The sequence below is a fragment of the Nonomuraea sp. NPDC059194 genome, assembly GCF_042754765.1.
Taxonomy (GTDB): Bacteria; Actinomycetota; Actinomycetes; order Streptosporangiales; family Streptosporangiaceae; genus Nonomuraea.
Genome location: NZ_JBHZBH010000003.1, coordinates 55,775 through 406,042, shown reverse-complemented (window position 1 = coordinate 406,042; position 350,268 = coordinate 55,775). Strand labels below are relative to the sequence as shown.

Genomic DNA, 350,268 nt, shown 5'->3' with positions numbered 1-350,268 from the left:
CCGAAGGGCCTTTCCGCTCGACTTGCATGTGTTAAGCACGCCGCCAGCGTTCGTCCTGAGCCAGGATCAAACTCTCCAAACAATGCTTTTACGCATGTGGAAAGAGTGTTTCCAAGCGTTTCGTCATATACCTTGACGAGGTATTGCATGTAAATCATGCACTGGCTTTTAACACACTGTTGAGTTCTCAAGAAACGGACGCGTTCACCGTCAACCACCCGGCCGCACTCGCTTCGTTATGTCTTAATTCTTTCAGCTCCCGCGACCCGAGTCAAATTGACTCTTTTCGCGAAACCCGCCGAGAATTTCCGACCGCCCCTTTCGGGACAACCCCTCGAACCTACCAGCCGATCCGGACAGATGCGAATCAACCGGACAAGTGATCAAGAAGTGGGGTTCGCCGCGCCACACTCTTGCGGAGCGGGGCGACAAGAAAAACTCTAGCAGGACTCCAGGGGCACTTCACGCCACTCAGGCAACCTGGAGGTCATTCCCACCCCACCGACTCCCCAAACCTCGGAGCCTCGCAACCCGTTGGCAAGCCATCCGCAATCGCTCCCCGGTACGAAGTAGACACGCGCTCACCGCGCCCGTGGAGGTGCCCGCATGACCCGCTCGGAGTTTGACGACATCCGCGCCGCCATCGCCGACGAGACCAATCGAGTCGGCGACCTGCTCAGGATCGCCAGCACCCTGCTGGACGACCTCGAGCACGTGCGCATGCGCGAAGCCGCCCTGCGGACCTACTACCTGCGCCTGCTGACGGCCGCGCGCGCCACGGTCGCCGCGGAGTCCGCCGGAGCGCCCGAGCCGCTGGTCTTCCTCAAGCACGAGCTCGACGAGCACGGCCAGCTGCCGGCCGACGACGAGACGGTGCAGCGCATCCTGTCCGACGCGCGCACCGCCGCCGCGCTGCTGGCCGCCCTCGACCAGCCCACCGTGCCGAAGCGGACGGGCCTGCGCCTACGCCGGTGTGTGGGCACCAGCCGTACCCTGCCGCGATGACGACTACCGGGCGAACGCCCGGCCGTGGCCCGCAGCCGCGCAGGCGGCGGGCCACGCAGGTCACTCCGCACCCGACATATCCGATAAGTGAGTATTCTGGTGCTATGAGTGATCAACCTTACGAAATCTCCCAGGACATGGGCGATGACGTGCAGGAATCCTCCATCGCCATGTACAAGGACAGCTATCCCGAGCGGCACCACATCAACGAGATCGACGACGAGTGCACCCGAGGGATCTTCCACTGGATGAACGAGGAAGACCGGCGCGACACCGACGCCCACCCCGATCCGCTGGAGGAGCCGAGGTCCTTCAACGAGGACCTCTAGGGCTGGAAGCGATAGCCCATCCCCGGCTCGGTCAGCAGGTGGACAGGGCGCGCGGGGTCGCGCTCCAGCTTCCGCCTGAGCTGGGCCATGTACTGGCGCAGGTAGTGCGTCTCCTTCAGGTACGCGCTGCCCCACACCTCGGTCAGCACCTGCCGCTGGCTGATGAGCTTGCCGGGATTGCGTAGCAGGAGCTCCAGGAAGTGCCATTCGGTGGGCGTCAGCCGTACCCCACCTGAGATCGACTTGGTCGACAGGTCGATCTCGTGGTCGCCGATCCGCACCGACGCCTGTTCGTCAGGGGAGGCCTGCGTCCTGCGGGTGACCGCGCGGATGCGGGCGAGCAGCTCGTCGATGCCGAAGGGCTTGGTGACGTAGTCGTCGGCTCCGGCGTCGAGCGCGTCCACCTTGTCGTCGCTCCCCGCGCGGCCCGACAGGACGATGATGGGCACGCTGGTCCAGCCGCGCAGGCCGTGGATGACGTCGACGCCGTCGAGATCGGGCAGCCCCAGGTCGAGGATGACCAGGTCGGGATGCCAGTCGGCGGCCTGGCGCAGCGCCGAGGTGCCGTCGTCGGCCACCGCGACCTCGTACTGCCTGGCCGTCAGGTTGATGCGCAGCGCGCGCAGCAGTTGCGGCTCGTCGTCCACCACCAGCACGCGCGTCATGTGGCGACCTTCAGTGAGACGATCATGGTGAGCCCTCCCCCTGGGGTCTCCTCGGGCACCAGCGTGCCGTCCATCGCTTCGGTCAGACCGCGTGACAGCGCGAGGCCGAGCCCGACGCCCGTGTGGTTGTCGCGGTCGCCCAGGCGCTGAAACGGCAGGAACACCCGCTCGTGCGCCTCGGGCGGGATGCCCGGACCGCTGTCGATGATCCTGATCTCGACGGTGGAGCCGAGCGCGCTCGCCGTGACCAGCACGGGACTGTACCTGACGCCGTTGCCCATCAGGTTGACCAGCACCCGTTCGAGCAGCACGGGATCGGCCATGACCTCGGGCAGGTCGGCGGGCAGGTCGACGCGGACGCGATCGCCCACCTCGTCCACGTCGGCCACCGCCCTGGACACGACCTCCTCCACGGCGACGTGCTCCAGCGAGAGCCCGAGCACCCCCGCCTGCAGGCGACTCATGTCGAGGAGGTTCTCCACCAGCCGGTGCAGTTTCACCAGCGACTCGTCCGCGGTGGCCAGCAGTTCCCGCCGATCGGCCGGGCTCCAGTCGATCTCGGTGCTGCGCAGGCCCTCCACCGCTGCCTTCGCCGCGGCCAGGGGCGTGCGCAGGTCGTGGCTGACCGCCGCGAGCAGCGCGGTGCGCATCTTGTTCGCCTCGGCCAGCGGGCGCGCCGCCTCGGCCTCCTCTCGCAGCCGCTGGTGGCGCAGCGCCACCGCGGCCTCGGCCGCGAACGCCTCCAGCACCCGCCGGTCGGCGGCGTCCAGGAGCTTTCCTCGTACGGCAAGCACAAGGTCGTCGTCGATCACCACGTCCGTGTCGCCCGAGCCCGGGTCCGTACAGGGCGGGCCGCCCGCCATGGACACGATGCGCCAGCGCTCCCCCGCCCGTTCGAGCAGCGTGACCGAGGTCAGCCCGTAGATCTCGCGCAGCCGTTCGAGCAACGGCTCTCCCCTGAGCACCTGCCCCGCCAGCGTCGAGAGGACCTCGGCCTCCGCGCTGGATCGGGCCGCCTCCCTGGTACGGCGGGCCGCCAGGTCGACCACCGTGCTCACCATCGCCGCGACGAGCACGAAGATGATCAGCGCGAGCAGGTTCTCCGGCGCGTGGATCGTCAGGGTGTGCAGGGGTGGCGTGAAGAACCAGTTGAGCAGCGCGAACCCGAACACCGCCGCGGTCAGGGCCGGCCACATCCCGCCGACCAGCGCCACCCCTACCACCAGCAGCAGGAACAGCAGGATCTGGCTGGGCAGTGTCAGGTGGCCGTAGAAGGGCAGCAGCGCGAGCGTGAGCAGCGGCATCGCCAGCAGCGCCATGGCCCAGCCCGCCAGCCTGCGCCTGCGGGTGAGCGCGGCGCGCGAGGCGGCGGGCCTGCCGGTGTGGCGGGTCGCCTCGTGCGTGACCAGGTGCACGTCGATCGAGCCGGACAGCGCCGTGGTCGTGAGGCCCACGCCTCGGGAGAGGATCCGGGCGAGCCTGCCCCTGCGGGAGGCGCCGAGCACGAGTTGGGTGGCGTTGACGCCGCCGGCGAAGTCGAGCAGGGCGCGCGGGATGTCGTCGCCGACCACCTGGTGGTAGGTGCCGCCCAGGCTCTCCACGAGCGCACGCTGCTTGGCGAGGCTGGCGGGGTCGGCGCTGCTCGACAGGCCGTCGGCCCTGGTCACGTGGACGGCCAGCAGGTCGGCGCCCTTGCTGCGGGCCGCGATGCGGGCCGCCCGCCGTACGAGAGTCTCGCCTTCGGGGCCGCCGGTCAGGGCCACTACCACGCGCTCGCGCGCCTCCCACGTGCCGGAGATGGCGTGGTCGGCGCGGTAGCGGTCGAGCTGCTCGTCGACCTTGCCCGCGACCCACAGCAGGGCCAGTTCGCGGAGCGCGGTCAGGTTGCCGACGCGGAAGTAGTTGGCAAGGGCGGCGTCGATGGTTTCGGGGGCGTAGACGTTGCCGTGGGCCATCCGCCTTCTGAGCGCCTCGGGCGACATGTCGACCAGCTCGATCTGGTCGGCGCGCCGTACGACCTCGTCGGGCACGGTCTCGCGCTGCGGCACGCCGGTGATCTGCTCGACGACGTCGTTGAGCGACTCCAGGTGCTGGATGTTCACGGTGGAGATCACGTCGATGCCCGCGGCGAGGATCTCGTCGATGTCCTGCCAGCGCTTGGCGTTGCGGGAGCCCGGCACGTTGGTGTGGGCCAGCTCGTCGATCAGCGCGATCTTCGGCTTGCGGGCGATGACGGCGTCGACGTCGAGCTCGGTGAAGTCGGCGCCGCGGTGGCGCAGCTGCCTGCGGGGCACGATCTCGAGCCCGTCGAGCTGCTCGGCGGTGCGCCTGCGGCCGTGGGTCTCCACGAAACCCACGACCACGTCTCTACCGCGCGCGAGGGCCCTGCGGCCCTCGCCGAGCATCGCGTAGGTCTTGCCCACTCCGGGGGCCGCGCCCAGGTAGATCCGCAACCTCCCCCTGCCCATGGCTCCAGACTATGGCCTGTACGGTGGCCGGCTCCCCCAGTCCCACCTGGGCACGGGCTCCTCGCGCGGCGCCTGGGCCTTCGGTCCGGAGAAGTAGAGCGCCAGGCGCGTGCCCCACTCGACGTAGCCGGCGAAGGCCGCCCTGAACTCCGCGTCGCGGGGCAGCCCGACCTCGTCGGCGGCGTCCATGAGCAGGCTCACCCATCGACGGCGCTGCTGCTCGGTGATGCCCTTGCCGAGGTGCTTGGAGACCATGTGGGTGTGGCCGCCGCGCTCGCGCGTGTAGGTGTCGGGGCCGCCGAAGACCTCGCCCAGCCACATCGCCACGTACTTCGGGTGTCCGGGGTCCATGCCCGCGAACAGGGGTCCGACCAGGTCGTCCTTCTCGACCTTGGTGTAGAAGGCGGCGGTGAGCCGGTCGAGCGCCTCGGCGCCGCCCGCCCACTCGTACAGGGTGGGCTCGGTCTTGGTGATGACCTGCTCGTAGTGCCGCATCTCCTCGATGTTCGCCACATAGGGCTTGATTTCCGCGAAGAACTGCCCGAAGTGCGCGCTCTTCCTGAAACCCTCGAGGTGGCCCTCGGCCGAGGTCCACTCGATGCGCAGGATGTAGCACTCGGGCTCGTCCACGCAGCGGGAGAGCTCGTAGTCCAGGCACTGGGGGGAATCGCCCAGCGGCACGACGGCTCGCCGGTAGGCGGCCTCGAAGCCCTCCGCGTCGGGAACGCGGTAGCGAATGTACTCAACGATCACGTAATCATGTAATCATCATGCGCGCTTTGCCACAACCATGGAATCTCCGGATATATCCGGTCACACTCGGGGTGTGGATCCACTTCTTTCGTGGCTCGTGAGCGCGCTGCTCCAGTTCGTGATCGTCTACTTCGCGGTACGGCTGGCGCTGAAGCACGACAGGGACGGCCGCGGCGGCACCTGAGATAGGTTCGTGCGGTGCCTCGATACGAGCGGCGGGACTACCAGGGACCATCCGACCTCCGCGCCATGCAGGAGGTGACCCGGCGACTGTGGACACGCTGCAAGCGCTGGCACATCGGGGATCTGGCCTGGCGGCGCTTCGAGCGCCTCGGCCGCGAGCCCGATTGGCGCACCGCGCTGTGGGAGCGCGACGGGCGGCCCGTCGCGTGGGCGTGGGCCACGGTGTCGGGATCGCTCGACCTCCACGTCGATCCCGGCGACGTGGAGTTGGCCGAGGAGATCATCGACTGGTACGGCGAGGGCGGCGGGGGCACGGTCACCCTGCTCGACAGCGAGAAGGAACTGGCCGAGCTGCTCCAGAGCCGGGGATACCAGGAGCGGGCCGACGGGCCGTACTTCATCCACCTGTCGCTGGACCTGGCCGGCCTGCCCGCGCCGCGGGTTCCCGAGGGCTACACGCTGAGAGCGGTGCGCGACGAGCGTGACGCCGCCGCGAGGGCCGCCGTCCACGCCGCCGCGTTCGCGCCTTCCAGGGTCACGCCTTCCAGGGTCACGCCTTCCAGGGTCACGGCCGACAGCTACCTCCAGGTCATGCGCGCCTGGCCGTACAGGACCGAACTCGACTGGCTGGTGGAGACCACGGAAGGCGAGCCGGTGGCCTTCTGCCTCGTGTGGCTGGACGAGGAGAGCGGGGTCGCCGTGCTGGAGCCGGTCGGCACCGACCCCGCGCATCGGCGGCGCGGCCTGGCGACGGCCGCGATCCTGGGCGCGCTCCACGAGGCCAGGCGGCTCGGCGCGCGCACCGCGCGGGTCTGCGCTCGCGGCGACGACGACTACCCGTCCGCCCGCGCCACCTACCAGGCGATGGGTTTTCGGCCCTACGCCCGCAACGTGACGTTCGTGCCCGGCGGCCTGCGGTAGCGGATCCACACGTCGCCGCTGTCCAGGTGGCCCGTCATGCGCAGGACGACGCCATCCTGCGCGGGAGGCGTCGGCGGCTTGTTGTGGACGTGCCCTGACCGGCCGGTCGTCACCTCGTCGGAGCGCACCCACCATCCCTGCGGCACGACGATCCAGACGTCGGCGAACAGCGAGTGGCACCGCACGTCCATGGACACCTCGCGGTGCGGGCACGTGGCGTGCATGAAGTTGATCCGCACCGTGCCCCAGCCGCACTCGACCTCGATGCGCGGCGGCACCACCCAGTGACCGACCTGCTTGACGTTCTTGGCCCGCCCGGTGGACATCCGCAGCACGTCATCTGACCGCCCGATGAGATCTTCGGGGGACGGCAGATCGGCGACGACGGCGTCGAGCTCGCCGCAGGTCAGCGCGGCGTAGGTGCGGTCGAGGCGGTCGTTGAGCTCGTCGGTGCTGATGCGTCCGTCGCCGACCGCGTGCCGGAGGATCCGCGCCACCCGGTCTCTGTCGCTGTCGCCGGCCCGGAACTGCGCCCGGTCGGTCATACGGTTCACAGTAATGATCGATCTCGCGCCCGGCCAGTCCCCAGTTCTTCGAGACGCCGGTGGGACTGAGAGTGCAAGATCAGGATATGTACACCTTGTTCCGGGCGGGGTTGGTGGGAGCCATCGTTGGACTGGAGGCGGGTCTCCTCTTCACCGACGGTCCCGAAGACAGCTTCTTCGGCACCATCGCGATCCTCCTGGTGCCCTTCTCCCTGGGGGTGCTGCTGTGCTGGCTGGCCATGCTGCCGTTCTGGGGCGTGGTGGCGGGCGCGACTCCGCTCGCCCTCATCGCGGTCGGCACTCTCTGCCTCCCGGGCCTGACCTATGCCGAGGTCATGAGCTACGGCACGGTCCCGGTGACCCTCGTCTTCGCGGCCATCGGAGTGAGCGGCTACGTCGCGATGACCGCCCTGATCATGCCGGGACACTGGGCGATCCGCTCCATGACGGTCGGCGCGGTCGTCGTCGCGTACCTCGCGGTGGGGGCTCTCCAAGGCGAGATCGGCCAGGCGGCCCGAGCCCAGGTGATCGAGCGCTCCGGTGTGCCGCTCGTCGCGCCGACGCTGAAGGACCACGAGCTCGGATGGGTCGATGACGAGGAGCTTCCGGCGGCGCTGGGGCTCGTGTACTTCCGTACGCGCGATGGCTCGTCGGTCGACGTCAGCATCAGGCCGGGCAACGCGGCGACCCCTGAGACGGCCTGCGTCAAGCCCCCTTCGACGTGGATGCCCGTCATGGAGCCGAACGCCAGGTGCCGCCGGGTGGCCACGGATGTCTGGGTCCGCACCGATGAGACCTACACGACCGTGGTCGCCAGGCACGGCGCCGCCCTGGTGCAGGTCACGAGCGAAGAGATGACGGAGGCCGAACTGCTTGCCGTGCTCCCGACGTTCCACGTGGTCGAAGCGGAACGCCTGCTGGCCGAGGCCACCGAAGGGTCATAGCCGGCTCAACGTCCCGCAACCTTCCGGACTGCTGGACGCGCGCCTCGAACGGGACCTCGACCTTCACCTTGCTCGGGAGGGTGAAATCATCCCCGGGGAAGCGCGGAACCACGTGGGATGACGAAGACGTTCTCGCTGCGGTAGGCGACCAGGTCGGCATCGATCTCACCGGCGCCGATGAGGCAGAAAGGGCATGAATTCACCTGGTGAATTATGCCGGACACGAAAACGGCCTCCCAGAGAATCTCTGGAAGGCCGTTTTGCTTGGTAGCGGGGGCAGGATTTGAACCTGCGACCTCTGGGTTATGAGCCCAGCGAGCTACCGAACTGCTCCACCCCGCGTCGGTGTGTGTCTAAAGACTATAGGCGACGCGGGGCTTGCGCAAATCAAGAACTCGGTGTCGGTGAAGGTGATGGTGAGCCGGTCGGGCTGGGGCTCGGGGACGGCGTCGGGCTGGTGGTGGGCGCCGGCGTGGGCTGGACGGCGGAGTTGCGGCCGAGGGCGTTGAGCGCGTCCTGCAGGCGCTTCTGCGCCTCGCCGTACTTCACCCAGTCGGGCGGGGAGCTGGCCAGGGCCTTGTTGGCGTCGTCATACGCCTTCTGGGCGTCGGCGATCAGCTTGGCCGTGACGGTGACGTTGGCGGGCTGGCCCGTCTGCTGCTCCTGTCCGGTGGTCTGCTCGGCGGCCTTGCCGCTGAAGACCTGCGCCAGGGCGTCCTTCAGCGTGTTGCCCGAGCCGACCGTGCTGCCGTAGGCCACCAGGACCCGCTTCAGGATCGGGAACGGCTCCTGGCCCGAGGCGGCGGCGGTCTGGACGTAGACGGGCTCGATGTAGACGAGACCGTCGGCGAAGGGCAGCGTCAGCAGGTTGCCGTAGCGGACCGTCGCGTTGCCCAGGCCGAGCAGGTTGAGCTCGCCGGAGAACTTGTTCTGGAAGTTGTTCTGCGCCTGCCCTGGACCGGGGATCGAGGTGTTGGACGGCATGCGCAGGATGCGCAGCTTGCCGTACCCGGGTCCGTCGGTCGCGTCGACCGCCATGAAGGCCGCCAGGTTGGGCCCCTGGCGCGGGACGAAGGTCGTCGTCAGCGAGAACGACGGCGACTGCTTCGGCATCGTGGTGGTCAGGTAGTACGGCGGCTGCTTGACGTCCTTGTCGCCCTGGGAGGGGTCGAAGGGGACGTTCCAGAAGTCCTGGCCGCTGTAGAAGGCGTTGGCGTCCTCGATGTGGTACTGCGACAGGACGTCGCGCTGCACCTTGAACAGGTCCTCGGGGTAGCGGATGTGCTCCTTGAGGCCCGCGCTCATCTTGGAAGCCGGTTGGATGACGCCGGGGAAGGCCTTGCTCCACGTCTGCAGGATCGGGTCCTTGGAGTCCCAGGCGTAGAGGGTGACCGTGCCGTCGTAGGCGTCGACCGTGGCCTTGACCGAGTTGCGGATGTAGTTGATCTGGTCGCGGGGCTGCTGGGCGACGACGCCCCGCAGGGTCGCGGTGTCCTCGGTCATCGAGGCCAGCGACTTGCTCTGCGAGTACGGGTAGTCGTTGGACAGCGTGTAGCCGTCGACGATCCACGTGATGCGCCCGTCGACGACCGCCGGGTAGGGGTTGCCGTCCAGGGTGAGGAACGGCGCCACCTTGGCGACGCGGTCACGCGGGTTGCGCTCGTAGAGGATCTTGGAGTTGTCGTTGACGTCGCCCGACAGCAGGATGTTCTTCTCGCCGTACTTGGCCGCGTAGACCAGGCGGTTGAAGAACGAGCCGACGGGCACACCGCCGGCGCCGGTGTAGGTGGTGTTGGACTGGCCGGTGCCGCCGCTCAACGGGAAGTCGAGCTCCTGGCCCTGCCCGGCCTTGGCCGTGGGCCCTCCGGCGATGACGTACTCGGTGGCCATCTGCTCGCCGAAGTAGACGCGCGGCTCCTTGAGGGTCTCGCCGAGCGAGCCGATGACCGGCATGTCCTTGGCGTCGAAGTTGGGCAGGCCCTCGGAGTCGACCTCGTTGCCCGGCGCGGCGACGAAGCCGTAGCCGTGGGTGTAGACGAGGTGCTTGTTGATCCAGTTGTTCTGCTGGGCGGGCGGGCCCGTCAGCTCGCGGACCGCGACGACGTGGTCGCGGGGCACCGGTCCGGTGCTCTTGTAGCGGTCGACGTCGAGCTGGGTGGGGAAGTCGTAGTAGCCGCGGATGCGCTGCTTCTGCTGGAAGGTCTTGGCGACCAGGTTGGGGTCGAGCAGCCGGACGCCGGAGACGGAGACGTCGCCGTCGGCGGTCACCTTGCTCGGGTCGGCCTGCGCGGTGTACGGGATGACCTCGCTGTCGGCCACGCCGTACGCGTCGCGGGTGGCCTCGATGTTGCGCCCGATGTAGAGGGCTTCGCGCTGCTGCTGGTTGGGCTTGACCTGGAACTGCTCGACGAGCGCCGGGTAGACGCCGCCGATGAGGATGGCCGACAGGACCAGCAGGCCGAAGGAGACGCCTGGCAGCATGCCGCCGGGCCGTACCACGCCCGCGAAGAAGAGCGCGGCGCAGATCAGCGCGATGATCGCGAGGATCGTCTTGGCGGGCAGGACGGCGTTGATGTCGGCGTAGGAGGCGCCGTGGACGAAGCCGCGGTCGGAGAAGACCAGGCCGTAGCGGTCGATCCAGTAGGCGACGGCCTTCAGCAGCACGAAGATGCCCAGCAGCACCGACAGGTGCACGCGAGCCGCGCGGGAGGCGTGGACGCCGGGCGACTGCAGCCGGAACCCGCCGTACAGGTAGTGCGTGATCGCCGCCATGATGATCGCCAGGATCACCGCGGTGAACAGGAAGTTCAGCACCATCCTGATGAACGGGTAGTCGAACATGAAGAAGGAGATGTCCAGGCCGAACAGCGCGTCGGTCTTGTTGAACTTCGTGCCGTTGACGTACTGGAGCCACGTCTTCCAGTCTCCGGCGAATGACGAGCCCGCGAACAGCGCGAGCACGGCCATGCCGATGATGAAGATCAGCTTGCGGTGCGGGTCGACCGCTAGACGGTAGCGGTCCGCGCCGCTGCCCCCGCCGAACATGGCGGGGCCGAACATCGGGCGCATCCTGAAGGCCAGCAGCATGTTGCCGCCGACGATGCCCGCCATCAGGAGCGCACCCACCACGAACAGCCCGATCTCGGTCAGCAGCACGCCCGAGAAGACGGAGGTGGCCTTGACCGAGTCGAACCAGAGGTAGTCGGTGTAGATGCCGGCGAACAAGAAAAAGAACGCCACGATCGCCACCAGGGCGATGGCGACGGGAAGAAGCAGTCGCGGTCGGCGGGGCAAACGCATCCCCCGACCGGGTCCTGGGGTCCGGAATGCCAAGGCCAACCCCTCGTCGTGAGCAAACGGTCCGTGATTGGCAACCTACATGAACAAGGATGCCGTACGGCTAACGCTTGGGCGGCCGAGAAAGTTCACCCGGCGGAGCAGGAAGGCACCTCGCCCTTGCCGGACCTGATGGCGTCGAGCGCCTGGACCGCTCCGTGGAGCGTCTCGGCCTTGACCAGCCTGAGCCCGTCGGGGGCCGCCTGGACGGCTTCGGCGCAGTTGTCGGCGGGGGTCAGGAAGATCGTGGCACCCGAATCCTTGGCGCCGACCATCTTCTGCGCGATGCCCCCGATGCCGCCCACCTTGCCTTCGGGGGTGATGGTGCCGGTGCCCGCGATCGACTTGCCGCCGGTCATCTCCCCAGGGGTGAGCTTGTCGATGATGCCGAGGGCGAACATCATGCCGGCGCTCGGCCCGCCGACGTCGCCGACGCTGATGCTCACCTTGAACGGGAACTTGTACCTGGCCTGCATGAGGATGCCGACCATCGCGGCGCCCTGCTTGTTGGCGACGGTCTTGACGGTGACGTCCTGCTGCCGGCCGTCCCTGACGATGCCGAAGACGATCTCGTCGCCCGGCTTGTGCGCCTTGACCGCGGCGGCGACCTCGTCGGTCGAGGTGACCGGCTTGCCGTCGACGGAGCGCAGCTCGTCGCCCGGCTTCAGCTTGCCCGCCGCCGGCGCCTTCTTCTCCACCGACTGGACCGTCGGCACCATGGAGTAAGGGATCTTGAGCTCGGTCAGGGCCGCGGCGGTCGCGTTGTCCTGGGAGCTGGTCATCTCCGCGGTGTTCTCCTGCTCGACCTCCTCGGCGGTCTGCGTGCGCGGGAAGATCGACTCTTCGGGCACGACGGCCGAGGTGGGGTCGACCCAGCCGCGCAGCGCGGTCAGCAGGTCGGGTCTGGCCCGCGGGCCGCCCTGGTAGGAGACCGTGACCAGGCTCAGCGCACCGGTCGTCGGGTAGGTCTGCCTGCCGTCGATGGTGATGACGGGCTTCTTGTCGACCGCGCCGATGGTGTTCTCGGTGGGGCCGGGGCTCAGCACGACGTACGGCACGTCCAGCCAGGCGCCCGTGATGCCGAGCGCGAGGACCAGGAACCCCGCCACCAACAGGGTGAGTGCACGTCGTGACATGGAATGAGCTTATTCGCAGGCGCCGACCCACTCGGTCGACCCGTCGGCGAACACCTGGTGCTTCCAGATCGGGACCTCGGACTTCAGGTCGTCGATCAGCCTGCGGGAGGCCGCGAAGGCCTCTCCCCTGTGCGGGCACGCCACCGCGACGATCACCGCGATGTCGCCGAGCTCGAGGTCGCCCACCCGGTGGACGGCGGCCAGCGCCGTCACGGGGAAGTCGGCGGCGACCTTCTCCGCCACGCGCCGCAACTCGTCGAGCGCGCTGGGATGCGCGGAGTACGACAGCCTCGTCACGGCCTTGCCGTGGTCCTGCTCGCGCACGGTGCCCACGAACAGCGTGGTGCCCCCGGCCGCGGGTGAGCCCACGGCGGCGAACACCTCGTCCACCGACAGCGGCGTGTCGCGAATGTCCAGCAACCGAATCACGCTCAGAGCCTACGCTTCTTTCGCACCTGCCTGACGATGGCCGCGGTGCCGATCACGGCGACGGTGGCGCCGGCGGCGGTGAGCGTGGCTTCCTTGACCGGCAGGCGCCTGCCGACCACGGTGGTCCTGTTCTCGCGCAGCTCCAGCAGTTGCTTGAGCGCGGCCTCGTTGGTCCACGCGGGCTTCCAGCCCGCCTCGCGCAGGCTGACGCAGTCGACGACCCAGGGGTAGACGACGTAGTGGAGATCCGTCGCGGGGGCCGGGGTGATGCCGAGGCGGTGCAGGCGCTGGGCCGTACCGAAGGTGAGGCCGGCGGGCAGCTCGAAGCCGCGGATCCCGGACAGCTCCTCGACCTGCTCGTGTTCGAGCCAGCCCTCGGAGCCGACCGCGACCACGCCCGTGACCAGGCCTCGGGCGGCCAGCTCCAGGGCCGAGACCAGGTCGTCGATGTGGCAGAACTGCCAGCGCGGCGAGCAGCCCTTGACCGTCAGCAGCCTGGGCGACTCGAAGTGCCTGGTGATGACGGTGTCGATTCCGGGGCCCACGACGGCGGCGGGGCGCAGCACCGTCACCTCGACGCCTGGGTGGCTGCGCGACGACCTGCGCACCAGCGCCTCGATCTCCAGGTAGTCGCCGACCACGCCGGTGTCGGGCTCGGCGGCCACGGCGGCGCCTTCGGCCAGCGGCACCTCGTTGTCGGGGGCCGCGCCGTACACCATGGCGCTGGTGACCAGGACCACACGGCGCACGCGCGCGGCCGCGCTGGCGGTCAGCACCGTCTGGGCCGCGCGCAGGTTGTAGGCGCGGCGCTCGGCCGGGTCGGAGTCGAGAGCGTAGTCGCCCGCCAGGTGGACCAGGACGTCGATGTCGGAGATCCGGTTCGCCAAGAGCGGATCTCGCACGTCGATCACTCGCCAGGTGACGTCCTGGACGTCGCCGCGCTGCTCGTCGATGGCCACCACTCTGCGGAAATCCGCGTTGGCGGCGAGCTTCGCGACGAGCTCGCGACCGAGGCCTGAGGACGCGCCGGTGACGGCGACGACTGGTTGGCGCGGGCGTTTCGAGGTAGGCACCAGGTCCTCACTTTGCACTGATCCGCCGTAGGACGACTAACGTGGCGGATGTGGACTCCTCCATCCTGCACGAGGTAGAGCGGTGACTGACCTGCCAGGTCGCGAAAACGACCCCAACGAGAACCCGTTCGCCATGTTCGGCAACCCTGAGCAGATGGCTCAGGCGATGCGCCAGTTCGCCGACATGCTGTCGGCGCCGCAGGGCTCGGGCCCTGTCAACTGGGACATGGCGAAGAACATCGCCCGTCACGCGGTGGTCGCCGACGGCGATCCCAGCGTGATGGAGGGCGAACGCCGTCAGATCGTCGACGCTCTCCAGCTCGCCGACCTGTGGCTCAACGAGGCGACCACGCTGCCGAGCGGGGTGTCCAACCCGCAGGCGTGGAGCCGTTCGGAGTGGATCGAGAACACGGTCCCCGTCTGGCGCAAGCTGTGCGAGCCGATCGCCGAGCGCATGGTCGACACCATGGGCGGCGCGATCGGCGGCGGCAACCTGCCGCCCGAGGCCCAGCAGATGGCCGCGCAGCTCGGCCCGCTCATGGGCATGATGAAGCAGATGGGCGGCATGATGGTCGGCCAGCAGATCGGCCAGGCCCTCGGCTCGCTGGCGCGCGAGGTGATCGGCACGACCGACATCGGCCTGCCGCTGTCCGACACGGCCGCGCTGCTGCCCGGCGGCATCGCCTCCTTCAGCAACGGCCTTGAGCTGCCCGCCGACGAGATCAGGCTGTACCTCGCGCTGCGCGAGGCGGCCCACCACCGGCTGTTCCAACACGTGCCATGGCTGCGGGCGCACCTGCTCGGCGCGGTCGAGGAGTACGCCAGGGGCATCACGGTCGACACCTCCGCCCTGGAGGAGCAGATCCGCGGCCTCGACATCAGCAACCCCGAGGCGCTCCAGGAGGCGTTGAGCGGCGGCGCGCTGTTCAAGCCCGAGGAGACCGAGCGGCAGAAGGCCGCCGTGGCCCGTCTGGAGACCATGCTCGCCCTCGTCGAGGGCTGGGTCGCCACCGTGGTCGACGCCGCGGCCGAGGGCAAGCTGCCGTCCGCGGGCGCGCTGGCCGAGACGGTACGGCGGCGCCGCGCGACCGGCGGTCCTGCCGAGGCGACGTTCGGCACGCTCGTCGGGCTGGAGCTGCGGCCCAGGCGGCTGCGCGAGGCCGCGGCCCTCTGGCAGGCGCTGGTCGCCGACAGGGGCATCGACGGGCGCGACGCGATCTGGGGTCACCCCGACCTGATGCCGACGGCCGACGACCTCGACTCTCCCGACACGTTCGTGAAGGGCGAGACGGCCTGGGACATCTCCAAGCTCGAGGGCGGCGAGGCTTGACCCTGCACCGCGACGCGGTAGCCGTACTCACGGGATGGTCGGCGCCCACCGGGGCGGAGGAGGAGCTCAGGCGCGAGTTCCTCGAACACCTGAGGCGGCATCCCGACGCCATGACGCGCGGGTGCGCGCCCGGGCATCTCACGGCGACCACCGCCGTGCTCTCCCACGACGGCGCCAGCGTGCTGCTCACGCTGCACCCGAAGGCGGGCATGTGGCTGCCGATGGGCGGCCACTGCGAGTCCTACGACGGCTCGCTCGCCGGTGTCGCGCTGCGCGAGGCGACGGAGGAGTCGGGGATCGCGGGGCTCCGGCTGCTGCCAGGACCGCTCGCGCTCGACAGGCACAAGGTGTGGTGTCACCCGCCGCACAGCTGGCACCTCGACGTGGAGTACGCGGCGGTCGCCCCGGAGGGGGCCGAGGCGGTGATGAGCGAGGAGTCGCTCGACCTGCGCTGGTTTCCGGTGGAGGAGATTCCCGAGCTGTCCGACGAGGCCACCAGGCTGCTGGCCCGGCGGGGGCGGCAGGTTCTTACGGCGGGCTCACGTTCGCTCGGTTAGAGTCCCCTGGCAGGGGGTTATGCATACATGGTCGGTGGCACGATCGTGACGCCCGCGCGTCGCGGATTCCCGTTCAAGGCGCTCGCGTGGGTCGCGGTGTCACCCTTCGCCGTGTGGGCGGCGGCCAGGGTCGGCGGGCTCGAACGCGGTTCGCTGCCTACGCAGCTCATGACGGCCACGCCGTACGCGGCGGCGGGGTCGGTGGTCCCGCTCCTGCTCGCGCTGGCCGCGCGCAACCGCGCGGCGACGGCCGTGGCCGTGGTCACGGCCGTCGCCCTGGGCTTCAGCGTCCTGCCCAGGGCCTTCGGTACGGCTGACGCCACCGCGGGCGGCAGGTCTCTCAAGGTGCTGTCGCTCAACATGCTCTTCGGCAGGGCGGACACGGCGTCGATCATGGAGCTGGTGCGGCGCTTCGATCCCGACGTCCTGTCGGCGCAGGAGCTCACCCCCGACGCGGTCGATCGGCTCGACTCCGCGGGGCTGAAGGACCTGATGCCGTACCGGGTGCTGGAGGACGAGTACAGCGCGGGCGGCAGCGGCCTGTACGCCAAGTACCCGCTGACGCAGCTGTGGGGGCTCATCCCGCCGGTCGGGCACAAGATGCCGGTGGCCATGCTGGCGCTGCCCGGCGGCAAACCCGTCCAGGTCGTGGCCGTGCATCCCTATCCGCCGCTCGGCCCGCAGGTCCACGACTGGAACGCCGCGCTGCGGGCGCTGCCCGCCGCCTCTGGCGACACCGTGCGGGTGCTGGCGGGCGACTTCAACGCCAGCCTCGACCACGCGGCGATGCGCGAGCTGCTCGGGCGCGGCTACAAGGACACGGCCGACGAGGTCGGGCAGGGCCTGGTGCCGACGTGGCCGGCCAACAAGCGGGTTCCGCCGATCATCACGATCGACCATGTGCTGGTCGACTCGCGGGTGGGTGTGCGGGAGGTCAGCGTGCACACGGTGCCCGGCACCGACCACCGGGCGGTCTTCGCCGCTCTCACCGTGCCGTGAGTGCCCTGGTGCTGTCCCAGCCTTCGAGGCCGGGGTCGAGGCGGTCGAGGTCGGCCCTGGTGCGCAGGCGGTGCCAGCCGGGGGTGGTGGCGACCATGCGGCGGCCGGGCGCCTGGGCGCGCAGGTCTTTCACCGGGTCGGGGGCGTCGAGGTCGGGGGCGGCCCAGTCGGGCAGCGGGAGGGCGGCCGCGATGGCGACGGCGCCGCCCTGCTCGGCGGGGCAGACGGTCAGCTGGGCCCGGCCGAGTTCGCGGAAGAGCTTTCCGATGAGGAGGGGCGGGAGGTCGGGGGCGTCTCCGCTGACAATCGCCGCTTGATCAGCATTTATCGCGTTGAAGATGCCCTTAAGCGGCGTGTCCTCATTTATCGGGATAATGTCCGTGCCGGGCCACAAGAGATGATCCAAATCGGGAACGCTCGTGGCGAGGACGGGCCTGACGAGTTCGAGGCCCGCGACCATCTCGTAGGTGTCCTCGACTATGGCTTCCAGGAACTCACGGGGATCGCCGGGAGCGGCATTCGCCATGCTTTGCCGTACCAGAACCGCGACAACCCGGGTCAACACTCCTCCGGAGGGTTGCTGGCCGCGGCGGAGAATCCTTCAAGGAAGCCGCGCGCCCGCTCCGCCTTGGGATACTGTTCGACCAGCGCCCAGAAATCGGGTCCATGGCTCGGCACCAGCAGGTGCACGAGCTCGTGAATGATGACGTAGTTGATGACCCACTCGGGCAGCCCTTTGAGGCGGGTCGAGATCCTGATCGTGCCGCTGTCAGGGGTGCACGAGCCCCATCTGTGCTGCTGGTTGTCGACCCAGCGCACGCTGACCGGCTGTGGTTTGCCGTCGAGATACCTCGCCGACAGCTCGACGGCCCTGTCGAGCAGGCCTTCGTCCGTCGGGCGCCTCCGCTGCTCCTTGGCCGCGAGGCGATCGAGCATCCGGCTCACCCATTCGTCCGCGTCCTCGCCGCTCAGCCATGCGGGCAGGAGCACGATCGTCTTGTCGCCGTCGCGGTAGGCGGAGACCGTACGCCGGCGACGAGAACTTCGACGGACCTCGACTCTCTCGGGGGACACATATGCACGTTAGCCGACACCGACAGAATTCCACAGGGGGTGAGCCTCTGTTTTCGCTGGTCAGCATGATTAAGAGCCGGTGAATTTGGGCACCCGCCTTTCCCGATGCGCGGTGAGGCCCTCAAGCATGTCGTTCGAGGTCATCGTCACCGGCTGGGCCAGCGACTCCCATTTGAGCGCCTCTTCAAGGTCATTGTGTGGGGTCTTCAGGGCGATTGTGGTCAGCCGGGTCGCGATCGGGGCGTTGGCGGCGACGCTTCTGGCGATCTCCAGTGTTTTCGGAAGAAGGTCGGCTTTCGGGAACGACCGGTTGATGAGCCCTTCGCGCGCGGCGTCCTGGCCGCTGATCGTCCTGCCGGTGAGGAGGAGTTCGCGCGCGAGGTTGATCCCGGCCCGGCTCGGCAGGAGGTAGGTGGCGGCCATACCGGGATGCAGGCCGAGCGAGGTGAAGGGAGCCAGGAGTTTGGCGTCGTCCGCGGCGTAGACGAGGTCGCACGCCAGCGCCACACACAGGCCCGCGCCGACGGCGGGGCCGTTGACCGCGGCGATGGTGGGGATCTCCAGGTTCGTGATCGACAGCCAGGTCCGGTAGAAGGCGAGCATGCGGTCGCGAAGGGCCGGCACCTCCTCGTCGCCGCGATCGGCCAGCCACGACAGGTCACCGCCCGAGGAGAAGGCGCTGCCCTCGCCGGTGACCACGAGGCAGCGGGCGTCCCTGTCGGTGGCCAGCGCGCCGATCGCCTCGGCCCATGCGGCGGTCATGCCGTCGGTCATGGAGTTGCGGCGGTCGGGGCGGTTGAGGGTGAGCAGGACGACCCCGTCGTCATGACGGTCGATCAAGAGCTCGGTCATTGGGAGAGCGTATCCACAGCCGTTCGGGGTGGCGGCACGGGTTATCCACAGGGCGAGGGAAACTGCTACGCGATCATGACGGGCGGTGGGAATCTTGCGCGCCATGAGGCCACGTGTGAAACCCGTGCTGCGCAGGATCCTTCGTGACGAGCACACCCTCCAGTTCGGCGTGCATCCGCGCAGGGCGGTCCTGGTGAGCGACCTGGCTCCGTCGGTGAAGCAGTGGATCGACCGGCTCGACGGCACGAGAGAGATCGGGCAGGTGATGCGGGAGGCGTCCAAGGCCGGACTGTCGGAGGAGGGCGCCCGGTCACTGCTCGACACGCTGACGGCCCGGGGCGTGCTCGACGACGCGGCCGTGCGGCCCGTCCCCCTCTCACGGCTCACGCTCGCCGAGCGCGACCGGCTGCGGCCCGACCTCGACGCGCTCGATCTGGCGTCGACCACGCCGGGGGGCGCGCTGGCGACGATGCGGCGGCGGCGGGAGGCGCGGGTTCGGGTCTACGGGGCCGGCCGGGTGGGCGCGCAGATCGTCGCATTGCTGGCCGCCTCGGGGGTGGGGCAGGTGCGGGTGATCGACCCCGGGCTCGCGAGGGCTGAGGACCTCGTGCCGGGCGGGCTGGGCTGGGGCGAGGTCGGGCTGCCGCGCGAGGAGGGCGCGGCCGCCGTGGCCCGGCGGATCACGGCCGGAGCCCCCTCGACCTCAGGGCCTGCCTTCGTGCCGCCCGCCTCAGGGCCGCCTACCTCCGTGCCGCCTACCTCTGGGCCGCCTACCTCTGGGCCGCCTACCTTCGTGCCGTCTGCCGCAGGGTCTACCGCCTCCGGACCCCGTGCATCCCGGCCCCGGGCGTCCGGACCCCCTGCGCCCGAACTCCGCGCGCCCGGACCCCGTGCGCCGCGGCCCCATGCCTCCGAACCCCGTGTGTCGGGGCCTCATGCCGAGCCCCGTACGCCCGAGCCCCGTACGGCCAAGCCCCGCGCGTCCGGGCCCCGTTCGGCTGAACTCCGTGCGTCTGGGTCCTCGGAGGCGGGGTGCTCGGAGTTTGGGTCCTCGGAGGCTGGGTGTTCGGTGGATGCGCGGGCCGGTGGGCCGCCGCTCGGCGACGGCTCGCAGCGGCCCGATCTCGTCATCCTCGCTCCCGTCGGGCCGCTCGACGCGGTCCTGGTGTCCGAGCTGGTCGCCATGAAGATCCCCCACCTGCTCGCGTCCGCCTTCGAGGGTCACGGCTCCGTCGGCCCTCTGGTACGGCCGGGCGAGACCGCGTGCCTGCACTGCCTCGATCTCGCGCGGCGCGATCGCGACCCCGCGTGGCCGATCGTCACCGCCAGGCTCGGCGGCTTCCCCGCGGGCGAGATCGCCTGTAGTTCGGTGCTGTCCTCGCTGGTAGCGGCGGCCGCAGCCGGACATGCGCTTGCTCATATCGATGGCCAGGAGAGTGCTGTGACAAACGGCACAATGGATGTTTTGCCTGATTGGCGGTGGAAGCGCCGATCCTGGACTGTGCATCCACAATGTCGTTGCTGGCGAAACGACCTAGGTGCGCTGACAATGGTCACGCCAGACTCCTGCGGCTGACGGGCAAGCGGCAGGACCGAGGGCCCTGTCAGGTCCGACCCACGAAAGGGGGAAGCGGCATCTCATCATGAGATGTCGCGCGTCATGGTGAATGATCTTCCGCGTCGCGCCGTCACGCGCTCCGCCAAGCTGGCGACCCTTCCGCTCGGATTCGCCGGCCGTACGGTCATGGGCATCGGCAAGCGGATCGGCGGCAAGTCGGCCGAGCTGGTCGCCCAGGAGATCCAGCAGCGCACCGCCGAGCAGATCTTCAAGGTGCTCGGCGAGCTGAAGGGCGGAGCGATGAAGCTCGGCCAGGCACTGTCCATCTTCGAGGCGGCGCTGCCCCCCGAGATCGCGGGCCCCTACCGCGCGACGCTCACCAAGCTGCAGGACTCCGCTCCCCCGCTGCCCGCCGCCACCGTCCACAAGGTGCTGGCCGAGCAGTTGGGCGACGACTGGCGCGACAACTTCCAGTCCTTTGACGACCAGCCGACCGCAGCCGCCTCGATCGGGCAGGTCCACCGGGCGGTGTGGCACGACGGCAGGACGGTCGCCGTCAAGATCCAGTACCCGGGCGCGGGCAAGGCGCTGCTCGGCGACTTCGCCCAGCTGGCGCGCCTCGGCAAGCTCTTCGGGGTGCTGCTGCCGGGCCTCGACATCAGGGCGGTCCTGGCCGAGTTGCGCGAGCGCATCGCCGAGGAGCTCGACTACTTCCGCGAGGCAGAGGCGCAGCACGCCTTCGCCCAGGAGTTCGCCGACGATCCCGACTTCTTCGTGCCCGACGTCATCGCGGCCAACGAGGAGGTGCTGGTCACCGAGTGGATGGACGGCACGCCGCTGTCGCGCATCATCACCGACGGCACCAAGGACGAGCGCGACAGGGCGGGGCTGCTGTTCGTGCGCTTCCTGTTCTCCTCTCCGGCCCGCGTCGCGATGCTCCACGCCGACCCGCACCCGGGCAACTTCCGCATGCTGCCCGACGGCAGGCTCGGCGTGCTCGACTTCGGCGCGGTCAACCGGCTGCCCGAGGGGTACCCCAAGGTGTTCGGCCAGCTCACGCGCATCTTCAACCAGGGCGACATGGACACGGTGGTGACCGGGCTGCGCGACGAGGGCTTCATCCAGGAGCACATCGAGATCGACCCGGAGGCGTTGCGCGGATTCCTGGCGCCCTACGTGGAGCCGACGGCGGTGGAGGAGTTCACCTTCAGCAGGGAGTGGCTGCAGGCGCAGGCGGCCAGCGTGACCGACATTCGTCCGACGAACGTGGTCAGGCAGCTCAACCTGCCCGTCTCGTACGTGCTGATCCATCGGGTCCATGCGGCGGGGGTGGGGGTGCTGTGCCAACTCGGGACGACGGCCCGCTTTCGCGACGAGGTGATCCAGTGGGTCCCTGGCTTCGCCGATGAGGCCGTCGGCTGACCCCAGCCTGCGCCTCACCCTCGCGTCCTAACCCCAGCCTGCGGCTCACCCCTCGCGCGCCTGACCACCCAACGGGCGCGGCCATCCCCTGATCGAGTCGGCATCCCGCCAACAGCCCACTGCCCCAGACTTCAGCCTTCGCCTCAACCTCAGAAGCCGCCCCGGCCTCTGTTCCAAGTCACGCCCTCAGCCCTCCGTCCCTCCCCCAAGACACGCCTGCGCCCCACCCTCCAGCCCCGACCTGATCCCGAGTTACGGCTGCGCCTCACGTCGTCTCCTAACCCCCAGCGCACACCGTGCCCCCGCCCACCCCCGCCCTCTCGTGCTCCCGGGCCTCCCGGCGGTAGATCACAAAAATCGCTCGATTATGGTCGCATCGTGATAGATCTTCGCTCTGACACGGTGACCAAGCCTGACGAGAAGATGCGGGCGGCGATGGCGTCCGCCGAGGTCGGGGACGATGTCCTGGACGGGGACCCGACGATGCGGGCGCTGGAGGAACGGGCCGCTGAGCTCCTGGGCAAGGCGGCGGCTCTGTGGGTGCCGACCGGGTGCATGGGCAACGCGATCGCGCTGATGCTGCACCTGCGGCGTGGTGATCGGTTCCTGGCCGCCGCCGGAGCCCACGTGCTCGGCATGGAACTGGGCACACCCGCGTGGCTGGCCGGCGGTCTGCCGGAGCCGCTGCCGTGGGACGCAGGGCCGGGGCGCTTCTCCGCTGCCGCCGTACGCAGCGCGGCGGGCACGCCGGGGCCGTACTTCACCCTGCGCACAAGCCTGCTGTGTCTGGAGAACACCCACAACTCGGCGGGCGGCACGGTGACTCCGCTCGCCGAGCACGCCGAGTTGGTGGCGGCGGCGAGGGAGGCCGGGCTCAAGGTGCACCTCGACGGTGCCCGGATCTGGAACGCGGCCGTGGCCCTCGGCGCCACGCCCGCCCAACTGGCCATCGGCACGGACACCGTTCAGGTCTGCCTCAGCAAGGGGCTGGGTGCGCCGATGGGCTCGCTGGTGGCGGGAACGACGGAGTTCGTGGCTGAGGCCAGGCGGGTTCGGAAGATGCTGGGCGGCGGTGTACGGCAAGGCGGGATCGTCGCGGCGGCCGGGTTGGTCGCGCTCGACCGGATCGACGATCTGGCCGACGACCACGCCAATGCGGCACTGCTCGCGGAGGGACTGGCAGGACTCGGTCTGGAGACGAGCGCGCCGCAGACCAACATCGTGATGGCCACCGTGCCCGACCCTGGCGCGCTGCTGGAGCAGATGGCCGCGGCTGGAGTGCTGGCGGCGCCGATGGCGGGAAAGATCCGGTTCGTCACTCACAGAGACGTCTCCCGCGACGACATCACCGAGGCAGTGCGCCGCATCGGCACCGCCCTGCGGAACTGACCGCGACACGGCGGCTCACCGGTCCCGAGCCGACTCCGGCCGCGCTACGCCACTGACCGCAGCGCGGCTGCCCACCGGAAGGCGGGCCGCTGGCAGGACTGGGACGGCCGGCTCGGGCAGAGGCGGGCGCCGCGGGGCAGTTGGTGGCGGCCGGGGTGGGTTAGCGGCGGCATAAAGCCCTTTGGACAGCCGAAAGGCCGGGTGCGTGGAGCGCACCCGGCCTTTCTACGTGAGGTCAGACCGTGAGATCCTCCGCCGGCGGCAGGATCTCACCACCTATCCCTGGGAGAGAAGAGCCCTGCGGAGCCGGTCGTTGGCTCGCTGGACGCCACGCCGCGCGCGCTGGACGCGCTGGAAGCGGGACACCATCCGGTACTCCTCGGCCTCCCTGTGGAGGGTTTGTATTCGGTCATTGACCAGTTCTTGATACATATACGGCATTTCGAAGCTCCTACCAGGAATGATGCTCATCGGATGTCTCGGCTTTCTGTGGTGCGATGGGTGGGGTTCAGGCAGCGACCGGGTGCTTGCGGGGACGCCCGCGAGGCCGCTTGCGGGGAACGACGGTCCCCCTGAGGATCAGCTCGCCGCCCCAGACGCCCCACGGCTCCTCGCGCTCGAGCGCGCGGGCCAGGCAGGCCTTCTGGATCGGGCAGCCGCCGCAGAGCGTCTTCGCGAACTCGACGTCGTCGGGCGACTCGGCGAACCACAGGTCGGGGTCGGTACGACAGGGGATTTCGGCTTCGTCGATCAGGTCCATGATCGTCTTGGCCCCCATCTGTGTCTCCTTCTGGTTGTTCTTGGTCGGGTACCTCGTGGGTGTCGGGGATCACGGACAAACAAGAAGGCCGCGGATCCTGTCTGCGGATCCGCGGCCTGGAGGCTGAAAGTGCCGGTCAGGTTATGACCGGTTCATCCCTCCAGGGTTGCGGACCGCGCAGTCCACCCTTGGTGATCTGCTGGGTCGGCACGTCAGCGCCCGCGATGTAGACGGGGGCGCCCTGGACAGCGGCTGCGCCGTAGCCTGCGTGGAACGCGAGCTGGCTGCGGGCAGACTGGTCCTGTCGGACTCTGGCCAGGCCACTGGCTAGCCTGACGCCGTCACGGCATGCGGAAGCGAGCCACTGCGTGGCCGACATTTCAGTCATGTTCCTCACCGGGGCTCACCTCCACTCTGGGATCGTCGGACAGGAGTGTCCGACTCGCTTGACCATGACCCTAAACCGGGAAGCCCGGAAGGGGCAACATATTTTCTACCTGCAGTTTTACGACTTCGCCACGCGGATCATGCACTCCTGAACCACGGACACGGCCAGGTCGCCCGACGGCGTGAACATCTCACCCCGCGCAAGCCCCCGCGCTCCTCCTGACCAGGGGGACTCCTGAGCATAGAGCAGCCACTCGTCGGCCCTGAAGGGGCGGTGGAACCACATGGCGTGATCGAGCGAGGCTCCGGAGACGTTCGAGGCGCCCCATGCCAGGCCGTGGGCGAGGAGCACGGTGTCGACGAGCGTGAAGTCGGAGGCGTAGGCGGCCAGCACCACGTGCAGCAGCCGGTCGTCGGGCAGTTCGGCGTCGTAGCGGAACCACACGTTGTTCTCCGCCGAGCGCAGCGACGGGTCCTTGTAGGCCTCCCAGGTCAGCGGGGAGACATAGCGGGCGTCGACGGGGCGGGGGCGGGCCAGCCACTCCTTCCACTGCGAGTCGTCGCCCACCAGCTCCAGCATGCGCGACTGGAACGTCGGCAGCTCCTCGGGGCCGACGACCTGCGGCATGACCGCGGCCTGGTGGTGGACGCCCTCCTCGAAGATGTGGAAGGAGGCGGACATCGTGAAGATCGCCTTGCCGTGCTGGACGGCGACGACCCTGCGGGTGGTGAACGACCTGCCGTCCCTGACCCGCTCGACGTTGTAGACAATCGGGATCGAGGGGTCGCCCGGGCGGATGAAGTAGGCGTGCAGGGAGTGCACGTCGCGGTCCTCGGGCACGGTACGGCCGGCAGCGACGAGCGCCTGGGCCGCGACCTGGCCGCCGAAGACCCGCTGGATGCGCTCTTCGGGGCTCCGCCCGCGGAAGATGTCGAGCTCGATCTGCTCCAGGTCGAGCAGGTCGAGCAGCTCCTTGAGCGCTTCGTTCACGGCGGGTCCCCTTCTACGGCGAAAGCCATCCAAACCTAGTGTGACGGGACTGATGCCGCGACCGCTCCCGGGGTCGTCGGGCCGCCTTCGGGGGCTGGTGTGGTGAAGGTCTCTCGGAGGGCGGGCGTCTCCTCGGGGGCGGACGTGGCCGCGGGTAGCGGGGACGGTCGACGATCCGACGAGTGCCGCAGGGGCGAGCGTCTTCTCGGGAGGGTGGGGGATGAGGCCGCGGTGGCGGGGCGCGAGGGTCCAGGCGACCCCCCGGACCCGGCGGCATGGGCCGGGGGTGCGCAGGCCGTGGGCGACACCCAGGGCGAGACCGGTGGCCGGGGGGCGGGGGCGCGAGGGTCCGCGGGCGACACCCACTAGAGGCCCCGGGGGCCGGTTAGGTGTGGGTGCGGCAGATGTCGAGGACGGCGGAGCCGTACCGGTCGAGTTTGACCTTGCCGATGCCCGCGATCGACAGCAGCTCCTGCTCGCTGCGCGGCGCGCGTTCGGCGATCGCCTGGAGGGTGACGTCGGTGAACACCACGTACGGCGGCACCTTGGCCTCCTTCGCGGTGGACGTGCGCCACACCTTCAGCGCCTCCAGCAGCGCCTCGTCGTAGTCGGAGGGGCAGGTCGAGCACCGGCCCAGCTTCTGCTCGGCCGCCGCCACCAGAGTCTTGCCGCACACCCTGCAGTTGACGGGGGCGGCGACCTGGCGACGCGGCGCGGCGGCGGAAGCCGTACCGGAGGAGGAGCGGGCGGGGCGGCCGGTCAGGCCGTCGAGGAAGCGGGAGGGACGGCGGCCCCTGCGTCCGCCGGGGGCGCGGGCGAGCGCCCATGACAGGCCGAGGTGGACGCGGGCGCGGGTGATGCCGACGTAGAGGAGGCGGCGTTCCTCCTCGATCTGTTCGGGCGTCTCGGCGTAGATGATCGGCATCATGCCGTCGGTGAGCCCGACGAGGAAGACCGCGTCCCACTCCAGGCCCTTGGCCGCGTGGAGGGAGGCCAGGGTGACGCCCTCGACGGGCGGGGCGTGCTGTTCGGTGGCGCGGCGTTCGAGCTCGGCGACGAAGGCGGGCAGGTCGCCGCCGTCGGCGGCCAGGTCCTCGGCCAGGTCGGCGAGGGCGCGCAGCGACTCCCACTCCTCGCGTGCCTTGCCGCCGCCGGGCGGGACGGGGGTGAGGCCGATGCCGCCGAGGATGCCGTGGACCTCCTGCGCCAGCGGCTCGCCGGAGGCGGATCGGGCCGCGCCGCGCAGCAGGACGACGGCCCGCCGTACCTCTGGACGCTCGAAGAAGCGGTCGGCGCCGCGCACCAGGTAGGGGATGTCGGCCTTGGCGAGCGCCTCTTCGTAGGCCTCTGACTGGGCGTTCACGCGGAACAGGACGGCGATCTCGCGGGGCGACACGCCCTTGTCGATCAGTTTCCTGATCGCGCGGGCCACTCCGGCGGCCTCGGCGGGCTCGTCGTCGTGCTCGGCGAACGCGGGCGCGGGCCCCTCGGGGCGCTGGGCGAGGAGTTCGAGGCGGTGGGGGCTCTTGCCCTTGGCGATGACGAGGTTGGCCAGGCCGACGACCTGGGGCGTGGACCGGTAGTCGCGCACCAGCCTGACCAGGGAGGCGTTCGGGTACTCGACGGAGAACCCGGTGAGGTAGCGGGGGGTCGCGCCGGTGAAGGAGTAGATCGTCTGGTTGGGGTCGCCGACGACGCACAGGTCGTCGCGCCCGCCGAGCCAGGTGTCGAGCAGGAGCTTCTGCAGCGGGTTGACGTCCTGGTACTCGTCGACGACGAAGTAGCGGTACTGCTGGCGGATCTGGTTGGCGACGTCGGCGTGCTCGGTCATCACGGCGGCGGTCAGCTCGAGGATCGTCTCGAAGTCGACCAGGTGGCGTTCGCGGCGCAGTTGCTCGTAGGCCTCGTAGAGCCTGGCGATCTCCTCCGCGGGCGCGGGGGGCGCGCGGTGGGCCTTGGCGGCGGCGGCCACGTAGTCCTCGTGGCCGATCTGGGTGACCTTGGCCCACTCGATCTCGGAGGCGATGTCGCGCAGCTCCGACCGGTCGGGGCTGCGGCGGATCAGCCTGGACGCCTCGACGAGCAGCGGCAGCTTCGACTCGATCACCGAGGGCGCGGAGCCGCCGATCACTCTGGGCCAGAAGTAGGTGAGCTGGCGCAGCGCGGCGGCGTGGAACGTGCGCGCCTGCACGCCCGGCGCGCCGAGCTGGCGCAGCCGCTGCCGCAGCTCCGCGGCGGCGCGTGTGGTGAAGGTCACCGCGAGCACGCCCTGCGCGTCGACCACCCCCGTGTGCACGGCGTGCGCGATGCGGTGGGTGATCGCCCTGGTCTTGCCCGTGCCCGCACCGGCGAGCACGCAGACCGGCCCGCGTACGGCCTCGGCCACCGCGCGTTGCTCGGGGTCGAGCCCGGCCAGAACGTCATCGCCTGTCATCACATCAACATCCTCGCAGCAGGTGGCGGGGGGCCACTCCATTCTGGCAACATGCCGCCGTCACCTGTTTCTTCATCGCTGAGATGCGAAAAGTAGGTCATTTCCCCCACAATGGGGGCCGACCGAATCATGGGGGAAAGGAAGGCCCGTGCGAGCTGCGGTGATCGCGAGTGTTCTCGCTGCCGTCGCGTTGATCCCCGGAGTGGCGCACGCGTCGAAGGACCCGTCCCCCTCGTACAGCGACCCGCTGGGCGGCACGACGTTCGAGACCGTCTCGTACGGCCCCGGCCGCCATCAGGCGATGGACGTCTGGTGGACGCCCGACTACAACAAGCACCCTGCCGTCTTCCTCATCCACGGCGGCTGGTGGTCGAGCGGCGACAAGAAGTACATGACCGAGATCAGCCGCAGCTACGTCGAGCTGGGCTACACGGTCATCAACCTCAACTACCGCCTGTCCACCGAGGCGCCGTGGCCCGCGCAGCGCACCGACGCCTTCGACGCGATCGCCACCGCCCGCAGGCATGCCGACCGCTGGAACTTCGACCCGAACAACTACGTGGTCGTCGGCTTCTCCGCGGGCGGGCACATCGCCGCCGCCGTCGGCACGTACGGCGACGGCGCGCTCCAGGGGCTCAAGGGCGTCGTCGGCGTCTCCCCCGTGATCTCGCCGCTGCGCGCCTACACCGACGGCGCCGACTCCCCCGACCCCAACCGCGTCAAGCTGCGCGACGCCGCGATCAGGCTGGCGGGCGGCTGCGAGCCCAAGGGCAAGTGCTCGCGCGTGTGGGCCTCGATGGAGGTGCCGTGGCACGCCAGCAAGAAGGACGCGCCGATGCTGACCGTCCACTCCGACGACGAGTTCGTGCCGGTGACGCAGAGCCTGCTGCTGAAGGAGATGCTCGGCCAGGTCGGGGTCAAGATGACGGTCTTCACCGAGCCCGGCATCTCACACAGCGCCCCGCTCTACAGGGAGCCGGGGGTCGCCGAGCGCGTGCACCAGTGGATCGCCGAGCGGCTGGCTTCCTGACCCTGGAATTACCTGGGCCTTCCGGATTGTTGCGGTCTTTGGCCTTCGTTTGAACCCGGAAGGATTGTCATATGGCGCTCACCGTCTACTCCACCAGCTGGTGCGGTCCCTGCAAGCGGCTCAAGAGCCAGCTCACCCGTGAGGGCATCGCCTACGAAGACGTCGACATCGAGCGCAACCCCTCGGCGGCGGAGTTCGTGATGAGCGTCAACAACGGCAACCAGATGGTGCCGACCGTGGTCGTGGACGCCCCTGGCGGCCGCACGGTGCTGACCAACCCGCCCGTCGCCCAGATCAAGCGCCTCCTCGAGGCCGCTTGAGATAGGCACCGCCCCGGCTCCTGCGAGCCGGGGCCCGGTCACCAGTCGCCGGTCAGGTGGTCGCCGTACCAGGTCTCGATCAGGCGGCGGGCGATGGAGACCGGCGGCGGGAGCCGTACCTCGCCGCTTCGCAGTGCGGCCAGCAACTCGGCGCGGGTGAACCAGCGGGCCTCGGCGATCTCGTCGGCGTCGCAGACGATCTCGGTGGTGGTGGCGTGAGCGAAGAAGCCCAGCATGAGGCTGCGGGGGAAGGGCCACGGCTGGCTGCCGAGGTAGCGGGGGTTGACGACGGTGACGCCGACCTCCTCGGCCACCTCGCGGATGACCGCGTGCTCCAGCGACTCTCCCGGCTCCACGAATCCGGCCAGGATCGACAGCCGCCCCTCGGGCCACTGCGGGCCGCGGGCCAGCAGGCAGCGGTCGCGCTCGTCGCGCACCAGCATGATGACCGCGGGGTCCACCCTGGGGAAGTGCTGGCTGCGGTCCTCGGGGCAGACGCGGATGTGCCCGCCCGCCTCGACCGTCGTACGACTGCCGCACCGCGGGCAGAACTCGTGGGTGGTGTGCCAGGCCTCCAGCGCGACGGCGTAGACGAGCAGGCCCGCGTCGCGGTCGCCGAGGAGCGCTCCAACCTGGCGCAGCCCCGCGGGGAACGGCTCACCCTCGGGCGTCTCGTCCAGGCCCATCGGGGCGACGACCCGGCCGTTGGTGTCGGCTGTGGCGAATCCCGGCAGCGGCGCGGCCACCGCGAAGTAGGCGACGCCGTTCTCGACACCGAGCAGGTAGCGCTCGCCCTCGGGGGCCTGCCGCGTGGTGTAGAGGACGGCGTCGACCTGGTCGCCGGTGCGCCTGACCAGCGTGTGGCCCTCGTGGACGACCAGCACTCTGCTCGCCGGGTCGGCCCAGGCGGTGGCGAGCCAGCCGGAGTCGCCACGCAGCAGTGCCGATCTGTCGATCGTGCCGCGCGCGAGGAGCAGCGGCCCCAATAGTTGCTCTTCCGCCGTCGTCTCCACGCGCCACTTCCTCCCCGAAGGTCCACGTCATCTTATGACGATCGGTTGACCTCGGCAGGACACAGGGGCATCCAGCTAATTACGCTTTCCGTGCCGCACCATGATCTGCAGCCGATAGGATCAGCCGAGTTAGGTTAGCCTTACCTGAGCTTCCGGGGGTGCCACGCGTTGCGGCTCTACGTGACCGCTGCCAAACCGACCGACTCGGTGACCGACGGATTCCTGCCCGCGGCGCGCGCCCTGGGCTGCGACGTCACGATCCTCACCGACCGGCCGGAGCAGCATCCTGACGCGATCGCGTGCGACGTGTGGGACCCGCGCGCGGTGATCGACACGATCGCCCACCACCACCGGCCTGACGCGATCTTCTCCAACTCCGACCACCTGCAGGTGGAGACCGCGCTGGCGGCGGAGTACTTCGGGCTGCCCGGCAAGGACTGGCGGGCGTGCCTGGCGGCCAAGAACAAGTCGCTGACCCGCAGGAGGCTGGCCCTGGCGGGGGTCGAGCGGGTCTGGTCCGTACGGCTGGCCCCCGGCGACCCCGTGCCCGCCCGCGTGCCGTACCCGGTGGTGGTCAAACCGCGCGAAGGGGTGGCCAGCGAGAACGTCATGCTGGTCGAACGCGACCTGGAGCGGGCGATCGCCGGGCTGCGCGACCGGCCGCTGGTCGTGGAGGAGTACCTGGAGGGGCCGCTGCGCACGCTGGAGACGCTCGGCGACGGCCGCACGACCAGGGTGCTCGGCGGGTTCGCGACCACGCTGGGGCCGCTGCCGTACTTCGTGGAGGAGCGGCTGGACTGGGCGCCCGACGCCGATCCGCACGTGCTGCGGGCGCTGGCCGCGCTGGGCGTCGGGTTCGGGGCGTGCCACACCGAGTACGTGGCCACCGCGAAAGGCCCGAGAATCGTCGAGGTGAACTACCGGGCCATCGGCGATCACTGCGACTTCCTGCTGGCCGACCTCCTCGGCGTGCCGCTGTTCGAGTGGATCCTGCGGGTGCACCTGGGCGAGCCCGCGCCCGAGATCCCCTCCGCCACCGGTCACGGGTGCGCGGTGAGCGTGGTGGCCGACAGATCGGGCGTGGTCGTGCAGGCGCCGCCTGCCTACGAAGGGGACGGGTTGTGGCACAGGCCGCTCAGAAGCGTGGGCGACAGGGTGGAGCTCACCCACACCAACCGCGACTACCTGGGCGTGATCAGAGCGGTCGGGCCCTCGGCGGAGAAGGTCGAGGCGGCCGTCGGGGCGTTCATGCGACGGCATCCGTGGGTGATCGCGTGAGACCGCGCGAGCCGTACCTCGCCAGGAGGGTCCTCGACGCGCTGCTCCGGGAGGGCTACGGCGACCTGGGCAAACGGGTCACCAGGAGCAAGGAGGGCGTGGCGCTGCTGCTGGCCGACGGCAGGCGCGTACGGCTGGCCCCCGGCCTGCTCTTCCAGGACTTCGTCGTCGCCGACGACGAGCTGCTCGGCCTCGAACAGGTGCTCAACACGCTGCAGGAGATCGCCGACCCGGCCGACGCGGAGGGCGTGGCGGCCTTCTTCGAGGAGTGCGTGGAGGCGCTCCACGCGCTCGAACTGCACGACGAGCACCAGCCCCGCGTCACCGGCAGGGAGCTGGCCGACTACGAATCGATGGCGGCCTTCGTCGACCACCCCGTCTACCCGACGGCGCGGGCCAGGGCCGGGCTGTCGGACGACGAACTGCTCGCCTACGCCCCCGAGTTCGCGCCCTCGTTCGACCTGCGATGGGCGTGGGTGCCGCGCGAGCACGTGACGGGCGCGGCCGCGCACTGGGCCGCGGAGGCGGACGGCGCGGTGCTGCTGCCCGTCCACCCGCTGACCGTGGGCGCGCTGCCGCCGCAGGCCCGGCTCGCGGAGGGCGGCCCGCGCGTCACGGTCAGGCCCACGCTGTCGATGCGGACCGTGCAGCTCGACGCGCGCACACAGCTGAAGCTGCCGCTGCCCACCAGCACGCTCGGCCGCCGCAACCGCCGTTCGATCAAGCCGTCGACGCTCGCCGACGGCGCCGCCGCCGAGCGGCTGCTGCGCGAGCTGGCCGACCCCGGCATCCTGCTGGCCGACGAGCAGACCTACGCCCACGCGGGCCACGAGTACCTCGGCTGGATGCTGCGCCGCCTGCCCGAGGGCACGATCATCCCGGTCGCCGCGCTGAACGTCCCGGAGGTGCGGGAGGAGCTCGGCGACGTGGAGGGCCTGCTCGCCCGCTACCTCACGACGCTGCTGCGGTGGAACGTGCGGCTGTTCGTCAGGTACGGCGTGGCCCTGGAGGCCCACCAGCAGAACCTGGCGCTCGTCCTGACGGGAGGCGAGCTCAAGCTGCTCGTCAAGGACAATGACGGCCTGCTCGCCTCCCCCGCCAGGCTGGCCGCCGCGGGCGTGACGCCGCCGTCCTTCACCGACGAGCGGATGTTCACCGACGACCCCCACGCGCTCGCCGACGTGTTCGTGACCATCACCCTGCACCTGGCCGCCGCCTCCATCGCCTTCGGCGCGCTGCCCGCCGACCGGGCCGCCGCGCTGGTGCGCTCGTGCCTGGAAGAGGCGCTGGCCGAGCACGGCGACGACCCCATGGCCAGGCTGCTGCGCTGCCGCACGCTCGACGCGGCCAGGCTGACCGGCAAGTCGATGATCACCGCCGGGACCCTCGTGGCGAAGGAGCGCTCAGGCGCGCGCGACATCAACAAGTTCTACGGCACCAGCGGTCCCAACTATCTGAGGGCCCTTTCCTTCGCGAGGAGCGCTTGATCATGGAGAGCCTGGTCCTCGACCCGCCCGCCGCGATCGCCGAGGAGGCCACGCTGTCGGCGCTGCTGCGCTGCTGCGTGCGCGAGGTGGCGGGGCCGCGGGGGCACGTGTGGCCCGCCTCGCCATACCTGCTGCTGACGGTGGCCGGCACCCTCATCAGGGCGCGCACCGGCGGCGGCGCCGCGCTGCGGTTCGAGGGGCAGGCAGAGCGGCTGGAGTTCGGCGCGTGGGTGCCGCTGACCGCCGACGAGCTGGTCAAGCTGGCCGAGGCCGAGCTCGACGGGCACAACCCCGAGTTCGCCGCACAGGTGGCGGCCAGCAGGGACGCGCTGGCCGCGATCCTGCGGGCCCGAGCCTGCGCGCCGCCGCCCGACGATCCGTGGCTCGCCTCCGAGCAGGCGCTGGTCCTCGGCCACCCGTTCCATCCCTCGCCCAAGGCGCGCGGCGGCGACGACTGGCTGCGCTACGCGCCCGAGGCCCACGCCTCCTTCCCGCTGCGCCTGCTGGGGGTCCGCGAGGACGTGCTGGCGCAGGAGGGCGACGCCTCCGCCCTCGACCTGGCAGGGGTCGCGCCGCCCGGCTACGCGCTGCTGCCCGCCCACCCATGGCAGCTCGACCTGATCAGGCCCGCGTTCGACGACCGGCTGATCGATCTCGGACCCGGCCCGCTCGTCTCCCCCACCTCCTCGGTGCGCACGGTGTACGACCCGGTGGGCGGGAACTGCCTGAAGTTCAGCCTCGACGTGCGGATCACCAACTGCGTGCGCAAGAACGCCTGGTACGAGCTGTCCGGCGCGGTCGCGCTGACCGAACGGCTCGCGCCGGTCTTCGCCGAGCTGGCCGCGACGTTCCCCGGCACGCGCTGGCTGCCCGAGCCCGGCTACCGGTCGGCGGCGCTCGACAGCAGGCTGCTGGAGGGCCTGGGCGTGATCGTGCGGGCCAGCCCGTGGTCGGTGTGCTCGCCTGGACTGACCCCCGTGCTGGCCGGGGCGCTGGCCTGCGCGGCGCCACCCGCCGACCCACTCTCCTGGTGGGCCGCCTACGTGCGGGCGGTCGCGCTGCCCGTGCTCGACGCGTACTTCACCCACGGCGTCGTCCTCGAACCCCACCTGCAGAACGTCCTGGTCTGCCTCGACGCCGAAGGCCGCCCCGCCGAGGCGATCTTCAGGGACCTGGAGGGCACCAAACTCGTCGGCCACGACCTGTCGGGGCTGCACCCGAGGGTGGCCGAGGCGCTCACCTACGACGCCTCGCGCGGCTGGGCGCGGGTCGTCTACTGCCTGATGGTCAACCACCTCACCGAGATCGCCGCCACCCTTGCCCTCTCCGATGCTGCGCTCCGAGATCTGTGGGCGGTGGCCAAGGACGTGCTCGCCGCGTACGGCGACGCCTCGGGCTGGCCGCTGCCGCTGTCGGACCTGCTGGCGGGCGCCCCGCTGCCCGCCAAGGCCAACCTGACCGTCAGGTGGGCCAGAGGCGCCGACAGGAACGCGGGATACGTGCCGATCGCGAACCCGTTCGCATGATCTTCGAGGTCGCCCCGTCGCTGGACGCCCCGGCCTTCGTCTACGACCTGGCGGGGCTCGACGCGCACGCCGCCGCCGTACGGGCCGCCCTTCCCGGCATCGAGCTCTACTACGCGGTCAAGGCCAACCCCGACCCCGCGCTGCTCCGGGTCCTCGACGCCCACGTGGACGGCTTCGAGGTCTCGTCGGCCGGCGAGCACACGCACGTCAGCGCCGTCCTGCCGAAGGCGCGGCTGGCGGTCGGCGGGCCCGGCAAGACGGACGCCGAGCTGCGGCTGCCCGCGCACCGCGTGCACGTCGAGTCGCCCCACGAGCTCCACCGGCTGGTCGACGCGGGTGTGCGGGCCGACGTGCTGCTCAGGCTGAACCTGCGCATGGAGACCACCGGCGCGGCCCTGACCATGAGCGGCCCCTTCGGCATGGACGCCGACGGTCTGGCCGCGTGCCTGCCGCTGTTCACCGACGCGGTACGGCTGCGCGGCGTCCACGCCCACCTGGCCAGCGGGCTGGACGCGCCCGCGCTGCTCGACCTGGCGGCGGCCGTCATGGCGCGCCACGACGAGGAGGTCAATGTGGGCGGCGGCATGGCCGTCTCCTACACCTCGCCAGACTCGCGCTTCGACTGGGCCGCCTACGGGACGGGGCTCGCCGCGCTGCGCCGCCCAGGCCAGGTGGTCAGGATCGAGCCGGGCCGGGCGCTGACCGTCTACTGCGGGTCCTACGTGACCAAGGTCATCGACGTACGGCGGGTGCACGGGAAGGCGTTCGCGATCGTGCACGGCGGCACCCACCACCTGCGGACGCCCGCGACGAAGGGGCACTCGCAGCCGTTCACCGTCCTGCCGACGGGGTCGGGGCCCGGCGTCGAGGACACGCCCGTGACGGTCGTGGGGCAGCTGTGCACGCCCAAGGACGTGCTCGCCGCGGAGGTCAGGACGTCGATCAGGGTGGGGGACACGGTGGTGTTCGGGATGGCGGGCGCGTACGCGTGGAACATCTCCCACCACGACTTCCTGATGCACCCGAAACCCGGCTTCCACTACCTGACCTGATCCCTTGTCCGGCCCCCAGTCCCGCGGCCCACGGTCCCGTGCTCTGGTCCGGGGCCGTCGGCGGGTCAGCGGCGGGTGGGGATCGCTTCTATCAGGGCGACCAGGCCGTCGGCGTCGAGCAGGTCGACGGGGCGGACGGTGCGGTTGAACCGTACGTAGTGGAAGGCCGCCCCCACCCGCTCCAGCGGCACCCCCGCCAGGTGCGACCACGCCAGCCGGTAGGCGGCCAGCTGCACGGCCGCGCCACGGGCCGCCTTGCCCGTGGGCGGGCGGCCGGTCTTCCAGTCGACCACCTCGAACGAGCCGTCCTCCCGCTCGAAGACGGCGTCCATCCGGCCGCGCACCAGCCGGTCGGCGATCATCGTCTCGAACGGGACCTCCAGGTCGAGCGGCTCCCTGCCCGCCCACTCGCTCTCCTCGAAGCGCTCCTGGAGCTCGGCCAGCCGCTCGTCCGGCTCCTCCGGCTCGTCGAACGCGCCGGGCAGCTCGAAGTCGTCGATCAGCCGCTGCTGCCCCCACCGGGACTCCAGCCACTTGTGGAAGGAGGTGCCCCTGCGGGCCAGCGGGGCGGGCTGCGTGGGCAGGGGGCGGCGGATCCTGCGGGCCAGGGCGCCTGGGTCGGTGGCGAGCGTGACCAGGGAGGACACGGTCAGCTTGGCTGGCAGCTCGACGACGGTCCGCGAACGGCGTCCGTTGGTGGCGCGCTCGCGCAGCAGCAGCTCGGTGTCGCGTTCCCAGGCCCGCAGCCGCTCGGCATCGCCCTCTCCGACCTCCTCCCCCTCGGTTTCCTTCTCCGGGTCGAGGTCGTCGATCGACTCCATCAGGGCCTGTAGCACCAGGTCGCGGCCCTCCTCGATGGCCTGCTGCCGGACGCCGCCTGGCGTGAGCGGCCAGGTCGCCTCGGCGGGCTCGGCGAGCAGCGGGTTGGTGGCGCCCTCCGCCGGTTCCGGCGCCCAGAAGGCGACCCTGCCGCAGGTGTCCCTGATCTCCAGTAGGAAGTCGGACGGCTCCAGCGGCCTGGACGCGCTCCCCCACCGGTAACCGGAGGCGATCAGGTGGTAGTGGGCGCGGGTGACGGCCACGTAGGCCAGGCGGCGTTCCTCCATCAGGTCGCGGTCGCGGCATCGTTCGTCGAAGGCGTCCAGCTCGTCCTTGGTCAGCCCGGTCAGCCTGGGCAGGTCGGCGGCGTCGCCGCGCAGCGGGTACGGCAGCTTGCGCGGGTTCTCCGTCCAGCGGCTGTTGGTGACGGGCGTGGAGGGGAAGATGCTGCCCTTGGTGATGCCGTTCCTGCTCGTCAGCTGCGACAGCCCCGGCACGACGACGATCGGCCACTCCAGGCCCTTCGAGGCGTGGACGGTCATGAGCTTCACGCTGTTGCTCTCGCCGACCCGGCCCGCCTCCAGGCCGAACTCCTCGCTCTCGGCCGCCTCCAGGTAGGCCAGGAACGCGCCGAGCGTCGGGTCCTCGGAGTCGCCCGCGAACCGGGAGGCCGCGTCGAGGAAGGCGTCGAGATCGGCGCGGGCGGCCACCGCGCCCGCCGTACCCGATCGGGCCGCGACCTCGATGTCGAGACCCATCCGGCGCTCCGCCTCGGTGATCAGATCGGGCAGCGGCTGGTGCGTGTGGGCGCGCAGGTGGCGCAACTCCTGCGCCAGCGCCACCATCCTGGTCCTGGCCAGCGGCGAGAACGCATCCAGCCACTCCTCCCTGTCCGGCAGCTCGTCCAGCGCGTCGACCAGGCTGCCGCGCTCCTCGGCGAGGTCGGCGACGGCCTGGTCCAGCGGGTCGGTGACACGTTCGGCGCCCTCGCGCAGCTCGCGGTTCAGCTCCCTGGCGAACTCGCCGAGCTGCCGCAGGTCGGCCGGACCGATCCGCCAGCGCGGGCCCGCCAGCAGCCGGGCGAGCGCGTCGCCCGCGCTCGCGTCGTACAGGACCCGCAGCGTGGCCACGAGGTCGCTCACCTCGGGCACCGTCAGCAGCCCGCCCAGGCCGACCACCTCGACGGGGATGTCGCGCTCTTCGAGCGCTCTGCGCAGCGCGGGGAACTGCGACCGCTTGCGCGCGAGCACCGCGACGTCCTGCGGTTGGACGGCGGGCGTCTTCTTGCGCTCGCCCGCGCCCCACGGCAGGCCGTCCGGCGCGACCTCCTGGTCGAGCGCCTTCCGCACCTGGTCGGCCACCCACCGCGCCTCGTCCTCGGCGGTCTCGTGGAAGGCGCACGTCACGCGCCCCCTGTCGACCCGGTTGGGCCCCGGCACCAGCACGGGGACCTCACGGGCCTCCATGCGCAGCGGGAGCTGGACGCGGGCGGCCACGTCGAGGATGCGGTCGCCGTTGCGGAAGCTGACGCTGAGCTGCCTGACCGGGGCGGGATCGCCCTTGGCCGTGGGGAAGTCGGCGACGAACCGCCGCAGGTTGCCCGACGAGGCGCCGCGCCAGCCGTAGATGGACTGGCACGGGTCGCCGACGGCGGTGACGGGGTGGCCGTTGCCGTACAGGCTTCTGAGGAGGACGAGCTGGGCGTGACTGGTGTCCTGGTACTCGTCGAGCAGCACCACCGAATAACGGGAGCGCTCGATGCGGCCCACGTCGGGATGGTTGGCGGCGATGCGGGCGGCCAGCGACATCTGGTCGCCGTAGTCGATGACCTCCCGGCCGCGCTTGAGCCGTTCGTAGGCCTCGACCAGGGGAAGCAGCTGCTCGCGGGCGTCGTGCACGCTGATCGGCCTGCGCTGGCGCACGGTCGACGCCTCTGTCCGCCGCTCGCGCAGCCACTCGCCCAGCCGCCTGACGTCCGCGCCGGAGCGGAGGTGCTCCGCCAGCTCGCCCGCCAGCTCCAGCACGGCGGCGGTCACCGACGGCGGACCCAGCTCGATCTTGTCCATCGGCCCGTCGTACATGGCGACCACCCGCGAGGCGAGCTGCCACGAGACGGCCGGGGTGACCAGGCGCATGGTCGGTTCGAGCGCCTCGCGGACGGCATGGTCGGTCACCAGGCGGGCGGCGTAGGCGTGGTAGGTCGAGACAGTCGGCTCGTTGTCGAGCAGCTGGGCGGGCACCAGCCCCGCCTCCGCCAGGCCGTTCAGCCGCTCCCTCACCCGGTGGGCCAGCTCGGCGGCGGCCTTGCGGGTGAACGTCAGCCCCAGGACGCGTTCGGGTCTGACCAGGCCGTTGGCCACCAGCCAGACGACGCGGCCCGCCATGGTCTCGCTCTTGCCCGAGCCCGCGCCCGCCATGACGACCATCGGCTCCAGCGGGGCCTCGATGACCGTGGCCTGCTCGGAGGTCGGCGGCAGGATGCCCAGCTTGTCCGCCAGCTCAACGGGATTCAGCACACCTGCCCCCCGCTGTCGTTGACGGGGCAGCTGCCCTTGGCCGCGCACGTGCGGCAGCCGTCGTTGACCTTCGCCTGGAAGAACGGGCCCGACATACCGAGGGCGACGGTGTCGACCATGTCCCTGGCCCAGTTGTCGTTCCGGTCGAGCGGCGCCTGCGCCTGCTCCTTGGCCTCCTTGCCCGCCGCCTTCCCGACCTGGACCAGCGCGGCGCCCCCCGGCTCGGACAGGCCGTGCCGCTTGAACGCGTCGAGCAGCACCGCCAGCTGGTAGACGCCGAGCTGCGGATGCCGGTCGAGCTCCTCCGGCTTCGGCTTGGAACTGCCGGTCTTGAGGTCGATGATGAACGCCCTGCCCTCCTCGTCCATCTCCACCCTGTCGACCCTGCCCTTGATCTGCACGCCCTCCGAGACCATCGCCACGAACGACTCCTCGGTGGCGACGACCGTCCGGCCGTTGCGCCGCTGCCACTCCATGAACTTGGCGATCATCTGCTCGGCCGTCCTGCGCTGCTTGCGGTTGAACCAGACGCCGCCGAAGTCGAGCTCGGTCCAGATGTCGTCGAGCCGCTTGCCCAGCAGTTCCTCACTGGCCAGGTCTTCTGTGGCGAGCACGGCCAGCGCGTGGACGACCGTGCCGAGACCCTGCGCCGAGCTGGTGCCCGCCGCGCCCACCGCGGTCTCCAGCAACCAGCGCAGCCCGCACTTGGTGAAGCTCTCCACCGCGGACGGCGAAATGCGCACGATGCCGTCCGGCCAGCTCAGCGGGCGCTCGTCGGAGATCGGCGTGAGCGCGTACCACTCGCTGGGATGTGCCCCCCGCACCCCCTGCCTGGCCAGCCGCGCCAGATGCCGGGCCGCCTGCTGCCGCATGCCCTCCGGCTGCGCGGCGTCGGTGACCACGCTGCGCAGGTCGGCCACCAGCGCGGCGAGATTGAGCCACCTGGCGTGATCGTCGACCGTCGCCTCCTCGACCGCGCCCGGCATCAGCTCCGACAGGAACCGCGAAGGCCGCTCGTCGGCGTCCTCACCGCCGACCGCGGTGACGACGAGCCGCTTCCCGGCCCTGGTGGCGGCCACGTAGAACAGGCGGCGCTCCTCGGCCAGCTGCTTGGCGGCCAGCGCGGCGGCCGTGGCGTCCGTGGAGTCGAGCGGCGCGCCCTCCGCCAGCTCGACCAGCTCGTCGACGCCCAGCAGCGAGCCCTTCAGCCTGATGTCGGGCCACACCCCCTCCTGGACGCCCGCCACGACGACGAGATCCCACTCCAGGCCCTTGGACCTGTGCGCGGTGAGCACCCTGACCGCGTCGCCGTCCGGCGCCCGCTCGGCGAGCGTGTCGCCGGGGATCTCCTGGGACGACAGGTCCTCCAGGAACACCTCGGGGCCCGCCTTCGGCATCCTGTCCACGAACCTGGCGGCGTAGTCGAACAGGGCGACCACGGCGTCGAGATCCCTGTCGGCCTGCGCTCCCCTGGCGCCACCGGCGAGGCTGAGGTCGGTCCAGCGCTCGGCCAGGCCGCTGGCTTTCCATACAGCCCAGATCACGTCTTCGGCCGTGCCGCCGGTCTGGACGGCTTCGCGGGCGGTGTGGATGAGCTTGGCGACGCGTTCGGCGGGGAGGGCGATGTGGGGCTCGATCCTGACCAGCTCTCTGGCGTCCTTGAGTGCGGCGAAGAGCAGCTCACCCGAGGAGCGCGGCGGGGCGGCCCTGTCGTCGCCTTGGGTGTCGGAGTCGGTCGTGGCCTCGTCTTCGGCGGGCCCGGTGTCGCCGTCGGTCGGCGCCGACACCGCTGGGGTCGACCGCGGCACCTCGGCGAGGCCCGTCGAGTCGGTGGCGCCGTGCGAGTCGGCAGTGCCGGTCGGCCTGGTCGGATGGGCCGCGTCGGTCAGGTCGGCCGGGTCCGGGTCGGCCGGATCGGTCGAGTCCGGGACGGCCGGGTCCGGGTCGGTCGGGTCGATCGGGTCGATCGGGTTGGTCAGGTGGGTCGGGTTGGTGGTGTCGGTCGGGTTCGTCAGGTGGGTCGGGTTGGTGGTGTCGGTCGGGTTCGTCAGGTGGGTCGGGTTGGTGGTGTCGGTCGGGTCGGTGGAGGCGTTGAGGTGGTGGGTGATCTCGTTCTCGGCGATCTTGAGGGCGCGCCTGAGCCTGCGCACCCCGAGCATGTCGGTGCCGCCGAACGGCCCCGTCAGCAGTTCCTCCGCCACCGCCTCGTCGAGCGCGGCCTGGTCGAGGGCGACGCGGAGGGCGGTGAGGATCGGCCGTACTCCCGGCTCCTGCGCCAGCGGCACCTCGTCGCCCGCCACCATGGTCGGGACACCGGCGCTCACCAGCGCGCGCCTGAGCAGCGGCACCTGCCGAGCCGCCGACCGCACCAGGACCGCCATCCGGTGCCACGGGACGCCGTCGATGAGGTGGGCCCTGCGCAGGGTATCGGCGACCACGGCCGCCTCCTGGCTGGTGCTGTCGGCGATCAGCACCCTGACCTGGCCAGGGTCGGCGTCCTCGGGCGCGACCAGATCGCGATGTCCGCGCGCCTGACGCCGGTCGGGCATCTCCCACGCCTTCGCCCCAGGGGTGGCGGGCGCGGCCTCCGCACGGGCACCGGGAGCACCCGACACCCGAGGATCGTGGGTGTCCTCCGCACGACCAGCGCGCGACGACACCCGGGCATCGTCACCTGTTGGCACGCGGGCATCGGAAGCACCCGCCCCCCGAGCATCGCCACCCGCCGGCACCCGAGGACCATCAGCGTCCGCCGCACGACCATCGGGCGACGACACCCGGCCTTCGCCACCCGCCGCCGCACGAGGAGTGGGGTCGGCTGACGCACGGGCGGTGTCAGAGGCGGGCGGCGGGTCTGGTGTCGACCACGGGTCGGGGGCGGGAGCGGCCCGGCCGTCCGGGGTGGGGGCGGCGGGGAGGCGGGCGGCGACGCGGCGGGAGGCGGTCAGGAGTTCGGGGCCGCTGCGGCGCGACAGGTGAAGGGCGACGACGCGCGCCGGACGCCCCGCGCGGTCGCGGAACTGCTCGGGGAAGCGGAGGATGCCCTGCACGTCGGCCCCGCGGAAGCCGTAGATCGACTGGTCGGGATCGCCGACCGCGACCAGGTCGCGCCCGTCGCCGGCCAGGTGCCGCAGCAGGTGCTCCTGCGCCGGGTCGGTGTCCTGGTACTCGTCGACGAACACCGCGTCATAGGCCGAGCGTTCGCGATGCCGTACCGACGGATCGGCGAGCAGCGCGGCCGCAGCCCTGATCAGTTCGGCGTAGTCGAGCGACAGCTCGGGGTCGAGGTCGAAGCGTTCCTGGTAGCGCTGGGAGAAGCGGCCCGCGGCCACCCAGTCCGCCCTGCCGTACTGCCTGCCCAGATCGACCAGGCGGGCGGCGTCGAGGCCGCGCTCACCCGCGCGGGCCAGGAAGTCGCGGAGTTCCTCGGCGAAGCCGCGCGTCTTCAGCGCCTCGCGCAACGACTCGGGCCACAGCGGCGCGCCGTCCTCCAGCTCGCCGTGGAGGAGGCGGCGGATCTCCAGGAGTTGCTCGGGCCCGGTGAGCAGGCGCGGCGGCTGCCTGCCCTCGAGGACGGCCTCGCGGCGCAGCAGCGCGTAGGCGTAACTGTGGAAGGTGAGGGCGAGCGGCGTGCGGGTGGTACGCCGCAGGCGGCCGGTCACCCGCTGTCGGATCTGCTCGGCGGCCTTGCGGCTGAAGGTGAGGATGAGGACGCGTTCGGGATCGACCCCGCGCCGGTCGACCCGGTCGACGATGGCCTCGACGATCGTGGTCGTCTTGCCGGTGCCGGGGCCCGCGAGAACGAGCAGCGGGCCGCCGGGATGCTCGACCACGGCGCGCTGGTCGCGGTCGAGCGCAGGGGCCGCACCAGGCCCATCGCCGCCACGCCGCACCAACCGCCAGGTCTGAGAACTCACAGCACTAGATTCCACCAGACCACACGGACAGATCGTGCCGACTTGACCGGTCTTCCCACGCGATCCGCCCACCGTATCGGGAGAAATCGCCCCGGCCGTTCTCCGACACGCGGCAGATCAGGTCCAGGTCGGCTGCCATGCCGACCTGGACCCTTCCGTTCGCCGATCAGACGAGGACGGCCTCGTAGCCCACCTCTTCGACGGCCTCCACGATGGTCACGTCGTCGATCTGGCCTTCGCTCGTCACCTTGACGTGCCCCGTGGCGAGGTCCACGTCGATGGCGCTCACGCCGGCGACGGCGCCGATCCGCGTCTTCACCTTTCCCGCGCAGCCGTTGCACGTCATGCCGGTGACCTTGTAGGTGCTGGTGCTCATGACTTCCTCCTCATACATACCCCCAGTGGGTATGGAGAAGATAGCACAAACCCCAGAGGGGTATGTGAGATGTATGTCACTCCTCTCCTTATACCTATAGGGGGTATATTCACGGCTCATGAGAAAGCTGAACAGAATCACCGTCGTCGGGGCGTCGCTTGCCGGGCTGCGTGCCGTACAGACACTGCGCCGAGAGGGCTTCGAGGGGGAGCTCACGCTCATCGGCGCGGAGACCCACACCCCCTACAACCGCCCGCCGCTGTCCAAGAGCGTCCTCAAGGGCGACGACGACGTCTCGTTGCCCGGGGCTGAGGAGCTCGGCGAGGACTGGCTCCGCGGCCGGCAGGCGGTGGCCCTTGACGCCCTCGCCAAGGTCGTCACCCTGGACGACGGCTCCGCGGTGCCCTGCGACGGGCTTGTCATCGCGACCGGCGCGCGGCCGAGACGGCTGGCCGACCATCCGGCGGGGGTGCACACGTTGCGTACGATCGAGGATTCGCTCGCCCTGCGCGCCGAGCTGAACACCGGCCACCAGAGAGTCGTGGTGATCGGTGGCGGCTTCATCGGCGGGGAAGTGGCCTCGACCGCGCGCGCCCTCGGGCACCAGGTGACCCTGGTCGACAGCGCGCCACACCCTATGCTCGCCGCGTTCGGCGCCGACACCGCCCAGTGGCTGGCCCGCCACCACCGGGACAACGGTGTGGAGCTCATCTCAGGCACCCGCGTCGTCGGCTTCGGGGGCGGCCCGCGCGTGACGGAGGTACGGCTGAGCGACGGCCGCTCCATCCCTGCGGACCTCGTGGTCGTCGGCATGGGAGTCGCGCCCAACACCGAATGGCTCGCAACCAGCGGGCTCACCCTCGACGACGGCGTGGTGTGCGACGCGACCCTGTACGCGCGGGGCGCCGCCGACATCGTGGCGGCGGGCGACGTGGCGCGCTGGCCGAACGGCCTGTACGGCGACGCCCTGGTCAGGGTCGAGCACTGGTCCAACGCCAACGACCAGGGAAGCGTGGCCGCCCTCAACCTGCTGGCGGGGCCCGAGAACGCCAAGCCGTTCGCGGATCTCCCCTCCTTCGCCACGCACGTGCACGGCGCCCGGATCCAGAGCGCGGGGCTCCCACCGCTGGCCGACGAGGCCAAGCTGGTGGCGGGTTCGGTCGAGGAGGACAGCTTCGCCGTCGGCCTCGCCAGGAACGGCGTGCTGGTCGGCGCGGTGGCGGTCAACTCCCCCAAGGACCTGATCAGACTCAAGCGCGGCATCGCCGCCGGCAGTTCCCTCGCCGCGGTCCTGGCATGAGCCGCGGTCCTGGCATGAGCCTCGGCCCTGGCCTGAACCTCGGCCCTGGCTTGAAGTGACGCAAGGGGGCCCTCGCTGGCCGCGTTCGGCCCCCTCCACGACCTCAGCTCGCCGGGCGCAGCCCGGACAGGATCACCGTGACGAGCCGATGGACCGCCTCCTCGGATCGTGGCGGCCGTGGGACTCGCGCGAGATGAGCGCACCGGTCGTCTCGGCGATCTGCGACATCGTCACCGACCGCAGCCCGTGTTCGGCCACGAGCGCCGCGGTGCTGTCCAGGATCGCCTCGCGCACGTCGCGGCGATGCGCCTCGCTGGTGCAGTATTGGCGGGCCAGCGCTGCCAGTGGTGTCAGGTTTGCGGCATTGCCTCGTCCCCGGAGCCCGCCGCGACGGTGGCTTCCTTCGCAGCAGCGGCATCCAGTACTGCTCGGGCCGCCGCACGCAGGGCGTCGTCGTCGCAGACGGCACGCCAGTGGTCGTGGCGTACGGGGCGTTCGTCGGCGTCGAGGAGGGCGTGCAGGACCGGGGTGGCCGGCGTGATGGACGCGGGGTCGGTGGCGGCGACTTCGGCGAGGAGCTGCAGGGGGTCGAGGCTTGTGAGGCCGGTGCTGCCGGGTGGCGGGCAGATCCGGACGAGATCGATCAGGGCCGGGACGACCTGCTGAGGGTCTGAGGTGAGCCGCCACAGGCTCTGGACGGTCTTCATCGCGTCGAAGCGGTTCTCGTGCTTGATCCGTTCCCTGATGGTGGCACGCAGCTGCTGCGCGACGCGTTCCGCGATGGGAGGATGGGTGGCGGCGATCTCGGCGAGCAGCACAAGGGCCTCGACGCTTCCCGGGGTCTGATAGACCTCGAGTGCGCTGCGCGCCGTCAACTCCTGCAGCTCCGAGAGGACTTCTTCTGCGTCCCCGGTGACCCGCCAAAGTGCCCGGGCCCGTTCCACGGCGCCCCGCGGCGCATCGGACCAGAATTCCGGCTTCCTGCTCAGCGCCGCGTGGAACATCCCGCGCAGCCGGTCCGCCGCAGACGCCCCGAGCGAGCCGCCGAGCGTGACGCAGGCGCGGAGCAGGGCGGGCTCGGTGAGCTGAGGGCTCGGTTCCGGGAAGCCGCTGTTGTCGGGCGAGCGCAGCAGAGCGTGTACGGGCTCGTTGTCTCCAGTGAGGACGTGGTACTCGAAGGGGCTGATGTGGGCGAGGTCGCTGTCGAGCCCGCCGATCAGGGGTTTCAATCGTTCGCGTAGCCGCTCGCGGTGGGCGGCGACGGCACCGCTGTCAATCCGGAGCAGGGCGTGTGCGGCAACCATCAACGTCTCGTCGTCATCAAGGAGTTCGATCAGTCGCGGGACGACTTGGCCTCCGTCCTGATGCCATTGACGCAGGATCGAATAGTACGGATGCCAGCGGTTCGCCGTTCCCCTGATCTGGGCCAGCAGAGGGTCGAGGAGTACGTCGGCGTGCGCGGCGAAGGGGGTGAGCGCCTCGGTGAGGCTGAGGTCGCTGCGGTTCCAGCTGCGGTCGATCGTACCGGTGGGGCGGTAGGAGAAATCTCCGCGGGCGACGAGCAGCTCGGCGAGGGGCGGCACGCAGCGCGCGTCGCCGATCCGGCTCAGCGCCCAGATGGCGTGCTCCCGCGCGAGTTCGTGGGATTCGCCGGCCGCGGTGAGATGCGTGGCGACGAGGTCGGCCCAAGGACGCGCGGCTGCTCCGCACATGGCAAGAACCCGCAGAGCGAAAAGACGGTTCTCCAGACGTGCATCGTCCACGAACTCGGCCACAGCCGGCAGGAGTGCGGGTACGGCGGAGCGCCAGCGGGACATCAGGCGCGCGGCGATCCTGAGGCCGCCCTCGCGCTCTGCGGGACCGTGGTGGCGCAGCAGCGCGTGCGCGAGGGCGAGCCGTCCGGGCAGGTCGGCTCCGAGCCGCTGGTCGGCTTCGGTGATGACATCGACCCGCGGGGAGAAGTACTCCACGGGTGGATAGGCCGTTGCGGTTGAGGAGGCGAGCAGTGCGTCGGTGGTGACGCGGGCGTACAGGGGATCGGCGTGCTCGGGCAGGGTGCGGCGTAGAGCCTCTACGGCTTCGAGTCGGACGTCGTGGCGGACTTCTTCGTCCCACGCGATCCAGGCGTCGATGTCCTGGTCGATGTCGGGTTCCTCGCCCTTCCCTCCGACGGTCGTGCGGTGTCGCAGCCACGCGAGTGCTTCTTCGCGTCGGTGGATGGCGTGGCGGGCGAGCTCACCGACGGCCAGCACGAGGCGCGCCGCCAGCCATCGGTCCGGCTCGTCGTCGAAGCGCGACAGGAAGCGGGGGATCAGGGTGTCCGCGTGAGCGGCGGACTGCGCGAGGGCGTCGACCGCGCCGGCGCGGATGTTGAAGTCGTCGTCGTCGAGCAGCGGCAGCAACCCGTCGGCGGATCGCTCCCAGGCAGCCGGCCACGCCGGGTCGACGGTGGGCCGCCACTTGCCTTCGAGGATCCGGTCGACCTTCGCGGTCGGGGCGGTGTTGCCCGTTCGCGCAGTGTCGGCGATCGTCCGCAGGATCTCGAAACGCGCCGTCACGTCCGGATCCCTGGCTGCCTCGACGAGAAACGGCAGCATCTCGGCAGCCGCCACCCGCACCGAACTGCCGTCGCCGTTGGCCGCGTAACGCAGAAGCGTGCAGGTCCTGTCGGCCGTGATGCGGTCGGGCGCCCAGAGCTCTGCCAACACCTCGGGGCCATACTGCTCGCCGGTGTAAGGATCGCCCACCTTCGACCAGTCGACCTGTGCGGCAAGCCGCGCCAGTCGTTGTGCTCTCGCCTCCTGTGCGGACATACCGCCGCTCGCTGCCCTTCGTCAGCTCTTCGGGGTGAGACCCAGCAGGGGCAGGGCAAGGGGGCGATTGCCCCTGCGCCCGTCCCAAGCTTCGTAGACCAGGGCTTGCGGGCCGGTGATCCGCAGGCCGTCGCGCAGACCGGTCACCGTCATCCCGGCCAGCTTGCGGTAGGCGTCCGAAGGCGACGGCCAGGGCAGCTTGATCCACCAGTTGTGGCCGTAGACGGTGTCCTGGGGCAGCCGCCAGCCCGCCTCAGCGATCAGCCGGCAGCCCGCCTCTCCAGCGCGCAGCGCAGGGTCGAGATAGTGATCGCCGACCAGTTCGGCCTCAAGCGATTCGTCACTCTGCAGGAACTGCGCGAACCGGCTCGCCTGCCCGCCCTCCCTGATGATCAGCACCGATCCGGCGGCCAGCGAGGCCAGCTGCTCGGCGAGCCCTTCACTGAACTCCTCCCACCTGGTCACAGCAACCCCTCCTCGTCCATCTGCAGAAGCTCTTCGTCGAGGGACAGTCGTTTGTTGGTCACCAGCTCCAGGTACACCGAGTCACCCGTGTGCTCGAGGACCAAGGTGGTGTCGGCACCGGCCCAGTGGATTGCAGCATCGGCGCCCGGCTTGCGGTCCGTCGGTTCGCCCAACGACGTGCGCAGCGCGGCGGCCATCCTCGCGAACGCGTCCTGGGTCTGGGCCCATTCCGCCGCGTAGTCGGTCAGGCGCAGCCGGACGCGCTCAACCATCTTCTCGTCCTGCACTCTCCCGCGGCGGGACGCGGCACGGCCAGCCCTCTCGAACCCAGTTTCGAGCAGGTCCCAGCGCGGCCAGATCATCAGCGCCCGACGAGTGAACTGCGTCGACCGCCTCGCACTCGACGTAGCCCCCAGCTCCCACGTACAGTCCAACGACCGCAACTGTGCCGCAAGTTCGACAATCCTGGCATCACTCAATGCACGCCATTGCGTCATAAGCTCCCAGAGGCGCGGCGCCTTCACCGCCCGGCCCCTGCCCTCCTCACTCTCCACGCGGCCACCCTGCACATGACCGACACTTTGCCGATCATGACACACCGCCGCTCCGCCCGGATCAGCACCAGATGAGCCACCTGCACGGCACCGACCGAGCGGTTTCCTGAAGACCCGGTCGCACCACAGCCCCTACCGGCGAGGCAGGTAGTGTCCAGCCTGGCACGTGTGACGGCGCAGACGCCGTCGTCCGGCATGCTCCGGAGCCCATCCGTCGTGCTCCACGCCGTGCTGGCGCTGCTTCTCCTGCTCGTGGCCATGGTGCTGTCGGTGTACAAGCCGCGCGGCCGAACCGCTACGGACGCGTCGAGCGACGCTAGGACGCCAGTGCCGGGTGCCCGCTTGGGGCACCCGGCTGCGCTGGTTCAGGGCTGGTGGACGGCGGTGAAATCCCTGCCCGCGTTCGTGGACTCGTAGACCGTGCCGTCCATGGCGGCGGCCAGGAGACGGTCGGCGGACACGGCGGTGAAGGCGACGGCCTGCATGGGCAGGCGTCCCCCTGGTCGCCAGGTCGAGCCGCCGTCTCTGCTGGTGTGCACCCGGCCGTCGGGAGCCACGCCGACCAGGTGGTCCTTGCCTGTCACGTCAAGGAAGGACAGCAGCGGGGCGCCCTTCAGCGCCCGGAAGCTCGTGCCGGAGTCGCCGCTGACCTTCACCCCGTCGGGCGTGGTGGCATACAGGCGCTCGGGTGCATCGACGCCGGCGGCCAGGTCGAGCAGGTCGAGCCGGGCGGCGGGCTTGAGGTCCGCCCCCTTGCCGCGCCAGACCTGGCCGGTCTGGCTGTCGTAGCCGTAGACGGTCGCCCCCACGACCTGCAGGGCGTGGAAGTCGGCCGTCCCGGCCAGCGCCACCTGCTCCCAGGTGCGACCGGAGTCAGAGGAGCGGATCAGGCCCAGGTGCGGCGCCTGCCCCGCGCCGATGTCGGCCTCGGCGGGATGCCCGCTGGCGTAGAAGGTCTTCGGCCCCGCGACCGTGAAGCCCATGTGGTCGGCGGTTCGGTCCCCCACTCTGACCAGCTTCTTGTTCTCCAGCGTGAACAGTCCGAAGTGACCCGCCACATAGGTCTTTCCGGTGGCGGGGTCGACGCCCAGCCCGTGGACGTGGCCGACTCCCGGATCCGTGGGCTGCGCGGCGGGCTCGGACGACTGGGCCTCCGAGCCGCACGCCGTCAGGCCGGCGGCGAGAGCGAGCGCTGTCGCGAATTTCTTGATCATCTCATGCCTCGTAACCGAGGAGGCTCATCATACCGGCCTCCGCGTGATAGACGTTGTGGCAGTGGATCATCCACAGGCCGGGGTTGTCGGCCTCGAAGTCGACGTGGAGCGTCCTGCCGGGCAGCACGATCGCCGTGTCCTTGCGCAGGCCGCTGCCGGCCAGGGCGAAGGTGTGGCCGTGCAGGTGCATGGGGTGCCACATCAGGCTCTGGTTGACGAAGGACAGCCTGACGCGCTCGCCTGACCTGATCGGTTCGACGACCTTGGGGTCGTACTTCCTGCCGTTGATGGCCCAGTCGTACTTCGCCATGGTTCCGGCGAGGTTGAGAGTGATCGTCCGGTCGGGTGTCCGCGCGGCCAGCCGTACGGCTTGGGCGGGTTTGAGCTGGTCGTAACCGGCGAGCCGGCCCTCGAGCTCGGCGGGGCGCACGTCCGCCTTCGGCGCTCTGGCGCTCTTGGCCGTACGCACCACGGCACGCGCCAGGCCGCGCTTGCCCTCGGCGAGCGCGACCAGCGGGAAGGCGCCGTCCTTGAGCGTGACCAGGACGTCGTAACGCTCGCCCATGCCGAGCAGCAACGAGTCGGTCTCCGTCGGCTCCACGGGGAAGCCGTCCGCGTGGGTGACGGTCAACGTGTGACCGCCCAGCGCCACTCTGAACGCGGTGTCGCCACCCGCGTTGATCAGCCTGATCCGCAGCCGGGCACCTGGTTTGGCGGTGAACGTCTCAGGGGCGTCGGCCACCCGGCCGTTGACGAGGAAGTGCGGGTAGTAGACGTCACCGGCGTCGCCGCCGAGCAGGTCGCTTTCGGCGTTCATCATCATGTGCGGCCACTTCGCCGACGTGGACGGCGTGGGCGTCGGCGTGGGCATCGACATGGCGCCGTGGCCTTCGTGGCCGCCCTCGCCCGTCATGCCCGCCATCGAGGTCAGCTCGGCCAGCACCTCGTCGGGGGTTCCCGTCACGCCGTCCATCCAGTCGTCCAGGACGACGACCCACTCCTGGTCGTAGGCGAGCGGCTCGGCAGGGTCCTCGACGATCAGCGGCGCGTACAGGCCGCGGTCGAGCTGGGTGCCGTGGTGCGGATGGAACCAGTACGTCCCCGGATGCGGAGCGGTGAACTCGTAGAGGTGCTCGCCACCGGCGCGGATGGTCGGCTGGGTCACGCCGGGCACGCCGTCGGCATCGTTGCGCAGCGCCAGGCCGTGCCAGTGCACGGTCGTCTCCTGCGGCAACCGGTTGGTCAGCCGGGCTCTGACCACCTCCCCGGCCTGGACGCGGATCTGCTGTCCCGGCAGGCGCTCGCCGTACAGCCAGGTGTTGACGCTCGGCCCGCCGAGGTCGGCCTGCCCCTCACGGGCGAGCAGCTGGAACTCCCTGGCCCGGCCAGGACGGCGGGCGGTTTCGGCGGCGCGCACCTGCGCGCCGCCCGGTTGGACGAAGGTCGTGCTCTCGTTCGTCGAGCACGCTGACAACAGGGCTCCTCCTGCCGCGGCCAGGCCGGCGCGCAGGAAGAACCGTCGATCGATGGATGTCATGAGTCGCTCACGGATCGCGAAACGGATGGATGGCCCTGAAACCAGGCCTCCTATATCCGCAGAACCGCCACACGTCGCAGCACGAGCGCGAACAGCGGCGGTGAGCCTCGAACAGCGGGTAGTGCTGTCGGACGCTTGCTGCCCGAGCCCGCGGTGGACGACCCGCGACCGGGGCCGAACAGGGTCAGCACGATCATGACGAGGATCGCGGCGACCGCGGCCAGGCACAGCACGACAGGACCGGGATCGGCATCGGTCTTGAAGTGCGTCATGGTGGCGTCAGGATGATCCGCCACTGCCATGTGGGCGCCGACCGGGGTGTGCGAGGCCGCGCAGAAATGCGCGGTGGCGTAGCTGAGCCCGACTCCCATCAGCACGAACGCCAGCAGCACGAGCTTCGGCAGCCAGGCGGAGAACGCGCTCCTTCGGCTCACCACTCCTCCCATCCCCCAGTCTCGGACTCACCCTACCCCCCGGGGGCATGGGCCTACTCCGTAGGTGGTAGTCCGGCCGGATCTGCGTCCGCTGTCGTAGTCGCAGGAGTCTCCCCTGGTAGGACGACCGCGCCCGGCGGCTGGTGGACGATTTCGGGTGATGAGAACCACTCATGCACGAGGAGCTCACTGATGTTCGTCCGTATCGCGATCACCGCGCAGACCGTGGCCCTGCTGCTGCAAGCCGTCACCGCCGGGCTGCTGCTGTCGTCGCCCGGTGGGCGGGCGGCGCACAGCCTCTTCGCCGTCGGCGTGGCGGCCGCCGTCCTGCTGCACCTGGTCGCCGCGCTCGTGACCCGCCGGATGAGCGCCATCCTGCCCGCGGCCGGCATGCTGGTCGCGACGCTGGCGCAGATGGCACTGGGCATGGCGCATATCAAGGCCGCGCACGTCCCGCTGGGCGTGGTGATGTTCGGGGCGAGCATGGTGCAGCTGAGCCGCGCCTGGTCCGCCGGGCGCACCGTCGCCGCCGCCGCATGACGATGACCAGGCGGCAGGCGCTGCATCTGCTCGGGCTCGGCGCGGCGCTCAGCGTCTCGGGCTGCTCGCTGCTGGGCCGTACCCCGCTCCCACGACTGCTGGAAAGCACCGCCCCGCTGCCGGCGCCGTACACCGTGCCCCTCCCCCTGCCCGCGGTCGCGAAGCCGGTCAGGACCGACGCCCACACCGACTACTACGAGCTCGTCCAGCGCCAGGCCGAGGTGGAGATCCTGCCCGGACTGCGCACCCCCATCTGGGGGTACGGCGGGCAGTTCCCCGGACCGACGATCCGGGCACGCAGCGGCCGCCGGACCGTCGTCCAGGTCGCCAACCGGCTCGGCGTGCCCACGGTCACCCACCTGCACGGCGGGCACACCCCTGCGGAGTCCGACGGCTACCCCACCGACCTCGTCCAGCCCGGCACGCGGCGCGACCACACCTTCCCGCTCGACCAGCGGGCCGCCACGCTCTGGTACCACGACCATCGCATGGACTACACCGGCCCGCAGGTGTGGCGCGGCCTGGCCGGTTTCTTCCTGGTCAGCGATCAGGAGGAGGAGTCACTGCCGCTGCCCTCGGGTGAGCGGGACATCCCCCTGATGATCTGTGACCGATCGTTCAACGCCGACGGCTCCATGCCCTACCCCGCGCGCCACGACGGGCCGGGGGCCCGCGAGGCGTTCATGGGCGGGGTGCTGGGCGACGTCATCCTGGTCAACGGCGCTGCCTGGCCTGAATTGAGGGTCGACCGTGCCCGCTACCGGCTGCGCCTGCTGAACGGCTCCAACGCCCGCACCTACGAGCTGGCCCTCCCCGCTGGCGGCACGCTGGTGCAGATCGGCAGCGACGGCGGCCTGCTCGCCGCTCCCCGCCCCCTGGATCGGGTACGGCTGGCGCCGGGCGAGCGCGCCGACGTGATCGTCGATTTCGCCGCCTACCGCGTGGGCGACCGCGTCGAGCTGCGCAACCTCCTGGAGGAGGGACCGCAGGCACGGGTGATGCGCTTCGCCGTCGACCGCGACGCCCGCGACGACTCGGCGATCCCCACGACGCTGTCCCGCATCGAGGTGCTCGACCCGGCCAAGGCCAAGGTGACCAGGGACTTCCAGTTCGCCAGCGGTGACGTGCACGGCCACACCGGCTGGCTGATCAACGGCAGGCCCTTCGACACCGGCCACGTCGAGGCCAGGCCGCGGCTGGGCGACATCGAGGTCTGGCGGATCACCAGCGACGTCGCCCATCCCGTCCACCTGCACCTGGACCACTTCCAGGTGCTGTCGGTGGCCGGTGAGCGCCGCGGCGGCCCGCCGGAGTGGAAGGACACCGTCGAGCTGCGCGAGTCGCAGACCGTCGAGATCGTCACCCGCTTCACCGGGTACCGCGGCCGCTACGTGATGCACTGCCACAACCTCGAGCACGAGGACATGGCCATGATGACCAACTTCGAGGTGATCTGATGCCTTCCTTCCACCAGTTCCTCACCAGTCTGCCCGTCGAGCTCGGCCTGGGCACCGACGACCCGGCGGAGATCGTCGACCGGTATCACACCCCCGACATCATCTACCGCACCGACGGCGTCGTCATCGACCGCGACCGCCTCATCGACCACGCCAAACCCGCTCGCAAGAACGCCACGGAGCTGGACCTGCAGGTCCACGAGGCCATGGTGCAGGGCAACCGCGCCGCGGCCCGCTACACGATGCGGGTGCGCACCCGCAAGGACAAGACCCTGGAGATCGACGTCTACCTGTTCGCCACTCTCGCCCCAGACGGACGGGTCCGCCGGGTCGACTCGATCACCCGAACGGTGACCTCATGATCCTTTAGCCTTCGGACACACCGAAGGCGGTCCAGCCGACGTCGGGGAACCCGGCGGCCTCGGCCACGGCGGCGGAGGCGCGGTTGTCGAGGGCATGCATGTAGGTGGGGATCGCGCCCTCGTCCAGTACGCGCCGCGCCGCCTGGGCGACCAGCCCGCGGGCCAGGCCGCGGCCCCGCGCCTGGGGTGCGGTCACGACGGCGAGCTCGCGTCCGTAGGCGTCGTGCCGTTTGACCCCCACTCCTGCCAGATGGTCGCCGGTCTGCGGATCCCTGGCGATCAGGACCTCACCGCCGAAGGGTCGCAGCCATGCGGGAACCTCCGGGTCATCGGCGGAGACCCAGATACCGGCGTCGGCGAGGGGCGCGGGGCGCGTGGTCCAGCGATAGACGGCGGTGAACCAGCCGCGCTCGGGGAAGCCCACCAGCGGGGGGACCGTGGGTCCGAGCGTCGCCAGGTCCTCGCTTTTTGCGTACTGCTTCGCGATCGCCTCGGCGTGCTCGGGCGGGACCGAGAGGATGCCGCCCTGGGGGCTCCCCACGCCCAGGACGGGATGGATCTTGCCGTCCCAGCCGGGGCGCACGCGTCCGGCCTCGGCGATGACGTCGAATCCGGTGGTGGCGGGCCAGCCGCCGAGCCAGCGGGACAGATGGTCGATGAGCCGCTCCGGTGTGGTCATTGCCCCACTTTATACGGGAGGGGGGTACCTCATCACGTCGGCCTCCTGTGCGCAGGCTTCGACGGCTCAAGTGGAAATACCATAGGGGGGTATGGTGTTATAGTGAGCAACACCGAGCGCACCAGCGCCAGTCGATACCCCCGGGGGGCTCCAAGTGTCCGAGAACGGTTACACCCTCAACCCGCTCACCAGCACGATCGAGTCCGGCGTGCCGACCGATTTCCGGTTCACGGTGACGGGCCCGAACGGCAGTGTCGTCACCGACTACCAGGTGCAGCACGACAAGAAGCTCCACTTCATCGTCGTCTCCAGGGACCTCGGCACGTTTCAGCACCTGCACCCGGTCGAGGCGGGCAACGGGGTCTGGTCGGTGAAGCTGACGCTGCCCGAAGCGGGCGCCTACCGTGCCTTCGCCGACATCGCCCCCACCGGCGGCAGCGCCCTGACGCTGGGCGCGGACCTCCTCGTGGCCGGCGAGCACACGCCCAGGCCGCTGCCCGCTGCCAGCCGTACAGCCGACGTGGACGGTTACACCGTCACCCTGGACGGCGACCTGGTCCCCGGCCAGGCGGCCGGGCTCACCCTCAAGGTGAGCAAGGACGGCACGCCGGTGACCGACCTGCAGCCTTACCTCGGCGCGTACGGCCATCTCGTTGCTCTGCGCGCCAGCGACCTGGCCTACCTGCACGTTCACCCCGACGGCGAGCCAGGCGACGGCAGGACCAAGCCAGGCCCCGAGATCGTCTTCTACGCCGAGGTGCCCAGCAGCGGCGACTACCGCCTCTTCCTGGACTTCCAGCACGACGGCAAGGTCCGCACCGCCGACTTCACGGTCGGCACCGCGCAGCACGCGACCGCCACGCCGAGCCCCGCGCAGTCCAGCGGGCACGGCCACCACCACCACTGATCCGCAGAACGCTGAGAAAGGAGAGGTGATGTCTTCGCTCACCGACGACAAGCCGCAGAGCGCCGTCGAACTATCGATCGGTGGCATGACCTGCGCGTCCTGCGCCAACAGGATCGAGCGCAAGCTGAACAAGCTCGAGGGCGTGACCGCGACGGTCAACTACGCGACGGAGAAGGCGAAGGTCACCTTTCCCGAAGGAATCGACCCGCAGCAGCTGATCGCCACCGTGGAGTCGGCGGGCTACACCGCCGAACTGCCCAAGCCTCCCCAGCCGGAGGGCGAGCCGCAGGAGCCGGAGGACGAGCTCACGCCGCTGCGCAACCGGCTGGTCACTTCGCTCGTGCTGGCCGTACCGGTGATCGCGATGGCGATGATCCCGCCCCTGCAGTTCACCAACTGGCAGTGGCTGTCGCTGACACTGGCCGCGCCGGTCGTGGTCTACGCGGGCTGGCCGTTCCACAAGGCCGCCTGGACGAACCTGCGCCACGGCGCGGCCACCATGGACACCCTGGTCTCCCTGGGCACGCTGGCCGCCCTGGGCTGGTCGCTGTGGGCGCTGTTCTTCGGTACGGCAGGCACGCCCGGCATGACGCACCCGTTCGACTTCACGATCTCCAGGACCGACGGCTCGGGCAACATCTACCTCGAGGCCGCGGCGGGCGTGACCGCGTTCATCCTGGCCGGACGCTACTTCGAGGCCCGGTCCAAGCGCCGGGCGGGCGCCGCCCTGCGAGCGTTGCTGGAGCTGGGCGCCAAGGACGTCGCGGTGCTGCGCGACGGCACCGAGGTCCGCATCCCGACCGACCGGCTCGCCGTCGGCGACCGGTTCGTGGTCAGGCCGGGCGAGAAGATCGCCACCGACGGGGTCGTCGAAGAGGGCACGTCAGCCGTCGACGCCTCCATGCTGACCGGCGAGTCGGTTCCCGTGGAGGTACGGCCCGGCGACGCCGTGACCGGTGCCACCGTCAACGCGGGCGGACGCCTGGTCGTGCGCGCCACCCGGATCGGCGCCGACACCCAGCTCGCCCAGATGGCCAAGCTCGTGGAGGACGCCCAGACCGGCAAGGCCCAGGTGCAGCGCCTGGCCGACCGTGTCTCCGGCATCTTCGTCCCCATCGTCATCGCGCTGGCCCTCGCCACGCTGGGCTTCTGGCTGGGCACCGGTGACGGCGTGGGAGCGGCCTTCACCGCGGCGGTCGCCGTACTGATCATCGCCTGCCCCTGCGCGCTCGGCCTGGCCACCCCCACCGCGCTGCTGGTGGGCACCGGCAGGGGCGCCCAGCTCGGCATCCTGATCAAGGGGCCCGAGGTGCTGGAGTCCACCCGCAAGGTGGACACCGTGGTGCTGGACAAGACCGGCACCGTCACCGAGGGCAAGATGACGCTGGTCGAAACGCACGTGGCCGACGGCGAGGACACCGACGAGGTGCTGCGCCTGGCCGGAGCGCTGGAGCACGCCTCCGAGCACCCCATCGCGCAGGCCATCGCCAGGGGCGCGGCCGAGCGGGTCGGCGCCCTGCCCACCCCCGAGGACTTCGCCAACGTCGAAGGGCTCGGCGTCCAGGGCATCGTCGACGGGCACGCCGTCCTCGTCGGCCGCCCCAAGCTGCTCGCCGAATGGTCGCAGTACCTGCCCGTCGATCTCGAGCGCGCCCTGCAGGCGGCTCAGGCCGCCGGCCGTACGGCTGTCGCGGTCGGCTGGGACGGCAAGGCCCGCGCGGTCCTCGTCGTGGCCGACGTGGTCAAGCCCACCTCGGCCGAGGCCATCCGGCAGCTCCGCGCGCTGGGCCTGACCCCGGTGCTGCTCACCGGCGACAACGAGGCCGTCGCCAGGAGCGTGGCCGCCGAGGTCGGCATCGACGAGGTGATCGCCGAGGTGCTGCCCAAGGACAAGGTGGACGTCGTCAAGAAGCTGCAGGCCGAGGGCAGGACCGTGGCCATGGTCGGCGACGGCGTCAACGACGCCGCCGCGCTCGCCCAGGCCGACCTCGGCCTGGCCATGGGCACCGGCACCGACGCCGCCATCGAGGCCTCCGACCTCACCCTGGTCAGAGGCGACCTGCGGGTCGCCGCGGACGCGATCCGGCTGTCGCGCCGGACGCTGCGCACCATCAAGGGCAACCTGTTCTGGGCCTTCGCCTACAACGTGGCCGCCCTGCCGCTGGCGGCGATGGGACTGCTCAACCCGATGATCGCCGGAGCGGCGATGGCGTTCTCCAGCGTGTTCGTGGTGAGCAACAGCCTCAGGTTGCGCAGCTTCAAATAGCGGAACCACCTTCAGATAGCGGAACCACCGTGGTGGCCGGAGCCGATGGCGTCTCCGGCCACCTCGGCGTATCACGGGACAGCCTGGGCTCTCCCGCCCGGGCGCTCGCCGAGCCCGAAGCGGCGCGGCGCGTGCTGTTTCTAGAGCTTGTGGGCGATCACCCGGTCGCTGCTGCCCGGGAACACCATGACCAGGATGTGCTGTGGCAGGTCTTGGTCCCAGACAGGCTCGCGGTAGTGCACCCGCACGCGGTAATGCCCTTCGCCGAGGAAGGCGAGATTGGTCAGCTCACCTGGTCCCGACATCGGATCCACGATCACCATGTCGCCGGTGGGGCTCTCGTAGCCGATCTCGACCACCCTGTCCCAGCCCTTGATCTCGACGGGCGGCCGACGTCGGTAGGTTTCCGTGGTGACGCAGATCCGAAACTCGGCGCTGGCGCCGACGCTCAGGTGCCCCGGCGTGCTGCCCACCAGATCGTGGTGCAGGGGTGGGTCCTCGTCCGAGGTGAGCTCGTGATCCTCGAACGCCTCCAGGCCGATCTCGGACCACAGGAGGTCGCGGGCCACAGCGACGGGCCTGATCCGCGGCCGATGCCTGGATTGGTCACACGCGGCCTGGTTCGCCGCGTTGCGCCGCTCGATCTCAGCTTCCTCGGCGGCGAGCTCCATGGCCCACTGCCGGGCGGCCGGCGGGCAGATGGGCGCGATCAGCGAGACCTTCACGCCGGCGCCGGGATACGCCGCGCACTGCCGACGCCCGTAGGCGAGCAGGAGGTGGTCGGGCATGGTGGGGAAGGAACTACGCGCGTCGCAGAGGAAGGCCAACTCAGCCCTGAGCTTCAAGGGTTCCTCGGTTCCGCATGCGTCGCGACCCGTGACGGGTCCCGATCCGAGGTCGGCGACGGGCAGGAAGCACAGCAGGCCACCCACCGCCACGCCCGCCACCGTGCGCTTGAACCAGTGGCTTCGGGCGAGCCGTCGCAGCCGACGCCGGGGCACCCGCCCCGGCGTCCGCACCGCTGTCAGCGCGCACAGCGCGGCCAGCGTGAGCGCGATGTCGGCGATGAGGAAGGCCCGCACGCCGTGCAGGAGGCCCAGCTCGCCGAGAACCGTCCGGCAGTTCCGGTCTACGCCCAGTTCCAGAGCGAGGATCAGCGCGCCGGAGCCGTGGACCAGTGAGATGGCCAGCACGGACACCCTCACGATCACGCGACCAACCGTCCCACACTCGCGCCTGACACTCGCCCAGTGCGCCGCAAAGGCCAGGAGCAGCGCGAGCACAGCTAAATACCGCAGCGGCGTCCTCCACCGGAGCGTCGCCCAGGCGTCCGAATCGATCTCGAAGCCCGAGCAGAACCCCACATACCTGAGGAGCACGAGATTCGCTCCCGACCGGGTGGCGACGTCCCACATGCCTGCAGTGGCCAGGAGCACGGCGGCGGACCACCATAAACGCGATCGTGAAGACACGGGCCGCAAAGCTACCGTGCCGTCCAGGGAATATGTGGGCTGCTCTCCTCCCCGGTCATAGAACGTCAGGTGGTGTGAAGGACGCGTCTGTGGGAGGAGGGCGAACCCTCGTGATGGGGTCGACCTGGCCTTCGACGGGTCCGGAACTCCGGGAGAGGGTGAGGCCGGCAGGTCATGGCGTCCAGATCGCTTTCGATGCTGTTGGCGAAGGCGTTTCGGCTGGAGACCGTAGGCCTCTCTATGCGGTTGGGGGTTGGTGGCGAGCCCGCCCTTGTCGGCAGGCGAGGGATCATTTCGTGGTGAGCAACAGCCTCAGGCTGCGCAGCTTCAGATAGCGGAACCACCGAGGTGGCCAGAGCCACCGGCGCTCGGTGGCTTACTCTCAGCCCGGTTACGAGCAAGCGCGCACCGAGGCCACCACCGGCATCGGCAGCATCCCCGCCGAGGACGTCATCCCGGGCTGGGCCGAATTGGTCGCGCAGCACGCGGACCGCAGCGCGTGAACTATTCGATCAACTTCGTCGCCGCCGCCCAGTGCCCAGATACCTGGCTGCCCGCCGAGGCATGGCAAGCTCTCGTGGACGAGCTACTGATCATCGGTGCCGATCCTGACCACCGTGGGGTGCAGCATCCCGAGGATGCACGATTTCGCGAGCAGGCGTTCGGCGCGGCTGGTCTGGCGTCCTACGTGATCGACGACGCGGTCAAGATCGTGCACATCTACTCGATCGTTTGGGCGGGCTGACCGCCACGCCGCCCTGTAGCCGCGTGAGGAGCGGTACCGGTTGGCTTGCGCACGGGGAGACCATTCATGACTCTTGATCGCGCTGGCCGGTCACCGCTTCACTATGCGACCGCCGCCAACGACATCAGCACAGCAGAAGCGCCTTTGGCCGCCGGAGCGGATCCGAACGCACCGGATCGACGAGGAATGAGACCGTTGCACTTCGCCGCCCAGGAGGGCTCGGTCGAGGTCGCGCAACTACTCCTGCAGCACGGTGCTCAGGTTGATCAGACGGATCAGTTCGGCAGCACGCCGCTGAGAACTGCCGTGTTCAACTCACGCGGAGACGGCCAAATGATCGAATTACTGCGCCGGTGGGGAGCCGACCCACTCAAGGCGAACAGCAGTGGCCGGACTCCACTCGGCCTCGCCCGGCTGGATGCCAACTATGACCTCGCACGATTTTTCCCCGACCTACCCTGATACCGGTCCGGGATCACGGACGGAAACCCCGCGACCCTTGAATCTGAAGCTCAGGAAACCCCAGTGCGATCTTGTTGGTGACCCTTTCAGGTGCACGACCTTAAGACACCCGCCTTCTGCGTTGCGTCCCCAACGGGATACCGGGGCGCGTGGTCAACGGGGGCGGCGGGAGCCCCTGGGGGAGGCCGGCCCCTCGCCGGCAGGCGAGGGACCATGCTTTTCGGGGCGCTCGCTGTACAGGTTGCCTGCCGTACCGCTAGATCTCGCTCAGGGCGGTGCGGAGGCCGCCGAGGCCGATCGGGCCGAGGTCGAGCGCTGCGGTGTGCCACGCCTTCAGGTCGAAGCCCGGCTTGCGGGCGGCCTCGGCGCGGGCCTCCAGCCACGCGCGCTCGCCCAGCTTGTACGAGATCGCCTGCGAGGGCCAGCCGAAGTACCTGACGATCTCGGGGTGCACGGTGTGCGCCACGGCGCGGCCGCGTTCGCGCAGCACCTCGCACGCCTTCTCGAAGGTCCACCGTGAGCCGTCGGGCAGCGGCAGGTCCAGGTGGACGCCGATGTCGATCACGACGCGGGCGGCTCGCAGCGCCGAGTCGGCCAGCATGCCGAGGCGGGTGCCTGGCTCGGTGTGCCAGCCGAGTTCGTCGGCCAGCCGTTCCGCGTACAGCGCCCAGCCCTCGCCGTGCCCGCTCACCCACGAGAACTTCGCGAACCGCGACAGCTTGTCGCCTGCCACGGTGACCGCGCCGAGCTGCAGGTGGTGTCCGGGGACGCCCTCGTGGAAGACGGTCGACAGCTCGCTCCACGTCGCGAACTTCTCCCGCCCGCCGACCGGCCACCACGTACGGCCTGGCCGGGTCAGGTCCTCGCTGGGCGCCGTGTAGTAGGCCGAGCCGGAGGTCGAGCCGGGCGCGAGCGTCACGTCGATCGTGTGCAGCGGCTCGGCGATGTCGAAGTGGGTGCCGTGGAGCGCGGCGATGGCACCGTCGTGCTTGGCCTTGAGCCAGGCGTGGAAGGCGTCGGCGCCGACGACGTACTGCGTCTCGTTGAGGTGGGCGATCGCCTCGTCGACGCTCGCGCCGGGCAGGATCGCGTGCGCCTCCGCGACCATCTCCTCTTCGATCCTGCGCAGCTCCGCCCAGCCCCACTCGTAGGCGTCGACCAGGTCGATGTCGGCGCCGAGGCTCTCCCTGGCGGCCACGGCGTAGCGCTCGGGTCCGACGCCGTCGCGCTCGGTGGCTCGCGGGGCGTACTCCTCGCGCAGGTAGCGAGCCGTGTCCGTGTAGGCATGGTGGGCCTGGGCGGCCGCCTTGGCCAGCTCGCCGGCGAGCGGCCCTTCGCCGTAGGAGGCGATCAGTTCGTCGTGCGTGCCCGCGTACTTCTCCGCCTGAGCCGCGCCTTCCACCGCCTGCCGCCGTGCGGCCGGCAGGCCCCTGCTCAGCCCCTCGTTCAGCGACGCCTGCCAGCCGGCCAGCATCTCGGGCACCGCCGCCAGGTGCGCCGCCACCCTGCGCCACGCGTCGTCGTCGCCGGTGGGCAGCAGGTCGATGCTGTCCCTGACCGAGGAGACCAGTCCGAAGGGACTGCTGAGGTCGCGGTACTGCTCGCCAGTCTCGAACCAGGCCGCTTGGGCCTCGAGGCGTTCGCGCAGGTGGTCGGCGGCGCGCCGGTCGTCCTGCGACGCGGGTTCGAGGGTGTCGAGCCGGGCGAGCGTGGACTTGACCAGGTCGTGCCTGGCGGTGTGGCCTTCGGGGCTGTAGTCGGTGGCTACGCCGAAGTCGCCCGCGATGCCCATGTAGACGGCCTCAACGGGGTCGAGCTCGGCCGACCTGGTGATGTGCTCGTCGCACAGGCGGAAAATGGGTGTCATGCGGGCAACCGTACAGACGGCCCGGTAGTGGGGCATTTTCTTTTCACGCCCGCGCGGCAGCCGTCGCGAGCCGCCCGCGGGAGCCAGGAGCGAGCGGTACGGCAAGCCGGTCTGGCGCCTCCGTGGGCGCGTGGTCCCGTCCGTCGAAGGCGCGCCGCCCAGCAGGACTCCGGTCCCCGCCCCAACGGCGCCCGTAACGGAAGGCCCGTCACGGCGGCTCGGCACGGGAAGCCCGTTTCGAGGGGCCCGTCACCGGGTCCGTTACGGCGAGGCAGGGGCGGCGCACGAGGAGCGTCCCTTGGACGGTCATCAGCCGGTGACCACGCAGGCGCGTGGCACGGCTTGCCGTACAGACGAAGCCAGGCGCAGGCGGCGGCCTTCCGGGCACGAGCATCGAGGTGACCCGCCTGTATTGCGTGGGTGGCGACAGGCCGCTAGGGTCCGTGCAGCAAGAGATCACAAGGAGGTGAGGAGTCGCATGTTCCCCGTAACGCTTCCGCGCTCCCCCTACGGACAGGCGTCCGCCTGAGGGGAGCGCTCCTGCCACAGGAGATCCCTTGACCGAGCTGGTCTTCCGCGCTCTCGCAGACGAGAGCGAGTTCCCGCTGTTCGACCGCATCACCACCCTTCCCACCTCGGGCGTCGGCGCGCGCAGCCGTACCTTCGCGGAGTTCGTGGGCGAGGGCGACTACCGTCCCGCATGGGTCTGGATCGCCCAGCGCGGCGCCGAGATCGTCGCCAGGGCCGCGTTCTGGGGTCCGCCCGACACCGAGCACCCGTGGGCACTCGACTTCTTCGACTTCGACACCGTCGAAACGGGCGCCGCCCTGCTCGAAGCCGCCTACGCCGCCCTGGTCACGCCCGGCTACCAGTCGCCGATCGGCCCGCGACCCGAGTACAACCTGTTCCTGCCCGCCGACTGGCGCGAACGTCCCGACGCCAAGGCCGACGCCGACGCCCGTATCGGGGCGGCGGAGAAGGCAGGCCTCGACTTCCACGTGGAGCGGCTCAACCTCCGGTGGGAGCGTGAGTACGGCCTGCCGCCCGGCTCGACCAGGCTCATGTTCAGCCCTGTCACGGATGACCAGGTGCTGCTCGACCTCCTGGCGAACATCGTCACCGGCAGCCTCGACGCCGGAGACCTCCGCGAGCTGCGCACCAGAACGCCGCGTGACGTGGCGGCCGAAACGCTCACGATGATCGCGGACATGCCGGGCGGACGGCACAGGTGGCGGCTGGCCCACGACACCTCCGGCGAACTGGTCGGCATGGTGATGCCCACCCGCAACACCGCGTCGGCGACGATCGGCTACATCGGCGTCGACCATCGGCACCGCGGCCATGGATACGCCTACGACCTGCTGGCCGAGGCGATGCACATCTTCGCCGCGGAGGGCGAGCCGTCCATCACCGACGCCACCGACGTGGGCAACGCGCCTATGGCGGCGGTCTTCGAGAAGATCGGATACCGGGTCACCGGCCGCCGCATGCTGTTCTCCTGAGCTCCGGTCTCCTGAGCTCCGGTCTCCCGAGCTCCGGCGGCCTGACGACGGTCAGATCGGCTTGATCGGTGGGGCGGGCGTGGGTACGGCATGCGCGGTCGGCGGCCGTGTTCCGCGCCCGGCCTCCCGTGTGCTGGGAGGGAGATCGACACCTGCCGACCGCGATACCCCGCTGGCGCGGGTCGGTGAACGTGGAGAAGATCAGCCCAAGGGTCGCGGGCATCTGGGTGACCGCGGCGATGCCGAGCACGGCCCGCCAGACGATCATCAGGGCGGGATCGGACGTGGTGGCAGCGATCACCGAGAACGACGGCCGCACCCGCGATCAGCAGGCGGCGCGGGCCAGCAGGTCGTGTATGAGAGCGACCACCTCGTCGGGGGTGAACTCCATGGCGTTCTCGCCGACGCTGACCTCGAAGGCGCATCGGCCGGGCTCGGATGCGGAGCGTATCCGGCCCCAGAGCTGGATGCCGTGCTCGGCGAGGATCGCCTGGCCGGCCTGCTCGACGGCGCGCCGGTCGGCGGGCAGGTGGATGTGGAACAGCGGGGTCTGGGGTGGGTCGAGGTAGGCGCGGGCGGTGCCGTCTGCGTTGATCGCGGCCGCGATGGCGATGGCGTGCTCGCGGTAGGCGGGCATCTCCTCGGCCAGGGTGTCGAGGTGGACCAGCGCGGCCAGGGCGAGCGGCCAGGCGTCGCGGATGCCGCCGCCGAGTCGTTGCCGCCACACCCGTGCCACCTCCACGGTGGGCGCGTCGGAGGCGAGTACCGCGCCGCGCACACCTTGCAGGCTTTTGTAGAGGGAGACGTAGACGGTGTCGAACAGGGCGGCGATCTGGTCGAACGGCCGCTGGTAGTAGGTCTGGGCCTCCCATAGTCGGGCGCCGTCCAGGTGCGCGGCGGCGCCGGTGGCGCGCACGAGCGCGACCTGCTCGCACAGCTCGTCCCATTCGGGCAGCAGGCCGCCGAGGTCGCGCTGCGGCAGTTCCCAGACGACCGCCGCCAGCGGCTCGCCGATCACCGCCAGGTCCCCGGCCGTCATCAACTCGTGCAGGTCGCCGGTACGGCGCAACCGCAGGCCGTGGACGGCGTTGTAGCCCTGCTCCTCCCACACGTCCAGATGCGATCGCGGGTGGGCGGCGAACGTGCGACGGCCGCGCCGGTCGGCGTGCACGCGCAACGCGGTCTGCTGGGCCATGGTGCCGCTGGGGAAGAACAGCGCGCTTTCCTTGCCGAGCAGGTCGGCCAACCGCCGCTCCAGCACCGCGACGGGGCCTTCGGGACCGTCGGCCGGGGTGTCGTCATCTACCAGGGCGAGCATCTGCTCCAGCATCATGCGGGGCCTGCGACGGATCGGCGCGTGCAGGAACAGTGATCGCCGCACCGGCGGGCTGGTGTCGGGCATGAAGATCTCCTTCGCTGGTGACCGTACGGGGGTTGGGTATATCTGGAAGTCGACTGGTCTGCGGATCCGAGCGACGGTTCAGAGGATCGGGGTCATGAGGTGGGACGAGTCATCCGTGTTCGGCGTGCTGCCCGTGGTCGGTGACCTGGGCGTCGAACCAGGCGTGCAGCGCCTTGATGAGGGCCGGGTCGGAGGAGGTGTAGGTGATCTGGGCCCCGGTGGGAGCCTCCGCGTAGCGGATGTCGATCCGGGTGTGGCCCTGTTCGAGCCCGCGCAGGCCGGGCATCTCGCCGCCGTGGATGGACGCGGGGTCGCCGTAGTCGCCCTTGCTGAAGCCCGCGGCCTCCTTGGTCAGGTGCTCGCGGATGAGCGTGACCTGCTGGGCGTCGGCGGGGTCGTCGGCGGTGACGGTCTGCAGGCCACCGGTGGCCGACTTGGTGAAGCGATGCGTGGTGCGCTCCAGGTCGAACGGCATCACCTGCCGGCTCCTGGCCGTGATCTCCGCCTGGCGGGCGGCCAGCGCCTGAGCCTCGTTCTGACCGTTCTGGCCGCCGAGCGCGTACCCGGCCGCCGACGCGGCGCCGATCACAGCCAGGCCGGCCAGCAGCAGCGGGATGCGTCGCTTCTTAAGGTTCATCTATCGCCTCCGTGAGGATTTCCAGGGCGTACAGGACGCCGGCGCGGTCGTTCTCCGGCACACGGTTCAAGATCGCCGAAAAGCGTGCCGCTCTGGCCTTGGCCAGCTGCTCGGCTGCTCTCGTTCCTGCGGGGGTGAGCTGGACCAGCACACCGCGCCCGTCGTCCGGGGCCGGGATGCGCTCGGCCCAGCCCCGATTGATGAGCTGGGTGACCAGGCGGCTGGTGGTGCTCTTCTCCAGGCGCAGCCGGTGCGCCAGCTCGCTTTGCCGTAGCGCGCCGTCCCTGGCCAGCTCGCCGAGCGCGTGCGCCTCCGACACCGGGATGGGCCGCCCGCAGGGGGTCTGGTCGGGTTGATGCAGACCGAAGGCCCGGACGAACCGGCCCACAGCATCCTGAAGCTCACGCTCATCCGCCATGGTTCGACGGTACAACCATCTTGTTGTACGGTGCAACTAGATGGCCGTGATCGCCCTCGCTGTCAATGACAGGGTGGCTTGGGGAATCCGCACAGGATCGGCTGGAGAGCAGGCAACCGAGCTGGCCCACGCGATCTGCTGGTCGAGCCGCCGGGCGGCCGGGGCGGTGCGGAGCCGGCCGATCATGGGCTGGGGCGCTCTCGGCGACGGAAGGGGCACCGAACTTCTTGATCGAGCGTCCCGTGAGCTTCTGCCGAAAGGTCCTGCCAGTCGGCCCAGGTCTTGAGCCGGTCGGCGTAGGCCTGCTGGATCATCGGGTAGAAGCCCTGGCCGAAGAGGATCCGCAGGGGCGGGTTGTCGGCGTCGACGAGCTTGAGGAGCACCTGGGCCGCGGCGGCGGGGTCGCCGGGGGGCTGCTTGCCCGCGATCCCGGCCAGGCGCTGACGGAGAGCGTCGTAGACCGGGTTGGGCTCGGCCATGTGGCCGTTGTTGAGGGGGTCGGGGTTCTTGCCGGAGCGGGTGGCAAAACCGCCGGGCTCGATGACGGTGACCTTGATGCCGAAGTCGGCGACCTCGTGGGCGAGGGCCTCATTCAAGCCCTCCAGGGCCCACTTGGAGGCATGGTAGGCGCCGCCGAGCGGCATGGCGATGAGCCCGGCGGCCGAGGACAGCTGGATGATGTGCCCCGCGCCCTGCTCGCGCAGGTACGGCAGCGCGGCCTGGATCACCCACACCGCGCCGAACAGGTTGGTCTCCAGTTGGTCGCGCAGCTGCTGCTCGGTCAGCTCCTCGATCGCGCCGACCTGGGCGTAGCCGGCGTTGTTCACGATGACGTCCAGGCGTCCGAAGTGCTCTGCGGCCCGCTTCACGCCCTCGAAGACGGCGGCCTTGTCGGTCACGTCCATCGCGAGCGGGAGCACCGCGTCGCCGTAGGCGGCGGCCAGTTCGTCGAGGCTTGCGGTGGTCCGGGCGGTCGCAGCCACTTTGTCGCCGCGTGACAGGGCGGCCTCGACGAAGTGGCGGCCGAGGCCGCGGGACGAACCAGTGACGAACCAGACCTTGCTCATGATGTCTTCCCGTTCTTTCTGCGGTGGCGGTTGCGCGGCGGTCGTGTGCCGCGTGGATCGTTCGCGCGGCATGATGACGACCATGAGGCACCGGCGAGCCGACTTTTGTGACAGCGCGGTCATGTGACGTACGCCACCGATCGCGGGTGTCACACGGCGGTGAGGGCTGGTGTCTTGTGCGCAGAGCAAGTTGAGAAGAGAACAGGCAGGAGCCGGCTATGAACGAGCGCAGCGAGCCAACGAACGGCCCAGCCGAGCCGCCCGCCGGCGGTGACCGGATGGACGCCGCCACCGACGCGTTCGTCACCCACCGCAATCTGCTGTTCACCGTCGCCTACGAGATGCTCGGCTCGGCAGCCGATGCCGAGGACGTCCTGCAGGAAACCTGGCTGCGGTGGATGAAGGTCGACCTTGGGCAGGTGTCCGACCAGCGCGCCTACCTTGTCCGGATCACCACCCGGCAGTCACTCAACCGGCTGCGCACCTTGAAGCGCCGCAAGGAGTCGTATGTCGGCCCCTGGCTGCCCGAGCCGCTGCTCACCACGCCGGACGTGGCCGAGGACGCCGAGCTCGCCGAGAGCGTGTCGATGGCGCTGATGCTCGTCCTGGAGAGCCTCTCGCCGACCGAGCGCGCCGTCTTCGTGCTGCGCGAGGTCTTCGACGTCAGCTACGAGGAGATCGCGGCCGCCGTCGACAAGAGCCCCGCCGCCGTCCGCCAGATCGCGCACCGCGCCCGCCGGCACGTCGATGCCCGCCGCCCTCGCGAGGCGGTCTCCCCGAGCCAGGCCCGGGCGGCTCTGGAGTCGTTCCAGCACGCGCTCGAAACCAGGGACCTGCAGGGCCTCCTTGACGTGCTCGCCCCCGAGGTCGTCCTAATCAGCGACGGCGGCGGCGTGAAGCGGGCCGCGCCGCGGCCGGTCATCGGCGCCGAGAAGGTGGTCCGCTTCTACCTCGGCGGCTCCGCCAAGGTGAAAGCGGCGATCACCTGCGACGCCACCGTGGTCAACGGCAACCCGGCACTCGTCGTACGCCTGGACGGCGAGTTCGACGGCGTCTTGACGATCCGTGTCGAGGACGCCCGCATCACCGGCCTCTACTACGTCCGCAACCCGCACAAGCTGACGCGCGTCGCATCCGAGACCCCGCTCACCCTGCGATGAACAAGCCGGACCACCGAAACACCACTCATCCACTGCCCATGCCAGAAAGAGGGGATTACACGCCATGGCCGGACAGATGACGGCAGCACGCGGCCGCACGTTCCTGAAGATCGCGGTCGCCGTGCAGACCTTGAGCATCTTCTTCCAGGCGGCCACCGCCGGAATGCTGCTGTCCTCGTCTCACGGCGCGGTGCTGCACGACGTCGGCTCGCGCGTGATGTGGGGCGCGTCGCTGCTGTACGTGCTCGCCGCGATCCTGGCGTGGCGCCCGGGCGGCGGAACGCCCCGCCCCATCCTGTACGCCACCGGCTTCCTTGTCCTCGCGTCGGTACAGGTCGTGCTGGGCATCGCGCACATGACCTCGCTCCATGTCCCCCTGGGCGTCTTGATGTTCGGCCTCAGCACCCTGGTACTGGGCCGGCTGCTGTCCGCCTCCCGGCGGGGCCGCGTCAGTATCCGGTCGTAGCCGCCGACCCCAGGTTGTGCCGCGCAGCAGTCCGGTCGCGTCACCACGTCAAGGCTCTTGCCCCTTCCCGACGTACTTGGTCTACGCCCCCAGATAGGTGTCGAGCGCGGCGGCGCCCGTCAGCATCGCCAGGCCGCGCGCCGTCAGCCGGTCGCGCCACTCCCGCAGCGTCGCCTGTAGCGGCTCCGGCCCGCCCGCCGTACGCACCCGCTCCAGCACCCGCGCGATCTGCTCCAGCCCGTGCCCGCCCCGCCGCAGTTGGTGGGCCAGCAGTACGTCGCGCACGTCGGCGGAGGTGTAGACGCGGTAGCCGGTGCGCGGGTCGCGCCGGGGCACGATCAGCCCTGCCCCCTCCCATTTGCGCAACGTCGCGGGCCGGAGGCCGAGCCTGCGCGCCAGCGGCCCGATGAACGTCACACCCGGCTCCAGCTCACGCGGCGGAGCCAGGTCGCGCAGCGCCCGTTCCACGTCCTCCAGCGTGCGCCGGTCGCCGGCCAGCTGCGTGTGGCTGTCGTCGATCAGCCGCAACGCCTCCCCGACCGCGCCGCCGTTCACGGCCCGCATGATCGCCCCCGCGGTCGCGTGGCCGTGCGCGGGGATCAACGCCAGGAACGTCCGCAACGCCGCCGCATGGCGCGCAGCGTAGACGCGGTAGCCGTGCGGCGAGCGCTCGGCCGGCGGCAGGATCCCCGCCTCCTCGTAGTTGCGCACCGCCTGTGTGGACAGGCCGTGCTCGCGCGCCAGATCGATGGGCCGCAACCGCATTTTGAAGGTACGTCCTCGTCTACGGCCGGAAATTCCGCCAAAGTTTACACTGTCGATTCAACGATACCGTTGAAGGCATGACGGCCTCGATTCGGGACGCCGCCCGCCCCTTCACCGGCGGCGCCCTTACCGCGCTCCTGTCCCCCACCACCCGCCTGCTCGGTCTCGGCGAGCCCACCCACGGCGTCGAAGCCTTCCCCGAGCTGCGCAACGAGCTCTTCCGCCACCTCGTCGAACACGAGGGCTACCGCTCGATCGCCATCGAGAGCGACTGCCTGGCGGCCCTGGTCGCCAACGCGTACGTCACGGACGGCGTCGGGACCCTCGACGACGCGATGAGCCGCGGCTTCAGCCACGACTTCGGCGCCTTCACCGCCAACCGCGAGCTCATCGGCTGGATGCGCGTCTACAACGAACAGCGTCCCCCGCAGGAGCGGCTCCGCTTCTACGGCTTCGACGGCCCCCTGGAGATGACCGGCGCCGCCAGCCCCCGCCTGGCGCTGACCGCGGTGCACGACTATCTGGCCGCCCACCTCGACCTGGCCTGGAGTCGCGAGGCCCTCGACGAGCTGCTCGGCCCCGACGAGCGCTGGACCCACCCGGACACCCTCATGGATCCCGCCCGGTCCGTCGGCCGCACCCCCGAGGCCAAGGAACTGCGCCTGATCGCCGACGACCTGGGCGCGCTGCTCACCTCGCACGCCCCCCACCTGACGGCCGCCACCTCCCCCGACGACTGGTGGCGCGCCGACCTGCACGCCCGCACCGCCGCCGGGCTCCTGCGCTACCACGCCGGCCTGGCCGACACCGCGCCCACCCGCCTCGGCGCGATCATGAGCCTGCGCGATGCGATGATGGCCGACAACCTCGACGCCATCGTCCGTCACGAGGCCCGTCGCGGCCCCACCCTCGCCTTCGCCCACAACGGCCACCTGCAGCGCGACAAGGGTCAGATGCAGTTCGGCGGCCAGCCGCTCCAGTGGTGGAGCGCGGGCGCCATCATCGGCACCCGCCTCGGCGACCAGTACGCCTTCGCCGCCACCACCTTCGGCGCCCGCGGCTCCGACGTCCCCCATCCCGACAGCCTCGAAGGGCTCCTGTCGACCCTCCCTGATGCCCGCGCCGTCGTCGATCCCGGCCGCCTCGCCGCGGATCTCGACCGGAAGCTGACGCCGCGCGTCCCGGCCGACCACACCTACTCCGCTCTCGACCCGGCCACCATCGACCAGATCGACGCCATCGTCTTCGTCAACGACATCTGAGCCGGCCGTACCGGTGCGAAGGTCGCCTGACCGGCGCGGCGGAAGCACCAGAGGCGACGGCCGAGTGCGACCGCCCCGAGCACGCAGCAGGTGAGGCAGAAGAGCGCCAGCAGCGGCAGCAGCCAGGCGGTGACGATCCAGTACTGGAAGCTGAAGGCCCCCCAGATCAGCGTCGGCAGCACCGCGCCCAGCACCGTCACCAGGGCAAGGGGCACGAGCCGCAGAACCAGCCACGGCCGGCGCGCCGCGCGGCGTCGCGCGGCCCAGCGGCGCGCTCGGACGGCTGCGGTGACCAGCAGTGCGGCCATCCCCACCGTGAGCCCGAGCAGGACCGCGTTCACGACGGTGAGCGGGTTGCTCATCGGCGTTGCCGGTGCCCCGATCCGTTCGGCGAGAAGGTTGGTCGAGAGCAGGCTGGGATCGCCGCCGCTGTTGGTGAGGACGAGGGCGGCCACACGGGTCTTGGGCGAGAAGACCATGTCCCCGGTCCACGTCGCCAGTGTTCCGCCGTGGCCGATCACCGACGGCGGGGCGTCTGCTGCGACGGGGCGGGACTGCCAGCCGAGGGCGTAGTCGCCGGCCTTCGGCTGGACGGTGTGCAACTCGGCCAGGGAGCCGGCACTCAGCAGGTCCGCCCCGAAGGTTCCCTGGTTGAACCGCAGCCACCGCACCATGTCGTCCAGGGTCGAGATCACCCCGCCGTTGCCGACGCAGATCCCCGGCATCTCCGGTGCCGCGACGGCAACCCCGAGAACGACCTCGTATCCGGACGGCAGGCCCTCGGCACGATCGGAACACCCCAGCGTCGAGCTGGTGCCGGTCATGCCCAGCGGCGTGAACAGTTCGGCGTGGAGGAAGGCGTCGAAGGACTTCCCCGAGACCACCTCGACGATCCTCGCCGCGATCGAGTAGTTGGTGTTGTGGTACTCCGAGCGGGTGCCCGGATCGGCGGCCAGGGTCTTGTCGGCCAGCCCGGCCACGATTTCCTGCGCGCTGCGCGGAGGGGGGAACACGTACTCGTTGTTCGTGCTGTTCGACAGCCCCGAGGTGTGGCTGAGGATCTGGCGCACGGTCATCCCGGTGAAGCGGGGATCGGCCATCCTGAAGTCGGGCAGGACCTTGACGATCGGGTCGTCCAGGGAGACGCGGTCACGGTCGACCAGCAGCATGATCGCCGCCGCCGTCATCGACTTGCTCATCGACGCGATCCGGAACCGTGTCCGAGCCGTCACCGCGTTGCCGTCCCCGTCCCGGCCGCGGACGATCGTCTCGACCGACGACCCGTCGATCACGGCCGCCGCGACACCCGGCGTGCCGTAGACGGAGCGGTAGTCGTCGACCAGCCGTTCGCCGGTGGCATGGGCCGGTGCCGTACGGCCGAGCAGTACGGCGAGCGCGAGGAGGGAGATCACGAGCGGAAAGCGGAGACGTGGAAGAGACACGACGTCGAACCTAGGCCGAGCGCCACCGGCGGACCTCACCCGAAAGGGTGAGCCGGGAACCACCCGGCAGGATGGAATCCTCAGCCAGGCAGCTCGCCTCGACCCACGAGCCCGTTCTCGTAGGCGTGGATCACCGCGTGCACGCGGTCGCGCAGGTTCAGTTTCTGCAGGACGGCCCGGACGTGCGACTTCACCGTGTTCTCGCTCAGCACCAGTTCCGCGCAGATCTCGCTGTTGGACCTGCCGCGGGCGAGCAGGCCGAAGATCTCGACCTCGCGTGGGGTCAGGCCGTCCAGGGCTGCCGTCCTCCGCATCGGCACCTGCCGTACGAGATCGAGGATCGTCGCGGCCACCCCCGGAGCCAGCGCCGACGTCCCGGAGGCGACGTCACACACGGCCTGGGCCAGGGCGGCGGGCCGGACGTCCTTGGTCAGGTAGCCGCTCGCACCGGCCCGGATGGCAGCCACGACCAGTTCGTCATCGTCGAACGTCGTCAGCATGAGCACCCGGGTCGCCGGTGCGATCCTGACGATCTCCGCCGTGGCGGCGACCCCGTCCATGCGCGGCATGCGGATGTCCATCAGTACCACGTCGAGGCGGTGCCGCCGGACGACCTCGATCGCGTCGCTGCCGTTCGCGACGTCGTGGGTGACCTCGATGCGTTCGTCGGCCGACAGCACCGTACGGAGCGAGGCCCGCAGCAACTCCTGATCGTCGACGAGCATGACACGGATCCCGGTCATGAGACCTCCTTCGTCGGCCTCATGACCAAGGTGCTGTGCTTGCTGATTCCCTCACTTCGTTCGGTCATTCCCCTCCTTCGTGGGGAGCCGCGCCCGCAGCACCCACCCGTCGTCCCCGTCGTCGATCGACAGGGTGCCGCCTGCGGTATGCACACGTTCCTCGATCCCCATCAAGCCGGTCCCCTGGCTGCCGACGTCGCGAAGCGCCTTGCCGCCGTCGTCGCGCACCTCCACCACCACCTCGGCCGGGGTCCAGCGCAGGCGAACGGCCACCTCGACCGGTGGTTCGAGGTGGCGCAGCGCGTTGGTGATGCCCTCCTGCACGGTACGGACCGCCGCGACCTCGGCACTCAGGCTCAGCGGCCGTCGCTCACCCACCTCCGCGAACGTCACCGCATGGAGCGGGCTCGCCGCCGAGGCCACGAGGTCAGGGAGAGCATCGAGGGAGATCGGGACCTCTCTGGGCCGGGAATCGGCGCGCGGCGCCACGGTGGCCGGGCCCAAGGTGGCCAGCATCGATCGCAGACCTTGGTGGGCGTCCCGGCCGGCCTCGGCGATGTCACCGAGTTCGCGGCGGGTCGCCGGATCCGCCGTCGTCACCGCCGCGGCCTCGATCCGCGCGACCATGACGGTGACCGTGTGGGCGATCACGTCGTGCAGGTCGCGGCGGATGCTGGCCCGTTCGTCCGCGACCGCCGCGGCCAGTCGTTCGCTCTCGGCTCGTCGGCCGGCCTCGTGCCTGCGGCGTACCAGCAGGGCCGCAAGCCACACACCGCCGACCACGAGCATCAGCAGCCCGCCCTCGACCAGGCGGGTCCACCCAGGAATGTCAGGGGGCAGCCGGGCCCACGCCACCAGCTCGGTGAGGACGATCCCGAGCGCGGCGACGGCCAACGCAACCACCGAGGACCTGACCGAGACCCGGGTGGTCAGCCGCCACAAGGTGAGGGGGAAGAACACAGCCGAGGGCAGCATGCTCGGTGACCAACCCAGGAAGGGCATCGTCACCAGGACGAGCATTGCCAGCGCGCCGATCGCGTACCCCACCCACGGCCGTCGATGGGCCACCACCGCTCCCACATGGAGCAGGACGGCAGCACCCGCCGCGGCGAAGATCTGCCACAGGTCCGCGCCGAGGTGCCAGACGCCCGCCAGGATGAGCACCGTCAGGAGAGCCAGGACCACGTGCGCCACCACCGTCGTCGCCGGCAATGTGCTCCGGCGCTGGGAGGCTGTCACGGTCGTCGCCTTCCGGTGGGCTCGTGGTGGGGAGCCGTGCCTGGCTCGACGTGCCACAGGATAGCCAGCAGCGGGCAGGCCGATCCTGGCGCCCCGCCACGAATCCGCCGGCGAAGCCTGTCGATGAGCTGCCTCATCGACAGCCGAGCCGTCGAAGCGGCCGGCGTCGGGCTGAGCAGCGGGTATGGCTCAGCATCCCGGACGGGCCAAGCTGGACGCTACCTGTGTAGCGGGTGCACGCGACACGCCACGCTCCGGAAGGTGGCGCGGTCCCCTCGTCGACAGTTCAGGGAGGGAGCCATTTCTCGTCCGTGCCGACGAACACAGGCGCGGAGACAAGGGCTGCGGCTACATCCCAGGCGTCGCAGCGGAAATCACGTCGAAGCGGCCATCTCTGGAGGGTGTCGCGCCGAAGGCGCCCCCGAAAGCGCGCCCGAGCGCAGCGAGGCCCTCCAGGAGTCGGGGCCCCGGCCCGACCGGAAGCAACGCCCGAAGGCCCCACGCGCGACAGCGCCCCCAACCGAAGGACCTTTCCGCGACGCCCCTACGAGAAGAGGTGGTCGACGACCCTGGCCGTCGCCTTGCCGTCGTCGCGGGGCGCGTACGTGGCTCTGAACGCCTCATACCGGTCCGCGTGCGCCGCCGCCACCGTGTCGATCGACATGAGCGTCTCTACCACCTCGGCTGACGTCGACAGCATCGGTCCCGGTGCCTGGGCGGCGAGGTCCAGGTAGAGCCCGCGCTTCGACGAGTACTTCGCCAGGTCGTGGGTGAAGAACACGATCGGCCGTCCGGTCACCGCGAAGTCGAACATCGCCGACGAGTAGTCCGTGACCAGGACGTCGGCGACCAGCAGCAGGTCGGCCATGTCGGGGTAGGTGGTGACGTCGTGGGCGACGTCAGCGGGCACGACCGGCATGGCCTGCATCGGGTGCGCCCTGACGAGCAGTTCGTGGTCGGCGCCCAGTTCGGCCCTGGCCAGTGACAGGTCGAGCTTGATCGTGCTGTTCTTCCTGTCGTAGTCGCGCCACGTCGGCGCGTACAGCACGACCTTCTTCCCCTCGACCAGGCCGAGGCGCCGCCGGATGGCCGCCGCCAGGACCTCCCGGTCGGGTGAGGTGAGGACGTCGTTGCGGGGCAGCCCGCTCTCCAGCACCTCTCCCTTGTAGCCGAACGCCTCCCGCAGGATAGGCGTGGCCCAGGGCGACTGTGACAGCAGCACGTCCCAGCCGCGGACCTCGGCGGCCTGCCGGTACCAGACGGGCGGGCGCGGGTCGCGCGACATGTGGGGCAAGTCGTTGCCGATGCGCTTGGCGGGGGTGCCGTGCCAGGTCTGCAGGACGACCTGGTCTTCACGCGATCTGAACCAGGCGGGCAGGAAGGCGTTGGTCACGATGTGCCGGGAACGTGCCAGGGCCGCGTGATGCTCCCTGCTGCCGGCGCGGACGACGGTGGCGGGTCCCGGCGGGACGAACGCGCCGTCCTTGACGATCCAGATGTGCTCGCGGTCGTCGCCGCGGCGCAGCCGCTCCTCGTAGATGGCGCGCACGCTGTCGCCGTAGTGGCGGCCGTCGTTGACGACGTAGACGGTCGAGTCCTGGATCGGCTCGGTGCGCTGGGCCGGGTAGTAGACGCGGCGCAGTACGTGGGTGCCTGCGACGCCCTTCTCGTCGGCGGGCCGCGACTCCTCGGCCATCAGCACGGGCACGTCGAAGCGGGTGGACACCAGCCGGTAGCCGCGCCCGGAGAAGGAGTGCTGCGACTCGTCGAGGGTGGGCAGCGCGGCGTGGGAGACGCGCACGGGGACGATCTCGCCGGTGGGGTGGCGGACGGACAGGTTCCAGGTGCCCGACGGCATCGGGATCCGCTCGCCGAACCGCTCCATCTCGGACGGCGCCAGCCGTACGGTGAACTGGTCGCCGGAACGGATCAGGTCCGCGTGGAACATCAGCCCTGACCGGTGCCGCAGCGACAGGCGGCGCGCGCCTTCGGCGTCGGGGTAGTCGCCGCGCAGTTCGAGGACGGGGCCGTCCCATCGGGCCGCGGTGATGACGGGCCTGGTGCGGTGCGCGGAGACGACGACGCGGTCGCGTCTGTCGCCGAGCACGGTGATCTCCCTGTCGCCGACGATGGCGCGGCTCTCCTCCAGCGCGTCGCCGAGCATGACGGAGGCCGCCGGGTCGCCCTTGGGCTCGACCCAGAGCCGCCGTCCGTCCTTCTCCTGCAGCAGAGCGGGTACGGCGAGCGCCACGGTGACGTTCGTGCCGCCCTCGACGGGGTGGAACTCGGCCGCCATGCGGTGGCCGCCGAGCCTGGCGTGGCCCTTGGTGCAGGTGCGTCCCGGCAGGAAGACGGTCAGTTCGAGCCGCTCGCCGTCGAGATGGACGCCGGTCAGCTCGGCCCTGTTCGGCTGGAGCACGACCTGCAGCGCCCGGTCGGAGGTCCACACGGGACGCACCCACCAGCGCGGCTTGACGCGCAGCCCGGCGGGCCGTTCGGTCCTGCCGAGGGAGGCTCCGCGCAGCAGGCCGGTCGCCCTGGCCCCGCGGGACCAGAAGACGATCTCGGCCCGCCAGGTGGTGGTGTCCTGCACGGTGGGCCGGTGACGCATGGTGCGCCGCACCGCGGACACGACGGCGCGCAGCGACGAGCGCCAGCGCAGCGGCCACGGGCTGAGGGTGGCGGTGAAGCCGGACCAGTCGTAGTTGCAGCCGGGCTCGCGGGCGCCGTGAGTGGCCTCGGGCGCGAGCGTACGGCGGGTGCGCATCCGCACGGGCGGCAGCCAGCGGGGGCCGCGCAGCACGACGGTGGCCCGGTTGAAGCGGCGGCTGCGCACCGAAAGGCCCGCGAGGTAGGCGAAGCCGTCGACGCGGAGGCTGCCGTTCTCCCAGACGATGTCGTCGATCTGGGTGACGGGCACCAGGTCGGAGCGGCGCAGGCGGTAGAGGTCGTGTGGCAGTTCGTCGGCGAACGGCAGGTCGGCGTACCAGCGCAGCCCTTTGCGGATGCGCTTGGACGGCTCGGCGGCGGCCGCGATGACCTTGGTGAGGGCGTCGCCGTCGATCAGCTCGTCGTCGGATCGGTGCTCGACGAGGTGGTAGGCGAGCCGGCGCTCCACGGGCAGGTCGCGCTTGACTCCTGGGTCGACCTCGGCCAGGTAGGGCCTGAACAGGTTGACCAGCTCGCGCCTGCGGGCGGCGCCGCGCTTGGCGGCCTGGTCGAAGCGCAGGCCGAGCGAGCCGCTGAGCACCTCGGCGTCGAAGGCGCGCCGTTCGGTCGGCGGCAGTCCCCCTGACCGGACGGTCCGCATGATCGCGTCGAGCGGTTCCCCCCGGTCACAGAGGTCCTGGACAACCTTCAGGCGCTCGGCGACGACATCGCCGGTTGGGGTGGCCATGAAGGGCACCGCCTTTCGGACCCGGGAACGGTGGGCAGTCCCTCGCTATGGTAATGCGCGTCACATACCGCAAATCCGCAAATATCGTGTCATGCCTGGTCAGTTGGTTCCTGAAAGTCCCCTGAAGGAAACCATCGGGCATGTCGCATGTCGACGCGTTCGCCGCGCAACGGCGTGCCCTCCTCCCGCCAGTGCGGCAGCGCCCTGTCGACCAGTCCGGCAGCGGCCGTCCCGTCGGCGTGCACGACCCGCCACCACGGCACGCCGCCGCCCCACGTGGACATGACCGAGCCCACCTGCCTCGGCCCGCCCTCGCCCAGGTACTCGGCGACGTCGCCGTAGGCCATGACTTGGCCGGGCGGGATGCGTTCGACCAGGTCGAGCACCCGCTCGCCGTACGGTGTCACCACGCCGCGGGCCCTTGCCGCAGGATCTGGTCGAGGTCGCCGATGGCGTCGCCGTCGACCTCGATGACGCCGTCGCGCAGGTAGTAGTGCTCGCCGTCCTCACCGCGCAGGCGTCCGCCGAGGACCGCGGCCAGCCGGACGAGCTGGGCGACGTCCCAGTCGGAGGCGGGCGTGCCGACGACGCGCTCGCGCCAGCGCGCGACGGGGTGGGCCCCGGCCAGGATCTCGCCGGGCTCGCGCAGCGAGAACCCGGCGGGCGCTATCGCTCTCGCGAGCTCGGCGAAGGCGAGCGGAGACTCACGCTCCACATGCAGCTCGTAGCTCATGAGGCGGGAGCATACTCATGATCACCCATCTGTGGCGGAAAAGCATGATTCAGCCGCCTCGGTTGCGCTGGCTGAGCATCGTTACCGCTGCGCCGAAGGCCACCAGGCCGATCAGCACCCCGCCGCCGAACAGCCACATCCGCCACGGGCTGGGCCCCGGCGGCGACGGCAGCGGCGCCTTCTCCCCCTGGCCGAAGTGCGTGGAGTCCGGTACGGCCACGCCGCGCCGCTTGCCGACCAGCTCCCCCGCCCTGTCCAGCGCCGCCGCCGCGTCGACCACGCCGAAGCCGATCTTGTCGTCGTAGCCCGCGGACGGCCTGGCCCTGGCGCTGCTGGTGACGGCCTGCGCCACCTGGTCAGGCGTGAGGTCAGGGTAGCGCGACTTGATCAGCGCGGTGACGCCCGCCACCAGCGCCGTCGCCACGCTGGTGCCCTTGCCGGAGCCGAGCGCGCCGCTCATCTTCACCACCGGCACGTCCACGCCGGGCGCCGCGACCATGACGGAGAGGTTGTCGCTGCTGAAGGCGGCCCTCCTGCCCTGCCGGTCGACCGCGGACACGCCGATCACGCCCGGGTACCCGGCGGGGAAGCTCCAGTAGGAGGTGCTGTTGGCCTTGGCGTAGGCGGTCTGCCCGTCGTTGCCGACGGCGGCGACGAGCACGACGCCCCTGTCGAGGGCGTAGGAGACGGCCTCGCGCTCGGACTTGTGCACGCCGTACGTGCCGATCGACATGCTGACGACCTTGGCCCCGTTGTCGACCGAGTAGCGGATCGCCCTGGCCAGCGGGCTCTCCCTGCTCGACAGCAGGTCCTCGTGCGGCGGGACCGCGCCGCCGCCCAGCGTCTCGTCCACGGTGATCGGCACCGACAGGATGCGGGCCTGGGGCGCGACGCCGATGAAGCCGCCCTTGTCGCCCGAGGCGGCGATGAGACCCGCCATCGCCGTGCCGTGCTCGCCGGGGACGACGCCGTCGCGGTCGAGCGTGGCCGAGGACATGTCGGGGGCGAGCGTCACCTTGCCCTTGAGCCCCGGCGTGTCCGGCGCGACGGCGCTGTCGATCACCGCGACGGTGACGCCCGCGCCCTTGCTCACCGGCCACGCCTGCTCGGCGTTGATCGCGGTCAGCACCCAGCGCTGCTGCTCTCGGTCGGGCGGCGCCGACGTGCCGTACAGGAGCAGAGTGGCCGCCAGCAGCGACCGCACCGCGGTCAGCACGCGTTCCCCTGGGTGCAGCGAGGGACCTTCGGCGGTTCGGCGAGGAAGTAGGCGATCTGGCCGCCGACGGACCTGGCGGCCGACCACAGCTCGCTGTGCAGGATCTCCTCCGCGGGGACGGCGGCGCGGGTGCGGCCGTCGGTGTATCCGGCGGTGGAGAAGACGATGTAGGGGCCCGCGCCGACCCAACCGTTGCGCTGGCGCTGTTCGAGGCCGAAGCGGTCGGCCACCGTGCCGGGGAAGGCGACGGGCAGCACGCCCACGCGGTCGTCGACCGTCAGCTCCTCGGTGGCCGCCGCCCTGGACTCCTCGTCCCGCAGCACCGCGACGCCCACCGTGAAGACGAACATCGCGCTCTGGTCGAGGTAGGTGGCGCGCAGCACGGTCAGGCAGCCGTGCTCTTCGAGCACCCTGGCCACGGCCCTGTCGGTCGCGGCGCCGCACGTGGTCTCGGGGGCGATGCCGACCCTCCTGGCGTACTGCTGGGCCTCGTCGAGCCCCTGGTAGGCGACCTCGTCGGGGAAGACGCCCGTGGCGGGCCACGCCTGCCAGCGCCTGGCGATCTCCTCCTGCTTGTAGCGGGTCTGCTCGGCGGCGGTCAGCGGGCGGGACCTGGTCTCGGCGATGAGGGCCGTGGTGCCGAGCAGGACCACCACGGCCGACAGCGTCACGATCGCGCCCAGGATGCCGAGGAACATCGTGCGGTACCTGACGCCCTGCGCCAGCGCCTCGCGCTCGGCTCTCTCCTTGACCGCCTGGCCGTCTCTGCGGGTGGTGGCCGCCGGCCACGAGCGCACGCGGGAGCGCCGGGTCGCAGGGGGGCCGAGCGGCGATCCACGGCCCGCCGTCTGCCCTGATCGAGGCAGCCCGGACACCGGCCGCCTGCGTCCCCTCCCTGACGTGTCCCCCACCGCTCCTGCCTCATCTTTGGTGCTCGCCTAGGAGAAACGTGAGCTCACCCCGGTGGTGATGGCCCGTTTTGCGCGTTTCTCATAGGTAATTCGTCCCCCTAAGGGCGCGGATCATGCGTCCTGGGGATTGTCTGCCCTTCGCGTCCGCTTGACCAGTGCGGTCAGCACGAGTACGGCGGTCAGCGCCGCCAGCGCCGCGGCCGCCGCTATGGAGCCGTAGACGACGATCCTGCGGTGGTCACGGAAGATCACCTGGACGGGCGGGGCCGCCTCGCCCAGCGGCCGGTCTGGATCGTGGGCGTCCTGCCCGCGAGCCGTGTGCGTGTGCCCGGCCAGCCTGGCCGCCTCGGCGAGCGCGCCCGCCGCGTCGACCACGCCGAAGCCCGTGCCGGTGTCGTAGCCGCCCGACGGCCGCCTGGACGCGCCCAGCGTGAGGGCCTGCGCCACGAGCGCGGGCGACATGCGGGGATACCTGGCCTTGATGAGCGCGGCGACCCCCGAGACCAGGGCGCTGGCCTGTGAGGTGCCCTTGCCCACCCAGTACTCGTTGCCGGGGCCCGCGCCCAGGATGTCGACGCCCGGCGCGGCCAGCAGCACCGAGGGGTTGCGGTTGGAGAAGGACGCGCGGCGCAGCCCCCTGTCGGTCGCGGCCACCGACACCACGCCGGGGAAGGCCGCGGGATAGGAGTAGGGCGCGTAGCCGCTGGCCTCGGGCTTGCCCGCGCCCTCGTTGCCCGCCGCCGCCACCAGCACGACGCCCTTGGAGACCGCGTAGTGGATCGCCGCGCGCTCCTGCTGGGTGGCCAGTTCTTTGGAGATCGACATGTTGACGACCTGGGCGCCCTGGTCGACGGCGTAGCGGATGCCCTTGGCCACCACGTCCTCGTAGCGCTTGGCGGTGTTGAACTCCCCGAACCCGGGCTCCTCGTCCTCCAGGATCACCCTGACCGACAGGATCCTGGCGCGCGGCGCGACGCCGATCACGCCGTCGCCGTTGCCAGGGCCGTGACCGTGGCCCGCGATGAGGGAGGCCATGTAGGTGCCGTGCAGCCGCAGCGGCCGTACGCCCGGCGGGTTGGCGCCCTTGGTGAAGTCGGCGCCGACCGTCACCGAGCCCGCCAGGTCGCGGTGGGCGGGGTCGACGCCCGAGTCGAGGACGGCCACGACCACGCCCGCCCCCTTGCTGGTCTGCCACGCCTTCGACAGCCGCAGCGTGTCGATCACCTCGCGCTGGCTGTCGCGCACGTGGTCGGCGTGCGCGACCGGCGCCGTCAGCAGCACCAGCGCCAGGGCGAGGCCCACCCGGCTCAGCATCGCCACCCCTTGGCCCCGCACTCGGGCATGCGCGGCGTGCTCAGCTCCGTCAGGACCCGTTCTCCGAGGTCGGTGGCGAAGGCGAACACCGCAGGCCGCTGCCCGCCCACTGCTCGCGCGGGCCTGCCGTCGACCTGGCCGGCGGTGGTCAGCACGAGGTACGGCCCGGCCTGCCGTACCGAGGCCGCCTGGCGGCCCTGCGCGGTGAACCTGTCGGTGACCGTCCCCTCGAACGGCACGGGACGCAACCCCGGCACCGGCCTGCCGGAGGCGGGAAAAACCCCCTTGGCCCGTACGGCACGCAGCTCGTCGGGCAGCGCGACCACGCCCACGGTCACCACCACGCCCTGCAGCGCGTCGAGGTAGGTGGCCCGCAGCACGGCCTTGCACCCCGCCTTGCGCAGCGTGACCGCCGCCTTCCTGTCGACCGCGCCCGCGCAGTCGGTGGCGGTGGAGATGCCCACGCGGCGGGCCTTCTCCTGGCCGCCCTGCTCGGCGACGTAGGCGATGGTGGCGGGGAAGATCTTGCCGGCGGGCCAGGTGCGCCACCGGTCGGCGACCTCGCGCTTGGCCGCGCCCTCCAGCTCCGCCTGGGTGGGCCCCCTGGTGAGCTCCGCGCCGGACGCGCTGGCCGCCACGCCCGCGGTGATTGCGCAGATCAGCGCCAACGCGGACGTCACGACCACGGACGGCCATGCTCGTCGGGTGCTCACAGCTCGACCTTAGCCCGCGAGAAGGGACACCGCCCTGAGGTGTCCCTTCTGCGCAGCTAGTAGGTGGGAAGGCTGGGGTCGACGGTCTTGATCCAGCTCAACACTCCGCCTCCGACATGCACCGCGTCGGAGAATCCGGCGTTCTTCACGACCGCCAGCGCCTCGGCCGAGCGGGCGCCCGACTTGCAGTGCAGGACGATGCGCTGGTCCTGGGGCAGCTTCTCCAGGGCCGAGCCGTTCAGGAACTCGCCCTTGGGGATCAGCGTCGCGCCGGGGATGGAGACGATCTCGTACTCGTTGGGCTCGCGGACGTCGATGAGGAAGATCTTCTCACCGTTGTCCTGCATGGCCTTGAGCTCCAGCGCGGTGATCGTCGAGCCCGTGGCCGCCTCGGCCGCCTCGTCGGAGATCGCGCCGCAGAACGCCTCGTAGTCCTCGAGCAGCTCGGTGACCGTCGGGTTCTTGCCGCACAGCACGCACTCGGGGTCCTTGCGGACCTTGACGTCGCGGTACTTCATCTCCAGGGCGTCGTAGATCATCAACCGCCCGACGAGCGGGTCGCCGATGCCGGTCAGCAGCTTGATGGCCTCGTTGACCTGGATGGAGCCGATCGACGCGCACAGCACGCCGAGCACGCCGCCCTCCGCGCACGAAGGAACCATGCCGGGAGGCGGGGGCTCGGGGTAGAGGCAGCGGTAGCAGGGGCCGTGCTCGGCCCAGAACACGCTGGCCTGGCCGTCGAAGCGGTAGATCGAGCCCCAGACGTACGGCTTGCCGAGCAGCACCGCCGCGTCGTTGACCATGTACCGCGTGGCGAAGTTGTCGGTGCCGTCGACGATGAGGTCGTAGCCGGAGAAGATCTCCATCACGTTCTCGGTCGTCAGGGTCGTGTTGTGGATGACGACCTCGACCAGCGGGTTGATCTCACGGACCGTCGCCGCCGCGCTCTCGGCCTTGGGCCTGCCGACGTCGGACTGGCCGTGGATGATCTGACGCTGCAGGTTGGACTCGTCGACGACGTCGAAGTCGATGATGCCCAGCGTGCCGACGCCGGCGGCCGCGAGGTACATCAGCGCCGGTGAGCCGAGCCCTCCCGCGCCCACACACAGCACCTTGGCGTTCTTCAGCCGCTTCTGCCCGGCCATGCCCACGTCGGGAATGATCAGATGGCGCGAGTAGCGGCGCACTTCATCGACGGTCAGCTCGTTGGCCGGCTCGACCAGAGGTGGCAACGACACAGTTCTACGCTCCCGATTAGGGGTCCTATCTCCAATGAAACCTAGCTTGGAAGTGGGGCATTCCCCAATCGCGTCTCAAGGATCAGACGCCGGGCCTCGACGGCGACCGCCTCCGGCGCCTCCATTTGCGCGACATGCCCGGCGTTTCGCAGCAGGACGAGCCTGACCTGCGGGAACGACTTGAGCGCCCGCTGGGCGGTGCCGGGCCGGACGAGCCGGTCCCTGCGGCCGTGGATGATCAGCGTGGGCGCGGTCACCCTGGCCGCCTGGCGCCACAGGTTCCGCTCGCCGCGCCTGAAGTACTCCGCGACGATCCCGCGCGCCGAGCCGATCAACGCCATCCCCGCGTACGGCAGGCCGTCGCGCCTGCGCAACTCCTCGACCGCCTCGCGGACCCTCGCCGGATGCACCAGGGAGACGTCGGCATAGCACATAGCCAGGCTGGCGTTGACCCGCTGCTCGGCAGGCAGGAAGCGGAGCCGTTCCGCCACCCACTCCCCCAGCCTCGGAGCGGCGGAGGCGGCCACGCGGGCCGGGCCGTACCGGGGGACGAGGTCGGGCAGCGCGGGCGAGACGAGCGTGAGCGAGCGCACCAGGTCAGGGCGGGTGGCGGCGACGGCGACGCAGACGGCCCCGCCGAGCGAGTTGCCGAACAGGTGGGCGGGACCGGTCCGCTCCAGGAGCCCGACCACCGCCCTGGCGTGGGCGGAGACGCTGTAGTCGCCGTCGGCGGGCGCGGGCGAGAAACCGGCGCCCGGCAGGTCGATGGCGTGGCCCGTGACCAGATCGCGCAGCCTGTCCATGAGGTCGGTCCAGTTGGTGGCCGAGCCCGCCAGTCCGTGCACGAAGACCGCCTGTTCGGCGCCGCCCTCCGGCGTGGAGCGCACGAACACGTCGCCGACCATCCTGCCCGGCCAGTGCGCGATGGGTGCTGTCACCGCAGGTCCCCCTTCCGTTTCCTCGACGATAACCCGCTCGTCGCAGAGGTCACCGCAGGACGGACACGGGTGCCAGGCGGCCCTAGGCCGACTTGCGCGCCTTCTTCTTCGGCTCCTTCTTGGCCGGGGCGGCGCCGCGCTCCTTCTTGGCCGCCTCGACGCTGGCCCGCAGCGCGGCCATGAGGTCGACGGCGGGGCCTTCCTCCTTCTCGCCCTCGGGAGCGGCCATGACCTCCTTGCCCGCCACCTTCGCCTCGATCACCTGCTGCAGCGCCTCACGGTAGGCGTCGTGGTACTCGGCCGGATCGAAGTCGGCCACCATCGTGGTGATCAGCGACTCGGCCATCTTCAGCTCCTGCGCCCTGACCTCCACGTCCTCCTCAAGGAAGCCGAACTCGGGCGCGCGGATCTCGTCCGGCCACAGCATCGTCTCCAGCACGAACACCCCGTCGCGCACCCGCAGCGTGGCCAGCGACTCCCGCTGCCGCAGCGCCACCTTGACCACCGCCACCTGCCCCGAGCTCTCCAACGCGTCACGCAGCAGCACGTACGGCTTGGCGCCCTGCGCGTCGGGCTCCAGGTAGTAGGACTTGGCGAAGTAGATCGGGTCGATCTGGTCGGCGGGAGTGAACTGCAGGACGTCGATCCGCCGCGAGGTGCTCAGCGGCAGGTCCTCGAAGTCCTCGTCGGTGAGCACGACGATCTCGCCGGTGGCCAGCTCGTATCCCTTGGCGATGTCGGAGTAGGGCACCTCCTCGCCGTCGACCGTGCACACGCGCTTGTAGCGGATCCTGCCGCCGTCCTCGCGGTGCACCTGGTGGAAGGAGACGTCCTTCTGCTCGGTCGCCGAGTAGACCTTGACGGGAATCGTCACCAGCCCGAAGGAGATCGCACCCTTCCAGATGCTGCGCATGGGCACTCCAAGAGAAATAGCGGGCTCACCTCATGGGCACATACCCGTCATGGGCGATCCGATGCCATTTCCCCTCCACCCGATGCTCGCCACGCCCGGGCCCCTTCCGGCCGATCGCGAGCAGTACGGGCTGGAGGTGAAGTGGGACGGCATCAGGGCGCTCATCCACCTGGAGGCGGGCGCGTGCAGGGTGACGGGCAGGCACGGGGCCGACTACACGCGCCGGTATCCCGAGGTGTGCGCGGCGGCGTCGGGCTTCGGGCTCGACCACGCGATCATCGACGGCGAGGTCGTGGCGTTCGGCGCCGACGGGCGGCCCTGGTTCTCCCGGTTACAGCGGCGGATGCACCTCAGCGATCCGAGCCCCGCTCTGGTGCACAGGGTGCCGATCACCTTCTTACCCTTCGACCTGCTCTACCTGGGCGGGCGGCCGCTGTTCGACCTGCCGTACAGGGACAGGAGGGCGTTGCTCGACGACCTCGATATCGGCGCGCCGCCGTACTTCCCCGGCGATCGCGACCTGATGGCCGCCACGCTGGAGCAGGGGCTCGAAGGCGTGGTCGCCAAGCGGCTCGACTCGCCGTACCGGCCGGGGGTGCGCTCGCCGTACTGGATCAAGGTCAAGCACCAGGACACCACGGAGGTCGTGATCGGCGGGTGGAAGCCGGGCAAGGGGCGGCGGGCAGGCGGCATCGGGTCGCTGCTGCTCGGGATGTTCACCGGCGACGGCTTCACCTACGTCGGGCACGTGGGCACCGGGTTCACCGACGCGGCCCTCGCGCACCTGCTGGCGCTGCTCGAACCGCTCGAGGTGCCGCGCAGCCCGTTCTCCGACGAGGTGGCAGGGCGCAACAGGTGGGTTAGACCCGAACTGGTCGGGGAGGTGGCCTACACGATGTGGACCGACGACCGCAGGCTGCGCCATCCGGTGTGGCGCGGTCTGCGGGCCGACAAGGTACCCGCAGAGGTGACGCTGTGAAAGTTCCCGTCAAGGTGGACGGACGCCAGCTGACGCTCACCAACCTCGACAAGGTGCTCTACCCCGAGGTCGGCTTCACCAAGGCCGAGGTCATCGACTACTACAGCAGGATCGCCCCCGCCCTCCTGCCGCACCTGCGCGACAGGCCGCTGACCGTCAAGCGCTATCCCAACGGCGTCGACGCCGCCTTCTTCTTCGAGAAGAACGCGCCCAAGCACAGCCCCTCCTGGCTGCGCAGGGTGACGCTGCCCGTGCCCGGCAGCACCAAGAACCGCGAGACGATCGACTTCGCCGTCATCGACGACCTGCCCTCACTCGCCTACTACGCCAACCTCGCCGCGCTCGAACTGCACGTGCCGCAGTGGAAGGTCGGCAAGGACGGCACCGCCGCGCCACCCGACCTGCTGGTGCTCGACCTCGACCCCGGCCCGCCCGCCACCATCGTCGACTGCTGCAGGGTCGCCACGCTCATCCGCGACGTGCTGGCCGAGGACGGCCTCACCGCCTGGCCGAAGACGAGCGGCAACAAGGGCATGCAGCTCTACACCACCTGGGACAACCGGGTCGAACCCGCCGACTACGCCCGCGAGCTCGCCGAGCGCCTGGCCAAGGAGCATCCCCGCCAGGTCGTCAGCGTCATGACCAAGAAGCTCAGACCCGGCAAGGTCTTCATCGACTGGAGCCAGAACAACCCCGCCAAGACCACCGTCGCCCCCTACTCGCTGCGCGCCAGATCCCACCCGACGGTCTCCACCCCCGTGCTCTGGGAGGAGGTCGAGGACTGCCGCAGCCCCGACGAACTGGTCTTCACCACGGCCGAGGTGCTGGACAGGGTGGAGGACCACGGCGACCTTTTCGGCCAGGCGTAGGGTGGAAGCCGTCCGCCTACGTGAGGGAGACGGGAATGTCGCAGAACGACGCCGAGCTGTCCGTCGAGGTGCCCGAGGCCGACGCGGCAGAACAGCTCAGGATGCTCGGCGAGGAAGACGTCATCCGCCAGGAGCACCCGATCGACATGGATCCGGCCGACGCTTTCGAGCAGGACCGCACGGTCGGCGACGATGATGACGATGACTACCGCTGACCTGGTTACCCGCGCGTAGGATGTGCGGGCACAGAGCATCCGTCCCCTAGGAGATCCGCGTGACAGCAACCCCGGACGCCAAGCCCCGGGGCACCCGCCTGCCCCGACTCGCCCGCAGGCGTCAGCTGCTGAACGCCGCGCAGGAAGTGTTCGTGGAGAACGGCTACCACGCGGCGGCCATGGACGAGATCGCCGACCGCGCCGGGGTCAGCAAGCCCGTGCTCTACCAGCACTTCCCCGGCAAGCTCGAGCTCTACCTCGCCCTTCTCGACCTCCACGTCGACGACATGGTCAGCAGGGTGCGCGACGCGCTCGCCTCCACCCACGAGAACAAGCTCCGCGTCCAGGCCACCTTCCGCGCCTTCTTCGACTTCGTCTCCAGCCAGGGCGAGGCCTTCCGGCTGGTCTTCGAGTCCGACCTGCGCAACGTCGCCCCCGTACGGCAGCGCGTCGAGCGGTCGCTGCGCGAATGCGCCGAGATGGTCAGCCAGGTGATCCAGGAGGACACCGGCTGCTCCAGCGAGGAGGCCCACCTGCTCGGCGTCGGCCTGGTCGGCATGGCCGAGGTCAGCGCCCGCTACTGGATCACCCAGCACGGCTCCATCCCCAAGGACGCCGCCGAGCAGCTCATGGCCAGGCTCGCCTGGCGCGGCATCAGCGGTTTTCCGCGTACGGCATAACAGCGTTCGCTCGGCGCGATCAACGGCCCCCTTTCGCCGGTGACGGGTGACGATGGGATGAGCCAGCCCGTCTCAAGAGGGAGCACGATGGAAATCAAGATCGGCGTACGGTCCGTACACCGCGAACTCGTTGTGGAGACCGACCTCGCGGCCGAGCAGGTCGAGGAGGAGATCCGGAAGGCGATGGCCGCCGACAAGGGCGTCCTCGCCATCAGCGACATCAAGGGCAGGCGGGTCATCGTGCCGGTCGCCTCGATCGGGTTCATCGAGATCGGCGAGGACGAGAGCAGGCCGGTCGGCTTCGGCGGCACCATGTAGCTCTTTCAGGGGTACGGCGGGCGCCGCCGTACCCCTGTTCTCCCTGGCCAGCTTCACCCTGGTCAGCGGATCAGGCATCGTCCCGGACGGCGGTGCCGAGGGACGTGCTCCCGCCTCGGCTCTCCGGTCGGGCAGCCCGCGCTCCCCCTCCGCAGTACGGCGCGCGAGGCCCAGCGGTTCGGCCCACATCTGGTCAGGGAGCTGCTGTAACGGCGCGAGGCCCTCATACACGGCACGCTACAACCGTCCGCGCGCTCGCGCCGCCCGATGCGCACACCTGGTCACCCTGGGCCGCGCCACCCCGGCCGCGCCACCCGGGCCGCGTCACCCGGGCCGCGTCACCCGGGCCGCGCTGTCCCGGCCGCGTCACCCTGGGCCCCTTGGCTTTGGCCGCTCGGGCGCCGGGCCCAGATGCCGCCCGCGGGTGTCCGGCCTCGGATGCGGGCTCGCGTGGCGGGCTCGCGTGGCGGGCTCGCGCGGCGGGCTCAGCGGGCGCTCAGATGCCGAGTGCCGCCATTCGTTTGCCGTGCTCCTCGGTCAGCCGGGCGAACAGCCGGGAGATCTCCGCCTGGTCGTCCGGCACCGCCTCCACGAGCAGCTGGGCCAGCTCGGGACGGGCCGCCGCGACCCGCTGCCCCTGGCTGAGCGCCTCGCCGACCAGCCGCCGCGCCCACAGCGCCAGCCGTCCCGCCAGCGCGGGGTCGGCCTCGACCGCCGCCCGCACCCGCTCCACCGCGAACGCCGAACGGCCCTGGTCGACCAGCACCTCGTCCACGAGGTCGGCGATGGACGGGTCGAGGTGCCTGGCCGCCTCGCGGTAGAAGTCGAGCGCGATCCCCGTGCCGACATACGCCTTGACCAGCGCCTCCAGCCAGTCGCCCGGCGCCGTGTTGGCGTGCCACTCGTCCAGCGCGTCCACGAACGGCGACATCGCCTTGTCGGGGTCGGCCCCGAGGGAGACCAGCTTGTCGCGCAGGAGCTGGAAGTGGGCGTACTCGGCCACCGCCAGCTCGCCGAGCACGGCCCTGTCGGTTAGCGTGGGGGCCAGCTGAGCCGCGTCCTCCGCCAGCCGGAGGAAAGCTGTGAGCTCGGCATACGCCAGAACGCCGAGGAGATCGACGACACCCGGGGAATCTGTCATGAAGGCAGCGTACTTCGGGAACATAATGAATCTCGGTCCGCGTTGTGGTATCGAGTACACTGCTCTGTGAAAGTGCGACCGCACTGTGTTAATCCGGGAGATTCGCTCCCGCTAACCCCCACTTCCGGGCCTGCGGTCGCTGATGACGCGAGAGGGCTGGCTCTACCGCGAGGACCCAGGCACGGGGATTGAATTCCGCCCGATGGTCCCGGCAGGCCCGCCTTCATTTGAGACTGAGGCAGGCCACGCTGACGACTTTCCGAGACCTCGGAGTCACACCAGAGATCGCCGATGCCCTCGAGACCGAGGGCATCACCACACCGTTCCCCATCCAGGAGATGGCGCTCCCACTCGCCCTCGCGGGGCAAGACCTCATCGGTCAGGCCCGCACCGGCACCGGCAAGACCTACGCGTTCGGCATCGCGATGCTGCAGAGCATCGGCAAGCCGCGCAAGAACCGCAAGAAGCCGCGCGGCCTCGTCGTCGTGCCCACCCGTGAGCTGGCCGTACAGGTCTCCGAGGACCTGGTCACCGCCGCGGGCAAGCTCGGCTCCCGCGTGCTCACCGTGTACGGCGGGCGCGCCTACGAGCCGCAGGTCGAGGCGCTGAAGGCGGGCGTCGACGTCATCGTCGGCACCCCCGGCCGCCTGCTCGACCTGGTCAAGCAGAAGCACCTCGACCTCTCCCAGATCACCACGCTGGTGCTCGACGAGGCCGACCGCATGCTCGACCTCGGCTTCCTGCCCGACATCGAGCGGATCTTCAAGCTCATCCCGGCCGAGCGGCAGACGATGCTGTTCTCCGCGACCATGCCGGGCGAGATCGTCGCGCTGTCGCGCAAGTACCTCAACCGCCCCACCCACGTCCGCGCCGAGATGGAGAGCGGCGAGGGCGAGGCCACGCCGCAGGTGCGCCAGCTCGTCTGGCGAGTCCACCGGATGGACAAGATCGAGATCTTGTCCCGCCTGCTGCAGGCCGAGGGCCGCGGCCTGACCATGGTCTTCTGTGAGACCAAGCGCGCCTGCGACATGGTCGCCGAGCAGCTCGACACCCGCGGCTTCGCCGTGGCGGCCGTGCACGGCGACCTCGGGCAGGGCCAGCGCGAGCAGGCGCTGCGCGCCTTCCGCAACGGCAAGATCGACGTGCTGGTCGCCACCGACGTGGCGGCGCGCGGCATCGACATCGACGACGTCACCCACGTGGTCAACTACGACGCCCCCACCGACGACAAGACCTACGTGCACCGCATCGGCCGTACCGGCCGGGCCGGACGCACCGGCATCGCGGTCACCTTCGTCGAGTGGGAGGAACTGACCCGCTGGAAGATGATCAACAACATGCTCGGCCTCGACTTCGCCGAGCCCGAGGAGACCTACTCCACCTCGCCGCACGTCTACACCGAGCTGGCCATCCCCGAGGGGACCAAGGGCGTGCTGCCGCGCGCCGCCCGCTCCAGGGCCGGACTGGCGGCTGAGGAGCTGGAGGACCTCGGCGAGACCGGACGGTCGCGCTCGCGTGGCCGTAAGGACAGGGAGGAGCGCGAGCCGCGCCCCGCCCGCACGCCCCGCCAGCGTCGCCGCACCCGCGGCGGCCGCGCCGCCGAGCTGGTCTCTCCGGGATCCACAGGAGAGTCGGACGGCACCGCCTCGGACCAGGCCATCTCGGACCGGGTCCCCTCGGACCGGGCCATCTCGGACCGCGCTACCACGGACGGGGTCACCTCGGACCGAGCCAGCACGGACCGAGCCAGCACGGACCGGGCTATCTCGGACCGCGCAGCCACGGACGGGGTCACCTCGGACCGGGTCTCGGACCGGGTCTCGGACCGGAGCACTTCGGGCCGGGCCGCCTCGAACGGATCCTCCTCGCGCCGAGCCGCCTCGAACGGCTCCTCGTCGGGCCGGGACGCCACGGAGGCCGTCACCTCCGCCGCGCCCCTCACCCCGGCAGGATCGCTCGAGACCGGCCTGACCGAGGACCCCGAGAGCACCGCATCAACGATCGCGCCAGAGGAGAAGCCCATGCGCAGGCGCTCCCGCAGGAACGACGACACGCCCGCCATCATCTCCACCGAAGAGGTCGAGGCCGCCGCCGACCAGCCGTCCAGGCGGACCCGGGCCCGCAGGGGCGCCTCCTCGGAGGCGCTGGAAGGAGCGCTCGCCTCGGTGACCGAGCAGACCGCGCCGGCTCCCGTCGAGGAGCCGAGCTTCCTCACCACTCCGCCCCCGCCCCCTGTCCGCAGGGAGCCGGAGCGGATCGTGCCGCCGAACGCGTTCACGGTCATCTTCCAGTCGCCCGACCTGGCGACCGACGATGACGAGATCGCCCCGTCCGCCGCGACCGAACGCCAGCAGCAGCGGCGTCGCCCCCGCGGGAACAGCGGCAACTCCGGCGGCCCCCGCCGCCGCTGACGTCACCCAAAGGCTGGGGCGCTCCGACCGAGTGCCCCAGCCTTCGACGTCTCCGCCCGAGCGGGAGCCTCTTCGCCCCCGCCCTCGACGCCGCCCCCGCCGTCGAGTGGGCCCCCTCGATCTCCTGACCACCCGAAGCGTCGCCCCCGACACCGAACGGGCCCTCGGCCCCACCCCCGATGCCCCGCGCCCCGCGCCCCGCGCCCCGCGCCCCGCGCCGGGAGTTTCGTCGATCTCTCTCGACATCCCGGCAGCTCGAATGGTCCCCTCGCCCCACCCCCGACACCCCGCGCCCCGAGCTGGTGGTTTCGTCGGCCTTCCTCGACATCCCAGCGGCTCGAATGGGGCCCGGCCTCCCCGCAGCCCGGAGTGGGAGCCCCCTCGGCCCACACCCTCGGCGCCCCGAGGCCGGGAGCGAGGGCCGCACGACGCCTCCCCAGCCCGAATGGGAGCCTCTTCGCCCCCACCCTCAACGTCCCCGCGCTTCGCGTGGGAGTCTCCTCCACCCCCACCCCCGACGCCTCCCCGCGGTCCGAGCCGGAGTCTCGTCCACCCCCGACCTCGACGCTTCTGTGGTCCGAGCGGGAGCGCCTCGATCTTCCGCCGCCCGAAGGCGGGCCCCGCTCCCCGACGGCGCCGGTGGCCCGAGCGGTGATTCCCTCGGCAGGTGTCCCGAGTCGCCGGAGCCCGGGCCGGTGCCGTCCCTCGGAAGAGCAGCCTTTGGGCACGTCAGGCGGGGCGGGTGCGCCGTTTCGCGGTGTTCCTACCCTGTGCTCTGGGTATTGTTGCCTTACGTGAGTACGCCGCGCTTCCTGTCCCTGCCGCCAGGGGTGACCCCCGTGCAGATCGACACGCCCCAGGGCACGTTCGCCGCCCTGGAGGCCACTCCGATCAGCGGTGTCATCGAGCGGCTGCCCGCGCTGCTGGTGCCGGGCCTCACCGGCAGCAAGGAAGATTTCATCGCCGTCCTGCAGACCCTGGCCACCGCCAACCGCAGGGTCGTCGCGATCGACATGCGGGGCCAGTACGAGACGCCGGGCCCCGACGACCCCGCCGCCTACACCTGCCCCGCGCTCGGCAACGACATCGACGCGATCGCGATGGCCGTCGGCGACGGCGGCCCCGTCCACCTGGTCGGCCACTCCTTCGGCGGGCTGGTCACCAGGGAGGCCGTGATCGACGGGCGCACCAAGTTCGCCTCGTTCACGCTGATGAGCTCGGGCCCGTCGGGCATCGTGGGCCCCCGCGAGCGGGTCGGCAGGGTGATCATGCGTGAGCTGCCCGAGCTCGGTCTCGAACACCTGTGGACCACCCGCTACGAGCCCGAGGCGCTCGGCGGCGGGGTGCCCGACGAGGTCGTCGCGTTCCTGCGCAAGCGGCTGTTCGCCAACAATCCGACGGCGTTGGCGACGATGGCCGAACAGGTGCTCGACCAGCCCGACCGCTCCGAGGAGCTCAAGCAGATCGAGGTGCCGACGCTCGTCCTGTTCGGCGAGCACGACGACGGCTGGCCGCCCGTCGTGCAGGCCGAGATGGCCGCCAGCCTGGGCGCGGAGATCGTGGTGGTGCCGGGGGCCGTCCACTCCCCCGCCGTCGAGGCGCCGGAGACGACCGCGGCCGCGCTGACGAGGTTCTGGAACACGGCGGAGGCCGTTCGGCGGCCGGCTGTGTAATTATTTACTTACTATGACGAGCATCGAAGAGATCGTCGTCCAGCCGCCGCAGGCGGTGACGTGGTTGGTGCACCTCGACCGCTCGATGTGGGTGGGCGGCGTCCGCGGCCTCATGCTCCAGGCGCTCCACCCCCTGGCCATGCGTGGCGTCTGGCAGAACTCCAACTTCCAGGACGACCCGTTCGGGCGGCTGCGCCGTACCGCCGACTTCGTGGGGAGGGTCACGTTCGGCAGCCCGCAGGAGGCCGACGAGATCGGGCGCAGGGTACGCGGCATCCACCGGGGGCTGCGCATCAGCGACGGCGGCCGCACCCACCGCGTCGACGATCCCGAGCTGCTGCGGTGGGTGCACTGCGCGGAGGTGTCGTCGTACCTGGAGGTGGCCAGGCGGGGCGGGCTCGGGCTGAGCGACCGGCAGGCCGACCGCTATCTCTACGAGCAGCGCAAGAGCGCCACCTATGTCGGCCTGCACCTCGACGACGTGCCGGGCTCGCAGGCCGAGATGGCCGCCTACTTCGAGGAGATGCGCCCCCAGCTGCGGGTCATCGACGAGTCGGCGGCCACCGTGCGGTTCCTGCTGTGGCCGCGGCTGCCGCAGGAGCTGCGCAGGCTGTCACCTGGCAAGCCGGTCTACTTCCCGTTCGGCGCGCTGTGCTACTACTCGCTGCCCGGCTGGGCCAGGAGGATGTACGGCACGCTGCCCGAAGTGCCGCCCTCGACGGTCACGGCGGCGCTGAAGGCGTTCAGGCTGGGCGCCAACTCGCTGCCCGAGCACGTCCACGACCTGGCCTTCTCGGAGCCGACCAGGCAGATGCTGGCCGCCTCCCGCGAACGCCTGGCGAAGGCGGGCTACGACGTGAGCAAGGGCCTGAAGGGCCTCACCGACCCCCGCCGCTGGCCGACCGGGCTGGCGGCCTGACGACCCCTGTGGCGAAGCGTGGCGGTCCCTCTACCGAGAGTTAGTTACTCTTAGTATCGGTCATATCGCACTAAGCGAGGAGCTGCCATGCCATACCCACCGATGCTGATCAAGCCGATGAAGGAAGAACTGACCGAGGCGGGCTTCAAGGAGCTGCTGACCGCCGAAGACGTCGACACCGCGATGGAAGCCGCCAAGACCGGCTTGACCTTGGTGGCCATCAACTCCGTGGACGGTTGCGCCGCGGGCATGGCCCGCCCTGGGGTCCGCCTCGCCCTGGAGAACGGCTCCCGGCGCCCGGACCGGCTCCTGACCGTCTTCGAAGGGCAGGATCTGGAGGCAACCGCCCGGATGCGCTCCTACTTCCCGGACATCCCGCCGTCCCAGCCTTCCTTCGCCGTGTTCAAGGACGGTGAACTCGTCTACTTCATTCCACGCCACCGCATCGAGGGCCGCTCAGCCGAGCAGGTGGCCGGCGACCTCACCTCCGCGTTCGAGGAGCACGGCGCGTAGAGGTTCAGGTGAGGGCGTCCCAGGGGAGTTTGTCGGGCGCCGCGACGCGGCCCTCGGGGCAGTGGTGGCGGAAGTCGCACCACCCGCACATGGGGCCGGGGTTCGGCGGGAACGGGTCGTCCGTCTCACCGGCCCGATAGCGCTCGTCGGCCTCTCCGGCCTCCATCGCCACGTCTTCGGCCCTGCGCAGGTGGCGGTCGAGCGACTCGTCGGTGTGCTGCCATTCGACGATCTCGCCGGTGGGCAGGTGGTGCAGCTCGACCGTGGTGCACGGGGTGCGCAGCACCCGCGAGGCGGCGATCGCGTAGATGGCCAGGGCGAGCGAGCCGCGCGCGTCGTCTGCGGTCAGCGGGCGGCGACCCGTCTTGTAGTCGACGACCACGAGCTCGTCGCCGCGCCGGTCGAGCCGGTCGATGCGCCCGGAGACGGCGATGGTCTTCGTCCGGGTGGCCACCGTGCGCTCGACGCCGACGGGCTCGTCGGCGGGGTCGAGCGTCTCGACGTATCCCGACACCATGCCGCGGGCGTGGTCACGCCACTGCGTGGACTGCTCGGCGTCTCTGAACCCCTCGGAGATCCATCCGTTGGTCAGCAGGATCGCCGCCATCGCGGAAGTCCGGCGCTCGTACGGCTGCCGCCACCACGCGGCCAGCGCGTTGTGGACGCTCGCGCCCAGGCTGTTGTGGGCCCACGGGGGCCCCTTGGGCGGCTGCGGCCGGTCGAGGTAGGCGAACCGGTAGCGCCTGCGGCAGTCGAGCCACGAGTTGAGCCGCGACGGCGTGCATGAGTAGAGCCGCCGCGGCATGCCTTCGAGCGGGAGCTGCTCCAGCACCTAGTCGTCGCCCAGGTTGAGCTTGATGCCCGCGGCGCCGGTGCCGTCGGTCAGCGGGCCCTCGGGAGAAGGCCCGCGGGTCAGCGACCCCGACACCCAGTCGTCGAAGTGCGGCTCCAGCTCGCCGATCGTGGTCTCCTCGCCCTGGTTGGGCAGGACCCTGGTGGCGCCGGGCAGCGTGAAGAGCCTGCCGCCGATCGAGGTCAGCTGGTCGGCCAGCGCGGGGTATTCGCCGCCGAGCTTGCCGGGACCGTCGGCCTGCAGGGACTTGCCCGTGAAGACGGCCTGCAGCTCCTCGGAGTAGAGGGAGATGCCGCCCATCGTGATGCCGGGGGTCTCCAGCACCTCGAGACGGACGTCGCCGACGCCGAACACGCCCTCGTCCTCCATCTCGATGTCGGGCCAGGTCTCCGACCAGGTCTCCCGCCAGATCGGCTTGTCCTTCGGGTGCAGGGCGATCACCGACTCGTCTCTGCTGGCCACCTCGATGGCCGCGCCGACGTGGTCGGGAAGGCCGTGCGTGCAGATGACGGCGAGCACTTCCCGCTCGCCGATCTGGTCGAGGATCTTCTCGGCGTCACGCGCCGGGTCGACGACGATGACTTCATCGTCGTCGCCCACGATCCAGGTGTTGTTCTCGACCTTGTGCTCGGTGCCGTCGATCTCGACGACGCCCTCGGTCACGACTCGCTCGATACGCGCTCCCACGTTGCCACCCTATCGCCAACCGGGGCGCGGATCCCGCCTTGCGCGCGGACTGCGTCAGGCGGCGAGGACGGAGTCAGGCGGTGAGCGCGGACTCAGGGCGGTGAAGGCGCGGATGGCGGTGAGGGCGACCTCAGGCGGTAAGGGCGCGGATGGCGGTGATGATGAGCTGGACGGCCAGCGCCGCCAGCAGCAGACCCGCGATCCTGGTGACCAGCTCCACCCCGTTCTCCTTGATCACCCGGATGATGCTCACCGAGAACCGCATGAACAACCACAGCACCACGTGCACCGCCGCGATCGCCAGCCCCAGCGCCAGGATGCCGCCCCTGACCTCCCCCGCCTGCTGCGCGAAGACGATCGTGGCCACGATGGCTCCGGGCCCGGCCAGCAGAGGAGTGCCGAGAGGGACCAGCGCCACGTTGACGTTCGACTTCACCGTGCCTGCCTGCGGCTCCGTCGTCCCGCGCAGCAGTTCGAGGGCCACCAGCAGCAGGAGCAGCCCACCGGCGATCTGCATGGCGGCCACCTCGACGTGCAGGTAGCCCAGGATGACCTGGCCGAAGACCGCGAACACCACGATCAGGCAGAACGCCGTGACCGCCGCCTGGGTCGCGATGCGCTTGCGTTGGGCGGGCGTGCGGCCGCCGGTGTAGGCGAGGAAGAGCGGGATGACGCCGGGCGGGTCCATGATGACGAACATCGTGACGAACGCCTCGACGAAGAATCTGACGTCGAACACCGTGCCCCCTCCACGTGTGAAGGGGGACGAAGCCCGATCCTAGCCCCCGAGCCTCGGCGAGAAGGCGCCGAAGGGCAGATCGAAGTCTCGGTCGTGTTCGCGCAGGTCACGCAGGCTGAGCTGGTCGAGGACGATGAAGCAGCCCGCCTCGGCAGGCCACGCCACGACCCACAGCCAGTTGCCGAGCGCCTCGCCCGCGTAGACGGCCCGGTCGTCGGGCGCCTGGACGCACCACAGCGCGGTCGGGTGGCCGAGCACGTCGATCTTGGCGTTGGGTGGGCCCTCGCCGAAGCCGTCGCCTGGATCGGGGCCGTCGAGGCCCGCGAAGGCCGCGCCGAGGCCCACACCGGGCTCTTCCGCGATGACGACCATGTCGGCCGGGCCGTGCGTGACCGAGGGACCCGTCAGCGCGACCACGCTCGCTCGTGCTCCCGTGCGCTCGTCGCCCGCCACGCCGAACCCCGTCACCAGCCAGCCGGGCGGCAGCGGCCACGGCAGCCAGACGGGGACGACCGAGCTCTGCCGTACGGCATCGCAGGCCGCGCCGGACGGCTGCATCGCCTGGAAGGGCAGGACGTCGCCATGCACGCCGCAGCGCCACGCGCTCGACCACGCGCTCGGTGCATGAAGCGGGCCAAAACACCGTGGACAGGTTGGTGCCGCTCTCACAGCTACTCACGGTGCGTCGCCGAGCACCGATCCGTCAAGGGCGGAGCTCGTTATGCCGCCGTAATCTTGGCCATGTGCGCGTAAATTGTGTGGGCGCGATCATCGTCGACGGGTCGGGAGACCTCCTGCTGATCAGGCGCGGGCACCCGCCGGGTGAGGGGCTGTGGTCGATCCCCGGCGGCAGGGTCGAGGCGGGCGAGAGCGACGCGGACGCGGTCCGCAGGGAGGTCCTGGAGGAGACGGGCCTGGTGGTGGAGGTCGGCGCGCTGGCGGGCGCGGTCGAGCGGCCGGGGCCTGGCGGGGTCGTCTACGTGATCCGTGACTACGTGGCGTCGGTGGTGGCGGGGGCGCTCGCGCCGGGCGACGACGCGGCGGCGGCGCGCTGGTGCTCGCGCGCGGAGCTCGACTCGATGCCGCTCACCGACGGCCTGCTCGCCGCCCTGCTGGCGTGGAAGATCCTGCGGTCCTGACCTTCCATCCGGTACGGCCAGCCGGGTCGGGTGCGCAGTGCCTCAGGGGAACATGACCTCCGGGTGTTGCGGCGACGGCTTGTCCAGCAGTGGTCGCCGCTTGCCCCGCAGGTGCCGGTCGAGGAAGGCTGCCACGTACGCGCGGGTGAGCTCGGTGGAGCGCGCCGCGGGCAGAACACCGGAGGCGGGCCTGATGCCGAGGGCGCCCGCCATCAGCGGGCCGTCGGTGAAGGACTGGTGTTCCGCGCCCGACAGTACGAGCCAGCGCTTCCATCCGGTCAGCAGCTTCCAGTCACGGTCCCACGAATGGTCGCGACCGCCGGGGATGTGCCGCGGCGCGCCCATGAACATGAACGGCCGGGAGAACCCGCTCTTGGGGATCCGGGCGTAGGTGGTGCCGTCCATGTTGATCCCGGCGCGTACCCGGGAGTCCTTCAGCATGGCCGCCATGGCACTGGCCCCGCCGATCGACTGGCCCACCATCGCGATCCTGGCGCGGTCGATCAGCTCGGAACCGTCCCACTTCGTTGTCAGCTGGTCGAGCACGAAGGAGACGTCGGCCGCCCGTCCCCGAACCACGCCGGTGCCGAAGCCCGGGTCCCTGTCGCTGTCGCACGCCAGGCACTCCGCGACCCGCCCGTCGGGCAAGGTCGTGGCATAGCTCTCGTAGGTGTGGTCGATCCCGGCCACGACGTACCCTCGGCTGGCCAGGTCCTCGGCCAGCGACGTGAGCATGCTCATCGGCTTGGTGAAGCCGGGAGAGAGCACCACCAGCGGAAGCTTCCGCCCCGAGGGCTTGGCGTTTTCGATGGCGTTCGTCCGCGTCTTGCTCAGCGTGTCGTACGGCACGCCCGCGATCCTCGCGCCCTTCAAGGTGAGCTCCGATTCCTTCGGCGTCATGTACGGCGCCCGCTCCCCTTCCCGCTGCCTGGTCGGATACCACAGGGTGACCTTGAGCTCCCTGGCTTCGACGTCAGGGTCCCAGGGATCGGGGCGGGAGACGTCCTTCAGATACAGGACGGCGGTCCCGACCGGATGGGCGCCGGTGGGGGCGGGCAGCGTGGCAGGACCGGTCGGCTGGGCCGAAACGCCGGCGGGCCTGGGCGGGGTGGGCGCGGTGCACGCGGCCACGGCGAGGACGGCGAACGCCGCCACGATCGCTCTCATGAGGCGTCCCTCAGCAGGTTCAGGGCCTTGGCCAGGGCGGGATCGCGCCCGGCGGCCGCGTCCTTCGGGGTCAGGCGCACGTAGTGGTCGGGTGGCACGCCGATCCGGTCGATCACCTCGCGATGGGGCCCGAGGTGGTGCTTGTCCGGGAAGCTCAGCCTGGTGTTGTTGCTGAGCGGGTACGGCCGCGCCGGCCCGGAGATGACGCCGGCGGTTCTGGTGCCGACCAGTCGGCCGATGCGCAGGTCCTTGACCGCGGAGCTGAAGTGCTCGCACGCCGAGGCGCAACTGCGGTCGGTGAGCACGACCAAGGGCAGGTTGAGCAGCTCGACGGTGTCGTCGGTGCGCGAGGTATCGCACGTGCCGTCCACGGTGCACTGGTAGGCGGTGACCTTGCCGTGGACGAACGCGCTCAGCAGCCGGTCCGCCTCCTCGGGGTAGCCGCCGCCGTTGCCGCGCAGGTCCAGCACGACACCGTTGAGGGTCCGGCCGGTGCGCAGCCTGGAGATCGCCTTGAGAACCCTGTTCGCGGCGTCGGGGGCGAATCCGGTCAGCCGTACATAGGCGATGTCGTCCTTCAACAGCCTCGGCCGGACCACTTGCAGGGCGGCCAGATCCTGCTGGTAGAGGCCGGGCTTGAGCGTCACGGTCCAGCGGCGGCCGGTGGTCTGCCGCAGGAGCCGCAGCTGGACCGGGCGCGCTCGCGGGTACGGCCGGTAGAGGGCGGCGATCGCGGGGGTGGCCTTCCCGTCGATGAAAGGCGCCGATCCGTTGATCGATTCGATGATGTCGCCAGGGCGCAGTCCGGCGGCCTGCGCCGCGCCGCCGTCCACAGTCGTGACGAACAGTGGGGGTACGGCGACGCCGGGGTTGCCGTCCACCTGCGGACCGTTGACGTTCGCCTGGAAACCCAGGCCGTAGCCGTCGCCGTCGTAGTAGTCGGGCGGCCGCTCGCTGCCGTGCGTCCAGCGGGCGTGGTTGTCGCCGAGGCCGGCCACGATGGCCTCCAGGGTGACGACGGCCAGTTCGTCGCGCAGGCCGGGGACCTGATCGGTGACCTTCCTGTAGACGGTCTCGAAAGCGGCCCAGTCGGCTTTCCGGTCACCGGTCAGCGCGGGCATGGTGGCCTCGGGCACGTCGCGGCCGTAGCGGTTGAGCTCCTGCGTCAGGGCGACGAATCCGGCGGTCAGCAGCGAGCGGGCATCCAGGGTCGCGCCGCTGTAGTAGTTGCCGAGGATGCAGAAGTACGCCTGCTCTACGACGTCGATCGTGGTGGCCGTCTCGGCCCCGGGAGATCCCTGGGGTTGCCCGCAAGCCGTACCGGCTGCCGTGTTCCCCTGGCTGCGCGGCGGCGTCGGCGCCGTGCAGGCCGCGGCCAAGAGGAGGGCGAGCCCGGCTGCCACGGACTTGACGGTCATGACAGGCGCCTCCGGATCCACCAGAAGGAAAGCCACGTGAGGCCGAGGGTGAGCAGGGCGTAGATCCCCGTCTCGATCCACTGGATGGGCCAGAAGCGGTCGAGGGGTTGGTAGGTCGCCTGCTGCCGATAGCCGAGCCGGTTGATCTCGACCATGCACGTGTCCGGCCCCTGTGGTCCCGCCCCTGACTGTGCGCAGGGGCCCGAGGTGGTGGAGATCCCCTGGACGACCGCTTCTTCGCCGCTGCGGGCGATCGTGCGTCCTGACGGATCGAGGAGGTCGCTGGACAGGACCCAGGCGCCCGTGTGCCCGGGGATCGCCGCCGTCAACATCACCTTGGGCACTCCGTCGCGGCCGACGCCGAGCGTGTCCACGTTCTCCCTGCCGAGCTCGATGGTCGAGGTGACCGGTGGGATCAGGTGGGGCCTGACCAGCAGGGGCATGGCGATCTGGATCGCGACGAAGACGGCCAGGGTGAGGGCCATGGCGGGCAGGGTGCGCCTGACGAGCATGCCCACGGTCACGCCGAGGACGAAGGCGAAAGCGGCGTACCCCAGGGGAGCGATCCCGCGCGCGCCGAACACCAGGGGATCCATGAGCGCGAGGCCCTCCGGAGCGGACTGATCCAGAGGTCCGGACCACCAGGTCACCGCGAGCCCGCTGATTCCCGCGGCGGCCGCGGCGACCAGGCCGGTGAGACCGACCTTGACGGCCAGCCACCGGGTCCTGGTGATGCTCTGGTTCCACACCAGCAGGTGCGTGTCAGCCTCCAGCTCCCTGGTGATCAGCGGCGCTCCCCAGAAGAGCCCGGCCAGGGCGGGCAGGATCAGTACCACGAGGGTGCTGGCCAGGAAGGGGATCTGGTAGGCGTCGAAGAACCGGTCGTAGAAGTTCAGGCATTCCTCGCCCCGCGTGCAGGAGGCGATCCCGGTGGCGTAGTCGGCGGCCAGCTGCGAGCCGGTCAGGATCAGGACGGCGGCGAGCATCACGAGCAGGACCGACGTCATCACGGCCGCGCCGCGGAACTGGCGCCAGGTCAGCCAGATCATCGCTGGACCTCCAGGGTGGGCCGCCGGTCGGCGGCGGTGGACTTGTCCATGTAGGCCAGGACGAGGTCTTCCAGCGTGAGCCGGCTGACCGTCCAGGCGGGATCGAGGATCGGGGCGCCGGTACGGATGATGTAGGTGCTCTGCCGATCGGTGTGCCGCGCGGAGACGACGTGCTGATCCGCTGGCAGCCTGCTTGGATCGCGACGCGGGCCGGTGAGCCGGTGATGGGTGGCCAGCAGGTGCTCGGTCTCCCCGGCGATCTGGACGCGCGAGTCGACGAGCACGATCAGGTAGTCGCACGTCCTTTCCAGGTCGGAGACCAGGTGGGAGGAGAGCATCACGCTGAACTCGTGCTCGACGGTGGCCTCCATCAGGCCCTGCAGGAACTCGCGGCGGGCCAGCGGGTCGAGCGAGGCGACCGGCTCATCCAGGATCAGCAGTTCGGGCCGCTTGGCCAGGCCCAGGGTGAGGGCGACCTGGGCGCGCTGGCCCCCGGACAGCTTGCCCACCCGGTGGGCGGGATCCAGACCGAGCCGCGCGATCCGTTCCCGGGCCATCCCGGCGTCCCAGCCGGGGTTGAGCCGTGCGCCCAGCCGCAGGTGCTCGGCGATGCTCAGTCCGGCGTAGACGGGGGTGTCCTGGGCGACGAAGCCGACCTTGGCCAGCTGCGCGGGACCGGCCGCGGGACGGCCGCCCAGCACGGTGAGTCCGCCCGTCGTGGGCTCCAACTGGCCGGTGGCCAGCTTCAGCAGTGTGGTCTTGCCTGCTCCGTTGGGTCCGACCAACCCGACGACGTGGCCGTCCGGGATGTCGATGGTGCAGTTGCGCAGCGCCCAGCGCTTGCCGTACTTCTTGCCCAGTCCCTGAGCCTCTAGGACGGAACTCACGCTATGTCCTCCTGAGCGGCGGTCCGAAAGGTGGTCATGAAAAGGGCCTCGATGCTCTCGTCGTCGAGGCCGGCCCGGCGGGCCTTGGCCAGCCAGCGCTGCAGTTCCAGCCGCAGCGGGCCGTGCGCGGCCAGCGAGGTGTCGGTGAGCGTCGCCGTCACGAACGTCCCCACCCCTGGCCGGGCGGCGACCAGGCCCTCGTGCTCGAGTTCCCGGTAGGCCTTGAGGACGGTGTTGGCGTTGATCGCCAACTGCGCCACGACCTCCTTGACGGTCGGGAGCTGGTCGCCCTCGCGGAGCAGGCCGAGCCGGAGCGCACGCCGTACTTGCTGGACCAGCTGCTGGTAGGGCGAGAGGCCGGACTTCGCATCCAGATAGAACTCGATCACGATTGCTCCATTTAACTAGCTTCCTAGCACTATAGATGCTCGCATATATGGTGCAGGTTAAAGAAGGCCCCGGCGGGAAGCGCTATCTCGACCTGGCGGTCCGTGGGGTGCGCTCGCCCGAGGTCACCGCCGAAATCGCCCCGGCATCTGGATACCGGTTCCCGCGCCTGGTCGAGGCCACCTGTCGCGTCGCTCGATCAACACCAGGCGTCAAGGCCACAGATCACTCAGCGACTGACCTGTGCCGCGCCGGCACTGAACCTTTCATCCGGTACGGCAGGCCGGGTCGAGCCCACCGCGGGCGCGGGGCCGGCGCCCGTCCATCACGCCGCTCCAGCTGGACTCCGGCGGGCCGCCGTCACGTCGCCCGCTTCATCGGTCGGACGACAGCGTGGACGTCCACAGGATGAGGTGGTCGGAGTTGTAGGTCGTGGAGCGCCCGAGCGCCACCACGTCGGCGCCGGAGACCGTGACAGCGCCGAGCCACTGCGCGCCCTCGCCGCCCAGCCGATCCTTCGTCAGGTCCTGCCGGTGCCAGGCCAGCCCGTCCTCCGAGGTCCACGCCGCGCTGTCGCCGCTGCCCTGAGCGCCGTGCCAGCCCACCGCCACCAGCCCCTGCGCCGCCGACGCCAGGTCGTGGACGGCGGCGGCCTGCTCGGCGGGCAGCCAGGAGTAGCTCCACGTCGCGCCCTGGTCGTCGGACACGGCGGCGAACGCCTTCCGCGAACCCGACGCCTGTGCGGTGCCCATGGCGACGATCCGCTCGCCGTACCAGACGACCTGGCGCAACCCCGCGGAGGTGGCGCCGGGCGGCAGGAGGCGCTCGCGGGCCTTCCAGGTGAGGCCGTCGGCGGAGACCCAGACGACGCCGCTCTCGCGCTCCGCGCCGCCCGCGCCGCCGACCGCGACGTAGCTGCCAGGACCCGCGGCGACGTCGTGGATGCGGACGCCCGCGCCGTCGCGGGGCAGCTTCGCGACGCGGCTGTACTTGCGCAGGTCGGTCGTGTGCCAGAGCGCGGCGCTCGCCGTACCGGAAGCCGACCGGTCCTCACCGGCGATCACGTAGCCGTCCTCGCCCGCGGCCACCGACCGCATCGACAGGTACGGCTGGCCGTCGGCGCGGGAGGGGCCGTCGATCCTCTTCCACGAGCGGCCGTCCGCCGAACCGACGAGCAGCGGCTCGGTGGAGGAGGCGTCCGGCATGGTGGTGCCGACCGCGAGCCAGCCCTTGCGGCCGTGCGCGAGATCGCTGAGCTCCTGCCGCCGGGGCGCGCCGAGCGTGACGGACTTCCAGTCGACGGCGTTCGTGCTGGTCCAGATGCCCGCGTCGGCCGAGGCAGAGCCGACGGCGACGAACCGGCCGTCGGCCGCCGCGACCCGGGCGGTCTCGCGGGCCATCCTGGTCAGGCCCTTGATGTCGGCCAGCCGTACCGGGGCGGCCTGCTCGCCGTCCTTGACGGTCATCAGCACGAGCTGGTTGTCGACGTCTGCGGCGGCCCGGTCGCCGCCGACGACCAGCGTGCCCGAGTCGGCCAGGGCCAGCCCGCGCACGGTCGCGCCCGGCATGCTGCCGAGGTCGGCGCGTTCGGTCCACCTGGCCGCGTCGGTGCTGGTGTGGACGGTGTAGCTGTCGAGGCCCGACTGGCTGACGGCGGCCAGGCCCCCGGTATGGGAGACGACCGCGTTGACGCCCGTGCTCTGCGCGCCGAGCCCGCCGATCGTGCCGCACGCGCTCCATTCGGCGCCGGTGGGTGAGCAGCGGACCGGCACGTCGCCCTTGGCGTCGCGCTGCCTGGCCGGGATCAGCACGAAACGCTCCGGGAGCGCGGCGAGCGTGCCCTGCCGGGGCGGGACGTCGGGCAGCCGGGTCGCGGTGCGGACCCAGGTGCGCCCGCCGTCCGTCGACCGCATGACGACCGAGCCACCCCCCTGGGCCGGCTGGGCCAGGACGACGACCTGGTCCTGCCTGGCCACGACGGCCTTGAACTCGCGGACCTTGTCGGGCGTGCCGATCTCGCGGCTGTCGACCCGCGTCCAGGCGCGGCCGTCGGGCGAGTGCCACGCGACGGGGCCCGAGGTGCCGTCGCTTAAGACGGTACGGCCGACGGCGACGAAGCCCGACGCGGTCCTGGCGATGTCGTGGATGAGGTCGCCCTTCCCGAACGCCTTCAGGCCGCTCTGCTCGACGGCCGCCCACGTCGCGCCGTCCGCGCTCGTCCACAGGCCGCGCTCGTCGCCCACGCCGTCTTGGCCGAAGGCGAGCCAGCCGCCTGCCGCCCCGACTACCCCCTGGACGGTGGTGGACGTGGAGCCGGTGACGTTGGCGAGCTGCCACGTGGCGCCGCTGTCCGCGGAGAAGAGGAACAGGGGACGCGGGACGGGGCTGGTGGTGTCACTGCCGACTGCCACCACGGTAGTGCCCACGGCGGCCAGGTCGTTGAGCTTCTGGTTGGAGCCGTCGCCCGCCGCCGGGACCACGAACAGTTCGTCTCCCGAACGGCTCGCGCCCGCGGCCAGGCGCAGGCCCTGCTGGCCGGAGTTCCACAACTGCCAGAGGATCACGCCTGCGGCCACCGTCAGGGCGAGGGTGATCACGATCACGTAGGGACCGAGGGGACGGCGCCGCCGCATGGGACTCGACCTGCGGATCGCGGAGGGGGCGGGGCCCCTGTGGTGCCTGCCCGCCGCACCGCCCGGCGGAGTGGGACCGGAGGCGACGAGCAGGTCGGGACGGGTGGGGCGACCCCCCGGCGGCCGCCCCACCCTACGGACTGGCTCGCCATCGGCCTGGCCCGCGCTTCGCCCCTGATCCTGGCCCCTGCTGTGGCCCTGTCCCTGTCCCTGAGCCTGCTCCAGGCCTGCGCTTCGACCCTGGCCCCTGCTGTGGCTCTGTCCCGCGACCGGGCCACGGCCCTGACCCTGGTTCTCGCCCTGGTCCTGGGGCGGAGCCGCCTCGGACTTGGGCTCGGCGGGGATCTCGGAGGAGACGCGCCCGGATTCCGTGGGGATCTCGGAAGGACCGCGTTCGGGCTCGACGGGGATCTCGGCCCGCACCGGGATGGGCGGCGTGCCCGCTCCGGCGTCACCCCGCTGCTCCCCGGCCTCTGGGCGCTCCGGTTCCGGTCGGGGCGCGTGTGTCCGGTACGGCTGGCGGGTCTTGGGCGGACCCGTCCTGACCCCAGGCGGACGGGGATGCGGCGCGGTCGGCCTGTCCCGCTCGGGAACGTGCGCGCCCCCGGCGGGCATCTCGCTCGACGGGGCGACGGAGGGCTGAACGGTGGGGGGCTGAGTGGCCGGGGATTGGTCAGCCGAAGGCGGCGTGGCCCGGGGGCGGGTGCTGGCCGGGGATTCGGTGTCCGAGGGCGCGGTGGCCGACGGCGGCGCGTCTGACGGCGGCGCGGCCGGGGCTTGGGTGGCCGGGGCTTGGGTGGCCGGGGCTTGGGTGGCCGGGGCTTGGGTGGCCGGGGCTTGGGTGGCCGGGGCTTGGCCGACCGAAGGCGAGGCGGTCGAGGACCGGGTGGCCGGGGACTGGGAGCCCGGAGGTGACGTGGCCGGGGACTGGGAGCCCGGAGGTGACGTGGCCGGGGACTGGGGTGCTGGGGGTTGGGTGCGGCTGGGCTGGGGGCGGGGTGGGCCCGAGGCGACCAGCCGGTCGGGGGGCACGACCCTGCGAGCGCGGCGCGGCTCGCCCTGCTCCGGTCTCGTCTCGGTCGGCCCCGTCGCGTGCGGCCTCGCCTCCTCGGGCGACCTTGCCTCGTGGTGCCTCGCCCCGGGCGGCCTCGTCTCCGTCGACCCCGTCTCGTGCGGCCTGGCCCCGGGCGACCCCGTCTCCGTCGACCCCGTCTCGTGCGGCCTGGCCCCGGGCGACCCCGTCTCCGTCGACCCCGTCTCGTGCGGCCTGGCCTCGTGCGGCGCGGACGCGGGGGGCGTGGGCGCGGGTGGCGCGGGGGGCGTGGGCGCGGGTGGCGAGCTGTACGGCCTGCGGCCCTTCGGCCACGCCGCGGCGTCCCCCTCGGCCTGGTCGTCCTCAGGCGTAGGCGAGGCGAACGGCGGCATCCCCCACGGCGAGGCGACGGGCACACCGCGCGTGTGGTCGTCCCTCGGACCGGGAGGCGCGTGCCGGATTCTCGGCTCCTCCGGCGTACTCGATCCGCCCGAGGGACGCGGCTCTCCCTCCCGGTGCGCCGAGTCCTCGGGAGAGCGAGGTTCTGGAGCGCGCGGACCGTCGTCCGGCTGGTGCCGTGGTGTGCGCGGATCGCTGGGGCCCGAGGCCACGCGACGCACCTCCTAGTCGGGAAATATCCGGACCGTTCCAGTTACCGTTCCAGTTATCTACGTCTATTTCGGGAGACGCACGCCGGTACTTCTACCCCATCCACCGAAATGATCACCTGCGCGCACCTCCACAGAATCCAGACCAGCATGCCCGCGCCCCGATGGCGAGACCTCTCTAGCGAGATTCATGGAACCCCTGCGTGCTTTATGGAGAAACGGTGTTGATCGCCCGTTTTCTGGCCAGCCACAGCACCCCGACGGCGAACACCGACAGCTGCACCGCCGTCCCCACCAACGACTGCCACGGCACCGCCCCCTGCTGCATGGCCTTGTCGAGCTCTCCCGCCGCCGCGCTGATCGAGAAGGCCACCGTGTTGTTCACCACGTGCATGGCGATCGCGGCCTCGAGCCCGCCGGTCCTGACCGCCAGCCAGCCCATGAGCACCCCGAAGCTGAACACGTCGAGGATGCCCCAGTCGGTGTAGGCGTGCAGCGCCGCGAAACCGGCGGAACCGAGCACGATGCCGGGCCACGGCGACCTGACGTACGCGCCGAAGGCCTGCAGGAGCCACCCGCGGAAGATGTACTCCTCCGCCGCCGCCTGGAACGGCACCAGCACCAGGATCACCGCGAACGCGGGCAGGAACGTCGCCCACCCCTTCCAGCCAAGCAGTTCCGAGGTGTTCTCGCCGGTGACGACGTACGCCAGGTAGAGCGCGCCCTGGCCGAGGATCATCGCCACCACGCCGACGCCCGCGCACCGCGCCAGCCAGCCCCACCTGATACGTCCCGCGACCGAGGAGAGCGTGCCGGGCGGCCTGCGTTGGAACAGCGCCACCGTCCCGTACACCAGCGGAAGCACCCCGGCGATCGACAGCAGCGTCACCGCCAGGCCGAACACGGGGTCGCCGAAGAGTTGCTGTTCGGACAGCGTCGTCGGCATGCCGAGGACCGACGCCACGACCAGACCGGCCAGCACCACGAAGAGCGCCATGCCGAAGAAGGCCGTCGCCACGACCAGCGTGCCGACGACCTGCCGCCACCAGGCGTTCAGCGGGTTGCGCGCCAGGTGGTCGTACCGGGTGCCCGAGGGCGCGGGCACGAACCACGGCGGCTTGGGCGGCAGCATGCCGTACTGACCCTGGGGGTAGGGCGCCGGAGCGTACTGCGCGCCGTACGGCTGCGGGCCGTGCGGCGGTGGTTGCGGGCCGTGCGGGACCGGCGGCTGGTTGTCGTGCATCTCTTCATTCTGTCCGGCCGGATGCGCATAAGTTCACAGACAAGGCGCCGGCCGAGGCGGATTCTCAGGGGGAGACATCCGAACCTGGGGAGCACTCATGTCAAGGCTGGGGCCGTTCATCACCCTGGCGGCGGGCGCCGCGCTCGCCGCGGGACTGGGTGTGGCCAGTATCACCGCGGCGCCGGTGGACCAGAGCGTCGCCACCGCCGTGCCCGTCGCCGAGGCGACGTCCACACCCGCCGCGTCCGCGAAGCCCTCACCCACGCGGTCCGTACGGCGAGCGGTCGTGAAGGCCGACTACGCGGGCCGGGTGCGGGGCAACGGCGGGCTCATCGCCGTCTCCGTCAGGAACGGCAAGGCCGTCGGCTACTTCTGCGACGGCAGGACCGAGGCCTGGTTCGCCGGCAAGGTGACCGACGGCAGGATCGCGTTGAAGGGCTTCGGCGACGCCAGGCTCACCGCCGTACTGGGCGGCCGCAAGGCGAAGGGCGAGCTCGTCATCAGCGGCAGGGAATGGGACTTCACCGCGCCCACCGTCAAGAAGCCCTCAGGCCTCTACCGGGCGACCGCCCAGGTGCGCGGCGCGCGCTACCGGGCCGGGTGGATCGTCCTGCCCCGTCCGGACGGCAATGGGTTCGTCCAGGTCGGCGCCATGGTCAAGGACGGCGTGCCCGCCCCCGTGCCCACGATCACGCCGGGTTCGCCGGTGACCATCGACGGCAGCGCCGTCACCCCGAAGGACGTCGACGAATTCATCGAGGAGATGCCATGACCGTCATGGTCGACAAGCGCACGGCCGTGGGCCTGCTGGTGCCGCTGCTGGTCGGGGCCCTGGTGATGGTCGCGCTCGGCGTCTACGGGCGCCTGCACACGCCCACCGGCTTCGCGGTCGGGCCCGCCGGGTTCTCGGGGGCCCTGGCGATGAAGGCCTGGCTGACGACCGGGGCGTTCGTGCTGGCGATCGTGCAGGTGGTCTCGGCGCTGTCGATGTGGGGCAGGCTCGGGGTCACCGTCCCCGCGTGGGTGCACCGCTGGTCGGGACGGGTGGCGTTCCTGCTCACCGTGCCGGTCGCCTTCCACTGCCTGTACGCGCTCGGGCTTCAGTACGACGTGCCCAGGGTGCTGGCGCACTCGTTCCTCGGCTGCTTCTTCTACGGGGTGTTCGCCGCGAAGATGCTGGCGCTGCCGCGCAAGGGACTGCCGGGGTGGAGCCTGCCCGTGCTGGGCGGAACGGTGTTCGTCGCCCTGGTGGGGCTGTGGCTGACCTCGTCGTTCTGGTTCTTCACCACGATCGGCGTGCGGTTCTGAGCGGGTCTCAGGAGTCCGGTGTGAAGGTGCTGGTACGCCGGAGGCCCGCCGCGCGGCCCTTGGCGGCCACCACCAGCGCCATCTTGCGTGACGCCTCATCGATCATCTCGTCGCCGAGCATCACCGCGCCCCGCCGTTCGACCGTCGTGTAGTACTCGTAGGCCTCCAGGATCAGCTCGGCGTGGTCGTAGTCCTCCTGCGCGGGCGAGAACACCTCGTTGGCCGCCTCCACCTGCAGCGGGTGCAGCACCCACTTGCCGTCGAAGCCCAGCGCCGCCGCCCTGCGCGCCACCCGCCGGTACCCCTCGACGTCCTTGATCTGCAGGTACGGCCCGTCGATCACCTGGAGGTCGTGCGTACGGGCCGCCATCAGCAGCCGCATCAGGATGTAGTGGTAGGCGTCACCCTCGGTGTAGCCGGGCGGCTGCTCGCCCACGACCAGCGTGCGCATGTTGATCGAGGCCATGAAGTCGGCGGGCCCGAACACCAGCGTCTCGAGTCGCGGCGACGACCCGGCGATGGCGTCGGCGTTCACCAGGCCGCGCGCGTTCTCGATCTGCGCCTCGATGCCGATGCGGCCCACCTCGAAGCCCATCGTCCGCTCGATCTGGGTGAGCAGCGTGTCGAGCCACATCACCTGGGTGGGGTCCTGCACCTTGGGCAGCATCACGCAGTCGAGGAACTCCCCCGCGCCCTCCACGACCTCGATCACGTCGCGGTAGGTCCACTGGGTGGTGAGGTCGTTGACCCTGACGACGCGTACCTTCCCACCCCAGTCGCCCTCGCGCAGAGCCGTCACGATGTTCTTGCGCGCCTCCTCCTTCGCCAGCGGCGCGACCGAGTCTTCGAGGTCGAGGAAGACCTCGTCGGCCGGGAGCGTCTGGGCCTTCTCGAGGAAGCGCGGGTTGGATCCCGGGACGGCGAGGCAGGAACGGCGTGAGCGCATGCCCCAAACGCTAGCGCCGCCCCCCGCCGGAGGGCAGCACAACCCCTTCCCCGGCTCCGCACACGCCGAGTTGTGGGGCTCGTTGGGTCAGGGGCGGCGGGTGGCGTAGGAGCGGAGGGCGCGCAGGAAGTCGATGTGGCGGAACCCGGGCCAGTACACATCGCAGAAGTGCAGCCGGGCGGCGGCCGCCTGCCAGATCAGGAACCCCGACAGCCGCTGCTCCCCGCTCGTCCTGATGAGGAGGTCCGGGTCGGGCCGCCCCGCCGTGTAGAGGTGGGCGGCGATGTCGTCCGCGGTGATCGTTCGGGCGAGCTCGTCGATCGGCACCCCCGCGTCCGCCCTGTCCGTCAGCACGGACCTGAGCGCGTCGACCACCTCCTGCCGTCCGTCGTAGCCGATGGCGAGCGTCAGGTGGAAGCCTTCCCTGTCGCGAGTACGGTCGACGGCGAGCTTGAGCGCGTGGGCCGTGGAGTCGGGCAGTTCGTCGAGCCGTCCCGCCACGTGGAGCCGCCACCGGGGGTCCGAGTCGACCAGCCGTCCCGCGATGATCTCCTCGATCAGTCCCATGTAGAAGGCGACCTGCGCTGACTCGCGCTTGCGAACGTTGTCGACGGAGGCGACGTAGATGGTGACGTTCCTGATGTCGAGGTCGGCGCACCAGCCGATGACGGTCTCGATGTGCTCGACGCCGTGACGGTGCCCCTGGCTCGGGTTGTCCAGGCCCATCTCCTTGGCCCATCGCCTGTTGCCGTCCATCACCAGGGCGACGTGGGCGGGGAGTGGACCCTTCAGCAGCCGGGAGCGCAGGTGACGGGCATAGAGGGCATAGAGCACAAGAAGCACCATATTCCGGGTTCACGGGCGACGTTGCGGACGCCCGCCACGTCCTGCTGGAGTGGCGTGTGAGGACGGACCCCGGCCCCGTGACCGCGGTGGGCTCGGGCTGGGCTTGCCGTACAGACCCTGCGACTGGACAGAAGCCGCGCGGGCCGGAGCCGACGAGAAGAGGAGGAGCGCGTGGGGGCGATCGAGGAGGGTGCGAAGAAGTCCGGGGTGTTGTGGGTGCATCTCGATCGGCCGCGCCTGGCGTGGCATATCTGGCACGATGGTGCGATCTATCTGGTTACCGGCGGCGGGGAACAAAATCTGCCGGGACTGGATCAAAGGGACAGCGTGCGAGTGACGCTGAGAAGCAAGGACAACGGGGCGGAGCTGGTGGTGTTCGACGCGGGTGTCGAGGTGGTGGATCAGGCGCAGGCGGCCGAGGCCGTGGCAGCGCTGGCCAAGGAGCGGCTCAACACGCCCGACGCGGCCGGGCTGACCGACCGCTGGGCAGATACCTCCACCGTCGTACGACTTACCCCATAAGGTGCATTAAGTGCAGAATCTGAAGCCGCTCCTGGCCCATGAGGCCACTCGCGTGGGCGACTACGAACTGCTCGGCCGGTTGGGCGAAGGCGGCCAGGGGGTCGTCTACCTGGGCAGGTCCGCCTCAGGCGAGCGGGTGGCCGTCAAGATGCTGCACGCCCGGTTCTCCGGCGACCCCGCCGCGCAGAACCGCTTCATGAGGGAGGTGGCCGCTGCCAGGAAGGTCGCGGAGTTCTCCACCGCCAGAGTGCTCGACGCCTCGACCGACGGCGACCGGCCGTTCATCGTGAGCGAGTACGTCGACGGCGTCTCCCTCGACGAGCTGGTCAGAGAGAACGGTCCGCGCGCCGCCGGGGCCCTCGAGCGGCTCGCGGTGGGCACGATGGCGGCCCTGGCGGCCATCCACCGGGCCGGGGTCGTCCACCGCGACTTCAAGCCGAGCAACGTGCTCCTGGGCCTCGACGGCGCCAGGGTCATCGACTTCGGCATCGCCAAGGCGCTGGACGCCACGACCGCCAGTGCGAGCGGTCTCATCGGCACGCCCGCCTACATGTCGCCCGAGCAGATCTCGGGCGAGACCGTCGGCCCGTCCTCGGACCTGTTCGCGTGGGCGGTCACGATGGTGTTCGCGGCGACGGGACGTCCCGCGTTCGGCGGCGACAGCGTGCCCGCGATCTTCCACCGGATCCTCACCAAGGAACCCGAACTGCCGGCGCTGGCCGAGCCGCTCGGGTCACTGGTCGGGGCCTGCCTGACGAAGGACCCGTCGGCGCGCCCGACCGCTCAGGAGGCGCTGCTGCGCCTCGTGGGACACCAACCTGACGTACGGCCGGCGCCCACGGCACCACCCCAGCAGCCCAGGACACCGGCGACCCTCCAGGAGCCCGGGATGCCCGGGACTCTCCAGGAGCCCGGCGCACCGGCGACGCTCCGGGAAGCCGCGATGCCCCCGACCCTCAGGGAGCCCGGCACACCGGTCACCCTCCAGGAGCCCGGCGCACCGGCGACCCTCCAGGAAGCCGACACACCCGAATCGCCCCACGAATCCAGGACCCCGGCACCCCACGAAGCCGGGACCCCCGCATCACCCCACGACGCCACGACCCCGCCAGCCCCCCGGGAAGCCGCGACAGCTGGATCCCACCAGGGAGCCGGGACGCCCGCATCCTCCCGGGATGCCGGGACGCCCGCATCCTCCCGGGATGCCGGGACGCCCGGAGCGTCCCGGGATGCCGGGATGCCGGCGACGCTCCTGGAAACAGCGCCGCCGGGCGACGCGGCGCCATCGGGGCATGCCACAGCCTCCGGCGAGGCGGGACGACCTGAGCAGGCGGGGCGCCGGAACCCCGCTCGGGCCCAGGAGGCGACGGCGGCCCTGCAGGCCGTGGACGACGCCGCGACCGACCCCGGCACCCCCGCCAGCCGTACCAAGAAGGCCGCCAAATCCGCCACGCCCGCGAACAAGCCTTCCCGGCGTAGGGCGCGCCGCGACCAGCCCACGGCGCCTGTCGAGCCGATCCCGACGGCCCTCCTGCCCGAACTGAGCGAGAGCCGGCAGCCGCCGCTCCCCAAGAAGCGCAGGCGGCTACGCCCCGCCCTGCTGCTGGCCGCCGGGGTGATGGCGGCCCTGTTCTCCGTGGCGGTGATCGTCCCCACCCTCATGTCGAACTCGGGCCGCGGTGGCGGCGGCGGTTCGCAGGCCCAGCAGCAGAACGCCAACACCGGCCCGGTCTATGAAGAAGGCAACGCGAACCCACCGGTCGCGCAGCCCTCCAGACCCAAGTCGAAGACGAGGGTGACCCTTCCCTTGCTGGAGGGCTGGCACGTGGACGACGCCGTCGCGCAGTTGGACAAGCTCGGTCTGGTGGCCAAGCTCAAGAGCGTTCCCGACGACGGAATCGCCGCGGACTTCGTGATCTCTACGGCACCGGCGTCGGGCCGCGTGGCCAAGGGCAGCACGGTGGTGGTCGTCGTCTCCACGGGCCCCGAAGGAGGGCAGGTGACCGACCCGTCGCAGGAGGCCACCGCCGACCCCGGCGACCAGCAGCCCGAGCCGACGGATGCCGCGACGCCCGAGCCGCCCCAGGAGCAGCCGACCTCGACGCCGACCGAGGACACCCCCACCCCCGAACCCGAACTGACCGAACTCAAGGGCGGCTGAGGCCAAGCCGGGGCCGGGGGTCAGACGGGGCTGAGCTCCCGTACGGGCTCGGCGGCGGGTTTGGTGGTGGCGGTCTGCGCCAGCAGCGCGCCGCTGAGCACGATGAGCCCGCCAAGGATCTGGAACGCCCCGAGCGACTCGCCCAGCAGCGCCCACGCCACCACCGCGCCACCGATCACCTCGAGCGAGGCGACGGTGGCGCCCACGGCGGCCGACAGCCGGCGCACCGCGTTGACGCCGAGGATGTAGGCGACGACGGTCGCCACGACGACCATCCACAGGTAGGCGCCGAGCACCGGCAGCGTGTGCCCGCCCAGCGTGGCCTGCCGGGTGAACGCCTCCCACGGGATGTTCCACGGCCGCGAGAACGGCAGCAGCACCACGGCCGCGCCGATCATGCCCCAGGCGATCAGCCCAAGGGGGTCCACGTCGTCCCCGAAGCTATCGCTCATCAGGAAATATCCGGCGCAGCACGCCCCCGCCGCCAGGCCAAGCACCAGGCCGACAGCGTCGATCCGCATCCCCTGCCACGCCTCGACGACGATGCCGAGGCCCACGACCGCCACCACCGCGCCGACGAACGCCGCGCGCGGCAGCCGTACCCGCCTGACGAACCGCACCCACACCACGACCATCACCGGCGCCATGAACTCCAGCAGCAGCGCGATTCCCACCGGCAACCTCGTGATGGCCACGAAATACAGCGCCTGCACCCCGGCCACCGCCATCACGGCATAGGCGCCGAAGAACGGCAGCCTGGACCGTGGGATGCGCAGCGCCCGCGGTTTGACCACCGCCAGTACGGCCAGCAACAGCAATCCCGCGCCCGCCATACGGGCCCACACGGCCTCCAGGGGAGCCAACCCCGCGGCTCCCAGAAACTTCGCCATCGGCCCCGAGAAGGCGAAACACCACGACGAGACGAAGGCGATCGCCAATCCTGCATACTTCATATGTCACCACCAATGAGATGTTTTGATACTTACATGCCAGTCGCAGCGGAGGCAATCCCTCCGCCCCGGTTACGCTGCTGAGGTGAGGGTCTTCGTCGCCCGGCTGGCCGGCACCGCGGTCTTCGATCCGGCCGGTGACCAGATCGGCCGCCTCAGAGACATCGTCGCGGGCATGCGCCCCGCGCAGACCCCACGCGTCCACGGCATGGTGGTCGAGGTGCAGCCCCGCCGCCGGGTGTTCCTGCCCATCACCAGGGTCCGCGGCATCGAGGCAGGTTCGGTCATCTTCACGGGGCGGCTGAACATGCGCAGGTTCGAGCAGCGCGCCACCGAGACCCTCGTCCTCGGCCAGATGCTCGACCTGACGGTCGGGGTGGAAGGCGAGCCGATGATCGTCTATGACCTCGCCATGGAGGAGGTACGGCCGGGCACCTGGGAGATCACCAAGGTCGCCGTCGTCAGGAAGAAGCGCCGCGAGCCGCGGATCGTCGACTGGCGTGACGCCTCGGGCTTCGACACCCTCCAGCAGGACCAGGGCGCCGCCGGCCTCATCGCCGCCTTCGAGTCGACGCGCGCCGCCGACCTGGCCAGCGCCCTGCACGCGCTGCCCGACAAGCGGCGGATCGAGGTCGCCGCGGCGCTCGACGACGTCCGCCTCGCCGACGTGCTGGAGGAGCTGCCGTTGCGCGACCAGATGGGCATCCTCGGCACGCTCGCGCCCGAACGGGCCGCGGACGTCCTGGAGGAGATGGGCCCCGACGACGCCGCCGACCTGCTGCAGGACCTGCCGGAGGAGCAGTCGGCCAAGCTGCTGGCGCTGATGGAGCCGCGTGACGCCGCTCCGGTGCGCAGGCTGCTGACCTACGACGAGAACACCGCGGGCGGCATGATGACCACCGACCCCGTGATCCTGCCGCCCAGCGCCACGATCGCCGAGGCGCTGGCGCAGATCAGGCAGAAGGACCTGCCGCCCGCCGTGGCCGCCCAGGTCTTCGTCACGCGCGCGCCGAACGAGACGCCCACCGGCACCTACCTCGGCGTCACCCACTTCCAGCGGCTGCTGCGCGACCCGCCGTCCACGCTGCTCGGCGCGGTCATCGACGCCTCGCTGGACCCGATCAGGCCCGAGCTGCCCCTGACCGAGGTGACCTCCTACCTGGCCGCCTACAACCTCGTGGCGGCCCCGGTCGTCGACGAGCTCGGCCAGCTCGTGGGCGCGGTGACCGTCGACGACGTCCTCGACCACCTGCTGCCGGAAGACTGGCGCGACATCGAGGACTGGCGCGATGACGATTGACCGGCTCGACCAGCCGCGGGAGCTGAGGCGCAGCTTCCGCCCCCACTACGCCCCCGAGGCGTTCGGAAAGTTGGCGGAGGAGATCGCCCGCTTCCTCGGCACCGCCCGCTTCCTCGTCTACATGACGGGTTTCGTGGCGCTGTGGATCGGCTGGAACTCCCTCGCGGCCGACTGGCTGGCCTTCGACCCTTACCCGTTCATCTTCCTGACGCTGATGCTCTCGCTCCAGGCCTCCTACGCGGCGCCGCTGATCCTGCTGGCACAGAACCGCCAGGGCGACCGCGACCGCGTGCAGTACGAGCAGGACCGGCTGGCCTACGAGCGCAACCAGGCCGACATCGAGTATCTGACCCGCGAGATCGCGGGAATGCGCAGGTCCATCGGCGAGCTGGCCACCCGCGACTTCCTCCGCTCTGAGCTGCAGCGCTTCAGCGAGGAGCGACCAGAATCTTCGTGAGCATCGCCGAGCACTGCGCGAGCTCCTCGGGCTCCAGCACGTCGAGGAACTCGGCCCGGATGCCGCGCAGGTAGGTGGGGGTGGCCTCGGCCAGCCGTACGGCGCCGATCTCGGTCAGCACCGCGAACAGGCCGCGCGCGTCGTCGGCGCACGCCTCACGATGGACCAGCCCGTCGCGCTGCAGGCGGTCGATGAGCCTGCTCAGGCCGCTGCGCGACAGCAGGACCCGGTCGGCCAGATCGTTCATCCGCAGCCGCCACCGCTCCGCCTCGGAGAGCTGGAGCAGCACGTCGTAGGAGGCCAGCGCCAGGTCGTGGGCGCCGAGCAGCTCGCTCTCCAGGCGGCGGGTGATGCGCACCTGGGCCCGCTGCATCATGCGCCAGACAGTCGACTCCTCGGGCGAGATCACCACCATGGCGGCATCCTACTGAGAAGAACGGCCACATTCCGGTAGCCAGATCGGCCCCAGCGTTCGGCATACCCTGTCTGGGTTCATACCATGGACCCATGGCACCTTCCCCGGAACAGGTGACAGCCGCGCTCGCCACGGTCAACGACCCCGAGATCCGCCGGCCGATCACCGACCTTGACATGGTCAAGAGCATCGACATCTCGCCTTCCGGCGAGGTCGTCGTCAGCATCTACCTGACGGTGGCGGGGTGTCCGTTGAAAGACACGATCACCCGCGACGTCACCAACGCCGTCGCCAAGCTCGACGGCGTCTCCAGCGTGCGCGTCGTCCTCGACGTGATGAGCCAGGAACAGCGCAAGGACCTGCAGACCAAGCTGCGCGGCAACAGGGCTCCGGAAAAGGAGATCCCCTTCAACCAGCCGGGCTCGCTGACCCGCGTCTTCGCGGTGGCCAGCGGCAAGGGCGGCGTGGGCAAGTCGTCGGTGACCGTCAACCTGGCCGCCGCGATGGCCGCGCAGGGCCTCAAGGTGGGCATCGTCGACGCCGACATCTACGGCCACAGCATCCCGCGCATGCTCGGCGCGTCGGAGCGTCCCACCAAGGTCGAGGACATGATCATGCCGCCGGTGGCGCATGACATCAAGGTCATCTCGGTCGGGATGTTCAAGCCCGAGGGCAACTCGCCGGTCGTGTGGCGCGGGCCGATGCTCGACCGCGCGCTGCACCAGTTCCTCGCCGACGTCTACTGGGGCGACCTCGACGTCCTGCTGCTCGACCTGCCGCCGGGCACCGGCGACATCGCGATCTCGGTCGCGCAGCGCCTGCCCGGCGCGGAGATCCTGGTCGTCACGACGCCGCAGATGGCTGCGGCGGAGGTGGCCGAGCGCGCGGGCAGCATCGCCGCCCAGACGCACCAGCAGATCGCGGGCGTCATCGAGAACATGGCGTGGCTGCCCTGCCCCCACTGCGACGAGAAGATCAACGTCTTCGGCGAGGGCGGCGGCCAGATCGTGGCCGACGCGCTGACCCGCACGCTGGGCGCCAGGGTGCCGCTGCTCGGCCAGGTGCCGATCGACACGCGTCTGCGGGAGGGTGGCGACGAGGGCAAGCCGCTCGTCCTGACCGACCCCGACTCGCCCGCGGCGGCCGAGCTCGGCCGCATCGCGGCCGCGCTGTCGAAGCGGGGCTCGAGCATCAAGGGCCTGCAGCTGGGCCTGTCTCCCGCGGGCCGCTGATCTATCTGTTTCTGTACGGCACGCCAACGTAAGCCCACCGTGGTCACCGCTCGCCGCCCGTCCATCACGGCACTCCAGCGGCGACGGTGACCACCGCTACGTGAAGGCTCCCCCGCAAGGCCCCGAAGGCGTCAAGCGGGAAGCTTCCCTCAGGAGCCTCGGAGGTCGCAAGAGGCGGGGACCGCCACGCCGTGAAGACTCCGTCAGGTCACCCCGGAATCGCAAGGGGCGCTCAGACGGCCCCAGGGTCGTGAGAGACCCTCAGGTCGCCTCGGAGTCACGAGGGGCTCTCAGCTGGCCTCGGAGTCGCGAAAGGCCCTCAGGTGGCCTCGGAGTCGCGAGGGGCCCTCAGGCGGCCCTTGAGTCGTAGGGAATCCTCAACGTCGCCTCGGGGTCGCGAGGGGACTCTCAGGTAGCCTCGGGGTCGTAGGGGGGCAGCTCGCCGTACCCGAGCTCGGACACCGGCTCAGGCGCCCCCACAGGCGCGGGCTCCAGCGCGGCGGTGGAGGCGTTCCACGCCTCTTCCGCGTCCTCCAGCAGGTGCTTGCGTACGAAGTTCTTCGGGTTGAGGTCGGCGGGGTCGAAGTCGGCGAACTCGGGGCCGAGCCCCGCTCTCAGGTCGTCGCGCGCGCTGGTCGCCATGCGGCGCAGGTTGCGCAGTGTCCTGCCCGCCTGGGCGGCCGCCTGCGGCAGCTTGTCAGGACCGAAGACCAGCAGCGCGATGACGACGAGCGCGCCGACCTCCATCCAACCGAGTCCGAACACCGCAAGCTCCTACCGCTGTCAACCGGATCCGGGGACAACCCGGGCCAGTTCCAGACTAAGGGTTCGCCCGCGCGATGAAGCACCCCGCCCAGGGAGAGATCCAACGCGATGGACCCCGCCCGAGAATGAGGCCCAACCCGACCGCCCCCGCCCGAGGAAGGGGCCCAGCGATGGGCCCGGCCCCAACCCGGGCGAGGTGTGCGGTCACGAGGGCCTGGGCGTGGGTTCCTTCTCGGCGGTGACGACGAGGGAGGCCATCCGCTCCTCGCCCCCGCGCCGGTACTTGATGGCGATCTTCGAGTTCGGGTCCTTGCTGCGGATCAGCGAGATGAGCTCGGTGCTGTCCTGGATGCGCAGGCCGTCGACCTCGAGGATGATGTCGCCCGCCTTCAGCCCGGCCTTGCCCGCGGGCCCGTCGGCCTCGACCGGCTGGCGGCCCTGCGTCGGCTGGGAGGCGATGCGCACGCCCTCGCCGCGGTAGCCGGCGTCGACCACGATGCCGATCTTGACCCGCTTGGCCGAGCCGGTGGTGACGATCTCCTGCGCGACGCGCCTGGCCTGGTTGATCGGGATCGCGAAGCCCAGGCCGATGCTGCCGCTCTGGCTGGAGACGGCCCTGCTGAGGGTGGCGATCGCGGAGTTGACGCCGACGACCTCGCCCTTGGTGTTGACCAGCGGCCCGCCCGAGTTGCCGGGGTTGATGGCGGCGTCGGTCTGGATGGCGCTGATGTAGGCGGGGTCGGGGTCGTTGTCCTCACCGGCCACGACGGGCCGGTTGAGCGAGCTGACGATGCCGGTGGTAACGGTGCCGGTGAGGCCGAGCGGCGAGCCGATCGCGATCACCGGGTCGCCGACGACGACCTGGTCGGAGTTGCCGAGCGTGATCTCCGGCGTGCCGAACGTCTGGTCGGGCTTGACCACGGCCAGGTCGGAGCCGGGGTCGCGGCCGACGATGCGCCCGCTGGTGGACTTGCGATTGTTGAAGACGATCTTGATGGCGCCGCCACGGGCGGCGAGGGCGACGACGTGGTTGTTGGTGACCACGTAGCCGCCCTTGATCAGGAAGCCGGAGCCGGTGCCCGCGTCGGCGCTGCCCTCGACCTCGAGGGAGACCACGCTGGGCAGCACCCGTGAGGCCACGCCCGCGATCGATTCGGGCGCCCTGCTGGTGTTGCCCGACGGCGCCGGGCCGAGCGAGTAGGAGGGGTCGGTGCCCGAGCTGCCCTGCCTGGTGAGCAGGTAGGTGCCCACGCTGCCCATCAGCGAGGCGATCAGCGCGATCACCACGGCCAACGCGACCAGCACGCCGGTGCTCGGCCCGCGGCGCGCGGGAGCGAACCCGCCGTCGGTGGGGACGGGCGGCGGCCCCCACCCGTGGCCCATGCCGACCGCCTGCGCAGGCGGCGGGGGCCGCAGCGGGGGGCCCTGCTCGGGGGCGCCGAACACAGCGGTGGCGTTGGCGGCTGTGTCGTCGGCTTCGGAGCGCCCCGACGGGTCGCCCCAGCCGGTGCCGTACGGCGGGGCGGGCGGGACGCGCTCGTCACGGTCCCAGCCGGGCTGCTCGGTTCGCACGCTCTCCCACCCGTCGTGTGCGGGCAGGAAGTCAGGCCGTCCCTGGGGCTCGGCGAGGTCCGACGGCGTGCGTCCGTCTGTAGGGCGCGTCTCGTCGGTCATCTAGTCTCACCACTCCTTGTTCGGACACCGCGATGTTCGCGCGTGCGGTGTTCGAGAGTTGTTAAGCGAGTGTCAGGCGAACGGGTTGACCCAGGAAAGCACACGATCGGCGCCGCGTGCGAACCGCTGCCAGAAGCCAGGCCCCGCCTCGTGTGGCAGCCCGCCGATGGCGACCTGCGCCACGTCGGGGGGCGCGTCCGCGACCACGGTGTAGACATGGCCTCCACTCGCCCAGATCCTCTCCAGTCCTGCAGCGTCCCGAATCCAGATCGTATTCCCGTCACGGAGCTGACTACGCCAGCCCGCCAGACCCTCGTCGTCGAGAGTGCCCCGCTGCACGAACACTGACACAACGGACACTCCATCCGAGTATCCCAGCTTCAGGTAACCGGCGCTCTCGGCGGCGTCGGCCAGCTCGAACCCGCCGGGCAGCACGTTCGGGAAGCTCCATCCCCGCGCTCGCAGGCTCGCCGCGGCCGCCGACGGGCCGGGCGCCGGCCGTTCGGCGGCGATGGGCCGCGCCTGCGGAACCGGTGTGGGAATCGTCACCTCGACGAACGCCTCGGCCTGCGCCACCCTGCCGTGGCCGTCGAGCACCTCGCGTCGCAGCGGGACCCCGCTGGCCGCGTCGATCCAGTAGCGGGCCGCCGGGCGGCCGTCGTGCCGTACGGCCTCGACCAGGCGCGCCGGCCTGCCGCAGACGCTGCCGGCGCGCGCCTCGACCACCCGGTAGTTCGCGCCAAGGGCGCGCAGCATCCCGTCGGAGGGGGCCAGCAGGCCGCCCGCCGGTGAGCCTGGGTCGGTGGAGCGCGCGTCGACCGTCATGCCCGCACCAGGCGTGTTGCGTACGGCGAGCACCGCGCCGGAGGTGGTGAACAGCGTGCCCGTGTACGGCCGCTCCCTCGCGGCCGTCGCCGACTGCCTGAGCAGGGGCAGGCCCGGGTCCTCGATCTCGGAGTCGTCGGGCACGGCGAGGGCCGTACCCGACGAGCCGAGCGACGTGGCGAGCGCCAGCGCGAGGACGGCGGGCAGCCGCCTCACGGCGTGGCGGAAGGCGGGTTGCCGTAGGGCGCCGTGGTCTTGTGGACCTGCTTGAACACCTCGACCGGAGGTGAGACGGAGGGGCCCTGGTCCTGCCCCGCGACCACGAACAGCGTGCCGAGGGCGACCGCCGCCGACACCACGCCTACGGCCACATAGGCCGGACGCCTGCGGGACCGTCCGGGCCGCGACGAAGCAACCGAGCCGCCCCGAGGCCTGTTGTCGGGCGGAGCGATGCTGCGCGGGCCTGGAAGCGGAACGCCGCCGAAGGTTGGAAAGGGCCGCTCCCTGGGCGGCATCGGGTCACCCGGCTCACCCATCCGCAACAGTGACATCGTCAGGTCGGCCGGCATCGGGGGGCCGTCGAGCGACCGCAGGCGCGACTTCAGCGCCCGCATCGACTCGACCTCCCTCCTGCACTCGGCACAGAAGGTCAGATGAGCAAGGGCGCGCTCACGCTCGCTGTGGCCCAGCTCGCCGTCGACCAGCGCGGAAGCGCGCTCTCCAAGGTGTGACATATCAGACTTCCTCCCCACGGCTCACGGTCGGGGGGAGTTCAGCACTACGGGGCGCCCGGTGGTCGAGCGCCTCCCGCAGCTGTGCCCGGCCACGGTGGATCCTGCTCCTGACCGTGCCAAGCTTCACGCCGAGCGTGGCCGCGATCTCCTCGTACGACAGGCCTTCGATGTCACACAGCACGACCGCCGCCCTGAACTCAGGAGCCAGGGAGTCGAGCGCCGCCTGGATGTCAGGCTCCATGTGCGCGTCGTCCCACGCCTGGGCGGGCGAGGGCTCGCGACCCTGCAGCCGCTCGGCCGCGTCGTCGCCCAGGCCCTCGAAGCGGATCCGCTGCCTCCTGCGCGCCATGTCGAGGAACAGGTTCGTGGTGATCCGGTGCAGCCAGCCCTCGAAAGTGCCGGGTGTGTAGCTCGACAGCGACCTGAAGACCCGGACGAAGACCTCCTGGGTGAGGTCTTCCGCGTCGTGCACGTTGCCGGTCAGCCTGTACGCAAGCCGATATACGCGTGCGGAGTGCGTCCGCACCACTTCCTCCCAGGTGGGAGGAGTCCACTCAGACACATCTGACACGTGAGGATCGGCCTGGTGGTCGCTTTCGTCCACCAGCACTCCTCTCTCTGGGACCACCGTCGCTACCGCCATAGTGCCTGGTTTCGTCCCTTCGTGCGCACTGCCTGCCTTCAGGACCGGCAAAGCCCGTTTAAACCTGCAACGCGTTCGGCGCGACGAGAGTTCCCGTCCTGGCGTGTCTCCCCTAGGCTGCGATCGGTGACCAATCGCACGGAAGAGTGCATCGGGAATGGGAGGAGAGGCCGATGACCAGCCCGGTAGAGGCCACTCTGGCCTATGCGGAGCAGTTCCATCAGGAAGATGAGATCCTGCACGCGGCGCGGCAGCGCGGCCACGAGATGGGCGCGCCGCCCATCCTTCCCGGAGGCGGTGCCGCCTTGTGCTTCCTTGCCACCGCGCTGAACGCGCGCGCCGTGGTGGAGATCGGCACGGGGTGCGGGGTGTCGGGGCTGTGGCTGCTGCGCGGCATGCGCGCCGACGGCACGCTCACGAGCGTCGACGTCGAGCCCGAGCACCAGCGTCTGGCCCGGCAGAGCTTCGCCGACGCGGGCTTCTCCGGCGGGCGGATCAGGTTGATCGCCGGGCGCGCGCTCGACGTGCTGCCCCGGCTGTCCGACGGCGGCTACGACCTGGTGTTCGCCGACGCGGCCAAGCAGGAGTACGCCGACTATCTGGCCGAGGCGGTACGGCTGCTGCGCGTGGGCGGCATCGTGGCCTTCGACAACGCGTTGTGGCACAACAGGGTGGCCGACCCCGCCCAGCGCGATCCCGACACGGTCGCGGTGCGGGAGCTCGGCAAGCTCGTGCAGGGCGACGACCGGTTGCGGCCGCTGATGATGCCGCTCGGCGACGGCCTGCTGGCCGCCGTCAAGATCTCCGACTGAACGGCGGGGCTGCCGCGTCCGAGGGCGCGGGTGACCCAGAGTGCGGATCTCTGCGAGAACCGCACCCTGGGGTCCACATCTGGCGGCCCGTCTGACGCGGGGAGGCTCAGGAGCGGGTGAGCCACTCCAGCAGGACGCGGACGCCGAAGCCCGTGGCGCCCTTGCTCAGCGTGCCCTCGTCGACCGTGCTCCGCCCCACGCCCGCGATGTCGAGGTGCGCCCACGGGCGCTTGCCGGTGAACTCCCGCAGGAACAGCGCCGCGGTGATCGAGCCCGCGCCGTAGCGCCCGCCGAGGTCGGCGTTCTGCATGTCGGCGATGGGCGAGTCGAGGGCGGGACGGTAGTCCTCGATCAGCGGCATCCGCCACAGCCGGTCGTCGCTGTCGGCACCCGCCGCGATGAGCTCGTCGGCCAGCTCGTCGTCGGAGGCGTAGACGGCGCCGATGTTGCGCCCGAGCGCGACGCTGATCGCCCCGGTGAGGGTGGCGATGTCGATCATCGCGTCGGGGTCGAGCACCGCGTCGGCGTAGGCGAGCGCGTCGGCGAGCACCAGCCGGCCCTCGGCATCGGTGTTGGTCACCTCGACCGTCGTGCCGCCGTAGTGGGTGATGACGTCACTGGGCCGCTGCGCGGTGCCCGACGGCATGTTCTCGGCCGCGGCGATCAGGCCGGTGACCCGTACGCGGGAGCCCATCGCGGCCAGCGCGCCCATGACGGCGATGACGACCGCGCCGCCCGCCATGTCGGTCTTCTGGGTCTTCATGTTGTCGGTCGGCTTGAGCGACAGACCGCCGGAGTCGAACGTGATGCCCTTGCCGACCAGCACGACGTGCCTGTCGGCGCCCTCGGGGGTGCCTTCGGAGGTGCCCTCGGGGGTGTAGGAGAGCTGGATCAGGCGGGGCGGGTGGACCGAGCCCTGGCCGACGGCCAGGATGCCGCCGAACCCGTCGGCGCGCAGTTGCTCCTCCTCCCACACCTTGACCTCGAGGCCGGGCTGGGCGGCCTGCTCGGCCAGCCACGCGGGGTTCTTGGTGGAGGAAGGGGTGTTGGTCAGGTCACGGGCCAGCGCGACGGCCTGGGCGACGCGCTCGCCCCGCCGTACGGCCTGCTCGTCGGCGCCGACCAGGGTGAGCGCTCCCACGGGCTCCGTGCCCTGGTTGCCGATCTTGAACGTGTAGGCGGCCAGCAGCGCGGCCTCGGCGAAGACCGCGGCGTCGCAGGAAGGGAGCACGACGGTCAGCGCCGCCTTGCCCTTGGCCCTGCGGGTCAGGGTGGCTGCGGCCTTGCGGACGGCGCGCGGCGAGGCGTCGCCGACGCCGTAGAGCAAGACCCTGCCCACCGCGTCGCCACGCGTGACAGGGACTTCGACGATCTCACCCGCCTCGCCCTTGGCCTCGTAGTGGGCCAACAGCGCGGCCACCGGCACGGGCAGCTCGACCTGGGGGTTCAGCCCCGAGTCGTACGGCACGGCCAGCAGTGCGGAGTCCGTAAGCGCTTCGGTGGGCGCTTCGGGGAGCACGGACACCGTCGTCTGGATGGGCACGGGATCATCTCCAAACGTGATCGGCCCCGGCGGAGGTGCGCCAGGGCCGTTCGATCAGGTGGTTGAGCCGGCGGTCAGCCGACCACGTTCTTCAGCGCTTCGCCGAGCGCCTTCGCCTCGTCGGCCGAAATCTCCACGACGAGCCGGCCGCCACCCTCGAGCGGGACCCGCATGACAATGCCGCGCCCTTCCTTGGTGACCTCCAGCGGACCATCGCCGGTCCGCGGCTTCATCGCCGCCATGCGTGTATCCCTTCCTGCCATGGACTCCGCGGTTGCGATCAACGACCGCCCCGGTGGGTGGCCGACGCATTCACGTCTTCTGTGATGTCCTATTCTCCCGCATCGGAGTGCCAAATGGGTAACGATCTCCTCCCAGCATCCGTTGTCCAGGGTCGCGAAGCCGTCCAAACTGGTGCTCGTGAACGCACGCGCGGCGCTGTTCGATCTGTACGGGGACCACCTGCGTTCCCGAGGTGGGAAGGCGTCGGTCGCCGCCCTGGTCAGGCTGCTCGCACCCCTGGAAATCGCGCCTCCAGCCGTCAGGACGGCGGTTTCGCGCATGGTCAGGCAGGGCTGGCTCGACCGGGTCAGGCTGCCCCAGGGCCCCGGGTACGCCGTCACCGCCAAGGCCGTCAGACGCCTGGACGAGGCGGCGCTGAGAATTTACCGAGCTGGAACGATCAGTTGGCAGGGGCACTGGCACCTGGTCGTGCTGGAGCAGGTCAGAGATCGGGCCAAGAGGGAGCGGCTCCGCGCCGACCTGGCCTTTCTCGGCTACGCGCCGCTGTCGGAGACGACGTGGGTCGGCCCTCGCCACTCCCCCGAGCTCGATCCGCTGCTGGCGAACGAGGGCGTGCGCGCCGACAGGTTCGACGCGGTGCTCGACGGCGACCCGCGCGCGCTGGTCGCCAGGGCGTGGGACCTGGCGGCGATCGGGCGCGCCTACGAGGAGTGGCTGGCCGAGGCGCAGGAACTGGTCGCCGGTTTGCGTGATGGCGCGCCGCCCTCCCAGGTCTTCGCCGCCAGGAGCAGACTGGTGCACGGCTGGCGCAACTTCCTGTTCCGCGACCCCGGGCTGCCCGCCGAGCTGCTGCCGCCCGGGTGGCAGGGCGAGAAGGCGCGGGTCTACTTCGAGCAAGAGGCGGCCAGGCTGATGCCCGCCGCCGCCGCTTTCGTCGACAAGGAGCTGCTGTGATCCGTTACGAGGTCGCCGACGCCGTCGCCACCCTCACGCTCGACCGTCCCGACGCGATGAACTCGCTGACCGTGGCGCTGAAGGACGCCCTGCTCGGCGCGCTGCGCGAGGCGGCGGCGGCCGACGCCGTGCGGGCCGTACTGATCACCGGGGCGGGCCGGGCCTTCTGCGCGGGGCAGGACCTGCGCGAGCACGCCGAGAACCTGGAGGCGGGCAGGGGGCTGGCCGGCACGGTCCGCGAGCACTACAACCCGATCGTCGAGCTGATCACCGGCATGGACAAGCCGGTGGTCGCGGCGGTCAACGGCGTGGCGGCAGGGGCGGGCGCCTCCCTCGCCTACGCCTGCGACCTGCGGATCGCCTCGGAGCGTGCCAAGTTCGCGATGGCCTTCGCCGGCATCGGGCTGGCGCCGGACTCGGGCGCCTCGTGGACGCTCCAGCGCCTGGTCGGGCCGGGCCGCGCGGCCGAGCTGCTGCTGCTCGGCGAGCCGCTGGACGCGGCCCGCGCGCTGGAGCTCGGCCTGGTCACGCGGGTGGTGCCGGAGGGTGAGCTGCTGAAGGCCGCCCACGAGCTGGCCGTACGGCTGGCGGCGGGGCCGACCAAGGCGTTCGCCGCGACGAAGCGGGCGCTGGCGTTCGCGGCCTCCCACTCGCTGACGGAGTCGCTGGAGCTGGAGGCCGAGCTGCAGGACGCGCTCGCCGCCACGGACGACCACAGGGCGGCGACCGCCGCCTTCCTGGCCAAGCAGCGCCCCACGTTCACCGGCCGCTAGCCGGAAGCCGAACCTGCGTCCGACGGCGACGCGATCATGGAGCCCCGGACCGTATTGAGGTTCATGTATCGCATCGAAGGGGAGCGTGATCGTTGTAATCTCCCTACTGCTTGGCGCATTAGACAGGTAGAGAAGCAACGCGTGTCGCGATTCCCCGATCGTCAACCAACCGTCGCTGAAGCTCTGTCGCCCATCACTGAGCACACGGAAGGTGTATTGAGTGCCCGACGGCAACCCCCCGAGCCCCTCTCCGCCGACTCTGGGCCCGTGCCCGCACGATCCCCCGTGCCGGATTCGCCCGTGCCTGCCGCCGGACCGGCTGGGCCGTCCTCCGGGCCCTATGTGGCCGGGTCCTGACGACCACGTTCCTCCCCCGCCGCCCACTGAGCCCGACCCAGACAACAAGGATGGCTATGACGCGCGAACCGACAAGATCGTCGCCTTCGCCGACGTGATGCTCGAGGCCGCGACGAACGTCGGCGCGATCAAGGCCAAGACGCCCACGGTCGACGACTGGGGGTGGTTCGACACCCCCCGCATCATCAGTCCCCTTCTCTCCAGACTCAATGGCTATATCGGAGAATGGGCCGCAGCCGCGGGAACCCTGGAGCGCGTACTCAAGGACGACGCGCCAAAGCTCATCAGCGTGGCAAAGAGGTATCGCGACGCTGACGAGGACGCCAAAGCAGCCTCCGACCACATCAAGGCGCCCTAGATGCCGACCCCCTCAGGCAGGCCGCACGGCAGCCACACCTTACGGGCCGCCCAGAGCCGCGAGAACCGCATGGCGCGTCTTGCGGCTCGGCAGGCCACACTCAACCACGTCAAGGTCGATCCGGGCTTCTTCCAGAGAGTGATGAAGCTGGTCAAGGCGCAGAGTCGGCCGATCTACGCGGGGCTGGCCACGTGTGGCCTGGTCACCGTAGGCACGGTGATGATCGTCGCAGCTGTCGGGAACGCGTCCGATCCTCGGAAGTTCTTCGAGGACCGGAGCATGTGGAACGAGATGCTGGGCGACCTCAAGCTGAGCGCCTGGGATGTGTGGATCAGCTTCTTCAGCCTGATCTCGCCATACTGGGTGGGACACGCGTCGGAAACGGTCCAACGCTATCTCCGGTTCGAGTTGATCGGCATGTTCGACGAGCTCGGTCGCGTCGCCACGGAGATGAGCACCACCATGACCAGCCTGGCCTGGGATGTCGTGGAATATGATCTGAAGCTCGTTTCGCTGCTGGTGTCGGCCGGCACCGCCTTCATGGCCCTCCTGCCGTTCAGTGCGACTCCGGTCGGCAAGCTCACCCTGGGAGTGGCTGCCGTCGCGTTCCTCACGCTGCTCTCCAGCCTGTTGCAGGAGTTCGCCGGCAAGATCAAAGCACTCGATCTCAAGCTGGAAACTCTCGGCCACAAGATCTTTGAACTTCGAGGGCTCTTCTCCGTGGGAGACGACAAATTGCATCTGCAACCGCCGGGCAGCGACCCCGCCCTCTGGAAGCCCATCCAAGGAGCCTCGTGAAGCACACTGACGCTTTCAGCGCGGGTGACGGGGAGGAGCTTGCAGGGCTGTTCCGCGAGGTTGACCGTCTGGCCGACGCGTTCGCGGGCGGGATGCGTGAGGTGGAGGAGCGGAAGGTCACCGGCGCCGACAGCACCGGCCGGGTCGTGGCCACGGCGCTGGGCTCGGCGCGCCTCCTGGACGTGCGCATCGACCCCCGGGCGATGCGCGACCTCGACCACGTGGAGCTGAGCCAGGCCGTGCTGGAGGCTGTCAGAGCGGCCCGCGAGGCCGCGGCCGAGGGACTGAACGAGATCCTGGGAGGGCTGAACAACGGTCGGCCGCAGCCCGGCCCGGATGACAATCCGCTCACGCGTTACCTCGACGCGATTCTGCGGGAGGCCGAGCATGGATGAGACGGACAGGCTGCGGATGGTCACAGAGCAGTTGGAGCGGCTGGAACGGCTGTCGGCGACTCAGCTCGACACCGATGCGGCGGCGCAGCGGCTGATGGCGCGGGAGTTCACCGGTATGGCCGACAAGGGCGGGATCGTGGCGACCGTGGACGGTGCGGGAAACCTGCTCGCCATCGACATCAGCCAGCTGAGCAAGCGGCGACACGACGGCGTGACGCTCGGCGACGCGGTGGTCGAGGCGATCCACGCGGCCGAGCAGACCGCAGCCGAGGCAAGGGCCGCGCTGATGGGCGACCTGGGCGCGGGCCTGGGCGACCTGTTCGGCGCCCGGCAACTCTTCGGCGGCGTCAGTACCGATCAGCGCTGAGAGGGCCGGGCGGCACCGCGCAGGACGTGGTGAGGGTCCTCCCGGAGGCCATGGGTGGCGGTCCTTCCGGGAGGGTTGGCCGGCGGGGGTTCAGAGGAACAGCTCGATCACCGGGATCGCGACGTCGGGCCTGGTCACGGGGAGTTGGAGGGTGAGGGTGTCCTCGGGCACGCCGCGCAGGTAGGTGTGGCCTGGCTCGTGCGGGTCGAACCGGAGCACGCGCACCTCCGAGGCGTCGTGCAGGAACTGGGCGTACTTCACCCTGCCCGCCAGCCCCGGCAGGTGGACGTGCCTCATCGGCCAGTTCAGCAGGTGCAGGTAGAGCCGGTCGCCGCGCTGGGTGTAGCGGCAGTCCTGCGGCGGGGTGAACTCCGACGCGCCCGCGCCGTAGATGGCCCTGCCGTGCAGCCTGGTCCACCTGCCGATCGCGCGCAGCCGCTCGACCGCGCGCGGCTCGAACTCCCCGCGCGCGTTCGGCCCCACGTTCAGCAGCATGTTGCCGCCCTTGGAGACGGTGTCGACGAGCATGCTCAGCAGCAGCTCGGGCGACTTCCAGTCGAGGTTGTCGCGGTCGTAGCCCCAGCTGCCGTTGAGCGTCTGGCACGCCTCCCACGGCACGTGTCCCGGCACCCCGCCGGGCGGCATGACCTGCTCGGGCGTCATGAAGTCGCCGCTGCCCAGGTCGAGCCGGTTGTTGATCATGATGCCGGGCTGGAGCTCGCGGACCATCGCCGTCAGCTCCTCGGAGCGCCACTCGTCCTTGCCCTTGGCGCCCATGCCGCGCCCCGGGTAGCTGAAGTCGAACCACATCGTGTCGATGGGGCCGTAGCCGGTGAGCAGTTCGCGGACCTGACCATGCAGGTAGTCCGCATATTTCCGGATGTCGCGGTTGGGATCTTCGCCCAGATCCCGCTGCGGGTGGTACAGGTCGATGGGGAAGTCGGGATGGTGCCAGTCGATCAGCGAGTGGTAGAGCCCGATCCGCATCCCCCTGGCCCTGAAGGCGTCGAGCATCGGCCGCAGCAGGTCCTTGCCGTACGGCGTGGCCGTGGCCTTGTAGTCGGTGAGCGCCGAGTCCCACAGGCAGAACCCGTCGTGGTGCTTGGTCGTGATGACCAGGTACCGCATGCCGGCGTTCCACGCGTCCTCCGCCCAGACCTCGGGGTCGTACAGGTCGGGGTCGAAGTGATCGAAATAGCGCCGGTAGTGCGCGTCGTCCAGCTTCTCGTAGGACTTCACCCACTCGTGGCGGGCCGCGGCGGCGTAGATGCCCCAGTGGACGAAGAGGCCGAACCGCGCGTCGGTGAACCAGCTCATCAGATCTCCAAGCGGGAAGGGGTACGGCCCGGCCGTACCCCTTCGAGTGCGTTGTTTACGGGTGGACCGATACTCCGGAGAGCCCGATCCTGCCAGTGCCCGTGCGCTGGACGCGTACGTAGCGGGCATCGGCCGCGATCTCCACCAGCGTCGGACGAAGCACCCTGCCCGGCAGGTTCACCCGCTTCGCGTCCGACAGGTCGGCCGCCGTGGCGACGATCACCTCGACGTCGGCCGTGCTCATCGAGGCGTCGTTCCAGAGCTCGACCGAGCCGATCCGCTGGACCGAGCCGAGGTCGACCTGCCACCACGAGCCCTGCTGGCTGAGGGTCCTGGTGTCGGTCGTGGTGGAGCCGTCGAGCGCTCGGGCGGCCTCGGCCGTACCGTCGGTGGAGGACTGGGTGGCGGGCCTGCCGCGGGCCAGGTCGGGCGCGAGCTGCTCGACCGCGCCGCCGGGGGTCGCGCCCGCGGCCTGGGCCACCTGGATCGCGTCCTCCGGCAGGCTTTCGAGCGCGAGGTGGTTGTCCACCATCTGCGAGCCCCGTCCGGACAGGGCGGGGGCGGTGGTGTCGGTCCAGTTGCCGGTGGCGAGGTTCTCGAGGCCGTATCCGGCCCAGTTGGAGACCCACTTGTAGCCCATGCGGGTCAGCACGTTGCCCTCGACGCGGATGTGCGAGCTCTGCTCGTCGAGGTAGACGCCGTTGCCGTCGCGCTCGGTGTTGCCGTAGGCGGAGCGGTTGATGTAGTTGCCGGAGATGACCGTGCCGGGCTGCGGGCCCTGGGTGTAGATCGCACCGCCGTCGTGCATGTCGAACTCGACCATCATGGCGTCGACGATCCGGTTGCCGGTGATCTTGTTGTCCCGCATGTCGGGGTTGCGGGCCTCCGGCTGATTCCATCCCCAGCCGACGGAGATGCCGGAGTAGGGCAGCTTCTCCAGCGTGTTGTGGTCGACGGACAGCTCGCTCTCGTACCCGGCCCAGACGCCCACCGCGTCGGTGTACTCCACGCCGATGTGCGTGATCATGTTGCGGGCGACCGTATTGCGCTCGCCGCGCAGCTCGGCGGGTGGGCTGGGCTCGGTGTCGCCGACGTAGACCGCGCCGGAGGACAGGTCGGTGAAGGTGGAGCCGGTGACCGCCGAGTCCTTGGTGCCCTTCTCCAGGATGATCCCCGCGCCGCCGAGCCTGGCGAAGGCGCTGTTCTCCACCGTGACCCGCTGCCCGCCCCGCACCACGACCGCGGCGGCGGGCTTGGTGTAGTAGCGGCCCGCGTGGTCGACCGGCCCCGTGGCGCCGGTCAGCGTGAGGCCCGCCTGCATGCCCGCGTAGCCCTCGTTGGTGTTCGGCTGCAGGTAGGCGGCGTGCTCGAAGCCCAGGCCCGAGACCTTCACGCCGCTCGCGCCCTCGATCCGCAGCAGCGTCTCGCGGGCCGGGATGATCACGTCGCTGAGGTCCTCGCCCTGCCTGGGCAGGTAGGTGACCGTACGGCCGGCACGGTCGTAGACGAACTCGCCCGGCTGGTCGAGCAGTTCGAGCGCGTTCTCGAAGAAGGAGACCTTGGTGTAGCGGCCGGAGTCGACGGTCGTGGTGTCCCACGCGGGGCCGGTGCGGTTGGTGCCGCTGGCGGAGTTGGCCCAGCACGGCTGGGCGAAGGTGATCAGATCGCCCTCGACCTTGTCGATCGCGCAGTGGTAGTTGCGCCAGCGGACCCTGATCACGGCCTCGGCGTTGGCAGGCGCCTTCCACGCGGCGATCCCGCTCTTGACGGCGCCGGTCATGCCGGTCTTCGTGGCGTCGCAGACGCTGGCAGGACAGGCCTCGCCGCGGGCGCGGATCGCCCTGACGCCGCCGACGAACAGCTGCCTGGGGACCACGCCGTCAGGGGCCTGGGCGACCCAGAAGGCGCCCTCCTGCTTCCACCCGGTGATCGGCACGCCGCCCGACAGCACGGGCCTGGCGCCAGGAGCGGCGGTCCAGGTGACGGTGTGCCCGCCGGGGCCGGAGTCGCGGGCGTCGAGGACCAGCGGCTCGGCCATGCGGTAGACGCCGCCGGTCAGACGGACCTCGATGTCGCGGTTCATGCCACCCGCGATGGCCGCGCGGACCTTGTCCCTGGCCGTCTCCAGCGAGCAGGGATTGGTGTGGTTGCAGGCGCTGCTCGTGGCGTCGGGGGCGGCGTAGTAGACCTTGGGGCCGGGAGCGGCCTGGGCGATCCCGGTTAACGGTAGCGAGAGCAGGGCGGTCAGAGCCAGCAGGCGTCTCATGAGATCTCCAGTGGGGGGTTCTTCTCGCCGTAGAGCCAGGCGCGCAGGAACGCGTCCAGGTCGGCACGGTGGGTCGTCTTCACGGCGTGGGCGATGAAGTCCTCGGTGGAGGCGTTGCCGTCCTTGTTGCGTTGCACCCAGCGGCGCATGACGCGGTCGAAGTCGCGCGCGCCGATCTCCTTCTGGAGGGCGTAGAGGACGAGCGCGCCGCCGTCGTAGATGTTGTAGCCGCCCAGGCCCTTGGGCTTGCCGGGCGGGCCGTCCTTGGCGCGGACCGCGTCGAGCTTGCCGTACACGGTCCGCATCTTGTCGGCGACCTTCTCCCCGCCCTTCTCCTCGGCCCACACGGCCGCGTAGTAGACCGCGGGGCCCTCGTTCAGCCAGGCGTCCTGCCAGGTGGCAGGCGTGACCGAGTCGCCGAACCACTGGTGGACCAGCTCGTGGACCATCGTGTTGGAGTAGGTGGGCCTGGTGAACCAGCCGGTGCCGAACAGGGAGAGGGTCTGGTTCTCCAGGGCGTCGGTGTAGCCCGGGTAGATGTGGATGCCGTAGGTGGAGAAGGGGAAGCGGCCGAACCTGGCCTCGGCCCACTCGATCTGGCCGGCCGTCTCGGCGGCGATCGGGCCGTAGACGCCTTCCTGCCCCTGCGGGACGACGTGGCGCAGCAGCAGGCCGTGGGGGCCGGTGCCGTACAGGTAGGCGCCCTTGACCACGGCCAGGCCGAGCAGCTCCGGCGGCATCGGCTCGCGCTCCTCGAAGCGCCAGACGTCGCCCTCCTTGGCGGCCAGCTCGCCGTTGGCGGTGGCGACGTAGCCGTCGGGCACCTTCACGCGGAAGGTCCACGTGGCCTTGTCGGAGGGATGGTCGTTGACGGGAAAGAAGGTGTCGGCCCTGCTGGCCTGCGCGGCGGCGGCGAACCCGCCGTCGGGACCGAACCGCCAGCCGGTGAGCCCGGCGCGCGGGGCCTTGCCGTTGCCGCGGAGCGTCACCGTGGCAGTGAACGGGCGGTGCTCACGCAGCGGCTCGACGGGGGTGACCGTCAACTCCTGGCCGGTACGGCCCGGCGCGAGCGCCCACGTGGCGGGGCGGCCGTCGACGGTGACGGACTCGATCGTGTGACCGTCGGTGTCGAGGTTGAACGACGACAGGTCCTGCACGGCCGTGGCCCTGATCGTCACGGTGGCGGTGAAGTCGTAGCTGATGGGGGTGAAGTCGAAGGAGACGTCGTAGTGGCGGACGTTGTAGCCGCCGTTGCCGAGGTCGGGGTAGAGCGGGTCGCCCACGCCGGGCGCCCCAGGGGTGGGGCTGGCGCTGGCGGGTGATGCGAGGCCGCCCGCCGCCAGGGCGGCGAGGGCCAGGGTCGCGATCGTTCGCTTCATGGGGGGTGTCACACCAATCGTCGGGGACGGCTCAGCTGGTGCCGCCGGTCTTCTGGATGACGCTCTCGAACTCGGCGCGGATCTTGTCGCCGCCCTGCGCCTTCCAGTCCTTGATGAGCTGGTCGAGGTCGGACACAGGGGCTCGACCGGCGATGATCGAGGTGACCCTGTCGGATCGCATCGTGTGGAGCGACTCGTACTTGTTCTCTTCCGTCGGCGAGAACAGACCGCTGGTCGGGTCGGCCACGCCCACGGCGATCATCTTGGCCAGCGCCTCGTGGACGAGCGTGACGGCCTCCTTCGAGGAGGCGTCGAAGACCGGCTGGGTCGGGGCCGCCAGATACTTCCACGGCACCGTGGTGTCCTTGGCGCCCTGCTCGGTCAGCACCGGGTTGCCCTTGTCGTCACGGGTGTGATCAGTGCCTTCGAGGCCGTACTGGATGAGCGTGTACTCCTCGCTGCCGAACGGCGAGGCGAAGAAGTCGGCGACGCGGAGGGTCTCCTTGACCTTGGCCTGGTCCGCCTTCTTCACGAGATTGAAGGCGAAGACGATGTTGTTGAGATGGGCCACGGCCTTGTCGCCGATGGGAAGCATCGGCCGGGGATCGGCCTTGGGGTCGATCTTCTTCTGGGTCTGGAGGTAGCCGGTGGGGCCGAGGAAGGCAGGCATGCCGTCGGAGGTCATCGCGGCACGTCCGGCGTTGAACTCGTTCTTGCGCTTGAGCGAGTCGAAGCCTTCCGAGCCCGGGTAGATGACGCCCGCCTCGCGCAGCTTGCGGGTGTACTCGACGGCGGCACGGTATTCGTCGGTTTCGATGGCATGGGTGAGCTTGCCGGTGACCTGGTCCAGCCGCCATTCGTATGGCACGCCGAAGAGCTGCTGGAAGATCGCCATACCGAACAGGCCGCCGGTCGCCGTGACCAGGCCCCAACGCCTGTCCTTGGGACTGGTCACCGTCTTGAGCGCCTCCGCCAGCCGGTCGAGATCGGTGATCTGCGTCAGGTCACCGATGCCGGCCGCGGCGAACAGGTCGGCCCGGTAGAAGCCGAGTCCGCCCACCATGTTGCGCGGGATCGGGATGCCGTAGAGCTTGCCCGCGACGATGCCCTCCTTCCAGAACACCTCGGGGATGGCGGCCAGGTTCGGGTACTCCTTGACCGCGTCGCCGCCCAGGAACGGCGTCAGGTCGGCGCACTGGCTGGCCACGAAGGCAGGCAGGTTGTTGACGCCCTGCGTGGCGACATAGGGGAACAGGTCGGGCAGGTTGCCGCCGGCGACCATGGTGTTGAACTTCGTCGGCCAGTCGGCCTCCGGCACGATCATCAGCTCGGCCTTGCCGCCGAGCCGCTTCTCGATCTCCTGCCACGCGGCGTTCTGCTCGCGGGGCGGGGGCGGCGGCAGGAAGGTCTTGGAGGCCATCGTCACCGTGCCGCCCGACATCGGCGGCTTGGCCACCGCCTTGAACAGCTCCTTCGGATAGGTGAAGTAGCCCTCGGGCACGCCTGCCGCCGTGCCGGGAAGGTCGGGCTTGGCCGCGCCGGTCAGCGGCACGTAGGTCGGCAGCTTGATGGTCAGGCCCTGCGCCTTGGTGGCGGGGGCGGCGCCCGAGCCGCCTCCGCAGGCGGCCAGCAGGGGGGAGAGGGCGGCGCCCGCGGTGGCGGTCGCGCCGAGGCGGAGGAGTCCGCGCCTGGACAGGTTCATGGTCGGTCCTTCGGGGGTGGCCTTCGGGGGTGGAGGGTCTGCTCAGCCCTTGATCGCGCCGGTGAGCACGCCCTTGGTGAAGTAGCGCTGCAGGAAGGGGTAGACGAGGAGGATCGGGACAATGGCGACGACGAGCACGGCCATCTGGATCGCCTGCACGGGAGCGGGAGCCTCGGTGCCCACGGCGCTCTCCAGCGTCCTGCCCTGCAGGATGAAGGTGCGCAGGATGTTCGGCAGCGGGTGGCGGTCGGCGTCGTCGATGTAGAGCAGGGCGTTGAAGAAGTTGTTCCAGTAGGCGACGGCGTAGAACAGCGACACCACCGCGATCACCGCCTTCGACAGCGGGAGCACGATGCGCACCAGGATCCGCAGGTCGCCCGCGCCGTCCATGCGGGCACTCTCCAGCAGCTCGCCCGGCAGGTTCATGAAGAACGAGCGCAGCACCACCAGATTGAAGGCGCTGACCAGGCTGGGCAGGATGAGCGCGCCGAAGGTGTTGAGCAGGCCGAGCTGGTTGACCAGCAGGAAGTTGGCGATGATGCCGGGGTTGAAGAGCATGGTGAACAGCGCGATCATCAGAATCCACTTCGACCCGGTGACCTCGCGGCGGCTCAGGCCGTACGCCATGCCGATCGTGGCGGTGACGCTGGCCAGCGTGCCGAGCCCGGTCACCAGCACGCTCACCAGGAGGGCGCGGGTGACCGTACCGCCGTCGAAGACCGCCCGGTAGGCGTCGAGCTGCGGCGAGGTCGGCAGCAGGACGAACCCGCTGCTTCTGGCGATCTCCACCTCCGACGACAGGCTGGTGCCGAGGACGCCGACGAACGGATAGATCACCAGCAGCGTGATCGCGGTGATGACGACCGCCTTCAGGCCCGCGCCGAGCCTGGAGGGCTGCTCCATCCACGCGGGACGGTCACTTGCCCGCATTGCGGTACACCCCCTCGTGGCCCAGCAGGTGCGCCACCTTGTTGGCGCCGAGCACCAGCGCGGCGCCGACGACCGCCTTCACCAGGCCGACGGCCGCGGCCGGACCCCACTGGCCGTCCTGGACGCCGTTGAAGTAGACGAACGTGTCGAGCACCTCGCCCGACTCGGGCCCCACCGCGTCGCGCTGGAGCAGGATCTGCTCGAACCCGACCGACAGGATGCTGCCGAGGTTGAGGATGAGCAGCAGGATGATGATCGGTGTGATGCCCGGCAGCGTGACGTGCCACAGCCTGCGCCATCGGCCCGCGCCGTCCATCGCCGCCGCCTCGTACAGCTCGGCGGGGATCGACAGCAGCGCGGCCAGGAAGATGATCGTGCCCCAGCCGCAGTCCTTCCAGATGACCTGCAGGGTGACCAGCAGCGGGAAGGTGTCGGGGTCGGTCATCATGTCGTAGCGCGGCAGGCCGACGCTCTCCAGGACGTTCGGAAGCACGCCCGCGCCGCCGATGATCTGCTGGAAGATCGAGACGATGATCACCCAGCCGATGAAGTGCGGCAGGTAGACCACGCTCTGCACGAACCTGCGCAGTTTCTCGCTGACGACGCTGTTGAGCAGCAGAGCCAGCGCGATCGGGGCGGGGAAGAAGAGCACCAGCTGGGTGAGCGTGATGCGCAGGGTGTTGCCCACCGCGTCCCAGAACCGGGGGTCGCCCAGCATGGTCGCGAAGTTCTGCAGGCCGATCCACTGGCTGTCGAGGAAGCCGACGTACGGCTGGTAGTCCTGGAAGGCCGCCACGTAGCCGAAGAGCGGGACGTAGTGGAAGACCAGGAAGTACACCAGGCCGGGCAGGGTGAGCAGCAGCATGACCCGGTCCCGCCAGAGGCGTTTCCTGAGCGGCAGGCGCTTGGGCGCGACCGCTGGGGTTTCGGGTCTGGTACGGCGGGCCGTTCCTGATCCGACGGCTTCGAGGGGAGTCGTCATGCGTGGTCCTTCCGGTTGGCGTGACCGTAGTAAGCGCTTTCTCGATTCGTCAAGGGGGTAGCGCTAGCTTGACGGCAGATCCGGAGAAGACTTAGCGTGCGGCCCACGTTCTCGATAGAACGCGCTTACTATCATGGGCACCTGGGAATTTCGACGTTGCGGGGAGCGTGATGTGACGGTCATGGACGTGCGGCTCAGACCGCGTACCGTCCTGGCGATGGCGCCGGGAGTGCGCGAGCAGGTCTTCGCCGGGGGTGCGCTCGACCGGCTCGCCGAGCTGGCCGACCTCCACGACGACGTCCTGCACGACCTGTCGGCCGTGGCCGCCGTGCGGGCGCTCGCCGAGGCGGAGGTGCTGGTCACCGGGTGGGGCTGCCCGCCGCTCGGAGCCGAACTGCTCGACCGGGCGCCCGGGCTGCGGCTCATCGCCCACGCCGCGGGGACGGTCAAGACGTTCCTCGACCCCGCCCTGCTGGAGTGCGGCGTGCGCGTGTCGAGCGCGGCCGACGCCAACGCCGTACCCGTGGCCGAGTTCACCTACGCGGCCATCGTCTTCGGGGCGAAACGCGCCTTCACCATGGCGCACCGATACCGGGAGCACGGCACGAAACGCGACTTCACCGGCATCCCGTGGCTGGGAGCGCGCCGGATCACCGTCGGCGTGGTCGGCCTGTCGCGGATCGGGCGGCGGGTCGTCGACCTGCTGCGCGGGCTCGAGGCCGAGATCCTCGTCTACGACCCCTACGCCGACCCCGTCGAGGTGGCGGCCATGGGCGCGAACCTGGTCGACCTCGACACACTGGCCCGCCGCTCGCACGTCGTGACCCTCCACGCGCCGAGCACGCCGGAGACCTACCGGATGCTGGACCGCTCCCTGCTGGCCACGCTCATGGACGGCGCGGTCGTGGTCAACACCGCCAGAGGCACGCTGATCGACACCGAGGCCCTGCTGGAGGAGGTCGCGAGCGGACGGCTGGACGCGATACTTGATGTCAGCGACCCCGAGCCGCTGCCCGCCGGGCACCCGCTGTTCGGGCTGCCGAACGTCTTCCTCACCCCGCACCTGGCGGGCGCGCAGGGAAACGAGCTCGGCAGGCTGGCCGACTCCACGGTCGAGGAGGTGGCCAGATACTGCGCGGGGCTGCCGCTGCTGCACGAGATCAGGCTCGACGCGCTCGACCGAATGGCATGATCTTGACAAGGGTAAGGAGGAGCCGGTGACCGAGATGAGCTCGGCGACCATCGCCGACGTGGCCAGACGGGCCGGCGTCTCCAGCGCGACCGTCTCCAGGGTGATCAACCGCAACTACCCGGTCGCGACGTCCACGAGGGAGCGGGTCGAGGCGGCCATCGCCGAGCTTGGCTACGTCGCCAACGCCCACGCCAGAGCGCTGGCCGGAGCCACCAACAGGACCGTCGGGATCATCATCGACGACGTGGTCGCCCCGTTCTACGCCTACATCGCCAGAGGCGTCGAACGCGAGGCGACCAGGCACGGCCGGCTGTGCATGGTGTGCTGCACGCAGGGCAGCCACAAGCAGGAGCTCGCCTTCATCGACCTGCTGCACGAACAGCGCGCCGACGCGGTCGTCCTGGTCGGCGGGGCACACGAGGACCGCGCCTACGCGGCCGAGGTCGGCCGCAGGGCCCGCGCGCTGCACGCCGCCGGCTCGACGCTGGTGCTGTGCGGGCGGCCCTCGCTGGGCGACGACGTGCCGACCAAGGTCGTGGAGTACGACAACGAGGGCGGCGCCTTCGCGATCACCGACTACCTGATCATGCAGGGGCACCGCAGGATCCTGTTCCTCGGTGGGCTCTCCTCGCTGTCCACGACGATCGCCCGCCTGGCCGGGCATCGCAGGGCGCTGGAGATGCGCGGGCTGCCGCAGGCCAAGGAGCTGGTGCACACCGGGGACTTCAGCCGCAGGTTCGGCTACAACAAGATCAGGGAGCTGCTGGCCGAACGGCTCGACTTCACCGCCGTCTTCGCGGCCAACGACACCGTCGCGGCCGGGGTCATGCAGGCGCTGGAGCAGGCGGGCGTGTCCGTGCCCGGGCAGATGTCCGTCGTCGGCTACGACGACGTGCCGGTGGCTCAGGAGCTGCGCCCGCAGCTGACGACCGTGCGGATCCCGCTGGAGGAGATGGGGCGGCAGGCCGTACGGCTGGCGCTGGGCGTGGCGGACGAGGGCGACTACCTGGCGCCCGTGCAGACGTCCACGCGGGTCGGGACCACGGTCGTGGTGCGCGGGACTGTAGCAAGCGCTTACTGAGCTTCTGGCGCTGAGCAGCATAGAAAGACGTAGAAAGATTCTCAGGGCCTTGACTCGCGATAGAAAGCGCTTACATGCTGCGGTCATGACGACCACCCCCCTTTCGCGTCGCGGCTTCCTCGGCGCGGCCAGTGCCGGCGCCGTCCTGCTCGGCTCCTCCGCCGCCTACGCCTCCGCCTCCGCCCCCGCCTCGGCCCGAGGTGCCGCTTCGGCCCGCCGTACCTTGGTATTGCGGGCCCGGCCCAGCGCGGAGAGCGAGCGGCTGCGGCTCCAGCAGGCCCTCGGGACCACGAACTTCCACCCCAGCGGCGTCTACCTGCCCGCGGCGAGCCCGCTGACCGTCCAGGTCGACGCGCGGGACGGCCTGCTGCCCACCCTGCACGTGGGCGCCCCCGACACCCACGCCGACGTCACCTACAAGAACCCGCGCGCCTACCCGCTGACCTCGGGCGTCAACACGATCACCGACCCCGGCGGCGGCATGGTCTACCTGTCGCTGATCGGCGCCGGGCAGAAGGCGAAGGTGAAGTTCCTCCAGGGCGGGACGCCGGTGCCGACCTTCATGATGGGCGAGACGAGCGAGTCGGCCTTCCAGTCACAGCTCGACACGCTGACCGCCGCGCCCCAGGTCGAGCTGGTCTCGCCGTACGGGATCGTCACCGTGACCAGGGACGGCATGCTCGCCTGGCGCGAGCAGGATCACCACGGGCTGCTCACCCTCCTCGAGACGATCATCTCCTCGCACGCGGCGATCGCCGGACTCAGCGCGCACGAGCGCAGCCCGCTGTCGTTCCACCTGGTGGAGGCGCCGCGGATGCCGACAGGGGCGGGCGCGTACGCCACCCACGGCTGGACCGCCTACCCGCGCACCTACCTCGACCGGCTGCTCACCGTGGAGGGGCTGCGGACCAGGGGATGGGGCGTGTACCACGAGCTCGGACACCAGCACCAGCAGATGGCCTACAAGCCGACCGACCTCACGGAGGTCACGGTCAACATCTACTCGCTGGCCGCGCAGCGGACGCTCGGGCAGCCGTCGAACCTCACCAAACCGGACGCGAAGACGGGGCTGACGCCGTACCAGAGCGCGCTGCCGAAGCTTCCCAGCCCGACTTTCGCCTTCGGCGCCTACGAGAAGCTGGTGCCGTTCCGGCAGTTGGAACTGGCCTTCGGGGACGACTTCTGGCCGCGGTTGCATCGGCTGGTGCGCGAGGAACGGCCCGCGTCGGAGTGGACGGAGACGGCCAAGCGGTGGGGGTACCTGGCGCTGTACACGTCGCGGACGGCTGGACGGGATCTGAGCGGGTTCTGGACGCGGTGGGGGGCGCCGGTGCCTCCCGAGTACCTGGCGCAGGTGGCCGCCCTGGGGCTGCCCGCGCCCGACGTCGACCCGAGCACCCTGACGGAGTAGGAACCCCGCCCATGCACCCCTCTTCCCCGCCACCGGTCCCCACGCCATCCCAAACCCACACCTCGACCCGACCGCCCACCCCCACCCTGGACCAGCAACCACCGACCCACGGCCCCGCCGAACCGGGTGATCCGACGCGAGCCCGAGCACCCATCCCCACGTCAGCCCCCACCTCAGCCCAGCCGCCCACCCTCACGGTGGCGGGCACCACCTCCGGCACGGATCGGCGGGGCTTCCTCGGGCTCGCCGGCGGGCTCGCCGCGTTCCTCCTCCCTCAAGGCCCGTTGTCCACAGCCCCAGGAGCCGGTCCCACGTTTTCCACAGAACCGCGCTCGGTCTCCACCACCCCGACCCCGATCAGCCAGACTTCCGGCGTGACCGAGTTCGCCACCCTCCGCGCCAAGGCCACCGCGATGCTCACCGGCGCCCCCTTCGACCCCGCCGACCCCGCCTTCGCGGCGCCCCTCGCGCGGCTCGACGCCTCGGCCGCCACCCTCCGTGACACCCTCGACCTCTCGCCCGGCCGTGCCTCCCTCTGGCCCGACCTCCCCCTCAAGGGCGCCTCGGGCGACATCTCCAGCAGCCACCAGCGCCTGCGCACCCTCGCCGCCGCCTGGGCGACCCCCGGCTCGAAGCTCCACCACGACACCCAGCTCACGACCGACCTCCTCAGCGCCCTCGACTTCCTCTACACCCGCGCCTACAACGAGACGAAGCGAGAAGTCGGCAACTGGTGGCACTGGGAGATCGGCGCCCCCAGAGCCCTGATCGACACGTGCCTGCTGATGTACGACGTCATCACCCCCGAGCAGCGCGCCGCGTGGATCCGGGCGATCGACCGCTTCTGTCCCAACCCCGACCGCCGAACCAACCTCACCAACTTCTCCGAAACCGGCGCCAACAGGGCCGACAAGGCGCTCATCGTCGCCCTGCGCGGAATCGTCGGCGACGACGCCGCCAAGGCCGCGCTGGCCCGCGACGGGCTGTCCGACATCCGCGACGCGGGGCGCAACACCCTCTTCGGCTACGTCACCTCCCGCGACGGCTTCTACGCCGACGGCTCGTTCGTGCAGCACGACATCGTCGCCTACACCGGCTCCTACGGCGTCGTGCTGCTCCAGTCGGTCAGCGCCGTGCTCGGCCTGCTCGGCGGATCGAGCTGGGAGGTCACCGACCCCAGGAGGGCGGTGATCCTCGACGCCGTCGAGCGGACGTTCGCGCCGTGGATCCACGACGGCCTCATGATGGACAGCGTCAGGGGCAGGGCGGTCTCCCGCGCCGCCAACCGCGACCACGACGCCGGGCGTGCCACGGTCGACGCGGTGCTCCAGCTCGCGACCGGCGCGCCCGAGCCGTACGCGGCCAGGTTCAAGGCGCTGGCCAAGGGCTGGATCAGCAGGGGCAGGTTCGTCGAGGGCGCGGGCATCGCGGCCACGGCACGGGCACGCGCCGTTCTCGACGACCCCGCGCTCACCGCCGCGCCCCGCCCGGTCGGCCATCACGTGTTCGCCGACATGGACCGCGTCGCGCACCGCCGTCCCCACTGGTCGTTCGCCCTCAGCCTCGACTCCAAGCGGATCGCCGGCTACGAGTGCGGCAACGGCGAAAACTACCGGGCCTGGTACCAAGGCGACGGCGTCACCTACCTCTACACCGACCTCGACCACTACAGCGCCGACTACTGGCCGACCGTCAACTCCTACCGGTTGCCCGGCACCACGGTCGACACTCGGCCGCGCGATCCTGCGGTCTCCGTGAGCGGCACCGGCGCCTTCCGCCCGGCCAACGCGTGGGCCGGGGGCGCCGTTCTGGGCGGGTACGGCGTGGCGAGCCTCGAGCTCATGGCCATGGGCACCACGCTCACCGCCAGGAAGAGCTGGGTGTGCCTCGACGACGCGGTGGTCTGCCTGGGCGCGGGCATCACCAGCACCGACGGCAGGGCGATCGAGACCATCGTCGACAATCGCGGCACCTCCGGGGCGTTGACCGTCGACGGCGTCCTCCGGCAGGGCAGCGAGGCGTCGTCCACCGCGTCCTGGGCTCACCTGGAGGGCATGGGCGGCTACGTCTTCCCCGGCGGCGCGCCGCTGCGCACGTTGCGCGAGGTCCGCACCGACACCTGGAGGGCGATCAACGACGGCGGCGACACCGGCGGCACCGGCGGTCCTGTGTCGCGGGAGTACGTCACGCTCTGGTTCGACCACGGCGCCAACCCGTCGGGAGCGAGCTACGCCTACGTCCTGCTCCCCGGCGCGACGGCCGCGCAGACCGCCGCCTACTCAGGCGTCGAGATCCTCGCCAACACCGCCGAGGTCCAGGCGATCTCGACCAAGCAGGGCAAGGACCGGCTGTTCGCCGCCACCTTCTGGGCGGCGGGCGCGGCCGGCGGCGTCACCGCTTCGGCTCCCTGCGCCGTCCTCGTACGGCGGGCAGGCGACCGCGTCTCGGTGGCCGTCTCCGACCCCAGCCGCACGGTCGACACCGTCACGCTCACCCTCGACCACCCAGCCCACGGTGTGACCAGCGCCGACGACACGGTGACCGTGCGACCGGGCAAGAACCCCACGATCACCGTCACCCTGGCCGGATCACGCGGCCATACCCACACGGCCGAGCTCACCGTCGGCCGCCATCGAGAAGGTTAGCCATGACCCCTCCATACCTGTCCCTGCCGCCTACCGACCGGCTGCTCTCGCCGCGCACCGGCTGGACGCGTGCCCACTGGGAGACGCTGACCGACCACCTGCTCGACTCGGTCGTGCCGTACGCGTCGCCGGGTTTCGCCCAGTACCGGCTCCCGGGTCGAGCCAGTTGGTCGGGGGTAGCGCTCGACGGTTTGGAGGGGTTCGCCCGCACGTTCCTCGCCGCCGCGTTCCGCATCGCGGGCGCGCGCGGCCAGGTCGAGCCCGCGCTGATCGAACGCTACGCCACCGGCCTGGCCAGCGGCACCGACCCCGCGAGTGGCGAGGCGTGGCCCACGCTGACCGACTGCTCCCAGCAGATGGTCGAGGCCGCCTCCATCGCGGTGGGGCTGCACGAGTCGCGACCGTGGCTGTGGGACCAACTCCCCTCCGACGTGCGCGAACGGGTCGTCACCTGGCTGAGCGGGTTCGTCGGGAAGCGCACGTGGGACAACAACTGGATGCTGTTCCAGACCGTCAGCGAGGAGTTCGTGAAGTCGGTCGGCGGGCCGTACGAACAGGACGAGATCGACAGAGGCCTCGAGCGGATCGAAGACTGGTACGTCGGCGACGGCTGGTACACCGACGGCGGCACCCGCAACTTCGACTACTACGGCGGCTGGGCGCTCCACCTGTATCCCCTGCTGTGGACACGCATGTCGGGCGACACCGATCGCGCCAAGCTCTACCGCGGCCGCCTGAGCGAATTCCTCACCACGTATCAGCATTTCTTCGGCTCCGACGGCGCTCCCATCCACCAGGGCCGTTCCCTCTGCTACCGCTTCGCCTCGCTCGCCCCCGTCTGGCTCGGCGCCCTGGTCGACGCCACCCCGCTCGCCCCCGGCCAGACCAGGAAACTCGCCTCGTCCGTCGCCCGCCACTTCGCCGAACGCGGCGTCCCCGACCGGCGCGGGCTGCTCTCCCTGGGCTGGTACGACACCTTCCTGCCCACCACCCAGGCGTACTCGGGGCCCGCCTCGCCGTACTGGGCGTCCAAGGGCCTGCTCGGGCTGCTGCTCCCACCTGACCACCCGGTGTGGACCTCTCGCGAACAGATGCTCACCATCGACGAGCACGACCTCACCGTGGCCATTCCCACCACCGGCCTGCTCCTCCACGGCACCCGCCACGACGGCATCGTCCGCCTGGTCAACCATGGCAGCGATCACGGCGCGCCACCCGACGATCCCCACTACGCCAAGCTCGCCTACTCCACCCGCACCGCTCCCGAATCCGCCGAACACGCCTGGACCAGGAACGTCGACAACCACCTCGCCCTGCTCTCCCCCGGCGGCAGCCCATCCCCCCGCGGCGCCATCCACCCCCTGACCTGCGCCGACCGCACCGCCTCGTCCTACTCGGAGACCCCCGACGGCACCCGCATCACCACAACCTCGATCGTCCGCGGCCCCTGGGAAATCCGCATCCACGAGATCGCCACGCCCCCCGAACACTCCCCCGCAGCCGTCGAGCCGACCTCTCCCCTCGTGCCCAGCACGACGGTGCGAGAAGGCGGCTCCACGCCCCTCGAACCCGCGGCCGTCGAGCCGACCTCTCCCTCCGTGCCCGGCACGACGGTGCGAGAAGGCGGCTACGCCGTCTCCGACGCCTCGCCACCCGCCGCCGTCACCGGCCCCGGGTGGGCGCTGGCCCGCCGTACAGACGGGCTCACCTCAGCGATCATCGGCCTGTACGGCTGGCAGCATGCGAGTGTGTCCCGCGACGTCGAGTCGAACGCCTTCGGACCACACTCAGCGGTTCCCTGCCTGCACGCGGACACGCCTGGCATCCATGTCTCGCTCGTCGTGCTGTCGGGCGACGCCGTCCACCCCTCCGCCCTCCGCGACGCCATCACGGTCGACGTGTCACCCGAAACGATCACGATCGCCTTCCCCGACGGCGACCACCACACCCACCCCTTGCCCCACCCCGCTCCGCCCACCCAACCTGCTCGACCCACCTGACCCCCTCAACAGCGGCCAGATTCACAAGCCCACCGGCCCGTCACCGCGTGAGGCCCCACAAACTCCCGCGCCCCTCACACACCACAGAACCCACGTAACCCACCGCCCCCAACCACCGAACCCCACACCCCGCGAGGCCCACCAACTCGCCTGATCCTCCCGCTCAACCCCACCGGATCCCCTAGCCGGATCTGACCAGCCGCCATGCCCGACAATCTGGCAGGCGCTGAGAGCCTGTGTTAACGCGCCATCAGAGCGGTGTCAGCGGCGGCAGCCATTGTCTGACTACACGCCGGACGTACGAGGCACCGAAACCACAGCCCCGAGACGTCGTGCGACAGAGAAGCGAAAAGGGGAACGAAATGTCACACGCAACGCTGCCCCATGTGGTCGACGCCCGCATGGAGGAGGCTCGGTCGGACGCAGATCACGCGATGACCACAGCAACGGAAGCCTGCGAGCAGGCGGCCGTCAACGCGACAGCGGCCGAGCGACGGGCCGCCGCCGCGCAGGGTCAGGCTGATCTGCGAGCGATGGTCGAGCAGGTACGAGCGGATGCGCTCGCGGAGGGCCAGGTGGATACCCGGGCGGTCGCAGATCGCGCGCGAGCCGATGCGCTCGCGCAGGCCCAAGAACTCGCCGATGCCCTCGCCGCCCAGGGGGCAGCGATCAAGGCCTGGGCCGCCAACACCGGACACTAGACCGGCCAGAAACGTCGGGAGCGAGTCGAGTGCAGTCAGAAATGCCCCCAATGCGCCCTGCGCGACCTAGGTGAACGGCCGTCATGCGTCGGGAAGGGGCCAACGCCATCCCCGCCCGCGGACGCTGCCGAGCTTGGCGGCCGACCTCGGCAGATCCAGGCTGGGCCGGCCACCTGGTGCGGTGTCCACCAACGTGCATCGGCGTCGGGCTCGGGGGTGCCAAGGTTGACGACCCCCACCGACCCGGCGAAGGTTCGTGGACACCGCACCAGCCGGCCTGCTCACCTGGCCGTTACCAGGGCACCGGGCCGCCCTCGCTGAAGAACCCACCGGTCGGTCCGTCCGCGCCGAGGGTGGCCAGGCGCACCACGACAGCGGCGCCCTGTGCGGTGGTGAGGTACCCGGTGTGGTTGTTGATGTCTGTGTCGACGAAGCCGGGGTCGGCGGCGTTGACCAGGATGCCGTCCTTGCGCAGCTCATTGGCGTACTGCACGGTCAGCGCGTTCAGCGCCGTCTTGGAGGGCGAGTACGCGGCCGACGTCGGCAGCCCCGCCAGCGGGCCGTCCGGAATGCTGTTGATGGTCAGCGACCCGGCGGCGCTGCTGACGTTGACGATGCGCGGCGCCGGCGACCGCCGTAGCAGCGGGAGCAGGGCATTGGTCAGTGCGATCACCCCGAAGACGTTGGTCTCGAACACCGCCCGGACCATGTCCAGGTCGACGGAGCTCGGGACCTGATCGCGAGCGTCTTGGGGCGAGACCTGCCCGGAACCGGTGATGCCGGCGTTGTTGACCAGCACGTCAAGGTGGCCGAAGCGCTCCTCGACCCACCGCGCGGTCTCCTGAACGGTGGCCGGGTCAGTGACGTCCAGGATGACCGCGTGCGCGTCGCCGCCCGCTGCGCGCACCGCCGCGGCGGCCTCCTCACCGCGCCGCGAGTCTCTGGCGCCGATCAGAACCGTCATGCCCAGCGCGGCCAACTGCTCGGCGGTCGCGCGGCCGATCCCCTTGTTCGCCCCAGTGATCAATGCCACCTTCTGGTGTGTGGTGTGCTCGTTCATGACCATGCTCCTGTCCGAGAGAGTCTGTCTCCCCCTGGACGAGACAGCCCGGCCTTCTGTGACATGGGAGGAAACGCACCGGAGCCGGAGCTCGGCCGTCGTCGACGATGACGGCGCTCTCCTCGGCCCTCTACCAGGAAAGACATCCGGGCTGAGGTCGGAGATCCGGTACAGCTTCGCATCGGACGCTCGCGCCCAGCAGCACCAATTGGTAGACCACGCCATTCCAGGGCTGCGGCGCGGGCCCGAGCGCACGCCCGGGGAGAACGGCCACGCGGATCTGATGCAAGGTCCCTGAAGCCGCGGCCTGCGTCCGGCACAGCGCTCGCTGCTCCATGAAACCGGGGGCATCGGGCAAAGCCGCGCCTCCATGTCACAGAAGGCCGGGCTGTCTCGTCTCGGGTTTGGAAGGCAGGTTCTGGTACCTGGAAGGTGATGATCATGCGGGTGTTCGTGGCCGGGGGGCGGGGTGTTGGGGCGGCGGCTGGTGTCGCAGCTTGTGGCGCGCGACCACCAGGTGACGGCGACGACGACGAGCGCGGCGAAGTTGGGCCTGCTGGAACGGTTGGGCGCCGAGGCGGTCGTGATGGACGGGCTGGATGCCGTGTCGGTCGGTGAGGCGGTGGCCGAGGCCCGGCCGGACGTTATCGTGCACCAGATGACGGCTATCTCCGGCAAGCCCGATATCAAGCACTTCGACCGCTGGTTCGCCACTACCAACCGGCTGCGTACTGAGGGGACGGACCACCTGCTGGCCGCCGCCGAAGCGACCGGTGTGTCCCACGTCGTCGCGCAGAGTTACGGCGCTTGGAACGGCATCCGCCAGGGCGGATGGTTGAAGACCGAACAGGACCCGCTGGACCCGACCAGCACCGGCAAGGGGGCGGAGGCGATCCGCCACCTTGAGGATGTGGTCGTCAAGGCCGGTGGCGCGGTCTTGCGGTACGGCGCGTTCTACGGGCCGGGTGCCACCGACGATCAGGTCGAGCTCGTGCGCAGGCGGCAGTACCCGGTCGTCGGAGACGGTGGCGGCTACAGCTCGTGGGTGCATCTCGACGACGCGGCCGGCGCCACCGTCTTGGCGGTGGAGCGCAAGGCGAAGGGCGTGTTCAACATCGTCGACGACGAGCCGGCGCCGGCCCGCGAGTGGCTGCCCTACCTGGCGGCGTGCGCGGGGGCGAAACCGCCGATGCGGGTCCCCACCTGGCTGGCCCGGCCGCTGGCCGGGCGAACGGCGGTGACGATGATGACCGAGGGGCGCGGCTTCTCCAACGCCAAGGCCAAGCGGGAGCTCGGCTGGCGGCTGCGCTACCCCTACTGGCGGCAGGGCTTCAAGGAGGGACTGGCGTGAGCCGGGCCGAGGAGTTCGAGGAGCTGCGGCCACTGCTGTTCTCCATCGCCTACCGAATTCTCGGCAGCGTGAGCGAGGCCGAGGACGCGGTCCAGGAGACCTGGCTGCGCTACGAGGCCTCCCCGACACAGCCCGCCTCGGTGAAGGCGTTCCTGTCGGCCATGGTGTCCCGGATCGCGATCGACGTGCTGCGCTCGGCGCGCGTCCGGCGGGAGGAGTATGCCGGGCGGTGGTTCCCCGAGCCGCTGCTGGCCGACCCTTACGAGGACCCGGAGCGGTCCGCGGAGCTGGCCGACTCGGTGTCGATGGCGGCCCTGTTGCTGCTGGAGCGGCTCAGCCCGCTCGAGCGGGCGGTGTTCGTGCTGCGGGAGGTGTTCGGGTTCGGCTTCGGCGAGGTCGCCTCGGCGGTGGGCCGCTCGGAGGCGGCGTGCCGCCAGCTCGCCGTACGGGCGCGCCGCCACATGGACGCTGGACGCGCCCGGTTCGAGGCGGACCGACGAGAGCGGGAAGAACTCGCCGAGCGCTTCTTCGACGCCTTCCGGGAAGGTGACGTCGACGGGCTGCGCAACCTGCTCGCCGCCGACGTGCAGATGGTGGGCGACAGTGGCGGCAAGGCCCCGCAGTGGGGCAAGGGCGTCTTCGGGGCCGAGAACGTGGCCCGCACGCTGGCCGCGATCGTCGCACCGTTCATCCGGATCGGCGGTGTCGTGGAACCACACCAGGTGAACGGCCAGCCGGGCGCGATCTTCCGCGACCGGGACGGCAAGGTCGTCAACACCTTGACGCTCGACATCCTCGACGGGCAGATCCAGGCGATCCGCGCGGTGATCAACCCCGACAAGCTGCGGCACCTGGGCCCGGTCGCGGACGCATGGGCGGTCGTCCGCGCGGCGAACCAGGCCCGCCGGCCCGCGGAGTGACCAGAGCGAATCCCAGACCACACCCAGCACGAGCCCAGGCGAACGAACCGATCAGCGAGCCGAGTCGCGGACGACGCAGTCCTCGATGTGGTCGTTCACCAGCCCGATGGCCTGCATGAGCGCATAGGCGGTGGTGGGGCCGACGAAGCGGAAGCCGTACCCCTTCAGCTCCTTGGCGAGCGCCTTCGAGCCCGGAGTGATCGCCGGCACGTCGCTCATCGCCTTGGGAACGGGAGAGTCAGGGTCGGCATGGCGCCAGACCACCGTGGACAACCCCTCCGGCATCTCGAGAGCGGCCCGCGCGTTGGCGATGGTGGCTTCGATCTTGGCCCGGTTGCGGATGATGCCCTCGTCGGCGAGCAGCCGGTCGACGTCCTGCTCGGTGTAGGCCGCGACCTTCGGGATGGAGAAGTCGTCGAACGCCTTCCGGAAGTTGTCCCGCTTGCGCAGAATCGTCAGCCAGGACAGCCCCGACTGGAACGCCTCCAGGCTCACCCGCTCGAACACCCTGTCGTCTCCGTGAACCGGGCGACCCCACTCGTCGTCGTGGTAGGCGATGTAGAGCGGGGTGGTCATGCCGGTCCACTCGCAACGGATGAGCTCGCTCACGACCGCCCTTCCCTGTCCTGGCCGATCGAGGCGGGAAGCCCGGCCACGCCGTTGCGACTGTCGGGGGTCCGGTCCTGCTCGGAGTCGGCGGTTCCGTCCCGGTGGGGGTCGCTTTTTGCAGGAGAGCCGATGTCACCCCAAGAGCGGCCGACCTTCTCGGGTTCCGCGTTTCCGTCCCGAAGCCTGTCGAGGTCCTTGGAAACGGAAGTCTCGGGGTCGCTTTCTCCGGTGCCGTTCCGATCGACGTCCGCGCCGTTCCGGTCGGTGCCGGCGTCGTTCAGGTCGAAGCCCGTGCCGCTCGGGTCGGAGTTCGGGTCGGTGGAGGAGGGCAGGATGGGCGCAACGTCCGCGGCGAACTCGTCAAGCCGGGCAGCCGCACCGGCACTCTCGTGGTGGATATCCAGCGACACATCCCCGTGGTCGACAGGCAGAGACGTGTCGCCGTGCTGGACACCCGGAGACACGTCCTCCTGCTCGGTGGCCGGGGACGCGTCCTGGCGATCCTCGTGCCCACCGGAACGGGCGATCGGGTCGCCCCCATGCGTGGTCAAGGGAGAAGCGGCAAGAGATGGCGCGGCGGTGTCGTCTTCGGGGAGTGCGATGGTCGGGGCGTCGGGGCGGTGTTCGGTGCGGGGCGCGGCGGCGGGGCCTGCGTACACCTCCTGGCGCGCCTGCAGCCGACTGGCCAGCAGTTCCGACACGCGTTGCTCCAGCACGGCGATCCGCGTGTCGCGGGCGCTGATCGCGTTGGCGGCCCGGCGCAGGGTCTCGTCGACGCTCTGCGTGTGGTAGCCGACCAGGTTCACCGGCAGTTGCAGCGCCATGAAGTCGACCGCCGTGAGCTGCCCGGCCTCAGGGAGGCCGAGGGGCGGAACGTCAGGCGGGAACTCGGTCAGCTCCCCGCCTTTGCCAAGGGAGACCACGACGACGCAGGCGAGTATCGCCAGTGCGGCGATGGCGAGTACGACCAGCACATTGGAATCGTACTCGTACGATCGAGACATGAGGCCTGTAGTGCTGTCGCCAGGCGCGCCTGAACAACCCGGCTGGACGCTCGCCCGCACCCCCGAGGAGGTGCGGGAGCTCGTACGGAGCGGGGGCACGGCGCTGGTCAGGCTGCCCGCTCGGCTCGACGCCGCCCTGGCCGCCGCCGCCGTCTTTCGGTGGGCGGGCGCGGGCGTGTTCGTGACCGAGCATGCCGACCAGGTACGGCTCGCGCTGGACATGACCGACTCCCTCGCCGGCACCCGCGCTCCCACCGTCACCCGCCGCGGCCTGGCCTGACCCTCTGCGCGTTCCGCCTTCCCGGCGGATCGCGCAGCCGAAGGCCTCGCGCGTGTCGCCTTCCCGGCGGATCGCGCAGCCGAAGGCATCGCGCGTGTCGCCGCAACCGGATCACACCGGTAGCCGGACGTCCGCGCGAGGGAAACAGCTGGACCCGGCAACCGTCCGCGTAAGCGATCCCGCAGCAGGCCGTACAACCAAGCGAGCCTCCGCGCGGCGGCGGTCAGGCGCCCGTTGATTCGCCGAGTTCTTCGACGCTCGGCTGCAGCGGCTGCCCCGGCGACTCCAGCAGGGCGAGCGCCTCCTTCACCGACTTCGTCCACGAGATGGCGTCGAAGACGTTCGCGCGGGTGAACCCCTCGTCGTACATGTGCTCCACCAGCGACCGCAGCGGCTCGTACAGCCCGCAGGGGTCGAGGATCACCAGCGGCTTGGCGTGGACGCCGAGCACACGCGCCGTCCAGATCTCGAACAGCTCCTCCAGCGTCCCGATGCCCCCGGGAAGCACCAGGAACGCGTCGGAGCGGGCGTCCATGACGCCCTTGCGTTCGCGCATGTCCGCGGTGACGATCAGCTCGTCCGACGCGGTGTCGGCGACCTCGATGTCGACCAGCACCTGGGGGATGACGCCGACGGTACGGCCGCCGGCGGCTCGGGCGGCGCTGGTCACCGCGCCCATGCAGGAGACCGTGGCGCCGCCGCTCACCAGGGTGTGACCCCTGAGCGCGAGTTCGGTGCCCACCTCGGTGGCGAGGTCCACGTACTTGGGGTCGATCTTCTGACTGGATGCACAGAAAACGCAGATGTTCACGAAATGGGAGTCTATTGAGGCTCGGCTTCCTGGCTCGCGACCGCCTCCAGCTCCTCCGCCGACTGCTTGGAGCGGTTCTTCTCCGACTCGACGATGATGTTCACCGCCTCGTCGACGTCGTCCGTGACGTGGATGAGGTCGACATCCTCGGGCGCGATCTTCCCCGTGGACAGCAGCGACCCCTTGATCCAGTCGATCAGCCCGCCCCAGAACTCCGTGCCCATGAGCACCACGGGAAACGAGGTGACCTTCTGCGTCTGCACCAGCGTGAGCGCCTCGAACAGCTCGTCCAGCGTGCCGAACCCGCCCGGCAGCGCGATGAACCCGCACGAGTACTTGACGAACATCGTCTTGCGCACGAAGAAGTAGCGAAACTCGATGCCAAGATCAACATAGTCGTTCATACGCTGCTCGAAGGGCAGCTCGATGCCGAGCCCAACGGAGACGCCGCCGGCCTCCGAGGCGCCCTTGTTGCCCGCCTCCATGGCGCCGGGCCCGCCGCCGGTGATGACCGCGTATCCGGCCTTGGCCAGTTTGCGTCCCAGCTCGACACCCATCCGGTAGTCGGGGGAGTCGACGGGGGTACGGGCCGAGCCGAACACGGTGACCGCGGTGGGCAGTTCGGCCAGCTGGCCGAAACCCTCGACGAACTCGGACTGGATGCGCAGCACCCGCCACGGATCCATGTGGACCCAGTCGGCAGGACCCTGGCGCTCGAGAAGACGCTGGTCGTGGGTGGATTCGGGAACCAGCTGACCGCGGACGACCGCGGCACCCTGACGACGTTCGGGACGTGTCCGTTTCATACGGAGCACGCTAGCGCGCCCGACTAAAAAATCTTGAAAGAAGGAGGGAACCAGATTTCGACGCTCCCGCGTCTAACTGCCGAGGGTGCTGCTCGGGACTGAAAGTGGCTTTCCCCGCCAAATGGCCGGCGAGGAAAGCCACTTTCACGTTATGCGCCTGCCGAGAGCCAGTTCAGCATCCCGGCCTCGCTCTCCGCGATCTGACTGAGCGACGCGTATTCGCCCTGCTGGTGGGCGAGGTTCGGGTCGCCGGGGCCGTAATTGACAGCCGGTACGCCGAGGGCGGAAAACCGCGCGACGTCGGTCCAGCCCAGCTTGGCCCGTGGCGTACCGCCGACAGCGGCGACGAACGCGGCGGCCACCGGATGCGTCAGCCCGGGACGCGCGGCGGGAGCCCCGTCGGTGATGGCCACCTCGAACCCGTCGAACACCTCGCGCACGTGCTCCTCGGCCTGCGCCAGCGACAGGTCGGGCGCGAAGCGGTAGTTGACGGTGACCACGGCCTGGTCGGGGATCACGTTGCCGGCCACGCCCCCGCGCATCGTCACCGCGTTGAGCCCCTCGTGATACTCCAGGCCGTCGACCACCGGCCGCCGGGCCTCGTAGGCGTTGAGCATGGCCAGGATCGGCTCGATCGCGTGGATCGCGTTGACGCCGAGCCACGACCTGGCGCTGTGGGCGCGCTTGCCCCTGGTGGTGATGTCCGCGCGCAGCGTGCCCTGGCAGCCGCCCTCGATGACGCCGTCGGTCGGCTCCATGAGGACGGCGAAGTCGGCGGCCAGCCAGTCGGGGTGGTCACGGCTGATCCTGGTCAGCCCGTTGCGCTCGGCCTCGACCTCCTCGCAGTCGTAGAAGACGTAGGTGACGTCGCGGTTCGGCGCTGGCAGGAGGGCGGCGAGCTTGAGCGCGACGGCGACGCCCGCCTTCATGTCGGAGGTGCCGCAGCCGTAGAGGAGGTCGCCCTCGGTCCGGCTGGGCAGGTTGCCCGCGACGGGCACGGTGTCGAGGTGGCCGGCGATGAGCACGCGCTCAGGTCGGCCGAGGTTCGTGCGGGCGACGATGGTCTCGCCGGACCTGTCGACGGTCAGGTGCGCAAGCTTTCTGAGCGCCTCTTCGACCGCGTCGGCGAGCACCTTCTCGTTGCCGCTGACGGATTCGATGTCCACGATCGTGGCGGTCAGCGCGCCCACGTCCTGCGTCAAGTCCAGCATGACAACCCACCTTAATCAGGCGTTGACGCCGTGTTCTCTGAGCACGTCGTTCAGCGCCGCCTTGTCGTGGCGCTGCCCGGGCTCCAACCGCTTCAGCACCAGCACGCACGGCAACCCGAACGTTCCGCCGGCGAACTCCTTCGGCCGCGTGCCGCCCACCGCCACGCACCAGTCGGGGATGCGCCCGCGCCCGAGCTCCTCCCCCGTCTCCACGTCGATCACCGGCATCGAGGCGGACAGGATCGTCCCGGCCCCGACCACCGCCCCGCGCCCGACCCGCGCGCCCTCGACCAGCATCGCCCTGCTGCCGATCAGCGCGTCGTCCTCCACGACGACCGGCACCGCGTTGGGCGGCTCGAGGACGCCGCCGATGCCCACCCCGCCGGAAAGGTGGACGTTCTCCCCGATCTGCGCGCACGACCCGACGGTGACCCAGGTGTCGACCATGGTGCCGGAGCCGACGAACGCCCCGATGTTGGTGAACGAGGGCATGAGCACCACGCCCGGCGCCAGGTAGGAGCCCCATCGGGCGATCGCGCCCGGCACCACCCTGACCCCGTCGAAGGTGGTCTTCAACGGCAGCCTGTCGTGGTGCTGGAAGTCGCCCACCTGCGACCTGGCCATGCCGAGCACCTTGAAGCTGAGCAGGATGGCCCGCTTGGCCCGCTCGTCGACCACCACCTCTCCGTCGGCGGACACGGTGGCCACGCGCGCCCTGCCGGTGTCGAGCTGGTCGATCGCGCCGACCACGACACCCCTGGCGGCGGTGTCGGAAGGAGAAAGCTCCGCGCGGTCGGCCCACAGCTCGTCGATGGCCACCGGCAACGGGCTCGAATGCCTCTTGCTCATGCCCACGGAGCCTATCTGTCCGGGTAGGTTTTTCAGGGTGCGCCGTAGCTTCTCCCGAGCGGTCCTGACTATCGGGATCATCGTTGTCGCCCTCGCGGTGACCATCGCCGTGGGCGTCTACATCTTGCTGCGCAAGGCCGACCCGCTCGCCGACGACATCGAGAGCTGCGTGGTCAAGACGTCGAAGGGCGAGCTGGAGCTCGACATCGAGCAGGCGCGCATCGCGGCCACGATCGCGGCGGTGGCCGAGCGGCGGCGGCTGCCCGAGCAGGCCGTCGTGATCGCGTACGCCACGGCCATCCAGGAGTCGAAGCTCTACAACCTCACCTACGGCGACCGCGACTCTCTCGGCGTGTTCCAGCAGCGGCCTTCGCAGGGCTGGGGCAAGAAGAAGCAGATCATGGATCCGGTCTACGCGACCAACCGCTTCTTCGCCGCGCTGGTGAAGGTGAAGGGCTACCAGAAGCTGCCGGTCGCGGAGGCGGCCCAGGCCGTACAACGATCGGCGGCCGGCTACGCCTACGGGCCGCACGAGGGCAACGCGCGCATCCTGGCGGCGGCGTTCACGGGCAGGGCGCCGCGGGCCGTCCACTGCACCTATCCCAAGAAGGCGACCCCCGCACCCTCACGTCCTGGCGACGCGCGGCGGGAGCTGACCAGGGCGCTCGGCGCCGTCAGCGTGCCGAACACCAGGCGCGGGTGGCTGATCGCCGCCTGGTCGGTCGCGCATGCCCAGCAGTACGGCCTGCGCAGCGTCGGCTACGACGGGATCACTTGGTCGTCGGAAGGCTGGAAGAACGGCGGTAAGGCAGGCGCCCGCGATGTGGAGCTGACCTGAGTCAGGCGGCGCGGCTCACGATGGTGATCGAGCCGGGCGGCAGCGGCTGGGCGTAGCCGGCGGTCCAGCCCTGGCCCTGCACCCGTTTGAACGACAGCAGCCGCCCGTCGGCGGCCCGGTAGTCGGCGAAGTCGAGCAGCCCGCGATCCGGCCTGCCCGTCTCGCCCTCCGACCTGAACGCCGCGGTGCCCCTGTCGATGGGGTGGAACTCCACGCCCTCCATGATCAGCATGCTCTTGGCGGGGACCATGCCCTGCGTGGGCACGTTGGTCCAGAGCAGGACCTCCAGGTGGGGCGGATCGGTGGAGACGAGGCCGTGCCGCACCTGCACCGACAGCCACACCGGCCGCCGCGAGCCGTCGTCGAGCAGGTATTCGGTCCACTGCTGCCCCTGGCACGAGACATGGACGGCCCCGCGCACCTCGGCGCCCGTGCCGTGCGTCTCGATCTTGTCCCCCACCTGGATGGTGCGGGGGTCGTCGTAGTCGGAGCCGATCGCGGCCTGCCCCCCCGAGGCAAGGCCCGAGGGAAGGGGAGACGCCGAGCCCGCGGCTGGGCGGCCTTTGCGCATGGTGGCGAGCAAGGCGCCCAGCAGCAGGACGATCGTGGCGACGCTCAGTCCGATGACGACCATGGAGGTCATGCCGCCGGATCCTACTGGAGGCGGCGCACCGCCGCACTGACGCGTTCGTCGGTGGCCGTCACCGCGATCCGGATGTGGCTGCCACCTGCGGGTCCGTAGAAGTCGCCGGGCGCGACCAAAATCCCGGTTTCGGAAAGGCGGCGTACCTGATCCCAGCAGCCGGTGCCGTCGGAGGCCCACAGGTACAGGCCCGCGGTGGAGTGGTCGATGCGCCAGCCCGCCTTCTCCAGCACGGGACGCAACTGCTCGCGCCTGGCGGCGTAGCGCTCGCGCTGTTCGTCGGCGTGGGCGTCGTCGCCGAGCGCGACCGTCATCGCCGCCTGGACGGGCTCCGGCATGATCATGCCCGCGTGTTTGCGGATCTCCAGCAGCCTGGCGATCAGCGCGGGGTCGCCCGCGACGAACCCGGCCCGGTATCCGGCCAGGTTGGAGCGCTTGGACAGCGAATGGACGGCGAGCAGCCCCTCGTGGGAGCCGCCGCACACGTCGGGATGCAGGATCGAGATCGGCTCCGCCTCCCAGCCGAGCTCGATGTAGCACTCGTCCGAGGCGACGATCGCGCCGCGCTCACGCGCCCACGCGACCACCTTGCGCAGGTGCTCGGCGGGCAGCACCTTGCCCGTCGGGTTGGACGGCGAATTGACCCAGACCAGGTCGACTCCGGCCGGGCCGAGCGCCAGCAGCCCGTCGGCGGCGATCGGCTCGGCTCCGGCGATGCGGGCGCCCACGTCGTAGGTGGGGTAGGCCAGCTCGGGAAGGACGACCCGCTTGGCACCGAGCAGCGTCGGCAGCCACGCCACGAACTCCTTCGACCCGATGAGCGGCAGCACGGCGCGCTCATCGACGCTCACGCCATGCCTGCGGCGCAACCAGCCCGCCGCGGCGGCGCGCACGTCCTGCGTGCCGTACGTCAGCGGATAGCCGGGGCTGTCAGCGGCCCCGGCCAGCGCGTCCTGCACGATCTGCGGCACGGGATCGACCGGGGTGCCGACCGACAGGTCCACGATGCCGTCGGGGTGCGCCTGCGCGCGCTCCTTGTACGGCGCCAGCCGGTCCCAGGGAAAGTCCGGCAGATTGTGCACCGGTCAGTGCTCCTCGGCCTGCGGCGGCAGGGCGGCGACGACGGGGTGGTCCTTGTCGATCTTGCCAACCTTCGAGGCGCCGCCGGGCGAGCCCAGGTCCTCGAAGAAGTCCACGTTGGCCTTGTAGAAGTCCTTCCACTGCTCGGGAAGGTCGTCTTCGTAGAAGATCGCCTCTACGGGACACACAGGTTCGCACGCGCCGCAGTCCACGCACTCGTCGGGGTGGATGTAAAGCATGCGCTCGCCCTCGTAGATGCAATCGACGGGGCACTCCTCGATGCACGCCTTGTCCAGGACGTCCACGCAAGGCTGCGCGATGACGTACGTCACGTCGAGCTCCTTCTTAGACCGCGGTTTGCTACGTCCTAGTATTGCCGGGTCAGCCAAGTGTCGGGAACGGAGGGTGGCAAACTCGTGGTCGCTCGCCTTGTCATCGCCGTGACAAGCTCGGACATTGGGGCCAGAGTCACCACTCGGCGGCGGGTTCCGGGCGGGTTCAGCGACGCGGTCGGCGTTCTCGAATCCTGGGACGGCGGGATTCTGCGCATTCGTAAGCGCGACGGCACTCTCGTGGAGATCCGGGAGGAGCATTTGGTGGCCGCCAAGGTCGTGCCTCCTCGACCTGGCCGGGCGTAGCGGCAAGTATCTCTTCTGTGACTGTGCGTACCTGTGCCTCCATCGCCGCCGTTCTCATCAGCGCCGGGTGCGGCGCCGCGACCACGGAAGAGAAACCGCTCCCGCCGGTCAACGTGAAGGCCGCCTCCATGAAGGCCGGGTTCACGACCGTGGAGCGACTCGCCGCGGCCGCCAAGAAGGAGGGCGAGCTCAACGTCGTCGCCCTGCCCCGCGACTGGGTCAACTACGGCGAGATCATCGACACCTTCGCCGAGAAATACGACATCAAGGTCAACCAACTCGAGCCCACCTCCAGCAGCCAGCGCGCCATCGAGGCCGCGGGCCTGCTCAAGCCGGACGTCTTCGACCTCAGCCTGGAAGTCGCGGTCGCCAACGCGGCCCGCTTCGCGCCGTACAAGGTCGCGGCCTGGCAGGACCTGCCCGACCACGTGAAGGCCCGCGACGGCGCCTGGTACGCCGGATACGGCGGCTACATGTCGCTCGGCTACGACTCGCGCAAGGTCAAGGCCCCGGTCTCCTTCTCCGACCTGCTCAAGCCCGGCTACACCGTGGCCCTGGCCGGCGACCCCCGGCAGTCCGCCGCCGCCTTCAACGGGGTCATGGCCGCCTCGCTGGTGAACGGCACGCCCCAGGTGCAGCGCGGCGTCGAGCTGTTCACCAAGCTCAGGAAGTCGGGGCAGCTCATCCAGCAGAACACCGCCAACGTCTTCGTCGACTGGGACTACCTCAACGCCGCCCGCGCCGCCGAGCAGGGCGAGGGCTGGAAGGTCACCATCCCGAAGGACGCGCCGCTCGGCGCCTACTACGTGCAGGCGATCAACAAGGACGCCCCGCATCCGGCCGCGGCCAGGCTGTGGCAGGAGTTCCTGTTCTCCGACGAGGGCCAGAACCTGTTCCTCAAGGGCTACGCCCGTCCGGCGCGCGGCGAGGCGATGCTCATGAAGGGCACGCTCGACACCCAGACGGCGGCGCAGCTGCCCGCACCTCCCGGACCGCCCGTGCTGCTCACGATCCCGCAGACCGACGCCGCGAAGGCCTACCTGAAGAAGCACTGGGCCAGGTGAGACAAGTGTGCCCGGTGTGACTGATATGTCGTAGAGACATTGAGCCCCTACAGTTGTTGTCCCACTACGGGGGAGCTGATCGGTCTTGCGATACGACACACCGAGCATGACGCGGTTGACCGCTCGCGCCTATGACAGCGGCTTCGGCTATGTCTCGCCGCAGGGGGCGCCGCTGGTCGACCTGCTCGATCCGCAGCCGGGTGAGCGCGTGCTCGACCTCGGCTGCGGCACGGGCGTGCTGACCGCCGAGATCGCCGCCAGGGGGGCGCGCGTGCTCGGCATCGACGGCTCGACCGCGATGATCGAAAAGGCCCTGGCCCAGCACCCGGGCATCGACTTCATCGTGGGCGACGGCCACGACTTCAGCGTCGTGCAGGCCTACGACGCCGTCTTCTCCAATGCCGCCCTCCACTGGATGAGCCGCGACCCCCGCACCGTCATCGCCAACGTGCGCGAGGCGTTGCGGCCAGGCGGCCGCTTCGTGGCCGAGATGGGCGGCGCGGGCAACTGCGCCGAACTGACCGCCGCCGTCTCCACCGCATGGCGTGAGTACGGCCTGCGCGAGCCCGAGCTGCCCTGGTACTTCCCCACGCCCGCCGAGCACTCCAGGCTGCTGGAGAAGGAGGGCTTCGTCGTGAGGCTGCTCGAGTACTTCGACCGGCCCACCCCGCTCGACGAGTGCCCAGGAGGCGCCGCCGACTGGGTCCGGATGTTCGCCGGAACGCTCATCGAAGGACTGCCGGCCGACCTGGTCGAACCGCTGCTCAGGCGGGTCAACGAACTGGCCGCGCCCGCGCTCCGCAGAGAGAGCGGATGGATGGCCGACTACGTGCGGCTACGCTTCGCGGCCGTCCGGCGCTGATACGTACTCCAGGATGCACAGGGCTGTTTTGCGCGGCTATGGTCTGTTCCGTGGCGGCAAGAGTATGGCTGCGTCGCGTCAGCGGCGTGAGGGGCTGGTGAACGGAACAGGATGAACTTCTGCCTGAGCGACCTCGTACCACCCTTGCGGTGGAGCGACGCGGCCGCGATCACACTGCTCCACGGGCAACCAGACTTGCCTGAGGCGTGGTGGCGGAGCCTGCCCCTGCCACGGGTGCTGGCCGCCATCGGACCCGAGTCCCTTGGCGAACTGCTGACGGAGATCGCGCTCGACCAGTGGCCCGCCGCGGCCATCGGCGACGTGCTGCCCGCGCTGCACGTCCTGGACCCCGACGAGGCCGACGAACCGCACGTCGCGATCGCCCTCGACCGGGCCGGGTCGTGGCCCGGACTGTTGGCGCTGAGCAGCCGCGAGCTGATCGACCAGCCGTTCGTGAAGGCCCGGCCGGTGCTCAACGCGCTGTTCACCGCCGTTCTGGTACGGCTGGCGCCGGGCGAGGCGGTCGCGTCCCGCGGCGAGTCGGCGAGCAAGCAGACCGCGTCGGTGACGTCGGAGACGGCGGCGTCGGACTTGGACGCTGCCCGCTTGGGCGCTTCGGTCGTGGCGGCGGACCAGCCGAACGCGCAGGCCGACGACGTACCGGTCACCCCTCCGGCGGCCGAACCGGTCGCAGCACCCGCGGCACCGGTCAGGTCGCGGTCGGACGAGCCGGTCGTCGAGTCGCGCGCCGAGGCTCCTCCCCTGCCGTCGCGCAAGCCTCGCGCGACCAAGCAGTCCTACGGAACACCGTTCGACGCCTTCGGGACCGGCGCGCAGGCAGGCGCACAGGACTCCTCCTCGGCCCGCGCTGCCGAGCGGCAGGCCAACTCCCCCGTCGACTTCCCAGCTCCTGCTACCGAGGGCGCGAACTCGCAGCCGCCGGCCGGGCGATGGGACCCGTTCCAGTCTGCTGCCCCCGTTCAACCCGCAGACGGTAGCCAGGATCCTGCATACAAGCAGTCGATATCCGGTGGACCGTCTACCGACGACGACCCGGCTCCCGGAACGCCGTCGCTCTTCCGAGCCGAACCTCCCGAAGCGGCACCGGAGCATGCGGCCGCGCTCCGCTCCGAGGCACCCGAGGCAGCGGTCGAGCCCGAGGCGGCACCCCGGCCCCACCCTGCTGAGGCATCGCCCGAAGCCGAGGCCGAGCTCTGGTCCGAGCCTTCCGGAGATCCGTCTGCCGGAGCTGCTCTCCTGCCCGAGCCTGCCGGAGCGTCATCCAATGCCGAGGACGCCCTCTCGCCCGAGTCTTCCGGGGCATCGGATGAGGTCGAGGACGCGCTGTCGCCGGGGGCTTCTGGAGAAGCGTCCGAGCTCGGGGTGTTCCGGGCCGAGGAGTCGGCCGGAGGTGGCCAGGCGTGGGAGGTCGAGGCCCAGGCGCCTGTGACCGAGGCGGTCTCCGACGCCGGGGACGAGGATGGCCGGGCCGAGGAGAAGGATGTCCTGGACGGCCCTGACGGGGACGTTGCCGAGGGCGGAGACGCTCGCGTCGAGGACGACTTCGTTCCACGCGACCTCGCCCAGGACGCCCCCGAACAGGATGGCCTCGCCCAGGACGCCCCCGCGCACGATGGCCTTGTACGGGACGGCCTCGCTCATGATGGCCTCGCACCGGACGAGGAGGGCGCTGGGGCAGGCGAGCCGGTCGACGAGCAGCCCTTCGCGGCGGCCGGAGCGTCATCGGGTGGCGACGCACCCGAGGCGGCGGCCAGCGCGCCGGGAGGCGACGTATCCCCGGCCGAGGTGCCAGGAAGCCACGCACCTGCGGCGGCGGCCAGCGTGCCAGGAGGCGACGACCCCGCGGCGGCGGCCGATGTGCCGGGAAGCGACGCTTTCGTGGCGGTGGACGGCGTGCCGGGGAGCGAGGCATCTGCGGCGGCCAGCGCGCCAGGTGGCGACGCTTTCGTGGCGGCGGCCGGTGGGCCGGGAAGCGACGCACCCCTGGCCGATGTGCCGGAAGGCGGCGCACCTGCGGTGGCTGGCGTGCCGGGCGGCGAGGTGGGCGCCGGGGTGCCCCAGGGAGAAGTCGATCTGCATGCGCTGATCGAGTCCTCCTTCGCGGGGCTGGACGACAAGACGTGGGCCGTGGCGCAGAACCGGGTCTTCACCGACGCCCCCTCGGCCGTCGAGCAGCTGGCCAAGCTGTTCGCCGTCTCCAAGGAGGAGATCGTCACCGTCGAGGCCGAGCTGCGGCAGCGCCTGCTGCGGTGGCTGGCCGCTGAGGAGACCGCGCCTTACCGGGCGCACCTGGACGATCTGCGCGCCAGGCTCGGCGTGGACCCGGCGAGGGAGCTGCTGATCGGGGCGGCGGAGTGGCACGGCAGGGAGGTTCGGGCTCTCGACGTGCCCGCCTGGCAGTTCGTGCAGGCGACGTTGGCCGCGCCCGCGCGTGTTCCGGACGTTCCCAGCCCTGCGAACGCGCACGCTCCCAGCGATCCCGCGAACGCGAACGCGAACGCGAACGGGAACGGGAACGCGGGCGCGAACGCTGCCGACGGCCCCGGAGCCCCGTACGTTCCCGGCAGCCCCGGATACGCGTACATCCCCGACGGCCCCGGACCTGTGCCCGAGCCGATCCTCTCAGGTCTGAACGGGGAGCCGCCGTTCCGGGGGGAGCCGTTCACACAGGAACCCAGGCCCCAGGCGCCGCCCGGGCTCGAGCCGCACGGCTCCCCCGTCCAGGCGCCCGTCAGGCTCGAGGAGTCGCCCGCACCGTCCGACGCCAACGGCAAGCCGTACCAAGGCTTCAAGGACGTCGCCCTCACCAAACGCTGCTTCCGCCAGCCCGACGGACGGTGGTGGCTGCGGATCGACGTGACCGCCGAGCAGCTGGCCACCGGGGAGTGCGCCCTGCCCAGCGGGTTCGCCGCCTACCTGGGGCTGACCCCTGGCGCGAGCTGGACGGTCAGGAGCGCGGCCGGTGAGCTGTCGATGAGCTGGCACGGCAGGCCGTCCATCAGCCAGATGGGCCGGTTGCTCGCGGACGTCGGCGCGCGGGAGGGCGGGCACCTGTTCATCACGCTCTCCAAGGAGGGCGTGCTGCGGGCCAAGCACCTGCCGGTCGCCACGCCCGGCGCCAGTAAGATCTCCAAGGCGCTGCGGCTGGCCGACTACACGGGTCTGAGCAGCGCCATCGAGCACGCCGCCAGAATCATCGCCATAAGGATTGGCATGTCGGGCAACGTCAGTCTGGACGACTTGAAGACCAGGCTCCGCGAACGCGGGGACCGCGACCTGCTCGACCTGCTGGACTGAGCCCGTGGCGCGGCTCGCGATCGGCCCCGGCTTCCCCAGGGAGCTCAGCGCTCTGGCCCTGCCAGAGCGCGGGCAGGTCATGGCCGCGCTGCACGGCTTCCTGGAGCACGTGCCCGCCCCCGAGGGGGTGGGCACGGTGCGGATGGCCGACGGGCTCATGGGCGTCGTCATACGGCAGGGCGAGCTGTCGTGGCTGCTCACCCTGCTGCCCGACGCGGAGGCGCAGGCCTACGCGGGACGGCACGCGTTCAGCGTCAACCCGCTGATCGGCGTGATCGAGCAGTGGGACGCCGAGGCGCTGGGCAGGGTCGAGCACGCGCTGCGCCGTTCGGCGGGCGAGAAGCGGCTGTTCGCGCAGGTCGACGACGACGAGCTGGTGGGCCTCGGCATCGACCGCGCGCTGCTGCCGCTGATCAGGCTGATCACCAACGAGGCGGACGTGGACGCCCTCGAGCCGCTGCTGCCGCCCACGCAGCACCTGCCGCTGGCGGTCATGGCGAGGGGCGGTTCGCTGCCGGAGGCGTGGAAGGCGCTCGACTCCCGCCGCACCTCGTGGGACTCCGTCGAGCCGATCGACACCGCCGACCTGCTCGGGGCGCTGCTGCGCAGCCCTGACCTGGCGGTGTTCGCCTCGGGGCCGGAGGAGCTCGACAGGATCGTCACCGCGCCCGACTGGTGCGTGTTCCTGCATCCGCCGCAGCACCGGCTGGCCCGCGCGGGCCACTACGACCATCCGGTGCTCGTCACCGGCGGCGCGGGCACCGGCAAGACGCTCATCGCCCTGCACAGGTCCGCGCACCTGGCCGCGCACGGCAACGGTCCCGTGCTGCTGGTCACGTTCACGCAGGGGCTGGCCGCCGACCTGTCGGGGCGGCTCGACACGCTGATCGAGGACGAGTCGGTCCGCAAGCGCATCGACGTGTACAACGTCGACCGGCTGGCGATCAGGATCGTGGCCGACGTCGAGGGGCGGCAGCCGGTGCTGGTCGGGCCGGGGGCGCGGTCGCTGGCCGAGCTGACGCAGGAGGCGCTGCGGTTGCTCACCAGTGCGGCCGGCGACCTGCTCGACGACGTACTGAGCTTCGGCGAGCCGGGGCGCAAGCCGTACCGGCACATCGTGGTGGACGAGGCGCAGGACGTCAGCCCCGCCCAGTGGCGGCTGCTGCGGGCGGCGGTGCCGCGCGCGCCTGACGACCTGTTCGTGGTCGGCGACCCGCACCAGCGGATCACCGACCACCGCATCGCGCTGGAGGCGGTCGGGATCCACGCGGTGCAGCACGAGCTGGCGATCTCCTACCGGCTGCCGCACGAGATGCTTTCCTTCGGGGTACGGCTGCGCGGCGGCGGTCCCGCGCTCGGGCTGGTCAAGAACGTTCAGGAGCTGCACGGCTTCAGGAGCACGCACCACGGCGAACGTCCGACGATCAGGGCCTACGACTCGCCGGAGTCCGAGGTGGCCGGGCTGGTCTCGACGGTCGGGTCGTGGCTGGACGACGGCGTGCCCGGCACCGAGATCGCCGTGGCCGCGCGCACCACCAGGCTCGTCAAGATCGCCAAGGAGGCGCTGGCGCAGGCGAGGTCCGACGTCAGGGTGACGACGCTGCACGGGCTGAAGGGCCTGGAGTTCGAGCGGGTCGCGCTGATCGGGATCGCCGAGGGCGTGGTGCCGGAGCCGCTACCGCACGACCCTGCCGACAGGGCGCGGGTGCTGCAGCGGGAGCGCGGACTGCTCTACGTCGCCTGTACGCGGGCGAGGTCCATGCTTTACGTTTCCCATGCGGGAAGAGGGAGCCCATTTTTGTCGTCCTAATCACATAGTCTCTGAACTGCGGATATCTTCACTTTGCCGGTTGGACCCCAATGAATCTCAGCCTGAGTGACCTCGCGCCACCCCTGCGCTGGACCTCTCCCGTCCAGATCGCGCCGCTGGCGGGTGATCCTCAGCTGCCCGAAGCGTGGTGGCAGTCGATCCCGCTCGACCGGGCGTGCGCGGTGATCGGCACGCAGGCCGTCGCCGGCCGGCTCGCCGACGTGGCCATGGCCTGCTGGGGGCATCTGCAGATCGGCGACATCCTGCCGCTGCTGAGGTTCTCCGACCCCGCCGAGAGCGAGCTCACGCCTGAGGCGCTCGGCCGCGACATGGTCCACAAGCTGTTCGCGGGCGTCTTCGAGCGGCTGCTCGAACCGGTCGCCGAGGTCAGGACCGTCGCGCTGCCCCAGCTGGTCGACGAGCTGTTCGTCGCCCTCGACGAACGGCAGCGCACGATCGCGCGCGACCGCGTCTACGCCGAGCAGCGGGCGACGCTCGACGAGCTGGCGCAGCGCTTCTCCGTGACGCGCGAGCGGATCAGGCAGATCGAGCGCGACCTGCGTGACCACGTGGAGGCGTGGCTGGCCTCCACCAACGCGGGGCCGCTGCTGGCGCATGTCACGTGGCTGCGGGGGCGGCTCGGCGCCGCCGTACCGGCCGACCAGCTGCCCGACGCGGCGCCGTGGCACCGCACGGAGCTGGTCACGCTCGGCATCCCGGTGTGGCGCTTCGTCAGGACGTTGCTGACCGGCTACGACCAGGTCGAGGGCTGGCTGATCGCGGGCGGCGTCGACGAGCTGCGGGAGAAGACCAGGCAGCTGTTCACCGAGGGGCCGAGGGTCATGGTCGAGTCGGTCACGCTGACCGCGCAGCTCGGCATCCGCGAGGACGTGGCCGAGCGGTGGCTGTCGTCGGTGCCCCACCTGCGGGTCTTCGAGGGACATGTCATGCTCTGGCCGCGCAGTGTGAACGAGAAGGCCGAGGCCGTGCTGGCCGTCTCGGGTCACGCGCTCACGCCCGAGGAGATCCAGGAGCGGATCGGCGAAGATTACAGCCTGGTCGGCATCCGCAACCAGCTCACGGCGGACGCGCGTTTCCGCCGGGTCGACCGCAACAAGTACGGCCTGGCGCGGTGGGGCGGCGAGGAGTACCTGGGGATCAGGGAGATGATCGCCAGGGAGATCGAGCGGGCGGGCGGCGAGGCCTCGGTCAACACCATCGTGGCCAGCCTGACGTCCAGGTACGACGTGAGCGAGAGCTCGGTGCGCGCCTACTCGGGCGGGCCGGGTTTCGAGCGGTCGCAGCGCGGGTGGATCAGGGTCGCCGCGCCCGACCAGCCGGGTTACCAGCCGCGCAAGGACGTCTCGGAGACGCGGCGCTGCTTCAAGTCGCGCGACGGGCGCTGGTGGCACCGGGTCGACGTCAACGCCGAGCACCTGCGCGGGTCGGGCTCGCCGCTGCCGACCGGGTTCGCCGCCCACCTGGGGATGGCTCCTGGCGGGTCGCTGACCGCGTCGGCGCCGTCGGGCGACGTGGTGATCTCGTGGCACAACCAGCCGACGATGGGGTCGATCAGGAACGTGCTGGCGGAGTTCAACGCTTCCGAGGGCGACCACGTGTTCCTGACGGTGTCCGACGGCGGGGAGCTGCTAACCCGGTTCCTGCCCGCCGCCCAGCCGGCGCTGCGGCCGTTGAACAGGGCGCTGCACCTGATCGGCTACACGGCTCCGGTCGACTCGGAGGCGGAGGGGCTGCGGCTGATCGGGGCCAGGGTGGGGCTGCCCGAGACGGCGACCCGCGAGGAGGTCCTGACCCGGCTGCGCGAGCGCGGCGACCGCGACATCCTGGCCTTCCTGGGGGAATGACCCCCCTTTGGGGCGAGGCCGCGCCGGATTAGGCTCGTGGCATGTTGCGGATCTACGACACGCGCACCAGGCAGCTCGAGGACATCCCGCAGACCAGGGCCCTGCGGATGTACACCTGCGGCCCGACCGTCTACCGGTACGCGCACGTCGGCAACCTGCGTTCCTACCTGCTGTCCGACCTCATCCGCCGGGTCATGGAACGCCACCGGGTCCGCATGCTCGTCTGCCAGAACATCACCGACGTGGGCCACCTCGTCGACGACGCCTCGCTCGGCGAGGACAGGCTCGGTGAGGACAAGGTCGTCGCGCGGGCCAGGGCCGAGGGGCGCTCCGCTCTCGATCTCGCCCGCTTCTACGAGGACGCCTTCCGCCGCGACAGCTCCGCGCTCAACCTGCGCCCGCCGGAGCACACCCCGCGCGCCACCGAGTCCATCGAGCTCATGATCGAGCTGATCGTCACGCTCATGGAGAAGGGGCACGCCTACGCCGTACCGGATGGCTCGGTGTTCTTCGCCGCGCAGACCTTCCCGTCGTACGGGGAGATTTCGGGAAACCGGCTCGACGCGCTCAAGCCGGGGCACCGCGTGGAGGGCGTCGACGAGCGCAAACGCTTCCACGCCGACTGGGCGCTGTGGAAGCACGCGCACCGCGAGCTGGCCTGGGACACGCCGTGGGGCGGGCGCGGCTTCCCCGGCTGGCACGTCGAGTGCTCGGCCATGTCGCTGCGCTTCCTCGGCGAGCACATCGACCTCCACACCGGCGGCATCGACCTGCGCTTCCCGCACCACGAGGACGAGCGCGCCCAGTCCGACAGCGCCGTGGGCCATGAGGTGGTGCGGCGGTGGGTACACGGCGAGCACCTGCTGTTCGACGGGCGCAAGATGGCCAAGTCGACGGGCAACGTGGTGCTGCTGCAGGACGTGACCGCCGAGGGGCTCGATCCGCTGGCCGTACGGCTGGCCTTCATGGAGCACCGCTACCGCCACCAGATGAACCTGACCTGGGACACGCTGCGAGCCGCCGACCGCACGCTGCGCCGGTGGCGGGCCAGGGTCGCGCAGTGGGCCGAGTCGCCCAGCGCGCCCATGGCCGAGCAGTGGGTACGGCGCGCGGAGGCCGCCTTCGACGACGACCTCGACACGCCCTCGGCGCTGCGGGTGCTGCGGGAGCTGGAGAAGGACGAGTCGGTGGCGCCAGGGGCCAAGTTCGAGTCGTTCCTGCACCTGGACCAGGTGCTCGCGCTGGACCTGTCGACGGAGATCGGCAAGGCGCGGGTTTTGCCTCCTGGCGCGGCCGAGCTGCTCGACCAGCGGGCCCGAGCGCGGGACGCGCAGGACTGGGACGCGGCCGACCGGTTGCGCGGCGAACTGGCGGAACTGGGCGTGAAGGTGGCCGACACTCCTGAGGGTCAGATCTGGACCTGAACCGATATCTCTCTGGGGCCATTGAGGTGGTCGTCGCACCGTGAAAGGGCTGCGACACTTGGTGCGAAGCAGGGCAGAGGGAGGTTTTCGTGAGGTTCAGGCCCTATGCGTGGTTGCCATGGCCGCTGCGTTGGCTCGCCAGGGTGCTGACCGTACTCCTGGCGCTCGCCCTGGTCCTCGCGGGCGTCGGCGTCTGGATCACCCGGCAGTCGTTCCCCCAGCTCGACGGCACGATCAAGCTCCCTGGCCTGACCGGCAAGGTGGAGGTGTACCGCGACGCGTGGGGCATCCCGCAGATCTACGCCGACACCTCCGAAGACCTGTTCATGGCCCAGGGCTACGTCCACGCCCAGGACCGCTTCTGGGAGATGGACTTCCGCCGCCATGTCACCGCGGGCCGCCTGTCCGAGCTGTTCGGCGCGGCGACGCTGACCGAGGACAAGGTCATCCGCACCATGGGCTGGCGGGAGGTGGCCGAGCAGGAGCTGGCCAGCCTGACCGACCGCGCCAAGCGCTACCTCGACGCGTACGCCAAGGGCGTCAACGCCTACCTCAAGGAGCATCCGAACGCCTCGGACCGCAGCCTCGAATACTCCGTCCTGAAGCTGCAGAACTCCGGCTACACCCCCGAGCCGTGGACGCCGCTCGACTCCGTGTCGTGGCTGAAGGCGATGGCATGGGACCTGCGCTCCAACCTCGACGACGAGATCGACCGCGCGCTCGCCGCCACCAAGCTGCCGAGGGAGCGGGTCAACCAGTTGTTCCCCGGCTATCCGTTCGACAGGAACCCGGCGATCGTGACGCAGGGCACCCTCGCGGACGGCCGGTTCGACCAGCGCAGCGAGCCACGGCTCGGCGAGGGCTCGGCGGTCCTGACCGGCGCGGCGGAGGCGCTGAGCAGGGTGCCCGACCTGATGGGGACCAGGGACAACGACGGGATCGGGTCGAACTCGTGGGTGGTCTCGGGCGAGCACACGACGACGGGTAAGCCGCTGCTGGCCAACGATCCGCACCTGTCGGCGCAGATGCCGTCGGTGTGGTACCAGGCGGGGCTGCACTGCCGTACAAAATCGGAAAAATGCTCTTATGACGTTACTGGGTTTACCTTCTCCGGTGTGCCGGGCGTCATCATCGGGCACAACGACAAGATCGCGTGGGGGTTCACCAACCTGGGGCCCGACGTCGCCGACCTCTTCCTGGAGCAGGTCAAGGACGACACCTACCTGTACGAGGGCCAGTGGCTCCCGCTGGAGACCAAGGACGTGCAGATCAAGGTGGCGGGCGGCGACCCCGTCACCATCAAGGTGCGTAAGACCAGGCACGGACCGCTCATGCACGAGGTGATGGGCAGCATCAAGCCATCGGGTGAGGCCAACGCCGTCGCCCTGCAGTGGACCGCGCTCACCCCCGGCACCGCCGCCGAGGCGATCTTCGAGCTGAACGAGGCGGGCGACTGGCCAGACTTCCGCGCCGCCGCCTCGCTGTTCGACGTGCCTGCGCAGAACCTCGTGTATGCCGACGTCGAGGGCCACATCGGCTACCAGGCGCCGGGCCGCATCCCGGTGCGCGCCAAGGGCGACGGCACCTGGCCGGTGCCCGGCTGGACCGGCGAGTACGAGTGGAAGGCCGCCATCCCCTACGATCGGCTGCCCAGCGTCTCCGACCCCGCCGACGGCTTCGTGGTCACCGCCAACAACGCGGTCATCAACCCCGACCGCTACCAGCCGCTCCTCACCCAGGACTGGTCGTACGGCTACCGCGCCAAGCGCATCCTCGACCGCGTCGAGCAGGCGACCAAGGGCGGGAAGATCGACGCCGAGACGATGGGCCGCATCCAGCAGGACTCCCACAACGGCCTGGCCGACATCCTCGTCCCCGAACTGCTGAAGATCGACCTGGCCGGTCCCAGCGCCGACGCCCAGGCGCTGCTGAAGAGCTGGGACGGCTCCCAGGGCCTCGACTCAGCCCCCGCCGCCTACTTCAACGCGGTCTGGCGCCACCTGCTCAAGGCGACGTTCGACGACGACCTGCCGGAGGCGGCCAGGCCCACCGGCGGCGACCGCTGGTACGAGGTCGTGCGCAACCTGATGGAGCGCCCCGACGACCCGTTCTGGGACGACGTGACGACCAAGGGCTTCACCGAGACCCGCGACGACATCCTGCGCACCGCGATGGCCGAGGCCCACCACGAGCTGTCCGTACGGCTCGGCGACGACGTCAAGGCGTGGCGGTGGGGCGACCTGCACACGCTCACGCTGACCAACCAGACCTTCGGCACCTCGGGCATCGGCCCGATCGAGTCGCTGTTCAACCGCGGGCCGTTCGGCTCGCCGGGCGGCAAGGACGCGGTCAACGCCACGGGCTGGAACGTCCAGAACGACTACACCGTCACCGCCGTCCCCTCGATGCGCATGGTCGTCGACCTGGCCGACATGGACAAGTCCCGATGGATCAACCTGACCGGCAACTCCGGCCACGCCTTCCACGACAACTACTGGGACCAGGCGCCGCTGTGGGCCGACGGGCGCACCACGCCGATGAACTCCAGGCTCGACTCGATCAGGAAGGCCGCCAAGCACACGTTGACGTTCACGCCGGGTGACGGGTCACCTGCTGGATCTCCCCTGGGCTCGTCGCCACCAGGGTGAGGCGGAGGGGTAGCCGCCGTCCTCGAGCCCGGCCAGGCGCTCGAACGGGTTGTAGGCGGCCTGGTCACCGCAGATCAGCATCGATACGCCGAGGGAGATCAGGTAGAGCGGGAGCAGGGGCAGGCCGACGCACCAGGCCCACTGGGTGGCGTGCCTGTCCTCGTGGTCGAGGAGCCTGCCGGTGAGATACGACTCGGGATGCTTGGTCACGACGACGTTCCCGACGGTGAAGGCGCCCGCGACGGGGAAGACGTGGCGGTAGCCGTACGCGAGAATCAGGCCGTTGGGGCCGCTCGACCTGCTCGCCCTGCCGACGACGGAGATCAGCAGGCCCAGAGGGGTGGAAAGATTGACGAAGTTGGCGATTCTGCGGATCCGGTGTCGCCTCTTCATGCGTCACACCCTTGACCCGACTTGACAAATCGGAATAATGATCCACGTCCTGAAATCTCCCCCAAGAGCAGGATCATGAGATTCATCATTCTGGCCGCCCTGGTGTGCACCATGGCGCTGGCCACCGTCGGCGGCATCGCCGTCACCCAGACCTCCGCCACCGACACCCCCACGGTCGACCGGCTGGAGTTACCCGTCTCCACCAGCCCCTCCCCCACGCCCACGCCCACGTCCACCACCGCCAAGTACACGGCGACCACCAAGGTCGTGGCAAAGAAGGGCGTCGCGTACCTGGACGTCTCCGTCACCTACGGCGGAGCGGCTCGCTTCACTGTGAAGCAGAAGGTGTGCAAGGGCAAGTCCTGCCGTACGGCCACGACCTCCCTGCCGGTGACCACCGGAGCGGGTAAGTCCTCCACGAAGCTGGGCAAGGGGACCTACAAGAAGAGCGGCAAGGCCACGGTCTCGCTCAAGGTGCTGCCCTGGCCGACGCGTACGGTCACCGTCACGGCGACGCCCTCCGCGACGGCCACGGTGACGGCGTCGGCGGCCCCCTCGGCCACGGTGACGGTCGGCGCGACGACCACGGTGAACGCCACCACCACGGTGAGCACGACGGTGAGCGCGACCGTCACAGCCACGACGACCACCACGGTGACGACCGGCCCCACGGTCACGGTCACCGCGACCCCCACGACCACGGCCACCGGCACGCCCGACCCCGACGGCTGTGGAGCCCCCGCCAACCCCTACAACCTGCACTACTGCCAGGACCGAGGCGAGCGGGTCTACGACCCTCCGACTGACGTGTGCACCTACTTCCGGTGCATCGACTACTTCGAGGAGGGCCGGGGCTTCATGGTCCTGTGCAACGACGACATGGTCAGCATGTCGGGCGGCATCCAGGGCAACTGCTCACAGCACAACGGGCAGAAGGCCGAGGTGCGCGAGGACCTGCCCGACGACGAGGGCCTGCTCCCGACGCCGACCCCAACCCCGAGCCCCACGCCCACGCCCTCTCCGGAGACGACGCCCGCTCCGGAGACGGCTCCGTAACCAGCGGCTGTTCAGCGGCCCCCGTCGACCGTCGGCGGGGGCTGCGGCATCGGTGGACCCTGCGGCATCGGCCCCTGCGGCGGCGGGCCCTGCGGGGTCATCGGGCCGTGCGGTGCGACGCCCCTGAGCAGCCACGAGCCGCCCGACGACGGCGAGAGCAGGACGGCGACCACCACGGCCACCATCGCCCCGTACAGGTAGACGAATCCCGCCGAGTCACCGGCGATCACCAGATCTCCCGCCGCCCGCTTCAGCGAGAACACCATCGACACCAGCAGCCACCCGACCGCCACCGCCGCGGCGCCGAGCTTGGAGCGCATCATGCGGCCCGCCCCGAAACACAGCCCGAACATCGCGGGCACCCAGGCGATCGCCGCCAGCGGCCACGAGTCGCCCACGTACCACGCGTGGGTGAACCCGCCCACCACGCCGAGGGCGACCCCCAGCACGGCCAGCATGCCGTAGGCGGCCCCCGCGAGCGCGGACTCGGCGTGGCTGCGTTGCTCCATAACGGAGGAGGTTAGTAGATGCCGGCGAACAGGTCCTTCTCGAGGGTGTGGGGCTCGCCGAGCCCGCCCGCCTCGATCGGCGCGCTCGGCGCGCTCTCGCCCCTGACGCCGCTGCGCAGGATGAAGTGCTCCACGCCGAACGCCTCCTGCCCGATGTTGTTGGACAGCGCGAACCAGGGCGCCTCGACCATGATCTGGGTCGCGTGGGCGCGCAACGCGTCCAGCTTGTTGACCAGGTACGGCCTGGCGTCCACCTCGGTCGTGATCTCGCCGTCCCGGCAGCCGAACGGCACGTCCTCGACGTTCTCCGCGACGAAGGGGAGTTCCTCCGACTTGTCGATCTCCTCGGCGGTCCTGAGCATGACGGACTTGGCGACGGCCGTGTAGTAGAACTTGGCGGCCCGCCACGGCTCGCCTTCGCCGAACCCGGGGTCGGCGGCCAGCTCGAACGCCTTCCACGCCACCCTGTGGGCCTGGATGTGGTCGGGGTGGCCGTAGAAGCCGTTCGCGTCGTAGGTGACGATGACCTGGGGCCGGATCTCTCGAATGATCTTCACCAGCTCTCCGGCGGCCTCGTCGAGGTCGGCCTGCCAGAACGCGTTCGGCCGGTCGTTGGAGGCGGCGCCCATCATGCCGCTGTCGCGCCACCTGCCGGGACCGCCGAGGAAGCGGTGGTCGTCGACGCCCATGGCCTTGCACGCCGCGTCGAGCTCGCCGATGCGGTGGGGGCCGAGGGCGTCGTCCCTGTCGGGCGCCAGGTGGGCCAGCTCCGGCGGGATGACCTCGCCTTCCTCGCCCAGCGTGCAGGTGACGAGCGTGACGTGCGCCCCTTCGGCGGCGTACTTGGCCATGGTGGCGCCGGTCCCGATCGTCTCGTCGTCGGGGTGGGCGTGGACGAGCATCAGGCGTCGATCACTCATGACCCGAGCGTATGCCAGGCTGGTCCCGGGGCCGCGCTGGGGCGCGGGGCGTGCGTCTCACCTGGCAAGATGGGGGCTTATGAGTGAGAGCTTCCCACGTCTGCACGCACGGACCCGCCGGTTCACCCTCGGAGTGCCCAGAGGCTTCACGATCTCCCCCGACGGCGCCCGCGTCCTGTTCCTGCGCACGCAGTCCGGCACCGACCCGGTGACCTGCCTGTGGGAGCTCGACACCGCCACCCACGTCGAACGCCTCCTGCTCGACCCCCGCATCGACGCCGACGAGGAGAACCTCCCGCCGGAGGAGCGCGCCCGCCGCGAGCGCAGCAGGGAGCAGGCGGGCGGCGTGGTCGCCTATGCCACCGACTCCGCCGTCACGACCGCCGCGTTCGCGCTGTCCGGCGGCCTGTACGTCACCGACGTGGCCTCGGGCGCCACCCGCCGGTTGGAGACGCCCGGCGCGGTCATCGACCCGCGCCTGTCCCCCGACGGGCGACATGTCGCCTACGTGACCGGGGGCAGCTTCCACGTCCAGAACCTCGCCACCGGCGAGGACCACACCCTGGCCACCCCCGAGACCGACACCGTCACCTACGGCCTGGCCGAGTTCATCGCCGCCGAGGAGATGGACCGCTACCGCGGCTACTGGTGGTCGCCCGACAGCGACGCGCTGCTGGTCGAGCGGGTCGACGAGGCGCCCGTCCAGACCTGGTACATCGCCGACCCCGCCAACCCCGACTCGCCCGCCGTACCCCAGAGGTATCCCTCAGCGGGCACGCCCAACGCGAGCACCGAGCTCCACGTCATCCGGCTGGACGGCTCGCGGGTCGCGGTGCCGTACGAGCACGAGTACCTCACCACCGCCGCGTGGGACGCCCACGCGCTGTCGATCGTGACGATGTCCCGCGACCAGAAGACGCTGCGGCTGTTCACCGTCGACCCCGCGACCGGCGCCTCCACGCTGGTGCGCGAGGACACCGACCAGGCCTGGGTCGAGATCGTGACCGGCGTTCCCTGCCACCTCGATGACGGCTCGCTGGTCTGGGTGGCCGACGACGAGGGCGGCCGGAGGCTGTTCGTCGGCGACCGCGCCATCACACCGCCCACCCTGCAGGTGCGCGACGTGCTCGACATCGACCGCGACACCGTGCTGTTCAGGGCGAGCGGCGACCCGACCGAGATCCAGCTCTGGACGTGGGACGGCCACTCCCTCATGCCGGTCTCCACCGCCTCCGGCGTCTACTCAGGGCGGCTGTCCGGCGGCGTCGGCGTGCTGACCGAGCAGTCGCTGGAGAACGAGGGCGTCTCCACCACCGTCGTCCTGCCCAGCGGCATGACCATCCCGATCCCCTCGCTGGCCGAGCGCCCGGGGCTCGACCTGCGCGTCCACCTCGGCCGCGCGGGCGCCCGCGAGCTGTCGACCGCCGTCATCTTCCCCTCGTGGCACCAGCCGGGCTCGCGCAAGCTGCCCGTTCTCCTCGATCCGTACGGCGGGCCGCACGCCCAGCGCGTCCTGGCCACCCAGGGCATGTTCCTCACCAGCCAGTGGTTCGCCGAGCAGGGCTTCGCCGTCGTCGTCATCGACGGCCGCGGCACGCCAGGCCGCGGCCCCGCCTTCGAGCGCGCGATCGTCAACGACCTGGCCACGCCCATCCTCGACGACCAGATCGACGCGCTGCAGGGCGTCGCCCAGCAGTACCCCGACGACCTCGACCTGTCCAAGGTCGCCATCCGCGGCTGGTCGTTCGGCGGCTACCTGTCGGCGCTCGCCGTTCTTCGCCGCCCCGACGTCTTCCACGCGGCCATCGCGGGCGCGCCGGTGACCGACTGGCGGCTGTACGACACCTGCTACACCGAGCGCTACCTCGGCGACCCCGCCTCTCAGCCGGAGGTCTACGACCAGTCGTCGCTGTTCGGTGACGCCGCCAAGCTGGACCGCCCGCTCCTGCTGATCCACGGCCTGGCCGACGACAACGTGGTGGCCGCCCACACGCTCCGCCTGTCGTCGGCGCTGCTGTCGGCAGGGCGCCCGCACACGGTGCTGCCGCTGTCGGGCGTCACCCACATGACGCCGCAGGAGGTCGTCGCGGAGAACCTCCTGCTGCTCCAGGTCGACTTCCTCAAGAAGTCGCTGGGCCTGTAAGACGCTCGACCCCACGCGCGAAAAGCAAGGCCTTCACCAAAGGCGCGCTTCGCGCGTGGGGTTCAGCCATTCCCCCAGTCGGGCCACCGGCCCGACCCCTTGAGGCCCTCGCTACGCTCGGACGCCCTTCTCAGCCCCACCCCTGACGCACCTGGGTGGTTGGACACCTGGACCCCGCCCAGCCTCGCTCCGCCCCTTAGGCAGCGCCGACGGAAAGATTCGCCTACACCGCTGGTAGTACCGTAGGCACAATCAACAGTATGAAGTTGACTGTGAGCCTCCCCGAAGAGGACGTTGCGTGTCTCGACGAATATGCCGAGGAGATTGGCGCAAAGTCCCGCTCGGCAGCGCTTCACGCGGCGATCGCCTTCCTGAGAGCCGCCAAGCTCGAAGTGTCCTACGCCATCGCGTTCGGCGAATGGGACCAGAGCGAGGATTCAGAGCTTTGGGACTCCACCGTTGGGGATGGAGTCGGCAGTGCGTCGCGGTGACATCCACTGGGTCGATCTCGAACCGATCAAGGGACCGAAGCCAGCAAGACCAGACCAGCCGTCATCGTCAGCAACGACGCTGCCAACAGGGCCGTAGAGGCGGTCGAAGGCGCCGCTAGTAGTCCTCCAGCACCGCTCTGACGCTCCCCTCGCCCTCCGAGACCTCCTGACCCACCCCGAGCCCCGTGAGCCGCTGCGCCAGCGCCAGCGCGCGATGCACGCCCGTGTCCGCCCCGTCCTTCCCATCGGCGTCGAGCAGCCCGAGCTCCGTCATCAGCCCAGCGAACCGCTCGGGATCGCCGCCCTTCCGCGAGTCGGCCGGGAACTGCGGGTCGAACGACAGCAGCTCCACCCCGTCCTCCCAGTACCCGAACTCCTGGTCGTGGTTGACGTTGCGGAAGACCGCCGCCGTGATCGTCCCCGCCGACAGCTCCCGCTGCACGTCGTCGAGCGTGCCCGCGAACCCGTTGTCCTCAACCAGCAGTGTGCCGCCCGCGACCGGCGTGGCGGTGACGGCGCCCTCGTCGACCTCCTCCCACTCCTCCTCGTCGCACACCTGCGCGCCCATCCGCCGCAACGCCTCCTCGGGCGTCAGGTCACGCATGAAGGTGAAGCAGAAGTCGCCACTGTTGAACCAGTCGAACACCGGGATCTCCTCAGCCGGGGGGAAGGACGATCGCATCCTGTCAAAGACCACCGACAGTTCAGGACCCCTCGTAGAGCTCGTGGAGTCCGACCAGTCGCACGTCGGCGCGCCCCCGGGCCACCTCCTCCAGCTGCGGCGTGAACCCCGCCGCGCTGAACAGCAAGAGCCTCGTCTCGGGCGTGGCTCGCTCGTCCCTCGCCAGCAGCAATCCTCGAGCACGTTCCAGGCGATCGAGGTGTGCTCGCCCGACCACGTCCCCGCTCTTCGCCTCACCGATCGCGGCGATCCGCTCTCGTCCGTCGTCGGCGCGAGCGAACGCCACCACGTCGAGCTCGTGCCCCGCCCTGTTGGCAGGATCGGGCAGCACTCCCGACGCGACCCTCGCGGGCCTTCCGCCGACCGTCTCAGGGTCGGCATGCCAGCGGGTCCAGAGGCGGGCGAGGTGCTCGACGTGCGGCCCCAGCACCTTGCTGCGGAAGGCCGCCTGCGATCGGTCCCATACCTGCGCGGCCAGCCCCGGCCGTTCCAGATCGGTCCACTCCGGCCTCATGATCGCGTGATAGAAGCTCAGGATCGGTTCGGTGATGCGGTAGGCCGACCGTTTGCCGTGGAAGGCGTCTGGTTCCCTGCAGATCATGCCGATGTCTTCGAGCACGGTGAGTGCGTGTCCGAGATCCGTCGACTTCCTTTCGAGATAGTTGGCGACCCCTCCCCTCGTGTGATTGCCCCCGGCGATCGCCGACAGAACGCCATGGAAAAGCGCGGTGTCGCGTAGGTCCGGCTCTTCAGCGAGGAGGAACCTGCCCTCTCGGAACAGCGGACGTCCGGGGTTGAGGACATTGCGGATCACCCACGGACCGAAATCCTCCCGATCCCTGGGCACGTCCCCCAGCGTGAATTCGCGTCGATAAGCAGGCGTTCCGCCGACCACGGCGTGGACGCGCAGTGCCAGGGCCGGGTCGTCGATCTCCCAGAATCGTTTGGCCATCCGGTAGTCAAGAGTCGGCACCACCAGCTCCAAGCTGGCCCTGCCACGGAGAGGCGCGGTTCCCGCCAGGAGCGATCCCATGAAGGAGAGCGCCGACCCGCACAGCAACAGGCGCACCGGCGATCCCTCACGCTGCCCCTGGGGGCCGAGCGCTCGCTGGATGAGCGAGGGCAGCTCGGGTGATGCCTTCGCCAGGTAGGGGAACTCGTCGATCACGACGGGCACGGGGCTGTCACGGGCGATGCCCATGAGCGCCGAGACTGCCTCATCCCATCCGGCGAAGCGACGCGGCACCGGCTCGCCGAGGTGGTGGGCGAGGGCCGCGCCGAACTGTCGCAGCGACTCGGCCCGCGTCGCCTCTGTGGCCGCGAAGTAGAACCCGCCCGCCGCCCGGCAGACCGCGTCCAGCAGGAACGTCTTGCCTTGGCGCCGTCGCCCCGACACCACACCAAGTGTCGCCTCACGACCCGCATAGGCGACGAAGCGGGCGAGCTCGGACCACTCGTAGTCCCGGTCGAAGATCTCAGGCGGCTTGTCCATGCCTCAATGATAAGCCCACCTATTATAGATATGCTTATTATAGTCCAAGGTCGGCGTCGTGGACGAGGATGGCGGCCTGGACCCTGTTGGCGAGGCCGAGTTTGGCCAGCACCCTGCTGACGTGGGCCTTCACCGTCGCCTCCGTCAGGTGGAGTTCGCGTCCGACCTCGGCGTTCGACAGCCCCCTGGCCAGGGCCCTGATCACGTCTTCCTCCCGCCCTGTCAGCGAGGCCAGCCGCCGTCTGGCCGTCTCCGCTCGAGACGGAGCCCGGTCGACGAACGCCGAGATCAGGCGCTTGGTGACCGACGGCGACAGCATGGCCTGGCCTCCCGCCACGGTCCGTACGGCTGCGGCCAGCTCGCGTGGCGGCGTGTCCTTCAGCAGGAATCCGACGGCCCCCAGGCGGAGGGCCTCGTGGACGTACTCGTCCAGGTCGAACGTGGTCAGCATGATCAACCTGGGCGGGTCGGGCGCGCCGAGAACGCGAGCGGCGGCGGAAAGGCCGTCGGTGCCCGGCATGCGTACATCCATCAGCACGACCTCGGGCCGCAGCCGCGCCACCGCCGAGATCGCCTCGGCGCCGTCCTTCGCCTCGCCCACGACCACGATGTCGCCCGCCGCCTCCAGGATGAGCCGCAGGCCCGACCGGACGAGAGCCTCGTCGTCGACGATGAGAACGCGGATCATGCGGGAATCCTGGCACGCAACTCGAAGCCGCCGTCCGGACGGGGCGCGGCGTCGAGGGTGCCGCCGACGAGTTCGACCCGTTCGCGCAGCCCGACGAGGCCCCAGCCGGATTCGGGGAGCCGGGCGGCGTGCCGTACGGGAGGCTGGTTGGAGACCACCACCTCCAGCGCGGACGGCAGGAAGCGGATGGCGACGTCGGCGCTGGTCTCGCCCGCGTGCTTGTGAACGTTGGCGAGCGCCTCCTGCACCACGCGGTAGGCGGTGCGCTCGGCCGTGAGGGCGACGGCGCGGGTCTCGCCCTCGTCGCGCCTGGTCAGGGTGATACCCAGGGACCGCGATCGGTCGAGGAGCTCGTCGAGGTGAGCCAGGGTGGGCTGGGGCGCGCGGGGCCCGGCCTGCGCGGGTGAGCGCAGGACGCCGAGCACGTCGCGGAGGTTGGCCAGGGCCTCCCTGCCGAGTCCGCCGATGAGGGCAGCCGCCTCGGCCGTGCGCTGGTCGGGGGTGCCGACTTCGAGCGCGCCCGCGTGCATGACCATGAGCGTGACCCGGTGGGCGACGACGTCGTGCATCTCGCGGGCGATGCGGGCGCGCTCCTGGGCGCGGGCCTGCTCGGCGCGCATGACCTGCTCGCGTTCGAGGCGGTCGGCGCGCTCCCTGGCGGCGGCGAGCACGTCGCGTCTGGCCCTGATCCACAGGCCGAACACCAGCGGCAGCCCGATCACCGCCGCGCCCATGAGCACGGCGTTGGCGTACGTGCCGGTCAGCACCTCACGCGCGCCGCCGAGCAGTACCCCGACCCCCGCGGACAGGCCGACCACGGCGACCGCCGCTCCCGCGTAGGCGGCGATGCCGCGCCGATCGCGCAGCGTCAGGCCCGCGAGGTAGGAGGCGACGAGCAGCGGCGGCCACATCGCCAACGAAACGTACGCGACAGCGCCCACGGCGGCCAGCGGCCACCACGCGCGCCGCGCGTACCGGGCCGCCACGCCCGCGACGGCGGCGACCAGCGTCGTCACCGGCCACGGCAGGTCGGACGGCACCCCCATCTGGCCGTTGACGACGGCCAGGGAGATCAGGAACACCGCGACGCCGAGCAACATTCTCCGAGCGTACGGCGCGGCGAACCGGACATGTTACGACGAAAGTCGTAAGCGGCGATCGACGATCGGGTCGGGTCTTTTCCCGCGACCGCGACCAGAGTGGCCCGAGTGAAGAACACACTCGTTGTCGCAGCTCTGTCAACGGTCCTGCTCGCGAGCGGCGCCGCCCCCGCCATGGCCGACGCGGCCGGACCGGCCGCCGCCCGGACCGAGGCCGCCGCCCGGACCGAGGCCGCCAAGCCCGCCCTCCCCGAACCGACCGGGGACCGGCCCGTCGGCACGACCGCCCTGCACCTGGTCGACACCTCCCGCCCCGATCCGTGGAACCCCGAGGCCGACCAGCGGGAGCTGATGGTCTCGCTCTGGTACCCGGCCACGAAACCCGGGGGCAGGCGCGCGCCGTACATGACGAAGGAGGAGTCGGCGGCCGTCCTGAAGAATTTCGACGTGCCGCCCGGCGCGCTGGTGAAGACCAGGACGTACGCCCGCCTGAGCGCACTGCCCAAGGGCAGGCGGCTCCCGCTGGTGCTGATGTCGCCGGGCTTCTCCTTCCCGAGGGCCACGCTGACCTCACTGGCCGAGGATCTGGCGAGCAGGGGTTACCTGGTGGCGGCCGTCGAGCACACCTACGAGTCGGTCGCCACGACCTTCCCCGACGGCAGGACCACCTCCTGCCTGGCGTGCGTGAAGGGGCAGGACGGCGCGAAGGTCTCCAGCGTCAGGGTCGCCGACCTGCGGTTCGTCCTCGACGAACTGGCCGGACGCGGGCTCGTCGACAGGTCGAGGATCGCCGCGGTCGGCCACTCGATGGGCGGCAACAGCCTCGTCCACTCGCTGCTGACCGACGCCAGGGTGAAGGCGGCGGTGAACCTCGACGGCACGTTCCAGCCGGTCGTGACCAAACTGGACAAGCCGGTGCTGATGGTCGGTACCGCCGAGCACGCACCCGAAGGCCGCGACACCACCTGGAAGCGGTCGTGGGCCAACCTCAAGGGCTGGAAGCGGTGGATCACCGTGACGGGCGCCGACCACGCGGCCTTCGTCGACTACGCGGTGCTCAGGCCGCAGCTGGGCATTCCGGGGAGCACGATCGGGGGCGAGAGAGCGCTGCAGATCACCCGCTCCTACGTCGCCGCGTTCGTCGACAAGCACCTGAAGGGCAAGGACGGGCCGTTGTTCGACGGCCCGTCCAAGTCCTATCCGGAGGTGCGCTTCTGGAAGTGATCAGCGCGGGGTCGGGGCGGGCGCGCCGTGCCAGCTGGCCCACAGGGCCGCGTACGAGCCACCCTCGGCGACCAGCTCGTCGTGCGATCCCAGCTCGCTGATGCGTCCGTCCTCCACCACGGCGACCCGGTCGGCGTCGTGCGCGGTGTAGAGCCGGTGCGCGATCGCGATGACCGTGCGCCCGTCGAGGACGGCCGCCAGCGACCGTTCCAGGTTGCGCGCGGCCCGCGGGTCGATCAGCGACGTGGCCTCGTCCAGCACCAGCGTGTGCGGGTCGGCCAGCACCAGCCTGGCCAGCGCGAGCTGCTGGGCGTGCGCGGGCGAGATCGTCGTGCTGCCGGAGCCGACCATCGTGTCGAGCCCGTCGGGCAGCGACTCGACCCACTCCGTCGCGTCGACCGCCCGCAGCGCGCCCAGCACCTCGTCGGAGGACGCCGAGGGCCTGGCGATCAGCAGGTTGTCGCGCAGCGTGCCGCGGAAGACGTGGTGCTCCTGGGTCACCAGCGCGACGTGCCCGCGCAGGTCGTCGAGCGGCAGGTCGACCAGCGGCACGCCGCCGACCGTGACCTCGCCGGTGCGCGGGCCGTGGATGCCCGCCAGCAGCCTGCCGAGCGTCGACTTGCCCGCGCCGGAGGGGCCGACCATGGCCAGCCGCTCGCCGGGCCGCAGCGTCAGCGAGACGCCGTGCAGGACGTCGTGGCCCTCGCGGTAGGCGTACCTGACGTCGGTGGCCACCAGGTCCTCGCCGCGCGGGGCGTCGGCCCCCGCCGTACGGTCGTCCGGCACGTTGGCCACGCCCAGCAGGCGCGCCATCGCGGCCCCGCCGACCTGCAGCTCGTCGATCCACATCAGGAACCGGTCGAGCGGGTCGATGAGCTGCTGCGCGTACAGCACGGCCGAGGTGACCTGGGCGATCGTCACCCAGTCGTTGATGTAGAACATGCCGCCGACCAGCAGCGCGGCGACCACGGGGATGATGTAGCCGAGCTCGACGGCGGGGAACCACACCGTGCGCAGGCCGAGCGTGTATCGCTCGGCCTGCCACGAGCGCGTGATGTCGCCGTCGGTGCGGGCGTGGCGCCGCTCCTGCAGGCCGAGCGCCTCGATCGTGCGGGCGCCCTCGACCGTCTCGGCCAGGCCCTCGGTCATGTCCGCGTAGGCCGCGTTCTCGCGCAGGTACCCGTCGCGCGCCCGGTTGAGGTACCACCGGGTGGAGATCCAGATGATCGGTACGGCCAGCAGCATCGGCGCCATGAGCAGCGGGCTGACCAGCAGCATCGCCCCGATGGTGATGATCCCGGTGACGAGCGCGATGAGCGTCTCCGGCACCGCGTGACGCACGGTCCGCGACAGCGAGTCGACGTCGCGGGAGGTCCGGGTGATCAGGTCGCCGGAGCCGGCCCGCTCGACCGTGGACAGCGGAAGCGCCAGCACCCGTTCGACGAACTCCTCCCTGAGCTCGGCGAGCACCTTCTCGCCGAGCCTGGAGGAGGCCAGGACCGCGAAGCGGATCAGCACCGCCTGAAGCGCCAGGAACGTTCCGATGCCGACGGCCACCAGCGTGCCGTTGACGTCGGCGCCCTGCTGGACGTCCTCCACCAGCCGGCCGAGCTGCCACGGCACGGCCAGCCCCGCCACGGCGGACAAGGCGTGCAGCGCGAGGGCGAAGGTCAGCTCACGCGGGTATTTCAGGGTCAGCCGCCTGGCGTAGGCACGCACCTGCGCCTGGTCGGCGACGGGCAGAATCTCCCGAGCCATGTCAGTCCTCCCCTCTCGTCACGGTGGCCGCGTAGGCGGGCTCGGTGGCCAGCAGCTCGCGGTGGGCGCCCTCGGCGACCACCCTGCCGCTCTCCACGTAGATCACGTGCTCGGTGCGGTCGAGCACCAGCGGGCTGGTCGTGCAGACCAGCGTCGTCCTGCCGGCACGCGCCTTGGCCAGCCGGTCGGCGATGCGCGCCTCGCTGTGCGCGTCGACCGCGCTGGTCGGCTCGACCAGGATGAGCACCTCGGGGTCGGTGACCAGCGCCCTGGCCAGGCGCAGGCGCTGCTGCTGACCGCCGGAGAACTCCCTGCCCGCCTCGGCCACGTGGCCGTCGAGGCCGTCGGGCAGCGCCTGCACGATGTCCTCGGCGCACGCGGCGTGCAACGCCCGCTCGATGGCCTCGGGCGTGGCGTCGCCGCGAACGTCGAGCTCGTCGCGGAGCCTGCCCGCGAACAGCCTGGCGTTGTTGTCGGCGACCAGCACCCTGGATCTGACCTCGCGCAGCGGGAGCGATCCAAGATCGGCGCCGCCGAAGGAGACCTCGCCATCGGTGTAGCGGCCGAGGCGGTCGGCGATCTCGATGGCGTCCTCGGGCGTGCCTGCCGCGATGGCGGTCAGCGTGCCGGGCTGGACGGTGACACCGCTCTTGACGTCGTGCAGCAGGCCGCCCTGCGAGGACTCCTCGCCCCCGGACACCTCAGGCTCGATCGCCAGGATCCTGACGACCCTGCGGGCCGCGACGTGGCCCTTGGTGAGCTTGTCGGCGGCCTCGGTGAGCGTGCGCATCGGGCCGATCAGGAAGACCGCGTAAACGTAGAACTCGACGAGCTGGCCGGTCCTGATCTGCCCGCCGATGGCGAAGGAGGCGCCGATGCCGGTGACGATCGCGATCAGCACGCCGGGCAGCAGGATCTGCGCGCCCTCCAGCATCGACTCGACGCGCGCCACGCGCACGCCCGCGTGCCGTACCCGCTGGGACTCTTCGCGGTAGCGCTCGGCGAAGACCTGCTCGCCACCGATGCCGCGCAGCACGCGCAGCCCGGAGACGATGTCGGCGGCCCTGGTGGACAGCTCGCCCTGCAGCTCCCTGTGCGCCTGTTGCCGCTTGTGCAGCGGTTTGAGCAGCGGGCCGACGGCGACGGCCATCAGCGGCACGCCGATGAGCACGATCAGCCCGAGCTCCAGCGAGGTCGAAATCATGATCACGGTGACCGTGATGATCGCAACGACCGAGCCGGTGCCGCGCAGCAGGATGTCCATCGAGTTGCCGATGTGGGCGATGTCGGAGTTGCCGACGCTCACCACCTCACCGGTGGACAGCCGTTTGGGCAGCGTGGCGCCCAGCCTGGTCGCCTGCCTGGTGGTCACCTGGACGGTGCGGTAGGCGGCGGCCAGCCAGTTGTAGACGGCGAGCCGGTGGCGCATGATGCCCGCGTAGGCCTGCACGAGCCCCAGCCCGAACAGCACGGCCGACCAGGTCGCCAGCGCGCTGGAGTCCTTCCCCTCGACCGCGTCGATGCCCCTGCCGAGTACGTGCGGCATGAGCGCCTGGGCGAACCACCACAGGGTGGCGAAGCCGATGCCCATGGCGAGGGCGCCCGCCTGGTTGCGCGCCGTCCAGAGGAGGTAGCGCATGGGCGTGCGAAAGTCAGGGGTGCCAGGATCGGCATGGGGTAGGGAGCGCATAGCTCGTCAAGATTGACAAAGTCGCGGTCGTCGCGGCAAACCATTTTCGGCTCCCACCTGCCACAGCGGTCACGTCGGCACCCCTTCTGTCAGGAGGCGGGGACCTTGTCGAGGAACCCGTGGACCTGGGTGATGCGCCCGTCCTCACCCAGCACCGCCACGTCGAAGCCGACGACGACGGGCTCGCCCACGCCGGCCGGGCCCGCGTTCCAGGTGAAGCGCACCAGGTTGTGGTGCCCGTCCACCGGCCCGCCTGAGGTGAAGACGAAGCCGGGGAAGATGTCCTGCGCCCCGCCGATCACCGCGCTGATCGCCTCGTGGCCCGTCACCGCGGCCAGCGGGTCGGTGTAGCCGCCGTCCTCGGCCCAGAGGTCCGCGACGAGCTTGGCGCGGGCGTCGGCGTCGGTCTCGTTCCAGGCCGCCAGGTAGCGTTCGACGACCCCGTGGTAGTCGGTCATGAAATATCCCCTTTTGGGCTAGTTTCTTGGTACGCACCAAGCATCCCGGGACGCCCGGGACGGTTGTAGTGCGCGGCGCGCGGGATCGGACTGCGGTCCGTGGGGGAAAGGACGTGCGGAATGCACCTGCCGCGCGTGATCGTGGCCGCCTGGCTGATCACCTACTGGGTCGTCATGATGACCAAGAACCTGTCCATCGCCCCGACCCTGTCCCACGCCCTGGCGGTGGGGCCGCTACTGGCGCTCCAGATCGTCATCGTCACGGTGGTGGCCAGGGCGGCGCGCGGGGGCTGGTGGTACGTGGCGGCGCAGGTGGCGCTCACCTACGGACCGCTGGCGTTCCTGTCGGGCGTGTGGCACGTGGGCAGCGGCTTCATCATCGCGACCCTCCTGCTCGCCGTCCGCCACTGGATCCGCTGGCCGCTGTCGGTCGTGGCCGGCGTCGTCGCCGCTGCGGTCCACGCGTCGTTGTGGCCGGTCTCCACCGTGGGCGAGATGGCATGGCCGTTCGTCGCCGCCGTCAACGCGGGGCTCGCCTGCTTCATCCTCGTGCACATGTCGAGGCTGACCGGCCGGCTGGACGCCACCCGCGACGAGCTGTCGCGGGAGACGCTGGCCCAGGAACGGCTGCGCGCCGCCGTACGGCTGCGCGGCGCGCTCGGCGACCACCTGTCCGCGATCACGGCCGCGCTGGAACGGGCCAGGGATCACGAGCATGAGGCCGCCCAGGAGATCCGTCACGCCGCCGGCCTCGCCCGCGCCACGCTCGGCAAGGTGCGCGAGGTGGCCGTGGACCACCGCGACACGTCCGTGCCCGCCCGTGAGCCGACGCGGCCCCTGCCGATGTACGGCGCGCTGGTGGTCACGCTGACCCTGCACGTCTGGCAGACACAGGCCAACATCGGCCTGCACAGGGTCGGCTACCTGCCCCTCCTCCTGGCCGTCGCCTTCCTGCAGTTCGGCGTTGTGCTGTGGCCACGCCATGTCCGATGGCTGCTGCCGCTCCAGGCCGCGCTGTGTCTGGCGCCCATGTCCTTCCTGGGCTGGGAGTGGAGCGCGATGGCCGGTTTCGTCGGCGTCTCCATCCTGCTCAAGGTCAGAGCGCCGTGGTCGTTCGTACTGGCGGGGCTGGTCATGGTGGCTGTCGGCACGGTGCACATCCCCGCCGAAGCGGTGGGCGCGTACGACACCCTCGTCGTGCGGATCTACTGGATCGCGGCCAACCTGTCCATGACCATCAACCTCTACGGCGCCGCGAAGCTGGCCGACCTCGCCGCCGACCTGCACGACAGCAGGGAGCGGCTGGTCAGGATGACCGTGCTGACGGAGCGGCTGCGGCTCTCGCGCGACGTGCACGACCTCACGGGTTTCGGCCTGTCGGCGATCGCGCTCAAGTGCGACGTCCTGCTGCGCAAGGGGTATGAGCGCGCCGACCTCGACGGCCTCATCGAGCTGAGCAGGCGCGTCCGCGACGAGTCGTACGCCATGGCGCGCTCCTCCAGCGACCTGTCCTTCCCCGAGGAGCTGGAGGCGGCGCGAGCCGTACTGGAGGCCGCGGGCATCGAGGTGGATCTCAGGGTGAGCGGGCACCCGCCTGCCGCGCTGGCGCCGGTGCTCAGGGAGTCGGTCACCAACCTGCTACGGCACAGCGTCGCCAGGCACGTCACGATCACCTGCACGCCCTCACGGCTGATCGTGGTCAACGACGGCGTCGGGCCCCCGGCGGACAGCGGCGGTACCAGCCTCGGGCACGGCCTGGCCAACCTGCGCGAACGCGTCGCCTCGGCGGGCGGCCACCTCGCCGCCGAGCCGGCCGGCGGCCGCTTCACGATCACCGCCGAGCTCGCCTGAGCTCAGAGCCAGCCCGCCTCGGTGGCGATGCGGACCGCGTCGACCCTGTTGCGGGCGTTCAGCTTGGTCACCGCCGAGGCGAGGTAGTTGCGCACCGTCCCCTCGGAGAGGAACAGGTCGGCGGCGATCTTCGGGGCGCCCACGCCCGAGCCGAGCAGCCGGAGGATCTCCGCCTCCCGCGGCGTGAGCGGGCTGTCCGGTGCTTGGAGCGCGGCCAGCGCCAGCCGCTGGTCCACCACCCGCCCTCCGGCCCGCACCTCACGGATCGCCGCGGCGAGCTGATCGGGAGTGGCCTCCTTGGGCAGGAACCCGCCCACCCCCGCCGCCAGGGCCCGCTTCAGGTGGGCGGGCCTGGCCAGGGCGGTGAGGATCACGACCGCGCACGAGGGCAGCCGCTCGCGCAGCATCGCCGCCGCGCTGATCCCGTCGATCCCCGGCAGGTCGAGGTCGAGCACCGCCACGTCGGGACGGTGCTCCAGCGCGGCGGGCACGATCGCCTCGCCCGACTCCACCGTGGCGACGACCTCCATGTCGGCTTCGAGCGCGAGCAGCGTCGCCAGCGCCTCCAGGAGGATCCGCTGGTCCTCGGCCAACAGCAACCGGATCATTCGCCGCCAACCCTTCGCCTCCGCGCCCCCATGGCGTCGAGAGCACAGCATGACATCGCGCCCCAAACGCCGCGAGCCGTACCCCCCGGGAAAGGGGTACGGCTCGCGGTGCTGGGCCTTACTTGGACTGCGCCTTCAGGAAGTCGCTGTTCATCTTGGCGATGGTGTCCAGCGGGATGCCCTTCGGGCAGACCGCCGTGCACTCGCCGGTGTTGGTGCATCCGCCGAAGCCCTCGGCGTCCATCTGGTCCACCATCGCCTTGGCGCGGGTGACGCGCTCGGGCTGGCCCTGCGGCAGCAGCGACAGGTGGGTGATCTTCGCGGCGGTGAACAGGGAGGCCGAGCCGTTCGGGCAGGCGGCCACGCACGCGCCGCAGCCGATGCAGGTGGCCGCGTCGAAGGCGTCGTCGGCGTCCTCCTTGCGCACGGGCAGGCTGTGCGCGTCGGGCGCCGAGCCGGCCGGAACGGAGATGAAGCCGCCCGCCTGGATGATCCGGTCGAACGCCGAACGGTCGACGACCAGGTCCTTCACCACGGGGAACGGCGCGGCCCGCCACGGCTCGATGGTGATGGTGGCGCCGTCCTCGAAGTGGCGCATGTGCAGCTGGCACGTGGTGGTGGCGCGCTGCTCGCCGTGCGCCACACCGTTGATCACCATGCCGCACATGCCGCAGATGCCCTCGCGGCAGTCGTGGTCGAAGGCGATCGGGTCGTCGCCCGACAGGATCAGCTGCTCGTTGACGACGTCGAGCATCTCCAGGAAGGACATGTCCGGCGACACGTCCTTGGCCTGGTAGGTCACCATCCGCCCGGCGTCGTCGGGACCGCTCTGGCGCCAGACCTTGAGGGTCAGGTTCACTTGTAACTCCGCTGGCTCATCTTGACGTACTCGTACTCGAGCGGTTCCTTGTGCAGCACCGGCCCGTCGGGGCCGCCGAACTCCCACGCCGACACGTGCGCGAAGTGATCGTCGTCGCGCAGCGCCTCACCGTCGGCGTCCTGCGACTCGGCGCGGAAGTGGCCGCCGCACGACTCGGTGCGGACCAGCGCGTCGAGGCACATGAGCTCGGCCAGGTCGAAGAAGTCGGCGACGCGTCCGGCCTTCTCCAGCACCTGGTTGAGCTCCTCGGCGGTGCCGGAGACCTTGACGTTGCGCCAGAACTCCTCACGCAGCGACGGGATCAGCTCCAGCGCCTTGCGCAGCGACTCCTCGGTGCGCTCCATGCCGCAGTAGTCCCACATGATCTTGCCGAGCTCGCGGTGGAAGGAATCGGGGGTGCGGGTGCCGTTGATCGACAGCAGCTTGTCGATCTTCGCGCGGACGTTGATCTCGGCCTCGGCGACGGCCTCCTCGTCGAGCTCGCCGTAGGGGCCGTTGGCCAGGTAGTCGCCGATGGTGGTCGGCAGCACGAAGTAGCCGTCGGCCAGGCCCTGCATGAGCGCCGAGGCGCCCAGGCGGTTGGCGCCGTGGTCGGAGAAGTTCGCCTCGCCGATCACGAACAGGCCGGGGATCGAGGACTGCAGGTCGTAGTCCACCCACAGGCCGCCCATCGTGTAGTGGACGGCGGGGTAGATGCGCATCGGCGTGTCGTAGGGGTTCTCGCCGGTGATGCGCTCATACATCTCGAAGAGGTTGCCGTACTTCTTCTCGACGGCGTCGCGCCCGAGACGGTTGATCGCGTCGCGGAAGTCGAGGTAGACGCCGAGCCCGCCGGGCCCGACGCCGCGGCCCTCGTCGCAGACGTTCTTGGCGGCGCGGGAGGCGATGTCACGCGGCACCAGGTTGCCGAAGGCGGGGTAGATCCGCTCCAGGTAGTAGTCGCGCTCCTCCTCGGGGATGTCCCCCGGGGCCCGCGAGTCGCCCTTGGACAGCGGCACCCACACGCGGCCGTCGTTGCGCAGCGACTCCGACATGAGCGTCAGCTTCGACTGGTACTCGCCGGAGACGGGGATGCAGGTCGGGTGGATCTGCGTGTAGCAGGGGTTGGCGAAGTAGGCGCCCTTCTCGTGCGCCCGCCAGATCGCCGTGGTGTTGCAGCCCTTGGCGTTCGTCGACAGGTAGAAGACGTTGCCGTAGCCGCCGGTGGCCAGCACGACCGCGTCGGCCACGTGCCGCTCGATCTCACCGGTGACCATGTCGCGGACGATGATGCCGCGCGCCCTGCCGTCGGAGACGATCAGCTCCAGCATCTCGTGCCTGGTGAACATCTCCACCGTGCCGGCCGCGACCTGGCGCTCCAGCGCCTGGTAGGCGCCGAGCAGCAGCTGCTGGCCCGTCTGGCCGCGCGCGTAGAAGGTGCGGGAGACCTGGGCGCCGCCGAAGGAGCGGGTGTCGAGCAGCCCGCCGTACTCACGGGCGAACGGGACGCCCTGCGCGACCGCCTGGTCGATGATGTTCACCGACACCTGGGCGAGCCGGTAGACGTTCGACTCGCGGGCGCGGAAGTCGCCGCCCTTGACCGTGTCGTAGAACAGCCGGTAGATCGAGTCGCCGTCGCCGCGGTAGTTCTTGGCGGCGTTGATGCCGCCCTGCGCGGCGATCGAGTGCGCGCGCCTGGGCGAGTCCTGGTAGCAGAAGGACTTGACGTTGTAGCCGAGCTCGCCGAGCGTCGCGGCGGCCGAGCCGCCCGCCAGGCCGGTGCCGACCACGATGACGTTGAGCTTGCGCTTGTTGGCCGGGTTGACCAGCTTCGCGGCGAACTTCCGCTTCTCCCACCGCTCTTCGATCGGCCCGGAGGGAGCCTTGGCGTCCCTGATGTCGGGACCCTCGGTGTACTTCACTTGACGACTCCAGTCATGACGGCGATCGGCACCGCGAGGAACCCGATGACCAGGACGGCCGAGATCAGGGCGGCCACGGCGTTCAGCGTCCGGTAGCGGCTGCCGTTGGACCAGCCGAGCGTCTGGAACATGCTCCACAGGCCGTGGCGCAGGTGGAGACCCACCATGACGACGGCCACGACGTAGAAGACGGTCACCCACCAGCGGCCGGGCTGGAAGCCGTCGACCAGCCGCTCGGACGGGTTGGAGTCGAAGCCCGCCGGGTTGACGACGCCGAAGGTCAGGTCGAGCAGGTGCCAGATGACGAACAGCGCGATCGTGATGCCACCGAACCGCATGATGTGCGTGGTGTAGCCCTTGGCCTGCGACTTCTTGACCGCGTACTTCACCGGGCGGGCCTTGTGTGCGCGCCTGGCCAGCGAGATGGCCGCCCACATGTGCAGGACGACGCTGGCGAACAGCACGACCTCGGTGAGCGTGAGCACCGTGCGGTACGGCACGAGCGGCTCACCCATGACGCGCAGGAAGTGCGCGTACTCGTCGAAGGAGGCCTTGCTCAGGAAGATCTTGAGGTTGCCGGCCATGTGAAGGAGCAGGAACCCCACGAGAATGGCACCCGTGACGGCCATCACGGCCTTCTTGCCGTTCGAGGAGCCCAGGAACCCGCCGGTCTTCTTGGGCGTTGAAGGCTTGGCCGGTGGCTTGGGCGCCTTCGCGGGGGAGGTAACCGGCGCGGTGGCGGATCCGCGCTCAATGGTGGCTGTCACATCTTCCGACGCTAATTACGCTGGCATTATCCGTCCAAGTCATCACTGTTCTGGTTTCGATAGCCTATGGCTATATCCCCGGCAGAGAGCGGCTTGGCCCCCGCTTCCGTGCGAGCAATCTCACACCCCTTACGCTGTGGAAAGTGCAGCTCCAGCAGCTCGCCTACTTCGTCGCGGTAGCGGAGACCAGGCACTTCACCCAGGCCGCCGAACGCATGCGCGTGGCGCAGCCCTCGCTGAGCAAGCAGATCAAGGCGCTGGAGTCCGAGCTGGGCGCTCCCCTGTTCTCGCGCGCGCGAGGCAACGTCACGCTGACCGCCGCGGGAGAGGCGCTGCTGCCGCTGGCGCGCAGGATGCTGGCCGACGCCGACACCGCCCGCCAGGAGGTGGCCGAACTGGCCGGCCTCAGAAAAGGCAGGGTACGGCTCGGCGCCACCCCCTCCCTGTGCGCGGGGCTGCTGGCCGACGCGCTCGCCCGCTTCCACCGCGAGTACCCCGGCATCGAACTGCTGGTGGAGGAGGGCGGCTCACGCGACCTGGTCAGGGCGCTCGCCCGAGGGCAGCTCGACCTCTCGGTGATCATCATGCCGCTGCAGAGCGACGACCCCGCCCTGGTGACCGAGGAGATCCTGCGCGAGAACCTCGTGGTCGCCTCGCCGTCGCACGAGCGCGTGCGCAGGCCGTACGTGCGGATAGAGGACCTGCGCGGGCGGCCGATGGTGATGTTCAGGCGCGGCTACGACCTGCGGGAGGCGACGCTGGCCGCCTGCCGACAGGCGGGCTTCGAGCCCAGGTTCGCCGTCGAGGGCGGCGAGATGGACGCGGTGCTGCGCTTCGTCGAGGCTGGCCTCGGTGTGGCGGTGGTGCCGTCGATGGTGCTGGACGGCAGGCCGGGCCTGACCGGCACGCCCCTGGCGCCTCCCGGGCTGCGCCGTACGGTCGCCCTGGCGCACCGCAAGGACGTCGAACAGACCAGGGCCGCGCAGGCCTTCCGCGCCACCCTGCTGTTCTTCCTGGCCGAAGCCGATCATGGGGGCGAACTCCCCCAGGGCGTCGAGCTCATCAGAAGCGCCCGGCCCGCCTGAAAGGCCGCCTCTGTGGCAGATCCGTCGACGTGATTAGACTCCTCGTAGCGGGAAAGGGTGACGGGAATCACAGCAGGGCATCCAAAAAGTGAGTGATGCTTCTCACACAACCCGATGCCATCGTCGTAACGTATCCCCCACCAATGCGCGAGAGGCGAGTGATTCCACCACCCTCGCAGCACCCATTCCGCGGGAGGTGGAGAGATCCGCGATGACCCAGACGACCCCTGATCCCAGACGAGAGCGCGCCAGGATCACCGTGCGCACGCTGCGCACCGACCGATGGTGGCTCGCCCCGCTGCTGACATTCCTGGGGCTGATGTCCTTCCTCGTCTACGGCGTGTGGGCGATCATCGACGGCAGCTACTACGTGCCGGCGGCCGAGTACATCGCACCGTTCTCGTCGCCGTGCCTGGCGACCTCGTGTCCCGAGGGCGCCCGCTTCCTCGGCTTCGCGCCGTTCGGCGACTGGTACACCCTGCCGCCCGGCCTGCTGATCCTCGGCCTGCCCGGCGGCTTCCGCTTCACCTGCTACTACTACCGCAAGTCCTACTACCGCTCGTTCTGGCTGTCGCCGCCCGCCTGCGCCGTCCAGGAGCCGCACGGCAAGTACACCGGCGAGGCGCGCTTCCCGCTGATCATGCAGAACGTCCACCGCTACTTCTTCTACGCGGCCATCCTGATCGGCCTCGTCCTCGCCTACGACGCGGTGCTCGCGCTGATCCACACGCCGCTCGGACTCGGCACCTGGATCCTGATCGCCAACGCGATCCTCATCAACCTGTACACGCTGTCGTGCCACTCCTGCAGGCACATCACCGCGGGACGGCTCAACCACTTCTCGCGCCACCCGCTGCGCTACAAGGCCTGGACGTTCGTCTCCAAGCTCAACGCCAAGCACCAGCAACTGGCGTGGGCGTCGATGTTCTCGGTGATGGGCGCGGACCTCTACGTCCGCCTCGTGGCCAAGGGCATCATCAACTTCCCGTACGCGTAAGGACCTCAAGTGGAAATCGAGCGTCACGAATACGACGTCGTCGTCATCGGCGCGGGCGGCGCGGGGCTTCGGGCCGCCATCGAGGCCCGCCAGCAGGGCAAGCGCACCGCGATCGTGTGCAAGTCGCTGTTCGGCAAGGCCCACACGGTCATGGCCGAGGGCGGCGCCGCCGCGGCCATGGGCAACGTCAACCCTGACGACAACTGGATGGTGCACTTCCGCGACACCATGCGCGGCGGCAAGTTCCTGAACAACTGGCGCATGGCCGAACTGCACGCCAAGGAGGCTCCCGACCGGGTGTGGGAGCTGGAGGCGTGGGGCGCGCTGTTCGACCGTACGAAGGACGGGAAGATCAGCCAGCGCAACTTCGGCGGCCACGAGTACCCGCGTCTCGCGCACGTGGGCGACCGTACCGGGCTGGAGCTGATCCGCACCCTGCAGCAGCGCGTCGTCGCCCTGCAGCAGGAGGACTACGAGAACCACGGCGACTACGAGGCCTACATCAAGGTGTTCGCCGAGTGCACCGTCACCCGCCTCCTCAAGGACGGCGACGCGATCTCCGGCGCGTTCGGGTACTGGCGCGAGACCGGCAACTTCGTGCTGTTCGACGCTCCCGCTGTTGTGCTGGCCACCGGCGGCATCGGCAAGTCGTACGTGGTGACGTCCAACTCCTGGGAGTACACCGGCGACGGCCACGCCCTGGCCCTGCTCGCCGGGGCGCAGCTCATCAACATGGAGTTCATCCAGTTCCACCCGACCGGCATGGTGTGGCCGCCGTCCGTGCGCGGCATCCTGGTCACCGAGTCGGTCCGCGGCGACGGCGGCGTGCTGCGCAACTCGGCCGGCGAGCGGTTCATGTTCAACTACATCCCCGAGGTGTTCAAGGACAAGTACGCCACCACCGAGGAGGAGGGCGACCGCTGGTACACCGACCAGGCCAACAACCGCCGCCCGCCCGAGCTGCTGCCGCGTGACGAGGTGGCCCGCGCGATCAACTCCGAGGTGAAGGCCGGGCGCGGATCGCCGCAGGGCGGCGTGTTCCTCGACGTCTCCACCAGGCTTCCGGCCGCCGAGATCATCAAGCGGCTGCCGTCGATGCACCACCAGTTCAAGGAACTGGCCGACGTCGACATCACCGCCGAGCCCATGCAGGTAGGCCCGACCTGCCACTACATCATGGGCGGCGTCGAGGTCGACGCCGACACCGGCGCCGCGGCCGTACCAGGGCTGTTCGCCGCCGGAGAGGTCTCGGGCGGCATGCACGGCTCCAACAGGCTGGGCGGCAACTCGCTGTCGGACCTGCTGGTGTTCGGCAGGCGCGCGGGCGCCGGAGCGTCCGCCTACGTCGACTCCCTCGCCGCGCGGCCCGCCGTGTCACCGGACAGCGTCGACGCCGCGCGGGTCGAGGCGCTCGAGCCGCTCGAGCGCTCCGGCGAGAACCCCTACGAGGTGCACCATGAGCTCCAGCGGACCATGAACGACCTGGTCGGCATCATCCGCAAGGCCGGCGAGGTCGCCGAGGCCCTGGAGGTCGTGGAGAAGCTGAAGGAGCGCGTCCACCTCGTCGGCGCGGCGGGCGGCCGGATCTACAACCCCGGCTGGCACCTCGCGCTCGACCTGCGCAACATGCTGCTCGTCTCCGAGTGCGTGGCCAAGGCCGCGCTGCTGCGCGAGGAGAGCAGGGGCGGCCACACCCGCGACGACTTCCCCGGTATGAACGCCGAGTGGCGGCGCAAGCTGCTCGTCTGCTCCGCCACCCCCGACGGCTCGGCCGTCACCGTCGAAGAGAAGCAGCAGTCCCCGATGCGCGACGACCTGCTGGCCCTGTTCGAGGTGGCCGAGCTGAAGAAGTACCTCACCGACGAAGAGTTGGACGGGATCGAATGAGTTACAAGGCGAAGTTTCGCGTCTGGCGCGGTGAGGGCGGCGAGGGCAAGCTCGAGGACTTCACCGTCGAGGTCAACGAGGGCGAGGTCGTCCTCGACATCATCCACCGCCTCCAGGCGACGCAGGCGCCCGACCTGGCCGTGCGGTGGAACTGCAAGGCCGGCAAGTGCGGCTCCTGCTCCATGGAGATCAACGGCAAGCCACGGCTCGGCTGCATGACCCGCATGTCCACCTTCGCGGAGGACGAGACGATCACGGTCACGCCGATGCGCACCTTCCCCGTCATCAAGGACCTGGTGTGCGACGTGTCGTTCAACTACCAGAAGGCCAGGGAGGTGCCGTCCTTCACGCCACCGGCCGACGTGCGCCCCGGCGAGTACCGGATGAAGCAGGTCGACGTCGAGCGCTCGCAGGAGTTCCGCAAGTGCATCGAGTGCTTCATGTGCAACAACGTGTGCCACGTGATCCGCGACCACGAGGAGAACAAGCCCGCCTTCTCGGGGCCGAGGTTCCTCATGCGGATCGCCGAGCTGGACATGCACCCGTACGACGTGGCCGACCGCAAGGAGTCGGCGCAGAAGGATCACGGGCTGGCGTACTGCAACATCACCAAGTGCTGCACCGAGGTCTGCCCGGAACACATCAAGATCACTGACAACGCGCTGATCCCGATGAAGGAACGCGTCGTCGACCGCAAGTACGACCCGCTGGTCTGGCTCGGCAACAAAATCTTCAAACGCCAGAGCTGACGTTCTCTGGGCCGCCCGTGCTCATCCGGGCGGCCCTGCTCTGTCTTCGCGGGTGTCTTTCTCAGGCACCCTCTTCGCGGCCGTCCCGCGTCTCCGTGCCGTCCGCCCAGCCCATCCGGTACGGCTGCCGCCGGGTCAGGCGCCGACCGCCGCCGTGGGCGCGCACCCGTCCCCGTGCGCTTCTCCAGCGGGACTTCGCCACCCGCCGTCACGGCGATCCGTCAGACGCCACCGGGGTCCCGAGCCGTCAGACCCACCGGGTCGCGGGCCGTCAGGCGCTCGCCGGGGTTCAGAACTCGCGGCGGTCGCGGTCCTCGTCCTCCCGTAGCGGCAGGATCATCGTGCCGTCATCCACCGGGGCCGCATCGTCGAACCTCCCCGGCTCGGCAGCGCCTGCACCCGAGGCCGCGTCATCGAACCACGACCCCACCTCCAGGGCCGCGTCGTCGGGCCTCCCCGGCTCGGCCGCGTTCGGTTCCGGGGTCGCGTCGTCGAGCTTCCACGGCTCGGCGTCGCCCGTCTCCGAGACCGACGGCACGCCGCCGCCGTGGCCGGAGTGGTGCCGGTCGTCGTAGGGGGCGTCGCCACCGGGCGGAATGTCGCCGAGCGCCGGCTGGTCCGGCGGCACGAGCGGCTCGAACAGGTCGCGGTACTGCGCCTGCCCTGACACCACGTCGGGCGGCAGCGGGTCGTCGCCCGCCACCTGGAACTCGCGCGGCTGGAAGGCGTTGAACTCGCCGGGCGGCTGGTCCTGGCCCCCCATGTCCTCGGGCTGGACGTACTCCGGCTGGACGTATTCCTGGTGCGGGTGTCCGGGCTGCGGGTAGCCGGGCTGTGGGTAGCCAGGCGGCGCGTAGGTGGGGTAATCGGCCGTGGGGCCCGCCTGGCCGTACATCGAGGGGTCCTGGGGGAAGGGCTGCTGGTAGACCGGCGCGTACTGAGCGGGGCCTCCGGGGTAGGTCTGGACCGGCACGAAGCTGATGATCGGCGCGTAGGCGGGGACGGGTCCGGCGAAGCCGGGCCCGGCCGGGTAACCGTACGGCTCGGGAACGGGGTCGCCCCGGTGGCGTCCAGGCCCCTGCGGGCCCGCCCTACGGACGGCGGCGGCGTGGGCGAGCCTGCGCAGCCGTCCCTCGAAGATCAGCACCGCGAACAGCGCCAGCAGCACCAGCACCAGAGCGGGGATGCCGAGCTTGCGGCTGAGCTGGACCTGGTCGTACTCCGGCGCGGCGTTGCGCACCACCAGCTCCTCCGACTCGGAGGAGCTGGTGGTGGTGTCGGCGGTGGGCGTCTCCTGCGAGGGCGTCTCCTGCACCGAAGGGAAGGAGAACGTCGGCGCGGGGTCGGAGGTCTCCGGGGTCGTCTGCGGCACGCTGACGTCGGTCGAGGGCACCACCGGCGGCGGCTGCACGGGCGGCGCCTGCGTCGTCGGCGGCTTGGTCGTCGGCTGCTCCGGCTCGGGCGCCTTGGTGGTCTTCGTCGCCTTCGGCGTCACCGTGGTCGTCACGGTCGTGACGGGGTCGGTCGGCGTCGGCGTCGGGAGCGTGGACGTGATCGTGACGGTGGTGACGACCTCGGTTGGCTCACAGTTCTGTCCCGCGTCGCACGGCGGGACCACGTCGCCGGGGTCCCGCACCACGATGGACGCGCTGGCGGCGTGGCTGATGAGCGGGACCGCCGCCAGCACCACGCCGCCGCTGATGCCTAGGGAGAGCAGTAAGGCGGACACGGCTGTCAGTCGCCTGGGTGCCAAAGCTGCCCTCCGCGTATTCCCGAAACCTTGGTCAACGAGAATACTAGGGCGGTAAATGCCGGTGCAAAGTCCGATTTATGACATCAGCTGGGTTTTCCGGATGCTACGGCTTCGCTGCGCTCTGGCCACCCCCCACAGCCCGCCGAGCAGCAGGAGAAGACCGCCCCCCATGTACGGCAGGCCGTTCAGCCCCTCGGTGAGGTCCGTCCTGCCGGCGGCCTGCGCTCTTTCGGGAGATACGGCGAGCTCACGCGGCAACGGCACGCCGCGAACGGGCGGATTGGCGCCCGCGTTGGGCCGATCGGGCGCCACCTGCGGCAACCGCAGCTTCGGATCGCCCCACAGACCTTGGGCTTGACCGGCTCCTGTCAACGCCGCATCGGCCATCGGCACCGCCTTCCCACCCTGCCCGCCCGGAGCAGCCGCCTGAGCCCCGGTCCCGGAAGCCTGCCCCGCGATCGCGGGGGTCTGGCCGCTGGTGGCGGGAACCTGCACCTTCGTGGAAGGAGCCTGGGCGCTTGTCCGAGCCTTCGCCGCGGGAACCTTGGCGCGGGTGGCGGGGACCTGAGCCTTCATGGTGGGAACCTGGGCGCTTGTGACGGGAATCTGGGCCCTCGTGGCGGGAATCTGGGCTCCGGTGGCAGAAGCCTGAAGCCCGGCAGCAGGAAGCTGAGCTCCGGTGGCTGAGGCCTTGGCCCTGGCAGCGGGACCCTGAGCTCCGATGGCTGAAGCCCTGGAGGCGGGAGCCTGAGCCCCTGTTGCCGACGTCTGACCTCTGGCGCCATGAGCCTGGGCCCGGTTCGCGGCAAGCTGCGCGCCCTTCCCGAGGCGCTGCGCCTTTGCCCGCGCACCCGTCCGTGAACCCGTCCGAACACCAGGCAGCCCACTTCGCCGGACGCCCGCGGCAGGTGCCTGCACTCCAGCGGCGGGCACCTGCGCTGAAGCGGTCCCAGGCTGGGCGGAGGCGGTGGGAAGCTGGGCTCCAACGGCAGGCGCCTGGGCTGCGGCAGCGGGATGCCGGACGCCGACCGCGGGCGGCTGTGCGGCCACCGTCTGCGCGTTGCTCTCCGCGAGCTGCCGGATCCCGGCGGCTTCCAGAGGAACAACCCCTTGCGGATCGGCCTGGCCCGGCTGGACGGCCTCGACGCGTCCGCCGTCAGGGCCCGTCATCTGAGCGGGCGCAGCGGCGGTCGTGCCCCCTTCACCCGTACCACCGGACATCCCGGTCGAGGGGCGCAACATGGGCCGTGGCTCAGCGAACCAAGGCGAGCCGTTCCCCGCTTGAGGCGACACCTGAGCCTGTTGTGCAGACTCGGCCGACTGGGCCGACTCCGCCGACTGGACCGCCGGTGGATTCATCGGGCGCGGCTCGGCGGAGCCCCCCAAGGGGCGGTTCACCGGGCGAGGCTGAGCGAACCCTCCCCGTGGGAGATACACCGGGCGCGGATCAGCGAACCAGGGCGAAGGCTGCGCGCCGACCGGCGTCCTGGCCGTCTTGCTGAGCAGTTGAGGATCGCCGCCCTCACTCCCCCGCGCCTGAGCCACCGCCGCCAGCACGATTTCCTGCGCCCCGTCGGGCACGGTGAGCCTGACGTCGACCGCCCGCTTCCCCTGGATGTCCCCGAGCGGGCACACCTGAGCACCAGACCCGGAGCCCGCCGCCGAAACAGCACCCCCGGCAGCACCTCCGACAGACCCGGCGACAGCACCCCCGGAAGAACCCACGACCGGTGCAGTCCCACCCCCGAGAGAGCCCACTGCCGGTGCGCTTGCACTTCCGCCCGAACCCTCAGCCGATGCGCCGACACCCGCGCCAGAATCCGCGGCTGGTGCGCTGGCACCGCCGCCAGGCCCCGCAGCCGGTGCGCCGACACCTCCAGCAGAATCCGCCGCCGGTACGGCGTCGCTCTCGGCGGGTGTCTGGGTGGCGCAGGCCACCTTCGACAGCGCGTGCGCCGGGTTGGCCGCGACCGCCAGGCTGGCGTCGCGCGCATTCCCCTCCAGCGCCACTCTGAAGCGCAGAACATCGCCTGTCCGCAACCACTGGCCGAAGTTCGGATCACCGACCCGTTCCACGCTGAGCGCGATCGTTCCCTCGTGAGACGTCCCCACAGGAGGGACCCCGACTTCCGAGGCCTCAACCGCCGTCGTCGTTGCCGTGGTAGCCAGGATCAGCGCCCCTGATCCGACAGCCGACGCGATCTGGGCGCTATGCCACCAACCCACTGCGCTTCTCCGCTTCCCCCGATACGGGACGCGCTCCAACATCACACTGCGTAGTGGTTATGTCACTCAGTGGAGCGGATTAACCCTCCCGGAGCAGATTCTCCACAGCCTTGACCACTGGAAGATCAGCCGCCAACCATGGGACGTCGTAGAACTCCTCCACGGCCAGCCACCGCAGCGCCAGATGCTCCTTGGTCTCGGGCTTTCCGGAGATCAGCGAGGCCAGCCACACCCGCATCACGTAGTCGTTGCCTAGCGGCCAGTCACCGCCCACGCGCTCGCCGACCCGGACGATCACGCCGAGCTCCTCGTGGCATTCTCTGACCAGCGCGTCGATGTCGCTCTCCCCCTCGTCGACCTTGCCCCCGGGGAACTCCCACCCACCCGCCAGCTCGGGGGGCTCGGCCCGTTGCGCGGCCAGCAACCTGCCGTCGGCGATGATCGCCGCCCCTACCACCAGAACCGCCATCGCGTCTCCTCGCCTTCGAGCCCCCCAACCTTACGCATCCGCCCGCGCTCCGTCCCAAGAGATGTCCCACGAGATGCCCCACGAGATGCCCCACGAGATGCCCCACGAGATGGCCCAGGAGATGAGGAGACGACGGTGATGGGGAGCCCGATGGCGCGCGACCGGGAGGCCCCGCTGTTGGCCGGAACGGCGGGGCCTCCCATCAACCGGTACGACGGGTGAGCGCCAGGTAGGCGAGGGACAAGACGGCGAGCCCCGCGCTGGCCGCCAGTGCGACGGAGGCGCCGACGGGAAGGAGCAGTCCGCCGAGCGCTGTGCCCAGGGCGATGCCCAGGTAGAGCGCTGAGGCGTTGAGCCCGACGACCACCGCCGTCTCCTGGGGCGCGGCCGAGATCAGCCGCAGTTGCTGAGCCGGGGTATGGGACCACGTGCTCGCGCCCCAGACCACCATGAGCGGACCGGCCAGCGCCAGCCAGCGCGCCTCAACGGCCCACGCGAACACGGCCAGCGTCACCGCCAGCGCCGCGTATCCGACCGCCAGGACGCGGACCGGCCCGTACCGGTCGGCCGCCGCGCCTGCCATCAGGTTCCCGGCCACCGCTCCGGCCCCGTACAGGAACAGCATCCACATTTCCGATGCCGCTCCGGCGCCTAGCGCGTGCAGGAGCGGGACGGCGTACGCGTACAGCCCATAGCTGGCGGCCAGGCCGAACACGGTCAGCGGGAGCACCGCCACCACTCCCGGGCGGCGCAGGGCGGCGAGCCGGTCACGCAGGGGGACGCGGGGGTTGCCGGGCAGTGCGGGCATGACGGCGTACACCCCTGCCGCGCACACCAGACACAGGAGCGCGACCACGGCGAGCGCGGCCCGCCAGTCCAGGAGCCGGTCGGCCAGGTTGCCCAGGGGAACCCCCAGCGCGGTCGCGACGGTCAGGCCGCCGACCACCACGGCCAGGGCGCGGGCCCGCTGTGCGGGGGCGACTAGAGCGGCGGCGACGGCGCCCGCGTTGGGCGTGAAAGCGGCGGCCCCGAACGCGGCCAGCACCCTGGACGCCATCAGCCACCCGTAGCCCGGCGACAGCGCCGAGCCCAGGTTGGCCACGGCGAGGACGAGCAGCGCGCCCACCAGGAGGGCGCGACGCGGAACGCGGGCGGCGACGGTGGCCAGAACAGGGGCGAGTACGGCATAGACGATCGCGAAGACGGTCGCGGACTGGCCTGCCGCGCTCTCGGAGACGTGCAGGGATCTGGCCATGGCAGGCAGGAAGCCGGCCACCACGTAGGCGTCGGTGCCGACGGCGAACGTGCCGACGGCCAGGACGAAGGTGGCGCCTAGGCCACGGGGGGCGGCTTGCCTCTCGTTAATCAGGACGTTTGACATCCCGGTTCCTCTCATGACGGTGCGAGCGAACACCCCACTGGGTGAACCGCCGGTCCGGACGGGTGAGCCTGTGAACGGGACCCGAGCGTCTCGTGGGGCGGTAACGCGATCGCCGAACGAGGCGATGCGCGACTGAGCCCAGCGACGGACACGCCGAGATCGGCCGCGCAACGGGCGTAGCTCCGGCGATGGACGCGCCGAGATCAGCCGCGCATGCGGGCGTAGTTCCGGCGAGTTCGTTCGGCCCCCGCGGGGGCGTGGGCCATCAGGTCGGCGATGGTTTGGGCGGCGAGCTCGCGACGCCAGGCCAGCTCGGCGCGGCGCATGGCGGCGGCGATGCCGCAGGGCCGCCCGAACTCGCCTTCCGCGCCGACCGCGCCCGCACCACGCTGCCGGATCTCGGCGCACTGGAACGCGTCCGCGGCGCCCTCCATGGCGACGACCACGTCCATCAGCGTGATCCGCTCCGGCGCCCTGGCCAGGGCGAACCCACCCCGGACCCCTGGTGTAGAGGTCAGGATCCCGGCTTTGGTCAACGCCTGCAGCCGCTTCTTGAGGTACTCCTGCGGCAGGTCGAACCAGCCCGCGAGCTTACGGATCGACACCGGTCCCTCGTCGGCGAGCCACGCCAGCGTTACGCAGCAGTGCAGGCCCCACTCGACACCCTCTCCCATGTTCACAACCGGGATCTTACATGTCCCCATTCAGACCAAGCAGGCGGCGCCGGGAGAGGACGCCCCGCTACAGCGACGACTTGATCTTGGCTAGTTGGTCCTTGACCGTGGCGTTCTCCAGCGGCCTGGTGAACCCGACGATCGCGTCCCTGCCCCGGTAGCTGGTCACCTTGATCGGCCCGCACAACCGGCACCGCGCCTCGATCATCTTCCCCTTCGACACCACCATGCCGACATGCCCGGGATTGTCGGGTGCGGTGCCGGGCCCCGCGTCGAAGAAGACCAGGTCGCCGGGCTGCTCCTGCCCGTCAGGCACCTTCACCCCGAACGGCCACTGTCCGAACGTCGTCCGCGGAATCGACAGCCCCACACTCCGGTAGGCCATGTAGATGATCCCCGAGCAGTCGAACGCGTCAGGCCCGGTGCCGCCCCACAGGTACGGCTTGCCGCGCTGGTCGAGCGCGTAGGCCAGGATCCGCCCCACCACGTCGCTCGGCGCCGCCGCGATGACCGGGTCGTCGCACGAGGCGTCGGCCTGCGGCGGCACCTTCACCTGGCCGTCGGCCGCGTACTTGCGGGCGATCTCCTCGACCTGGTCGACGTACCACCACGCCCGGTTGTAGACGAACAGCGACCGCCGCACGTTCTCCGGCGCCCCGTTGCGCTTGAGCATCTTGGCCGCGCCCAGGATCGCGTCGGCCGGGTTGTAGATGTCGGCCCATCCGTCGTCGTCGCCGTCCGAGGCGTACCCGTTGAACTTCGACGGGATCGGGATCCGCTTGGCCCCGCCCCACGTGCTCACCAGGAACTGCATCGGCCCGGCGGCTCCGGCGTAGTTCGTCCCGCTCTGTACGCCTGGGAGCGTCGAGCGTCCGTGGTCGGTCTCGCGTTTGCCCACGGCGGCCAGGATCGTCCACTGGACGCCGATCTTCTTGCCGAACTTCTGGTACAGCGCCAGGTAGTCGGCGGGGATGTCGGCGGTCGCGTTCTCGGAGGCCTGCTCGTCCTGCTGGGTGATGTCCTCGCAGTCGGGGAGTTCGCCGCCGAGGAAGGAGGGGAAGCCGGTCATCAGCATCGGGGACATGATCAGCGTCACCAGTACGAGCCCGGCCAGGCCGAGCGCCCCGACGATCTTCGTTCGGGAGGAGAGCTTCACCCGGTGCTGTCTCCGTCCTGGCCCTGGTCGGCGGGCTGCAGGTCGAAGACCCGCCAGTCGGAGCCCAGTTGCTGCACGGTGACCGCGTAGTCCTCCTCGCGCCTGGTCGGCCCGCTCTTGGCGGACACCTCCCTGGCGCCGGTGACGACGAAGACGATCGAGGTCCTGTCGACCTGCCTGATCTCCTTGATCTTCGCGGTCGTCCGCGAGACCACCTGGTCGGTCCTGTTCGCCTCGACCGTGCCCGGCGAGGTGACGGTGCGCGTCAGCACCTCGGCCAGGTCGGCCGTGGTGAACACCTTCAGCCGGTCGGCGTAGGCGGCGGGCTCCTCGTCGTAGCGGAAGGTGCCGTAGGCGGCGGTGAAGCGCACCGCCAGGTCCGCCGCCGCGGCCAGCTCCTGCTTGGTCATCGGCAGGTAGGAGTAGATGTCGAAGGGCGCGTCGCTCGCCGTGGCCAGCGGAGTCGCGACGGCGGGCGCGGCCGCCGAGGCCGAGCTGGTACGGCCCGCCGCCTCCTGACCGGCGGAGGGCTCGGGAGTCTCCGAGTCCGGCCACATCGTCACGAACAGCCCCACCGCCGCCAGCACCAGCACGATCGCGGCGAAGGCCAGCCCCCTCCTGTCACCCGGCTGTGCCATCGTCAATCCTTGTCGGAGCTGTTGGGTCGCAACCAGAACGGCACCGGCGGCTCGTCGCTCCTGCCCTCACTCCTGCGGCTGGGCAGCCACAGCGGCGGCGGCTCCGCCGCACGGGCCTGCGGCACATCGGCCGGACGCCCACCACCGGACGAGCCGCCCGAACCACGCGAGGACGAGCCCGACGAACCACGCGAGCTCGACGAGCCACGCGACGACGACGAACCCGAGCCGCCACCGAACAGGCCACCCGATGAGCGGGTGCCACGACCCGAGCGTGAGCCGCCTGCCGTACCGCCGGATCCGCCGCCTCTGGAGGCCCAGCCGCCGCCCGACCTGCCGCCGAACCAGCCCGACCCGCCGGATCCGCCGCTCCTCGACCCACCCGAGAGCGACCCGCCCGAGCCGGACCCACCAGAGCCGGACCCGCTGAGTCCGGCCCGCGAACCGCCCGAGACCGACCCACCCGAGCCAGAGCCGGAGCCGGAGGACGCGCCGCCGGTGCCGGAGCGGGCAGGCCGCGCAGGACGTCCACCCGTGAGGTTGAGCGGAGGCGCGGCGCCGGTGCGCTGCGCGGGCGCGGTCCTGGCGCCCGCCTTGCCCTCGGCGTCGGTGGCCAGCGGCGCGGGCACCCTGGCGCCGGACGACGCGGTCGCCGCGGCCCCCTCCTCGCCCCTGACCCTGCCCTGCGCGACGGCCGCGCCCACGGCGGCCGAGGCCCCCGCGGTGCTACCGGCCGCCGCCGTCTGGATCATGGGCTCGGCCTTGCGCAGGCCCCAGCGCCCGGCCTTGGTGACCGCGACGGGCGGCAGCGCGTTGGCCGCGCGCTCCAGGGTCGGCGCGGACGCGGCCTCGCCCAGCATCCTGGTGGTGAGCGTGTGACCGTTCATCGAGGCGAACAGGTGCTGGAACGGTCGCCGGTAGAAGAACACGGCGATCGTCAGCAGCGCCATGAACAGGATCTGCATGCCCCACGGCAGCGCGGTGGAGATGATCAACGCGTAGCCGTACACCAGGACGCCGAGCACCAGCGCGAGCACGGCCTGCCTGAGCAACATGCCGATCAGCATCTCCACCCAGCGCATCGCGATGATCCGGCCGCTGCCCGGATGGACGCCGATGAGCAGGAAGACCGGCCCGAGGATCAGCAACAGCAGGAAGCCGACCTTGAGCACCAGCAGCGAGACCGCGACCAGGAAGATCAGCACTCCGGCGATGAGCGCGGCCAGCAGCGCGCCGATGGCGATGCCGAGCCTGCCGCTCCAGTCTTTGCCCTGGAAGAGGAAGTAGATGGACGTGGTGCGCAGCGGTTCGGCGATCTCGTTGTAGGCGGCCTGGTGGGCGTTGCTGTTGGGCGTCTGGCCCGCCTGCTCCTCCTTGTCGATCGCCTGGGCGTCGAGGAGTTTGGCGGCGAAGTCGCGGATGACGGGGGCGTTCGGGTCGGCGGTGCCGAACTGGCCGACCAGCCACGGCTTGCAGACCAGCGTGGACCACAGCGCGTCGGCGTTCTGGTCGACGCCCGGCACGCCGGTCCTGGCGTAGCCGCCCGCGGTCGGCTTCTCGCCCGTCGATCCCTTGGTCGGCAGGCAGGAGGCGCCGCCCGCGCCCGGCAGCCCGGAGAAGGCCTGGTTGACGACCTCGGTGGTCTTGTCGGTGACGATCTTGCCGAGCCCGGTGAAGTCGCCCGGACGGCTGAAGAACCAGACGGCGACGGTGACCGCGAGGACCATCCAGACGACGGCCTCCGTGGTGACCGAGGCCCTGCGCCTGAACAGGCCGTACCAGGCCAGCCAGATGGCCGCCAGGATGATGATCGGCTGCAGGAACGGCCAGTACATGGCGTCGGCGAGGTTCTCGACGATGTCGTCGACGACGTCCTTGATCGACTGCAGCGGGCCCTCGGTGGCCGCGGCCTGGTAGGTGGTGATCGTCAACCGGTCGACGGCCTTGGCCCAGTCGAAGATCATGTTCGCCCACGAGTTGCCGAGCACGGCGGCCACGTCGCTGCACCCGAGCTCGTCGGTGTGCCAGAACAGGCCGGACATGCCGTAACGGGCGTAGTTGGTGTTCGCCGGTGTCGCGGCGCCCCCCTCAGGGGGCGGTGGTTGCAGCAGGCCGTCGACACCGCTGCCGACGAGCTGCGGGGCGAGGTCGGGTGAAAGGTCACAGAACGGAGCAGCGGCGACCGCCGTGCCCGAGGGCATGGCGAGCGGCAGCGCCAGGATGCCGAGCAGCAGCACCAGCGCCAGCGTCAGCCGCCGACGTAGTCGGCCCTTCATGAACGTACCTCCTGCGCTCCTGTCACTCCCCCGCGAATATGATCATGCACGTTCTCCCCGGGTTTGTCGTGCGTCGGGTTCGTGTCGAGCCACCGCAGCAGCTCGTCGGAGATCAGGTCTACGCCGATACGGCCCGCTCTGCCATCGAGATCACGGAAAATGCATTCGCCGTTGCCCAGCGATCGCAGCACGGCCTTGTGCTCCTCCGAGGCCTCCACGCCGAGCAAAGCCATGACGTGGTCGACCTCCACCCGTTCGGTGGAGCGGAAGGCGAAGACCGAGGAGAGACAGTTGGTCACCTGCTCGTTGAGGAGGTCTCCCGCGTTCTGCGAGACCAGGACGAGCGCGGTGTTGCGGGAGCGGCCCATCCGGCTGACCTCGGGCACCAGCTTGGCGCCCTCGGGCGTTGAGGTGATCGCCCACGCCTCGTCGAGGAAGATGGCCTTGGGGGCGCGCCGGTCGAGGCCGTTCATCAGCCTGCGGGCGAACTGCGAGACGAGATAGAGCAGCGCGACCGACAGCCGCTGCTCGTAGGAGTAGTCGTCCCGCGTCGTCGTGGCGTCGGGCAGGGTGAGGCCGCCGAGGGTGAAGACGGTCGTCCAGCCCTCGGAGTCGATCTGCTCACCGCCCGAGGCGTCGAAGCACAGCCTGGCCAGGTGCATCTCCGACATCGAGCGCAGCACCGCGCCGAGGTTCTTCGACGCGGCGTCGTCGGCCTGCTCCAGGAAGTCGACGACCTTGCCGAGCGAGGGGTCGGGCGCGTTGGAGACGGCGGCCACCGCCTGGATCATCGCCGACTCGCGCTCCTCCGACATGCGGGGCAGCAGCAGCCGCAGCGTCTCGGTGGCCATGGTCTTCTTGGCCGCGATGTCGTCGCCGAAGGAGAACGGGTCGAGCAGCCCTGGCGCGGCCGAACCCAACGGGATGATCCGCGCCTTGCGCTCGCGCTGCTGCAGCAGCTGTACCAGCGACTCGGCGTCGCCCTTGGGGTCGATCACCGCGATCGTGACCCCGCGCAGCGCCATCTGGTAGATCATCAGCAGCGCCAGCGTCGTCTTGCCGCCGCCCGGCTCGCCCGTGACCGCGATGGCCGTCGGCCGGTTGCGGGAGGCCGCCACCAGCGGGTCGAAGTGCACGATGCTGCGGGCGCGCCCCACGGTCTCCCCGATGTACGGCCCGTGCCAGCCTGCGTCGGTCTCGATCCGGTCGCCGAGATCCACCGTCGCCGTCGCCATGCCGCCCGCGATCGTGCGCAGCGGCTGGCGCTGGGCGTAGGCATTGACCGTCACCTTCTCGCCCGGCAGCGCCTCGCAGAACAGCGAGAACTGGTCGCCCGTCGAGTTGACGATGTCGATGCCCAGGTCGCGGTAGTGCTCGACGACCGCCTCGACGCGCTGCAGGCAGATCTCCTCGGTCGGGGCGCTCACGATCAGCCGGTGCCAGCCGTACACGAAGGGAAGGCGTTCCTTCGTGATGCCGTGCTCCAGCATGCGGGCCGCGTCGATCTGCTCGGCCAGCGCGATCGGCGCCTCCGCGCCCGCCTCACGGATGTGGATGTCCATGTCACGGGCGTGAGCGAGCTTGCGGGCGACGTCCTTGGACGCCTTGACCGGCGAGATCAGCCGCATCCTGCTGGAGACCTCCACCGGGAAGGGCAGCTGGTCGGCGAAGTGCAGCCACGGCTCGCCGTCGGGGAAGGGCATCAGGTCGGGGAAGCGGGCGAACGACAGGTGCGCCACGTAGGAGTCGCCCTGGGGCTGCACGATGCGCAGGAACGACCTGCCGTTGTGGATCTGCCCCTCGACCAGCGACTCGATCTCGCCCCTGCCCCAGCGCCGCTTCGGGCTCGCGCTGGCCGGCGGGTCGCCGAGTGAGGCCGTCGCCGCGTGCCTGAACAGCCACGCCACCTCCGCCGACGTGGCGTGACGGGCGTACAGGGCACTGGAGGCCAGCGCCCTGCCGAGCCGTTCGGCCTGCTCGGTCCAGCGGGTGATCTCGCCCTCGGGCACATGGTCGTCGTCGAGTCCGAGCGCCTTCTCGCTGCGCTGGTAGAACCCGAACAGCTGCGACAGCACGCCGGTGCCGAGCTGGCGGCCGCGCGGGCCGAGCCGTACGCCGAGATAGACCTCCTTGGACCAGAAGTCCTTCGCCCAGACGTGCCGGTACATCTCCTCCAGGTAGTCGCGCCAGCCGGGGCCCTCGTCAGAGGTGGCGTTCAGCGCCATCGCCCACTCGGCCGCCGGATAGGTGCGGTGCGCGACCCTCAGGTGCACCTCGGCGTCCGGCATGCGGATCGCCGCCAGGGCGATCGTGATGTTGGTGGCCAGCGCCACGCGCTCCTCCGGCGTGACGAACTCGTAGCTGACCGTCGGCAGCCTGAAGTACGCCCACGCCGAGCCCTCGGTGAGCAGGATGCGGTCGTCGAAGTAGCGGACCGCCAGACGCTGATGCGACCGCGTCGACCTGCTCATGCCGCCCCCTCGGCGCATGAGCCTCGCCGGCCGATGCTCAGCTGGCCGCCATACCTCCGTCGTGCCAGTCGCTCGGTGCGTCTGGGTGCCCGAGGGGTCACTGCGCCACTTCCTCCTCGCTGGGACGGCTGCTCTGTGCTGATGCGAAACCCGCGACCACGACCCCCGCGAGGGCGAGGTAGGCTCGCCGTCCCGCCGGTCGCAGCTGTCCCGGCTCCACGGGCTCGGTGCCGCTGCGCGCCAGGTCGTCCTCCCAGGGCACCCTGACGATCGCCCTGCACCTGCCGCGGGCCACCGCCTCGGCCTGCTCCACGTCGACCATGCTGCGCCTGCTCACCCCGTTGACCACCATGACCGCGCGTCTGCGCAGGTCCGCGCAGCCGTGACCGTCGAGCCACTCGTACGTCATCGCCACCGCCTCCGCGGCGTCCTCGCTGGCGGGGACGACCAGCACCAGCTGGTCCGCGTACGGCAGGACGCGCGCGGCCAGCGCGGGCGCCGGGTCGACGACGCTCAGCTTGTAGTGGTGGTCGAGCAGGCGCATCGCCTGGCCGAGCCGGTGGTCGGAGTAGAGGGTGCGGTCGGCCAGCCGCTGCTCGGCGCCGAGGTCGGTGTCGGCCGCCACGACCTCAAGACCGCTGCCGGTCCTGGTGGTGAACGCGCGCATGCTGAGGTAGCCGCTGATCTGGCCGAGCCCCGACAGCAGGCTCGTCAGCGTCTCAGGCGACTCGACCTTGACGCGGCTGGTCAGCGTGCTGCCGCCGGTGCTGGCGTCGACGGCGAGCACCCGGTCGTCGCGGTGGTGGGCGAGGGTGTGGCCGAGCATCAGCGCGGTCGTGCTCTGGCCGGCGCCGCCGGTGCAGCCGAGCACGACGACCCTCCTGCTGCCGCCGAAGACCGCTCGCGTGCGCGCCTCGTCGATCTCCGACCCGTCCGTACGGCTGCCGCCACCGCCCACGACCACCTGGGCGAGCCTGCGCCAGCCGCCGGAGGAGTCGCGGCCGACGACGGACTCGACCCTGCGCACCCGCGGCTCGTTGCGCGAGCCTGGCACGGCGGTGCCGGGGGTGGCGGGCGCCTGGACGGCCCTGATGTTGAGCGGCGGCGCACTCTGCGCGGGCCGCGGGGCGCTGTGTCCGGCCGCCGGCGCGCTTTGCGCCGGGGGTGGCGCGGTGTGCGCGGGCGTGCTCTGGGCCCCGGGCGGGGCGCTCTGGGCGGGCGGGGGCGTCGGTTGCGGAGCCAGGCGGGGCTTGGCGGGCGCCTTGGGGAGCTGCGGCTGGGATGGGCGCTTGCCCGGGGCGATCGAGGGGATGGACGGCTTGACCTGGACCTGGAACACGACTGCGGTGGTCAGCGGGGGCTGGCCCTTGCGGTGCTGGTCTCTGGCCTGGTCGTCGGCCTTCCTGGCGTCGTCGGACCGCTGGTCGCCTGTCGACGCCCCGGCCGTCGCGGGGGCGGTCGGCTCGGGCAGCGTGGCCTTCTGCTCGGGCTCCCCCGCCCCTGCGCGCTCGGGCTTGGCCTGCAGGTCCGCGGACGGGGTCGCCACGTGAGCGTCTTCAGGGGCCGCTGTGATCACGTCAGCGGAAGGAGCACCGGTGTGAGCGTCCCCAGGGGGCGTCGCGGGAGATTCCGCGGGGGCGTGTGCTGGCGTGTCGGAGGGGGCGTCGGCTGGGGCGTCGGCGGTGGCGGCCAGCCTGCGCAGCCTGCGGAGGGCCTCGGTGCCGATGGGCTTTGCGGGCGTCTCGGCCTCGGCGGCGGGCTCCAGAGGCTCGGCGGGCGCCTCGGACTCGGCCGCGGGCTCCAGGGGCTCGGCCTCGGCTGGGCTTGCGAGCTCCGGGGGCTCGGCCTCGATCCGGGCGGCGGGCTCCAGAGGTTCGGCGGGGACCTCGGATGCGGCGGTCGCCAGGGGCTTGGCCTCGATCGGGGCGGCGGGCTCCGGGACCTCGGCGACCAGGCCGTCGTCCGTGGCCCCGTCCAGCCGCACGCGGGAGGGGACGGCCGGGTCCGCCTGCCGTACCGGAGAGGTCGGGTGCACCGGAGCGGTCGGGTCCGGCGTGGTCGGGAGCAGCGCGGGAGCGACGACGCCCTGGCGGCGGCCCGTGGCGCCGCCCCAGGCGAGGCGGGTGGGCGCGGACTCGGCGACGGGCGCGTGGGTGGCGGCGGCAGCGGCCGCGGCGACGGCGGGCCGCACCTGGCGCGCCCTGACCGCGGCGGGTACGGCGGGCCGCCTGCGGACGCCCGCGCGGGCCTTGGCACGGGCGGGAGCGGGGGCCGCGCGCCAGACCCTTCCTGAGAAGGCGACGGTCTCTGGCTCACCCGTGGGGGTGAGGCGGCACCACGAGCGGGGCTCGCCCATGTAGCGCAGCTGCGACTGCATGAGCTCGGTCAGCCGCTTGTTCTCGATGACGGGGCGGGTGGACAGCCACGTCACGATGCCGGGCGGGACGAGGTAGAGCACGTGCCACGGCGCCTCGAAGCCGATGCCGACCAGCCAGAGCAGCAGGGACCACGGTGCGAGCACGCCGACGAACACGCCGATCCAGACGATGGGAAGCGGCATGGGCAGCCGTAGGTCGTACAGCTTGTAGAGCCGCTTCTCGATTCGCCAGATATTCGTATATGTAGGCAGGTCCACGCGGTCCTCCTCTCCGCCCTCGCTCGCAGCCGCCGCTGACTCTCATGACCGCACCGGAGCGGTCTCAACCCTGCCGACACCGACAGGGAGAGGTGCTCACTTGATGCCGAGAGCCCCCGCGATCGCCTTGGCCGTGACTTCGATGATGTTGGGAACGTAGAAGATCACACCGATCGCCACAGCCAGAATCAGGAACTGGACGAATCTGGTGATCTCCCGCGTGAAGAGGAAGAACAGCGCGACCACGGAGACGACGACGAGGAAGAGCGGGGCGAAGAACCCGCGCAGGAAGTTGGCGAGACCTCCGGTGTCGAGACCGGTGGGGACGGGTGTCGGCGTCGCCAGTTCGATCAGGTTCAGGATGATGGTTTTCACTCTTGGTCCTCCCGGGGGGTATCGATCAGCAGCGCGGTCGTGCGTCTACCCAACGGCCCGACCGGCACCGCGGATGTCCTCGACGTACCATTTGTCGCCCTGCTTCTCGACAGTGAGGCGGTAGGCCTGCTCGAGGCGCCCGCCGACCGCACCGGGGTCGGTGGCGCCGGGCGTGGCCGAGGGAGTCGCGCCGGTCGGCACGCCCCACACCACGACTGCCTGGATCTCTCTGGTGGCACCCCCCACAGGCACCACGACGTTCTTGAGCTCGATGAAGGTGAAGGCCCCTCCGAAGCTCGGCAGGCTCTTGCCCGCGACCAGATAGCGGGACAGGTCGGAGCTGCCGTCGGCGTACGCCTTGAAGAAGCCCTGCAGCTGCGGTCGCAGCTCGGCCTCCGCGCCCTCGTCGCCTTCTGTCTGGGCCGCCTGGGGCAGCTCGGCGGCGGCGGGCGCGGGCAGCAGCGCGGGATGTCCCGAGACCACGAACCGGCCGCCGGAGTAGAAGACGGGCACCGACAGCAGGAACCTGCGGGCGCCCGACTGGAAGGTCAGCGTGACGATCGCGTTCTTGGCGTCGACCGTCTCCACCCCGAAGGGCTGCAGGTTGGCGGCGAACATGCGGCCGTAGCCGTCCCAGCCCCACTGCGGGTCCTCGGTGCTCGGCAGGTACGGCGCGAGCTGCCTGCTGCGCTGGTCGAGCTCCTCGGACTTCATATTCAGGTAGATGCTGGCGAACTGCGTCGCGAACGCGGAGGCGCGCTCGGCGGGAAATGCCTGGCTCGTCGGCGAGGGGACATTCGCCGAGGGAACACTCGCCTGGGTGAATCGCTCAAAAGGTGCACGAACCCCATTGACCACGATAACTACAATAAGCGCCCAGAGAATGGCGCGGCCGGTCCAGACGAGCCATCGTCCGCCGCCACCCGCCCAGCCGCCACGCTTGGCCGCGCGCCCACCGCCCGGAGGAGCCTGGTCGAACTCCGGGTATGCCGAAAGCTCGGGGTCGCCAGCGATCCGAGGATCGTGCTGGACAGTTGACCTACGAGCCATCACGCCTCCGCTCGCGCCGATCCCCGCGGCTGGCGCGATGTCGCATCATCCGTGGCGAAGCAGTCACCCTATCGAGTCTCGCCAATTGTTCCAGGAAAGCCACGCCCATGCTGCAGGCATCGCCGCGTGTGGGCAAACCGAGTCTGCATGACAGGAAGGAGTTCCAGTTCCTGTCCCTTTCCTGTGGAATTGGCGGGTGACCAGGCCAGACAGGTGGGCCGCATTACCCGATGGCCAGAGATTGCTGTCCAAAGGGCATAGGCACTGTCCCGAACCACACATTCGGTATAAGCGGGGGCGTGTGGCCTGGTCAGCGCGGGTGCTCAGGCGGTCTCGGGCCCGTCCGCGGGGCGCAACCGGCGGCGAGTTCGCAGATCGATCACTCTCGGCGCGTCGCTCTGCGGCCTGACCCTGTCGAGCCGGCCGCGAAGATCGGCGAGCATGGCCTGAGCGTCACGGTGGCGCATCCGGCGCATGACCTCTTCCCGCTCCTCCATCTTCCTGCGCAGGTAGGCCTCCCTGTCGACGCGCAGGCCGTACATCAGCTCGACCCTGAGCAGGGCGAGCTCCTCCTCCAGGCTGATGCTCGCCAGCGTGGGGGTGGTGGGGCGTCGGTTCCGGAGCATGCGACGGATCATGATCTGTCCTCCCGAGTCAGCGTGATCGCCGTGACGATTCGACGCGCCAGGGCTGGAAGGGGTTGACGCCCATACTGTCCCGGTTTCGCCGGACTCGTGTCAGACGTTGAAGCGGAACTCCACCACGTCGCCGTCGCGCATCACGTAGTCCTTGCCCTCGATGCGCGCCTTGCCCGCCGACCGGGCGTTGGCGATGGACCCCGCCTCGACCAGGTCGCCGAAGGAGACGACCTCCGCCTTGATGAACCCGCGCTGGAAGTCGGTGTGGATGACCCCCGCCGCCTCCGGAGCCGTGGCGCCCTTGCGGATCGTCCAGGCCCGCGTCTCCTTGGGGCCCGCCGTGAGGTACGTCTGCAGCCCGAGCGTCTCGAACCCGACCCTGGCCAGCTGCGACAGCCCCGACTCCTCCTGACCCACCGACTGCAGCAGCTCCAGCGCCTCCTCGTCGGAGAGCTCCACCAGCTCCGACTCGATCTTGGCGTCGAGGAAGACCGCCTCGGCGGGCGCCACGAGCTCCGACAACTGCTGCCTGAGCGCGGAGTCGACGAGCTCGTCGGCGTCGAGGTTGAAGACGTACAGGAACGGCTTGGCCGTCAGCAGGTGGAGGTCGCGCACCTCGGCCCGGTCGAGGCCGCTCTCGAAGATGGTCTTGCCGGTCTCCAGCACCTTCAGCGCGGCCTCGGCGGCGTCGAGCGCGGCCTTCTTGTCCTTGTTGACGCGCGCCTCCTTCTGCAGGCGCGGGATGGCCTTCTCGACCGTCTGCAGGTCGGCCATGATCAGCTCGGTGTTGATCGTCTCGATGTCGCGCCGCGGCGAGATCTCACCGTCGACGTGGGTGACGTCGGGGTCGGTGAAGACGCGGATGACCTGGCAGATCGCGTCGGTGTCGCGGATGTTGGCCAGGAACTGGTTGCCCCTGCCCTGCCCCTCGGACGCGCCGCGCACCAGGCCCGCGATGTCGACGAACTCGACCTTGGCCGGGAGGACCTTGGCGGAGGCGAAGATCTCGGCCAGCGTGGCCAGGCGGTCGTCGGGCACGCCCACGATGCCCACGTTCGGCTCGATCGTGGCGAACGGGTAGTTGGCCGCGAGAGCGTTGGCGCTCTTGGTCAGCGCGTTGAAGAGGGTGGACTTGCCGACGTTTGGCAGGCCGACGATGCCGATACTGAGGCTCACGTGGCCCGAGTTTACCCGGCCACCAGGTGCAGGCAGGTCACCGGCCGAAACGCCCCCCGTGCCGTGACGAAACGATCGGAGCCCTGCGGGCAGTCGCGGCCCGACCTGCCGAACGCGGTCACGCGGGCCCAGGCGCGGCCCGAACCGCAGGCGACCCTGCGCACCTTCTCGTCGACGCACGCGCCCTCGGCGAGCACGCCGCCGCCGGAAGCCAGACAGGCCACCTGACCCTCCATCGCGAGCGCGTCGACCGTCCCGCGCGGGCAGTCGGCCATGCGCGTGACGACGGCCACGGTCATGCCGTACCAGCCGGGGGTGGCGCACGGCAGCTCGCGGCCCGCGCGGTCCAGGCAGTCGCCCGCGCGCAGCAGGCCGCCGCCCGCGCCGCGAGCGCCGGGGTGGGGTTCGACGAAGTACTGCAGGCAGGCGATCGCGCGCTTGCCGACGCGGGCGATCTCGTCGGTGTCGGCAGGGCAGTCCAGCGGGTCGCTCTCCATGGCCAGCACCTCGGCGTGGCCGCCGTTGCACGCGGTGAGGTCGAACCTGGATCCCGACTCGATCACGCACGCCCCCGGCGTCCAGGCCGGAGCCTGCCGGGCGGACGAGCTCGACGTCGCCGTCGCACCCTCGTCGCGGGCGCGTCCGGCGATGACCGCCCCTGCCGCCGCGACCACGAGCGCCGCGACGACGACCGTGGCGGCCAGCGCGACCAGCATCCTCGAACCCGTAACCATATGGGTACTGTGAGTGACGCAGCCGGTTGGCACAAGCGGAATGCGGCAGGCGTGTCGGCACGACCGGGGAAGCCGCCCCTGGAAAGATGCGAACAATGGATGTCGTCTCGCTGCTCATCGGCCTCGCACTCGGACTGGCGGTCGGCTTCCTGCTGGCCAGGACCCGCGCCGCCGTACGCGTGGCGGAGGCCGACGCCCGCGCCAAGGCCGCCGCCGACAAGCTCGTGTACGTCGAGGAGCAGCTGGCGGAGCGCTTCCAGGCGCTGTCGACCCGCGCGCTCGACGTCAACAACGTCCGCTTCCTCGAACTCGCCGAGACTCGCATGGCCGCCAGCCGCGCCGAGGCGACGGGCGACCTCGACCAGCGAAGGCAGGCGGTCGAGCACCTGGTCGAGCCGCTGAAGGACCTGCTGGCGCGGGTGGAGGCCCAGCTGCGCGACACCGAGTCGGGCCAGCGCGCCGCCCGCGCCGAGCTGACGCAGCAGATGGAGTTCGTACGGCAGAGCAACGACCAGCTCCGTTCCCAGACGACCGCCCTGGTCAGGGCGTTGCAGCGGCCCGAGGCCAGAGGCAGGTGGGGCGAGCTGCAGCTGCGCAGGGTCGCCGAGATCGCGGGCATGCAGCGCTTCTGCGACTTCGACGAGCAGGTCGTCGAAGGACCCCACCGACCCGACATGGTCGTACGGCTGGCGGGCGGCAAGAACATCGTCGTCGACTCCAAGGTCTCCCTGGCCGCCTACCTGGAGGCCGCCGAGGCGGGCGACGAGTCGATGGCCACCGTCCGCCTCGACGCCCACGCCAGGCACGTCCGCGAGCACATCGACCGGCTGGCCGCCAAGTCCTACTGGCAGTCGTTCAACCCGTCGCCCGAGTTCGTGGTGCTGTTCATCCCCGGCGAGGCGTTCCTCGCCCCGGCGCTCGAACGCGACCCGGGGCTGTTGGAGTACGCGATGACCAAGCGCGTCCACATCGCCACCCCCACCACGCTGATCACCATGCTCCGCACCGCCCACTACGCCTGGCAGCAGGCGGCGCTCAGCGAGAACGCCCGCGCGGTCTTCGAGCTCGGCAAGGAGCTGTACGAGCGGCTGTCGTCGCTCGGGCGCAACGTCGAATCGCTCGGCAAGGCGCTCACCAGGGCCGTCGAGAGCTACAACAAGACGGTCGGCTCGCTGGAGACGAGAGTGCTGGTCACGGCCCGCAAACTGCACGATCTGGGCGTCGTGGACGGTGACCTCGACGCACCGGGCATGCTCGAAGGCCTCCCGAGACCGCTTGCCTCACCCGAACTGCTCGAAACCTCGCCTCTGATAACTCACGTGAACGGTAAGTTGGCTGGCGACCTGTCCTAGCGCACGATGAAGACAGGTCGCCGGTAAGGGGGGCGGGCACATGGGTGACAAAGGCAGGCGTCCGGCCGTCAAGCTGACGGCCCGCGGCGCCATCGCGCTCATCCTCATCGGCACGTTGGCCGGGTACGTCGTCGCCGCGCTGGTCGACCTGCCGATCCTGGTCGGCCTCGCGTTCATCGGCTCGTGCCTGGTCGGCGTCACCCTCGTCAACCCGCGCGAGCTGCTGTCACTGGTGGTCACGCCGCCGATGGTGTTCTTCGGCGCCACGCTGATCGTCGAGCTGGGGCGGGCGCTCGGCAAGGGCTCGGTGACGCAGGCGCTGGCGCTGGGGCTGTTCACGTCGCTGTCGGCCGGGGCGCCGTGGTTGTTCGCGGGGTCGGCGATGGTGCTGGCGATCGCGTGGAAGCGCGGGCTGACGGCGAACGTCAGGGAACTGCGCGACGAGCTGCGGACCGGCGTGGACATTCCCCGGCCGCGCGCCCCCAGGGACCAGGCGTTCGTGCCGGAGCCCGAGGGTTATTACGAACCCAAGGTGTACGGCACGCCCCGCTCCCCCGACGAATAACCACCCGGCCCGTCAGCCCCTCGCGCTGTCGTGACCTGACGCCGCTCCATCGGGAAGACGCCAGCCGAGAGACCACTCCCGATGCGCCGTGGCCCGACGACTTTCACGGGAGCCGCCATCGTCGTCCGACGTCGCTCCTCCGGATCCCGCCCGCCCGCAGATTCCGGCCCGGTGCGCCGCGGCACCCGACCCACGGAAGCGGCAATCGCTTCTCGGAAAGACGCCCGCCCAAGACCCGGCGATCCCCCGGGGGGAGCCGCCAACGTCGCCTGACGTCGCCCCGCCGAAAGACAGGTGGCCCTTCCCCAGGGAGCCGGTCACCGTCACCCGACGCCACTACTCCCCAAAAGACGCCCGCCCGGCGACCGGTGATCCGCCCCCTCGGGGGGTCACCGTCGCCTGACGTCGGTGGCGGGCAGGACCGGGCACCCCGGGGGACGGTCGCCTGACGTCGGTGCCGTCTCCGAGGGGTCACGCGGCTCCCGGAGATCCGCGTCAGCCGACCCTGAGGTCCTTGCGGAGCTCGTGCGGCAGGGCGAAGCGCATGCTCTCCTTCACCGACTCGACCTCCTCGACGTCGTCGAACCCGTGCCCCGCCAGGTACGACAGCACCTCGTCGACCAGCTCCTCGGGCACCGAGGCGCCGCTGGTCACGCCGACCGTGGTGACCCCGTCGAGCCACTCGTCCCTGATGAGGGAGGCGTTGTCCACCAGGTACGACGCCGCGCCGAACCCCTTCGCGACCTCGACCAGCCGCTTGGAGTTGGAGGAGTTGTCCGAGCCGACCACAATGACGAGCTGCGCCTGCGCCGCGATCTCCTTCACCGCGACCTGGCGGTTCTGGGTGGCGTAGCAGATGTCGTCGCTCGGCGGGTCGATCAGCGTGGGGAAGCGCTCCTTGAGCTTGGTGACCGTCTCGATGGTCTCGTCGACCGAGAGCGTCGTCTGGGAGAGCCACACCAGCTTGCTCGGGTCCTTCACCTCGATGCGGTCGACCGAGTCGAGGCCGTCGACGAGCTGGATGTGGTCGGGCGCCTCACCCGCGGTGCCCTCGACCTCTTCGTGGCCTTCGTGCCCGATGAGCAGGATGTCGTAGTCCTGGTTCGCGAACCGCTTGGCCTCGTTGTGGACCTTGGTGACGAGCGGGCAGGTGGCGTCGACGGTGCGCAGCTGCCGCTGCTCGGCCTCGGCGTGAACCATCGGTGAGACGCCGTGGGCCGAGAAGACCACGATCTCGCCCTCGGGGACCTCGGCCGTCTCCTCGACGAAGATCGCGCCCCGCTCTTCCAGCGTCTTGACGACGTGGGTGTTGTGGACGATCTGTTTGCGCACGTAGATGGGCGCGCCGTACTGTTCGAGGGCCTTCTCGACCGCCTCGACTGCACGATCGACTCCAGCACAGTAACCGCGCGGTTTGGCTACGAGTACACGTCGGGCGGGGGTCTTTGGCTCCATGTTCCTATGCTACGTGGAAGAGGCCACCCGGCCCGCCCGTGCACGTATGCGCGGAAGTTTGCCAGACTGGCCGCCCACAACAGACCTCCCAGGGAGCCGGCATGTCTCTCAGTGACGTTGTCCGCAACATCGCTAAAACTGTCACCAATCGCGAAGAGCTCAAGGAGAAGGCCAAGGAGCTGCCGCTCTTCGTCATCCAGACCTCGCTCAGCGCCGCGGGCCAGGCGCTGCTGTTCGCCGACCGCGTGAAGAACGCCGTCAAGGGGCTGGGGAGCAGGGAGAGCGACGAAAGCGAGCGTCCTGCGGCGCAGGTTTCCGCGCCGGACACAGTCGAGGAGGACAAGCCCGCCCGCAGGGAGCCGGTCATCTTCGCGCCGCGCAAGGACAAGACGACGACCGAGCGGCCCGAGCCGGTCATCTTCACGCCGTCGAAGGAGGGGTCGGCGAACGGCTCCGCCGCCAAGACCGCCCCACCGGCCGCCGCGCCTGCCCCCGAGGCCGCCGCCGCGCCTGAGACCGCTTCCGCGACCGCCTCACCGACCGCCTCGCCGACCACCGAGGCCGCCGAGCCGGTGGTCGCGTCCGCGCCCACTGCTGAGGTCGCCGAGCCCGCTGTTCAGCAGGAGTCCGCCACGCCCGCAACGAAGGTCGCCGAGGCCGAGCCCGCGAAGGCGGAGCCCACCGCCAAGGTCGCCGACGGCGCGAAGGCGGAGCCCACCGCCAAGGTCGCCGACGGCGCGAAGGCGGAGCCCACCGCCAAGGTCGCCGACGGCGCGAAGGCGGAGCCTGCCGCGAAGGTCGCCGAGGGCGTGACGACAGAGCCCGCCGCCAAGGCCGAGACCGGCACCAAGCCGGAGACCGCAGCCAAGCCCAAGGCCGCTGCCAAGCCCAAGGCCGCAGAGCCGAAGGCTGCCGCAGAGCCCGAGGTCGACGCCGCCGACGTGGCCGGGGCCGCGCCTGCCGTACAGACGACTCAGGTCGGCGACGCGGACGGCGCCGAGCTGGCGAAGGCCGCGCAGGCCACCACGTCCGCCGCCGAGGCGGTCGAGCTGGTCGAGCCGCTGGCCGGGTACGCCGACCTCAGCGTCGCCTCCCTGCGCGCCAGGATGCGCGGCAAGTCCGTCGCCCAGATCCAGGAGCTGCTCGCCTACGAGAAGGCGACCACCGCCCGCGCGGACGTCGTCCGCATGTACGAGAACCGCCTCGCCAAGCTGGAAGCCGCCGAATAGTCGGTCGCGCCCCATAGCCTGAGGTGTCATGAGCGCGAAAACCACGCCGGAGCAGCCGCTGCCGGTCCGCACGGTCCTGCAGATGGTCGCGGGATGGATCGGCAAGCTCGGAACGGTGTGGGTGGAGGGCCAGATCACCGAGCTGACCGCGAGGGGCGGCACGGTGTTCATGACGCTGCGCGACCCCGTCGCCAACGTCTCCGCCAGGGTGACCTGCCCTCGCGGGGTCTACGAGGCCGCGATGCCCCGTCCAGCCGACGGGGCCCGGGTCGTGGTCAACGTCAAGCCCGACTTCTGGGTCAACCGCGGCTCGTTCGCCTTCACCGCGCTGGAGATCCGCCCGGTCGGCGTGGGCGAGCTGCTGGCCAGGCTCGAACGGCTGCGCCAGGTGCTGGCCGCCGAGGGGGTGTTCAGCGCCGAACGCAAGCGCCGCCTGCCGTTCCTGCCGGGCACGATCGGCCTGATCTGCGGGCGCGACTCGGCGGCCGAGCGCGACGTCCTGGAGAACTCCCGCCGCCGCTGGCCCGCTGTCCGGTTCAAGGTGGAGCAGGTGGCGGTGCAGGGGCCGTACGCGGTGGGCGAGGTCACCGAGTCGTTGCGCAAGCTCGACGCCGACTCCGAGGTCGACGTCATCGTCATCGCCCGTGGCGGCGGCTCGCTCGAGGACCTGCTGCCGTTCTCCGACGAGTCGCTGGTGCGGGCGGTGTCGGCGTGCCGTACCCCTGTGGTCAGCGCCATCGGCCACGAACAGGACAGCCCGCTGCTCGACCTGGTCGCCGACGTACGCGCGTCCACGCCCACCGACGCGGCGAAGAAGGTCGTGCCCGACGTGGGCGAGCAGCTCACGCTCATCAGGCAGTTGCGCGACCGCGGGCGCCGGGTGATGGGCGGCTGGCTCGATCGGGAGATGGCGTGGCTCACCTCGGTGCGGTCCCGGCCCTCGCTCGCCGACCCGGTCAGGGAGCTCGAACGGCGCGCCGAACAGGTCGACGCGCTGCGCGAGCGGGCCAGGCGGGTGATGGGCGGCTCGCTCGACCGGGCCGCCGACGACCTCACCCACCTGCGCGCCCGGCTCGTGGCGCTGTCTCCGGCGGCGACGTTGGAGCGCGGCTACGCGATCGTGCAGCACCCGTCGGGAGATGTCGTACGGCTGGCGCGCGACGTTTCGCCCGGCGACCGGCTCACGATCCGCCTCACGGACGGCAGGATCGCGGTGACGGCCGACCCCGCCGACACCGACGACCCCGCCGACGCTGCCGAACCCGCGGGCTCTGCCGACCTCCCTGAGGGCGGCTGATGCGACACGCACAAGCCGACGTGGCGTGTGGTCGTGGGGCGATTCTGTCGGGCGCGCGCCCTAGGGTGGTGCGGTGGCAAAGAACGAGACGCCGTCGTACGAGCAGGCCCGCGAGGAGCTGACCGAGGTGGTGCGCCGCCTCGAGACCGGCGGCCTCACCCTGGAGCAGTCGATCGAGCTGTGGGAACGCGGCGAGAAGCTGGCCGCGATCTGCGAGGAGTGGCTGCAGGGCGCGAGGGTGAAGCTGGCCGCCGCGATGGCGCGCCGGGCCGAGCCCACCCAGCAGGACGACGACCGCCCCTTCTAGGCGGCACAGACCAGCAGCACAGACCAGCAGCACAGAACGGCGGCGCGGAGCGGCCGCGGGCGGCTCAGGCGGCGCGCTTGAGGGCCACCACGGGGATGCGGCGGGTGGTCCTGGCCTCGTAGTCGGCGAACGTCGGCGCGATCGCGACCATCTCAGCGTAGAGACGGTCGCGATCGTCGCCCTCGATCACTTCGGACGTCGCCTCGAAGGTCTCGGTGCCGAGCTCCACCGTCGCGTCCGGGTGGGCGAGCAGGTTGTGGTACCAGGCGGGGTGGTTGTCCGCGCCCGCGTTGGAGGCGATGATCACGATCCTGTCGCCGTCGCGCAGGTACATCACCGGGGTCGTGACGCGCTTGCCGCTCTTCGCTCCGGTCGTGGACAGCAGCACGAGGGTGGAGCCGTGGAAGTGGCCGCCGACCACGCCGCCGTTCGCGCGGAACTCCTCGATGATCTTCTGGTTGAACTCGGACGGCATGCGAACCACTCCCTGTAAGCGGAAAACTCTCCGATTCCGTAGATTAACCGGAGACTTCTCCACTTACAAGAACTATGATGCAGCGATGAGCCGTGAACTGCCGATCGCAGGCCAGCCTCCCGCCGAACGGGCGGACGCCGCGCGCAACCGGCAGAAGATCATCGAGGTGGCGGCCAGGATGGTCGCGGCGGAAGGCGCGGACAACCTCTCCCTCGACGAGGTGGCCCGCGAGGCGAACGTCGGCGTCGGCACCGTCTACCGCCGCTTCGGCGACCGCGCGGGGCTGATCTACGCGCTCATCGACGCGAAGGAGCGGGAGTTCCAGGCCGCGTTCATGACGGGCCCGCCGCCCGTCGGCCCCGGCGCCCCGCCCGCTGAACGGGTTCGCGCGTTCCTGCACGCGCTGATCGACAGGAAGGTGGCGCAGCGCGAGCTGTTCCTGCTGCTGGAGGCGGGTCCGCCCAAGGCGAGGTTCAGCGGCCCCTACCAGGTTCACCACACGCACCTGGCCACGCTCCTCGCCCAGGCCAGGCCAGACGCGGACGCGCGTTTCCTCGCCGACGCACTGCTCGCCCCGGTCAACGCCTGCCTGATCAGCCACCAGCAGTCCGAACGCGGGATGACCGCCGAGGCGATCAAGGCAGGCATGGACGACCTCCTGCGCCTGCTCTGAGGGGGCATGGCCGACCTGCTACGAGGGGCCTTCTTGGCCGACCTGCGGCACACGGGTGGGGGATTTCACGGGCGCCGTGACGGCGGGGACCGGAGTCCTGCTGGGCGCGCGCCCGCAGCGGGCGGTACCCCGTGACCGCGGAGGCGCCAGACCGGCTTGCCGTACGGACTGAAGAGGGACGGCCACCAGAGGCGCCCGGGTCAGTTGGTGGGTTTGGGCTGGGGCTTGAGGGTGGCGGCGAGGGTGGTGAGGTCGGGCCAGTCGGCGGTGCCCGTGACGATCACGGTGGTGCCGGGCAGGAAGCGGACCAGCGTGCGCTGGTTCTTGTCCTCGCGGAACCGCTTCTCCCAGCTCGCGCCCGCGATCTGCACGGCCCCGAGGGACTTGTCGGAGTTGGCGATCCGGCTGGCGAAGGCCGCTGCGGGCTTCTCCGCGCCCTGCACGATCATCGCGTGGTGGCGCTCGTCCTCCGCGTCGGGCGCCGTGGCGTAGCCGACCGACAGCACCGACGAGCCGTCGGCGCCCTTGGCGATCCTGTTGCTGTTCGGGATCCAGTCGGCGGGGTCCTTGGCGGGCGACCACACCTCGTGCGGCACCGACCTGTTGTAGTTGGCCACCGTGATCGTGTAGTCGAGGCGGGGGACGTGCTGGCCCTGCCTGCCCGTGGGCGCGGACACCACAATGATCACGGCGAGCGCCATGCAGACGAGCAGGGCGAACGCGTAGCCGTAGAAACCTTGAGTGAACCGTCGCACGAATGGCGAGGTTACCCGGTGGAGGCGCCGCCCGCCGAAGCGACCGGCCTGATCTGCCCGATGATGGCCAGCACGTCGTCGGCGAGGCGGCGCGCGGCCGACTCGTCCTCCGACAGCACGACCTCGGACACGGCGGCGGCCAGCGCGCCCGTCACGACCAGGACCAGCGCGCCCTCGTCGTCCTCGAACAGCGCGGCGTTGCGCTTGGCCCAGGTGCGCAGCCTGTCGCGCATGATGACCTCGAACCCCGGGGGCCCGTCGCCGCGCAGGAACAGCGCCGCCAGCTCACGCTCCTCCAGCGAGCCCGCCAGGTAGGCGTGGGCGGCGGCGAGGAACACCCTCATCGGGTCGGCCTCACCGGCCGCACGCACCTCGCGCGCCGCCTGCTTGGTCCGCTGGGTCTGCCGGGCCTGGAACTCCTCGAACAGCGTCAGGTAGAGGTCGGCCTTGCCGGAGAAGTGGTGGTACAGGCTGCCGACGCTGGCCTTGGCCTTGGCGACCACGTCGGTGACGCCCGCCTCGGCGAACCCCTTGTCGACGAACACCTCGCGAGCCGCGTCGAGAAGGGCCGCGCGGGTGGCGGCACCGCGCCCTGTCGCCAGGCGTTCCACATCGCTGCTCATGGCAGGCACATTATCCTCCGCTGACCGGGCATGGAGGGGCAACTACGATCGAGTCAGTTGTCCCACGAGGAGGCTCATCACCATGTCCGAGACGTCTGTCCCTCCTGCCCTTGCCACGGGCGAGCACGCACCCGACCGTAACTTGGCGCTGGAACTGGTCAGAGTCACCGAGGCGGCGGCGATGGCCGCGGCCCGGTGGGTCGGCCGGGGCGACAAGAACGGCGCCGACGGGGCGGCGGTCAACGCGATGCGCCAGCTCATCAGCACGGTGTCGATGGACGGCGTGGTGGTGATCGGCGAGGGCGAGAAGGACCACGCGCCGATGCTGTTCAACGGCGAGCACGTCGGCGACGGCAGCGGCCCCGAGTGCGACGTCGCCGTCGACCCGATCGACGGGACCAGGCTGACGGCGCTCGGCATGCCCGACGCGATCTCGGTGATCGCGGTGAGCTCGCGCGGCTCCATGTACGACCCGTCGGCGGTCTTCTACATGGAGAAGCTGGTCACCGGGCCCGAGGCGGCCGACGTGGTCGACATCAACGCGCCCGTCGCCGACAACGTCAGGGCCGTGGCCAGGGCGAAGGGCTGCTCCTCCGCCGATGTCACGGTCGTCATCCTCGACCGGCCCCGCCACGAGCAGATCGTCAAGGAGATCAGGGAGACCGGGGCGCGGATCAAGTTCATCACCGACGGCGACGTGGCCGGCGCGATCATGGCCGCCCGTGCGGGCACCGGCGTCGACCTCATGCTCGGCATCGGCGGTACGCCGGAGGGCGTCATCGCCGCCTGCGCAATCAAGTGCCTGGGTGGGGTCATCCAGGGCAAGCTCTGGCCGCAGGACGAGGCCGAGCGGCGGCGGGCCCTCGACGCGGGCCACGACCTGAGCAGGGTGCTCACCACGAACGACCTGGTCACCTCCGATGACGTGTTCTTCGCGGCGAGCGGGATCACGCAGGGCGAGCTGATGAGCGGGGTGCGCTTCCGCGGCGGAGTCGCGGTGACGAGTTCGCTGGTCATGCGCGGCAGGTCTGGAACGATCCGCAAGGTGGAGAGCGAGCACCAGCTGTGGAAGCTGCGCGCCTACAGCGCGATCAACTTCGACACGGCGGGCTAAGCCAAACCACGACGCCGAACCACGACGCCGAACCACGCCGACAGCGCCGCCGCGGGGCCCGCGGGTCAGCGGCGGCGCTTGCGCTTGGGCGGCTCCTTGACCTTGACCTCGCCCAGGAAGTTCGACGTGCGCACCTCGATCACCGGGCAGTCGGGGTCGGCCTGCTCCCGCGTCAGGCGCACCGTCTTGCCCTTCGACACCCTGACGACCTCGACCCCCTCGGGCACGTGGATCTCCAGGCCGCCGAACATCAGCGTCGCGTTGATCACCACCCGCCGGTTCTGCATGATCGCGTCGCGCAGGTCGAGCTTGGTCGTCCCGAACATCGCCGTCACGGGCAGTTCGGCGGGCACCACCCAGCGGCCCCGGCGCTGCTCCTGCTTGAAGATCGCTGACACGGGGCGGTCGTCCAGTCTGAAGGGCTGCTCGTCGGCGGGCAGCAGGTCGGTGGTCAGCCCCGCCAGCTCCCCGAGCGTGCGCGCGTTGTAGAGCGCGGTCAGCCGTTCCTCGAACTCGTCCATGCCGAGCCGCCCGTCGGCGACGGCATCGTTCAGCACCTGCGCCACCCTGTCGCGGTCGGCGTCGGACGCGCGAAGCTCGTGTGGTCGCAGCTCATGTGGTTGCGGTCCTTCGGCCGGTTTCGGCCGCCGCGCCGAGACGAACTCCTCGGCCAGCCGCTCACCGACCTCCTGCAGACGGGGAAGCCAACGCTCGTTCACACCCTCGACGATAACCCCAGGCGTTTGTCGGTGGCGTTGCCTATCGTGGCGTCTATGCACGCGATCGTGTTGCGAGGTGTGACCAAGCGTTACCCCGACGTCATCGCCGTCGACGGGCTCGACCTGGAGGTTCCCGAAGGCAGCTGCCTCGGCCTCCTGGGCCCCAACGGCGCCGGCAAGTCCACCACGATGCGCCTGCTCACCGCCCAGTCGCTGGCCGACGAGGGCGAGATCCAGGTGCTCGGCCTGCGGCTGCCCAAGGAGTCCAAGCGCGCGAGGGCGCTCATGGGCGTCGTCCCCCAGCTCGACAACCTCGACGAGGAGCTCACCGCCAGGGAGAACCTGGAGGTGTTCGCCCACCTCTACCGCGTCCCCCGCGCCGAGCGGCGCGCGGCGGTCGACCGGGCGCTGGGGATCGCCCAGCTCACCGACAGGGCCGCCACCCGCACCGTCAACCTGTCAGGAGGAATGCGCAGGCGGCTGCTGATCGCCCGCGGTCTGGTCCACCAGCCACGGCTGGTGCTGCTCGACGAGCCGACCGTCGGCCTCGATCCGCAGGTGCGCCAGGAGCTGTGGTCGTTGATCGTACGGCTGCGCGAGGAGGGCGTCACGACGCTGATGTCCACCCACTACATCGAGGAGGCCGAACGGCTGGCCGACGACTGCGCGCTGATGTCCCATGGCCGCATCGTCGCCAGGGGCTCGCCCGAGGAGCTGATCAAGGAGCACGCCGGCGCGCAGGTCGCCGAGCACTACGCCTCCCAGCAGCGGCAGGCGGAGATCGCCGCGCTGGCCGCCGCCGCGGGCGTCCCCACCCGCAGGACGGGCCCGTCGATCTCGCTGCTGAAGGCAGACCAGCTTCCCAGCTCGCTGGAGGAGGAGCTGGGCGCGCCCGACGTCCGGCGCCCCGCCAACCTGGAGGACGTCTTCGTCGTGCTGACAGGAGAGGCGGTCGAATGATGGAGTTCGCCCCCGTGCGTGCCGTCTGGCGGCGCGAGCTGGCTCTCTACCGCCGCTACTGGGCCTCGACCTCGTTCGCCGCCATGACCGAACCGACCATCTATCTGCTGGCGTTCGGCTACGGTTTCGGCTCCGTGGTCGGCGCCCTCTACGGCTACGACTACCGCGACTTCGTCGCGACCGGCGTGGTGGCCACGGCGGTGCTGTTCATCGGGGCCTTCGGTGGCATGTTCAACACCTTCATCCGCCGCACGTTCCAGCACACCTACGACGCGATGCTGGCCGCGCCCGTCGACGTCAGGGAGCTGGTGACGGCCGAGGCGTCGTGGCTGGCCGTCAAGGCAGGCGTGTACGGCTGCGCGCCCATGCTGGTCGGCATCGCCTTCGGCCTCGACCCGAGCTGGGGCATGCTGCTCGTGCCGTTCATCGGGTTCCTGACCGGGCTGGTGTTCGCGCTGTTCGGGGTGTGGGTGTCGGCGATCGTGCCGTCGATCAACACCTTCGACTACGTCATCACGGGCGCGCTCACGCCGATGTTCATGGTGGCGGGCACGTTCTTCCCGGTGACACAGCTGCCCGCGTGGGTGGCGACGGCGGCCCAGCTCAACCCGCTCTACCACTGCGTGGAACTGGTGCGCGGAGCGGTGTTCGGGCAGCTGGGCGTGGACGATCTCGGGCACACGGTGGTGCTCGTCGCCTACGCCGCGCTCATGTGGGTGCTGGCGGTGTGGAAGATGCGCGCCCGCCTGATCGACTGACGCCGGACACCCCGCTCGCCGGTGGCACTGATACGGCCTGCGCAGAGTGCCGCCCCCCTGTCGACCACCCTGAGAACCTCTGGGAAGCTACGCCCGTGCGAGTTGTCCTCCTTGGTCCTGTTCAGGCCTTTGCCGACGACGCCGCGCCGATCGAGATCGGCGGCGTGCGGCTCCGAATGTTGCTGGCCCGGCTGTCGGCGGAGGCCGGCCGTCCGGTGTCGGCCGAGTCGCTGATCGACGATCTGTGGGGCGAGGAGGCGCCGGCGGGTGCGTCCAGCGCGCTGCAGGGTCTGGTGTCGCGGCTGCGCAAGGCGCTGGGGGCGGCCGGAGGCGTTGAGTTAGTGGCCGGCGGCTACCGGCTGCCGGTGCGCGCCGAGGATGTGGACGTCAACCGGTTCGAGGAGCTCGTCACGCAGGGCAGGCGGGAGCTGGCTGGCGGCCGCGCCAAGGAGGCGGCCACGCTGCTGGGCGCCGCTCTCGGGCTGTGGCAAGGCGCGGCACTGGCCGACGTGCTGGACGCGCCGTTCGCCCGCAACCTGGCCACCCGCCTCGACGGCATACGCGCCGCCGCGGTCGAGGATCGCCTGGACGCGGAGGTACGGCTCGGCCGCCACGCCGAGGTGCTGGCCGACCTCACCACCGCCGCTGCGGCGGACCCGCTCCGCGAGCGGCTGGCGGAACTGCGGATGCGCGCGCTGTCAGCCGCGGGCCGCCAGTCCGAGGCGTTGGCGGTCTACGAGGAGATCCGTGCCAGGCTCGCCGACGAGCTCGGGATCGACCCCTCGCCCGAACTCCAGGAGACCCACCTGGCGCTGCTTCGCGGCGAGCTGGACCGGCCTGCCGTACAGCCGGACCGGCAGGCGGCGCCGTCGCGGCTGCCGGCCGCGCTGACCAGCTTCGTCGGCCGCGAGCGCGAGCTGGGCCGCCTGGCGGCGCTGATGCCGACCTCCAGGCTGGTCACGATCGTGGGGCCGGGCGGTGCGGGCAAGACGCGGCTGTCGCTGGAGGCGGCGGCCCGCGACCGGGCGCATGGACAGGGCCGGATCTGGTTCGTGCCGCTGGCCGGAGTCGGCGCGGGCGACCAACTGCCCGACGCGGTGCTGGGCGCGTTGAACGGCCTGTACGACGGCGGCGGGATGCAGCAGGTCGCCGCGGTCGACCGGATGGCCGGGCTGCTGGACGTCGGCGACGCTCTGCTGGTGCTCGACAACTGCGAGCACGTGGTGGAGGCGGCCGCCGATCTGGCCGCGCGGTTGCTCGACCGGCTGCCGCAGCTCAGGATCCTGGCCACGAGCAGGGAGCCGCTGGCGATCACCGGGGAGGCCCTGTGCCATCTGGGGCCGCTGGAGCTGCCGCCCGCCGATCCGGAACCGGCCGAGGCGGCGGACTCGGCGGCGGTGCGCCGGCGTCCGTCCAGACTTCACGCTCGACGCCGGTACGGCCCGGGCCGTGGTGGAGATCTGCCGCCAGCTGGACGGGATGCCGCTGGCCCTGGAGCTGGCCGCGGCGCGCATGCGGTCGATGAGCGTCGACCAGGTCGCCCGCCGCCTCGACGACCGCTTCCGGCTGCTCACTGTGGGCAGCAGGAACGCGCTGCCCCGCCAGCGGACGCTGCTGGCGGTGGTCGGGTGGAGCTGGGACCTGCTGGACGAGCAGGAGCGGACGCTGGCTCGCCGGCTGTCGGCCTTCCCTGGCGGCGCCACCCTGACCGCGCTGGAGCACGTCTGCGCGGACGCTTCCCTGCCCGCCGACGACGTGGTGTACGTGATCGGCTCGCTGGTGGAGAAGTCGCTGGTCCAGCAGGACGGTGAGCGGTACCGGATGCTGGAGACCATCCGCGCCTATGCCGCCGCCCAGCTGGCCGAGTCCGGTGAGGAGGTCTTCGCCGGGTTCACCCGGTACTTCCTCGCACTGGCCGAAGAGCAGGAGCCGCTGCTGCGCAGGCGCGAGCAACTGGAGGCGATCGCGGTCTTCGACGCCGAGCACGACAACCTGGTGTACGCGCTGCGCGGAGTGCTGGAGGCAGGGGAGGCGACCGCCGCCGCGCGCTTCGTCAGGGCCATGTTCTGGTACTGGGGCATCAGAGGAATGAGCACCCAGTTCGAGACCTTCCTCGGCGAGGTGCTCGCGCTCGGCGACCGCCTGCCGGAGACGACTCGCGCCGCCTTCCAGGTGGTCAGGCTCGCCGCCGCCCGCCCGTCCGCCGAGCTGCCGCGTCCCGACGTCGACACGTCGGCGGCGCTCGGCTTCCACCCCGCGCTGCCGCTGCTGCGCATCTCACACATGGCCGGTGACGACGGCCAGTTGGAGGAGGCGCTCCATCATGACGACCCCTGGGTGCGCGCCAGCGCGCACTGGGCCCGCGACTTCCTCCTGATCGAGCAGGGCGACCCGGACACCGGCCGCGAGAACCGGCGGGAGGCGCTGCGCGGTTTCGAGGAGGTGGGCGACCGCTGGGGTCTGGTGATGAGCTGTCTCTCCCTGGGCCGGGAGCACAGCCTGCGGGGCGAGTACCAGCAGACCATCGCCCTCTACGAGCGGGCGCTGGCCGTTGCCACAGAACTCGGCACGGAGGAGCACTTGTACTACGCCTGGGCCGCGCTGTCCACGGCGCGGATGCGCAGCGGTGACATCGAGGGCGCCGTACGCGACATCACCGCCGCTCGGCGCCAGGCCAGGGCACTGGGCCACCGGCGGATGGAGAACAGCCTGCTGATCTACCTGTGCAGCGCGCATCGCCGGGCGGGCGAGTTCGACCAGGCGGATCAGGCCCTGGACCAGGGGGAGGCGGTCCTGCACCGGATGCTCTTCCCCGAAGAACTGGGCAGGGACCTGCTGGCGGCGGAGCGGCTGGCGGCCCGGCTGGCGGCGGGGGACGCAGGCCCGACGCGCGGCCTGCTGCCCAGGGCGATCCGCGGCCTGATGGCCTACGGCAACGCCAACGGCACCGCGTGGGCCGCCGAGCTGCTGAGCGGGGTGCTCGTGCTGGAGGGCGACCCGGCCGGCGCCGCCACCGCGCTGGGGATGTCGCAGGTGATCCGCGGCGCGCTCTACAGTGGCGATCCGGAGATCGTCCAGCTGATCGGCCGGCTCGTCGAAGCGCTCGGCGAGGACGGCTTCCACGCCGCCTTCGACCGCGGCGCCACCATGCCTCGCCAGGACGCGCTGAACCGGCTGACCGAAGAGGCGGGCCAGCCGGTGGCGTCGTGAGAGGTCAGGCGGCGTTCCTGCGGTAGGCGCGCATGGCCAGCGGGAAGAAGATCGCGACGGCGGCGGCCATCCAGGCCAGGCTGCCCAGCAGCGGGCCGGCGACGGCGCCGCCGTTCATCAGGCCGCGCAGCGTCTCGGCCATGAGGCTGACGGGATTGACACCGGACCAGGCCTGCAGCCAGCCGGGCATGGTCTGGGAGGGGACGAAGACGTTGCTGGCGAAGGTGAGAGGCAGGATGAGGATGGTCATCATGCCCTGCACCGCGCCGGGCGACTTCACCAGCATGCCGAGGTAGACGGAGATCCAGCTGAAGCTCAGCCCGAAGACGAGCAGCACGGCGATGGCGACCGGCAGCGCGGCGAAGGTGGTCTGCACCCGGTAGCCCATGGCGAAGGCCAGGCCGAGCAGGACGGCCAGCGCCACCACGTAGCGGACCAGGTCCGCCAGCACCGCGCCGATCAGGGGTGCGGAGCGGGCGATGGGCATGCTGCGGAAGCGGTCGAAGACGCCGGTGCCGGCATCGGCGTTCAGCGAGACCCCGATGCCGATGCTGGCCTGGAAGACGGTCATGACCATGATGCCGGGCACGACCGTCTGCAGGTAGGCGTCCGGGTCGCCGCCGCCGATGGCGCCGCCGAACAGGTACACGAACATGAGCAGGAACACCACCGGCGTCAGGATGACGTCGGCGAGCATGGCCGGCGACGTGCGGAGCCTGGCGACGCCGCGCCCGGCCAGCGCGAGGCCGTGCCGTACGGCTTGCAGCGGGCCGACCCGCAGCGGGGCGGGGCGGGCGGCGTGGTGCGGGGCGTAGGGCTGTGCGACGGTGGAGGCGCTCATGCCGCGGTCCTTTCGGCGGAGGTGCTCTGGCGGGTCATGGCCAGGAAGACTTCATCCAGGCTGGGCAGGCGCAGGCCCAGCTCGTCGGCGCTGATGCCGGCCGCGTCCAGTTGCCGGACGAGGGCGGAGACCAGGATGGGATCGGCGGCGGGGACCGACAGCAGGCCGGTGTTGGCGTCGCGGGTCGGGGTGAGGCCGGTGAGCTGGGTGAGGAACCCAGCGACGGCCTCGACGTCGGCCGCCAGAGTCGGGCGGACGTGCAGGATCTGCCCCCCGATGCGGCGCTTGAGGTCGCCGGGCCGGCCCTCTGCCACGACGCGGCCCTGGTCGACGACCGTGATGCGGTCGGCGAGCTGGTCGGCCTCTTCCAGGTACTGGGTGGTCAGGAGCACCGTGGTGCCGTCGGCGACCAGGGCGCGCACCACGTCCCAGAGTCCGTTGCGCGTGTGCGGGTCCAGGCCGGTGGTCGGCTCGTCCAGGAACAGCACCTGCGGCCGGCCGACCAGGCTGGCTGCCAGATCCAGCCGGCGCCGCATGCCGCCGGAGAAGGTCGCGATCGGGCGGGTGGCCGCGTCGGTGAGCTCGAAACGCTCCAGCAGGTCGGCGGCCCTGGCCCGGGCCTGCCGCGTCGAGAGGTTGAGCAGGCGGCCCAGCAGGACGAGGTTCTGCATCCCTGAGAGCGTCTCGTCGACCGAGGCGTACTGGCCGGTCAGCCCGATCAACGCGCGAACCCGGACCGGGTCGCGGACCACGTCGTGGCCGCCGATCGTGGCCCATCCGGCGTCGGGGCGCAGCAGGGTGGCCAGGATCCGCACGGTGGTGGTCTTGCCGGCGCCGTTCGGGCCTAGCACGCCGACCACCTTCCCGGCCGGCACCTCCAGGTCCACGCCGTTCAGCGCGACCGTGTCCCCGTACCGTTTGACCAGGCCCTCGGCCCGGATCGCGTATGACATCGTGACTCCCTCTGTTCTCGACGGGAGCAACGATGCCGGGAGCCGCTAACAGCGGACGGATAACGTGCTGACAGCCGCTATCAGCACCTGTAGGCCCCTCTCATCAGCACGATCGAGTGCTCGGATCGGAATCCAGCCAGTTTCTTTGAGTCTTCAAGGAATGGGAATCGATCTCCGCTTCCGGTCGTTACACCGGCACCACCCGGGGGAAAGGAGCGGTTGTGGAGGGACCCGCACGTGCAGGGCTGGCCGCGGTGGCGGCGGGCGCCGTCGTCATCGTCGGGCTGGACGTCGCCTACCTGAGCGAGATCAACCCGCTTCGGCGGACGATCAGCGAGCACGGGCTCGGTGACCAGGCCTGGGTCTTCGGGCTCGGAGTGGCGCTGCTGGCCCTCGGCTCCGTGGCGATCGGGGTGTCGCTGCTGCGCCGGCGGCTGGCGGGAGCGCTGGGCCTCGTCGCGCTCCTGGGCTGGAGCCTCGGCCTGCTGGTGGTGGCGTGGTTCCCCAAGCACGACTGGTCGGTGGGGCCGAGCCTGAGCGGCAGCATCCACCGGATGGGCAGCCTGGTCGCATTCCTGTGCCTGCCGTTGGCGGCGATGCTGATCGCGCGGAGCTGGCGCAGGCATCCGCGGGCGGCGCTGGCGGCGTTCGTGCTGGGCGGCGCGTCGCTGCTGTGGGTGGCGGGCATCGCGACGATGATCGCGATCGGCAACGGAAGCGGCATGGCGTGGTGGCAGGTGATGCCGCTCGGGCTGGTCGAGCGAGGGCTGGCGGCCACGGAGGTGGGCGCGCTGCTCGCGCTGGGCGTGTGGGCGGCCTCCAGGGCGGTGTCGAACGGCTCAGCGCCCCTACCGGGAGAGGTCACCACGCGACCCCGAGCCCACCTGTGACCCGACCCGGCTCCTCCGGGGCGGCAGGCGGCGTGGTGTCACCTGGCTTTCAGGCTGTCGATCACGTCCTCGACGTAGCCCCGGAAGATCGCCGCCATGTCGACCTGCTCGGGGTCGATCAGCCACTGCGTCTGCAGGCCGTCCATCATGGCGATCACCCGGTCGGCGTGCGCCTCCGCGTCCAGTTCCGCACGGAGTTCGCCGCTGTCGATCCCCCGCCGCAGCGCGTCCGCCAGCGCCTGCCGTAGCCGCCGGTAACGGGCCAGTGCCCAGGCGTGCCCGGGATGGTCGGCCGTGACCGCCTCCCCGCTGATCACCGAGAAGAGCTGCACCAGCCCCGGAACCCTGGCGTTGTAGTCGACCACGTCGGCCAGCGCGCGCAGCGCCGCCGCCCCACTCGCCTGCTCCAGGTCGAATCGGCGGGTGTCGACCTCGTCGCGATACTCCAGGACGGCGACGAGCAGCAGTTCCTTGCTCTTGAAGTGGTGGAGCAACCCGGCCTGCGTGAGCTCGGCGCGCTCGGCGATCCTGGCGAGGGAGGCCCCGCGGTAGCCGTACTCCGCGAACTCCTGGAGAGCGAGGGCGAGGATCCGTTCGCGCCTCGCCTCGCCTGACGCATATCCCCGTCGACGCACGCGGACACCCTAACAGGGTCACAAAACAGCCAAAAACCTACCGACCACTGAGTAACAGGGATCTAGCGAAGAGCACGGACAGAGGACTAACCTGACGCAGCCTCATGTTTCCCCCCGAGCAGGGAGGTACCCGTGCGTCACCGCCAGGCCAGAATGGCCACGTTCGCGGTCTTCGCCGTCCAGGGTCTGAGCTTCGCGACGCTCCTGACCCAGGTCGCTACCTTGCAGAACAAGCACGGCCTCAGCGAAGGCGATCTGACCCTGCTCCTCCTCGTGGTGCCGGTGCTGGCCGGAGTGGGCAGCGTGACGGCGGGCGCTCTCGCCGCGCGCAAGGGCAGCAGGTGGCTGCTGCGCCTGTCCCAGCCCGCCGTCGCCGTGTCCGTGGTCGCCGCCGGGCTCGCCGCCGACATCCCGCAACTGCTGGCCGCACTGGTCCTGTTCGGGCTGGCCGTCGGCGCGGTCGACGCGGGCATGAACATGCAGGGCGTGGCCGTCGAGCGGATGTACGGCAGAGCGGTGCTCAACGGATTCCACGCCGCGTGGAGCGCGACGAGCCTGGTCGGGGCGCTGTGGGTGGCGCTGGCCAACGCGCTCGGCCTCACGCTGCCCGTGATGACGGCCATCCCGATGGTCGCCGCCGTCGCGGGCTCGCTGCTGGCCGCGCCCCATCTGTGCACGATCGGCGAGGAGAAGGTCCCGGTGGAGGTCAAGGCCGCCTCGGGCCGCGTTCACTGGGGGCCGATCATGCCGCTGTGCCTCGCGATGGGCTTCCTGTACGTCGGCGACGCCGCCGTCTCCAACTTCCACGGCGTCTACATGGAGAACATCCTGCTCGCGAGCGCGAGCGTGGCGCCGCTGGCGTACGGGGCCTACCAGGCGGCCACCCTCCTCGTACGGCTCGGCGGCGACCTCACCGTGCGGCGGTACGGCCCCGCGGCGATCGTGCGCATCGGTGGCGTGATCGCGACGCTCGGGTTCGCCGGAGTGGTGTTCGCGCCTTCCCAGCCGCTGGCGATCGTGGCGTTCGGGTTGACGGGGATGGGGCTCGCGGTGGTGGCGCCGCAGTCGTTCTCGGCGGCCGGACGGCTCGACCCCGCTGGGACGGGGGTGGCGATCGCGCGGGTCAACCTGTTCAACTACGTCGGGTTCATCGTGGGGGCGGCGCTGGTGGGCGGCATCGCCGACTTCTCGGACATGCGGGTGGCGTTCGCGGCGCCGCTGGTGCTGGCGGGGGCGATCGTGGTGCTGGCTCGCGGCTTCGAGCCCCGCGTCCAACCCCAGCCCGCAGCCTGACCCCGATCCCGTTGACGGTCACCTCAGGGAGGCGACGGCTGCGGTCCTTCGGGAGTGCGGGCCGGACCACAGGGCGGGCCGGGGTCAGGGCGTGGGTCAGAGGTAGGGGTGTTGGTGGCGTTTGGCCTCTCGGTAGCGGTCGTGGATCTCGCCGGGTTCGTCGGCGACCGGCACGTCCCACCACGCCCCCGACGGCGGCGCCGATGAGCCCGGCAGCGGCTCCACGTACACCACCGTCGTCCGGGCCGCCTCGCGGGCCTTCACCAGCGCCGCCCGCAGCGACTCCCGGTCGTCGGCCCTGAGCACGTCCGCTCCCAGGCTGGCCGCGTTGGCCGCCAGGTCGACCGGCAGGTAGGCCCCGTCGAGCTGCCCCGAAGGCCCCCGCATCCGGTAGGAGGTGCCGAGCCGCCTGGCCCCGACGGACTCCGACAGGTTGCCGATGGAGGCGAAGCCGTGGTTGTCCACGAGGACGATGACCAGCTTCACCTCCTCCTGGACGGCGGTCGCGATCTCCTGCGCCATCATCAGGTACGAACCATCACCGACCAGGACGAACACCTCGCGCGCCGGTGCCGCCAGCTTCACCCCGAGCCCGCCCGCGATCTCGTAGCCCATGCAGGAGTAGCCGTACTCGACGTGGTAGCCCTTGACGTCGCGCGGTTTCCACAGCCTGTGGAGGTCGCCGGGCATCGAGCCCGCCGCGTTCACGACCACGTCGGTCGGATGCATCGCCGACCACAGCTCCTCCAGCACCGCCTCCTGGGTGAGCGCGGCGTCGGCGCTGATCGACGACCACCAGGCCGCGGCCAGCGCGCCCGCCCTGGCGCTCCACCCGGGGTCGGCCCGCCAGCCCGGCACGGCCAGCGATTCGAGCGCGGAGCGGGCGTCGGCGACGAGCATGACCGCGCCGTTCTTGGCCGCGTCGAAGGCCGTCACGTTGATGTTGAGGAAGCGGGCCCCGCCGAACAGCGTTCGTGAGGCGGTGGTGAAGTCGGTGTATCTGGTGCCGACGCCGATGACCAGGTCGGCCGTGCGGGCCAGCTCGTTGGCGGCAGCCGTACCGGTGTGACCGATGGCGCCGACGGCCAGCGGCGAGTCCCACGGCATCGCGCCCTTGCCCGCCTGTGTCTCGGCGACGGGCACGCCATGGGCGGCGGCGAAGTCGCGCAGCGCGTCGGTCGCGCCGCTGTAGATCACGCCGCCGCCCGCGACGATGAGCGGCCGCGAGGAGGAGCGCAGCAGCTCGATCGCGCGGGACAGCGCGGCGAGTTCGGGCTCGGGGCGGGCCACGTGCCAGACGCGCCGCTCGAACAGCGCGGCGGGCCAGTCGTGGGCCTCGGCCTGCACGTCCTGGGGCAGCGCGAGCGTGACCGCGCCGGTCTCGGCGGGGTCGGTGAGCACGCGCATGGCCTGCATGAGCGCGGAGGGAAGCTGCTCGGGCCGGTTGATCCGGTCGAAGTAGCGCGAGACCGGCTTGAATGCGTCGTTCACGCTGACGTCGAGGGAGCGCGGGTCCTCCAGCTCCTGGAGCACCGGGTTGGCGACCCTGGTGGCGAAGATGTCGCCGGGCAGCAGCAGCACGGGGATGCGGTTGATGGTGGCCAGCGCCGCGCCCGTGACCATGTTCGTCGCGCCTGGGCCGATCGAGGAGGTGCACGCGAACGTGGACATCCGATCCCGCATCCTGGCAAACCCGACGGCGGTGTGGACCATCGCCTGCTCGTTGCGGGCCAGGTAGTACGGCATCTGGGCGGCCTGCGTGGCCAGCGCCTGGCCGATCCCGGCCACGTTGCCGTGGCCGAAGATCCCGAAACAGCCCTCGATGAGCCGGTGTTCCACGCCGTCGCGCTCGGAGTACTGCTGGGCGAGGAAGCGGACCAGCGCCTGGGCCACCGTGAGTCTCATCGGTTCCTCCCGAAGGGCAGCCTGGGGTCGACCTGCTGCTGCTCCCAGGTGCCGCGGATCCAGGCGTGGCGGGGGTCGTCGCAGAAGGCCATCGAACGCTCCTGCGCGGGCCCGGCCAGCACGTTGAGGTAGTAGAGGTCGTAGCCGGGCGGCGCCATCGAGGGGCCGTGGTAACCGCGCGGCACCAGCACCACGTCGCCCGACGACACCTCGGCCAGCACCTCGTGGGCGCCGTAGACGCGCTGGTAGCCGGGGCCGCCCTCGAAGTAGTAGATCTCCTCCAGCACCGCCTCGCGCTCGGAGGCGGTGTCGTGCTTGTGCGGGGGGTAGGACGACCAGTTGCCCGCGGGCGTGAGCACCTCGACGGAGACGAGCTTGTCGCAGTCGAAGGCGTCGGGCGCGCAGAAGTTGTTGACCTGGCGGGAGGCCGCTCCCGCGCCGCGGATCTCGACCGGCACCTTCTCCGCCGGGCCGTACCTGACGGGAAAGCGCCTGGTGGCGACCGCGGACGGCAGCGCGAACCGGCCCTCGCCGCGGACCCTGACCTCGGCGTTGATGGGCAGGTAGGCGAAGTCGGTGACCGACTCGAAGACCGAGCGGCGGCCCTGGAGCGCCAGCCGTACGCCGTCGGCCTCCACCATGCACGAACCGGACAGCGGCAGCACCAGCATCTCCTCCGAACCCGTGCGGAAGGAGACGGTCTCCCCCGACAGGTTCAGCGTGCGCAGCCCGGAGTAGGTCCACCCGGCGCTCTCGGGAGTGATCTCCAGTGCCCACGGCGAGCGGGCGGTGCTGCCTGCCGGGATGAACGTCATGTGACCTCCAGCATCGCGACGGCGGTGTCGACGGCGGCGGCCACGTCGTCGTCGGGCGGGTAGAGCAGGGCGCGGCCGACCACGAGCCCGCGCACGCCGGGCAGGCGCAGGGCCTTGCGCCAGGCGGCGTAGGCCAGGTCGGGGGTGTCGCCGGGGTCGCCGCCGAGCAGCAGCGTCGGCAGCGTGGTCGCCCGCATGACGCGCTCCATGTCCTCGACGACGGGGATCTTCAGCCAGGTGCGGGCCGAGGTGGTGCCGAGCGCCTGGCCGACGTTGATCGCCCTGATGACGCCCTCGGGGGTCAGGTCGTGGCCGGAGCGCCGCGACCAGAACGGCTCGACCATGGCGACCAGTCCTTCCCCTGCCAGCTCGCTGACCGCCTGGGAGCAGGCCGACAGCGTGGCCGCGGTGCCTGGCTCGTCGAGGGCGATCCTGCACAGCATCTTGCCGCCGTCGAGCCGCATGCGCACGATCGCGGCCGTGTCGTAGGCGGTGAATCTGTCGTCGAACTCGAACACCGCGCCCTGGATGCCGCCGCGGTTCATCGAGCCGATGACCACCTTGTCGTCGAGTTCGCCGAGCAGCAGCAGGTCCTCGATGATGTCGGGGGTGGCCAGCAGGCCGTCCACGCCGGGCCTGGCCAGCGCGGTGCGCAGCCGGTCGAGCAGCTCGACGCGGCTGCCCATGGCCAGCGGCCGGCCGCCGACGGCGAGCGCGCCGCGCGCCGGATGGTCGGCCGCGATGATCATGAGCTGGTCGCGCTCGCCGAGCAGCGGCCTGCGCCTGCGCACCGCCGCCGCCTGCGCGACCCGTTCGGGGTGGCGGGCCCTGATCTCCTGGATCTGCCGGTAGTCACCCATGCGCGAGCACCTCCTCGACGGTGGGCATCGCGGGGGCGCAGGCCAGCCGTCCCGCCACGATCGCGCCCGCGGTGTTGGCGAAGCGCAGCATCCGCTCCAGCGGCCAGCCCGCCAGCAGTCCGTGGCACAGCGCGCCGCCGAAGGCGTCGCCCGCGCCGAGCCCGTTGACGACCTCGACCTCGACCGGCGGGACCTCGACGCTCTCCGCGGCGCTCATCCCGACCACGCCCGCGCTCCCCCGCTTGATCACCGCGAGCTCGACTCCTGCCTCCAGCAGGATCCGGCCCGCCTTGTACGGCTCCCGCGTCCCGGTGGCCACCTCGACCTCGTCCACGTTGCCCACGGCGACGGTGACGTGCCCGAGCGCCCTGCGCACCTGGTGCATGGCGTCCTGGGCCGAGCCCCAGAACATCGGCCGGTAGTCGAGGTCTAGCACCGTGTGCGTGGTGCGGCCCCGCGCCCGCCAGGCGGCGAAGTGGGCGGCTCGCGAAGGCTCCTCCGACAGCCCCGTGACCGTCGACCAGAACAACCTGGCCGTCCTGACCGCGTCGAGCGGCAGCTCCTCCGGGTGGATCACCAGGTCGGGAGCCTTGGGATAGCGGTAGAAGTACAGCGGGAAGTCTTCCGGCGGCCGGATCTCGCAGAATGTCACGGGGGTCGGCAGGCCCTCCACCTCCGTCACGAACGAGTCGTCCACGCCGTAGGAGCGCAGCGCGTCGTGGACGAAGGCGCCGAACGGGTCGGCGCCCGTCCTGGTGATGACCGCCGCGCGCTCGCCGAGCCTCGAGGCGGCCACCGCGACGTTGGTCGGCGAGCCGCCCAGGTACTTGCCGAACGTCTCGACCTCGCGCAGCGACACCCCGACCTGAAGGGGGTAGACATCGACCCCGACGCGTCCCATCGTCAGGACGTCGATCATGCGAGGCCGTCCAGGTAGGCGATGCTCTGCCTGACCCAGCGCTGCGGGTCGTCGGCGTCGCTCGACAGGACCACGTCCTGCTCCATGACGTACCAGCCGTCGTAGCCGGTCTTGTCCAGCGTCGCCACGATGGCGGCGATGTCGACGTCGCCCTGCCCGAGCGGCCGGTAGACGCCGGCCTTCACCGCCTCGGTGTAGGTGAGGCCGCCCTCGCCGACCCGCTCCGCGATCGCGGCGTCGACGTCCTTGAGGTGGACGTGCGCGATCCTGCCGGGGTCTCTCCTGGTCAGCTCCAGCGGGTCGGTGCCGCCGATCAGCAGGTGCCCGGTGTCCAGGCACAGCGGTACGGCCGAGCCGTCCACCACCCGCTCCACCTCCTCCCGCGTCTCGACTATGGTGCCGACGTGCGGGTGGAGGGTGACCGTACGGCCGAACTCGCGCGCCTCGGCGGTGATCCGGTCGAGGTTGTCCAGCAGCGTCTTCCACCCCGCGGCGTCGAGCTCGGGGCGCTGGTCGTAGCCGTCGCCCCCGCTGTCGGCGGCCAGCACCATGACCTCGACGTCGCCCTCGGCGAAGTCGCGCATGCGGGCCCGTATCCCCGGCAGCGGGTCGTGTCCCTGGTCGTGCAGCACGCACGGCAGGAACCCGCCGACGGCGCGCAGGCCGTACTCCTCCAGCAGTGCCTTCCTGTGCGTGGGCGAGGGCGGCAGGAAGCCGTCGGGGCCGAGCTCGGTGGCGGTCAGGCCGAGTGCGCGCATCTCGGCGAGCACCCGCTCGCGTTCCAGCTGATGACCCCAGTCCGGCACCTCGCACACGCCCCACGAGATCGGCGCTCCAGCGATCTTCATGTGCTGACCTCCTCGACAGCGACGACGCGGCCTTCCCTGCGCGACTTCTCCGCGGCTTCCGCGATGTAGAGAGCGGCGAGCGCGTCCTCGATGGTGCACGGGCTCGTCCTGCTGGTGAGGAAGCCGTCGATCTCCGCCACGTAGGCCGCGCGGAAGCGGGTGACGAAGTCGGGCCACGGCTCGCCGGGCGGCTGCAGCCCCTCGGCGCTGGTCAGCGGGGCCCGCGGGTCCAGGCCGACGACCTGGGTACGGCGGGTGCCGGCCAGCTCCATCCGCACGTCGTAGCCCGCGCCGTTGTACCTGGAACCCTGGAGGGTGACCAGGGTGCCGTCGTCGAGCGTGAGCAGGGCCGCGCTGGTGTCCACGTCGCCCGCCTCCTTGAAGAAGTCGGCGCCCCTGTTGGCGCCCGTGGCGTAGACGCTCGCCACCTCCCTACCCGTCACCCAGCGCAGGATGTCGAAGTCGTGAATGTGGCAATCCCGGTAGATGCCCCCTGACATGGGGATGTACTCGGCGGGCGGGGGTGAGGGGTCGGCGGTCAGCAGGTGGATCCTGTGCAGGTCGCCGAGCTCTCCCGCGCGCAGCGCGGCGGCCGCCGCGACGTAGCCGGGGTCGAAGCGGCGCTGGAAACCGATCTGCACCCTGTTGCCCGCGCTCGCCTCCAGCACCTTCAGCGTCTCGTCGACCGTGGGTGCGACCGGTTTCTCGCAGAAGACCGGGATCCCGAGGCGGCACGCCTTGATCAACAGGTCGGCGTGGGTGCTGGTGGGCGTGGCGATGACCAGCGCGTCGGCCTCGAACGGGTCGCCCTCCCTGCCGTAGGGGGAGCTGCGCACCGGATCCCACACGATCAGGTCGTCCACCAGCGGATGCGCGGCCAGGGTTTCAGCATGAAAAGCCCCAATCCTGCCTAAACCCAGCAGACCGACACGCATGACGCCTCCAAGGGAGTCGGGGATCTCTTTCTAACCTTCTATCCCATTCTTTGTCCAGACATTCTTACCTTTAGCCGTCTTACCACTTCAGAGGCCCTGTGGGCGGGCAACCGGGCGAACCCGACCACGACCGCGGGCGGCCCCTGCGCGAAGCGCATCGGCCCCACCGGCTCCGCCGACAGCCCCTCGGCCTCGGCCGCGGCCGCCACCGCCCGCTCGTCCCACGACCGCGGCAGGTCGAGGTAGGCGTGCAGGCCCGCCTCGATCCCGCGCACGCTCACCTCGGGCAGGTGTTCGGCCAGCGCCCTGACCAGCGCGTCGCGGCGCCTCCTGTACTCCCTGCGCATCCGGCGCAGGTTGCGGTCGTAGCCGCCCGAGCGCAGGAAGTGGGCCAGCGCGTACTGCTCGATGACGGGAGAGCCGAGGTCGAACTCGCCCCTGGCCCGCCGTACGGCGTCGGCCAGGTCAGGGGGCGCGGCCAGCCAGCCGAGCCGCAGCCCGGGTGCCAGCGACTTGCTGACGCTGCCCGACAGGATCACCCGGTCGGGCGCCAGGCCCTGCAGGCAGCCGACGGGATCGCGATCGAACCTGAACTCGGCGTCGTAGTCGTCCTCCAGCACCAGGCCGCCCCACTCCATCAGCGCCGCCCTGCGGGCGGGCGAGAGCACCACGCCCGTCGGGTACTGGTGCGCGGGGGTGACGAGCACGGCCTCCACACCGTCCAGCCTGCTGACGTCGAGGCCCTCCTCGTCGACGGGTACCGGCACCAGTTCGGCGCCCGTCCTCCTGAGCAGCGGGACCTGCCGGTGGCTCGTCGGGTCCTCGACGCCGAGCCTGGGGCCGTTCAGCACGTGCAGCAGCAGGCTCAACCCCTGGGCCACCCCGCCGACGATCACCAGGTTGTCGGGGCTGACGTCGGCGGCGCGCACCCGCTTGAGGTAGCTCGCCAGCTCCTCGCGCAGCTCGATGACACCGCCGGGGTCGCAGTAGTCGAAGGCGTCGCCCGGCATCGTGGTCAGCACGTGCTTGAGCGCGGCCAGCCAGCGTTCGCGGGGGAAGCCGCTCAGGTCGGGCGAGGTGGCCCGGCGCCCGTGGTAGGGGGCGCACTCGCGGGCATCGACCGGCTCGGGCTCCCTGCGGGCCATCGGCGCGACCACGGTGCCCGCGCCGACCCTGGCCAGCAGGAAGCCCTCGGCGACAAGCTGCTCGTAGGCCTCGACCACCACGCCCCTGGAGACGTTGAGATCGCCCGCCAGCTCCCTGCTGGCGGGCAGCCTGGTGCCGGGTTCGAGCCTGCCCTGCCTGATCGAGTCGCGAAGGTTCCCCGCGATCTGCCCGGCGAGCGCCCCTAGATCACGATTTATCGGGATATGGAGGTCGGCCAATTGGTCCCCTCATTTGCCGCATCATTGGACTGTCTGGGCGAACCATTCGATTCCTAGCATGCCGTACATGAGAAACGGCGTCATCGGGGCGGCCACCGCCATGTTCCTCGTCGGCACCCTCGCGGGGGTCTCGGGGCTGATCCAGAACTATCCGGTGTACGGCGGGCAGGCCGTCCGCTACCTGGCCGCGGCGGTCATCCTGCTCCTGGTCACGCGCCTGGCCGGCCACCGCTTCGTCAGGCTCACCGCACGCGAGACGCTGCTGCTCGCCGGGCTGTCGGTCTTCGGCCTGGTCATCTTCAACGTGTGCGTCATCGAGGCCACCAGGCACGCGGGCCCGGCCCTTCCCGGCACGGTGCTGGGCACCGTCCCGCTGGTGCTGGCCCTGCTGGGCGGGCGGCCCGCGCCGAGGCTGCTGGCCGGGGCCGGATTCGTGGTGGCCGGCGCCGTCCTGGCCGCCGGTCTCGGCAGCGGCGACCTGCCCGGCCTGCTGTGGTCCCTGGGCGCGCTCGTCGGGGAGGTCAGCTTCTCCATGCTGGCCATCCCCCTGCTGCCCAAGCTCGGCGCGATGCGGGTCTCGGCCTACTCGACGGCCCTGGCCGTACCCCTGCTGGTCGTGATCGGGCTGGCGGTGGAGGGCTCCGGAATGCTGCGCGTCCCCACCCTGGCCGAGGGGCTCGGCTTCGCCTACCTCGCGGTGGTGGTGACGACTATCGCCTTCTTCCTGTGGTACTCCTCGCTGCCCAAGCTCGGTCCCGGTACGGCCGGCCTGTTCGCGGGGCTGATCCCGGTCGGCGCGATCGTCACGGGGCTCGCGCTCGGCGTCGCCGTGCCGAGCGCGCCCGACCTGCTGGGCGCGGCGCTGGTCATCGCCGGTATCGTCGTCGGCCTCAGTGGTGGCGCCAGACCCGCCGATGTGGATGGTGTTCCCCTACCTGCCACTGGCCGCTCTTGATGCCCGACAAGACGATGAGGACGACGGCCAGGCCGAGCAGGCCCACGACGAGGAGCGCGAATCCGATCATGAAGAAGATGGGCAGTTCCATGACGTCCCTCCTCCCCTAAACGTTCGGCCGATCCGCCCCACAGGGACACCTCTGTGGCCCCATGAATCGGAAAAATCGCCCGGTTCGTCCCGCGGTTCTTTCTGGCGTACGCCAAGCCGTACCCTCTAGGAGGACCGAAAGGATCGAGGGACATGCCCCAGTTCGACTACACCGACCTGCTTCCGCTAGGCGCCGACGACACCGAGTATCGGCTGATCACCAGCGAGGGGGTGCGGAAGGTCGAGGCTGCGGGACGCAGCTTCCTGGAGGTCGACCCGGAGGCGTTGCGGCTGCTCACCGAGACGGCCGTCCACGACATCTCCCACTTTCTACGCGCCAGTCACCTGGCCCAGCTGCGGAAGATCGTCGATGACCCCGAGTCGAGCGGCAACGACCGGTTCGTCGCGCTCGACCTGCTCAAGAACGCCTCCATCTCCGCCGGAGGCGTGCTGCCCATGTGCCAGGACACCGGCACGGCGATCGTCATGGGCAAGCGGGGCCGCCACGTGCTGACCGACGGCCGCGACGCCGAGGCGATCTCGCGCGGCGTCTACGACGCCTACACCAAGCTCAACCTGCGCTACTCGCAGATGGCTCCGCTCACCATGTGGGAGGAGAAGAACACCGGCGACAACCTGCCCGCCCAGATCGAGCTGTACGCCGAGGACCCCCACGGGCACGCCGACGAGTACAAGCTGCTGTTCATGGCCAAGGGCGGCGGCTCGGCCAACAAGTCGTTCCTCTACCAGGAGACCAAGGCGGTCCTGAACGAGAAGCGCATGCTGGCCTTCCTCGAGGAGAAGATCCGCTCGCTCGGCACCGCGGCGTGCCCGCCGTACCATCTCGCGGTGGTCATCGGCGGCACCAGCGCCGAGTACGCGCTGAAGACCGCCAAGTACGCCAGCGCCCGCTACCTCGACTCGATCCCGACCGAGGGTTCGGCCTCCGGCCACGGCTTCCGTGACCTGGAGATGGAGCAGAAGGTGTTCGAGCTGACGCAGAAGCTCGGCATCGGCGCCCAGTTCGGCGGCAAGTACTTCTGCCACGACGTGCGCGTCATCCGCCTGCCGCGGCACGGCGCGTCCTGCCCCGTGGCGATCGCCGTCTCCTGCTCGGCCGACAGGCAGGCGCTGGCCAAGATCACGCCTGAGGGCGTCTTCCTGGAGAAGCTGGAGACCGACCCCGCGCGCTTCCTGCCGGAGACGACCGACGAGCACCTGTCCGACGACGTGGTGAAGGTCGACCTCAACCGCCCGATGCGGGAGATCCTCGCCGAGCTGACCAGGTACCCGGTCAAGACGCGCCTGTCGCTCTCCGGGCCGCTGGTGGTGGCCCGCGACATCGCCCACGCCAAGATCGCCGAGCTGCTCGACGGCGGCGGCCGGATGCCCGACTACCTGAAGGACCACGCCGTCTACTACGCGGGCCCCGCCAAGACCCCGACGGGCTACGCGTCGGGCTCCTTCGGGCCGACGACCGCCGGGCGCATGGACTCCTACGTCGAGCGCTTCCAGGCCGAGGGCGGATCCATGGTCATGCTGGCCAAGGGCAACAGGTCCAAGCAGGTCACCGAGGCGTGCCAGAAGTACGGCGGCTTCTATCTCGGTTCCATCGGCGGGCCTGCCGCGCGGCTGGCGCAGGACTGCATCAGGAAGGTCGAGGTCCTGGAGTATCCCGAGCTGGGCATGGAAGCGGTGTGGAAGATCGAGGTGGAGGACTTCCCCGCGTTCATCGTCGTCGACGACAAGGGTGACGACTTCTTCACCGATCGGACAGGGCCCGTGCTGTCCATCGGGCGGCGCTGACTCGTCTGGTCGAGGGGGCCGGCACCTTCCGCGGGTGCCGGCTCACCGAGGTGGGTCGGTGAGGGGCGCGTACCTTCTACGGTGACGCGCGGCCTGCTCACCGAGGTGTGGTCGGTCTCGGACGACCGCACCTTCGTCGGTGAGTCAGGCGGCGACCAGGCCGCGGTGGGGGGCGACGACGGAGCCGTCGGGCAGCAGCAGACCGGTGTCCTCGAACAGGACCACACCGTTGCACAGCAGGCTCCAGCCCTGGTCGGGATGGGACGCGATCACGTGCGACGCCTCACGGTCGGCCGCGTCGGCGGCGGGGCAAGCGGGTCGGTGACTGCACATCATGCACCTCTCAGATGACTCTCCTGGGTTATTCATGTGGTGGGCCTCGTCGCCCTGGAGGGCTCCCTTCGCGCTGGAGATCGTGTGTTTCCCACTCCAACGCTGCCGGATGCCTTCGTGGTTCCGCTGAACCTCTCTACCTTCATGATGACGGTCGCCACCGACAGATTCGATGGATTTTGTGGCAGATCGGTTCATGGATTCAGGGTGCGTCGAGGCGCTGACATCCAGCTTGCAATCCGCTGACCGCGAAGGCGTCAAGCCCGTGCGCGTGCGGCGGGCGGGGTGGACCCGCCCGCCGCACACAGGACCAAACTGACACTGCCATTCTGAGGTAGTTGCGAGAAGTTCGCAACAAGGTGGAGTCCTAAGCCTATGGTCTGATGCAGATGCGAACTCCTTGCAATAGTGTCGAGAGGCATTGATCACTTGGAGGTGGATCATGGGTGCCTACACCCTTCCTGACATGCCCTACGACTACGCGGCGCTCGAGCCCGCGATCACCGGCGAGATCCTCGAACTGCACCACGCCAAGCACCACGCCGCCTACGTCAAGGGCGCCAACGACACTCTTGAGCAGTTGGCCGAGGCTCGCGACAAGGAGCAGTTCGGCGGTCTCGTCGGCCTGGAGAAGACGTTCGCCTTCCACCTCTCCGGCCACGTGCTCCACTCGATCTTCTGGGAGAACCTGTCCCCCGACGGCGGCGACCGCCCCGACGGCGCGCTGCGCGACGCGATCGACGAGCACTTCGGCACCTTCGAGGCCTTCCAGAAGCAGCTGACCGCCGCCACCAGCGGCGTGCAGGGCTCGGGGTGGGGCGTGCTGGCCTACGAGCCGCTCGGCGGGCGCCTGGTGGTCGAGCAGGTCTACGACCACCACGGCAACGTCGGCATGAACACCACGCCGCTGCTGGTCTTCGACGCCTGGGAGCACGCGTACTACCTCCAGTACCGCAACGTGCGCCCCGACTATGTGGAGAAGCTCTGGGGCCTGGTGAACTGGAACGATGTCGCCAAGAGGTTTGCTGACGTGACGAGTCAGGCGGGTTGACCGAAGTTCGCAACTTTTTATCGGCCCGGCCTCTACTGGTCGGTTTCCGCAAATAGGTAAGCTGCCTGCCATGCGTGCGCCGTCCGGTTACCTCCTAGCCGCGCGCTATCGGCTCATGGAGCCGGTCGGCCGCGGCGGTATGGGCACGGTTTGGCGAGCGCACGATGAGTTGCTCGACCGTTACGTAGCGGTCAAGGAGGTGCGCCTGCCCACGGTCCTCGACGAGGAGCTGAGGGCCGAGCTCTGCGCGCGCACCGAACGCGAGGGCAGGGCCACGGCGATGGTCGCCCATCCTTCGGTGATCACCGTCTTCGACGTCGTCACCGAGGACGAACGTCCCTGGATCGTGATGGAGCTGCTCCAGGCCAGGTCCCTGGAGCAGCTCATCATGGAGGAGGGGCCGCTGCCGCCGCGCAGGGCCGCCGAGATCGGCAGGCAGGTGCTCGGCGCGCTGCGGGCCGTCCATGCCAAGGGCATCCTCCACCGCGACGTCAAGCCCAGCAACGTGCTGGTCACCGACGACAGGGCGGTGCTCACCGACTTCGGCCTGGCCGCCATGGAGGGCGACGCCTCCATCACGCAGGCGGGCATTGTGCTCGGCTCGGCCGGATACATCGCGCCCGAGCGGGTGCTCGGCGCCAAGGCCAGCCCCGCCGCGGACCTGTGGTCGCTCGGCGCGACCCTCTACACCGCCGTCGAGGGCAGGGGCCTGCACGGCAGGCGTACGGCGGCCGCCGCCCTGGCCGCGCTCACCAGCGGCGAGCCCATCCCCATGCTCAAGGCCGGGCCGCTCGCGCCCGTGCTCGACGCCCTGCTCAGGATCGACCCGGCCACCAGGCTCGACTCGGTGCGCGCCTCGCTCATGCTGGCGCGGGTCGCGGCCGGAGGGGCGGCGGAAGACCCGCTGGCCACCAGGACCGGCAGGATCCCGCGCCCCGGCCCGGCGCGCAGGCCCACCCACCGCGGCCTGCACCGGGCGGAGACGACCGCGCCGACCCCCGTGGTCCCGCTCCCCCGGGCGCATCGCAGGCCTGGCGAGGGCGTCCACAGGAAGGTCGTCGAGCAGCGCCCCACCCCCAGCGCCTACGCCCGATTTATGGCCACAGTGATAAAGTTGTTCCTCCCTCGACGCTTTTGGCCGCGTGAACTTCGCAAGCGTGGTTAAAGCGTTCTCCAAGCGAGAATAGATATCTTCTTCTCATGCCGGAACAGCAGACGCGCCTGCTCGCGGAACGCTATGAGCTGATCACTCCGATCGGCAGAGGGACGATGGGAACCGTGTGGCGGGCCCACGACCGTGCCCTCGGCCGCGAGGTGGCGATCAAGGAGATCCGCCAGGATCCTGGGCTCACCGAGGAGCAGCGTGCCGAACTGCGCGAGCGCATGGTCCGCGAGGGCCGTACCGCCGCGCGGATCAGTCACCCGTCCGTGGCCTCGATTCACGACGTGCTCATCCAGGACAACAGTCCGTGGATCATCATGGAGCTCGTCGAGGCCCGCTCCATGGAGCAGGTCATCGAGGAGGAGGGGCCGCTGCCACCCCGGCTGGTCGCCGAGATCGGCGTCGACCTGCTGGGCGCGCTGCGCGCCGCCCACGCGCAGGGCGTCACGCACCGCGACGTCAAGCCGGGCAACGTGCTCATCACCGAGAACGGCAGGGTCGTTCTCACCGACTTCGGCATCGCCAAGGCCGAGGGCGACACCCGCCTGACCAAGACCGGCATGGTGATCGGCTCCCCCGGCTACACGGCTCCCGAGCGGGCTCGCGGCGAGTACACGGGCGCGGAGTCCGACATCTGGTCGCTCGGCGCGACCCTCTACTTCGCGGTGGAGGGCAGGCCCGCCTACGAGCGCGCGACGGTGGCCGAGACGCTGGCCGCGCTGATGACGGAGAGCGCCGACCCGCCCACCCAGGCGGGAGCGCTGCGCCCGGTGCTCGAAGGGATGCTGAACAAGGACCACCGCCTGCGGCTGACCGCGGCCAAGGCGGAGACCCTGCTGCGGATGGTGGCCGACACGCCGACCACCGACATCCCGAAGGTGATGGAGGCATTCGACCCAGACAGGACCATGGCCGTGCAGCGACCCAAGCCCGTACCTCAGCCCGAGCCCCAGCCCGCCGGGCCGGTGGACGAGGGCGCCATCGTCACCTCACGGCTGACCCTCCCCAACACCCGCGCCGACAAGCCGGTCTATCCGCCGCCCGGCGCCGCGCCCGCCACCCAGGGCCAGCGTCCGTACGGCGAGGCGGGCGGCCCTGGAGCGTTCTCAGGACCCGCAGGCCAGCAGGGGCCTGGCGCGTTCTCAGGACCGGCAGGCCAGGACGGCAGGGGGGCGTTCGCGGGCCCGGGAGCGGGCCCGGCGGGTCCAGCGGCCGGTCCGGTAGTCGGGCAGCCCGGGCCCGGTGGTCAGGCCGGTCCTGGCGGGCATCCCGGCGTCCAGCCTGGCCCCGGTGGGCAGGTCGGCCCGGGTGGTCCAGGGGTCGGTCCGGGCGTCCGAGTCGGTCCAGGGGGTCCCGGTGGGCAGCCTGGTCCCGGTGGGCCTGGGTTCGCCGGATACGCGGGCCCGCCGCCCGCCGCCCAGCGCAACGGCATGCACCCTGGACAGGGCGGCCCCGCCGTACCGGCTGCGCCGGTCGGGTACGGGAGCGACCATCCCGACCGCCAGCCCGGGCTGGGCACCGACCTGTTCGCGATCGCGGGAGGCGGCGCGCCGGGACAGGAGGGCGAGCAGGAAGGCAACAGGGCGGGCGTCCTCATCCTCATCGGCGTCGCCATCGTCGCGCTCGCCGTGATCGCGATCCTCGTCATCGCCGCCATCTCCTGACCGGGAACGCCATCTCCACACCCAGGCACGCCGTCCCCGACCCAGGGACGCTGTCTCCTGACCCCCGGCACGCCGCGCTCGATCCGGATCGCACAGACTTGGATCCATGAGTGAATTCCGGATCGAGCACGACTCCATGGGTGAGGTCCGCGTCCCGGTGGACGCCCGCTGGCGCGCCCAGACCCAGCGAGCCGTGGAGAACTTTCCCATTTCGGGACGCCGCCTGGAGCCCTCTCACATCGCCGCCCTCGGCCTGATCAAGGCGGTGGCCGCCGAGGTGAACGCCGAGCTGGGAGTCCTCGACAAGAACGTGGCCGAGGCCGTCGCCCAGGCCGCCGCCGACGTCGCGGAGAACGAGTACGACGCGCACTTCCCCATCGACGTGTTCCAGACCGGCTCGGGCACCTCCTCGAACATGAACGCCAACGAGGTCGTCGCCACGCTGGCGCAGGAGCGGCTCGGCCGTCCCGTGCACCCGAACGACCACGTCAACGCCTCGCAGTCGTCCAACGACGTGTTCCCCACCTCGATCCGGGTCGCCGCCGCCACCGAGGTCGTCTTCCACCTGGTCCCCTCGTTGCAGCACCTGGCGATCGCGCTGCGTGCGAAGTCGACGGAGTTCGCCGAGGCGGTGAAGTCCGGCAGGACCCACCTCATGGACGCCACTCCCGTGACGCTCGGCCAGGAGTTCGCCGGGTACGCCTCCCAGGTCGAGCACGGCGTCAACCGCGTCAAGTCCGCCCTCGTCCACGTGGTCGAGCTCCCGCTCGGCGGTACGGCCGTCGGCACCGGCATCAACACCCCGCCCGGCTTCGCGGCGAAGGCGATCGAGAAGCTCAGCGAAGCGACCGGCATCAAGTTCGTCGAGGCCGAGGACCACTTCGAGGCCCAGAGCAGCCAGGACGCGATCGTCGAGCTGTCCGGCCAGCTGAAGGTCGTCGCCGTCTCCCTGAACAAGATCGCCAACGACCTGCGGTGGATGGGCTCTGGCCCGCGCGCCGGGCTCGGCGAGATCAACCTGCCCGACCTCCAGCCGGGCTCCTCGATCATGCCGGGCAAGGTCAACCCGGTGATCCCCGAGGCCACGGCCATGGTCGCCGCCCAGGTCATCGGCAACGACGCGGCCATCACCTTCGCGGGCGCCTCGGGCAACTTCGAGCTGAACGTCATGCTCCCCGTCATCGCCAGGAACATCCTGGAGTCGATCGGCCTGCTCGCCAACGTCTCCCGCCTGCTGGCCGACCGCTGCGTCTCCGGGATCACCGCCAACACCGAGCGGCTGCGCGAGTACGCCGAGTCCTCGCCGTCGATCGTCACGCCGCTGAACCGGCACGTCGGCTACGAGGAGGCCGCCAAGATCGCGAAGCAGGCGCTGGCCGAGCGCAAGACCATCCGCGAGGTGGTCATCGAGCGCGGCCACGTCGCCAACGGCACCATCTCGGAGGCTGAGCTCGACGCGGTCCTGGACGTGCTGTCGATGACCAGGCCCGCCCCCTGAGCGCGGCCCACCCGAAGGACGGGGCTGGCGTCCTTTGGGGGGCAGCGGGGGCGGCGGGCAACGGTATTCGCGGCATATCCCAACGTTCTCCCCTGCCTGCGATAACGATTCGCCAACGCCGCCATCCGATCGCCCCATCACGTCGTCAGAGGATGTCGTCGACCCTCTGGCGAAAGGCAGGCCACCCCCGTGCAACAACCGGATTTCGTTTCGCGCACGGGTGTCGGCGGCGTCGGCGGCCGGGGTATCGATGCCGGTGTGGCCGTCCCGCGCCCGCGGGGAGCCGAGGGAGGCGGTGTGGGCATCCCAGGACTGCACCACAGATCGGCGCAGCGCGGTCCGCCGTCGCTCCACGAGGTTGTGAGCACCCGTTAATCCCCCGAAGGAGCGAGAGGAGGCGTGGCGCCACCGACGGCGTCACCGACCAGATGAAGATGCTGTTTCTTCGCCTCGTGCAGGCCATGCGCGCGGCCAGGGCCAAGGACCTGACCAGGCACCTGTCCGCCACCCCGCTCGAGCACATCTACGCCCGTTTCGGACGCGACATCCTCGCCCAGGCCGCCCAGGACCGCACGCTGTCCGACGCCATCGCCAGGGAGGTCGCCGAGATCGACAGGTCGCTGGAGGAGGAGGGCGTGGACCCCACGCCGGTCGAGCTGCGTTCCTTCCTCATGGGCTACGGCCAGGGCGTCATCGACTCGGCCGTGATCAGGCCCGACCTGGTCGCCCAGGACACCAGCTGCGGCAGTGTCTACCCGAGCTCGGTGGTGAAGCTGGGCGCGCTGAGCCAGAAGGCGTTCGCGGGCGGGCTCATCAGAATGACCACATAGTGATCGACAGAGGTATGTGGGCGGGCTCCATGTGTCTCGGGAAGGGAAGGGTCTAGGGTCCGAGGCATGACCGACGAGCTGACCGGGCGAACCGCCCTGGTGACGGGGGCGGGCAGCGGGATCGGCAGGGCCTGCGCCGTCAGGCTGGCCGCCGCGGGCGCCAGGGTGCTGGCCGTGGACCTGTCGGCCGAGTCCGCCGAGCGGGTGGCGAAGGACACGGGCGGCGTCGCGGTCGTCGCCGACCTGTCCGACCCCGGCTTCCTCGACGCGCTGCCCGACGAGCCCGTCGACATCCTGGTGAACAACGCGGGCTTCCAGCACGTCGCGCCGATCGAGGAGTTCCCGCCCGAGACCTTCGCCAAGATCGTCAAGGTCATGCTGGAGGCGCCGTTCCTGCTGGCCAGGCGGGTGCTGCCGAGCATGTACGCCACGGGCTGGGGCAGGATCGTCAACATCTCCTCCGTCCACGGCCTGCGGGCCTCGCCGTACAAGGCGGCGTACGTGGCGGCCAAGCACGGGCTCGAAGGGTTGTCGAAGGTGATCGCACTCGAAGGGGCGGGTAAGGGTGTGACGTCGACCTGCGTCAACCCCGGCTACGTGCGCACCGAGCTGGTGGAGCGGCAGATCGCCGCGCAGGCCGCCTCGCACGGCATCCCCGAGTCGGAGGTCGTGGAGCAGATCATGCTCGCCCCATCCGCGATCAAGCGCCTGATCGAGCCCGAGGAGGTCGCCGAGCTGGTGGCCTACCTGTGCGGGCCGGCGGCCTCGTTCATCACCGGCGTCTCCCTTCCCGTGGACGGTGGATGGACGGCTCGCTAGCGTTCCTCGACCTGCTGGCGCGCGAGGCGTCGGCGGTGGAGTTCGAGGGGCCGATACTCAAGGCCAGGGCCGAGGGCGCGAGCGCGCGGACGATCGAGGAGCTCGAAGAGGCCAAGCTGGCCGCGCTCAAGGTCCGCGCGCTGCTCAGGCGCAGGGCCCGGCGTGAGGCGGAGCTGAGCGCGCTCTACGACACCGCGGGCGACCTGGCGGGGCTGCGCGACCTCGACGCGGTGCTCGAGGCGATCGTGCACAGGGCCAGGCAGCTGCTCGGCACCGACACCGCCTACATGACGCTGCACGACCCGGAGCGCGGCGACACCTACATGCGGGTCACCGACGGCTCGATCTCGGCCGCCTTCCGCGCGCTCAGGCTGGCGATGGGCGCGGGGCTCGGCGGTCTGGTGGCGCAGACGGCCACGCCGTACTCCACCGCCGACTACTTCGCCGACGCGCGCTTCCGCCACACCACCGACATCGACGAGGCGGTCAAGGAGGAGGGTCTGGTCGCCATCCTCGGCGTGCCGCTGCGGCTTGGCCAGCGGGTGATCGGCGTGCTGATGGCGGCCAACCGCAGCGCGCGGCCGTTCGCGCAGGAGGAGGTGTCGCTGCTGGCGAGCCTGGCGGCGCACGCCGCGGTCGCGATCGACAACGCCAGGTTGCTGCAGGAGACGCGCAACGCCCTGGAGGAGCTGTCCAACGCGCACCGGATCGCCAGGGAGCACAGCGACGCCGTGGAGCGCGCCGCGCTGGCCCACGACAGGATGACCTCGCTCGTGCTGCGCGGCGGCGGGATCGAGGACGTGGCCGCCGTGGTGACGGAGGTGCTCGGCGGGACGCTCGCCGTACTCGACGAGACGGGAAGGCCGCTGGTCGGCGAGGTGGAGCAGGGCGTCCTCGACGCGGCGGTGCCGGGCAGGACCCTCCGCAGGGGCGACCTCATGATCACCGCGAGCGCGCCGCTGTGCACGCTGGTGCTGAAGAGCGATCCGCACAGACGTGACGCCGCCGACGAGCGCATCCTGGAGCGGGCGGCGCTGGTCTGCGCGCTGCTGCTGCTGTTCCGCAGGAGCGTGGCGGAGGCCGAGGGCAGGGTGCGCGGCGAGTTGCTCGACGACCTCATCTCCCGGGCGGCCGAGGATCCGCAGGGCCTGACCGACCGTGCCCGCAGGCTCGGCGTCGACCTGACAGCTCCGCACGTGGTCGTGGTGGCCAGGCACGAGGGGCAGCGCGAGCGGGCCGCCTTCTGGGCCTCCTCGCAGGCCACGCTCTCCGGCGGCCTGGCCGCCGCCCGCGGCCAGGAGGTGGTGCTGCTGCTGCCCGGCGCCGACCCCGGCGTCGCGGCCCAGCGGGTGGCCGCCGAGCTCACCATCTCGCTCGGCTCGGCCGCCACGGCGGGAGCGACGGGCCCGATCATCGATCCCACGCACGTGCCGCGCGCCCACAGGGAGGCGCTACGCTGCGCGGAGTCGCTGCTGGCCCTGGGCCGTACGGGCGATGGCGCGAGCGCGGCCGAGCTGGGCTTCGTCGGGCTGCTGATCGGCGAGGGCCGCGACGTGGGCGCGTTCGTCTCCGGTTCGCTCGGCCCCGTCATCGACTACGACGAGCGCAGGGGCACCGCGCTGCTCAAGACGCTCGCCGCCTACTTCGGCTCGGGCGGCTCGCCCTCGCGTACGGCCGAGGCCATGCACATCCACGTCAACACCGTCACCCAGCGGCTCGACCGCGTCGCGCAGCTCCTCGGCGAGGGCTGGCAGGACCCCGAGCGCGCTCTGGAGATCCAACTGGCGCTCCGGCTGCACCGGCTCAGCGGCTGACCCACATATCACCCTCCCAGAGTGTGGGGTGCGCGCCCATATGAGTGACGCCGGTCACTCCTTACCGTGGGCGAAACCCCCCACTCCCTCAGACAGGCGAAAGCTCATGAGCATCAAAAAGATCGTGGCCGCGAGCCTGATCGGTACCACCATCGAGTGGTACGACTTCTTCCTGTACGGCTCGGCAGCGGCACTCGTGTTCAACAAGCTGTTCTTCCCCGAGGCCGACCCGCTGACCGGCACCCTGCTGGCCTTCCTCACCTACGCCGTCGGCTTCATCGCCCGCCCGCTCGGCGGCCTGATCTTCGGCCACTTCGGCGACCGGCTCGGCCGCAAGACGCTGCTGGTCATCAGCCTGCTCATGATGGGCATCGCGACCTTCCTCATCGGCCTGCTGCCCACCCACGCCTCGATCGGCGCGGCGGCGCCGCTGCTGCTGACCGCGCTGCGCCTGGTGCAGGGCTTCGCGCTCGGCGGCGAGTGGGGCGGCGCGGTCCTCATCGTCTCCGAGCACGGCGACGCCGGCAGGCGCGGATTCTGGGCCTCGTGGCCGCAGGCCGGCGCTCCCGGCGGCAACCTGCTCGCCACGGGCGTGCTCGCGCTGCTGGCCGCCTTCCAGTCCGACGAGGCGTTCCTGGCGTGGGGCTGGCGGGTGCCGTTCCTGCTGTCGGGCGTGCTGGTGCTGGTCGGGCTGTGGATCCGGCTGTCCATCAGCGAGTCGCCGGTCTTCCAGCAGGCCCCTCCCCTGGAGGACAAGACGCCGCTGGCGGCCGTGCTCAAGCACCACCGGCGTGACGTGCTGATCGCCATCGGCGCCCGCATGGCGGAGAACATCTCCTTCTACCTGATCACCGTCTTCGTCATCACCTACGGCACGACCGTCGTGAAGCTCGACAAGCCGACCATCCTGAGCGCCGTGCTCATCGCCTCGGCGATCCACTTCATCACGATCCCGATGTGGGGCGCGCTGTCGGACCGTGTGGGCCGCCGCCCGATCTACCTGACGGGCGCCGCCGGCATCGGCGTGTGGATCTTCGCGTTCTTCCCGCTCATCAACACCGGCGGGTTCGTGCTCATCACCCTGGCCGTGACCGTGGGCCTGCTCTTCCACGGCATGATGTACGGCCCGCAGGCCGCCTTCTTCTCCGAGCTGTTCGGCACCAGGATGCGCTACACGGGCGTGTCGATCGGCGCGCAGCTGTCGGCCATCGTGGCGGGCGCGCTGGCCCCGATCATCGCGGTCGCGCTCCTGCAGAGGTTCGGCACCTGGGTCCCGATCGCCGTCTACCTGGCCGTCGCGGCGCTGCTCACGCTCGTCGCGGTCTACGCCGCCCGTGAGACGCAGGGCAGCGACCTGGCGGAGGGGAAGAAGGTCAAGGCGTGAAGGTCGTCACCGCGAGGCTCACTCACAACGTCCTGAGCGGGCCTCGCGAGGAGGGCGAGCCGGTGCTGTTCGTCCACGGCAACGTCTCGTCGGCGGCGTTCTGGCGCGACATCCTGGGCGCGCTGCCGCAGCCGTACCGGGCGCTCGCGGTGGACCTGCGCGGCTTCGGCGACAGCGACCCGGCCCCGGTGGACGCCACCCGCGGCCTGCGCGACTTCTCCGACGACCTGGTCGAGCTGATCGAGGCCATGGAGCTCGGGCGGGTCCACCTGGTCGGGTGGAGCATGGGCGGCGGTGTGATCATGCAGCTGCTGCGCGACCGTCCCGCCCTGGTCCGCTCGCTCACCCTCGTCAACCCCGTCTCCCCGTACGGCTACAGCGGCACGGAGGGCGCCGACGGCGTGCTCACCCACGCCGACGGCACCGGATCGGGCGCCGGCGCCGCCAACCCCGACTTCCTGGCCCGCCTCGCCAAGGGCGACCTGTCGGACGAGGCGGCCACCTCGCCCCGCAGCGTCTTCCGCTCCGCCTACGTCGCCAGGCCCGTCCCCGACGAGGACTTCTACGTGGCCGCGATGCTGACCACCAGGGTCGGCGAGGACAACTACCCCGGCGACGCCGCCACGTCAGAGGCGTGGCCCGGCGTGCGGCCTGGCACCCGCGGCGTCCTCAACGCCCTGGCGCCCACGCACTTCCGCATCGACGACCTGCACACGATCGACCCCAAGCCGCCGATCCTGTGGATCAGGGGCGCCGACGACGTCATCGTCTCCGACGCCTCGCTGTTCGACCTGGCCCACCTCGGCGGGCTCGGGGTCGTGCCCGGCTCGCCAGGCACTCCGGCACAGCCCATGGTCGCCCAGACCAGGGCGGTGCTGGAGCGCTACGGCGACTACCGCGAGGTCGTGCTCGACGAGTGCGGCCACAGCCCTCATCTCGAACACCCGGAGGAGTTCCGCAGGCTGCTCGTGGAGCACCTTCAGTCGCGCAGGTAGCGGTGCTTGCCCGCCCGTGCCAGCCGTACGAGCAACCGTGCGCCTGGCACGCGACGGGCCAGCCTGCGCACGGCCGTGTCGTGGCCCATCGGGTCGCGTTCGGGGTCGACCGCCGTCACCGGCACGACCTCGACCCGGCCGCGTCGGAGCTGCAGTGAGAAGCGCAGGCCCGTCTCCTGCTCGTCGGTGCGCAGCGACGTCAGCCACGAGCCAGGGCCGAGCTGGTCCTTGCCGGGCAGCAGCCGGGCGACGGGCACCTTGGCGATCAGCTGCCCCGCTGTCTTGCCCGGCAGTCCCGGCTCGACCAGCGCGGGCGCGCTGACCTCCCGCTGGCGGGTCGAGTGGCGCAGCACGAGCTCGATGGCGGGCCCGCCGCTCGGCGGCACCCACGGCACCGGCACCACCACGTAGATGTGGCGCTGCTGCCTGGTGACGGTCGTCCCGCGCGAGACGAGCGAGATCGAGTCGCAGAACGACCTGGGCTCGATGCACAGGCTGAGCCCGCCCTCGTCGTTCCAGCACGGCACGACCAGGCGCCGCCTCGGGCGCTCGGCCAGCACGCCCAGGCAGGTGAACGGCGCGTCGGAGTGCCTGACCCTGGTGGCGGCGCGGTGCGCTCCGCCGTACATCCTGACGTGGACGGACCACAGGCCCGACGGCAGCGCCTCGCCGAGCGCGGCGGTGGTGACGTCGACCCGTGCCTGCCCGTGCACCTGGACCCTCGCTCTGCCGCGCTCGCGGACGCGCACGGTCTCGCAGGTCACGGGGACGAAGTAGACGTCGCCCGTCTCCTCGTGCCTGACGTAGACCTCGATGCGGGCCTTGTCGACGGCGTCGGTGACGTCCGTGACCGCGTCGGGCAGCAGCGTCTGGTCGACGGAGCCGGGGGGACGCCAGTACAGCCGGTCCTCCTCCTCGCGGAACCTGGCGGGCTCGCCCGCCGAGGTGTGGATCTCCACGGCGAGGTCGAGCTCCAGCACCTCCCCCGACCAGCGCACGTCGCTCACCTCGGCCCTCAGCTCGGCGCGCCGTGACTCGTTGGCGAAGCTGATGATCTGGTCGAGGCGGCCCGCGCGCATCATGGAGGCGACGGCGCGCAGGTGGACGGGCAGGTAGCGGTCCAGGCGCTCGGGGAAGCGTTCGAGCACCAGCTCCCTGAAGATCGTGAAGATGAGGCCCCTGTCGACCGACGACCCGGCGAAGGCGGGGGTCAGGAACGGGCGCAGCACCATCGAGCGGTACCAGAACGCGTAGATCCGGTCGCGCTGACGGCCTTCCTCGGTGCCCCGGTCGACGACGTCGAGCAGCGCGCGCAGCTCGGTGACCACGACCGCGGCCTCGTCCGTGCGCTCCTGCTGCTCGCCCAGGTGGCAGCACACCTCGTCGGCCACCACTGTGATGATCTTGGCCTTAAGGTAGGCGCGCAGCGAGAACGCCTGCTCGGCCACCTTCCCCCCGGACACGGCGAAGCCGAGCCGTTCCTCCTCCAGGAAGGCCCGCCGGTAGAGCTTGTGCGGCGTGAGCAGCGTGAGCAGCCGGTCGCGCAGGATGTCGGCGCGCTCGCTGTTGGCCTCGAAGGCGGCCATGGGCGGCCCCGTGTCGCGCACGAGCCTGCCGACCAGCACGTCGGCCTCCGTCTCCACGGCCCGCTGGTGCATCAGGGCCAGCGCCCCCCGCTCCAGCCGGTCGCCCTGGTCGAGCAGGTAGACGTAGTCGCCCCTGGCGCTGGCGATGCCCACGTTGCGCCCGCGCAGCGACGAGCCCGTGTACGGCAGGTGCAGCACCCGCACGTTGCGCCTGACGGACGCGACGGTGTCGAGCCGCTCGGCGGTCCCGTCCGTGGAACCGTCGTCCACGAAGATCACTTCGTACTCGTCGGGCGGCAGCGTCTGTTCCAGGACAGAACGGATGCACGCGTCGGCGGTGTCGCCGGGATTGTGAACATTCACGATCACGCTGACCTTCACACGGCCAGCGTGGGCCGTCGGATCAGCGTGAGCGAGCGGACTTGCCCATCACTGAGGGTGTCAGTACCAGCCCGTTGCCATGGAATGACCCCAGGCACCACAAGGCGTGCCGTATCGGCCCTTGATATAGCCCAGACCCCACTTGATCTGGGTTTCCGCATTGGTCTGCCAGTCGGCGCCCGCGCTGGCCATCTTGCTGCCGGGCAGCGACTGCGGGATGCCGTAGGCGCCCGAGTAGCGGTTCATGGCCCGCTCGTTCCAGCCGCTCTCCTTGTGCCAGAGCTTCTCCAGGCAGCCCCACTGGTCGTCGCCGAAGCCGAAGCCTGCCAGCATGCCCTTGGCCACGGCCTTGTTGGTGCCGGGCGAGGGGTTGCTGCCCGGCGGGAAGTTGGCCGCGGGGATGCCGTCGCCGCCGGGCCCCTGGGCGACGACCTTGATCGGGTTGAGCTTGGGCTTGCCCTTGCGGCCGGCGGAGAGCTGGTCCTTGCGCATCGCGTCGACGGCGGCGGACTTCAGCACGTCGGCGCTGGGGTCCTGGGCGAAGGGGTCGCCGCCGAGCAGGCCGTTCATCTCCGCGAGGGTGAGCTCACGCGGGGGCGGGGCCGTGGCGTTCTGGTAGGCGGCGTAGGCGACGAAGCCGCCGCCGCCGAAGACGACCACGAGGGTCAGCCCGACGATCAGAACCCGCTTGGGTGTCAGCCTGGAGGAACGCGCCGGGCGGCGCCGGCCTCGGGGCACCTCGGGGGTGGGCTCGTTCTGCGGACCTGGGTTCACGACCTATGAGCTTGCCCTGACCTGGGGGGTGGTCCGCAACCCGAACGTGGCTTTTCGTTGGGATTACCTTGACCAACCAGGGCTTTTCGGATCATGTGATATTCGTCACACCCCGAGAGCGGTCCGCCCCTCGCACCCCCGCGCCGAGGGGAGGACCCTCCCCAGGCTGCCTGGCGTTCTTTGTAGTCTTGTGCCTGAGATGTCACAGTTTCATGACATAGAATGCATTTCCCCAGGTAGGAAGAATAATGTGCGCGTGGCCGGAATCCTCCTCGTCGAAGACGACCCCTCCGTTCGGACCGCGCTCGAGCTGGCTCTGACCCGCCAAGGTCATTCCGTCACCGCCTACGCGACCGGCGAGGAGGCGCTCGACCACGTCAGGTCGCGCCGGCCCGAGATCGCCATCCTCGACGTCATGCTTCCCGGCATCGACGGCGTCGAGGTCTGCAGGCGCATCCGCAGGCTGGACCAGCTGCCCGTCATCCTGCTCACGGCCAGGGGCGACGACCTCGACGTGGTCGTCGGCCTGGAGGCGGGCGCCGACGACTACGTGGTCAAGCCGGTCGAGCCGCGGGTGCTCGACGCCCGCATCAGGGCGATCCTGCGCAGGGCCGAGTCGGCCACCTCCGACCGCATCACCTTCGGCGACCTGGTCATCGACAGGGGCGCGCTCAAGGTGAGCCTGGCCGGCAAGGAGATCCACCTCACCCCCACCGAGCTGCGGCTGCTGCTGGAGCTGGTCCGCCACCCCGGTCAGGTGCTCAACCGCCGCTACCTGCTGCGCGTGGTCTGGGACCACACCCACGTGGCCGACTCCCGCCTGGTCGACGCCTGCGTCCAGCGGGTGCGCGCCAAGATCGAGCCCAGGCCCGCCGAGCCGACGTTCATCCACACGGTGCGCGGTTTCGGCTACCGGTTCAGCCCACCGTGATCGCGTTTCTCACCGGCCTGCGCGGCCGGCTCGTCATCACCTTCACCGTGGTCGCCGTGGCGGCCTCCGCCCTGGTCGCCGGCATCGGATTCGAGCTGGCCAAGGGCGCGCTGATCGACCGGATCACCAGGGACGCGGTCGACAACCTCACCAAGGACCTGCGGCGCATCGACTTCGCCGTCGGCGACCTGCGCCCCGGCGAGGTACCGCCGAGCGGCGAGGAACTGGACAACCTCGCCAACTCCCTGGCAGGCCCCGACCGCCACACGCTCCTGGAGTACCAGGGCCTCTACTACCGGGACGAGGCGGGCGCGTTCGGCCCCGACGACGTCTCGGGAGAGCTGCGCGGCCAGGCGCTGCGCAAGCTGGTCAGCCAGCGCCGGATCATCGACGGCGAGCTGCGGCTCGTGCTGGGCACGCAGGTCTACCGGGCGGGCACCGACGACATCCCCAGGCCGACGGGCCTGCTGGTCTACGAGTTCGTGTCGCTGGGCGAGGAGGAGCGGACCCTGGCCAACCTCAGGGTGGCCTTCGCCCAGGCCGGCGCCATCACCCTGCTCATCGCGCTCGCGGTGGCCCTCCTGTCGGCCAGGCACGTGCTCCTCCCCGTGGGCAGGCTCAGCGCCGCCGCCCAGGCGCTCGGCCGCGGCAAGCTGGACACGCGGCTGCCCGTGCGGGGCAAGGACGAGCTGTCCGAGCTCACCGCCCACTTCAACGACGCCGCCGCGGCGCTGGAGCTGAGCGTCTCCGAGCTGCGCGCGCTGGAGGCGATGTCGCGCAGGTTCGTCGCCGACGTCTCCCACGAACTGCGCACCCCGCTCACCGCGATGACGGCCGTGGCCGACATGCTCTCCGAGGAGGCCGACCGGCTGCCCGACCAGCCCGCCAGCGCGGTCAGGCTCGTGCTGTCGGAGGTGGAGCGGCTCAGGGAGCTGGTGGAGCACCTCATCGAGGTCAGCAGGTTCGACGCGGGCACGGCCACGCTGGCGCTGGAGTCCGTCGACGTCGCCGACGCCATCGGCGACAGCCTGGAGGTGCGCGGCTGGAGCGAGGACGTCAGGGTGCAGGCCCCGACGGGCGTCGTCGTCAACCTCGACCCCCGCAGGTTCGACGTCATCGTGGCCAACCTGGTCGGCAACGCGCTCAAGCACGGCGGGCCGCCCGTCCTGGTCACCGCCCGCAGCACGCCCAACGGGCTGGAGGTGAAGGTGCGAGACCACGGCGAAGGCATTCCACCCGAGGCCCTGCCGCACGTCTTCGACCGCTTCTTCAAGGCGGGCACCGGCCGCGTCCGCAGCCAGGGCAGCGGCCTGGGCCTGTCCATCGCGCGCGCCAACGCCCAGCTGCACGGCGGCACGATCTCGGTGCGCTCGCAGAAGCCCGGCACCCTCTTCACGGTCTGGCTGCCCCACGCATGAGACGACTGCCGTTCCTCCTGGCCGCCCTGCTGCTGCTCACCGGCTGCGGCATCACGCCCAGCCCGGTCACCGCGATCACGGCGGCCCCCGTGATCAGCACGGAGCCGATCTGGGCCCAGATCTACCTGATCAAGAAGGGCCGACTGACGTTGCAGCAGGTCAGGGTCGCCAGCAAGACCACCGAGGACCTGATGCGCACGCTCATGGACCTCGCCAACCATCCCGTGGAGTCCGGCCAGGACACCGACCTGTACGGCATGCGCTACCAGGACGTCGACTCCGAGCCCCTGGGCCAGCGGACCCAGCGCATGGACCCGGACAACAAGAGCCTCGTCCTCTACGTCACCCTGCGGGGCGAAAGGGAGCTGAGCCGGGTGGCGCTCGCCCAGATCGTGTGCACCGCGCGGATGCGGCCGGAGATCGCCAAGGTGCAGGTCAACATCACCAGGAGCGTCTCGCCGTCGTCGACGTCGGGAAGGCGCACCTGCAAGGAGTTCCACGACCTGGCTCCCGCGGGCGCGCCTTCCTGAGCCGCGCTACATCGTGATGTCCTCCAGCATCTCCGTCACCAGCGCGGCGATCGGAGAGCGCTCGGACCTGGTCAGCGTGACGTGCGCGAACAGCGGATGGCCCTTGAGCTTCTCCACCACCGCCACGACGCCGTCGTGCCTGCCGACCCTGAGGTTGTCACGCTGGGCGATGTCGTGGGTGAGCACGACGCGGGAGTTGGCGCCGATCCTGCTCAGCACGGTCAGCAGCACCCCGCGCTCCAGCGACTGCGCCTCGTCCACGATCACGAAGGCGTCGTGGAGCGAACGGCCGCGGATGTGGGTGAGCGGCAGGACCTCCAGCATGCCCCTGTCGAGAACCTCCTCGATCACCTCGGGCGTCGTCACCGCGCCCAGCGTGTCGTAGACGGCCTGCGCCCACGGGCCCATCTTCTCGCCCTCGGAGCCGGGCAGGTAGCCGAGCTCCTGGCCGCCCACCGCGTAGAGCGGGCGGAACACCACGACCTTGCGGTGCTGGCGGCGCTCCAGAACGGCCTCCAGGCCCGCGCAGAGCGCCAGAGCCGACTTGCCGGTGCCCGCCCTGCCACCCAGGGACACGATGCCCACCTCGGGGTCCATGAGGAGGTCGAGGGCGATGCGCTGCTCGGCCGAGCGGCCGTGCAGGCCGAACGCCTCCCTGTCGCCGCGGACCAGCCGTACGGACTTGTCGGGCAGCACCCTGCCGAGCGCCGAGCCCCTGCTGGACAGCAGCCGCAGGCCGGTGTGGGCGGGCAGCTCGCGCGCCTCCTCCAGGTCGGCAGTGCCGTGCTCGAAGAGCGTGCCGACGTCGTCGGTGGTGACCTGGATCTCCGCCATGCCGGTCCAGCCGGACTCGGCGACCAGCTCGGCGCGGTACTCCTCCGCCGACAGGCCGATCGAACCTGCCTTGACCCGCAGCGGCAGGTCCTTGGACACCAGAACGACGTCCTTGCCCTCGGCCGCCAGCGTGCGCGCCACGGTGAGGATGCGGGTGTCGTTGTCGCCCAGCCTGAAGCCGACCGGCAGGATCGACGGGTCGCTGTGGTTCAGCTCGACCCTGATCGTGCCCTCACCCGTCGGCATCGGCTCGTCGAGCCTGCCGTGCCGTACCCGCAGCTCGTCGAGGTAGCGCAGTGCCTTCCGCGCGAAGTAGCCCAGCTCGGGATGGTGCCTCTTGGCCTCCAACTCCGTGATCACGACGATCGGGAGGACGATCTCGTGCTCGGCGAAGCGGGTCATCGCCGCCGGGTCGGCGAGCAGGACCGAGGTGTCCAGCACGTAGGTGCGCTTGGTGGGGTAGTTGCTCGAGGACACTGCCACACGTTCTCCCCCGGGCGCCCGTTGGATTGGGCACCCTGCAGACGAGGCGGGAATTCGGACCGGACCCGCACCCGCGTGGGGCGCCGGGGACCGGCCCCCCTCGGCAGGTCTGTGCGCAAAGGCGGGCCCTCTCCGGAGTGACCGGCCTGTGGCCGACCACTTCCAACGTTAGGTCCTGAATACCCGCCACGCGCTGTTCGTGAACGTGGCTCAGGACCCGTAGCGTCGGTGCCTCGCGGCGTAGTCGCGCAGCGCCCGTAGGAAGTCGACCTTGCGGAAGTCAGGCCAGTAGGCCTCGCAGAAGTAGAACTCCGAGTGGGCGCTCTGCCAGAGCATGAAGCCCGACAGTCGCTGCTCGCCCGACGTCCTGATGAGGAGGTCGGGATCGGGCTGGCCGCGAGTGTAGAGATGCTCCGCGATGTGCTCCACATCGAGAACCTCGACCAGGTCCTCGATGCTCGCCCCCTTGCTTGCTTGCTCCTGGAGGAGTGAGCGCACCGCATCGGCAATCTCACGTCTTCCTCCATACCCAACCGCAACGTTCACAATCAGCCCTGGACGGTGCGATGTAACTTCTTTCGCGTTTTTCAGGACATTGGCGGTCCGGTCGGGCAGCAGATCGAGCGCGCCGACCGGGCTGATACGCCAGCCCTCGTCCACGAGCTCCTGCGTGACGTCCTCGATGATCTTCAGGAGCGGTTCGAGCTCCTCCTTGGGGCGGTTGAGGTTGTCGCTGGACAGCATCCAGACGGTGACGACCTCCACGCCCGCCTCACGACACCAGGTGAGCAGCTCGGAGATCTTGTCGGCGCCCTTCCTGTGCCCCTTGCTGACGTCGCGCATGCCCATCGCGCGCGCCCAACGGCGGTTGCCGTCGATGATGACCCCGACATGGCGGGGGAAGTTGTCGCTGTCGGCTGACAGCTTGGCCTCCAACCGGCGCTCGTACAGCCGGTAGACCAGATCGCGCAGGCCCACGGAGTCCCTCCCCAGCGGTGCTGTGCCCTTTGTGGTCGACTCACGACCTAACCAGGCAATTATCACCGCCTTTCGAGACTGCTGGCCCCCTCCATCGGATTCCTCGCCAGTTCCCGAGGTTCCAAGGCGCCCTCCGCCTCGGCGACCAGTGATCCCACGAACACCGCGAGTTCGCCCGAGGTCAGCACCGCCCGCAGCCCGACCCCCGGCGGACCCCAGGCCTCCACGAAGGCACGCCGCGTCAGGCGCCACTCGCCGGCGCCGCCGCGCCCCGGCACCCAGGCTGCGAGGGTGCGCAGCCGGCAGCGCAGTTCACCGCCGCCCACCGCATGCGAGTGGGAGCGGTACCTGAAGGCGAACAGCTCGCCGTCCGGCTCGTTCCCGGGGAACCTGTCGTCCGGATCGGGCCACGCTCGGGCCTGCCCGCACTCCGCGCGGGCGTCACACACCCCGCGCGCCAGGCGCGCCAGGAACCAGCCGCACCGCTCCCCCACCATCCCGTACGGCGCGCCGTCGCGATGCAGCGCCAGGGTGATCTCGTACGGCACGCCGAGGCTGTCCGTGCACGCGACCGGAGTGACGCTCAGGTATGAGCCGTCGACGCAGCGTAGTCCACCCATGCACACCAGCTTTTCCGCACTAAATCCCGCTTAATCCATAGAAACGGGCTGCAGTGCCGCCAAGCACCTTCGCCTGGTCGATCCCCCCAAGAAGCGCTCGGTACACCGTGAAAACCGTCTGGTAGTCGGCCGCGAGCAGGGCCACCGGCCAGTCGCTGCCGAACATCAGCCGGTCAGGGCCGAACACCTCCACCGCGTGCTCGACGTAGGGCCGCAGGTCCTCCACCGTCCAGTTGACGTGGTCGGCCTCGGTGACCAGGCCCGACACCTTCGCGTACACGTTGGGGCAGCCAGCGGCGGCGCGCAGCAGCGAGGCCCACGGTTCGAGCTCGTGGGCGGCGATCCTGGGCTTGGACAGGTGATCGATGACGATCTTGAGTGTGGGATGGCGCCCGGCGATCGTGACCACGTGCTCCAGGTGCCGGGGCAGCAGCGAGACCACGTCGAACGGCACGCCCGCCCCGGCCAGCAGGCCCAGCCCTTCGAGCACGGCGTCCCGGACCAGCCAGTCGGGGTCGGGCTCGGTGTGGATGAGGTGCCGGACGCCGACAAACTTCGGATGTCTTCCGTAGCGGTCGAGCGCCTCGGCGGCCTCGTCGGGACGGTCGAGCGGGACCCAGCCGACGACGCCCCCGATGAAGTCGTGCGCGTCGGCGTGGGCGAGCATGGCGTCGGTCTCCCAGAAGGAGTCGTCGGCCTGCACCACGACCGTGTGGTCGACGCCTGCGGCGGCCAGCTCGGGGGCGAGATCCTCGGGGGCGAAGGCGCGGTAGAGGACCGGGAGGTCGGGGGTGGGCCAGGAGTACGACCCGGTCTCCAGGTTCCAGAAGTGCTGGTGCGCGTCGACTATCACGCGGCAAACATAGGATGTCTGGCCGAGCAGAGCAAGGGCTGTCGTGCTCACGGGCCCGGACTGGTCAGCGAACGACGGATGGAGAAGGGCCAGCGCCTGCGGGGGCCCGGAGCGAGGTCCGGGTTGCGGGGGTTCGGCGCGGGAGGCGGGTCGTGGAGGATTCCTCGGGTGCGCAGCCAGTCGGCGAAGTCGTCCGCGTCGGCGCGGTACCCGGGTGGGGGTTCGGTGCGGGCGGCGGCGTAGGCGGCGAACTCGGCTGCCAGGTCGGGGCCCGCCGCGGTCGCCGCGTCGGGGCGCAGCCTGGCCACGATGCCGCGTCGCTTGGCCACCAGGCTGCGCGCCTGGACCGCCAGCCGTACCGCGTCGAAACCGGCGGGTGGGGTGGCCCCCGCGACCAGGGCCGCGACCACGCCCGCCTGCGCGGCCCCCATTCGCTCCCGGACCTCGTCCACCGTCACTCCTGCGCCTCTCCTCGCGACCGCCGTCTCCGCCCGCGGCCTTGCCCCAGCGGTCCCGATCCCGCTCGCCGCCGACTCTCCAGCGGTGGCCGCCCCTCTCACCGCCGACGCCCCACCCGTTGCAGACTCACTCACCGCCGACGCCCCACCAGACGTCGACCCGCTCACCACGGTCCCTCACCGAGGGTCGCCTCTCTCGCCGCCGACGCCGCCGACGCCGCGCGCCCGGTCGGCGTCTCGCTCGTCGCCGGTGTCCCCGGTTCACGGAGTGGCCGGGTGTGGGGGCCCGCGTTTTCCGTCGTGCCCGCCTGGGAGCTCGTCAGGCGGCGGGCGCCGGCGGCGATGGCGGTGCGGACGCGGTCGAGTTCGGTCGCCAGGGCGGCGTCGCTCGGGTAGTGGTCGTCCCACTCCAGCAGGACGCCGGGCGGCGTCACCCGCGCGCACAGCTCCTCCAGGACGTCCAGCACCTGTTCGGGCACTGTGTGGGCGTGGGTGTCGTGCCAGATGCCGTCGTGCAGGTGTCCGCCGGCCACGTGCACGTAGGCGAGCGAGGCCAGCGGCAGCACGTCCAGCGCCTCCACTGCCGACAGGTCCAGGTTGACCTGGTTGGTGTAGAGGTTCGCGACGTCGACGAGGAGCTGGACTCCGGTGCGTTCGACCAGTTCGCCCAGGAACTCCGCCTCGGTCAGCTCATCCTCGGGCCAGCCGAAGATGGCCGCCACGTTCTCCAGCGCCAGCGGAACGGGCAGCGCGTCCTGGGCGCGCATGATGTTGTCGGCGACGACCGCGAGCGTCTCGCGGGTACGCGGGACGGGCAGCAGGTGGCCCGCCTCCATCCCGCCCGCTCGCACGAACGCCAGGTGCTCACTGACCAGCGGCGCGTCGAGGGCCTTCGCGCAGGCCGCCAGGTGGGCCAGGCGCACGGGGTCGGGAGGGGTGGCGTCGCCGAGGCCGAGGCCGACCCCGTGCGGGACGACGGGGATGCCCCGCTCCCGCAGCACCCGCAGCGACTCGGGGAGCGCGGCGGGCCTGATGTTCTCCGCGACGACCTCCACGAAGTCGACGTCGGGAAGGCGTTCCACGGTCAGGTCGATCTCGGGCCGCCAGCCGATGCCCACCCCGAGCGGGTTCATCGGTCACCCACCGCCGCAGCCGCCGCCGCACCCGCCGCCGCAGCCCGACCCGCCGCCGCTGGAGCCGCTGCTGGAGCCGCCGCACGAGGACGAGCCGAAGTCGCCACCGCCGTAACCGCTGTCGGAGCCCGAGCCGCCGCCACACGCGCCCGAGGCGCAGCCGCCCGACGAGGAGGAGGACGCCTTGGTGTTGACCTCGTCCTCGAGCTCCTGCCTGAGGGAGGAGTCGTCGAGTTCGCTCAGGCCGTACAGGGCGACGGGCATGCCGACGGCGAACGCCAGGTCGGGGGCGTGGGAGCGACCGGCGCCCCGTACGTGCAGCCCCTGTGCCCTGGACAGCTCGGTACGGCCCGCGGCGCTCAGCGTGTCGGTGAGGGCGCGACGCGTCCGCAGGACGACGATGCGCCCGCCGACCCAGAGGCCGGCGCAGATCAGCAGCGTCCCCACCGGGACGAACCCGGCGGGCACCGTACCAAAGGTGATCATCGCCAGCGTGAAGACGCCGAGGACGGCCGCCAGCCCCGACCAGCCCGACAGGCGGGTCACGTAGGTGCGGACCGGCGTGAGCGAGCCATCGGGCACGATGAGGCCGACCGCCATGAGGTGGTGCCGCAGGTCGTCGATGACCGGCCCGTTGCCGACGTCGTGGCGCAGCACGCTCACGGACGCCCCGCCCGGCCTGGCGGCGACGGCGGCCAGCACCGCCCGCTCGACGGGATCGTCCGCGGTCGCGCCCGCCACGTGGTGCACCGATCCGCCGCGGGAGAGCCGCAGGCTGCCCGCCCTGGCCATGAGGGCGATGGCGGTGTTGACGACCCGCCGGGGGCCGCCCGCGAGGTAGGCGAGCTCGTAGTGGCCGAGTTCGCCGCGGCCGGTGGTGACCGCGACCTCGCGGACCCTCGCGTGTTCCCTCCTGAGTGAGGACGCGGTGCCGGTGACCGCGACGACCAGGAGCAAGGCGAGGATGAGCAGAACGAACTCCATGCACTGCCTCCCTGAAGAAGGAGAAATGCCCCGTCTCCTATGAGACGTGCGGTGTCCCTTCAAAAGTTTCCCCCAACCGGGGCAAGCTCAGGAAGACCGCATCAGGCCGGTGCATGGCAGGCGGAAGGACTGTTCTCCGCCATGCCGGGCCGTACCGCCCGGCATGGCGTCGGCATCACAGGCGGTCGAGCAGGGCCTCGTACTCGGCCCACAGCTCCTTCGGCAGGTGGTCGCCGAACTTCTCGAAGTGCGCGGGGATCAGCGCCGCCTCTTCCCGCCACACCTCACGGTCGACGGTGAGCAGCGTGCGCAGGTCCTCCTCTGGCAGGTCGAGGCCCTCGGTGTCGAGCTCCTTGGGCAGCAGGCCGATCGGCGTCGGTACGGCCTCGGCCTCGCCGTTCAGCCGCTCGACGATCCACTTGAGCACGCGGCTGTTCTCGCCGAACCCCGGCCAGATGAAGCGCCCTGAGTCGTCCTTCCTGAACCAGTTCACGTAGTAGATGCGCGGCGGCTTGGCACCCTGGCGGCGGCCGATCGACAGCCAGTGGCCGAAGTAGTCGCCCATGTTGTAGCCGCAGAACGGCAGCATCGCGAACGGGTCGTAGCGCAGCTCGCCGACCTTGCCCTCGGCGGCGGCGGTCTTCTCGGAGGCGACGTTGGCTCCGAGGAAGACGCCGTGCTGCCAGCTCAGCGACTCGGTGACCAGCGGCACCGCGGTGGCGCGGCGGCCGCCGAACAGGATCGCCGAGATGGGCACGCCCTTGGGGTCCTGCCACTCCGGCGCGATGGTGGGCGCCTGGGAGGCGGGGGTGGTGAAGCGGGCGTTCGGGTGCGCGGCGGGCTCGTCGGACTCGGGCGTCCAGGAGCGGCCCTTCCAGTCGGTGAGGTGCGCGGGCGGCTGGTCGGTCAGGCCCTCCCACCACACGTCGCCGTCGTCGGTGAGCGCGACGTTGGTGAAGATGCTGTTGCCCCACAGCGTCTTCACGGCGTTGGCGTTGGTGGTCTCGCCGGTGCCGGGCGCGACGCCGAAGAATCCGGCCTCAGGGTTGATGGCATACAGTCTGCCGTCTTCGCCATAACGCATCCAGGCGATGTCGTCGCCGATCGTCTCGACCTTCCAGCCTGGAATGGTCGGCTGGAGCATGGCGAGGTTCGTCTTGCCGCAGGCGCTCGGGAACGCGGCGGCCACGTAGCGGGTCTCACCGGTGGGCGGCGTCAGCTTGAGGATGAGCATGTGCTCGGCCAGCCAGCCCTCGTCACGCGCCATCACGCTGGCGATGCGCAGCGCGTAGCACTTCTTGCCGAGCAGCGCGTTGCCGCCGTAGCCGGAGCCGTACGACCAGATCTCGCGGGTCTCGGGGAAGTGGCTGATGTACTTGGTCGAGCTGCACGGCCACGGCACGTCCTGCTGGCCCTCGGCCAGGGGCGCGCCGACGGAGTGGACCGCCTTCACGAACTCGTCGCGCTCCTCGATCAGGCGCAGCGCCTCGGCACCCATTCTCGTCATGATCCGCATGGAGACGGCGACGTACGGCGAGTCGGTGATCTCGACGCCGAGCTGCGAGATGTCACCACCCAGCGGGCCCATGCAGAACGGCACGACGTACATCGTGCGGCCGCGCATGCAGCCCTTGAACAGCTCGCCGAAGGTCTTGCGCATCTCGGCGGGCGCGATCCAGTTGTTCGTCGGGCCCGCGTCCTCCTCGCGCTCGGAGCAGATGTAGGTCCGGTCCTCCACCCGGGCGACGTCGCTCGGGTCGGACTTGGCGTAGAAGCTGTTGGGCCGCTTGGCGAGCCGGGTGAAGGTTCCCTGGTCCACGAGCAGGTTCGTCAGGCGCGTCCATTCGGCCTCGGACCCGTCGCACCATTCGATCCTGGCGGGCTGGGTCAGGGCGGCGATCTCGTTCACCCAGTCGGCCAATTTCTGGTTGGTCGTCGGGGTGGGTACTTCCACGGAAAGGGACACGGCGGTGGCTCCTCCACTCATTTCTGGGCCACGTCATCATTATCGACTAATGCCGACAAAGGCGAATTGGAGTAGACCTTTGCGCAGGCAGTGGCCGTGGTGGAGGGGGAACCTACCCATCGAGAAGCGATTTAAAGAAAGGGAAGTGGTCCAGACCAAGAGAAAAGGTCTAAACCAATGTGCGCATTGGTTCAGTCCATTCCCGAAGGGCCCGCCGCTCTAATGCGGTCGACGTGCTGCAGGGCGTCGCGCAGCTCCGAGAGCCAGGTGTCGGTGTGCTTGCCGACCAGGCGTACGCACCAGGCGAGCGCGTCGCTGCGACTGCGGGCCACGCCCGCGGAGACCAGCGTGTCGAGAACCTGCCGCTCGGACTGGCGCAGCCGGGTCATGACGGGCACGGACAGTGTGGTGAACATCACCGTCTCGTCGCCGCAGACGACACCCCACGAGACCTTGCGGCGGAACTTCCGCTCGGCCTCCGACGCGATCTCGATACGGCGCTCCCTGGTCTCCTCGCGGAAGCGCCTGATGAGGCCGTCGATCATGGCGGCCTTCTCGGCCTCCGACTCGGCCTCGGGCTCGGGCAGGGTGCCGAGCACGGCGATCTCCTCGCGGTCGAGGACGATGGTGACGGGACCGGTGAACCAGGTCTCGGGCAGGCGTCCGGTGAACCACGCGCGCAGTGTGCTGGCTGCTTCGTCAGTATCCATGTAATGAGAATTACACACGCAATGGGCAAGAGCCAGCCTTGGCTGGACTGTCAAGGAAACGCTGTCAGCGAACGCGAGCCGCGACGCGCGGGCTGACTCGGACGACGCCCGCCAGCCCGCGTGTACTGAGCGGTGAGATCTTCACCACGTCGCCGGTCCTGGGCGCCTGCAGCACCTTGCCATTACCCCAATAAATCGCCACATGGGAGATGTAGCCGGGGTTGGTGGGGTCAAGCCGCCAGAAGATGAGGTCGCCCGGCTGCGCCTGCGACAGTGGCACCTGCGGCCCCGCCACCCACTGCTGGTGGGTGACTCGTGGCATCCGGACCCCCGCCTGCGCGAACGCCCACTGCACCAGGCCCGAGCAGTCGAAGGTGTCGGGACCCTCGGCCCCCCACACGTACGGCCGGCCCAGCTTGCCGACCGCCGCCCGCAACGCGGTGGTCAGCTGCCCGGCCGACATGAACGAGCCCGAGCTCCACTGGGTGACCCGCTTGGGCGCGGCCAGCACCGGATTGATCGCGGCGACCTGCGAACCCTTGGGCAGCACCCGCAGCAGCGCCCTGCGCAGGGTGGAGGTGTCGACCTTCGGAGCGCTGATCACGAGCGCGTTGTTCTGCGGGAAGCCCAGCGCGCGGGCCTTGTCCCTGGAGAGGACGGCGTCCACCGCGCCCATGCCCATCGTCGCGTAGGCGCCGATCCTGAGCTGGCCGCCCGGCCCCGGCACGCTGCGGCCCAGCGTGAGCCCGCCGTCGTTGCCGAGCACGAACGAGACGGCCACGTCGCCGCCCGCGACGTTGGCCCACAGGCCGTCGGACGAAGCGGTCACCTTGGGCGTGTACGCCCTGAAACTGGAGGGATCGACGCCGAGCGTCTGCACGCGCTTGCCGTCGATCTGGACGGAGGCGGCGTCGGCGAGCTCGACCGCCTGGATGCCCTTGACCCTGACGACCTTCTCCATGGTGGAGCGCCGTAAGGGCTTGCGTGTCACCACGAACACGCTGGGCGAGCGGAGCTTGCCCAGCGGCCGCACGGGAGGCGCCGTCTTGGTCTCGGCGACCAGGTCTTCCTGGGGCGCCAGCTTCTTGGCCGTCACGGCGGTCGAGGCCGGCTCCTGCTCGGAGAGCTCACCGAGTAACGCCACATCGGCGGCGATCACCATGGCCAGCGTCACCGCGATGAACGGCACCAGCCGGTGACCGCGCGGCGGCCGCTTCGGCCGGTGACCGTACGGGCCGGGCGGCGGCGCGGGGCGGCGGTCGCCGTACACCAGGAAGGACAGGTCCTGCCTGATCCCGCCACCGGCACGCTGAAGATCCGCCGGGCCAGCGGCCCGGCGGATCTCCTCTTCTGGACTCAGTTGCCGATGTACGGCACGGCCTCGAGGATCTCGACCGTGTTCTGACGGCCGTTGGGCATGGCGTAGGTCGCCTTCTCCCCGATCTTCTTGCCGTTGATCGCGGCACCGAGAGGGGACTTGGGCGAGTAGACGTCGATCGGCGCGCCGGTCTCCTCGCGGGAGGCGAGCAGGAAGGTGACCTCGTCATCGTCGCCCTCGAAGCGGATCGTGACGGTCATGCCGGGGCCCACCACGCCCTCGGTCTTGGGGGCCTCGCCCACCCTGGCGCTGTCGAGGAGCTGCCTGAGGTGGTAGATGCGGGCCTCGATCTTGCCCTGTTCGTCCTTGGCCGCGTGGTAGCCGCCGTTCTCTTTCAGGTCGCCCTCTTCGCGAGCAGCCTCGATCTTCTTGGCGATGTCAACACGGCCCGGGCCCGAGAGGTAGTCGTACTCCTCCTTCAGGCGGTCGTACGCCTCCTGCGTCAGCCAGGTGACGTTCTCATCGCGAGAGTAGGCCACGGGTTCTCCTTGCTTCCTTAGGGGGCCCTGAGTTCACTTGGGATTGCGAATCGCGAAAGACTAACAACTTTACCCGCTCGAACGCTTCCCCAAATGTCTCACTATACGAGATTGCAGTACTGGATGTGGACGGAAGAGGCCTGGCCACTGATGTCCAAGCTCTCCTTCAGTCGGGTATACCCCTCGCCGGCCGGAATCTTTACTTCCTTGCTGCCGACTTCCACATGGTTCGCGTCGGTGGCGCGCAGGCGGCACACCGCCGCCCTGTCGGCGGGCTTGGCGATCTCGAAAGTGATCTCAGCGGAGTCGGGCCTGGAGGCGTCGAAGGCGACGACCTGCTTGGTGACCCCGACGTTGCCGGTGGCCGACCACATCACGTAACCCCAGCCACCTGCGATGATCGCCACCAGCACGGCGATCACGACGTGGACGACGAACCTGCCCTGCCGCTCAGGACGGTCGCTGAAGTCGTCCGGGGTGCCGAGAACCGGACCGTTCTCGACATCTCTGGTGGCCATGACGGAATCTCCCTGCACTCCCTGGTGTTGTCCGAGACAATTGTCGCCTGCCGGGGGTCCGCCCCTGCGACCCGCCCAAGAGAAGTAAACCTCTTACGGCGAGTGACCCGGTCCGAAGTGAGGAGACAGCGAGCCAGTGAGCGCACCGCTGAGGCTGATGGCCGTCCACGCCCATCCCGACGACGAGTCGAGCAAGGGCGCCGCCACCATGGCGCGTTACGTCGCGGAAGGCGTTGAGGTCCTCGTCTGTACCCTCACGGGCGGTGAGCGCGGTTCCGTGCTCAACCCGAAGATGGACCGCCCCGAGATCGTCGCCAACATCGGCGAGGTCCGCCGCAAGGAGATGGACCGCGCGCGCGAGATCCTCGGAGTGCGCCAGCGTTTCCTCGGTTTCGTCGACTCGGGCCTGCCGGAGAACGAGGACGAGGCGCTGCCCGAGGGCTGCTTCGCCCTCCAGCCGCTGGAGGAGGCCACCAGGCCGCTGGTCGCGGCGGTGCGCGAGTTCAGGCCGCACGTGATCCTCACTTACGACGACGACGGCGGCTACCCGCACCCCGACCACATCATGACCAACAGGGTGTCGGTGGAGGCGTTCGACGCGGCCGGCGACCCCGACCGCTACCAGGGCACGGGCGACCCCTGGCAGCCGCTGAAGCTCTACTACCAGATGGGCTTCACCAAGGAGCGCTTCGAGGCGCTGCACGACGCGATGAACCAGCGCGGCATCGGCTCGCCGTACGCCGACTGGATCGCCCGCTGGGAGGACCGGCCCCAGAAGTGGCCGGTGACCACGCGGGTGCCCTGCGGCGACTACTTCAAGACCCGCGACGAGGCGCTGATGGCGCACGCCACGCAGGTCGACCCCGACGGGTTCTGGTTCGTGTGCCCGAGGGAGCTGCAGCAGGAGATCTGGCCGACGGAGGACTTCCACCTGGCGCGGTCGCTGGTCGACACCAAGCTTCCGGAGGACGACCTGTTCGCGGGCATACACGCCGAGGAGACCGCGTGCGCGTGCAAGTAAGCTGGAGGCGTGACGTACTTCGCCATTGGTGACGTGAGCCCGGGCATCCTGGGCTTCACCGTCGTGGCCCTCATGGGATTCGCGCTCTTCTTCCTCATCAAGTCGATGAACAAGCAGATCTCCAAGATCGAGGTCCCGCACGAGGCCGACCTGGACAAGAAGTGACCGACGAGGTCACGATCGTCGACAACCCGGACGAGCACCGCTTCGAGATCCACGTGGGCGACACGCTCGCCGGGTTCGCCGAGTACAAGCTGCTGCCCACGACCATCGTCATCACCCACACCGAGGTCGACCCGGCCTTCGAGGGCAAGGGTCTGGCGAGCCGGCTCGTCCGGCGGGCGCTCGACGTGAGCAGGGACACCGGGCTGAAGGTGCGCCCGCTGTGCCCCTACGTGGCCGAGTGGATCAGCCGCCACCCCGACTACCAGGCCATGGTCGAGGTCGAGGTCGAGTAAGAAAACTGTGGCGGAACCGCCACAGTTTCAGTCCTCGGGTTTTTCAGTCTTCGGGCGACCAGGCGCGCTCCAGCGCCTCCGGCAGCCCCCACCAGCCCAGCGGCGTGAGCACCTCGTCCTCGTCCACGATGCCCAGATACGACCACAGCCCGGTCACGTGCGTGAACAGCGTCTCCGTGGTCTCGATGTCGTCGGGATCGTCCATGTCGACCGTGATGTCCTCCGACTCCGCGATCAGCCGGGCGATCCGCTCGGGCGAGGCCAGCACGCCCGGCCCCAGCCTGGCCAGCGCCGCCACCGCGGCCAGCCAGTCGGCGTGATGGATCGCGCACAGCGCGGCCAGCACCGCCTCCTCATGGCTGAGCTCCTCGTGGTTCTCCTCCGCTTCCAGATCCTCGTCCAGGTCGGAGATCGGCCCCGCGATGCCGGCCACGACCGCCAACCACAACTCACGGTCGTCCTCGGGCATCAGCCCGCCCTCGAACCCCGCGCACGCCCGCAGCACGTTGCCCGGATAGCCGGGGAACACGAGCATCTCCCTGAGCCTGGCCGCGGCGTTGCGCAGCTCGGGCTCCGGCAGCTCCGGCCGTTTGGGCAGTTCGGCGACGATCCGCCGCAGCTCGGCCAGCGCGTAGGACTCCTCCTCGTCCCACGCGGCGAACAGCTCCTCGTCCTGCTCGTCGCTCACCACCAGGCTGGGCACCCTGCCGTCGGGCAGCGCCGTGTTGAGCCAGCGCTCCTGCAGCTCCTCGTAGGCGGCGCGGGCGGCGGGGTTGCCCTCGGCCAGCGCGTCAGGGTCGATCTCGCCCGCCTCGACGCGCTGCTCCAGGAAGGCGACGAAGCGCGCGTGCATCTCCTCGGCGACCGGCCCCCGCTCGTCCTCCTCGGGCCAGACGAAGTAGCTCGGGGTGAGCAGGATCGGCTCGCTGCCCGAGGCCTCCAGCCACCGCTGCACGTCGCCCACCGTGGCCGTGCCCGCCTCGATCGCGCTGAGCGTGCTCCTGGCGGTGTCCCAGAACGTCGCCGAGAGCGGGTTGCCCACGGCCATCATGGCCCGCCGCAGGTCGGGCAGCGCCACGAGCGCCACCCCCGAAGGGACGGCCAGCAGCGCGCGGGCCACGTCCCTGCGGGTGAGCGCGGTCGCGGGGCGCTCGGCATGGGCGCTCACGAAGTCAAGGTCCACGCTCGGTAACCTACCCGCCTCTCCCCTCCGTACGGGTCCCCCACACGGGTCTTAGCTGGGAGCACGCGTGAGAGGCTGGCCTCATGAACAGGCTGAAGAATGCCACCAGCCCCTACCTCCAGCAGCACGCCGACAACCCGGTCGACTGGTTCGAGTGGGGTCAGGAGGCGTTCGAGGAGGCGCGGCGGCGTGACGTGCCGCTGCTGATCTCGGTCGGCTACTCAGCCTGTCACTGGTGCCATGTCATGGCCCATGAGTCCTTCGAGGACGCCGAGACCGCCCGTCTCATGAACGAGCGCTTCGTCAACATCAAGGTCGACCGCGAGGAACGGCCGGACGTCGACGCCGTCTACATGAGCGCCACGCAGGCCATGACGCAGCACGGCGGGTGGCCGATGACGGTGTTCGCGACGCCGGAGGGCCACCCGTTCTACTGCGGCACCTACTTCCCGAAGCCGCAGTTCCAGCGCCTGCTCGTCGGGGTGCACAATGCGTGGGTCGGCGACCGGGAGCAGGTGCTCGACCAGGGGTCGAAGGTGGTCGAGGCGCTCACCGGCGGTTCGAGGCTGCCGAGCGGTCCCGTGCCGACGCGCGAGACGCTGGCGCTGGCCGTACAGGACCTGATGCGGTCCTTCGACCAGGCGCGCGGCGGGTTCGGCGGCGCGCCGAAGTTCCCGCCGTCGATGGCGCTGGAGTTCCTGCTGCGCTACCGCGGCGACGGCGTGGCCGTGGCGCGGGAGATGGCGGGCCGCACGCTGGAGGCGATGGCCAGGGGCGGGATCTACGACCAGCTCGGGGGCGGGTTCGCGCGCTACAGCGTCGACGCGGAGTGGGTGGTGCCGCACTTCGAGAAGATGCTCTACGACAACGCGCTGCTCCTGCGGGTCTACACGCACTGGTGGAAGGGCTCGGGAGCGCCGCTGGCCAAGCGGATCGCGCTGGAGACCGCCGAGTGGCTGCTCAGGGAGATGCGTACGCCGGAGGGCGGGTTCGCCTCGGCGCTCGACGCCGACAGCGAGGGCGAGGAGGGCAGGTTCTACGTCTGGACGCCCGACCAGCTGCGCGAGCTCCTCGACCCGGACGACGCGGCATGGGCGATCGAGCTGTTCGAGGTGAAGGGCACCTTCGAGCACGGCACCTCGGTGCTGCAACTGCCCGCCGACCCCGGCGACGCCGAAAGGTTCGCGCGGGTGCGGGCGCGGCTGATGGCCGCCAGAGACGAGCGGGTACGGCCCGGCCGCGACGACAAGGTGGTCGCGGCGTGGAACGGCCTGGCCATCGCGGCGCTCGCGGAGACGGGAGCGGTGTTCGAGCGGCCCGACCTGGTGGAGGCGGCGCGGGCGGCGGCGGAGCTGCTGGAGGAGGTGCACCTCGACGGCGATCGGCTGGCGCGCACCTCGCGCGACGGTCACGCGGGGCGCAACGCGGGCGTGCTGGAGGACTACGCCGACCTGGCCGAGGGGCTGCTGGCGCTGTACGGGGTGACGGGCGAGGTGCGGTGGTTCGCGCTGGCGGGACGGTTGCTGGATGTGGTCCTGTCCCGGTTCGCCGACGGGTCCGGCGGGTTCTTCGACACCGCGGACGACGCCGAACGGCTGTTCCAGCGGCCCCAGGATCCGACCGACAACGCGACGCCTTCGGGGCAGTTCGCGGCGGCGGGGGCGCTGCTGTCGTATGCGGCGCTGACGGGGTCGGCGCGGCATCGGGAGGCGGCGGAGTCGGCGCTGGGCACGGTGTCGGTGCTGGCCGGAGGGCATGCCAGGTTCGCGGGGTGGGGGCTGGCGGCGGCCCAGGCCGCGCTGGCGGGGCCCGTCGAGGTGGCGATCGTGGGGCCCGAGGACGATCCGCGCACGAGGGCGTTGCACCGGGCGGCGCTGCTGGCCGACGTTCCTGGGCTGGTCATCGCCCTGGGCCGGGAGCCCGCCGACGCGAACGCCGGGGTCCCGTTGCTGGAAGGGCGCGGGCTGGTCGACGGGGCGCCGGCGGCCTACGTCTGCAGGGGGTTCACCTGCAGGCTCCCGGTGACCACCCCCGCCGACCTGCTGGCCGAACTGGCGGCTCCCCTGTCCGCTTAGCGGGTTCCGGGGCCGCTGGAGGTGCCTGGCTGGCGGGTGCCCGGGCCGCCTGAGGTGTCGTCCAGTTGGTCGGGGTTGGGGGGCGCGTCGCCGTCCGGTGTGCCGGTGTTGTTCGGCGTGTCCCTGTTGTTCGGGGTGTCGGTGTTGTTCGCGTCGCCCCTGTCGGTCTCCTCAGGGACGACGGGCGTGTCGGCTGGGGACGTCGTCTCGTCGGGCTGCGGCGTGTTCTGCTCGTTTTCCTGCTGGTCGCCGCTCCACCGCTCGTCGCGCCAGTCGTCGCCGCTGTCGTAGCCGTTGTCGTACCCGTCGCCGTTGTCGTACCCCTGGTCGCCGTCGTCCTGCCGGTCCCAGCCGCCGTAGCCGTACGCGGACGGTTCGGGGAACTGCTCGACGGCCTTGCCCTCCAGGGCCTCCGTCATGAACGCCTTCCAGATCCGCGCGGGCAGCTGGCCGCCGAACTGCACGCCGTACCCGGGGACCTCGACGGTCTTGTTGTCGTCGCGGAACATGTTGACGGCGGTGGCCAGCTGTGGGGTGAAGCCGTTGAACCAGACCGCGCCCGAGCTGTCGGTGGTGCCGGTCTTGCCGGCGACCGGCCGGTCGTAGAGGCGGGCGCCGGTGCCGGTGCCGTACTTGACGACCTGCTCCATGGCGTAGATGGCGTCGGCGGCGGCCTGCTCGCCGACCATGGTCGTCGACTTGGGCTTGATGTCGGTCTTCTTGCCGTTGGTGTCGGTCACCGACTTGATGACGTGGGTCTCCATGTGGACGCCGCCGTTGGCCAGGCTGGCGAAGCCTGAGGCGTTCTGGACGGCGCTGACGGAGGCGACGCCGAGCGGGAAGGAGGCCGCGATCTTGTGCTGGTCGAGCTGGGCGGCGGGGATGCCGGCCGCCTCGGCGACCTTGGCGACCTTGTCGAGGCCGATCTTCTGGCCGAGGTCGACGAAGGCGGTGTTGACGGAGTTCTGCGTGGCACGGACCAGGTCGATGTAGCCGTAGGAGCGCCCACTGTCGTTGGGGATGGGCTGCGAGGCGCCGCGCACGGAGATGGGCGAGTTGCCGTTGACGGTGGTCGACAGGTCGAGGCCGTTGTCGAGGGCTGCCGCCAGCGTGTACGGCTTGAACGTCGAGCCCGCCTGGACCTTGGCGGAGAAGGCGTTGTCCCACGACTGGTCCTTGCGCCCGCCGTAGAAGGCGACGACCTCGCCGGTCTTGGGGTCGACGGCGGCAAGACCGGTGCGCACCTTCTTGGACGTGGAGTCGGGCAGCACGGAGGTCACCGCGCGCTCGGCGGCGCCCATGAGGTCCTTGTCGAAGGTGGTGACGATCTTCAGGCCGCCGTTGTCGATGTCCTCGTCGGTATAGCCGCGGGCATTGAGCTCCTCGCGGACCCTGTCGACCATGACCTGGTCCTGGCCCTTGAGCGCGAAGGCGGCCCTGGGCTTCTTCAACGCGGGGAAGACCTGCCCGGCCGCCTCCTGGGCGGCGATGGCACGGGTCTGCACCATGGCGTCGACGATCGCCTTCCATCGTGCTTTCGCGGCGTCGAGGTCGGCGCCCTTGGGGTCGGCGAACCTGCTGGGCTGCTGGATGACCGCGGCCAGGTAGGCGCCCTCGGCGACGGTCAGGTGCTCGACGTTCTTGCCGAAGTAGGCCTGGCTGGCGGCCTGGATGCCGTTGGCGCCCCTGCCGAAGTAGATCGTGTTGAGGTACTGCTCCAGGACCCAGTCCTTCGACTTGGACTGGTCGACCTTGATGGAGATCAGGATCTCCTTGAACTTCCTGGTGAGCGAGCGTTCCTGGCTGAGGCCGCTGTAGTAGTTGCGGACCATCTGCTGCGTGATCGTGGAGCCGCCCTGCAACTGCTTGCCCGTGACGGTGGACCAGACGGCTCGGGCGGTGCCCTTCAGCGAGACGCCGCCGTCGGTGTAGAAGGAGCGGTTCTCGGCGGCGATGACGGCCTCGCGGACGTGCGGGGGCACCTGGGCGAGCTTGACGTTCTTACGGTTGACGCCCTGCTTGGCCAGGACGGTCTTGCCGTCGCGGTAGTAGATGACCGAGCCCTGCGCCGTGGCTTCCTTCTGGGTGCTGTCGGGGATGGGCGTCATGGCCCAGGCGACCCCGAACAGACCGACCATGGCGAGGATCCCGGCGCCGAACGCGATCGCCACCCAGCGGAGTATCCGCCGTTTCCCCATGCTCTTCGCCACAGACTCCCCCAAGCTCAGCAACCCCCGTCAGCTGTGCGGAAGGCCAAGAATAAACGATCGGTAACGATGCTACGGCTTTCGCACGCCTCGTCGTGGTACATCCGTGACCAACGGCATAACTCTGTACGGCACCGGCGTGTCGAGGACGATCACCGAGGAAGTGCGCAGAACCCCTTGTACGGCGACGATCTGGTCGATGACCCGCTGAAGGTCGGAATTGGTGCGCGCGACGACCCTGCACAGCAGGTCGCTGCCGCCGGTGATGGTGTGGACCTCCAGCACCTCGGGGATGCGCGCGAGCTGGTCGGCGACCGGGTCGTGCCCGCTGACCTGACGGATCTCCATGGTCACGAACGCGGTCACGTCGTAGCCGAGCGCCGCGGCCGAGACGTCGGGGCCGAACCCGGTGATGACCCCCCTGGCGATCATCCGGTCGAGCCGAGCCTGCACCGTGCCGCGGGCGACGCCGAGCCTGCGCGAATACTCCAGAACTCCGAGGCGTGGCTCGGAGGAGAGCAGACTGAGCAGTTTGGCGTCCAGTTCGTCGATGGTCATGGACAGATTGTCCACTGTTTCAAGTGACAGTTGCACAAGCCGTCCATATAAATCGACAGTTGTCGGTATGAGCGATGAGTTTCCGGTCAAGGGCATGGACGCCGTGGTGTTCGCCGTGGGCAACGCCAAGCAGGCGGCGCACTACTACTCCACCGCGTTCGGGATGAAGCTGGTCGCCTACCGCGGCCCCGAGAACGGCAGCAAGGACGAGGTGGCCTACGTACTGACCTCGGGGGGCGCGCGGTTCGAGTTCCGTTCCTCGGTACGCCCGGGCACTGAGGTGGCCCGTCATGTCGCCGAGCACGGCGACGGCGTGATCGACCTGGCCATCGAGGTGCCGGACGTCGAGGCGGCCTACGAGCACGCCATCGCGCGGGGCGCTCGGGGGCTGGCCGAGCCGTACACGCTGGAGGACGAGAACGGCAAGGTCGTGCTCGCGGCCATCGCCACCTACGGCGAGACCAGGCACACCCTGGTCGACAGGTCCAACTACTCGGGCGCCTACCTGCCCGGCTACCGTCAGGCCGAGCCGATGGTCGCGCCTCCGGCCAAGCGGTTCTTCCAGGCGGTCGACCACTGCGTGGGCAACGTCGAGCTCGGCAAGATGGACGAGTGGGTCGAGTTCTACCGGAACGTGATGGGCTTCACCAACATGGCGGAGTTCGTCGGCGACGACATCGCCACGGAGTACTCGGCGCTGATGTCGAAGGTCGTCGCGGACGGCACGCGCAAGGTCAAGTTCCCGCTCAACGAGCCCGCGATCAGCCGTAAGAAGTCGCAGATCGACGAGTACCTGGAGTTCTACGGCGGCCCCGGCGTGCAGCACATCGCGCTGGCCACCAACGACATCCTCACCACTGTCGACAACATGCGCGCGGCGGGCGTGGAGTTCCTCGACACGCCCGACTCCTACTACGACGACCCCGAGCTGCGCGCCAGGATCGGCGAGGTGCGAGCGCCGATCGAGGAGCTGAAGAAGCGCAAGATCCTCGTGGACCGCGACGAGGACGGCTACCTGCTGCAGATCTTCACCAAGCCGGTGCAGGACCGCCCGACGGTGTTCTTCGAGCTGATCGAGCGGCACGGCTCGCTCGGCTTCGGCAAGGGCAACTTCAAGGCGCTGTTCGAGGCGATCGAGCGCGAGCAGGAGCGCCGCGGCAACCTGTAGCCACCCATATCCGTCCTGGCCGGACCACCCCCGGCCAGGACGCGGCACGCCCTGGCCGTAGATGCCTGATCTGCGGCAACGACTCGCGTAGGCTGCCTGGTCATGCGCTGTGCTGTGCTCCTGACGCTCCTGGGCGCGGTCGCCTGCGCCCCGTTCACCGGGGCCGAGGCTCCGCCCGCCTCCTCCGCGCCCTCGGCGGCGCCGCAGGGCAAACAGGGGCAGGGCATCGGCGATCCCGACTTCCCCGCCGACGGCAACGCGGGCTACGACGTCACCCGCTACCACCTCAAGATCGGTTACGACCCGGTCGTCAAACACCTGGACGGCCTGGCGACGATCCAGGCCAAGGCCACCCAGCCACTGTCGCGCTTCAACCTCGACCTGTCGGGCTTCAAGGTCGGCAAGGTCACGGTCGACGGCGCGCGGGCCACGTTCGAGCGGGCGGGCAGCGAGCTGACGGTGACCCCCGCCGGGGGGCTGCGCGCGGGCCGCGCCTTCACCGTCGCCGTCGCCTACAAGGGCACGCCCAAGCCGATGAGCGACCCCGCCAACCTCGGCACCTACGGGTTCATCCCGACCGCCGACGGCGCTTTCGTCACCGGCCAGCCCAACGGCGCCAAGACCTGGTTCCCCGCCAATGATCACCCCGCCGACAAGGCCCGCTTCGACTTCGAGCTGACCGTCCCGCAGGGCCTGACGGCGCTGGCGAACGGCGAGCAGACCAGACAGCCCGTCACCCGCGGCGGCAAGACCACGTTCGCCTGGTCGGAGAAGCATCCGATGGCGACCTACCTGGCCACGATGACGCTCGGCAAGTTCGAGCTGCGCGAGGGCAGGACCGCGACGGGCATCCCCAACCTGGCCGCCGTCGACCCGAAGTTCGCCTCGGCCCTCAGCGGCCTCCACACCGTCTCCGGCGAGGCCACCGACTACCTGGCCACGGTCTTCGGCCCCTACCCGTTCTCGTCGACGGGCGGCGTCATCGACGACTACGCCGCGGGCTACGCGCTGGAGAACCAGACCAAGCCGATGTACGGCGGCTTCCGCCCCGAGGACGCCATCATCGCCCACGAGGTGGCCCACCAGTGGTTCGGCAACAGCCTGTCCATCAAGCGGTGGAAGGACCTGTGGCTCAACGAGGGCTTCGCCACCTACGCCGAGTGGCTGTGGTCGGAGCACAAGGGCAAGTCGAGCGCGCAGCGCGTCTTCGACACCCACTACGCCAGGACCGCCGGTGACCCGATGTGGGCCTACCCGCCGGGCCGGGCGCGGCCCGACGACCTGTTCAACGAGTCGGTCTACACGCGCGGCGGCATGGCGCTGCACGCGCTGCGCAAGAGCGTGGGCGACACCGTTTTCTTCAAGATCGTCAAGGAATGGACCGCTCGCCACAAGTACGGACATGTCACGACGCCGCAGTTCATCGCACTCGCGGAGCGGCTGTCGGGCAAGCAGCTGGACCAGCTCTTCGACACCTGGCTCTTCGAGCCGAGAAAACCGGTCTTGTCCTGATTCCGTTTAACGGAGTATCTTGATCGCCATGCCGAGAAGATCTACGGAAGTCAGCGAGCCGATGTACTTCGTGCTCGCCGCGCTCCTCGACGGGCCCCTGCACGGGCACGCGATCGTCGGCCGGGTCATCGAACTGTCCCGCGACCGCGTCAAGCCGTCGATCAGCACCCTCTACGGCATTCTCGAGCGTCTCACCGCCCAGGGCACACTCAGCGTCGACCGCGAGGAGGTCGTGGACGGCCGCAACCGCCGCTACTTCCGCATCACCGATCGCGGCAGGGCGATCGCCGAGGCCGAGGCCGAGCGCATGCATCACGCCGCCAGCGTGATCAGGGGCCGCCGCGACCTGGGCCTGACGTGACGCCGCTGGAGCGGCGCTACCGGCGGCTGATGTGGGCCTACCCCCGTGCCTACCGCTCGGCGCACGGCGAGGAGTTACTCGACGTCCTGCTCGCGCACACCGACCCCCTGCGTTCGCGGCCGCCGCTGAAGGAGGCGGCGGGACTGCTGGTCAACGGGGTGCGGGAGCGAGTCTGGCAGGCCACCGCGGCACCGATCTGGACCGACGGCCTGCACCTGGGCGTCACCGTGCTCTGCGCGGCCAACCTCGCCGCGTCGCTGCCCTATGTCACGTCGATCCCGGTGTGGTGCGCGCTGTCCGCGCTCGGCCTGATCTTCGTGCTCATGGGCCGGGTACGGCTCGCGCTGCCGCTGGTCCTGCTGGCCGGGATCAAGTCGTGGGCGATAGGCGTCGGCGTCGTCTTCGTGGACGCCACACCGCTGCCCGTCGAACCGGCCTTCCTGATGCGTGACCCGCTCTACGCCAACAGCGGCCCGATCGGCGCCGCCGCCGGACCGCTGCTGGCGTGCGCGGGGCTGGCGATCCTGGCCACGCGCGGCGAACGGCTACGGCGGCGATCGCTGTGGTGGCTGGTGACCGTACCCCTGCTGGCGGCGGCCGATCCCGCGTCGATGACGCTCGACGACCCCGCTCCCGTCGTCCTGACCAGGATCGCGACCGAGATCGTGGCGCTGGCGGGCGCGGCCTGGGCGGGACGGCTGACCGGCGACCAGCGCTGGGCGCTGGCCGCCGCGCTCCACCTGGTGGCGGTCTCCGCCGCCGTCGGTGAGCACCTGATCGACCAATCACGCCAGAACCTGGCCTACTGGGGGCTGCTGGCGTTCCTCACCCTTGTCGCGGTCGTCGTGCCGCGCGGGTCGCGCACGCGCGCGTTCGACTGACCTTTCATCCGATCTGGAGTTTTCCATGCGTCGTGTCACGTGGTTGCTTTCGCTTGCCCTCATATCGGGATGCGCGGCCGAATCGACCGCCACCCCCGCCCCCGCCAAGGGGCCGGATCCGCGGCCCAGGATGGAGCAGATCAAGGCCGACTGCATGAAGCAGAAGGGCTTCAAGTACGTCCCCTATATCACGCCGGATCGGCCGGATCCCGATCTGAGCAGCTACGAGGCCATGAAGACCTACCGCCAGAAGTACGGCTTCGGAGTGTTCGGCCAGTTCGTCTTCCCGAAGGATCCCCTGACCGGCAGCATCGAGAGCGATCCCGGGAAAAACGACCCGAACCGCGCGATCAGCGCGAAGTTGAACGACTCCCAGCACGAGGCCTACAACGAGGCGAAGGACGGCTGCTACCAGAAGGCCGCCAAGGAGGTGCTGAAGAAGGAGGCGGAGTCGATGTTGGATGGAGCCACCCTGCTGCGGGGGGCCAGGGAGGAGTTGGAAGCCACCGAGATCGACGGCGACCCCGAGCTGGTCGCCCTCGCCTCGGACATGGGCAAGTGCCTCGTCGGCAAGGGGCGGCGGGTGTCCTCGACCCAACCGACCACACTGGCCAAGAGGGGTGAGGAGCTGTTCTGGGACGAGATGGAAAAGCTCGGCGACAACCCCCACGAGATGCCGGACATCACGCCGGAGCAGGCCCGGCCGCACCTGGACAAGGAGGTCAAGGCGGCGCTGGAGGACCTGGAGTGCGGCAAGGAGTTCTACACCCGCTACGCCCCCAAGAAGGCTTCGATCTCGGCCCGGGTGTGGGCGGAGTACGGCCCGCTGCTCGGGGCTTTTTAGACGAAGACCTTGAAGCCCTCGTGCGCGAGCATCCCCAGCACCTCGTCGCAGTGCGCCTGGCCACGGGTTTCGAGCTGGAGCCGCACCTCGACCTCGTCGACGTGCAGGCGGGCGTTGACCCGCTCGTGGACGATGTCGATCACGTTGGCGCGCAGGTCGCCGAGCGTGGCCAGCAGCGCGGCCAGCACGCCGGGACGATCGGGGAGCCTGATCCTGACCGTGAGGTAGCGACCGGCGGCGGCCAGGCCGTGCCGTAGCACCTTGGACAGCAGCAACGGGTCGATGTTGCCGCCCGACAGCACCGCCACCACGGGCGGCTCGAAGGCGTGCGGGTGCGCCAGCAGCGCCGCCACCCCCACCACGCCCGCGGGCTCGACCACGAGCTTGGCCCGCTCGACGCACAGCACGAGCGCGCGGGAGATCTCCTCCTCCGACACCGTCACCACGCTGTCGACCAGATAGTGGATCATCTCGAACGGCAGCTCGCCTGGGCGGCCCACCGCGATGCCGTCGGCCATCGTGCCCGTGGGGTCGACGACCACGGGCTCACCCATCGCCAGCGAGGCCGGGTAGGCGGCGGCCTGCTCGGCCTGCACGCCGACGATCCGCACGCCGGGCCGTAGCGACTTGACGGCCAGGGCCACACCCGCGGCCAGCCCTCCGCCGCCGATGCCGAGCACGATCGTGCCCGTTCCGGGGAGCTGCTCGATGATCTCCAGGCCGATCGTGCCCTGGCCCGCTATGACGTCGGGGTGGTCGAAGGGGTGGATGAAGACCGCGCCCGTCCGCTCGGCGTGCTCCTTCGCCCTGGCCAGGGCGACGTCGACGCTGGCCCCGCCCAGCACGACCTCGGCGCCGTAGGCCTGCGTGGCCTCCACCTTGGGCAGCGGCGCGGCCTCCGGCATGTAGACGGTGGCCCGCGCGCCGAGCAGGCCAGAGGCGAGCGCGACACCCTGCGCGTGGTTGCCGGCGCTGGCGGCGACCACGCCCCTACGCCGCTCGTCCTCGGCCAGCTTGGCGATGCGGACGTAGGCGCCGCGGACCTTGAACGAACCGGCCCGCTGGAGGTTTTCACACTTGAGGTGTACGGGACCGCCGATGGCCTCCGACAGGACGCGCGACCGGAGCACCGGAGTCTGGACGGCGACACCCGCCAGGAGGTCGCGCGCGGCCACCACGTCGTCGAGGGTCACTCGCGGGAGCACCATGCCGCCCAGTCTCCCACTCGCGCACGCGACGACTTGACCATACTTCGTTAGCCGAAGTATGGTCCTCCGCATGCCAAAGCGATCACTGGCGATTCTCCCCTTGGTCTTACTTCTGGGATGCGGCGCCGAGAACACAGGGAAAGCAGCGACGGATCCGCCCCCTGAAGGCGCCACCACCAAGCGAGCTACCTTCGAGAACGCCCTGGCGACCTGCATGAAACAGGCCGGGTTCAGCTACCTCCCCAACCTGGGAACCACCGAGCGACCCGACCCCGCCAAGCAGGACGCGGGCGACTACGACGCCCTCAAGGATCACCGGCAGAAGTACGGGCTGGAGATCTTCGCGTCGTTCGTGTACCCCGACGACCCGAAGGTCAACCCCTTCGCCGACGAATCCCAGGAAGACCCCAACGGGCGCATCATCTTCTCACTGTCCAGCACCCAGCAGAAGGCCTACCTGAAGGCTAAGGACGCCTGCGTGACCAAGGAGGCCGAGCGGGTGCTCGGCAAGCGGGTCTCCTCGGACGTGGACCTGATGACAGGCCCGGCCATGGCGTTCGAGGAGGCCGCGCGCAGGGAGCTCGACGGCGATCCCCAGCTCGTCGACCTGGCCGCCGCCTACGGTGACTGCCTGGCGGGCAAGGGCTACCGGGTCGCCTCGACGAAGCCGACCGAGGTGGCGACGACAGTGCGGAAGATCTTCCAGGGCCAACTGGAGGCCATCCGCAAGAAGCAGGATCCCGGCGCCGAGCCCGCCCCCAAGGGGATCGTCCTCCGGCCCGACCTGTCATCCGACCAGGCCAGACCGTATTTCACCAAGGAAATCAGGAGCGCGCTCGACGACCTCGAGTGCGGCAAGGAGTTCTACCCCGTGTTCGGTCCGAAGCAGACCGCGCTGAGGGTGCGCATCGACGCGGAGTTCGGGCAGTGAGGCGTGCGGCGGCGCTGTTCGCCCTCGCGCTGGCGGCCGGGTGCGGGGGCACCCCGGCCGAGACCGCGACCGAGCCGAGCACCCAGGCGCAGGGGGTCGAGCACCGCAAGGAGGCCGAGCTGGCCACCTGTATGAAGGGCAAGGGATTCAAGTACGTCGCGTTCGTCGCCAAGGGCCGCAAGCTGAGCGAGCAGCGCAAGGCGGCCAACAGCGGCGACCACGCGGCGATGCAGGCCGAACGCGGCAAGTACGGCTTCGGGCACTTCTCGCTGTACGTCTATCCCAAGGACTTCGACTCACCGATGTACAAGCCGGACAACCCGGAGATCGATCCGAACTGGGCGATCCAGACCTCGCTGTCCGAACAGCAGTACAAGGCCTACAACACCGCCCTGGATGCCTGCTACGCATCCGCGATCAAGAAGATTACCGGCAAGACCGTGAAGTCCTCGATGGACTACTACGAGCAAGCGGACAAGACCAAGACCCAGGTCAAGGCGCGCGAGCTCGACGGCGATCCCGCCCTGACGGAGAAGGCCGCGACCATGGCCGACTGCCTGAAGGGCAAGGGCTACCGGGTGCCGAAGGCCAACCCCACCGCGCTCGCCACGCGCGGCTGGGAGGAGACCCGGGCCCAGGTCGAGCACCTGGGCAAGACCGACGACGTCGACGACAGCAAGCTGCCCGAGGGGCAGTTCTACGAGCCCACGCTCACGCCCGCGCAGGCCAGGCCGTACCTCACCAAGGAGATCAAGGCCGCGCTCGACGACCTCGAGTGCGGCAAGGACTTCTACGCTGCCTACCTGCCGAAAGAGCAGGAGATCGACGGGAAGGTCAATGATGAGTACGGACTGTCTTGACGATACTCCGTTGAACGAAGTATGTTCTCGGCCATGCCCAAGGGATCATCCGGTTTGAGTGAGCAGACCTACTTTGTCCTCGCCGCACTCCTGGACGGTCCGCTCCACGGACACGCGATCATCAAGAAGGTGGTCGACCTCTCGCAAGGCAGGATCACGCTGGCCGTCGGCACCCTCTACGGCGCCCTCGACCGGCTGGCCGCCAACGGCGTCATCATGGTCGAACGCGAGGAGATCGTCAACGGCCGCAAGCGGCGCTACTTCAGGATCACCGACGAGGGCAGCGGCATGGTCGAGGCCGAGGCCAGGCGCATGCAGCAGGCGGCCGCCGTGGTGACGGGGCGGCACAGCCTGGGGGCCACGTTCGCATGACCTCGCTCGAGCGGCGTTACCGCTGGCTGTTGCGGGCCTACCCCAACGCCTACCGGGCCGACCACGGGGAGGAGCTCCTCGACATCCTCCTGGAGAGCGCGGCGCCTGGCCAGGCGCTGCCACCGGCGCGCGAGGCCTACGCCCTGCTCGTCGGCGGCCTGCGCACCCGGATCATCTCGGCGGCACAGGGGCCCGCCTGGGTGGACGGGCTGCACCTCGGCGTGACGGCGCTGGCCGTGCTCAACCTGGCGGTGCTGGTGCCGTACGCCACCAGCGTCCCGCTGTGGCTGGCGCTGTCGGCCATCGCGCTCGTGCTCATCCTGCGTGGCCACGTACGGCCGGCGCTCCCGTTCGCGGGAGCCGTCGCCGTCAAGGTCACCGCGATCACCATGGGACGGCCGTGGCTGGACGACACGCTCCTGCCCGTCTATCCCGACTTCCCCGAGGAGCTGTGGTCGGGTCCCGCGCTGTACGGCAACGGCGGCCCCGTTGCCCCGCTGACCTCCAACGTGCTGATCATCGCAGGGCTGCTCGCCCTGTCGGCCAGGCGTGAGCGGCCTCGCACCCGCTCGTGGTGGTGGCTGGCGGCGGTGCCGCTGGTCGCGGGAGCGGACCCGGCGTGGCTCGACATCGTCGCGGGCTCGCCCACGGCCATGACGAGGGTGTGCGTGGAGGCGGCGCTGCTGTTCGGCGCCGCCTACGCCGGCCAGATCACCGCCGATTCCCGATGGGCGATCGCGGCGGGCGTCTACCTGGTCTCCGCGACGGCCGTGATCTACGAGAACGGCGTGGTCTACCAGAACATCGCCACCCTCTCCCGGCAGGACATCGCCCACGCGGCCCTGCTGGTGGTGCTGACGCTGGCGGCGGCCCTCGTGCCGTACCGCGCCAGGCGCCGCATCCTTCTCTGACGCGCCGCAGGGCCGTGAGCTCTGTTCGGCATGCCCGAAAACTAGGAGTTCCGACGTGAAGTCCCCCCGGAAGGTGCTGATCGGCACCGTCGCCGGAGTGATCGTGATCGCGGGGGTCGGCTGGGGAGTCAGCACCAGGCTCCGCTCGCCCGCCGACGAGGCGGCCCTGCGCAAGCCGCCGAAGGCCTCGCTGGTCACGGTGCCGGTCGAGCGCACCAAGCTGGTCAGCACGATCGTGGTCAACGGCACCCTCGAGTACGGCTCGCCGCTGCCGATCACGCTGGCCGGGGTCGTCGGCGGCGCGGACGCCACCCAGCGCGCCACGCGCGCCCCCCACCCCGGCAAGGTCACCGAGGGCGGGATCCTCATGGAGGTGAACGGCAGACCCGTCTTCGCCATGTCGGGCAAAGTGCCGATGCACCGCACCCTCGCCCCGGGCGCGCGGGGCGACGACGTCAAGCAGGTGCAGCGCGCGCTGCGCAGGCTCGGCTACGGCACGCGCGTGACCGGCGTCTTCGACCGGGCCACCATCACGGCGGTCACCAGGTTCTACGCCAAGAAGGGCTACGAGGCCCAGCAGCCCACCCTGGAGGCCCGCCAGCAGCTCGACACGCTGCGCAAGGCCGTACAGACCGCGCAGGAGACGCTGGCCGTCGAGCAGAAGACGCTCGACCAGGGCGGCGATGTCCTGCCGTTGAAGCTGAAGCTCACCAACGCCAGGGCGGATCTGAAGGCGGCCGAGCTCGCCCACCGGCAGGCCGAGGAGCAGCGGTACACCACCGACGACGTCGCCAAGATCGAGGCCGCCGACACCGCGGTCAGGGCGGCCGAGGAGAAGGTGCTGCAGGCCGAGCAGGACCTGGCCGCAGCCAGAGCGGAGAATGACAGGCCCGAGCCAAGCACTCCGCCCGCCACGCCCGGGGCCACCCCCGCGCCTTCGTCCGCGCCGCGAACGCCCAAGGACACGACCCTGCTGGAGCTGAAGGTGTCCAACGCGCGCGCCGACCTGGAGGCGGCCCAGGGCGTTCACGCCCGGATCGAGGAGGAGGCGCGCCAGGCCCGCGACAAGAAGCTGACCGAGCTGAGCAAGGCCGTGCGCGACGCGAAGGAGGCCGTCGCCGTCGCCGCGCAGGCGTTACGGCAGGCCCGCGAGCTGTCGCCGGTCAAGCTCAAGGTCGCCAACGCCAGGAAGGACGTGGGCGCGGCCAAGGCGTTGATGGCCGAGTACCTGAGGACCTACGGCACCACGATCCCGCCGGGCGAGCTGGTGTTCCTGCCGAAGCTGCCCGCCCGCCTGCACAAGGCGGGCGTCAAGGCGGGCGAGACCGTGGACAAGGCGATCGCCACCGTGACCAGCTCGTCGTTCGTGGTGACGGGCTCGGTGGAGGCCGCCGAGGCCGACCTGCTGAAGGACGGGCTGGAGGCGGTCATCGAGGGCCCCACAGGCAAGACCTATCCGGCGCGGCTGATCGCCTTTGGCGAGAAGGCGAAGCTCGCCACCGGCGAGGCCAAGGCGGGTCAGGGGGAGGGCGAGGAGGGGATGAGCTCGGAGCCCGTGCTGATCAGCCCGCTGTCGGAGAAGGGGCTCAAGCGGCTGTCGGGCTCGAACGTCGTCACGAGGGTGACCGTGGGCGCGACGGACACCGAGGTGCTCGTCGTCCCGGTGGCCGCGGTGATCACCTCGGCGGACGGCAGAGCGCGGGTGCGGGTGGAGGTCGCGCCGGACAGGACCAAGGACGTCGAGGTCCGCACGGGACTGACCGCCGACGGCAAGGTCGAGGTCACCGGCGAGCTCAAGGAGGGCGACAGGGTGGTGGTCAACCGTGCCTGAGCCCGTCATCTGCCTGGAGGCGGTCTGCAAGCAGTTCGACGCCGACCCGCCCGTGCGCGCGCTGTCGGACGTCTCGCTGGTGGTCAAGCCCGCCGACTACCTGGCGATCATCGGCCCTTCGGGATCGGGCAAGTCGACGCTGCTCAACGTGCTCGGGCTGCTCGACACGCCCACGTCAGGCAGCTACCTGCTGGACGGGATCGAGACCACCGCGCTGCGGGACGGCGAGCGGACCAGGCTGCGCGGCAGCCGTATCGGCTTCGTCTTCCAGTCCTTCCACCTGCTCGCCCACCGCAGCGTGGCGGAGAACGTGATGCTCGCCGAGGTGTACCGCAGCGGCGCCGCCCGGCGCGAGCGGAAGAACCGCAGGGCCAGGGCGCTGGAGGCGCTCGACCGCGTCGGCCTGTCGCACCGGGTCGGCTTCCTGCCCGACCGGCTGTCGGGCGGCGAGCGGCAGCGGGCGGCGATCGCCAGGGCGCTCATGGGCGGCCCCTCCCTGCTGCTGTGCGACGAGCCCACCGGCAACCTCGACAGCCGCAACACCGACGCGGTCCTCGACCTGTTCGACGACCTGCGCGGCCAGGGGCTGACGATCGTGGTGATCACCCACGAGAACGAGGTGAGCGACCGTGCCGAGCGCAGGGTAAGGATCACCGACGGCATCCTGGTGGAGGAGTAGTGGACCTCCGCGACCTGCTGAACGAGGCCATGGCCGGCATGCTGGCCCGCCCCGTCAGGACCGCGCTCACCACGTTGGGCACCGTGCTCGGCATCACCACGCTGGTCGTCACGCTCGGCATCGCCGCCACGGCGGGCAACCAGATCGTCGGCAGGTTCGACGAGCTGACCGCTACAACGGTCACCGTCGAGGTACCCGAGGAGGCCAAGATCGTCGTCGCGTGGGACGCCGTCGACCAGGTGACCAGGCTGCGCGGGGTGACCTCGGCCGCGGCGGTCGCCGAGACGAAGAAGAGCGCCAACCTGACCGTGCGCTCCAACAAGATCGTGGACCCCACGAGGGTGACCGACCAGACCCTCACCGTCGTCGCCGCCAGCCCCGGCCTGCCCCAGGCGGTCAAAGGCAGCATGGTCGAGGGCCGCTTCTTCGACGCCGGACACCTCGCGCGCAAGGACAAGGTGGTCGTCCTCGGCGAGCAGGCGGCCAGGATGCTCGGCATCACCCGGTTGGATCGCGCGCCCGCCGTCTTCATCGGCAAGCACGCCTACACCGTCATCGGCGTCCTCGGCGCGATGAAGAGGGAGCGCAACCTCAGCAGCGCGGTCATGGTCCCGCCCACGATCGGCGGCCGGTTCGGGCTCAAGGACGTCACCAGGGTGCTCATCAACACCAGCCTGGGCGCCGCCGACCTTGTGGCCAGGCAGGCTCCGCTCGCGCTCAGCCCCGGCAACGAGGACACGCTGGCGGTGATCGCCCCGCAGACCCCCACGAGGGCGCGCGACGGCGTGCAGAGCGACGTCAACTCGCTGTTCCTGATCCTCGGCCTGGTCTCGCTGGTCGTCGGCGCGGTCGGCATCGCCAACGTCACGCTGGTCACCGTCATGGAGCGGGTCGCCGAGATCGGCCTGCGCCGCTCCCTGGGCGCCGCGCGCAGGCACATCGCCACCCAGTTCCTGCTGGAGTCGACGCTCACGGGCCTCACCGGCGGGGTGATCGGCGCCAGCCTCGGCGTGGTCGCGATCGTCGCCGTCTCGGCGGCCAAGCAGTGGACGCCCGTGCTCGACCTGCGGCTCGCCGTGGTCGCGCCGCTGGCGGGGGCGCTGGTGGGGCTGCTGGCCGGGCTCTATCCGTCACTGCGGGCCGCCCGCATGGAGCCGGTCGACGCGCTGCGGTGAAACCGGTGACACCTGTCAGGAGGAGAAGACCAGGATCGAGGCGGTGAAGCCGTGCACGTGGTTCTGGCCCGCCACCGGGCCCACCTCTCCCGCGGCGAAGAAGCCCGCCATGCCGATCGAGCCGAGCGTGTCGCGCAGCGCCACCGCGTCGTGGTCGGCGGTGCCGAACATCGCCGACCCCCTGCCGTTGCAGGCGAACAGCAGCGCGCCGTCGATCCTGCCCAGCTCCTCGCGGTGCGCGTCGAGCAGGTCGTAGAGGTCCTCGTCGGCGGTCGCGGCGTCGCGCACCTGGAAGCGCACGGTCCTGCCGATGTCGACCACGTCCCCGATCGCGACCGCCTCCCGCTCGGGATCGATGCCGAGGACCCCGCGGATCAGGAAGTCGCCCCGCTCGTGGTGCTCGGCGTACTCGTCCATCGCCACGCCGATCTGCAGGCCCGACGCGACCAGTTCGCGGTCGTCCTCGTCGAGGTCGGTGACGATGTCCTCCAGCCTGGCGAGCGCGGGCTGCCCGGCCAGCTCCAGCAGCAGGTTCTCCTCCGCGCTGGTGACGACCATGGTCGGGCCGATCGGCCTGCAGCCCTGGCTGACGACCGTGCTGACCTTGACCTCGCCGCTCAGCAGGACGCCGATGGCGCCCTCGGTGTAGACCTCGCCACCGGCGAACAGCCGCACCGAACCCCTGCCCTGCAGCCCGTTGGCCAGGCCGCCGATCAGCGGCAGGTCGCCGAGCACCTCGGCGGAGCGCTCGACGAAGGCGTCGGTGGGGAAGCTGTAGGGGTCGGCGAGCAGGATCGCCACCCTGTCGTCCACCTGGCGCTCGGGCAGACCGATGACCACGAACCGGTCCTCGGCGCTCAGCGTCTCCAGCGCGAACGTGGTCAGCCGCCCCCCGTCGAGGGTGGCCGCCCAGGCGCTGACCGACGGCGTCAGCTCCACACCCTGACCGTCGCCGATGACGCCGGTCGCGCTGCAGCCGATCACATGGGCGGCCGGTGCCATCGCCATGGCCCGCTGGCCCGCCCTCGCCACGTCGTCGGGGTCCTCACCGCAGATGAAGAAGCAGACGAGGTCGGCGGGGCCGCTCAACCCTGCCAGGGCCTGCCTGACAGCCGTTTCCGCGGCTGCGACCAGGTCGGATCCCACGGCGAGGCCGTCCGCGATTCGGCTCGTCAACAGGGCCACGCGTCTCGCCTCCCTACGCTTCGGTGGTTACCCTCGGGCGGATTCTCCCCACTGCGAGGACAAGCACGCGCCCTTATCGTCACGCATCAGTCAAATCCGAAAGACATTCCCGCATTCCCCATAGGCGACGTAGTCTCGAACGCGTGCATCAGCCTCGTATTCTCCGCGAGTTGCGAGAGAGCGGCCACGCCCATCGCAGCGTCAAAACCGAGGTCCGCGACAACCTGCTCGCCAGGTTGCGGGCGGGCGAGCCACGCTTTCCCGGCATCGTGGGCTTCGACGACACCGTCCTGCCCCACCTCGAGCGCGCCCTGCTCGCGGGCCATGACCTGGTCCTGCTCGGCGAACGCGGCCAGGGCAAGACCCGGCTCATCCGCACCGTCACGGGACTGCTCGACGAGTGGACCCCCGTGGTCGAGGGGTGCGAGATCAACGACCACCCCTACGCGCCGGTCTGCGCCCGATGCGTACGGCTGGCCGCCGAGCTCGGCGACGAGCTGCCCGTCGACTGGAAGCACCGCGACGAGCGCTACGGCGAGAAGCTGGCCACGCCCGACACCTCGGTCGGCGACCTGATCGGCGACGTCGACCCGATCAAGATCGCCGAAGGCCGCACGCTCGGCGATCCCGAGACGGTCCACTACGGCCTGGTGCCGCGCACCAACCGCGGCGTCTTCTCCGTCAACGAGCTGCCCGACCTGGCCGAACGCATCCAGGTCTCGCTGCTGAACGTGCTGGAGGAGCGCGACATCCAGGTCCGCGGCTACAACCTGCGCCTGCCCCTGGACATCCTGCTCATCGCCAGCGCCAACCCCGAGGACTACACCAACCGCGGCCGGATCATCACCCCGCTGAAGGACCGCTTCGGCGCCGAGGTCCGCACCCACTACCCGCTGACGGTCGAGGACGAGCTCACGCTCATCCGCCAGGAGTCGATGCCCGACATCGGCGCCGACGTGCCCGAGCACCTGGTCGAGGTCATCGCCCGCTTCACCCGCCTGGTCAGGGAGTCGACGGCCGTCGACGCCCGCTCGGGCGTCTCGGCGCGCTTCTCCATCGCCGCCGCCGAGACCGCCGCGGCCTCCGCCGTACGGCGGGCGGCGATCACCGGCGAGGAGCGCGCGGTGACGCGCGTCTGCGACCTGGCCACCGTCGTCGCCAGCCTGCGCGGCAAGGTGGAGTTCGAGGTCAGCGAGGAGGGGCGGGAGATCGAGATCCTCGCGCACCTGCTGCGCCGCGCCACCGCCGAGGTCTTCCGCGGCAGGCTCGGCGGCCTGGACCTGGCGCCGCTGCTGGACAAGTTCGCCGCGGGCAACCAGGTGGAGTCGGGCGAGCTGGTGCCGGCCGCCGAGCTGCTGCGCCGGATCGGGCCCGTCGAGGGCCTGGCCAAGGTCATGTCCAAGCTCGGCATGGGCACCGGCGAGGAGTCGCCAGGACACGCGGCGGCCGCCCTGGAGTTCACCCTGGAAGGGCTTTACCTCATGCGCCGCCTGTCGAAGGACGACGTGGACGGAGTCGCCGTCTATCGCACCTGATCCGCCGACACGCTCGGGTAAACATTTTCCCGATCTCCCGCGTCCTAGATGATGAACCTACGACCTCGGGGGAGATCATGCGTGTGCTCGCTCTGACCGCCAGTGCAGTCCTGTGCGCCGGCCTCTGCGCCACCGGCGCCGCCTCCGCCGCGACCGCCGGTTCGGTGGCGTCCGACTCGGTGGCGTCCGGCTCGATGGCGTACGGCTTCGCCTGGGCCGACGGCAAGGGCGTGCTGCGGATCACGCCCGCCCGCGCGAGTCTCGTCAAGGAGCACGGCATCCTGCGCTACAAGCTCAAGGCCGTGGCCGGCGCCAAGGAGATCAGGCTCGACTACACCAAGGCCGCCTACCGCCGGATCACCGTCGCGTGCGACCTGGTCGAGACCGAGGGCCACGTGGCGCTCGACGGCAAGGGGCTGGGCAGGACGAAGTGCGGGCCCGCCGACCTCGCCTTCACGCTGCAGCGCGGGCCCGCCCCGGTCAGGGTCGACTACTCCGGCAAGCAGGCGGTCACCGTCAGCGAGTTCCTGACCGACTGGGGCGAGGCGAAGACCGCCTACGGCACGATCAAGCGGATCAACGACACCACGGTCTCCTTCAAGGGGATCAAGCTCGGCTACACCCACGCCGTCGGCTTCAACCGCGTCACCGCCTCGTGCTCGTCGGGCTGGCTGTCCGGCAGGCCCGTCAACGCCGACCACGACGGGCTCGGCACCAAGCACTGCGCCGCCGCCCACCTCACCAAGGTGCTGAAGGCGCAGCAGCACCCTGTGCTGGTCAAGGCCGACTACAACCCGCTGAGCGGCGAACTGCAGGAGGTGTGGGAGGTCTTCGGCGACGCATAGACGGATATCTCGGGTTAGCGTGTGCCCATGGTCTACCGCTATGGCGAGTACCACGATGGGCCGGACCCGCTCGCTCCGCCGTACGACGTGCGGGCGGCTCTCGACGAGATGGGCGACGCCATCCTGTCCGGCTCCACCCCTGTCCACGCGCTGCGCGATCTTCTCAAGCACGGCCTGCCCGGCGCGCAGGACCGCAGGGGCCTGGACGACATGCTGCGCGAGGTCCGGCGCCGCCGCCGCGAGCTGCGCGAGCGCGGACGGCTCGACGGCACCCTCGACCGGGCCCGCTCCCTGCTGGACAAGGCGATCGGGCAGGAACGTGCCGAGCTGTTCCCCGACCCTTCGGACGACGCCCGCCTGCGGGAGGCCTCGCTCGACGCGCTGCCCGACGACACCGCGAGCGCGATCCAGGAGCTGAGCTCCTACGAGTGGCGTTCGGCGGCGGCCAGGCAGACCTTCGAGGAGCTTCGCGACCTGCTGCGCAGAGAGGTGCTCGACGCGCAGTTCAAGGGGCTGCGCGACGCGCTGGCCAACCCTGATCCGGCCGCGATGGAGCGGATCAGGCAGATGATGAGCGACCTGAACGACATGCTGGACAGGGATGCCCGAGGCGAGCACACCCAAGCGGACTTCGACTCCTTTATGTCGAAATATGGCGACATGTTCCCTGAGCATCCGCGGACGCTCGAGGAGCTCGTCGACGCCTTGGCCCGCAGGGCCGCCGCCACCCAGCGGATGCTGGCCTCGCTCACCCCCCGCCAGCGCGAGGAGCTCAGCGCCCTGATCGACCAGACGCTCGACCAGGCCGGGCTGTCGGAGCAGATGCGCCGCCTCGGCGACTCGCTCTACGCCCGCAGGCCCGACCTGGCCTGGGGCACGCCCGAGCGGCTGACCGGCGAGGAACCCATGGGCATGGGCGACGCCGTGACCGCGCTGGAGGAGCTGGCCGACCTCTCCCAGTTGGAGGCCGCGCTCCGCCAGGACTACCCCGGCGCGCGCCTGGACGACATCGACGAGGCCGCCATCCGCCGCGCCCTCGGGCGTTCGGCGGTCGACGACCTCGAGGCGCTGAAGCGGATCGAACGCGAGCTGGAGGAGCAGGGCTACCTGCTGCGGCGGCGCGGCAAGCTCGAACTGACGCCCAAGGCGGTGCGCCGCCTCGGCGAGACGGCGCTGCGGCGCGTCTTCGCCTCCCTCGACGCGGGACGGCGCGGCGACCACGACCAGCGTGACGCGGGGTCGGCGGGCGAGCTGACCGGATCGTCCCGGCCGTGGCGCTTCGGCGACGAGCAGCCGATCGACGTGGTCCGCACCCTCGTCAACGGCATCCGCCGTACCGACGCCGCCCGCCGTACCGACCTCGACGATCGCGCGCCCCGCCCCTCGGATCACCCCCAGCAACCCACCGCGCTGTCTCCCGGTAGTCCCCAGGAAACCCCCGCACGCGCATCGGGGCAGGGCGGCGGCCACCTCGGGGGGCGCTCGCGTACCGCCATCCAGCGGGCCCGGGTCCGGCTGTCGGTGGACGACTTCGAGGTCAGCGAGACCGAACGGCGCAGCGCCGCCGCCGTGTGCCTGCTCGTCGACCTGTCCTACTCGATGGCCCTCAGGGGCACCTGGGCCGCCGCCAAACAGACCGCGCTGGCGCTGCAAGCCCTGGTCGCCGCCAAGTTCCCCCAGGACGCCGTGCAGATCGTCGGCTTCTCCAACTACGCCAGGGTGCTGCAGCCCGACGAACTGGCGGGCCTCGACTGGGACATGGTCCAGGGCACGAACCTGCACCACGCCCTGCTGATCGCCGGTCGCCACCTCGACCGGCATCCCGATTTCGAGCCGGTCGTCCTCGTGGTCACCGACGGTGAGCCGACCGCGCACCTGATGCGCAACGGCCGCTCCGCCTTCGAGTGGCCGCCCTCCCCCGAGACGCTGGAGCTCACGCTCGCCGAGGTCGACAAGATGACCAGGCGGCGCGCGACGATCAACGTGTTCATGCTCGCCGCCGACGACCGGCTGCAGGAGTTCGTCGACGAGGTGGCCAGGCGCAACGGCGGCAGGGTCTTCTCACCCAGCGCCGACCGGCTGGGAGAGTACGTCGTCAGCGACTTCCTCCGCCAGCGCAGGGCGCGTTAGGCGTTGAACACGGAGCAGTAGTAGCTGAGCGCGACGTCGAAACCGTCGCGGCAGTTGCGATGGGAGCGGTAGCAGGGCCGCCAGGCCGAGCTCGCCCCGACGCCCGCGCGGGCGTCGGCCAGCGCGCTCGGCACCCGCTCCGGCTTGGGCAGCAGCCCGTGGCCGAGGTAGCGCACATCGGCCAGCTCGGAGTGCTCACCGCGGCTACCGGCGACGAACCGCCCCAGGCGCCAGCCGCTCTCCTCGTCCCAGACCAGGGCACTGCCGTCACCCAGCCGAACGGTGGCGTCACGCGGGTCGCACGGCCCCTCCCACCAGTCGCCCACCTCGGCGCCGAGCAGGCCGACCACCTGGCTGACGTAGGAGAACGGCTGGCGTACCCACTCGTCCGAGTACGGCTCGACGTGCCTCACGGCCACGACGGCACCCCCTTGTGCCTGGGAAACGGATAACCAACCATACCGGCGCTGAACTTATTCCATTGCCAGACCGTCTAGTCATTACGGACGATGTTGGGGGAAGGAGGAACGCCATGCTCGCCACCATTGTGATCATCGTCGGGATGGCCCTGGCCATCGCGGCCTTCGAGCTGTGCATGAGCTGCCCTCACGACCGCGATGATTCGCGGGAGGAGAGTATTTCCCGGTGAGATCACCGGAGGACTAAGGTCAGCCCCATGAATAGCACGTTGCTCTGGCTGCACATCGCGTTCGCGATCTTCGCGGTCGGACCGCTCACCGCCGTGATCATGGCCGCGCCGCGCGCCATCCGGGCCAAGAACTCGGCCGTCGTGCAGGTCCTGCAGCGCATGACCAGGATCTACGGCTTCGGCTCGCTCGGGGTGCTGATCTTCGGCATCTGGCTCGCCGTCAGCCTCGGCGTGATCGGCGAGTGGTACATGTCGGCGTCGATGACGCTGTTCCTCGTCTCACTCGTCCTGCTGTTCCTCGTCGAGCGCGACCTTCGCGCCGCGGTCAGGGCGTTCTCCACCGAGACCCCTGCCGACGACGCGAAGGTCGAAAGCGGCCGCATCGCCGCGCTCGGCGGCCTGATCGGCCTGATCTACCTGGTGATCCTGTTCCTGATGGTCGTCCCCGGCGCCTAACCCAGCGCCTGGGTGAGGTCGGCCAGCAGGTCGTCGATCGTCTCGATGCCGACCGACAGCCGCACCAGGTCGCCAGGCACCTCCAGCGGGGAGCCCGCCGCCGAGGCGTGCGTCATCCTGCCCGGGTGCTCGATGAGCGACTCGACGCCGCCCAGCGACTCGCCCAGCGTGAACAGCTTGGTCCTGTTGCAGATCTCGACGGCCTCCTGCTCGCCGCCGTCGACGCGGAAGGACACCATGCCGCCGAAGCGCTTCATCTGCTTGGCCGCGACCTCGTGGCCGGGGTGCTCGTCCAGGCCCGGGTAGAGCACCTGGGTGACGCGCGGGTGCGCGAGCAGCAGGTCGACCACGCGCTCGGCGTTGTCGCAGTGGCGGTCCATCCGCACGCCCAGCGTCTTGAGCCCGCGCAGCGTCAGCCACGCGTCGAACGGCCCCGCGACCCCGCCGATGGCGTTCTGGTGGTAGGCGAGCTCCTCGCCGAGCGACGGCGACGCCGCGATCAGCGCGCCGCCGACGACGTCGGAGTGGCCGCCGACGTACTTGGTGGTCGAGTGCACCACCACGTCGGCGCCCAGCGACAGCGGCTGCTGCAGGTACGGCGAGGCGAAGGTGTTGTCCACCACGAGCAGCGCGTCGTTGTCGTGCGCGAGCTGGGCGAGCGCCGCGATGTCGGCGATGCCGAGCAGCGGGTTCGTCGGCGTCTCGACCCAGATGATCCTGGTCTTCTGCGTCATGGCCCCGGCGACGGCGGCCAGGTCGCCCAGCGGCACCGGGTCGTAGTGCAGGCCCCACCGCTGGTGCACCTTGGCGAACAGGCGGTAGGTGCCGCCGTAGGCGTCGTTCGGGATGATGACGTGGTCGTTGGGCTTGCACACCGTGCGCAGCAGGGTGTCCTCGGCGGCCAGGCCCGACGCGAACGCCAGCCCCCTCGCCCCTCCCTCGACCGCCGCCAGTGCCTCTTCCAAGGCTGTCCGCGTCGGGTTCGCCGAGCGGCTGTACTCGTATCCGCCCCGAAGGCCGCCCACGCCGTCCTGCTTGTAGGTGGACGTGGCGTAGATCGGCGGCACGACCGCGCCGGTCGTCGGGTCGGGCTCCTGGCCAGCATGAATGGCCAGGGTCTCAAATCCGTTGCTCATACCCCCCACGCTAAACCGTGAGGCCCGTGATCCGTCCCCCAACCGATCACGGGCCTCACGCCGTCACGGGCGGCCTGTCCCCCAACCGCCCACCCGTGACGAGTTCTCGGGTGTCTTCTTGTGTGTCACGCCGCCTGCGCTTCGCTCCGCTGCTCGGCGCGTCGCGGCAGCCGTACGACGTCGGCGCCGAGGTGGCGGCCGCTGGCGCCTTCGGCGGGCTCGCCGTTGATCCGGGACAGCAGGACCGGGTCGGCCAGCGCGAGCAGCAGCACCACGACGAGCCCGACGGCCAACATCACGAATCCGATCACGACCATTTCCCCTCATCTCCTTCGACGCTTCAAGCATCGGCGTGCGGCGGGTGTTCCCGCCTCCGCTGAAGGATTGGTCCGCAGGTGGGGCCCTCGGCCGAATGGTTGATATGGGTTGTCCGACTTCCGGCCTAGGCTCAGGTGCCGTGGGGGACAACAAACGATTCGTCTACTGGGTCAGGCGGCTCAGCGAGATAGCCATGATCGGCTGGCTGGGCCTGCTGCTGCTGGTGGACCTGGTGGTCCCGATCAACGTGGGCGGCCCGCAGTACCTGGTGCCGGTGTGCGGCGCGGCCGGGATCGCCGCGGTGGTGCTGCGCAGACGCTACCGGGTCGAGGGCTTCGTCGTGCTGTTGTCGTGCTCGCTGGCGACCTCCCTGGTGATCCAGCTGAGCGGCGTGCCTGGCCTGCCGGGCATGGCCGAGAGCGGTTCCCTGCTCATCCTCGTCATCGGGATCCTGCGGCACGTCGAGCCCGTTCCGAAGGCGGCGGTGCTCTCGCTGGTCGCGATGGGCGTCCTCATGGCCGAGGGCGGCATGCGTGACTATATGAACGGCGGCCTGGCCTTCTCCTTCCTGCTGTTCATCGGCTGGGCGATCGCGGCGGGCGTCGGCGGCTACCTGCGCTTCATGCAGGAGCGCCGCACCGAGGCCATCCATTCGGTACGGCGGGCCGAACGCCTGGAGCTGGCCAGGGAGCTGCACGACCTGGTGGCCCACCACATCACCGGCATCGTGGTCCAGGCCCAGGCCGCCCGCACGGTGGCCGAGATGAAGCCGGAGGCCGTCGTGCCCGCCCTCGACGCCATCGCCAACGCCGGAGCCGACGCGCTCACCTCGATGCGCCGCCTGGTCGGGGTGCTGCGCGCCGAGGACGAGGCGGCCCGCACCCCCGGCACCTCGCTCGCCGACCTGCGCCTGCTGACCGAGCGCTTCTCCGCCAACGGGCCGAACGTGGCCTTCGAGGTCGGGCAGGGCATCGACGACTCCACGCTGCCGCCCGAGGTCATGACGACGCTGCACAGGGTGCTGCAGGAGTCGCTCACCAACGTCCGCCGCCACGCGCCCGGCACCGGCTGGGTGGAGGTCGGCCTGCGGCGCTACGACCGGATCGTGGTGCTGGGGGTGCGCAACTACGGCTCGGCCACCGACCCGCGCCTGTCACGGCTCGGCGGCGGGTTCGGGCTGGTCGGCATGGCCGAGCGGGTCGAGGCGCTGGGCGGCAGGCTGATGGCGGGCCCCACCGAGGAGGGCGCGTGGGAGGTGCGTGCCGAGTTCCCGCTGCCCTGAGGCGTGGGCCTCGGCGTAGGCGGGCTCGCCCAGCTCGGCCAGCGCCCTGGCGGCGATCCGCTCGACGTCGCCGCGTTCGGCGGGTGGCAGAGGGGCGCCGACCGATTCCCTGATGGCGGCCGCCGTACCGAGGAATCTGGCCGAGTCGCGGGCGGGCAGCGCGCCGGCCAGCCCCTCCAGCGCCAGTGCCACGGCTCTCGGGTCGCCGCTGGTCCGCGCGCTGGCGTAGCCCTCGCGGTGCAGCGCCAGCGCCGCGGCCGCATCGCCGCGCTGCTCGGCGACGAAGCCCAGCTCGGCCAGGATGAGCGCGATCCCCGGCTGCCCGTCGACCTGCCGCAGCCAGTCGAGCCAGGGACGCAGCAGCCGGTCGGCCTCCTCCAGTCGTCCCTGCCGCCGCGCGCCCAGCCCGAGGCCGAGCACCGCGTGTTCCTCTGCCGACTTGTACGACTGCTCGGCCGCCAACCTCCTGGCCCGCTCGTGGTAGTCGTCGGCCAGCGCGTAGTCGCCCCTCAGCAGCGCGGTCCTGCCCAGCACCGACAGCCGGAAGGCCGATTCGAGCCCCAGCTCCTCCGCCAGCCGCAACCCCTGCTCCCGCCACCTGGCCGACTCCTCGTAGTCACCGCGGATCTCCGCGAGCAGGCCGAGCGTCTCCATCGCCTCGCTCTGGCCCCAGCCGTCGCCGACCTCCCGGAAGATCGCCAGGCTGCGCTCGCCGTCGGCGGCCATCGCGGCCAGGTCGCCGCGGACGAGCGCGAGCTTGGCCCGCACGTCCAGCGCCGCCGCGACGCCCCAGCGGTCGCCCAGCTCCTCGAAGGCGGCCAACGCCCGCTCCACCCTGACCTCGTGCGCGGGGTGGTCGCCGTAGGCCCACCGCACGTAGCTGAGGAACCAGTCGGCGAAGGCCGCCCCCGCCCCGTCCAGCTCCTCGTACGGCACGGCCCGCGCGCTCGCGCCCGTCGACAGCGTCATCCCGGTCTGCCACGCCGCCGCCAGCGCCCGTTCGCTCGCCAGGCCGCCGCCGTACGACAGCGCCCTGGCGATCGCCCTGCTCGCCTCGCCCCGCCTGCCGCGCAGGAACCAGTACCAGCCCATCGAGGTCACCAGCCGCAGCGCGTGATGCTCGCTCTCCATCGCCAGGCGCAGGTTGGCACCCTCGGCGTCGAGTGTGCGCAGCCACTCCCCCTGCGCGGCCCCGCGCAGCCGGGCCCGCTCGGCCAGCTCGGTGTAGTAGGCCGCGTGCCGTTCTCTGACCGCGTCAGCCTCGCCCGCCTCCGCCAGCCGTTCGAGCCCGTAGGCCCTGACCGTCTCCAGCAGCCGGTATCGCGGCCCCGGGCTCACCAGCGACCGGTCGACGAGCTGGGTGAGCGTGTCGACGACGTCGACGCCCGGCTCGGCGCACACCCGCTCGGCCGCCTCCAGCAGGCACCCGTCCGCGTGGACGGCCAGCCGCCGCAGCACCACACGCTCGGACTCCGACAGCAGCTCCCAGCTCCAGTCGATGACCGCGCGCAACGTCTGCTGCCTGCCGGGCCCGCCCCTGCGCCCCGCGCCGAGCACCCTGAACCTGTCGTCGAGCCGTACGGCCAGCTCCCGCACGCCCAGCGCCCGCACTTTCGTCGCCGCCAGCTCCAACGCCAGCGGCAGCCCGTCGAGCCGCTCGACGATGGTCGCCACCGTCTGGGCGTCGCCGTCGTCCAGCACGAAGCCGCGATCGGCCGCGCCCGCCCGCGCGGCGAACAGCCGTACCCCGTGCTCGGTCTCCAGCGGCGGCACCGGCCACACCCGCTCCCCCTGGACGGCCAGCGGCTCCCTGCTCGTGGCCAGCACCCGCAGCCCTCCCGCGGCTGCCAGCATCGTGGCTACCAGGTCGGCGGCGCTGTCGACGACGTGCTCGCAGTTGTCCATGACGAGCAGCAGCCGCCGGTCGCGCAGCGCGGTGACCAGGCGTTCGACCGGGCTCGCAGGGGTGCCGTCGTCGCGGATGCCCAGCGCCTCGATCACCGCCTGGACCGGGTCGGTCGTCGCGGCCAGCTCGACCAGCCGCGCGTCCTCCAGCCGTCCGGCCGTCTCCAGCGCGAGCCGCGTCTTGCCCACGCCGCCCGGCCCCGTAAGCGTCACCAGGCGGCCCGCGTCGAGGAGCGCGCCCACCTCGGCGACCGCGTCGGCCCTTCCGATCAGCTCGGTCATGGGCAGGGGGAGCCTGCCCGCCTGCTCTCGTGTCGGGCCCATTCCGGGCCCCATGCCGGGCCCTTCGAGCGAGGGGTCCTGGCGCAGGATCGCCTCGTACAGCGCGGCGAGCTCCTTGCTCGGGTCCACGCCCAGCTCGTCGGCCAGCAGCGTCCGCACCTGCGCGTAACTGTCCAGCGCCGCACCCTGCCGCCCTGCCCGGTAGAGGGCGCGCAGGTGCAGGCCGCGCAGCCGTTCCCGCAGCGGATGGCGTTCGACCAGCGCGCCGAGCTCCACCGGCTCGCCGAGGGCCAGCCGTACCTCAGCCTGGTCTTCGAGCGCCGTCAGGCGCGCCTCCTCCAGCCGCGCGGCCGCCGCGGCCGCGAACGGCGCGTCGGCGTGGTCGGCGTAGGCGGGACCCCGCCACATCGACAGGGCGTCGGCCAGCAGGCCCGCGCGCGCCTCCAGCGTGCCGCGCCTGGCCCGCGCCACCAGCGCCGCGAACTCGTCGGCATCGACGCGCGCCCCCGCCAGGCGGTATCCCGCGGGCTCGCGCACCACTGTCCCGGGGCCGCCGAGCGCGCGGCGCAGCTGCGAAACCCGCGCCTGCAGGGTCCCGACCGGATTGCCGGAAGGACGCTCGCCCCACAGGTCGTCGATCAGCGTGTCCACGGGCACCGGACGGCCCTCGTGCACCAGCAGGTCGGCCAGCAGCGCCCGGACTTTGGCCTCGGGCACGCGCACGGCGCTCCCGTCGTCCGCCCACACGGCCAGCGGCCCCAGCACTCCGAAACGCATGACCCGTAGCTAACCAGAAGGAATCCATAAGGGCGGTGGCCGAGGCTGAGGCCATGACAACGCATGTGACAGTGATCGGGCTCGGCGCGATGGGCTCGGCGATGGCCGAGACGTTCCTGAAGGCGGGCCATCAGGTGACGGTGTGGAACAGGACCGCGGGCAAGGCGGGCGCGCTCGTGGCGCTCGGCGCCCACGAGGCGGCCTCCCCCGCGGAGGCCGGCGAGCTGATGGTGATCAGCCAGATCGACTACCAGGCGATGTACGACAGCCTCGCCGGCGTCGACCTGACCGGGAAGGTGCTGGTCAACCTCAGCTCCGACACCCCGTCGAAGCTGCGCGAGGCCGCCGACTGGGTGGCGGGCAAGGGCGGCGTGCTCATCACGGGCGGCATCATGGTCCCGCCGCCGGGGATCGGCCAGCCCGGCGCCTACACCTTCTACAGCGGGTCGTCCGACGTGCTGTCCCGGCACGAGGAGGCGTTGAAGGCGCTCACCGACGTGACCTACATCGGGGCCGACCCCGGACTGGCGATGCTGTTCTACCAGGCGCAGCTGTTCATGTTCTGGTCGGGGCTGACGTCGTTCATGTACGCCAGCGCGCTGGCGGAGAGCGCGGGGCTGCCGGTGTCGGCCATGCTGCCGTACGCCCAGGAGACGTACGGCGGGCTGGCCGGTGACGGGCCGATGGGATTCCTGAAGCACCTGGCCGCGGAGTTCGAGGCCCGCGTGTACCCGGGCGAGCCGAACAGCCTGCACATGCAGGCGGTCGGGATGCAGCACGTGGTACACACGTTCGAGGACGCGGGGCTGGACCTGACGGTGCCGGTCGCGCTGAAGGACCTGTTCGCCCGCGCGGACGCCGAGGGACACGGCGCGGAGAGCCTCGGGGCGGTCATCGAGTCCATCAGCAAGCGATGACAGCCTGAACGGGTCCTCGGGCTTTCACCCGAGGACCCGTTCGTCGTCAGTGGTTGGCGCCGTCGGTGGTTGGCGCCGTCGGTGGTTGGCGCCGTCGGTGGTTGGCGCCGTCGGTGGTTGGCGCCGTCGGTGGTTGGCGCCGTCGGTGGTTGGCGTCGTCAGTGGTTGGCCAGGAACGCCAGCAGGTCCTGGCGGGTGAGGAGGCCGGCGGGCTTGCCGTCCTCCAGCACCACCGCCGCGTCGGCCTTCTCCAGCGCCTCGACCGCCCGCGACACCGGCTCGCCCGCGCCGATCATCGGCAGCGGCTGCGACATGTGGTCGGCGATGGGGTCGTCGGAGTCGACCTTGCCCCGGTACAGCGCCTCCAGCAGGTCGCGCTCCACGATCGAGCCGACCACCTCGGCCGCCATCACCGGCGGCTCCTCCTTCATGACGGGAAGCTGCGACACCGAGTATTCGCGCATGATCGAGATCGCGGTGCCGACCGACTCGTGCGGGTGGGCGTGCACGAACTCCGGCATCGCCCCGCCCTTGCGCGACAGCACGTCACGCACGAGCCCGTCGTCGGACGCCGTGGTCAGGAACCCGTAGTCGGCCATCCAGTCGTCATTGAAGATCTTGGACAGGTAGCCGCGCCCGCCGTCGGGCAGCAGCACGACCACCACGTCGTCGGGCCCCGCCTCGGCCGCCACCTGGAGCGCCGCGACCACGGCCATGCCGCAGGAGCCGCCCACGAGCAGCCCCTCCTCGCGGGCCAGGCGCCGCGTCATGTTGAAGGAGTCCTTGTCGGACACCGCGATGATCGAGTCGCAGATCGTCGTGTCGTAGGTCGCGGGCCAGATGTCCTCGCCGACCCCCTCGACGAGGTACGGCCGGCCCGTGCCGCCGGAGTAGACCGAGCCCTCGGGGTCAGCTCCGATGATCTTCACCCGGCCGTCGGAGATCTCCTTGAGGTAGCGTCCTGTGCCGCTGATCGTGCCGCCGGTGCCGACGCCCGCCACGAAGTGCGTGATCCTGCCCTCGGTCTGCTCCCACAGCTCAGGACCCGTGGAGTGGTAGTGCGACTCCGGGTTCTGGACGTTGGAGTACTGGTCGGGCTTCCACGCGTTCGGGATCTCCCGCGCCAGCCGGTCCGACACCGAGTAGTAGGACTCGGGGTGGTCGGGCGCGACGGCGGTCGGGCACACCACGACCTCGGCCCCGTAGGCGCGCAGCACGGAGATCTTGTCCTGGGCGACCTTGTCGGGCACGACGAAGACGCACTTGTAGCCCTTGGTCTGGGCCACGATGGCCAGGCCGACGCCGGTGTTGCCGGAGGTGGGCTCGACGATCGTGCCGCCGGGCCGCAGCGCGCCCGACGCCTCGGCCGCCTCGATCATCCGTACCGCGATGCGGTCCTTCACCGAGCCGCCAGGGTTGAAGTACTCGACCTTGGCGAGCACCTGTGCGGGCAGGCCGGCGGAGACCTTGTGCAGCCTGACGAGCGGAGTGTTCCCCATGAGCTCGATCAGGGAATCGTAAACGCGCACTGAGGTGTTCACCTTCTTTGCCGAAGCTTGATCAGCTTGTGGATGGCCGCGGCTCCCTGGGGGTGGTGGAGCCTCGGTTAGGTTTCAGACCGATGAGGATCACGCCGGGGCATACCAGCGCGTTTCTCAAGGACAACGCTACCGTCGCGACAGGTCGAGAGGGGCCGCTGAGGTGATCTGGACTCCCGGGGTGGCGCGCACCGCGCGCAGGATCGCGGCGGCGGCGGCGCTCGGCGGCGGCGGGCTGACCGCGCTGGGCGCGACGGCGTACGGCCTGCTGTTCGCCGAGAGCCTGGTCGCCAGGAAGGTGATCGGCCAGCCTCACGGATTGGAGGGCCCCGCCTCCGACGGCGTCTACGGCGACTTCCCCGGCACGCCCATACGGCTGGCGATGCTCGGCGACTCGACCTCCGTCGGGCTGGGCATGAGCGATCCCAAGCAGACCCCCGGCGTACGGCTGGCCCACGGCCTGGCGGCCGTCGCCGAGCGGCCCGTCTCGCTGACCGTCGTGGGCCAGTCGGGCGCCCCGTCGGCCGAGCTGGGCGACCAGGTCGACCGGGCGCTACGGGTCCGGCCCGACGTGGCGGTCATCTTCGTCGGCGCCAACGACGTGACCACGCAGACGGCGCCCGCGACAGCCGTACGACATCTGGGCAAGGCGGTGCGGCGGCTGCGGGAGGCGGGCGCGGAGGTCGTGGTGGGCACCTGCCCGGACCTGGGCACGGTGCGGCCCATCGGGCAGCCGCTGCGGTGGGTGACGCGGCGGTGGAGCCGCCAGCTGGCCGCCGCGCAGACGGTGGCGGTGGTGGAGGCGGGCGGAAGGACGGTGGCGTTCGCCGACATCCTGGGGCCGGAATTCGCTACAAACCCGACAGAAATGTTCGGACCCGATCGTTTCCATCCATCTGACCGAGGCTACGCACAGGCCGCTTACGCGGTGCTACCTTCTGTATGCGCTGCGTTGGGGTTGTGGCCTGAGCCACGGCCCGGGCGTGGTGAAGGACTGCAACCGATCTACCTTGCGGCGGCGACGGCCGCGGAGGAGTCAGGCACCTCGGTCACCGCGACCAGGGTCGCAGGCCGGGCGACGGGCACCCACGGGAGGTGGGTGACGCTCTTCCGCCGGCGACCCGAAGACACCCTCCCCGGCTGAGCCGTCAATCCTCGCCCCCATTTTGGAGTGGAATGACCGTGCTCCGGCTCCTCGCGAAACCGGCCCTCGCCTTGGCCGGAACCGTGGCACTGGCGGCCTGCTCCGGCAGCGACGCCTCCACGGCGCAGATCCCGACCTGGCACAACTCCGACGTCAACGTGGTCAGCCGCATGGTCACCGCCGCGGGCGTGGCCACCACCACCTCCATGAGGCCCGACGGCACACTCGAGACGGTCGCGCTCGACCTGGCCAGCGGCCGCAAGCTGTGGGCCCAGCCCGCCACGATGACGGGCAGGCTGCCCGGCATGGGCGTGCCGCCGCCCGCGATCGTCGACCGCGTGATCGTCTCGCTCGACCCCGGCAAGCAGGGCAAATGGAACGCCAACCTGGTGGCCCGCGACGCCCGCACCGGCAAGCAGAAGTGGACCAGGCCGGTCCACTCGACGTTCGGCCCGCAGCGCTGCGGCCCCTACGTGTGCATGTCCGAGCACACCGCGCTGTCGTCGGCCAGGGTGGTCGTGCTCGACCCCGCCTCGGGCAAGCTGATGTGGAAGCTGCCCGGCATCGCCGAGGTCGAGTGGTCCGACGCCAACAGAGTGCTGCTGCTTCGCCTGGCGGCCAACCCGATGATCGAGTCCTACGAGCTCAAGACCGGCAAGCTCAGGTGGCAGCAGCCGATCGAGCAGGCGCTCGGCAAGGGCATCGACCTGTCGGGCGGCTGGGCGTTCGGCGCGACGGGCGACAACCTCGTCGGCTACGTCGCGCCGTACACCCAGCCCCGCACGAAGAAGGTCTCGACGTTCGGGCTGTTCTCGCTCAAGATCGCTGACGGCACCATCAACTGGATGCGCCCCTCGGTCGTGCGCGTCTACCCCAGCGGCAGCCCCGGCCTGGCGCCGGTGGTGCGCCCCGTCGACCACCAGGGTCAGTACGGCGGGTTCGCCAGGCTCGACTCCGAGACCGGTCGCGTCATGGGGCAGATCACCGCCGCGCAGGTGCCGGGCTCGGGCTGGTGGCTGGCCTTCCCCGGGCAGATGGAACGGCTCGGCTTCCTCAAGCACAACAGCGGCGGCACCGCCTTCGACCTGGCCAGCGGCAAGCCGGTGCCGGTGAAGGAGCAGCACGGCTGGTCCTTCTGCGTCACCGACCCCAAGCCGCTGCCGCTGAAGGGGCAGGCGCCGGGCTTCTACTCGATCGCCTCGGTCTGCGAGTTCGACCTGTCGACCGGCAAGCGGGTGGCGGGGCAGAGCGCACCGCCGTTCTGGTTCACCGGCAGCCACGACGGCTGGCGGCTGTGGCGCGACGAGAAGGGCGGCATGCACGGCATCAAGGACGGCGCCGCCAGCGCGCCCGGCATGTACGGCTGAGCCGCGGGCCGGGCGGCCCCGCCGGTCACCCGGCCTTCTCGTCGGCCGCCCGGCCCCCGAGCCGGGTAGCTGAGTCGCCCGGCCCCGGGCCGGGTGCGCGCCCGGCCTTCCCTTTCCCGAAATAACATTCTGTTTTCCGGGCCCCAGGTCGTTGTATCCGGGCTACTGGGGGGTAACCTCGCGGTTGGAGTGCTGACACGAACCCAGGAGAGCCCCATGCCCGAGGCAGTCATCGTCGCCACCGCGCGCTCGCCGATCGGCCGAGCCTTCAAGGGGTCGTTGAAGGACATCCGTCCCGACGACCTGACCGTCCAGATGATCCAGGCCGCGCTCGCCAAGGTGCCGCAGCTCGACCCGAAGACGATCGACGACATCATGCTCGGCTGCGGCCTGCCGGGCGGCGAGCAGGGCTTCAACCTGGCCCGCGTGGTGTCGGTGATGATGGGCCTGGACACCGTCCCCGGCACCACGATCACCCGCTACTGCTCGTCGTCGCTGCAGACCACCCGGATGGCCTTCCACGCCATCAAGGCCGGTGAGGGCGACGTCTTCGTGTCGGCGGGCGTGGAGACCGTCTCCCGCTTCGTGAAGGGCAACTCCGACGCCGCCGCCTGGCCCGAGGACAGCTCGCTGCCCAAGCCGCGCTTCGAGAACCCCGTCTTCGACGGCGCCCGCGCCAGGACCGTCACCTTCGCGCAGGGCGGCCAGACCTGGCGTGACCCGCGCGAGGACGGCACCGTGCCCGACATCTACATCGCGATGGGCCAGACCGCCGAGAACCTCGCCCAGCTCAAGGGCATCTCCCGGACCGAGCAGGACGAGTTCGGCGTCCGCTCGCAGAACCTCGCGGAGAAGGCGCTGGCCGACGGCTTCTGGCAGAAGGACATCACGCCCGTCACCCTCCCCGACGGCACGGTCGTCAGCAAGGACGACGGCCCGCGCGCCGGCACCACCTACGAGGCCGTCTCGCAGCTCAAGCCGGTCTTCCGCCCCGACGGCACGGTCACGGCGGGCAACTGCTGCCCCCTGAACGACGGCGCCGCCGCAGTGATCGTCATGAGCGACACCAAGGCCGCGGAGCTGGGCATCACCCCGCTGGCCCGCATCGTCTCCACCGGTGTCACCGGCCTGTCCCCCGAGATCATGGGCCTCGGCCCGGTCGAGGCGTCCAAGCAGGCGCTCGCCCGCGCCGGGATGTCGATCTCCGACATCGACCTGGTCGAGATCAACGAGGCGTTCGCCGCCCAGGTGATCCCCTCCTACCAGGACCTCGGCATCGACCTCGACCGGCTGAACGTCAACGGCGGCGCGATCGCGATCGGCCACCCGTTCGGCATGACGGGCGCCCGCATCACCTCCACGCTGATCAACAGCCTCCAGCACCATGACAAGACGTTCGGCCTGGAGACCATGTGCGTGGGCGGCGGCCAGGGCATGGCGCTGGTACTCGAGCGCCTGTCCTGACCCATCCGGTACGGCACGCGCCGCTGAAGGGCATGGCCCCGCACAGCGGCGCGCTCCGCGCGTTCGAGTTCCGGACTGTTCTTCCCAGGGGCTTCCCAGCCCCTTCGACCCCGGCCCTGGCCGCCTGGACGGCATCACGGTCCTGGGACCGGGCCGGGTCTTGGCCGAACGCAGCACAAGGCCCCCACGCTCGCGACCATGCGGGCAACAGGTAGCTCGGCCCTCCGCGATCGCCAAGCCATACCCGCTGCTCGTTCCTGGTCACGGGTAAGCCCGAACACCGACAGATGCGGCCTACCGGCTCCCTCCCACGTCAGGATGGCCTCCTCGACCTTGTCCCACAGTCGGATGGGGCCGTGCTGACAGACCGTCCATCCGCCTGCGGGATCCGGCCGGGTGTCGGCGCGTGAACCGGTGGTGACGTCTACGAGAACCGTTCAGGAGTGTCGCGCCTGCGGAGCTCCCCGTTGGGCGACCCACGAGGCCGTCTCGTCCATCAGGATCAACGGGTCGCTTCTGCTGCGGCGAGCACCTCCCACTCCTGCCACGATCAACGCGGCGCCACCATACTGTTGTCAGTTGCTCGCCCGGACGGAGGCGTCATGCTGAGGAAGCGCAGGAAGACGGCCCTTCATCAACCCCTGGAGCACCTCCTGACGGCTCGTGCTCGGCGGGCACTGGACCTGGCCGAGCAGGAAGCACGGGCTCAGGGCCATGACCGTGTTACCGGCGATCACCTCCTGGTGGGCCTGGCCCGCCTGGACGAGGGCGTGGCCGTTATTACGCTCAACAGCCTCGGCGTCGACCTCAGCGGCACGCGCACCCGAGCCATCAGCGCAGGTCTCAGCCGCCTCACGGAGCTGGCCCGGCGTGAGGCGGCCGGGCTCGGGCACCGGTACGTGGGCACCGAGCATCTCCTGCTGGGCCTCCTCCATGAGGATGGAACAGAGGCTCTGAGCGTCGGCCTGCAACAGGCCCGCGATCAGGTCATCAAGGTCCTCCACGGCGACGCCCTCTGAACTCCCTCCAGACGATTCACCCGGCGCGGTGCATACCTTCTGGCTAGCTAGGCGTCCCGGTATCGGTCTCGCCTCTCGGGGAGTGGCTGGAAGCCAGCTGACTTGTAGGTGGCGACGGCGCCGACATTGGAGTTCTGGGCACAGACGATCGCGCTCGACGAGCCCAGCTCCTGGAGTGCGGCCGCCGCGGCGACGGTGACCGCCTTGCCATAGCCGCGACGGTGATGTTCCCGGTGCACGCCCATCGGCTCGAGCACCCCGGGCTTACCCGGACCGGCCGACCACACCATCACTGCCGCCACCGCGTTCCCCTGGTCGTCGTACGCGACCAGACACCGGGCGTCGGCGTACGGCAATCCGGCCGCCATCGCGTGCCAGCGCTCGTCCGTGAACGTCGACCCGTCGAACGATGCCCGCACTACGGCGGCCCACACATGCGCCTGCTCCGGCCCGACCACCTCGATCCGCACGCCCGGGTCCTGCACCGGCTCTGTGAGGTCGCGGCGCAGCGGCGTCCACGGCTCGTCGGCATCCCAGCCGACCTCGAACAGCAGATCTTGGACCAGTGCGCCCATCGGCGCCTCGACGTTCACTTTTCCCTCGGGCAGTACGCCGCGCTTCGGCTGGGTCACGTCCTCAACCAACTGTCGCGCCAGTTCCTCGTCCCGCTGAGCGTCTGGCGCGAACGCCAGCCGCAACAGCCCGGGACCGTCCAGCAGCCCGACGGCGAGAACCTCTCCGTCCCGGCTCCACGTCCGGACCGCCGCGGCCGTCGCCTTCGCACCGAACCGCCAGAACCAGCCCACATCCCCGGGATGCAGTTGCATCGGCGTCTCGTCGTACTGCCACTCCCGCAGTACGCTCACAACCTCGCTCAGCCCGTCGACTCCCGGCTCACCCAACGCAATCGCCATACTCCCGATCACACACCACCGCACCGGCAGTCCGCACCCGGTTTTTCGCCGGCCACAGATGGGCAGGACCCGCCACAAGAATCCCGGCAGTCAAGCCTGGCGCGGAAACCATCGCACCGGTCACCCCTCACCTCAGCCCAGCACGTCGTACTAACCCACCGGTACCCCGCCCGGGGCGAGACGGGCCAATGGCCCTTTCTCCCGTACTCGGTCCGGCATTGCATCGGTTGTGGGAGGCTTTCGCCCCATGCTTCCAGGGGATGTGGCACGTGCGGTTTCCCGTTACCTGTCCGCGGCTGACCGGCTGGTGCCGGGGCGAATCTGTGGGTTCTACCTCGTCGGTTCGACCGCACTGGACGCCTGGCGGGCAGGAAGCAGCGACATCGACTTCGTCGCCGTGGTGGATGGCGGCCTCGGCCATCGGGATATGCGCCGGTTGGCGCTCCTGCACAAGGTCGGGAACGTGCCGGCGGCCTGGCAGGCCCTCATTCGGGTACAGTCGGGCATTCCGGGCACGCTGAACGGAGTCTTCGTCGCGGCGAGTGATCTGGACAAGCCGGTCACCCACATCCGGCCGCTGGCTGAGCACAGCGGGTGGTCCTTCAGATCCGGGCGCGGGTTCGAGGTGAATCCGGTCGGATGGAAAGTGCTGCTGGAACGAGGGATCACGGTACGAGGACCGGCGCCGGACGACCTGGGCCTCGATCCGGAGCCCGGCAGACTACGCGAGTGGAATCTGCGGCAGTTGCACGGGCACTGGGCCGCGTATGCCGGCAAGGCGCTGTCGGCGAAGCCTCCGCGTAAGCCGCTGCTGCCGGCTCACCGCGTTGCAATGTCGTATGTGCTCGCCCCTCCCCGGCTGCACCACACGATCGTGACGGGTCAGGTGATCTCGAAGGAGGCGGCGGCCGAGTACGCGCTGGACACCTTCGGGGCGCGTTGGCACCCGCTGATCCGTCTGGCGCTGGCCCGCCGTCTCGGGGTGTCGGCGCCCGTTGGCATCGACACGTCCCTGACCGATCCACGCCGGCTGCCGCGCCTGGTGGGCGAGTTCATCCTCGACGTGATCGCGAGCGCGGACCAGCGGTGAGGGCGCCTCGAAATCATCCCGAGCGCGGACGAGCGGTGCGAGGACGTCTGATCGCCCCCGTGCCCGCCCATCATCAAGCGGTTGTGAGGCGGGCTCGGCGCGGGCTCGACCCCGAGCCCGCGCCAACAGGATTCGGTGCCGATGCCGGTCACAACCTGCCCGTGGCGAGATCCTCAGGCGTGACGGTCCGGCCCGGCCCGGTTGAGTGCGATCCTCAGCACCACGCGCCGCTCCCGTTCCATGGCCGCGCGGTAGTCGTCCCAGTCGCGGTGCTCGCCGGAAACCCCTCGGTAGTAGGCGATCAGGTGTTCCATGGCCTCGGGCAGGGAGATGATCTCGGCCGTGCCCTCGATCTGGATCCACTCGCCGAAGAAGGCGTCGGTGAACGCGCAGACGGCGACCCTGGGGTCCTTGCGCGCGTTACGCGTCTTGGCCGCGCCCTCACGGGTGCTGACGACCGCGTAGCCGTCCGCGTCGATGCCGACCAGCACGGGCGACATCTGGGGCCGCCCGTCGGCGTGGTGGGTGAGCAGGACGGCGTGGTGGTTGCGCGCCAGGTAGGCGCGAGCCTTGTCGAGATCCATCACTCAATGATGCGCGCCCGAGCCGAATCCACGGCACGGGCGCGACGGGCCTTGAGGGGTTTAGATGAACCCCATCCTGTTACGGCGGTGCCGCTCGTGCTCGAGGACGATCGCCGCGGCGTAGCCGTGAGTGATCCCGTGCTCCTCGGCGAGCCAGTGGGCCCGCTCATCGCATCTGAGGAAGGACGGGCCGTTGTCTATGGCTTGGAACCACTCTGGGAGTTCGCGTCCCGTTATGGCAGGGACCCTGGCGATCAGCTTCGTTTGCATCTCCGGTGAGTGGTTCAAGGACATGGGCACCTCCACGGATTAAGGTCCTTTGATTGACACTGCAACACCTCATCCCGAATGGCAACCCCTGAGCGGCCAGCGTTTTGTCACTCCCGGTAGATCACTCGTGGCGCAAAGAAAAGACCCCGCTGGTGGACCAGCGGGGTCTTTTGGGTCTGCGATCAGTCATCGCCCGAGAAGTAGCTGATGAACCTGAGCACCTCCAGGTAGATCCAGACCAGGCTCAGGGTGAGTCCGAAGGCGCACTGCCACGCGAACTTCTCCGGAGCGCCCGACTGGACCCCGCGCTCGATCTCGTCGAAGTCGAGCAGCAGGAAGAAGGTGCCGAGCAGGATCATCGCGGCGCTGAAGATCCAGCCGAGCGGGCTGTCGGTGCGCAGGCCGAGGCCGCCGTCGACGAAGAAGCCCGCGACGAGGTTGACCAGGATCAGCGCCAGCGCGCCGATCGCGGCGGCCACCACGAACTTGGTGAACTTCGGCGTGACCCTGACGATCCGCAGGGAGTAGACGGTCAGCACCGCCGCGAAGGCGAGCGCTGTGCCGATCACCGCCTGGAGCACGATGCCGTTGAAGAACGACTCGTACATGCGGCTCAGCGCACCCACGAAGACGCCGTAGAACAGGGCGTAGCCGAGGATGAGCGCCGGGTTGGTGCTCTGCTTGAACGACGCGATCAGGCCGAGGACCACACCGATGAGGGCCGAGACGACCGCGACGCCCATGCCCACCTCGAAGTACCACGAGGCGGCGCCGGCGACGACGAGCGTGCCGAGCGTCATGAAGCCGCGGACCACGACGTCGTCGATGGTCATCGTCCTGGTGGCCGGCGCGGTGGGTGGTGCGTAGGCCGGGTTGTCGTACATCCCCTGCAGCTGCTCGGGGCTCGGGGTCCACCCTTGCTGTGGGTGGGTGTATGGCGACCGGCTGAATACTGGGTTCTTACTCTCCATCGCTGCCTCCACGCTGCGACCAATGTGATCAGGGTATGGGACCGGCTGTCACATGGGCCAAGTCACGCCGGGATCTATGTACATTCGAGACTTCCGCAGCGATCCCAACGAACGAGGTGCCATGTCGGTTCCCGAGGTTGTCATCGAGCTCGCCGCCCTGCACGGGCTGGCGGTGAAGGACCCGGTGGTCCTGCACGACTCCTACAACCTCCGGATCCACCTGCGCCCGTACCCGGTCGTGGCCAGGGTCGCCACGGTCACCTCGCTGGGCAGGCCACGGCCCGGTGAGGCGCTGGCGCGCGAGCTGTCGGTCGCCTCCTTCCTCGCCGAGCGGGGCGCGGCCGTGGTACCGCCCACCGACCTCATGCCCCCTGGTCCGTTCAGTCACGCGGGCCTGGATGTCTCGTTCTGGCAGTTCGTGGAGCACGACCCGGCCAGGGTCTTCCAGCCGGGCGAGGTGGCCGCCGCGCTGGCCGAGCTGCACGAGGCGTTGCGCGACTACCCGGGCGAGCTGCCGTACCTCGGTCCGGCGCTGGAGGAGACCGCGCACCTGATCGAGACCGTGGACGTGCCCGACCGGTTCAGGGCCGCCTTCGCCGACGTCGGCGACCGGCTGCGGGGCCGGCCGGCCCAGGCCCTGCACGGCGACGCCCATCCAGGCAACCTGCTGGCAACCGCCGAGGGCCTGCTGTGGACGGACTTCGAGGAGACCTGCTCGGGTCCAGTCGACTGGGATCTGGCCTGCCTGGCGCGGACCAGCAGGCTCGACGGCGCCGAGGCCGTCCGTCTGTACGGCAGGCGCCCCGACCCCGCCTTCTCCGAGGCTCGCGAGCTGCAGGCGATCGCCTGGATGCTGACCAAGGCCAGGGCGTTCCCCGAGTTCGAGGAGAGCGCCAGGGCCTACCTGGGGAAGTGGCTCGATGAGCATCCCGCGTGACTACGACAGTGACCCGGACAGGTTCCGGCTGGGCGCGCGCGTCACCGCCGACCACCTGACCGGCCCGTCGCTGTATGCCCACCTGGCCGACCGCCTGAGGCACGTGCCCAGGGTGCTGGACATCGGCTGCGCCGACGGGGCGCTGCGGGCCGAGCTGCCCCAGGTCGTCGGCGTGGACGCCGCGTTCACGATGCTGCGCCACCACCCCGCGCCCCGCCTCATGGCCGACGCCACCGCACTCCCCTTCGCCGACGGCTCGTTCGGGGCGGCGGCCGCGGTGAACATGCTTTACCACCTGTCCGATCCGCCGGCCGCGCTCCGGGAAGCCCGCCGGGTCCTCGCCCCTGGCGGGATCTTCGTCGCGGTCACTCCGGCGAGGTCGGACTCGCCCGAGCTGGCCGGGGTGTGGCGGCCCGGACGTTCGCCGTTCGACGCCGAGGAGGCGCCCGAGCTGGTGTCGGCGGTGTTCGATCGGGTCGAGGTCGAGCGGTGGGACGCCCCGCTGATCACGCTCCCCGATCAGGAAGCTGTCCGAAATTACCTAATTGCCCGATTTGTCCCAATTATGGAAGCGGAGAACGCTTCACTTCGCGTTTCCACTCCCGTCACCTTGACCAAGCGAGGTGTCATGGTGTGGGGTTTCGTCCAACTTTAAACTGACCGGAAAAGGGGCGCCCGCATAAAGAGGCGACGGCCTTCAGCGGGAAACGCCCTCTCGGCCGACCCCACAGGGGACGCGGCCCCACGAACACGCAGCGTACAGGCCCCCTGACAGCAGGTCCGGACGTCAAGGAGAAACGCCAGGTCAGGGCCATAAAAAGGATATAAATTGAGCGGTGCCCCCGGCGGGATTCGAACCCGCACGTCAACCCTTTTAAGGGGTTTGCCTCTGCCATTGGGCCACGGGGGCGCCGCAATCATACGAAACGGACCATGCTCACGAGGAGCACAACTTTGTATCAGGCGTAACAAGAGTGAGATCTGTGGTGAAGTGCCCGCGCTCCGGACACTCTGTCCAGGAAGAGCACTCCGTCCAGATGATCCAGTTGGTGCTGGATGCACCGGGCCTCGAAGGCATCCGCCTCGATCGTGAGGGATTCGCCTGTTCTGGGCAGCTCGCCGTACACCGTGATTTTGGTCGCCCTGGGCACCTCGCCGAGCAGGCCCGGCACCGACGAGCAGCCCTCCCGGCCGGCGCGCCAGTCGGAGGCCTCGGCTAGACGCGGGTTGACCAGCGTCAACGCGCCCGCGCTCGACCTGCTGCGGGGATGCAGGCCCGCGTTCACGGCGATCAGCCGCCAGCCCAGCCCGATCTGCGGCGCGGACAGCCCGGAAGGCTTGCCGATCTCGCGCAGGGTCGTCAGCAGATCGGCGGCGGCCGAGACGACGAAGGGGTCGGTGGGGTCGACGACCTCGGCGGCCTTGGACAGCACCGGATGAGGAGCGCGAAGGACCTCGCGCGCAACCCCGTTCATAGCACGTCCGGTTCGACGGGACGGAAAGTGATCTCCGAGCCGAGACCCGCGCCGACGGCCGCCAGCCTGCGCATGAGATCGGCCACATCGACCGAGGCGGGCAGGTCGACGTCGGCGATGAGCACGTAGAGGCGCCCGCTCAGCCTGGTGCTCATCCCGGTGATGTTGCCGCCGACCGAGGCCAGCACGGCTGCGACAGCCGAGATGATCCCCGGTTTGTCGGGGCCGTGCAGGGTGAGCACGTAGCCGAGCCCGGTGCCGGGGGAGCTGAAGTGGCGGCGCGCGTCGACGGCGGTCGCGCTGATCACCACGTCGGGGACGCACACCTTCTCATGCAGCTGCTCAGCCGTCAGCTCGCCCGAGACGAGGAGCATCATCGCGACGTGCCCGCCGAGCAGCGTCATGGTCGAGTCCTGGATGTTGACGCCGCAGTCGGCGAGCGATCCGGTTACCTCGGCTATCACGCCTGGCCGGTCGACGCCGAGTACGGTCACCGCAGAGAGCCCCACTCCGGATCTCCCCCTTCTCATCGTGCGGGAAGGAGGGTTCCGAAGCGTCAGCGACGGCGGTTGCTCGCGACCGCCGCCCTGAACCCGTCGCGCGGGTGCTCCATCTCGCCGAGAGACACGGTCTCCCGCTTGAAGAACAGCGCCAGGGTCCAGTCCGCGACGACGCGCACCTTGCGGTTCAGCGTCGGCACCCGCGACAGATGGTAGGTGCGGTGCATGAACCACGCAGCCAATCCGCGAAGCTTGACGCCGTAGACGTTCGCCACGCCCTGGTGGAGCCCCAGCCCGGCGACCGATCCGACGTACTTGTGGCGGTATTCGACCAGCTCCTGTCCGCGCAGCGAGCGGACGATGTTGTCGGCCAGCACCTTCGCCTGCCGTACGGCGTGCTGGGCGTTGGGCGCGCAGTACTGACCGGGGTTGGTGACGTCGGGCACGCCCGCGGCGTCACCGGCGGCGAAGGCGTCCTTCGTGCCGGCGATGGTCAGCTTGGTGGTGGTCTTGATCCGGCCGCGCTCGTCGATCGGCAGGTCGCCCTCGGTCACGACCGGGCTGGGCTTGACGCCCGCGGTCCAGACGAGGGTCTCGGCGTCGAACTCGGTGCCGTCCGACAGCACCACGTGGCCGCCGGTCGCCGACTCCAGGCGCGTCTCGAGCTTGACGTCGATGCCGCGCTCGCGCAGCTGCTCCAGCGTCCACTTGCCCATCTCGGGGCCGACCTCGGGCAGCACCCTGTTGGTCGCCTCGACGAGCACCCAGCGCACGTCGGCCGGGGTGATGTTGCGGTAGTAGCGGGTGGAGTCCTTGGCCATGTCCTCGAGCTCGGCCAGCGCCTCGACGCCCGCGAAGCCGGCGCCGACGACCACGAAGGTGAGCGCCCGCCTGCGGACCTCGGGGTCCTCGGTCGACTCGGCCACGTCGAGCTGGTGCAGGACCCTGTTACGCAGGGCGATGGCCTCGCCGACGGTCTTGAAGCCGATGCCGATGTCGGTCAGCCCGGGAATCGGGAGGGTCCGCGAGATCGAACCCGCGGCCATCACCAGGACGTCGTAGGAGATGTCGCGCGGCGTGCCCTCGCTCGGCGCGAAGGTGACCATCTTGTCGGCGTGGTCGACCTTGGTGATCATGCCGTTGAGGATCTCGACCTTCGGCAGCACGCGACGCAGCGGGGCCACGACGTGCCGCGGCGACAGGTTGCCCGCGGCGGCCTCCGGCAGGAAGGGCTGGTAGGTCATGTAGGAGTTGGGGTCGATGATGGTGATGTGCACGCTGCCGTCGCGCAGCTCCTTGCTGAGCTTGCGCTGCAGCCGCAGGGCGGTGTACATGCCGACGTATCCGCCGCCGACGATCACGATGTGCTTGTTCACCTGAGGTCCCATCCTCGCTTGTGAAATCTTTCACAAGCATATCTCCGCAACCCCGAACGGGGCCATCGCATTCCGTAGTGAGCCTCCCCACACTTCTGTACGGCAATGTCTAGGTTTGAGGCATCTTTCCGGCTAGCTCGGCTGCCCTGGTGAAGACGTCGTCGAGCATGGCGGCGGTGACCTTGCCGGTGAAGGTGTTCTGCTGGCTGGGGTGATAGCAGCCGAGCAGCGTGACGTCGGCTCCGCCGTACGAGAGGGGGACCTCGACGCCGTGGCCGAACGCCGGTCTGGCGCGCGGCATGCCGTACCCCGTCTGCTTGAGCGCGGGCCAGACGGCCTGCCACGCGAAGCCCCCGAGCGCCACCACCACGCGCACGCTGTCGGCGACCAGCGCGAGCTCGCGCTGCAGCCACGGGAAGCAGGTGGCCTTCTCCTCCGGCAGCGGCTTGTTGGCCGGCGGCGCGCAGCGCACGGACGCCATCATGCGCGTGCCGATGAGCCGCTGCCCGTCGTCCGCACGCACGCTGGTCTCCTGTACGGCCAGGCCCGTACGGTACAGCGAGGCGAACAGCCAGTCGCCGCTGCGGTCCCCCGTGAAGATGCGCCCGGTCCTGTTGCCGCCGTGCGCGGCGGGCGCGAGGCCCACGATCAGCACGCGCGGCTCGTCCGCGCCCCATCCGGCGACCGGGCGGCCCCAGTAGGTCTCGTCGGCGAACGCCCTGCGCTTGACGTCCGCGACCTCCTCCCGCCATGCCACCAGGCGGGGGCAGGCCCTGCAGACCGACTCGCGCGCCGTCAGTTCGGCCAGGGTACGGCTGGCAGCCGCGAGCTCCCGCACCCCCTCGGGCGAGTGCGCCTCAGGAGTGTCGGGAGTCGCGGGATCGTCAGGCCAGCCGGTGCCGGGAGGTACGAAGCTCATGGCACCGATAGTGCCCGATCACCTGGACTTCTTCGTGGGTGCGGGGCTCGGCGCGACGGTCGCGTGGGCGGGCGGGTCCGACGGCGCCGGGCATGCCTGCGGAGCCTTGGTGGGCTCGGCGGGGATGCCGGTCTCGTCCGGGACCCCTTCGTCCTCGACGAGCGGCAGCGGGTAGCGGTTGAGGACGGGCTCGCCGCACGAGCGGTCCACGCGGAAGCCGGACTCCTCGAAGCTCGTGGTGACCGGCCTGCCGTCCTGGTCGTAGAGGTAGATGTCGCTCAGCGGGATGCCGTCCTTGGAGTACGGCCTGATGTTGACCACGTCGCCGAGGGAGGACACGGTGTCCATCATCACCGGGGACTCCTGGTAGGCGATCGGCGACCTGTCGCCGTCCATCCGCTGCCGCTCCGCGGTGATGTAGCCGACGAGCAGCGCGATGACGGCCAGACCGGAGGCGAGCGCCGAGGCGATCGTCACCCAGTGGCGCCTGCGCGCCCTGCCGAGCGCGTACGACACCCAGATGGCGAAGGCGACCAGGGCGAACTCGCCCACCGAGTTGGGCACCAGCTGCGGCCTGCCCACCACTGAGATCAGCAGCATGGCCAGGACATAGCCGCGCAGCACCCACCACCCTGGTCGCAGCTCGGGGAACAGGCCCGACAGCCGGGCCAGGGCCGGATGTCCAGCCAGAGAGGCTCCCGTCGCCCTCAGGTTGAACCTCCTGCGCCGCTCGCCCGTCCTGCCCCCGTAGGCGGCGGCCAGCTCGGCCGCGTACGCCTCGGGCGGCCCCAGGCGCGCCTCGAGCGGCACCTCCGACTCCGAGGCGACCTCCGCCAGGTGGTCGTCGAGGTCCTCCAGGAGCTCGTCACTGTTGGGGTGGCCGGCGAGAGCCTCTCGTACGGCCTGCGCGTACTGTTCAGGTGTCATCAGGGGTGCCTCTCCTTGAGCAGGTCGGCCATGGTGGCGGCGAAGGAGGTCCAGGTCGTGACCGAGGCGGCGAGCTGGGCCCTGCCGACGTCGTTGAGGCCGTAGTACTTGCGATGCGGCCCCTCCGCGGAGGCCACCACGTACGAGGTCAGCGCGCCCGACTTGAACAGGCGGCGCAGCGTGCCGTAGACGGACGCGTCACCCACGTCCTCCAGCCCTGCTTCTCTCAGCCGCCTGACGACGTCGTAGCCGTAGCTGTCGCGTTCGTCGAGGACCGCCAAGACGGCGAGGTCGAGCACGCCCTTGAGGAGCTGGCTGCTATCCACGCGATGCACACTACTGCGCAATGCGTAGTAGTTGCAACAGAAAACCGGGCGGCGCCGGTGAAGGCACCGCCCGGTCTCAGTTCAGCCGATCAGGCGCTGGCCTTCTCGCTCTGCTCGGCAGCGGCCGGCGCAGGGCAGTGGTCGCCGTACGTGGCCACGCTGCTGTCAGACCCGACACCCGCGAGGCTCGCCTTGGCGTGGATGCCGTTGGTGCCCGCAGCCGGGAGGCTGAAGGACACGGTCTGGCTGCCCGCCTTGTCGAAGTCGAGGGTGACGTTCTTGCCGAAGCCGCCCACCTCGCTCCACAGGTTGACGACGACGTTCTTCGCCGCACCGTTGACCGTCACGGTCGCGGTGGCGTTGATCGTCGAGCCCTTGCCGTCCTTGCAGGTGCTCTGGTCGTGCACGGCCGAGACGCTGACCTTCACCGAGGTCGCACCCGGCTCGGGCTTCTGGCAAGCCGCGTACGACTGGGAAGCCGAGTCGCGGTTGTTCGGGCCCGAGATGGACAGCGTCACAGTGCCGCCCTTGACGGCGTCACCGCTCAGCGCCTGCTCCGACAGCTCGACCGTCTTGCTGCCGGCGCCACCGAAGAAGGTGTCGCCGCTGGCCACGGCCTTGCCGTTCACCGACCAGACGTACTCGACGCGGCCACGGCCGGTCGCGTGAATGGTGGCGTTGGCGCCGACCGCGCAGGTGTTGTGGTTGGTGCCGGTGGTGGGAGTGGACACCGAGACCTTGGTCTCGTTGTGGCCACCGTCATCCTTGCACCACACCTTGTAGTGCGCGCGGTTGGACTCGGTCGAGCCACGGCCGAGGGTCTCGAGGACCGCCCAGCCACGGTGGCTGTCACGCGGGGAGAAGCCGAAGCCGACCTTCCGCGCGTCCCAGACCTTGACCTTGCCGCCGTCGACGACGTCACCGTTGAGGATCCAGCGGTAGTGCACCCAGCGCGGGCGGTCCACCTTGATCACACCGGTGAAGTCGATCTTGTCGCCGGGGGTACACGGACCGACGTACGTGCTCGGGGACGCCCACGCACGGGCGGACACCTTGTCGTAGTCGGCCTCGTGCAGGCCATCGTCGCCCTTGTTGTCGTCCTGACACGAAACCGAGAAGTGGACCTTCTTCGACTTCACGTGCTTCGGACCAAGGACCTCGATGGCCTCCCAGCCCTTGACGTCGTCCTTGAACTTGACGGCCTGGGAAACGTTGATCGTCTTGACCCCGTTGCCCGCGACCTTCTTGGTCTGGACCTTGCCCTTGGACCCATCGCCGTGCAGCCAACGCCAAGCGACCGTGGTCTTGCCCTTGAGCTTGACCTTGATCTTCGCGGAGAACTTGACGTTCACCGGGCAGGCGCCCTCGTAGTTACGGATAGACGCCTTCGGCGTCGAGACCGAAACCGCGAGCGGCTTCGCCTTGGCAGCGGCGGAGAGCGTGCCCGCCTTGGCCGTGGTCGCCGCCTGTGCCGGGGCGGCGGCCAGCCCCGTGACCAAGGCGGCCAGGACCGCAGTCGTGGCGCCGAAGGCGGCCACTCTGCGAGCCAGTCCTGAGGACTTCATGTGAGAGTGCTCCATTCCGTGAGGGAAAAGGTGCGCTCGGGAACGGTCGCCACGCCGGCACACCCCGTGCCGAACCATATGGCAAAGCCCCCGTAAAGCTCCTTTACCTAATCACAGAACAGAATGCACTCTCAACACGCCCCAAAGGGCGAGAATGTCCGAAATCCCGGAAATTTCAGGAGACAGACCAGGCGATTCCGTCCAAAATGTCGTGTTCGCTGACGACGACCTGCGAAAACGCGAAACGCCGCACGATGCGGTCCAGAATCAGGGCCCCCGCCCCAATCACGTCAACGCGTCCAGGGTGCATCACGGGAAGCGCGGCCCGCTCACCATGCGTCATGGCGAGAAGTCGGCGCGTCACCTCATGAACCTCTTCCGCGTGGAGAATCGCGTGATGAATCCGCTTCGAATCGTAGGCGGGCAGGTCGAGGGCGATCCCCGCGATCGTCGTGACGGAACCCGCCAGACCGACGAGCGTGCGCGCCTGCCGTACCGGAACCTCCGCCTCGACCCTGTCGAGCGCCGCCTCGATGTCGGCGACCACGCGCTCCAGCGCCTCGGCCGAGGGCGGGTCGCCCGCGCCCCGCAGGTGCCGCTCGGTCAGCCGGACACACCCGATGTCGACGGACAGCGCGCCGAGCACGTGGCCGGAGCCGACGACGAACTCCGTGGAGCCCCCGCCGATGTCGACCACCAGGTACGGCGGCAGCGGACCGTCCGGCACCCCCGTCTCCTGCGACAGGTGCAGCAGCCCCTTCGTCGCCCCGGTGAACGACAGCTCCGCCTCCTCGGCGCCCGAGACCACCTCGGGCTCCACCCCGAAGATCTCCCTGACCCCGTCGACGAACGCCTGACGGTTGTCCGCGTCACGCGTCGCGCTCGTCGCCACGACCCTGGTGGCGCTCGCGCCGTACTGGTCGATCAGTTTGCGGTAGTCGCGCATCGCGGTGAAGGTCCGCTCCAGCGCCTCGGGCGCGAGCCGCCCGGTCTGGTCGACGCCCTGGCCCAGCCGAACGATCTCCATGCGCCGCTCGACCTCGGTGAGCTCGCCGCACGACAGGTCGGCGATCAGCAGGCGGACGGAGTTGGTGCCGCAGTCGACGGCCGCCACACGCTTCACGGTCACTGGTCGTCCTCCCAGGTGATGGTGGTGTGCGTCCCCGGCTCGCCGGCCTCGGAGACCTGCACGCAGGGGCCGTCGACCCACCACTCGGGCAGCCGCTCCAGCGCCTCCGCGCCGAACGGGTTGCCCCCCTGCACCGCCAGCTCGTGGGCGACCAGCGCGTGCAGGCACTTCACCCGGTACGGCATGCCGCCCGTGCTCTGCATGTCACGCGGCAGCGGCTCCATGCCCTCCTCGGCGGCGGCCTTGTCGCGCCTGGCGAGATAGTCGTCGTGCGCGGCCTGGTAGGCGGCGGCCAGCTCGGCGTCATCGGCCAGCCTGGCCTGCATCTCCTTCATCAGTCCCGAGCCTTCGAGGGTGCCGATCGCGGAGGCGGCCTTGGGGCAGGTCAGATAGTAGAGCGTGGGGAACGGGGTGCCGTCGGGCAGCCGCGGCGCCGTCTCGACCACGTCGGGATTGCCGCAGGGGCAGCGGTGCGCGACCCTGCGCAGGCCCCGCGGCGGGCGGCCGAGCTGACGCTCGACGGCCTCGATGTCATGGCTTTCCATCGTCCTTCTTCTCCTCGGCCTTCTTCTCCTCGGCCGTGGCCGCCTTGACGCCCTTGCCGGTGTCGGCCGCCTCGACCGACTCCCACAGCGTCTGGTACCAGGGCGGCGTGGTCGCGGCCTGCTGCCGCCCGCCCGCCTGGGTCTGCTTCGGCTTGCTGTCGGCGACCATGTAGCACTTCTCGCCCGCGCCGCAGTAGTGGAGCCTGCGCCTGGCCTCGCGCTTGATGTAGTTGGGGTCCTGGAGCTGCCGCTGGCGGTCGGCGAGCAGGCGCTGCTCCTGCTGCTCCTTGGCCTTCTCGGCCTCCAGCTCGGCGATGGCGCGGCGCTGGGCGACGTATTCGCGCACAGGGTAGGCCAGGCTCATGGCGATCGCGCACACCACCACCGCGAGGATCGCGGCCCGTCCCGTCAACTGCGGTCGTTTCGCCACCTGTGCTCCCTCCGCCCCACTTCGCCGCTTCCCCTACCCCGGGCCGCGACCGCCTCCCCTGCCCGTCGCCCACGTCTCGGGTGTTCGGCTCACCCCCCACGGAGTCGGCCGCCGCCCGGAGCCGGTGGCCCACCCGACGATCCCCCACCCGATGATCCAGGGGGTCGCTCGGTCGGCCGTCCCGTTCGGTGGGAACGAGGCGGACGCCCGAGGCTCGGGAAGTTCGAGCGGGCCCGGCGGGTCGGTCTCGGGGAGGTGCCCGAGACCTGACGCCGGGCCGTACTAGAAACTAGCGCCGGAACCGCGGGAAAGCCGCGCGACCCGCGTAACGCGCGGCGTCGTCGAGGATTTCCTCGATGCGGAGCAGCTGGTTGTACTTGGCGACCCGGTCGGAGCGCGCGGGCGCGCCCGTCTTGATCTGGCCGCAGTTGGTCGCCACGGCGAGGTCGGCGATCGTGGTGTCCTCGGTCTCGCCGGAACGGTGGCTCATCATGCAGCGGTAGCCGTTGCGGTGGGCCAGGTCGACCGCGTCGAGCGTCTCGGTCAGCGTGCCGATCTGGTTGACCTTGACCAGCAGCGCGTTGGCGGTGCCCTCGGCGATGCCGCGGGCCAGCCGCTCGGGGTTGGTCACGAACAGGTCGTCGCCGACGAGCTGCACCTTGTCGCCGAGCGCCTTGGTGATCTTGTTCCAGCCTTCCCAGTCGCTCTCGTCGAGCGGGTCCTCGATGGAGACCAGCGGGTAGGACTCGACCAGCTCGGCGTAAAAGGCGATCAGCTCTTCGGCCGACAGCCCCTTGCCGTCGATGGTGTAGACGCCGTCCTTGTGGAACTCGGAGGCGGCCACGTCGAGCGCGAGCGCCACGTCTTCGCCGGGGGTGTAGCCCGCGCGCTCGATCGCGACGAGGATCAGGTCGAGGGCGTCGCGGTTGGACGGCAGGTTGGGCGCGAAGCCGCCCTCGTCGCCCAGGCCGGTGGCGTAGCCCTTCTCCTTCAGCACGCCCTTGAGCGCGTGGTAGACCTCGGTGCCGACGCGGACGGCCTCGCGGAACGTCTCGGCGCCGATCGGCGCGATCATGAACTCCTGGATGTCGACGTTGGTGTCGGCGTGGGCACCGCCGTTGAGGATGTTCATCATCGGGACGGGCAGCACGTGCGCGTTGGGACCGCCGATGTAACGGAACAGCGGCAGGTCGGCGCTGTCGGCCGCGGCCTTGGCCACGGCCAGCGACACGCCGAGGATGGCGTTGGCGCCGAGCTTGGCCTTGTTGGGCGTGGCGTCCAGGTCGATCATGATCTGGTCGATGATGCGCTGCTCGTCGGCGTCGATCCCGAGGATCTCGTCGGCGATCTCGTCGGTGACGCCGAGCACGGCCTTCTCGACGCCCTTGCCGCCGTAGCGCTCGTCGCCGTCGCGGAGCTCCACGGCCTCGAACGCGCCGGTGGAGGCGCCGCTGGGCACCGCTGCTCGGCCTGTGCTGTTGTCGTCGAGGAGGACCTCGACCTCGACGGTCGGGTTGCCCCGGGAGTCGAGGATCTCGCGGGCGGAAACGGCCTCGATGGAAGCCACGTCAGGCGCTCCTAGAGTCGAAGGGCGGTTTGCTGTGAAAGCCTATCGACCCTTGCCAGCTGGTACGTCATCGAGGCTCCACAACACCAGGCCCTCGCCGGCGACGCTGGCGACCGCGTACGACCGGAGGCCGGCGTCCCCGGTGGCGAGGACGCCGACCCGGCCCGAGTCGGTCACGGTGGCGAAGGGCTCGCAGGTCCGCAGGTTCCACACGCGCACGCCGTCGTCCGCCCCGACCAGCAGGTTCCTGCTGGTGGCCAGCCGGGACGGGGGCGAGCCGACCGCGCAGATCCGCCGGCCGCTGTCGAAGTCGACGACGTCCAGCCCCGCTCGCCCCTGTACGGCCAGCATCCGCCGGTCGACGGCGTGCACGGCGGCGGCGCCCACCCAGGTGATCGTCTCGGGCCGCTGCTCGGCCCACGGCTTCCACCGCTGGACCCGGCCGTCGAGGCCGACGGCGAACACGGTCTCGCCGTCGCCCGCCGACGACACGCTCGTGACCCCACGGGCGAGGAAGGACCACTTGCCCGACGGCTTGCCGGTCGCCAGGTCCCACGCCTGGATCCGGCCCTCCTCGCAGCCCGCGACCACCCGGTCGCCCTCCGGCCGCTGGACGACCGCCATGTGGGGTTGTTTCTTGCAGACGCGCGTCGACCGCACGGGCGTGGATCCGCCCGGGTACCACCAGTGCGCCAGGCCGTCGGGGGTGGCCCAGACCAGCGCAGGCCGATCGCCCGCGGACGCGAAGGCCAGCGAGCCTACGCCGCCGACGCGTTGCGGCACGCGGGCCAGCAGTCTGCCCTTGACCGGGTCCCACACGCCCAGCCTGGCGGTCTTCACCTCGGCGGCGGCCACGACGGCCGACCCGTTGAGCTCTCCGACGGCCAGCGCGCTCACCTCGCTCTCACCGAACGGTCCGCCGAGGCGCCTGCCGAACTCGGAGGCGGGCGACGCGCTGGTGACGACCTTGCCACCCCCTGAGCTCGTGGACGCCCGGTCGCCCTGCCACGCGAGTCCGAGGGCCAGTCCCCCGACCAGCGCGACACCCACCCCTGCGACCAGGACAGACCGCCGCCGCCGCGCGGGGGCCGTGTGACGGCCATGACGGGAAGGCCTGCGGGCGGCGGCCGCGGCTCTGGCGTGGAAGGCGTCGTCGGACGTCGAGCCGTCCAGCAGGGACTGCAGCACGTCGTCGGCGGACGGCCGGGCGCCGGGGTCCTTGTCCAGGCACGCCGCCAGCAGGGAACGCAGCGGCTCGCCGATCCCGCTCAGGTCGGGCTGCGCGGTGAGGATGCGGTGCATCACCGCGGGGATCGACTCCCCCGCGAACAGCGCCTTGCCCGTGGCGGCGAAGGCCATGGTGGTCGCCCACGCGAACATGTCGGAGGCGGGACCTGCGGGCTCCCCGGCGATCTGCTCGGGCGACATGTAGCCGGGTGTGCCGACCACGCTGGAGGCGGTGGTCCCCGCGTCCACGGCCTTGGCGATCCCGAAGTCGATCACCCGTGGCCCGTCGAGGCCGATGAGCACGTTGCTGGGTTTGAAGTCCCGGTGCACGATGCCCGCCCGGTGGATGGCGGCCAGCGCGGCCGCCGTGCCAACCGCCAGCCGTTCCACCGCGCTGTCGGAGCGCGGCCCCTGCCTGGTGACCAGCTCCTGCAGCGAAGGGCCCTCGACGTACTCGCTGACGATGTACGGCCGGCCCGCCACGAGCCCCGTCTCGATCACCTTGGCCGTCGAGAACGCCGCCACTCTGGCGGCCGTCGCGCCCTCCTGCAGGAACCTGCGCTTGGCGTGCTGGTCGCCGAGCAGCCTGGCGTGCAGGATCTTCACCGCGACCCTGCGGCCGTCGGGTCCCTCCCCCAGGAACACCGAGCCCTGACCGCCGTCGCCGATCCCGCCGAGCAGGCGATAATCACCTACCTCGGAGGGCTCACCCGCATGCAATCGCCTCAATTCCCCCATGCCGGACGATCCTGGCATCAGGGAAGGGCGTTCGCTACCGGGACTCCCAGGCTTCCACCCGGTCGCGGTAGGTCCTGGCCGCGGCCCGCAGCTCGGCCTCGGCGTCGAGCCCCGCCTGCTGCGCCCGCCGTACCAGGTCGAACAGCTCCCTGGCCACGCCCTGGCCGACGGCGTGGGCCAGGCTCTCCGGCGCGCCCACGCCCTCGGCCCTGCGGATCAGCTGCGCGGCGAGCGACAGGGCCGGCTGGCCCATCGGCACGCCGTCGAACAGGTCCTTGCCCTCACGTTCGGTGGCCTTGATGGCCTCCCAGTTGGCGTTGACCTCGTCGGCGTTCTCGACGATCACGCTGCCGAACACGTGGGGGTGGCGCCGCACCAGCTTGGTGACGATCGCGTCGGCCACGTCGTCGATGTCGAAGCCCTCGGCCACCCGCGAGTGGAAGGCGACCTGCAGCAGCACGTCGCCGAGCTCCTCGCGCAGCTCGGCGTAGTCGCCCCGCTCGACGGACTCCTGGACCTCGTAGGCCTCCTCGATCAGGTAGGGCACGAGGGTGGCGTGGGTCTGCTTGCGGTCCCACGGGCACTCGGCGCGCAACCTGTCCATCACCGCGACCAGGTCGAGGACGCGGGCGCCCGGCAGGTCGTAGGAGCCGGGAACGACCTCGATCACCGGTGGCTCGTCGAGCGCGAGGGCGGCGTGGCCGACGGCGCGCATGAAGTGCTCGTCCTCGGTGGCCAGCCAGACCACCGTGTCGTCGACGGCCTGCCGTACGAGGGCGGCGTGGTCGGGGACGACCACCTCCACCTCGATGCCCGCCTCCGCCAGGTACGGCAGCTGCGGGTGGTCTTCGGAGGCGGTCAGCACCCGCCCCGAGGCCAGCGCCCGCCACGCCTGGTGGCTGAGCACCCCCGGCGCGACGCGCGGCGAGGTCGTGACGACGACGAGCGGCATCTCAGCCCTGGGCGGCTGGGGACAGCTTGCCGAAGCGGCCCGCGTCGACGAAGCCCTTGCTGGGGTCGAAGGTGCCGTAACGGGGGCTGTAGGTGATCTTGATGTCCGCGGCCTCCTTGACCAGCCTCTCCTGGCCGCGCTGCTGGGCGGCCTGGTCGGTGCCGCCGCCGTACTGCTGCATCAGCTTGGAGATGGCGATCGAGGTGCCGAGCCACTGGCGGGTGTAGCCCGGCGGCACACCCTGGGCGAGCGTCTTCTGCTCCAGCGCGGCCAGGCCGCCCTGCGCGGCGATGAACTGGTCGATCTCGCCGTCGGTGACCTTGGCGCCGGCCTTGTCGGCCAGCTGCCTGAACTGCTCGACGTTGACCATCTGCAGCAGCGCGTACTGCGTGACGGGCAACTGCAGCTGCGACTGCGGGATCTTGGCCTTGGCAAGCGCCTCTTCGAGCTGCTTGACGTGCGTGTTGAGATCGCTGGCCGCGATGCGCTCGTTGCCGACGATGGCCGCGGCTCCGGCCTCGACGGGCGACGAACAGGCGCTCACCGCGACAGCCAGCGCGGCGGCGGCGACGGCCACTCGAATCGACTTCACCCTTGATCCCTTCGCGATCGATCACGCTGCCCGAGCGCGTTTCGTGGAGTCACTTTACCCTCGCCGGTTCGAGGAACATGACCTCGACCAGGTCGGAGCACCATTTCAGCAGTTCCAGATCACGCAGCGGCACCCCGCCGAGCGGCTTGGTCTTCGGCGCGGGGACCAGCAGCGTCTCCGCGGCCTGCTTGTAGATCGCCTTCTTGTAGAGGCGGTCCAGCCTGACCTGCTGCGACTCCTTCAGCACGGCGGGGCCGAACTTGATGTTCTGGCCCTGGAGCGTCACGTCCGTCAGCCCGGCCCTGCGGGCCTTGAGCCGGAAGCGCGCCACCTCCAGGAGGTTGTCGACCTCGACGGGCGGCTTGCCGTACCGGTCGGTGAGCTCGTCGCGCACCTCGTCGATGTTGATCTCGGCGGTGATGGCGGCGATCCGCTTGTAGGCCTCCAGCCGCAGCCGCTCGGAGGTGACGTAGTCGTGCGGGATGTGCGCGTTGATCGGCAGCTCGACCTTGACGTCGTGGTGCTCCTCCTCGACCTCGACGCCCGACAGCTTGGCCTTCTGCTCCTGGACCGCCTCCGCCATGAGCCTGACGTACAGGTCGAAGCCGACACCTGCGATGAACCCCGACTGCTCGGCGCCGAGGACGTTGCCCGCGCCGCGGATCTCCAGGTCCTTCATCGCCACGTACATGCCCGCGCCCATCTCGGTGTGCTGGGCGATGGTGGCCAGGCGCTCGTGCGCGGTCTCGGTGAGCGGCTTCTCCGGCGGGTACAGGAAGTAGGCGTAGCCGCGCTCGCGGCCCCGGCCGACGCGGCCGCGCAGCTGGTGGAGCTGCGACAGGCCGTAGTTGTCGGCCCTGTCCACGATCAGCGTGTTGGCGTTGGGCACGTCGAGGCCCGACTCGACGATCGTCGTGCAGACGAGCACGTCGAACTCGCGCTCCCAGAACCCGACCATGATCTTCTCGAGCTGGTGCTCGTTCATCTGGCCGTGCGCCACCGCGATGCGCGCCTCGGGGACCAGCTCCTTCAGCCTGGCCGAGACCCTGTTGATCGAGGCGACCCTGTTGTGCACGAAGAAGATCTGGCCGTCGCGCATCAGCTCGCGCCTGATCGCCGCGGTGAGCTGCTTCTCGTCGTACGGTCCGACGAAGGTCAGGATCGGGTGCCGCTCCTCCGGCGGGGTCAGGATCGTCGACATCTCGCGGATGCCGGTCAGGCCCATCTCCAGCGTGCGCGGGATCGGCGTGGCCGACATCGCCAGCACGTCCACCTGCGTGCGCAGGTGCTTCATGGCCTCCTTGTGCTCGACGCCGAAACGCTGCTCCTCGTCGATGATGATCAGGCCGAGGTCCTTGAAGCGCACCTCGGGGCTGAGCAGCCGGTGCGTGCCGATCACCAGGTCGACCTGCCCGGCCCTGAGCCCTTCGAGGGTCGCCTTGACCTCGCCGTCGGTCTGGAACCGGGAGACGGGCTTGACGCTGACGGGGAAGCTGGAGAAGCGCTCGCTGAACGTCGACAGGTGCTGCTGCACCAGCAGCGTCGTCGGCACGAGCACCGCGACCTGCTTGCCGTCCTGCACCGCCTTGAACGCCGCCCGCACCGCGATCTCGGTCTTGCCGTAGCCGACGTCGCCGCAGACCAGCCTGTCCATCGGGACGGCCCGCTCCATGTCGCGCTTGACCTCGTCGATGGCCTCCAGCTGGTCCCCGGTCTCGGCGTAGGGGAAGGCGTCCTCCATCTCCCTCTGCCACGGCGAGTCGGGCGCGAAGGGGTGCCCTGGGCTGGCCATCCGCGCGCTGTAGAGGCGGATCAGCTCCCCGGCGATCTCCTTGACCGCCTTCTTGGCCCGCGACTTGGCCTTGGCCCAGTCGGCGCCGCCCATCCTGTTGAGCGTGGGCGCCTCGCCGCCGACGTAGCGGGTCACCTCGTCGAGCTGGTCGGTCGGCACGTAGAGCCGGTCGCCCTTGGCGTACTCGATGACCAGGTATTCACGGGTGGCGCCCTGCACGGTGCGCTGTACCATCTCGATGTAGCGACCCACGCCGTGCTGCTCGTGCACCACGTGGTCGCCGACCTTGAGCTGCAGCGGGTCGACCATGTTGCGCCGCCTGCTGGGCAGCCGCCGCATGTCCTTGGTGCTCGCCTTCTGCCCCACCAGGTCCAGATGGGTCAGTACGGCCAGCCCCGGCGTCACGAAGCCGTGCTCGATGAGACCGGTCGAGACGTGCACGACCTTCGGCTCCGGCGCGCCGTCCAGGTATCGCGACAGCCGGGCGGGCACGTCCACGCCCTTGAGCAGCTCGACCATCCGCTCGGCCGAGCCCATGCCCTCGCTGAGCAGCACGACGGCCTTGTCCTCGCCCAGCCAGCCCTTGATATCGGCCAGCGCCTTCTGGGTGTCGCCCCGGTAGGACTCGCTGTCGTGCGCGTCGAGCTCGACGCCCTCGCCGAAGGGCGCCAGCGTCCACCACGGCAGGCCGAGCGAGTCGGCCTGCTCGCGTACCTCCTCCAGGGTGCGGAAGGCGGCCGCGTCGAGGTCGATCGGCGCCTCGCCGCCGGCCGCCGCGTTGATCCACGACGCCTCGAGGAACTCCTGGCTGGTCCTGACCAGCTCCTCGGCCCTGCCCCTGATGCGCTCGGGATCGCACACGAACACCGCCGACGCCGACGGCAGGTGGTCGATCAGCAGGTCCATCTCGCCGGCGAGCACGGGCGCGAACGCCTCCATGCCCTCCACCGGCATGCCCTCGGCGAGCTGGTCGAGCACCTCGGCCAGCGACGGGTGCTCGCGGGCCAGCTCGGCCGCCCTGGCCCTGACCTCGTCGGTCAGCAGCAGCTCGCGGCACGGCGGCGCGAACAGGCCGTCGTCGGCCACCTCGAGAGAGCGCTGGTCGGCGACCTTGAACCAGCGGATCTCCTCCACCGTGTCGCCCCAGAACTCCAGGCGCAGCGGGTGCTCCTCCGTCGGGGGGAACACGTCGAGCAGGCCGCCGCGCACGGCCACCTCGCCGCGCTTCTCGACCATGTCGACCCTGGCGTAACCGTTCTGGATCAGCCGCGCGACCACGTCCTCGAGGTCGGCGTCGGCGCCCGCCTTGAGGCGGATCGGATCCAGGTCGCCCAGGCCCTTGACGATCGGCTGCAGCAGCGCGCGGACCGGCGCGACGATCACCGACAGCGGGCCGGCCGTCGCGTCGCCCTCCACCGGGTGCGCGAGCCGCCGCAGCACGGCCAGCCGCTGGCCCACGGTGTCGCTGCGCGGCGACAGGCGCTCGTGCGGCAGCGTCTCCCACGCGGGGAAGACGGCGACGGTGCCGGGCTCGATGAGGCTGGTGAGCGCGGCCGCCAGGTCCTCGGCCTCACGGCCCGTCGCGGTGACGGCCAGAACGGTGCGCCGGTCGTGCTCGGCCAGCGCGGCCACCCCGAAAGGGCGCAGCGCGGCGGGCGCGATCAGCGAAACATCGCCGCCCTGCTTCAGGGCGGCGGTCAGCTTCGGGTCGGCGGAGACAAGGTCAAGCAGTCCGGAAAGACTCATCAGATACGCTCTCAAGCCCCACGACGGCAACACGACTACCCCCGGCCGAGTGGGGTCGCGGGGGTCTGTCCGACCAGACTACTTCCACCGCCGCTGCCGCACGCCCGTTGGACCCCGCGCGAAGGGGTGGGAAATACATAACAGGTCGAGTTCATATGATTACTCTGGGTGACATGGCTGACGTCAGGTCGGTCGCCAGAGGCGACCTCTTCGAGCAGCGGATCCGCGAGCAGTGGACCGAGCAACTGGAGCGCAGGCTCGACCTGCTCATCGCTGGGTGCGCCCACGACCCGCCGCCCGCCCTCGACGGGATCGACACCAGGGTGATCGGCATCGACGAGGACCTGCCCGTCATCAGGGCGGCCATGCCCGAGCGCGCTGCGCCCGACTCCTGGGCGCTCGACGCGTGGACGCTCGGCGACCTGCGCTCGGTCCCCGTCACGCCGCGCTCGTTCGACGCCATCCAGGTCACCTTCCTCGTCGAGCGCATCCAGCACGCCGAACTCGTCCTCGACCGCCTGCTCAACGGCCTGCGCCCCGGTGGCCTGCTGCTGCTGCGCATGCGCGACAGGTCCACCGCCTACGGCCTGTGCGACCGCCTCACCCCCGGGTGGCTGCGCCGCCTGCTGTGGCCGCGTCTGTCGAACGGCGAGGGCACGGGCCCGCTGCCCGCCGTGTTCGAGCCGGTCTCCTCCCGCGAGGGCATGCGCGCCTTCTGCCTGATGCGCGGCCTGTTGATCAGCGACGACGTGGCCTCGACCGGCGGCCCGGCCATGGGACGCGTCGGCTCGGCGATGGTGCGCCTGGTCGACACGCTGTCGCGCGGCAGGTTCACCTCTTCGTACGACGAGGTGACGATGGTCATCAGGAAGCCCCAGAATCATTTCGCCCGGCTGCTGTGACCCGGGTAAGGTTATCCCACTAAGTCGACCGGAAATGTGGAGCGATGACGGCGAACCTCCAGTGGACCCCCGACCCTCGCGAACTCGCCGACCTGGAGTTGCTGCTCTCCGGAGCCTTCCACCCGCTGACCGGTTTCCTCGGCCATGACGACCTCCACGAGGTCGAAGAGCGCGGCACCCTCGCCGACGGCACCCCGTGGCCCGCGCCCGTGACGCTGCGCGTCCCCGAGGCCAAGCAGGGAGACCGGGTCACGCTGCTCGACCCCGAGGGCGTGCCGCTCGCCGTGCTCACGGTGGCGGAAACGGGGCACGACGACCTGGTGGCGGGCCCCGTCGAGACGCTCGGCGCGGCCGAGCACGGCCCCTTCGCCGGCCTGCGCCGCCATCCCGCCGAGGTGCGCGAGGAGCTGGCGGGCCGCCCCGCGCTGGCCGTCACCATGCGCGGCCTGCTCGACGACCTCAGCACGCAGGAGATCATGGCCGTCGCCGAGGAGCTCGACGGCGTCGTCCTGCTGCTCCCCCTGGCGTACGGCGAAGGCGGCCCCGCGGTGGTCAGGGCCGCGCTGAAGGCCCGCGAGAAGCTGCCCGAGGACACGATCGTGGTCTCGGTGCCCCTCGCCCCCCGCGACGACCAGGAGATCGACCTGGAGCTGCGCGAGCACGTCGCCGCCGCCTACGGCGCGGCCGAGCACCTGGCAGGACCCGAGCCCGTGACGCTGCCGGGCCCTCCCCACCGCAGGGGCGTCGTGGTGTTCTTCACCGGCCTGTCGGGCTCGGGCAAGTCGACGATCGCCCGCGGCCTGCGCGACGCGCTGCTGGAGCTCGGCACCCGCACCGTCACCTACCTCGACGGCGACGTGGTGCGCCACCTGCTGTCCAAGGGGCTGACCTTCTCCAAGGCCGACCGCGACCTCAACATCCGCCGCATCGGCTTCGTCGCCGCCGAGGCCGCGCGGCACGGCGGCCTGGCCATCTGCGCGCCCATCGCGCCCTACGCCGCCACCCGCGAGGAGGTGCGCGCGCTCGTCGAGTCCGTCGGCGCCGACTTCCTGCTCGTCCACGTGTCCACGCCGCTGGAGGAGTGCGAGCGCCGCGACCGCAAGGGCCTGTACGCCAAGGCCCGCGCGGGCGAGATCCCCGAGTTCACCGGCATCTCCGACCCCTACGAGGAGCCGGAGGACGCCGACCTGGTCATCGACACCACGCACCTCTCGATCGGGGCCGCCGTCACGCGGGTCATGGACACGCTCAGGAGCGGAGGATGGGTGCGGTGATCGATCTCCCGCTGGTCGTCGGGTCGTTCCTGGTCGCGATCATCGTCGGGCTGACCGGCATGGGCGGCGGCGCGCTGATGACGCCCATGATGATGCTCTTCTTCAACGTGCCCCCGCTGGCCGCGGTCTCCAGCGACCTGGTCGCCTCGGCGATCATGAAGCCGGTCGGCGGCCTGGTCCACCTGCGCAGGGGCACCGTCAACCTGCGCCTGGTGGGCTGGCTGTGCGCGGGCTCGGTGCCGGCCGCTTTCAGCGGGGTCTTCCTGGTCAGGGCGTTCGGCGACGGCCCCGCCGTCCAGCAGGCGGTGAAGGTGGCACTGGGCGTCGCGCTGCTCCTGGCCGTGGCGGGCCTGGTGCTGAAGACCTGGCTCGGCGACAAGGGGGGCTCGTCGAGCGCCCGCGATGTTGTCGTGCGTCCGATTCCGACTGTACTGGTCGGTATCGTCGGTGGTGTGGTCGTCGGCGTCTCCTCCGTCGGCTCAGGATCGCTGATCATCGTGGCGCTGCTGGCCCTCTACCCCGCGCTCAAGGCCAACCAGCTCGTGGGCACCGACCTCGTGCAGGCCGTACCCCTCGTCGGCGCGGCGGCGCTCGGCCACCTGTTCTTCGGCGACTTCCAGCTCGACCTCACGCTCTCGCTGCTCGTCGGCTCGATCCCCGGCGTCTATCTCGGCGCGCGGATCTCGGCGTGGGCGCCGAGCGGCGCGATCAGGGCGCTGCTGGCCGTGGTGCTGCTGGCCTCGGCGCTCAAGCTCCTGAACGTGCCCAACACGGTCACGCTGTGGATCGTGGGCGCGGCGGCCGTCCTCGGCGGCGCGGCGCTCATGGTCGCGGCACGCGCGTCGCGGAGAAGTGAGGATCCTCTGCGAGTGCCGTGAAGGCATGGGCGGCCGCCGGGTCGGTGTCGAACCTGGTGTCGCCCCTCGGCGCGTGCGGAGAGTCGAAGTAGACCAGCGCCTTGATCTGCGGATAGCGCGTGACCTGCGCGCGCACCGACTCGAAGAAGGCGCGCTTGCGGCCGGAGGAGAACACGCCCCACTCCGCGATCATGATGGGTTTGCCGGGGAAGCGCCACTGCATCCAGCGGTAGAAGCCAGGCCAGCGCGGGTAGTCCTTGCGGGTCTTGTTGACCAGCCCGTCGAAGTCGCGGACCCTGGCATCGGCATAGGGGTCCATCGCCACCCAGTCGACCACGTCGTCGCCGGGATAGAGCTGCTCGAACCACGACTGCGAGGCCCAGTTGGGCGCGCCCATGTACGTCATGACCGTCACCGCGTTCTTGACCCCCCGCTCGCGCAGCCGCTGCACGACGTGGCGGTACATCGCGGCGTAGTCGGCGGCCGTCATGCCCGAGCCCGGGTTCGGCCTGACGTCGTCCTCCGGCTCGTGGTGGACGGTGAGGAAGAACCGCTCGGGGAAGGTCTTCCTGATGTGGTCGGCCAGCCGGTCGATGCCCTTGTCGAGCGCCCCGTCAGCGATCGCGGCCCAGGTGTGGTCGAATGACGGCTTCCAGTTGATCAGCAGCAGCCTGGGGTCGTCGGGGTCGCGGGCGAGCCCGACCTCTCTGCTGTTCGGGAACAGCTCCTTGCCGCGGTGGTAGACGTGCAGGACGTCGGCGGTGCGGCCCATCCGCGTCTCGGCCCGCTCCAGCGCCTTGTCCGGCGGCAACCCCGTGAAGATCTCGGGCGCGATCCCCCACCACGCGCCGCAGGACGGGATGAGCTTGGCCGTGACCTCGCAGGACGGCGACTCCTTGATGCCGAGCAGGCCGTTGACCTTGGCCTCGGCCGTAGCCTCGGCCGTGGCCCGCCCCCTGGCTTCCGGCTGTGCTCGCACCTGTGCTTCCGCCTCGTTGTCGCGGGCCGTACCGGACGCCTGGGAACAGGCGGGCAGCGCGGCGAGCAAAATCAGGGCCGTGGCTTTTCTGAGACGCAAGTCGTCTTCACTCCCCTCGTTTTTCGTGTCGACAATCTCGCTGACCCCTCGCCCGTGTCGCCGAACCACACTGCCACGCATGCGGCCTGCGGGTTCACGAGTTTTCCGGATCACCAACACCGACATTTCGCGGTAATTCGCGATATTTAGCGGAGGCCCACCGGAAAAAAATCTGCGCGGAGAAAATCTTCGGTATTCAACCGGGGTAATATCCGCCCGCCCTATAGTGACGTGACCTCAGTAACTCAGAGTCGCGGAACGGCTACAGGGAGATCGCTTGATGTCCTCCGGCGCGGACCTGGCCGAGCACGTCTCACTGCTGCGCAGGCGCAAGACGCTCTTCCTCGCCTGCCTGCTCGCCGGGCTGCTCGGCGGCCTCGCGCTGCTGCGTCTCACCCCGCCCGCCTACACCGCCACGACCCAGGTCCTCGTCGCCTCCACCGGCGTCCAGGAGCAGCCCAACCAGGTGACGGGCAGGCAGCGCGAGGCGCTCAACCTCGACACCGAGGCCCAGGTCGCCCAGTCCGCGGTCGTGGCCGCCAAGGCGGCGCTGATCCTCAAGGCCACCCCCGAGCCCGCCGACGTGACCGTTCCGCCCAACTCCGCCGTGCTGTCCATCGCGGTCACCGCCGACACCCCCGCCACCGCCGCCGCGCAGTCGCGCGCCTACGCCCAGGCCTACCTCGAACACCGCACCGAGACCGCGCAGGCCGCCCTCGCCATCCAGATCAAGGCCCTGGTCACCAAGCTGAAGCAGGTCAACACCAGCCTGGCCACGGTGGTCAGTGAGCTGGCCCAACTGCGCAGGGGCACCCCGGAGCACACCATCGCCACCCAGCGGCAGGGCGTGCTGACCAGGCAGGTCTACACGCTCACGACGAAGTACGACTCGCTGAAAACGGTCGCGGTCACCCCCGGCCATGTCATCAGCCAGGCCGCCGAGCCCGAGGCGCCCAGCTCACCCAGCCTGCCGCTCTACCTCGGCAGCGGCCTGATGCTCGGGCTGCTGTCGGGCGCGCTCGCCGCCCACGTACGCGACCTGCTCGACACCGCCCTGCGTACGGCAGGCGACGTCGAACGGCTGACCGGCCTGCCGGTGCTCGCCGACCTGACCGAGGCGGCCGCCTCCCCGGCCATGCACGAGCTGGCCGCCGCCGTGGTCGCCTCCTGCCCGGGGCCACGGCTGCTGCTGCGCCCGGTGCCGTCGGCGCTCGGCACGGGGGCATCCGGCACGGGGGCATTCGGCGCGGGGGCATCCGGCCCAGCGGCATTCGGCACGGGGGCATTCGGCACGGGGGCATTCGGCACTGGGGCGCTCGCGCGAGCGCTGTCGGCCGCCGCGCCCGTCACCGTGCTCACCGGCTCCGACGTGGGCGACCTGGCCAGGGCCGACGGGGCGCTGCTGCTGGTCGGGCTCGGCAAGGCGCGGGCCGACGACGTGGCGCTGGCCGTACGACGGCTGGAGCGGCATTCGGTGCCGGTCATCGGAGCGGTCACCGTCAACTACACCGCACCCGCCGCAGCCGACAAGCCCGCGGCCTCGACGCTCGCCACCAGCCTGCCCACGCCGCTCGTCACCGCGCCCACGCGGCGGCCCCAGCCTCCCGCCACCGGCGACATCCTCGCGCAGGGCGGCACGAAGGGCGGCGCGAGCGACATCCCCGCGCGGGGCGGCCCGAAAGACGGCGCGGGCGACATCCTCGCGCGGGGCGGCGCGGGCGACATCCTCGCCAACGGCGGCACCGGCCGTCACAAGGGGCGCAGGACCGAGGGAGCGGAGACCTCCCCGATCCCCCAGGTGACCGACACGTGACGGTGCGGGACCCCCGCCCAGACAGCCGGGCAGCATGGCCGATCGCGGCCCTGCTGGTCGGCTATCCCGTGTGGTGGGCGCTCGGCTTCGGCGGCCTCGCGGTGATCGTGCTGGCAATCCCCATGGCGTACATCTTGTGGCGCAGACGGCCGATCAGGCTGCCGCGCGGCCTCGGCCTGTGGGTGCTCCTGCTGGCCGGATACCTGCTCAGCGCGCTCATGCTGGCCGAGATGCCGCCCGACACCTACGGCGAGTTCGGCGCGGGCCGCGCCATCGGCTACCTCATGCGGCTCGCGCTCTACGTCTCGCTCCTGGTCATGGTGCTCTACCTCGGCAACCTCACCGAGCGCGAGCTCCCGCAACTGCGCCTGGTCAGGATGCTCGGCGTGCTGTTCGTCACCACCGTGGCGGGCGGCCTGCTCGGCGTGCTGTTCCCCACGTTCGCCTTCACCTCGCCGCTCGAACGCGTCCTGCCCGGCTGGATCAGCGGCAACGCCTTCGTGCAGAACCTGATCCACCCCACCGCGGCCCAGATGCAGAAGGTGCTCGGCCACGCCTCGCCGCGGCCCGAGGCGCCCTTCGAGTGGGCCAACGCGTGGGGCAGCAACCTGTCGGTGCTGCTCATCTGGTTCGTGGTCGGCTGGTGGGTCTACGGCGGGGCTCGTCGGAAGGCCATGGCCGTCGTGCTTGTCGCCGCCGCCGCCGTGCCCGTCGTCTACTCCCTCAACAGGGGCCTGTGGATCGGGCTCGGCCTGGCCGCGCTCTACCTCGTGGTCAGGGTCGGCGGACGCACCCGCCTGGCGATGTGCGCGGCGGGCGCGCTCGGGGCCGTGGTGTTCGCCGCCAGCCCGCTGTCCGGCCTGGTCCTCCAGCGCCTGGACAACCCCCACAGCAACGACATCAGGGCCTTCACCGTGTCCGCCACCATCGAGGCGGCCCAAGGCTCGCCGATCATCGGCTACGGCAACACCCGCAACGCCACGGGCAACCACCGCACGATCACCACCGGCAAGACCGACTGGTGCCGCGAGTGCGGACACCCGCCCCTGGGCAGCGACGGCCAGCTCTGGCACCTGATCATCACGCAGGGCTTCGTGGGCGCCGCGCTCTACGTCGCCTTCTTCCTCGGCGCGATCCGGCGCCACTGGCCCGACCGCAGCCCCATCGGCTTGGCGGGCGTGCTGGTGATGATCCTCGTGCTGCTCTACATGTTCGTCTACGACGGCCTGGTCACGCCGCTCAGCCTCTACCTCATCTCCTTCGCCCTCCTCTGGAGGAACACATATGCGTGACGCCCGCATCAGGCTGCGATATCTCGGCCAGACCATCCGCCTGCTGTACCCGGGGCCCGGCGCGCCGCAGGCCTACAGCGTGCTGCCGCACGCCGTACTCCCCCGACGGCTGCGCCCGCGCCGCTGGTGGCACGCGCCTCTCGCGCCGAAGGTCATGCTGCCCGTCGAGGGATCCATCGAGAGCCACCTCGGCGAGGTGTTCGGCACCCCCGTCCGCGCGGTCCTCCACGTACGGCCCGCGCGCAGAGCCAATCGCAAACCCATCCTGGAGCTCCACGCGGGCGGCTCGCTGATGGCCTTCGTGAAGGTCGGCGACACACCCAGGTCCCGTGACCTCATCACCAACGAGGCCGCCACGCTCAAGAAGCTCGCCGAGCTCCCGCTGAAGACCGTCGTGCCGCCGGTCGTGCTCTACCACGGGACCTGGAACGGGCTGGCCGTCCTGGCCATGTCCGCCCTGCCCGTACGGCGGGCCCGGGTCGCGCCGGCGCTGCTCACGGCGGCCGTCAAGGAGATCGCCGCCACCGGCGGCCCGGCCGGCCCCGCCTGGCACGGCGACCTGTCGCCATGGAACATCGCGCCCACCGGCGACGGCCGCCTCCACGTGTGGGACTGGGAACGCTACGAGGTCGGCGCGCCGCTCGGCTTCGACGCCGTCCACCACCTGTTCCAGCGGGCGCTGCGCCGCATGCCGCCCGACCAGGCGGCCAGGGCCTGCCTGGCCCAGTCGGGGCGGGCGCTGGCGCCGCTCGGGCTCTCGGGCGCCCAGGCGCGGCTGGCCGCGATCCAGTACCTCATCGCGCTCGCCGACCGGCACGTCGTCGACGGCCACGAGCCACTCGGGCCGCCCTCGTCATGGCTCAACCCGCTCGTCGATCACCAGGAGCTGCTGATATGAACGCCATGAAGCACTCGGTCATGTCCGTCTCCCGCACCACCGGACGGCTGACCTCCGGCGGCCGGGTGCTGCCGTCGTTCCTGATCATGGGGGCGCAGCGCTGCGGCACCACCTCGCTCTACCGCGCGCTCGCCCAGCATCCGCTCCTGCTCAAGCCCGTGCTCCACAAGGGCGTCCACTACTTCGACATGGACTACGCCAAGGGCCCGGCCTGGTACCAGGCCCACTTCCCGCTGAAGGTGGGCGCGGCGCTGCTCAAGAAGCGGTACGGCATGCAGCCGCTGGCCTTCGAGTCGGCCCCCTACTACCTGTTCCACCCGCTGGCCGGGGAGCGGATCGCCAGAGACCTGCCCGGCGTGAAGCTGATCGTGCTGGTGCGCGACCCCGTCGAACGGGCCTTCTCCGCGCACTCCCACGAGCTGGCGCGCGGCTTCGAGACCGAGTCGCACTTCGAGTACGCGGTGGAGCTCGAGGCCAGGCGGCTGGCGGGCGCGGAGGAGCAACTGCGGGCCCAGCCGTACTCGTCGCACCACTCGCACCGCCACCACGCCTACCTGGCGCGCGGACGTTACGCCGAGCAGCTCGACCGGCTGGAGACGCTGTTCGGACGCGAGCGGATCCTCGTCATCGACAGCCACGTGTTCTTCGCCGAGCCCGAGCGGGTCTACAACCGGGTGCTGGACTTCCTGGGGGTGCCCGAGATGGGATACCCGGTGTTCGAGCGGCACAACGGCAGGTCCACCCCCAAACCGCTGCCGGAGTCGGTACGGCAGGCGTTGATGGAGCACTTCGAGGTGTACGACACGGCCCTGGTGCCGTGGCTGGGCGGTGACCCCTCGTGGCGCCGCTGACCCCCTCCGGCTCTTCGGAAGGACCGGCACCCACGGCCATGGCCGACTCTTCCGGAAGACCCACACCCACGGGCGCGCCCGACACTTCCGGGAGACCCACACCCACGGGCGCGACCGGCTCTTCCGGGAGACCCACACCCACGGGCGCGACCGGCTCTTCGGGGAGGCCCGCGCTCGGGCGGGTGGCCAGGGGCGGGATCGCGGGTATCGCCGGGGCCGGGGTCGGCGCGCTCGCCCAGTTCGTCCTGGTCGTGGTGGTGACCAGGGCCTTCAGCGCCGAGCAGGCGGGCGTCTTCTTCACCGCCGTCGCGCTGGCCCTGATGATCGCCGGAATCGTCAAGCTCGACGCGGGCAACGGCCTCGTCTACTTCATCGCCCGCGCCAGGACCTACGACTATCGCGGCATTTCCGGATATGTCAGGGCAGCCCTCGCCCCAGGCGTGGCGCTCTCGGTCGTGGCGGGCGCGCTCCTCTACCCTCACCTCGGCCCGCTCGCCCTCGCGCTGCCCCTCATCGTGGCCGCGGACGTGCTCCTGGCCGCCACCAGAGGATTCGGCGCGATGCGCCCGACCGTGCTGCTCGACGGCGTGCTGCTGCCCGTCGCGCAGCTCGCCCTGGTGGCATCCGTGGCCCTCGCCGCGACGGCCTCTGGTGGGCTCGGCGGCCTTGGGTGGCTCGGCGGGCTCGGCGGGCCCATCGGCACTGTCGGCCCCGCTGGTCCCGATGGCACAGGTAGCCCTGGCGGCCTGGTCACCGGCCTGCTGGCCGCCGCGTGGGCGCTGCCGTACGTGCCGCTCGTGGTCCTGGCCGCGACGAGCCTGCGCGGGCGGATGCCGCGCACGCCGTACCTGCCGGGCACGGGACGCGACCTGTGGCGGCACACCGCGCCGAGATCGGCCGCCGGAGCGATCCAGGCGGTGTTCCAACGCCTCGACATCGTGATCGTCGCCCTGCTCGCCGGGCCAGGCGCGGTGGCCGTCTACACCGCGGCGACCAGGTTCAAGGTGGTCGGACAGCTCGCGAACCAGGGTCTCTCCCATGCCGCCCAGCCCCGCCTGGTGCGCGCGATGGCCGAGGGCGACCTGACCCGAGCCCGCGAGCTGTACCAGGTGACCACCATGTGGCTGGTGCTGCTGACCTGGCCGGTGTGGCTCGGCTACGCCGTACTCGCCCCGTGGCTGCTACGCGTCTTCGGCCCCGGGTACGGCGACGCGGTGCCCGCCGCGCTGGTGCTGGCGGCGACGATGATGGTCGCGACGGCGTGCGGGATGGTCGACGTCGTCCTCACCTCGGCCGGGCACACCACCGCCAGCCTCGCCA

The 350,268-nt window shown here is 70.5% G+C and carries 318 protein-coding genes, 2 tRNA genes, 1 rRNA gene and 1 pseudogene (1 of these 322 running past the window's edge); 144 read left to right on the top strand and 178 right to left on the bottom strand.

All coding sequences use genetic code 11. The features are described 5' to 3' along the window. Positions 1-82 (bottom strand): 16S ribosomal RNA (locus tag ACFXJ8_RS07220); the annotation flags it as partial. A gap of 524 nt (positions 83-606) precedes the next feature. On the opposite strand from ACFXJ8_RS07220, the gene ACFXJ8_RS07215 reads away from it, so the two are divergent. Both ACFXJ8_RS07215 and ACFXJ8_RS07210 read left to right on the top strand, forming a co-directional pair. Then, a complete protein-coding gene (locus tag ACFXJ8_RS07215; protein WP_379642925.1) occupies positions 607-1,005 on the top strand; it encodes a hypothetical protein in 399 nt (132 codons plus the stop codon). Positions 1,006-1,109: 104 nt separating this feature from the next. Further along, entirely contained in the window at positions 1,110-1,334 is a 225-nt protein-coding gene (locus ACFXJ8_RS07210) for a hypothetical protein (RefSeq protein ID WP_379642924.1), read from the top strand. Here ACFXJ8_RS07210 and ACFXJ8_RS07205 read toward each other — a convergent pair. The 3 genes from ACFXJ8_RS07205 to ACFXJ8_RS07195 are packed head-to-tail and all read right to left on the bottom strand — an operon-like array spanning position 1,331 to position 5,220. Further along, positions 1,331-1,999, bottom strand: a complete 669-nt coding sequence (locus tag ACFXJ8_RS07205; protein WP_379642923.1) for a response regulator — start codon at positions 1,997-1,999, stop codon at positions 1,331-1,333. The two genes, ACFXJ8_RS07210 and ACFXJ8_RS07205, sit on opposite strands and share 4 nt — an antisense overlap. Continuing rightward, positions 1,996-4,467, bottom strand: coding sequence for a DUF4118 domain-containing protein (locus tag ACFXJ8_RS07200; RefSeq protein ID WP_379642922.1), 2,472 nt, complete (start codon positions 4,465-4,467; stop codon positions 1,996-1,998). Before ACFXJ8_RS07200 ends, ACFXJ8_RS07205 begins: the two co-directional genes overlap by 4 nt. 9 nt (positions 4,468-4,476) lie before the next feature. Further along, positions 4,477-5,220 carry a group II truncated hemoglobin gene (locus tag ACFXJ8_RS07195; RefSeq protein ID WP_379642921.1) on the bottom strand — a complete coding sequence of 248 codons (744 nt, stop codon included), beginning with the start codon at positions 5,218-5,220 and terminating at the stop codon, positions 4,477-4,479. Positions 5,221-5,418: 198 nt separating this feature from the next. Between ACFXJ8_RS07195 and ACFXJ8_RS07190 the strand changes: the two genes are divergently transcribed. Then, positions 5,419-6,324, top strand: a complete 906-nt coding sequence (locus ACFXJ8_RS07190) for a GNAT family N-acetyltransferase (protein ID WP_379642920.1) — start codon at positions 5,419-5,421, stop codon at positions 6,322-6,324. Here ACFXJ8_RS07190 and ACFXJ8_RS07185 read toward each other — a convergent pair. Beyond that, positions 6,282-6,869, bottom strand: coding sequence for a DUF1707 domain-containing protein (locus ACFXJ8_RS07185; protein WP_379642919.1), 588 nt, complete (start codon positions 6,867-6,869; stop codon positions 6,282-6,284). The genes ACFXJ8_RS07190 and ACFXJ8_RS07185 overlap by 43 nt on opposite strands. 86 nt (positions 6,870-6,955) lie before the next feature. Between ACFXJ8_RS07185 and ACFXJ8_RS07180 the strand changes: the two genes are divergently transcribed. After that, on the top strand, positions 6,956-7,813 hold the full coding sequence (locus tag ACFXJ8_RS07180; RefSeq protein WP_379642918.1) for a hypothetical protein: 858 nt from the start codon (positions 6,956-6,958) through the stop codon (positions 7,811-7,813). Between the two features lie 265 nt (positions 7,814-8,078). On the opposite strand, the gene ACFXJ8_RS07175 is transcribed toward ACFXJ8_RS07180, so the two are convergent. From ACFXJ8_RS07175 to ACFXJ8_RS07155, 5 genes are all read right to left on the bottom strand, one after another. Then, positions 8,079-8,155, bottom strand: a tRNA-Met gene (locus ACFXJ8_RS07175). Between the two features lie 45 nt (positions 8,156-8,200). Further along, the gene (locus ACFXJ8_RS07170) at positions 8,201-11,113 is read right to left on the bottom strand and encodes a UPF0182 family protein (protein ID WP_379642917.1); all 2,913 of its coding nucleotides are present in this window, start codon (positions 11,111-11,113) and stop codon (positions 8,201-8,203) included. Positions 11,114-11,238: 125 nt separating this feature from the next. Further along, positions 11,239-12,285 (bottom strand): PDZ domain-containing protein, encoded by a 1,047-nt coding sequence (locus tag ACFXJ8_RS07165; protein WP_379642916.1) that lies wholly within the window; start codon positions 12,283-12,285, stop codon positions 11,239-11,241. Between the two features lie 9 nt (positions 12,286-12,294). Then, the gene (locus ACFXJ8_RS07160; protein WP_379642937.1) at positions 12,295-12,720 is read right to left on the bottom strand and encodes a molybdenum cofactor biosynthesis protein MoaE; all 426 of its coding nucleotides are present in this window, start codon (positions 12,718-12,720) and stop codon (positions 12,295-12,297) included. Then, positions 12,717-13,790 (bottom strand): NAD-dependent epimerase/dehydratase family protein, encoded by a 1,074-nt coding sequence (locus ACFXJ8_RS07155; protein ID WP_379642936.1) that lies wholly within the window; start codon positions 13,788-13,790, stop codon positions 12,717-12,719. Before ACFXJ8_RS07155 ends, ACFXJ8_RS07160 begins: the two co-directional genes overlap by 4 nt. Positions 13,791-13,920: 130 nt before the next feature. Here ACFXJ8_RS07155 and ACFXJ8_RS07150 point away from each other — a divergent pair, with 130 nt between their 5' ends. The 3 genes from ACFXJ8_RS07150 to ACFXJ8_RS07140 are packed head-to-tail and all read left to right on the top strand — an operon-like array spanning position 13,921 to position 16,673. Further along, positions 13,921-15,117 carry a zinc-dependent metalloprotease gene (locus ACFXJ8_RS07150; RefSeq protein ID WP_379642935.1) on the top strand — a complete coding sequence of 399 codons (1,197 nt, stop codon included), beginning with the start codon at positions 13,921-13,923 and terminating at the stop codon, positions 15,115-15,117. Beyond that, entirely contained in the window at positions 15,114-15,674 is a 561-nt protein-coding gene (locus ACFXJ8_RS07145; protein ID WP_379642915.1) for an NUDIX hydrolase, read from the top strand. Before ACFXJ8_RS07150 ends, ACFXJ8_RS07145 begins: the two co-directional genes overlap by 4 nt. Positions 15,675-15,719: 45 nt before the next feature. Continuing rightward, complete coding sequence (locus ACFXJ8_RS07140) at positions 15,720-16,673, top strand: endonuclease/exonuclease/phosphatase family protein (protein WP_379642914.1); 954 nt, start codon at positions 15,720-15,722, stop codon at positions 16,671-16,673. Here ACFXJ8_RS07140 and ACFXJ8_RS07135 read toward each other — a convergent pair. From ACFXJ8_RS07135 to ACFXJ8_RS07125, 3 genes are all read right to left on the bottom strand, one after another. Then, a complete protein-coding gene (locus tag ACFXJ8_RS07135) occupies positions 16,660-17,235 on the bottom strand; it encodes a hypothetical protein (RefSeq protein WP_379642913.1) in 576 nt (191 codons plus the stop codon). The genes ACFXJ8_RS07140 and ACFXJ8_RS07135 overlap by 14 nt on opposite strands. After that, the gene (locus ACFXJ8_RS07130) at positions 17,232-17,747 is read right to left on the bottom strand and encodes a M48 family metallopeptidase (RefSeq protein ID WP_379642912.1); all 516 of its coding nucleotides are present in this window, start codon (positions 17,745-17,747) and stop codon (positions 17,232-17,234) included. The genes ACFXJ8_RS07135 and ACFXJ8_RS07130 overlap by 4 nt, the downstream gene beginning before the upstream one ends. A gap of 69 nt (positions 17,748-17,816) precedes the next feature. Next, entirely contained in the window at positions 17,817-18,599 is a 783-nt protein-coding gene (locus ACFXJ8_RS07125) for an enoyl-CoA hydratase/isomerase family protein (protein ID WP_379642911.1), read from the bottom strand. Positions 18,600-18,702: 103 nt separating this feature from the next. Here ACFXJ8_RS07125 and ACFXJ8_RS07120 point away from each other — a divergent pair, with 103 nt between their 5' ends. From ACFXJ8_RS07120 to ACFXJ8_RS07110, 3 genes are all read left to right on the top strand, one after another. Then, positions 18,703-20,175, top strand: a complete 1,473-nt coding sequence (locus ACFXJ8_RS07120) for a ThiF family adenylyltransferase (RefSeq protein WP_379642910.1) — start codon at positions 18,703-18,705, stop codon at positions 20,173-20,175. 87 nt (positions 20,176-20,262) lie between these two features. After that, positions 20,263-21,579, top strand: a complete 1,317-nt coding sequence (locus ACFXJ8_RS07115) for an ABC1 kinase family protein (RefSeq protein WP_379642934.1) — start codon at positions 20,263-20,265, stop codon at positions 21,577-21,579. 402 nt (positions 21,580-21,981) lie between these two features. Continuing rightward, positions 21,982-22,968, top strand: coding sequence for a threonine aldolase family protein (locus tag ACFXJ8_RS07110; protein WP_379642909.1), 987 nt, complete (start codon positions 21,982-21,984; stop codon positions 22,966-22,968). A gap of 508 nt (positions 22,969-23,476) precedes the next feature. Here ACFXJ8_RS07110 and ACFXJ8_RS07105 read toward each other — a convergent pair. The 3 genes from ACFXJ8_RS07105 to ACFXJ8_RS07095 all read right to left on the bottom strand — a co-directional run bounded on the left by ACFXJ8_RS07105 (position 23,477) and on the right by ACFXJ8_RS07095 (position 27,540). Continuing rightward, a complete protein-coding gene (locus ACFXJ8_RS07105; protein WP_379642908.1) occupies positions 23,477-23,746 on the bottom strand; it encodes a WhiB family transcriptional regulator in 270 nt (89 codons plus the stop codon). Positions 23,747-24,233: 487 nt separating this feature from the next. Next, the gene (locus tag ACFXJ8_RS07100) at positions 24,234-25,106 is read right to left on the bottom strand and encodes an acyl-CoA thioesterase (protein WP_379642907.1); all 873 of its coding nucleotides are present in this window, start codon (positions 25,104-25,106) and stop codon (positions 24,234-24,236) included. 385 nt (positions 25,107-25,491) lie between these two features. After that, positions 25,492-27,540 carry an ATP-dependent DNA helicase UvrD2 gene (locus ACFXJ8_RS07095; RefSeq protein ID WP_379642906.1) on the bottom strand — a complete coding sequence of 683 codons (2,049 nt, stop codon included), beginning with the start codon at positions 27,538-27,540 and terminating at the stop codon, positions 25,492-25,494. A gap of 148 nt (positions 27,541-27,688) precedes the next feature. Between ACFXJ8_RS07095 and ACFXJ8_RS07090 the strand changes: the two genes are divergently transcribed. Beyond that, positions 27,689-28,570, top strand: a complete 882-nt coding sequence (locus tag ACFXJ8_RS07090; protein WP_379642905.1) for an alpha/beta hydrolase — start codon at positions 27,689-27,691, stop codon at positions 28,568-28,570. A gap of 71 nt (positions 28,571-28,641) precedes the next feature. Beyond that, complete coding sequence (locus ACFXJ8_RS07085; protein ID WP_379642904.1) at positions 28,642-28,890, top strand: mycoredoxin; 249 nt, start codon at positions 28,642-28,644, stop codon at positions 28,888-28,890. 38 nt (positions 28,891-28,928) lie between these two features. Here ACFXJ8_RS07085 and nudC read toward each other — a convergent pair whose 3' ends face one another. Beyond that, positions 28,929-29,903, bottom strand: coding sequence for an NAD(+) diphosphatase (gene nudC, locus ACFXJ8_RS07080; protein ID WP_379642903.1), 975 nt, complete (start codon positions 29,901-29,903; stop codon positions 28,929-28,931). A 168-nt stretch (positions 29,904-30,071) separates the two neighbouring features. On the opposite strand from nudC, the gene ACFXJ8_RS07075 reads away from it, so the two are divergent. Genes ACFXJ8_RS07075 through ACFXJ8_RS07060 form a run of 4 tightly spaced genes read left to right on the top strand, consistent with a single transcriptional unit; the run spans position 30,072 to position 35,246 of the window. Continuing rightward, positions 30,072-31,181, top strand: a complete 1,110-nt coding sequence (locus ACFXJ8_RS07075) for an acetyl-CoA carboxylase biotin carboxylase subunit family protein (protein ID WP_379642902.1) — start codon at positions 30,072-30,074, stop codon at positions 31,179-31,181. Further along, the gene (locus ACFXJ8_RS07070) at positions 31,178-32,668 is read left to right on the top strand and encodes an IucA/IucC family protein (RefSeq protein ID WP_379642901.1); all 1,491 of its coding nucleotides are present in this window, start codon (positions 31,178-31,180) and stop codon (positions 32,666-32,668) included. Before ACFXJ8_RS07075 ends, ACFXJ8_RS07070 begins: the two co-directional genes overlap by 4 nt. Before the next feature lie 2 nt (positions 32,669-32,670). Beyond that, a complete protein-coding gene (locus ACFXJ8_RS07065) occupies positions 32,671-34,194 on the top strand; it encodes an IucA/IucC family protein (RefSeq protein ID WP_379642900.1) in 1,524 nt (507 codons plus the stop codon). Further along, positions 34,191-35,246, top strand: coding sequence for a type III PLP-dependent enzyme (locus ACFXJ8_RS07060; RefSeq protein ID WP_379642899.1), 1,056 nt, complete (start codon positions 34,191-34,193; stop codon positions 35,244-35,246). The genes ACFXJ8_RS07065 and ACFXJ8_RS07060 overlap by 4 nt, the downstream gene beginning before the upstream one ends. Positions 35,247-35,311: 65 nt before the next feature. Here ACFXJ8_RS07060 and ACFXJ8_RS07055 read toward each other — a convergent pair whose 3' ends face one another. From ACFXJ8_RS07055 to ACFXJ8_RS07045, 3 genes are all read right to left on the bottom strand, one after another. After that, on the bottom strand, positions 35,312-38,581 hold the full coding sequence (locus ACFXJ8_RS07055) for an ATP-dependent helicase (RefSeq protein ID WP_379642898.1): 3,270 nt from the start codon (positions 38,579-38,581) through the stop codon (positions 35,312-35,314). Continuing rightward, complete coding sequence (locus ACFXJ8_RS07050) at positions 38,575-42,498, bottom strand: UvrD-helicase domain-containing protein (protein WP_379642897.1); 3,924 nt, start codon at positions 42,496-42,498, stop codon at positions 38,575-38,577. Before ACFXJ8_RS07050 ends, ACFXJ8_RS07055 begins: the two co-directional genes overlap by 7 nt. Positions 42,499-42,664: 166 nt before the next feature. Beyond that, entirely contained in the window at positions 42,665-42,874 is a 210-nt protein-coding gene (locus tag ACFXJ8_RS07045; RefSeq protein WP_379642896.1) for a heavy-metal-associated domain-containing protein, read from the bottom strand. Between the two features lie 118 nt (positions 42,875-42,992). Between ACFXJ8_RS07045 and ACFXJ8_RS07040 the strand changes: the two genes are divergently transcribed. Beyond that, positions 42,993-44,174, top strand: a complete 1,182-nt coding sequence (locus tag ACFXJ8_RS07040; RefSeq protein WP_379642895.1) for an NAD(P)/FAD-dependent oxidoreductase — start codon at positions 42,993-42,995, stop codon at positions 44,172-44,174. A gap of 132 nt (positions 44,175-44,306) precedes the next feature. Here the strand turns inward: ACFXJ8_RS07040 and ACFXJ8_RS07035 are convergent, their stop codons facing one another. The 7 genes from ACFXJ8_RS07035 to ACFXJ8_RS07005 all read right to left on the bottom strand — a co-directional run bounded on the left by ACFXJ8_RS07035 (position 44,307) and on the right by ACFXJ8_RS07005 (position 51,191). Next, positions 44,307-44,468, bottom strand: a complete 162-nt coding sequence (locus tag ACFXJ8_RS07035; protein ID WP_379642894.1) for a hypothetical protein — start codon at positions 44,466-44,468, stop codon at positions 44,307-44,309. A 56-nt stretch (positions 44,469-44,524) separates the two neighbouring features. Continuing rightward, positions 44,525-46,987, bottom strand: coding sequence for a hypothetical protein (locus ACFXJ8_RS07030; RefSeq protein ID WP_379642893.1), 2,463 nt, complete (start codon positions 46,985-46,987; stop codon positions 44,525-44,527). A 21-nt stretch (positions 46,988-47,008) separates the two neighbouring features. Next, the gene (locus ACFXJ8_RS07025; protein WP_379642892.1) at positions 47,009-47,452 is read right to left on the bottom strand and encodes a hypothetical protein; all 444 of its coding nucleotides are present in this window, start codon (positions 47,450-47,452) and stop codon (positions 47,009-47,011) included. After that, the gene (locus ACFXJ8_RS07020) at positions 47,449-48,006 is read right to left on the bottom strand and encodes a DUF6301 family protein (RefSeq protein WP_379642891.1); all 558 of its coding nucleotides are present in this window, start codon (positions 48,004-48,006) and stop codon (positions 47,449-47,451) included. The genes ACFXJ8_RS07025 and ACFXJ8_RS07020 overlap by 4 nt, the downstream gene beginning before the upstream one ends. A gap of 365 nt (positions 48,007-48,371) precedes the next feature. Next, positions 48,372-49,220 carry a F510_1955 family glycosylhydrolase gene (locus ACFXJ8_RS07015; RefSeq protein ID WP_379642890.1) on the bottom strand — a complete coding sequence of 283 codons (849 nt, stop codon included), beginning with the start codon at positions 49,218-49,220 and terminating at the stop codon, positions 48,372-48,374. A gap of 1 nt (position 49,221) precedes the next feature. Continuing rightward, positions 49,222-50,757 carry a multicopper oxidase family protein gene (locus ACFXJ8_RS07010; protein WP_379642889.1) on the bottom strand — a complete coding sequence of 512 codons (1,536 nt, stop codon included), beginning with the start codon at positions 50,755-50,757 and terminating at the stop codon, positions 49,222-49,224. A 50-nt stretch (positions 50,758-50,807) separates the two neighbouring features. Beyond that, positions 50,808-51,191, bottom strand: a complete 384-nt coding sequence (locus ACFXJ8_RS07005; protein ID WP_379642888.1) for a hypothetical protein — start codon at positions 51,189-51,191, stop codon at positions 50,808-50,810. A gap of 192 nt (positions 51,192-51,383) precedes the next feature. Here ACFXJ8_RS07005 and ACFXJ8_RS07000 point away from each other — a divergent pair, with 192 nt between their 5' ends. Genes ACFXJ8_RS07000 through ACFXJ8_RS06990 form a run of 3 tightly spaced genes read left to right on the top strand, consistent with a single transcriptional unit; the run spans position 51,384 to position 53,550 of the window. After that, complete coding sequence (locus ACFXJ8_RS07000; protein WP_379642887.1) at positions 51,384-51,731, top strand: hypothetical protein; 348 nt, start codon at positions 51,384-51,386, stop codon at positions 51,729-51,731. Beyond that, the gene (locus ACFXJ8_RS06995) at positions 51,728-53,188 is read left to right on the top strand and encodes a multicopper oxidase family protein (RefSeq protein WP_379642886.1); all 1,461 of its coding nucleotides are present in this window, start codon (positions 51,728-51,730) and stop codon (positions 53,186-53,188) included. The genes ACFXJ8_RS07000 and ACFXJ8_RS06995 overlap by 4 nt, the downstream gene beginning before the upstream one ends. Next, on the top strand, positions 53,188-53,550 hold the full coding sequence (locus ACFXJ8_RS06990) for a nuclear transport factor 2 family protein (protein ID WP_379642885.1): 363 nt from the start codon (positions 53,188-53,190) through the stop codon (positions 53,548-53,550). Before ACFXJ8_RS06995 ends, ACFXJ8_RS06990 begins: the two co-directional genes overlap by 1 nt. Positions 53,551-53,554: 4 nt before the next feature. Here the strand turns inward: ACFXJ8_RS06990 and ACFXJ8_RS06985 are convergent, their stop codons facing one another. Beyond that, a complete protein-coding gene (locus tag ACFXJ8_RS06985) occupies positions 53,555-54,229 on the bottom strand; it encodes a GNAT family N-acetyltransferase (RefSeq protein WP_379642884.1) in 675 nt (224 codons plus the stop codon). 154 nt (positions 54,230-54,383) lie between these two features. Between ACFXJ8_RS06985 and ACFXJ8_RS06980 the strand changes: the two genes are divergently transcribed. Continuing rightward, positions 54,384-55,136: a hypothetical protein gene (locus ACFXJ8_RS06980; protein ID WP_379642883.1), complete on the top strand. Its 753-nt coding sequence runs from the start codon at positions 54,384-54,386 to the stop codon at positions 55,134-55,136. Between the two features lie 28 nt (positions 55,137-55,164). After that, positions 55,165-57,402, top strand: a complete 2,238-nt coding sequence (locus ACFXJ8_RS06975; protein ID WP_379642882.1) for a heavy metal translocating P-type ATPase — start codon at positions 55,165-55,167, stop codon at positions 57,400-57,402. A gap of 140 nt (positions 57,403-57,542) precedes the next feature. On the opposite strand, the gene ACFXJ8_RS06970 is transcribed toward ACFXJ8_RS06975, so the two are convergent. Next, positions 57,543-58,838 (bottom strand): hypothetical protein, encoded by a 1,296-nt coding sequence (locus ACFXJ8_RS06970; RefSeq protein WP_379642881.1) that lies wholly within the window; start codon positions 58,836-58,838, stop codon positions 57,543-57,545. 407 nt (positions 58,839-59,245) lie between these two features. Here ACFXJ8_RS06970 and ACFXJ8_RS06965 point away from each other — a divergent pair, with 407 nt between their 5' ends. The 3 genes from ACFXJ8_RS06965 (at position 59,246) to ACFXJ8_RS06955 (ending at position 60,081) form a co-directional block, all read left to right on the top strand. Further along, positions 59,246-59,377, top strand: a complete 132-nt coding sequence (locus ACFXJ8_RS06965) for a hypothetical protein (RefSeq protein ID WP_379642880.1) — start codon at positions 59,246-59,248, stop codon at positions 59,375-59,377. Further along, positions 59,374-59,619: a hypothetical protein gene (locus ACFXJ8_RS06960; RefSeq protein ID WP_379642879.1), complete on the top strand. Its 246-nt coding sequence runs from the start codon at positions 59,374-59,376 to the stop codon at positions 59,617-59,619. Before ACFXJ8_RS06965 ends, ACFXJ8_RS06960 begins: the two co-directional genes overlap by 4 nt. 66 nt (positions 59,620-59,685) lie before the next feature. Beyond that, positions 59,686-60,081, top strand: coding sequence for an ankyrin repeat domain-containing protein (locus tag ACFXJ8_RS06955; protein ID WP_379642878.1), 396 nt, complete (start codon positions 59,686-59,688; stop codon positions 60,079-60,081). A gap of 256 nt (positions 60,082-60,337) precedes the next feature. Here the strand turns inward: ACFXJ8_RS06955 and ACFXJ8_RS06950 are convergent, their stop codons facing one another. Beyond that, positions 60,338-61,948, bottom strand: a complete 1,611-nt coding sequence (locus ACFXJ8_RS06950) for a DUF885 domain-containing protein (protein ID WP_379642877.1) — start codon at positions 61,946-61,948, stop codon at positions 60,338-60,340. A gap of 557 nt (positions 61,949-62,505) precedes the next feature. On the opposite strand from ACFXJ8_RS06950, the gene ACFXJ8_RS06945 reads away from it, so the two are divergent. Next, entirely contained in the window at positions 62,506-63,450 is a 945-nt protein-coding gene (locus tag ACFXJ8_RS06945; RefSeq protein WP_379642876.1) for a GNAT family N-acetyltransferase, read from the top strand. Here ACFXJ8_RS06945 and ACFXJ8_RS06940 read toward each other — a convergent pair. From ACFXJ8_RS06940 to ACFXJ8_RS06920, 5 genes are all read right to left on the bottom strand, one after another. Then, the gene (locus ACFXJ8_RS06940) at positions 63,422-63,751 is read right to left on the bottom strand and encodes a hypothetical protein (RefSeq protein ID WP_379642875.1); all 330 of its coding nucleotides are present in this window, start codon (positions 63,749-63,751) and stop codon (positions 63,422-63,424) included. The genes ACFXJ8_RS06945 and ACFXJ8_RS06940 overlap by 29 nt on opposite strands. Positions 63,752-63,775: 24 nt before the next feature. Then, entirely contained in the window at positions 63,776-64,852 is a 1,077-nt protein-coding gene (locus ACFXJ8_RS06935; protein ID WP_379642874.1) for a threonine aldolase family protein, read from the bottom strand. Between the two features lie 109 nt (positions 64,853-64,961). Beyond that, positions 64,962-65,489: a hypothetical protein gene (locus tag ACFXJ8_RS06930; RefSeq protein WP_379642873.1), complete on the bottom strand. Its 528-nt coding sequence runs from the start codon at positions 65,487-65,489 to the stop codon at positions 64,962-64,964. Beyond that, positions 65,479-65,907 (bottom strand): MarR family winged helix-turn-helix transcriptional regulator, encoded by a 429-nt coding sequence (locus tag ACFXJ8_RS06925; RefSeq protein ID WP_379642872.1) that lies wholly within the window; start codon positions 65,905-65,907, stop codon positions 65,479-65,481. The genes ACFXJ8_RS06930 and ACFXJ8_RS06925 overlap by 11 nt, the downstream gene beginning before the upstream one ends. Before the next feature lie 182 nt (positions 65,908-66,089). After that, positions 66,090-66,974 (bottom strand): SDR family NAD(P)-dependent oxidoreductase, encoded by an 885-nt coding sequence (locus ACFXJ8_RS06920; RefSeq protein WP_379642871.1) that lies wholly within the window; start codon positions 66,972-66,974, stop codon positions 66,090-66,092. 218 nt (positions 66,975-67,192) lie between these two features. On the opposite strand from ACFXJ8_RS06920, the gene ACFXJ8_RS06915 reads away from it, so the two are divergent. Continuing rightward, positions 67,193-68,134: an RNA polymerase sigma-70 factor gene (locus ACFXJ8_RS06915; RefSeq protein WP_379642870.1), complete on the top strand. Its 942-nt coding sequence runs from the start codon at positions 67,193-67,195 to the stop codon at positions 68,132-68,134. A 64-nt stretch (positions 68,135-68,198) separates the two neighbouring features. Then, complete coding sequence (locus tag ACFXJ8_RS06910; protein WP_379642869.1) at positions 68,199-68,600, top strand: hypothetical protein; 402 nt, start codon at positions 68,199-68,201, stop codon at positions 68,598-68,600. 81 nt (positions 68,601-68,681) lie between these two features. On the opposite strand, the gene ACFXJ8_RS06905 is transcribed toward ACFXJ8_RS06910, so the two are convergent. Beyond that, positions 68,682-69,365: a TioE family transcriptional regulator gene (locus tag ACFXJ8_RS06905; protein WP_379642868.1), complete on the bottom strand. Its 684-nt coding sequence runs from the start codon at positions 69,363-69,365 to the stop codon at positions 68,682-68,684. A gap of 77 nt (positions 69,366-69,442) precedes the next feature. Here ACFXJ8_RS06905 and ACFXJ8_RS06900 point away from each other — a divergent pair, with 77 nt between their 5' ends. Further along, positions 69,443-70,627, top strand: a complete 1,185-nt coding sequence (locus ACFXJ8_RS06900; protein WP_379642867.1) for an erythromycin esterase family protein — start codon at positions 69,443-69,445, stop codon at positions 70,625-70,627. Here the strand turns inward: ACFXJ8_RS06900 and ACFXJ8_RS06895 are convergent. The 13 genes from ACFXJ8_RS06895 to ACFXJ8_RS06835 form a co-directional block, all read right to left on the bottom strand. Continuing rightward, a complete protein-coding gene (locus ACFXJ8_RS06895; RefSeq protein ID WP_379642866.1) occupies positions 70,561-72,069 on the bottom strand; it encodes a serine hydrolase domain-containing protein in 1,509 nt (502 codons plus the stop codon). The two genes, ACFXJ8_RS06900 and ACFXJ8_RS06895, sit on opposite strands and share 67 nt — an antisense overlap. 80 nt (positions 72,070-72,149) lie before the next feature. Further along, complete coding sequence (locus ACFXJ8_RS06890; protein WP_379642865.1) at positions 72,150-72,812, bottom strand: response regulator; 663 nt, start codon at positions 72,810-72,812, stop codon at positions 72,150-72,152. Between the two features lie 51 nt (positions 72,813-72,863). Then, positions 72,864-73,997, bottom strand: a complete 1,134-nt coding sequence (locus ACFXJ8_RS06885) for a sensor histidine kinase (RefSeq protein ID WP_379642864.1) — start codon at positions 73,995-73,997, stop codon at positions 72,864-72,866. 598 nt (positions 73,998-74,595) lie between these two features. After that, positions 74,596-77,448, bottom strand: coding sequence for a CDP-glycerol glycerophosphotransferase family protein (locus tag ACFXJ8_RS06880; RefSeq protein WP_379642863.1), 2,853 nt, complete (start codon positions 77,446-77,448; stop codon positions 74,596-74,598). Positions 77,449-77,537: 89 nt separating this feature from the next. Beyond that, on the bottom strand, positions 77,538-77,858 hold the full coding sequence (locus tag ACFXJ8_RS06875; RefSeq protein WP_379642862.1) for an MGMT family protein: 321 nt from the start codon (positions 77,856-77,858) through the stop codon (positions 77,538-77,540). Beyond that, on the bottom strand, positions 77,852-78,181 hold the full coding sequence (locus ACFXJ8_RS06870) for a hypothetical protein (protein ID WP_379642861.1): 330 nt from the start codon (positions 78,179-78,181) through the stop codon (positions 77,852-77,854). Before ACFXJ8_RS06870 ends, ACFXJ8_RS06875 begins: the two co-directional genes overlap by 7 nt. Positions 78,182-78,230: 49 nt before the next feature. After that, the gene (locus ACFXJ8_RS06865) at positions 78,231-79,397 is read right to left on the bottom strand and encodes a S8 family serine peptidase (RefSeq protein WP_379642860.1); all 1,167 of its coding nucleotides are present in this window, start codon (positions 79,395-79,397) and stop codon (positions 78,231-78,233) included. Beyond that, on the bottom strand, positions 79,391-80,194 hold the full coding sequence (locus ACFXJ8_RS06860) for a hypothetical protein (RefSeq protein WP_379642859.1): 804 nt from the start codon (positions 80,192-80,194) through the stop codon (positions 79,391-79,393). The genes ACFXJ8_RS06865 and ACFXJ8_RS06860 overlap by 7 nt, the downstream gene beginning before the upstream one ends. A 225-nt stretch (positions 80,195-80,419) precedes the next feature. Then, entirely contained in the window at positions 80,420-81,622 is a 1,203-nt protein-coding gene (locus ACFXJ8_RS06855; RefSeq protein ID WP_379642858.1) for a S8 family serine peptidase, read from the bottom strand. After that, positions 81,616-82,335, bottom strand: coding sequence for a hypothetical protein (locus tag ACFXJ8_RS06850; protein ID WP_379642857.1), 720 nt, complete (start codon positions 82,333-82,335; stop codon positions 81,616-81,618). The genes ACFXJ8_RS06855 and ACFXJ8_RS06850 overlap by 7 nt, the downstream gene beginning before the upstream one ends. A gap of 56 nt (positions 82,336-82,391) precedes the next feature. Beyond that, a complete protein-coding gene (moeZ, locus tag ACFXJ8_RS06845) occupies positions 82,392-83,573 on the bottom strand; it encodes an adenylyltransferase/sulfurtransferase MoeZ (RefSeq protein ID WP_379642856.1) in 1,182 nt (393 codons plus the stop codon). 41 nt (positions 83,574-83,614) lie between these two features. Beyond that, entirely contained in the window at positions 83,615-84,511 is an 897-nt protein-coding gene (locus tag ACFXJ8_RS06840) for an alpha/beta fold hydrolase (RefSeq protein WP_379642855.1), read from the bottom strand. A gap of 82 nt (positions 84,512-84,593) precedes the next feature. Next, a complete protein-coding gene (locus ACFXJ8_RS06835) occupies positions 84,594-85,424 on the bottom strand; it encodes a Ku protein (protein ID WP_379642854.1) in 831 nt (276 codons plus the stop codon). Between the two features lie 61 nt (positions 85,425-85,485). On the opposite strand from ACFXJ8_RS06835, the gene ligD (ACFXJ8_RS06830) reads away from it, so the two are divergent. From ligD (ACFXJ8_RS06830) to ACFXJ8_RS06810, 5 genes are all read left to right on the top strand, one after another. Beyond that, positions 85,486-86,403, top strand: coding sequence for a non-homologous end-joining DNA ligase (gene ligD / locus ACFXJ8_RS06830; protein WP_379642853.1), 918 nt, complete (start codon positions 85,486-85,488; stop codon positions 86,401-86,403). Further along, positions 86,400-87,272 (top strand): non-homologous end-joining DNA ligase, encoded by an 873-nt coding sequence (ligD, locus tag ACFXJ8_RS06825; protein ID WP_379642852.1) that lies wholly within the window; start codon positions 86,400-86,402, stop codon positions 87,270-87,272. Before ligD (ACFXJ8_RS06830) ends, ligD (ACFXJ8_RS06825) begins: the two co-directional genes overlap by 4 nt. Positions 87,273-87,307: 35 nt before the next feature. After that, entirely contained in the window at positions 87,308-87,487 is a 180-nt protein-coding gene (locus tag ACFXJ8_RS06820; protein ID WP_379642851.1) for a hypothetical protein, read from the top strand. Positions 87,488-87,546: 59 nt separating this feature from the next. Continuing rightward, a complete protein-coding gene (locus ACFXJ8_RS06815) occupies positions 87,547-88,167 on the top strand; it encodes a TetR/AcrR family transcriptional regulator (protein ID WP_358135856.1) in 621 nt (206 codons plus the stop codon). 87 nt (positions 88,168-88,254) lie between these two features. Next, on the top strand, positions 88,255-88,485 hold the full coding sequence (locus tag ACFXJ8_RS06810; RefSeq protein ID WP_379642850.1) for a DUF3107 domain-containing protein: 231 nt from the start codon (positions 88,255-88,257) through the stop codon (positions 88,483-88,485). 496 nt (positions 88,486-88,981) lie between these two features. Here the strand turns inward: ACFXJ8_RS06810 and ACFXJ8_RS06805 are convergent, their stop codons facing one another. Then, the gene (locus tag ACFXJ8_RS06805; protein WP_379642849.1) at positions 88,982-89,626 is read right to left on the bottom strand and encodes a ferritin-like fold-containing protein; all 645 of its coding nucleotides are present in this window, start codon (positions 89,624-89,626) and stop codon (positions 88,982-88,984) included. 338 nt (positions 89,627-89,964) lie between these two features. On the opposite strand from ACFXJ8_RS06805, the gene ACFXJ8_RS06800 reads away from it, so the two are divergent. The 4 genes from ACFXJ8_RS06800 to ACFXJ8_RS06785 all read left to right on the top strand — a co-directional run bounded on the left by ACFXJ8_RS06800 (position 89,965) and on the right by ACFXJ8_RS06785 (position 95,142). Beyond that, positions 89,965-92,037, top strand: a complete 2,073-nt coding sequence (locus ACFXJ8_RS06800; protein WP_379642848.1) for a DEAD/DEAH box helicase — start codon at positions 89,965-89,967, stop codon at positions 92,035-92,037. A gap of 794 nt (positions 92,038-92,831) precedes the next feature. Beyond that, positions 92,832-93,710, top strand: a complete 879-nt coding sequence (locus tag ACFXJ8_RS06795; RefSeq protein WP_379642847.1) for an alpha/beta fold hydrolase — start codon at positions 92,832-92,834, stop codon at positions 93,708-93,710. A 13-nt stretch (positions 93,711-93,723) separates the two neighbouring features. Beyond that, complete coding sequence (locus ACFXJ8_RS06790; protein ID WP_379642846.1) at positions 93,724-94,629, top strand: oxygenase MpaB family protein; 906 nt, start codon at positions 93,724-93,726, stop codon at positions 94,627-94,629. 87 nt (positions 94,630-94,716) lie between these two features. Further along, on the top strand, positions 94,717-95,142 hold the full coding sequence (locus ACFXJ8_RS06785; RefSeq protein WP_379642845.1) for a BrxA/BrxB family bacilliredoxin: 426 nt from the start codon (positions 94,717-94,719) through the stop codon (positions 95,140-95,142). 4 nt (positions 95,143-95,146) lie between these two features. Here the strand turns inward: ACFXJ8_RS06785 and ACFXJ8_RS06780 are convergent, their stop codons facing one another. The 4 genes from ACFXJ8_RS06780 to ACFXJ8_RS06765 all read right to left on the bottom strand — a co-directional run bounded on the left by ACFXJ8_RS06780 (position 95,147) and on the right by ACFXJ8_RS06765 (position 98,090). After that, the gene (locus ACFXJ8_RS06780) at positions 95,147-95,974 is read right to left on the bottom strand and encodes a RecB family exonuclease (RefSeq protein ID WP_379642844.1); all 828 of its coding nucleotides are present in this window, start codon (positions 95,972-95,974) and stop codon (positions 95,147-95,149) included. Next, positions 95,975-96,682 carry an MBL fold metallo-hydrolase gene (locus tag ACFXJ8_RS06775; RefSeq protein ID WP_379642843.1) on the bottom strand — a complete coding sequence of 236 codons (708 nt, stop codon included), beginning with the start codon at positions 96,680-96,682 and terminating at the stop codon, positions 95,975-95,977. A gap of 130 nt (positions 96,683-96,812) precedes the next feature. Beyond that, on the bottom strand, positions 96,813-97,421 hold the full coding sequence (locus ACFXJ8_RS06770) for a MarC family protein (protein ID WP_379642842.1): 609 nt from the start codon (positions 97,419-97,421) through the stop codon (positions 96,813-96,815). Between the two features lie 39 nt (positions 97,422-97,460). Beyond that, entirely contained in the window at positions 97,461-98,090 is a 630-nt protein-coding gene (locus ACFXJ8_RS06765) for a DUF6758 family protein (RefSeq protein ID WP_379642841.1), read from the bottom strand. Between the two features lie 74 nt (positions 98,091-98,164). On the opposite strand from ACFXJ8_RS06765, the gene ACFXJ8_RS06760 reads away from it, so the two are divergent. After that, complete coding sequence (locus ACFXJ8_RS06760) at positions 98,165-98,560, top strand: NUDIX hydrolase (protein WP_379642840.1); 396 nt, start codon at positions 98,165-98,167, stop codon at positions 98,558-98,560. A 42-nt stretch (positions 98,561-98,602) separates the two neighbouring features. On the opposite strand, the gene ACFXJ8_RS06755 is transcribed toward ACFXJ8_RS06760, so the two are convergent. The 6 genes from ACFXJ8_RS06755 to ACFXJ8_RS06730 form a co-directional block, all read right to left on the bottom strand. Beyond that, the gene (locus ACFXJ8_RS06755) at positions 98,603-99,727 is read right to left on the bottom strand and encodes an alpha/beta hydrolase family protein (protein WP_379642839.1); all 1,125 of its coding nucleotides are present in this window, start codon (positions 99,725-99,727) and stop codon (positions 98,603-98,605) included. After that, entirely contained in the window at positions 99,724-101,145 is a 1,422-nt protein-coding gene (locus ACFXJ8_RS06750) for a S41 family peptidase (protein ID WP_379642838.1), read from the bottom strand. The genes ACFXJ8_RS06755 and ACFXJ8_RS06750 overlap by 4 nt, the downstream gene beginning before the upstream one ends. Beyond that, positions 101,142-102,194: an ABC transporter permease gene (locus ACFXJ8_RS06745; protein ID WP_379642837.1), complete on the bottom strand. Its 1,053-nt coding sequence runs from the start codon at positions 102,192-102,194 to the stop codon at positions 101,142-101,144. Before ACFXJ8_RS06745 ends, ACFXJ8_RS06750 begins: the two co-directional genes overlap by 4 nt. Then, positions 102,191-103,081: an ABC transporter ATP-binding protein gene (locus tag ACFXJ8_RS06740; protein WP_379642836.1), complete on the bottom strand. Its 891-nt coding sequence runs from the start codon at positions 103,079-103,081 to the stop codon at positions 102,191-102,193. Before ACFXJ8_RS06740 ends, ACFXJ8_RS06745 begins: the two co-directional genes overlap by 4 nt. Beyond that, on the bottom strand, positions 103,078-103,470 hold the full coding sequence (locus ACFXJ8_RS06735) for a GntR family transcriptional regulator (protein ID WP_379642835.1): 393 nt from the start codon (positions 103,468-103,470) through the stop codon (positions 103,078-103,080). The genes ACFXJ8_RS06740 and ACFXJ8_RS06735 overlap by 4 nt, the downstream gene beginning before the upstream one ends. A gap of 372 nt (positions 103,471-103,842) precedes the next feature. Then, complete coding sequence (locus ACFXJ8_RS06730) at positions 103,843-106,071, bottom strand: hypothetical protein (RefSeq protein WP_379642834.1); 2,229 nt, start codon at positions 106,069-106,071, stop codon at positions 103,843-103,845. Between the two features lie 718 nt (positions 106,072-106,789). On the opposite strand from ACFXJ8_RS06730, the gene ACFXJ8_RS06725 reads away from it, so the two are divergent. Further along, a complete protein-coding gene (locus ACFXJ8_RS06725; protein ID WP_379642833.1) occupies positions 106,790-107,761 on the top strand; it encodes a hypothetical protein in 972 nt (323 codons plus the stop codon). A 189-nt stretch (positions 107,762-107,950) separates the two neighbouring features. Here the strand turns inward: ACFXJ8_RS06725 and ACFXJ8_RS06720 are convergent, their stop codons facing one another. Beyond that, entirely contained in the window at positions 107,951-108,985 is a 1,035-nt protein-coding gene (locus ACFXJ8_RS06720; RefSeq protein ID WP_379642832.1) for a CPBP family intramembrane glutamic endopeptidase, read from the bottom strand. A 97-nt stretch (positions 108,986-109,082) separates the two neighbouring features. Between ACFXJ8_RS06720 and ACFXJ8_RS06715 the strand changes: the two genes are divergently transcribed. Further along, on the top strand, positions 109,083-109,757 hold the full coding sequence (locus ACFXJ8_RS06715; protein ID WP_379642831.1) for a hypothetical protein: 675 nt from the start codon (positions 109,083-109,085) through the stop codon (positions 109,755-109,757). Beyond that, a complete protein-coding gene (locus ACFXJ8_RS06710) occupies positions 109,754-110,293 on the top strand; it encodes a DUF6529 family protein (protein ID WP_379642830.1) in 540 nt (179 codons plus the stop codon). Before ACFXJ8_RS06715 ends, ACFXJ8_RS06710 begins: the two co-directional genes overlap by 4 nt. Before the next feature lie 7 nt (positions 110,294-110,300). On the opposite strand, the gene ACFXJ8_RS06705 is transcribed toward ACFXJ8_RS06710, so the two are convergent. Together ACFXJ8_RS06705 and uppS are read right to left on the bottom strand one after the other, a co-directional pair. Continuing rightward, on the bottom strand, positions 110,301-111,239 hold the full coding sequence (locus ACFXJ8_RS06705) for an HpcH/HpaI aldolase/citrate lyase family protein (RefSeq protein ID WP_379642829.1): 939 nt from the start codon (positions 111,237-111,239) through the stop codon (positions 110,301-110,303). 87 nt (positions 111,240-111,326) lie between these two features. Further along, the gene (uppS, locus tag ACFXJ8_RS06700) at positions 111,327-112,073 is read right to left on the bottom strand and encodes a polyprenyl diphosphate synthase (RefSeq protein ID WP_379642828.1); all 747 of its coding nucleotides are present in this window, start codon (positions 112,071-112,073) and stop codon (positions 111,327-111,329) included. A 183-nt stretch (positions 112,074-112,256) separates the two neighbouring features. Between uppS and ACFXJ8_RS06695 the strand changes: the two genes are divergently transcribed. Both ACFXJ8_RS06695 and ACFXJ8_RS06690 read left to right on the top strand, forming a co-directional pair. After that, complete coding sequence (locus ACFXJ8_RS06695; RefSeq protein WP_379642827.1) at positions 112,257-112,607, top strand: hypothetical protein; 351 nt, start codon at positions 112,257-112,259, stop codon at positions 112,605-112,607. A gap of 10 nt (positions 112,608-112,617) precedes the next feature. Next, the gene (locus ACFXJ8_RS06690; protein WP_379642826.1) at positions 112,618-114,768 is read left to right on the top strand and encodes a protein kinase; all 2,151 of its coding nucleotides are present in this window, start codon (positions 112,618-112,620) and stop codon (positions 114,766-114,768) included. A gap of 20 nt (positions 114,769-114,788) precedes the next feature. On the opposite strand, the gene ACFXJ8_RS06685 is transcribed toward ACFXJ8_RS06690, so the two are convergent. After that, a complete protein-coding gene (locus ACFXJ8_RS06685) occupies positions 114,789-115,721 on the bottom strand; it encodes a DMT family transporter (RefSeq protein WP_379642825.1) in 933 nt (310 codons plus the stop codon). Positions 115,722-115,803: 82 nt separating this feature from the next. Between ACFXJ8_RS06685 and ACFXJ8_RS06680 the strand changes: the two genes are divergently transcribed. Then, a complete protein-coding gene (locus ACFXJ8_RS06680; protein WP_379642824.1) occupies positions 115,804-117,018 on the top strand; it encodes a magnesium transporter MgtE N-terminal domain-containing protein in 1,215 nt (404 codons plus the stop codon). Then, positions 117,008-117,475, top strand: a complete 468-nt coding sequence (locus ACFXJ8_RS06675) for a DUF1003 domain-containing protein (protein ID WP_379642823.1) — start codon at positions 117,008-117,010, stop codon at positions 117,473-117,475. The genes ACFXJ8_RS06680 and ACFXJ8_RS06675 overlap by 11 nt, the downstream gene beginning before the upstream one ends. Here the strand turns inward: ACFXJ8_RS06675 and ACFXJ8_RS06670 are convergent. Beyond that, the gene (locus tag ACFXJ8_RS06670; protein ID WP_379642822.1) at positions 117,447-117,890 is read right to left on the bottom strand and encodes a MarR family winged helix-turn-helix transcriptional regulator; all 444 of its coding nucleotides are present in this window, start codon (positions 117,888-117,890) and stop codon (positions 117,447-117,449) included. The two genes, ACFXJ8_RS06675 and ACFXJ8_RS06670, sit on opposite strands and share 29 nt — an antisense overlap. A 92-nt stretch (positions 117,891-117,982) precedes the next feature. On the opposite strand from ACFXJ8_RS06670, the gene ACFXJ8_RS06665 reads away from it, so the two are divergent. Then, positions 117,983-119,122, top strand: coding sequence for an Mrp/NBP35 family ATP-binding protein (locus ACFXJ8_RS06665; protein ID WP_379642821.1), 1,140 nt, complete (start codon positions 117,983-117,985; stop codon positions 119,120-119,122). Between the two features lie 408 nt (positions 119,123-119,530). On the opposite strand, the gene ACFXJ8_RS06660 is transcribed toward ACFXJ8_RS06665, so the two are convergent. The 5 genes from ACFXJ8_RS06660 to sigE form a co-directional block, all read right to left on the bottom strand. Beyond that, positions 119,531-119,887, bottom strand: coding sequence for a sec-independent translocase (locus ACFXJ8_RS06660; RefSeq protein WP_379642820.1), 357 nt, complete (start codon positions 119,885-119,887; stop codon positions 119,531-119,533). Positions 119,888-120,091: 204 nt separating this feature from the next. Then, positions 120,092-121,561, bottom strand: coding sequence for a S1C family serine protease (locus ACFXJ8_RS06655; RefSeq protein WP_379642819.1), 1,470 nt, complete (start codon positions 121,559-121,561; stop codon positions 120,092-120,094). Positions 121,562-121,633: 72 nt separating this feature from the next. Continuing rightward, positions 121,634-122,602, bottom strand: coding sequence for a sigma-E factor regulatory protein RseB domain-containing protein (locus ACFXJ8_RS06650; protein ID WP_379642818.1), 969 nt, complete (start codon positions 122,600-122,602; stop codon positions 121,634-121,636). Further along, the gene (locus ACFXJ8_RS06645) at positions 122,599-123,120 is read right to left on the bottom strand and encodes an anti-sigma factor family protein (protein ID WP_379642817.1); all 522 of its coding nucleotides are present in this window, start codon (positions 123,118-123,120) and stop codon (positions 122,599-122,601) included. The genes ACFXJ8_RS06650 and ACFXJ8_RS06645 overlap by 4 nt, the downstream gene beginning before the upstream one ends. 1 nt (position 123,121) lies before the next feature. Then, positions 123,122-123,763, bottom strand: coding sequence for an RNA polymerase sigma factor SigE (gene sigE / locus ACFXJ8_RS06640; RefSeq protein WP_379642816.1), 642 nt, complete (start codon positions 123,761-123,763; stop codon positions 123,122-123,124). A gap of 173 nt (positions 123,764-123,936) precedes the next feature. Here sigE and ACFXJ8_RS06635 point away from each other — a divergent pair, with 173 nt between their 5' ends. Beyond that, positions 123,937-124,575, top strand: a complete 639-nt coding sequence (locus ACFXJ8_RS06635) for an O-methyltransferase (protein WP_379642815.1) — start codon at positions 123,937-123,939, stop codon at positions 124,573-124,575. A gap of 106 nt (positions 124,576-124,681) precedes the next feature. Here the strand turns inward: ACFXJ8_RS06635 and ACFXJ8_RS06630 are convergent, their stop codons facing one another. Then, on the bottom strand, positions 124,682-126,118 hold the full coding sequence (locus tag ACFXJ8_RS06630; RefSeq protein ID WP_379642814.1) for a leucyl aminopeptidase: 1,437 nt from the start codon (positions 126,116-126,118) through the stop codon (positions 124,682-124,684). A 74-nt stretch (positions 126,119-126,192) separates the two neighbouring features. Continuing rightward, on the bottom strand, positions 126,193-126,360 hold the full coding sequence (locus ACFXJ8_RS06625) for a DUF3117 domain-containing protein (RefSeq protein WP_020545024.1): 168 nt from the start codon (positions 126,358-126,360) through the stop codon (positions 126,193-126,195). A 178-nt stretch (positions 126,361-126,538) separates the two neighbouring features. Here ACFXJ8_RS06625 and ACFXJ8_RS06620 point away from each other — a divergent pair, with 178 nt between their 5' ends. The 6 genes from ACFXJ8_RS06620 to ACFXJ8_RS06595 all read left to right on the top strand — a co-directional run bounded on the left by ACFXJ8_RS06620 (position 126,539) and on the right by ACFXJ8_RS06595 (position 130,363). Beyond that, entirely contained in the window at positions 126,539-127,315 is a 777-nt protein-coding gene (locus ACFXJ8_RS06620; RefSeq protein WP_379642813.1) for a PaaX family transcriptional regulator C-terminal domain-containing protein, read from the top strand. Next, the gene (locus ACFXJ8_RS06615) at positions 127,312-128,088 is read left to right on the top strand and encodes an enoyl-CoA hydratase-related protein (protein ID WP_379642812.1); all 777 of its coding nucleotides are present in this window, start codon (positions 127,312-127,314) and stop codon (positions 128,086-128,088) included. Before ACFXJ8_RS06620 ends, ACFXJ8_RS06615 begins: the two co-directional genes overlap by 4 nt. A gap of 340 nt (positions 128,089-128,428) precedes the next feature. Next, entirely contained in the window at positions 128,429-128,803 is a 375-nt protein-coding gene (locus tag ACFXJ8_RS06610) for a hypothetical protein (RefSeq protein WP_379642811.1), read from the top strand. Beyond that, entirely contained in the window at positions 128,804-129,601 is a 798-nt protein-coding gene (locus ACFXJ8_RS06605) for a hypothetical protein (RefSeq protein ID WP_379642810.1), read from the top strand. Next, positions 129,598-129,996 carry a YbaB/EbfC family nucleoid-associated protein gene (locus ACFXJ8_RS06600; RefSeq protein ID WP_379642809.1) on the top strand — a complete coding sequence of 133 codons (399 nt, stop codon included), beginning with the start codon at positions 129,598-129,600 and terminating at the stop codon, positions 129,994-129,996. The genes ACFXJ8_RS06605 and ACFXJ8_RS06600 overlap by 4 nt, the downstream gene beginning before the upstream one ends. After that, entirely contained in the window at positions 129,989-130,363 is a 375-nt protein-coding gene (locus ACFXJ8_RS06595) for a YbaB/EbfC family nucleoid-associated protein (RefSeq protein WP_379642808.1), read from the top strand. Before ACFXJ8_RS06600 ends, ACFXJ8_RS06595 begins: the two co-directional genes overlap by 8 nt. A 90-nt stretch (positions 130,364-130,453) precedes the next feature. Here ACFXJ8_RS06595 and ACFXJ8_RS06590 read toward each other — a convergent pair whose 3' ends face one another. The 6 genes from ACFXJ8_RS06590 to ACFXJ8_RS06565 are packed head-to-tail and all read right to left on the bottom strand — an operon-like array spanning position 130,454 to position 138,939. Then, positions 130,454-131,680 (bottom strand): alpha-L-fucosidase, encoded by a 1,227-nt coding sequence (locus ACFXJ8_RS06590; RefSeq protein WP_379642807.1) that lies wholly within the window; start codon positions 131,678-131,680, stop codon positions 130,454-130,456. A 55-nt stretch (positions 131,681-131,735) separates the two neighbouring features. Then, positions 131,736-133,946, bottom strand: coding sequence for a right-handed parallel beta-helix repeat-containing protein (locus ACFXJ8_RS06585; RefSeq protein WP_379642806.1), 2,211 nt, complete (start codon positions 133,944-133,946; stop codon positions 131,736-131,738). Then, entirely contained in the window at positions 133,943-135,325 is a 1,383-nt protein-coding gene (locus ACFXJ8_RS06580; RefSeq protein ID WP_379642805.1) for a M1 family metallopeptidase, read from the bottom strand. The genes ACFXJ8_RS06585 and ACFXJ8_RS06580 overlap by 4 nt, the downstream gene beginning before the upstream one ends. Positions 135,326-135,356: 31 nt before the next feature. Beyond that, positions 135,357-137,027, bottom strand: a complete 1,671-nt coding sequence (locus ACFXJ8_RS06575; RefSeq protein WP_379642804.1) for a hypothetical protein — start codon at positions 137,025-137,027, stop codon at positions 135,357-135,359. Positions 137,028-137,069: 42 nt separating this feature from the next. Beyond that, entirely contained in the window at positions 137,070-137,957 is an 888-nt protein-coding gene (locus ACFXJ8_RS06570; protein WP_379642803.1) for a carbohydrate ABC transporter permease, read from the bottom strand. Next, positions 137,944-138,939 (bottom strand): ABC transporter permease, encoded by a 996-nt coding sequence (locus ACFXJ8_RS06565; RefSeq protein WP_379642802.1) that lies wholly within the window; start codon positions 138,937-138,939, stop codon positions 137,944-137,946. The genes ACFXJ8_RS06570 and ACFXJ8_RS06565 overlap by 14 nt, the downstream gene beginning before the upstream one ends. A gap of 181 nt (positions 138,940-139,120) precedes the next feature. Between ACFXJ8_RS06565 and ACFXJ8_RS06560 the strand changes: the two genes are divergently transcribed. The 6 genes from ACFXJ8_RS06560 (at position 139,121) to ACFXJ8_RS06535 (ending at position 147,969) form a co-directional block, all read left to right on the top strand. After that, on the top strand, positions 139,121-140,131 hold the full coding sequence (locus tag ACFXJ8_RS06560) for a hydroxyacid dehydrogenase (protein WP_379642933.1): 1,011 nt from the start codon (positions 139,121-139,123) through the stop codon (positions 140,129-140,131). A gap of 34 nt (positions 140,132-140,165) precedes the next feature. Next, positions 140,166-141,212: a LacI family DNA-binding transcriptional regulator gene (locus tag ACFXJ8_RS06555; RefSeq protein WP_379642932.1), complete on the top strand. Its 1,047-nt coding sequence runs from the start codon at positions 140,166-140,168 to the stop codon at positions 141,210-141,212. Positions 141,213-141,297: 85 nt separating this feature from the next. Further along, positions 141,298-142,623: a M60 family metallopeptidase gene (locus ACFXJ8_RS06550; protein WP_379642801.1), complete on the top strand. Its 1,326-nt coding sequence runs from the start codon at positions 141,298-141,300 to the stop codon at positions 142,621-142,623. A 374-nt stretch (positions 142,624-142,997) separates the two neighbouring features. After that, on the top strand, positions 142,998-145,268 hold the full coding sequence (locus tag ACFXJ8_RS06545; protein ID WP_379642800.1) for a polysaccharide lyase 8 family protein: 2,271 nt from the start codon (positions 142,998-143,000) through the stop codon (positions 145,266-145,268). Positions 145,269-145,270: 2 nt separating this feature from the next. Beyond that, the gene (locus ACFXJ8_RS06540; protein ID WP_379642799.1) at positions 145,271-147,268 is read left to right on the top strand and encodes a DUF2264 domain-containing protein; all 1,998 of its coding nucleotides are present in this window, start codon (positions 145,271-145,273) and stop codon (positions 147,266-147,268) included. Positions 147,269-147,630: 362 nt separating this feature from the next. After that, positions 147,631-147,969, top strand: coding sequence for a hypothetical protein (locus tag ACFXJ8_RS06535; protein ID WP_379642798.1), 339 nt, complete (start codon positions 147,631-147,633; stop codon positions 147,967-147,969). A gap of 292 nt (positions 147,970-148,261) precedes the next feature. Here ACFXJ8_RS06535 and ACFXJ8_RS06530 read toward each other — a convergent pair whose 3' ends face one another. After that, positions 148,262-149,029, bottom strand: coding sequence for an SDR family oxidoreductase (locus ACFXJ8_RS06530; RefSeq protein WP_379642797.1), 768 nt, complete (start codon positions 149,027-149,029; stop codon positions 148,262-148,264). A gap of 469 nt (positions 149,030-149,498) precedes the next feature. Between ACFXJ8_RS06530 and ACFXJ8_RS06525 the strand changes: the two genes are divergently transcribed. Next, entirely contained in the window at positions 149,499-150,380 is an 882-nt protein-coding gene (locus tag ACFXJ8_RS06525; protein WP_379642796.1) for an NAD-dependent epimerase/dehydratase family protein, read from the top strand. Continuing rightward, the gene (locus ACFXJ8_RS06520; RefSeq protein ID WP_379642795.1) at positions 150,377-151,300 is read left to right on the top strand and encodes an RNA polymerase sigma-70 factor; all 924 of its coding nucleotides are present in this window, start codon (positions 150,377-150,379) and stop codon (positions 151,298-151,300) included. Before ACFXJ8_RS06525 ends, ACFXJ8_RS06520 begins: the two co-directional genes overlap by 4 nt. Positions 151,301-151,351: 51 nt before the next feature. On the opposite strand, the gene ACFXJ8_RS06515 is transcribed toward ACFXJ8_RS06520, so the two are convergent. Both ACFXJ8_RS06515 and ACFXJ8_RS06510 read right to left on the bottom strand, forming a co-directional pair. Beyond that, complete coding sequence (locus tag ACFXJ8_RS06515) at positions 151,352-151,909, bottom strand: DNA-3-methyladenine glycosylase I (RefSeq protein ID WP_379642794.1); 558 nt, start codon at positions 151,907-151,909, stop codon at positions 151,352-151,354. Beyond that, positions 151,906-152,883, bottom strand: coding sequence for a hypothetical protein (locus ACFXJ8_RS06510; protein WP_379642793.1), 978 nt, complete (start codon positions 152,881-152,883; stop codon positions 151,906-151,908). The genes ACFXJ8_RS06515 and ACFXJ8_RS06510 overlap by 4 nt, the downstream gene beginning before the upstream one ends. Positions 152,884-152,911: 28 nt before the next feature. Between ACFXJ8_RS06510 and ACFXJ8_RS06505 the strand changes: the two genes are divergently transcribed. Beyond that, the gene (locus ACFXJ8_RS06505) at positions 152,912-153,193 is read left to right on the top strand and encodes a hypothetical protein (RefSeq protein WP_379642792.1); all 282 of its coding nucleotides are present in this window, start codon (positions 152,912-152,914) and stop codon (positions 153,191-153,193) included. A gap of 223 nt (positions 153,194-153,416) precedes the next feature. Here ACFXJ8_RS06505 and ACFXJ8_RS06500 read toward each other — a convergent pair whose 3' ends face one another. The 4 genes from ACFXJ8_RS06500 to ACFXJ8_RS06485 form a co-directional block, all read right to left on the bottom strand. Continuing rightward, positions 153,417-154,004 (bottom strand): TIGR00730 family Rossman fold protein, encoded by a 588-nt coding sequence (locus tag ACFXJ8_RS06500; protein WP_379642791.1) that lies wholly within the window; start codon positions 154,002-154,004, stop codon positions 153,417-153,419. A gap of 11 nt (positions 154,005-154,015) precedes the next feature. Beyond that, positions 154,016-154,810, bottom strand: a complete 795-nt coding sequence (locus tag ACFXJ8_RS06495) for a TIGR00730 family Rossman fold protein (protein WP_379642790.1) — start codon at positions 154,808-154,810, stop codon at positions 154,016-154,018. Positions 154,811-154,959: 149 nt separating this feature from the next. After that, complete coding sequence (dapE, locus tag ACFXJ8_RS06490) at positions 154,960-156,021, bottom strand: succinyl-diaminopimelate desuccinylase (RefSeq protein WP_379642789.1); 1,062 nt, start codon at positions 156,019-156,021, stop codon at positions 154,960-154,962. A 15-nt stretch (positions 156,022-156,036) separates the two neighbouring features. Beyond that, positions 156,037-156,870 (bottom strand): 2,3,4,5-tetrahydropyridine-2,6-dicarboxylate N-succinyltransferase, encoded by an 834-nt coding sequence (locus ACFXJ8_RS06485; RefSeq protein WP_379642788.1) that lies wholly within the window; start codon positions 156,868-156,870, stop codon positions 156,037-156,039. Between the two features lie 37 nt (positions 156,871-156,907). On the opposite strand from ACFXJ8_RS06485, the gene ACFXJ8_RS06480 reads away from it, so the two are divergent. Further along, a complete protein-coding gene (locus ACFXJ8_RS06480) occupies positions 156,908-157,708 on the top strand; it encodes a hypothetical protein (RefSeq protein WP_379642787.1) in 801 nt (266 codons plus the stop codon). A 1-nt stretch (position 157,709) separates the two neighbouring features. On the opposite strand, the gene ACFXJ8_RS06475 is transcribed toward ACFXJ8_RS06480, so the two are convergent. The 3 genes from ACFXJ8_RS06475 to fdxA are packed head-to-tail and all read right to left on the bottom strand — an operon-like array spanning position 157,710 to position 159,763. Continuing rightward, positions 157,710-158,351, bottom strand: coding sequence for a DUF4178 domain-containing protein (locus ACFXJ8_RS06475; protein WP_379642786.1), 642 nt, complete (start codon positions 158,349-158,351; stop codon positions 157,710-157,712). A gap of 11 nt (positions 158,352-158,362) precedes the next feature. Then, entirely contained in the window at positions 158,363-159,433 is a 1,071-nt protein-coding gene (gene dapC, locus ACFXJ8_RS06470; protein WP_379642785.1) for a succinyldiaminopimelate transaminase, read from the bottom strand. A 3-nt stretch (positions 159,434-159,436) separates the two neighbouring features. Beyond that, complete coding sequence (gene fdxA, locus ACFXJ8_RS06465; protein WP_354905819.1) at positions 159,437-159,763, bottom strand: ferredoxin; 327 nt, start codon at positions 159,761-159,763, stop codon at positions 159,437-159,439. A gap of 323 nt (positions 159,764-160,086) precedes the next feature. On the opposite strand from fdxA, the gene ACFXJ8_RS06460 reads away from it, so the two are divergent. The 7 genes from ACFXJ8_RS06460 to ACFXJ8_RS06430 all read left to right on the top strand — a co-directional run bounded on the left by ACFXJ8_RS06460 (position 160,087) and on the right by ACFXJ8_RS06430 (position 173,060). Continuing rightward, positions 160,087-161,133 (top strand): ABC transporter substrate-binding protein, encoded by a 1,047-nt coding sequence (locus tag ACFXJ8_RS06460; RefSeq protein ID WP_379642784.1) that lies wholly within the window; start codon positions 160,087-160,089, stop codon positions 161,131-161,133. Positions 161,134-161,239: 106 nt separating this feature from the next. Next, positions 161,240-161,995, top strand: a complete 756-nt coding sequence (locus tag ACFXJ8_RS06455; protein ID WP_379642783.1) for a class I SAM-dependent methyltransferase — start codon at positions 161,240-161,242, stop codon at positions 161,993-161,995. 111 nt (positions 161,996-162,106) lie between these two features. After that, the gene (locus ACFXJ8_RS06450) at positions 162,107-165,313 is read left to right on the top strand and encodes a hypothetical protein (RefSeq protein WP_379642782.1); all 3,207 of its coding nucleotides are present in this window, start codon (positions 162,107-162,109) and stop codon (positions 165,311-165,313) included. Between the two features lie 4 nt (positions 165,314-165,317). Next, on the top strand, positions 165,318-167,123 hold the full coding sequence (locus tag ACFXJ8_RS06445) for a UvrD-helicase domain-containing protein (RefSeq protein WP_379642781.1): 1,806 nt from the start codon (positions 165,318-165,320) through the stop codon (positions 167,121-167,123). Between the two features lie 50 nt (positions 167,124-167,173). Then, positions 167,174-168,988 carry a sigma factor-like helix-turn-helix DNA-binding protein gene (locus ACFXJ8_RS06440; RefSeq protein WP_379642780.1) on the top strand — a complete coding sequence of 605 codons (1,815 nt, stop codon included), beginning with the start codon at positions 167,174-167,176 and terminating at the stop codon, positions 168,986-168,988. A 41-nt stretch (positions 168,989-169,029) separates the two neighbouring features. After that, positions 169,030-170,412: a cysteine--tRNA ligase gene (gene cysS / locus ACFXJ8_RS06435; protein ID WP_379642779.1), complete on the top strand. Its 1,383-nt coding sequence runs from the start codon at positions 169,030-169,032 to the stop codon at positions 170,410-170,412. 89 nt (positions 170,413-170,501) lie between these two features. After that, positions 170,502-173,060: a penicillin acylase family protein gene (locus tag ACFXJ8_RS06430; protein ID WP_379642778.1), complete on the top strand. Its 2,559-nt coding sequence runs from the start codon at positions 170,502-170,504 to the stop codon at positions 173,058-173,060. On the opposite strand, the gene ACFXJ8_RS06425 is transcribed toward ACFXJ8_RS06430, so the two are convergent. Next, positions 173,019-173,453 carry a hypothetical protein gene (locus ACFXJ8_RS06425; protein ID WP_379642777.1) on the bottom strand — a complete coding sequence of 145 codons (435 nt, stop codon included), beginning with the start codon at positions 173,451-173,453 and terminating at the stop codon, positions 173,019-173,021. The genes ACFXJ8_RS06430 and ACFXJ8_RS06425 overlap by 42 nt on opposite strands. A 75-nt stretch (positions 173,454-173,528) precedes the next feature. On the opposite strand from ACFXJ8_RS06425, the gene ACFXJ8_RS06420 reads away from it, so the two are divergent. After that, entirely contained in the window at positions 173,529-174,509 is a 981-nt protein-coding gene (locus ACFXJ8_RS06420; protein ID WP_379642776.1) for a hypothetical protein, read from the top strand. An 11-nt stretch (positions 174,510-174,520) separates the two neighbouring features. Here ACFXJ8_RS06420 and ACFXJ8_RS06415 read toward each other — a convergent pair whose 3' ends face one another. Together ACFXJ8_RS06415 and mshB are read right to left on the bottom strand one after the other, a co-directional pair. Further along, the gene (locus tag ACFXJ8_RS06415; protein WP_379642775.1) at positions 174,521-175,018 is read right to left on the bottom strand and encodes a DUF6113 family protein; all 498 of its coding nucleotides are present in this window, start codon (positions 175,016-175,018) and stop codon (positions 174,521-174,523) included. A gap of 11 nt (positions 175,019-175,029) precedes the next feature. Then, positions 175,030-175,938 (bottom strand): N-acetyl-1-D-myo-inositol-2-amino-2-deoxy-alpha-D-glucopyranoside deacetylase, encoded by a 909-nt coding sequence (gene mshB / locus ACFXJ8_RS06410; protein ID WP_379642774.1) that lies wholly within the window; start codon positions 175,936-175,938, stop codon positions 175,030-175,032. Between the two features lie 79 nt (positions 175,939-176,017). Between mshB and ACFXJ8_RS06405 the strand changes: the two genes are divergently transcribed. From ACFXJ8_RS06405 to ACFXJ8_RS06395, 3 genes are all read left to right on the top strand, one after another. Continuing rightward, entirely contained in the window at positions 176,018-178,081 is a 2,064-nt protein-coding gene (locus tag ACFXJ8_RS06405) for a DPP IV N-terminal domain-containing protein (RefSeq protein ID WP_379642773.1), read from the top strand. A 260-nt stretch (positions 178,082-178,341) separates the two neighbouring features. Further along, complete coding sequence (locus tag ACFXJ8_RS06400) at positions 178,342-178,572, top strand: ribbon-helix-helix domain-containing protein (protein WP_379642772.1); 231 nt, start codon at positions 178,342-178,344, stop codon at positions 178,570-178,572. 6 nt (positions 178,573-178,578) lie between these two features. Beyond that, positions 178,579-178,713, top strand: coding sequence for a type II toxin-antitoxin system PemK/MazF family toxin (locus ACFXJ8_RS06395; protein WP_379642931.1), 135 nt, complete (start codon positions 178,579-178,581; stop codon positions 178,711-178,713). Here ACFXJ8_RS06395 and ACFXJ8_RS06390 read toward each other — a convergent pair. From ACFXJ8_RS06390 to ACFXJ8_RS06375, 4 genes are read right to left on the bottom strand one after another with little or no spacing between them, the layout of a single operon-like run. Continuing rightward, complete coding sequence (locus tag ACFXJ8_RS06390; protein ID WP_379642771.1) at positions 178,688-179,218, bottom strand: DUF6461 domain-containing protein; 531 nt, start codon at positions 179,216-179,218, stop codon at positions 178,688-178,690. The genes ACFXJ8_RS06395 and ACFXJ8_RS06390 overlap by 26 nt on opposite strands. 58 nt (positions 179,219-179,276) lie before the next feature. Continuing rightward, the gene (locus tag ACFXJ8_RS06385; protein WP_379642770.1) at positions 179,277-180,746 is read right to left on the bottom strand and encodes an ATP-binding protein; all 1,470 of its coding nucleotides are present in this window, start codon (positions 180,744-180,746) and stop codon (positions 179,277-179,279) included. 37 nt (positions 180,747-180,783) lie between these two features. Beyond that, positions 180,784-181,434, bottom strand: a complete 651-nt coding sequence (locus tag ACFXJ8_RS06380; protein WP_379642769.1) for a response regulator — start codon at positions 181,432-181,434, stop codon at positions 180,784-180,786. Further along, entirely contained in the window at positions 181,431-182,534 is a 1,104-nt protein-coding gene (locus ACFXJ8_RS06375) for a sensor histidine kinase (protein ID WP_379642768.1), read from the bottom strand. Before ACFXJ8_RS06375 ends, ACFXJ8_RS06380 begins: the two co-directional genes overlap by 4 nt. A gap of 108 nt (positions 182,535-182,642) precedes the next feature. Between ACFXJ8_RS06375 and ACFXJ8_RS06370 the strand changes: the two genes are divergently transcribed. Then, entirely contained in the window at positions 182,643-183,758 is a 1,116-nt protein-coding gene (locus ACFXJ8_RS06370) for an alpha/beta hydrolase family protein (protein WP_379642767.1), read from the top strand. Here the strand turns inward: ACFXJ8_RS06370 and ACFXJ8_RS06365 are convergent, their stop codons facing one another. The 3 genes from ACFXJ8_RS06365 to ACFXJ8_RS06355 all read right to left on the bottom strand — a co-directional run bounded on the left by ACFXJ8_RS06365 (position 183,759) and on the right by ACFXJ8_RS06355 (position 187,664). Continuing rightward, positions 183,759-185,516 (bottom strand): ABC transporter ATP-binding protein, encoded by a 1,758-nt coding sequence (locus ACFXJ8_RS06365; protein ID WP_379642766.1) that lies wholly within the window; start codon positions 185,514-185,516, stop codon positions 183,759-183,761. Position 185,517: 1 nt separating this feature from the next. Beyond that, complete coding sequence (locus tag ACFXJ8_RS06360) at positions 185,518-187,155, bottom strand: ABC transporter ATP-binding protein (protein ID WP_379642765.1); 1,638 nt, start codon at positions 187,153-187,155, stop codon at positions 185,518-185,520. 140 nt (positions 187,156-187,295) lie between these two features. Continuing rightward, positions 187,296-187,664, bottom strand: coding sequence for a nuclear transport factor 2 family protein (locus tag ACFXJ8_RS06355; protein ID WP_379642764.1), 369 nt, complete (start codon positions 187,662-187,664; stop codon positions 187,296-187,298). A 120-nt stretch (positions 187,665-187,784) separates the two neighbouring features. Here ACFXJ8_RS06355 and ACFXJ8_RS06350 point away from each other — a divergent pair, with 120 nt between their 5' ends. Continuing rightward, positions 187,785-189,515, top strand: a complete 1,731-nt coding sequence (locus tag ACFXJ8_RS06350) for a hypothetical protein (RefSeq protein WP_379642763.1) — start codon at positions 187,785-187,787, stop codon at positions 189,513-189,515. A 2-nt stretch (positions 189,516-189,517) separates the two neighbouring features. Here the strand turns inward: ACFXJ8_RS06350 and ACFXJ8_RS06345 are convergent, their stop codons facing one another. The 4 genes from ACFXJ8_RS06345 to ACFXJ8_RS06330 all read right to left on the bottom strand — a co-directional run bounded on the left by ACFXJ8_RS06345 (position 189,518) and on the right by ACFXJ8_RS06330 (position 193,671). After that, the gene (locus ACFXJ8_RS06345; protein ID WP_379642762.1) at positions 189,518-190,123 is read right to left on the bottom strand and encodes a DNA-binding response regulator; all 606 of its coding nucleotides are present in this window, start codon (positions 190,121-190,123) and stop codon (positions 189,518-189,520) included. Positions 190,124-190,241: 118 nt separating this feature from the next. Further along, complete coding sequence (locus ACFXJ8_RS06340) at positions 190,242-190,982, bottom strand: succinate dehydrogenase/fumarate reductase iron-sulfur subunit (RefSeq protein ID WP_379642761.1); 741 nt, start codon at positions 190,980-190,982, stop codon at positions 190,242-190,244. Beyond that, complete coding sequence (locus ACFXJ8_RS06335; protein ID WP_379642760.1) at positions 190,979-192,904, bottom strand: fumarate reductase/succinate dehydrogenase flavoprotein subunit; 1,926 nt, start codon at positions 192,902-192,904, stop codon at positions 190,979-190,981. Before ACFXJ8_RS06335 ends, ACFXJ8_RS06340 begins: the two co-directional genes overlap by 4 nt. Then, positions 192,901-193,671 (bottom strand): succinate dehydrogenase cytochrome b subunit, encoded by a 771-nt coding sequence (locus ACFXJ8_RS06330; protein ID WP_379642759.1) that lies wholly within the window; start codon positions 193,669-193,671, stop codon positions 192,901-192,903. Before ACFXJ8_RS06330 ends, ACFXJ8_RS06335 begins: the two co-directional genes overlap by 4 nt. 143 nt (positions 193,672-193,814) lie before the next feature. Between ACFXJ8_RS06330 and ACFXJ8_RS06325 the strand changes: the two genes are divergently transcribed. From ACFXJ8_RS06325 to ACFXJ8_RS06310, 4 genes are all read left to right on the top strand, one after another. Beyond that, positions 193,815-194,756 (top strand): LysR family transcriptional regulator, encoded by a 942-nt coding sequence (locus ACFXJ8_RS06325; RefSeq protein ID WP_379642758.1) that lies wholly within the window; start codon positions 193,815-193,817, stop codon positions 194,754-194,756. A gap of 211 nt (positions 194,757-194,967) precedes the next feature. Next, complete coding sequence (locus ACFXJ8_RS06320) at positions 194,968-195,753, top strand: hypothetical protein (protein WP_379642757.1); 786 nt, start codon at positions 194,968-194,970, stop codon at positions 195,751-195,753. A 9-nt stretch (positions 195,754-195,762) separates the two neighbouring features. Continuing rightward, positions 195,763-197,640 carry a fumarate reductase/succinate dehydrogenase flavoprotein subunit gene (locus ACFXJ8_RS06315; RefSeq protein ID WP_379642756.1) on the top strand — a complete coding sequence of 626 codons (1,878 nt, stop codon included), beginning with the start codon at positions 195,763-195,765 and terminating at the stop codon, positions 197,638-197,640. After that, the gene (locus ACFXJ8_RS06310) at positions 197,637-198,389 is read left to right on the top strand and encodes a succinate dehydrogenase/fumarate reductase iron-sulfur subunit (protein ID WP_379642755.1); all 753 of its coding nucleotides are present in this window, start codon (positions 197,637-197,639) and stop codon (positions 198,387-198,389) included. Before ACFXJ8_RS06315 ends, ACFXJ8_RS06310 begins: the two co-directional genes overlap by 4 nt. Before the next feature lie 289 nt (positions 198,390-198,678). Here ACFXJ8_RS06310 and ACFXJ8_RS06305 read toward each other — a convergent pair whose 3' ends face one another. The 15 genes from ACFXJ8_RS06305 to ACFXJ8_RS06235 all read right to left on the bottom strand — a co-directional run bounded on the left by ACFXJ8_RS06305 (position 198,679) and on the right by ACFXJ8_RS06235 (position 218,041). Next, positions 198,679-200,118 carry a hypothetical protein gene (locus tag ACFXJ8_RS06305; protein WP_379642754.1) on the bottom strand — a complete coding sequence of 480 codons (1,440 nt, stop codon included), beginning with the start codon at positions 200,116-200,118 and terminating at the stop codon, positions 198,679-198,681. A gap of 99 nt (positions 200,119-200,217) precedes the next feature. After that, complete coding sequence (locus ACFXJ8_RS06300; RefSeq protein WP_379642753.1) at positions 200,218-200,718, bottom strand: hypothetical protein; 501 nt, start codon at positions 200,716-200,718, stop codon at positions 200,218-200,220. Between the two features lie 1,729 nt (positions 200,719-202,447). Next, complete coding sequence (locus ACFXJ8_RS06295) at positions 202,448-202,837, bottom strand: (deoxy)nucleoside triphosphate pyrophosphohydrolase (protein WP_379642752.1); 390 nt, start codon at positions 202,835-202,837, stop codon at positions 202,448-202,450. 202 nt (positions 202,838-203,039) lie between these two features. Continuing rightward, positions 203,040-204,218: an MFS transporter gene (locus ACFXJ8_RS06290; protein ID WP_379642751.1), complete on the bottom strand. Its 1,179-nt coding sequence runs from the start codon at positions 204,216-204,218 to the stop codon at positions 203,040-203,042. Between the two features lie 203 nt (positions 204,219-204,421). Beyond that, entirely contained in the window at positions 204,422-204,892 is a 471-nt protein-coding gene (locus tag ACFXJ8_RS06285; protein ID WP_379642930.1) for an RrF2 family transcriptional regulator, read from the bottom strand. A 67-nt stretch (positions 204,893-204,959) separates the two neighbouring features. After that, on the bottom strand, positions 204,960-206,048 hold the full coding sequence (locus tag ACFXJ8_RS06280) for an NlpC/P60 family protein (protein WP_379642750.1): 1,089 nt from the start codon (positions 206,046-206,048) through the stop codon (positions 204,960-204,962). Continuing rightward, complete coding sequence (locus ACFXJ8_RS06275) at positions 206,045-206,686, bottom strand: hypothetical protein (protein ID WP_379642749.1); 642 nt, start codon at positions 206,684-206,686, stop codon at positions 206,045-206,047. The genes ACFXJ8_RS06280 and ACFXJ8_RS06275 overlap by 4 nt, the downstream gene beginning before the upstream one ends. 2 nt (positions 206,687-206,688) lie before the next feature. Further along, entirely contained in the window at positions 206,689-208,962 is a 2,274-nt protein-coding gene (locus ACFXJ8_RS06270) for a type IV secretion system protein (protein WP_379642748.1), read from the bottom strand. Then, positions 208,959-211,433 (bottom strand): ATP-binding protein, encoded by a 2,475-nt coding sequence (locus ACFXJ8_RS06265; RefSeq protein ID WP_379642747.1) that lies wholly within the window; start codon positions 211,431-211,433, stop codon positions 208,959-208,961. Before ACFXJ8_RS06265 ends, ACFXJ8_RS06270 begins: the two co-directional genes overlap by 4 nt. Before the next feature lie 97 nt (positions 211,434-211,530). Then, positions 211,531-214,068, bottom strand: coding sequence for a TcpE family conjugal transfer membrane protein (locus ACFXJ8_RS06260; RefSeq protein WP_379642746.1), 2,538 nt, complete (start codon positions 214,066-214,068; stop codon positions 211,531-211,533). Between the two features lie 96 nt (positions 214,069-214,164). Beyond that, the gene (locus ACFXJ8_RS06255; RefSeq protein WP_379642929.1) at positions 214,165-214,434 is read right to left on the bottom strand and encodes a hypothetical protein; all 270 of its coding nucleotides are present in this window, start codon (positions 214,432-214,434) and stop codon (positions 214,165-214,167) included. A gap of 54 nt (positions 214,435-214,488) precedes the next feature. Continuing rightward, entirely contained in the window at positions 214,489-215,493 is a 1,005-nt protein-coding gene (locus tag ACFXJ8_RS06250; RefSeq protein WP_379642745.1) for a conjugal transfer protein, read from the bottom strand. 323 nt (positions 215,494-215,816) lie between these two features. Next, on the bottom strand, positions 215,817-216,119 hold the full coding sequence (locus tag ACFXJ8_RS06245; RefSeq protein ID WP_379642744.1) for a hypothetical protein: 303 nt from the start codon (positions 216,117-216,119) through the stop codon (positions 215,817-215,819). A gap of 111 nt (positions 216,120-216,230) precedes the next feature. Next, on the bottom strand, positions 216,231-217,307 hold the full coding sequence (gene ychF, locus ACFXJ8_RS06240; protein ID WP_379642743.1) for a redox-regulated ATPase YchF: 1,077 nt from the start codon (positions 217,305-217,307) through the stop codon (positions 216,231-216,233). 11 nt (positions 217,308-217,318) lie between these two features. Next, positions 217,319-218,041: a hypothetical protein gene (locus ACFXJ8_RS06235; RefSeq protein WP_379642742.1), complete on the bottom strand. Its 723-nt coding sequence runs from the start codon at positions 218,039-218,041 to the stop codon at positions 217,319-217,321. Positions 218,042-218,136: 95 nt separating this feature from the next. On the opposite strand from ACFXJ8_RS06235, the gene ACFXJ8_RS06230 reads away from it, so the two are divergent. Together ACFXJ8_RS06230 and ACFXJ8_RS06225 are read left to right on the top strand one after the other, a co-directional pair. Beyond that, positions 218,137-219,393: a DNA recombination protein RmuC gene (locus ACFXJ8_RS06230; protein ID WP_379642741.1), complete on the top strand. Its 1,257-nt coding sequence runs from the start codon at positions 218,137-218,139 to the stop codon at positions 219,391-219,393. Positions 219,394-219,433: 40 nt separating this feature from the next. Further along, positions 219,434-219,958: a DUF6542 domain-containing protein gene (locus tag ACFXJ8_RS06225; protein WP_379642740.1), complete on the top strand. Its 525-nt coding sequence runs from the start codon at positions 219,434-219,436 to the stop codon at positions 219,956-219,958. Between the two features lie 495 nt (positions 219,959-220,453). On the opposite strand, the gene ACFXJ8_RS06220 is transcribed toward ACFXJ8_RS06225, so the two are convergent. Beyond that, a complete protein-coding gene (locus ACFXJ8_RS06220) occupies positions 220,454-221,413 on the bottom strand; it encodes a 4-hydroxy-3-methylbut-2-enyl diphosphate reductase (protein ID WP_379642739.1) in 960 nt (319 codons plus the stop codon). 101 nt (positions 221,414-221,514) lie between these two features. Here ACFXJ8_RS06220 and ACFXJ8_RS06215 point away from each other — a divergent pair, with 101 nt between their 5' ends. From ACFXJ8_RS06215 to ACFXJ8_RS06205, 3 genes are all read left to right on the top strand, one after another. Then, complete coding sequence (locus ACFXJ8_RS06215) at positions 221,515-222,642, top strand: hypothetical protein (RefSeq protein ID WP_379642738.1); 1,128 nt, start codon at positions 221,515-221,517, stop codon at positions 222,640-222,642. Positions 222,643-222,670: 28 nt separating this feature from the next. Continuing rightward, positions 222,671-223,939, top strand: coding sequence for an exodeoxyribonuclease VII large subunit (xseA, locus tag ACFXJ8_RS06210; protein ID WP_379642737.1), 1,269 nt, complete (start codon positions 222,671-222,673; stop codon positions 223,937-223,939). Positions 223,940-224,012: 73 nt separating this feature from the next. Next, entirely contained in the window at positions 224,013-224,246 is a 234-nt protein-coding gene (locus ACFXJ8_RS06205) for an exodeoxyribonuclease VII small subunit (RefSeq protein WP_379642736.1), read from the top strand. 64 nt (positions 224,247-224,310) lie between these two features. Here the strand turns inward: ACFXJ8_RS06205 and ACFXJ8_RS06200 are convergent, their stop codons facing one another. After that, positions 224,311-224,721 (bottom strand): nitroreductase family deazaflavin-dependent oxidoreductase, encoded by a 411-nt coding sequence (locus ACFXJ8_RS06200; protein ID WP_379642735.1) that lies wholly within the window; start codon positions 224,719-224,721, stop codon positions 224,311-224,313. 85 nt (positions 224,722-224,806) lie between these two features. On the opposite strand from ACFXJ8_RS06200, the gene ACFXJ8_RS06195 reads away from it, so the two are divergent. Then, on the top strand, positions 224,807-225,394 hold the full coding sequence (locus tag ACFXJ8_RS06195; protein ID WP_379642734.1) for a TetR/AcrR family transcriptional regulator: 588 nt from the start codon (positions 224,807-224,809) through the stop codon (positions 225,392-225,394). Between the two features lie 200 nt (positions 225,395-225,594). On the opposite strand, the gene ACFXJ8_RS06190 is transcribed toward ACFXJ8_RS06195, so the two are convergent. Together ACFXJ8_RS06190 and ACFXJ8_RS06185 are read right to left on the bottom strand one after the other, a co-directional pair. Then, the gene (locus ACFXJ8_RS06190) at positions 225,595-226,149 is read right to left on the bottom strand and encodes a DUF4245 domain-containing protein (protein ID WP_379642733.1); all 555 of its coding nucleotides are present in this window, start codon (positions 226,147-226,149) and stop codon (positions 225,595-225,597) included. 11 nt (positions 226,150-226,160) lie between these two features. Beyond that, entirely contained in the window at positions 226,161-226,772 is a 612-nt protein-coding gene (locus ACFXJ8_RS06185; protein ID WP_379642732.1) for a TetR/AcrR family transcriptional regulator, read from the bottom strand. 82 nt (positions 226,773-226,854) lie between these two features. Here ACFXJ8_RS06185 and glpX point away from each other — a divergent pair, with 82 nt between their 5' ends. Continuing rightward, positions 226,855-227,886, top strand: a complete 1,032-nt coding sequence (gene glpX, locus ACFXJ8_RS06180; RefSeq protein WP_379642731.1) for a class II fructose-bisphosphatase — start codon at positions 226,855-226,857, stop codon at positions 227,884-227,886. Between the two features lie 65 nt (positions 227,887-227,951). On the opposite strand, the gene ACFXJ8_RS06175 is transcribed toward glpX, so the two are convergent. Beyond that, on the bottom strand, positions 227,952-228,605 hold the full coding sequence (locus ACFXJ8_RS06175; RefSeq protein ID WP_379642730.1) for a DUF1707 domain-containing protein: 654 nt from the start codon (positions 228,603-228,605) through the stop codon (positions 227,952-227,954). A 54-nt stretch (positions 228,606-228,659) separates the two neighbouring features. Between ACFXJ8_RS06175 and ACFXJ8_RS06170 the strand changes: the two genes are divergently transcribed. The 3 genes from ACFXJ8_RS06170 (at position 228,660) to ACFXJ8_RS06160 (ending at position 232,134) form a co-directional block, all read left to right on the top strand. Beyond that, positions 228,660-229,565, top strand: coding sequence for an ABC transporter ATP-binding protein (locus ACFXJ8_RS06170; RefSeq protein ID WP_379642729.1), 906 nt, complete (start codon positions 228,660-228,662; stop codon positions 229,563-229,565). Further along, complete coding sequence (locus ACFXJ8_RS06165) at positions 229,562-230,323, top strand: ABC transporter permease (RefSeq protein ID WP_379642728.1); 762 nt, start codon at positions 229,562-229,564, stop codon at positions 230,321-230,323. The genes ACFXJ8_RS06170 and ACFXJ8_RS06165 overlap by 4 nt, the downstream gene beginning before the upstream one ends. A gap of 95 nt (positions 230,324-230,418) precedes the next feature. Continuing rightward, on the top strand, positions 230,419-232,134 hold the full coding sequence (locus ACFXJ8_RS06160) for a BTAD domain-containing putative transcriptional regulator (RefSeq protein WP_379642727.1): 1,716 nt from the start codon (positions 230,419-230,421) through the stop codon (positions 232,132-232,134). A 1,403-nt stretch (positions 232,135-233,537) separates the two neighbouring features. On the opposite strand, the gene ACFXJ8_RS06155 is transcribed toward ACFXJ8_RS06160, so the two are convergent. Together ACFXJ8_RS06155 and ACFXJ8_RS06150 are read right to left on the bottom strand one after the other, a co-directional pair. Next, positions 233,538-234,374, bottom strand: a complete 837-nt coding sequence (locus ACFXJ8_RS06155) for an ABC transporter permease (protein ID WP_379642726.1) — start codon at positions 234,372-234,374, stop codon at positions 233,538-233,540. Then, complete coding sequence (locus tag ACFXJ8_RS06150) at positions 234,371-235,327, bottom strand: ATP-binding cassette domain-containing protein (protein ID WP_379642725.1); 957 nt, start codon at positions 235,325-235,327, stop codon at positions 234,371-234,373. The genes ACFXJ8_RS06155 and ACFXJ8_RS06150 overlap by 4 nt, the downstream gene beginning before the upstream one ends. Positions 235,328-235,548: 221 nt before the next feature. Between ACFXJ8_RS06150 and ACFXJ8_RS06145 the strand changes: the two genes are divergently transcribed. Then, on the top strand, positions 235,549-236,217 hold the full coding sequence (locus ACFXJ8_RS06145; RefSeq protein ID WP_379642724.1) for a DUF998 domain-containing protein: 669 nt from the start codon (positions 235,549-235,551) through the stop codon (positions 236,215-236,217). A gap of 38 nt (positions 236,218-236,255) precedes the next feature. Here ACFXJ8_RS06145 and ACFXJ8_RS06140 read toward each other — a convergent pair whose 3' ends face one another. Next, a complete protein-coding gene (locus ACFXJ8_RS06140) occupies positions 236,256-236,852 on the bottom strand; it encodes a TetR/AcrR family transcriptional regulator (RefSeq protein ID WP_379642723.1) in 597 nt (198 codons plus the stop codon). Positions 236,853-236,984: 132 nt separating this feature from the next. Between ACFXJ8_RS06140 and ACFXJ8_RS06135 the strand changes: the two genes are divergently transcribed. Then, positions 236,985-238,145, top strand: coding sequence for an MFS transporter (locus tag ACFXJ8_RS06135; protein WP_379642722.1), 1,161 nt, complete (start codon positions 236,985-236,987; stop codon positions 238,143-238,145). Between the two features lie 96 nt (positions 238,146-238,241). Here ACFXJ8_RS06135 and iolD read toward each other — a convergent pair whose 3' ends face one another. Genes iolD through ACFXJ8_RS06100 form a run of 7 tightly spaced genes read right to left on the bottom strand, consistent with a single transcriptional unit; the run spans position 238,242 to position 245,812 of the window. Next, the gene (gene iolD / locus ACFXJ8_RS06130; RefSeq protein ID WP_379642721.1) at positions 238,242-240,050 is read right to left on the bottom strand and encodes a 3D-(3,5/4)-trihydroxycyclohexane-1,2-dione acylhydrolase (decyclizing); all 1,809 of its coding nucleotides are present in this window, start codon (positions 240,048-240,050) and stop codon (positions 238,242-238,244) included. After that, positions 240,047-240,865 (bottom strand): 5-deoxy-glucuronate isomerase, encoded by an 819-nt coding sequence (gene iolB, locus ACFXJ8_RS06125; RefSeq protein ID WP_379642720.1) that lies wholly within the window; start codon positions 240,863-240,865, stop codon positions 240,047-240,049. The genes iolD and iolB overlap by 4 nt, the downstream gene beginning before the upstream one ends. Beyond that, positions 240,862-241,725: a deoxyribose-phosphate aldolase gene (locus tag ACFXJ8_RS06120; protein WP_379642719.1), complete on the bottom strand. Its 864-nt coding sequence runs from the start codon at positions 241,723-241,725 to the stop codon at positions 240,862-240,864. Before ACFXJ8_RS06120 ends, iolB begins: the two co-directional genes overlap by 4 nt. Next, positions 241,718-242,644: a 5-dehydro-2-deoxygluconokinase gene (iolC, locus tag ACFXJ8_RS06115; RefSeq protein ID WP_379642718.1), complete on the bottom strand. Its 927-nt coding sequence runs from the start codon at positions 242,642-242,644 to the stop codon at positions 241,718-241,720. The genes ACFXJ8_RS06120 and iolC overlap by 8 nt, the downstream gene beginning before the upstream one ends. Beyond that, the gene (locus ACFXJ8_RS06110) at positions 242,641-243,492 is read right to left on the bottom strand and encodes a TIM barrel protein (protein WP_379642717.1); all 852 of its coding nucleotides are present in this window, start codon (positions 243,490-243,492) and stop codon (positions 242,641-242,643) included. Before ACFXJ8_RS06110 ends, iolC begins: the two co-directional genes overlap by 4 nt. Beyond that, positions 243,489-244,427 (bottom strand): Gfo/Idh/MocA family oxidoreductase, encoded by a 939-nt coding sequence (locus ACFXJ8_RS06105; protein WP_379642716.1) that lies wholly within the window; start codon positions 244,425-244,427, stop codon positions 243,489-243,491. The genes ACFXJ8_RS06110 and ACFXJ8_RS06105 overlap by 4 nt, the downstream gene beginning before the upstream one ends. 38 nt (positions 244,428-244,465) lie before the next feature. Beyond that, positions 244,466-245,812: a PLP-dependent aminotransferase family protein gene (locus ACFXJ8_RS06100; protein WP_379642715.1), complete on the bottom strand. Its 1,347-nt coding sequence runs from the start codon at positions 245,810-245,812 to the stop codon at positions 244,466-244,468. 67 nt (positions 245,813-245,879) lie between these two features. Here ACFXJ8_RS06100 and ACFXJ8_RS06095 point away from each other — a divergent pair, with 67 nt between their 5' ends. Both ACFXJ8_RS06095 and ACFXJ8_RS06090 read left to right on the top strand, forming a co-directional pair. After that, entirely contained in the window at positions 245,880-246,767 is an 888-nt protein-coding gene (locus ACFXJ8_RS06095; protein ID WP_379642714.1) for a DMT family transporter, read from the top strand. A 243-nt stretch (positions 246,768-247,010) separates the two neighbouring features. Next, entirely contained in the window at positions 247,011-248,663 is a 1,653-nt protein-coding gene (locus tag ACFXJ8_RS06090; RefSeq protein ID WP_379642713.1) for a fumarate hydratase, read from the top strand. A 144-nt stretch (positions 248,664-248,807) separates the two neighbouring features. Here the strand turns inward: ACFXJ8_RS06090 and ACFXJ8_RS06085 are convergent, their stop codons facing one another. Then, complete coding sequence (locus tag ACFXJ8_RS06085; RefSeq protein WP_379642712.1) at positions 248,808-248,996, bottom strand: DUF5999 family protein; 189 nt, start codon at positions 248,994-248,996, stop codon at positions 248,808-248,810. A 442-nt stretch (positions 248,997-249,438) separates the two neighbouring features. On the opposite strand from ACFXJ8_RS06085, the gene ACFXJ8_RS06080 reads away from it, so the two are divergent. The 9 genes from ACFXJ8_RS06080 to ACFXJ8_RS06040 all read left to right on the top strand — a co-directional run bounded on the left by ACFXJ8_RS06080 (position 249,439) and on the right by ACFXJ8_RS06040 (position 260,213). After that, entirely contained in the window at positions 249,439-250,047 is a 609-nt protein-coding gene (locus ACFXJ8_RS06080) for a superoxide dismutase (protein ID WP_379642711.1), read from the top strand. A gap of 70 nt (positions 250,048-250,117) precedes the next feature. Next, complete coding sequence (locus ACFXJ8_RS06075) at positions 250,118-251,212, top strand: serine/threonine-protein kinase (RefSeq protein ID WP_379642710.1); 1,095 nt, start codon at positions 250,118-250,120, stop codon at positions 251,210-251,212. 35 nt (positions 251,213-251,247) lie between these two features. After that, entirely contained in the window at positions 251,248-252,873 is a 1,626-nt protein-coding gene (locus tag ACFXJ8_RS06070) for a serine/threonine-protein kinase (protein WP_379642709.1), read from the top strand. 106 nt (positions 252,874-252,979) lie between these two features. Beyond that, positions 252,980-254,371, top strand: a complete 1,392-nt coding sequence (locus tag ACFXJ8_RS06065) for a class II fumarate hydratase (RefSeq protein WP_379642708.1) — start codon at positions 252,980-252,982, stop codon at positions 254,369-254,371. 434 nt (positions 254,372-254,805) lie between these two features. Further along, entirely contained in the window at positions 254,806-255,201 is a 396-nt protein-coding gene (locus tag ACFXJ8_RS06060) for a hypothetical protein (protein ID WP_379642707.1), read from the top strand. A gap of 66 nt (positions 255,202-255,267) precedes the next feature. Beyond that, positions 255,268-256,020, top strand: coding sequence for a 3-hydroxybutyrate dehydrogenase (locus ACFXJ8_RS06055; protein WP_379642706.1), 753 nt, complete (start codon positions 255,268-255,270; stop codon positions 256,018-256,020). After that, positions 256,005-257,834, top strand: a complete 1,830-nt coding sequence (locus tag ACFXJ8_RS06050; RefSeq protein ID WP_379642705.1) for a helix-turn-helix domain-containing protein — start codon at positions 256,005-256,007, stop codon at positions 257,832-257,834. Before ACFXJ8_RS06055 ends, ACFXJ8_RS06050 begins: the two co-directional genes overlap by 16 nt. A 106-nt stretch (positions 257,835-257,940) precedes the next feature. Continuing rightward, positions 257,941-259,218, top strand: coding sequence for an MFS transporter (locus tag ACFXJ8_RS06045; RefSeq protein WP_379642704.1), 1,278 nt, complete (start codon positions 257,941-257,943; stop codon positions 259,216-259,218). After that, the gene (locus ACFXJ8_RS06040) at positions 259,215-260,213 is read left to right on the top strand and encodes an alpha/beta fold hydrolase (protein WP_379642703.1); all 999 of its coding nucleotides are present in this window, start codon (positions 259,215-259,217) and stop codon (positions 260,211-260,213) included. The genes ACFXJ8_RS06045 and ACFXJ8_RS06040 overlap by 4 nt, the downstream gene beginning before the upstream one ends. On the opposite strand, the gene ACFXJ8_RS06035 is transcribed toward ACFXJ8_RS06040, so the two are convergent. Both ACFXJ8_RS06035 and ACFXJ8_RS06030 read right to left on the bottom strand, forming a co-directional pair. Continuing rightward, positions 260,198-262,168, bottom strand: a complete 1,971-nt coding sequence (locus ACFXJ8_RS06035; RefSeq protein ID WP_379642702.1) for a glycosyltransferase family 2 protein — start codon at positions 262,166-262,168, stop codon at positions 260,198-260,200. The two genes, ACFXJ8_RS06040 and ACFXJ8_RS06035, sit on opposite strands and share 16 nt — an antisense overlap. Positions 262,169-262,240: 72 nt before the next feature. After that, the gene (locus ACFXJ8_RS06030) at positions 262,241-262,954 is read right to left on the bottom strand and encodes a lytic transglycosylase domain-containing protein (protein WP_379642701.1); all 714 of its coding nucleotides are present in this window, start codon (positions 262,952-262,954) and stop codon (positions 262,241-262,243) included. A 256-nt stretch (positions 262,955-263,210) separates the two neighbouring features. On the opposite strand from ACFXJ8_RS06030, the gene ACFXJ8_RS06025 reads away from it, so the two are divergent. Genes ACFXJ8_RS06025 through ACFXJ8_RS06015 form a run of 3 tightly spaced genes read left to right on the top strand, consistent with a single transcriptional unit; the run spans position 263,211 to position 265,833 of the window. Further along, positions 263,211-263,885: a response regulator gene (locus ACFXJ8_RS06025; RefSeq protein ID WP_379642700.1), complete on the top strand. Its 675-nt coding sequence runs from the start codon at positions 263,211-263,213 to the stop codon at positions 263,883-263,885. Further along, positions 263,882-265,303: an ATP-binding protein gene (locus ACFXJ8_RS06020; protein ID WP_379642699.1), complete on the top strand. Its 1,422-nt coding sequence runs from the start codon at positions 263,882-263,884 to the stop codon at positions 265,301-265,303. The genes ACFXJ8_RS06025 and ACFXJ8_RS06020 overlap by 4 nt, the downstream gene beginning before the upstream one ends. Then, the gene (locus tag ACFXJ8_RS06015; protein WP_379642698.1) at positions 265,300-265,833 is read left to right on the top strand and encodes a hypothetical protein; all 534 of its coding nucleotides are present in this window, start codon (positions 265,300-265,302) and stop codon (positions 265,831-265,833) included. The genes ACFXJ8_RS06020 and ACFXJ8_RS06015 overlap by 4 nt, the downstream gene beginning before the upstream one ends. A 6-nt stretch (positions 265,834-265,839) precedes the next feature. On the opposite strand, the gene ACFXJ8_RS06010 is transcribed toward ACFXJ8_RS06015, so the two are convergent. From ACFXJ8_RS06010 to ACFXJ8_RS05955, 12 genes are all read right to left on the bottom strand, one after another. Then, positions 265,840-267,150 carry a PhoH family protein gene (locus ACFXJ8_RS06010; RefSeq protein ID WP_379642697.1) on the bottom strand — a complete coding sequence of 437 codons (1,311 nt, stop codon included), beginning with the start codon at positions 267,148-267,150 and terminating at the stop codon, positions 265,840-265,842. Positions 267,151-267,360: 210 nt separating this feature from the next. Further along, positions 267,361-268,128, bottom strand: a complete 768-nt coding sequence (locus ACFXJ8_RS06005) for an isoprenyl transferase (RefSeq protein ID WP_379642696.1) — start codon at positions 268,126-268,128, stop codon at positions 267,361-267,363. A 62-nt stretch (positions 268,129-268,190) separates the two neighbouring features. Next, complete coding sequence (locus ACFXJ8_RS06000) at positions 268,191-268,748, bottom strand: hypothetical protein (RefSeq protein ID WP_379642695.1); 558 nt, start codon at positions 268,746-268,748, stop codon at positions 268,191-268,193. 19 nt (positions 268,749-268,767) lie between these two features. Then, on the bottom strand, positions 268,768-269,601 hold the full coding sequence (locus ACFXJ8_RS05995; protein ID WP_379642694.1) for an amidohydrolase family protein: 834 nt from the start codon (positions 269,599-269,601) through the stop codon (positions 268,768-268,770). Positions 269,602-269,648: 47 nt separating this feature from the next. Then, on the bottom strand, positions 269,649-270,053 hold the full coding sequence (locus tag ACFXJ8_RS05990) for a hypothetical protein (protein WP_379642693.1): 405 nt from the start codon (positions 270,051-270,053) through the stop codon (positions 269,649-269,651). 170 nt (positions 270,054-270,223) lie between these two features. Further along, positions 270,224-271,192: a DUF692 family multinuclear iron-containing protein gene (locus ACFXJ8_RS05985; protein WP_379642692.1), complete on the bottom strand. Its 969-nt coding sequence runs from the start codon at positions 271,190-271,192 to the stop codon at positions 270,224-270,226. Between the two features lie 3 nt (positions 271,193-271,195). Beyond that, positions 271,196-272,176, bottom strand: coding sequence for a TIGR04222 domain-containing membrane protein (locus ACFXJ8_RS05980; protein ID WP_379642691.1), 981 nt, complete (start codon positions 272,174-272,176; stop codon positions 271,196-271,198). Between the two features lie 175 nt (positions 272,177-272,351). Then, positions 272,352-274,163 carry a phosphoenolpyruvate carboxykinase (GTP) gene (locus ACFXJ8_RS05975; RefSeq protein WP_379642690.1) on the bottom strand — a complete coding sequence of 604 codons (1,812 nt, stop codon included), beginning with the start codon at positions 274,161-274,163 and terminating at the stop codon, positions 272,352-272,354. A 170-nt stretch (positions 274,164-274,333) separates the two neighbouring features. Next, the gene (locus tag ACFXJ8_RS05970; protein ID WP_379642689.1) at positions 274,334-274,852 is read right to left on the bottom strand and encodes a hypothetical protein; all 519 of its coding nucleotides are present in this window, start codon (positions 274,850-274,852) and stop codon (positions 274,334-274,336) included. A gap of 64 nt (positions 274,853-274,916) precedes the next feature. Continuing rightward, complete coding sequence (locus tag ACFXJ8_RS05965) at positions 274,917-276,122, bottom strand: C40 family peptidase (protein WP_379642688.1); 1,206 nt, start codon at positions 276,120-276,122, stop codon at positions 274,917-274,919. Positions 276,123-276,208: 86 nt separating this feature from the next. Continuing rightward, a complete protein-coding gene (greA, locus tag ACFXJ8_RS05960; RefSeq protein WP_358136238.1) occupies positions 276,209-276,709 on the bottom strand; it encodes a transcription elongation factor GreA in 501 nt (166 codons plus the stop codon). Between the two features lie 101 nt (positions 276,710-276,810). Continuing rightward, positions 276,811-277,227 carry a DUF4307 domain-containing protein gene (locus ACFXJ8_RS05955; protein WP_379642687.1) on the bottom strand — a complete coding sequence of 139 codons (417 nt, stop codon included), beginning with the start codon at positions 277,225-277,227 and terminating at the stop codon, positions 276,811-276,813. A 136-nt stretch (positions 277,228-277,363) separates the two neighbouring features. Here ACFXJ8_RS05955 and mca point away from each other — a divergent pair, with 136 nt between their 5' ends. Genes mca through ACFXJ8_RS05940 form a run of 3 tightly spaced genes read left to right on the top strand, consistent with a single transcriptional unit; the run spans position 277,364 to position 278,706 of the window. Next, positions 277,364-278,248 carry a mycothiol conjugate amidase Mca gene (gene mca, locus ACFXJ8_RS05950; RefSeq protein ID WP_379642686.1) on the top strand — a complete coding sequence of 295 codons (885 nt, stop codon included), beginning with the start codon at positions 277,364-277,366 and terminating at the stop codon, positions 278,246-278,248. Positions 278,249-278,257: 9 nt separating this feature from the next. Beyond that, on the top strand, positions 278,258-278,413 hold the full coding sequence (locus ACFXJ8_RS05945) for a hypothetical protein (protein WP_358136247.1): 156 nt from the start codon (positions 278,258-278,260) through the stop codon (positions 278,411-278,413). Next, positions 278,410-278,706, top strand: a complete 297-nt coding sequence (locus tag ACFXJ8_RS05940; RefSeq protein WP_379642685.1) for a GNAT family N-acetyltransferase — start codon at positions 278,410-278,412, stop codon at positions 278,704-278,706. Before ACFXJ8_RS05945 ends, ACFXJ8_RS05940 begins: the two co-directional genes overlap by 4 nt. A gap of 43 nt (positions 278,707-278,749) precedes the next feature. Here the strand turns inward: ACFXJ8_RS05940 and ACFXJ8_RS05935 are convergent, their stop codons facing one another. Then, positions 278,750-279,889 (bottom strand): hypothetical protein, encoded by a 1,140-nt coding sequence (locus tag ACFXJ8_RS05935; RefSeq protein WP_379642684.1) that lies wholly within the window; start codon positions 279,887-279,889, stop codon positions 278,750-278,752. Between the two features lie 83 nt (positions 279,890-279,972). Here ACFXJ8_RS05935 and ACFXJ8_RS05930 point away from each other — a divergent pair, with 83 nt between their 5' ends. Continuing rightward, positions 279,973-281,964 carry a thioredoxin domain-containing protein gene (locus ACFXJ8_RS05930; RefSeq protein WP_379642683.1) on the top strand — a complete coding sequence of 664 codons (1,992 nt, stop codon included), beginning with the start codon at positions 279,973-279,975 and terminating at the stop codon, positions 281,962-281,964. Here the strand turns inward: ACFXJ8_RS05930 and ACFXJ8_RS05925 are convergent. Continuing rightward, positions 281,961-284,135 (bottom strand): transglycosylase domain-containing protein, encoded by a 2,175-nt coding sequence (locus ACFXJ8_RS05925; protein WP_379642682.1) that lies wholly within the window; start codon positions 284,133-284,135, stop codon positions 281,961-281,963. The genes ACFXJ8_RS05930 and ACFXJ8_RS05925 overlap by 4 nt on opposite strands. Positions 284,136-284,243: 108 nt before the next feature. Beyond that, positions 284,244-284,729 carry an Lrp/AsnC family transcriptional regulator gene (locus ACFXJ8_RS05920; RefSeq protein WP_379642681.1) on the bottom strand — a complete coding sequence of 162 codons (486 nt, stop codon included), beginning with the start codon at positions 284,727-284,729 and terminating at the stop codon, positions 284,244-284,246. A gap of 67 nt (positions 284,730-284,796) precedes the next feature. Between ACFXJ8_RS05920 and hppD the strand changes: the two genes are divergently transcribed. The 5 genes from hppD to ACFXJ8_RS05895 all read left to right on the top strand — a co-directional run bounded on the left by hppD (position 284,797) and on the right by ACFXJ8_RS05895 (position 289,495). Next, entirely contained in the window at positions 284,797-285,897 is a 1,101-nt protein-coding gene (gene hppD / locus ACFXJ8_RS05915) for a 4-hydroxyphenylpyruvate dioxygenase (protein ID WP_379642680.1), read from the top strand. A gap of 102 nt (positions 285,898-285,999) precedes the next feature. Beyond that, positions 286,000-287,409, top strand: a complete 1,410-nt coding sequence (locus tag ACFXJ8_RS05910) for a M1 family metallopeptidase (protein ID WP_379642679.1) — start codon at positions 286,000-286,002, stop codon at positions 287,407-287,409. Positions 287,410-287,437: 28 nt separating this feature from the next. Continuing rightward, positions 287,438-287,770, top strand: a complete 333-nt coding sequence (locus tag ACFXJ8_RS05905) for a PadR family transcriptional regulator (RefSeq protein WP_379642678.1) — start codon at positions 287,438-287,440, stop codon at positions 287,768-287,770. Further along, positions 287,767-288,651: a hypothetical protein gene (locus tag ACFXJ8_RS05900; RefSeq protein WP_379642677.1), complete on the top strand. Its 885-nt coding sequence runs from the start codon at positions 287,767-287,769 to the stop codon at positions 288,649-288,651. Before ACFXJ8_RS05905 ends, ACFXJ8_RS05900 begins: the two co-directional genes overlap by 4 nt. 25 nt (positions 288,652-288,676) lie before the next feature. Next, positions 288,677-289,495 (top strand): hypothetical protein, encoded by an 819-nt coding sequence (locus ACFXJ8_RS05895; protein ID WP_379642676.1) that lies wholly within the window; start codon positions 288,677-288,679, stop codon positions 289,493-289,495. Here the strand turns inward: ACFXJ8_RS05895 and ilvA are convergent. Further along, the gene (ilvA, locus tag ACFXJ8_RS05890; RefSeq protein ID WP_379642675.1) at positions 289,492-290,703 is read right to left on the bottom strand and encodes a threonine ammonia-lyase; all 1,212 of its coding nucleotides are present in this window, start codon (positions 290,701-290,703) and stop codon (positions 289,492-289,494) included. The genes ACFXJ8_RS05895 and ilvA overlap by 4 nt on opposite strands. Before the next feature lie 214 nt (positions 290,704-290,917). On the opposite strand from ilvA, the gene ACFXJ8_RS05885 reads away from it, so the two are divergent. The 7 genes from ACFXJ8_RS05885 to ACFXJ8_RS05855 are packed head-to-tail and all read left to right on the top strand — an operon-like array spanning position 290,918 to position 297,462. Next, positions 290,918-291,634, top strand: a complete 717-nt coding sequence (locus ACFXJ8_RS05885) for a hypothetical protein (RefSeq protein ID WP_379642674.1) — start codon at positions 290,918-290,920, stop codon at positions 291,632-291,634. Further along, complete coding sequence (locus ACFXJ8_RS05880; RefSeq protein WP_379642673.1) at positions 291,631-292,494, top strand: hypothetical protein; 864 nt, start codon at positions 291,631-291,633, stop codon at positions 292,492-292,494. Before ACFXJ8_RS05885 ends, ACFXJ8_RS05880 begins: the two co-directional genes overlap by 4 nt. Positions 292,495-292,527: 33 nt before the next feature. Continuing rightward, positions 292,528-292,866, top strand: a complete 339-nt coding sequence (locus tag ACFXJ8_RS05875; RefSeq protein ID WP_379642672.1) for a PadR family transcriptional regulator — start codon at positions 292,528-292,530, stop codon at positions 292,864-292,866. Beyond that, the gene (locus tag ACFXJ8_RS05870; protein WP_379642671.1) at positions 292,863-293,777 is read left to right on the top strand and encodes a hypothetical protein; all 915 of its coding nucleotides are present in this window, start codon (positions 292,863-292,865) and stop codon (positions 293,775-293,777) included. The genes ACFXJ8_RS05875 and ACFXJ8_RS05870 overlap by 4 nt, the downstream gene beginning before the upstream one ends. Before the next feature lie 55 nt (positions 293,778-293,832). Then, positions 293,833-295,608: a peptidoglycan-binding protein gene (locus ACFXJ8_RS05865; protein WP_379642670.1), complete on the top strand. Its 1,776-nt coding sequence runs from the start codon at positions 293,833-293,835 to the stop codon at positions 295,606-295,608. Further along, the gene (locus ACFXJ8_RS05860; RefSeq protein ID WP_379642669.1) at positions 295,601-296,287 is read left to right on the top strand and encodes an ABC transporter ATP-binding protein; all 687 of its coding nucleotides are present in this window, start codon (positions 295,601-295,603) and stop codon (positions 296,285-296,287) included. Before ACFXJ8_RS05865 ends, ACFXJ8_RS05860 begins: the two co-directional genes overlap by 8 nt. After that, complete coding sequence (locus tag ACFXJ8_RS05855; RefSeq protein ID WP_379642668.1) at positions 296,287-297,462, top strand: ABC transporter permease; 1,176 nt, start codon at positions 296,287-296,289, stop codon at positions 297,460-297,462. Before ACFXJ8_RS05860 ends, ACFXJ8_RS05855 begins: the two co-directional genes overlap by 1 nt. Before the next feature lie 15 nt (positions 297,463-297,477). Here the strand turns inward: ACFXJ8_RS05855 and ACFXJ8_RS05850 are convergent, their stop codons facing one another. Beyond that, on the bottom strand, positions 297,478-298,647 hold the full coding sequence (locus ACFXJ8_RS05850) for an FIST N-terminal domain-containing protein (RefSeq protein ID WP_379642667.1): 1,170 nt from the start codon (positions 298,645-298,647) through the stop codon (positions 297,478-297,480). Positions 298,648-298,790: 143 nt separating this feature from the next. Here ACFXJ8_RS05850 and ACFXJ8_RS05845 point away from each other — a divergent pair, with 143 nt between their 5' ends. From ACFXJ8_RS05845 to ACFXJ8_RS05835, 3 genes are all read left to right on the top strand, one after another. Then, entirely contained in the window at positions 298,791-300,182 is a 1,392-nt protein-coding gene (locus ACFXJ8_RS05845) for a sigma 54-interacting transcriptional regulator (protein WP_379642666.1), read from the top strand. A 77-nt stretch (positions 300,183-300,259) separates the two neighbouring features. Then, complete coding sequence (locus ACFXJ8_RS05840; protein WP_379642665.1) at positions 300,260-301,027, top strand: hypothetical protein; 768 nt, start codon at positions 300,260-300,262, stop codon at positions 301,025-301,027. A 27-nt stretch (positions 301,028-301,054) separates the two neighbouring features. Continuing rightward, positions 301,055-303,157, top strand: a complete 2,103-nt coding sequence (locus ACFXJ8_RS05835) for a VWA domain-containing protein (RefSeq protein WP_379642664.1) — start codon at positions 301,055-301,057, stop codon at positions 303,155-303,157. Here ACFXJ8_RS05835 and ACFXJ8_RS05830 read toward each other — a convergent pair. After that, the gene (locus ACFXJ8_RS05830) at positions 303,154-303,576 is read right to left on the bottom strand and encodes a DUF6292 family protein (protein ID WP_379642663.1); all 423 of its coding nucleotides are present in this window, start codon (positions 303,574-303,576) and stop codon (positions 303,154-303,156) included. The two genes, ACFXJ8_RS05835 and ACFXJ8_RS05830, sit on opposite strands and share 4 nt — an antisense overlap. 257 nt (positions 303,577-303,833) lie before the next feature. Between ACFXJ8_RS05830 and ACFXJ8_RS05825 the strand changes: the two genes are divergently transcribed. Beyond that, positions 303,834-304,262, top strand: coding sequence for a DUF2269 family protein (locus ACFXJ8_RS05825; RefSeq protein ID WP_379642662.1), 429 nt, complete (start codon positions 303,834-303,836; stop codon positions 304,260-304,262). Here the strand turns inward: ACFXJ8_RS05825 and ACFXJ8_RS05820 are convergent. Together ACFXJ8_RS05820 and ACFXJ8_RS05815 are read right to left on the bottom strand one after the other, a co-directional pair. Next, entirely contained in the window at positions 304,259-305,398 is a 1,140-nt protein-coding gene (locus tag ACFXJ8_RS05820; protein ID WP_379642661.1) for a cystathionine gamma-synthase, read from the bottom strand. The genes ACFXJ8_RS05825 and ACFXJ8_RS05820 overlap by 4 nt on opposite strands. A gap of 125 nt (positions 305,399-305,523) precedes the next feature. After that, positions 305,524-305,715 carry a hypothetical protein gene (locus tag ACFXJ8_RS05815; protein ID WP_379642660.1) on the bottom strand — a complete coding sequence of 64 codons (192 nt, stop codon included), beginning with the start codon at positions 305,713-305,715 and terminating at the stop codon, positions 305,524-305,526. A gap of 95 nt (positions 305,716-305,810) precedes the next feature. Here ACFXJ8_RS05815 and ACFXJ8_RS05810 point away from each other — a divergent pair. Beyond that, positions 305,811-306,932, top strand: a pseudogene (locus ACFXJ8_RS05810) (sensor histidine kinase); the annotation flags it as partial. Here the strand turns inward: ACFXJ8_RS05810 and ACFXJ8_RS05805 are convergent. Beyond that, positions 306,870-309,962: a BTAD domain-containing putative transcriptional regulator gene (locus tag ACFXJ8_RS05805; RefSeq protein ID WP_379642659.1), complete on the bottom strand. Its 3,093-nt coding sequence runs from the start codon at positions 309,960-309,962 to the stop codon at positions 306,870-306,872. The pseudogene ACFXJ8_RS05810 and the gene ACFXJ8_RS05805 sit on opposite strands and share 63 nt — an antisense overlap. 53 nt (positions 309,963-310,015) lie before the next feature. Between ACFXJ8_RS05805 and ACFXJ8_RS05800 the strand changes: the two genes are divergently transcribed. Beyond that, complete coding sequence (locus tag ACFXJ8_RS05800) at positions 310,016-310,879, top strand: NAD(P)-dependent oxidoreductase (protein ID WP_379642658.1); 864 nt, start codon at positions 310,016-310,018, stop codon at positions 310,877-310,879. A gap of 158 nt (positions 310,880-311,037) precedes the next feature. On the opposite strand, the gene ACFXJ8_RS05795 is transcribed toward ACFXJ8_RS05800, so the two are convergent. Beyond that, entirely contained in the window at positions 311,038-312,408 is a 1,371-nt protein-coding gene (locus ACFXJ8_RS05795) for a cystathionine beta-synthase (RefSeq protein WP_379642657.1), read from the bottom strand. A gap of 172 nt (positions 312,409-312,580) precedes the next feature. Between ACFXJ8_RS05795 and ACFXJ8_RS05790 the strand changes: the two genes are divergently transcribed. From ACFXJ8_RS05790 to ACFXJ8_RS05775, 4 genes are all read left to right on the top strand, one after another. Beyond that, positions 312,581-313,561: an SGNH/GDSL hydrolase family protein gene (locus ACFXJ8_RS05790; protein ID WP_379642656.1), complete on the top strand. Its 981-nt coding sequence runs from the start codon at positions 312,581-312,583 to the stop codon at positions 313,559-313,561. Positions 313,562-313,593: 32 nt separating this feature from the next. Continuing rightward, positions 313,594-314,928, top strand: coding sequence for a PQQ-binding-like beta-propeller repeat protein (locus tag ACFXJ8_RS05785; protein ID WP_379642655.1), 1,335 nt, complete (start codon positions 313,594-313,596; stop codon positions 314,926-314,928). Positions 314,929-315,144: 216 nt separating this feature from the next. Beyond that, on the top strand, positions 315,145-316,392 hold the full coding sequence (locus ACFXJ8_RS05780; protein ID WP_379642654.1) for an acetyl-CoA C-acetyltransferase: 1,248 nt from the start codon (positions 315,145-315,147) through the stop codon (positions 316,390-316,392). Positions 316,393-316,994: 602 nt separating this feature from the next. Further along, a complete protein-coding gene (locus tag ACFXJ8_RS05775; protein WP_379642653.1) occupies positions 316,995-317,411 on the top strand; it encodes a Clp protease N-terminal domain-containing protein in 417 nt (138 codons plus the stop codon). Positions 317,412-317,458: 47 nt separating this feature from the next. Here the strand turns inward: ACFXJ8_RS05775 and ACFXJ8_RS05770 are convergent, their stop codons facing one another. Next, positions 317,459-318,325, bottom strand: a complete 867-nt coding sequence (locus tag ACFXJ8_RS05770; protein WP_379642652.1) for a GNAT family N-acetyltransferase — start codon at positions 318,323-318,325, stop codon at positions 317,459-317,461. A 247-nt stretch (positions 318,326-318,572) separates the two neighbouring features. Between ACFXJ8_RS05770 and ACFXJ8_RS05765 the strand changes: the two genes are divergently transcribed. After that, positions 318,573-319,415, top strand: coding sequence for an aminoglycoside adenylyltransferase domain-containing protein (locus ACFXJ8_RS05765; RefSeq protein WP_379642651.1), 843 nt, complete (start codon positions 318,573-318,575; stop codon positions 319,413-319,415). Positions 319,416-319,588: 173 nt separating this feature from the next. Here the strand turns inward: ACFXJ8_RS05765 and ACFXJ8_RS05760 are convergent, their stop codons facing one another. From ACFXJ8_RS05760 to ACFXJ8_RS05750, 3 genes are all read right to left on the bottom strand, one after another. Further along, entirely contained in the window at positions 319,589-319,999 is a 411-nt protein-coding gene (locus ACFXJ8_RS05760) for a PPOX class F420-dependent oxidoreductase (protein WP_379642650.1), read from the bottom strand. A 60-nt stretch (positions 320,000-320,059) separates the two neighbouring features. Continuing rightward, the gene (locus tag ACFXJ8_RS05755; protein WP_379642649.1) at positions 320,060-320,293 is read right to left on the bottom strand and encodes a DUF4287 domain-containing protein; all 234 of its coding nucleotides are present in this window, start codon (positions 320,291-320,293) and stop codon (positions 320,060-320,062) included. A 158-nt stretch (positions 320,294-320,451) separates the two neighbouring features. Continuing rightward, the gene (locus tag ACFXJ8_RS05750; protein WP_379642648.1) at positions 320,452-321,240 is read right to left on the bottom strand and encodes a Bax inhibitor-1/YccA family protein; all 789 of its coding nucleotides are present in this window, start codon (positions 321,238-321,240) and stop codon (positions 320,452-320,454) included. A 121-nt stretch (positions 321,241-321,361) separates the two neighbouring features. Between ACFXJ8_RS05750 and ACFXJ8_RS05745 the strand changes: the two genes are divergently transcribed. Together ACFXJ8_RS05745 and ACFXJ8_RS05740 are read left to right on the top strand one after the other, a co-directional pair. Beyond that, entirely contained in the window at positions 321,362-322,177 is an 816-nt protein-coding gene (locus ACFXJ8_RS05745; RefSeq protein ID WP_379642647.1) for a phosphotransferase family protein, read from the top strand. Next, the gene (locus ACFXJ8_RS05740; protein ID WP_379642646.1) at positions 322,161-322,832 is read left to right on the top strand and encodes a class I SAM-dependent methyltransferase; all 672 of its coding nucleotides are present in this window, start codon (positions 322,161-322,163) and stop codon (positions 322,830-322,832) included. Before ACFXJ8_RS05745 ends, ACFXJ8_RS05740 begins: the two co-directional genes overlap by 17 nt. Before the next feature lie 182 nt (positions 322,833-323,014). On the opposite strand, the gene ACFXJ8_RS05735 is transcribed toward ACFXJ8_RS05740, so the two are convergent. The 16 genes from ACFXJ8_RS05735 to mfd all read right to left on the bottom strand — a co-directional run bounded on the left by ACFXJ8_RS05735 (position 323,015) and on the right by mfd (position 339,983). Next, positions 323,015-323,087, bottom strand: a tRNA-Leu gene (locus tag ACFXJ8_RS05735). 49 nt (positions 323,088-323,136) lie between these two features. Continuing rightward, the gene (locus tag ACFXJ8_RS05730; protein WP_379642645.1) at positions 323,137-323,652 is read right to left on the bottom strand and encodes a peptide deformylase; all 516 of its coding nucleotides are present in this window, start codon (positions 323,650-323,652) and stop codon (positions 323,137-323,139) included. After that, positions 323,649-324,161 carry a glycine cleavage system protein R gene (locus tag ACFXJ8_RS05725; RefSeq protein WP_379642644.1) on the bottom strand — a complete coding sequence of 171 codons (513 nt, stop codon included), beginning with the start codon at positions 324,159-324,161 and terminating at the stop codon, positions 323,649-323,651. Before ACFXJ8_RS05725 ends, ACFXJ8_RS05730 begins: the two co-directional genes overlap by 4 nt. 47 nt (positions 324,162-324,208) lie before the next feature. Beyond that, on the bottom strand, positions 324,209-325,486 hold the full coding sequence (locus tag ACFXJ8_RS05720) for an NAD(P)/FAD-dependent oxidoreductase (RefSeq protein WP_379642928.1): 1,278 nt from the start codon (positions 325,484-325,486) through the stop codon (positions 324,209-324,211). Positions 325,487-325,637: 151 nt separating this feature from the next. Further along, on the bottom strand, positions 325,638-326,447 hold the full coding sequence (locus ACFXJ8_RS05715; RefSeq protein ID WP_379642643.1) for a uracil-DNA glycosylase: 810 nt from the start codon (positions 326,445-326,447) through the stop codon (positions 325,638-325,640). A gap of 18 nt (positions 326,448-326,465) precedes the next feature. Further along, positions 326,466-327,374, bottom strand: a complete 909-nt coding sequence (locus ACFXJ8_RS05710; RefSeq protein WP_379642642.1) for a hypothetical protein — start codon at positions 327,372-327,374, stop codon at positions 326,466-326,468. Then, positions 327,374-327,700 (bottom strand): PadR family transcriptional regulator, encoded by a 327-nt coding sequence (locus ACFXJ8_RS05705; protein WP_379642641.1) that lies wholly within the window; start codon positions 327,698-327,700, stop codon positions 327,374-327,376. Before ACFXJ8_RS05705 ends, ACFXJ8_RS05710 begins: the two co-directional genes overlap by 1 nt. Before the next feature lie 89 nt (positions 327,701-327,789). After that, positions 327,790-329,265, bottom strand: a complete 1,476-nt coding sequence (locus tag ACFXJ8_RS05700; RefSeq protein ID WP_379642640.1) for a hypothetical protein — start codon at positions 329,263-329,265, stop codon at positions 327,790-327,792. A 175-nt stretch (positions 329,266-329,440) separates the two neighbouring features. Beyond that, positions 329,441-330,388, bottom strand: coding sequence for an exopolyphosphatase (locus ACFXJ8_RS05695; protein ID WP_379642927.1), 948 nt, complete (start codon positions 330,386-330,388; stop codon positions 329,441-329,443). Between the two features lie 2 nt (positions 330,389-330,390). Next, on the bottom strand, positions 330,391-330,939 hold the full coding sequence (locus ACFXJ8_RS05690; RefSeq protein WP_379642639.1) for a DUF501 domain-containing protein: 549 nt from the start codon (positions 330,937-330,939) through the stop codon (positions 330,391-330,393). Further along, complete coding sequence (locus tag ACFXJ8_RS05685; RefSeq protein ID WP_379642638.1) at positions 330,926-331,369, bottom strand: septum formation initiator family protein; 444 nt, start codon at positions 331,367-331,369, stop codon at positions 330,926-330,928. Before ACFXJ8_RS05685 ends, ACFXJ8_RS05690 begins: the two co-directional genes overlap by 14 nt. A gap of 289 nt (positions 331,370-331,658) precedes the next feature. Beyond that, the gene (eno, locus tag ACFXJ8_RS05680; protein ID WP_379642637.1) at positions 331,659-332,936 is read right to left on the bottom strand and encodes a phosphopyruvate hydratase; all 1,278 of its coding nucleotides are present in this window, start codon (positions 332,934-332,936) and stop codon (positions 331,659-331,661) included. A 42-nt stretch (positions 332,937-332,978) separates the two neighbouring features. Beyond that, the gene (locus tag ACFXJ8_RS05675) at positions 332,979-334,901 is read right to left on the bottom strand and encodes a WD40 repeat domain-containing serine/threonine protein kinase (protein ID WP_379642636.1); all 1,923 of its coding nucleotides are present in this window, start codon (positions 334,899-334,901) and stop codon (positions 332,979-332,981) included. A 34-nt stretch (positions 334,902-334,935) separates the two neighbouring features. Then, positions 334,936-335,853 carry a MazG family protein gene (locus ACFXJ8_RS05670; RefSeq protein WP_379642635.1) on the bottom strand — a complete coding sequence of 306 codons (918 nt, stop codon included), beginning with the start codon at positions 335,851-335,853 and terminating at the stop codon, positions 334,936-334,938. 1 nt (position 335,854) lies between these two features. Continuing rightward, positions 335,855-336,445 (bottom strand): SurA N-terminal domain-containing protein, encoded by a 591-nt coding sequence (locus ACFXJ8_RS05665; protein ID WP_379642634.1) that lies wholly within the window; start codon positions 336,443-336,445, stop codon positions 335,855-335,857. A 49-nt stretch (positions 336,446-336,494) separates the two neighbouring features. Then, complete coding sequence (mfd, locus tag ACFXJ8_RS05660) at positions 336,495-339,983, bottom strand: transcription-repair coupling factor (RefSeq protein WP_379642633.1); 3,489 nt, start codon at positions 339,981-339,983, stop codon at positions 336,495-336,497. Positions 339,984-340,156: 173 nt separating this feature from the next. Here mfd and ACFXJ8_RS05655 point away from each other — a divergent pair, with 173 nt between their 5' ends. From ACFXJ8_RS05655 to ACFXJ8_RS05645, 3 genes are read left to right on the top strand one after another with little or no spacing between them, the layout of a single operon-like run. Further along, positions 340,157-340,885, top strand: a complete 729-nt coding sequence (locus ACFXJ8_RS05655) for a methyltransferase domain-containing protein (RefSeq protein ID WP_379642632.1) — start codon at positions 340,157-340,159, stop codon at positions 340,883-340,885. A 44-nt stretch (positions 340,886-340,929) separates the two neighbouring features. Further along, positions 340,930-342,159 carry an adenylyl-sulfate kinase gene (cysC, locus tag ACFXJ8_RS05650; RefSeq protein ID WP_379642631.1) on the top strand — a complete coding sequence of 410 codons (1,230 nt, stop codon included), beginning with the start codon at positions 340,930-340,932 and terminating at the stop codon, positions 342,157-342,159. Continuing rightward, positions 342,156-343,037, top strand: a complete 882-nt coding sequence (locus ACFXJ8_RS05645; RefSeq protein ID WP_379642630.1) for a sulfite exporter TauE/SafE family protein — start codon at positions 342,156-342,158, stop codon at positions 343,035-343,037. The genes cysC and ACFXJ8_RS05645 overlap by 4 nt, the downstream gene beginning before the upstream one ends. Here the strand turns inward: ACFXJ8_RS05645 and ACFXJ8_RS05640 are convergent. Continuing rightward, on the bottom strand, positions 342,982-344,094 hold the full coding sequence (locus tag ACFXJ8_RS05640) for a glycoside hydrolase family 26 protein (protein ID WP_379642629.1): 1,113 nt from the start codon (positions 344,092-344,094) through the stop codon (positions 342,982-342,984). The genes ACFXJ8_RS05645 and ACFXJ8_RS05640 overlap by 56 nt on opposite strands. 280 nt (positions 344,095-344,374) lie before the next feature. Between ACFXJ8_RS05640 and ACFXJ8_RS05635 the strand changes: the two genes are divergently transcribed. From ACFXJ8_RS05635 to ACFXJ8_RS05615, 5 genes are all read left to right on the top strand, one after another. Further along, positions 344,375-345,907: a Wzz/FepE/Etk N-terminal domain-containing protein gene (locus ACFXJ8_RS05635; protein WP_379642628.1), complete on the top strand. Its 1,533-nt coding sequence runs from the start codon at positions 344,375-344,377 to the stop codon at positions 345,905-345,907. Beyond that, a complete protein-coding gene (locus ACFXJ8_RS05630) occupies positions 345,904-347,199 on the top strand; it encodes a hypothetical protein (protein WP_379642627.1) in 1,296 nt (431 codons plus the stop codon). The genes ACFXJ8_RS05635 and ACFXJ8_RS05630 overlap by 4 nt, the downstream gene beginning before the upstream one ends. Beyond that, positions 347,192-348,097 (top strand): hypothetical protein, encoded by a 906-nt coding sequence (locus ACFXJ8_RS05625; protein ID WP_379642626.1) that lies wholly within the window; start codon positions 347,192-347,194, stop codon positions 348,095-348,097. The genes ACFXJ8_RS05630 and ACFXJ8_RS05625 overlap by 8 nt, the downstream gene beginning before the upstream one ends. Beyond that, on the top strand, positions 348,094-348,948 hold the full coding sequence (locus ACFXJ8_RS05620) for a sulfotransferase domain-containing protein (RefSeq protein WP_379642625.1): 855 nt from the start codon (positions 348,094-348,096) through the stop codon (positions 348,946-348,948). The genes ACFXJ8_RS05625 and ACFXJ8_RS05620 overlap by 4 nt, the downstream gene beginning before the upstream one ends. 182 nt (positions 348,949-349,130) lie before the next feature. Then, positions 349,131-350,268, top strand: partial view of a lipopolysaccharide biosynthesis protein gene (locus ACFXJ8_RS05615; RefSeq protein ID WP_379642624.1) — the 5' portion only. The gene runs 209 nt beyond the window's last position; only the first 1,138 of its 1,347 coding nucleotides appear in the window; it begins with the start codon at positions 349,131-349,133; its stop codon lies beyond the right edge, outside the window.

Coding starts and splice junctions, on each gene's coding strand:
- ACFXJ8_RS07215 (WP_379642925.1), top strand. CDS start 607: ATGACCCGCTCGGAGTTTGACGACATCCGCGCCGCCATCGCCGACGAG.
- ACFXJ8_RS07210 (WP_379642924.1), top strand. CDS start 1,110: ATGAGTGATCAACCTTACGAAATCTCCCAGGACATGGGCGATGACGTG.
- ACFXJ8_RS07205 (WP_379642923.1), bottom strand. CDS start 1,999: ATGACGCGCGTGCTGGTGGTGGACGACGAGCCGCAACTGCTGCGCGCG.
- ACFXJ8_RS07200 (WP_379642922.1), bottom strand. CDS start 4,467: ATGGGCAGGGGGAGGTTGCGGATCTACCTGGGCGCGGCCCCCGGAGTG.
- ACFXJ8_RS07185 (WP_379642919.1), bottom strand. CDS start 6,869: ATGACCGACCGGGCGCAGTTCCGGGCCGGCGACAGCGACAGAGACCGG.
- ACFXJ8_RS07180 (WP_379642918.1), top strand. CDS start 6,956: ATGTACACCTTGTTCCGGGCGGGGTTGGTGGGAGCCATCGTTGGACTG.
- ACFXJ8_RS07170 (WP_379642917.1), bottom strand. CDS start 11,113: ATGCGTTTGCCCCGCCGACCGCGACTGCTTCTTCCCGTCGCCATCGCC.
- ACFXJ8_RS07165 (WP_379642916.1), bottom strand. CDS start 12,285: ATGTCACGACGTGCACTCACCCTGTTGGTGGCGGGGTTCCTGGTCCTC.
- ACFXJ8_RS07150 (WP_379642935.1), top strand. CDS start 13,921: ATGTTCGGCAACCCTGAGCAGATGGCTCAGGCGATGCGCCAGTTCGCC.
- ACFXJ8_RS07125 (WP_379642911.1), bottom strand. CDS start 18,599: ATGACCGAGCTCTTGATCGACCGTCATGACGACGGGGTCGTCCTGCTC.
- ACFXJ8_RS07120 (WP_379642910.1), top strand. CDS start 18,703: ATGAGGCCACGTGTGAAACCCGTGCTGCGCAGGATCCTTCGTGACGAG.
- ACFXJ8_RS07105 (WP_379642908.1), bottom strand. CDS start 23,746: ATGGGGGCCAAGACGATCATGGACCTGATCGACGAAGCCGAAATCCCC.
- ACFXJ8_RS07095 (WP_379642906.1), bottom strand. CDS start 27,540: ATGACAGGCGATGACGTTCTGGCCGGGCTCGACCCCGAGCAACGCGCG.
- ACFXJ8_RS07085 (WP_379642904.1), top strand. CDS start 28,642: ATGGCGCTCACCGTCTACTCCACCAGCTGGTGCGGTCCCTGCAAGCGG.
- ACFXJ8_RS07065 (WP_379642900.1), top strand. CDS start 32,671: ATGGAGAGCCTGGTCCTCGACCCGCCCGCCGCGATCGCCGAGGAGGCC.
- ACFXJ8_RS07060 (WP_379642899.1), top strand. CDS start 34,191: ATGATCTTCGAGGTCGCCCCGTCGCTGGACGCCCCGGCCTTCGTCTAC.
- ACFXJ8_RS07045 (WP_379642896.1), bottom strand. CDS start 42,874: ATGAGCACCAGCACCTACAAGGTCACCGGCATGACGTGCAACGGCTGC.
- ACFXJ8_RS07040 (WP_379642895.1), top strand. CDS start 42,993: ATGAGAAAGCTGAACAGAATCACCGTCGTCGGGGCGTCGCTTGCCGGG.
- ACFXJ8_RS07030 (WP_379642893.1), bottom strand. CDS start 46,987: ATGTCCGCACAGGAGGCGAGAGCACAACGACTGGCGCGGCTTGCCGCA.
- ACFXJ8_RS07015 (WP_379642890.1), bottom strand. CDS start 49,220: ATGATCAAGAAATTCGCGACAGCGCTCGCTCTCGCCGCCGGCCTGACG.
- ACFXJ8_RS07010 (WP_379642889.1), bottom strand. CDS start 50,757: ATGACATCCATCGATCGACGGTTCTTCCTGCGCGCCGGCCTGGCCGCG.
- ACFXJ8_RS07000 (WP_379642887.1), top strand. CDS start 51,384: ATGTTCGTCCGTATCGCGATCACCGCGCAGACCGTGGCCCTGCTGCTG.
- ACFXJ8_RS06995 (WP_379642886.1), top strand. CDS start 51,728: ATGACGATGACCAGGCGGCAGGCGCTGCATCTGCTCGGGCTCGGCGCG.
- ACFXJ8_RS06990 (WP_379642885.1), top strand. CDS start 53,188: ATGCCTTCCTTCCACCAGTTCCTCACCAGTCTGCCCGTCGAGCTCGGC.
- ACFXJ8_RS06985 (WP_379642884.1), bottom strand. CDS start 54,229: ATGACCACACCGGAGCGGCTCATCGACCATCTGTCCCGCTGGCTCGGC.
- ACFXJ8_RS06975 (WP_379642882.1), top strand. CDS start 55,165: ATGTCTTCGCTCACCGACGACAAGCCGCAGAGCGCCGTCGAACTATCG.
- ACFXJ8_RS06955 (WP_379642878.1), top strand. CDS start 59,686: ATGACTCTTGATCGCGCTGGCCGGTCACCGCTTCACTATGCGACCGCC.
- ACFXJ8_RS06950 (WP_379642877.1), bottom strand. CDS start 61,948: ATGACACCCATTTTCCGCCTGTGCGACGAGCACATCACCAGGTCGGCC.
- ACFXJ8_RS06935 (WP_379642874.1), bottom strand. CDS start 64,852: ATGCCCGACACCAGCCCGCCGGTGCGGCGATCACTGTTCCTGCACGCG.
- ACFXJ8_RS06930 (WP_379642873.1), bottom strand. CDS start 65,489: ATGAACCTTAAGAAGCGACGCATCCCGCTGCTGCTGGCCGGCCTGGCT.
- ACFXJ8_RS06925 (WP_379642872.1), bottom strand. CDS start 65,907: ATGGCGGATGAGCGTGAGCTTCAGGATGCTGTGGGCCGGTTCGTCCGG.
- ACFXJ8_RS06920 (WP_379642871.1), bottom strand. CDS start 66,974: ATGAGCAAGGTCTGGTTCGTCACTGGTTCGTCCCGCGGCCTCGGCCGC.
- ACFXJ8_RS06915 (WP_379642870.1), top strand. CDS start 67,193: ATGAACGAGCGCAGCGAGCCAACGAACGGCCCAGCCGAGCCGCCCGCC.
- ACFXJ8_RS06910 (WP_379642869.1), top strand. CDS start 68,199: ATGGCCGGACAGATGACGGCAGCACGCGGCCGCACGTTCCTGAAGATC.
- ACFXJ8_RS06905 (WP_379642868.1), bottom strand. CDS start 69,365: ATGCGGTTGCGGCCCATCGATCTGGCGCGCGAGCACGGCCTGTCCACA.
- ACFXJ8_RS06900 (WP_379642867.1), top strand. CDS start 69,443: ATGACGGCCTCGATTCGGGACGCCGCCCGCCCCTTCACCGGCGGCGCC.
- ACFXJ8_RS06890 (WP_379642865.1), bottom strand. CDS start 72,812: ATGACCGGGATCCGTGTCATGCTCGTCGACGATCAGGAGTTGCTGCGG.
- ACFXJ8_RS06880 (WP_379642863.1), bottom strand. CDS start 77,448: ATGGCCACCCCAACCGGCGATGTCGTCGCCGAGCGCCTGAAGGTTGTC.
- ACFXJ8_RS06870 (WP_379642861.1), bottom strand. CDS start 78,181: ATGAGCTACGAGCTGCATGTGGAGCGTGAGTCTCCGCTCGCCTTCGCC.
- ACFXJ8_RS06855 (WP_379642858.1), bottom strand. CDS start 81,622: ATGCTGAGCCGGGTGGGCCTCGCCCTGGCGCTGGTGCTGCTGACGGCG.
- ACFXJ8_RS06835 (WP_379642854.1), bottom strand. CDS start 85,424: ATGCGCAGCATCTGGAAGGGTGCGATCTCCTTCGGGCTGGTGACGATT.
- ligD (WP_379642853.1), top strand. CDS start 85,486: ATGCCATTTCCCCTCCACCCGATGCTCGCCACGCCCGGGCCCCTTCCG.
- ACFXJ8_RS06820 (WP_379642851.1), top strand. CDS start 87,308: ATGTCGCAGAACGACGCCGAGCTGTCCGTCGAGGTGCCCGAGGCCGAC.
- ACFXJ8_RS06810 (WP_379642850.1), top strand. CDS start 88,255: ATGGAAATCAAGATCGGCGTACGGTCCGTACACCGCGAACTCGTTGTG.
- ACFXJ8_RS06805 (WP_379642849.1), bottom strand. CDS start 89,626: ATGACAGATTCCCCGGGTGTCGTCGATCTCCTCGGCGTTCTGGCGTAT.
- ACFXJ8_RS06800 (WP_379642848.1), top strand. CDS start 89,965: ATGGCGCTCCCACTCGCCCTCGCGGGGCAAGACCTCATCGGTCAGGCC.
- ACFXJ8_RS06790 (WP_379642846.1), top strand. CDS start 93,724: ATGACGAGCATCGAAGAGATCGTCGTCCAGCCGCCGCAGGCGGTGACG.
- ACFXJ8_RS06785 (WP_379642845.1), top strand. CDS start 94,717: ATGCCATACCCACCGATGCTGATCAAGCCGATGAAGGAAGAACTGACC.
- ACFXJ8_RS06755 (WP_379642839.1), bottom strand. CDS start 99,727: ATGAGAGCGATCGTGGCGGCGTTCGCCGTCCTCGCCGTGGCCGCGTGC.
- ACFXJ8_RS06750 (WP_379642838.1), bottom strand. CDS start 101,145: ATGACCGTCAAGTCCGTGGCAGCCGGGCTCGCCCTCCTCTTGGCCGCG.
- ACFXJ8_RS06745 (WP_379642837.1), bottom strand. CDS start 102,194: ATGATCTGGCTGACCTGGCGCCAGTTCCGCGGCGCGGCCGTGATGACG.
- ACFXJ8_RS06720 (WP_379642832.1), bottom strand. CDS start 108,985: ATGCACGACAACCAGCCGCCGGTCCCGCACGGCCCGCAACCACCGCCG.
- ACFXJ8_RS06715 (WP_379642831.1), top strand. CDS start 109,083: ATGTCAAGGCTGGGGCCGTTCATCACCCTGGCGGCGGGCGCCGCGCTC.
- ACFXJ8_RS06710 (WP_379642830.1), top strand. CDS start 109,754: ATGACCGTCATGGTCGACAAGCGCACGGCCGTGGGCCTGCTGGTGCCG.
- ACFXJ8_RS06705 (WP_379642829.1), bottom strand. CDS start 111,239: ATGCGCTCACGCCGTTCCTGCCTCGCCGTCCCGGGATCCAACCCGCGC.
- ACFXJ8_RS06685 (WP_379642825.1), bottom strand. CDS start 115,721: ATGAAGTATGCAGGATTGGCGATCGCCTTCGTCTCGTCGTGGTGTTTC.
- ACFXJ8_RS06675 (WP_379642823.1), top strand. CDS start 117,008: ATGACGATTGACCGGCTCGACCAGCCGCGGGAGCTGAGGCGCAGCTTC.
- ACFXJ8_RS06670 (WP_379642822.1), bottom strand. CDS start 117,890: ATGGTGGTGATCTCGCCCGAGGAGTCGACTGTCTGGCGCATGATGCAG.
- ACFXJ8_RS06665 (WP_379642821.1), top strand. CDS start 117,983: ATGGCACCTTCCCCGGAACAGGTGACAGCCGCGCTCGCCACGGTCAAC.
- ACFXJ8_RS06655 (WP_379642819.1), bottom strand. CDS start 121,561: ATGACCGACGAGACGCGCCCTACAGACGGACGCACGCCGTCGGACCTC.
- ACFXJ8_RS06645 (WP_379642817.1), bottom strand. CDS start 123,120: ATGTCACACCTTGGAGAGCGCGCTTCCGCGCTGGTCGACGGCGAGCTG.
- sigE (WP_379642816.1), bottom strand. CDS start 123,763: ATGGCGGTAGCGACGGTGGTCCCAGAGAGAGGAGTGCTGGTGGACGAA.
- ACFXJ8_RS06635 (WP_379642815.1), top strand. CDS start 123,937: ATGACCAGCCCGGTAGAGGCCACTCTGGCCTATGCGGAGCAGTTCCAT.
- ACFXJ8_RS06625 (WP_020545024.1), bottom strand. CDS start 126,360: ATGGCGGCGATGAAGCCGCGGACCGGCGATGGTCCGCTGGAGGTCACC.
- ACFXJ8_RS06610 (WP_379642811.1), top strand. CDS start 128,429: ATGTGGCCGGGTCCTGACGACCACGTTCCTCCCCCGCCGCCCACTGAG.
- ACFXJ8_RS06605 (WP_379642810.1), top strand. CDS start 128,804: ATGCCGACCCCCTCAGGCAGGCCGCACGGCAGCCACACCTTACGGGCC.
- ACFXJ8_RS06595 (WP_379642808.1), top strand. CDS start 129,989: ATGGATGAGACGGACAGGCTGCGGATGGTCACAGAGCAGTTGGAGCGG.
- ACFXJ8_RS06590 (WP_379642807.1), bottom strand. CDS start 131,680: ATGAGCTGGTTCACCGACGCGCGGTTCGGCCTCTTCGTCCACTGGGGC.
- ACFXJ8_RS06585 (WP_379642806.1), bottom strand. CDS start 133,946: ATGAGACGCCTGCTGGCTCTGACCGCCCTGCTCTCGCTACCGTTAACC.
- ACFXJ8_RS06580 (WP_379642805.1), bottom strand. CDS start 135,325: ATGAAGCGAACGATCGCGACCCTGGCCCTCGCCGCCCTGGCGGCGGGC.
- ACFXJ8_RS06575 (WP_379642804.1), bottom strand. CDS start 137,027: ATGAACCTGTCCAGGCGCGGACTCCTCCGCCTCGGCGCGACCGCCACC.
- ACFXJ8_RS06570 (WP_379642803.1), bottom strand. CDS start 137,957: ATGCGGGCAAGTGACCGTCCCGCGTGGATGGAGCAGCCCTCCAGGCTC.
- ACFXJ8_RS06565 (WP_379642802.1), bottom strand. CDS start 138,939: ATGACGACTCCCCTCGAAGCCGTCGGATCAGGAACGGCCCGCCGTACC.
- ACFXJ8_RS06560 (WP_379642933.1), top strand. CDS start 139,121: ATGGACGTGCGGCTCAGACCGCGTACCGTCCTGGCGATGGCGCCGGGA.
- ACFXJ8_RS06555 (WP_379642932.1), top strand. CDS start 140,166: ATGAGCTCGGCGACCATCGCCGACGTGGCCAGACGGGCCGGCGTCTCC.
- ACFXJ8_RS06550 (WP_379642801.1), top strand. CDS start 141,298: ATGACGACCACCCCCCTTTCGCGTCGCGGCTTCCTCGGCGCGGCCAGT.
- ACFXJ8_RS06540 (WP_379642799.1), top strand. CDS start 145,271: ATGACCCCTCCATACCTGTCCCTGCCGCCTACCGACCGGCTGCTCTCG.
- ACFXJ8_RS06535 (WP_379642798.1), top strand. CDS start 147,631: ATGTCACACGCAACGCTGCCCCATGTGGTCGACGCCCGCATGGAGGAG.
- ACFXJ8_RS06530 (WP_379642797.1), bottom strand. CDS start 149,029: ATGAACGAGCACACCACACACCAGAAGGTGGCATTGATCACTGGGGCG.
- ACFXJ8_RS06505 (WP_379642792.1), top strand. CDS start 152,912: ATGAGGCCTGTAGTGCTGTCGCCAGGCGCGCCTGAACAACCCGGCTGG.
- ACFXJ8_RS06495 (WP_379642790.1), bottom strand. CDS start 154,810: ATGAAACGGACACGTCCCGAACGTCGTCAGGGTGCCGCGGTCGTCCGC.
- dapE (WP_379642789.1), bottom strand. CDS start 156,021: ATGCTGGACTTGACGCAGGACGTGGGCGCGCTGACCGCCACGATCGTG.
- ACFXJ8_RS06485 (WP_379642788.1), bottom strand. CDS start 156,870: ATGAGCAAGAGGCATTCGAGCCCGTTGCCGGTGGCCATCGACGAGCTG.
- ACFXJ8_RS06475 (WP_379642786.1), bottom strand. CDS start 158,351: ATGACCTCCATGGTCGTCATCGGACTGAGCGTCGCCACGATCGTCCTG.
- ACFXJ8_RS06455 (WP_379642783.1), top strand. CDS start 161,240: ATGACGCGGTTGACCGCTCGCGCCTATGACAGCGGCTTCGGCTATGTC.
- ACFXJ8_RS06450 (WP_379642782.1), top strand. CDS start 162,107: ATGAACTTCTGCCTGAGCGACCTCGTACCACCCTTGCGGTGGAGCGAC.
- ACFXJ8_RS06440 (WP_379642780.1), top strand. CDS start 167,174: ATGAATCTCAGCCTGAGTGACCTCGCGCCACCCCTGCGCTGGACCTCT.
- cysS (WP_379642779.1), top strand. CDS start 169,030: ATGTTGCGGATCTACGACACGCGCACCAGGCAGCTCGAGGACATCCCG.
- ACFXJ8_RS06425 (WP_379642777.1), bottom strand. CDS start 173,453: ATGAAGAGGCGACACCGGATCCGCAGAATCGCCAACTTCGTCAATCTT.
- ACFXJ8_RS06420 (WP_379642776.1), top strand. CDS start 173,529: ATGAGATTCATCATTCTGGCCGCCCTGGTGTGCACCATGGCGCTGGCC.
- ACFXJ8_RS06415 (WP_379642775.1), bottom strand. CDS start 175,018: ATGGAGCAACGCAGCCACGCCGAGTCCGCGCTCGCGGGGGCCGCCTAC.
- mshB (WP_379642774.1), bottom strand. CDS start 175,938: ATGAGTGATCGACGCCTGATGCTCGTCCACGCCCACCCCGACGACGAG.
- ACFXJ8_RS06405 (WP_379642773.1), top strand. CDS start 176,018: ATGAGTGAGAGCTTCCCACGTCTGCACGCACGGACCCGCCGGTTCACC.
- ACFXJ8_RS06400 (WP_379642772.1), top strand. CDS start 178,342: ATGAAGTTGACTGTGAGCCTCCCCGAAGAGGACGTTGCGTGTCTCGAC.
- ACFXJ8_RS06385 (WP_379642770.1), bottom strand. CDS start 180,746: ATGGACAAGCCGCCTGAGATCTTCGACCGGGACTACGAGTGGTCCGAG.
- ACFXJ8_RS06380 (WP_379642769.1), bottom strand. CDS start 181,434: ATGATCCGCGTTCTCATCGTCGACGACGAGGCTCTCGTCCGGTCGGGC.
- ACFXJ8_RS06375 (WP_379642768.1), bottom strand. CDS start 182,534: ATGTTGCTCGGCGTCGCGGTGTTCCTGATCTCCCTGGCCGTCGTCAAC.
- ACFXJ8_RS06365 (WP_379642766.1), bottom strand. CDS start 185,516: ATGGCTCGGGAGATTCTGCCCGTCGCCGACCAGGCGCAGGTGCGTGCC.
- ACFXJ8_RS06360 (WP_379642765.1), bottom strand. CDS start 187,155: ATGCGCTACCTCCTCTGGACGGCGCGCAACCAGGCGGGCGCCCTCGCC.
- ACFXJ8_RS06355 (WP_379642764.1), bottom strand. CDS start 187,664: ATGACCGACTACCACGGGGTCGTCGAACGCTACCTGGCGGCCTGGAAC.
- ACFXJ8_RS06350 (WP_379642763.1), top strand. CDS start 187,785: ATGCACCTGCCGCGCGTGATCGTGGCCGCCTGGCTGATCACCTACTGG.
- ACFXJ8_RS06345 (WP_379642762.1), bottom strand. CDS start 190,123: ATGATCCGGTTGCTGTTGGCCGAGGACCAGCGGATCCTCCTGGAGGCG.
- ACFXJ8_RS06320 (WP_379642757.1), top strand. CDS start 194,968: ATGACCCAGACGACCCCTGATCCCAGACGAGAGCGCGCCAGGATCACC.
- ACFXJ8_RS06310 (WP_379642755.1), top strand. CDS start 197,637: ATGAGTTACAAGGCGAAGTTTCGCGTCTGGCGCGGTGAGGGCGGCGAG.
- ACFXJ8_RS06300 (WP_379642753.1), bottom strand. CDS start 200,718: ATGAAGGCTCAGGTCCCCGCCACCCGCGCCAAGGTTCCCGCGGCGAAG.
- ACFXJ8_RS06295 (WP_379642752.1), bottom strand. CDS start 202,837: ATGGCGGTTCTGGTGGTAGGGGCGGCGATCATCGCCGACGGCAGGTTG.
- ACFXJ8_RS06290 (WP_379642751.1), bottom strand. CDS start 204,218: ATGTCAAACGTCCTGATTAACGAGAGGCAAGCCGCCCCCCGTGGCCTA.
- ACFXJ8_RS06285 (WP_379642930.1), bottom strand. CDS start 204,892: ATGGGAGAGGGTGTCGAGTGGGGCCTGCACTGCTGCGTAACGCTGGCG.
- ACFXJ8_RS06275 (WP_379642749.1), bottom strand. CDS start 206,686: ATGGCACAGCCGGGTGACAGGAGGGGGCTGGCCTTCGCCGCGATCGTG.
- ACFXJ8_RS06270 (WP_379642748.1), bottom strand. CDS start 208,962: ATGAAGGGCCGACTACGTCGGCGGCTGACGCTGGCGCTGGTGCTGCTG.
- ACFXJ8_RS06265 (WP_379642747.1), bottom strand. CDS start 211,433: ATGAGCAGGTCGACGCGGTCGCATCAGCGTCTGGCGGTCCGCTACTTC.
- ACFXJ8_RS06250 (WP_379642745.1), bottom strand. CDS start 215,493: ATGGCTCGTAGGTCAACTGTCCAGCACGATCCTCGGATCGCTGGCGAC.
- ACFXJ8_RS06245 (WP_379642744.1), bottom strand. CDS start 216,119: ATGCTCCGGAACCGACGCCCCACCACCCCCACGCTGGCGAGCATCAGC.
- ACFXJ8_RS06235 (WP_379642742.1), bottom strand. CDS start 218,041: ATGGTTACGGGTTCGAGGATGCTGGTCGCGCTGGCCGCCACGGTCGTC.
- ACFXJ8_RS06230 (WP_379642741.1), top strand. CDS start 218,137: ATGGATGTCGTCTCGCTGCTCATCGGCCTCGCACTCGGACTGGCGGTC.
- ACFXJ8_RS06225 (WP_379642740.1), top strand. CDS start 219,434: ATGGGTGACAAAGGCAGGCGTCCGGCCGTCAAGCTGACGGCCCGCGGC.
- ACFXJ8_RS06220 (WP_379642739.1), bottom strand. CDS start 221,413: ATGGAGCCAAAGACCCCCGCCCGACGTGTACTCGTAGCCAAACCGCGC.
- ACFXJ8_RS06215 (WP_379642738.1), top strand. CDS start 221,515: ATGTCTCTCAGTGACGTTGTCCGCAACATCGCTAAAACTGTCACCAAT.
- xseA (WP_379642737.1), top strand. CDS start 222,671: ATGAGCGCGAAAACCACGCCGGAGCAGCCGCTGCCGGTCCGCACGGTC.
- ACFXJ8_RS06200 (WP_379642735.1), bottom strand. CDS start 224,721: ATGCCGTCCGAGTTCAACCAGAAGATCATCGAGGAGTTCCGCGCGAAC.
- ACFXJ8_RS06195 (WP_379642734.1), top strand. CDS start 224,807: ATGAGCCGTGAACTGCCGATCGCAGGCCAGCCTCCCGCCGAACGGGCG.
- ACFXJ8_RS06185 (WP_379642732.1), bottom strand. CDS start 226,772: ATGAGCAGCGATGTGGAACGCCTGGCGACAGGGCGCGGTGCCGCCACC.
- glpX (WP_379642731.1), top strand. CDS start 226,855: ATGTCCGAGACGTCTGTCCCTCCTGCCCTTGCCACGGGCGAGCACGCA.
- ACFXJ8_RS06170 (WP_379642729.1), top strand. CDS start 228,660: ATGCACGCGATCGTGTTGCGAGGTGTGACCAAGCGTTACCCCGACGTC.
- ACFXJ8_RS06165 (WP_379642728.1), top strand. CDS start 229,562: ATGATGGAGTTCGCCCCCGTGCGTGCCGTCTGGCGGCGCGAGCTGGCT.
- ACFXJ8_RS06155 (WP_379642726.1), bottom strand. CDS start 234,374: ATGAGCGCCTCCACCGTCGCACAGCCCTACGCCCCGCACCACGCCGCC.
- ACFXJ8_RS06150 (WP_379642725.1), bottom strand. CDS start 235,327: ATGTCATACGCGATCCGGGCCGAGGGCCTGGTCAAACGGTACGGGGAC.
- iolD (WP_379642721.1), bottom strand. CDS start 240,050: ATGAGACTCACGGTGGCCCAGGCGCTGGTCCGCTTCCTCGCCCAGCAG.
- iolB (WP_379642720.1), bottom strand. CDS start 240,865: ATGACGTTCATCCCGGCAGGCAGCACCGCCCGCTCGCCGTGGGCACTG.
- ACFXJ8_RS06120 (WP_379642719.1), bottom strand. CDS start 241,725: ATGGGTGACTACCGGCAGATCCAGGAGATCAGGGCCCGCCACCCCGAA.
- iolC (WP_379642718.1), bottom strand. CDS start 242,644: ATGATCGACGTCCTGACGATGGGACGCGTCGGGGTCGATGTCTACCCC.
- ACFXJ8_RS06110 (WP_379642717.1), bottom strand. CDS start 243,492: ATGAAGATCGCTGGAGCGCCGATCTCGTGGGGCGTGTGCGAGGTGCCG.
- ACFXJ8_RS06105 (WP_379642716.1), bottom strand. CDS start 244,427: ATGCGTGTCGGTCTGCTGGGTTTAGGCAGGATTGGGGCTTTTCATGCT.
- ACFXJ8_RS06095 (WP_379642714.1), top strand. CDS start 245,880: ATGAGAAACGGCGTCATCGGGGCGGCCACCGCCATGTTCCTCGTCGGC.
- ACFXJ8_RS06090 (WP_379642713.1), top strand. CDS start 247,011: ATGCCCCAGTTCGACTACACCGACCTGCTTCCGCTAGGCGCCGACGAC.
- ACFXJ8_RS06085 (WP_379642712.1), bottom strand. CDS start 248,996: ATGTGCAGTCACCGACCCGCTTGCCCCGCCGCCGACGCGGCCGACCGT.
- ACFXJ8_RS06080 (WP_379642711.1), top strand. CDS start 249,439: ATGGGTGCCTACACCCTTCCTGACATGCCCTACGACTACGCGGCGCTC.
- ACFXJ8_RS06075 (WP_379642710.1), top strand. CDS start 250,118: ATGCGTGCGCCGTCCGGTTACCTCCTAGCCGCGCGCTATCGGCTCATG.
- ACFXJ8_RS06070 (WP_379642709.1), top strand. CDS start 251,248: ATGCCGGAACAGCAGACGCGCCTGCTCGCGGAACGCTATGAGCTGATC.
- ACFXJ8_RS06065 (WP_379642708.1), top strand. CDS start 252,980: ATGAGTGAATTCCGGATCGAGCACGACTCCATGGGTGAGGTCCGCGTC.
- ACFXJ8_RS06060 (WP_379642707.1), top strand. CDS start 254,806: ATGCTGTTTCTTCGCCTCGTGCAGGCCATGCGCGCGGCCAGGGCCAAG.
- ACFXJ8_RS06055 (WP_379642706.1), top strand. CDS start 255,268: ATGACCGACGAGCTGACCGGGCGAACCGCCCTGGTGACGGGGGCGGGC.
- ACFXJ8_RS06050 (WP_379642705.1), top strand. CDS start 256,005: ATGGACGGCTCGCTAGCGTTCCTCGACCTGCTGGCGCGCGAGGCGTCG.
- ACFXJ8_RS06045 (WP_379642704.1), top strand. CDS start 257,941: ATGAGCATCAAAAAGATCGTGGCCGCGAGCCTGATCGGTACCACCATC.
- ACFXJ8_RS06015 (WP_379642698.1), top strand. CDS start 265,300: ATGAGACGACTGCCGTTCCTCCTGGCCGCCCTGCTGCTGCTCACCGGC.
- ACFXJ8_RS06000 (WP_379642695.1), bottom strand. CDS start 268,748: ATGGGTGGACTACGCTGCGTCGACGGCTCATACCTGAGCGTCACTCCG.
- ACFXJ8_RS05985 (WP_379642692.1), bottom strand. CDS start 271,192: ATGAACCCGCTCGGGGTGGGCATCGGCTGGCGGCCCGAGATCGACCTG.
- ACFXJ8_RS05980 (WP_379642691.1), bottom strand. CDS start 272,176: ATGGAGTTCGTTCTGCTCATCCTCGCCTTGCTCCTGGTCGTCGCGGTC.
- ACFXJ8_RS05975 (WP_379642690.1), bottom strand. CDS start 274,163: ATGAGTGGAGGAGCCACCGCCGTGTCCCTTTCCGTGGAAGTACCCACC.
- ACFXJ8_RS05970 (WP_379642689.1), bottom strand. CDS start 274,852: ATGGATACTGACGAAGCAGCCAGCACACTGCGCGCGTGGTTCACCGGA.
- ACFXJ8_RS05955 (WP_379642687.1), bottom strand. CDS start 277,227: ATGGCCACCAGAGATGTCGAGAACGGTCCGGTTCTCGGCACCCCGGAC.
- ACFXJ8_RS05930 (WP_379642683.1), top strand. CDS start 279,973: ATGAACAGGCTGAAGAATGCCACCAGCCCCTACCTCCAGCAGCACGCC.
- ACFXJ8_RS05920 (WP_379642681.1), bottom strand. CDS start 284,729: ATGACCATCGACGAACTGGACGCCAAACTGCTCAGTCTGCTCTCCTCC.
- hppD (WP_379642680.1), top strand. CDS start 284,797: ATGAGCGATGAGTTTCCGGTCAAGGGCATGGACGCCGTGGTGTTCGCC.
- ACFXJ8_RS05910 (WP_379642679.1), top strand. CDS start 286,000: ATGCGCTGTGCTGTGCTCCTGACGCTCCTGGGCGCGGTCGCCTGCGCC.
- ACFXJ8_RS05905 (WP_379642678.1), top strand. CDS start 287,438: ATGCCGAGAAGATCTACGGAAGTCAGCGAGCCGATGTACTTCGTGCTC.
- ACFXJ8_RS05895 (WP_379642676.1), top strand. CDS start 288,677: ATGCGTCGTGTCACGTGGTTGCTTTCGCTTGCCCTCATATCGGGATGC.
- ilvA (WP_379642675.1), bottom strand. CDS start 290,703: ATGGTGCTCCCGCGAGTGACCCTCGACGACGTGGTGGCCGCGCGCGAC.
- ACFXJ8_RS05885 (WP_379642674.1), top strand. CDS start 290,918: ATGAAACAGGCCGGGTTCAGCTACCTCCCCAACCTGGGAACCACCGAG.
- ACFXJ8_RS05875 (WP_379642672.1), top strand. CDS start 292,528: ATGCCCAAGGGATCATCCGGTTTGAGTGAGCAGACCTACTTTGTCCTC.
- ACFXJ8_RS05870 (WP_379642671.1), top strand. CDS start 292,863: ATGACCTCGCTCGAGCGGCGTTACCGCTGGCTGTTGCGGGCCTACCCC.
- ACFXJ8_RS05840 (WP_379642665.1), top strand. CDS start 300,260: ATGCGTGTGCTCGCTCTGACCGCCAGTGCAGTCCTGTGCGCCGGCCTC.
- ACFXJ8_RS05835 (WP_379642664.1), top strand. CDS start 301,055: ATGGTCTACCGCTATGGCGAGTACCACGATGGGCCGGACCCGCTCGCT.
- ACFXJ8_RS05825 (WP_379642662.1), top strand. CDS start 303,834: ATGAATAGCACGTTGCTCTGGCTGCACATCGCGTTCGCGATCTTCGCG.
- ACFXJ8_RS05820 (WP_379642661.1), bottom strand. CDS start 305,398: ATGAGCAACGGATTTGAGACCCTGGCCATTCATGCTGGCCAGGAGCCC.
- ACFXJ8_RS05815 (WP_379642660.1), bottom strand. CDS start 305,715: ATGGTCGTGATCGGATTCGTGATGTTGGCCGTCGGGCTCGTCGTGGTG.
- ACFXJ8_RS05805 (WP_379642659.1), bottom strand. CDS start 309,962: ATGCGTTTCGGAGTGCTGGGGCCGCTGGCCGTGTGGGCGGACGACGGG.
- ACFXJ8_RS05800 (WP_379642658.1), top strand. CDS start 310,016: ATGACAACGCATGTGACAGTGATCGGGCTCGGCGCGATGGGCTCGGCG.
- ACFXJ8_RS05785 (WP_379642655.1), top strand. CDS start 313,594: ATGACCGTGCTCCGGCTCCTCGCGAAACCGGCCCTCGCCTTGGCCGGA.
- ACFXJ8_RS05780 (WP_379642654.1), top strand. CDS start 315,145: ATGCCCGAGGCAGTCATCGTCGCCACCGCGCGCTCGCCGATCGGCCGA.
- ACFXJ8_RS05775 (WP_379642653.1), top strand. CDS start 316,995: ATGCTGAGGAAGCGCAGGAAGACGGCCCTTCATCAACCCCTGGAGCAC.
- ACFXJ8_RS05770 (WP_379642652.1), bottom strand. CDS start 318,325: ATGGCGATTGCGTTGGGTGAGCCGGGAGTCGACGGGCTGAGCGAGGTT.
- ACFXJ8_RS05765 (WP_379642651.1), top strand. CDS start 318,573: ATGCTTCCAGGGGATGTGGCACGTGCGGTTTCCCGTTACCTGTCCGCG.
- ACFXJ8_RS05760 (WP_379642650.1), bottom strand. CDS start 319,999: ATGGATCTCGACAAGGCTCGCGCCTACCTGGCGCGCAACCACCACGCC.
- ACFXJ8_RS05755 (WP_379642649.1), bottom strand. CDS start 320,293: ATGTCCTTGAACCACTCACCGGAGATGCAAACGAAGCTGATCGCCAGG.
- ACFXJ8_RS05750 (WP_379642648.1), bottom strand. CDS start 321,240: ATGGAGAGTAAGAACCCAGTATTCAGCCGGTCGCCATACACCCACCCA.
- ACFXJ8_RS05745 (WP_379642647.1), top strand. CDS start 321,362: ATGTCGGTTCCCGAGGTTGTCATCGAGCTCGCCGCCCTGCACGGGCTG.
- ACFXJ8_RS05740 (WP_379642646.1), top strand. CDS start 322,161: ATGAGCATCCCGCGTGACTACGACAGTGACCCGGACAGGTTCCGGCTG.
- ACFXJ8_RS05730 (WP_379642645.1), bottom strand. CDS start 323,652: ATGAACGGGGTTGCGCGCGAGGTCCTTCGCGCTCCTCATCCGGTGCTG.
- ACFXJ8_RS05720 (WP_379642928.1), bottom strand. CDS start 325,486: ATGTACACCGCCCTGCGGCTGCAGCGCAAGCTCAGCAAGGAGCTGCGC.
- ACFXJ8_RS05715 (WP_379642643.1), bottom strand. CDS start 326,447: ATGAGCTTCGTACCTCCCGGCACCGGCTGGCCTGACGATCCCGCGACT.
- ACFXJ8_RS05710 (WP_379642642.1), bottom strand. CDS start 327,374: ATGACACCTGAACAGTACGCGCAGGCCGTACGAGAGGCTCTCGCCGGC.
- ACFXJ8_RS05700 (WP_379642640.1), bottom strand. CDS start 329,265: ATGAAGTCCTCAGGACTGGCTCGCAGAGTGGCCGCCTTCGGCGCCACG.
- ACFXJ8_RS05690 (WP_379642639.1), bottom strand. CDS start 330,939: ATGGAAAGCCATGACATCGAGGCCGTCGAGCGTCAGCTCGGCCGCCCG.
- ACFXJ8_RS05675 (WP_379642636.1), bottom strand. CDS start 334,901: ATGGGGGAATTGAGGCGATTGCATGCGGGTGAGCCCTCCGAGGTAGGT.
- ACFXJ8_RS05670 (WP_379642635.1), bottom strand. CDS start 335,853: ATGCCGCTCGTCGTCGTCACGACCTCGCCGCGCGTCGCGCCGGGGGTG.
- mfd (WP_379642633.1), bottom strand. CDS start 339,983: ATGAGTCTTTCCGGACTGCTTGACCTTGTCTCCGCCGACCCGAAGCTG.
- ACFXJ8_RS05655 (WP_379642632.1), top strand. CDS start 340,157: ATGGCTGACGTCAGGTCGGTCGCCAGAGGCGACCTCTTCGAGCAGCGG.
- cysC (WP_379642631.1), top strand. CDS start 340,930: ATGACGGCGAACCTCCAGTGGACCCCCGACCCTCGCGAACTCGCCGAC.
- ACFXJ8_RS05635 (WP_379642628.1), top strand. CDS start 344,375: ATGTCCTCCGGCGCGGACCTGGCCGAGCACGTCTCACTGCTGCGCAGG.
- ACFXJ8_RS05625 (WP_379642626.1), top strand. CDS start 347,192: ATGCGTGACGCCCGCATCAGGCTGCGATATCTCGGCCAGACCATCCGC.
- ACFXJ8_RS05620 (WP_379642625.1), top strand. CDS start 348,094: ATGAACGCCATGAAGCACTCGGTCATGTCCGTCTCCCGCACCACCGGA.